The organism is Faecalibacterium sp. i25-0019-C1 (assembly GCF_042854225.1).
Taxonomy (GTDB): domain Bacteria; phylum Bacillota; class Clostridia; order Oscillospirales; family Ruminococcaceae; genus Faecalibacterium; species Faecalibacterium taiwanense.
Genome location: NZ_AP031428.1, coordinates 1,932,685 through 2,386,555, shown reverse-complemented (window position 1 = coordinate 2,386,555; position 453,871 = coordinate 1,932,685). Strand labels below are relative to the sequence as shown.

Sequence of the window (453,871 nt, the reverse complement as noted above, 5' to 3'; positions counted from 1 at the left end):
CGATGGCAAGGGCTTGTAAGGAGGGGTTTACCATGGCAAAACAGAAAAAATCAAAAATGGCCCTCTACACCAGACAAGATAAGATCATCCTGTACTGCGGCTACGCACTTCTGGGCTTGTTCCTGCTGGCGATCATCGTTCCGATGATCTACATCGTCATCGCATCCTTTATGGACCCGGTCACTCTGCAAAACAAGGGCATCTCCTTTGATTTCAGCAAGTGGAGTCTGGATGCTTACCAGCGCGTCGTTTCGGACAAGCAGATCTGGGTCGGCTTCAGGAACGCAGTACTTTACTCGATCATCTTCACCATCATCTCGGTAGCTGTGACGATGCTTGCCGCTTATCCCATGTCGCTGCCGGACTTCAAAGGCAAAAAGATCTTCAACACCTTGTTTGTGATCACGATGTTTTTCAGCGGCGGTCTGATCCCCACCTACCTGCTCATCAACAATCTGGGTCTGCTGGATTCCATGTGGGCGGTCATTTTGCCGGGAGCATTCAGCGTGTGGAACATGATCATTGCCCGTACCTATTATCAAGGCGTCCCGCGTGAGCTGCGCGAAGCTGCGGATGTGGATGGAGCCAGCGAGATGCTTTACTTCTTCAAGATCCTGCTGCCCGTCTGTATGCCGGTGGTGGCAGTTCTGGCTCTGTGGCAGTTCGTGGCAATGTGGAACAGCTACTTTGACGCCATGATCTACCTGAACAGCGCATCGAAGCAGCCGCTGCAGCTGGTGCTGCGTTCCATCCTGATCCAGAGCCAGCCGGAATCCGGCATGATCGCAGATATCCAGAGCACTGCCGAACGTGCCAAGATGGCAGAGCTGCTCAAATATGCAACCATTATTATTTCCAGTCTGCCGCTGCTGGTGATGTATCCCTTCTTCCAGAAGTACTTTGATGCCGGCATCATGGCTGGTTCCATTAAGGGCTGAGGATATTCCAGAATTTTATAAGCAGGTACGCTCATCTGTTACACGAAAAAAGAAACATGAAAAAGGAGAAAATACCATGAAAAAGCTGATCTCTCGCCGCAACTTCCTCAAGGTCTGCGCTCTGGCGGGCTCTGCCGCTGCTCTGTCTGCCTGTGGCGGCAAATCCACCGGCAGCGGCGATTCTGCTGCCGCAGCTGTGGACGTGACCGGTGCCGTTACATTTCCGCTGTCCGAAAAGGTCACCTTTACCGGTATGACCAGCTTCCCTGTGGGCAGCGAACCCGAACCGAACAACCGCACCATCTTCAAGCGTCTGGAAGAGCAGACCAATGTGCACATCGACTGGACCGCCATCCAGTCCGACCAGTGGAGCGATAAGATCACCCTGAATATGTCCAACCCCAACACCCTGACGGATTTTGTTTTTACTGCTGATTTTACCGACAGCAATCTGCTGCGCTACGCAGATCAGGGTGTCATCCTCAATCTGGAAGACTACATTGACAACAATATGCCTTATCTCCAGAAGGTCTTTGAGCAGTACCCGGAGTACCGCACCATGTGCACCGACAGCGATGGCCACATCTGGGCACTGCCCTGGATCGAGCAGCTCGGCTCGGAAAAGACCGCCATCCAGACCATTGGCAACATGAGCTTCATCAATACCAAGTGGCTGAACTTCCTCGGTCTGTCGATGCCCACCACGGTGGACGAGTTTGAGCAGGTGCTGATTGCATTCCGTGATAACGCCGCTTCTATCAAGGCAGAGTATGGCATTGACGGCGACATCATCCCCATGTCCTGCATCGTCAACAACGGCGATCAGGACCCCAGCATCCTCATCAATGGCTTTGGCGAAGGCTACGGCGATGCAGACAAAGACCGCCATATCGCCGTTACCAACGACCGGAAAGTCATCTGTGCCGCCACCCAGCAGGGCTACCGCGATGGTCTGGACTGGCTGCACAAGCTGTATGCCGAGAAGCTCATCGACCCGGAGTGCTTCACGCAGGAGTGGTCCACCTATGTTTCCAAGGGCAAGGCTGGCCGCTATGGTGTCTGCTTCAGCTGGGATGTCGCCAACATTGACAACCTGACCGACTGGGAGCCGCTGCCTGCCCTGACCGCCGATACCCGGAATATCACTCCGCAGAACGGTTCTTTCACCAGCGGCTTTGCCCGCGGCAGATGCGTTGTCACCGCAAAGGCGGATAACCCCGCATTGGTTTGCGCATGGCTGGATCAGATGTACGCACCCCTCCAGTCTCCGCAGAACAACTGGGGTACTTACGGCGATGCGGAAGGCTTTAACATTTTTGAACTGTCCACCAACGATAAGGGCGAGCCCATGCTGAAGCACGCTCCTCTGGGCGATGCTTCTCCCGTGGAAGTCCGTGAAGCGCAGTGTGTCAGTGGACCTCTGGCGGTTCTGGATGATTACTATGGTGTATACGTTACCTGCCCGGACGATGCACAGTATCGTCTGGACTGGATCAAGGAGATCTACACCCCGGATATGAACAACGATTATGTCTATCCCAATGTCTTTATGAGCAGCGAGGACACCGAGCAGGTCTCTAATCTGCAGGCAGATCTGCAGACCTACATGAATACGCAGAAGGCCAACTGGATCATGAACGGCACGAAGGATGCAGAGTGGAACGAATATCTGAGCAAGCTGGAAGACTATGGCCTGTCCGACTATCTGGGCATTATGCAGAAATATCTGGATGCTTACTACGCATAAGAATTCTTTCCTTTGGAGGATTCCATGAACGATTTGACTTTACAAAAAGCCCGTGCCTACGAGGCCGAGCACGGCGCTGCCATTTCCCCGGCGGAACGCCCTGCTTACCACATGACTCCCTATGTGGGTTGGCTCAACGACCCCAACGGTTTCTCTTATTATAAAGGGAAGTATCACCAGTTCTATCAGTATAACCCCTACGATGTGCGGTGGGCGCCCATGCACTGGGGTCACGCGGTCAGCACCGACCTGCTGCACTGGGAGTATCTGCCCTGTGCACTCGCCCCGGATTCCCCGGCGGACAACGGCCCCGGCTGCTTCTCCGGTTCTGCTACCGAGATGGATGACGGCAAGCAGCTGCTGATGTACACCAGCGTGGTGGCAGAAAAGCAGCCCAATGGGGAGATGCGGGATATCCAGACCCAGAGCATTGCCATTGGTGACGGTCTCAACTACGAAAAGCCTGCCTGCAACCCGGTGCTGACCCAGAAAGACCTGCCGGAGGGCTTCAGTAAGTTCGATTTCCGGGACCCCAAGATCTGGCGTGAGGCCGACGGCACCTACTCCGCCGTCACCGTCTGCCTGGCCGAGGACGGCAGCGGCGCAGCAGCACTGTTCCAGAGCAAGGACGGCTTCGACTGGCACTTTGTCACGGTGCTGGAACGCTGCAACAATCAGTACGGCAAAATGTGGGAGTGCCCGGACTTCTTCCCGCTGGACGGCAAGCAGGTCTTGATGCTCGGCCCCATGGAGATGCTGCCCAAGGGCGAGTTCCACAACGGTCACAACGTGATTGCCTTCATCGGCAGTTACGACCAAGCCACCCACACCTTCACCAAGGAAAACGTGCAGCTGATGGACGGCGGCATCGACTTCTACGCCACCCAGACCACCCTTGCCCCGGACGGCCGCCGCATCATGACCGCATGGCTGCAGACATGGTCGGACACCGAGGATAAGCCCCAGGGCTGCAAGTGGTTCGGGCAGACCATCTGCCCCCGCGAGCTGCACATCAAGGACGGACGCATTGTTCAGGCCCCGGTGCGGGAGCTGGATGCCGTCCACGGCAAGCGCACCCTGCACGAAAATGTGACGGTGCAAAGCGAAACTTCTCTGGAAGGCATCAAGGGCCGTGTGGCGGATCTGACCGTTACGGTGCAGCCCGGCGAGTACCGCTCCTTTACCCTGAAGCTGGCCGCCGATGCAGACCATCACACCAGCCTGACCTACGACCCCTACACCTCCGAGCTGACGCTGGATCGCAGCTATGCCGGTTCCCGTGCCGACATTGTTCACCGCCGCAGCTGCAAGGTGCGCAGCCAGAACGGTGCGCTCAAACTCCGCATCCTGCTGGACAAAAACAGCATCGAAGTTTTCGCCAACGACGGTGAGCAGACCATGACCGCATGGATCTACACCCCCCAGTCTGCCGATGGCATCACCTTTGCCGCCGATGGCAAAGCAACTGTTACGGTGGAACAGTTTGAGCTGAATCTGTAACCTGATATTCCTTTCATTTCTCCTTCATTGAATACAGCCCCGCTTTGGCTTCTCCTTCGCCAAGGTGGGGCTGTGTTTGTTATGTTATTGCTCTTCCAGCCTGCCATGGCCGCAACCAAGCGAGAGATAATGTCCAATCTCCCCACCCAGCACAAGCTGGGCATACTCCAAGGGCTTGTTGTAGAGCAGCCAGTCCAGTTCTGCCCGCTGTGCCGGGGCGTTGCCGTATTCGTCCTCCACGTTTGGCGTATGGCGTAGTTTTCGCTGGAAATCCATCAAAAGAAAAAGCCTGAAACTTCTCGGTACATCAAGAAGTTTCAGGCTATGTTTTGCTTAAATTGGAGCTTGTCGGGGCAAGGCCCCTCCATCTTGCTGGCGCAAGACCGCTCGGCCGCTTAAAAGCCCCACTGGGGCTTTCATTGCTGCGCAAACGCGGAATTTACTGCTCAATCGGCTTCATCGTGGGGACAGGTCAAGGAAGGCTCACAAATGGCTTTATTTTCCGTTATAAGCCTATCCATGCGGCTTCCTTTTTCCTGCTCCCGTACGTCACCCTACGCAACTCTCCACAACTTACCGGCAATTTGGTGTAAAAGTGGTGTAGTGGTTGGTGTAGTAGATTTCAGACCGAAATGCCCAGTTTACCGTTCAGATTTGCAAAGGAATGGGCTTTGGCTTCCTTGGTGGCTTCTGCGTAAATCTCCATCGTAGTGCTGATGTCCTTGTGTCCCATGATGTCCTGAATGATCTTCAGGTTGGTCTCATTTTCGCACAGCCGGGTGCAGAACGTGTGCCGGAGATTATGGCAGGAGAAGGGCGGCAGCAGCTGCGGCTCCCGCTTTTCCTTTTCGGCCTTTTCCAGTTCGGCTTCGTTGTATGCCACGCTGATGCGCTTGATGGCACGGTTAACCGTCTGCGGATTCTGCGGCTGGCCGAAGCGGTTCAGGAATACGAAGTCCGAGATTCCGTCGATTTCGTATTCGCATACCAGTTCCAGCTCCTGCTGGTTGGTGCGTTCCTGCTCCAGCGCTTTCCGCACTTCGGGCAAGATTGGAATTGCCCGCTTACCGGCGGCAGTCTTGGGGGTGGACATGGTGAAATAGCAGCCACCGACCTCGTGGTCATGGTACACCAGATTGTGCTGGATGGTGATAAACCCACTCTCGAAGTCGATGTCACCCCAGCACAGGCCAACCGTTTCCGAGATGCGGCATCCGGTACCCAGCATGAAGGTGAACATCGGGAGCCAGTGCTGGAACTTCGGCGTTTTCTTGATGAAATTCAGAAACGCCTGCTGCTGGGGCAGGGTCAGAGCGTGGCGTTTGGGCGTTTCGTACTGGTGGGCGGCTTTTATAGCCGTCAGGACACCATCCGTGGGATTCACACGGATGTACTCATCGTCCACCGCCACCGCAAAGACCTGATGGAGAACATTCTGAATTGTTTCCAGCGTGTTCAACGCCATCTTGCCGTTACGGACGATGCCATTGTAGTAGCTGCGGATATCCGACTTGCGAATGTCCCTGAGCTTCATCATGCCGATCTCATCCCGGACGAACCGATTGTACATATAGACGTAATTGGCGAAGGTATGTTCTTTCAAGCCCACCTTGTTCTTACGCCACAGTTCAAACAGATCGTTCAGAGTCAGACTGCACTCCGGGATGCGGATGCCTTCTGCCAAGTCATGCTGGATCTTCTCTTCCTTTTCGCGCAGCCCCTCCAAGGTTGCATCATAGATGGTATGGCGTTTTCCGTTTTTCGCAGTCCAACGGTACATATACAGCCCGTCGCTCTTGCGGTAGACCTCGCCATCCTTCAAAACACGGCCTTTATTATCTTTACGTCTTTGCATATAAACTCTCCTTTTCATGCACAGAATGTTGAAAAGGAGCCTTACGCCATGAGTATACCATGACGCAAGACTCCCTGCAACATCAAACGGTCAATTTTTGAACCGCATCAGATCGAGAATGCCTTGTCCAGATATTCGTCCAGCTTACGGCGTTTGATCAGCCGTTTGGTTCCGTTCCAAAGGACGAACTTGCATTCATCGCTATCGGTCATTGACCGCAGTTTATTGATACCGATCCCAGAGTAAGCCGCCGCTTCCTCCAAGGTCAGATTACTCTTTTGCCAAATCGGAACTTGTCGGGACTTAGTCCCTCCATCTTGCTGACGCAAGACCGTTCCGTTGCTTAAAGTCCCCACTGGGGACTTCATTGCTTCGCAAACGCAAACTTCTTTCACTTGCACCTCCATATCCTTGTAACCGGGTGTCGGGGCAGAAAGTGCCAGCTTTCTACCCCGAACGTTCCCGATGAGGTTCAAATTTCCGAGTGCCCCTCCTGTGTGCGGGGTTGTGCCGCTGGTTTGTTTTGTGCCTGTTCTGCCTGCAAACGGCTCAGCAGTTGCAGAACGGAATCCCGCGCTTTCTCCCTGACCTGCTCCTTACCTTTCTGCCGGACATCTGGCTTCAGGAGCTTCTCCTGCAAGCGGGCAGCGGTGGTCTGCATGGTCTTGAGGAACTTGTCCAGCACGGTGTCCAACCGATGGGCGGCGTATTCTCTCGTGGTCTGCGGAGCCTTACGTTCCGGGGACAGTACCCACTTCTTCGTGTCCTCGATCATCCGCATATCTTCCTTGCGGGTCTCGGTGCGCACCACGTCCGTCACGACCTCCACCGCCTTGTCATAGGCCGCAGCCGAAACATCTTCCAGCAGGGTCTCCATGTCCGAAACTTTCAGGGTCAGCTTGTCCAGCTTGTTCTGCTGGGCGGCAAGCTGCTCCTTCTGCTTTGCAAGGATGAAGTCCTGCTTTTCCAGATATTTGCGGTTGCCGTACTCCGCTTCCTCCTCCAATTCCAGCCCGTGCCGCTTGGCAATCTCGAACAGCATCTTTCGACAGGCGGCATCAAAGGTGATTTTGCGGTTGTTCCGGCGGCTGAGGGGCTTGTCCGGGTCGGGCAGCTCGAAGCCCAGTGTTTCCAATGCCTTTTCCTGCTGGGGAGCAACCTCGCCGTACTTGTTCTCACAGTCGAACACATGGCGCTCGTGGATGTGGGGCGTGCTTTCATCCAGATGCAACGCCCAGTCCAGCACATGAACATGGTCGCCGAATTTAGCCTTGAATTCTTCGATGAACTCGGTGACGATGTTCAGCAGATCCTCCGCCGAAGCGTGTTCATCTAGCGTTCCCAGTTGGTAAATCGTCTCTTCCGGGCAGGTCTTGCGGCTGGACAGCAGGTCAGGAATGGAGCGGTTGCGTTCCGTGTGCCGGATCTTGGCGTTGCGCTCGTTCTGGCTTTCCACAAAGTTGGAATAGCGGCTCTCATAGAATTGCCGTTCCACATCTGAGAAGGTCGCCGCCAGATCATCCGGGTCGGGTGGAGCAAGAGCCGAGCGGAAACCGTGGAAGCAGTCCCAGTAGATGTTGCCCTTGGCGCGTTCCGGGTCGATGTGTTCGCTGTTGGCAAGATTGAAACTCCGGTCATTGTGCTTGGGGTTATAGGTGCCGTGGGTTCCAGCTCGTCCGTTGTGTCGTGTTAATTTCAGATAGACATCCCTCCGTTTCAACAGCTTGGTGGGGAGAACGCAGCAGCGAAGCTGCTGGATCTGCCGCCGTTTTGCGCCAGATAATACCCAGTAGGATATGACGCACAGCATCATATCACTGGGGCAAAGAGCTGCGCTCTCTGCACTCTTGCTCCGGGCAAGCTGCCCCGTATGGACAGCTTGCCCGGTTTTCAGAGGGTCATTTTGCCCCTCTGATTTTGCCTGTTCCCAAAATGGTAACAGGCAGATAAACGGTCTGATAACGGCCATCTCACCCTGATTCCCATTTTGGGGATTTGGGTGGATGCTGGCAAGTGCCGCTTTCCGGCACTTAACGCTATGGGGTTGGTTGGTGGTCGTTTTGACCACCAACCAAAGCCCCTTATATGGCGAGTTTTCGGTCAATCGCTGCGTACGTGCGTACAGAGAAAGCCGACTGCTGCGTACGCACGTACGCAGCAAAACGCCCATATTCTCCTTTATGGGGGTCATGCCCGCCAGCCATTGGGGGTGAGGTCGGGCTGCACAAGGGCTTCGATACCCACAAAGCCCCGGACTCTCCGCCCGGACGAGTTAACGATGTTGTTGGTGGATTCCAGATTATACCTGCGCTGGTTGGCGATCAGTGCATCGCTGAATCCTCTGGCCTTGATTGCATTCAGACTGTTCTCCTCGCACCACATCTTGTAGACCTCATACAGTTCTTTCGAGCTGGTGCAGGCATCCGCCTTCAGGCGGATGTAGCCCTCGGATTCGAGGAAATCAAACACATTGTTGTTGTCCCGCTTCACCAGTTCCCGGTTCCGCTTGGCACGGTCACTCTCGGTGAACTGGAAGCCATTCTTCACCAGCCGCTGCAAGCCCTCAAATGCCCACAGCAGGATGCCCTCGACCTCTGCCGCCATCTTCTCGGCAATATCCGGGTCGTCCACACGAGACAGGGGCTTGTCTTTGGTGGTCAGGATGAGCTGACGGCGGTAGAAACCGTCCGAGCGATCATACAGAGCCTGCAGGTCGCCGTTGCTGAACGCCAGCAGACGGGCGTACATCCAACCCTGATAGCTCTGCTTGCCCTTGCGCTCCAAGTCCATCTGCCCCTGCGCGGTCACGATGGACTTGACATAGTTGGTCTGGCGCAGGGCTTCCATCCGCATATCATCGTCCACGCAGAGCAGAGTGTGCTCCAGATCGGCACGGGCAAAGCGGTTCTCCGAAATTTTGCCGATGCTGCCATCCTTCATATTGCAGCCGAACAGCCGGGACAGCACCACGCCGATCTGCGATTTTCCCTCGCCGCCGCTGCCCTTGATGACCATCATGCGCTGTCCCTTGTTGCTGGGGATCAGGCAGTAGCCGATGAATTCCTGCACCGTGGGGATATCCTCCGGGTAGAGCAGGTCGGACAGGAACCACAGCCAATGGGTGGGCTGTGGGGCTTTCGGGTCATACCTGACCGGGAGCCGATTGCGGACGATCTCCGGCTTGCCTTCCTGAAAGGTGCCATCCAGATGCAGGGTGCCGTTTGCCAGCGCGATACGATCGGTGACAGGCGGGAAGTCCTCCACCTGTGCCGCCAGCTTCAGCACATCCACCACATTGGTGACCTTCTTGGCGAGGTTCGCCCCAACGTATTCACGCATCATCTCGAAGATCTCACACCGCAGGGGCATGGGGTCCACCATTCTGCCGTCCGGGGTGAAAAATGCGCCGTTCGAGTAAAGCAGCTGGTGGGTGCTCAGGAAATCGTCACAGAACAGGGATTCGTTGAAAAAGCCCTTTTTGAACCATGCGGGGGTAAAATTACTCATAGGCATTCCATCCTTTCGTTGGCGCTACGGAAAACGATGTGGTCAATTTGACCACATCGTTTTTCTCCGCAACTGGGAAATCAACGTCCTGCCGTTCTCCCTGCACGGCTTTCCTGCCCTCTTCCGGCGGCGTTTTCCGGCTCTCCTTCTCAGGGTCATCGCCGGGTATCCCATGCAGACGGTCATGCGGTTTTCAAGGTCCAACGGGCAAAACGGCAACAAAAAAGCCGTCACAAAACAGACCAGCCCTGCCTTCGCTTTTTCTGGAAGGTCATGCTAGTCGGTTATGTAACGGCTGAAAGCCAAAATGTTCATCCCCGCAGGGACTGAACGAATATGTAAAAATATGTTATATTCAATTGTTGGGATAGACTACCACAAAAATCGAGCCGTGTCAACAAAAACTTTTGAGAACGCGTCACTTTCGGCAGCTTGCAAGAAAAGGCGAGGAAAACTTTGGCAAAAAGAGAGAGAGCTGGACGATGCCAGCCCTCTTGACAAGGCAATAATAGTCAAAAAGTTTCGTACCCATCTTCATCCCGGTTTCGTCCCGGTTTGCAGAATGCCCTTGCAATCCGAAAGGAGCCGTGCTATAATGCCGCTGTAATTGAATCAGAAATCTTCAGGGCAGGGTGCGATTCCCTACCGGTGGTACAGCCCACGAGCCGTAAGGCATGATTCGGTGAAACTCCGAAGCCGACAGTACAGTCTGGATGAAAGAAGATGCCAAGCGCAGAGCCCGCACGGTTCGGCGCTTGTGGAGGCTGCTCTGGGATGCGTTTGCATTCTGGAGCTTTCTTTTTTGCACAAGGGTCCCTTGTGTCTTTTCGGCTTGCCCTGAACGTTTTTGTTCAGGGCTTTTTCTTTTGGAGGCGACACGATGAACGACAAAGAGTATATGCGTCTGGCTTTGCAGCTTGCAAAAAAGGGTTGCGGATGGACGTCTCCCAACCCGATGGTGGGTGCCGTGGTCGTAAAAGAGGGCAGGATCATCGGACAGGGCTGGCACCAGAGATACGGTCAGGCTCATGCGGAGCGCAATGCGCTGGCATCCTGCACCGAAGATCCGCAGGGAGCGACCCTGTATGTGACATTGGAGCCGTGCTGCCATTACGGAAAGCAGCCGCCCTGCGTGGATGCGATTCTGGACGCGGGCATTCACCGGGTGGTCGTGGGTTCTGCTGACCCGAATCCGCTGGTGGCTGGAAAAGGAATTGCAATCCTGCGCGCACACGGCATAGATGTGACCGAAAATGTTCTGCAAGAGGAATGCGATGTGCTGAACAAGGTGTTCTTCCACTATATCACCACAAAACGCCCCTTCGTTTCCATGAAATACGCCATGACGATGGACGGAAAAATCGCCACATACACAGGCGCTTCCAAATGGATCACCGGGGAAATTGCCCGGAATCATGTTCAACGGCAGCGACACCGATTCCGCGGCATTATGGTGGGAGTCGGAACCATCCTAGCAGATGACCCGCTGCTGACCTGCCGGATAGAGGGTGGCCGTGATCCTGTCCGGATCATCTGTGATACGCATTTGCGGACACCGCTGCAATCACAGGTGGTCATGACCGCCAAACAGGTCCCGACCATTCTTGCGACCTGCTGCGGCGACCCGGAGAAGCAGACGGCATATCAACAGGCCGGGTGCCGGGTCCTTTGTCTGGAAGCGCATTGCGGTCATGTGAATCTTCTGCAACTGATGGAACAGCTGGGGCAGGAGCAGATCGACAGCATTCTGCTGGAAGGCGGCGGAACCTTGAACTGGTCTGCACTGGAAAGCGGCATCGTGCAGCAGGTACAGGCTTACATTGCCCCGAAGCTGTTCGGAGGAAGGGGTGCCAAAGCACCCATTGAGGGTGCAGGTGTCCCGCTTCCGGATGCTGCATTCCGCCTGAAGAACAGCCGATTGGAACAGCTTGGCAAAGATTTCCTGATCGAAAGTGAGGTGGAGTACCCGTGTTTACCGGAATCGTGGAAGAAGTCGGAACAATAAAGTCCATCAATCGGGGACAGCATTCCGCCGTACTGACTGTTCGTGCAAAAACGGTTCTGGAAGGAACCAGGATCGGCGACAGCATCGCCGTCAACGGCATCTGTCTGACCGTCAGGCAGCTCTTCCCGGATAGCTTTGCTGCGGATGTCATGCACGAGACCTTGAACCGCTCTGCACTTGCACAGCTCACCGTTGGAAGTGCTGTCAATCTGGAACGTGCCATGCCGGCCAACGGACGTTTTGGCGGACACATCGTAGCAGGCCATGTGGATGGCGTCGGACGCATTGCTAATATCCGAAAAGACGATACGGCTATCTGGTACACCATTCATGCAGATTCTGCGATCCTTCGCTATGTCGTTGAAAAAGGCTCTATCACAATAGACGGTATCAGCCTGACCGTGGCTGCGGTGGAACCTACGGGCTTTTCCGTGTCCACGATACCGCACACCGTCCGTCAGACGAACCTGAACCAACGGCACAAAGGGGATTTTGTCAATTTGGAAACCGATGTTGTTGGAAAATATATCGAGAGGCTGCTTTCATCAGAAACACCGAAGCAAAACACGCTCACAAAAGAAATGCTGCTGCGCTGCGGCTTTTAAGGAGAGTTTACGATGAACTTCAATACCATTCCCGAAGCTTTGCAAGACCTGAAGCAAGGAAAAATCATTCTGGTAACGGATGACCCCGACCGTGAAAACGAGGGGGACTTCATCTGTGCTGCCGAATTTGCCACCACCGAAAACGTCAACTTTATGGCGACCCACGGCAAAGGTCTGATCTGTATGCCGATGTCCGAGGCTTTCGTCCAGAAGCTGCAATTTCCGCAGATGGTGCAGCATAACACCGACAACCATGAAACGGCATTTACGGTGTCCATCGACCACGTTTCTACTTCTACGGGCATTTCTGCCGCAGAGCGTTCCATTACGGCGATGGCTTGTGTGGACGATCACGCAAAAGCAGAAGATTTCCGCAGACCGGGCCATATGTTCCCCCTTCTGGCAAAAAAGAACGGTGTGTTGGAGCGCAACGGTCACACGGAAGCAACCGTTGACCTGTGCCGTCTAGCAGGGCTGAAAGAATGCGGCCTGTGCTGCGAGATCATGCGGGAGGATGGCACGATGATGCGCACCGCTGAACTGGCAAAGCTGGCAGAGCGTTTCCAAATCAAATTCATCACCATCCGTGATTTACAGGAGTACCGCAAGTGTCACGATAAACTGGTCGATCAGGTGACGACGGTGAACCTGCCCACCAAGTATGGCACCTTCAGAGCTTATGGTTTTGTGAGCCGCCTGAACGGAGAGCATCACATTGCACTGGTAAAAGGTGACATTGGCGATGGAAAGGATATTCTGTGCCGCGTCCACTCGGAATGCCTGACAGGAGATACATTTGGCTCTTTGCGTTGTGACTGCGGCCAGCAGCTGGCCGCTGCCATGACGCAGATCGAAAAAGAAGACCGGGGTATCCTGCTCTATATGCGGCAGGAAGGCCGGGGCATCGGTCTGATCAACAAGCTGCGTGCCTATGAACTTCAGGAGCAGGGCATGGATACGCTGGAAGCCAATCTCGCTCTGGGGTTCCATGGAGATGAACGGGAGTATTATCTCGGCGCACAGATCCTCCGGGAACTTGGCGTAAAAAGCCTGCGCCTGCTTACCAATAACCCGGACAAAGTATATCAGCTCTCCGAGTTTGGGCTGGAGATCTCCGAGCGCGTACCCATTCAGATGACGGCGACCCCGTATGACCTGTTTTACCTGAAAACGAAGCAGGCACGGATGGGGCATCTTCTGGAATATTAACAACGAAAGAGGTATTTAAAAATGAAAACATTTGAAGGCAAGCTGGTTTCTCAGAATATCAAGGTCGGTATCGTAGCTGCCCGATTCAACGAATTTATCACGTCCAAACTTCTGAGCGGAGCAATGGATGGTCTGCTCCGGCACGATGTGCAGGACGCTGATATTCATGTTGCATGGGTTCCGGGTGCTTTTGAGATCCCACTGGTTGCCTCTAAAATGGCAAAAAGCGGAAAGTATGATGCTGTGATCTGCCTTGGGGCCGTGATTCGCGGTTCTACCAGCCATTACGACTATGTGTGCAATGAGGTTTCCAAAGGCATTGCCACGGTCTCGCTGGAAAGCGGGGTTCCCGTCCTCTTTGGTGTTCTGACCACCGAAAACATCGAACAGGCCATCGAGCGGGCAGGCACCAAAGCAGGTAATAAAGGCTATGACTGTGCAGTCAGTGCCATCGAGATGGTAAACCTGCTCCGGGAAATGGATACCGCCGCAGAGTAAAATACACGCAGGAGTTTGCCATGATCGTTATAAAGACCCGACAGCCTGACCCGGAATTGGAGCAGAAGATCCGGATGCTTCTGGAACGAGAGCACATCGAGGCAGAGCAAATATCCATTGATTCATGGGAGAAGTTGGTTCTTCCGGGGCTTACACTGGACGGAATGACCCACGAAGTGTCGTGCAGCGGCAGAAAAGTCTCCCTTACACGACTGGAGTTCGATTTGCTGCTGATGCTTGCCTCCCACGAAGGACAAATCTTCTCAAAAGAAGAGCTTTTCCGTGCTGTGTGGGGACAAAACTGTGACGACACCTTAAAGGTCGTGGCAAATACCGTTTCCAATCTGCGAAAGAAGCTGGCCGGCTGCGGTAGCTTTATCCGCACTACCCACGGCGGCTATGCTTTTGTAAGCCAAAAGGAGAACGACCCGGCATGACCAGGATCTTATTTATTTGTCTCGGAAATATCTGCCGAAGCCCGATGGCGGAGTATGTGATGAAAGACCTTACGTCCAAGGCAGGACTATCCGAGCAATTTGAAATCGCATCAGCCGCCACCAGTGCATGGGAAATCGGAAATCCGGTCTATCCTCCTGCACGGCAGAAGCTGGCAGAACATGGCATCGACTGCAACGGCAAGACCGCCCAGCAGATGACCCGGCTGGATTATGCACGGTATGATCATCTGATTGGCATGGACGAAAGTAATCTGTGCGACATCCTGCGGCTTGTCGGCGGAGACCCACAGCATAAAGTCTCGCTGCTGATGGCGCATACGGATCATCTCCGTGAAGTGGCAGACCCATGGTTCACGGGAGATTTTGAAGCCACATGGCAGGATATACTGGAAGGATGCACGGCATTGCTTGAGGAACTGCGCTAAATTGGCGTAAATTTTGGCGTATGCTGAATCAAGGTGCATTTTATAATCACCAGCAACGAGCTGATTTAACCGCAGGGAACGCCGATTGGTAGCATAAAATCCTTATATGAAACAAAAAGCGGCAGCTACGTTGTTTTTCGCAACATAGCTGCCGTATCTTCGTTTTGGGAGTTCGGTGTACCTACTACACCAATCCACCTATTCAATTCTTACACCACACCGCTTTGTAAGGCTCCTTTTCGGGAAAACGTCCCAAAATTGGTGTAGTTGTGGTGTAGTACCGCAGATGTTGCTTGAAATCAGTTCAAAATTTCATCGCATCTACGTTTCAATTTCGTATTTTACTGCTCAATCGGCTTCATCGTGGGGAACAGCAGCACATCGCGGATGGAGGCGCTGTCGGTGAGCAGCATCACCAGACGGTCCACGCCGAAGCCCAGACCGCCCGTGGGGGGCAGGCCATACTCCAGTGCGTTCACGTAGTCGTAGTCCACCTGTGCCTTGCAGTCGGGCTCGATGGCCTTGCGCTCGGCCACCTGACGCTCGAAGCGGCCCTTCTGGTCGATGGGGTCGTTCAGCTCGCTGAAGGCGTTGCCGTACTCGGTGCAGTCGATGAAATACTCAAAGCGCTCGGTGAAGGCGGGATCGTCCGGCTTGCGCTTTGCCAGCGGGCTGATCTCTACGGGGTAGTCGTAGATGAAGGTGGGCTGGATGAGCTTGTCCTCCACGAAGGCATCAAAGAACTCGGCCAGAATGGAACCCTTGGTGGGCACCTCGGGCAGCTCCACGTGGTGCTCCTTGGCGGCGGCGATGGCATCCTCGTCGGACTTCCAGTCGTTGAAGTCTACGCCGGAGTACTTCTTCACGGCTTCCACCATGGTCAGGCGCTCCCAGTGGCCCATGTCGATCTGCTTGCCCTGATAGGGGATGACCATGCTGCCGCAGATCTTCTGGGCAAGGCGCTTGTACAGCTCCTCCACCAGATCCATCATGCCGTGGAAGTCGGTGAAGGCCTGATACAGCTCGATGCTGGTGAACTCCGGGTTGTGCTTGGGGTCCATGCCCTCGTTGCGGAAGATGCGGCCCACCTCGTACACGCGGTCCATGCCGCCCACGATCAGGCGCTTGAGGTACAGCTCGGTCTCGATGCGCAGCACCATGTCCATGTTCAGGCTGTTGTGATGGGTGTAGAAGGGGCGTGCGGATGCGCCAATCTCGAAGGGGGTCAGGATGGGGGTGTCCACCTCCAAAAAGCCCTTCTCGTCCAGATAGGCGCGGATCTCCTTCAGGATCTGGCTGCGCTTCACGAAGGTGTCCTTCACCTCGGGGTTGGCGATCAGGTCCACGTAGCGCTGACGGTAACGCATCTCGGTGTCGGTCAGGCCGTGGAACTTCTCGGGCAGGGGGCGCAGGCTCTTGGCCAGCAGGGTCAGCTCGGTGGCGCGCACGCTCAGTTCGCCGGTCTTGGTGCGGAACACCTCGCCCTTCACGCCGATGATATCGCCCACGTCTAGCTTCTTGAAGGCGGCGTAAGGCTCTTCGCCCAGCTCGTCGCGGCGGACGTACAGCTGAATGTCGCCCTTATCGTCCCGCAGGTGGGCAAAGCTTGCCTTGCCCATTACGCGCTTGGACATCATACGGCCAGCCAGCGCCACGGTCTTGCCGCTGTCGGTCTCGTTGGGCAGGTCGGCAAACTCGGCCTTCAGGTCGGCAGAGTAGGCATCCTGCGGGTACTTGGTCAGGGTGAAGGGGTCGTGGCCTGCAGCCTGCAGGTCGGCCAGCTTCTGGCGGCGCACCTGCACCTGCTCGCTCTCGGACAGGCCCTGCGCCGGGTTCTTCTTTTGTTCTTCCATGGTTTCTCCTATTCGTTTGGCCTGCTCAGCCTGCAGCGTGGGTAATGTTCAGCACGGTGTACTCCACGGTGTGGCCGGTGGGCAGCAGCACTTCGGCCTTGTCGCCCACAGCCTTGCCCAGCAGAGCGTGGCCCACGGGGCTTTCGTCGCTGATCTTGCCGTTCAGGGGGTCGGCTTCGGTGCGGCCCACAATGTCGTACTCCTCGTTCTCGTCCTCGCCGGTCATGAGGATGGTGACGTGGGTGCCCACAGAGACATTGTCCACGCTCAGCTCGCTCTCATCAATGATGACGGCGTTCTTGATCATCTGCTCCAGTTCGGTGATGCGGTTCTCCACCAGACCCTGCGTATTCTTGGCCTCGTCGTACTCGCTGTTCTCGGAAAGGTCGCCGTGGCTGCGTGCTTCCTTGATCTCTTCGGCCAGCTCCTTGCGGCGCACCGTTTTGAGGTATTCCAGCTCCTCCTGCATTGCCTTCAGACCGGCAGCGGACATTTTGATCTCTTGTGCCATTTGAGAATCTCTCCTTGTCTCTATTTGTGCTGTGCAGCCGCAAAGCCGCACAAGAATGCCATTTTGACTACATTATTATAATAGCAGGCGGCTGCTTTGTCAACAAAAAAGGCGGCGGTAGGGCAGAAAAATGTGTCGGCTGGAGCAAATAACGGAACAGCCCGCTCTTCAAAAAAGGAGAACGGGCTGTTTTGATTCCATTGGGTGTTACTTGGTAGACGGTTTCATCTGCTGTGCCTTTTTCCACGCGCGAATGGCTTTTACGGTGGAGACCGGCACATGGGGGTCGAATTTGTCCGGATGCTCACTGCTGCGCAGCGTCATCAGCTCGTTTTCAATTGCCCACTGTGCAGCCTGCTGCGCATCGGTGTCGTCGGTGTCGATATCGGTATAAGCGGCTTCGGCAGCAGGAGCAGGCTGTCCGGCATCCTTCCAGAGCACTTCGGCCAGTTCGATGCGAGTTTCCGGGATGGCGGTACCCTTGGGCAGATGATGGATCAGCCACAGCTCGGTGCCCAGCTGATGCAGCCCGCCCACCAGCAGTGCACCGCCAATGATCGTTACCGCAGTGCTGATGGCAGGGTCAACAGAGGCGTCGACAGGGGCGTCGTCGATCGTGGGAGGGATGGGGCGGTACTGTGCAGTCAGTGTGATGTCCTGAGCGGGCATGCGGAAAGATGTTTTGCTTGCAGTCCGATCAAAGCCTGTGCTGGTCAGATCAGACAGAGCACTGGCAGGGGAGACCACCCACTGTTCAAACTCCAAGTCGTCCTGAGGAGCCGGGGCGGCAGACAGATTAACCTGCCGTCCGTCTTGGATCTGTGTTGTAGGGGGCAGTGCAGTAACGCCGCCGTCGATGGATGCTGTGCCGGATACGACATTTACGAAGTAGCCGGTTCGCTCAACAAGTTCCTGATAGCCGGTTTCATCTCCATTATCGTGGAACACAGCAACAGTACCGGCATTATTGCTGTGTAGTTTCAACTTCTTTTGGCTGTCAGCATTGCCGGTTGTTGTAATAGGGCGGGGAAGTATAAGATCGCTGTCCATAACCAGAACAGTTGCTTCATCTTCGTAGTCATCGGCAATGGTGATCAACTGATCTTCTTCCATACAGATATCATTGGTATTATCCTCGAAATGCACATCTTTACCAATGAAAACAGAGTTCGGGTTTGATTGTACTTTAACGCCATAGAGGCTGTTGCTGATTGTTCCGCCGGTGATATTAACGGTTGCGTTGAGAGCGCTGCGGATAGCAGCAGATTTTTGGGACCTTACGGTTCCACTTTTGAAATTGAACGTTGCGCCAGATACGACTGCAATCGTAACATACGTTCCTTGCATGCCTTCCAGCAGAATATTTTTTCCGTTTTGTTCTTCAATCGTTGTGTTGTCTCCAGTATCAAGCGCACGGCCACCTACCAGATTCTTAATAGTACCGCCATGGATATACACTTGCTTATCGTGGTTCAGATTGATAGTGGGAGAACGGAGCGACTCGTTTATGAATGTTCCATCGTTGATTTCAATCTCTTGACTGGAATTTCCGAGAATAACACTGCGTGAATCTGAATGAAAATACCCATCATTGATTGTTAAAACGCTGTTGGAACGCGTGTCAATGACGTAGCTGGTGGATGTTGTATAGCGTCCACTGCCGTTGATTTCTACCGTACCATTATTGCATACGATAGATGATGAATTGCTATTGAACTGACCGTCATTGATCACGGCCTTTGCGCCGGAGGATACTGTGATCAGGGGATGGGGTTTTGAAACAGCATCAGAATAGCCAAGTAAGTGGTCAGAACCTTCAAGAACGAGAGTGCCTTGCTTTACGACAATAAAATCATTCTGATTTTGTGCGATATTGATGTTGCCCATTATACGAAGGGTGACAGTGCAATTCGGGGCGTCAATCACAAGATGCCTCTGTGCATTTTCGCAGGGCAGCAGATCATAGGTGGCAGTCTCTGTGATTGTGACCTCAGTGTTAGGGGTGAGGTCGAGCTCATTACTGCCCGTCTCCGCCGCAAATGCAGAGACTGCCCCGACAGGCAGAAATGTCAGTGCCATGCTGAATGCCAGCAGCAGGCTGATAAGTCGCGTTTTCATATAAATTCCTCCTTGATACGACTTTTGCGGGTGGATCTTGTCTGCGCGGATTGTGGACAAAAAAGATTCACCAATCTTTATTCTACCCCCCCCCAACAGAAATCAAGGATTTTAGACAAGATTGGAAGGATGCCTAAAAATGGCAGAGATTTTAGAGGATCTGAGAAAAATAACAACAAAAATCCCCGCCGACAGAGGGAAAGCGGAGCAGGGCATCATGGAGGCCAAGAGCGCAGACACCTTCAAGCCCGAAGGCTGGACACCGAAGTTCAACGTGATCGAAACCTGGAATAGGGCATTCCCCAAGCACTAAACAAAAAGCCCCCGGTATTCGCAGTACCGGGGGCTTTTTGTTGTATTGGGTCGAGAAATATGCTATACTAAAAATAAGGCGCTGATCGTATCGACCGGTGGTCATGCTCTCTTGCCCGAATCGCTGATTCTTCCTGTACATGGAACGAAGCAGGGGGTCCGGGAGGGAACTTTTTTGAAGGAAACCGCCCGGAGCCCTGAAGGCGAAGGGAGGGATGTCGGATGACTCTGTTGGAGACTCTCGCACTGCTCACGTTCATTCTCACACTGCTGGGCCTGATCGTGGATGTGATTCGTCTGACCGTTGAGGTCATGGCAAAAACTTCGCAGAAGAAAGACGATGATAACAAAAAAGATTGACCGCCAACGGTTCCCAGCCACGCGGTCAATCTTGATTGCAGGGTAAGGAGCTGACCATGATAGGACCAGCGCCCCTTCTATTTTTATTATACCGTATCACTGCGCATTGTCAAGCTTTTTGCCCGCAAAAACCCCCGCTGACAGAGGGAAAAGTGTCAACGGGGGTCGGGGGTGATGTCGTATTTCGGTGGGAACTCCTTCAGTCAGAACCTGACGGTTCTGCCAGCTCCCTCGGTGAGGGGGCTGTCTGCGCAGCAGACTGGGGGAGTTGACGTTTGCCGTTTAATCGTCTGCGCTCTCGTCCAGATTGCCCAGCTTCTTGGCCTGCTCCACAACGGCAGGCACCAGCATCTCGGGCAGAACCTCGTAGCGGGCAAACTCGGTGGTGAACCAGCCGCGGCCTTGCGTGGTCTGCCGGATGAAGGTGGTAAAGTTTGCAAGCTCTGCCAGCGGCACTTCAGCGATGATGGTCTGCAGGCCGTCCTCGTCCGGCTCCATGCCCAGCACGCGGCCGCGGCGCTTGGTCACATCGCCCATGATATCGCCGGTGTTGTCGTTTGGCACATGAGCCTTCAGGGTGTGGATGGGTTCCAGAATGACCGGGCCGGCCTCCGGCATAGCGGCCTTGTAAGCCAGCTTTGCGGCCATAATAAAGGCCATCTCGGAGCTGTCCACCGGGTGGTAGCTGCCGTCCAGCAGGGTGGCTTTCAGGCCCACCACGGGGTAGCCTGCAAGCACGCCCTTTTCGGCGGCAAGGCGCACGCCCTTTTCAACAGCCGGGAAGAAGTTCTTGGGCACGCTGCCGCCGAACACCTTCTCCTCAAACACCACCTGCTCGCTGTCGCAGGGCTCAAAATTGATGACGACATCGCCGAACTGGCCGTGACCGCCGGTCTGCTTCTTATGACGGCCCTGCTTCTGGCAGGCCTTGCGGATGGACTCGCGGTAGGCGATGCGGGGTGCTTCCAGCCCGATCTCCACGCCGAACTTGTTCTTGAGTTTGGCCTTCACCACGTCCAGATGCTGCTCGCCCAGACCGCCGATCACCTGCTGATGGGTCTCGGCGTTGTTCTCGTAGCTCAGGGTGGGGTCTTCTTCCATCAGGCGGGCCAGTGCGCTGCTGATCTTGCCCTCGTCGCCCTTCTTGGCCACAGTGACGGCCATGAACAGGCTGGGCTTGGGGAACACGGGGGCGGGCAGCTTGACCACGCGCTCAGCGTCGCACAGGGTGTCGCCGGTCTTGGCGCTCACCAGCTTTGCCACTGCGCCGATGTCACCGGCAATGATGCCGTCGGAGTCCACCTGCTTTTTGCCAATGACGGTGAGGGGCTTGGAGATCTTCTCCACATCGCCGGTGCGGGCGTTGGTGAGGGGTTCGCCTGCAGTCACCTTGCCGCTGACCACGCGCAGGTAGCTCAGCTTGCCCACGAACGGGTCGGCCACGGTCTTGAACACGTAGGCGGCGGTAGGCTCGTCCACGGTGCAGTGCAGTTCCACCGGCTCGCCGGCGGCATCCTCGGCCAGCGTGCTGGCTTCGTGCTCCGGGCTGGGCAGCAGCTTGTGCATGTTGAACAGCAGCATATCCAGCGCCTGCTGGTTCACGGCGCTGCCGCAGAACACGGGGGTGATCAGGCCGTCCTTGACGCCCTTGCGCATGCCCTCCACGATCTCTTCGGTGGTGAAGGCTTCGCCGCCGAAGAACTTTTCCATCAGCTCATCGTCGGTCTCGGCAATGGCTTCGCTCATGGCCTCGATCAGGCCCTGAAAACGGTGGCCGATGTCCGGCAGGTCCACCTGGATCTGCTTGCCGCCCTCGTACTTGAAGGCCTTCTGGCTGAACAGGTTGATGTACACGGGGGTGCCGTCGTCCAGCTTGGCGGGCACCACGCAGGGACAGACGGTGGAGCCGAACTTGATCTTCATATCCTCAAGGATCTTGAAGTAGTTGGCATTCTCCAGATCGCACTTGGAGACGAACACCATGGTAGCCTTGCCATTCTTGCGGGCCAGCTGGAACGCCTTTTCCGCACCCACAGTCACGCCGCTGCGGCCGGACACCACCACCAGCACGCTCTCGGCTGCGCGGATGCCCTCGTACTCACCGGCCTCGAAGTCGAACAGGCCCGGCGCATCGATCAGGTTGTACTTGATGCCCTCGTACTCCACGGGGACGACCGATGCAGACAGGCTGGCCTTGCGCTTTGCTTCCTCGGGGTCAAAGTCCGAAATCGTGGTGCCGTCCTCGACCCGGCCCATACGCTCGGCAGCGCCCGAAAAATAGACCAGCGCCTCGGTGAGCGTGGTCTTGCCGCTGCCGGCATGACCGGCAATCAGGATATTGCGGATGTTGTTGCTTGCGTATTTCATATCGGTTTTTCCCTCATTTCCGCCGCACGGAGCATTCTCTCCGCTTTTGTGGCATATTTTACAAAGATAATACCACACTCAAAATGATTTTTAAATATTTCGTTTGAAAATTCTGACGAATCAAACGCCAAACTTCGGGGCAAGGTTTTGTGCAAGTTGCACGGCAGTGCCAAAGTTTATTGTAAAATCCACAGCGATACGCTATAATAAAAGGCAGAATACAGGCACAAGGAGCATACCGAAATGAAACGTACCGATTACATCAACTGGGATGAATATTTCATGGGCATTGCGCTGCTCACGGCCATGCGCTCCAAGGACCCCAACAGTCAGGTGGGCGCGTGCATCGTCAGCTCGGAAAACAAAATTCTGTCCTTGGGCTACAACGGTATGCCCATCGGTTGCAGCGACGACGAGATGCCCTGGGAGCGGGAGGGCGCACCGCTGGACACCAAGTATATGTACGTGTGCCACGCCGAGCTGAACGCCATCCTCAACAGCGCCCACAATAACCTGAAAGGTGCGCGGGTGTACGTGACGCTGTTCCCCTGCAACGAGTGCACCAAGGCCATCATCCAGTCGGGCATTGCCGAGGTGGTGTACTACGGCGACAAGTACCACGACAGCGATTCCAGCGTGGCGGCGCGGTTCATGTTCAAAAAGGCCGGCGTGAAGCTGACTGCCTATCAGTCCACCGGACGGAAGGCAGAGCTGGAGCTGTGAACTTTTTTCATAGCATCTTGACTTTTGTGTGGGATTGCATATACTAAGGGTAGGAAGTTGGTTAGAACATTCCATTGTATCCACGCACAAAAAAGAGCCCTCTCAGAGTTGCAGCTCCGAGAGGGTTCTTTTTGTGCTTACTTGCCCTTGCGGTGACTCTCAAGCCACTTGCACAGGAAGTGTGCAGCTACCTGTGCTGCGACAGCCACCAGAAAATTGGTTAGAATGGTGTCCATGATATCCACCCCCTTCTGTTGCCAGAATGGAGAAGGGCAGCACAGCCAGTATAGCATATCCGACAGGGTATTGCAATTTTTACAGGATATCATTATAATAGAACTATATCTCGAATAAATATTCAACAATGCTTGCATAGAGAGGGAAATATACAATGAGTCTGAAGAACCGCAGCTTTTTAAAGCTATTGGACTACACCCCTGCCGAGATCGAAGAACTGCTGGACCTTGCCGCAGACCTGAAGGCAAAAAAGAAGGCCGGCATCCGCCACAATGACCAGCTGGCAGGCAAGAACATCGCCCTGATCTTTGAAAAGACCTCCACCCGCACCCGTTGCAGCTTCGAGGTCGCTGCCCACGATCTGGGCATGGAAGTGACCTACCTTGACCCGTCCGGCAGCCAGATCGGCAAGAAGGAGTCCATCGCCGACACTGCCCGTGTGCTGGGCCGCATGTTCGACGGCATCGAGTACCGGGGCTATGGCCAGCAGATCGTGGAAGACCTTGCCCACTACGCCGGTGTGCCGGTGTGGAACGGCCTGACCAACGAGTTCCATCCCACCCAGATCCTGGCTGACTTCCTCACCATCCGGGAGCACTTTGGCCATCTGAAGGGCATCAATTTCGTTTACTTCGGCGATGCCCGCTACAACATGGGCAATAGCCTGATGGTGGGCTGCGCTAAGATGGGCCTGAACTTCACCGCCTGTGCACCCAAGAAGTACCAGCCGGACGCTGCCCTCGTGGCCGAGTGCCAGAAGATCGCTGCCGAGACCGGTGCCATCCTCACCTTTGAGGAGGATTCCGCCAAGGCCGCCAAGGGTGCCGACGTGCTGTACACCGATGTGTGGGTGTCCATGGGTGAGCCGGTGGAGGTGTGGGCTGAGCGCATCAACGACCTTGCCGCCTACCAGATCAACCAGAAGCTGATGGACATTGCAGGCCCGCACGCTGTGTTCATGCACTGCCTGCCCGCCTTCCACGACCACAAGACCACCGTGGGCAAGGAGATGGGCGAGCGCTTTGGCCGCGATGCCATGGAAGTGACCGATGAAGTGTTTGAAGGCCCACAGAGCATCGTGTTCGACGAAGCCGAGAACCGGATGCACACCATCAAGGCCGTGATGGCTGCGACCCTTGGCTATGTAAAATAACGGATCACAAATAAAAAAGGGAGGCTGCGTTTGCAGTCTCCCTTTTGCTTTTCCTGTTAGGCTTCCTTCAGCTTCAGCACGCCAGCCTGTACCAGACGCTTGCGCAGCAGTGCACCCACGATGCAGCTCACCACGATCTTGGCGAGATCCAGCGCAATGAACGGGTACACGCACACCGAAAGCGCATAGCCCAGCTCGCACTGCATCTGGAACACGAACCATGCGGTGCCCAGCACGTAGCAGGCGGCATCGCCCAGCACAAGGCCGATGCCGGAGATCACCGGCTGGCCCTTGCTCTTTTCGATGAACAGACCGCCGATGAAGGCCAGCAGCAGGTAGCCCACCAGATAGCCGCCGGTGGGGCCTGCCAGCTTGGCAATGCCCGCGCCGTAGCCGGAGAACACCGGCACGCCCACAAGGCCGATGAGCAGGTACACCGCCACGCTCAGGGTGCCGAACTTGGGCCCCAGCAGCCATGCGGTCAGGCAGATGACAAAGTTTGACAGCGAAATGGGAATGGCTCCGATGGGCACGCTCAGCGGGCCAAGCACGCACAGCGCGGCGGCCATCAGCGCAGTGACAGCCATCTGATAGGTGGTCAGTTTTTTGTTTTTCATAGAATAAAATTCCCCTCTGTTAAAAATTTACAAGGCATCTGTGCCCGAGTATAATGCGGCGGAGGGAAGACGGTCAACAATGAAGTTGCAGCAGGGTTTACAATAGGGCGTGTTGTAATGCGTCGTAGAATATGGTAAGATGATAACAAAAAAGATTGACCGCCCTGCTTCCAAACTGTGCGGTCAATCTTTTTGATAAACGGGATGGAAAGCTGACCCTTGCAGTCAGCGCCCCCTTCTATGTTTAGAATACCGCATCAGCGTTATTTATCAAGGAGGTTCCCCATGGGTGGAGGACATGTTTCACGGCCGGACTTCGGGATGCCGCAGCCGGACCCGGCCTACCCACTGACCGAGTTCTACCTGCTTTTGCAGCACGCACTGGACAAAGCGGGCCGCTTTGCGCTGCCTGCGCTGTATGCCCGCGTGCAGGCACCGGCCCGGCACATCTATCTGGACGAGGCGCGGGAATATTTGAGCCTTTCGCCTACCGGGCGGGAGGGGGATATCCGCCTGCTGGCCGAGGGCAGTCTGCAGCTGCTGTACAGCACCCTGCACGTCCTGCCGGACGGCACGCCTGCAGCCCTGCTGCTCACCGAGGAGTGCACCCGCGCCACGGTGGCGGTGCAGCTGCTGCCGCCCTTTGTGTGGGAGGACCCGCTGCCGCCGCTGCCGGACACCCCTGCGGCGCTGACGCTGCAGCTGACCATGCAGGATGTGATGCAGGCCGATACCGACCCGGAAGCGCTGGGCAGAAAGCTGGCTGGCACAGCGGCGAACAAGCGCTGGCTGCACCATCCGAAGGCCGAGACCTTCCTTGCAGAACGGGTGGCCCTGCTGCAGAGAGTATATAAAAGGTGATTTTCATAAATTTTTCCAGCAATGCAATCTTCGGGGGCGTTCAGCCGTGTATAGGGTGAATGTCCCCCGTGGAACACGAATTCCACCAGCCCTGTACAGGCGGTAAAGGAGAGCTTGAAACTATGGGACAGCTGACCAGAAACGAAGTATTTACGCTGGCAGTGCAGAAATACAGCGATGCTGTTTACCGCGCTGCCATACACAACAGCCGATGCACAGCCGATGCCGAGGACGTGGTGCAGGATGTCTACGAGAAGCTCCTGCATTATAATGGTACGTTTGAGAGTGAGGAGCACCTCAAGGCGTGGCTGCTGCGGGTGGCCATCAACCGCTGCCGGGACCTGACCCGCGCAGCCCATCAGAAGGACACCGAGCTGGACGAGAACCTGCCCGCGCCCGATGCGTTTGAGGACGGCAGTGTGCTGGACGCAGTGCGCGCCCTGCCGGAAAACTACCGCAATGCCATCTATCTGCATTACTACGAGGGATACACGGCGGCGGAAATCGGCCGGATGATGGGCGCACCGTCCAACACGGTGCTGAGCTGGCTGCGGCGTGCCCGGGCGCAGTTACATACGATGCTGAAGGAGGAGATCGAAGATGAGGTGGTATGAGTACAAGATGGAGACGGACGACCTCTACGCCCCGGACGATCTGAAGGCAAAGCTGCTGGCCATGACAGACCAGTTGACCGAAGAAGAAAAGGCCCAGCCCATGATGAAAACCGACGCACCGGTACCAGCTCAGTCCGCCCCGGTGCAGCCGAAGAAGAAACTGATCCGCTTCCCCGCAAAGCGGGTGGGCGTACTGGCGGCCTGCCTTGCTGTGTGCGTGGTAGGCTATGGTGCTTTTGCCACCGGACAAATCGGCCTTGGCGCAAAGAGCAGCAGCCCGGCGGTCTATTATTCTGCGGACAGCACTGCGGCGGTGATGGCGGCAGGCGGCGCGGACCGCGCCGCTGTGGACAGCCCCATGGCAGCCGATTACAGTCTGAACACCATGGCGCTGGAAAGCGGCGCAGACAACGGCACCGCTGTTTATTCGGAGGACGACGCGGCAGCAGCGGCCCATAGCACCGACCACGCAAAGATCATCTACACCGCGAACCTCAGCCTGGAAAGCAAGGACTACGACGCAGCCCGCGCTGCGCTGGATGCTGCCCTTGCTGAAGCGGGCGGCTATCTGGAATCCAGCAGTGAATACTCGGATGCCGGTGACAGCCGCAGTGTCAGCCTGACCTACCGGGTGCCGCAGCAGAACTACGAGAACTTTCTTGCCGCCGTGGCCGAAGCAGGCAACGTGACCTACAAAAACCAGCAGGCCGACGACGTGACCGCCCAGTACATGGACGTGGAGACCCGGCTTGAGAATCTCAAGAACCAGCGAACCCGCCTGCAGCAGCTGCAGCAGCAGGCCGACAACCTCTCCGACCTGCTTGAGATCGAGTCCAGCCTGACGGATGTGCAGAGCCAGATCGAGAGCTGGCAGAGCCAGATGGACTGGTACAACGATCAGGTGGAAGAGTGCACCGTGTACGTGAGCCTGAGCGAGGTGAGCACCTACTCGCCGCCCAGCGAGGGCTTCGGCAGCCGCTTTGTCAGCGCCCTTTCCGCTGGCTGGCAGAACTTTGTGGGTGGCCTGCAGCAGGTCATCGTTGCCCTTGCCGGTGCATGGCCGGTGGTGGTGATCGCAGCCGCCGCCTGCGCAGGGTTCGTGGTTTGGAAAAAGAAGAAAAAATAAATCAAAAAAATACTTGACATCCGCCCGCCCTTGTGGTATTATACTTGAGCAGTCAGCGAGAACCGCTGAGAGCACAAAGTAAATATCGCGGGGTGGAGCAGTCTGGTAGCTCGTCGGGCTCATAACCCGAAGGTCGTTGGTTCAAATCCGGCCCCCGCAACCACCAAGCGTTCTGAGATCTCTCAGAACGCTTTTTTGTTGTCTGGATCCGATACGAAGAAGGGGCTGCTGCACATCGCTTTAGCCGAAAGTGCAGCAGCCCCTCTTACTGTATCAAAAATTTACACCCACTCGCCGTTGAAATGGTAGCTGCCCACAAGGCCCGCCAGATTGAAGGTCTTGCTGGGGCTGCGCGCGTTCAATGATGGCGGCAAAATCGTACTGCGCAGAGGTGCTTCTTCTATATTTACCATTTACAATGCCCTACATCACCCACGGCTTCCTGCGGGCGGACAGCCGCAACAGCATGGGCTTCATCCTGCTGTACGGCAAAAAGAACGTCTCCCGCTACGGCTTCCGTCACTCGGTGCTGGAGGCCACACGCCGCCCGGTGTGCCATGTCATCCTGCAGCGCTGCGCGGGCAGGGATATGCTGGACGATGCCGCTGCCGAGGCCCAGCTGGCCGAGGCGGATGAACTGTTGACGGCTGTGGGCTTTGTGCAGTATCTGCCGCGGCGCTGGGCAAAGCCCGGCTGCGAGGATAAATTCTGGCAGGGTGCTGCTGCCGGCATGGACGTGCTGGCCTTCGGCCTTTGCGCCTGCACAAAGCTGGACGGCATGGAGACCACCAACACCGGTGACCTGAGCGTTTATCTTGCACACAGTGCGGATTATGAGCAGATCACTGTGTCCACCGTCCCGGCAGAAAGAACCGAATAACAGCTGCAAAGCACAGCTTTTCCCAGCCAATGGGAAGGGCTGTGCGCCGCGGCACTGGCCCTTGGCTGCGTGGGCTGCGGCAGCAGCGCCCGCAAGGTGATGGCCTACGAAGCCCTGATGCGCTCCGATATGGAAGCGCTGCGCTCGCCCGCTACCATCATGAAGCTGGCGCGGGAGCAGGGCGCACTGTGCGAGATCGAGCGGCTGACCTTCTTCAAATCGCTGGAGAACTTCGACCACCTGCGCAGCGAGGGCCTTGTGCGCAGGGACACGATGCTGTTCATCAACTCCATTGCAAGCATCTGCCTGCCCAGAGAGGACAGCGAGTATATGGATAGCCGCTGGCATGAACTGCGCCGTCAGATGGTCATTGAGATCACCGAGGAAGAGGAGATTAACCACGAAGCACTGGAGGTCAAGCGCCATGCGCCGGGCTTCTCCGGCATGTTCGCGCTGGACGATTACGGCAGCGGCTTTGCCAACGAGAACAGCCTGCTGGAGCTTTCGCCCCGGTTCATCAAGGTGGATATCGCCATCATCCGCGGCATCGATACCGACCCGGACAAGCAGCAGATCGTGCAGAACATCGTGGCCTATGCCCACCCGCGCAACATGAAGATCATTGCCGAGGGCGTGGAGACCGCCGCCGAGCTGCGCAAGGTCATCGAGCTGGGCGCGGATGCGCTGCAGGGCTACTTCCTTGCAAAACCTGCCGCCGTACCGGCCAAAATGGCACCTGCCGCCCACAAGGTCATTGCCGAGTACAGCTCTGCATCCGAAAGCGGCTGAATACGAACATAAAAAGTCCCGCAGAAATGCGGGGCTTTTTGCATCTGCCACTGGCGTATTACAGTTTGCTGCGGTATACTGGAACCGGGCAAACAACAGCACAGGAGGTGCTTTTTTATTATGGTACAGGTAGACCTTATCACCGGCTTTCTGGGCGCAGGCAAAACCACCTTTCTGCGTCGGTATGTCCGGTATCTGGTGGCACAGGGCCACAATGTCTGCATTCTGGAAAACGACTTCGGCGCAGTGAACGTGGATGCAATGCTGGTGCAGGACCTTCTTGGCCCGAACTGCGACCTTGAGACCATCAGCGGCGGATGCGACTGCGACACCCACCAGCGCCGGATGCGCACCAAGCTCATTGCCATGGCCATGCGCGGGTTCGACCGGGTGGTGGTGGAACCCAGCGGCATCTTTGATGTGGACGAGTTTTTTGATGTGCTGCGGGACGACCCGCTGGACCGCTGGTATCACATCGGCAATGTGATCGCCATAGTGGATGCCATGCTGCCGGAAACGCTTTCGCCGCAGGCTGAGTACGTGCTGGCGTCCGAGACGGCCAACGCGGGCCGGGTGCTGGTCAGCCGTACCCAGCTGGCCGGGCAACAGCAGACCGCTGCCGCCGTGGCCCACCTGACCCGTGCGCTGGAGGGCTGCAAGTGCTCCCGCCGCTTTGCGCCGGAAGAGATCATCACCAAGGACTGGGCACGGCTTACCGATGCCGACCTTGCCGCCATTGCGGCCTGCGGCTGCAGGCAGGCCAGCTGCGAAAAGCTGCATTTTGACGAGCACGAAGCCTTCAGCTCTCTGTGCTTTCTGGAGCAGCACCTGACGCTGCAGCAGCTGCAGGCCGCTGCCGACCACCTGTTTGCGGATGCCGCCTGCGGCCATGTGCTGCGGGTGAAGGGCTTTGCACCGGACCCGCAGGGCACCACCGGCTGGCTGGAGCTGAACGCCACCGCTGCCGGCAGAACACTGGAACCCATCCCGCAGGGGCAGGATGTGCTCATCGTCATTGGCGAAGGACTAGACAGGGCAAGAATCGAAACGCAGCTTCACCGCTGAGCTTTCAACGAACGTTGTAAAACTGGTGCAAAAAAGGAGAACAGAATCATGAAAAAGAACCCGCAGATGCCCTCGGCGCGGCGCATCCTCGGCATGGTGGTCGGTATTGTGATCATCGGGCTGGGCATTGCACTGTTCAAGCAGTCTCACCTTGGCAACGACTCCATCAGCGCACTGAATATGCGTCTGGCCGAGATGCTGGGCATCTCGCTGGGCGTGCAGAACCTGTGCACGAACATCCTGTTCTTTGCACTGCAGTTCTGGTTCGGGCGCAAGTACATCGGCCTGGGCACCTTTGTCAACGGCATTGGCGTCGGGTTCATTGTCACGGCCTTCTACGACCCCATTGCAGCCCACTTTGGCCCGGCCGAGGCGCTGGGCCTGCCGGTGCAGCTGCTGTGGGTGGCGCTGGCGGTGCCGGTCACGGCGCTGGGGGCTTCGCTGTACCAGACGGCAGATCTGGGCATCGCCCCGTACGATTACCTCTCGCTGGGCCTGCGGGACTACACCCCGGTGCCGTACTTCGGCTGCCGCGTGTTCACCGATGCACTGTGTGCGCTGCTGTGCTGGCTGCTGGGCGGCCTTGTGGGCATCGGTACGCTGATCTGTGCCTTCTGCCTGGGGCCCTTCATCCAGTTCTTCAACGGGCTGGTGTCGGAGCGGGTGCTGCACTACAAGCCGGGCGGCCAGTAAGATCGGGAAATCAAAAAGGCGTGCACCTCCTTTGCGGAAGTGCACGCCTTTTGCTGTGCAGAAATCAGAACTTGAACAGCGGGGTGCCGGCCAGCACATCGCCCTCGGCCAGCATCTTCAGCTCGCCCATGTCATCGCCGTTGGTCACGATGATGGCGGTAGCGGTGGGATGGCCTGCGGCGCGGATGGCGTCCAGATCCACCTTCAGCAGCGGGGTGCCGGCCTTGACCTTATCGCCCACCTTGACCAGTGCCTTGAAGCCCTTGCCCTGCATCTCCACAGTGTCCATGCCAACATGGATCAGGATCTCGATGCCGTCCTCGCTGGTCAGGCCCACGGCGTGCAGGGTGGAAGCCACCTGTTCCACGGTGCCGTCAAACGGAGCATACACGGTCTTGCCGGTGGGCTCGATGCCGCAACCGGGGCCAAGGATGCCCTGTGCAAAGGTCTCGTCGGGGATGTCGGCCTGTGCCAGCACCTTGCCGCGGATGGGGGTCAGAACGGTCTTGCTCTGACCGAAGAATTTGACAGTCTCTTCCTGCTCGGTCTTGCCGCCGAACAGCTTATCAAAAAAGCCCATGTTAAAATACCTTCTTTCCGATCATTTCATAGAGCCAGCCGGCCGAAACGCTGTCCTGCAAGGCCCACCGGCTCCAACCCATTGGTCTACCCAAAAGATACCACATTGTGAAAGAAATTGCAATTGGTATCCCGCATAAAACCGCCAAAAATCTTTGGCAGGGTCACATCAGGTCGATCAGCTGCTCGATCTCCTCCATGCGGGTGGCCCAGCTGGTGGCAATGCGCATCACGGTGTGGGTGTCGTCGTACTTCTCCCAGAAGCCGAACTTTGCCAGTGGCTCCAGCGCTTCCAGCTGGCTGTTTTCCAGAATGGGGAACACCTGATTGGTGGGCGACTCCATATAGAAGCGGTAGCCCTTGGCAGCAAGGCCCTCCTTCAGACGGTCGGCGGTCTCGATGGCGTTCCGGCTGATGCGGGTGTACAGATCATCGGTGAACAGCACATCGAACTGCAGGCCCATCAGACGGCCCTTGGCAAGCAGCGCGCCCTGCTGCTTGACCATAGTCATAAAGTGGGTCGGTGCGCCGTGGGGGAACACCACGGCCTCGCCGCACAGCGCGCCCACCTTGGTGCCGCCAATGTAGAACACATCGGTCAGGCGGGCGATATCCTGCAGGGTAACATCGGTGCCCTTGGCCATCAGACCGTAGCCCAAGCGTGCGCCGTCCATGAACAGGGGCATGTGGTACTCCTGACACACAGCGTGCAGCTCTTCCAGCTCAGCCTTGGTGTACAGGGTGCCGTACTCCGACGGGTGAGAGATATATACCATGCCGGGGAACACCATGTGGTCGTGGTTGGCATCGGCATAGAAGGTGGCGCACCAGTCGCGCACATCGGCGGCGCTCACCTTGCCCTCGTGGGCGGGCAGGGCAATGACCTTGTGGCCGGTATACTCAATGGCACCGGCTTCGTGTGCAGCCACATGGCCGGTGGCAGCAGCCATCACGCCCTGCCAGCGCTGCAGCATGGACGCAATGACGATTGCGTTGGTCTGGGTGCCGCCGGAGATGAAGGTCACGTCTGCATCCGGGCAGCCGCAGGCAGCGCAGATCTTTGCTTTGGCGCTGGCGCAGTAGGGGTCGGTGCCATAGCCGGGCACCTTTTCAAAGTTGGTCTCGGCCAGCTTTTGCAGGATGGCAGGGTGTGCACCCTCACAGTAGTCGTTCTCGAAATACAGCATATCGTTACTCCTGATCCAGTGAGATAAAGTGTTGATAGGGCTATTCTACTACGGGGGAGAGGGAGTGTCAAATCGCGTCCCTCTTTACGGCAAAGGATTTTTACTGTATCTTTAGTTTTTCTATGGTATAATGCGGGAAACGGAATATATTATTTGGGAAGGGGAATGTGCATGAAAAAACAGACGCTTGTGCGGGATGCCACCGTAATGCTGCTGGCTCTGTTCGCCGCCTATGCCATGGTGATGCTTACACAGGCCGTTATGGGCCGCATTGAGGGCGTAGCAATGCTTATCTTTATGCTGGCGGTATTCGTCACCTCTATGTATACAGAAGGTTATGCGTGGGGCGTGGCGGCTTCGCTCATCAGCGTGCTGGCTGTGAACTTTGCCTTCCTCTCACCGTATTTCGCCTTCAACTTTACCCTGTCGGAAAACCTGTTCTCCGGCCTTGTGATGCTGGTGGTGTCCATCATGACCAGCACCCTCACCACCCGCATCAAAAAGCAGGAACAGCTGCGTATGGAAAGCGAGAAGGAGAAGATGCGTGCAAACCTTCTGCGCGCGGTTTCTCACGATCTGCGCACCCCGCTCACCTCCATCTACGGTGCCTGCTCCACTGTGATCGAAAATTATGACTCGCTGGATAAGGAAAAGACCATTAAACTGCTTGGCGAAGCCTGCAGCGATGCCCAGTGGCTGACCCGCATGGTGGAGAATCTGCTTTCCGTCACCCGCATCGACAGCGAGAAGGTGACGGTGCAAAAGACCCCCACTGTGCTGGACGAACTGCTGGATACGGTGCTGGTCAAGTTCCGCAAGCGCTACCCGGAGATCCCGGTGGAGTTGGAAACGCCGGATGCCTTTATCGTGATCCCCATGGATTCCATGCTGATCCAGCAGGTGCTGATGAACCTGCTGGAAAATGCCGCTCTGCACGCCGAGGGCATGACAAAACTGACCTTGAAGGTGTTCACGGTGGGCAATCGTGCGGTGTTCGAGGTGACGGACGATGGCTGCGGCATCCCCAGAGAACGGCTGAAAACGCTGTTCTCCGGCACCGACCCGGATGTACCGGCAGACAGCCGCAAGCACGGCATGGGCATCGGCCTTTCGGTGTGTGCGGCCATCATCAAGGCGCACGGCGGCGAGATCAAGGCCGAGAGCCGTCTGGGTGAGGGAACGACCATCCGCTTCTGGCTGGAGACCGAAGAAATTGAAATGGAGGATGCAGAAGATGAGCAATAACAAATTCAAGGTCCTGATCGTAGAGGATGAGGCAAATATCTGCAGCTTTATCGAAACGCTGCTCACCACCAACGATTATCAGGCTCTGGTGGCTCATACCTGTACCATGGGCCTGACCCTGTTCGCCTCCCACAACCCGGATCTGGTCATTCTGGATCTGGGCCTGCCGGACCGGGACGGGCTGGAATTCATCCGTACCGTGCGGCAGAAGTATATGACCCCCATCGTGGTGCTCTCGGCCCGCACCGACGAGATGGATAAGATCGAAGCGCTGGATCTGGGTGCCAATGATTACATCACCAAGCCCTTCAGCACCGGCGAACTGCTGGCCCGCGTGCGCGCTGCCCTGCGGCTGAACCGCTACAGTGCCATGCACGGCGGCAATGCCCCGGCGGGTGAGTTCCGCGCACAGGGAATGCGCATCAACTATGACCGCCGTAAGGTGTTCGTGGACGAGCAGGAGATCAAGCTGACCCAGACCGAATACAACATCGTGGCGTTCCTTTCCCAGCACGCGGGCCGCGTGATGACCTATGCGGCCATCGTCAAGGCCATCTGGGGCGATACCGACATCGGCAGCACCAAAAAGCTGCAGGTGAACATGGCCAATATCCGCAAAAAGCTGGGCAGCCGTCCGGGCAGCAATGCCTATATCCTCAATGAGCTGGGCGTGGGCTACCGCATGATCGACGAGGATGCCCGCAGCGGGGAGATCAACGAATGATACTTGCACTGATCCTGTTTGCTGTTACCTATGTATTGATGCTGCGGCTGCAGCAGTACCGCCCGTGGGTGGCACTGTGCAGTGCGGTGCTCTTTATTGTGCTGGGCGAGGCAGGGGTCTACGAGTTTTCACTCCGCGCCGCGCTGCAGGCCGTGGATTATAATGTGCTGCTCATGATGGCGGGCACCATGGGTACGGTGGCACTGTTCATCGAGAGCAAAATGCCTGCCCGCCTGGCGGAAATGCTTATCGTCCGTGTGCCGGATGTCAAGTGGGCGGTGTGTATGCTGGCGTTGTTCGCCGGTGTCATCAGTGCTTTTGTGGACAATGTGGCCACGGTGCTCATGGTGGCACCGGTGGGCCTTGCCATTGCCCGCAAGCTGAAGATCTCGCCGGTGCCGGTGCTCATTGCCATTGCGGTGTCCTCCAACCTGCAGGGCGCGGCCACGCTGGTGGGCGACACCACCAGCATCCTGCTGGGCAGCTTTGCCGACATGAATTTCTTCGATTTCTTCTGGATGCGGGGCCGTCCGGGCATTTTCTGGGGCGTGGAGCTGGGCGCACTTGCTTCGCTGGCAGTGCTGCTGTGGCTGTTCCGCCGCGAGACCCAGCCTATCGCCGCAAAGGTGGAGACTGAGGTGGAGGACGATGTGCCCACTGCCCTGATGCTGCTCACGGTGGGGCTGCTCATTGCGGCATCCTTCCTGCCGGAGCCTGCAGCCGGGCCGCTGCACACGGTGTACGAGCTGCGCAGCGGCCTTGTGTGCATGGGGCTGTGCCTGTTTGGCGTGGCGCGCGCCTGCCTGCGGGCAGGGTCGGCAAAGCCACTGGCGCATGTGTTGGGCGAGCTGGACTGCGATACCCTGCTGCTGTTGTTTGGCTTGTTCATCGTGATTGCGGGCATCCACGCGGCGGGTGCTATCGACGCAGCAGCCCGGCTGTTCCATGCCGTGGCAGGGGAAAGCCCTTTCCGGCTGTTCACCCTGCTGCTGGTGGTGTCGGTGGTGCTTTCGGCCTTCATCGATAACATCCCTTACGTGGCCGCCATGCTGCCGGTGGTGCAAAGCATCGCCGCCCTGATGAACGATGGCGTGGGCGTGGAACCCTATGTGTTTTACTTCGGCCTGCTCACCGGTGCAACGTTGGGCGGCAACCTGACCCCCATCGGTGCTTCGGCCAATATCGCGGCCATTGGCATTCTGCGCAAAAACGGCGAGACCGTCACCACCCGCGACTTCCTGCGCATCGGCGTGCCCTTTACGCTGGCCGCCGTGCTGGCAGGTTATGCGTACCTGTGGGTGGTGTGGAGCAAAGTCTGATCTGCTGGCCTCCGGAACGGCTGCCTGCTGAAGAAAAAAACAAAGAAACTCCGACCCTCTGCACCGCCGGAAAATCGGCCTGCAGAGGGCTTTTTTCGCGAAAGTATGACGTTTTGTAGTGAGGAAAAAGTTTTTTTGAAAAAATGCTTGACAATTCTGCCATATCTGGTATAATAACTATCGTTCCGAGCAACACAGCTCGCAAACAAAACAGAATATGCGGATATGGCGGAATTGGCAGACGCGTTAGATTCAGGTTCTAATCGGGGCAACTCGGTGGAGGTTCAAGTCCTCTTATCCGCACCAAACCATGAAAATCCGAACCTTTTCTCGATAGGAGAAGGGCTCGGATTTTTTGTTTTCTTCGGAAACGAGAACAATGGCTCTTCCCTTACGGCTGTGTGTCCAAAACCTTATCAGAAGAAAGACCGTATCACGAAGGTCACAACAGTAAGAGTGCCGTAAGGCAGAAGGGACGCAAGATTATGAAGTACGATGCAAGAGCCTGTCAGTTTAACATGGGCACCGGCTGTGTGGAGCTGCTGCTCCGGGATGGGCGCAAAATTTCCATCAACTGCACCGGTGTCGAGGATGCACTGGATGTTACCATGGCGCAGAGGTCTGAACTGGACTACCTCATCTACAATGACCCGCTGGCGTATGCAGAGCTAATTTTGAACGGTGAGCCAGAGGAGTATCTGAGAAATGCGGCTGGAAGTCACGGATTAGAGGACTGAACGCAAAAACAGGGTGCGCCCTGCCGGACGCACCCTGCAAAAATCCACACACGATAAGTAAGGCAGGGAGTTCCCCGACGGGAACTTCCTGTTTTTCTTTGGTTGCGATATGAGCCTGTTCCGCCTGCCATGCAGCAAATTCCCGTTGACCTTCCTCGCTGTTCCAGCAGGCAAGGATCGCCGGATAGAATGCCCGTGCCAGTCGTTCGATGGCTTCATCGGGGTAAGGGGAAATATTTGTGGACTTTTTCTTTTTGTTCAAACGCACACTCCTTTGGATTTCTGTTGACAGCATACAATGTGCCTGTTGTTATGCTGTCTGCTCATCCTCTGCGAGCGCAGATTCCAGCGAAGCAAGGTACTCCTTGTGCTTGTGGATGATTTCGAGAATGACTTCTCGCTGTGCTGTGTCTGGCATAGTTCTCAGAAGATAGTCAAACTCTGTGCGGAAACGTGTTGTAACGTGTTCCAGTGCGACATAATCATGCCGCACTTCTTCCGGGTAAGCATCGCTGTCGTAAACCGATTCGATTTTCTGAAACGGCAATACAGGTGCCTTTCCCGGTTCCCGGATGATGCCATCGGCATCCGGTTTCGGTTCAACTTTCAGTTCCGGGTGCAGGATTTCCTGCAAGGTCTGTGCGCGGGCATCATAGTTGGCTCGTGCAAGGCGGTGCATATCAGCCTTGCTGACTTTTACCTGTTTGTTCAGAATCTTCTCCCGCATACCGGGAATCAGGGATTCAGCAATTTCAACACCTTTCATGTACTTCGATGCGCGAAGTACAGTTGCCTTGCTTACACCATTTTCCTCTGCGATTCGTTCGCAGGTTTTCATGGCTTCACCGGAGTTATCAGTTTGAGAACTCCGGTGAAATCGGCCATTTTCATCATGCGATTCTTTGCGGGCTTCGCCATGAGAGGATTTTTCCGCTTCATATTGCTTCCCGATGAGGAACAGCTTCTGCTCCGGGGTGAGGTTGCGCCGCCCCAACTGATTCTTGCAGATCCATGCGAGGACTTCTTCTCTGCTTTCAAATCGGAGCGGCATGGTGGAAAAGCAAATCTCCGGGTGCTTCTGGAGAATTGCATAACGATTGTGGCCGTCAACGAGGGTGTTGTTCCAGACGATCAAAGGAGAGAGCAGCTTGCCTTCCTTGAGGATGTTTTCTTCAAGCTGCTTGTACTCATCGTCCGTCAGCGGCGGGATCTGATTCTGGAACTCCGGGTCGATTTTCAGATTGATCATACGCACAACTCCTTATCTCTCGTGATGTTGCGTCCGTTCGTCCTCCCGGAAGAACAGGGCAACATTCTGTTTTGCATCTTTCAGCTTGAGCAGTTCGATCTTGGCTTCCTTGTACTGCTCATAGAACTGGGCCTTTTCGGAAGCAAGAGCGCAGTATTCCGCTTCCAGCTTGTTCGGACTTGGCAGTTTAGTGATGTTGTTTGCCTTGAGATAGGCTGCTGCTGTCCGGTATGCTGTCAGCTCTGCACGATGCTGTTCTTCAAAGGTTGCGGGGGATTTGGCAGCGTTCCGTTTCTGCGCGAGCGGTCGGTACTGCTTGTAGGAAGCAGCATAACGGCGCAGTGTTTGGTTGTTTGCCATGCGGGTTTCGAGGTCTTTCACTACGGCCAGCGATTCATGGAACTTGGTGTCAAGCTCTGCAATTCTCTGGTCGAGTGCGTCCTCGTTGAGCAGACCTTTCTCCTGCAAAAGAATCAAGGTCTGCGCCATGGCTTTGAGGTTGTGCTTCTTCGCCCAACGCTCATAGCCGATGCCCTTGCCCTGCTTCAGTTTTGCCTGAATGTCCACCAGCTTCTTGATTCGGTCGGGTTTTTCCTCAAGATTGCTGTGGAGGATAATGGGCTGGCTCTTGGCATTTTCTTTCAAGGTGGCAAGCACGAGTTCTTTCTCAAACTTGTCACCGAGGCTGTGCGCCCGGATAAACTTCTTTCTTCCGGCTGGCAGGTAGCTGAGCCGCCCACGGCTTTTCTTGACCGTGATGCCGTACTGCTGCAAGAGCCTGTCCGAGAAATCTTCAAAGCTCGCTGCATTGTCCAGCACATCCGAGATCTGTTTCCGCAAAGTCTCCTTTGCGGTTTCAAACTCCGTTTGTGTAGGCTGCTGTCCGGCGGCAAGCAGGGCAGCGTTTTCACGGTCGAGTTTCATTTGACTGCGCCGTTTCATCCAGTATTCACGCTCGCTCACACGCTTTTTCGAGCTGAGCAGGTCGATCTGGTACAGCTTGGCATCCTGACACATTTCCATGACTGCGACACGCAGGTGCCGCATGGTCTGGGCTGTGCTGGAATGCTTCATGCCCTCACGCCAGTCACGGGGCTTTTGCATATAGGGCTTGCGCTCCACTTCTCGTGTCCGGACGCTGCCGATCACGATGTGGACATGGATATTTCCCGAATGGTTGTGTCCGTCCGGGTGGGTGCAGACGATAGCAGGATGACCGGGAAAGTTCTCTTTGCAGAAGTTCAGGCCGAGGGCCTGTGCCTTTTCCATCGTCAGCCCATTTTCGGCTGCATCCCGCGGGTCGAAGCTGATGATATACTGGTGACTCTTGATGTCATCCGGGTGGTTGTTCTTGTCGTACTTCCGGTTTGCCAGCAGGCAGGCCATTGCAAACGAGGCTTCGCCGCATTCAAGGGTGTCCAGAATGTACGATTCCCGCAGCTTGGGTCTGCTCTGTTCATCCAGAATTTTCTTGCCGGAAAATTCATCGTGCTGGTAAACCAGATAGGTCTCAGCGGCAGAGTAGTCCGAATTTTTAGAGGCGATATGCTTCAGCGTTGCCATACAGTTTACCCAGAACTTTCTCGGCGTTGAGCCGGAAGGCAGTCAGGTCTGCAAGTTCGTCCAGAAGTTTCGCCCGGAGCTGTTCGGTGTCTGCTCCGCCGGAGTTGAAGTGTCGTGCGAGTTGGTTCAGGTTGCCGCCCACCCTGCTGCACTGGGCAAGCAGAGTGGAAACGGCAGTCAGGGTTTCTTCTCCGCCGCCGGCAACGACAACGGTGCGCTCGATCTTCGCATTGTGCAGCGCACGGCGGATGAGGGTGGACAGGGAGAGATGAAGGAGTTTTGCTGTGCATTGGAGTTCCATCTTTTCAGTTTCCGTCACACGGAACTTGATGATGTGCGTTTTGTTGTTCGGCGTGTCGTGGCGGTGGGTCGTGCTGGGTTTCGTTTTGACATTCGTTTTGTTCATTGAACCTCCTGTCGTTTCGCTAGCTCCTCGGTGGAGCTATGTAAGCACGACACGCCGTTCTTTCGCACCGCAAGGTGCGAATATGAGCAGGGTTTGGGGCAGGTACGCCCCAACAAGATCACATCAAAACTCGCAAGAGTTGCAGATGTGAAGTCCCGGTGGAGCACAACATTTTCAAGAATTGAAAATTTGTGGCCACGGGACGGTTCTTGCCCTCTACCGCTGCGCTCAAAACGCATTTTCAACAAATGTTTCCGAATTGTTAAGGCGCAAAAATAAGTAGAGAGTTCCACTGCTCGTGTATGTTGATCGCCGTTTGCTCCGAACGAAGTTCCTACCCCTGTTTGTGCAGCGGCGTTGTCTGGCTCGCTCACGGAAAGTGTGAGGTCGTGGCACAGTATCACGTTCAGACGGCTTATGAAGGATTCAAGGTACAGTATGAAGAAAGCCGGGCGCAGTGCGGACACTACGTCTTGCTTCTTTCAAGCACAAGAATAACGCTTTTAGGTTGTGTTGTCAACAACCGAAAACAAATTTTGGAAGATTAAACAACTACATAAGATTTTATTTGTGAAAAAGAAAAATACCGCCCATGCAGCGCAGCGATGATTTTGTCGGGTGAATCGGCGGCAAAATGAATCGGGTGTGTTGCGGGGCGGTATGCTCTTTCTGGGCAATCATCCGCTGAAAGTGGTGGTTATCATGATGAGCACCACCACTTTTGTCAGCAGGATTTGGAGTAAAGGGTATCATGGAAGTGTAAGTGCGTCAATATGGTTTTGAAAAATTTATTACGGTAAATCGATAGGAGTAAGACTTTTAGCTGTTAAACATTATGGTGGACGAGAAAACAATGCGTGAGCGATGGACACTTCAGCGAAAAAAGTGGTGGAATATTTAAATAAAAACGACAGAAAAATCCAACTGGACAGGAACGAGGGGCTTTACTGAGATGTAAGGACGACACAGAATAAACAAAACAAAAAATCCAATTAAAATTCCAACTTTCTAAATACAAAAAGGCTTACAGAGAGTGAAGAGCCCCACAGCAAGTGAAAAGGAGCGAACAACATGCTGATTTACCCGAAGAACAAGAAGAGCGACCAGAAGGACGACCCCGTCTGGAAGGAGGACAGCTTCCTCCGTCTGCGCGGCCTTGCGGACGCATTGGTCCACAAGACCGACTTCAAGACCGAGGACGGAAAGAACGTGTTAGCTGGAGCTTACTACGAGCGCGTCCGTCGGGAACTTGAGACGCTGGAGGCGGCCAAGCTTGCACAGCTCAGCAAGTCTCTGGGACCCAAGGCTGCTGCACTCAAGGCCATGCCTCAGCCGACCGGCGGCAGCAGCAACAGCAGCAGCCTCCACACTACCGGAGCACGGCGTGCTGCACGCGAAGCCGGTGATCGCCGTGCCCGTGCCGCCAGTGAGCGCAAAGAGCTGATCGCAGCCATCCGCGCCGAACTGCTGGATGCCGAGGCCGAGATCAATGAAGTCTACTGCCGCGCAAACGCAAGCCTTGTGAAGTACAGCAAGGCAGGCAAGTTCCGTGTGATCAGTGATGAGGAAATCCCGCGCTTTCACCCGGACTTTTCCGCCCGGAAGTTCGCTGAAACCCTGGGTATCGACAAGGAGGTATTCGAATGAAAAATCCGTTCAAGAAGGCCGATAGCGCCAAGCTGCCCGAGCAGGGCAAAGAGCGCACCGAGATCGACTATGCCCACCGCACCATCATCCACCATATGTTATACGCATACCCGGATGAATTCAGCGGCTGCGCGAGTTACCCCGACTATGATGCCCCCGAGATGTTCGCCGGCGTGATGGCGCAGGCCGAAGAAGCCGTCAAGAAGCTGGATCTTGACGAGCATACGCCTGTTTTTGACGAGCTAGTTCGCCTCAAGGCACAGCAGCTTGCCATCAGCAGTCTGGTCGAGACTCGGTACCAGCACCACGCATCTGCTCTGAACCTGCAGGCGGACGTCCGGCTGCAAATGGAGAACCTCCAGGCCAGCAAGAAGCTCATTGAAGAACAGATCGCAGAGATCGACGCAAAGATCCGGCGTCTGGAAGTCTGATGTACGACACACCATACGAGATAAGGAGAGAAACGATATGTATACCGGAAACCACACCAATGTGACCGCAAAGCTCCACGAGATCCAGAACAAGGGCCGCACCAAGAGCAGCCCGCTGGACCACATCGCACTTCCCCTGACCTTCTTCTTCATGGTAACCGACCTCATGACTGTCCACCTCTATACCGAAAGCCTGTTCGACGAGCGGCCCGAAATGGCCATGCTGGTGGCTGCCTCCATCGCCCTGCTGCTCGATGCCTGCCCCATGCTGGCAGGCAAACTCAAGGGCCAGCTGGACGACATGCTGCCCCGTGATCAGCGGGCGACGAAGCGTCGCATCAGCGCACTTCTGGGCACGGCCGTCGGAGCCTTTGCAATCTTCGCGGGTTTCTGCATCGTGTCCACGCTCATAAGTGTGGAGGCCCTGGGAGCAACGGAGAACCCCACCCTCTACATGGTGGGCCAGTACATCCGTATGCTGCTGCCCATCGCCACCAGCGTAGGCTCTTACGCCATCGGCTTTTTCAGCGACCACCGCAGCCAATTGGACAGCCTGAAGGCCCAGCGCCTGGACCTGCAGGACCTGGCTGCCGACACCGACAGCGCCATCAGCCATGCGGAGTTTGCAGCAGCAAACTTTGACCCGGACCTCCAGGACTACCGCTTTGCACAGGCAAAGCTCAAGAGCCTGAGCATTGCGGCCCGGCAGGCACGCCTGACTGCCCGCATGAAGCTGGCCGAGGAGCTGGGCAGCGTAGAGGCCGCAGACGCTCTGCTGCACAACGCGGGTCTGGACGACCTGCTGGACGAGCAGCACTGGCAGGCCATGCTGCTGCCCCCTGCCTTGGCTGAGGCTGCACCGGAACAGCCGGTGCTCCGCCTTGAGGCAGAGCCTGCCGCAGAGGAAGTGCCTGCCGCAATGGCATCTTGACCCCAAAACAGATTTTTTCAGAAAAAAGCTGCCTGTTTTCCAACTGAGAAGGCAGACAGCGCCTTTTCTGAGGTGTAAGACGCAAACCTCCCGAACGAAAGGAAACGCTATGAAGCTGAAGATGCTTACCCGCATGACTGCCATGGTGGCAGCTGGTTCTCTGGTGGTCGGCCTGCTGGCTGGCTGCAGTGTGATCCCCTCCAAGGACGGTGCGGCGGACAGTGCCGTGGCCACCGATACCGCCCTCATCATTACCCAGGGTGACGGTATGCCTACGCTAACCAACGCCGAGGAGTTCCTCAACAGCGTAAATGTGACGCCGGGCGGCAGCGCCGGACTGGTGGTGGCCGATGGCAAGCCGTTTGCGCTCGGTCCTCAGCGCTTTGACCAGGTCAAGAACAACGACATCCAACAAGCCCGAGCGGACAAGACGGCACGCTACCAGCTGGTCGAGGCGGTCCAGGGCGCTGCAGCCACCACCCCTGAGACCGACCTGATCTCCGCCATTTCTCTCGCCAGCCGCATGCTGTCCGCCGGTACGGCCGACAGCAAGGTGATGGTCATCCGGCACTCCGGCGTCAACACGGCAGCCAGCCTGCCCATGCAGGACCTCGACCTGCTGAATAGCGACCCTGCCAAGCTGCTGGATCAGCTGGACGCCGCTGCCATGCTGCCTCAGCTGAACGGCGTGGCCGTGGAGTTCTACGGCCTGGGCGATGTTGCGGGCAGCCAGGGCACGCTCAGTGCCCAGCAGGTCCAGTGGCTGAAGAGCTTCTGGCAGGGATTCTTTGACCGCACGGGTGCAAACGTCACCTTCCATACCGACATCGTGTCCGGCGACGCCCTCAACAACGGCCACACCGTGACACCTCTGGCCGCTGCAGGCGCACCGACCTTCGTCAAGGTCAGCGCCGAGCAGGTGGCGTTTCAGCCCGACAGCACGACTTTCCTCGATGAGGCAGCTGCCCGTGCAGCACTGAACGGTCTGGCCGAGCAGCTCAAGGGCACTTCTGCCGCCCACTACATTGTGGCTGGCAGCACCGCACAGGTGGACAACGCCAGCCGCGAGGGTGCCCAGGCATTGTCTCTGGCCCGCGCACAGGCCGTGCGGGATGTGCTGGTGGAGGCCGGTGTCCCTGCCGACCGATTCACCTGCCTGGGGCTGGGCAACGAGCCGACAAGCGTGCGCAGCGCAAATGAGCCGGAGAACCGCTGCACCTATGTTGTGGCCGATACCACGGCCCAGGCTGCGGAGTTTCTGGCAGTGGGTCAGGCTGAGAGCTGACCGGCAAATAAGCAGGGCACCCTGGCACAGAGCAATCTGTGCCGGGGTGCCTTTTTGCATGCAAAGGGCTTTTCTTTTTGCAGGAGCTGTGTTATAATTCAAACGACCCGCAAGGGGACGGGAAAACGAAACCTATCTTTGCATTGTTCAATGTTTCACCCCGCAAGGGGACGGAAAGAAATACCCACATACTTTGCATCTGAACTGTTTTCCCGAACCAACTCATACCCCACAAGGGGACGGAAAGTTGAACTCTTCCGGTGCGAAATCTACAAGATCGTGGAACCAACTCACCCCCCGCAAGGGGACGGAAACACCGAAAATGCCTCGAACGTGTTCGGGCCAGGATGATTTAACTCACACCCCGCAAGGGGACGTAAAAGATGTTTGTCAAACATATACCAACCCATGTGTCCCGATTTAACTCACACCCCGCAAGGGGACAAACAAACAGAAGGAACTTTTCTGCACTGCATAGACGCAGCAGAAAAGTTTCTTCTGCTTTTTTAATTTTTTGCGCCGTTTTCCAACCGGGCACGGCAGCAGAGCCTTTCTCTGGGTGTAAGACAGAAACACCTGAAACGAAAGGACAAAGCCTATGAAACGTCTTTTGGAAGGACAGCAGCTGCAGCGAACGGTCCCACCCACGGCGGGGCGTGTGGAGCCGGTGGTGCGCCTGCCCGGCGGACTGACGCTGGACGACCGCAGCTGCTGGCAGTACCCCACCATGCTGGTGGGTAACGTGGGCAGCGGCAAGTCTACCCTGATGGAACAGATCCGCCGCCCCGTGCTGGCCCACGCAGACCGCGTGCAGGACACCGTCGTCATCTTTGCGGCCAAGCCGGATGTGCTGCGCTGCCGCCGCCCCGGCGACCCGGTGATCTCGGTGTCGGCCACCGACCCCGCCAACTGCTGGAACCTTTTCCGGGAGCTGGATGCCTCCGATACGCCGGAACTTACCCTGCGTGAAATCGCCAGTGCTCTGTTTGCCGAACAGAAGAAAAAGACTACCCAGATCTTCTTCCCGGAGGCAGCGCAGGAGATCTTCTACCAGACGGCACGCTTCATGCGGGATTTCGGCCGCACCAACAACATCCCGGTCTCCAACGCAGAGCTGAGCGAGTTTCTCACCCGCACAACGGTCTTTGCACAGGAAGGGGCCGGCACCGGAACCGACGGCAGCTGGCAGGAACTGGTAGAGCGGTACCCCACTTACTTTTCTGCCGCCCGGGATCTTATCGGGGACGGCGGAGCCCAGGGGCTGGGTGTACTCAGCGAGGTACGCACCATGCTCAGCCGCCTGTTCATTGGCAGCTTCAACACAGCCGACGGCCGGTTCTCGGCCCTGCAGGCCATCCGTCAGGGCGGCAAGCGGGTGTTTATCCTCTATGAGCCGGACAAAGCAAGAACAGCTCTGCCGCTGTTCCGGCTGCTGCTGGATCTGATGCTGCAACAGAGCATGAGCCCCACCCTGAACCACAAGGTGTGGTTTCTGCTGGACGAGTTCAGTCTGCTGCCTAAGGTCGAATCCCTGACCGACTTCCTGAGCTTCGCACGTGACCCTTCCGGCGACAATGGGCGCAGTGGTGCACGTATTATTGCGGCAGTACAAAGCGTCCAGCTGCTGACTCGCCACTACTCCGAGGCAGAGGCCAAGACCCTGATGTCCCTGTTCCCCAACCTCATCACCATGCGCGTCATGGACCCAATGTCCCGTGCGGCATTTGCGGACCGCTACGGCACCGCCCGCGTGGTCTACCGCTACATGGGCGAGGGCAACCGGCCCGTGACCACCGACTGCGAGCAGAAAGTGGTGACAGACGCCGACTTTTCCCAGCTCATGAAACCGGGTCAGGCCCTGATGAGCCTGCCTGCAGTCTCGCCGGATCCCTTCATTTACGACGGCTTCCGGCCCTGACCGAAGAAAGGAGAAACCCATGGCTTTGTTCCGTTCCAACCGGGGCATGCACCTTCTGGCACTGCCCACGACCCACGCCGATGCAGAGAACACCCGCCGCAAGAACATCCAGGATGGCGGCACCACCACCGCATCCCGCCTGCTGGCACAGGCCCGCATCCTGCCGCAGGAGGCGCTGGTCTGCGGCCCGCCGGGCCGGATCTTTCCGGTGGTGGAAGCCCTGCAGCGGCAGAGCAGCCGCCCCTTCGTGCTCATCGGCACCGCCCGGGACCTGACCGACAGTCCGCTGCTGCGGCTTCCGGTCCAGTGGCAGGATACCGTGCTCCCGGACCAGCTTCCGGAGGGCAGCGGCAGGATTACGATCAATCCCGGCGAGTTCGGCATGGGCATGATGCAGATGGCAGACTGGGGTGGCACCCACACCATTCTGCTCTGCCTGGGGCAGGGACTCTCGGCCAGCACCGAGCTGCTGGATGCCCTGAATGCCTGCGGCGACTATGTGCTGCTCTGCAGCAGCCTGAGCCGGGCGGTTCCCAGCCGGACAGGCGGGCTGACCACGGAGGGCCTGCTGCGCTCCATGCGATATCTGGTCGTCTCGTCCGCAGGCGGCGACGCCCAGACCCTGCTGCAGGTCCTGCCCAGCTACGAGAGTGAGCGGGTGACCAACTCCATCGGCTTCAACACCCACCACGACCGGGGCGGCATGATGGGCCACCACGGCGGCAGCGGCTTCAGCTTTGGCCAAAACCGCGAAGTGGTCACCAAGCCCGTGCTTTCGCAGGACGACCTCACCGGGCTCCGGAACAACTCGGAGTTTCTGGTCTATAACCAAGACCTTATGAGGCTCTGGGTTGGAAAAATCGGCTGAAAACTTTTCCGCTTTTTTTCGTACAATCTGTGCATTGCAGGAACGCTTACCGGTGCGCTATACTGGGCGCAACACAACCATGCTGCCAACCGTATATCGTGCACAAACGAAAGGAGAAACGCTATGAAGCGTATCTACGTGACCACCATTCCTCTGCAGGGCCGTCTCGACCTCACCAAGAACACCTACCGTTCCAGCGCCAATTCCGGCGACATCGAGACCCGTTTCCCGATCCTGCAGGTCCTGCACAACACGCTGCAGGAAGGCGACGATTTCCACATCATCGCCATCCGCAGTGTGAACGGCGATACCCAACGCAACTTCGGCTACCTCAAAGAGGAACTGCAGGCGATGGGCTTCACCGAGGACCACATCCGGGAGCTGCCCATGCCGGACGAGCAGGACTGCAGCACCCTGATCCGCCTGTGCCGCGACCTGTGCGACGTGCTGCCGGAAAAAGGCATCGCCTACATGGACATCACCTACGGTACCAAGACCATCCCTCTGGTGCAGCTGGCGGCTCTCACCTGCGCAGCAGCGACCCATGAGGAACTGGAGGTAGGTGGCGTCTACTACGGCGAGATGCGGCGCGTCAACGGCCAGAGCGTGAATCAGTCTGTTCTCCACGATGTTACGCCGCTTTATCACCTGCAGGGCCTCGTGGGCGGCATCCACGGCAACAAGGATACCGCCGAGATGGTCTACAACCAGCTGGTGTGGATGAGCCAGAACAAGGCCGAGCAGTAAGGGAGGGGGAATTTGATGTACGAGGAACGTGCAAACCTCCGGGCTACGATCGATGCATCGCCGCTCTGGGATGTGGATGTGGCCACCCGCAAGGCTCTCTTTCAGCCGATGCTGAAAAAGCTGAATGGCCGGGAAGAGCCTGCCAGGGACGGCCCGGCTGAGGCCGCTGCGGTAGACCCGAAGCTGGAAGAAACCTACAAGAGGGTCTGGGCCGAGTGCTTTGAGCTGTTCCCGACGGAAGATGCCACCATCCTCTCGATGGCGTTTTTCCAGGCTGCGGCGGCATACCAGCCGGACCCGACACGGGAGAAGGACAGCTTCTGTGCTTACATGCAGATGGCCATGCGGCACCTGAAGGCCGAAGATGCCCGGAAAGAGGCGCAGAGCCTGGGCATTATGGACGTTAGCAAGGAGACCGCCCGTAAGGTCCGTCAGGCGTTGGACTACATGGACCGGATGGGTTACACCAGTGCCATGGTGACCGGCGACCCGCATCTGGAAAAGACGGTCGCACAGGCTGCCAGAATCGGCCAGCGGAGCCTGCACGAGGCTCTGCTGAACAAAGATACGCTGGTGTCCATCAACACCGAGCGGGACGACGGCACCGGGATCGAGATCGTGGACACGGGACTGTCTCCTGAAGATGGGCTGGAACTGAAAGAGGACATCTTCCCTATCCTGCACAAGGCTGTGCTGCTCATGAGCCTGGAAGAAAAAGAAAAGACCCGTGCCAATATGGTACTGTTCTGGTCCCCGCGCATTCTGGGCTATCTGCGGAAAAATGAGGCCCCCGACATGCCGGAACGCCTTGGCCGTAGCGACGACCTGCGCCCCCTGGAGAGGGACGGCATTCTGTGGGACCAGCTGATTCTGCGGGACTATGTGCACTTCTGCGTGCAAGAACCGCTTTATAGTGGCGAAGGCCCGGAAAATCCGAAGGAGCTTGAAAGCGCCGCAGTGAACCCACTGCTGCTGCCGACTCGCCGCCCGGAGCAGGACAAGACCGTGGCAGAGTATCTGGGCAAGGACAAGGGAACGGTTTCCTACCATAACCAGAAGTTCGCCAAAATGTTCCGGGAGATGCTGAGCTTCAAGGACACAAAGCCTGAGAAGGAGTTGTAAACACTATGGGGGAGAACATTGCGCTCCTGTATATGAGCGCCTATTTTGCACAGCCTGCCCCGGAGGGCAGCAAAAACCGCTTCCTGCGTACACAGACCAACGAGGCTGCGGTCAGCGCCCTGTGGAAGGACCCTGCATCCCGGCCGGACAAGATCGTGGCCCTGTGCAGCGACACGGTCCGGACAAAGCCGACCGTCCCGGCGGCAGATGGCTCCGGCAATAAGGTGCCCACGCTGGAGTATTTCAGGGATGAGTTCCTGAAACAGCTTGGCGTGCAGCCGGAACAGCTGGTGGCGGTCTCTGTGCCCGACAGCATGGAGGAAGCCGACCAGACCCGTGCGATCTCTGCCGTGCTGGAACAGGTGGCCGAGAATGACAACCTCTACATCGACCTGTCCGGTGGAATGCGCGATACGGCGACGCTGCTGCTCATTGTAGCCCGCTACCTCAAGGACATCCGCATGGTTCAGACCAAAAAAGTGCTTTACTCGGAGCTCAAGGGCAACAGTTCCGTTGTGCGGGACAGCACGGGCCTGTACAACCTGATGGACCTGATTACAGCAGTGGATGCGTTCTTCTCCACCGGTACGACCGAGAAACTGAAAGCATATATGAAACAGACCGGTGAGACGGACCCTGACATCCTGAACCTGCTTGACCGGATCGACCATTTCGCGGATGATCTGGCCCTCTGCCGCGTGCAGATGCTCAAGGCCGACCTCAAGGCCATTGCCCGTCAGATCAAACAGCGCCCTGCCTCGAGGGAAACGCTGAGCAGCCTGCTCTATGAGCTGATGAACGACCGCTTTGAGGCAGAGTTCCAAAACCTCATGGGCAGCCGTTCAGACAGCCTGCCGGCACTCGTGCAGTGGTGTGCCCACCACCGGATGTACCAGCAGGGACTGACCCTCCTGAGCGAGGAAATGCCCACCTATTTGTGTGGTCACCTGTTTCTGCAGCCAACCGGCAAAGCACTGGATTACATGGCACTACAGCCCCAGAACAAAGGCAAGAGCTGGGTGTTCCCAATGTTCCACTACCACTTCTGCCGCGCTGCTTTGTTCCATGAGGCACGGCCCTTTACCGTAAACCTCTGCCTGACCAAGGACAAGACTGAGGCGAACGGAAACGCTCTGTTCCGTGTGGCGACTCTGACCGAAGCACAGGAGTATCTGACAGCCGCAGTGGAGCAGGGGGAACTGCTGTTGGATCTGACCCGGAAAGACACTGTGGCGCAGGGAATCGTATACTACCAGAGCGTGCAGCAGTACCGCAACCAGATCAACCACGCCACGGACAGCGCGGTTAAATTTCAAAAGGACACAGGGCTTCTGCCGCTCAGCACAAGCGCCATTGAGCAGACGTTGGGGGACGTTGCGTTCTACCTCTTCAAACTGAAAGAGTGTAAAGCCACTGCCCCGGTGGGCATAGAACTGCTGGACAGCAACAAAGCATTTTAAGGCTCAAAAAGTCATAACAAAAACAGCCATCACTTTCCAACTGAAGTGATGGCTGTTTTTTGTTATCCCCTCGCGGGTATGATCTAAGTGCAGCACAATTTTGTGCCAGAAGAAAGGGCTACACACATTTATCGTAACTTCTGCGGCAGAACCAGCGGCTCCACCGATACGCCGCCCATGCCAAGGGTGGTTTTGATCCCGATGCCGCCGTAGGGCGCAAAGGAGAGCAGGGCGTTCCAGAGCTCCAGCAGCGGCAGGGCCAGCCGGGCCTCCACGACAGCGCTGCCCACAAAGCCCGGGATGCAGGTGTTCTTGATGTGATAAGTGACGGTGTGCAGGCTGTAATCCCGGATGCGCAGCCCGCACAGGATGGCGTCCAGCGCATCCGGGTCGCTCAGCTGGCAATCCGGAAAGGCGGTGTTCCAGTGCAGCACAAGGCTCTGCAGCAGCAGGAATTCCTGCGGGTAGATGGCGTAGCGTCCCGCCTGCTTGAAGGCGCAGGGCGTGCGGAACCACAGCCTTGTCCGGCTGGCGGAGTCCTCCCGCGCAGCCAGCAGAAGCTGCAGGCCGTTTTCCACCGAGCGGCTGCCCAGCAGCTCCATCTGCAGGGGTGCGCCGTGCAGTTTCAGCGTGGTGCAACCCGCAAGCAGCGGCCGCACCTGTGCGGCGAGGGCTTCGTCCAGAAGATTCAGCGTCCACACCGAGGTCTGCGCTGCGGCATCAAAGCACAGGGACTGCGACAGCGGGTGCTCGCCCTGCTCATGGAGCCGGGCAGCGGTATCGGCAGGAAGCTGCGACATCAGCCAGCCGTAGATACGGTAGGCCCATGCGGAGGGCAGCCGTGGGGTCTCTGCTGTGCGTAGAGAGAACTGCAGTTGCTCGATCATAGGATGTTCACCTCGCAGAACCCGGCCGGGTATCGCTTGCCTGCATAGGTGATGTACCGCGCGCGGTGCGGCGAAACGCCAAGGCTGATGTCTGCCTGATGACGTCCGTGCTGGGTCTGAAGAATGCGCTGGGTCCATTTCAGGGCGGCGGCATAGTCGTCCTTCAGGTAAGGGTAACCGACCGTTTTAGAGAAGAAGCCGGTGCCGCCGCCAAGGATGAGGTGCGGGGTGTCCGGGATGTTTGCAACGGGATGGCCCTGCGGGAAGTGCGACAGGAAGGTATCCTGATAAAAGCTGCTGAACTCGGCGATGGCTTCCAGCAGAGCATCCTTTGTAATGGGGTGGATATGCCGGTTGAGGATGCTCTGGTCCAGCGTCAGCCGGAAGCGGATGGTCTCGCCCGGGCGCACGCACTCCTGATAGAGGGGCAGATCCTTGGCATCACCGTTAAAGTCCTCGACCCGGGCAGCGGAAAGGGGCGAGATCAGGGTGCGCCCGGTCAGGATCAGCTTGTCGTTGTCGATGGGGGCGCTGTCGGAGACCTGAACACCACGGAAAATGCTGTCCAGGATGTCGTCGGCGGCAGCACCGGATCTCAGCTTGTTGGCGTAGCTACCCTCTGGAAATACGTAATCGTGGTTGACCTCAAACGCTTCCAGAGTGCGTTTTTTGTCGGAGACCGGCGTCTCGTGCAGCAGCAGATGCACCAGCCACGCCGTGCGCAGCGCGCCTTTCAGGCTGCTGCCGGGGATATAGGCGCGGCCGTAGGCGTCGCGCTGAAACTGATGGATCTCCTTGGTGCCGTTGTAACCGGCAACATCCTCGGTCACGGCCAGGCGATACTGTATCAATGGCTTGTCGCCCATCAGCTTCGGGTGTTCCAGCCAATCTTCTGCAAGATGACAGTCTCTGGTCCAGAAGTCCAGCAGACTGCTGTTGGAGCTGAGCATGAACTTCTCGAACTGCCGCACCAGATCGTGCCGGAGCATGTAGTCAAAAAACAGTTCCATGTTGAGGATCTTGACGCAGCCCTGGTTCGGGGAATAGATGTATTCCCGTTTGCCGATCTTACGGCCGCTGCCAACGAACAAAGGAGACTGCGTTTTCAGTGTCAGATCAAAGACCTGCAGGTGATCCTGCTGGATCATAGTGTCACCCCCATAAACAGCGGTTTCGAGTAGCGGTAAACAGGATGCGGCAGTGCGGTGCCCACATCATAGAGCTTGCCCTGATACGGATGCTGCAGAACCGAACCAGCAGCAAGGAAATACTGGGTCTGCTTTTTCATGGGGGTCTCCACCCATTTGGTGGCAGCAAAGCCGCTGCGCCGGACCAGTTGGAACGAGGCACCTTCCAGTGCAGCATCCATCTCTTCCTCTGCGGGCAGGCTGCTGGTCAGCAGCAGATAGGGCGAGGTGCTGCGTTCCAGCGCCTGCAGCATCCAGCGGGTGGACTCTTCTTCAGCGGTGTTCAGCCAGCTGGGGTCACCGTCCAGATGGAACCGGCCGTAACCGGCGCTGGTGCGGCCGCCGATCCCGCTCAGGCCCAGAAGGGTGAAGAGATCCTTCAGCAGCTTGATCTGGTCGGTGCCCTCACAGGCACACAGGACATACAGGCCGCAGCCTGCGTGCAGGCGGTACAGGCCGACAAAGTACGGCTTGGCGTCGGCACCGTCGGTCACGCTGGCCTTGGTCTGCTCGTAGGCCTGGCCAAAGCTCTGGTCCAGCTCGTCCAGCGGGTAGGTGCCGCTGTGCAGGCTGGCGGTGTAGCGGTCGAATTTGGAGGCCGGGATCCAGGCAAGCTTTTTGACCGCCTTGCGCTCAACGGTGGAAAGCTCGGCAGGGGATGTGGATGCAGCGATCGGCTTGGGCAGGTAAAAGGAATTCCCCCGCCAGGGCATGGCATCGCTGATGCGCAGGGCGTCCGCATCGGCAGAGACGAGAAGCTCCTCCAGCGCGGGCTCGCCGTACACTTCCAGCGCCGTGTGGCACAGGGCCGAAAAGATCGTGTCGGCACGCAGGGTCAGGGCAGAGGACTGGGAGCCGACCGCCGAGTCGGAACCACCGAAGTGGACTGCCGTATCAAACGCCAGCTTTAGCAGAAAATAGTTCATACTCTTCGACCTCGGTTTTGAAGGTTTGGCGGATGCCGTCCAGATCAACGTTCAGCGTCTCCGGATAAGGGATCACCTGGAAGTTCTGGAAGCTCACACGGCCGTTGCCGCGGGAGCCGTGCCCGCCAAGGTAGTCCAGCTGGAGCAGCTTCATGGCCTTGGACAGAAGCAAAAGGTCCTCTTCCATCTCTTTGGGGTCGGACAGGTTGTAAACGATGTTGATCCCGAACCGGGAACCGGCAATAACGCGCTCAATCTGGCGATGGGTGGCCTTGGAGGTAAGGCGGTTGATCACGTTCTCCGACTTGACCTCGGTCACGCCCACGCCTTTCAGCTGATCGTAGTTGAGCAGAAAGGCGTCCGCAAACTGCAGCCGCGCAAAGCGGACCGGTTCGGAGCCGCCGAACATCCGCAGGATCACCTCGCCATCTGCGGAAAAATCCGGCAGCGTTTCGCCATTGACACAGCTGCGGCGGGCAAGCAGCGTGCGGAGCTTGCCCTTCAGGCTGCTGCCCGGCACGATGGGCAGCCCGGTGAACGGGTCACGGATGACGGTGCTGTCCACGGTACCAATGGCAGAAAAAGACGAAGAATCGCCGATATGAAGCCCCGTGCGGACAACAAGGTCACACTTGATCAGAATTTTGCCGGTCATGATGCATTCTCCTCTCCGGTTTTGGATTCAGAGTAGTAACGATGGAAGGCGACAAGTGCTTCCATGTAGTGGTAAAAATCAAGCAGGTCCTGCCGTGTGCAGGTGCCGACAGAGGACAGCTTTTCGAGATATTCAAACAGGTTGGCACCTTCCACAAGCTGGCGCACCTTCGGGTCGCGGCCGCATTCGTAAGCCAGACGGATGCGCATCAGCTTGATCTGATTGGCGCTCTCCTTCAAAAGCCGCTCCTCGGTGCGGCGGTTCTCGTTGTTGTAAACGTCACAGGCCAGGCGGAGCAGGTTCTGGATCTTGGTCTTGGTGATCAGGGAGTAATTCTCCTTCATCAACTGTTCCGCAAAATCAACGTAGTTTTCCGGAATGATCGGCTCTGCAGCAGCGGCCTTTGGCTTGGCCGGGCCTTTGCCGGAAGGATGATTCGGTTTTGGCATATCACTCTCTCCCTCGTTTCTGATAGACATAAATGTAGATCGCGGTGATCAGCTGTCGGCGCTGTTCCGGGTCCCGCGCCCAGTCCAGAACATTGTGCGAGAAGGTCCGGTATGCGTCCTGCTGGGCAGGGCTTGCCTTCTTCTCGTCCGGGCGCAGCCGGGCAAGCAGGTAGACGCACCGTGCAAAATTGACCTGGTCCTCCCGGGTATTGCGCAGCAGGTCGGTCAGGTTGTACAGCATGGAATTGCCGCGGTGATCATCGTCCTTTTTCTGGAACTGCGCAAAGAACTGCTCCAGACAGGCAAGTTTTTCGCCCAGCACTTTGTCCTGCAGCACATCCCAGGAATAGGTGTGGTCGGGCACGGCATCGAATAGCGCAGCACCGTTCTTGCCGGGCAGCTTTTTGGCTTCGTCCTCCAGCGCAGCGGTCTGCTCAGCTGCGGCACGGATGGGATAATGTTCGTTGAACATTGCGATGCCCGCGCTGATGGTCAGCGCCCCGCAGGTGTAGCTGCACAGGTGCTTCTGGATGCGCAGGGCGGCCTGCAGGGTGTGGTTCCAGGCACCGACCAGAAAGACGTCGTCGCCGCCGGCGTAGACGATGCTGACGCAAAGCCCCTGCAGCAGGCCGTTGATGTGGTACTTGAAGAACAGCGACATCTGCCGCGAGAACGCTGCGGCGCGGAACAGATTGACGTACTTCATCCGCTGCACGGGGTCGGTCTGGTCCGGCTGCTCAAAGCCGGCAATAAAGGCCTGCCCCAGATTGTCCACGTCCATGCGGCAGATGGCGATGCGGCGGATGCCCTCCGACTGGTCGGCAAGATCCTCAATATTGTTGCTGGCGGCATAGTCGCCGACGAACAGGTTGACGGACGGGCTGAGCGTCCGGACCAGCCGGTTCTTGGTGTAGGAGCGCACGGCGTCGGCGCAGAGGCCGGAGTCGTTCGAGAACGAAAGGAACCGTTTGCTGCCCCGGATGCCCGGCAGCGCAAAGGCACCGGGGCGGGGCGTGCTGTGGACCAGATAAATCGACTGGCTCTGGATCTGCGCCGACAGGTTGGCAAACCGATTGCAGCACGGGCAGAGACCCTCGGCGTTGACCTGTGCGGAATTGCCGCACACCTTGCACTCCCGGGTACCGTCGGGGATGGCCTGCACACGGTTCAGGGCGCGGAGCGCAGCGGCATCGTAGGGGTGCTGCTTGTGCTGCTCGGCAATGGCGTTGACCCGGCGGAACAGGGCCTTGTAGGGGCTTGCCTCTGCGGGGACATTGCACAGGTCGTTGGCGCTGCAGGGGGTCCAACCGTTGGCCAGGAACAGCTGCACGCCGAACTGTTCGTTCAGCCAGCCGTTGAAGGCCCGGTTCCAGTCGGCAAGGGTCTGCTGCACGGCGGCGGTGCTGGGCAGCAGGAGATAGCAGTGCCCGCCGCCACTGTAAATGATGTTAGTCCGGGTCAGGCCGCAGCCGTCCAGCAGCTCGTCCATGTAGTGCTCCATGAGCAGTTCCAGAAAGAACGAACGGCTGCGGAGGGACCGCAGGGCACCCTCGGTATGGACGGTGTAGATGAACCTCTGGATGCGGGAAAAGTCGGCGGTGTAGAGCAGGAACGCCGGTTCCCGGCGCAGCTCTGCGGGAGTGTCCAGCAGGGAAAAGGCGTCGGCCTGCTGTAGGTACTCGCTGACGCAGGCCGCCAGAGCCGACGTCAGCTTGAGCTGGTCGTAGAGAGAAATATCCCGGTCCTCGTCCCGCGCGGTGCTGGCAGGCAGGCCGCTGCACTGGGATTCCAGCAGGCCCAGCAGCGCGTTTGCCTGTGCCGGGCTGAACTGCAGGCCGGTGAGCTGCTCCGTCAGCTCCTGATAGAGCTCCCGGTAAACGGCGGCGGGGATGTCCGGCGCATCCTGCACGGGGTCGTACAGGGCACCGTCCGGGCGGGCAGCCGGGACGGAATACCCGGGGTGCTCCCCGTTCAGATGGCTGAAAATGGAGCGCAGGGGCCGGCAGCGGGAGCTGGCCGGTTCGGCGGCGGGGGTGTCGGCGGTCACAGACAGGCTGCGGGCAAAGGCCGCGCAGCGGGCGGCGTCCGACCCTGCGGCCGCGCCGCCGCGCACGGCAGCCCACTCCGGGGTGTCCGGCAGGGCGGCCAACAGGTCGGCTGCGGTCTTGTCGGCCCGGAAGGCCAGCTTGCCAAGGCCGTGCAGCAGGCCGCAGAAGGTGGCCTGCAAGGTGAGTGCGTTCAAGGAATCATCTCCTTCGGGCAAAATAGCAAGGGAATATGCGAAAAACAGGTTTGAAAAGATTTGTTCCAATTATAGCACGGGATCCGACAAAGAAAAACGCCGGAAACAGAGAAATTTCGACCGCTTTTTTGGTGAAACTTCTAGTGGAAAACAGCCCATATTTTATAAAAAAGCCCGCAGAAACTCCCGCAGTTGGAAAAATTGCGGAAAAAATCGGGCACAGCCCAAAATTTCACAAAAAAGCAGCCGCCCCGCTTCGCCGCACAAAACTGTGCAGTAAAGCGGGGCGGTCGTCTGTGTCCCCTTGCGGGGTGTAACCTATAGCTGTTACTGTGTTGAAGTGTATTATCCTACGTCCCCTTGCGGGGTGTAATCGGTGATTGGTCGAACTTTAACCTGATTTCCGGTGGGACAATTCCTACGTCCCCTTGCGGGGTGTGATGTAATGCGCTTGGCAACCTTTTCCAAGTTTAAGTGGAATTTCCAACGTCCCCTTGCGGGGTGTGATTGGACAGCCAGAAAGACGTATGGAACGACTTTTCGCCTTATCCTACGTCCCCTTGCGGGGTGTGATTACAGTGCAGAAGGAAATATTCTTCTGGAGGATGAAGAAACTTTGATCTCCGTCCCCTTACGGGGTGTGATAGCTGACGGGGGCTACCGGAATATCATTGTGCTTGTGTGTGTGTGATTTCCAACGTCCCCTTGCGGGGTGTAACTGATCACGTCCGGCAGAGAAAACGGCAGAGTTTGTGCGTTATCCTACGTCCCCTTGCGGGGTGTAACTGCGCGACCTACAAAAGGACGTTCGTTCAAGAAACGACTTATCCTACGTCCCCTTGCGGGGTGTGATTCAGCGACACCTCCTGATACTCTTTCAGGGTAATCGACTTATCCTACGTCCCCTTGCGGGGTGTGATGGCAAAAATGAACAAAAGTGACCGGCCGAAAACCGGCAGAATGCACCTTTTTCATAATGCTGGCACCATTATAACACACTCTGCGCAAAAAGAAAAGCGGAATGGAGAAAAGAATGCCGCTTTTTGTGGTGCGAACCGCGCAGGAAGTGCGCGTAAAAACCATGAAATTTTGAGATTTCGCACCGAAAATTCCAACTGCGGCTGCTCCGGCGGGCTTATCTTATGTGACCGGACAAAAACAGACGAATGCGAAAGGAGCACACAATGGGATTCTTCAGTTCCCTTTGGGGCAAAAACAGCGAGAACGGCAAAAACACCCAGAACAACACACCGACGGTGCAGCAGCCGAGAATGACGGAGGCGCAGCGGCACGATGCCTTTGTGCAGTCCCTGCGCGAGAACACGGCAAACGGGAAGTACGGCCCCGTACCCACCCAGAGCACTGCACGCAAAGCCGCGACAGGCTCCTCCGAAGACGGCGGCCGGGACCGCGGGGATGACCCGGGTGCCCCCGGCTCGCAGGGCCGCGAGAGCGGGCTGAAGTTTGGCACCTCCAAGTCGGTGTCGGCCTCTCAGGGCAGCGGCAAGGGCCGGGGTGCCGGGCTGGGTCAGGGCGGCGGCCGCAGCGGCGGAGGACATGGGCCCGGCGGCCACGGCGGCCACGGCAGCGGCGGGCATGGCGGTCATAGCGGCGGCCACGGCCATGGCGGGCGCTGAAACTTTTTTGCGTTTTTCCAACCGCAGCCCAACCGGCGGGCTTGTCTGTAGTGTAAGACAAACCTGCTTCAACAGAAAAGGAGAAACCACTATGTTTGAGTCTGCACTTGGCAACCTGTGTATCGTGATCTGCGGCATGACCGTGCTGCTTTCGGCCTTTTTCATCTGGCGCACGGAGACGCTGCCCAACCGGCTGATCGTCGCTGCTGCGGCGGCGCTCGTGCTGATCTTCCGCTGGCAGATCAGCATGATGATCTACCAGTTCGTGGCGTCCATCTTCTCGCTCATCGCACTGTTCGTGGGCGTCGTGCTGCTCTGCGCCCTGCCCTTTGTGCTCATCCGTCTCTTCCTGCACTGAGGGGGGGTGAAAGGATGGAGTACGCGTTCACGCTGAATGTCCTGCCCGTGGTCGGCGGTGTGGTGATCGTGCTGGTGCTGGTGCTCTGTGAGCTTGGAAGCACCGGCTTTGGCGGAGGTCTGCCGTCGGGCGGCTACCGGTATTACATCGGAGAGCACACCGTGCTGTATCTCCGGCAGTCCGGCACACGCTGCCGGGCCTATGTGCTGGAGGGCGAAGCCCCGCCGGCGGTGCCGCTGCACCACTCCCGGGGCGGTACTTATTTCAAGGTGTGGGCGGCCTCTCCGGCAGAGGCCGAGCTGGAGATCGAACAGGCTTATCAGCGGCTGCCGGAGCTTGAGCAGTAAGGGCAGCCGCACAACAGAAAGGAACCCGTTATGGCAAAGCTCCGGAAACTGGTCGGGTGGCTCCCGACCGTGGGCGCAATGATCTTCAATGGCTGTGTGATCGGTTGGCTGCACTGGGCAAAGCCGCAGCTTCTGGGGCCGGGGATCTCCGGCGGGGCCATCGCGTCCGGCTGTGTGATCCTGCATTTGCTCTGGTGGTGTCTGGCCCCGGCAGCAACGGCCTGCGTGATCGGCGGGCCGTTCTTTCTGTGGTGCGCCGCGCTGCTGCCGGCGGAGCTGCTGTTTGCGCTGACAGCGCTCCGGCAGGTCTGGCCGGTGGGGGTGTTGCTGGCAGTCCTCTGGTTTGCGGGCGTGTTTTGGTTCCGGCGCAGGAGCTTCCGGCAGTTCCGACGGCAAAGCCGCCGCTGCCACTACAGCGACTTCGACATCCTCTGTGGGCAGGATCGCATCCGTGAGATCTGCCGCCGGTTCGGCGTGCTGCTGGCAACGCTCCTGCTGGCAGTGCCGGCGTGCTGGGGCATGTGGAGCAGCCGGGTGTACCTGACCGCAGCGGCACCCGCGCAGACGCAGGCGGAAACAACGGCGCAGCTCCACGAAAAGAAATTCCTGCCCGGCTTTGCGGAGGATGTCTGGGAAACGGCGTCGCTGGACAGCAAGACCGAACTGGCAAAGCAGCTGGCCGCCTATGAGCTTGCCATGCTGGGGGTGCCGGACGGGACAGATGTTACGGTCCAGCCGCTCGACGAGGACTGGCTGGGCTACTACAGCGCCTCCTCCCGGCAGATCGTGCTCTCCCGGTCTGTGCTGGAAAGCGGGACCGCGCAGGAGACCATGGACACCATCGCCCACGAGGCGTACCACGCGCAGCAGGCCTATGTGGTGGAGAACATCGACTGGGACGATGCTGCGACCCAGGCGGCCTACTACGACCAGGCCAGACGATGGCTGCGGAATTATCAGAGCGGGTACGTCTCGGGCGACGAGGATATCCTGGGCTACTATTTCCAGCCGGTGGAGGCTGATGCCAGAGCTTATGCCAAAGAAGAAACTGAGAGGTTGCAGGAATTGATAAGTCGAAATTTGCAGGAGGATAAATAATTGGTATTGAAATAATTTTAAAATTGTGGTATATACATTATACGAAACATTGGTTTGGATGAACGATCCACCGTTCAATGATGTATAAATGGGAGGTGCCCGCCATGACCGCTGTGATCTATGCCCGCTATTCATCGGATAACCAGCGCGAAGAATCCATCGAAGGTCAAATCCGGGAATGTACGGCTTATGCCGAAAAGAATGGCATCACCATCGTCAAGCACTACATTGACCGTGCTATCTCTGCCAAGACGGACAATCGACCCGAGTTCCAGCAGATGACTAAAGACAGCGACAAAAAGCTGTTTGACATTGTGCTGGTCTGGAAACTGGATCGCTTTGCCCGGAACCGCTATGACAGTGCCCGGTATAAGACCCAACTGAAGAAGAACGGTGTTAAGCTCATGTCTGCCACCGAGGTCATCTCCGAGGGGCCGGAAGGCATCATTCTGGAATCGGTGCTGGAAGGTTATGCTGAGTATTATTCCGCTGACCTGTCTGAAAAGGTCATTCGTGGCATGACCGAAAACGCACTGAAGGGAAAGTTCACTGGCGGTGCCATTCCCTTTGGCTACATCATCAACGCAGACCACCGCTTTGAAATCGACCCGTTGACTGCTCCCTTTGTGGCAGAAACCTTCCAGCGGTACAACGATGGTCAGACCATGCGGGAAATTCGGGATTGGCTGAACGAAAAGGGCGTCAAGAACCAGCGCGGCGGGCTGATGACCTTCAACACCATTCAGCATATGCTGAACAATCGCCGCTACATCGGGGAGCTGAAATATCGTGATGTTTTGATTCCCGATGCGATTCCACCTATCGTGTCCGTAGAGCTTTTCAACGATGTACAGGAGAAGATGTTGAAAAACAAGAAAGCCCCTGCCCGTAGAAAGGCAGAGGACGACTACCTGCTCACCACCAAGCTGTTCTGCGGCTACTGTGGGGCGCTGATGTTTGGCGAAAGCGGCACGAGCCGGACGGGCGAAGTCCACCGCTATTATAAATGTGCGACTGCCAAAAAGCACAAGGGCTGCAAGAAAAAGACCGTCCGTAAACAGTGGCTGGAAGATCTGGTGGTGAACCAGACCATGCAGCTTGTGAAAGACGATGCCGCTATGGAATCCATCATCGCCAAGGTGATGGAACTGCAAAACAAGGAAAACACCAACATTCCCCTTTATGAAAAGCAGCTCCGGGATGCGGAATCGGGTATCCAGAATATGCTCAATGCAATTCAGGCTGGTATCCTGACCAGTTCCACCAAGGAGCGGCTGGAGCAGCTGGAAGAAACCAAGCGTGAGCTTGAAGCTCGCATTGCGGAAGAAAAGCTGGCAAAGCCGAAAGTGACTGAAGAGTTCATCCGGTTCTGGCTGCTGCGCTTCCGTAAGCTGGACATGAGCCAGCAGGAGCAGCGGCAGGCACTGGTGGATACCTTCATCAATGCCATCTATCTCTACGATGATAAGGTCCTCATTACCTTTAATTATAAGGAAGGTACGGAAACAGTCGCTTTCGGGGAAGCCGTGAAAGCAGAGAAAAGTTCGGATATGAGTGCGCGAGGTGCACCACAAGGAAGACAGCTTTTGATAGCTGTCTTTTTTGTTTTACACGGCAGTTTCCCTTTAGCAGTAACCGCGGATAAGAGGACTTGAACAGCACGGCCCCACCGCAGGCGGGGCAACAAAAGCCCCAGTGGGGCTTTTGTTAGTGCGCGGTTCCCAACCCGTAGGAATGTCTACCGGGAGGCAGACTGTCTACTGTCTTTTTTGCTTCACCCAATAATTCCCCTTTCGTAGTAACAGCGGATAACATGGATATCGGCTGCGTGGAACTGCTGCTCCGGGATGGGAGAAAAATTTCCATTGACAAAAACTGCCGCTCACCTGCGTAACGGAACGCAGATGGGCGGTGTTTTGCACTATCGGCTCTGAGACTGCCGGAAATTATGAAAGACTTTCAATGGTAATGATATGTTTTTCCATTAGACTTCTCCTTTCTGGTTCAGTTCACGGTAGGTTTTGCAGATTAGATAGCCTGCAATCAGGAAGGTGAGGATATCCGACATGGGCATGGAGTACAGCACGCCGTCCAGCCCGAAGAACCGGGGCAGCAACAGGGCAAAGCCCACGCCGAACACCACCTCACGCACCATGGACAGGGCGGTGGATTCCACTGCCTTGCCCATGGCCTGCAAAAAGATGAAGCAGGCCTTGTTGACACAGGCCAGAATGATCATGCACAGGTAGATGCGAAAGGAGCGCACTGCAAAATCGGTGTAGTAGACGCTCTCGTTGGCAGCACCGAACAGGGCGATCAGCTGCCGCGGGAAGCCCTCCACCAGCACCAGCGCAACAACGCCCACGGCCGCTTCTGCCAGCAGCAGTCTCGTGAACAGCTCCTTCACACGGTCAGGCTTTTTTGCGCCCATGTTGAAACCCACCACGGGGATGCAGCCAGCCGCCATGCCCACCACGATGGAGATGACGATCTGGAAGAACTTCATCACGATGCCCACCACCGCCATGGGGATCTGGGCGTATTGCTCCTGCCCGAACACGGTGTCCAGTGCGCCGTATTTGCGGATCATGTTGTTGATGGCTGCCATAGCCGCCACAAGGCTGATCTGGGACAGAAAGCTGGTCATGCCAAGGGTCAGGGTGCGGCCGCAGATGGAGCCTTTCAGCCGGTAGTCGCCCTTTTCAGGACGGATGATCTTCATGTGCAGCAGATACCACACTGCCAGCGCTGCGGTGACCAGCTGACCGATCACAGTAGCCACCGCCGCGCCCATCATGCCCCAGCGCAAGCCGAAAATGAAAACGGGGTCCAGAATAATGTTCAGCACCGCACCCGCAAGGGTGGAGATCATGGCAAACCGGGGGTTGCCATCCGCGCGGATGATGGGGTTCATGGCCTGCCCAAACATATAAAAGGGCACGCCCAGCGTGATATAAAAGAAATACTCCTGGGAGTGGTGGTAGGTCTCGGCGTTGACCGTTCCGCCGAACATGGCGAGAATGTTGTCCGCAAAAATCAGATAGAGCGCGGCCAGCACAATGCTGCTGACCAGACACATCACCACTGCATTGCCGACGCTCCGCCTTGCCTTGGGAACTTCGTTCTGTCCAAGGCTGATACTGACGAAGGCGCAGCAGCCGTCACCGATCATCACGGCAATAGCCAGTGCCACAACCGTAAGCGGGAACACAACGGTGTTGGCGGCGTTGCCGTAGGAGCCCAGATAGCTGGCGTTTGCAATAAAGATCTGGTCCACGATGTTATACAGTGCGCCGACCAGAAGCGAAATAATGCACGGGATCGCATACTTCTGCATCAGCTTGCTGATGCGCTCCGTGCCGAGAAATTGATTGGAACTTTCCATGGGGTTCACCTTTACCTTTCCATTTTGGGGCAAACAAAAACAACGGGCAGCCCTCATGCAACCGGTTTTACGCATGAGTGCTACTCGTTGTACGAAATCATTATAGCCTGCCTGTCTGGAATTTGCAAAGGCAGTTTTGCACAAGAATTGTACTGGGCATTCTGCGCAGATTGCACGAGGAAAACTTTGTGAAAGATGCCCTTTGAAGCCCGCCAACCTACCGTGGTACAATAAAGTAAAGAGTAAAATTACGCTGGAAAGTCTGTTTTTGCGGCCTTTTCATACAAGGGAAAGAGGCAATACCATGTCACGGTTTCAGGCGGGAGCGCTGGTGGTCTACGGAAATCTGGGAGTGCACGAGGTGGAAAGGGTCGGGCTGCGGCACTTTTGCGATGAGCCCGCCAGAGAGTATTACACCCTCCGGCCCTATTTTTCGGATTCCCACGACCGCAGCTATATCCCCACGGCAAAAGAGGGTGTTCTGCGCCCGGTGACCCCGGCACAGCAGGCAGCAGCCGACCTTGCACGGATCAAAGCGGAGACGCTGCCCATCCCTACGGGAATTCAGACGGCGCTGGCAGAACACTATCAGGCACTGCTCCACACCAATGATTTTTACCAGTACCTGACCCTGTTCAAGGAGCTGGGACAAAAACAGACCCAGCAGCAAAGCCGTGGCCGGAAGATCAACGCTATGGATACCTACTTCTACCAGATGGTAGAGCGCGTCCTGCGGGAGGAGCTGGCGGTGGCGTTTGGGGAATCGCAGCAGGAAGCCGGCAGGCGTCTGCTGGAGATTTTGCGCTGAAGCCGCATGGGTACTTTTTGGTGCGTATATTCAGTTCAAGGGTGTTGTCGTGGTCGGCTCGATCTCCTACATTTATTATTTGGTGTTGATCGATCAATTTTAATGGAATCTTTATACTTCTACAATTTTCTTTACGGCTCTTTTATCTATTCCATGCTAATCTTTATGCACACGGATAGGTAAAGGAGCTTTTATGATTCAATATCCTCGTTACAAGCGGCACCGTTTTTCTTCTTTTCAGGTTATTATTGCAGGTTTTGCGGCAGTCGATCTGGTGGGCGCATTGCTTCTGATGCTCCCGATCGCTGCACAGCAGCGGTGCGTCACACCGTTCAATGAGGCACTGTTTACCTCCACCTCCGCCCTTTGTGTGACCGGACTTGTGGTTCAGGATACCGGCAGCTACTGGTCGGCTTTTGGGCAAAGCGTGATCCTTCTTCTGATCCAGATCGGAGGATTGGGTGTCATTACGGTGGGCGCTGCCTTTGCGCTGCTTTCCGGGCGAAAGATCTCCCTCAAGCAGCGCAGCACGATGCAGGAAGCTACTGCTGCCCCGCAGATGGGCGGCATCGTGCGGCTGACAGGCTTTATTCTGCGGATCACCGCCCTGTTTGAATTGGTCGGTGCTGCACTGCTGCTGCCGACATTTTGCGCCGATTATGGACTGCGCGGGATCTGGTACGCGTTGTTTCATTCCATTTCGGCGTTCTGCAATGCCGGCTTTGACCTGCTGGGAACAGAGGGGGCAAAATTTGTTTCGCTGACACGGTATGCAGGAAACCCATTGCTTACCACAGTGATTGCGGCCCTGATCGTCTTTGGCGGCCTTGGTTTTCTGACATGGGAGGACATTTGTACATATCGCCTTGATTTTCACCGTTACCGGATGCAGAGCAAGGTGATCCTTGTCACAACGGCATTTCTTCTGGTATTGCCGACGCTGTACTTTTATTGCTTCGAGTTCACGGCAGGCTCTGCCCGGCAGCGCATTTTATTGTCGATGTTTCAATCCGTTACCCCCCGTACTGCCGGTTTTAACACTGCTGATCTTGCTGCGATGGGCAGCACTTCACAGGCATTGATGGTGGTTCTGATGCTGTTGGGCGGTTCGCCCGGTTCTACGGCAGGCGGTATGAAAACCACAACATTTGCCGTTCTGCTGGCCAATATGTGGGCGACCTTCCGCCGCAGAGAAGATGCCGAATTTTTCGGGCGGCGCATAGATGGTTCTGCGGTCAAGAATGCTGCCACGATCGCAGGGATGTATTTGACGCTGTTCTTCCTCGGAGCCTTTGTCATTGCTGCGGCAGAGCAGCTGCCGATGTCGGTCTGTCTGTATGAGACTGCTTCGGCTGTGGCAACGGTGGGTCTGACATTGGGCATCACGCCGCAATTGGGCATCCTTTCGCAGGGGGTGCTGATCGCACTGATGTTTTTGGGACGTGTTGGTGGATTGACGTTGATCTATGCGGCATTTGGCAGCAGCCCTGCCCACTCTCGTCTGCCGCAGGAGAAAATCGCAATCGGATAAAGGAGACAAGTATGAAATCGATTCTTTTGATTGGGCTTGGCCGTTTTGGCCGCCATATTGCGCAGGAACTGAATGAGCTGGGTCATCAGGTCATGGCGATCGACAGCAACGAAGACCGTGTGAACGCCGTGCTTTCCTATGTGACGAATGCACAGATCGGTGACAGCACCAGCGAATACTTTCTGCGCTCCCTTGGTGTTGGCAATTTTGATGTGTGTATCGTAACCATCGGCGGCAATTTTCAGAGTTCGTTGGAAACAACATCGCTGCTCAAGGAGCTGGGCGCAAAGCTTGTGGTCTCGCGTGCAGAGCGGGATGTACAAGCCAAGTTCCTGCTGCGCAACGGTGCGGATGAAGTGGTCTACCCGGAAAAGCAGCTGGCAAAGTGGGCGGCGATCCGATACAGCTCCGAACACATTCTGGATTATATCGAGCTGCAGGACGACCACGCCATCATGGAAGTGACCATTCCGCCGGAATGGGTGGATCGCACGATCGGTGAGATCAATATCCGAAAAAAGTATAACATCAATATTCTTGCGCTGAAAAAAGACGGAAAGCTCGATATGAGCATTACGCCGGATACGCAGCTGTGCCGGGATGAAAGTATGCTGGTTTTGGGAAAATACGCATCGATCCAGAAGTGTTTCCGGCTCTGAAAAGATAGGACGGATCATATGGATGTCGTTTTGTTACTGATGGTTCTTGGAGTTATGTTGAGTGGTTTTTGGGCAGCAGATGCGCTGGATCACATGCGGAAGGAGATCCTTCAACAGGAAGGAAAAAGACGTGGCTGGTGGTCGTGACCATCAAATTGTGCTATACTGTGGGCAAGGCAGGTGATTTTTATGAATCAGAACGACCCACCCACTGAACATATTCTGGCGTGTCTGTCGTCCTCTCCCTCCAATGCAAAGATCGTGCGGACGGCAGCAACAATGGCAAAGGCGTTTGGAGGGACCTTTACAGCTCTGTATGTCCGGACTCCGGATTCGGATCAGATGGGAAAAGAAGACTGTCGGCGCTTGCAGCAGCACATTCGTATGGCAGAGCAGGCAGGTGCCGACATTTCTACGATCTATGGGGATGACATTCCGCAGCAGATCGCAGAGTTTGCCCGCATCTCCGGCATTACAAAAATCGTACTGGGGAGCTCCAGCGTACATCGCCGCCATTTCTGGAGTGGACCGTCACTGACTGAAAAATTGACGATGACTGCGCCTAATCTGGATATTTACATCATCCCGGATGCTTCTGCAGAGAACGGCTACGGTTCAGGACGAAAGCTGTTCACCCGTCCGCTTCTGCCGTCTGTCCGTGATCTTCTGATCACCGCAGGCATCCTGAGCTGCATCACGCTCATCGGCTTCTTTTTCCTGCAGCTGGACTTTGCGCGTTATAACATTATTATGCTCTATATGCTGGGGATGCTGTTCACCGCATTGTGTACCAGCGGTTATACCTGCGGTGTGCTGGGCTCTGTTGCCAGTGTTGCGCTGTACAATTTTTTTCTGACGGAACCGCGCCTGACATTCCATGCGTATGACCCCGGTTATCAGGTTACGTTTGCCCTGATGCTGACCTCCGCAATTATTACCTGTACGTTGACGACACGGTTGAAAGACCATGCAAAAATGTCTGCGCAGGCAGCATTCCGGACAAAAGTACTATTTGATACGAATCAGCTTTTACAGAAAGCCAAAAGTGAAGAAGAAATCTTTTCACTGACGGCATCCCAGCTGATGAAGCTGCTGAACCGGAGTCTGATCGTCTACCTGGAACAAAATGGAGGTCTTGGGGCAGAACAGGTTTTTGGAGTTGACGGGGAAACGGCGCAAAACATCTTTTCTGCACCGGAAGAACGGGATGCAGCAAACTGGACATTTGCCAACAAAAAGCGTTCCGGTGCAGGCACGGATAGCTACCCGGATGCAAAGGGACTTTATCTTGCACTTCGGACTGGAGGCGGCGTGTTTGGAGTGATCGGGATCGATCTGTCCGAAAAACCGCTGGATGCCTTTGAAAACAGTGTGCTGCTTTCCATTCTGGGCGAAGGTGCGCTGGCCATCGAAAACCGCAGAAATGTGCTGGAAAAAGAGCAGGCAACCGTGCAGGCAAAAAATGAAGAGCTGCGGGCAAACCTGCTGCGCACGATCTCCCATGACCTGCGCACCCCGCTGACCTCCATTTCCGGCAATGCCAGCAATCTGCTTTCCAACGGAGAAACGCTGGATACAGAGACCCGGAACAAGATCTGCACCGATATTTTTGATGATGCACAATGGCTGATTGGTTTAGTGGAAAATCTGCTTTCTATCACCCGCATTGAGGATGGGCGGATGAATCTGCAGATCTCGCCGCAGCTGATGGACGAAATGATCGAAGAAGCGCTGCATCATGTCAACCGGAAAAGCTGCGAACACACCATCACAACACAGTATGGGGACGAGATCCTTCTGGTCAATGTGGATGCACGGCTGATCATGCAGGTCGTTGTCAATCTGGTGGATAACGCCATCAAATACACCCCCGTGGGCTCGGTCATTCAGATTTCGGCTTACCGGAAAGACCATCAGGTCGTAGTGGACGTTGCAGATAACGGCCCCGGTATTCCGGATCGCGCAAAAGCACAGGTGTTCGAGATGTTTTATACCGGGCAGAGCCGCATCGCAGACAGCCACCGCAGCCTTGGCTTGGGCTTGCCCCTCTGCCGTGCAATCTTGACGGCTCACGGCGGAACATTGACCCTGCGTGACAACATTCCCAATGGCAGTGTCTTTTCCTTTGCATTGCCGCAAAGTGAGGTGAACATTCATGAATAAGCCGTCCATTCTGGTCGTAGAGGATGATGTTCCTGTACGGTGTCTGATCACAACGACCCTGAAGACCCACGGCTATAAATATCTGACTGCTTCCAATGGGGAAACGGCGATCATGATGACTACCAGCCACAATCCGGACATCATGCTGCTGGATCTTGGGCTGCCCGATATAGACGGCATCGAGGTCATCCGCAGCGTCCGCACATGGTCGAACCTGCCCATCATTGTCCTGAGTGCCCGGAGCGAAGATTCTGATAAGATCGAAGCACTGGACAACGGCGCAGACGATTATCTGACAAAGCCGTTTTCCGTGGACGAGCTGCTGGCAAGACTGCGTGTAACGCAGCGCCGATTGAATCTGCTGGCTTCTGACGGCATAAACAGTCCGGTTTTTGTCAATGGTCCTTTGAAGATCGACTTCTCGGCCGGGTGCGTCTGGCTGGGTGAGAATGAAGTGCATCTGACCCCCATCGAGTACAAACTACTGTGTGTGCTGGCGCATAATGTGGGCAAGGTGCTGACACATACCTCCCTCACGCAGAAAGTATGGGGCAGTACGCAGGAAAATGACATCGCTTCCTTGCGAGTTTACATGGCATCCCTGCGCAAAAAATTGGAACGATACCCGGATGCGCCGCATCTGATCCAGACCCATGTTGGTGTCGGATACCGGATGCTGCGCGCAGAAAATGATGAAGCATAGTAAAAAACAGGGCGTGTCCACCTGCTGGGTATCCGTAAAACAGTTTTCGAAAAATGACACGGCAACTGCCTGTCAGGATTGGTTACGGAGTACCCGGCTAGGCCGAGGAAGCATCAAGTCCCATGTCCGCACCGTTAAGGTGTTGGGTATGGGGCTTTTTGCATTTCAGGAACGTATACACCTCTGGAAAGGTGTAACACACTAGACTTTGTACCAAAGTCGTGTGCCAAGGGTGCTGCGCCCCTTTGGAATCCCTGCTTACATCGCCTGTGGGCGATGTAGATTCGCCGCACAGAAAGCTCTCACAAAAGGCACACCCGGCTGTCTGCGGCGAGGAGAAGGCACTTCTGCGGAAGTGTAATAACCCACTATGACACTTTCATCCCTGTGGTCTGCAAAGTGTAGTGGGCTCTCCGAGGGGGAAACGGCTATATAGGGTGCGCTTCGGGCAAATCGCTGCGTACGTGCGTACCAATCTCTCGTACGCACGTACGCAGTAAAACGGCTAAAATCTCCTATATAGGGGTGTTCTTCTGGAAATCAATATGATATACTCAACTTAACCAACCATCAACTAATAGGAGGCGGTAATATTATGGGAAAAACTTTTGTGTGTAGCTTATGCCGTAATGGAATCATTGGCGGTGGTTTGTACATTGATGAACAGAGCATTACATATTCAACTCAAAAGCTCACAGTCAGTCCACTGTATCGCAACCTTGTATTGCCCATGAACGAGATAAGGGAGCTTTCATGGAGTCAGATGGTCGTTCCTGTTGCAGCAATTTCCATGAAAGATGGAGAATGTTATAAATTTATCATATATAACAAATCAGGATTTGAAAAGGCATATAAGCAATATAGCAACCACCAAGAATGAAATCACCTAGCAGGGTTTGGGGCAGGCACGCCCCAACAAGAAGCTGTCCCAAAAGGGCAAGAATTTTCAAGAATTGAAAATTTGTGGCCACGGGACGATTCTTGCTCTCACGAAAACCCATACTTTTTGAAAATCCGCTTTTCGCAGCCAAAGGAGGATGCACCATGAAAAAAGAGATCGAAGCCTTCGTCAACGCAGCCAACGAGCAGGAGTTGGAAGCCGCATGGAATAACCTCTCGGCAGAGGAACAGCGAGTTTTCGAGCAGCTCATGGAGGAAGAACCACCCGAAGATGCACTGGCATTTTTCGCACAGCTGTATGATGATGCCCCGAAAGAGCAGACCAGCGAGACTGTGAACATCTCCGAAAATGAAATCTATTTCAAGCGGAAGCCCTTGACCGAAGAGCAGAAGAAACACAGCTCTTATGTGGACGAGAACGGCAACCTCCATGTCAAGAACCTGTCCGCTTTCTGGATTCCAGAACTGACCACCACGGAGAAAGTCGGTCACACCACCTACACCGTGACCGGCAGCTATGAGGGCAAGGAGTCCTTTTTGAAGAAGCTGGAGCGCATTGTTGCCAAGAACGCCCAGCAAAAATTTGAAGATGAGGGTGCAGACGAATGACAACTGCGTCCAATTCTGCTATACTTGACCCGGTAACCAATCCTGTACCGACAGTTGCTCCACAGAGTAAGGAGGACACAACAATGTCTGGAGCAACGAATAAAATCTCCGCACTTTACTGCCGACTGTCGCAAGAGGACGCACGGCTCGGCGAAAGCCTGTCCATTGAGAACCAGAAGGCTATCCTTCTGGAATACGCCAAAAAGAACCACTTCCCGAACCCGGTGTTCTTTGTGGATGATGGCTACTCCGGCACGAACTATGACCGCCCCGGCTTTCAGAGTATGCTGGTCGAGATCGAAGCAGGGCGTGTAGGAATCGTTATCACGAAAGACCTGTCCCGACTGGGGCGCAACTCTGCCTTGACGGGTCTGTACACAAACTTTACCTTTCCCCAGTATGGCGTTCGCTACATTGCCATTAACGACAATTACGACACCATTGACCCGAACAGCGTAAACAACGATTTTGCGGGTATTAAGAACTGGTTCAACGAGTTTTACGCCCGCGATACCAGCCGCAAGATTCGGGCTGTCCAGAAGGCCAAGGGAGAGCGTGGAGTGCCGCTGACGGTCAATGTTCCGTACGGCTATGTAAAAGACCCGGAGAACCCGAAGCATTGGCTTGTTGACCCGGAAGCGGCTGCGATTGTGAAGCGCATCTTCTCCATGTGCATGGAGGGACGTGGCCCGACCCAAATTGCAAACCAACTGTGGGTGGACAAAGTTCTGACTCCCACCGCCTACAAGCTGAGCCATGGCCGGAGTACAAACGCACCTGCCCCGGAAGACCCTTACCGCTGGGATAAAAGAGCAGTAAGTTTGATTCTGGAACGCCGGGAGTACACTGGCTGCACAGTCAACTTCAAGACCTATACTAACTCTATCTGGGATAAAAAGAGACATCTGAATCCTGTGGAAAATCAGGCTATCTTCCCGGATACACATGAGCGCATTATTGACGATGATGTGTTTGAAAAGGTTCAGGAGATTCGTAACCAGCGTCACCGCATGACTCGGACAGGCAAGAGCAGCATTTTCTCCGGTATGGTCTACTGCGCTGACTGCGGTTCCAAGATGCAATATGGTTCGTCCAACAACAGGGACTTCAGTCAAGACTTCTTTGATTGCTCTCTGCACAAGAAGAACGGGAGCAAGTGCAAGGGACACTTCATCCGGGTAAAGGTTCTGGAAGGACGTGTACTGAGTCATGTTCAGCGGGTGACGGACTACATTCTCCGTCATGAAGACTACTTCCGCAAGGTCATGGAGGAGCAGCTTCGGGTGGAAAGCACCGAAAAGCTGACCGTCCTGAAGAAGCAGCTTGCCCGGAATGAGAAGCGGATTGCAGACCTCAAACGGCTGTTCATGAAAATCTACGAGGATAACGCCAGCGGAAAGCTGAGCGATGAACGCTTTGACATGATGAGCCAGAGCTACGATGCCGAACAGAAGCATCTGGAAGAGGAAGCCCTCTCTATCCAGCAGGAAATCGAAGTACAGGAACAGCAGATCGAGAATATTGAGAAGTTCGTCCAGAAAGCGCACAAATACGTTCATATTGAAGAACTCACCCCTTATGCTCTCCGTGAACTGGTGTCAGCCATCTATGTGGATGCCCCGAATAAGTCCAGCGGAAAGCGGGTGCAGCACATCCATATCAAGTACGATGGGCTGGGGTACATCCCTCTGGATGAACTGGAAGCAAAAGAAAAGGCGTGACCGAAGTCACGCCAAATCTTCCCCATTTAGGGAACTTTTGCAAATACTGTTTTATGGGAACTCTGCTCTCGGACGCACCCTGCCAAAAGCCACATGCGATAGCGATATGTACAGCAGGGAGTTCCCCACCGGAGAGAACTTCCTGTTTTTCGTTGTTTGCATGATGAGCCTGTTCCGCCTGCCATACTGAGGCATTTTTTTGCGTTATTTTTTCATGGAGCTGTTTTGCAGCAGCCCCTCTCTGCCGTTAGCGGTTCTTATAAAGTTTCAGGTGCGGTCAACGCGCTTTTTGCCGAGGTATGCGGCCTTGACCTGTTCATTGGTCAGCAGTTCAGCACCCGTGCCGGAAAGGGTCAGGGTACCGGTCTCCAGCACATAGGCGTAATCGGCCACCTTCAGGGCCATGTTGGCGTTCTGTTCGTTCAGCAGCACGGTGATGCCCTGCTGGTTCACGGTGCGGATGATATCAAAAATCTCCCGCACCACGATGGGTGCAAGGCCGAGGCTTGGCTCGTCCAGCATGAGCAGCTTCGGCTTGCTCATCAGGGCGCGGCCTACGGCCAGCATCTGCTGTTCGCCGCCGGAAAGGGTACCGGCGCTCTGCCAGCTGCGCTCCTTCAGGCGGGGGAACAGACTGTACACCCACTCAAGGTCTTTTTCGGTTTCGGCCTTATCCTTGCGCAGGTATGCGCCGATCTTCAGATTTTCCAGCACAGTCAGGTCGGCAAACACCCGGCGGCCCTCCGGCGACATGGCAATGCCGCTGGCCACGATCTGGTCGATGGGCTTGCCCAGCAGTTCCTGCCCGTTCCACAAAATGGAGCCGCTCTGTGCCTTTACGAGGCCGGAAATGGTGCGCATCAGGGTGGACTTGCCTGCGCCGTTGGCACCGATCAGGGTAACGATCTTGCCGTCCGGCACGTTCAGCGACACACCGCGCAAGGCCTGAATGCCGCCGTAGGAAACATGTAAATCCTTGATCTCAAGCATCTTCGTCCACCCCCAGATAAGCGTCGATCACTCGCGGGTCGTTCTGCACCTCGGCGGGCGTACCCTCGGCGATCAAGCGGCCAAAGTCCAGCACATAGACCCGGTCGGAAATATCCATCACCAGATCCATGTGGTGCTCGATCATGAACACGGTCAGTCTGAAATCGGTGCGGATGCGGTCAATAAAGGCGGTCAGTTCTTCGGTCTCCTGCGGGTTCATACCGGCAGCAGGCTCATCCAGCAGCAGCAGCTTCGGCTCGGTGGCAAGCGCGCGCGCGATCTCCACCCGGCGCTGCAGGCCGTAGGGCAGGCCAGTAGCCAGTTCATTGCGCACATCCTCAAGTCCAAGCACATGCAGCAGGTTTTCGCACTCCTCGCGCTGGCGCTTTTCCTCGTCTGCATTCAGCCGGAAGGTAGCGCTCAGCAGGTTGGCCGAGCGGCGGCAGTGCTTGGCGATGAGCACGTTCTCAAACACGGTCTGGCTCTTCCATAGACGGATATTCTGGAAGGTGCGGGCAATACCCATCTGGGTGATCTTATCGGGCGTGGGGGCGATCATGTGGGAATACTTGCTCGCGTTCTGGCCCTTATAGAGCTTTTTCATCTTGCCGTGGGGCGTGTTCTCAATGATCTTGCGTCCCTCGAACCACACCGCGCCGTTGGTGGGCGCATACACGCCGGTGACAACGTTGAACGCGGTGGTCTTGCCGGCACCGTTGGGGCCGATGAGGGAGACGATCTGATCTTTATCCACCTTCAGGTTCAGATTATCCACAGCCACCACGCCGCCAAACTGCATCGTGGCGTTTTCAATGGTCAATACGTTTTCACTCATTTGGAACGCGCCTCCTTTTTGGCAGTTTTTGCAGTGGATGCGGGCTTTTTCTGGAACAATTCACGGTCGCCCATGATGCCCTTGCGGAAGAACAGCACCACCGCCATAATGATGATGCTGAACACCACCATGCGGAAGCCGGAACGCAGCAGCGGCACACGGAAGCCGCCGATCCAGGTCTCGTTGTCGAGGAAGCGCAGCAGCCACTCGGAGCTGGCGATGAACAGGAAGGACGCGATGATGGAACCGGACACCGAGCCAATGCCGCCAATGACCACGATCAGCAGGATCTCGTAGGTCATGCTGGATTTGAAGGTGGTGGCCTGCACGCTGGCCTGATACATGGCAAGCATTGCGCCGGAGATACCGGCAAAGAAGCTGCTGATGATAAAGCTCATGCGCTTGTGGCTGGCAAGGTTGATGCCCATGGCTTCGGCAGCGATCTCGTCATCACGGATGGCTTTGAAGGCACGGCCATAGGTGGAGTTGATGAGCAGCAGAATGATGGCGATGCAGATGCCGGAGAAGAGGAAGGGCATCACGGTCTCCAGATGCAGGGTCGTGCCGCCCAGCGAAAGGTTGAAACTGGCAAAGCTGGTAAAGCCGTACAGAAGGTTGGAGCCGTTGGTCAGCGGGCCAAAGCCCTCGTAAACCACGGCGGCACGGATGATCTCGGCAAAGCCCAGTGTAGCAATGGCAAGATAATCGCTCTTGAGCTTCAGCACCGGCAGGCCGATGAGGAAGGCGAACAGAGCTGCGGTAAAACCGGCCAGGATCAGGCAGAACACAACACCCAGCAGCAGGCCGAAGCCGCCCAGAGGTTTGGAGAGCAGTTCCGGGATGGAGAAGCCGATGCCGCCGTTTGCATAGCGCTGATAGATGGACTTCTGCGAAGCGGCGGGAATGGTGAGGATGGCGTAGGTGTAGGCACCCAGCAGCATAAAGCCTGCCTGACCCAGACTGAACAGGCCGGTAAAGCCGTTCAGCAGGTTCATGGAGACAGCCACCAGTGCATAGATGGCACCCTTGCGCAGCACGGTGAGCAGCATGGAGGGCACAAAGCTCAGGTTATCCAGTGCAAGCAGCACCACCAGCAGAGCGGCCAGCGCCAGTGCGGCCCGGAGATAGATGCGTTTTTTCTCTTGTTTCATGGTCATCACACTTTCTCGGTCAGGTTTTCACTGAACAGGCCGGTAGGCTTGACGGCCAGCACCACAATCAGCAGTGCAAAGGTGAACGCATCACTGAAGGTGGTAGCGCCTGCACCTTTAATAAGGCTCTCGCAGATGCCGATGATGAAGCCGCCGATCACCGCACCGGGAATGGAACCGATGCCGCCGAACACCGCAGCCACAAAGGCTTTCAGGCCGGGCATCGCACCCACAGTGGGGGTGACTGCCGTGTAGTTGGAAAAATACATCATGGAGCCGATGGCCGCAAGAAAGCTGCCCACCGCAAAGGTAAAGGAGATGACATTGTTGATCTTGATACCCATCAGCTGAGCGGTCTCAAAATCGCGGGAAGCGGCGCGCATGGCCATGCCGATCTTGGTCTTCTGGATCAGGGTAACAAGTGCTGCCACCAGCACAATGACGAGGAACGGCGTTACCACCGTCACTCGCTTGGTCTGGCAGCCCAGCACCATGACGGTGTCGCTGATCCACGGCAGGGCAGGGTACTGCTTGGCCAGACCGCCGGTGACATACCACATCGAGTTCTGCAAAAGGTAGGACATACCGATCGCGGAGATCATTACCGACATGCGCGGCGCGGTGCGCAGGGGCTTGTAGGCGATCTTTTCCACTGCGATGCCCAGCAGTACCGTTGCCACCACCACCAACGGGATGGAAATGGTCAGCGGAAGGGAAGCAGTAGCGTACACCATCAGAAAACCGGCTACGGTAAAGATATCGCCGTGGGCAAAGTTGATCAGGCGCAGGATGCCGTACACCATCGTGTAGCCAATGGCAATCAATGCATACTGGCCGCCCACCGAGATACCTGCCAGCAAATAGGGCAGAAACTTTGCAGCCATAAGGGGGACCCTCCATTTCTTACAACTTTTAATAAAATAAACTCCTCCAGTCACCTCCGGTGACAGCCCCCTCCCAGAGGGAGCCAAACCTGCCGGAAGGCTACAAAAAGGCTCCCTCGTTGAGGGAGCTGGCAACGCCGTCAGGCGTTGACTGAAGGAGTTTACAGGTTCAAATCAGCCTTCCACGCTCTGAGTCTTGACGAACTCAAATGCGCCGTCGGCAGCTTTCTTGATGTAAGCCATATCCTTGTTGGCATCACCGGTGGTCTGGTCAAAGGTGATGTTGCCGGTCACGCCGTCGTAGTTTACGCCGTACAGAGCATCGCGGATGGCGGTGCCGTCGGTGCTGCCTGCTGCCTTGATGGCTTCCAGAGCCACCATGTAGCCGTCGTAGCCCAGTGCAGAAACAGCTGCCACGATGTCATTGCCGCCGTTGTTGGTCAGCTTCTGGCTGTCGGCGTTCAGCCACTCCTTAAAGCCGGTCACGAACTCCTTGGCTGCGCCGGAATCATCGTTCTCATCAAAGAAGGTGGAGCAATACACCTGCACGCTGGTGCCCTTCTGGGCATCCAGAATAACGCTGGACTCCCATGTGTCGCCTGCGGTAATGGGTTTGTCGAAGCCTGCAGAAGCAGCCTGTGTGATGATCTGGGCGGCGTAGGTGGTGGCGCAGGGAGCAAAGATCACATCTGCACCGGCGTTGATGGCGTTCTGGATGTAGGCGGAGAAGTCCGAGGTGCCCTCGGGGAACTGCTCGCTGGTAACAGTGCCGCCCAGATCCTCAAAAGCGTTGACGAAGTAGGTGGCCAGACCGGAGCCGTAGTCCTCGCCCAGCATGCTCAGCACGTAGGCGTTGGCAGCACTGAACTCATCCTTTGCAAAGTTTGCCATGACCGAGCCCTGGAACGGGTCAAGGAAGCAGACACGGAAGTAGTAGGGGTTGGCCTCAGTCACGGCGGGGTTGGTGCAGGAGCAGCCAATGGCCGGGATGGAAGCGGACTGGAAGGTGGGAGCGGCTGCAATGGAAACACCGGAGCCGTAGCTGCCCAGCACGATGGAGACTTTCTTGGAGACCAGCTCCTGTGCAGCAGTCACGGCCTTATCGGTGCTGGACTGGTTATCCACTTCCACCAGCTCCACGTTATAGGTCTCACCGCCGATCTCCACGGTGGGAGCAAGGCTGTTGGCATACTCGACACCCAGCACTTCCTGCTTGCCGCCTGCGCCGTTATCACCGGAAGCCGGTTCAAACACGCCGATCTTAATGGTCTTGCCGCCTGCAGAAGAGCCGCTTGCGGAACCGCCAGAAGAAGAGCAGCCTGCCAAAGCTGCTGCTGCGGCGGTGATGCCTGCCGCTTTCAGGAAATCACGACGCGAAATGAATGCTTTCATAAGAATTGCCTCCTCTATTATTTCTTGACACTTTCCCAGATAAAACAAGAAAAACCCGCAACGGCGCAGTGATCCTCAGATCCTGCATCGTTGCGGGTTTCTTAGCATTGTTTTAGCACATGAAAAGGAACTTGTCTAGGCTGAATATGAATTTTTTTAAATTTTCGTCAGATGATAAAAAGAAACTGTACTTGAACAGCGTGCATTTTGGGCGGTTTTGATACAGACTGTCTTTTGAATGAATACAGATTTGCCGTAAGGGTCGTACTTTAATCCGCTGCACGTCCCAGCCGCATCTTGAAATCGCTGTAGCCGAACTTCACCAGCTCCCGGCAGGTGCCGTTTTCGTCCATTGCCCAGATGGGCGGCAGCGGCATCCCGTTGAAGGTGTTGTTCTTGCAGGTGGTGTAGATGGCCATATCGCCGAAAATGAGCCTTTGCCCCTCGGTGAGCGGGGAGGCAAAGCTGTAGTCGCCCACCACATCCCCGGCAAGGCAGGTGGGGCCGCCAAGGCGGATGAGGTACGGCTTTTCGCCGGGGTCCCCGGCATCCATCAGCGGCGGGCGGTAGGGCATCTCGATCACATCCGGGGTGTGGCAGGCCGCAGACATGTCCAGAATGGCAAGGCTCGTCTCGCCATTTTGCAAAGTATCCAGCACAGTGGTAACAAGATACCCGGCGTTCAGCGCCCATGCTTCGCCCGGCTCCAGATACACCTGCACGCCGTACTTTTTCTGTGTTTCGGTAATGCACTGTTCCAGCGTGGCAAGGCGGTAGCCGGGGCGGGTGATATGGTGCCCGCCGCCAAAGTTGAGCCACTTCATCCGGGGCAGAAGCCCCCCGAACTTTGCTTCCACCGCCGCCAGCGTCAGGGCCAGTGCATCGGCATCCTGCTCGCACAGGGTGTGGAAGTGCAGTCCGTCCAGTAATTCGGGCAGGGCCGGGTCTGCCTGCACGGCGGCATCCCACTGGGCGCGGGTGGTGCCAAGGCGGCTGCCCGGGGCGCAGGGGTCGTAAATTGCATGGCCTTCCTGCGTGGAGCACTCCGGGTTCAGCCGCAGGCCCACGCTCTTGCCCGCCGCCTTTGCTGCCGGGCCGAACTTTGCCAGCTGGCTGGGCGAATTGAACACGATGTGGTCGGCGTACTGCAGCAGCTCCGCGAACTCGTCTGCCCGGTAGGCCGCGCAGAACACATGGTTCTCTTTTTCCGGCAGCTCTTCTTTGCCAAGGCGGCTCTCGTACAGGCCACTGGCCTCGGTGCCCGCCAGATAAGGGGCCAGCACCGGGTAAACATTAAAGTTGGAAAAAGCCTTCTGCGCCAGCAGAATTTTGCAGCCGGTGCGCTGCTGCACCCCCAGCAGAAGTTCGCCGTTGCGGCGCAGCTGCCCTTCGTCCAGCAGGTAGCAGGGGGTGGGCAGAGAGGCAAGCGCTTCCCAAGAAAGGTTTGTAAGGCCCGCAAAGGGCGGGCGGGTATCGGCCAGCCGCATCAGTCCACCAGCGCCGGGCTGTGGCTCTCGGAACGGGGCAGGCCGTACTTGTCCAGAGCGTCCAGATACGGGTCCGGATCAAACTCTTCCACAGTGTGCACGCCCTTGGTGGTCCACTTGCCGGTGAGCAGCATCAGTGCGCCGCACATGGCCGGTACGCCGGTGGTGTAGCTGATGGCCTGAGAGCCGACCTCCTTGTAGCACTCCTGATGGTCGCACACATTATAAATATAGTAGGTCTTTTCCTTGCCGTCCTTCTTGCCGGTGAAGATGCAGCCGATGTTGGTCTTGCCCTTGGTGCGGGGGCCAAGGCTGGCGGGGTCCGGCAGCAGAGCCTTGAGGAACTGGATGGGCACGATCTCCTGCCCGTTGAAGTTGACCGGGGTGGTGGACAGCATGCCCACATCCTCCAGACAGCGCATGTGGTCGAGATAGCTCTGGCCAAAGGTCATGAAGAAGCGGATGCGCTTTGCCTCCGGGATGTTCTTGGCAAGGGACTCGATCTCCTCGTGGTGCAGCAGGTACATATCCTTGTCGCCCACCTGATCGAAGTTGTATTCCCGCTTGATGCTCATAGCCGGGATCTCCACCCAGTGGCCGTTCTCCCAGTAGCTGCCGGGAGCGGACACCTCGCGCAGATTGATCTCCGGGTTAAAGTTGGTGGCAAAGGCATAGCCGTGGTCGCCGCCGTTGCAGTCCAGAATATCAATGGTGTCAATGGTGTCGAACTCGTGCTTTTTGGCGTAGGCGCAGTAAGCCTGGGTCACGCCCGGGTCGAAGCCGCTGCCCAGCAGGGCGGTCAGGCCGGCTTCCTCAAACTTCTTTGCGTAGGCCCACTGCCAGCTGTAATCAAAGTAGGCGGAGAAGCCTGCTTCCTTGCAGCGCTTCTCGTAGATGGCACGCCACTCCGGGTCGTCGGTGTTCTCCGGCTCGTAGTTGGCGGTGTCCATATAGTTTACGCCGCAGGCAAGGCAGGCATCCATGATGGTCAGGTCCTGATAGGGCAGGGCAATGTTCATCACGAGGTCGGGCTGATAAGCCTTGATGAGGGCGATCACCTCGTCCACCTTGTCGGCATCCACCTGTGCGGTGGTGATCTTGGTAGCGGTTTTGGGGGCCAGTTCTGCAGCCAGCTTGTCGCACTTGGACTTGGTACGGCTGGCGATGCAGATCTCGGTGAACACCTCGGGTACCTGACAGCACTTGTGGATGGCAACGGAGGCCACGCCGCCGCAGCCGATGATCAGAACTTTGCTCATGATTTTTCTCCTTTATGTCAATGTGTGCAAATTCGGTCAGACCTGAAAGCCGGGCCAGCCCTTGTCCAGCGCGATCAGCGTTTCGCGCAGCACCTTGCAGGCGGTGGCGGTGGAAACGCCGGTGGTATCCAGCGTGGGAGCCAGCTCGTTGAGGTCTGCGGCTACGATGTTGGCTTTCGTCACGGTGCGGATGGCATCCAGAAGCTGCAAAAAGCTCACGCCGCCGGCTTCGGGCGTGCCGGTGCCGGGGAAGCAGGAGGGGTCCAGACAGTCGAGGTCGATGGTCAGGTAGACGGGCACCTTGCTCTCGCACAGCTGTTCCGTCAGCTCAGCAAGGCCGGTAAAATCGAATTTGTGCATCTCGGTGTGCTGGGCTGCAAACTCGAACTCGGCGCGGTCGCCGCTGCGGATGCAGAACTGATGGATGCGGCCATCACCCACCAGCTCATGGCAGCGGCGCAGCACGCAGGCGTGGCTCAGCTTTGCACCAAGGTAGTCGTCCCGCAGGTCGGCGTGGGCATCAAAGTGCACGATGTGCAGATCCGGATATTTCTTCACAGCAGCCCGCACGGCACCCAGCGTCACCAGATGTTCACCGCCCAGCAGCAACGGGAACTTGCCGTCCTGCAGGATCTCCTCTGCGCGGGCTTCGATGTCCGCAAGGGCGCTCTCGCTGGAGCCGAAGCACAGCTCCAGATCGCCGCTGTCGAAGATGTCAAAATCGGTCAGGTCGGCATTCTGGTAGGGGCTGTAGGTCTCCAGACCATAGCTTTCGTGTCGGATGGCCGCCGGGCCGAACCGTGCGCCCGGGCGGTAGCTGGTGGTGGAATCGTAGGGCGCACCGTACAGCACGATGCTGGCGGCGCGGTAGCTGCTGTCACAGCCGATGAAGTTTTCAATGTTGGGTTGCATCAGTGTTCCTCCACTTCCCGCAGCATTTCCTCAAGGAATGCCGGCAGGTAAAATGCGCCGACATGCAGCCGGGCGGTGTAATAGCGGGTGCGCATGTTCAACGCCTTCCATGCGTCTGCATCCAGATCATCGATGGGATGATACTTTTTGCTGGCAAAGCCGAACAGCCAGTACCCAGCCGCAAAGGTGGGAATGTGTGCCTGATACACTCGGCTGATGGGGAAGGTGGACGCAATGCGCTTGTGGCTGCGCTGCATGGCGCTGGCATCCTCGGCATAGAAGGGGCTGCCCTGCTGGTTCACCATGATGCCGTCCGCTTTCAGGGCATTGAAGCAGCTGCCGTAGAACTCGCGGGTGAACAGACCCTCGGATGGGCCGAAGGGATCGGAGGAGTCCACAATGATGAGGTCGTACTCCTCCTCGCAGCGGCGGATATACTTGAGGGCGTTCTCAAAATAGATGTGCACCCGGCGGTCATCCATGCGGCAGGCGTTGCTGGGCAGGAAGGCGCGGCAGGCTTCCACCACCTGCGGGTCCATCTCCACAAGGTCGATGCGCTCCACCCGGTCGTAGCGGGTCAGCTCCCGCACCACGCCGCCGTCACCGGCACCGATGACAAGGATGTCTTTTGCCTGCTTGTGCACCGCCATGGGCACATGCACGATCATCTCGTCATAGATGAATTCGTCGCGCTCGGTCAGCATCACATTGCCGTCCAATGTGAGCACCCGGCCAAACTCCGGCGTTTCAAAAATATCGATGCGCTGGTAATCGCTCTGCTTGGAGTAGAGCTGTTTGTTCACCCGGATGCTGTGCTTCACGTCCGGGGTGTGAAACTCAGAAAACCAAAATTCCATCTGCATTCCCTCCTTATGCCAGAACGTTCAGCCGCTCGATGTCCGGGTCCTCGGGGCCGGTCATGCTGCAGCCCTTGGCCTTGGCGTACTCGATGTAGTTCAAAATTTCCTTGGTGATGCGCTCGCCCGGGGCCAGAATGGGAATGCCCGGCGGGTAGCACATGACGAACTCGCTGCACACCATGCCCTCGGTCTCCCGGAGGGGCAGGCTCTTTTTGGGGGCATAGAAAGCCTCCTGCGGGCTGGCAGCCACAACGGGGTCGATGTATTCCTGACTCAGCAGGCCGGAGCCATCGGTCTGGTAGCGGCGCTTGATCTCGGCCAGCGCGCTGACCAGACGCTCCACCTCCTGCGGGCGGTCGCCGATGGAAAGATAGGCAAGGATGTTGCCAATGTCGCCGAACTCGATCTGGATGTCGTACTCATCGCGCAGGATGTCGTACACCTCAATGCCTGCAAGGCCGATATCCAGCGTGTGGACGCTGAGCTTGGTGGTATCAAAGTCAAAAACGGAGTCGCCGTTGCACAGCTCCTTGCCAAAGGCGTAGTAGCCGCCCACGGCGTTGATCTCCTCGCGGGCATACTCGGCCATGTCGGCCACTTGGTGGAATACCTGCCGCCCGCGCTGCGCAAGGTTGCGGCGGGAGATATCCAGACTGGACATGAGCAGGTAGCTGCCGGAGGTGGTCTGGGTCAGGTTGATGATCTGCCGCACATAGCCCGGGTGCACATTGGGGCCGATGAGCAGCAGGCTGGACTGCGTTAAACTGCCGCCGCTCTTGTGCATGGAGACGGATGCCATATCAGCCCCTGCCGCCATGGCAGACACCGGCAGGCCGCCGCCAAAGTAGAAGTGGGTGCCGTGGGCTTCGTCCGCAAGGCAGAGCATCCCGGCATCGTGGGCCATTTTTACGATGGCGCGCAGGTCAGAGCAGATGCCGTAGTAGGTGGGGTTATTCACCAGCACAGCCACAGCATTCGGATGCTCTTTAATGGCCTTTTCCACCTGTTCCCGCTTCATGCCCAGCGAGATGCCAAGGCGCTTGTCCACCTCGGGGTTCACATATACCGGCACCGCACCGCACAGTACCAGTGCGTTCAGCACACTGCGGTGCACATTGCGGGGCAGAATGATCTCATCGCCGCGCTTGCAGGCGGTAAGCACCATGCTCTGCACACTGCTGGTGGTGCCGCCCACCATGAGGAACGCGTGGGCAGCGCCAAAGGCATCTGCGGCCAGCTCCTCTGCTTCCCGGATGACCGATACCGGGTGGCAGAGATTATCCAGCGGCTTCATGCTGTTCACATCCACGCCCACGCACTGCTGGCCCAGAAAGGCGGTCAGCTCCGGGTTGCCGCGGCCTCGCTTGTGGCCGGGCACATCAAAGGGCACCACCCGCATTTTGCGGAACTGTTCCAGCGCTTCATAGATGGGCGCACGGTTCTGGTTCAGCCGGAACCGTGTTCGGTTCTCACTCATGTTTTTCCTCCGTCCCTGATCCCGATGCAAACAAAAAAGCGCAAGTACCGCACAAAAAGTGCAGACTTGCGCTTTGAAAAGCATTTGAATGCGCCGCCAAAGACCCCCGGAAGAAACACCAGAGTACAAAGGCCGCTTCGCATGATTCAAAAAGACGGGATTATGAGAGTCTATATAGCAATTCTGCTTTTACTGCTCTTTATTGACCGTTTCACAAGTCTGCACACTGACTGCGCAATTTCATGGTTGTAAAGGAACCAACTTATAAAATTTGAGCTGCTACACTCAATCAATAATGGCGGCTGTGCCGCCGGTCGGCAGTGGACCCGGCTGTCCGTATGGCCTTAGCCCCGCTGGGCGGTCCATGGTAAATTGCTTTGAAAAGACTCTGCTATGCTTTGTCTCTCAAAATCAAATGTGATTTTATCATGCACAGAAAGCGTTGTCAATGATTTTTTTGAAGAAAAATTTAAAAAATCAATGCACAGAGTACCAACCTGAATACCGTTGCAAAATATTACGATGCACGGTACACGATGGTTACTACGGTTCTTATTGTTCTGCTGATCCTTGCACTGCAGGAGATCGTCCTGCTGAACGGTGCCGCAGCTGTTCGGATCCATCCTCGAGAGGGAGACTTAAGATGCCGGGCAAAACAAAAAACCAGCGTAATTTCTACGCTGGTCCTTTTGGTGGGCGCGGGTGGTTGTCGAGAGCCGCGCATCTAAAAAAGCCCCGCAAAAAGCCCCGCAGGGGCTTTTTTGCTCGCCGGACTATTCGGCGGGCCGATGCTGTTCGAATCCACCCGCCCGGTGAGTTTAGCCTTGTCGCAAAACAAAAAACCAGCGTAATTTCTACGCTGGTTCTTTTGGTGGGCGCGGGTGGATGTCGCGAGCCGCGCATCTAAAAAAGCCCCGCAGGGGCTTTTTTGCCCTCCGGACTATTCGGCGGGCCGATGCTGTTCGAATCCACCCGCCCAGTGAGTCTGGCTTTGCAGCAAAACAAAAACCTCAGCGTGCTTTCATACGTTGAGGTTTTTTTGGTGGGCGCGGGTGGATGTCGCGAGCCGCGCTGCTAAAAACAGCCCACCGGGCTGTTTTTGCGCCATCTTCAGCGATGTCGCCGCAGCTGTTCGAATCCACCCTCGAGAGTGAGACTTAGGATGCCGGGCAAAACAAAAACCTCAGCGTACTTTCATACGTTGAGGTTTTTTGGTGGAGCGAAGCAACCCAAATCCGAACCATTGCCCTCTGGGGCATCTTTGGCGGCGATTTCATCGAAAGTGATGGTTTTTGTGCCGTCTTTGTAGTTGAATGTAATCAAAACTTTTTCATCATAGAGATAAACAACGTTCACGAACGTGTTGATAAGCGTTTCCCGGTGGCTTTTCACGTTCGGGTCGAGCTTGCGAAAGTTGGTGAGCCAAAATTTCACAAAATCTGCGCTGACTTTCGGTTTCGCCAGCTTTTCTTCCGCGATGCGAATTTCCAACTCTTTCTGCTGAGCCTCCAACTTTTCCAAGCGTCCTTTGGTCGAGCTGGTCAGTACACCTGCCTGAATCGCATTTAACAGATTCTCGATGCCGTTCTCTATATCCTTCATCTGCTTTTCCAGCAGGGGCAGCACCGTGTTCTCCTGTTCTTGAAGAATCATCACCGCATCCACGATAGACTGGATGCAGTCATCGTCATGAATCATCTTCATGGTTTCGCAGACTACCAGATCTTCCAGCCACTCTTTGCGGACGGTCTTTTTCTTGCAGGTCTTGGTGCGCTTGGCATTAGCACATTTATAATAATGGTGGACGTTCTTATTTCGACTCGTTCCGCACTCGCCGAACATCATCGCGCCACACATTCCACAGAACAGCTTGGTCGTCAGCAAATAATCGTCCTCCGCTTTGTGCCGAGCCGGAGCGCGGCGGTTTTTGGCGATTTTATCCTGCACACTATCGAACAGTTCTTTCTCAATGATAACCGGGATGCTGTCCGGCATCACAATGTCCTTAAAACGGTTCTCGCCGATATAACGGCGGTTTGTCAGCAAGGTCTGAATACTGTTATAGGTAAACTTCTGGTTGCGGTTGGTGGTCACGCCGCTGTCGTTCAGCCAGTTCATCAGTTCTTTCATGGTCGCGCCATCGTTGTACCGCTGAAAGGCTTCTACCACAAAGGGGGCTTTCAAAGGATCGATCTGGAAGAACTTTTCCTCGTCTACCGTATAGCCAATGGGAATCGTGCCGCCGTTGTACTTGCCCTTCAGAACATTCTCGGTCATGCCGCGCACGACTTTTTCAGAAAGCTCTGCGGAATAGTATTCAGCCATGCCGGTGAGCATACTCTTGACCATAATACCTGCTGGGCCTTCCGAAATTGGTTCAGTAGCCGACACCAGCTTGACATGGTTTCGCTCCAACTGGTACTCATAGTGTGCCGAATCATAACGGTTTCGGGCAAAGCGGTCAAGTTTCCAGACCAGCACAATGTCAAACAGCCGTTTCTCGCTGTCTTTAATCATCTGCTGGAACTCCGGACGATTGTCCGTTTTGGCAGAGAGTGCACGGTCAATATAGTGCTTGATGACTGTGATGCCGTTCTTCTCTGCATAGGCCGTGCACTCACGAATCTGGCCTTCGATGGATTCTTCACGCTGGTTGTCGCTGGAATAGCGGGCGTAAATTACGGCGGTCATGGCAGGCACCTCACTTTACACATCATAGAACGGCAGTGCGTTCATTCAAAACATTGTTTCGTATAATGTATATACCATATTCTATAAGAATTTGCAATACATTTTAGATGAAAAAGTGAGACACTATATCCAGAGAGGCTTTTAGGTCGATACATATGAATAGTGGTGGTTATCACGGTGATAACCACCACCATCACCCCGTAACGATCAGTGCCATCAGATAAAACTCAGTCGCATCGGGCGTGTCGGTCGGCAGAATCGTCAACTCCACGGTGTGTGTTCTATGTTCCCCGTGGTGCAGGATAGGCTGCAAATACAGGCAGTCGCCCCAGTCCTCGTCAAAGTTACCGTCCAGCAGAACAGGGTAGGCGGCGTCGCCGTCCAGAACCAGCTGCGCCCGCAGCGCCGGGCGGCGGATGGTCTTGCGGTACTGCACTGCAATGCAGGAGGCATCCACTTCAAAGGTGATTTTGTCGCCGGGCTTCTGGCCCACCCAGCCGTTTTTCCAGTGGTCCAGATGCCCCAGCTTTTCCTCCGGGTCTGCCCGGAAGCCCTCCAACTTGGGGGAGAGTTCCCGGATGGTCAGCCGCCGGGCGTTTTCGTAGGCGTTGGCGGTGAGCGGTGCCGGGAAGGCAGGCTCCTGCTCCGGTTCTTCCCGGTGGGCGTTGACCGCCTCCAGCAGCTTGATGATCTCCCCCGCCACCAGACCGTGACCGTAATCGTTTGGGTGCAGTCCATCAGGGCTGAGCAGGGTGCGGCTGGCATACTTACCGGCACGCAGATCCTTGTAAATGCTGTCCCGGATGCTGACATGTGGCACGCCGTAGTGGTCGCCCACGGCGTTGTGCTCGTCCTGTGCGGTGGCTCCGGTATCGTAGTATACGTTATTCAACAGTACCACCGCCGGGTGGGAGGGCCATGCAAGCAACTTGCGGACAACACCCTCGTAAGTCTCCTGCCGGAAGGGAACTTCCAGATCGTTGACGCTGAAATCCACCACTACGAAATCTGGCTGGTACATCAGCACATCGGTCACGGCACGGGCAACGCCGTACAGAGAATCTGTGCCGCCGATGCCGCCGTTGACGTAGTGGAACTTCGACTGCGGAAAGGTATCCACGAACCACTGGTACACCCGGAACGCATAGGCGTTGCCGGGCTGGGTGGAAAGGCTGCCCTGCGTGATGGAACCGCCCAGAAAACCGAGGGTCAGTTCCTGCCCTGCTGCTGCACGGCGAAGCAGTTCTTTCAAGCGAGCAAAATTGGACGTGTTCATTCTAAAACTTCTCCCTGATATGCACTATGGATAATTTTTGCTGCTGGACGTCCGGACACGGCATAGGCGCTGGCGGTTCCGGAGTCAGCAGGCCAGTCCCACACGCCAAAGCCCATGACCCACGGACGCTTGGCGCAGGCGGAAAACATGGCACTATACCAATCGGCCTGTTCCAGATCGTTCCGTGTTCCCTTCAGCTCCCAGTTGTTGGGCACGGCAGAAGAACCGGTGATGTTCATGCAGCCTGCCTCGCTGAAGAGGACGGGCTTTTTGTATTTTTTGCTCACTGCCTCGATGCGGTCCAGCTGGTTTTCCCAGTCCTTCAGGGGGTAGTAGCCGCTGGAAGCGATGCAGTCTACCGCATCCCACCAGTTCACATGGTCCTCGCCGTATTTATCGCAGTTATAGCTCACCGGTCCGTGATATTGCTGCCGCACAGCGGCAATGAGAGCACGCCACTCTGCTTCCCGGTGCTCGGTCATGGTCATTTCGCACCCGGTCAGGAACAGCCCGCAGCCTTCGGCTTCGGCAAGAGCAGCGTAGTGGGTCTGGAAGGCGGTGTAGCTGGCAAACCATCTGCCCCACTGGGTCTCGCAGGGCACATCGTGGTCAAAAAAGCTGATGCGCGCCCGCCACACGCCGTTGGCGCAGTTGACGGTAGGCTTCAACGCCACCTGCAAGCCCAACTGCTTGGCAAAGCGGATGGCACCGCATAGCTCCTCGTCTGTGGGGGTGGCATTAGTGTTCCAGTTGATTTCCTCACTATAAGGGTCAGATTGTATTCCAGAGGGCGACAGAATGACCCAGTTGGCGGCGGTAGCTTCCACCATAGTTGCCATACTGCGGTGGGCGTTCTCGCTGCTCAACACGCCTCTGTGGGGAAAGGGTGCAAAGTTCACCCCGTAAAAGTTGTGTTCGTGCTCCATGACATTTTCCTCGTCTTTTTTCAAAAATCAACGTCAGATTGCACAATAAGTATAGTGCAGTTTTGGCAATTCGGTCAATATGCTGCTTCATTTTCAGCGTATGGCACAAGGAGAGGGGCAAAGCACTGGTCAACCTGACCCGAAAAAAGCCCCTACACCGGGAGGTGCAAAGGCTAAACTAAATTTTAGGTTTTATTTAGCTTACAGATTTAGCTTGCGATTTTGGGTGGAATCTGCTATGCTTCGGGCAAAACCAACGGGAGGGAACGGAAAATGGAGCAACTTACAACCGCAGCGCTGACCCAACTGCCGCAGGTGCGGGCACTGGGGCGGCACACCGGGCGTGACCCGCTGACCCTGTTCTGGACAGCCAGCGGCATAGAACTGGAATTTACCGGCAGTGAGCTGTGGGTGGATCTTTTCGCCGATTATGAAGTGGTAGAGCCGTGGGTCAGCGTGGAACTGAATGGCGCATGGGTGGCACGGTTTGCCGTGAACCCCGGCAAAAGCCGGGTGTGCCTGTTCCGGGGCATGACGCCGGGCAAGGCGAAGCACGTCCGGCTGCTGAAGGATGTGCAGGCCATGCACGATGACCCGGCGCACCTGCTGCAGATCACCGGGCTGGAATATGCAGACGGCGAATTTCTGCCCCTGCCGGAGCCGGTTTATCGGCTGGAATTTGTGGGGGACAGCATCACCAGCGGAGAGGGTGCCATCGGAGCCAAACCGGAGGAGGACTGGGTGGGAGCCTTTTTCTCGGCAGAAAACCACTACGGTCGCCTGACTGCCGATGCGCTGGGTGCCGAATACCGCTGCATCTCGCAAAGCGGCTGGGGCATCGTGTCTGGATGGGACAACGACGTGCGCCACATCCTGCCGCCCTACTACACCCGGGTGTGCGGCGTAGCCATGGGACAGCGTAACGCCGCCCTTGGTGCACAGCAGGAAAACGATTTTGCCGCATGGCAGCCGGATGCCGTCATCGTCAATCTAGGCACCAACGACACCGGCGCATTCGATAACCCGCCATGGACAGACCCTGCCACCGGCAAGCCCCACCAGCTGCGGCGGCTCTCCAACGGAGACTTCCATCCTGCGGACGCCCAAAAGGTGGCAAACGGTGTGCAGCATTTTCTGACCCTGCTCCGGGCAAAGAACCCCGGGGCAAAGCTGGTGTGGTGCATCGGGATGCTGGGCAGTGAGCTGCTGCCGGTGCTGCGACAGGGCGCGGAGCAGTACAAAGCCATTACCGGAGACAACTCTGTTTATCTGCTGGAGCTGCCCAACACCACACCGGAAACGGTAGGTGCCCGGCAGCACCCCGGCGCAGAAAGCCACCGGCAGGCGGCAAAGGTTCTGACTGCCTTTTTGAAAACGATCCTCTAAAAGTGAAAACGGGATACCGGAGCGTCCGCAGACGCTCCGGTATCCCAAAATACAAACTATATTTTCCACTGAAGATGGCCAGAGCAAAGCGGCGGCCATTCAAAATAGTACCATAGTAAAAGGGTTGCTGCACGAAGGTTTGTGCAGCAACCCCTTTTTTATCAGGTAGATTCTCTTCTTACAAAGCCGCCGGGCACGATGACGGTGGGGGCAACGGCAGGCTTATGCGCCATTTTGCGGCGCAGCTGCGCCACCACCGTTTTTGCCATGCCGTCCAAGTCCACCCGGTAGCTGGTCAGCTGGGGGCTGCAGATGGTGGAATAGCGGTAGTCATCGTAGCCGGTCACTGCCACATCCTGCGGCACACGGTAGCCGTTGCGCTTGAGGGTCTCCACCAGATTGTAGGCCACCTCGTCGCAGTTGCAGACAAAGGCTTCCGGCATCTCGTGAGGCAGGGTGAACGGAATAAAGAGCCCTCGGTCGTCCCGATCCTCCAGCCGCCAGTCGTCCCGGATGGGCAGCCCGGCGCGGAGCAGGGCTTTGACATAACCCAGATAGCGGTCCATGATGGAGCTGGTGGACAGCACACTGCCCACAAAACCGATGTTCCGCCGCCCGGTGGAGATGAGATGCTCGGTCATCATATAGCTGCCGCTGGTGTTATCGCTGAGCACGCAGTCGGCGGCAATGGCATCATCGTAAAAATCCAGCAGCATAAAGGGCACGCCCGTCTGCACCGCTGTGGCAAGGTAGCGGCGGCTGATCTCGCCCATAAAGATGAGGCCGTCCACCTTGCGGTTTACAAGGAAGGAGGGCATATTGCAGCTTTTTTCTGCCTGCGGCAGAACGATCTCCATCAGCACCGAGATGTCCTGCTCGGCGGCGCATTTAAGCACCGCCCGGTACAGATTGGAATAAAAGGCGTTCTCGTTGAAAAAACGATCTGCCACCAGAATACCGATGCTCTCGCCGCCGGGCTGTGTATGCGCCCGGGCAGGGGGCTGATAGCCCATCTCCTCGGCAACGGCAAGGATCTTTGCCCGCATCTCGGCGCTGACGCCTTCTTTGCCTGCCAGACCCTTGGAGACGGACACGGTGCTGATGCCCAGCCGCTGCGCGATATCGGCCATGCGTACTGCTTTTGCCATGTTCCTGACCAGCTTTCTTCTTTCATTTTAGAATGAGGTAAATAACGTTCCGGTTAACTTTATGGTTAGCATAGCAGTTTTTAGTCGTTTCGTCAATGAAAAGCCAGTTAAAAAGTGCAAAATCAGCCTTAGGCTAAGCGATCTTTAAGTTAATTTTATTGTAAAAAGTTAATTAAATTATTATTTTAAGTTCAAAATCCGTGATGTATCCCGGATTTACAGGTCAGTTTTCACAAGAAAATTGCCGAATTGCCACCAAAACACCGAATCTTTTTGGTAATATTGACAGTGAATCTCAAAAGGAATATACTTAAACCACAGAAAGCGAAGGATAACAGTTAGCTAATCAAAGCTAAATTTAGCTTTCGCAAAACGGAAAAGGGCTCCACAAAAAGAAGGAGGATATCCCTATGCGTAAGATCAATCGCCGCAATTTCCTGAAGGTCACTGGTGTGTTGGCCGCAGCCTCTGCTCTTGCCGCCTGCGGCGGCAGCAGCACTTCTACCGCCGGCTCCACCGGCAGCACCGCTGGTTCCGCTGCCAGCGCAGACGGTGCAAAGGCTTACAATGAGCTGACCGTGGGCACCGACAACACCGACCTGAAGGCTGACCTGAAGATCATCAGCCACCGTACCGACCTCATCGATGACGGCACCTTTGACGGCTACGTTGCCGCATTCCAGAAGCTGTATCCCAACATCACCATCAAGTACGAGGGCATCACCGACTATGCCAACGACATGACCACCCGTCTGACTTCCAACGACTGGGGTGATCTGTGCATGATCCCCACCAACATCCCCCTGACCGAGTTGGGCGACTACTTTGAGCCTCTGTGCGCACTGAGCGACATTGAGAACGATTACAACTTCGCTTCCAACCGCGCTTATAACGGCAGCGTGTACGGCATCCCCTCCACCGGCAATGCACAGGGCATCATCTACAACAAGAAGGTTTTTGAGGCTGCCGGCATCACCACCCTGCCCAAGACCCCGGACGAGTTCCTGGATGACCTGCAGAAGATCAAGGACTACGATCCTTCCATTGATCCCCTGTACACCAACTACGCCGCCGGCTGGACCATGACCGCATGGGATGCTTACACCAGCGGCGGCGCAACCGGTGACCCGGACTGGATGAACATTACCATGCCCCAGACCAAGGATCCGTTCCAGAAGGGCATTCTGGGTGCGGACGATATGGGTCCCTACGCTGTGTACTACATCCTGTACGAAGCAGTGAAGCGCGGTCTGACCGAGGCCGACCCCACCACCACCGACTGGGAGGGCTCCAAGCCCCGCATCAATAACGGCCAGATCGGTGCCATGGTTCTGGGCAGCTGGGCCATCGTGCAGATGCAGGCCGCCGGTGACCACGCCGACGACATTGGCTATATGCCGTTCCCCATCACCGTCAAGGGTACCCAGTACGCCAGCGCAGGTGCAGATTACTGCTACGGTGTGAACAAGAACACCACCGATGACAAAAAGCTGGCTGCCATGCTCTACATCAAGTGGCTGACCGAAAGCTCCAACTTTGCTTATGATCAGGGCGGTGTGCCGGTGCTGAAGAGCCAGGAATACCCCGATACCCTGAAGGCATTTGACGGCATCGACCTGGTCGAGGATGCCCCCGCCCCCGCAGAGCTGGCAGACCTTGCCACCGAGGTGCAGCAGGAGGCTGAGCTGATGCTGAATGCCGACCAGACCCACGTCATGCGTGTGGTGGAGGCTGGCATCAACGGCGACGAGACTCTGGACGACATCGTGGCCGACTGGAACGCCGCATGGGACGCAGCTGTGGATGCTTGCGCACCGCAGTAAGCGATCTATCATTATAAATCAGCAGGGCGGGCCCGTGTCCGCCCTGCTTTTGGTGAAAGGAGGTCTTTTACATGGCATCTTCCGCAACCGTATCCGCGCCTAAAAAGCGCAAGAGCTTCAGCGAATACTTTCACAGTATGCGTGGCCAGCAGCTCATCGTCACGCTGGTGTTCCTGTTCGTTCCGCTGGTGCTGCTGTTCATGTTTACCTATCTGCCCTTCTTCAAAATGGTGGAGTTCAGCTTCTTCAAAATGAAGTACATCGGCAGACGTACCTTTGTGGGTCTGCAGAACTACATCTCGGTCTTTACCCGCAAAGACTGCTTCCACGCTCTGAGCCTGAGCCTTTACTACATGGTAGGCTCCGTGGTGCAGATGGCGCTGGCGCTGCTGTTTGCCACCATCCTGAGCTTCAAGTGCAAGGGCAGCAAGTTCTTCCGTGGTGCACTGTACTTTCCCTGCCTCATCTGCGGCATCTCGGTGGGCTTCATCTTCAAGTTCTTCTTCACCCACGGCTTTGTGCTGGATACCCTGCTGAGCTGGGTGGGCTTCAACGTAGATAAGCTGCCCTTCTGGCTCCGGGATGAGTCCATCAACAACGTCGTGCTGGTGGCCTGCTCCATCTGGAAATACATCGGCCAGAACATCGTCATGTTCATCGGTGCTATCGCTTCTGTGGACCCCGTGCTGTACGAGGCTGCTGAGATCGACGGTGCCAACGCATGGCACCGCTTCAAGGACATCATCCTGCCCTCCATCAGCACCATCGTGGTGCTGAACCTCATCATCTCGGTGTCCGGCGCACTGTCCGCCTTCGAGATGCCCTATGTTGTCACCGGCGGCGGCTTCAACACCTCCACCTACTTCGTGGTCATGGATAAGATCGCCCATACCGACCAGAAGGTGGGTCTTGCATCCGCCATGGCTGTGGTTCTGCTGCTGCTCATCGTGATCGTCACCTACGCCCAGAAGGCTGTGGAAAAATGGCTGGAAAACCGCAGCAGCGGCGTAACCAAGTGAAAGTGAGGCAGAACGTATGAACGAAACCACTGCGATCAAGACCAAACGTGTTCTGATCAACATTTGCAAATATGCGCTGCTCATCTTCGCTGCCTTTGTGGCACTGGTGCCCATCGTATCCTGCATCTTCACCGCCTTCAAAAGTGAGGAAGAGTACGCCAACACCAACGTTATCACCCCGCCCAAGAGCTGGCTCAACTTCGATAACTTCATCACCGCATGGAACAAGGCCAACATGGGCGAGGCGTTCCTGAACAGCTTTATCATCCTGATCTGCGTGTTGGCGGGCAGCATTATGATCAGTGCCATGCTGGCTTATGTGCTGAACCGGTTCAAGTTTCCCGGCAACAAGCTGATCCGCAACCTGTTCACCATCGCCACCCTGATCCCCGGCATCGCCTCGCAGGTCACGGTGTACCAGATCATGACGGCTCTGCATCTGGTGAACTCCATGCCCGGCTACATCATCCTGATGATGGGCACGGACGTTATCACCATCTATATCTTCCTGCAGTTCTTCGAGAACCTTTCCCCCACGCTGGACGAAAGCGCCATTCTGGATGGCTGCACCTACTTTGGTGTGTTCTTCAAGATCCTGCTGCCCCTGCTCAAGCCCGCCATCGTCACCAGCGCCATCCTGAAGGGTGTGTCCACCTACAACGAATACTACATGGCAAACCTGTACCTGCAGGATAAGACCAAGTATCAGGTGGTGGCCACCTCGCTGTATGTGTTCTCCGGCCCCATGGGCAACCAGTACAACTACATCTGCGCCGGTGTCATCATCACCATCATCCCCGCCCTCATCGTGTTCCTGCTGTGTCAGGATCAAATCTACAGCGGCATGGCTGCCGGTGCGGTGAAAGGCTAAAATCGCTATCCACTTTTTCTCCTTCATCATCTGCTGCTTCTCCCGGCTTCTGTGCAGGGAGCCGGGAGAGTGTGGCAGAAAAGAACAACAACCTTCTATTACAGGAGTTTTTGATTATGAGCAACGTAAAAATGTTCTGCGACGCCCTGCCCAACATTCCTTGGCAGGAAAAGCCCGCCGATGCCACCGGCCCGGTGTGGCGGTACAGCGAGAACCCCATCATCGACCGCAACCCGGTGGAGGGCGTGGCCCGCATCTTCAACAGTGCGGTCGTGCCGTACGAGGGCAAGTTCATTGGCGTGTTCCGCGGCGAGCAGGTCAACGGTGTGCCCTACATCTATCTGGGCCACAGCGAGGACGCCATCCACTGGACCTTCGACAAGGACAAGATTCCCTTCGTCAACGAGAAGGGTGAGCCATTCATGCCGGTGTATGCCTACGACCCCCGTCTGGTGAAAGTCGAGGACACCTACTACATCATCTGGTGTCAGGATTTCTACGGTGCGTCCATCGGCATTGCCAAGACCACCGATTTCAAGACCTTTGTCCGCATCGAGAATCCGTTCATTCCCTTCAACCGGAATGCGGTGCTCTTCCCCCGCAAGATCAACGGGATGTACACCCTGCTCAGCCGTCCGTCCGACAGCGGCCACACCCCCTTCGGTGACATCTTCCTGAGCCAGAGCCCGGATATGGAGTTCTGGGGCCGTCACCGCCATGTGATGAGCAAAGGCTCCAACTGGTGGGAGAGCGTGAAGATCGGCGGCGGTGCAGCTCCCATCGAGACCAGCGAGGGCTGGCTGCTGTTCTACCACGGTGTCACCGGCACCTGCAACGGTTTCGTGTACTCCATCGGCGGTGCCATTCTGGACAGGGACGAGCCCAGCAAGGTGCTCTACCGGTGCGGCAACTTCCTGCTGACCCCGGAAAAGTGGTATGAGGAGCGCGGCTTCGTGCCCAACGTCTGCTTCCCCTGCGCCACCCTGCAGGATGCCGACACCGGCCGCATCGCCCTCTATTATGGCTGCGCTGACAGCTATGTCGGTCTTGCCTTCACCACCGTGGACGAGGTGGTGGATTACATCAAGGCCCACGATAACGCAGGCCCCACCGACCACGAGGTCGGCATCCGCTGATACAATGGAGCCTGTCCCGGTCATCCGGGGCGGGCTCGTTTTGGTAAAACAGGGAGGGGGATTTTCCCATGCCAAAGATCAAACAGGCAGCAGAAGAAATGCTGCTGCAAACCATCATTCCCTTCTGGAAAGGGCTGCGGGACGAGGAAAACGGCGGCTTTTACGGCTACATGGATTTTGACCTGAAGCTGGACAAACAGGCCGAAAAAGGCTGCATCCTGAACAGCCGCATTCTGTGGTTCTTCTCCGAGGCTGCCATGCTGACCGGCCGGGCAGACCTTGCCGAGGATGCCCGCCACGCCTACCAGTTTTTCACCGAGCATTGCTATGACGTGGAAAACGGCGGTGTGTACTGGAGTTGCGACTACACCGGCAAGCCGCTGGACACCACCAAGCACACCTACAATCAGGGCTTTGCTATCTATGCCCTTTCCGCCTACTACCGGCTGACCGGCAAACAGGCTGCGCTGGACCGTGCAAAAGAGATCTTCCATATCATCGAGCAGCACTGCACCGACAGCGAGGGCTATCTGGAAGCCTTTACCATCGACTGGAAGCCGGAGAGCAACGAAAAGCTTTCCGAAAACGGCGTCATGGCGGCAAAGACCATGAACACCCTGCTCCATGTGTTCGAGGGTTACGCCGGGCTTTATCAGGCCAGCCGCGACCCGGAGGTGGAAAAGGCCCTGCGCCGCATTCTGGATATCTACGAGCACAAAATTTACTCCCCGGAGCTGCACCGGCAGCTGGTGTTCTTTGATGCGCACTATAACTCCATCATCGACCTGTACAGCTACGGCCACGATATCGAGTCCAGCTGGCTCATCGACTGGGGCTGCGATTTACTGGGCGATGCAGCGCTTTCCAAGCGCATCCACGCCATCAACTCCGACCTTGCTGCCCACATCTACAAGGAAGCCTACATTGACCACTCGGTGGTCAACGAGTGCGAGCGCGGCAAGGTGAACACCACCCGTGTGTGGTGGGTGCAGGCTGAGTCCGTACTGGGCTTCGTGAACGAATACAACAAGAGCGGCGATGCAAAATACCGGGATGCCGCCGCCGATATTTACCACTACATCTGCAACGTGATGGTGGACAAACGCCCCGGCAGTGAATGGTTCTGGGAGGTGGACGCAGACGGAAAACCGTCCAGCCGCAAGCCCATCCTTGAGCCGTGGAAGTGCCCCTACCACAACGGCAGAATGTGCATGGAACTGATAAGGAGGAACCCCGATGTCACAGTCTAAACTGCATCCCGAATACCTGCGCCAGAAGGCGCTGCAGGACGCTTATCTGGTACGCAAGAACAAAAAGACCGATTTCTACAACGGCATCTATGACCGCTGGGAAAACCCGGTGCTGACCCGGGAGAGCATCCCGCTGAGCTGGCGGTTCGATTTGAACCCGGAAACCAACCCCCACTTCATGGAGCGTCTGGGTGTGAACGCCGTGTTCAACTCCGGTGCCATCAAGCTGAACGGCAAGTATTACCTTGTGGCACGCATCGAGGGCAACGACCGCAAGAGCTTTTTCGGCGTAGCGGAGAGCGACAGCCCGGTGGAGGGCTTCCACTTCTGGGAAAAGCCCATTCTGCTGCCGGATACCTGCCCGGAGGAGACCAACGTCTACGATATGCGCCTGACCCAGCACGAGGATGGCTGGATCTACGGTGTGTTCTGCTCTGAGAGCAAGGATACTTCCGTCAACGACCTGTCCGCTGCCGTGGCTGCGGCAGGCATCGTCCGCACCAAAGACCTCAAGACTTGGGAGCGTCTGCCGAACCTTGTCACCAAGCGCAGCCCCCAGCAGCGGAATGTAGACCTGCTGCCAGAGTTCGTCAACGGCAAGTACGCCTTCTACACCCGCCCCATGGATGATTTCATCGACACCGGTTCCGGCGGCGGCGTAGGCTTTGGTCTGTGCGAGGACATCACCCACGCCGTCATTGACGAGGAAATCATCACCAGCCCCCGCCGCTACCATACCATCACCGAGGCAAAGAACGGCGAGGGTGCCACCCCCATCAAGACCGAAAAGGGCTGGCTGCACATCGCCCACGGCGTGCGGAATACCGCCGCCGGGCTGCGGTACGTCATTTATGTGTTCGTTACCGCACTGGATGACCCCAGCAAGGTGATCGCAGAGCCGTCCGGCTTCCTCATCGCACCCCGTGACTGGGAGCGGGTGGGCGACGTTTCCAACGTCGTGTTCACCAACGGTGCTATTGCGGACGATGACGGTAGCGTATATATTTATTATGCAGCCAGTGACACCCGCCTGCATGTGGCTTCTACCACCATCGACAAGCTGCTGGACTTTGCGTTCAACACGCCTGCCGACCCCCTGCGCAGTGTGGATTGCGTGAAGCAGCGCTGCGACCTGATCGACAAAAATCTCGAATATCTCCGGAGCATCGGGGAGTAATTCCCGCCCCGCTCCCCCGAAAGGAAACGTTATGAAAAAGGCCAACATCGACAGTCCATTCTACCGCACCATGGGAAGGATCGGAGATCTCGTGCTTGCCAACGTCCTGTGGCTCGTGTGCTGTCTGCCCATCCTCACCGCCGGGGCCTCTACGCTGGGGCTGTTCACGGTGGTGAACAAGATGGCAGCCAAAGAGGACTATACCGTGCGGACGGACTTTTTCAAGGCGTTCAAGCGGGATTTTAAGCAATCCACCGCCCTGTGGCTGGTGCTTTTGCTGGCAGGCTTTGCCGCCCTCACCGGGCTGCGCACCGCCACCGCACAGGACACCGCCGGCAATGGCATTCTGGCGGCAGCGTCCTTTCTGCTGCTGGTGCTGGCAGGCTGCTGTGGCAGCTGGGGCTTTGCCCTGCTGGCACGGTTCACCTATCCCGGCGTTCTGCCGGTACTGGCAGACAGCGGCCGCATGACCCTTGCCAATCTGCTGCCCACCGTGGGAAATCTTGCCTTTCTGGCGTGGTTTCCCCTGCTGGCAAAGGCCGCCCCGGCGTGGTTCGTCTATCTGCTGCCCCTGTGGCTGCTCATCGGCGGCGCAGGTTCTGCCCTTGGCATGGCAAGCCTGATGCGCCCCGCCTTTGCCCAACTGGAAAAGGCCGGGCGCAAAGAAGAGGAACCGGAAGAAGAAACCGACACGGAGGACAGTACCCAATGATCGTCTGCACCGAAAACGTCTTTACCCTGCATACCACCCACACCAGCTACCAGCTGGCAGTTGCCCCTAATGGCATGGTGCTGCACACTTATTACGGCACCCGTCTGCCGGAGGATGTGCCCAGCCTTGCGGATGCCCGGATGCCCCACAGCGACCCCGGCTGCTGGCCGGATCTTTTGCCGCAGGAGCTTTCCGGCTGCGGCACCGCTGATAACCGCACTCCCGCCGTCATCCCGGAATACGCCGACGGCACGGAAGCGGCGGCGTTCGTGTTCGACCGTGCTGAAGTGCATATCGGCAAACCCCAATTGCCCGACCTGCCGATGTTCCGGGATGGAAAGGGTGTGGAGACGCTTTCCGTTTTCCTGAAAGATGCGTGCGGTCTGGCCGTGGAACTGCGGTACAGCGTCTACGAAGCCGAGGACTTCATCACCCGCACGGCAGTTTATACCAACACCTCGTCCGAGGAGCTGACCCTGAACAAGGCGGCTTCTCTGACTCTCGACTTTGCGCCGGATGCTCTCGAACTGATCACCTTGAACGGTACATGGGCAGCGGAGCGCACCCCGGAACGTGCGGCGCTGCGCTGCGGCATCCAGAGCGTTGGCAGTATGCGGGGCATCCCCGGCCACGCCCACAACCCGGCAGTCGCCCTCTGCCATGCCGATACCACCGAAACGACCGGCGACGCATGGGGATTTGCCTTTGTGTACAGCGGCAACTACCTCATCGAAGCCGAGCGTGCCGACGCAGGGGAACGGCTGGTGATGGGCATCCATCCCTACCACTTCCACTGGACGCTGGCTCCCGGCGAGAGCTTTACCGCACCGGAAGCCGCGATGGTCTATTCGGATAAGGGGCTAGGCGAGATGAGCCGCCGTTTCCATGGCGCCATCCGCACCCGGCTACTGCCGCCCCGCTGGCAGGATATGACCGCGCCCCGCCCGGTGCTCATCAATAGCTGGGAAGCCTGCTACTTTGACTTCGACGAGAAAAAGCTGCTGGAACTGGCTGCTGCCTCCAAAAAGGCGGACATCGACCTGTTCGTGCTGGACGATGGCTGGTTCAAAGGACGCAACGATACCTCGTCCAGCTTGGGCGACTGGGCAGCGGACAAAGCCAAGCTGCCGGACGATCTGCCCGGCCTGTGCAAGAAAATCAATCTACTGGGACTGGAGATGGGACTGTGGGTCGAGCCAGAAGCCATCAGTCCGGACTCAGACCTCTATCGCACACACCCCGACTGGGCATTTACCATCCCCGGACGCGAGCCGCTGGAGATCCGCCAGCAGTATACGCTGGATTTCAGCCGCCCCGAAGTGGTGGACGGTATCTGGCAGCAACTGGATGAAATTTTAAGGAGCTGCCCGCTGAAATACCTCAAGTGGGATATGAACCGCTCGCTGGCACACGTCTACAACGCCAAACTGCCTGCAAAACAGCAGGGTGAAGTGTACCACCGCTATGTGATGGGTGTGTACGAATTGCAGCGCCGCCTGACCGAAAAGTACCCCGGCCTGCTGCTGGAAAACTGTGCAGGCGGCGGTGCCCGCTTCGACTGCGGAATGCTCTATTACAGCCCGCAGATCTGGTGCAGCGACAACACCGATGCCCGTTCCCGTCTGGTCGTCCAGTACGGCACCAGCCTGTTCTACCCCGGCTGCGTGATGGGGGCGCACTTTTCCACCGTGCCCAACCACTGCACCGGCCACATCTCCACGGTGGAAGCACGGATGGCGGCAGCACTTACTGGCACCTTCGGCTTTGAGCTGGATCTGACGAAATACAGCGAGGAAGAACTGGCCGAGCTCCGCCCCTATGTGGCGTGGTATCGCCAGCACGGTGCATTGCTGCGCGGCGGCGACCTGCACCGTCTGGTGGACCCGGAACCCAACGGCCTGGGTGCTGCGTGGATGATAACCGCAAAGGACGGCAGCGAAGCCGCCGTCTTCGCCGTGGGCGATGCCCTGACCGGCAGCCACGGCGTGGCAAGCGCCAACAGCCGCCCCCGCCTTATGCTGGAAGGGCTGGACCCGGCAGCACAGTACACCGACGAAGACGCAAACACCTACAGCGGCGTCCAGCTGCTGACCACCGGTCTGGAACTGCCCGGCGGCTGGGGCCAGACGCCCGCAAAAATCTGGTATCTGAAGAAAGTTTAACTGCTTCGCCCTCTCTGGCATAGCAGGGAGCAGGAGATGGGCGAGGATGCTGACGAGAGGAGAAAACCTTCATGACAGAAGAAATTAAATCGGCTTATGAAAAATGGCTGGCACAGCCGGAAATGCCCGCCGACCTTGCCGAAGAGCTGAAAGCAATCGCAGGCGACGAGGATGCCATCACCGACCGGTTCTACCGGGAGCTGGAATTCGGCACCGGCGGTCTGCGGGGCGTCATCGGTGCTGGCACCAACCGGATGAATGTCTACAACATCCGCAAAGCTACGCAAGGCCTTGCCAACTACCTGAATGCCTCCGACTTGCCGAAGAAAGTTGCCATCGGCTACGACAGCCGTATCAAGAGCGATGTGTTTGCCCGCGAAACCGCAGCTGTCCTTGCGGCAAACGGCATCAAGGCCTATATTTATCCCCGTCTGGAACCTACTCCGGCGCTGAGCTGGGCGGTGCGGTACTACGGCTGCGGCGCGGGCGTCTGCGTCACCGCCAGCCACAACCCTGCCAAGTACAACGGCTACAAGGTCTACGGTGCAGACGGCTGCCAGATCACCCTTGAGGTGGCAGCAAAAATTCTTGCCGCCATTGAAGCGGTGGACTGCTTTGCCGTACAGCCTGCGGACTTTGATGTCGCCCTTGCCGAGGGCAAGATCGAGTACAGCAGCGAGAAATGTCTGGACGACTTTGTGGATGCCGTCTATGCCCAGCGTGTGGGCGATGGGGCAGGCACCGCCGACCTGAAGCTGGTGTACACTCCGCTGAACGGCTCCGGTCTGGAATGCGTGAAAAAGCTGCTGGCAAAGCTGGGCGTCACCCATGTGACGGTGGTGCCGGAGCAGGAAAAGCCGGACGGCAACTTCCCCACCTGCCCCTACCCGAACCCGGAAATTCGGGAGGCCATGCAGAAGGGTCTGGAGCTGTGCGATCAAGTCCACCCGGACCTTTTGCTGGGCACCGACCCGGACTGCGACCGCTGCGGCACGGCAGTGCCGGACGGAAAGGGCGGCTACCGGCTCATTACCGGCAACGAGATGGGCATCATCCTGCTGGACTACATCTGCCGCACCCGCAAGGCGCTGGGCACCCTGCCGGAGCACCCCGTGGCTGTGACCACCATCGTGTCCACCGATATGGCAACTCCGGTGGCCGAGAAGTACGGCGTGGAGCTGCGCCGTACCCTGACCGGCTTCAAGTTCATCGGTGAGCAGATCGGCCTGCTGGAAGCCGCCGGAGAAGCCGACCGCTACATCTTCGGCTTTGAGGAGAGCTACGGCTACCTGTCCGGCGCACACGTCCGGGACAAAGATGCCGTCAACGCCACGCTGCTGGTGTGCGAAGCCGCCGCATGGTACGCAAAGCAGGGCATGACCCTGCTGGATGCCATCAACCAGCTGTACGCCGAGTTTGGCTGCTACCGCAATGCCCTGCACAGCTTCGCCTTTGAGGGCGAAAGCGGAATGCACACCATGGACGCCATCATGAAACAGCTGCGCGAGACCCCGCCGCAGAGCATTGCCGGAATCGCCGTGGAAAGCGTGCTGGACTACAACGCCGAGGGCACCGGCCTGCCGAAGGCAAATGTCTTGGAGTTCCGTCTGGGTGGAAAGGCAAAGCTGATGGTTCGTCCTTCCGGCACTGAGCCGAAGATCAAGGTGTATCTGTCCGCCGTTGCTCCTACGGAAGCCGAAGCAGATGCCATCAATGCGAAGCTGGGTGACGCCGCTGCCGAGCTGCTGAAGGCATAAATTCTCAAATATTTCTACAAACGGCTGCCTCGTTCCTGCCATAAAAATGGACGGGGCAGCTTTTTTGCACCCTTTTTTCGGAAAAAGTGTCATTTTATGTGCAATTTTAGGCATATTGGAGGTATGCAAGATGAAAACGATTCAACTGAAACCAAGCTGCAAGGACTACCTCTGGGGCGGCGAAAAACTGCGTACCGAGTACGGCATCCAGAGCGAGATGCACCCCTTGAGTGAGGCGTGGATGCTCTCCTGCCACCCGGACGGCCCCAGCTACCTGCCGGACGGCACGACTTTGCAGCAGTACATTGACGCGCACCCCGGCTGCCTTGGCACCGACTGCGTAAAGTTCGAGGAGTTCCCCATTCTGGCAAAGCTCATCGACGCCAAGAAGGACCTGTCCATTCAGGTGCACCCCTCTAACGCCTACGCCCTGGAGCACGAACACCAGTACGGCAAGACCGAAATGTGGTATGTGCTGGAGGCAGAACCGGGTGCGACCCTCTACTATGGCTTCACCCATGAGATCAGCAAAGAGGAGTTTGAGCACCGCATCAAGGACAACACCCTGACCGAGGTGCTGAACGCCGTCCCGGTGAAAAAAGGCGACTGCTTATTCATCCCCTCCGGCACGCTCCACGCCATCCGCAAGGGCATCGTGGTGGCTGAGATTCAGCAGAATTCCAACGTCACCTACCGCATTTACGATTATGGCCGCAAGGGTGCAGACGGCAAGCCCCGCCAGCTCCACATCCCGCAGGCTCTGGATGTGACCGAACGCAAGCCGCCTGTTGCTCACGACTTCCACGGCCATCTGGCACAGTGCGATTACTTTACGGTGGATGCCGTGGAGGGCAGCTTCAAGGATATCTGCGATGATGTTTCCTTTACTTCTCTGCTGATCCTGGAAGGAGAGGGGACCCTGACCGAGACCGCCACCGGCGAGAGCCTGCCCATCCAAAAGGGCGAGAGCTTCTTTATCCCGGCAGGCACCGGGGAATATACGGTGAGCGGCACGGATCTCAAGTGCCTGCGCACCCGCGTGTAAACAAAACTCCCGGATCGTATACACAGTCCGGGAGTTTATGCTATGATATAGCTATCAAGACTGAAACGAAAAGAGGACACTGCCATGGCATCCTACCGCTACGAACGCAACATTTCCCCCGAGGATCTTGTGCCGGAAAAAACCCGGGAGCTGACGCCTGCCGAAGCCCGCGCCAACTGGTGGCATTATCACTGGTATTATGTGGTGCTCATTGCCGCGGCGGTGCTGGCGGTCGGGTATTTTGTGTGGAGCCGTGTCACCGAGGTGAAGCCGGACTATACGGTAGCGGTCGTGGGGCGTATTGACCCGGACGCGGCGTTCCTGTCCGAGGTGGAAACCAAATTGGAAGCTGCGGCCGATGATGTGAACGGGGACGGGAAAGTAAAAGTCAACGTGAAGAGCATCTGGCTTGCGCTGGATTACGATGGACAGGATTCCTCCCTGCGCAAGCTGATGGAATCCAGTGAGGACAAGCTCAATTCTGATTTTTATCTCTGCGAGAGCATGATCTTCATCGTGGACGACCCGGCGGCAATGGAGCAGCGGTACGGCTGTTTCCGTCTGCTGGACGGTACTGACCCGCAGGAGGGCGACAGCCTGAGCGTTTCCGATTTTGCCGTGCTGCTGGACGACACCGCCCTTGCCGGAGTGCAAAGCAAAAGCGGCGCAGAATGGTATGTGGCAAGGCGTCTGAGTGAAGGCGTGGAGGAAGAATCCCTCACCACAGGAGATGCGCTGTGGGAGAAGCTCATTTGATTTTCTGAATTCGTAGAAAGTCTTACTTCTGCCACTTTACCACGATAAATTTTGCAAAACCATATTGACGCACCTGCACTTCCATGATACCCTTTATTCCAAATCCTGCTGACAAAAGTGGTGGTTCTCACCGTGATAACCACCACTTTCAGCGAGTGATTATCCAGAAAGAACATGCCGCCCCGCAACACACCCGATCATTTTGCCGTCTGTTTCACCCGACAAAATCCTTCGCCTGTACTGCGTGGGCGGTATTTTTCTTTTTCACAAATAAAATCTTATGTGGTTGTACAAATTTCCAAAATTCATTTTCGGTTGTTGACTACACAACCTCAAAGTGTTATTCTTGTGTTTGAAAGAAGCAGGTTGTAGTGTCCACACTGCGCCCGGCTTTCTTCATACCGAACCTTGAATCCTTCATAAGCCGTCTGAACGTGATATCGTGCCATGACCTCACACTTTCTGTGGGCGAGCCGGAAAACGCCGCTGCAAAACAGGGGCAGGAACTTCGTTCGGGTCAAACGGCGATCAACATACACGAGCAGTGGAAATCTCTACTTATTTTTGCGCCTTAACAATTCGGAAACATTTGTTGAAAATGCGTTTTGAGCGCAGCGGTAGAGGGCAAGAACCGTCCCGTGGCCACAAATTTTCAATTCTTGAAAATCTTGTGTTCCACCGGGACTTCACATCTGCAACTCTTGCGAGTTTTGATGTGATCTTGTTGGGGCGTGCCTGCCCCAAACCCTGCTCATATTTCGCACCGTTGGTGCGAAAGAACGGCGTGTCGTGCTTACATAGTTCCACCGAGGAGCTAGCGAAACGACAGGAGGTTCAATGAACAAAACGAATGTCAAAGCGAATCCCAGCACGACCCACCGCCACGACACGCCGAACAACAAAACGCACATCATCAAGTTCCGTGTGACGGAAACTGAAAAGATGGAACTCCAATGCACAGCAAAACTCCTTCATCTCTCCCTGTCCACCCTCATCCGCCGTGCGCTGCACAGTGCGAAGATCGAGCGCACGGTTGTCGTTGCCGGCGGCGGAGAAGAAACCCTGAACGCCGTTTCCACTCTGCTTGCCCAGTGCGGCAAGGTGGGCGGAAACCTGAATCAACTCGCACGACACTTCAACTCCGGTGGAGCAGATACCGAACAACTCCGGGCGAAACTTCTTGACGAACTTACAGACCTGACTGCCTTCCGGCTCAACGCCGAGAAAATTCTTGGTGAACTGTATGGCAACGCTCAAGCATATCGCCTCTAAGAATTCGGACTACTCCGCCATCGAAGCGTACCTGATTTACCAGCACGATGCGTTCACCGGGAAGCAGCTTCTTGATGAACAAGGCAGGCCCATGCTGCGGGATTCGTACATTCTGGATACGCTTGAATGCGGCGATTTCTCGTTTGCAACGGCCTGCCTGCTGGCAAACCGAAAGTACAACAAGAACAACCACCCCGATGATATTAAGAGCCACCAGTATATCATCAGCTTTGACCCCAGAGATGCAGCCGACAACGGCTTGACCATGGAAAAAGCACAGGCTCTCGGCCTGAACTTCTGTAAAGAAAACTTTCCCGGTCATCCTGCCATCGTCTGCACCCACCCGGATGGGCATAACCATTCGGGAAATATCCACGTCCACATCGTGATCGGCAGCATCCGCACACGAGAAGTGGAACGCAAGCCCTATATGCAGAAGCCTCGTGACTGGCGTGAGGGCATGAAGCACTCCAGCACAGCCCAGACCATGCGGCACCTGCGTGTCGCAGTCATGGAAATGTGCGAACACGCTGACCTGCATCAGATCAATCTACTGGAAGCACAAGGCGACCGTATTTCTGAACGGGAATACTGGGCACGGCGGCGCTGGCAGCAATGTCTCGACCATGCCAACGCCAGATTGCTTGCAGAAGGGAAGGCTCCCAAGCAGACTGTTTACCAGACGGAACTGGAAACTCTGCGCAGGCCAATCGACTCCGTGCTGAAGAAAGCCACCACCTTCGATGAATTTTCTGCATTGCTCTTGCAGGAACATGGCATTGCCGTGAAAGAGAGCCGAGGGCGATTGAGCTACTGCCCGTCCAATCGGGTAAAATTCATCACCGCCCGGAAGCTGAGCAAGAAGTTTGAGAAAGAGCAGGTGCTTGCCGCACTCGCTCAGAACATCCGGCTTGCTCCGACCGTCCAGCCCATCGCAGCAGACAAGCCCGATAAGATTCAGAAACTGGTGGACATTCAGGCAAAGCTGAAGCAGGGCAAGGGCATCGGCTACGAGCGTTGGGCGAAAAAGCACAACCTCAAAGCCATGGCACAGACCTTGATCCTCTTGCAGGAAAAAGGTCTGCTCAACGAGGATGCACTCGACCAGAGAATCGCAGAGCTTGACACCAAGTTCCATGAATCGCTGGCCGTAGTGAAAGACCTCGAAACCCGCATGGCAGAAAACAAGAAGCTGCGCAGCCACGCTGCTGCCTACAAGCAGTACCGACCGCTTGCGCAGAAACTGAAAACTGTCAAATCCCCCGCAGCCTTTGAAGAACAGCACCGTGCAGAACTGACAGCGTACCGGACGGCAGCAGCCTATCTCAAGGCAAACAACATCACCAAGCTGCCCAGCCCGAACAAGTTGGAAGCCGAGTATGCGCAGCTGGCATCCGAAAAGGCAAAGTTCTACGAGCAGTACAAGGAAACCAAGGAAGAACTGCTCAAACTGAAAACCGCAAAGCAGAATGTTGCGTCCTTTTTCCGGGAGGAAGAACCGGCGCAGCAGGAGAGATAAAGGAGTGTGCGTATGATCAACTTGAAAATCGACCCGGAGTTCCAGAATCAGATTCCGCCGCTGACGGACGATGAGTATAAGCAGCTTGAAGAAAACATCCTCAAAGAAGGCAAACTGCTTTCTCCTTTGATCGTTTGGAATAACATCCTTGTTGACGGCCACAATCGTTATGCCATTCTCCAGAAACACCCGGAGATTTATTTCTCCACCATGCCGCTCCGATTCGAGAATCGCGAAGAAGCCCTTGCGTGGATTTGCAGAAACCAGTTGGGGCGGCGCAACCTGAGCCCCGAACAGAAGCGTTATCTGATTGGCAAACAGTATGAAGCCGAGAAGAAAGCCGCAAAAATCTTTCGGGGCAACCAGTACACTTTAGCAAAGAAAAGTGGTGGTGCTCACGATGATAACCACCACTCCGGGAAGAAAACCTGCGACCGGATCGCAGAGGAAAACGGTGTCAGCCGTGCCTCTGTTCTCCGTGCCAGCCACTACACGCGAGGCATCGACATCGCAGATAATCTCTCTCCCGGCATCAAGCAGAAAGTCTTTTCCGGTGAAGTGAAGTTCACGAATGAAGAAATGTCCAAGCTCGTGCAGAGCAGTCCTGCCAAACGGCAAGACGTATTTGCCGAGATCATGCACCCGGAAATCACGAAAGGAATGGAGGCTGCAAATGCAGACCCCAAAGCAGACGTGCCGGTTCCGATGCCCACATCCGACCCCGAGCAGTTCAAGGGATACCAAGTCCCGGACGAGTGCATGAAGGTCTACAAGACGCTGAGCATGGCCACGGAAATGATGCGAAACACATGGAAGCGAGTGCTCAAAAATAATCAGAGTTATCTTTCTGACCCGGAAAAGCAGAAGGTTCTCCGCTACGCCATGCAGCGGCCAGCCCACTATCTGAACGAGCTAGAAGCCTGCATGGAGCAGATTCTTTCTGAAACCATCGAAGAAGCTGAAAAGACCGCATAACGACAGGCACTTGTAAGCCATCAACGAGCCACCAGCCGCAAGTGCAAGGCAGAAAACTTCCGCGCCCTTGCGCCTGATAAAAATGGAGCTTTGATTTTCTTGCCCGGCTTTGCCATGGTGGGACGATCAAAGGAGCGTGCGTTTGAACAAAAAGAAAAAGTCCACAAACACTTCCCCCTACCCCGATGAAGTCATTGACCGTCTGGCACGGGCATTCTACCCGGCCATCCTTGCCTGCTGGAACAGCGAGGAAGGTCAACGGGAGTTTGCTGCGTGGCAGGCGGAGCAGGCTCATCTCTCCGGCAAAGAGAAACAGGAAGTTCCCGTGGGGGAACTCCCTGCCTTACTTATCGTGTGTGGATTTTGGCAGGGTGCGTCCGGCAGGGCGCACCCTGTTTTTGTGTTCAGTCCTCTAATCCGTGACTTGCAGCCGCATTTCTCAGATACTCCTCCGGCTCACCGTTCAGGATCAGTTCGGCATACGCCAGCGGGTCGTTATAGATGAGGTAGTCCAGTTCAGACCTCTGCGCCATGGTAACATCCAGCGCATCCTCGACCCCAGTGCAGTCAATGGAAATTTTTCTCCCGTCCCGGAGCAGCAGTTCCACGCAGCCAGTGTCTATATTAAACTTGCAGGCTCTTTCATCGTACTTCATAATCATACCCTCCAAATCTTGTGATTGTCTTACGGTCTATGACAAGGTATCGGAGTTTTGCGCCGTCCACGGGAGCCTTCATTCTCAAACCCGAAGAAAACGAAAAATCCGAACCCTTCTCCAATCGGAAATAGGTTCGGATTTTTCTTGTTTGGTGGGCGCGGGTGGATTCGAACCACCGAAGCTGAAAGCAGCAGATTTACAGTCTGTCCCCATTGGCCACTCGGGAACACGCCCATATTCACTTTTTGTGTCCTTCGCCGGACGACTTGTTTATTCTATCATGCAGAAAGGCTTTTGTCAACTGTTTTTTTACGTTTTTCTTCAAATGCGTTTTCCGTGCAGAGAAACGGCAGAGCAAAGGCGGGAAAAGCCCTGCAGCCATGCAGGCACGGCAAAGTCGGAGAAAAAAGCCAGCCGGAAGAAATTGATAGGCAAATTGCAAGAAAAACTCGGGACAATATGTGAAAAGTGCAAGACTTTTTGTCTCTGCATTGAAAAACGCAGTAAGACGTGATATATTAAAAGCGCAACAAAGTGCAACAAAATGGATGGCGCTTTTGTCACTCTGTGGCAAATCAGGCGGGATCAGTAGAAAAAGAAAGGCATAGCGACAAACCATGACGATTCAGGAATGTTATAGACAGATGGGCGCAAATTATGAGGATGTGCTCAAGCGGCTTTACAACGAAGGCATGATCTGCAGATTTACGCTGATGTTTTTGAACGACGACAGCTATCCGAAACTGGAGCAGGCATTGAAGGAAGGAAATGTGAAGGAAGCATTCCGTGCGGCACACACGCTCAAGGGCGTGTGCCAGAACCTGGGTTTTACCAACCTGTATCAGCCCACCTACGATTTGACCGAGGTGCTGCGCACAGGCACACTGGAAGGTACCAAGGAGCTGTTTGACAGCGTGACCTGCCAGTACAAAATCACCATCAATGCGATCCGTGCGCTCCAGTAAGCTCCGCATTTGGCTCGATCCCCAAACGGCATCCTTCCTTATAAAAAGGCAGGATGCCGTTTTTTATTGCATTCTGCGCAGTTTTATGATATAATGCCGGACGAACTGAACAGAAAAACAGCAGGTGCCTTTTGCCGATGCACTGCACGGCGGAAAGGGTAAAAGGGAAGCGGGTGCAGATCCCGCACGATCTCGTCACTGTGATAAGGGAGTCCGCATCAGGGTGCTTTGCACCAGCCACTGGAGCTTTTGCTCTGGGAAGGAGATGACGGGCGGCGATCTTTCAGTCAGGAAACCTGCCTGCTGTTGGTACGGGGGTGCAAACCCCAGATCACGAGGAATTGGTTGTACCAAAAAGCCCTGAAACAACAGAGGTCTTTTTGTCATGCCATCCGCAGGACAGAAGGGCCTCTTTTTTCATCTCTCTTTCCTGTACCCTTTGTTTGGTTCAAACCGCAATTTATCCAGCAGGAAAGGACAAGAACAATGAGAAAGATCGAAACCAAAAAGCTGGCCGCAGCTGTTACGGCTCTGGCTCTGTGCGCCGGCGTGCTCACCGGCTGCGGCGGTGCTGCTTCCAGCACTGCATCCAGCACCGCTGCGTCTTCCGCTTCCAGCGAAGCGAGCAGCGAGGAGGCTGACGAAATAGCAGCAAAGAACGTGGCAGACCTGATCGATGCCATCTATGTGCAGGAGCGCAATGAGGATACCGATGCCCAGTGCGAAGCCGCCAAGGCTGCATGGGATGCCCTGACCGACACCCAGAAGGAACTGGTGGAAGGTGAGAACGCCGACCCCGACTACTTTGGCCGTGACACCGGTGATGCTTCCAAGGACGATGCCCGCAATCAGGACGACATTGGCGACAACGAGCTGCTGGTGGTCTCCTTCGGCACCTCCTTCAACGACAGCCGCGTGAAGGACATCAAGGGCATCGAGGATGCTCTGCAGGCCGCATACCCGGATTGGTCTGTGCGCCGCGCATTCACCGCACAGATCATCATCAACCATGTGCAGGCTCGTGATGGCGAAAAGATCGACAACATGCAGCAGGCCATGGACCGCGCTGTGGAAAACGGCGTGAAGAATCTGGTCGTCCAGCCCACCCACCTGATGCACGGTGCTGAGTACGACGAGATGATGGAAATGATCGACACCTACCGCGACAAGTTTGAATCTGTCGCTGTGGCTGAGCCCCTGCTGGGCGAGGTCGGTTCCGACGCCACCATCATCAATCAGGATAAGGAAGACGTTGCCAAGGCTGTCACCGCTGCTGCCGTGAAGGAAGCCGGCTACGACAGTCTGGATGCCGCTGCTGCGGACAAGGTCGCCTTTGTCTTTATGGGCCACGGCACCTCGCACACCGCAAAGGTGAGCTACAGCCAGATGCAGACCACTATGCAGACTCTGGGCTACGACAATGTGTTCATTGGCACCGTTGAGGGCAAGCCGGAAGAGACTGCCTGCGAGAACGTGATCGAGGCTGTTAAGGCTGCGGGCTACACCAAGGTCATCCTGCGCCCGCTGATGGTGGTTGCCGGCGATCACGCCAACAACGATATGGCCGGTGAGGATGCCGACTCCTGGCTGAGCCAGTTCAAGGCTTCCGGTGCTTTCGACAGCATCGACTGCCAGATCGCTGGTCTGGGTGAGATCGAGGATGTCCAGAAGCTGTATGTCGCCCACACCAAGGCGGCGATCGATTCTCTGAACGGTTGATCAAACGAACCCTCTCCGTCTCGCGGCCGCTTTGCGGCATCCGGTGGAGAGGGTTCATTTTTTATCTGAACAATGGTATAATAAAAGCTGATTTCTTATAATGTAGAGGTATTTCCTATGAAACGCGTTTTTTCCTGTGTTGTCGCTGCTTCTCTGGCACTGAGTCTGCTGGTGGGCTGCGGCGCTTCTTCCACGGCATCTTCTGCAGCTTCCAGTGCTGCTTCTTCCGAGGCGGCATCCTCTGTGGCTTCTTCTGCCGCTGAGACCGCCGCTTTGGCGGATGGCGTGTATACCGCCGAGTTTGACACCGACAGCAGCATGTTCCACGCCAACGAAGCCTGCGACGGCAAGGGCACTCTGACCGTGGAGAACGGCCAGATGACCTTCCATGTCAGCCTTGCTTCCACCCATATCGTCAACCTGTATCTGGGCAAGGCTTCCGATGCCGCCGACCACGAGGCCGACTGGCTGCAGCCCACCACCGACACCGTCACCTACTCCGATGGTACTTCGGAGGAGGTGTACGGCTTTGACATTCCGGTCACTGCTGTGGATACGGACTTTGACCTTGCCATTCTGGGCACCAAGGGCAAGTGGTACGACCATGTCGTCAGCGTGCGTGATGCCGTGGAAAAGGCTGCGGAAGCCGAGACCCCGGCAGACGGCACCTACACCTGTGATGTGACGCTGGAGGGCGGCTCCGGCCGTGCCACCGTGGAGAGCCCCGCCGCCCTGACCGTGGCGGATGGCAAGATGACCGCCACCATCGTGTGGAGCAGCCCGAACTATGATTATATGATCGTGGACGGCGAGAAGTATCTGCCCACCAACACCGAGGGCAATTCCACCTTTGAAATTCCGGTATCGGCGCTGGATACCGCACTGGATGTCACCGCCGACACCGTTGCCATGAGCACCCCCCACGAGATCGAGTATACGCTGACCTTTGATTCCGCAAGTCTGAAGGCTAACGATTGAGAATGCCCTCCGCTCACGCTCTGGGCATACTCAGCGGAAAATCAATTTTTTATTTCGCGTTTGTCGCGGCCCCGACGCTTGTCAGGGCAAAGCCCTTCCATCTGCTATCGCAGATCGCTCGCCTGCTTGAAAGACCCACTGGGGCTTTCATTGCTGCGCAACCGCAGGGCCGCTCCAAACGCCTTTTCACAAGAGGGGTCGGAACGACAAACGTCCGGATATTTGAATGAAAATCACTCGCAACCAATTTCTGAAACTGATCCCTGCTGCGGCGCTGACGCTGACCGGCTGCGGCAGCAAGGCTCAACCTGCCAATACGGAAAGTCTTGTTTTCTCCCATCATTACAAGCTGGACTATGCACAGCAGTTCACAGCGGACTGCTATGAGGGCGGCTATACCATGCTGACCATCGCGGAGTCGGATGCACGGTTCCTTGTTGTGCCGGAAGATGCTGCGGAGGTGGACGGTCTGCCTGCTGATGTGACTGTGCTGCGCCAGCCGGTGGAGAATATTTATCTGGTCTCCACCTCGGTGATGGATCTGCTTTTACATCTGGATGCACTGGACAGCGTGGCCTTTTCCGGCACCAAGGCCGAGGGCTGGTATCTGCCCGCGGTGCAGCAGGCCATGGAAGAGGGAAAAATCGCGTATGCAGGCAAGTACAGCGCCCCGGATTACGAGCAGATCCTGGCAGCGGGCTGCCGCCTTGCCATTGAGAATACCATGATCCTGCACACGCCGGAGGTAAAGGAGCAGCTGGAACACTTTGGCATCCCGGTGCTGGTGGAGCGTTCCAGCTACGAGAGCGACCCGCTGGCCCGCATGGAGTGGATCAAGCTTTACGGCATCCTGCTGGGCAGGGAAGAACAGGCCGAGCAGGTGTTTTCCGCGCAGGAGACAGCCGTTCAGCCCATCCTCTCGCAGGAACCCACGGGAAAAAGCTGCGCCTTCTTCTCGCTGACCACCAACAACCTTGCCACTGTGCGCAAGGGCAGTGACTATGTGGCCCGCATGATCGAAATGGCAGGCGGCAGCTATGTCTTTGCGGACCTGACGGACAATGGTAACAGCCTTGCTACCATGAACCTGCCGCTTGAGGACTTCTATGCAGGTGCAAAGGATGCCGATGTGCTCATCTACAACAGCGCCATCGAGGGTATGATCGCATCGGTGAGCCAGCTGACCGAGCGTTTCCCACTGTTGAACGAGTTCAAAGCGGTGCAAAACGGTCAGGTGTGGTGCACCACCCAGAGCCTGTTCCAGCAAAGCATGGAGCTGGCAGACTTGATCGTGGATATGAACCGGGTGTTTACCAAGGGCACACCTGCCGCCAGTACCCTGAAATTCCTCACCCATGTGGATTAAAGAAGGAAAATTTTACAGAAAGGAAAGCCTATGACCCGTACCAGACGCCTTGCAGCCGCCTATATTGCCCTTGCGGCAGCCGTGGCTGTGCTTTTTGCGCTGAACCTGTTCTGGGGCAGCGTATCCCTTGCACCGGGTGCGGTGCTGACGGCGCTGCTGGGCAAGGGCGGCGATGCGCTTGCGGGGAACATCATCCTGCAGCTGCGCCTGCCCCGCGCGGTCATGGCGGCGCTGTTGGGGGCAGCCCTCAGCGCGGCAGGCTACCTGCTGCAGACTTTTTTTGCAAACCCCATTGCCGGGCCATTTGTCATGGGCGTTTCCAGCGGCGCAAAGCTGGCGGTGGCCCTGACCATGGTGGTGTTTCTGGACCGCGGGATGCTGACCAGCTCGGCCACCATGATCGTGGCGGCCTTTGCGGGTGCCATGGCTTCCATGGCCTTTGTGCTGGCGGTGGCCCGGCGGGTGCAGCGCATGAGCATTCTGGTCATCTGCGGTGTGATGATCGGCTATATCTGCTCCGCCATCACCGATATCGTGGTGGCCTTTGCGCAGGATTCCAACATCGTCAATCTGCACAACTGGTCGCAGGGCAGCTTTTCCGGCGTGACATGGGCCAATGTGCAGGCTGCGGCACTGGTGGTGCTGCCTGCGCTGGCGGCATCCTTTCTGCTTTCCAAGCCCATGGCCGCCTACCAGATGGGCGAAGCATATGCCCGCAGCGTGGGCGTGAATGTCAAGCCTTTCTCGGTAGCGCTGGTGCTGCTTTCCAGCCTGCTGGCGGCCTGTGTCACCGCCTTTGCGGGGCCGATCTCCTTTGTAGGCATCGCGGTGCCGCACCTTGTCAAGCAGCTGCTGGGCAGCGCAAAGCCGCTGTATGTGCTGCCGGGGTGCTGCTTGGGCGGTGCGGCTTTCTGCCTGTTCTGCGACCTGCTGGCCCGCAGTCTGTTCGCGCCCACGGAGCTGTCCATCAGCTCGGTCACGGCCGTGTTCGGCGCACCGGTGGTCATCTGGCTGCTGGTGCGGCGCAATTCAGAGCGGGAGGGCGCATGATGAACGAAAAAGCACTTTGCACTGCGCGGGAGCTTGCCATCGGCTACGGCAAGACACCGCTGCTCTCGGATATTTGCCTCGGGGTGCAGCCGGGCCAGATCCTGACCTTGATCGGGCCGAACGGCGCAGGAAAATCCACCCTGCTCAAAACGCTGGCGGGCCAGCTTGCTCCCATGGGCGGCACAGTGCTGCTGGCGGAGAAGGATCTTACTGCCTATACCGGTACCCAGCGGGCGCAGAAGCTGGCTCTCATGGCCCCTCACAGCCGCCGGATGGAGCTGACCACCTGTTTTGACTTTGTTTCGGCGGGGCGCTATCCCTACACCGGACGGCTGGGCATTTTGTCTGCCGAGGACAGGCAGCAGGTGCACAGAGCCTTGGAGCTGGTGGGCGCGGCGCAGCTGGCAGACCGGGATTTTAACCGTATCAGCGACGGCCAGCGCCAGCGCATCCTGCTGGCCCGGGCACTGTGCCAGCAGCCGGAAGTGATCCTGCTGGACGAGCCGACCTCTTTTCTGGATATCAAGGGCAAGATCGAACTGCTCACCATTTTAAAGGAGCTGGCCCATACCGGTCAGCTGGCGGTGATCCTGAGCCTGCACGAGCTGGAATTGGCCGAAAAAATAGCGGACACGGTGGTGTGCGTTTCGCCCGGTGGTGTTTCCGGCGTGCTGACCCCGGAACAGGCGTTTCAGCCGGAGAACATCCGCACCCTGTACGGCCTGACCGAACAGCAGTACACGGCTCTGTTCGGCACACCGGAGCCGGAAGCCGAAAAGGCACCCGCCGGAAAACCTCAGTTTGAGCATTACGTCCGCAGCGGGCAGAAGTTGCTGCGCTGCGGCTATACCACCGGCACCTGTGCCGCGCTGGGGGCTGCAGGGGCGGCGCGTCTGCTGCTGACCGGCCGCGAACCGGAAACGGTGGCTCTGCGCACGCCCAAGGGCATTGTGGTGGAGGTGGCTCCCCTCTGGTGCCGCAGCACGGACACAGGTGCCGCATGTGCCATCCGCAAGGACGGCGGCGACGATGTGGATGTGACTACGGGCCTGCCGGTGGTCGCATCAGTGGTACTGGAACCGGATGCCCCCGGCGTGCGCATCTTTGGCGGCGAGGGGGTGGGCCGTGTGACGAAGCCCGGCCTTGACCAGCCCGTAGGCGAAGCCGCCATCAACCATGTGCCGCGCCGGATGATCGCCGAGGCGCTGGAAGGGGAAGCTGAAAATGCTGCCTACACTGGCGGCTTTGCAGTGACCATTTCCATCGAGGGCGGTGCCGAGACGGCAAAGCGCACCTTCAACCCGCACATCGGGGTGGAGGGCGGGCTTTCCATTCTGGGCACCAGCGGCATCGTGGAACCCATGAGCCAGCAGGCCATTCTGGATACCATCCAGCTGGAAATGAATCAGGCCGCACTGCGTGCAAAAAATGCCCCAGGCCCCCGGCGGCTGGTGCTGGCCCCCGGCAACTACGGGCTGGATTATCTGGCCAGCGCTCTGCCGCAGTTCGAGCGGTTCCCGGTGGTCAAGACCTCCAACTTCATCGGGGATACGCTGGATATGGCTGCCACGGCCAAATTTGAGGAAGTGCTTCTGGTAGGCCACGTGGGCAAGCTGGTCAAACTGGCGGCAGGGGTCATGAACACCCACTCCCACACGGCGGATGGCCGCGCTGAAGTGTTTTGCGCCCATGCGGCGCTGTGCGGTGCCGCGCATGAGGTGTGCGCCGCCCTGATGGATGCCGCCACCACCGATGCCTGCCTTGACATTTTGGACGGCGCACAGCTGCGTGCACCGGTGCTGGAAAGCATCCTTGCCGCCATCCAGATGCATCTGGACCGACGGGCAGGCGGGGCGTTCCGGGTGGGCGCGGTGCTGTTCTCCAACCAGCACGGCCCGCTGGGCGAGACAAAAACGGCAAAGGAGCTGATGCAGGAATGGCAGAACTGAAAGGTACATTTTACGGTGTCAGCGTCGGCCCCGGCGACCCGGAGCTGATGACGCTGCAGGCTGTGCGGCTCATCCGGCAGTGCCCGGTGCTGGCCGCGCCGCAGACTGCTTCCGGCCAGATGCTGGCGCTGGACATCGCCCGCAGTGCGCTGGGAGAAGCGCTGGACGGCAAGACCATCGTCCCGCTGTACTTTGCCATGAGCCGTGACCCGGCTGCGCTGGCGGCTTCGCACGAAAAAGCCGCCGCCGCGGTGCGGCAGTATCTGGATGCCGGGCAGGACGTTGCCATGCTGAACATCGGTGATGTTTCCATCTATGCCACCTTTGGTTACCTGCAGGAGATCTTGCAGGCCGGGGGTTATGCCACCGCCATGGCGGCAGGCGTGCCCAGCTTTTGTGCGGCGGCGGCGCGGCTGAATGTGCCGCTGACCGGCGGCATGGATACGCCGCTTACCATTGCGCCCGGCGGCTGGACAGACCGCGTGCTGGAAATGCCCGGCACCAAGGTATTGATGAAAGCCGGCAGGCAATTGCCTGTCTTATTGGATACCCTGCAGCAGGCAGATAAGCTGAAAAAAAGCGCACTTGTGTGCAACTGCGGTCTGCCGGACGAGCGGGTCTACCCGGATCTTTCCCTTGAGCGGCCGCAGGAACAGGCCGGTTATTTTGCCACCGTTTTGGTAAAGGAGTAACGTTATGGTACATTTTGTTGGTGCAGGCCCCGGCGCACCGGACCTCATCACCCGGCGGGGCGCGGCCCTGCTTCAGAAAGCCGACTGCATCATCTATGCGGGCAGTCTGGTGAACCCGGCCCTGCTGGGCCTTGCAAAGGCAGATTGCGCCATTTATAACAGCGCTGAAATGACGCTGGAGCAGGTGCTGGATGTGATGCGGCAGATGGAAGCTGCGGGTAAGATCACCGTGCGCCTGCACACCGGCGACCCCTGCCTTTACGGTGCCATCCGGGAGCAGATGGACGTGCTGGACGCCGAGGGCATTCCCTACGATGATACCCCCGGTGTGTCCAGCTTCTGCGGCGCAGCGGCGGCACTGAACGCCGAGTACACCCTGCCCACCGTCAGCCAGACCGTCATCATCACCCGCATGGAGGGCCGCACCCCGGTGCCGGAAAAAGAAAAGCTGGCAAGCCTTGCCGCCCACGGGGCAACGATGGTCATTTTCCTATCCATCGGCCTTGTGGACAAAGTACAGCAGGCGCTTCTGGAAGGCGGTGCCTATACGCCGGATACCCCGGCAGCGGTGGTGTATAAGGCCACATGGCCGGAGGAAAAAACGGTGCGCTGCACCGTAGGTACGCTGGCGGAAAGCGTTCATGCAGCGGGCATCACCAAAACGGCGCTCATTGTGGCAGGCGGCTTTCTGGGGCGGAATTATGAGCGCAGCAAGCTCTACGACCCGGCCTTTACCACCGAGTTCCGCAAGGGGACAGACCAGTGACCCGCGCCTATCTGGCCTTTACGGCAAAGGGCCTTGCACTGGCCCAAAAACTGGCGGCGGCATATCCCGGCAGCGTGGCCCGCTGCGGCCATGAAGCCGGGCAGGTGCACCTTGCCGATTGGACGGCCCGCCAGTTTGCCGGGAGCGATGCCCTTGTTTTTGTAGGTGCTGTGGGCATTGCGGTGCGGGCCATTGCGCCCCACTGCCAAAGCAAGGCGCAGGACCCTGCCGTTGTGGTGCTGGACGAGTGCGGCCGCTTTGCCGTGCCCATCCTCTCAGGCCACCTGGGCGGTGCCAACGACCTTGCCCGGGCGCTTGCCGCTGTGTGCGGTGCGGTGCCGGTGATCACCACAGCCACCGACGCAAACGGTGTGTTTGCGGTGGACGAGTGGGCAAAGCACCAGAACTGCACCGTGCTGGAGCCGGAGCGCATCAAGCTTGTCAGCGGTGCACTGCTGGCGGGCAAAACGGTGCAGTTTGCATCCGACTGGCCCATTGCTGGTGCACCGCCTGATGGGATCACGGCGGGAGATGCCCCGGATTTTGCCCTCACCCTCTGCCCGGCGGGGGATGCGCTGCATCTGGTGCCGCGCATCGGCGTGCTGGGCGTGGGCTGCAAACGCGGCACCAGCACCGAAACGCTGGCCGAAGCCTTTGCAGCTTTCTGTGCCCAGAACCGCCTTGCGCCGCAATGCATCACGGCGGCGGCAAGCATCGACTTAAAACAAAACGAGGCGGGCCTGCTGACCTTCTGTAAGAGCCACAGCTGGCCGGTGCAGTTTTTCACAGCGGAACAGCTGCGTGCCGCCCCCGGCAGCTTTACGCCTTCGGCCTTTGTGCAGAGCGTTACCGGCGTGGACAATGTCTGTGAACGGTCGGCAGTGCTGGCCGCAGACGGGACACTCGTTTTTCACAAATATGCCCATACCGGCGTGACCTTTGCGCTGGCCGTGCGGCCCTATGCCCCGGACTGGAGGTGGCAGAATGTTTGATCCGATGAAATTTGAAATCGACGAACCGGAAAAGGTAGTCTACGTGGTGGGCATTGGCCCCGGAGATGTTTACTACCTGACGCAGGAAGCCCAGAACGTTCTGGAACACGCAGATGCCATCTGCGGCTATAAACTTTATCTTGATCTGATCGAGCCGGAGTTCCCATGTGAGGAATATTATTCCACCGGCATGACCAAGGAGATCGACCGCTGCCGCTGGGCGCTGGAAAAGGCGGATACCGGCAGGCGCGTGGTGATGGTGTGCAGCGGCGACGCAGGCGTTTACGGCATGGCCAGCCCTGTGCTGGAACTGGCGCAGGATTACCCGGACGTTGCCGTAGAAGTGGTGCCCGGCCTTACGGCCGCCCTCAGCGGCGGGGCTGTGCTGGGCGCGCCGCTGGCCCACGATTTCTGCGTGATCTCCCTTTCCGACCGGCTTACCCCGTGGGAGGTCATCGAAAAGCGGCTGGCCTGCGCAGCGCAGGGAGATTTCTGTGTTGCACTCTATAATCCTTCCTCCAAGGGCAGGCCGGACTACCTGCAAAAGGCAGTGCGCATCCTGCGCGCAAACGGCAAGGCGGATGATACCGTCTGCGGCCTTGTGCGCAACATTGGCCGCGAGGGCCAGAGCGCCCGGGTGCTGACGCTGGCCGAGCTGGAAAACACGCCGGTGGATATGTTCACCACCGTGTACATCGGCAACAGCAATACCCGCGCCCTTTCGGGCCGGATGGTCACGCCGCGGGGGTACCGTAAGTGAAGGCGGTCGTGTTCAGCGGCACCACCGAGGGCCGCCGCTTTTCCAAAAAGCTGGCAGAGCTTGGCGTTGCGGTAACGGTGTGCGTGGCAACGCCGCTGGGTGCCGAGGAGCAGGGCGAAATGGCGGGCATCACGGTGCACGCCGGGCGGCTGCAGCCGGATGCCATGGCGGCATTGCTGGCGGGAGCTGATCTCTGCGTGGATGCCACCCACCCTTATGCAGTGGATGCCACCAGGAACATCCGTGCTGCAGCGGTGCAGGCAAGCGTGGAATACCGCCGCCTGCTGCGTGCGCAAAGCCCCTTGCCGCCCGGCTGTGCGGTGTTTGAAACAGCAGCGCAGGCTGCAGAATATCTGGCCGGGACAGAGGGCAATATCCTGCTTGCCACCGGTGCCAAGGAGCTGGCTGTGTTTGCCGGGCTGGAACCGGCGCGGCTTTACCCGCGCGTCCTGCCCACGCCGGAGGGCATTGCCGCCTGTGAAGCGGCCAATGTCCCGCACCGGAACATCATTGCCATGCAGGGGCCGTTCAGTCTGGCGCTGAATAAGGCGTTGATAACACAGTTCCAGATCCGGTACCTCGTCACCAAGGACGGCGGCGCAGCGGGCGGCTTTGCCGAGAAGGTGCAGGCCGCTGCCGATACCGGTGCACAGCTGGTGGTGCTGCGCCGCCCGCCGGAAACTGGCGAGACGGAAACACAAATTTTAGCGTATTGCAAGGAGATTTTGCAATGGTCACACTGATCGGCATGGGCAGCGGAAAATGGGAAGCCCTTTCGGAGCAGGCACAGCAGGCTGTGCGCAGCGCGGGCCTTGTGTTCGGTGCAAAGCGGCTGCTGGCGGGCCTGCCTGCAGACTGCATGGCCCGGCAGTTCGCGCTCTACCAGCCCGCTGACATTCTGGAAACACTGGCACAAAACCCCGGGCAGGATGCTGCCGTGCTTTACAGCGGCGATACCGGATTTTACTCCGGTGCGTCCGGTCTGCTCACGCCGCTGCGGGCGCTGGGCATCCCCGCGCGGGTGTATCCGGGCGTTTCCAGCATCCAGCTGCTTTCAGCGGCGCTGGGCCGACCGTGGCAGGACTGGAGGCTGGTCTCGGCCCATGGCTGCGCCTGCGACCCGGTGGCCGAGTGCATGATGAACCGTTCGGTGTTCTTCCTCACCGGCGGCACTGAAACGCCCGCCTCTCTGTGCCAGAAGCTGACCGATGCCGGTATGGGCGAAGCCCACGGCGTGGTGGGCGAAAACCTTGGCACCGAGGCGGAAGCCATCCGCTACGGCTCTGCTGCAGAGCTGGCGGGGCAGAGCTTTGCACAACTCAGCGTGCTTCTGGTGGAAAACTTTGATCTGCCGCAGCTGCGTGCGCCGGGCTTCCCGGACGAAAGCTTCATCCGGAGCGAGGTGCCCATGACCAAGCAGGAGGTGCGCGCTGCTGCGCTGGCAAAGCTGGCGGTAATGCCCACCGACACTCTGTGGGATGTGGGCGCAGGCACCGGCAGTGTGAGCGTGGAGCTTGCGCTGGCGGCACCCAAAGGCCGCGTTTACGCCGTGGAGTGTGAACCGGATGCCTGTGAACTGATCCGTAAAAACCGGGCAAAGTTCCAAACTTACAACCTCATCCTCATCGAGGGCCGCGCACCGGATGTGCTGGCAGACCTGCCTGCGCCGGATGCCGTGTTCATCGGCGGCACCAAGGGCGGCATGGAAGCCGTGCTGGATGAAGTGCTCGGCAAGAATCCGAACGCACGCATCTGCATTTCGGCCATTGCGCTGGAAACGCTGGGCGCTGCCATTGCCGCCCTCACGGCCCGGGGCCTGACCGCAGAGGTAACGCAGATCGCCGTCAGCCGCACAAAACCGGCGGGCCGACTGCACCTGCTCATGGCCAATAACCCCATCTTCCTCATTACGGGTACACGCAAATGATGCAATTCCTCATCGCCGCGCCTTCTTCCGGCAGCGGCAAGACCACTGTTGCCTGTGCAGTGCTGGCGGCGCTGAAAAAGCGCGGGGCCGACCCCTGTGCGTTCAAAAGCGGGCCGGACTACATCGACCCCATGTTCCACCGCTCGGCTCTGCAGGTGGACAGCCACAATCTGGATCTGTTTCTTTCCAACAGGGATATGGTGCGGGCCATTTTTGCCCGCTATGCCGCCGGGCATGGTGCCGCCGTGTGCGAGGGCGCTATGGGCTTTTATGATGGTCAGGGCCTGACCACCCGTGCCAGCGCTTGGGAACTGGCGGATACGCTGGGCCTACCGGTGCTGCTGGTGGTACAGCCCAAGGGTGCCAGCGTGACGCTGGCCGCGCAAATTCAGGGCCTTGTGAACTTCCGCAAAAACAGCCATGTTTCGGGCATCCTGCTCAATGATTGTTCCGAAAAGCTGTATAAAATGCTCAAGGCCCTGCTGGAAAGGGAGACCGGCCTGCCGGTGCTGGGTTATCTGCCCCATTTGCCGCAGGCAGCGGTAGAAAGCCGACACCTCGGCCTGAAGACTGCAGATGAAATTGCCGACCTGCAGGAAAAGATCGCCCTGCTGGCCGATGCACTGGTGCTGGATTGGCAGCGCCTTGCCGTGCTGACCGAAAAGCCTGCGCCGGAAGCTTTGCCGGGAGCAGCTGCACCCACATCCGTCCGCATTGCGGTGGCAAAGGACGAGGCGTTCTGCTTTACCTATGCCGAAACGCTGGACGCACTGCGGGATGCCGGGGCGGAGCTTGTGCTTTTCAGCCCGGTACAGGATGCGGTTTTGCCGGAAAATATAGGTGGGCTGTATCTGCCCGGCGGCTACCCGGAGCTGTACGCCAAAACTCTGAGTGAAAACAAAACCATGCTGGCTTCCATCCGGCAGGCCGTGCAGGCGGGCCTGCCCACAACGGCCGAATGCGGCGGCTTTTTGTATCTGGGCCGGAGCCTTGAGGATGCCGACGGTAAGGCGTGGCCCATGGCAGATGTTCTGCCGGGCGATGGCATCCGGGTGGGAAGGCTGGTGCGCTTTGGCTATGCCGAAATGACTGCCAAGGCGGACAGCATGCTCTTCTGCGCCGGAGAAACGCTGCCCATCCACGAATTCCACCACTGGGATTCCACCGCAAACGGCACTGCATTTACTGCCTGCAAAAACGAAAAAATGCAGTGGGAATGCGGCTTTGCAAACGAGAATTTCTATGCGGGGTTCCCGCATTTATACTGGGCGGGCACGCCCCTGCCGGGCCGCTTTGTGCGCGCGGCAGAACGATACAGCAAAACAAAAGGATGACCTAAATGACCGAAACGGAACTGAATGCACTTTTGGCGGGTATCACCCCTGCCAACGAAGCTGCCCGCGCGGCGGCACACGCCCACTGGGGCAACCTTGCAAAGCCTCTGGGCGGGTTGGGCCGGCTGGAGACCATGCTGGAGGATGCCGCCGCCCTTACCGGCAGTGCGGAGCTTGATCTTTCCCGCCGGGTGGTGGTGGTGCTCTGCGCGGATAACGGCGTGGTGGCGCAGGGCGTGAGCCAGACCGGGCAGGAAGTGACCCGTGCCGTGGCCGAAAACCTTGCCATGCGGCGCACCAGTGTGTGCCAGATGGCCCGCACGGCCCACTGCGATGTTCTGCCCGTGGATATGGGCATGGCAGGCGAACCGGTGCCCGGCGTGCGCAGCTGCCGCATTGCCGCAGGCACGGCGGATTTTACCCAAGGCCCTGCCATGAGCCGGGCCGAGGCCGTGCAGGCCGTTGGGGAGGGCATTGCCCTTGCCCGGGAACTGGCAGAGGATGGCTACAGGCTCATCGCCACCGGTGAAATGGGCATTGGCAATACCACCACCTCCAGCGCGGTGGCGGCAGTGCTGCTGGGCCAGCCCGTGGAGCTTATGACCGGGCGCGGTGCGGGCCTCTCGGACGAAGGGCTTGCCCGCAAGGTGGATGCCATCTGCCGCGGCATCCTTTGCAATGAGCCGGACCCGGAAGACACATTGGATGTTCTTGCAAAGCTTGGCGGCTTTGATATCGCGGGCCTGTGCGGTGTGTTTCTGGGCGGTGCACTGGCCGGTGTGCCGGTGCTGGCAGATGGCTTTATCAGCGGGGTGGCCGCGCTGTGCGCCGTGCGGCTGTGTCCGGCGGCGGCAAAGGCTGTGTTTGCAAGCCACTGCTCGGCAGAGCCTGCCGCGCGCATCGTGCTGGAAGCACTGGGCAAGGCACCCATCATTACGGCGGGGCTGCATCTGGGCGAGGGCACCGGCGCGGTGGCCAGCATCCCGCTGTGGGATATGGCGCTGGCCGTATACGGCGGGTGCTACTCCTTTGCGGAGGGCGGCATTGCGCCGTATACGCCCCAATGTTGACGCTGGTTCTGGGCGGCGCGGCCAGCGGCAAAAGTGAATATGCCGAGAGCCTTGTGCTGAAAACCACCGGCCCCCGCTACTATCTTGCCACCATGCAGGTGTGGGATGCCGAGTGTGCCGCCCGGGTGGAAAAACACCGCAAAATGCGGGCCGCAAAGCAGTTTGAAACGGTGGAGTGTCCCTTGCATCTGGACAATATGCGCCTGCCTGCGCGGGGCACCGCCTTGCTGGAAGACCTGGGCAACCTTGCGGCCAACGAGCTGTACGACCCGGCGGGAGCAGGGGAAAACGCGGCCAAAGCCATCCTGCACGGGCTGGAAAGCCTTGCAGCCCAGTGCGAAAACCTCATCGTTGTTTCCAACGAGGTGTTCAGCGGCGGGGCCGACTATGCCGGTGACACAGGCCGCTATCTGCTGGCACTGGCGCAGGTAAACAATGCCTTTGCCGCCCGGGCAGATGCGGTGGTGCGGGTGGTATGCGGCATCCCCGTGTACTATAAAGGAGTGGAAAAATGATCGTTTTGCAGACCATTGCGGTGGCCTTTGCCATGTTTTCGGCCATCCCGGTGCCGCAGTTCGAATGGAACGAAAAGAATATGCGCTACGCCATGTGCGCCTTCCCGCTCATTGGTGTCGTTATTGGTGCGGCGTGGTGTGTGTGTGGCGCGCTGCCCCTGCCGGGCCTTGCCAAGGCGGCAGGCTTTGCGCTGATCCCGGTATGGATCACCGGCGGCATCCATCTGGACGGCTATGCCGACACCTGCGATGCCCTTTCCAGCTACGGCGACCGAGAAAAGAAGCTGGAAATATTAAAAGACCCCCATTGCGGTGCCTTTGCGGTCATCCGGCTGTGCAGCTATTTTCTGGCCTATTTTGCCCTGTGCACCTGTGTGAGTTTTACACCCCGCGTGGGTGTGCTGTGGGTTCTGGCACTGGTGCTGGAACGGGCGCTTTCGGGCCTTGCGGTGGCATCGTTCCCCATGGCAAAAAACACCGGTCTTGCACACACCTTTGCCACTGCAGCAGACAAAACTGTGGTGCGCCGGGTGCTGGCGGTGCTGGCCGCAGTGCTGTGCGTGGGTATGGCGGCGCTGGGCGGCTGGGCGCTGGTGCTGGCAGCGCTGGCGGTGCTCTGGCGCTACCATGCCGTGAGCCGGAAACAGTTCGGCGGCATCACCGGCGACCTTGCCGGGTGGTTTTTGCAAAAGGCCGAGCTCTGGATGCTGGCGGCGCTGTGTGCCTGCCAGTGGGGAGGGCTGCTATGATCTTTATTACCGGGCCGCTCTACAGCGGCAAGCGCACCTTTGCGCAAACACTTCCTGGCAAGCGTCTTTCGGACGTGCAGGTATTGGCTGCCGATGCCGCCGACCTGCCTGCCTTGGCAGACAAGCTTGCCCATGAATACGATATCCTCATCGCCACCGAGGTAGGCGGCGGTGTTGTGCCGATGGATGTCAAACAGCGCGCAGACCGCGAGGCGGCGGGCAGGCTTGCCTGCCTGCTGGCCGCACGGGCAGAGTGCGTGGTGCAGATGTTCTGCGGCATCCCAACGGTTTTGAAAGGAGAATTGTCTCAATGCTGATCTATCTTCTGCGTCATGGCCAGACGGAATACAACGCCCAGAAGCGTTATCAGGGCCAGCGCGACATCCCGCTCTCACCCGAAGGCGCTGCCCAGCTGCGCCGGGCAGATTTTGACCCCGATGTGGTCTATGTTTCCACCTTGCAGCGCACCAGCCAGACGGCGCGCATCCTGTTCCCGGAGGCGAAGCTTGTGCCGGTGGACGGCCTGAAAGAGATGTGCTTTGGCAGCTTTGAGGGCCGCAATTTCATCGAGATGGAAAAGGACCCCGAGTATCAGGCATGGGTGAAGGCCAACTGCGAAAGCCCCTGCCCGGACGGAGAGCGCAAGACGGATTTTTCAGACCGCATCTGCCGCACTGTGGCAGAGCTGATCGATAAAGCTCTTGCCGCAGGCGAAGAGCGGCTGGTCATTCTGGCCCACGGCGGCACCCAGATGGCCGCCATGGAGCGGTTTGCCGTCCCCCACAGGGACTATTACGCATGGTGCGGACCTAACGCGGGCGGCTTTGTGCTGGATGCAAAGGACTGGACGGAAAAGCATCTGCTGTATCTCGTGAAGACCGTCCAGTACACAAAGGAGAGCAGGGCATGATCCTTCAGGCAGTTGTCGGCGGTTTTGTGCTGGACGCCCTCTTCGGCGACCCGGCGTGGCTGCCGCACCCGGTGGTGCTCATGGGCAGATGCATTTCCCGGCTGGAAAAGTTCCTGCGCGCCCGCCTGCCCGGCACCCCGCAGGGCGAGCTGTTGGGCGGTGCTGTGACGGCGTTCTGCCTGCCGGTGGGCACCTTTCTGGTCACGAGCCTTGTGTGTCTGGCGGCGGCAAAGCTCAGCCCGTGGCTGGGCCTTGCGGTGCAGATGTTCTGGTGCGGGCAGGCGCTGGCGGCAAGGGGCCTTGCGCAGGAGAGCAGGAATGTGTACGCTCAGCTTATTAAAAACGACCTGCCCGCCGCTCGCAAAGCCGTGAGCCGCATCGTGGGCCGCGACACCCAGAACCTGACCGCAGAGGGTGTGACCAAAGCTGCGGTGGAAACGGTGGCCGAAAATGCCAGCGACGGCGTCATTGCGCCGCTGCTGTATATGCTCATCGGCGGGGCACCGCTGGCGCTGACCTACAAGGCCATCAACACCATGGACAGCATGCTGGGCTACAAGAACGAAAAGTACCTTTATTTTGGCCGCGCAGCCGCGAAGCTGGACGATGTGGCCAACTACATCCCCAGCCGCCTTGCCGCTCTTTTGTGGGTGGCCGCTGCGGCCTTTACCGGCAACGATGCCAAAGGTGCATGGCGCATCTGGCGGCGGGACCGGCGCAACCACGCCAGCCCCAACAGCGCCCAGACCGAAAGCGCCTGCGCCGGTGCACTGGGCGTGCAGCTGGCCGGCCCGGCTTACTATTTTGGCGAATATTACCCCAAGCCTACCATCGGTGATGCCCTGCGCCCCATTGAGCCGCAGGACATCCTGCGCGCCAACCGCATGATGTATGTGGCAAGCGGCTTTGCGCTGGCATGGGGTGCAGCGATACGGGGGTTCCTTGCATGAAACAATTGACCCATGGCGGCGACTGGGCGGGCTACCGCGCCGAGTTTGGCCGCGACCCGCTGGATTTTTCGGCCAATGTCAGTCCGCTGGGGCTGCCGGAAGGGGTGGCAAAGGCCATTACGGCAGCGCTTGCCACGGCCGACCGCTACCCCGACCCGCTGTGCCGGGCCCTGCTTGAAAAACTGGCGGTGGCTGAGGGAGTGCCCGCCGAATGGCTGCTGTGCGGCAACGGCGCGGCAGACCTCATCTTCCGACTGGCGCTGGCTGCAAAGCCCCGCACTGCACTGGTAACGGCCCCCACTTTTGCCGAGTATGCCACCGCCCTTGAAACGGCAGGCTGCACGGTGGAACGGCATTTTTTGCGGGAAGAAAACGATTTTGCGGTGACGAAAGATCTCCTGAACGCGGTGCACCCGGGTACAAATATGGTGTTCCTCTGTCAGCCCAACAACCCCACCGGCCAGCTGGCAGAGCCTGCCCTTGTGGAAGCGCTGCTACGCAGATGCGAAGCCGTGGGTGCGGTGCTGGCCGTGGACGAATGCTTTCTGGATTTTCTGCCGGAGGGCGAAGGCCTTTCGGCAAAGCATCTGCTGAAAAACAGCAAAAAACTGATTATTTTAAAAGCCTTCACCAAGCTTTACGGCATGGCAGGCGTGCGTCTGGGCTATTGCCTGTGCTCTGATACAGAGCTGCTTGCCCGGATGCGGGCAGCGGGCCAGCCGTGGGCGGTTTCCAGTCTGGCACAGGCGGCGGGCATCGCTGCGCTGGACGAGACGGAATATGTGGCGAAGGTGCGTGCATTGATCGAAGCACAGCGGCCTGTGCTGGCAGACGGCCTGCGGGCGCTGGGCCTGCGGGTGATCGAGGGCCGGGCTAACTATCTGCTGTTCCGCGCGCCGGAAGCGCTGGGCGAAGCGCTGCGCCGCAAGGGTGCGGTACTGCGCAGCTGCGGCAATTATCCGGGCCTTGATGCCAGCTGGTACCGCACCGCCGTGCGCACAGAAAACGAGAACCGGCAGCTGCTTGCACTGCTGGCCGAAACCCTGCCGGAGGTGGCACAATGAGCAAGGCAAAATGCATTATGGTGCAGGGCACCATGAGCGGTGCGGGCAAAAGCCTGCTGTGCGCGGCGCTGTGCCGCATCTTTGCACAGGATGGCTACCGCGTGGCCCCTTTCAAAAGCCAGAACATGGCCCTGAACAGCTTTGTCACTCGCAACGGTGCAGAGATGGGCCGTGCGCAGGTGGTGCAGGCACAGGCTGCAGGCGTGGAGCCGGATGTGCGCATGAACCCCATCCTGCTCAAGCCCAGCAGCGATGTGGGCAGTCAGGTGATCGTGAACGGCAAGGCCCGGGGCCAGATGCCTGCCGCCGCCTACTTTAAAATGAAGCGCAGCCTTATCCCGGACATTCTGGAAGCCTACAACAGCCTTGCCGCCGAGAACGACATCATCGTGATCGAAGGCGCGGGCAGCCCGGCAGAGATCAACCTGAAAGCCGACGATATCGTGAACATGGGCCTTGCAAAGCTGGTGGATGCGCCGGTGCTGCTGGCGGGCGATATCGACCGGGGCGGCGTATTCGCGCAGCTGTACGGCACTGTGGAGCTGCTGGAAGCCGACGAGCGTGCCCGCATCAGGGGGCTCATCATCAACAAGTTCCGGGGCGATGTGGAGATCCTGCGGCCCGGCCTTGCCATGCTGGAAGAAAAAACGCAGCTGCCCGTGCTGGGCGTAGTGCCGTACCTGCGGGTGGAGATCGAGGACGAGGACTCCCTCTCCGACCGGCTGGACACAAAAGCTGCGGTCAAGCCGCTGGATATCGCCATCCTGCGCCTGCCGCATGTGTCCAACTTCACCGACTTTATCCCGCTGGAACAGCACCCGCTGCTGGGCGTGCGGTATGTGCAGCGCACCCGCCAGCTGGGTGCACCGGATCTCGTCATCCTGCCCGGTACCAAGAACACCATGGACGACCTGCGCTGGCTGCGGGAAAGCGGACTGGAAGCGGCGGTGCTCAGGCTTTCGGCAGCCGGTACGCCGGTGCTGGGCGTGTGCGGCGGCTACCAGATGCTGGGCGAACAGCTCTGCGACCCGGCAGGGGAGGAGAGCGGCACCCCCTGCACCCTGCGGGGCCTTGGCCTGCTGCCCACCACGACGGTGTTCGGCACCGAAAAGCACCTGACCCAGACCGCAGCCTGTGTGACCACAGAACCCTTTGCAGGCGCAAAGCTGACGGGCTACGAGATCCACGCAGGCCGCACCGAGGTGCGGGGCAGTGCGTTCTGCATCCTTGCAGACGGCACGCCGGAGGGCTGTGTGCAGGACGGTGTATTCGGTACCTACCTGCACGGCCTGTTCGACACCGGCGAACTGACCGAAAAACTGACCGCATTTTTGTGCAAACGGAAGGGCATCGATCCGGCCGGGGCCGAGCTTATCCCCATGGAGCAGTACCGTCAGCAGCAGCTTGATCTGCTTGCCGATGGTGTGCGTGCGGCACTGGATATGCCCGCCATCTATGCCGCTATGGGAATGCAAAAAGGAGACAACACATGACACCGCAGCATCATCTGCCCGCCGACATTGAACGGACGAGCATCTCCATTATCACAAGGGAACTGGACGAGCTGGGCCTGACCCCGCCGCCGGAGACGGCTGCGGTGGTCAAGCGGGTCATCCACACCACCGCGGATTTCGACTATGCCAAAAATCTGCGCTTTACACCCGGCGCGGTGGAAGCCGCAGTCAAGGCCCTGCACGCGGGTGCTTTCATCGTTACCGACACTAATATGGCGCTGGCGGGCATCACAAAGCCGGGCCTGAAAAAACTGAACGGTGAAGCCATCTGCTACATGGCAGACCCCGCTGTGGCCGAAGCCGCAAAGCAGGCGGGCACCACCCGTGCCGTTGCCGCCATGCACCGCGCTGCCCGGGAGCACCCGGGGGCCATTCTGGCCATTGGCAATGCGCCCACGGCCCTTTTGACCATTGCGGAGGAAATGGAAGCCGGTCTGCGGCCTGCACTGGTCATTGGCGTGCCGGTGGGGTTTGTGAATGTGGTGGAAAGCAAGGAAGTACTGTTTGCCGCCTGCGAGCGATACGGCGTGCCTGCCATCGCCGCCATGGGCCGCAAAGGCGGCAGCAATGTGGCTGCAGCCATCTGCAACGCCCTCATTTACTCTGCCACCGAAATGCTGGACCCCTCTGCCAGAGGGTGGAACGGATAAGGCGGAAACAGCATAACATCAAAAACCCGGAACCCTTTTTGAGCCGTTTTGGCCGAGAAAAGGTTCCGGGTTTTGTTCATGATTTTTTCAGAGAGCTATTTTGCAACAGCCCCATTTTCACGGAAAAGGTCCGAACTGAGCACGGCATCCACACTGCCGGCATCAGGCTGCGGGGAACGCCTTGTTCCACACTTCGATCACCTTGAACTTCGGGGTCCAGCCTTCGGGTTCAAAGCGGTCGCCCTTGGCACCCATGGTGCCCTGCTCGGTGCACCACTGTGCGGCCTTGGCCATATCAGGGTCGGTCACATCCGCAAAGGCGGGTGCGCACACGCTCAGCACCATGCACAGCGCCACGAGGGCCGAAAGCAGCCTTTGGGTCAGGGTCGTCTGCTTCATATGGAATTCCTCCTTTTTGCTTACGGGGGGGGGGTATGCGTCCGCCTTGAAAATACCATATTTCACCTTCTTTTTCAATAAAACCTGCGTGAAACGCCCCAAAAACTGCGTGAAAAACGTTTTGCACCGCTGTGCGCGCCTTTGCCCCCTCTTGCAATTTGTGCGCAAAGGGTGTAAAATACAGTCACAATCAAATACAGGGGAGCTTGTGAAGCAGGCTGAGAGGAAGTACCTAAACTTCGACCCTTTTACCTGATGCGGATAATGCCGCCGTAGGAAGTCAGAATGGATGATTTTTTGCAGGAGGCACCGCGGAAGGTGTCTCCTGTTTTTTTTGTTGTGTACCGATTACCATTAAGGAGGATGCCTTGTACTTTTCTGCGGAAGTGCCGCAGCGGGCTGAGGGGGAGCGCCCTGAGCTTTGTGACCGTCAGCGATGGGAAGCCGTGTTCCGGCGTGAGAGGAGACCAGAAAGTCTCGACCGCTTCTTATAGTTCCTGCGCCGGGTCTGGCACCGGGTGCGGGCTGTTTGCGGAGGCGCTGTATGGTTTTTGCTGCTTCCGCAGGTTTGGAAAGGAGCCTTGCCTTATGAAAAAACTCTCTGTGAAAAAGCTGGCGCTGGCCGGCATGCTGTGCGCTCTGTGCGTGGTGGGCAGCGTATTCAGCTTCCCCATGTTCGGCAGCAAATGTGCACCCATCCAGCACATGGTCAATGTGACCTGCGCGGTGCTGCTTGGCCCGTGGTGGGGCGTGGGCGTGGCCTTTGTGGCTTCGCTGCTGCGCAATCTGCTGGGTCTGGGCAGCCTGATGGCCTTCCCCGGCAGCATGTTCGGCGCACTGCTGTGCGGCCTTGTGTACCATAAGACCAAAAACATCCTTGCCACCATGGTGGGCGAGGTGTTCGGCACCAGCATTCTGGGCGGCCTGTGCGCTTACCCGGTGGCCATCTTCCTCATGGGCAAGAGCGCCGGCGACATCGCGTTCTATGCCTACATCGTGCCGTTCCTCATCTCCACTGCAGTGGGTTCCATCATTGCGGGCGTGCTGGTGTACAGCCTGCAGCGCTCCGGCGCTCTGCGCTCCATGCAGAACAGTCTTTCCTGACGGAGGGGCACCCGAATGTTCAAAACAGAATTCGAGAACCTGCGCCGCACCTGCCCGCTCATCCATAACATTACCAACTACGTCACCGTGAACGACTGCGCCAACATGGTGCTGGCCTGCGGTGCTTCGCCCATCATGGCCGACGATGCCGCCGAGGTGGAGGATATCACCACCATCTGCGGCGGTCTGAACATCAACATCGGCACCCTGAACAGCCGCACCATCACCAGCATGCTGCTGGCGGGCAAAAAGGCAAACCAGCTGGGCCATCCTGTGGTGCTGGACCCGGTGGGTGCGGGTGCATCCCGCCTGCGCACCGACACGGCTTTCCGCCTGCTCAGGGACGTAAAGTTCACCGTGATCCGCGGCAACATCTCGGAGATCAAAACGCTGGCCTCCGGCGCGGGAACCACCAAGGGCGTGGATGCCGATGTGGCCGATAAAGTTACTGAGGCCAATCTGGACAGTGCCGTGGCCTTTGCCAAGGCCTTTGCAGCCCAGACGGGTGCCGTTATTGCCATTACCGGTGCCATCGACATCGTGGCCGATGCCGAAAAAGCCTACTGCATCCGCAACGGCAATGCCATGATGAGCAGCATCACCGGTACGGGCTGCCAGCTTTCGGCCTTGACGGCGGCTTTCGTTACCGCCAACCCCGGCCATCCGCTGGAAGCTGCTGCAGCCGCAGTGTGCGCCATGGGCCTTGCGGGCGAGACCGCCCACAAACGCCTGACCCCGCTGGACGGCAACTCCACCTACCGCAATTATATCATCGATGCCATTTACAATATGACCCCGGATCAGCTGGAAGAAGGAGCAAACTATGAAGTGCGATAAGCAGAACATGCTTCTGTATGCCGTCACCGACCGCGCATGGGTGGGAAAGCAGACCCTCTATGAACAGGTGGAGAGCGCCCTGAAGGGCGGTGTCACCTGTGTGCAGCTGCGTGAAAAAGAGCTGGACGACGAAGCTTTTCTGAAAGAGGCTGTGGAGATCCATGCTCTGTGCCAGCGCTACGGCGTGCCGTTCTTTGTGAACGACAATGTGGACATTGCCATCCGCTGCCACGCCGAGGGTGTGCACGTGGGGCAGGAGGATATGGCCGCAGCGCAGGTGCGCGCCCGTGTGGGCGACGGTATGATGATCGGCGTTTCCGTCCACAGTGTGGAGGAAGCACGGGAAGCCGTCAAGCACGGCGCAGACTGCCTTGGCGTGGGCGCAGCCTTTGCCACCCACACCAAGACCGATGTGGACGTTCTGCCCCACGAGACCCTGAAGGCCATCTGTGATGCCGTGGACATCCCGGTGGTGGCCATTGGCGGCATCCACAAGGAGAACATCCTGCAGCTCAAGGGCACCGGTGTGGATGGCGTGGCCCTTGTGAGCGCCATCTTTGCAGCAGACGACATCGAGACCGAGTGCAAAGAGTTGAAAGCCCTGTCGGAGCAGATCATCTGACCGATCCCGCGGCAAACCGGGGACACCACCTTGGGCCGCGTTATAAAATTCATGGAGAAAACCAACATGAAAAGCGTATTTTGCGCAGGTGCCGGCATCCAGAACGTTCTGTTTTTTCTGAATGACGGCTGCCTTTCCCTACCCTTGTATGACCAGCACCCTGCTGTTCAGAGATAAACTGTCATTTGGAGGAACAGAGCGTATGCAGACTTATACCACTCAGATGGATGCTGCCCGCAAGGGCATCATCACGCCGCAGATGGAGATCGTGGCTAAAAAAGAGTATCGCACCACCGAGGAGATCCGCCAGTGGGTGGCCGAGGGCAAGGTAGCCATTCCGGCCAACAAGCACCACGAGTGTTTGAACCCCGAGGGTGTCGGCTCCATGCTGCGCACCAAGATCAACGTGAACCTTGGTGTCTCCCGCGACTGCAAGGACTACAACGTGGAGATGCAGAAGGTGATGAGCGCCGTCAACATGGGTGCCGAAGCCATTATGGATCTTTCCAGCCACGGCAACACCCAGCCCTTCCGTCAGAAGCTGACCCACGAGTGCCCGGTGATGATCGGCACCGTGCCGGTGTACGATTCGGTCATCCACTACCAGCGCGATCTGGCTGAGCTGACCGCACAGGACTTCATCGATGTGGTGCGCCTGCATGCAGAGGACGGTGTGGACTTTGTCACCCTGCACTGCGGCATCACCCGCAAGACCATCGAGCAGATCCGCAAGCACAAGCGCAAGATGAACATTGTCAGCCGCGGCGGCTCTCTGGTGTTTGCATGGATGAGCATGACCGGCAACGAGAACCCCTTCTACGAGCACTTTGACGAGATCTGCGAGATCTGTGCCGAGCACGATGTGACCATCTCGCTGGGCGATGCCTGCCGTCCCGGCTGTCTGGCTGACGCCACCGATGTGTGCCAGATCGAGGAGCTGGTGCGTCTGGGCGAGCTGACCAAGCGCGCATGGGCACACAACGTGCAGGTGATGGTGGAAGGCCCCGGCCATGTGCCCCTGAATCAGGTGGCTGCCAACATGGAGGTGCAGAAGAGCATCTGCATGGGCGCACCCTTCTATGTGCTGGGACCCCTCGTCACCGATATCGCCCCCGGTTACGACCACATCACCGCTGCCATCGGCGGCGCTGTGGCTGCAGCCAGCGGTGCAGCTTTCCTGTGCTATGTGACCCCCGCCGAGCATCTGGCTCTGCCCAATGTGGACGATGTGAAGCAGGGCATCGTGGCCTCCAAGATCGCTGCCCACGCCGCCGATATCGCCAAGGGCATCCCCCACGCCCGGGACATCGACGATAAGATGGGCGATGCCCGCCGTGTGCTGGACTGGGATGCACAGTTCGCCTGCGCACTGGACCCGGAGACCGCAAAGGCCATCCGCGATGCCCGCCTGCCGGAGGACGACCACAGCGACACCTGCAGCATGTGCGGCAAGTTCTGTGCCGTGCGCAGCATGAACAAGGCGCTGGCCGGTGAGTACATCGACATTCTGTAAAAATCTTCTGTTTTGCGCGCAGCAGCGCGCATCTTCCTCCGCCGCCCGGTATGACCGCCGGGCGGCTTTTGTGTTGTAATTCCAAAAAGATTGTGTTAAAATAACAATAAGGCGCTGATTGTAAAATTGGTGGTCATGCTTTCTATCCCGTATCGCTGGTTTTTCTATTTCTACATAGAACAAGCAGAGGTCCGGGAGGAAACTTTTTTGAAAGTACCCTGCCCGGAGCCTTGAAGGCGAAGGGAGGGATATCGAATGAATCTGCTGGAGACTCTCGCATTGCTCACGTTCATTCTCGCGTTGTTGAGCTTGGTCGTGGATGTGATCCGTCTGACCGTTGAGGTCATGGCAAAGTTTTCCCAGATGAAAAGCGATGATAACAAAAAAGATTGACCGCCTCACAGTTCCCCAACTCGAGCGGTCAATCTTTTTGACTAACGGGATGGAAAGCTGACCTTTGCAGTCAGCGCCCCTTCTGTTTGTAGTATAATCGAAGCTATGTGATTTGTCAAGTTATCCTGTTCCATCGATTATTTCTATCAATTTTTTTGAATTTACAATTCTTCTGTACTGTACTATAATGAAGTTATCGTCTTCATTCCATTGATCTACAGGAGGAATCTGCCTTGCTGGTAAATCTTATCGAATCCGTCTATCGCCTGCTGTGGGGCGACCTGTTCACCATCCCGCTGGGCGGCGGCATCGGCATTTCCTTCATGGTGGTGCTGCTGTTCACGGCGGGCATCTGGTTCACCTGCCGCACCCGTCTTTTGCCGGTGCGGCTGTTCCGGGATATGATCGCCGCCGTGTGCGAGAAAAAGCAAGGCAGGGACGGCCTTTCCTCCTTCCAGACGCTGGTCATTTCCACCGCCACCCGCGTGGGCATGGGCAATCTGGTGGGCGTGGTGGCCGCTGTTTCTGCAGGCGGTGCCGGTGCGGTGTTCTGGATGTGGGTCACTGCCATTCTGGGTGCGTCCACCTCCTTTATCGAATCCACCCTTGCCCAGAAATACCGCCAGCCCGACCCGCTGTACGGCGGCTGGCGCGGCGGACCGGCCTACTATCTGCATGTGCTGGCGGAGCGCAGGCGCGGCAAAAAGCTCAAACGCTCTGTGGTAGCGGCGCTGTTTGCGGTGTCTGGTCTCATCTGCTGGTGCGGCATCAGTCAGGTAATCTCTAACTCGGTCAGTTCCGCGTTTGAAAATGCGTTCCATATTCCGCCGCTTACTACCACACTGGTGCTCACGGCCATTGCGGCGGTGATCGTGCTGCGCAAGAATGCCACCGTGAAAAGTCTGGACGTGATGGTGCCCATCATGGCGGTGTGCTATTTTGTCATCACCGTGGGCATCGTGCTGTTCAACCTGCCCAAGCTCCCGGCGGTGTTCGGGCGCATCTTTGCGGAAGCGTTCGGTCTGCGGCAGGCCGTGGCTGGCGGCTTTGGTGCTGTGCTGATGAACGGTGTCAAGCGCGGCCTGTTCTCCAACGAAGCGGGCAGCGGTTCGGCACCCTGTGCAGCTGCCGCCGCAGAGTGCGACGACCCGGTCAAGATGGGCTTTGTGCAGGCACTGGGCGTGCTGATCGATACGGTGGTGATCTGCAGCTGCACGGCCTTTTTGATGCTGCTGGTGCCGCAGGAGATCACGGAAGGACTTGCGGGCATGGACCTTTTGCAGACTGCCCTGCAGTACCATCTGGGCGGCTTTGGTGTCGTGTTCATTGCGGCCACGCTGGCGCTGTTCAGCTTTTCCACCTTTCTGGGCGTTTTGTACTATGCCCGCGGCAATGTGGCCTATCTGTGCGGCGACAACTGGTGGAGCCAGACCGTGTATAAGCTGATCGCGTTGGCCATGCTGGTGATCGGCGGTATGCAGGCCTACACGGTGGTGTGGGATCTGGGCGACGTGGGCATCGGCCTGATGACTATTTTCAACATGATAGCTTTGGTGCCCATGGCAAAGGAAGCGCTTGCCGCCCTGAACGACTACGAAAAACGCAAAAAACTGCAGTAAATAGCAAAGGCCCGGCTCCCTGTAACATGGGAACCGGGCCTTTCAGGTTATTTTATTGCAGATCAGATTTGTTTAAAAGCAGCCCGCCAGCAAGCCCGGCCAGCGCAGGCAGTACCCAGCCAAAGCCCATGCTGCCCAGCGGCAGAGCGTTGGCGGCGGCAGATACTGCCCCCAGCGGCAGCGCAGCGGCGATGCTCTGCAGGGCGGTCAGGCCCATGCACAGCGGATACACCGCCCGGTGCTTTTCAAGGCCCGGCATAAAGGAAAGCAGGATCAGCACGATGGCTGCGGGATAAATGGCGTTCAGCACCGGAGTGGACAGCCGGATGATGGCAGCAAGGCCGAGGTTCGATACCAGCATACTGGCCACAGCAAAAAAGGCGGCAAGGGCAGGGTAGGGGATGCGGGGCAGCAGCTGATGAAAATACTGCCCCACGCAGGCGATCAGGCCCACGCAGGTGTTGAAGCATGCGATCACAAAAATGGCCGCAATGAGCACAAGGCCCGCCCGGCCGAACAGCTGCTGTGCCAGAGCGGTGAGCACCTCGGCACCGGTGGCAAGGCCCGGATACACCGTGCCGGTCTCGGCCCCGGCGTGGCCCAGCATGGCGTAGACCACCAGCATCAGCCCGCCTGCAATAAAACCGGCCCGGATGGTGCCGCCTTCCACGGCACGGCTTTCTGTGACACCCCGGGCGCGGATGTTCAGGGCAATGACCGCGCCAAAATTCAGCCCGGCCAGCGTGTCCATGGTCTGGTAGCCGTACAGGATGCCCTGCACAGCGGGCAGGGCTGCGTACTCTGCGCTGGGTGTGCCGTAGTGTGCCGCCAGCGGATGGATGAGACACCCGGCAAACAGCACCACGATGAGCACGATCAGGCAGGGGCAGAGGATGCGGCCCAGCCAGTCGGTAAGCTTTTCCGGCCGCAGCGCCACCAGAAAGGCCGCTGCAAAAAACAGCACCGAGTAGGCCAGCTGCAGCCCGGTACCGCCGCCTATCAGCGGCACCAGCATCTGGAAGGAGGTACTGGCGGTGCGGGGGATGGCAAGGCACGGGCCGATGGAAAGATACACTAAAATTGTGAACACCATGGCGAACACCGGATGCACCCGGCCGGCAAGCCTGTCCAGACCGCCTGCCCGTGCCACAGCCACCACGCCCGCAATGGGCAGGCCGACGGCGCTGACGGCAAGGCCCGCAAAGGCAGGCCAGAGGCTGGTACCGGCCTGTGCGCCCAGATGCGGCGGGAAGATCAGATTGCCTGCACCAAAAAACATGGAAAACAGTGTAAAGCCGACCAGAAGCAGATTTTTGCCGGAAAGCTTCTGCATAGGACAGACACCTCATTTCTTTCTTGCATCAAAGATGACAGAGATTCATACAGTTCAGTTTATCGTTTTATTGATTTCATGTCAAGAAAGAAAAACATGAAGAAAAGTAATGACAGGCATGATAAGCTCTTATGCATCATGATGCACGGGTCATTGGCGTTTGGAAAGAGATATGGTATTATAATGTATAATGTAGAACTGGGCAGGCCATCAGGGCGCTTTCTCCGCGAAATTCGGGGCTTCCAGCTCCCGCCCTGTTGCCTTATGGCAACAGGGTCCTATCCTCGGATCATTCGCTGAAGAAATACCCTGCCGTCCTGCATTTATTTGTAATCAGGAGCAGGTAAGTTTATGAAGCGACATAAACAATTTTTTCAGCGGCTGGGCGCTGCGGCCTTCTGGCTGGCGGTGTGGCAGTGCGCTGCCATGGCCGTGGGACAGGAGGTGTTTCTGGTCTCGCCGGTGCAGGCGCTGCGCACCCTTTTGCAGCTTCTGCCGCAGGCAGAGTTCTGGCAGCGGGTGGGTTTCAGCTCCGGACGCATCCTGCTGGGCTTCGGGCTGGGCGTGGTAGTCAGCGTGTTTCTGGCTGCGGCGGCGCAGGCGTGGCACGCGGCAGAGGTGCTGCTGGCACCGGTGCTGCAGCTGGTCAAGGCCACGCCGGTGGCAAGCTTCATCATTCTGGCGCTGGTGTGGGTGCGGGGAGCATCGCTTTCGGTGCTCATCAGCTTTCTGATGGTGCTGCCGGTGCTGTACGGCGCGGTGCGCACCGGCATCCGGAGCGCAGACCCTCAGCTGCTGGAAATGGCAAAAGTGTTCCGCATGCCGTTTGCCCGCCGCTTGCGGGCTGTGTGGCTGCCTGCGGTGCTGCCGGCTTTCCGGCAGGGGTGCAGTGTGGCCCTTGGCATCTGCTGGAAGAGCGGCGTAGCCGCTGAGGTGATCGGCCTGCCCAATGGCAGCATCGGCGATGCACTCTACCGGGCCAAGATCACCCTTTCCACCGGGGAGCTGTTTGCATGGACATTTGTGATCATCCTGCTCAGCGCCGGGTTTGAAAAGCTGTTTCTGCTGCTTCTGGACCGCGTGACCCGCGCTGTGACCGGGGAGGTGCCGCAATGCTGACCATCGAGCATCTGACAAAACAGTTCGGGGAGAAAACGCTCTTCCGGGACCTCTGCCTCACGGTGGACGGCCCGGCGGTGCTGTGGGCCCCCAGCGGCTGGGGCAAGACCACCCTGCTGCGCATCCTCATGGGGCTGGACACGCCCACTGCAGGCCGGGTGCGGGGCGTGGGCCGGGCCGCGGCAGTGTTTCAGGAGGACAGGCTCTGCCCGCAGCTGACGGCGCTCCAGAACGTGACGCTGGTGCTGCCCGGCAGTGAAAAACAATACAAAGAGCAAATTAAATCGGATTTTCAACAGCTTGGCATGGATGATGCGGCGCTGACTCTACCTGCAGCACGGCTTTCCGGCGGGCAGAAGCGGCGCACCGCCCTGTTGCGGGCCCTGTGGGCACCCAGCGACACCCTGCTATTGGACGAACCCTTCACCGGCATGGACCCGGACACCCTTGCCGCCGCTGCGGCGCTGTTGCGGGAGCGCTGCGGAGAAAAGCCTGTCTTGCTGGCTACCCACGACCGCGAAGCCATCCGCCTTCTGGGCTGGCCGGTGGTTGAGCTGGAAAATGCCTGAGCCTGCATCGATCCTATAGAATGAAAAATCGGAAAGACCAGAACGGCCTTTCCGATTTTTTGCTGCTTGGAATATTTTACTGAAAAATACGCAGGGGATACGGCGAACTGCATCAGTTCAGCAGCTTTGCCGGGTCAAGGTACTGCTCACCCTGCAGTACTTCCAGATGGATATGCGTCTCCTCGGCGCATTCGTTGGGAATGCTGCCTGCACGGCCAAGTATCTGACCCACACTCACTTCATCGCCGGTCTGCACCGTGGGGTCGGCTGTGCCGCACACCCGCCACAGGTGCCCGGCGCTGTCCTCGATGCACACCACACTGCCCCAGCGGCTATCGGTGTCCACGGCGGTCACCTTACCGGCGGCGGGAGCACACACCTGTGCATCCTGCGCACAGGCGTAGTCCACACCGTTGTGGGTGCGCCAGTCGCCAAGGGTGCTGCTGTACACCAGCTCATCGCCGCTGTAGGCGTTCAAGACCCTGCCCGAGACGGGCTGCGTGGAGGCAGGCGCAGCTGAACTGCTGGCAGGCGAGGATGCGCCCTGCAGTGCGGAGGGTTCGTGCACCAAACCAGAGCCAGACTGCGCCCCAGAAGAGGACGCAGAGGATGCGGGCTTGGGTACATTTGCCGCAGATTCTGCGGCGTCGGTCACGGGCTGCTGCCATACATCGTCCTCCTGTGGGTCAAGGGTGAACTGCGGCTCCGGGGCAGGTTCTTCCTGCGGGGCCGTCAGGTCGTCGTAGCTCTTTTTCAGTTCATCCCGCACGGTGCGCACTGCCCACACGCCCGCCGCTGCGGCTGCGACGAGACAGGCCAGCAGTGCCAGTGTAAAGCCCCTGCTGCGCAAAAACTTTTTGATCTGCTCCATTGTCGTTACTCCCATCTGCTGCATTGTGTACGCATTGCTTCTGGGCTTAGTGTGGGACAGCAGGGCAGGTTTTATGCATTCTTTTATTTAAATGCCCTCCGCGTTGCGCTGGGCATATTTAGAGGAAATGATATTTTGTAATATAGCAGCCCAGCCAGACCTGCGGGTCTGGCTGGGCTGCTATATTACGGGAAGGGCTGCAGCCGGAAAATGCATCTTCCCTCTGTGGCCTTCTGTGTTGATACCCAAAGCGAAGCGGAGGATATTCTAAATGATAGTACCAAACAAAAAGGCCCTCCCTTTTCGGGAGAGCCTTTGCGGATCAAAAATCAGTTGCGGCGGCGGCTGTTCATGCCCAGCAGGCGCACAACATACAGGAAGATGTTGATGAAGTCCAGATACAACGTCAGTGCACCGTAAATGGAAGCCTTCTCGGCCAGCTCACCGTCATAGGCGTAGTAGGAGAACATCTGGCTCAGCTTCTGGGTGTCGTAGGCGGTCAGCAGCATGAACACCACCAGACCGACAGCGCTGTACAGCACCGTGGTAAGGAAGCTCATGCCGAACAGCATGCCCACAAAGCCGGTGATGATGAGCGCGAACAGGCCCATCATCAGCTTGGGACCCCAGCCGGACAGATCCTTGTGGGTAGTAGTGCCGTAGACCGCCATCAGGCCGAAGTACAGCGAGGTGGCAAGGAAGGCCAGCACCAGAGTGCCCAGATCAAATATCAGGAAGTAGTAGCTCAGCACCATGCCGTTGAGCAGTGCATAGGCAAAGAAGGTAGCTCTTGCACCGCCCACCGACATGTTCTGCACGCGGGAGCTGAGCACATATACCAGCACCAGCTCTGCGATGGTGAACACCAGATACAGCGAGTTGACGACGTACAGCAGCGGGGTAGCGGCTGTAACGAACGCCGCTGCAAAGGTGATGAGCAGGCCTACCGCCATCCAGCGGTAGGTGCGGTTCATATAGTCAGCCGAGGTCATGGCAGGCTCCGTGTAGCCTCGATCGTAACCATTGTAATTGTAATCCATATGGGACTCCTCCAGTCTCTTTCTGCCGGAACACTTTTTCCTTGCTCCGGTCTACGGAATATAGTATACTGCATAGAAATGAACGTTTCATGAAAAAGGCTGTGATATTGTATGTCTCTTGGGCTTTATTTACACATACCCTACTGTTTTTCCAAATGCAGGTACTGCGATTTCTATTCCCATCCCGGTGAGCGCGGCGTACCGGAAGCTTATGTGGATGCTCTTTTGCGGGAGCTTTCCCGCTTTGCGCCGGAAGCACCTCTGCAGCCGGACACCCTTTATTTTGGCGGCGGCACGCCCAGCCTGCTGCGCCCGGAGCAGGCAAAACGGCTGATCGATGCGGCCCGGCCGATGCCGGGGGCCGAGATCACACTGGAAGCAAACCCGGAGACGGTGACGGAAGAAAGCCTTGCAGGCTTCCGGGAGGCGGGCGTGAACCGCATCTCTTTCGGGGTGCAGTCTGCCCGGGATACCCAGCTGCGCACGCTGGGCAGACCGCACACGGCAAAGCAGGCGCGGGCTGCATTTGCCGCCGCGCAGCGCGCAGGCTTTGCGAACATCAGCGGCGACATCATGCTGGCACTGCCGCACTACACCGAAGCTGAGTTTGACGAAACGCTGGAACTGATCGAGGGTGGTGGGGCTACCCATATTTCGGCATATCTGCTGAAGATCGAGCCGGATTCGGCCTTTGGTAAACATCCGCCCGAAGGCCTGCCCACCGGCGATGAAGCCGCCGATTTTTACCTTTATGCAGTGGAACAGCTGGAACACCACGGCTACAAACAGTACGAGATCTCCAACTTTGCAAAGCCCGGCTATGAGGGCAGACACAACCTCATCTACTGGGACTGCGGCGACTATCTGGGCCTTGGCCCGGCGGCGCACTCCTGCATGGGCGGCAGACGGTTCTACTACCCGCCGGACACCGCCGCTTTCCTGAACGATGCCGCCGCCCCGGTGATGGACGGCAGCTGCGGCGCAGAGGACTACCTTATTTTACAGCTGCGTCTGCGCAAAGGCCTTTCGCTGGATGCATACAAAAAAATTTACGGGAAAGAATTTTCCACCGCACAGCTGGCCTTTGTGCAAAACTGCGTCCGGGCGGGCTATGCAAGCTTTGACGGCCGCACCCTTGCCCTGACCCCGGCGGGTCTCATCGTGCAGAACAGCATCCTTGCCCAGCTGTTGTAATTGGCAGAAATACGGCAGAACATTGCTTTTGCGTGTCGATTCTGGTATGATATACTCGTATTATTAGGCGATGGGAGAGAAAACGGATGGCGAAAGTATTGATCGTCGGCGCAGGCGCGGCAGGACTGATGGCGGCGGGTGCCGCCGTGCGGCAGGGGCATCAGGTGACGGTGCTGGAACACATGGACAAGCCCGGCCAGAAGATCCTTGTCACCGGCAAGGGCCGCTGCAATGTGACCAACGACTGCCCGGCAGAGGAATTTCTACGCCATGTGCGCACGAACCCGCGCTTTCTGTATTCGTCGCTGGGGGCCTTTCCACCGGCAAAGACCATGGAACTGTTCGAGGGCCTTGGCGTGGAGCTGAAGGTGGAGCGCGGACGCCGGGTGTTCCCAGTATCGGACAAGGCCGAGGAGATCCGGCAGGCTCTTTTGCGCTATGCGCAGGATGCTGAACTCGTGCATGACGGCGCGAAAAAGCTGCTATTGGAAGAGGTAACACCGGAGCCGGAAGCAGCTCCCGCCGCACCGGAAAACCCGCGCCACCCCAAAAAGAAAAAGGCAGGCCCGGCACTGCGGTGCATCGGTGTGCGGGGCACCTCCGGCCGGGAGTACCGGGCGGATGCCGTGCTGGTGGCCACCGGCGGCGTGAGCTACCCCACCACCGGCTCTACCGGCGACGGCTACAAACTGGCCCAGCAGGCCGGGCACACCCTCATCGAGCCGGTGCCCAGTCTGGTCAGTCTTGTGAGCCATGACGCGGACTGCAAAAAGATGATGGGCTTGGCGCTGAAAAACGTCACCCTGACCCTGTTCGAGGACAGCAAGGCCATTTTTGACGAGCAGGGCGAAATGCTGTTCACTCATTTTGGCATCAGCGGCCCGCTGACTTTGAGCGCCTCCAGCCATCTGGGCGACATGAAAAAACACAAGTATCATGCGGAGATCGACCTCAAGCCCGCTCTCAGCGAAGAGCAGCTTTACGACCGCATCACGCGGGATTTTGCCCTGCTGGCAAACCATGCGGCGCAGGGCGCGCTGGTAAAGCTTTTGCCGTCCAGTATGCAGCCGGTGATGGTGGCGCGCTGGGGCATCGACCCGGCTACCAAGGCCAACCAGATCACCCGGGAACAGAAGCGGGAGCTGGTGCAGCTGATGAAGCACTGGCGGGTGTCCATTGATGCCCGGGGCGATCTGGCCCACGCGGTGATCACCAGCGGCGGCGTGTCCGTGCGGGAGGTGGACCCCAAAACCATGCAGAGCAAAAAGGCGATGGGCCTTTACTTTGCAGGCGAAGTGCTGGATGTGGATGCCTATACCGGCGGCTACAACCTGCAGATCGCCTTCTGCACCGCACAGAGCTTTGCAAATCATCTGTAATTACAGATAAAACAATTTTAAATGCCCTCCGCGCTGCTCTGGGCATATTTATAGGAATAGATTTTTTTGATTTGTATTTTGAAAACGACTGTGGTCGTTTTCAAAATATGTTTTCACAAAAAGGGTTGTTGCCGGGATAGTCTCACAGACCGCTGCGCAACTGTTCCCGAAGGGAACGAGCAGCAATGCAGTTCTCCGTTACGACCCCATCCGGTGAAAATGTGTTTGGAGCGCTCCGCAGAGCGCAAAAATATTAAAATGATTTTCCGCTGAAGATGGCCACAGCGAATGCGGAGGCCATTTTAAATCGTTCAGTTTAAAAAGGAGAAGATATAAAATGGTATCTGTTGCGATCGACGGGCCTGCAGGTGCAGGCAAATCTACGCTGGCACGCCGTTTGGCGGCTGAAATGGGCTATATTTATGTGGATACCGGTGCCATGTACCGCGCCATCGGCCTGTATGCCCTGCGCGCAGGCAAGGACCCTAAGGACAACGACGCAGTGAACGCGCTGCTTCCCCAGATCGAGCTGCGGCTGGCCTCCATTGAGGGCGAACAGCACATTTATTTAAAGGAAGAGGATGTGAGCACCGCCATCCGCACCGAGGCCGCAGGTATGGCTGCCTCTGCCGTGGGCGCAAACCCGACTGTGCGCGCCTTTCTGCTGGAACTGCAGCGGGATATGGCCAAAAAGCAGGACGTGCTGATGGACGGCCGCGACATCGGCACGGTGGTGCTGCCGGATGCCACGGTGAAGATCTTCCTCACCGCCACGCCGGAAGCCCGCGCCACACGCAGGTGGAAAGAGTATCAGGCCAAAGGCATCGATACTCCCTATGAAGAGGTGCTGGCCGACGTGAAGCAGCGGGACTATCAGGACACCCACCGTGCCGCTGCACCCCTGAAGCAGGCGGACGATGCCGTGCTGCTGGACACTTCGGAGCTGGATTTTGAACAGAGCCTTGCTGCAATGAAGAAGATCATTGCGGAGAAAGTGAATAAAACGATAAAATGATATTATATTACATCTTAGTGCCCTTTGCGTGGCTTTTGTGGCATATCGGCTTCCGCATCCATGTAGAGGGCCGCGAAAACCTGAAAAAGGTGCAGACAAAGGGCTGCATCCTTGCACCCACCCATGTCTCCGCCATCGACCCGGTGTTCATCGTGGTCACCCGGTGGGGTAGGCGGATGATCGTGTTCGCCAAGAAGGAACTGTTCGAGATCAACGCCCTGCTCACATGGTTCTTCCGCTGCTGCGGCGCGGTATGCGTGCGCGGCACAAAGGATGAAATGGCTGCCATTGAGCAGACCGTAGAAAAGTGCAGAAACGGCGAAACACTGCTCATCTTCCCGGAGGGCACCCGCGAAAAGGACGGGAAGCTTCTGCCGCCCAAGAGCGGACTGTTCGTCATTGCGGCGGGGGCCGGGGTGGACGTAGTGCCCTGCCGCATCCTGTACGATACGCCGGATGGAAAAATGCACCTGTTCTGCAAAGTACGGGTGATCTACGGCGAGCCGATGCCTGCAGAGCAGTTTGCCATGGAGAGCCGCCGCGACACCAAAAAGCTGCGTGCCAACAAGCAGGCCCTGCTGGATGCGTGGGAAAAGATGGGGGCGTAAAAGATGGAGATCCGAGTTGCCAAAACGGCGGGGTTCTGCTTTGGTGTCAAGCGGGCGGTGGACCTGACCTATGGCCTGCTGAACGAAGGCTGCAAGGTGGCCACCCTCGGCCCGCTGATCCATAACCCGCAGGCTGTGGAGGATATGCAGAAAAAGGGTGCCCTTGTGGCGGATGCCATCGCCGATGTGCCCGCCGGGTACGAGGTGGTCATCCGCAGCCACGGCGTGCCGCGCACCGTGTACGACGAGCTGGATGCGCGCGGCATCACCTACCATGATGCCACCTGTCCCTTCGTGCAGAAGATCCAGCGCATTGCCGCCGAGGCCGAAAAGGCGGGGGCGGTGCTGCTGGTGGCAGGCGACAAGACCCATCCGGAGGTGCAGGGAATCGTGGGCCACACCCGCGGAGAGGTGTTCGTTTTTGCCGATCTGGCCGAGTTGAAGGCATGGAAAGGCCCCTCTGACCCGCAAAAACCCCTGTTTGCAGTTGCACAGACCACATTTCAGGTTACAAAATGGCAAGAAAGTTCGGAGTTTCTCAAAAAAGCCTATACAAACGCCCGAATTTTTGATACAATATGTAATGCGACGTGGGCGAGGCAACAGGAAGCGGAAGACCTCAGCCAAAAATGCGACATCATTGTTGTCATTGGCGGTCATCATTCTTCCAATACCCAAAAGCTGGTACAGGTCGCCGCAAAACACACGCGTGCCGTAACGGTCGAGACAGCGAGCGAACTTCGGCCGGAATGGTTTGCAGATGTTAAAGTGGCGGGCGTGACAGCCGGGGCTTCAACGCCATCGTCTATTATTGAGGAGGTACTTAACAGTATGAGCGCAGAAATCAATGACAGCATGAGCTTTGAGGAGATGCTGAATGCATCCGAGGAAAAGCGTGTTCATGCAGGCAGTATTGTGAAAGGAATCGTGACCAGCATCTCTGCCAACGAGATCCAGGTGGATATCGGAGCGAAGCAGACCGGCTTTGTCAAGCTGAGCGAGCTGACCGATGATTCCTCCGCCAAGGTCGAAGACCTGGTGAAGGTTGGCGATGAGCTGGACCTCATCGTCGAGAAGGTTATGGATCAGGATGGCGTCATCCAGCTCTCCCGCAAGAAGCTCGCATCTCGCAAGGGCATGGAAGAGATCGCTAAGGCCGCTGAGTCCGGCGAGGTCGTCGAAGGCGATGTCACCGAGTTCAACAAGGGCGGCGTTGTGGTCAACGTCAAGGGCGTCAAGGTGTTCGTTCCTCGTTCTCAGGCTACTATGCGCCGTGATGAGGACTACACCGCTCTGGTTGGCCAGCACGTTCAGCTGGTTGTCACCGAGTGCTCCGGCCGCAAGATCGTCGGCAGCATCAACAAGGTGACCGCTGAGCAGAACAAGGCAAAGCGTGAAGAGTTCTGGGCAAACGTTGAGGTGGGCAAGACCTACACCGGCGTTGTCAAGAGCCTGACTTCTTACGGTGCATTCGTCGATATCGGCGGTGTGGACGGTCTGTGCCACATCAGCGAGCTGAGCTGGAACCGCATCAAGCATCCCTCCGAGGTCGTCTCCGTTGGCGATACCATCGAGGTGTATGTGAAGGACATCGACACCGAGAACCACAAGGTCTCTCTGGGCTACAAGAAGGCCGAGGACAACCCCTGGGAGCAGCTGAAGAACAACTACCCCATCGGCAGCACCTTCCATGCTCCGGTCGTCTCTCTGACCAAGTTCGGTGCATTCGTCCGCATCCTGCCGGGTGTTGATGGTCTGGTCCACATCAGCGAGATCAGCAATGACCGCGTTGAGAAGGTCTCTGACGTACTGAAGGTCGGCGATATGGTCGATGTGAAGCTGCTGGATGTCGACTTCGACAAGAAGCGCATCAGCCTGTCTATGAAGGCCCTGCTGAACGACGACGCTGAGTAATCAGCCTTTCGTTCGGAAGAAAAGCTTCTGACACAATGCGATCAACAGCCCCGTTGCCGGGAAAACGGCGGCGGGGCTGTTTTTGTTAAGGAGAGAACCCTCTCAGTCACCTGCGGTGACAGCTCCCCCGAAGGGGAGAGCTTTTGGCAAAAGAGGGCAGGCTCGCCGCGCCCGCAATAAAACCTCGCCCTTCGGGAGAGGTGGACGCGAGCAGCGCGAGCGGACGGAGAGGGTTTGACGAACTATGATAAATTTTTTCAAGAAACACTGGGAAGTGCTGAGCTATCTGGTTTTCGGCGTGCTGTGCACCCTGCTGAACATTGTGCTGTATGCGCTGTTCAACAAGCTGTTTGGCTATACAGCCGCCAACAGCTGGGGCAATGTACTGGATAACATCATCTGCATCCTGTTTGCCTACTGCACCAACCGCGCCTTTGTGTTCCGCAGCAAAACGCAGGGCAAGGCCATGGCGAGAGAATTTGGTGCATTCGTCACCTGTCGTCTGGGTACAATGCTGCTGGACACTGCAATTATGCTGGTGCTGGGCAATCTGCTGGCTGCGCAGGGTGCAGCGCTGATGGACGAGCTGATGCAGGGGGTGCTGAGCGTGGTGGCCCACTGGCTTGGCCCGGATACGGCCATCCAGATGGCAGCCTCCTATGCCGGCACACCGGCGGGGGTCACGGATGGCTCTGCCGCTATTGCCGTCATCGGCGGTGCAGACGGCCCCACGGCGATCTTCGTTACCAGCCGCTACGATGCGCAGGCACTGTGGGGCCTTGCCGTGAAGATCTTTTCCAATGTACTGGTGATCGTGCTGAACTATGTGTTCAGCAAGCTGATCATCTTTAAAAATCGCAAGTGAGATATTCTCTCCGCCGCAGGCGGAGAAAATATCCAATATAATTTAGGAGGTACGGTTTTATGAAGCGTGGTCTGAAAGGTTTTGCATTTCTGGTCTCCGGTCTGGTGCTGGGCATCATTGGTGCAACGGTCTCAGCAACTGCAATTGCCCTGAGTGCTGTCGGCATGGCAAAGGTGCGCCGTGCCAGCAAGTAAAAAGGAGAAACAAACATGACTCGTGAAGAAATTCTCTCCCATGTCGATCACACCCTGCTGAAGCCGGAGGCCACCTGGCCCCAGATCCAGACCCTGTGTGACGAAGCCATTGCAAACCACACCGCATCCATCTGCATCAACACCTGCTACGTCAGGCAGGCGGTGGAGTATATGGCGGGCCGCATCCCGGTATGCTGCGTGGTAGGCTTCCCTCTGGGTGCCATGGATACCGCCAGCAAGGCGTTTGAAGCCAAGACTGCCATTGAGAATGGTGCCGCCGAGGTGGATATGGTTATCAACATCGGTCGCCTGAAGAACAAGGAGTACGATGCCGTGCGCGAGGACATCCGCGCCGTGAAGCAGGCGGTGGGCGACAAGGTCCTGAAGGTCATCATCGAGACCTGCCTGCTGACCGACGAGGAAAAGGAAAAGATGTGCGATATCGTCTGCGAGGCAGGCGCGGACTACATCAAGACCAGCACCGGCTTCTCCACCGCAGGCGCAAACTTCCACGATGTGGAGCTGATGGTCAAGGGCGTGCATGGCCGCTGCAAGGTCAAGGCTGCCGGCGGCATTTCTACCGTGGAGGACATGGAGACCTTCCTTGCGCTGGGTGCTGACCGTCTGGGCACCTCCCGCGCTGTCAAAATTCTGAACGGCGAGCAGGCAAAGGGCTATTGATCTTTCTGCGAAAAAATGCAATTATAAATAATATTTCCGCAAAACAGAACCAGAGCGCACGCGGAGGCTGTTCTGGATCGTCTGGTTTTCCCAAGGGCCGCTGCACAAATTGCTGTGCAGCGGCCCTTTTTGATGCCAAGCCTTGCAAGCAGGGCGCGGCAGGGTATATAATACAGATAGATACTGTATAAAACAGGGGCTGTCTGCCTTATGGGATAAGGCGGGCAGGGGAGGAAATGCAATGAATATACCCGAGATCCTTGTGGCCAATGGCACAGGGGCGGTGCTGGTATGCTTTCTGTTTCTGCTGCGGGTGCGCGGCGAGAGTAAAAACAGTGTTGGAAGTGAGCTGTTCTGCCAGATGCTGGTGGTGACTCTGCTGGCACAGGCGACAGAGACAATCAGCTTTCTGCTGGACGGCGTGCCCGGCGCGGCAAGCCGGTTCTGGCTGTACCTCATGAACACCGTCTGCACCGGCGCTGCCGTGAGCGTGGGCTTTGCGTGGTGTTTGTATGTGGACTTCCGGGTCTACCGCAGCACCGGACGCCTGCGCAGAAGGCATCTGTTTCTGGGCGCGCCGCTGCTGGCTGTTCTGGCGCTGCTGGTGGCGAACCTTTTCGGCACAGGATGGATCTTTACCATCTCCGCGGACAACGTTTACCATCGCGGGCCGCTGAACAGTTTGCTTTACCTGCTGCTGTTCGGCTATTATGCCGAGAGCGTGTGGCAGGTGCATAAGGCCAAGCGCGATGGCGTTACGGTGGAGTTTTTCTCGGTGTACTACTTTGTGATCACCTGTGCGGTGGGCACGGTGCTGCAGGGTGCGTTCTACGGTATGGCCTTCGGCTGGCTGTCGGTGGCCATCGCCTTTGTGTTTGTGGACAGTCAGCTCCGCAGTCTGCGCAGCTATATCGACGAGCTGTCCGGTCTGTTTGGCCGCAAGTACATGAACTACTGTCTGGAGCGCATCCATGCCACGCAGGAAAAGGATGTTTACGGCATCATGATGGACGTGAACTGCTTCAAGGAGATCAACGACACCTACGGTCATGGTGCGGGCGACCGCGCCATTCAGGAGATCGGTCACATCCTGTCCGGGGCGCTGGTGGCAAACTCGGTAGCTATCCGCATAAGCGGCGATGAGTTCATGGTGCTGATCCGGCACGGCTCGGAGGAGATCCTGAATAAGATCTGTGCCGCCATCGAGCAGCGGGTGCAGCGCTATAACGCCGCCCCGGCGGGCAGTTTTCAGCTGTCTTTCTCCACCGGTGTGGCAAAGTATGAGGGCGGCAGCGTGGAGAAATTTCTGGTGGAACTGGACGAGCGGATGTATGCGGAAAAGCGCGCCTTCCACGCCGCCCGGAACGGCCATGCCGTACCGGAGCAGGGGAATGCTCCATCAATTTCAGAATAATGTCTAAAAAGAGTGATACTCTTCTTGACAATCTGACGAAGCAATGATAGAATACTGAACGTACCAACTGAATACCGACTTATCAAGAGCGGCTGAGGGGACAGGCCCTGTGAAGCCCGACAACCTGCGCGTGAGCGCAAGGTGCCAAATCCTGCGGGAAACCGAGAGATAAGAGTGCAACGCTCAGAGCTTTCGGGCTCTGGGCGCTTTTATTTTTCGCGCAAAAAAGCTTGAACGGAATGTTGGAGCAAGAAATACACACCCTGCTGTAAAAACTTTAGGAGGCAAAACAAATGGCAAGACACCTGTTTACTTCTGAGTCCGTCACCGAAGGACATCCCGACAAGATCTGCGACCAGATCTCGGATGCCATTCTGGACGAAATTCTGACCCACGACCCCGATGCCCGTGTGGCCTGCGAGACCTGTGCATCCACGGGCCTTGTGCACATCATGGGCGAGATCACCACCAACTGCTATGTGGATTTCCAGAAGGTCGTCCGCGAGGTGGTGGCAGATATCGGCTACACCCGCGCAAAGTTCGGCTTTGATGCCGACACCTGTGCCGTCATCTCCAACATCGACGGCCAGAGCCCCGACATCGCACTGGGCACCAACGATCAGGTGGGCGGTGCAGGCGATCAGGGCATGATGTTCGGTTATGCCTGCGATGAGACCCCGGAGCTGATGCCTATGCCCATCAGTCTGGCTCACAAGCTGGCAAAGCGCCTGACCGAGGTGCGCAAGAACGGCGAGATGGACTATCTGCGTCCGGATGGCAAGAGCCAGGTCACTGTGGAGTACGATGAGAACAACAAGCCCGTGCGTGTGGATGCTGTGGTCATCTCCAGCCAGCACAGCGACAGCGTCAGCATGGAACAGCTGCGTGCAGACGTGATGGAAAAGGTCATCAAGGCCACCATCCCCGCCGAGCTGCTGGATGAGAACACCAAGTACTACATCAACCCCACCGGCCGCTTCGTTGTGGGCGGCCCGCAGGGTGACACCGGCCTGACCGGCCGCAAGATCATCGTAGACACCTACGGCGGCTATGCCCGTCACGGCGGCGGTGCCTTCTCCGGCAAGGACCCCAGCAAGGTGGACCGCAGCGCTGCCTATGCGACCCGCTGGGTGGCAAAGAACATCGTGGCTGCAGGTCTTGCCAAGCAGTGCGAAGTGCAGGTGGCCTACGCCATTGGCGTGGCAAAGCCTGTGTCCATCATGGTGGACACCTTCGGCACCGGCACCGTCTCGGATGAGAAGATCGAGCAGGCTGTGGAGAAGGTGTTCGACCTGACCCCCGCCGCCATCATCCGCGAACTCGACCTGCGCAAGCCCATCTACCGCAAGCTGGCCGCATACGGCCACATGGGCCGCGAGGATCTGGGCGTGAAGTGGGAGAACACCGACCGCGTGGATGCCCTGAAGGCTGCGGTCGCTGCCTTGTAAGCGGAACACAAAGCACCTATCGCAATCATATAAAATAAGAAGGCATCTGCAACGATCGCTTCTGAGCTTCTGAAGCTCAGCAAATTTGTTGCAGATGCCTTTGTTTTTGCGGCTCTGCCGGGGAGGGCGAACGAGCGAAAACAGCAGCATCTCCGCTGCCCGGCACACTGCATTTTTATCTCCCGGAAGAGCGATCCCGGCAGACTGCTCAGACAAAGAAAAGTCTTACTTTTCCACGAAAATCGGCCGAAATTTGCGAAATGGCAAAGAATCGGCTGTCTTTTTGTCGAAAACACACATTCTCTTTGAGAAAAAAGAAAAACAGCTGTGCAAGGCGCAGAAAATCCTGACATGAAACAAATTGATATGGCAGAATCGACGAAATGTGATAAAATAAAACCAGATATGCGCTCTTGTGTGCATGATACGGATCGTAAACAGCAATAAGGAGTTATGACTATGTCTATTGAAATTTCCCCGAAGTCGTTCTTTGAGCAGCCCAGCGTGGCAGATATGCGGCTGATCTCCTGCCCCGGTGCAGAGGAACTGACCGGCCTGATCGACAAGCATCTGGTCCGCTGGGCCAAGGCTGCCGGAATTGACAAAGAGACCTTCATTATTCCTTGCGACTGCCCCCGCTTCCAGAGTGGCGATGCCAAGGGTCTGGTGAAGGAGTCGGTGCGCGGCGACGATATCTTCATCGTGGTCGATCCCGGCAACTACAGTGTGACCTACAAGCTGTTCAACTACGAGAACCACATGTCTCCGGACGATCACTTCGCCAACCTGAAGCGCCTGATCCAGGCAGTGGCCGGCAAGGCACACCGTGTGTCGGTTATTATGCCCAGCCTGTACGGCGGCCGTCAGCATCGCCGTGTGGTGCGCGAAAGTCTGGACTGCGCTGTGGCCCTGCAGGAGCTGCAGACCATGGGTGTGCGCAACATCATCACTTTTGATGCTCATGACCCCCGCGTGCAGAACGCTGTGCCGCTGATGAGCTTTGATAATGCAATGCCCACCTATCAGGTGCTGAAGAGCCTGCTGAAGAAGGACCCGGACCTCTCCTTTGATAAGAGCAAGTTTACCGTGGTCAGCCCGGACGAGGGCGCCATGAACCGCAACATGTACTTCTCCAGTGTGCTGGGCTGCAATCTGGGCATGTTCTATAAGCGCCGCGACTACACCCGCGTGGTGAATGGCCGCAACCCCATCGTTGCCCACGAGTATCTGGGCGAGAGCGTGGAAGGCAAGACCGTCTTTATCGCAGACGATATCATTGCTTCCGGCGAGAGCATGCTGGAGGTCGCCAGCAACCTGAAGGAGCGCGGCGCTGCCAACATCATCGCCAACGCCACCTTCCCCCTGTTCACCAGCGGTCTGGAGAAGTTCGACAAGGCTGTGGCCGAGGGCAAGCTGACCTATGTTGTGGGCACCAACCTGACCTACCGTATGCCTGAGCTGCTCACCCGCGACTGGTATGTGGATGTGGATGTTTCCAAGTACGCTGCATACTTTGTGGTGGCTCTGAACCACGACATGTCTGTTTCCAGCATTATCGACCCGCTGAAGAAGATCGAGAATCTGCTGGCAAGCCGCAAGTAAGTTTAATACGCAAAAGGCTCTGCATCCTTGCGATGCAGAGCCTTTTGCGTATCACAAATCAAATAAAACGATTATAATTCGTCTCCATGGCTGCGCAGATACCGAACCAGCATGGGCAGCTCGTAGAGCAGCATGACGACCCAGCCCACCGCATAGCTGTAAGGCAGAGCTTCGATCTCCATTTTCCACACCAGCACGAACACCGCAGCTGCCGCCGCACGGAACACCATGTTGAAGGTGCTGGACACCAGCGTGACCTTCAGATCGCCAATGCCGCGGAAGAAGCCCTGAATGCCATTGGTGGCTGCGGGCATCAGGTAGAACAGGGACACGGTGCGCAGGAAGCGCACGCCCAGATGGATGACCTCCGGGTCGGTGACGAACAGCTTCATGATAAAGGGCGCACCGGCAAAGCATACAACGGCGATCAGCACGCCGTAAGCGGCCTCGATGCGCATACCGCAGTGGAAGCCCTGCTTCACACGGTCGTGCTTGCCGGCACCCCGGTTCTGCGCCATGAGGGTGGTCATGGCGTGGCCGATGTTCTGCTGCGGGGTATAGGCAAAGTCGTCAATGCGGGAAGCAGCGGTAAAGGCGGCCATGGCGTTGACACCCATGGTGTTCACGATGGCCTGCACCGCGATCTTGCCAAGCTGCACGGTGGCTTGCTGCATGGCGCTGGCCCAGCCGTAGCTGACCGTTTTGCGCAGCAGCTTGCCGTCAAACACCAGCCAGCGCCTGCCCAGCTGCAGGATGGGCACCTTCCAGCGGATGTACAGTACGCACAGCACGCAGCACAGTGCTTCGCTGACCACGGTGGAAAGGGCGCAGCCGTTGCTGCCCCAGTTCAGCACCTGCACAAAGAACAGGTCGCCGCCGATGTTCAGCACAGAGCTGATCATCAGAAAATACAAGGCACTCTTGCTGTCGCCCAGTGCACGCATGGTGGCGGCAAGGAAGTTATAGAAGAAGGTGAAGATCAGGCCTGCAAACACGATGCGCAGGTAGCTGACCGCAATGGGCAGGATATCGGCGGGCACCTGCATCAGCTGCAGCAGGGGCGTGGCCAGAATGACGCACAGCGCCGAGAATGCCAGCGAGAACACGGTGCCTGCAATGGCGGTGGTGGACACCTGATGCTCCATCAACTGGGTATTACCGGCACCGAATGCGGTACTGACCAGAATGCCGGCACCCAGACACATGCCGTTGATAAACAGGATGGCCAGAGTCATGAGCGGGTTGGAGGTGCCGACGGCGGCAAGGGCTTCCTCGCCCACGAACTTGCCCACGATGATGCTGTCGGCGGCGTTGTAGGTGAGCTGGAACAGGTTGCCAAGTACCAGCGGAATGGTAAAACGGATCAGGAGCGGAGTAATGGCTCCCTTTGTCATGTCGTTTGTCATGGGAACTCTATGATTTCTCCTTATAATGTATTTACGATCTGCCGTCCGGGCAGGATGGCAAGGGCAGAGCGGCTGGCACCTACATGGATGAGCTGTGCGGCCGCCTGCAAAACGGCACCGGATGCCACCGAAGCCGGGATGGCATCGGTGCGCAGCACCTTTTGCGCGGCCCGCTGCGCGTCGGTGGTGTTCACCGCCACCACGTTGTCCACCACATAGGCGTTGAAGTTTTCCGGCACAAAGCCGTAGCCCAGATCGCTGATGCCGTGGGGGCCGGTCAGGCCGCCGCCCAGCGCCTGCGATTCGTAAGGCTCCACGGCGGCGATGCGCACATCGTTCGTCCATGCCTTGATGGTCTCGCCTACGCCGGTCACGGTGCCGCCACTGCCCACGCCGATCACGATAGCGTCCACAGCGCTTTTGCCCTCCCGCGCGATGCTCTGCACAATGGCAGGGCCGGTAACGCGGCGGTGGTACTCCGGGTTATCATCGTTGGCAAGCCAGTCCATGTAGTACCAGCCGTTTGCGGCGGCGGTCTGTGCCGCCAGACGGCGTGCACCGTTCACACCGCTGCGGGCCGGGCTGTGGCGGATCTGCGCACCCAGCCGCAGCAGGGTCTCCTGCCGCAGGGCGGGGGCATCCTCCGGCATCACCAGAACCACCGGATGACCGGCGGTCAGGCCCGCCAGCGTGAGCGCAACGGCAAACGGGCCGGAGGCCGCTTCAATGATGGGCTGACCGGAGATCAGCTTCTTTTTTTCAATGGCAAGGGCCAGCATCCCTTCGGCAAGGCCGTCCCGGGCCGTGCCGGTGGGGCCTGCAAAGTCCAGATAGGCATACAGCCGTCCCTTCAGCCCGCAGGCGGCAGCATAGCCGCGCAGCTCCACGATGGGGCAGGCGCTGAGCGTCTGGTAAAAATTGGGGTAGATCGGCACGAAGACCCTCCTTTCATGGGATACAACAATATTATCCTAACGCAAAAGGACTGCGCGCGTCAAGATGCGTTTTAGCAAAAACGGCGAATTTTTGGCGGATTTTCTGGAAAAATCTCCGAAAGGCTCTTGACAGGATGCGGTGCATCTGCTATACTTCATCCGTAAAGCAAATGAACTTTACATCACTTCTCGAAAGTACAGGCACAAAACCGGGGGATCAGAGGATGGCAAAAGATCTGGAAATGGGCTATCTGCTGGACTTTTACGGCGAGGTGCTCACCGAGAAACAGCGCGAAATGCTGCGCCAGTATTACAACGATGACCTTTCGCTGAGCGAGATCGGCGAGAACTTCGGCATCACCCGTCAGGGTGCGCGGGATGCCATCAAGCATGGCGAGAACGCGCTGAAGGAGCTGGAGGAAAAGGTCGGCTTTGCGGCGCGTTACCGCCGCGTGCAGCAGAAGCTGGAAGAGCTGGAGCAAATGGTGATCGATGCACGGTTCGAGTGCACCGGCCCGCAGGGCCTGACCACCACCGAGTACGAACACCAGCTGACCAAAATGTTAAAGCTCATCCGCTCCATCGACGAAGCGAACGAGAGCTGAAACCTGTGAAAGGAGCACCGTACAATGGCATTTGAATCCCTTACCGACCGCCTTGCCGGTGTGTTCAAAAAGCTGCGCGGTCACGGCAAGCTGACCGAGGCAGATATCAAGGCCGCGATGCGTGAGGTGCGCATGGCCCTGCTGGAAGCCGATGTCAACTACAAGGTTGCCAAGGACTTCTGTGCAAAGGTGTCCGAGCGCGCCATGGGTCAGGAGGTCATGGAAAGCCTGACCCCGGCACAGCAGGTGGTCAAGATCGTCAACGAAGAGCTGGTTGCCCTGATGGGCGGCAGCGAAGCGGCCCGCCTGAACATCAAGAACAAGGGCCAGACGATCATCATGCTCTGCGGCCTGCAGGGCAACGGTAAAACCACCCACGCCGCAAAGCTGGCAAAGTACTTTATCAAACAGGGCCGCCGCCCCATGCTGGTGGCCTGCGATATTTACCGCCCTGCGGCCATCGATCAGCTGCAGGTGGTGGGCAAACAGGCGGGCGCACCGGTGTTCACCCTGCCGGGCGCAAAGCCGCCGGAAATTGCAAAGAAGGCGCTGGCACACGCCAAGGATTACGGCAATGACATCGTGATCCTGGATACCGCCGGCCGTCTGCAGATCGACGATGTGCTCATGCAGGAGCTGGTGGACATCAAGGAAGCCGTTCCTGTGGACGAGACCCTGCTGGTGGTGGACGCCATGGCCGGTCAGGACGCTGTGAACGTTGCCAAGACCTTCAACGAGAAGGTGAGCATCGACGGCATCATCCTCACCAAGACCGATGGCGATACCCGCGGCGGTGCGGCACTTTCAGTGCTGGCCGTTACCGGCAAGCCCATCAAGTTCCAGGGCACCGGCGAAAAGCTGGACGATCTGGATGTGTTCCACCCGGACCGCATGGCAAGCCGCATCCTTGGCATGGGCGATGTGCTGAGTCTGATCGAGCGCGCGCAGGAGACGGCAGACGAAAAGGCTGCCGAAGAGACCGCCAAGCGGATGATGGAGAACAAGTTCGACATGAACGACATGCTGGACCAGTTCGCACAGATCCGCAAGATGGGCGGTGCAGGCGCGATGCTGAGCATGCTGCCCGGCGGCAGCGGCATCGATCCCAGTCAGGTCGATGAAAAGGCGTTCGACCGCATCGAGGCCATGATCTATTCCATGACCAAGGAAGAACGCGAGAAGCCCTCCATCATCAACCCCAAGCGCAAGCGCCGCATCGCAGCAGGCAGCGGTACCACCGTGGCCGACGTGAACAAGCTGCTCAAGCAGTTTGAGATGATGCAGAAGATGATGAAGCAGTTCAAGAAAAGCCCCAAGGGCTTTGCCCGCCGTCTGGGCGGTATGATGGGCAACCCCAATGCCTTCCGCGGACTGAAATAATTTTTGTGATACAACCCCCTTGCGGGTTTGTACAATATAATCAACATGCGCCCGCAAGGGCCGCACAAAACAATTTTTGGAGGATATTTACCATGGCAGTTAAGATTCGTCTGCGCCGCGTTGGCGCCAAGAAGGCTCCCTTCTATCGTGTTGTTGTTGCTGACAGCCGCTTCCCCCGTGACGGCCGTTTCATCGAAGAGATCGGCACCTACGATCCCAACAAGGAGCCTTCCGAGATCAAGATCGACGCTGAGAAGGCAAAGCAGTGGATCGCCAACGGCGCACAGCCCACTGATACCGTTCGCGTCCTGCTGAAGAAGTCCAACGTTCTGTAAGTAGGGAGGGCTGACTCATGCAGGAGCTGTTGCTGGCAGTTGCCCGCGGTCTCGTGGAGGATAAGGAAGCCGTTAAGGTCACGGTGGACGAGCCTCGCGAGGACGGCACCATCGTCTACCACCTGAGCGTGGCAGAGGGAGATATGGGCCGTGTCATCGGCAAGCAGGGCCGGATCGCAAAAGCCATTCGTGTGGTGATGCGCGCGGCTGCTGTGCGGGTCGATGAAAAGGTCCTTGTTGAGATCGACTGAGCACCCTACAGGCCCTTTGCCCTTGCGGCAAGGGGCCTTTTTGATTATAGGAGCAAGATTATGCAGCAATATCTGGAAGCAGGCAAGGTCGTGACCACCCACGGCGTGCGCGGCGAAATGAAGCTGGAGCTTTGGTGCGACGGCGTCAACTTTCTGAAAAAGGTGGGCAGACTGTATGCATCGGCCCAGGGCGGCAGGGCCTATAAGATCGTGTCCATCCGCGCACAGGGTCAGATGGCTCTGCTGCAGCTGGAAGGCGTGGACGATATGGATGCTGCCCGTGCGCTGCGGGGGCAGGTGTTCTACTTTGACCGTAATGATGCCACCCTGCCCGCAGGCCGCTGGTATGTGGCCGACCTGATCGGGTGCGAAGTGCGGGATGCCGACACCGGCAGGGTGTACGGCGTTGTGACCAGCGTGGATCACCCCGGTGCACAGGATATCTACACCGTCAAAGCACCGAACGGCAAGGAATACATGTTCCCGGGCGTGGATGCTTTTCTGAAAGAGCGCAACCCGCCGGAGGGCTATCTCCTCGTCACCCCCATTCCGGGCCTGCTGGACGATGACTTTGACAGCGAACGGGAGGAAGAGTGAGCCATGGGAATGCGTGTGGACATCGTGACCCTGTTCCCGGAAATGTGCCAGCAGGTGCTGGATGCCAGCATCATCGGGCGCGCGGCAAAGAAGGGCTTTATTGAGACCCACTGCCACCAGATCCGGGACTACACCCTGAACAAACAGAAGCAGACCGACGATTACCCCTACGGCGGCGGCTGCGGCATGGTGCTGTACGCTCAGCCCATCGCAGACTGCCTGCGTGCTGTGCAGCAGGAAGTAGCTTCACAGGGCCGTCCGGCCCCGCATATCGTGTTCCTGACGGCAGGCGGCCAGCGCTACACCGAGGAGCACGCAAAGCGGCTGGCCCAGTACGATAACCTGACACTGGTATGCGGCCACTATGAGGGCATCGACGAGCGTGTGATCGATGCTTTTGCGGATGAAGAGATCTCCATCGGTGACTACATCCTCACCGGCGGCGAGCTGGCCAGCCTTGTGGTGGCGGACAGTGTGCTGCGCCTGAAGCCCGGCGTGCTGGCTGAGCAGAAGGGCTACGAGGAAGAAAGCTACTGGGACGGCCTGCTGGAGTATCCCCAGTACACCCGCCCCGAGGTGTGGGAAGGCCGCGCCGTGCCGCAGGTGCTGCTGGGCGGCGACCACCAGAAAATCGATGCATGGCGCGGGGAACAGAGCCGGGAGCGCACCCGCCTGCGCCGCCCGGAGCTGTACGAGAAGTGGTATGAGACCCACCCTGTGACCGAGCTGCCCAAGTGGAAGCGCGGCGAGAACATGCGCCTTGTCAAGACCGACGAGCAGTTTGCTGCTGCCGCCCGCATCTTTGTGGAGGGCCGCCGCACCACCTGTGCCGAGAACTGGACCCCGGAATACTGTGCCAGCCTCAACGAGGAAGAATATCTTTTGCAGCTGCGGCAGGAAAAGGCCGCAGGCTGGGTGTGCTATCTGCACACCACCAAGGATGTGCCGGACGGCATCGTGAGCATCAACCACAAGGTGGGGCACATCGAACATCTGTTCGTCACTGAAAAAGCCCGCGGCAGGGGCATTGGCATGAAGATGCTGGACTTTGCCCGCAAAAAGCTCAGCGAGCACGAGCACCCGGTGCTGAGCGTGCTGAACACCAACACCCGCGCCATAGCGCTTTACACCCGCATGGGCTGGAAGCTGACCAGCGGCACCGAGCTGGAGTTCACGCCGGAGCAATATCCGGCTGTGGTGAAAAAGTGCGCGCTGGTCTGGATGCGGTACGAGGGCAGCGCACAGAAGTAACCCCGGGCGGCAGCTGCAGGTGCATCGGACAGCGAAAAAGGCACGAAAATGGATGCTCGGACCGGAGGGTATGGTGCTGGAAACGCACAAAAACGGCCGAGATATTGCCCGATGGTCGAAAAAATGTTGAAAACTTTTGTATCTACCCTCTAACCTTCGGGGAATAATTTTATTATCTTTGTATAAATAATGAAAAATGGGCCGCTTTTCATTGGAGAAACCGCCAAAAATGCGCCGGGGGGCTGTACAACCGTTTCGACTTGCGCTAAAATAATCGTAACGCAACAGGCACAGGATACAGATTCTATACCCAAAACGATATTAGATAGGAGCGCTTTACTATGTACGTGAAAGAAGTTACCGTTGAAAATCAGGTTGGTCTGCACGCTCGTCCGGCTACCTTCTTCATCCAGAAGGCTAACGAGTTCAAGTCTTCCATCTGGGTCGAGAAGGAAGAACGCCGCGTGAACGCAAAGAGCCTGCTGGGCGTTCTGTCTCTGGGCATCGTGGGCGGTACCACCATCCGCATCATCGCTGACGGCGCTGATGAGCAGGCTGCTGTTGACGGCCTGATCAAGCTGGTGGAGTCCGGTTTTGCTGAGTAATTTGTGTCTATAAATGGAGCGGCGGGGGAACCTGCCGCTTTTTGTTTTTCAAGGAGAATCCATGACCAAAGCTGAACTGTATCAGAAAGCCTGTATGCTGCCGCTGCTGCCCGGCGTTTATATCATCCGGGATAAGACGGACACCATCATTTATATCGGCAAGGCAAAGCGGCTGCGCATCCGGGTGAGCCAGTATTTCCGCGAGGGCGTGCCCCACGACAACAAGGTCAGCCAGATGATCGCCCATGCCTATGCCTTTGACGTGATCGTCTGCCAGAGCGAGTTTGAAGCGCTGGTGCTGGAAGCCAGCCAGATCAAGGCCCACACGCCGAAGTATAACATCCTGCTCAAGGATGATAAAGGCTACAGCTATATCAAGGTGACAAAGGAGCCATGGCCCCGGCTCTCCTTCGTGCTGCAAAAGGAGGAGGACGATGCCGAGTATATCGGCCCCTATACCTCCAGCTTTGCGGCCCGGCAGATGGCGGAAACGGCCATGGATGCCTTTCTGCTGCCGCGCTGCAATAAGCGCTTCCCGCAGGAGATCGGCAAAGGACGGCCCTGCCTGAACGCCCACATTGGCAAGTGCATGGCGGTGTGCAGCGGCAGGATCAGCTGCGAAAACTACAATCAGGCCGTCAAGAGCGCTGTGCACCTGATCCGCTACGGCAAAAAGGACATCCTGAAGATCCTCAACGAGCGGATGCAGGAGGCCTCGGACCGGCTGGAATTTGAGACGGCGGCGCTGCTGCGGGACCAGATCGCAGCCATCACCAAGGTGAGCGCCGGGCAGAAGGTCATTGTGGACCCGGATGTGGAGATGGACGTGGTGGCGCTGGCAGGCACGCCGGACAGCGTGTGTGCGGCGGTGCTGCGCTTCCGGGACGGACGGCTGACCGATAAGCGGGAGTTTTTGTTCCACGATACCTCGGACATTGCCGCCGTGCGGGAGGAATTTCTGCCCCGGTATTATCTGGATGACGAACAGATCCCCAAGATCATTGCGGTGGACGAGCTGCCGCCGGACAGCGACGCTTTGCAGCAGGCGCTGAACGAAAAGCGCGGCAGTGAGGTGCAGCTGTATGTGCCCCAGCGCGGCGATAAGGCCCATCTGGTGGAGATGGCCCACACCAACGCGGTGGAGCGCCTTGCCCGGGAGAGCGGCCGCTATGCCCGGGAGGAAAAGCTGCTGGACGAGCTGGCGCAGGTGCTGGGCCTTGCAAAGCCGCCCCGGGCCATTGAGAGCTACGACATCTCCAACTGGGGCGATGGCTCCAGCGTGTGCGGCATGGTCACCTTCAAGGACGGCAAGCCCTACAAGGCGGGCTACCGCAAGTTCAAGATGAAGACCGTTGCGGGCACTGACGACTATGCATCACTGGCAGAGACTGTCTCCCGGCGGGCAGCAGAGTACGAAAAGTACGCAGAGCTTGCAAAAAAGGGAGAACCCTGCAGCAACTGGTTCGGGCAGAAGCCGGATCTGCTTTTGATGGACGGCGGCAGGGGGCAGGTGAGTGCGGCAAAAGAAGCACTGGCCGGGACTGCCCTTGCGGATGTGCCGCTCTACGGCATGGTGAAGGACGACCACCACCGCACCCGCACCATAGTGGACAGCGACGGCCGGGAAATTGCCATCAACATGAACCGGGGCACCTTTACCTTTATCACGGCCATTCAGGACGAGACCCATCGCTTTGCCAATGCCTACCGCAAGCAGCAGATGAAGCAGAAGAGTTATTCCTCCACCCTGACGGAGATCCCCGGCATCGGCCCCAAAACGGCCAAGGCGCTGATGGCCCAGTTCAAGAGCGTGACCGCCGTGAAGGAAGCCACGCCTGACCAGTTGGAAAACACCCCCGGCGTGGGGAAACAGACGGCACAGATCATCTACGCATATTTTCACGAATAAAACCCTCTCAGTCATCGCTGAGCGGTGCCAGCTCTCCCGAAAGGGAGAGCTTTTTGCATTCAGATACAATGAATGTGCAGAGCTGAAAAAACGCGATTGATGCATTTGCCGGTTATGGCCCTTCCCGTGAAAAGGCAAACCCCGGCAGACCGCAGTCTGCCGGGGTTTGCAATATTAAAATAAATATTCCGCTGAAAATGCCCAGAGCAAAGCGGAGGGCATTCAAATGATTCAGTTCTCCGCAGAAATATCCTGACCGAAATACTTCTCGCTCAGCTCCTTCAGGGTGCCGTCGGCACGCAGCTCCTCAATGGCGGTGTTGATGGCATCCAGCAGGGTAGCGCTGGCATCGCCCTTGCGCAGGGGGATGGCAACGTGGGATGCATCCTCGGTCTGGGCCACCAGCTTGAAATCTGCATCCGGATGGACGTTCAGGTAATCGTAGAAGGAGACATCAGCGTTCAGGGTGGCGTCGATGCGGCCTGCGGTGAGCAGCTGGATGGTCTCTTCCAGAGTGTCGATGCCCTGTACGGTGGCACCATAGCTCTCGGCCAGTTCCATGTAGGTGGAAGCAAGGCTGTTGGCGGTGGTCTTACCCTTCAGGTCCTCAAAGCTGGTGATCTCGTCGTTATCCTTGCGGACGGCAAGGGCAGTGTGGATGTAGCCGTAGGGCTCGGTGAAATCATAGGTCTTGGCGCGCTCGTCGGTCGCTTCCACGCCGTTGCACACGATGTCGTAGCGGCCTGCGTCCAGACCGGCAAACAGGCTGTCCCAGTCGCTTTCGACGTACTCCGGCTCCACGCCCAGCTTTTCGGCAATGGCGCGGGAGACTTCCACATCGTAGCCCACCAGAGTATCGGATTCGTCGTGGTAGCTCCAGGGCTGCCATGCGCCTTCCAGTGCAACAATCAGCTTGCCGCTGGACTGGATGTTGGACAGCTGGTCGCCAGCGGAGGGAGCCACAGAGGCGGCCGTGCCGGAAGCAGCGGTGCTGCCGGAAGAATTGGAGCAGCCGGACAGAGTCAGCACGCCGGCAGCGGCCATGACGCTCATAAGAGAAATAAAGGTTCTGCGTTTCATAGTTGGATTCCCTTTCCTCTATAAAAATATTTGTGAAATAAACTCCTTCAGGCAAAGAGGGAGACTTTCTGGTTTTGCCAAAGGCCCCATCCCGGAGGAGGCTGTCTGCGAAGCAGACTGGGGGAGTTGGTTAAACCTCACTCGGTGTGAGCGATCTTCCGCAAAAATTCGCGGGTGCGCTCCTCTTTGGGGTTGGCGAAAAACTCATGCGAGGGAGCCTGCTCCACTACCACGCCGTTCTCCATGAAAACGGTCTTGGAGGAAACATTGCGGGCAAAGCCCATCTCGTGGGTGACCACCAGCATGGTCATGCCCTCTTCGGCCAGCTGCCGCATCACGGCCAGCACTTCGCCAGTCAGCTCCGGGTCAAGGGCCGAAGTCGGCTCGTCAAAATAGATGATCTCCGGGTCGGAGGCCAGCGCACGGGCAATGGCCACGCGCTGCTGCTGGCCGCCGGAAAGCTGGCGCGGATAGTAGTCGGCTCGGTCGGCAAGGCCCACCTTTTCCAGCATCTTCATGCCAACGGCATCCGCCTGCTCTTTGGGCATTTTGCGGGCAATGATGAGGCCCTCGGTCACGTTCTGCAGGGCAGTCTTGTTGCGGAACAGATTGTAGCTCTGGAACACAAAGGCCGTCTTTTTGCGCAGCCGGGCAATGTCGGCACGGCTGGCCTGGGCAAGGTCGAACGTCTCACCGTCAAAGGTGAGCTGGCCTGCGTCGGCAGTCTCCAGAAAGTTCAGACAGCGCAGCAGGGTGGTCTTGCCGGAGCCGGAGGGGCCGAGGATGGCCACCACATCGCCCTTTTCCACGGTCAGGTCCACGCCGCGCAGCACCTGCAGCTCGCTGGTCACTTTGCGTGCACCGGGCCGGTGGAAGATGCCTGCCTGCAGGCGGGGCTTTGTGTAGGTGAAAAAGGACTTGTGGACGTTTTTGATCTCTAACATGGACATGGTTGCCACACTCCTTTCTTACTGGAAGCCGTGGGCGTTGAGCCGACGCTCCAGCAGTGCCTGCAGCTTGGTAATGACCGTGCAGAACAGCAGATACACCACGGCCACCTCACAGTAGATGGGCAGGAAGATGTAGGTGCGGGCGGCCACGCGCTGACCGGCCATGAACAGCTCGGCTACTGTGATATTGGACGCCAGCGAGGTGTCCTTGATCATGCCGATGAGCGAGTTGGAGAGGGCGGGCACTGCGGTGCGCAGGGCCTGCGGCAGCACGATGCGGCGCATGATCTGCCACCAGCTCATGCCCACGCAGTAACCGGCTTCCAGCTGGCCCTGCGGCACGCTTTCCAGTGCGCCGCGCATGGTCTCGGCACAGTAGGCACCCTCGTTGAAGGCAAAGGCGATGACCGCAGCAGGGAAAGCGTCCAGCATGATGCCCACGCTGGGCAGACCATAAAAGATGATGAACAGCTGCACCAGCAGCGGCGTGCCGCGGATGACCCAGATGTAGAACCGTGCGATCTGCCGCAGCACCGGCACATTGGCGTACTGCACCAGCGCAACGGCCACGGCAATGATCATGGCAAAAAAGAAGGAGACCAGCGTGAGCGGGATGGTCATGGTAAGGCCTGCCGTAAGGATACGGGGCAGGGCCTCCGCCAGCACGCTGACCGTACGGTTGGAAAGAAATGCTTCAAACATGAAAAATGTTCCCTCAGAACGGTATTCAAATACTTTGTAAATCGTAAGGATAAAGGTATTATAAGGCTTGGAGTGCGCTTGAAGTCAAGGGCTTTTTCTAAAATTCCTACAAAACCTACCAGAATACTATAGCATGAATCCGGATGGAGTGCAAACGGTTTGCTCAAAACGCGTGATGTGTACAAAAACGGACGACCCATCTGGAAAACTTTGTGCAATGCGGCAAGCGGTTGACGGCGCACCGGCTTTCGTGTACAATGAATATAACAACGCGCACCGGGCTTGGCCCGGCACAGGCGCAAATTCACCGCAGAGGGTGCAGTGCCCTTTGCGCGGTGCAGACACGGAGGATACGAACGTGACGAAGAAAAAAATTGGCGTTCTGGGTGCAGGTACCTGGGGCATGGCTCTGGCACGGATGCTGTGTGTCAGCGGCAATGATGTGCAGGTGTGGTCGGCGCTTCCGGCTGAGGTGGAGAGCCTTTCCGCTACGCGGGTGCACCCCAATCTGCCGGGCATGAAGATCCCGGAAGAGCTGCAGTTTACCAAGAGCATTGAGGAAGTGTGCACCGGCAAGGATGTGCTGCTGTTTGCAGTGCCGTCGGTATTTGTGCGCTCCACCACGGCCAAGGCCCGGCCTTACATCCCGGACGGCCAGATCCTTGTGGACGTTGCAAAGGGCATGGAGCCGGACACCTTATATACCATGACTGAGGTCATTGCCGACGAGCTGAACAAAGAGGGTGGCCCCAAAAACGCAAAGCTGGTGGCCCTTTCCGGCCCGACCCATGCGGAAGAGGTGGCGCTGGACATGCCCACCACCATCGTTTCGGCCTGCCCGGATGAAGCCGCTGCCGAGTATGTGCAGGATGTGTTCAGCAACACCTGTATGCGTGTGTACACCAACGCCGACATCAAGGGCGTGGAGCTGAGCGGCGCACTGAAGAATGTGATTGCGCTGGGTGTTGGCATCTCCACCGGCCTTGGCTACGGCGACAACGCCCGCGCAGCCCTCATCACCCGCGGCATTGCCGAGATCGCCCGGCTGGGCGTGGCCATGGGCTGCAACATCCACACCTTTGCGGGTCTGGCCGGTATCGGCGACCTGATCGTGACGGCAACCAGTATGCACAGCCGCAACAATCGTGCGGGCATTCTGATCGGCAAGGGCAAAAGCCCGGAGCAGGCCGTGAAGGAGGTCGGCATGGTGGTGGAGGGCATCAATGCCCTGCCCGCCGCCATGGAGCTGGCCGCAAAGTACAATGTGGAAATGCCCATTGTGCAGACGGTGAACGCCATCGTGAAGGAGGGCATGAGCGCCAGCGACGCGCTGCGCACCCTGATGGACCGCAACCGGAAGAACGAGATGCCGCAGGGCTACGAAAAAGTCTGAATTTTAAGGGAGAAGGCACAGCTGTCTGCAGATGGCTGTGCCTTTTTTGCTGCGCGGCCTGCCCACTGGCCGAAAACACAAAATAATTCAAATTTTTTACCAAAATCAGACGTAAAAGGGTAGAAGGTCGGGAAACTTTCTGCTATACTGAAACAGAACGCAAAAACCGGGGGACGTTTTGTGCACCCTGTCGGAGAGAAAGAGAGGAATCTGCCATGCCGTCAACTTATGCGCACCGCCGCTTTGGCACCAATGTGCTGGAACATCTGCCGGATGAACTGCGTGCTCAGCTGGAACAGAACCGTGAGCTTTACGATATCGGCCTGCATGGGCCGGACCTGCTGTTTTATTACCATGCTGCCAAGTCCAACCCGGTGGGTGCACTGGGCAATGCCATGCACGAGGAGCCGGGGCGGGTCTTTTTTGACCGGGCGCGCAGGGTGGTGCACTGCGAGGCAGACCGGGATGCTGCGCTGGCCTATGCACTGGGTTTTGTCTGCCACTTTGCGCTGGACAGCACCTGCCACCCGTATGTGGAGCAGTTCACCCGGGAAAGCGGCGTGACCCACTGCGAGATCGAGACCGAGTTTGACAACATGCTGCTGCGCCGGGACGGATACGACCCGCTGAAGTTTTTCACAGCCAGCCATATCCACCCGTCGGAACAGAATGCAAAGACGATCGCGCCCTTTTACGAGGGCATCTCGGAGCAGGTGGCGCTGGACTCGCTCAAGGGCATGATCTCAGTGCACAGGCTGCTGCAGGCGTCCAATCCTGTCAAGCGCTGGGTGGTGCTGACAGGCATGAAGGTGGTGGGCAAATACGACATGCTGCACGGACTTGTGGCAAACCCGCAGCCGAACCTGAAGTGCGTGGAGAGCGGCAAGCGGCTGGAAGAACTGTATGCGCAGGCGCTTCCGCTGGCAGAAACGCTGATCCTGGAGTTTGTGGCAAAGCTGGACACGGACCAGCCCCTGAGCAAGGCCTTTGACCACACCTTCGGGGAGTTTTGAGCGGGCACAAAAAATGAGGGTGCACCGCCCGGCGGTGCAGGGAGAGAGTAAAAATGCAAAGCGAAAAATTCAAGGTGACCCCGCTGGAGCGGTCATGGATCCTGTACGATGTGGGCAACTCGGCCTTTGTGCTGATGATCGCCACACTGGTGCCCATTTTCTTTAATGCGCTGGCCGGGGCCGGGGGATTGAGTCCGGTGAACTATCTGGCCTACTGGGGCTATGCAAGCTCGGTGGTCACGGTGATCACGGCAGTGCTGGGGCCGATTTTGGGCACGCTGGCCGATACCAGAGGCTTTAAAAAGCCCATCTTCATGCTCTGCCTGTTCGTGGGCGTGGCAGGCTGCTGTGCTATGGGCCTTGCCACTACATGGCTGCCGTTCCTGATCATCTTCATCCTTGCAAAGATCGGCTTTTCGGGCAGTCTGGTGTTCTACGATTCCATGCTGGGCGATGTGACCACCCCGGAACGCATGGATGTTGTGTCTTCGCAGGGCTATGCATGGGGCTACATTGGCAGCTGCGTGCCCTTTGTGGTGTGTCTGGCGCTGGTGCTGGGCAGCGGGGCCATCGGCCTGAGCCAGATGACCGCCCTTTCCGTGGCGCTGCTCATCACCGCTGTGTGGTGGCTGGGCACCACCCTGCCGCTGCTGCGGAACTATAAGCAGATCAACTATGTGGAGGTAGAGCAGCACGCCATCCAGCAGAGCTTTGTGCGCATCGGCCACACCCTCAAGCATCTGCGCGAGGATAAGCAGGTGTTCTGGTTCCTGCTGGCCTTCTTCTGCTACATCGACGGCGTGTATACCATCATCGATATGGCCACCGCCTACGGCACGGCACTGGGGCTGGAGACCACCGGCCTTTTGCTGGCCCTGCTGGTAACGCAGATCGTGGCCTTCCCTTCGGCGCTGATCTTTGGTCGGCTGAGTGCAAAATACCCGTCCAGCCAGCTTATCCCGGTCTGCATCGCAGCCTACACCGGCATTGCGGTGTTTGCCTTCTTCCTGACCAGCCAGTGGCAGTTCTGGGTACTGGCCGTGCTGGTGGGCATGTTCCAGGGCGGCGTGCAGGCACTGAGCCGCAGCCACTTTGCCAAGATCATCCCGGCTGAAAAATCCGGCGAATACTTTGGCCTGTTCGACATCTGCGGCAAGGGCGCGTCCTTCCTTGGCACCATGATCGTGAGCGTGGGCAGCCAGCTGACCGGCAGCGCCAATGTGGGCATTGGGATGCTGGCGCTGCTGTTTGCAGTGGGCTTTGTGCTGTTTCGGGTGTCCTGCCGGACTGAGGGCGCAAAACAGGTGTAAAAAATACGATTTAAAATTGTCGATGCTTTCGCTTTGGCAATATCAGAGGAAATATTATTTTATAATTTTGCAAACAAGCCAGCCCTGCGGGGCCGGCTTGTTTCCTTTTTCACGGGAAGGGGGGCGTGACGGCAAACGGCATATTGTTGCCATTACGCAGTAAAGATGCAGTTTTCGGCAGCGACTCTATTCGTGAAAGTGCGTTTGGAGCGGCCCGCAGGCCGCGACAAATGCGAAATAAAAATAAAATTTCCGCTGAATATGGCCAGAGTGTAACGGAGGCCATTTTAAATCGTCCTTCTGGTTATAATTAACAAACCGGTAATTGTCTTTTTGAGCGGCGAATGATACAATAGTGTCAAACGATTTCAAAACCACAAAGGAGAAAACGAAATGGAACGATTTCCCGGTTATACCCTCGTGCGTACCGAGGACTGCCCTGAACAGCACGGAACCCTGACCGTGCTTACCCACGATGTGAGCGGTGCCACGGTGCTGCTGGTGGAAAATGAGGATACCAACAAGGCGTTTGGCATCGGCTTTGGCACCTTCCCGTCCGATGACACCGGCGTGTTCCACATTCTGGAGCACTCGGTGCTGGCAGGCAGCGAAAAATACCCGGTGACCTCGCCGTTCTTGCAGCTGCTCAAAAGCAGCATGGCATCTTTCCTGAATGCGATGACCTTCCCGGATAAGACGGTCTACCCGTTCGCTACGCCCAATGAGACCGACTTCAAAAACCTGATGGATGTCTACCTGAACGCGGTGTTCTGCCCGCTGGCTATGGTGGACAAGAGCGTGTTTGAGCAGGAGGGCTGGCACCGCAGTGCCGACGGCACTGTGAGCGGAGTGGTGTACAACGAGATGCAGGGCGCTCTGGCTGCACCGGATGCTCAGTTGGAAAATGCACTGGAACGGGCCATGTTCCCGGATACGGCCTACGGCTTTGTTTCCGGCGGCGACCCGGCCAGCATCCCGGCGCTGACCTATGAAAAGTATAAGCGGGTATATCACCGCCACTACAGCGCCGACAACTGCTGCATTACCCTCTATGGCAAAATGGATATGGCTGAAAAGCTGGAACTGCTGGACAGGGATTATCTCTCCAAAATGCCCAAGGGCACCAGCCGTCCGCAGCTGACCGTGCAGCACGAGCAGGCGGGTGCCTGCGTGGAACTGCCCTACTATACCGAAAACCCGGAGCCGGACGAGGTGCAGTGTGCTCTGGCATGGTACACCGGTGCCTTTGCAGACCGGGAGCGGCAGCTGGGCGTGGAGATCCTGCTGGATGCCCTGCTTGGCACCAATAACTCCCCGCTGAAGGCGGCGCTGCTGGCCGAAAAGCTGGGCGCAGATATTGACATTGGCTTTGACGACAGCACCCTGCAGCCGGTGCTGGAACTGGTGCTGCGCGGTGCCACCGAGGAGAGCGCCCGCAAGTTTGCTGCCGCTGTGCGCAAGGCGGTGGACGGCATTCTGGCCGAGGGCATCCCGCAGGAACTGCTGTTGGCTTCGCTGAACGCAGCAGAGTTTGCATCGCTGGAGCGCCCGGGCACCCTGCCAGACGGCGTGCTGGATGCCATCAACGCTTCTACCGGCTGGCTGCACACCGGCGATCCCACTCTGCTGCTGCACACGGACAGACTGTTTGCTTCCCTGCGGGAAAAGCTGGCCGATGGCTGGTTCGATGAGCTGCTGCATGAGCTGTTTGCACCGGCTCCGGTGCAGGTGGTGCAGGTGCCCACCCTGCCTAAAAAAGAGGAGGACGAACCTATCCGCACCGACGGCAAGCTTGTGCTGGAGCACCCGCTGACCGTTGCCGACCTTGGCGACGGAGCAAGGACGGCCCCAGGTGAGCGGGAACTTCTGGCCGGTGCGCAGCTGGTGCATCACCCTTCGGCAGGCAGCCTGTACCTGAACTTCTACTATGACCTCGGTAATGTGAAGCCTGAGGACATGCCGTATCTGGACCTGCTGACCGATGTGCTGGACGAGCTGGACAGCACCGAACACACCGCTCAGCAACTGAACACTCTGCGCAGCACATGGCTGGGCGACAGCCGCACCCAGCTGGACATCTGGACTGGGCGGCAGGAGGGTGCACCCTGCCATGCCAAGCTGAGCCTGTGCCTGAGCCTGCTGGAACGCAGTCTGGAAAAGGCTGTGGAGCTGGGCGGCGAATGGCTGTATGATACCATCCTTACCGGCCCGGCGGCAGAAGCTGCTTTTGCACGTGTGCTGAGCCAGCAGAAGTTGAACATGGAACAGCAGTTCATCCAGCAGGGCAATGTATACGCAGCCACCCGCGCCAGTGCCCACTACACGGTGGACGGTGCGGTGAGTGAACGCTGCAGCGGTGTGAGCTATTACAAGTTCTTGTGCGGCGTGCAGGAGCGCGGCAATTGGGCAGCACTGGGCGAAAAGCTGGATGCCCTGCGCACAGAGGTGCTGCAGCACGCGGAGCTGACGGTCAGCCTGTACGGCAGCGAGGATGCCCTTGCAAAGCTGCGCACTCTGCTGCCGGACAGCCGCTTTGCTGCCGAGGGCCGCGCTGCGGCAAAGCCCTATGTGGAGCCGCTGACACTGCCGGTGAACGAAGCGTTTATCATTGACGGCGGTGTGAACTACGATGTACAGGTATGGCCCATGGAGCGCCGCAGCGACCGCAAGGCGCTGGCCCGCGTGATGAGCTACGAATACCTGTGGCACAACATCCGCGAGGTGGGCGGCGCTTACGGCACCGGAATGCTCTCCTCGGACGGCGTGGAATACCTGTACACCTACCGCGACCCCCATGTAAAGGAAAGCTACGACACCTTTGCAAAAGGTCCGGCAGAACTGGCAGCACGGGAGTACACCGAAAAAGACCTGAACGATTTTATTGTGGGTACTGTGGCCAAGCTGGACACCCCTCGCAAGCCGCGTGCTGAGGCCCGCGAGACGGACCGCCGGTATTTCTGCGGCATCACTGATGAAATGATGGCGGCAGACCGCAAGGCCCTGTGTGCGGTGGATGCCGCACTGCTGAAGGAGCAGGCCGCAGAGCTGGGTGCCGCCATGGCAAACGGCGTGCGGGTGGTGTTTGGCAGCAAGGATGCTGTGGAAGCCGCAAAAGAACTGTTTGATACGGTAGAGACCCTGTAAGCAAAGAGCCTTCCATCCCGCCCGGGACATGCTCTGACAGGATAAAAGTGCCTGATGATACGAAAAATGTCATCGGGCACTTTTACTTTTTGTAAAGAAACGGAAAAATTTAAAAAGCAGGGTTGACGCAGCAAAAAAGCAGTGGTAAAGTAATGGGCGGAAAAGGCAAAAAGTGTCTTTTTACAACAGGAAAACGAGGTGGTTGTCATGGAACCTGCTGGCAGTAGCAGCAGTCTTTCTCCCCGATTATTTTATATGATGGCAGCCGCCGTTTCTGCTTTGCGCAGACCCTGCTGTGTGTGAATGCACACGGTGCGTGTTTGCGTTCCCTGAAAAGAAGAAACGAGAGCTGCCACTGAAAAGGAGGCAGCTTTTTTATGTCTGAAATCTCGATCGATACCCTCAAGACCATGCTGGCAAATCTGGACGATGCCAAGAAATACCAGAGCCTGCGGGATGTGATGGAAACTCTGCCCGCGCCCGACCTTGCGGCGGTATTTGAGGATCTGCCTGCAGAAAAGCTCCCGGTGCTGTTCCGTCTGTGCCCGAAGGATCTGGCCGCAGATGTGTTCACCGAACTGGCCCCTGAGACCCAGCAGAAGCTGATCGACGGCCTGACCGATACCGAGCTGAAGGCTGTTGTGGACGAACTGTTCGTGGACGATGCCACCGACCTTGTGGAGGAAATGCCTGCCAACGTGGTCAAGCGCATTCTGGGTCAGGCCGACCCCACCACCCGCCGCATGATCAACGAGCTGCTCAAGTACCCGGAGGACTCGGCCGGCGGCGTGATGACCACCGAGCTGATGGAGCTGCGGCCGGACATGACCGTGGCACAGGCTATGGAGGCCATCCGCAGGAATGGCTTTGACAAGGAGACCATCAACAACTGCTATGTGACCGATGACAGCCGCAGGCTGATCGGCGTGGTGTCCCTGCGGGCGCTGGTGCTGGCAAAGAACACAGAAGAGCCTATCAAGGACCTGATGGATTCCAATGTGGTCAGCGTGAGCACCACCACCGATCAGGAGGATGTTTCCAACCTGTTCGAGAAATACGGCTTTCTGGCTATTCCGGTGGTGGACGCCGAGAACCGGCTGGTGGGCATCGTGACCATTGACGATGCCATCAGCATCCTGCAGGACGAGGCCAGCGAAGATATTGCAAAGATGAACGCAATCGGCCCCTCCGACAAGCCCTACTTCAAGCAGAGTATGTGGGACCTGTACAAGAGCCGCGCACCGTGGCTGCTGTTTTTAATGATCAGCGCCACCTTCTCCAGTCTGGTCATTCGCGGCTATGAGGACGCACTGGCCGCTGTGACCGTGCTGACTGCATACATCCCCATGCTGACCGACGCAGGCGGCAACGCGGGCAGCCAGAGCACTTCCACCATCATCCGCGGCATGGCGGTGGGCGATATCCAGCCCCACGATCTGCCACGCATCCTCTGGCGCGAGAGCCGCGTGGCCTTGCTGTGCGGCGGCACGCTGGCCGTATGCAACTTTGTAAAGCTGCTGGTGTTTGACCGCATTGCGGCTCCGGTGGCACTGGTGGTGTGTCTGACCCTGATCTGCACCATCCTGCTCTCGCAGATCATCGGCGGCATTCTGCCGGTGGCGGCAGAAAAGCTGCATGTGGATCCGGCCGTGATGGCTTCACCCCTGATCACCACCATTGTGGATACCACCACGCTGCTGATCTACTTCAACATTGCAAAGATGCTGCTGCATCTGTAAAAGATACTCGGATCGAGATGCCCGGAGGCTCAGGAAAGCTTCCGGGCATTTTCTTTGCAAAAGGCGGGCGGCAGGAACCGGGAATGGCAGGCGATTTGCAGAAAATTGCAGAAATGAAGCGAAAAAATGCGGAAGAACAGGGATGAACTATTCCTGAAAATATTTTTCAAGATATACAAGAAATGAAAAAGCTGCAAAAACCGGACGATGCAACATTTTGTAATCTTTTTGAGAGAAAAATGACATAATTTTTTTGCTTTTGTAGGGGGGTTGCAAATGTATGAAAAATTGTGATGTTTCGAGAAAAGAAATTGGCGAGCCCAAAAAGCATTTGTTGAAATAGCACAAAAGAACTCCTTCAATCTTGTGAACTTGTTCTCTTGAACAGTGGGGTGCTGCAAGGGTATAATACGAACAGGAATTACAGGTGCATGCAAGATTGCTCCTGTGAAAATGCTGAGATACGAATTGAAGGAGAACATTATTATGAAAATGATTTCGCGTCGTGACTTCCTGAAGGCATCTGCTGTTGTTGGTGCAACTGCTGCTATGACCGCCTGCGGCGGCTCTTCCAGCACTTCTACTGCTGCTTCTTCTGTTGCTGCATCTTCTGCTGCTTCCAGCGCTGCTGCAACCAACGGTTCCGCAAACATCGGCGTGTGCATCTATCAGTTTGCTGATAACTTCATGACCCTGTACCGCTCCGATCTGGAAGAGTACCTGAAGGACATGGGCTACTCCGTCACCATCATGGACGGCAAGAACGACCAGAACACCCAGACCGAGCAGATCAACACCTTCCTGCAGCAGGGCGTGGACGTGCTGGTCATCAACCCCGTGCAGACCACTTCCGCACAGACCATCGTTGATACCGTCAAGCCCTCTGAGACTCCTATCGTCTTCATCAACCGTGAGCCCGACAAGAGCGTTCTGGACTCCTACGCAGACAAGTGCTGCTACGTTGGTGCTGACGCACGTCAGTCCGGTACTTATCAGGGCGAGCTGATCCTGGAGACCGAGACTCAGGGCGATATCAACGGCGACGGCAAGATCACCTACATTATGTGCAAGGGCGACCCCGAGAACATCGATGCTCAGTACCGCACCGAGTACTCCATCAAGGCCCTGACCGATGCAGGCAAGGAAGTTGAGTGCCTGTACGAGTACCTGGACAACTGGGATCAGACCACCGCTCAGCAGGACGTTGCAAACGCTCTGTCTCAGTACGGCGACAAGATCGAAGTTGTCTTCTGCAACAACGACGCAATGGCACTGGGCGCTCTGCAGTCCATCCAGCAGGCAAGCCGCACCGTCGGCAAGGATATCTATCTGGTCGGCGTCGATGCTCTGGCAGAGGCTGTTCAGGACGTTCTGGATGGCAACATGACCGGTACCGTGCTGAACGACGACGTGGGTCAGGCTACCGCAGCTGCTGAGGCTACCAAGCTGTACGTCGAGGGCTCCAAGGTCGAGCAGTACTACTGGGTCGACTATGTGAAGGTGACCAAGGACAACGCTTCCGAGTACGTGAAGTAAGACCAAAGTTTTCCTGAAACAATGCAAGGTGCGCAGTGGACCTTGACGGCTTGAGCAAAGCTATAAAGCGCGTGCGTGCGAGAAATATTCTCCGCGCACGCGCCTTGTTTTGAAAAAAGGTTTTTCTGCGGCCTTATAATAAACGACAAGGAGGCTCTGCGGAATGTCAGAATACCGTCTGGTAATGAAAGGCGTGGTCAAGACCTTCCCCGGCGTCAAAGCGCTGGATCACGCCCAGTTGGAGCTTCGCCCCGGTAAGGTCATGGCGCTGATGGGTGAAAACGGCGCCGGTAAGTCCACACTGATGAAATGCATGTTTGGCATTTACAAGATGGACGAGGGCGAAATTGAATACGAGGGCGAAAAAGTTACCATCACCACCCCTCTGGATGCACTGAACCGCGGCATTGCCATGGTGCATCAGGAACTGCAGCCGATCCCGGCACGTACTGTGGCCGAGAACATCTGGCTGGGCCGCTACCCCACCAAAAAGTACGGTCCTATTACGGTGGTGGATCACGCCAAAATGTACAAGGATACGGAGGAGCTGCTGAAAAAGCTGAAGCTGGAGATCAATCCCCGTGCAAAGCTTGGCTCTCTGAGCATCGCACAGATGCAGATGGTGGAAATTGCAAAGGCTGTTTCCGCAAACTGCAAGGTGCTGATCCTGGACGAGCCCACTTCCTCGCTGACCGCAAACGAAGTTGAGTCGCTGTTCCGCATCATGCGCGAGCTGAAGGCTCTGGGCGTGGCACTGGTCTATATCAGCCACAAGATGGACGAGATCAAGGTGATCGCGGACGAAGTCACCATCATGCGCGATGGCCAGTACATCGGTAAGTGGGACGTTGCCAACATGACCAAGGAGCAGATCATTGCAAAGATGGTCGGCCGTGAGCTGTCGAACCTGTATCCCCCGCTGGAGAACCATCCCTCGGACGAGGTGATGATGAAGGTGGAGGACTTTACATCCATTCATCCGCGCTCCTTCCGCCACTGCAGCTTCGAGATCAAAAAAGGCGAGATCCTGGGCGTGGCCGGTCTGGTGGGCGCACAGCGCACCGAGCTGATGGAAGGCATCTTCGGCCTGCGTGCCCATACCTCCGGTAAGGTGTGGATCAAGGGCGAAGAGGTGAACATCAAGCAGCCCCGCGACGCCATCCAGAAGAGCGTGGCTCTGCTGACCGAGGACCGCCGTGCCACCGGCATCATGGGTGTGCTGAGTGTTGCGGATAACATCTCCATTGCATCGCTGGATGCCCTGCGCAAGGGTCCCATCATGCTGGACAACAAGAAGATCCTGGATCTGGTGGCTACCAACAAGGAAAAAATGGCCATCAAGGTGCCCAGCCCCAAGACCCAGATCAAGAGCCTTTCCGGCGGCAACCAGCAGAAGGTGCTGATCGCCCGCTGGCTGGCCAACAACCCCGATGTTCTCATTCTGGACGAGCCTACCCGCGGCATCGACGTTGGTGCAAAGTACGAGATCTACTGCATCATTGCCGATCTGGCAAAGCAGGGCAAGAGCATTATCATGATTTCCTCTGAAATGAGCGAGATCATCGGTATGTCCAACCGTGTCATGGTCATGTGCGATGGCCGCATCACCGGCTTTATCGACGGCAAGGACGCTACGCAGGAAAACATCATGGCGCTGGCTACCCAGTTCGAGACCGCACCTGACGCAGCTGCGGCAAATCAGTAATTAAGGAGGCTGTCTATCGTGGAAGCTACCAAAAAATTGAATGGCAAGGCTGTGGGCAAGTGGCTCAGCAACAACGCCATTATTATGATGATGCTGGCCATCACTCTGATCGTTGGCATCATGCACCCCAACTTCTTCTCCGGCACCAACATGATCAACCTGTTCAAGAACGTGTCCATCCGCTACATCATCGCTCTGGGCATTTCCGGCTGTCTGATCACCACCGGTAACGACCTGTCCGCTGGCCGTCTGGCTGGTTTTGCCGCATGTCTGGCCTGCATTTTTGCGCAGACCGAAGGCGCTTCCGGCAAGTTCTACCCCAATATGCCCACCCTGTCCACCCCCGTGGTGTTCATTCTGGTCATTGCCATCTGCGCCATCGTGGGTCTGTGCAACGGACTGGTGGTCAGCTACCTGAAGGTGCAGCCCTTCATTGCTACCTTGGGTATGCAGCAGGTGGTCTACGGTATCTGCCTGGTGTACACCGGCGGTACCCCCATCGGCTCTTTGAACAAAAACTTCACCTCTCTGGCCTCCAACACCATCATCGGTGTGCCTGTGCTGATCTGGATCGCTCTGATCGTGGCCGGGTGCTTCTGGTTCCTGTACAACAAGACCCGTCACGGCAAGTACATGTACGCCATCGGCGGCAACGAAGCTGCTGCTGAGGTGGCCGGTGTCAACGTCAACGCCACCAAGATCCGCATCTACATCCTGGCTTCCTGCATGTTCGGTCTGGCAGGCTGCCTGCTGGCTGCAAAGTCCGGCGGCGCATCCGTCAACACCGCACAGGGCTATGAGCTGGACGCCATCGCAGCCTGCACCATCGGCGGTGTTTCCACCACCGGCGGTGTCGGCACTGTGCCCGGCGTTCTGGTCGGCGTTCTGGTCTTTGAGCTGATGAAGGTGGCGCTGCAGTTCATGAACGTGAACTCCTCCTACACCTACATCGTTCAGGGCCTGGTCATTATCGTGGCTGTGGCTATCGATATCCGCAAGTATCTGGCAAAGAAGTAAGAGCTTTTTCTGTGGGTCGTCTGCTTTTGGGCAGACGGCCCGCTTTTTTTATTTGCATTTGTGTGGTATTATAATAAAAACACCATCAGGAGGTACGTTATGGCACAGGAAAACCGAACAAGGGAGCAGTTCACAGAGGAGCTTGCCCGGCGGGAAGCTGCCCTTGCGGCCCGGGAAGAACAGCTTGCACAGGAGCAGGCAGAGTTGGCCGCGCAGAAGGTGGATTTTGAGGAAGGAAAAAAGAGCCTGCTCAACAACGGCGACAAAAACTTTGTGAATGCGAAAGAAAAGATGTATGATCATTTTCCGCTGACCGTGCACCAGATGGATATTATCATCGGAGTGCTGTTTGCACTGATCGCACTGTTCCTTGTGCTGGGGGTGACCCATACCAGCTTCTTCGGGCTGTTCGGAGGGTAAGTGCATTCCTTTTCTGCAGCAGGTGATTGCATTTCATCCGCAATGTGCGTATAATTTAGGATAAAAGCTCTGCCGCACTGCGGCGGCAGGAAGAGGAGTGGTGATCTTGAAAAAGAAATGGCTCGCGGCGGTGCTGGCCGGAGCTTTGCTGGCAGCAGCGCTGCTGAGCGGATGCTCGTCGGTGGAGACCGTTAAACGGCTACGCTTCGGCGTGGCTGGCGAGGGCGGCATCTACCGGGAGTTCGGTGAGCGGTTCGCAGCATTGGAAAATGAGACGGATAACGGGCAGGTGGAGCTGAAGGCTACCGCCGGTTCCGCAGCGAACCTGCGTCTGCTGGCCGGCGAATACCTGCAGCTGGCCATTGCACAGGCAGACCTTGTGCAGGATGCCTATGACCAGACCGGCATCTTTGCCGACGAGGAGGAAAGCCGGGGCTTTGGTGCCGTGGCGGCGCTGTACACCGAGACCTGTCAGGTGGTGGTGCGGGCGGATTCCGACATCCAGTCCATTGAGGACCTGCATGGCAGGACGGTGAGCATTGGCGCGGAGGAATCTGGTTCGGAGCAGAACGCGCGGCAGATCTTATCTGCCTATGGTCTGAACGACAAGATGGTGAGCATGGTAAACCTGAACTATGAGGATGCCGCTGCCCAGCTGAAGGCGGGCAGGGTGGATGCCATCTTTATGACAGTGGGCGCGCCCAGCCCGGTGCTGACCGCTCTGGCAGGCGAGTGCGGCATCCGGCTGCTGAACGTGGACGGTGCGGCAGCACAGCGTCTGCAGAGCGCTTACAGCGCCTACAGCAGCGTTACGCTGCCGGCAGGCACCTATCCCGGACAGACGGAAAAGGTGCAGACGGTGGGCGTGAAAGCCGTTCTGCTGGCCAGCAACGCGCTGCCTGCAAAGCAGGTGCGGCAGCTGACACAGCTTCTGTTCTCCAGCCGGGAAGGGCTGGAAGAGCAGCTGGGCATCCCGCTGGACCCGGAGGAAAACGCAGTAGAGGGCGTTGGCATCCCGTTCCATGCGGGTGCGGCCGCATATTATAAGGCGGCAGGAATTACGGTCGATGAAGCGGCTGGGAACTGAGGGAAAGTAGAGCAATGAAGATCGAATTGGATATGTATCAGACACTGGCCGTTGCTGTGCTGGTGCTGATGCTGGGCAAATTTTTGCGGGCAAGGGTGCAGGTGCTGGAACGTTTCTGCATTCCGGCTCCGGTCATTGGCGGCGTGCTGTTCGCCATTTTTACCTGTGTGTGCTATGTGACCGGCGTTGCCGAGTTTGCATTTGATGATATTCTAAAGGAAGTCCGCATGGTGATGTTTTTCACCTCGGTGGGTTTCCAGGCAAACCTCAAGGTGCTGAAAAGCGGCGGAAGAGCGATGATCGTGTTTCTGGGCGTGGTCATCGTGCTGATCGTCAGCCAGAACTTTGTAGCCGTGGGACTGGCAAAGCTGCTGGGCGTGGATGCGCTGGTGGGCCTTTGCACCGGCTCCATCCCCATGGTGGGCGGTCACGGCACCGCCGGTGCCTTTGGCCCGGTGCTGGAGGACTTTGGCATTCAGGGGGCCACCACCCTGTGTACGGCAGCGGCCACCTATGGCCTGATTGCAGGCAGCATGATGGGTGGCCCCATCGGTAAGATGCTCATTGAGCGGCACAACCTGCTGGCCACGGTGGTACCGGAGGATGACAGCCTGCTGGTGGAAGAAGAAATGAAGCACGAGCGCCACACCACCATGTACCCGGCGGCAAGCTTCCAGTTGATCGTCGCCATGGGCATCGGCACGGTGCTGTCCAGACTTCTGAGCCTGACGGGCATGACCTTCCCCATCTATATCGGTGCCATGATCGCGGCGGCCATCATCCGCAATGTGGGTGAGTATGGCGGCGGCTACACCGTGTATATGGGCGAGATCAATGACATTGGCGGCATCTGCCTTTCGTTGTTCCTGGGTATGGCCATGATCACCCTGAAGCTGTGGCAGCTGGCAGAGCTGGCCCTGCCGCTGATCGTGCTGCTGGCTGGGCAGACCCTGTTCATGATCCTGTATGTGGTGCTGGTAGTGTTCAACATCATGGGCCGCGATTACGACGCGGCGGTGATCGTATCCGGCACCTGCGGCTTTGGCATGGGCGCAACGCCCAACGCTATGGCCAACATGCAGGCCATCTGCGATAAATATTCGCCCTCGGTCAAGGCGTATCTGCTGATCCCGCTGGTGGGCAGTCTGTTTGCGGACTTTCTGAACAGTCTGGTCATTACGGTGTTCATCAATTTTATCTGAAGCTGATCTTTACAGTTCGGGCGGGCTTCCGCACCGGGAAAGGAGACGTGCAATGTCGCTTTATCACCATCTGAAAACGTGGCTCGGAAAAAAGCGGGAGCATTCCCATGAGGAAGAAACCGTGGCCGTGCCGGAAATCCATACCGGCAAGGTGGCACATCATACGGATGCGGACGGCACTCCGGCGGCAGATAAGCCGATCCACTATGATAACGTGGCTATCCCGGAAGTGCATATCCACCCGCGGCGCAAATAACCCCGATTGCTAAAAAAAGAATAGTTCCACGCCGGACAGCCCGGAGCGAATGCGCAGGCTGTTCCGGATCACAGGAAGCAGAAAAGCTCCCGTCCATCATCAGGACGGGAGCTTTTTTGCTTGCGGTAAGATCAGCGGCTTAGAGGAACACGTACTTGAGGATGAACAGCACGGTCAGCACATACATCAGGGGGCTGATCTTCTTTTCCTTGGCCTTGCCGGTGACCAGATTGATCAGGGTCCAGGAGATGACGCCGATGGCGATGCCCTCGGAAATGCTGTAAGCGGTGGGCATGGCCAGAATGGTCAGGAAGGCGGGGATGCCCTCGCTGGGGTCATTGAAGTCGATCTTGACGGCGGAACCCATCATGTAGAAGCCCACGATGATCAGGGCCGGAGCCGTTGCAAAGGACGGGATGGTGAGGAACAGCGGGCTGAAGATGGTGGCCAGCAGGAACAGGATGCCGGTGGTCATAGCGGTCAGACCGGTGCGGCCGCCCTCGGTGACGCCGGAAGCGCTCTCGACGAAGGTGGTGGTGGTGGAAGTGCCCAGCACAGCGCCTGCGCAGGTGGCGATGGAGTCGGCCATCAGTGCGCCCTTGATGTGGGGCAGCTTGCCGTCCTCGTCCAGCATGTCGGCCTTGGAGGCAACACCGATCAGGGTGCCCAGAGTATCGAACAGGTCAACGAACAGGAAGGAGAACATGACGGCGAAGAAGTTCAGGATGCCAACGCCGGAGAAATCGGTCTTGAATACCTGGCCGAAGGTCTTGCCCAGCGCGGAGAAGTCGAAGCTGACGAAGGCGGTGGGAATGACGGAGTACATGCCTGCGTCGGGGTTGGGAACATAGATGCCGGCGATCTCGCAGAGGATGCCCAGCACCCAGGTGATAAGAATGCCGTACAGGATGCCGCCCTTGACCTTTTTAACCAGCAGAACGGCGGTGATCACGATACCCAACAGGGCCAGAATGGCACCCACGCCTACGCTGGAGAAGGTGTCGCCCTTGAAGTGCTGGTAGGTGACGAGGGTGGAATCGCTGTTGACGATCAGTTTTGCGTTCTGCAGGCCAACGAAAGCAACGAACAGGCCGATGCCCACGCTGACGGCGCTCTTCAGGGTCATGGGGATGGCATTGAAGATGCCCTCACGGACATTGGTGAGGGACAGCACGATGAAGATGATGCCCTCTACAAAGACGGCCATCAGGGCCAACTGCCAGCTGTAGCCCATGGTGAGAACGACCGTGTAGGAGAAGTAGGCGTTCAGGCCCATGCCGGGTGCCAGTGCAAACGGATAGTTGGCAAGCAGAGCCATAAGCGCAGTGCCAACAAAGGATGCCAGCGCGGTGGCGATCAGAACGGCTTCCGAATCCATGCCGGAAGCAGAAAGGATGTTGGGATTGACCGCAAGGATGTAAGCCATGGTCATGAAGGTGGTGATACCTGCCATGATCTCGGTCTTGACATCGGTGTGGTTCTCCTTCAGATGAAAGATGTTTTCTAACATGAGGAACCTCCTGATTCAGATAAAACATCCCGTCCGTGCGTGGGACGAGAAAGAACAGAACCTATTGTAACATTTTACAAAAGCATTTGTCCACAGAATAAACACACTTTTTTCATTTTCTGTCCAAAAATCGCAAATGAGTATGACTTTGAAGGTTTTCTGCGGGTCTGCCACAAATTTTGATGGAGAAAAAACACTGCTTTTGAAAAGATACGAAACAGCGATGAATTACAAGGGACAAAAGTATACGAATCGGATTCTTTGATTTAAAATATACACTATGGCCCTGTAAAAGTGCACACTGTTGTGAAAGCAGCACCAGTGGTATCCTTTTGCCATAGCCCAGCACACCAGGGCGGAAAGGAGCTGATACCCAACACCATGGGGCAGACAAAACAGGCCAGAGGGCTGGCCAGCCTGAGCCGAGCCACGGACACCCTGAGCACCCTGCTGGCACAGCAGGTGCGGGAACTGAATGCCCGGCAGAAGGCGGCAAAAAAGGAAGGCGCATCGGGAGCAGGCACCATGAAAGACCTCAAGGAGGCCACGGCGGTGCTCAAGGATCTGGCCGGTGTAGCCAAGACCCTGAACGATCAGGGGGCACAGGCAGAAGGAGCGGAGTGCGGCGTGGTGCTGCTGCCGACGGTGGAGGAAGAACCATGAGCATTGTACAAGCAAGAGTGCCGGTGGTCTGGAGGCCCCAGCCGCGGCAGGCCGAATTTATGAGCCGCCCGGAACCGGAAGCGCTGTACGGCGGTGCAGCAGGCGGCGGCAAGAGCGACGCGCTGGTGATCGAAGCGCTGCGGCAGGTGCACATTCCGCACTACCGGGCGCTGATCCTGCGCAAGACCTACCCGCAGCTTTCTGATCTGGTGGACAAGAGCCAGGTGTACTACCACAGGGCGTTCCCGCAGGCACAGTACAACGCCACGGCCCATGTGTGGAACTTCCCCAGCGGGGCAAAAATTTACTTTGGCTCCATGCAGTACACCAAGGATCGTACCAATTATCAGGGCAAGGCCTTCGATTTTATCGGCTTTGACGAGCTGACCCACTTTGAATGGGAAGAGTACAGCTACATGATGAGCCGCAACCGTCCCACCGGCCCGGGCACCCGGGTGTACATGCGGGCCACCACCAATCCCGGCGGCATCGGCCACGGGTGGGTGAAGGCACGGTTCATCACGCCCGCACCGCCCGGCACGCCTATCACCGAGGAATACACGGTAAAGCTGCCGGACGGCACCGAACAGAAGCTGCAGCGCTCGCGGGTGTTCATCCCTTCCAGCATTTTTGATAACCCCGCCCTGCTGGCAAACGACCCCGGCTACCTTGCAAGCCTTGCCAGTATGCCGGAAGCAGAAAAGCAGGCGCTGCTCTACGGCAGCTGGGACAGCTTTTCCGGGCAGGTGTTTACCGAATGGCGCAACGACCCGGCCCGCTACGAAGACCAGCGCTGGACCCATGTGATCGCACCGTTCACCATCCCGAAGCACTGGCAGCTCTACCGCGGGTTCGACTTTGGCTTTTCCAAGCCGTTCTCGGTGGGGTGGTACGCAGCGGACGAGGAGGGGCGACTGTACCGCATCAAGGAGCTGTACGGCTGCACCGGCAGGCCGAACGAGGGCCTGCGCATCGACCCGGTGGAACAGGCTCGGCGCATCCGGGAGGCAGAGCAGAACGATCCGCTTTTGCGCGGCAGGGTGATCCACGGCATTGCCGATCCGGCCATCTTTGATGAGAGCCGCGGCGAGAGCATTGCCGCTATGATGGAGCGCAGCCCGAACTTCCTGCGCTGGTCCCCCGGCGACAACACCCGGCTTGCGGGCAAGATGCAGTTCCACTACCGGCTGAATTTTGATGCGGACGGCAGGCCGATGTTTCAGGTGTTCAATACCTGCAAGCACTTTATCCGCACGATCCCGAACCTTGTGTACGACGAAAGCAACGTGGAGGACATCGACACCCGGCAGGAGGATCACATTTACGACGAGTGCCGCTATGTGCTGATGGAGAACCCTATCAGCCCGCCGGTGCGCTGTGCTGCGCCGCCCATGCCCGACGACCCGCTGAACCTGCACAAGCGGGCAAGATTTTACAGAATTTAAAGGAGAAACGCAATGGACGATTACGAGAACGAAGCTTTGCCCGTGGGTGAAGCACAGGTGGCCGAGGCCATGCAGACCTTGCAGCGGTACAAGGCGGGCAAGGCCGCGCTGGACAAGCGTATTGTGGATAACGAGCTGTGGTTCCGCATGGGCCATTGGAAGAACTACCAGAACCCCATGATGCCCGGCAAGGCCCAGCCTTCCAGCGGGTGGCTGTTCAACAGCATTGCCAACAAGCACGCCGATGCCATGGACAACTACCCGGAACCGAACGTGCTGCCCCGAGAGGCAGATGACGAGGACACCGCACGGGCACTTTCCAGCGTTTTGCCGGTGGTGCTGGAACAGGCCGACTACGAGCAGGTGTACAGCGACTGCTGGTGGCGCAAGCTCAAACAGGGCACCGGCGTGACCGGTATCTTCTGGGACCCTGCAATGCGCGGCGGCATTGGCGACATTGCGGTGCGCAGCGTGAACCTGCTGATGCTCTACTGGGAGCCGGGCGTGGCGGATATTCAGGCATCGCCGGACTTTTTCAGCCTGAGCCTTGAGGACACGGCCCGGCTGTGCGCGCAGTACCCGCAGCTGGCAGGACACACCGCCAGCGTGCTGGACGTGCCCCGGTACATCCACGATGAAGGGCAGGACACCAGCTCCAAGAGCGTGGTGGTGGACTGGTACTACAAGCGCCCGGATGAAACGGGGCGCATGGTGCTGCACTACTGCAAGTTCTGCAACGGCGTGGTGCTGTACGCCAGCCAGAACGACCCGGCGCTGGCAGAAAGCGGCCTGTACGACCACGGGCAGTACCCCTTTGTATTTGACCCGCTGTTCGTGGAGGAGGACAGTCCGGCGGGCTTTGGCTACATCGATGTGATGAAGGACTGCCAGACCGCCATTGACAAGATGAACCATGCCATGGACGAGAACGTGCTGCTGAGTGCAAAGCAGCGGTATGTGCTCAGCGACACGGCAGGGGTCAACGAGGAAGAGCTGGCCGATTTCAGCCGGGACATCGTGCATGTGGTGGGACGGCTCAACGACGACAGTTTCCGTCCGCTGCAGACGGCGGGCCTGCAGGGCAACAGCCTGAGTTACCGCCAGAGCCGCATTGAAGAGCTGAAGGAGATCAGCGGCAACCGGGACATGACGCAGGGCGGCACTGCCGGAGGTGTGACCGCAGCCAGCGCCATTGCGGCCTTGCAGGAGGCCGGCAGCAAACTCAGCCGCGATATGCTCAAGAGCGCCTACCGTGCTTTTGCAAAGCAGTGCTATCTCATCATCGAGCTGATGCGCCAGTTCTACGACGAGCAGCGGGTATTCCGCATCGTGGGCGAAAGCGGCGAGAGCCGGTTCGTGCCCTTCTCGGCGCAGGCGCTGCGGGCGGTGCCCGGCGGCAGCGTGGGCGGCGTAGAACTGGGCAGCCGGGAGCCGATCTTTGACATCGTGGTGAGCGCCGCCAAGAAGAGCACCTTCAGCCGCCTTTCCCAGAACGAGACGGCCAAGGAGTGCTATCAGCTGGGATTTTTCAAGCCGGAAAATGCCGATGCCGCCCTTGCGGCACTGGAAATGATGGACTTTGAAGGCATTGAGAAGGTGCGTCAGAGGGTGCGGCAGAACGGCACCCTTGCCCAGCAGCTGGCTAGGATGCAGCAGCAGATGGCACAGATGGCGGCGGTGATCGCCCAGCAGGGCACCGGGCCTGACGAACCGGCCCGCAGTGCAGGCGGTGCGTCTGCGCAGAAGGACGGGCAGGCGGTAAAGCTGGCAGGCCTTGGCAATGCCCTGCCGGTGGCCGCCGCTGTACGTGCCATGGACATCCATTAAAAAGGAGGTGAATTTTATGATGAAAGTTTGTTACAGCGAGATGGATACCCCCGCCGGGCTGAGCTGCCGGCTGGAAGCTGCCGGTCATGCAGGCTATGCGCCTGCCGGGCAGGACATCGTTTGTGCAGGAGCAAGCACCGTGATGCAGGGCCTTGTGTACCTGCTGGCCGGGGAAGAGAATGCCCACAGCGAAGCCTTTGATGAGCCGGACGGCCCGCGTCTGGCAGTGAGCGTGGATGCGCCCTGCGAAGAATGGGTGCGTGGTGCCTTTGAGCTGGCCAAAGCCTGCTTTGTGCTGCTGGCCGAACGCTACCCGGAGAATGTCCGCTTTGCAGATGTGAGCCGCAGAGGAAAGGAGAGCATGATGGATCTGCAGCTGTTTGCAGCGGAGGCGACCGCCGCCTGCGGCGGAAACAGGGAGCCGAGGCTGGGGCAGCGGCCAGCAGAACACGAGTGCCGCTCAAGGCACGAAGTGGACGCTGGGAGCCGCAACCCGTGGGGAGCCTTTATGCTACAGCTCTTTGCAGAGGGAGAAGCCGCTTCCCCTGCCCTGAGCGAAGCGCAGACCCGGCAGGCGGTGGCCTCCGGCACCATGAAGCCGGACGAAGCAAAAGTACCCGCTGCGCCGCAGGCCTCGGCAGAGAAAACCGTAGAGCTGCAGCCGGAAAAGCCCCGGCAGGAACTGCCTGTGCAGCGCCCGGAACTGCCGCCGCTGTCCAGCTTTGCCCGCAGCACACAGGCTGCTGTGCACAGCCTGCATGCCCGCTGGGCGGCAGAGGAAGCGGCCATGCGCCGCAGCCAGCCGGATTTTGATCTGCAGAACGAGCTGCGCAGCCCGGAGATGCGCCGCCTGATGCAGCTGCCCGGCATGAGGGTGCGGGATGCGTACCGTCTGGCCCACTACGACGAAAACCTGCGCACTGCAGCGCAGGCTGTGGAGCAGGGCGTGGTGGAACGCATTCAGCAGCGGGCCGCACGGCCCACCGAAAACGGCATCCGGCCCGGCGGCGCGGCTACCGTCCGCCCGGATGTAGCCAGCATGACCCGCGCCCAGCGCGAAGCACTGGAACGCCGTGTGCTCCACGGAGCACAGATCGAATTGTGACTATTTTACAAGAGAAAGGAATATGAGCATGAACAAGAATTTCAACATCCAGCTGTTTGCGGAAAACCTGAACACCACCGCTACCATGTCGAAAGAGATGAAGACCTTCTACGAGAAGCGTCTCATCGATCAGGCAGAGCCGCGTCTGGTGCACGACCAGTTTGCGGACTACTACCCTGTGCCCCAGAACGGCGGCAAGACCATTGAGTTCCGCAAGTACGACAGCCTGCCCAAGGCATCCACTCCGCTGACCGAGGGCGTGACTCCGAACGGTCAGGCACTGAATGTGACCACCATCACCAGCGATCTGCACCAGTACGGCGGCTGGACTCCGCTGACCGACGTGCTGCAGATGACCGCCATTGACAACAATGTGGTGCAGGCCACCCGTGTGCTGGCAAGTCAGGCAGGCCGCACCATGGACAGCATTACCCGCGATGTGCTGGCGGGCGGCACCAATGTGATCTATGCGCCCAAGCTGGCCGCAGACGGCACCGAGACTGCCGTTGCCAGCCGCAAGGCACTGGACAAGACCTGCACTCTGACCCCGAAGCTGTTCTTTCAGGCGGCGGCACAGCTGGGCGCGATGAACGCCGACCCCATCGGCGACAGCTACATTGCCATCATCCACCCCTACGCTGCCTACGACCTGAAGACCAGCAAGGAGTTCATTGAGGTGCACAAGTACGCCGACCCGGACACCATGTTCCGCGGCGAGATCGGCAAGCTGGGCAACATCCGCTTCATCGAGACCAGCGAGGCCAAGATCTGGAAGGATTCCACCTGCCCGGACGGTCTGGCTGTGTTCGGCACGCTGGTGCTGGGTGCCCACGCCTACGGCGTGACCGAGCTGGAAGGCGGCGGTCTGGAGCACATCGTCAAGCAGCTGGGCTACGGCGACGACCCGCTGAACCAGCGCGCTTCCGTGGGCTGGAAGGGCATGCGTGCGGCAGAGCGTCTGGTGGAGCAGTACATGGTGCGCATTGAAAGTGCGTCCAGCTATTCCGCCACCGCTGCTGCAAACTGAGGAGGCGTGAGCCATGGCTGAAAAGAAAAATGTGCGCATCCGGCTGTTCAAGGATAACAGCCGCTACAAGGGCGATCTGTTCGTCAGCGTGAACGGTGTGAACTATAAGATCCGCCGCGGCGTGGAGGTGGAAGTGCCGCCCGAAGTGGCCGAGGTGCTGGAGCACAGCCAGATGCAGGATGAGCTGACCGCCGCCCGCATTACGGCGGCAGAGAACGCCGCCCAGTAAACCCGAAACAGACAAAAAGCCCGGCTGGGGAGCCTGCCCGGCCGGGCCTTTATAAAAAGGAGAGTGAGTATATGACCGTAGGACAGGCGCTGGAACGCGCCGAAGAGCTGCGCCCGGGCAGCCGCATTGCGCTGGCCACCCGGCAGGCGTGGCTGAAGGAAGCAGACGCGATGCTGCGGGAACGCTTTTTTAAAAACAGCATCACAGATGCATACGACGATGTGGGCGCAGACCTTGCATGGGACGACAGCCTGCAGGACGACGATGTGCTGCTGGCACCGGCACCTTTTGATGCGCTGTATCCGCATTATCTGTGTGCCATGACCGATGCGGCCCTTGGTGAGACCGACCGCTACGTCGGGGAGCAGGCCCAGTACAACAGTCTGCTGGCAGATCTGGCGGCGTGGCTGCGGCGCAGCTACCCGACCCTGACGGGTGCCCAGTGGCGCTGGTAAGGAGGTGAGAGCATGGTTCTGGCAAACAGAGCGAAGCTGCAGAACAGCCGCAGTCTTGTGCGGGTATTCGGCGGGCTGAACGAGACCTATGCCTGCTCGGAAGCAGAGTACAGCGCGGGCGTGAATTTTTCTGCCCGGGATTTCCCGGCGCTGAGCACCCGCAAGCCGCGCCGCAAGCTGAGGGAGTTGACCGGGCTGAACGGCATGTATCACCTGAACGGGCTGCTGACCGTCTGCGGGAAGGATCTGATCTACACGCCGGATGCCGACGGCGCGAACCCGGTGACCTGCACCGAGGCAGTGACCGACGGCAAAAAGGCACTGGTGGGCATTGGTACAAAAATCCTGATCTTCCCGGACAAGGTAGCCTTTGATACAGCGGACGGAAGTGTTTCGGCACTGGGAGCTGTATGGCAGGCAGAGGGACAGAGCGTGCAGTTTGCACCCTGCGATGCCGCAGGCAAGGCCTACGAGGTGAGCGGTTACGGCAAGGAGGAACCGGAGAAGCCTGCAGACGGACAGCTCTTTTTGAAGGTGGAGGACGAGGAGCACCCATGGGCCAGCACCAGCACACTGGAAGAGTACAGCGCATCCTCCGGCAGCTGGACGGCAGTGCCGCTGGAATACTGCCGCATCACAGCGGCGGGCGCGCAGAGGCTATTTGCCCAGTGGGACACCGTGACCGTGCAGGGCACGGCAGCACAGCAGGCTGGCATGTGGACAAAGCTGGACGGGGATCTGGTAGTTTACGATGTGCTGGAAAACGGGCTGCGCGTGCGGGTAAGCCCGGAGGGAGATCATGTTTACGGCACGCTGGTGCAGAGCGCCGAGAGCGCCCAGTGGACCAGCCTGGACGGCAAGGAGACACGCAGCTTTGCGGTGAGCACGCCGGTGCGGATGGAACGCCGCGTGCCGGATCTGGACTACGTTACCGAGTGCGACAACCGGGTATGGGGCTGCAGCAGCAAGGAAAACGTGATCTATGCCTGCCGCTTAGGCGACCCCACCAACTGGTTTTCCTACCGGGGCATTGCGGCAGACAGCTACGCAGTGACGGTGGGCAGCGATGGTGCGTTTACCGGTGCCGCCACATGCATGGGCTATGCGCTGTTCTTTAAGGAGAACACACTGCACAAGCTCTATGGCTCCAAGCCTTCGGATTTTCAGCTCACCTCGCTGCGCTGCCGGGGCGTTGCCAAAAACGCGGCGCGCAGCCTGTGTGTGCTGAACGAGACGCTCTATTATCTTTCGCCGGACGGTGTGATGGCATGGGACGGCAGCATTCCAACAAAAGTGTCCGGCGCATTGGATTCGGGCCGACTGGCCAATGTGCAGAGCGCGGTGGGCAGTGCGCTGGATGGCCGCTATTACCTGCATGTGGCCCGCACGGCGGCAGGCGAAAATACGGCAAGGCTGCTGGTGTACGATACCGAGCGCGCGCTCTGGAGCGAAGAAAACGTGTGCTCCTACGAGATGACCAGCACCGGCGGACAGCTTTATCTGTGGGACGGGCAGGCACTGTGGGCCGCAGATCCCAGCCGCGAAGCGGACTGGCAGGCCACCGACGGTGTGGAGGAAAAGCTGAACTTTGAGCTGACCACTGGTGACATTGGGCTGGACGGGGCCGAGGACCGGTATCTTTCCCGACTGACGCTGCGGCTGGATGCCGAGTGCAGCAGTACGGTGGAGGTGGCCGCCAGCTATGACGGCGGCCCATGGGAGACGGTGGCAAGCCTGACAGCACAGGACAAGCGGCGCAGCTTTGATCTGCCGTTCGTGCCCCGGAGGCACGGCACCCTGCGGCTGCGCCTGAAGGGCAGGGGACAGATCACCCTGCGCAGCATTGCAAAAACAATGGCCGCTGCCAAGGGCGGCATTGCAGGCGGGGAGGTGTGACGAATGGCAAGCGTGATGGGCATTAACAAGATCGGCCTGCCCAAGCTCAGCGAGAACATGGACCCGGAGGATGCCCGCGCCCTGCGCAGCTACCTGTACCAGATGCAGGAACAGCTGCAGTATGTGCTGAGCAATCTGGACGTTGAGAACATGTCCGACGAGATGCGCACGAAACTGCAGAATTTATAAGGAAAGGATCATATATGGCAAACAGAAAGAAAAAGGACGAAGCGCTTGCCGCTGTGCAGGCGCAGACGGAGGGCAGCGGCCAGCCTGCCGTGCAGAGCGGCTATTCGGCAGCGGGACTGGACAGCCGCTCGGAGGTGGAAAACGCGCTGGCAAATTCCAGCTACAAGCCCAGCCAGACCGTGACGGATGCTGCAAATGCGCTGAAGGAGTGGCAGGCAAACCGCCCGGGCGATTATCAGAGCAGCTATCAGGAGCGGATCGATCAGCTTTTGAACCAGCTGCTGCAGCGTGAGAGCTTCCAGTACAGCTACACCAAGGATCCGCTCTACCGCCAGTACGAGCAGAACTATTTGCAGAACGCCCACAACGCCAGCGCAGATGCTGCGGCGCAGGCTGCAGCCCTGACCGGCGGTTATGGCTCCAGCTATGCCACGAGCGCCGCCCAGCAGGCGTATCAGCAGCAGATCGGTGCGCTGAGCAGCGCCATCCCCACGCTGTACAGTCTGGCACTGGATACGTATACCAGCGGCGGCAACGAGCTGGTGAGCCAGCTGGATCAGCTGAACAACAGCGAACAGGATGCCCAGCAGCAGTACAACAACAAGCTCTCGGACTACTACACTCAGCTGCAGCAGAAGGGCGAAGCATACAACAACGCCTATGCGCAGGACTACAGCGCGTATCAGGATTATCTGAGCCAGCTGGGCACCCTGCACGATTATTACTCCGCGCAGGAACAGCAGCAGGCAGCACGCCGCCAGCAGGTGTTCAGCAATGTGATGACCGTGCTGGGTGTGCTGGGCGATGCGGTGCAGATCGTTCTCAGCGGCACCACGGGCGTTGGCTCCATGCTGAGCGGCCTGCTGAATACCGGCTACAACATCTACTCCGGCAACCGTCAGTACGAGGCAAACCGTGCGGACACTCAGTGGAACCAGCAGCTGCAGGAGCGTCAGTATCAGGACAGCCTGAACCAGCAGCGCTACGAGAACGAGACGAGCGAGCGGGAGTATCAGGACAAACTCAACCAGCAGAAATTCAACAACGATGTCACAAGCCAGAAGCTGAACATCGCACTGGGCGAGTGGAACCTGAAAAAGTCCAATGCAGCGCAGAAAGCAAGCCGCGCTGGCAGCACGGCGGCAGGCAGTAAGACTGGCGGCACTGGCACGGGCAGTACGTCCTCCGGTACAGCCAACCGCAGCACGGGCACTGCCACCCGTCTGGGCAGTGACACCTCCCGGAATGTGACGGTGCCCTACATGGCCATGCTGATGCGCAGCCAGGGCAAGAGCGATACCAGCATCAGCACCGCACTGCGGCAGGATGGCTATTCCAGCGCAGAGATCGCACAGATCCTGCAGCAGATGAGGCGCTGACCGTTCGGGTGGATACCAAACAATAAAAAGCATGTGCAGAGCACACAGGAGCCGTTCCGGCCAGAGGTGTTCTGCACATGCTTTTTTAGCAGAAAATAATGGCGTGCTGTTCGAGTCCCACTGGGATACCCCACCAAATAAAAAAATCCGCCGATGCAAAGCATCAGCACAGCATTTGTCTTGGTAGACATTCCTACTGATTGGAACCCGCAGGCTAACCAACAGCCCACTGGGCTGTTGGTTGCTCTGCCGCTGATGCGTCAGAGCCGCCTTGTTCGAGCCCCACTGGGATACCCCACCAAATAAAAAAATCCGCCGATGCAAAGCATCAGCGGATTTTTGGTGGGGTGCCCAGTGGGACTCGAACCCACGGTCTCCAGATCCACAATCTGGCGCGTTAACCGACTACGCTATGGGCACCACATAGATGCGCCCGAAGGGACTCGAACCCCCGGCCCACTGCTTAGAAGGCAGTTGCTCTATCCACCTGAGCTACGGGCGCACGTTGTAATCCCATGGGTTCCATTATGGCGGCAGCTGTGTGTCGGCACACGCTGCGAGAAGTATAATACCATACAGGCCCCATTCTGTCAAGCAAAAAATGCAAAAATCTTTTTTCTTTTTTCAAAGCCCGCAAAGCACTGCTTTACAGCAGCCACATGCCCGCAAAGCCCAAAGCAAAGCCAAGCGCGGCTCCGCCCACGACATCGCGGATATGGTGCACGCCGGTCAGCACACGGCCAACACAGATGAGCACCGTGATGCCCACCATCACCCAGCCCGCCTTCGGGTAGAAATACATCCATACCATGGCCAGCACGGAAGCGCTCAGCGCGTGGCGGGATGGGAAGGAGTGTCCCCGGGTCTCCTTGTGCCGCAGCGGTTCAAAGCCGGGCTGTTCATAGGGACGCGGCAGGTTCAGCCTGTCCCGCAGGATGGTGCCGCCCCAGAAGGTAAGCCCCGGCACGAACACCGTCCGCGCAATGACGGCGGTGAGGTCCAGCGCGGCCTGACGCTGACTGCCCAGCAGCCGAAACAGCCGGACGTTCAGCAGGCAGAGCAGCACCGGATAACATACAAAAGGGATGAGCGGCAGCCAGCGGTCCAGTGCCACCACACAGCGCTTGGCTGTGGGGTGGGCATCCATCCAGCTGTGCAGGGCGTGATAATGTTCTGCGGTCAAAAAAGATCCCTCCGCATCGGGCACCTGAAAAATTAAAAGCAGGTGTCCAGATAATTTTCCACATCAAAGGGTTCCGGGGTGGAATCCTTGCGCAGGTACAGCGGGTGGTGGGGGTGGCCCTTTTTGCTGCGCCTGCCAAAGGTGACCCACGGGATCTCCCGCTCCCGCGTCAGGGCCACCATCTCCCGCATCAGGCCGGGCAGATAGTCCCGCTTTTCGATCAGCGTGCCCCACGCTGCCCACATGGTGGGTTCGGTCTGGGCCAGAACGGCTTTGAGCCAGCGCAGGTTTTCGTCACACAGGGCGCGGTCCGGCACACGGTCCATATCGTTAGGGTCGGTGGCGCGCTGGGGATACACGTTGAACATGATCCAGCTGTCAAAGCCGTTGGCGGCGGCAAGGCGCTCCACGCTTTTCAGGGTGGGGTCCAGTGCGCCGGGCTGGGCGGTGCTGGGGTTGATGCCAATGCATACCAGCGGGTGGGTGCCAACGCGGCCCAGTACGTAACGGTAAGGCTGATATGTATGCGGCTCGTAATACCAGATGCCGCCGGGATATTCGTCGGCCTTGAGTACGGGGATCTGTTCGGTCTGCATGGAAAGAATGCTCCTATCATTGTTTGCTTTCTATTATCGTACCTGAAACTGCAGGATAAATCAACTCTTTTGTGCGGAAAATCCTCCCATAAAATCAAATTTCATGGTATACTAAAGAAGGACGCTGCGGCAGCTGGCTGCAGCGCATTGCAGCTGAGAAAAAGGAGCAACTATGCTGGAAGATTACAAGAACGCACTGAAGAGCGGCCAGCGTGCTTACCGTGCCTGTGTGGCGCGCGGCCAGTCGCCGTATCTTGCGGTGCTGGACGATATTCTGGTCAATGTGAACATCGTGGCGCAGGAGCCGCTGGGCCTTGTGGAGATCCCGGCGGAAAGCATCGTCGGCACAAAGACCAGCGGCCGTCACACCGCCTTTGCACCGAACTTTATGCCCCTGCTGGAGCCGGACACCGAGTTTGCAGGCAAGTGGTCAAACCTCTGCGATGCACATCTGGAAGAGGGCATCCACACCCCCATCATCGCCTACGAGTTCCTGAACAAATTCTATGTGCAGGAAGGCAACAAGCGGGTATCGGTGCTCAAGTATTTTGATGCGGTCAGGATCGCGGGCACGGTCACGCGGCTCGTCCCGGAACGGAACGACAGTCTGGAAAACCGTATCTACTACGAATTTCTGGATTTTTACAAGCTCTCCAAGGTCAACGATGTGCATTTCTCCCGTCTGGGGGGTTACGCAAAATTGCAGACGCTGGTGTGCAAGGCCAGCGGTGAAAGCTGGACGGATGATGACCGGCTGAGCTTTTCCTCCTTCTATACCATGTTCCGCCAGCAGTTTCTGGCTCTGGGCGGCGGCGGACTGAATTTGACTGCCGGCGATGCCATGCTGGTGTATCTGTCGGTCTACCGTTACGCGGATGCCTGCGAGAGTACGCCCAGCCAGATGAAGCAGAATCTGGAAAAGCTGTGGGATGAGGTGAAGGTGCTCACCGAGCCGCAGGCCGTGGCCCTTTCGCTGGAGCCGAAGCAGGGCCCAGGCGAACCGCTGCTGGCAAAGCTGAACATCTTTACAAAGCCCAGCGAGCTGAAGGTGGTGTTCCTGCACGAGCACAATGCCGAGAGCAGCGCATGGGTGCGTGCCCACGACAAGGGCATCGAAGCGCTGCAGCAGGCGTTCCCGGACCGGGTATTCATCACCCGCAAAGAGAACATCGAGCCTGAGGTGGACGCGGAGCAGGTGCTGGAGGATGTGGCCCACGACAATGCCGACGTGGTGTTCACCTCAAGTGCCCGGATGCATACCGCCTGCCTGAAGGTGGCGGCCCAGCACCCCAAGACCCGCATCCTGAACTGTTCGCTCAACGCGCCGCACCCGCTGGTGCGCACCTACTATCCCCGCACGTATGAAGTGACCTATCTGCTGGGAATGCTGGCCGGCGTGATGGCAAGGACCGACCGCGTGGGCTATGTGGCGGCAAACCCGGTGTATGGCATCCCGGCGGCAGTAAACGCCTATGCGCAGGGCCTGAAGACCGTGCGCCCGGACGCAAAGGTGGTGCTGCGCTGGGCCTGCCTGCCGGACCCGGCACACCCGCTGGATTTCTCCGACCGGCCGGATGTGGAGATCTTCTATGCCCGGGATAACCGCGAGCCGGAAGGCACCCACCGGGATTACGGCCTTGTGCGCCGCATGCCGGACGGCAGTTTGCAGCCGCTGGGCCTGCCCGTGTGGCGGTGGGATACGTTTTATATCGAGATTGTGCGTTCCATTTTTGACGGTGCATGGGACAGCGATGCAGCGGGAGCCAGAGCCGTGAATTACTGGTGGGGCATGCGCAGCGGCGCAGAGGAAATCGATTACAGCAAAGACCTGCCTGCAGGCACTTTACAGCTGCTGGACCTGATGGAAAAGATGCTGCACGAGGATGACCTGCGCATCTTCCCGGAAGACCTGTACGCGCAGGGGCATGTGCTGCACTCGCCGGAGGCCGTGGTCTACAGTCCCAAGGAATTGATGGAGATGGACTGGCTGGACGAATGCGTGGAAGGTGCGCTGCCGCACTACGATGAACTGGATGTAAAAACGCATGTGCTTATGGCAATCAACGGCCTCAATACCCTGAAAGGGTTTGTGAAATAAGCGGCCCTCAGGCCGAGAGAGAACGGAGCAAACCGATGTGAAAATTCTTGCAATTTCGGATGTGCCCTCTAAAGCACTGTGGGACTACGGTACCCGCGAACATCTGGAAGGCATCGACCTGATCCTTTCCTGCGGGGATCTGCCGCAGAAGTATCTGGAATATCTTACGAACTTTACGGCTGCGCCCATCTTGTATGTCCACGGCAACCACGACGGCAGTTACAGGGAAAATGAACCTGGCGGATGCATTTGTGTGGACGACAGCGTGTATGTGTGGAAGGGCCTGCGCATTATGGGACTGGGCGGCAGCATCCGCTACAATAACCGGGAGGACAGCTTCCAGTATACGGAAAGGGAAATGCGCCGCCGTGTGCGCAAACTCTGGCGCAAGGCCCATCATGTGGGCGGCATCGACCTGCTGCTCACCCACTCCCCGGCGGCTGGCCTGAACGACAGCACGGATCGTGCTCACAAGGGCTTTGCGTGCTTCAATGATCTGATGGATGAATACGAGCCGCAGTGGTTCGTGCACGGCCATGTGCACCTGAACTATGATGCAAAGCTGCCGCGCGTGTGCACCCGCGGCAAGACCACCGTGATCAACGCTACCGAGCGCTATGTGTTCGAGATCCCGGACCCGGACCCCGTGATCCAGCATTATCCGTTCTGGAAAAGATGGTTTGATGTAAAATGAAAAGCTGCCTTGCATTTTTGGATGCAGGGCAGCTTTTTTACGGTTTAAAATGGAGCCTTGTGTGGGAACGGACAACCTGCCGCAAAACAGGTGCGGAGTGCTTTGCAGCAGGAGAAAAGAAGACAGGAAAAGTTACAGCTCCAGCTTGCCGGAGACTTTGTTGATCACGTAATAGGCGGCGTCTTCCTCGGGCTTGACGTATACCTTGCAGGACTGCACGCCAACCTTGTGGGTAGCGCGGTAATCGGCCTTGGCGCGGTCAATGATATCGGTCACGTTATACTGCTTGCCGCTGAACTCCACATACAGCTCCGGTGCAAGCGGGGGACGGCCGCGGCGTGCAGGGGCCTTGGCAGATTTACGGGTCTTAGACTCCTTGGCCTCAGCGGCAGGAGCTTCCACAGCAGGAGCAGCCGCTGCGGTCTTTTTCTTTTCGGGCATAGATAAACCCCTCCTTGATCGTATTTGGATGCTGCACAATGGGCTGCGCAGCATTGGCTCCATGAAATATATTACTTATATAATAAGTTTTTAGAAATGGTTTGTAAAGTCTTTTTTGCAAAAAACTTTCGGAAAAAGGCAGGAAATCGGGTGTGAAACTCACTGGAATGCATTTTGATGCAACAGTATTACGGAACTGCCACAAAAACACGCAAAAAAGGCGGACCTTTCTGGTTTGCGCCGGGAACGCTCCCGCTACAAACCCGGCGGGTAAAAGCGGCGGCTTTCCGGCCCGGATTTACTCCCGGCAAAGCTCCTTGGCGCGTTGCACAACAGGGGCAAGAAGCTCCTCGTCCCAGTCCTCGGCAAGGGTGAACAGAAGCTGATAAACGGCGGCCTGCGCCTGACCCTGCGGGCGCTTTTGGGCCAGCGCAAACGCGGCAGAAAGCATTTGCAGCTTGAGGGTGCGGATACTCTCGGGCGCAGCCCACAGGCGGACAAAATCGTAATCGTTCGTGTTGCCGCAGGGCATGGCACAGGTGGCGCAGCCCGGGGCAACGCGGTGCTTTTCAGTCTGGACGATGGCAAGCATCCGCTGCAGCCTTTCCTCCGGTGCATCCGGCTGCGCGGCAAGGCGCAGACCGGCGTTCAGCACCTCGTCGGTGTCGTCCGTTTTGGGCTCGTTGGTGGTGGCCCTTGCAAGGCCTACAAGGGCACCCAAAAGGGTATCTCTTGCCTGCTGAGCAGGGGTGACAGGCGCTTTTAAAAGTTCAGGCATGGCACAGTTCCTTTCAATGGTTCTTTCTGCGGAAAGTATAGCCGATTCTGCTATGTTTTACAAGATGAACAAAACGGAAATTAAAAATAAAATATAGGCTGCTTGTGAGTTTGATGCCGTTTGTGGTTATGACCCTATTTCGTGAAAAAAAGTTCTCAAAAAGCCCGCAGGCTTTTTGAGAACCCAATAAAAATAATAATTCCGCTAAAGATGCTCAGAGCGGAGCTTTTAAAATCGTGCTCTGCTCAGATCAGGCCCGGTACTTCTTTTGCCAGCAGCTCCGCCAGCTGTGCGTGGCCCTTGCGGGTCAGGTGCATGAAATCCACCTTGTTGAACTCGCAGTCCTTTGCATCGAGGAAGTGCACGCCCTGCCGCTCGCAGATGATGCGGAGCTGCCCGGCTACACCGGCAGATTTTTCCACACAGCCATCGCCCATCACAGCGTCGTGGAAGCCTGCGCCGATGGGAGGAGGTGCCACCACCAGAATGTTGGGCTGCTTGGTGCCCCAGCAGTCCACGCTCTTGGCTTTGAGGATCAGCCGCTCCATGCCCGCAGCAATGCAGGCGGCATTGGCACCAAAGCGCTCCTTCACATCGTTCGTGCCCAGCATGATGATGAGCAGGTCGATGACCTCATGGCTCTTGAGCAGGGCATAGATAACGCTGAGGGCATCCATGGATTCGTGGATGGGGTCCACAAATACGGTGGTGCGGCCGGAAAGTCCCTCTTCGGTCACAAGGTATTCGTCGCCCAGCGCCTTCTGCAGGCGGCAGGTCCAGCGCTCCTCTTCATTGAAGCGGATGCCGTGGTCGGCGCAGTCGTTCGGGTCGGCACAGTAGCCGTGGGTGTTGGAATCGCCCAGACAGAGGATATGTGTTTTCATATATGATTACTCCTTTTCCATGGTCTGCCGGAAGTAGTACACTGCGCCCACCATACCGGCATCGTTGTGCAGCTGAGCGGCGCGCACTTCCAGTCCCTCTGCAAAGGCGGGCATGACCGATGCTTTCACCTTTGCGGCAATGGGTTCGATCAGCAGTTTCTGCTGCGCGCTCACGCCGCCGCCGATCAGAATGAGCTGCGGGTTGAAGATGTGCACCATGCCTGCAAGGCCCTGTGCGATCTCGTCCGTCCAGTGGTCCAGCAGGGCAAGAACTGTCTCGTTGCCTGCTTCGGCTGCGGCAAAGATGGCGCGGCCATCCTTCCAATCGGGGCTCTTTTCCTGTGCGGCGCGCACCAGCGCGGTGGTGGCAGCGTAGCGTTCCCAGCAGCCCTTTGCGCCGCAGGTACAGTCCACACCGTCCAGTGCATGGGTGCGGTAGTGGCCCAGCTCACCGCCAAGGCCCCGCGCGCCCTCTAACAAATGGCCTCCGGTCAGGATGCCGCCGCCCACGCCGGTGCCAAGGGTCACACCGATCACGTCCGTATAGCCCTGTGCAGCGCCGACCCACACTTCACCCAGTGTCATGCAGTTGGCGTCGTTGGCCACTGTGACTGGCAGGCCGAAGTCCTCTTCCAGCGCAGACTTGATAGGGCTGCCGATGTAATTGGGGAAGTTGCCGCAGGTACCGGCTACGATGCCCTTGCGGCTGTCGATCTGACCGGTGGCCGAAACGCCGATGCCCGCAAGACTTTCCACCGGGATGGAATTTGCGGTCAAAAACTCCTTTGCGGCCCTGCGCACGGTGGTGAGAACAGGCGTCTGGTAGCCGTCAAAGCTGACGCTCTCTTCGCCCTTGAGCAGCACCCTGCCGGTCTCATCCACGATGCCCAGCTTGACGGCTGTGCCGCCGATATCAATGCCAAAATACTGTTTCATCCGGCACACTCCATTTTACTTTTTTGCGGCGTTGATGGCACCGGTAAAGCGGGCCGTGATCTCTGCCGGGCGGGTGATGGCACCGCCCACCACCAGTGCGAATGCACCAGCTTCCAGCGCCTTGACCGCCTGCTCCGGGTAGTGGATGTGGCCCTCGGCAATGACCTTTGCCGGGCACTCTGCGGCCAGCTTATGGACAAAATCAAAGTCGATATCGTCAATGCCCTTGGTCTCCGGGGTGTAGCCGCGCATGGTGGTGCCCACAAAGTCGGCACCGGCTTCGGCGCAGGCCATGGCGTTCTCAAAGTTGTCGCAGTCGGCCATCACCAGCTGGTCGGGATACTTTGCCTTGATGGTGCGGATGAACTGGGCGGAGGTGGAGCCGTCCGGGCGAAGGGCACCGGTGCCCTGCACGGCAAGAATGTCCACGCCGCACTCCACCAGCTCGTCCACTTCCTTCATGGTAACGGTGATGTACATGGGCGTGCCGGGGTAGTCCTTTTTGATGATGCCGATGACCGGCAGATCCACCACCTGCTTGATCTGGGTAATGTCGCGCACGGTGTTGGCACGGATGCCCACAGCACCGCTCATGGCGGCGGCTTTTGCCATCAGCGGCATCACGCCGCCTTCTTTCGTGTACAGGGGCTCCGTCTCCAGTGCCTGACAGGAGACGATCAGACCACCCTTGATCTGAGCAAACAGCTTTTCCTTATCCATCGTTCAATCCTCCATCCGAATCTTTACAACAGCCTTGCGCACGCCCACGCAGCCGTGCTGTACAAGGCCGGGTTTGTGCAGCTCCGTGGGGAAGAACAGCACAAAGCGTCCTTCGCCCAGTGTGCCGGTCACGACACTGGCGCTGTCCTGAAAACCGCAGTCGCCGGTAAAATCGCCGATCTCCCTGCCGGGATTTGTGGTAAAGCCCCAGCCCTCGCTGCCGGTGATGTCGAGCTGCAGGTCGGCGTACTTTTTGTGATATTCCGGGTGGTAGCCATCGTCCGAATGGAGCGTGGCATCCATCGTGTTGATGAATACTTCCTCGCCATCCACCTCGGTGCGGCCCAGAGGCAGGCTGGCAGGGTCGTGGGTCAGCAGGTAATCAATGGCCGTGTCGAGATTTTTGCAAAGGCCCTTGTAGCGCGTCAGGTGCTGCAGGGTATCACAGATCATAAAACGTCCCTCCAAAAACAAGCGCCCGCTCTCCCCTCTGAAAAGAGACGGAGAGGGACGCTGCTTCAATTTTACAGCTTTGCGATGGCAGCTTCGATCATGGCCTGTGCTTCGGCCACGATGGCTTCATCTTCCGGAATCAGGCCGGGCATCGGCTCACGCACGCCGCCCAGCTCCAGACCGTACATCCGGCGCAGGATCTCCTTCTGCACGGCGTACAGGTTGCCGTGGGCTTCGCACATCTTGTAGATGATGCGGTCGGCATCGTACTGGATGGCGCGGGCGGCTTCGATCTCGCCCTTGTTGATGTGGTCGTTCATGGCCAGATACAGCTCGGGCATGACGGCGTAGGTGCCGCCGATGCCGCCGTCTGCGCCGATGACGCGGCCGGAAACGAACTGCTCATCGGGGCCGTTGAACACCACAAAATTCCCCTCGCCGCGGGCGGCGATACCGGCATCCTTGAACATCTGGATGTCCTGCGTGGGCATGGAGCTGTTCTTCACAGCCACTACATTGGGGTTCTTGAGCATTTCCTTCAGCAGGCTCATGGTCAGGCCGGTGCCTGCCAGCTGCGGGATGTTGTAGATGACGAACTCGGTGTTGGGAGCAGCAGCGGACATATCGTTCCAGTACTTTGCAATGGCGTACTCCGGCAGGTGGAAGTAGATGGGAGGAATGGATGCAATGGCATCCACGCCCACGCTCTCGGCATGGCGGGCCAGCTCCACGCTGTCGGCGGTATTGTTGCAGCCGACATGCGCAATGACGGTCAGCTTGCCCTTGGCTTCGCTCATCACGGCTTCCAGAACGGCCTTGCGCTCATCCACGTGCTGGTAGATGCACTCGCCGGAGGAGCCGCCTACATACACGCCCTTGACGCCTTTGGCGATCAGATGGCGGGTAAGGGCCTTGACACCCTCGGTGGAAATATTGCCCTCTGCGTCGTAGCAGGCGTAAAAGGCGGGGATGACACCCTGATATTTTTTGATATCTTTCATGTTCCAAACCCTTCTTTAAAAATAGTAATAAATACAGATGAAATGGTTTTGCATCAAGCTCGTACGCTTTCTGTTCCGGGCAGCGGCATCAGCGCCCTCTTGCGGTGCCCTGCATCCGCTTCGGCCCTTGGGCGGGCCTTGCGTCTTGCAGACCGCTGCGCCAAAAATCCCTCCCTGCATGCCCCTTTTTGTCGCTGCGCGACATCTTCCCCCGGCCGGGGGAAGTCTTTGCCCGCAGGCGGCGGTCGGGATTTTAGCCCTTAACAGCACCCATTGCGATGCCCTTGGTAAAGTACTTCTGGAAAATGAGGAAGATGATGATGATAGGCACAGCAGCCAGTGCGGCACCTGCCATGATCAGGCCAAAGTCGGTGCTGTTCTCAGCCTGCAGCTTTGCAATGCCCAGCGAGATGGTCAGGTTGCTGGTGCTGGACAGCATGATCAACTGCATGAAGTAGTCGTTCCAGCTGTTGATGAAGGTAAAAATGGCCAGTGCACCGATGCCCGGCTTGACCATGGGCAGCACGATGTCAATAAAGGTCTTGGCCTCGCTTGCACCGTCGATGCGGGCCGCTTCCAGCATCTCAGTGGGGATGCCCTCACTGAACTGCTTCATCAGGAACACACCAAAGGGCCAGCCCACGATGGGGAAGATGACGGCCCAGATGGTGTTGTACAGGTTCAGGCTGCTCATTTCGCGCAGCAGGGGAATCAGAATGACCTGCTTGGGCAGAGCCATTGCACACACGATGAGGGTGAACAGCAGCTTGCGGCCTACAAAGCGCTTTTTTGCCAGTGCATAGCCGGCCATGGCGGCTGTGATGCAGGTGAGGATCATGGACATGACGGCCATGAACACGGTGTTGATCATCCAGCGGATGGCAGCGGGAGCGGTGGGGCCTACCGAGAAGTAGATGGGCTCGCCGTTAGCGCTGAACTTGGAGCCAAAGGGCACAGCCAGCTGCCACAGCGGGGCGCTCTTGCCGGAAAACAGCTTCTGATAGTTTGTCAGCACCCACTGGCTGGGCCACCATTCGGGGGTGGTGGCGTTGATGGCGGCACCGGTCTTGAAGGAACCGGTGATGATCCAGTACAGAGGGAAGGCGAACAGCACCGCAACGATGCTGATGAGGATCAGCGTCAGGATCATGTAGGCGCTCATTCTCTTGAGCTTGCTGGGGTGACGCTTCAACGGTTTTTGCTTTTTTGCAGCGGCATTTGCACTCATTGTCCGGCACCTCCTTTAATTATCCTGGTTGCCCAGCTTGAACTGAACAGCCGACAGAATGGCGATGATGACTGCCAGCACAACACCCATTGCGTTGCCGTAGCCGTAGCGGTACAGCTTGAAGGCGGTGTAGTAGATGTAGTACATGATGGTATCGGTGCTGTGGTTGGGGCCGCCGGAAGTCAGCAGCTGGATCAGCGCAAAGCACTGGAAGGAGTTGATGGTGGTAATGACCAGAATGTACAGGGTGGTGGGCATGATGGCGGGCCACTTGATCTTCCAGAAACACTGGAAATCGGTGGCACCATCCACTTCTGCGGCTTCCACGATGGACTGGTCCACATTGCCCAGAGCGGAAACGTACAGCACGATGGGCTGGCCCACAGAGGTGGTGAGCAGGATCAGGATGATGCAGCCCAGAGCAAAGCGCTCATCGCCCAGCCAGTTGATGTTCTTGTCAATGAGGCCCAGAGTCTTGCCCAGATAGTTGAAGATGCCGTAGTAGTTGTTGTACATCCACTTCCACACCACGGTAACAGCCACGGAGCCGGTGACCACGGGCAGGTAGAACACGCAACGGAAAAGGCTGGTAGCCCACTCGGGCAGGTCTACGATGGCAGAGGAGACCCACAGCGAGAAGGCGCAGGTGACGGGCACAGACACCACCACGATGATGAAGGTGTTCTTTAAGGCACCCAGAAAGATGGGGTCTGTGAACAGTTCCTTATAGTTTGCAAGCCCCACAAAGATGTCGGCACGGTTCATGGTGGAATCGAAGAAGCTGGTCACCACGCACAGCACCATGGGGTAAATGACGAAGCCCAGGAAGAAGATCAGGCTGGGCAGCAGGAAGCAATAGGAAGCGAAGGTCTCGCGCCGTACCAGCGCACTGCTGCGCTTAGGCTCTTTGATCGCCGTTTTTGCAGCCAAGAGAATCACCGTTCCTTTCGGTTATGATTTTTTTTTTACAAATAAAGCCCCTCCCTCGTCGGGATCTTCGAGGAAGGGGCGAAGCGTCAATAATTATCTGCCCCCGGCAGAGTGGATGGGCTTATGCCTGTGCGGCAGCGTTTGCGTTGTCCACAAAGGTCTTGACGGCAGTCTCGACATCCTCACCGGAGCCGACGCGCTGCAGCATGTTCCACCACTCGGTACGTGCGGTTGCCCAGCCCGGAGTGATCTGGTAGTAGTCGCCCAGATAAGCCATGAACTTGCTGTACTCGCTCATGATCTCGTTGTCGGCGTAGATATCGCCCACGCTGGTGCGGACCGGGAAGTAGGTGGAAGCCAGCACACTGTCCTTGACCTGATCGGGGTCGGCAGCGATGAAGTCGATGAAGGTCCTGGCTGCTTCGATCTTGGCCTCGTCGCCGTTATCAAAGATGCCGAAGCCCCAGATGCCGCCGCACAGCTTCGGGTCGCCGCTGTCGGTGGGGAAGGCCATGGGGAAGATCTCGTCGCCATCGTTGGTCAGACCGGCGGCATTGTTGTCGCTGTTGGCCTGCTGTGCAATGTTCCAGCAGAATGCCATCTGCAGGGTGCCGTTGCGGAACAGGGTGATCTCGTCGCCGCCTGCGATGGAAGCGTCAAAGTTGATGCCCTTGGTGTCGTGCAGGGTCTGGATCGCCTTGATGTTCTCGGCGGAGTCGGCAGTGTACTTGGTGTGGGCTGCATCGGTAAAGGTGCCGCCGTACATGTTGTTGATGATGGCGCGGGTGCCCTGGTCGCCGCCCTGACCTGCGCAGTAGATGGCTGCAACGTTCTCGTAACCGCCGTTGTACAGGGCATCAACGGTCTTCAGGAAGCCGTCGGTGCTCCAGGTATGCTTGTCGGTATCAATGTACTGGTCAGCGCCCACTTCCTTGACTTTGGTCATGTTCACGGCCATGCAGTGTGCGGTCATGCACAGGGGATACTCGTAGTAGTTGCCGGCAGTGTCCTTGCAGGCGGACTCAACGGACTCGTAAATGTCCTTCTTGGCATCGTCGGTCCACAGGTCGTTCAGCGGAGCCATAACGCCCTTTGCGCCCCAGTTTGCAACCAGACGCTCGGGACCTTCCATGATCAGATCAGGTGCGCTGCCACCCTCGATGGCGGTGTTCACCTGATCGTCGCCGTTGGTGTAGTCCAGATACTCCACAGTGACCTTGATGTCAGGATACTTTGCGTTGAAGCTGGAAACCAGACCCTGAACGGTCTCGTCATTGCCCCAGCCGCCGATGGGGTATGTCCACAGCTTGATGCTGGTGGAAGAAGCAGCTGCGCTTGCAGCAGTAGAACCTGCGGTGGAAGCAGCAGTGCTGGTGCTTGCAGAAGAGCCGCCGCATGCGGCCAGAGCGCCGGCTGCGCCCAGAATGCCAGCGGCCTTCAGGAACGAACGGCGGGAAATGCAGTTTTTCATAGTAGTTTCTCCTTCGCATTCAAGATGCTTCACGTTGTTGGCGGCCTGCCGTGCCAGCGGCCGCTCTTGATGGCTCCATTATAGAAAAATATTTTCATTTTGTCCATTCATGGTTTTCATAAATTTTCAGAATGACAGTGTGCATTGTGCACAAAAGTGTGGGATATATGTTGAAATGCAAAGAAAATCTTGCTTTACTCTTCTGAAACTATTACAAAATGGTACAAACCCACCAAAACGATAGTGAAAATGTTTTTCTAAACAAAAATGCAAAATTGAAAGATATTTTCACAAAATGGCCGGTTTTTCCGCCAAAACTGTGTGCTCTGCACAGAACTGCGGGCCAAAATGTGGGCAATGCGTCTCTTGCGAAGCGGGGACGATTCTTTTATACTTTTTACAAAGGTGAATGAAACGGTCGGCAGCTGATCCGGGTCGGTAGACTGCTGCGCCGGAAAAGAGGAAAAAGAAAAATGGCAACGAATTTTTGGGAGCTGCTGCAGCAGCATCAGGGTGACCTGACAAAATCGGGCCGCACCGTGGCGGACTATCTTGTGCAGCACGCGGCAGAGGCACAGTATCTGTCCATCTCCTCGCTGGCAAAGGAGTGCTGTGTGGCAGAGGCAACGGTGTTCCGCTTCTGCCGGGCGCTGGGGTTTGAGGGCTATCATGAAATGCGCATTGCGCTGGCGCAGGCCAACGCCACCGGTGCACTGGTCAACCAGCATGTGCCGGAGCCGGATGCCGACACGGCAACTTTGTGCGAGCACGCCAGCGCCCTGCTGATGACTACTATCAACGGCACCCAGAACAATCTTTCGCCGGAGGCGGTGGACAAGGCTTCGGAGCTGATGCACAAGGCCCGGCAGGTGTACTGCCTTGGTCAGGGCGGCAGCATGTATATTGCAAATGATATCTGCGCCCGCTTTGCCTGCATCTCCACCAAGTTCCGCACGGCAGGTGACAGCCATATGCAGCTGATCACGGCCAGCCTGATGACCCCGGAGGATGTGGTGCTGTTCGTTTCCTATTCCGGCGCTACCCGCGATATGCTGGAAACGCTGCGTGCGGCCAAGGCGGCGGGCGCAAAGATCATTCTGCTCACCCATTATGAGGATTCGCCCGGCGCAAAGCTGGCGGATATCGTGCTGCTGTGTGGTGCGCAGGAAAGCCCGCTGGACTCCGGCAACATCCCGGTCAAGGTGGCGCTGCTGTATGTGGCTGAAGTGCTGGTGCTGCGCTACACCATGGACGACCCCGAAAATGCCAACGCCGCACAGGATCGCACCAGTGAAGCACTGGCGGTCAAAATGCTGTAAAAATATTGCCCGCAAGGCCCCTGCAGAGCCCGTGTTCTGTGGGGGCCTTGGCATATCCGGCAAAGGGTGCGCAAAATTTGTTTCTGATCTTTTTCAAAAAAAATAGACCTCATCTTTTCGATGAAGTCTATTTTTCTTTAGCCTCTTAACTTAACGGCATTGGGCGAATGCCTGATGGGCTTTTATGTCGGTGGTGGGGGTCGAACCAACACGTGTTATTAGCACAAGGGATTTTGAGTTTTTATCCGCATCTTCCATCTGGTGTCATCCAGTGATATCTAGTGATATCTGGTTCCCACTCTGCAAAGGCAAAATTCACGCCTCAACGAACAATAATTTGAAATATCCACGATTTTTCGATGCGTTTTTCCTCTACTCTGTTTTTTCGGTTTGGACCGCCCAAATGGAAATTGGAGGGATGTTCAGGAGGGATGCAGGGCAAAACGCTCCTCTGCTTAGGCACAAAACGAAAGGAAAGTCAAGGATAATGAATCAAAATCAAGCAAAAGAGTATTATAAAAAATTATTTGTGAACTATCCTGATGTGCTGTCTGTCGAAGAAGCAACAACTTTACTCGGTTTCAAAAGCCAGACTGCCATCATCAGAAGAATCCATCAACATAGAATTCGCTGCCTGAAAGTCGGACGATCTTTCATGATTCCGAAAGAATATCTCATCGACTATCTTTTGGATAGCTAAATTATATAGCCATTATATTACATAGCGCACCACTTTTCAATAAGAAAAGAGTGCGCTTTTTATTTTCAAACGAAAGGCGGTTGATTTTTTGAACACAAGCTGGAGCAAAACGTTGAAAAAGCCACATGACCCTTGACTACTTTTACGGACAAGCCGGAGAACTGTTTTCGTTCTACCGCATTCCCAAGGCTCTTTTTCAGGAGCCACGGTTCCAGAGTCTGTCCACCGATGCAAAAACCCTGTACGGCATCCTGCTGGACCGCATGAGCCTGTCTGTGAAAAACGGCTGGCTGGACGAGCAGAACCGGGTGTTCATTATCTTCACGATAGAGGATGTCAAGAGGGCGTTGTGTTGCGCAGACAACAAAGCGACCAAGCTGCTCCGGGAACTCGAAAAGTTTGGTCTGATTGAACGAAAACGCAGAGGTCTGGGAAAGCCAAGTTTGGTGTATGTGAAGAACTTTTCGGCAGAATCGTCAAAATCAATATTCCAGAATCGTGATTTTCACGATTCTGGAGGCTTCAAAAACGCAAGTCAAGACCCTTCAAAATCACGATGTAATAAGACTAAAGAGAATGATACTGAAATGAGTGAGACTGATCCATTCTATTCTGAAGAAGCGGATGGGATGAGCAAACGCACCCAACTGGAAGAATATTTTTCTCAGTCTTTGGAGATAGACCTTTTGCTCCGGCTCTGCCCGGATGACGAGGACATTATCTACCAGATCGTAGACTTGCTGGTGGACACCTGCGCTACCAACCGTAAGCTGCTGCACATTGCTGGGGACGATAAGCCCGCCGAGGTGGTACGCAGTCGGTTTATGAAGCTGAACGCTGACCACATCAAATTTGTGTTGAAGTGCCTTGCAGAGAACAGCAGCCCAATCAGGAACATGAAGCAATACCTGCTCGCTTCTCTGTACAACGCAACGACCACCATGCAGCTTTACTATCAGAATCAGACCAACCACGATTTAGCGAAACGGGGGTGATAAAAATTTCCAAAAAAGCAACCACGATTGCCATTGTCAACCAAAAGGGAGGCACTGGCAAAACAACAACCTGTGAAAACTTGGGTGTCGGTCTTGCCGCCGAGGGTAAGAAGGTCCTACTTGTAGACGCTGACCCGCAGGGTTCACTCACCATTAGTATGGGCTGGCAGAAGCCGGACGAACTGCCCGTTACTCTTTCTACCCTGATGCAGAAAGCCATGAACGACCAGTGCATTCCGCCCGGTGAAGGTGTGCTGCACCATGCAGAGGGTGTAGACCTCATCCCGGCCAACATTGAGCTGGCAGGGCTGGAAGTTGCCCTTGTCAATACCATGAGCCGGGAAAAAATGCTGAAGCAAGTCTTGGACAGTGCAAAGCAGGACTATGACTATATTCTGTTGGACTGCACTCCCTCCCTTGGGATGCTGACCATTAACGCGCTGGCGGCGGCAGACACTGCTTTGATACCCGTACAGGCTCAATATCTTTCTGCCAAAGGTCTGGAGCAGCTTTTGCAGACAATCTGTAAGGTACACCGGCAGAAAATCAATCCGAAGCTGAAAATCGAGGGCATCCTGCTCACCATGACGGACAGCCGCACCAACTATGGAAAGCAGATCGACACTTTGATTCGTCAGGCATCCCCATGCAGCGAATGTTTGAGGATGGTACCTGTCGGGTGAAGCCCAACTACTACACCCGTACCATCCAGTATCAGGACATCAATTATCAGCTCGCCCAGCAGGAGGACAAGACCGCCATTTTTGAAGAATGGTGCAGTTTTCTGAATTTCTTCGATAGCTCCATCAAATTTGAGCTGTCCTTTGTGAATATGGCGACTGACAGCACCGAGTTTGAAAAGAGCATCCGCATTCCGTTCCAGAAGGACGGCTTTGACGATGTTCGTGCGGAGTATTCCCAGATGCTGCGCCAGCAGCTTGCCAAGGGCAATAATGGTCTGACCAAGACCAAGTTCATCACCTTCGGTGTGGAGGGCGAAAGCATGGCGCAGGTCAAGCCCCGGCTCGACCACATTCAGAATGACCTGCTGAACAATTTCCATCGGCTGGGTGTGCAGGCAAAGCCCCTGAATGGTGTCCAGCGGCTGAAACTTATGCACGATATGTTCAACATGGACGGTGCCAGCAAATTTCATTTTGACTGGAAAGACCTTGTGAAAAGCGGCCTTTCGGTAAAGGATGCCATTGCGCCCACCGCCTTTGCCTTCAAAAACTCCCGGACGTTCCAGATGGGCGGCATCTATTGCGCCGCCAGCTTTCTGAGCATCACGGCTTCCGACATCAGCGACCAGCTTTTGAAGGATTTTCTGGACATGGATTCCAGCCAGATCGTCACCATGCACATCCAGTCCGTTGACCAGAACCGTGCCATCAAAACGGTCAAGCGCACCATCACGGAACTTGATAGATCAAAGATCGAGGAGCAGAAGAAAGCCATCCGCGCCGGATATGATATCGACATCATTCCGTCGGATTTGGCAACCTATGGCAGAGATGCAAAAGCCCTGCTGAAAGAATTGCAGAGCCAGAACGAGCGGATGTTCCTCGTCACCTTTCTGGTTCTGAACACCGGCAGGACTGAACAGGAACTGGAAAACAATGTTTTTCAGGCATCCAGCATCGCCCAGAAGCACAACTGCAATCTCTGTCGGCTGGATTTCCAGCAGGAGCAGGGCTTGATGAGCAGCCTGCCGCTGGCGGATTGCCAGATCGAGATTCAGCGGGGACTGACCACCAGCAGCACTGCCATCTTCATCCCCTTTACCACGCAGGAATTGTACCAGAGCGGAAAAGAATCGCTGTACTACGGCTTGAATGCCTTGTCCAATAACCTTATCATGGTTGACCGCAAGAAGCTGAAAAATCCCAATGGGCTTATCCTCGGCACTCCCGGTTCTGGCAAGTCCTTCAGCGCAAAGCGTGAGATCTGCAATGCGTTTCTGGTGACAGATGATGATATTATCATCTGCGACCCGGAAGCGGAGTACGCTCCGCTGGTGGAGCGTCTGCATGGGCAGGTCATCCACATCAGCCCTGCCAGTACCCAGTATATCAACCCCATGGACATCAACAGCAACTACTCGGAAGAGGATAACCCTCTGGCTTTGAAAGCTGACTTTGTGCTGTCCCTGTGCGAACTGGTGGTCGGCGGCAAAGAGGGCTTGCAGCCGGTGGAAAAGACGGTCATTGACCGCTGCGTCCATGTGATCTACCGCAAGTATTTCGAGAATCCCCTCCCGGAAAATATGCCCTTGCTGGAAGATCTGTACAACGCACTGCTGACGCAGGATGAACCGGAAGCCCGCCATGTGGCGGCTGCGCTGGAAATCTACGTCAAGGGCAGTTTGAACATTTTCAACCACCACACCAACGTGGATATCCACAACCGTATCGTCTGTTTTGACATCAAACAGCTTGGCAAGCAGCTCAAAAAGCTGGGGATGCTCATCGTGCAGGATGCCGTGTGGGGGCGCGTGACCGCCAACCGTGAAGCCGGAAAATCCACCCGGTATTTTGTCGATGAGTTTCACCTCTTGCTGAAAGAGGAACAGACTGCGGCGTATTCCGTGGAGATCTGGAAGCGTTTCCGCAAATGGGGCGGCATCCCCACCGGCCTGACCCAGAATTGCAAAGATTTGCTGTCCAGCCCCGAAGTGTCGAACATTTTTGAAAATTCGGATATGATTATCATGCTGAATCAGGCCAATGGTGACCGACAGATTCTTGCCAAGCAGCTGAACATCTCGCCCCACCAGTTGTCCTACGTTACGCACAGCGGTTCCGGTGAAGGTCTGCTGTTCTACGGCAACACAATTCTGCCCTTTGTTGACCACTTCCCGCATGATCTGGAACTGTATAAGATCATGACCACCAAATTGTCCGAGGTAACGGGGGCGGAAAAGCATGAGTGAGAATCAGCCGAAGCTGAAATTTGAGGAGGATAAGGAGCGCACGGCCACGCGCTCCCCGCCGAAAAAATCCAAGGTGGAGCAGTCGGTGCCCAAAAAGAAAAAGCTGAAACTGGATGCAGACAAAGCAGTGGAAAAATCCCAGCACCTGCGTTTCGGCAAGGCCGAAATCACCCCCGATGAAGCATCCCGCATGACCAAACAGCAGAAACGTGCCATGTATGCCGCTGCTGCCGCCCAATCTGCGGTGCATCGGGAGGTTGACCAGTACGAGGACGATAATGTGGGCACGCAGGCTTTAAGCGAGGGCGAAAAGGCAGCAGGAAATGTCCGGGATATTTCCAAGAGCATCTATGCCCGGAAGCTGAAAAAGAAAGCCAAAATGCAGGGCAAGAAGGGGGCCAAAACCGCAAAATCTTCCCCGCAGAAGCCGACTGCAGCACAAGATGCAGGCGCATCCGGCACCGGCGAGGGCAGTTCCAACTGGCTTTCCCGGTGGCGGCAGAAGCAGGACATCCGGCAAAGCTACTATGCCGCCGCCCATTCGGGTACAGCGGCACAGACCGCAGGCGGTAAAACGGTATCCAATGGCACCACCGCTGCAAAGTCCGGTATGGAGCAGATCATCGACAAAGGAAGATCGGTGGTCAGTACCGCAGTCAACGGGATTGCCAATTTTGCAAAGAGCAACGCACACGTTCTGGTGATCGTGGGCGTTTTTCTTTTACTCCTGCTACTGGTCATGTCGGCATTTTCGTCCTGTTCCATCCTGTTCAGTGGTACCACGCAGGTCAGCGGCCAGACCATCTATACCGCCGAAGACCGGGACATTAAAGGTGCAGAAACGGACTACAAAAAGTTAGAGAAAGATCTTGATAAAAAGATCAAGCGCACTCCCACCGACCATCCCGGATATGACGAGTATCAATATCATCTGGATGAGATTACTCATGACCCGTGGCAGCTCACTTCGTTCCTGACCACTTTGTACGATGACTACACCCGCAGCGAGGTGCAGGGCAAGTTGAAGGAGACCTTCAAAAAGCAGTACAAGCTGACCACATGGGTGGAAGTCCAGACCCGGTACCGCACGGTAGTGATGATTGATATTTTTACAGGTATACCCTACACCACACAGGTGCCTTACCAGTATAAGATCTTCCACACCAAATTAGAGAATCGAGGGCTGGAAGTTGTTATCCGGGAAGAGTTGACGGAAGATCAGTGGAAGCGGTATGAGATTTTTCAAGATACCAAAGGTGGCAGACCGTACCTGTTCAAAGGTGGTCTGCCTGCTGGCGGTTCCGATGGCTCTGGCACACCCGGAATCGACTATACCGTTCCTGCAGAAGCCCTGACTGATGAGGAGTTCGCCGCCATCTACAAGGAAGCCCAAAAGTATGTGGGCACGCCTTACGTCTGGGGCGGCTCTACCCCGGAAACCGGGTTCGATTGCAGCGGCTATGTCTGTTGGGTCTACAACCAGAACGGTTACAATGTGGGGCGCACCACCGCCAATGGCCTGTGGAATAAGAGCCAGCACATTTCCGAAGCCGAAGCAAAACCCGGTGATCTTGTTTTCTTTGAAGGAACGTATGATACGCCGGGGAAAAGTCATGTGGGAATCTACCTCGGCAACGGCATGATGGTGTCCGCTGGCGACCCCATAAAGTATGCCGATATTCATTCGTCCTACTGGCAGAAATATCTGTCCGGTTTTGGGCGGCTCTCAAAATGATTGGAGGAAAGTATGAGCGAAAAACTCGATAAGCTGCGTGCTTCTCTGGAAAAAGAGAAGGAGCGGCGCATCAAGATCAACAACCGCATCGAAAGCCTTGAGCGGCGGATTCAGGAAGCGGAAGCCGCCGAAGTGAACGAGATGGTTCGGACGGCAAAGGTCACGCCGGAACAGCTGGCTGCGCTGCTGCGGCAGTCTACAAACACTACCCCGAACCCGGCTGCGCTGTCCGCAGTCGGTGCTACCATTGATAAGGAGGACCCCGATAATGAAGATGATGAATAAGGTTTGTGCGCTGGTGCTGTCGGTGGCACTGTGCGCTGGCATGGCAGCTCCTGCTTTTGCCTATGGCGGTGAGCCTGTGGAGGAAGTGGAGCAGCCTGTCCTGACTGCCACTCCTGATGAGTCGGATGCCGTTACCGTGACCGACGAGGAATCCGGTGCCCTGACGCCGGAGGGCAACCTGACGCTGGTGGATGATTACCACACTAACTATTCCGATGGCAGTGGTCAGCAGTTTATCACGTTAGTCAGCAAATCGGGCAACACCTTCTACTTGGTCATCGACCGCAACGCCAAGGGGCAGCAGACCGTCCACTTTATGAATCTGGTGGACGAGGCCGACCTGCTGGCACTGATGGAGGAAGAAGATGCCGATGTCTACACTGCTGAAAAAGAAGCGGCGGCGCAGGCAGAGCAGGACAGGCTGAAAGCTGAGGAAGAAGCCAAGAAAGCCGCAGAAGAAGCGGCGGCATCCGGCACGGAACAGCCCAAGGAAAACAAGGTCACAAAGATCGCGTCCGGCTTTCTGGGCGTGGTCGTGCTGATCGCACTGGCGGCAGGCGGCGGCTTCTATTTCTATGTCCAGCAGAAAAACAAGAAACATGCAGAAAAAGAAGCCCTCGACCCCGATGCAGGTTATACCGAGGACAAGGGCGATTTTGAGATTCCCACCGAGGACGAGCCGGAGGAGACAGGCGAAGAAGATACCGAACCTATCTGATTTTAAGGCGGCGGTCTGCCGCCTTACATATTGCAATCCGAAACAGAATGGAGGGATATTTATCGCAAAATTGATCGTAGCAGAAAAACCGTCCGTTGCCATGGCTTACGCTAAAGTCCTCGGTGCCACCAGCCGTCAGGACGGCTATCTTGAGGGCAACGGCTATCTCGTCTGTTGGTGTATCGGTCATCTGGTAGAGTTGGCCCCGCCCAATGTTTACGATGCCAAATACGTCAAGTGGAGCATTGCAGATTTGCCCATCCTGCCGGAAAGGTGGCAGTATCTGGTGTCTGCGTCTACCCAAAAACAGTTTGGCATCCTGCAAAAGCTCATGCACCGCCCGGATGTGGGCAGCATCGTGAACAGTTGCGATGCAGGGTAGTGCGGTTAGGTGACTCAAGAGAAAGAAAAAAGAGACCTCATCTCGTCAAAAATCAAATTTCAAAATCATTAAAGGAGCTATTCAAATGAAACGAAATCAGAATTTCGACCATAATCACTCTCAAAAACTGCTTTCCTTCCGCTACAACATAGACACCAACCGAGTGGAAGCCCGGTTCACGGATGGCTCTGCCGTCGCCAACAGGATGCCCAACTGCCTCAGAACATCCTCAACCCGCTACTTTACAGTGGGGTTGACACGGAGGATTGAGTGTCATCGTTTTTTCATGGCTACCGCCGAAAATCATTGTAACGTATTTTGTGTTACAAATTGGTCAAGCGAATGATTATGATTAAAATTCTCTTACTCGCACAATAAGTCATTTGATAAACTGGTTAAAATGCCAAATAATTTCAAATCATAGTCCAACACACAACAAATGTGGTATAATAACAATATATTTAATGCTTTAACTGTGTTTGCAAAAAGGAAAAGAAGATAAGTATGGAGATTACATGGTTGAAAAATGAAGATAATGCCATTCAATACGTCTATGCCTCTGCTGTTCCCCAAAAAATACCATTAGACATTTTTAAAGAAATTGTTCAGAGCAGTAAAGAAAACTGTCTACCTGAATTTTATGTGATATCTGAACAGGGAAAGTATATCGGATATATTTTATTATTGGCCGATAAAAAAGAAGACATCCCTAAACCTTTTACATTTCTTGCATGTCATAATGGCGATACTCTGCCAAAAGAAACTCACAAAAAAATATTGGAATTTATCGGCAAACGGTGTCGTGTAAACAACTGGAATAAACTCGCTTGGTTGGCCGAACAAGAAATCCAGCAATTGTGATATCATCGTTTTTTAAGCTATCTCTCTATAAAAACTCCTTAAAGACATAAAGGCAAACTTGAATAAATAAATTTATCTAAAAGCCCCACCTACAATAGATATTCCAAATCGAAGAATCTACTGCAGGTGGGGCTTGTTCTATGTGATAAGCTATTTTGTAAAAATCAAATACGTAGATTATATGGCAGAATCATTTGGTGACACTGAAAGCTAATGTTGCGCCATCAACGACACTATACATATCGCCGTTAGCCGCAGTAGCAATTCCAGTAAACTCAACCTCCCATTTTCCTTTAGAGAGTCCATATTTTACATCTTCCGTACCGATTGTGCCGTATGCAGAAATGGCATGATCAAAGGTTCCAAAGGGTGTACCAAGTTTATTGAAATGCAGGTTACCTTCAAAGGAAACAATTACTGCACCCGGAACGGTAATCGTCCATTGGATATACCCTTCAGACAGATAATCAAGTGTACATGAACCAGCATCGCCCCAGAAGGTTTCGCGAGAAATTGGGACAAGTTTGAATGTTGCAGAGTTTACAGTTGTTCCTTTATCAATTTCGATACTAGATTTTTTGGAAGAAAGTGCTACAACGCCTGGTTCAACTGCAACAGCAGCAGGCATCAAAACTGTGTTGAAAACAACCAACGCAGCACTCGTTCCAGCCATTTTAAGGAATTCATTTCGGGTCATCTTTTTCATGTCGATTTGCTCCTTATGCAGATGATCCGGAAGCAGGCTGGCAGACTGCGGACGAGTATCTTTCCGGCAATGTGCGGAATAAACTGCGCATGGCTCAGCTTGCCGCTGAAAGCCACCCGGAGTTCAAGATCAATGTGGAGGCTTTGACCAAAGCGCAGCCGAAGGACCTTGAAGCATCAGAAATCGACATCCGACTGGGTGCCACATGGCTGAATCCCGCCATTGTGCAGCAGTTTATGATGGAGACTTTTCAGCCGCCCTACCGCATCCGCTATAACAACCTGATCCAAGTCCGCTACTCTCCATTTACGTCCGAATGGCGCATCGGCAACAAATCTGCCGCCGGAATGTATGATATCATGTCCACCGAAACCTACGGCACCCATCGGGCCAACGCCTACAAGATTTTGGAGGACACCTTGAATTTGCGGGACTGCCGCATTTATGATACCATTGAGGAGGATGGTAAAGAGCGGCGTGTCCTGAACCAGAAGGAGACGATGCTTGCCCAGCAGAAGCAGCAGGCCATCAAGGATACCTTTGCAGGCTGGGTTTGGCAAGACCCGCAGCGGCGGAATCTGCTGGTGAAGCAGTATAACGAGTTGTTCAATAGTACCCGGCCCCGCGAGTATGACGGAAGCCATATCCATTTTGTCGGTATGAACCCGGAGATCAATCTGCGGGAACATCAGCGCAATGCAGTTGCTCATGTGCTTTATGGTGGGAACACCCTGCTCGCCCACGAGGTGGGTGCCGGCAAAAGTTTTGAGATGGCAGCTTCGGCAATGGAATCTAAGCGTTTGGGCCTGTGTCAGAAAAGCCTGTTCGTGGTGCCCAACCATCTGACCGAGCAGTGGGCCAGCGAGTTCCTGCGGCTATACCCCAATGCAAAGCTGCTCGTTACCAGCAAGAAAGACTTTGAACCCGCCAATCGAAAGCGTTTTTGCGCCCGCATCGCAACCGGCGACTACGATGCCGTCATTATCGGCCACTCGCAGTTTGAGAAAATCCCTCTTTCTGCGGAACGGCAGGCACGGATCATCGAAGATCAGATCGAGGAAATCGAAAATGCCATTGCAGAGGCCAAAGAACAGTCCGGTGAGCATTTTACCGTGAAACAGATGGAAAAGACACGGAAAACACTGGAGGTGAAACTGAAAAAGCTACAGTCCACCGACCGCAAGGATGATGTGGTCACATTTGAACAATTAGGCGTAGATAGGTTATTTGTGGACGAGAGCCAGAACTACAAGAACCTATATCTTTACACCAAGATGCGCAATGTTGCTGGCCTTTCTACCTCCGAAGCACAGAAGTCCAGCGATATGTTCGGCAAGTGTCGTTATCTGGATGAAGTGACTGGCGGGCGCGGCGTGATTTTCGCAACGGGAACGCCCATCAGCAACTCCATGACGGAAATGTACACCCTGATGCGCTATTTGCAGTACAGCACTCTCCAGCAGAAACAACTGACCCACTTTGATGCATGGGCTTCTACGTTTGGCGAGACCACCACGGCCATTGAGCTTGCGCCGGAAGGAACCGGCTACCGTGCGCGCACACGTTTTGCCAAGTTCTTTAACCTGCCGGAGCTGATGAATATGTTCAAGGAGGCAGCGGACATCAAGACTTCCGACCAGTTGCATCTGCCTGTTCCGGAAGCCAAGTTTGAAACTGTCGTGGTCAAACCCTCGGAAATCCAGCAGGACATGGTGAAATCCCTGAGCGAACGTGCTGCTGAGGTGCATAGCGGTGCGGTTGACCCCTCGGTGGACAATATGCTGAAGATCACCTCGGACGGACGTAAAATCGGCCTTGACCAGCGGCTGATGAATCCGCTCACCCCGGATGACCCGGACAGCAAGCTGAATGCCTGCGTCGACAATGTTCTGCGTATCTGGAACGAAACCAAAGAGGATAATCTGACGCAGCTGATTTTCTGCGATATGTCCACGCCCAAGGGAGACGGCTCGTTCAATGTCTACGATGATATTCGCACAAAGCTGCTTGCCGCCGGGGTGCCGGAATCGGAGGTCGAGTTCATCCACAACGCTGATACTGAAGGTAAGAAAGCGGATTTGTTCTCCAAAGTCCGCAGCGGCAAGGTGCGTGTCCTGCTGGGCAGCACTGCAAAGATGGGCGCAGGCACCAATGTCCAGACCCTGCTGGTGGCCGTGCATCATCTGGATGTAGGCTGGCGACCGTCCGATATGACCCAACGCAACGGCCGAATCATCCGTCAGGGCAACAAAAACAAACAAGTTTACGTCTATAATTACGTCACGGAGGGGACATTCGATGCCTACCTCTGGCAAACGCTGGAAAACAAGCAGAAGTTTATTTCGCAGATCATGACGAGCAAATCTCCGATGCGCTCCTGTGATGATGTGGATGAGCAGGCTCTTTCGTATGCCGAGGTCAAGGCCCTATGCGCAGGCGACCCGCGCATCCGGGAAAAGATGGATCTGGATGTGCAGGTAGCAAAGCTCAAGGTGCTGCGCTCGGATTACCAGAACCAGAAATATCGTCTGGAAGATAAGCTGCTCAAGCATTACCCGGAGGAAATTCAGAAAGCGAAGAACCGTATTGCGGCTCTGAAAAACGATGCCCAAATCGCAGACGCACACCCGCAGGATAAGGAGAACTTCTGCGGCATGACGATCAAGGGCATGGTGTTCGATGAGAAAAAAGCAGCTGGTGAGCGGCTGATGCTCGCCTGCAAGGAGATGCCGAATGCGGATATGATGCTGCTGGGCACCTATCGCGGCTTTGAGCTGAACATTCGCTTTGACAGTTTCAAGAATGAGCATCAAATCGTTCTCCGCGGCGAGCTGAGTTATCCGGTACCGCTGGGCGATGACCCTCGCGGCAACATCGTCCGTCTGGACAATGCCATCGGCAATTTTGCCGACCGCATTGCCGATGCTGATGCCGCACTGGATTCTCTGGAACAGCAGAAGCAGGCCGCAGAGGTTGAAATCGCCAAGCCGTTTGCGCAGGAGGAAGAACTGCAAACCAAATCTGCCCGCCTTGCAGAATTGGATGCGCTGTTGAACATGGAGCATCAGTCCAGCCGGACAGAACCCGAAGCGGAAGAAAAGCCGGATGCCCGCCCCTCTGTGCTGGCAGCTCTGGAAGAAAAGGCTGATAAAGTGGAGCCTGTCCGACCATTCAAATCTTACTTGGATAAGGATGGTGATGCCCGGTGACGGAGCACCGTGACCAGCAGATCCATTTTCGTGTCAGCAAAGTCGAACTGGAACGCATTCGTCAGAAGATGGAAAGTTGCGGTATTTTGAGCATTGGCTCTTATCTGCGAAAAATGGCTCTGGATGGTTACTGCCTGAATCTTGATTTACCACAGCTGCGTCGGATGGCGTACCTTCTTCAGAATTGCAGCAACAACCTGAATCAGGTGGCGAAACGGGCCAATGAAAGCGGGCAGCTCTATGCCGCCGATTTAGAGGACTTGCGTAGTCGGTTGGATGAGCTGATAGCTATCGGCAAGCAACTTCTCGCCAAACTTTCGGAACTCTAAAAAAATCCCGCAGCAGGAGGACTGCGGGCTTACATAACGGTTGACATCCTTGCAAGGCAGTAGCCGATACCTTTATAATTGGGGCGGAAAAAGGAAGGATGGTGTTCGATATGAGGTTTCTGTTCAAAATGGTGCTTGCCCCGGTCTCTCTGTTTGTGGCTTTTCTGGCTCTGATGGCAAAGTGGCTGCTCACTCTGTCCAGCTATGTTGTCGCGCCGTTGATGCTGTATATCTTTGGCTGCGGCATCTACACCGTCTACCGCCAGACTTGGGATCAGTTTTTGATTCTGCTGGTTGCTGAATTTCTCTGCTTTGTTCTTTTTGTCAGCGCAACTGCGATGGTGGCGGGCGTTGAACGATTCAGCGGTTGGCTCCGGGACGTGATTTGATTTTGAATCTTTTGCCGCCTTCGGGCGGCTTTTTCATTTAGGGGGTGATTTGCTCTGGCTGCTACTCGTCTGATTGCACTGCATCAGCACAAAGGAAAATCTATCGCCGCCTGCCTGAAAGACCGCACTGATTATGCGCAGAATCCCGACAAGACTGAAAGGGGCGAACTTGTCAGCAGCTATCAATGCAGCCCGCTTACCGTGGATGAGGAGTTCATGCTCACAAAAAAGCTATACGAGCAAGCCACCGGGCGCAGCCAGAAAAGCAATGTCATCGCCTATCAGATACGGCAATCCTTCCGACCCGGCGAAATCACAGCAGAGGAAGCAAATCAAGTTGGCTACGAATTGGCCTCCCGCTTTCTGAAAGGCAAACACGCTTTTATCGTTGCCACTCATACCGACCGGGAGCATATCCACAATCACATTATCTTTAATTCGACCGCTTTGGATGGTACCCGGAAATTTCGGGATTTTTTCTTTTCCGGGCTGGCAGTGCAGCGGTTAAGCGACCTGATTTGTCTGGAGCATCAGCTTTCCGTAATTGAAAAGAAGCCTTATCGGGAGCGGCAGAAGCGTATCACTTACCCGCCAAGGGAAAGCAACCGCGACCGACTGTGCGGTGTCATCGACGAAATTTTGCAGCAGAAGCCCACCGACTACGAAGATTTTCTGCAAAAGCTGGAACAGCAGGGCTATGAAATCAAACGCGGCAAATACACTTCCGTTAAAGGCGCACGGCAGAAACGCTTTATCCGGTTAAAGACACTGGGTGCCGGGTACAGCGAGGATGAAATCAAAGCAGTCATTGCCGGAAAAGCCGAACACCGCCCACATCAGAAGCAACCTCCCAAAGAGCAGCCGTTCCAGTTGCTGGTTGACATTCAAGCAAAACTTGCCGAGGGCAAAGGTGGCGGCTACGAACGCTGGGCGAAAAAGCACAATCTGAAGGAAATGTCCAAGACGTTGCTTTTTTTGCAGGAACAGAAAATCAGCAGTGCGGATGAGCTGAAGGAACTTGCAGATGCTGCACTTTCACACTATCACGAACTGGGCGATTCTATCAAGGCCGCAGAGCAACGTATGACCGAGATTGCAGTCCTCCGTGCGCACATCGTCAACTACGCCAAGACCCGGCCAGTGTACGATGCCTACCGCAAATCCGGGTATAGTTCCAAATTTCTGGAAGCACACCGGGAGGAAATCACGCTGCATAAGACGGCGAAAGCCGCTTTCAATGAATCCGGCCTGAAAAAGCTGCCCAAAGTGAAAGACCTGAATGCAGAGTATTCTGCGTTGCTCACCATGAAAAAAGCACTCTACCCGGAGTACCGAAAGGCACGGGATGAGATGCAGGAAATCGTAAAAGCACAGAAAAATGTGGAACTGTTCTTTGCGGAGGAAAAGGACTCCAAGCAAGTCGAGCAGATCCGATAAAACAATACGGCCCTGAGAACTTTGCCGCTTATCCGGCAGGGTTCTCAGGGCTTTTTTGCTTATTACTCAGTCTGTACTCAGAGCAGCGGTGATTTCAATTTGTTTAGCAATCATGCTTTCCAGTTCCTGCGTGATCGTTGCACAATTTGCAACACGATAATTCCAGAAGTAAGAAACGCCTTCACACTCCTCAACGGACAAATCACTGTTGACCAAAAGCAGTCGGTCGGAGGTTACTTTCAGCTTTTCGCATAGAGAAGCGTATTTTCCATAATCAATACTTCGGCTGGACGATTTGGCTTCCACCCAGAAGAATTTTCCGTTGATGGAGAATACGACATCCAGTTCATGCGTGCTCCCTGCGGATGCCGCTTCTGAAAGAATCACATTGGAGCAAACCGAAACTTCTGCACCCTGCTCCTCCTGATAGCGATTCAAAATCTGCTGAACCTGATGCTCCACAAAAAGTTCCAGCCACTTCCCGCTCAGGAAATGCCGGACAGTCTCATTTTGCGCAAGCTCATAGACGATATTCTGCGGATAGATCACAATGGATGCAAAAAGTCCCATTTTATCCCACGTCTGAGCGATTTCCGAAAGTGTGGCAAACGAATTCTTGGAAGTACCCTTTGGGATACGAAACGAAAAAGAGCCGTCACTCTGCATATGTGTCCGAATAAACTGCAAGAAATCCACCACTACCGGGTCGCAAAGAGCTTCGCCTGTTTTCCATGCCATCCGCTGAACGGCAATCGGCGGAAGTTTTTTCGGTACGACCTGCTGAACGATTCTATACCCACAGCGTTCCAGATGCTCCAATGCGGTCAAAGGCTTCGGAGGGATTTTTTCTTTAACTTCGGACTTTTCTGCACCGGATGTATTCTCAGTCAGATAGTTAAACTTCCATCCGTATTCCCAAGCAGGCGAACGGGTCAACACACCAACTGCATGAAATCCGCTGTCCGGTTCCTCCATCGGAAATGTGATTTTGTTCTTTTGGATATTGATTTGGAGCGTTTTATTTTTCAGCGCTATCTGATAAGCGTCAAGAAGGAATTCCTTTCCCTTATATGTCAGCTCACTGGAACTATTTGCAGAAAGGCCAGCATTTTTTGCCAAAGAGAGAAGCAGACAGGTCGCTTTGGGCAGCTCAAGGATATGCTCCATCTGCGCAGCGTCCGGAATCACTTCCGCATTTGCGTTATCGGGCTGCGGCAATTCGTCTGCCGGAGTCTCCTTTGCTGGTGCAGAAACTTCGGGTGTCATTTTTGAAGCAGCCTCAGATTTTCCAGACTTGGGCAAAGGTTTCGGCTCCGTATAGACCTCAGCAATAAATAATTCATAGGAATCGATGCACGAAAGTTTTCCTGCCGCTGCAAGTCCCACATAAATCGCAGCCGCCCGTGAGGAATCGCCATAATACTTTTTAGAATCCGCTGCGGCAGCAATATCAGAAAAAGCATTATATCTGCTCAGCGGCTCCGCCTTTTCCGGGAACTGCTTCAACGCACGGCAGTAGAGCCACTCAAAGAACGAATCCATGTACGGCTCTGTCGGATACTCGTTTCCTTCCAGAGAGTAACGTAGCAGCTCTCCACTGGTTCGCAGCCGAGTGTCCTTATGGACTTTGGGTGGCTCACAGGTCAGAAGGTCAGCGAATGGCCCACCATGTTCAAACACTTTGGTGGCTTCAAAAACCGTGCTGATGGGTACATCCTGCGCAACAGAATCCAGATGCAGCAAAAGCCGCAGAGAAGAAACAGCTTCACCCTCCGGCTGAACGGATGCAGAGCTGACTTCCAGAATCGAAACATCAGGGTCTGTTGTATGGACGGCATCATGGACGGCACGGATATTCTGCCGCTTGCTGCCTTTTATCCATGTGAATGTCACCGGCTGTTCTCTGCAATAGGGATAGCCGGATATGGGAAAACAAATGGTTCGTGTTGCCATGAACACCTCCAACTTTTTAGGACAAACAAGTTTATGTAAATCAAGTATAGCACAATCCCGGATGTGCTGCATAGCACTATTTTCTGCTTCCGGGAATCCATCTGTGCAAAAAGTGCCGATACCACAGGCATCGGCACTCAGATTAAAAAGCATTTTTCAAAAATGTGCAGCCTGCATCCACTGGATGCAGAACACAAGGGGTTTGGGCACAGCCCAACAAGCATTTTGAATTTGATTTTTAGAAATCGGATTCAAAAATTGCAAGTTGGTACCAGCTTGCACTGCTTGCCACAACAATGCGTCCTTTTTGTCCGCAATTTGTAATTTTCAGATTGGAGAAAAACGCCATGGCAAAGACGAAGGCTGAAGAAAAAGCTCTCAACCTTGATTAGATTTTGTTTAACTGCCGGGATTATCTGCGCGCTGCGCGCAACTCCGGCTCGTTCTTTGAAAAGCGTGATATCCCCCGCAGTACAGCCCCGAAGTTCTCAAAAAGGTCATGGAACAGGTAGAGAACTTTGAGGAGAACAATTAAGCATTTTCTCGTTTTAACGTGGGATTAGATTGCTGTAGACCTTAATACAAAAAGATAGATAATGAAAATCTGGTGTCTGCTGGTACCAAAAAGCAGTTTGGCATCCTGAAAGACCTGATGAACCGCTCCGACGTGGATATCATCGTCAATGCCTGTGAAGCCCACCTCCACATTCCCATGGCCGATTTCGTAGTCTATGTAGTTGTAGCGGCTCCGGTCAAACCAGATCTGATAGGTCAGCCCGTTTTTCATTTTCTTTTTGAAGTCGCCCTTTTTCAGACGCTTCCAGCCCTTTTCCTCCAGGCCCAGGCCGTTCCACAGGTAGTCCAGAAGTTCCTGAATTATATCTGCCGGCCGTTTTTGTTCCACGGTCTCCACCCCCTGACGAATTCTCTTTAATAGTCAAGCAGGATAGGCACCTGCTGCTCCTCGGCAAACCGCATGGCCCGCCAGAACACGGAGAAGGCAAACTTGGCCAAGGATTGGGTGTCATACTGGGTGTGTTCCGGGATGTCTGCCTTGCTGTACTGTCCATCTGAGTCTACGGTTCCGTCTACCGGGTATCCCTCCGTGTCTGCCCAACCAAGGATAGTGTCCTCATCGGCCTGCCATGCCAGCTGGTTCAGCTTTTCCAGCTCCTTCCGCAGTCCGCCCAAGGTGGCGATCATCGTCTGATCATCGGTGGGCAGAGGGCCTTGGAACAGAAAGCTGTCGGTAAGGGAAAGCCACCAAGTCACGCCCCGAAACAGGGACCACACCCGATCCTCGTCCGATGCAAGGCGGGCAATCAGGGGATGCTCCCCGAAGATCCAGTCCTTCTCCACGGTGGGAGGCACCGGTTCCTCGTATGTACGACAGGCAGCTACCAGCAGCATAGCGCCGAAGGCATCCCAATCCGGCTTGTCGGTGTAATAGGGGCGCTCGTTGTCCTCCGGCCATGGAGTGTAGGGCGGCTGGTTCGGCTGGGAAATGGCGGTTAAGATCTGATCTCGCCAGTCCTCCACTGCCGCCTGAACCTCGGCCGGGGACAGCTCCTCCTCGTTGTCAGCAGGTTCTCCATCCGGCGTAATCCGGTTGAAGGTATATCCATTTTCCTCTGCCCACTGCTGAACAACAGTTTTCCAGTTGTGAGAATAGTACCGGGTCAGCGTCCCGGCATAAATGTCAAGTCCCATAAGTTTTTCTCCTTTTTGTCTATATCATTTCATACAGCAGGGCAGCGTCGCCCTGCACCAGCTCCAGGTGGGAGCGCAGCGTTTCAAGTCCGCTTTGCACCGCCTCGGCGGGCAGATCCCAGTCAGGGGCAATTTCAGCGGCCAGCTTCGGGAGGTCCTGCTCCCGAAGGGCTGCCAGCGCATTAGATGCCAGCTCTCCCTCCAGCAAAGCGTAGTCCAGGGTGTCCTCCGTCTGGGGAGCAGGAAAACGAACATCCAGATCCAGCTCGTACTCACACCAGTCCCAGATAGCCATGTATACCGCGCCGGAGTAGTCGCCGTTGGACAGTTCCTGCCGCTGGCCGTCTTTGAGAAGATAAAAGAATGCGATCTGTGACATGGTGATTCCTCCTCACCGAAATTATGTTTCCTCTAACGAATCGATTATTTCCTGTAATTCAAAAAGAGCATCTTCTGCCTGGCGTCCTGTTTCCTCGCTCCAATACCGATTTCCACCAGCCAGCTGGTCAATCAGATTGAACATAGCAACTGCATCGGGAATAGGGATCGCTCCTGCTGCCTTCCATGCTGGTTGATTTTCAAGAAGATAAGCTTTTATTTTTCCAAACAACTGCACCTGAAATGTGTTATTACAACGCAGTTCTACCAAAAAACCGTCTTCACCTTGGACAATATCCGAAAAATTCATGCTGCACAATTCTCCTAACCCTCGTTATTCTCTGTCCATCAGCCCTTCTGCCTGCATCCGGGTCACATAGAAGGCCCGCACCCAGTCCAGCTCCTGCTCCATGGATTCCTCCAAAGCCAGCAGGCGGCGCTTTCCCAGCCTTCGATCCAGGAGAGCAAAGATGCGGACAAGAGGATTCTCGCTGACAAGGCTTTTCTCAATGCTCTGGTTGTCAAAGATACCAAACGCCTCATAGAACACCTTTTGGTCAAAGGTGCCCTGCTCCAGTGCATGAGCATGAGAAAGGTTGATTGCCTCCTTTGTGGAGTCACAGTCTTTCATGGTTGTTGACCTGAGCTGCGTGAATTTCGTCCACACATTCTCAAAATAGGTGTAGTAGTTGCTCCGCAGCACTTCCACGCCGTCCACACGAATGGCTGCCCGGCCCTCGTGGTCGGCGCTTTTGCTGTAACTGGTGGCAAAATACTGGATGTGGCCCCGGAGCGCCGGACACAGGTAGTCACTTTCCAGTTTGTTTCGAATTCCGCTCCAAGTTGACATGGCGACCGCCTCCTTTCTGAACTTGCTTCGGAATTTCATATCGGCGGGCGAAAGATTTCCAATCCCATAGCCCTCAATTTCTTTATTTTAGCAATCCATCTGTTTTTTATCACGAATTGGCGGAATAGTAAAGAAACTATCATCTATCTTTATTTGGGCATAAAGCATTCCGTTTGTATAACAATATCTCTTGAATGATGGGTATCCATCCAAACTCTTTAATATCTCATCTGGTAAACATCTAAAATCATAATCTCTTAATGCTCCTGCACCAAGCAGTCTTTCTGTTCTGTAAGCGTTAATTTCCTTTGCATATTTTTGACAAAATTCATCTGGACTTTCTTCATAGAGCGCTATATCTTCCTCATCTATAGCATAATACCGGTCATATCCCACAACCCACGAAATATGAACGCAAAGTAAATACCGCTGTATTTCTGGGCAAAACCCTACCGAAAAAAATTTCTCTCTGTTGATTTTTTCATTTTCTATGCTTATTTCCTTTATGGACAGATCCATCATCATTTCACCTTTACTATCTGATTCCTTTTATCTGTGGCGGGGTTGAGAAAGTTTTTTTCAATCATGGTTTTGATTGATTCTCCTTTCGGATCAGGATGCTTTTCCCTTCGGCGTTGATGCCATACAGGTCATCCAAATGGATATGAAATCCATCCTCACGAATGGTTTCCGCCATACCAAGAGCGGCTTTCGCCAATAGAAGCAGCCCCGCCCGGTTTCCTGTTAACTCCAATTCATTTCCGTCGGCATGAGTGGTAAAGGAGAGGTGAGCTTCTGGTTCCACTGGGAGGATGGGCAGTTGTTCATCATTCAGTTGAATGGTCAGCGTTTTAGTTTTCATTGCTTGTATCCTACCTTTTGAAAACTCCTCAATCAAAATCCATCCAGACCAGGTGCTTTCCGCAATGAAGGCACTGGAACAGATAGCATTGCAGATGCCCGCCATTGACGGATTCCTGAATCATTTCCTTCTGCTCATCGTCCCACATGGGATCGTCCAGCACCTCCTCCAGCACATCCAGTGCCCGCAGTTCTCTGGCTCCCACATTACCCAAATAGGTGCAATAGTCACCACAATGGGCGCGCCAGTATTCCTGCTGCCAGCCGGAGTAGCCGGGGGTGCGGTGGATCAGCTCGTCCAGCTTCTCCGGATCGTCTACACCATCGTCCACAGAGAAATCATCTTGAAAACTACCGTCATATTTCCGGGCTGCTTCGCCGTTGGCGATGCACTCTGGGCACAGATATGCAATATCCTCCACAGCGTAAAAGGGGGCTGTATAGAAAATATGGGTCGTCTTGCCGCAGCAGTCGCAGACAACGCCGTCTGCGGATTCCTCAAAAGCCCCAGTTTCCAGAGGGTTTGGGTGATACCGGAAGGCGGGCAGGCCCAGCTGGGCCTGCTGTTTCTTCTCTTTCTGCTTTTCCTCCGGCGTTTTGGGCTTGGGGAGAGCATAATGATTGCCCCAGTTTTCCGCATAGTCCTTCAGCGTGCCCAGCCGCTTGAGGGTCTTTTTATCGGAACGATTTCCGATTTGGCAGAGCAGTTCATAGGCATCCTTCTTGAAGTCCAGTAGATCATACACATCCACCAGCACTTCCTTGGCCTGCTGATCCTCACTCTGCTCAAGTTCTTCCTTGAAGGTATATAGAGCGCGGACACTGTCCGGACCTTCATTGGTCGCAACAAACTGTTTTTTTAGTTCGATATAGGTTTTCTGATATTCTGTCATTGGTCGCACCTCCCATCAATCCCACCAGAAATACCAGACGGTGGACTGCCACAGGACATCTGCCAAGGAGCCAATGCTTCCATCCTCATTCTGATCCAGATCTGGGCAGAAACCATATTGCTCCACAGCCACCTCCATAGCTCTTTCCTTGGAGATCGGAGTTGGAAGTTCAAACTCCAATTCATCGTGGCTCATGGCGGCAGGGATGGCACCATGTTGCTCGAACCAGTATTTCGCCACTGCCATCAGGTCCGGCGTGTCGGGGCACTCATTCCAATTTCCAAAGGGCAGGTAGGTGAAGATCTCCCAGGGGTTCTTTACCGGAATTTTAGCCAGAATGAGCGGATATGTCATTCCGGTATCATCGTTCCAATAGTTTGCGAAGCGGTCGTTGGGTTCTCCGCCCTCCATCTCGCCCAGGACTTCCTCCTCCCAGTCCAGATCATCGTCCTCGGCTTCTTCCTTACGCTGGCCGGTCAATTCCTCCAAAACCGCCTTTCCATCTTTGACGGGAGCGGAGAGCATCTTCTTCCGATACTCCGTTACCGTTTTGAGGTCAAATTCATAGAAGTCCGCATCATGCTCCGGATCGGCGTTCATTACCAGACACTCCAACAGCGTTTCATCATCCGCCTGGATAAGCACGGGAACAAAGCCTTCCCGTACCCCCAGCCGCTGGGCGTAGCTGTATGCTGACATGATGGGGTCATCATCTGCCATGGACGGGAAATAGGTACACTCGCAGTCCAGATACTCCATGATGGCATGAGCCACCTCGGAAGGCTCCAGCGTGTCCTCGTCGAAGTCCTGTCCCTGCCAGTTTTCAAAGCGTTCTTCGATCACCTCTGCCATAGCCTGATAGTATTTCTCATCAAATGGGATGAATAAGTATGCCTCCTGTTGAAATTCATTGGAGTGGTATCGGGACGGACCAAAATATTTCAGGGCATAGTCATCAATGTCGGCAGGATAGTAGGGACTGTCGCCCTCTCCGTAGTAATAGCCTGCAAAGGCACGGCCTTGCTGATTGAACAGCACAGAGAACAGACAGCCGTCCAGCTCATCCCGGATAAACTCCCGCAGATCCACGCTGGCAGGGTCGGCTTTGACCTGTTTGGCCACTTCGCTGTATTCTTTCAGGAAGTCCTCGCCCATCAGGTCGTGCTCCATGCACCAGCGCAAGTAGATGGCCATGTGGTTATAAGCATTGATGGGGTCAATAGGCAGTTCCTTCTCCTCAATGCTCTCAAGGTGATAGGAAGCGTCGTCCATCTCACCGTCAAAATTATCATTGGAAAGGGTGCCACGGGTGATCGAATTCTGACGAGTGGGGTTTACAACAAAACTGATCCCCCTCATCTTGTTCAGCAGAGCGTCTACATCATGTTCCAGTTTATAGTCCAACTCGTCCTCATAAAGCGGAATGACCTGATAGAAGTTGACCTCCTCGCCGCCCGGCAGAGTGCAGACCTCGCTGCCGTCCTTCGTACCCTGGGGGCCGGTCAGAATGGCGGCGCACAGCTTCGTGTTTTCTGCAAAGTCCTCCTCATTGTCCATGGTATGACCGAAGCCCAGCCAGGTATCACTGGCAATGGGCAGACGAGCCAAGGATTTCAGCAGGCGGATGGGCCAGTACCACTTTTCGTCTTTCATGGACTCCTGATCCAGCTTCCAGTCCGCAGGCAGGGCAATGGCCAGCTCTGCCCGCTCCAGCTTGTACTCCGCCAGTTCCTTTGGCACATTCATCCGGTGGGCGCCCATGCCCATGGTGACCAAGGTGTAATAGTCCCGCTCCTCAGTGGGCGGCACCATGCAGATGTCCACATGGATGTCCGGGGAAACGATCTCGTGGAATACATTCTCAAACTTGCCGAAATACTGCTGGATGTGTCCCTCGACGGCCTCCATCTCCTCCTCGGTGTAGACTTCGGGATTACTGAATTCTTCCTCATCCTGCGTGTCCTCATTGTCTGAGTGGTCGCAACTGTCATCCTCCGGATCTCCCTTTATAGGCTCGTAACCGATCTTCAGGGTCATCTGTTCTTCTGGCAGAGAGACGCCGGGGCTGCGGGTGATCGTGTGCTTATCGTCCGCAGAAAAGCCGATAGTCTCGCCGTCTTGCAGCGTCACATCACACGCCAGCACATAGGAGGCAAGGCTTGCCAAAAAGTCTCGCAGTTCCTCCGGCTCGGCGTCGGTGTTCAGCACTTCCATTTCCTCCTTGCCAAACACATCCATGCCGTAGGTGTAGCCGTTCAGGCCACCCTCGCTCCGGTACAGGCCGAACCAGATCCAGTTGAAGATGGGCAGTTCGTCCTCTTTTATCATATATGCAAGGCCCTCATAGAAACGAGGCTCAAATACCACACCGCTGGTATAGACACCGGTGGCGTATTTCTGCTTGCAGCACACTGCCATCGCCTTGGTGAACAGCTTACCTCGTTCCAGCAGTTTTTCCTCCTCGCCTAACACAGCCACCATGATATGGGCCTTGTGTGCTTTGGCCACTTCTACGGCCTCTGGCCACATATAGTTGTTTTCGGCGTTGATCTCCGCTTCATTGTCCGGGATGTGACCGTGGAAGAGTGTCACGATCAGCATCATATTGCCGACCCGCATTACCACAGCGTCATCGCTGTTCTCAACATCTTCGTCGCCCTCATCCGGCTCCTCATCTACGATGCCCCATTCTTCCCGCAGATCTCGGATCAACTGCTCCTTGTCCCACTCTGCTTTGGAGAGGAGCACAGATCCGGCAAAGGAACCCTTATGGTCGGTTTCCTCCTCGTCGGCGTCATCCTCAAGATCCTCTACGTCTTCATCCGGATCATACAAGGATTCATGCTCCAGTCCGCGGATGAACTCCTCAAAGCTGTCTGCCAGATGGGTGATCTTATAGTCGTTTTCCTGATCCACATGGACTACCGCAGGCTCTCCCTGGGGACCGCAATCCCGGTAGTCCAGGAAAATCATATCGTGTCCGGCGCTTGGACAGTCACAGATGGCCACACCGATGGCAGGATACTCCCACTCATCGATCATAAACTGACTGCCCAGCTCTCCACAGAGGGAGCAGCTCTTTTCTCGTCCGATGCCGAAAATGCCGGTGATGGCCACATGGTCCTCTGCCCAACAGGTGGGCTCATCACAGGGATAGCAGGTGTTCACCGGAATGCCGCCGTTGTGCTGCTTCATCAGCCAGATGTAGGCAGCGGGCAGCTTGTAGCCCAGTTCCTCCTCCACGCTGGCAATCAGCTCATCGGAAGGCGGATCACTGACATATTCTTTCAGTGCATACCAATTATCATCCCAGAAGTTGGTGAGGTCAAAGCCCTCAAAGGGGGTATCACCGGGCACGAATTTGGCCTTCTTCTTCCGGCTGCGCTGGCGTTTCCGGATCTCCGCCTTACACTCCCGAATTACCGCCGGGGCATCTTCGTCCTCCGGGTCCAGTTCCGCCCACCGCTGAGCGTAGGGAATGGCCTTTGCCTCCTGCTCATAGAGATACTGATAGCCGTAGGCCATCCGCATATTCCACTCTGCCTTGTCCTGGCCTTCCTCCCGGACGGACTCCAGCACCTCAATGGCCCTCAGGAGGGCTTTGTCTCCCTTGGATTTCAAAGTGCCTTCGTCATGGTCCCCGATGATGGCGTAGTTCTCCAGTGCACGGGCCAGGGCGTAGGCGGTGCGGTAGTTTCGCCAATCCTCCGGGATGGCATTGAGTGCCTGGATACAGCGGGTGTACTCGTCTTCGTCGTTCCACTGCTCCAGCTGAGCGAAGAATGCTTCGGCGTTCTGTTGGGTATAAGGAATATAGTCCATGCCTGTCAGCGTCTCGTTCAACTCGTCATCCTGATTCTCAGTTTCTGGCCCATCATCTTGTTGCTTTAGGGGTACAGAACCTGCTTCACGGCGGAAGGTGTGGAAGATGGCCCATGGGATGTCGCTGCCCTCGAAGAACTCCTTTGCCATCTGGAGCGCCGTGCGGATGTCCCAAGCGATGAAGTCCACATAGCCGCAGTAGAGGCCGGTTGCCCCGCCGGTGAGAGTGAGCACTTCCGATCCTTCATCAGTGGCAAACACTTCTTCCAGCTTGTCCCGGAAGTCGAAGATTTTCTGACTGCCTTCCTCCTCCCGCAGGGTATTCAGGGGATAGCAGAAGAAGCCCGCCACCGCGCCGTCGGCATGGAGATCGTCCATAAAATCATTGTCGGCATTCAGATAGCCGTTGATGAGCGGCACACAGCAGGTGGAACCGGCCATTACATCCAGCCGCCAATCGGCGTCCGGGTCCTGTTTGGGTTCCATTTTGTAACCAAGGTAGCTCTCCAGATAGGCTTCCGGGTCGGTGGAGAGCTCCAGGCCCTGCTCCCGCAGTTTGTCGGGCAGCTGGGACAGGAGGAAGGACGGCTCTGCCTTGGGTTCCTCCAGCACATCAAAGCTGTCTATGTATCTCATGTGGGGGATCTCGCCCAGCACTTGGTCGGTGAAGGTGGTGAGCATCCACCAGGCCCGGCCTTCCTCATCCCGGAGCATAGGCAGCAGCTTTTCACAGTAGGCGGAGATGGCGAAGCTGTTTTCACCCTGCTCCTCCAGCCAGATCTGCACATCATCCCCGGAAATCTCCCAGCCATCATTGGTTCGCAGACCGATGTTTTGAAAAGGTTGACGGCCCACCAGGATGTTCCAGTGCTCCAGCACCTCCTTGGGAGCGTGCTTCTGGAAGTAGACCAGCTCAAACAGCTTGACCTTGTCACCCTCCGGAGTGAGGATCAGCTCGTACTTCTCGCCGTTGAAGCCCATCTCGAAGGAAATCTCGTCAAAAACCAAATTCAGGGTTTCCTCCATTTGGGCCACGATCTCCGCACCGCGGGTGTGATCTTTGTCCTCGTCCATCATCTGGCGCAGCTCTGCTTCCATCTCGGCAAAGGTTTCCCACCAGTTCTCTGTCCGTTCCCGGAAGCACTCCCAGAACTGCGGCAGAGAAATACCCTTTTTGCACGAGTCAATTAGTTCCTCCATGTCCTGTCGGGTGTTGAGCTTAGGATCATCACCGGGATGCAGTTCCAGAGCTTTTTCAAAATGCCGCAGAGCGCGGCCCTCCTGATCCAGATAATAATAGGCATACCCCATACGGAAATTCCAGGAATAAGTATCTCCCAGTTCCTCCTCATGGGACTGCATCAGTTCCAGTGCCTGGTGAAGCAGCTTCCTTCCCTCCGGCTCGCTGGAGTCCGCCAGATTGTTGTAGGCGCGGGCCAGCTCCATATCCATTTCCGGGGTACGCTCCTCGGCAGAGATTGCCTCCAGTGCGTCAACGATTTTCTGGTGTTTGTCCTCCTCATGCCACTTCTGGCACTGCTTCAAAATATCCATATCAGGGTCCTCCTCGTCCTCATCTGGTTTCCAGTCTTTGATCTGCTGGAACACACCGTTCTCATCCCGCTCAAAGGCGCAGGGAGCGGGGGTGTTCAGCAAAGGGATGATGTCGGGATCGTCATTGCAGATCGTGTTCAGCTTGTAGATCCCGGCGTTGTTAGGGTCGTCCATGTACTCGTCGCTCTCATCACCGGCGGTAAAGCGCCAGCCACTGTCCCAGCCGCCGTCCGGCTTCTCCCGGTAACAGTAGCCAACCTTGTAGCCCTCCACCGTGATACGGTTGGTGGCAATGCAGCCATCGGCACCCTTCCAGTCAGAGAGTAGAGGTTTCACATCCGCCGCTTTCACATGGTAGTCCCGGTTGCGGCCAGAGGCTTCGTACAGCTCCTTCCGCAGCATCTCCACCTGAGAAGCCATATCTGTGATCTCATCCTCACCCATCATCTCGCTGATGTCGTATTCCAGCGGGTTCTGGGCAAAATCCGCCAGGGACTTGTTCATTGCGTCATGCTCCTCTGGCGTAGCAGTGATGCGGATACGGCAGACGGGGGTGTTGTACTCGTCCAGATCCTGAAGGTTTACACTGCCACTGACGCTGCACTCCAGCAGGATGGCGGCCAGGTCGGTGACCACATCAATGGCGAAGTGAAAGTCCATCTCAACACCATCGGAATGTGTAAACTCCAGATACTCCACGGTCTGGCGGAAGTCCCAGCTCTGCTTGTCCAGACCGATCTTGGCGAAAATCTCGCTGAGGGGGATCTCCTCCTTTTTCTGATCTACTAAAAAGGCCACAAGGTTCAGGCTGTCGTCCGAGCCTCCGATAAAGTTGCCCCAGTATTTTTTGATATACATTTGTCGTGCCTCCTGTTCTGAATCCAGTCGATCAATGAGCTGATTCAAGTGTTCCAACCACGCAGGAGCGATCTCACCGCTGTCCTCGTTCTTCCAAAGATCCACAATCTCACGGATGCCGTCCTCGTCCGGCACCTCGTTTTTGATGTCGGTGAGCTGCCGCAGCAGGAAAGCAAGGGCTTCTTTGGATGCTGTGAAACCGGTGACTTTATCCCATATAGCTTCTTCATGATCGTAGTCCAGTTTGCTGTTATCCTTCCATTGGAAATACAGCTCCGCCAGAGCCATCGCAGTATTGTCAAAGAGGAAGTCGATTTGTGAGAAGTCAGCTCCCAGCATGACTTCCTCTTTCATCAGTTCGATCATCTCGCCCAGATCCATTACCGGATGCTCCGGTACATATTCATTTTTGAGGATGTCCAGTACATCCAACCCTTCGTCACGCTCTAATGCTTTTATGCCCCATGCTCCCATGTCGGCACCTCTCTTTCTTTATTTCGTATCAAGCTTCTATTGTCAATCATAGTTCTCCAACCGAATGATAGGCCGATAAAAGTCATAATCTCCGTTTAGTTCATTGTCCTCCTGCACTTCTGGCTTACAGTGGGGCGAACAGGGTAGGAAACCGAGAAATGGGCCCAGCCCACCGCAGATATTGCATCCGCCGTCACCGCCGCAGGTGGTAAGCCTATCAGCCTGCACCACTTCCCGCATATAGGGATCGTAGGCGATGGACAGGCCGAAGAAGTTGGGCTCCTCCATGTCATAGGGCCGGTTCTCATCCTCATCCATGTTCTCAAACCAGTGCAGACGCATGGAGTAGTCTAACCCATCTCCCCATGGAAACAGGGTCCGACACCCGCCGCCACACAGGTAGGCCCACTCGTCCGCCGTGGGCAGGGAGAAGCCCCTGTTTTCCAGCATGGCAAGAAGCGCATCGTAGTCTGTGTGGTTATAGATACAGATCTGAAAGCCCTTTTCCGTCCGCTCAATGCGGGCCGACTGGTGCAAGGTAAGACTGCTGCTGTCACTCCAGGCAAAATCACGGAATTCCTTCAGCCAGTCAGGGTGGACAGTCAGTCTGGGATCATCCATTTTGACTGGCTCCCAGTTAATTTCCTCCAGCTCCCGGCCCACCAGCATGGGTCCAATGGCCGCTTGCCGGACGGGAGCCATGCTTTCCCGGATCATCTCCTCCGGGTTCTGCGGTTCCATTTCCCATTCCCGGAACAGATACTCCAATTCCTCCCGGCTCTCCTGATTCAATCCCACGGCAAACTGCTCCCAGCCCAGGGTGACGGTATCGCCGGGGACAAAGACGAACTCCCGACCATCTTTCTTGAAGATGCCGGTGGTGCAGCTCTGGCCCCAGCGGTCAAAAGTATGTAGATCAAGAAAGGTCATATTATAACGAGCAGCCAGGCTTTCCATCAGTGTCTGCTTCTCGGTGGTGCCCATTTGATTGAATTGGGGACGGGACAGTTTTTCGTTCATAGTAAGTTCTCCTACAGCCTATCCAGGTTTTCCTGTAAATCGCCCTGCATCAAGTGCTGGGCAATGGCTTGGTTCAGTGGCTTATGGGGGTGATAGGCTGCCTGCTCTACATCGTGGAGGCACTCCTCCATCAATGCCTCCGGAGAAATGCCTTCCCGTTTGCCATAAAGATGGCCGAAGGCATAGCACACGGACTTGAGAAAGTCGAAAATATAGTCGTGATTTCCACGCATACTGGGCAGGTCGTTGAACGAGCCCATACCTCCGTATGCCCGAAGATGGTGGGCAACCTCCCGCCGCTGGTTCCAGTCCTGAATGTCCCGCTCCAACCAGTCGATCCAGTTTTGGAACTCTGGATGGTCTGCCAGAAGGATGGAGCGCAGACAGGTCAGAGCCTCGGTATAAATATCAGACTGTTTCATTGGCCATCGCTCCCCCAAATACCTCCATAGAGCACACCATCTTTTCCAAGGAACAACATCCGGCTGCGAAGCAGGCTGCACTGCTCCACAGCGACCTTGTTTCCGTCACAGGTGGGAATAGCCTCCTGTTTTTTCCCAAGGTGATCACCATGAGCGGTAAGGAAGTAGAATTTATCCCGTTGCTGGTATCCGCCTTGAAACAGGAAGGTATTGCCGGACGGGGCAACAGAAAAAGCTCCGCTTCCTTCGATTGGCAGTTCAAATACAAAGTCCTCTTTGAAGTTCGTCCGCACCAGCCGGAATTCATCGTAATAATAAAACCACAGGTTTTCTTCTTCGTCCAGGCTGATGGCGTAGCAGTCATAGATGGAATAGTTCTCATTCTTCCAGAGAGGAGTTCCCTCCGATGTCCATGCAATCAGGCCGCAAGCGCCCAGAGGTTCATCCCAACCGTAATTACCAAATACACCTTCGTCAAAGTAGCTGGTAATGATGGTGCCATCTTTTTTTACCACACAGTCTTGAATGCCATCCCCCAGGCAGAAACGGGACAGCACAGCTCCGTCCCGGCTGACGATCCAGGCGTTCTGGTCGGGGCCGTTTTCCCGATAGGCGCATCTTGCCCCCAGCAGGAGGAAGTGGTCACCTGCGGGCCGCAAATAATGGAACTGGAACTTCAAGAGGCCAAGAGGAAACAGCGTCGTTTCCAGCACCCGCTGTTCCGCCCAATCCAGCTGGATTTCCACTGCGGTATAGGTGGAAGGAGTGCTGAGCCAGTCCTTACCCTGTGTTTCGGACGGCTGTTCCATGAGAAGATAGACTTTTCCATCCCTTTCCGTGAAAAAGTCTGTCACTTCTGTGCCCTCCAGATGGTTTTCCCGGCGCAGCTGGTCCAGGTCAATGATGGAGAACAACGGCAGATTTTTGGCTTTTATAGGTTTGTTCATAGTGTCTCCTCCTGGCTACTTTAACGCTCCATCATAGGTGTGAGTTTCCCAGATGGCCTCAAATTCCGCCTGCTCTATGATGCAGGCGTGGAATTCCTCGCCCCAGACATGGGCGTTCAATTCCTCCACGGTGGGGATCGGCGTGATCTCGATGGCGCCGTCGTAAAGGGCAGGGATGTTGCGGGTGCGGCCATCCGCAAAGATGTCAATGGAGCGGAGGGCCAACCGCTCATTTTCGGTATCCACTTCATAGAGGATGACCGATGGTTCACCCTCCGGTGCGCCCTCCCAAAAGAGCTTGATATACTCGATCATTCCATTTCCCTCATTTGAACCAATGCCACCCCGTCATGGTGCCGGTTACCTCATCTATCTGTATTGCAATATCATAATTGCCGCGACAGCCCAGCAAGGCCGCAAGATGATCATTTTCCATAATCAAATCATAAAACTCAACCGCTATACCTTGGAATTCCTCTGGGATCTCCAGCACAGAAAAGAAATCCACTGACTGAGCATTTTGGAAAAATTCAATGGCCGTTTTACTGCATTTTACTACTATCCCTGTTTGAGTAGTTAACTCTCTCATGCTTCCGCTGCCTCGCTCATGTTCAGATACATCCGCATCGTTTTTTCATCGGCACAGGCCGCCCGGATCATTTTGGCCAGCATCATCAGGTCGTCGATGTATTGGGAATAGACGCAGAACACATCCTCGTCGGAGTCAAAGTGAAACAGATCCTCACCACTATTGCTTTCCTCAAACTCCCGGATCACGCCCCGGACCAGCCGTTCCCAGTCTCCGCTGCTGCCGGTCAGTCCCAGCCGGCAGAATTCTTCTGTCCGGAACCCGTCACTGATCTTTAGCAGAAGGGAGATGGCATAGGGGTGGTGGGGAATGAGAAAGAATGGCGCGATCTGCTCCGGCTTCACCCAGATTTTGAAGGGCGGGCGCGGATCAGGTATCCAGGGCAAGATTTCCCATTCGTCCTCCGGCCGGTTTCCGTATTGGCAAAGGTCTTTCATAGTGTTCTCCTCATTCGATGTCGCTTAGTTCTTCTTTCACATCCAGTGGAGCGCCGTCCAGAGATGTGATCTGTGCCAGTTCTGTTTCCGTCAGATTTTTCAGGAAAATGCAGTATTCGTCCGGGTGGCCTCCCACAAACTCCATTTTGGGCATCTCGATCTGCTGTGGGTCGGTGATCCACAGGCAAGGTTCTCCTGTTGCCCAAAACCGAGTCAGAGTAAGAATTTGGCCGTTGTAAATTACTTTCTGTTCCATCCTCATTTCTCCTGCATTTGCCTCAGCAGCTTCACGATCCGCTCCCGGTTCTTTGCGGTTTTCATAAAGGTGGGGAGATGGTCGGCCTGGGTCATTTTCGCTCTTCCCGGCGGCTTTTCCCGCAGTCCGGCGCTGAGATAGCCGATCAGATAGGCAAGATGTTCTCGGTTGAGTGCCCATACAGGTTTTCCCTGAAATGAAGTCAAAAACCATAGTTCCAACCCGAAATAAGGTTCTCGTCCATCTCTGATTTCGCCAATATATGAAAACGCCTCCGCTGTTTTATGAACTTCTCCCGACATGGTTGTTCCGCAATAGGGGCAGGTCACATGGAGGACGGGAAAATGCTGCTTTGCCGTATCTTCAATATCCACTCGGTAGTACCTGCCGCAGTTTTTGCACTGGTTATGGACATCATAACGGTAGATCGTCCGATCCTGCGTCATCCGGTGGCCGCAGCTCAGGCACCGGAAATAGGCGTTGTCATCATCCGCTGTCACCACACCTGCGCCATGGCACTTGGGGCATTTCACCTGAATGCCAGAGGTCAGGGCGTTGTATGCACTGTATGTAAAGTAGGGTTCATCAACAATTCGGCTCATGCGCCCACACTCCTTTCAGGAAATTGCTTTCACAGCCGAAACCGGAACGGTTTCAAATCTTTTGTTTTGATTGTCAGATCCGAAACGCTCTCTTGCAGGACATTTACCTGTTCCAAATACTCCGCAGGTGCGTGGATCTGCTCCAGATAGCCTGCATAGCGGATAATCTGATCCAGCGCCCGTTTCCTGTATTTTGCGATTTCCCCCAAATGGGAATAACTGCGGCCTGACACATAGCTTGGAACATCGATAGACCGAATTGTTTCTATATCAAGCGTCCCATGCTCCTCTTTCTCAGATTTAATGGTGGCCAGCATATCTTCCGCAGAAAAACGGATGCCGCGTTCGCAGAGAAACCGCAGTTCATCAAACAGGTGGTTCGCCACAAAATGTTCAGCCAAGGGCTCAAAAATTACATCATCCTGATACCAGCCTCCGTGGGCGCAGGAAATTAGTTCACGGTAACGCTTTTCTGTGATCCACTGGCGCAGTATCTCTTTGCTCCCGTGCATCCATGCGTCCAGTCGGGCCTTTGTTTCTTCGGGGCTATCGTTGGCTGTCCCATAGCAGGGCAGACCATTGTCTTTCAGCCACTTGGTCACTTCTTTGCTGAATTTTGTGTAGCTCAATGTGACACCCCTTTCAAAAATCCCTCAACTGCTCAAACTTCTCCATCAGGGCATCTTTCTGGAGCGTGCCATCCGGCAGGACATCCAGGATACCCCGCAGGGCCATGTAGATTTCATCCCGTTTCTCGGTTTCGATGAAGCCCATCTTGTTGAAGGTCTGGGTGTAGGCGGCCACCGCGTCCAGCGCTTGGGCCTGGGCATCCTCGCCCGGTTCGGCGGCCAGCTTCATCAGCAGGGAGCGGGTCTTGCGGTATTGATTGGCTGCCTTTTTCGCGGCGGCGGCAGGGATATGTTCTGCGCCGTCCCAGCCCCGGAAGGGATTGTCCAGATTTTGCGCCAGCCACTCCGGTTTCCGGGGTTTGGTGATCCGCAGATCCATTCCCGGCTTGCTTTTCCAGAGCTGCTTTGCCACTTTTGCCGCCGTCTCCGGCAGGCTGGTCATCCAGAACCAGCGAAGCTCCGGCATCTGCTCCGGGGTGGGGATGTCATCCGCGCCGAAGCCAAACAGGTCGAAGGTGGATAGGTTCGTCAGTTCCCGGAACCCTCCCACGGCGGAGAAGCTCCCCAGGTTTCCCGGCGCACCCCAGAGCCTCAGTTCCTTCAGGTGGGGATGAACAGCAGCCAGTCCGGTCAAATCAAAGTCCTTCAGCTCGATGCCATGCAGCCCCCGTAGGTTCGGCAGTTCCGTGTGCGGGCGGTATTCCCCGATAAATTGGAGGGTCAAACCGCTGCCATCTTCGGGGGCATGGATGGCACAGGCGTCCGGCCCCTTGTTCTGGAACAGGAGCAGCTCCGTTCCCTCACACAGCCACAGCTCCTCCAGCCCGGTCATGTCCAGCATCAGCTTTCTGATGCTGGTGCCTCGCAGATCAAGTGTCCTCTGACCGTGGTTCAGCAAAGTCACTTCATCAACAAAGGGGGTTTCCCGCAAAAACTCCAGCAGATCCGGGTGCCACCGCTCGCAAATGAGGTCGGAGAGACAGGGCAGCGCCCTTAGTTCCAGCGCCGAGTCGAATGGCTCGTGCTGGTCCATGATCCGATGGCTGCTGACCTTCACCGGGATACCGCCGATTTCCGTCACCCCGTCGCTCTCCGCGGCCTCCTTGAAGGCCCGCCGCCGCTCCTCCGGGATGGCCTGCCACCGGATCTGGAGGTACACATCATAGCCGTCACTCCAGCCTCCATAGGAGCGGCAGGGCTGGTCGGTGAAGGACGGAAGTGTGCCCACCAGCTTATACTGGGGCGGGACCTCCAACGGTACCCGCAGCAGATGGAGGTCGCGGGACCAGTACATGAAGTCCTTGTAGAGTGGGCGGAGATGAGGCAGTTCCTCCGCAGTCAGAGGGGCGTCGCCCACCCAATCCAGAGAGAGGATCACCGCCCAGGGCTGCTTACTCACCGAGTCCGGCGGCGCAATATATGCCACCTGGCAGGCGGTGTAGCGTTTCAGATATTGGTTGTAGACGGTATAGACCTCTCCGGCGGTGGCTTTCATGGCGCTCTCCTTTGTTCTGTCACATTTTTAATCCTGCTCTCGATAACTGGCTTCAATGTCAATGAACCGCACATACACGGCGCAGATTTTGCCCTTGGCGTCATACCCGAAGTAGACAGGATAGTAACCATCCCCCCAGCCGGAGGCAAAGATGGGCAGGTTGCAGTCCGTGCCCGGCACTGTCCAGTTGAGCCAGTCGCCGCAGTCCCCCTGATATTTGGGGTAGGCTTTGGCGTTTTCTTCCAGAAGATCGCAGAACAGGTCGTTGTAGGGGTCGATGTCCGGGTCTTCTTCTAAACGCTTGGCCCAGTATGCCTTGAAGGCCGCCTGGGTCTGGATGTCCGCGACACAACCCATCCCGGCGTCTACGCCAAAGCCAAAATACTCGTCCTCTCCCAGTTCCTCGTCCAGATCCTCGTTGCCCACCATGCCCAGCTCATAGCGGACAGGCTTTTCCTGAGAAACCTCCACCTTGACGCAGGCATAGCGGTCGCCGTATTGTTCGCTGGGCACCACGCAGATTTTTACGGGATAAGTTCCGGCGGGGATCGTTTGAAGGAACGGCAGAGTGTCCTCCAGTTCCACCAGCGGATCACAGGCGAAAATCTGCCCGGTGGGGAAATGGACGGTGCCGATGTCCAGCACATCCACCGCCATGTTCCCAATCACTTTCTCTGTGAAATGGGCCTCCAAGTCATCTTTACAGGTCAATTTATCCTTGATTGCTTCGTATTTGTTCAGCCATTCAGTTGTAGGCATATCAGTTTCCTCCTGTTGATTCTGTTTCTTGATGTACACACTCTTTGAGCCGTCCCAATAGCAGTTCACACACCGGCCATCCTGAAAATGATGGTCACAATTCGGGTAGCCATAGAGAACATGGGCACATTCTGGCACAGCCCCATCATCTGTGAGGAGCCTTTGAAAAACAGGCTTCCGCACTCATCACAAAGGGCCAGTTCTTTTTCTGCCATAGGGTTCACCAGTCCCGTTCCCGGATGGCCTCCTCGGTGTCAATGGGGATGCCAAACCACTCCAGAATGTAGGCCACGGTTGCCGCAATACATTCCCGCGCCACCGTTTCGATCTCGCTGTCGTTCTCGTCAAACTCCTCCTGGAGATCATTGATGCCGCAGACCGCCTCGTCCAGCGTTTCCTGCACCACTTCGGTGTCGGTTTCGCCACTCTCCAGCAGGGCGATGACCTTCTGAAGCTCGTCCTTTACCTTGTCCACCAGAAAAGCAGGATAGTAATCGTCCTGATACATCTCGTCCAGCAGCTTGTAATTGGGGTCAAATGCTTTCATAGGGATTGCTCCTTTCCTCGTGTATGTCAGTCACGCTCAGCTCTCATGTGTGATACAGAAAATCTCCTTGTTCAAATCAAAGTAGATTACCATCAGTTCGTCGGTAATCTCCGGGTTAAAGGACAGATCCAGAATGAAAACTTGCTGGTTCATCTCGCTATCCACCAGACTGCCGAACCGCTTGAGCTTCAAAAAGTCAACCATCTCAGCAAAGGACAGTTTGGCTGGGTCGGTTCCCGGAAAAAGTTCCGCCACAATATCCGGGCCTACATCGTCCCGATGGAACTCCATGAAAAATGTCACAACGCTATGGTAGCGGCTGTCCTCGTCTGCCAGCGCCGCTTTGATGGCGGCTTTGGCCTTCTCCGCCAATTTCTCCGCCTCATCCAGCATTTCTCCCACCGCATCCATGACAGCAGGATCGCCGGTCAGTTCTTCCTCTACATCGAAGATAAAGGGTAGTCCCGATTCCTCGGGAAAGTTGAAGATTTCCTCACCGGGTGTATATGTAAAATCAATGCGTTTACAGCTCAGTTTCATAATGTTATCCTCCTTACCCCTCAATGTTGGCAGTTTTGAGGCCCTTTTTCAAGGAGCCGTAGACCGTCACCGCATGGTCGGTGAACATCTCGTCGCAGTCAAACCAGGCAGTGAAGCTGCCGCCGGAGGTGACGGATAGACTCGTCAGGCTGATTCGCCGGGCAAGTTCGTCCTCTGTGATGGGGTCGGTTTCCGGATTGCGGGGGTTTTCCTCATCTTGGGAGAGCCAGTTGTTGGCCAGCTCGGTCAGGTTCTTGGCTGCAAGCTCCCGCATGGCCTTATCCCAGGTGTCACAGTCGGCCAGCAGCTTTTTGGCGGCGCTACGGGCGCGGGTCCAGGAGGGCTTGCTTTCGGCATTGACCTCCAGAGAAAGGCTCACATCCTTTCCGCACCACTGGATTTCGCCCTCGAAGGTATCATAGTCCTTGTCCAGTGTCAGTTCTCCCAGCACCTGGTCCTGGATCACCACTGGCTTGTGGTACTCGTCCAGAACGGCCTGGAGTTCCGGGCAGTCCTCGTGGGCCTTGACCACCTGGGAGATACACCAGGGCTGCACCACCAGATCCTTTGCCCATTCTTCTTTCATCCGGCGAATCTTCAGGCGGCAGATCTGCTCGTTTTGAAAGCGTCCCCAGCCCTTGTCACTGTGACGCTCCTCGTCGGTGACCGGCCAATCCAGTCGCTCCTCTTTGGTGCTGACCTTGCCGGTGTCACAGGACACTATGCCCAGCGTCACAACGGTCATTTCCCAAAAGTTACCTTTCCAGTTAAATCCGCCCCCAATGCAGCGATTGATCAAAGCGACCACTTCCTGCTCCTCGGACTCGTACATCTCATAAAATTCTTCAAACATAGATCATTCTCCTCATCCCTCTATATGATTGCGGTATTCCTTTTCAAGCTGGGTGTACCACCGTTTCAGCATGGTTTCCAGACTGGTCTTTCCGTTGCGATCTGTAAAAACAAGAAACTTCTGCATCAGTCTGGGGAACAGATATTTGCCCGCTTTTGTCAGATCCTGATTGAGATAGACCATCCGCAGGATACGGCCCTGCCGGTCCAGAGGGTCCTTTTTCAGCAGTTCCTTTTCAAAGCAGAAGCGCAGGAATACCACATTCTCGTCGTAGAAGTCCTCCACCACAGCCGCGCCGATGCTGGTGTAGGTGATGTCGTACACCAAACGGCTCCAATCAAATTTCTCGGCATAGAGAAGTTTCAGCGCCTTCGCCCAATGTTCCTCCGGGATCACCAGCATCCTGTGCTGGGCGGTGCTGGAGTAGCCGTGGTAGACGGGTTCCGGCTGCCCCAGCAGTTCACTCACACTGTCGGCGTAGACGAAGCACAACTCCTCGTCGAACAGACCACCGATAAAGTTACCATTGCAGTACAGCATATAATTCTTGGACTTGGCCGGAGAATAAGAGAGGTTATATTCCTGGGAGTCCAGGCTTTTATGTACCTTGTTCAGAAAGTCTATGGATGTCATGGTCTTGCTCCTTATTCCTCAAACTCACCCTCGATCATCCCGTTCAGATATCGTCCGGGATCTGCGATGAAGTCATCCCATTTGGCCAGAGGGTGGAATTCCTCATGCTCGATGTCCAGATACCACAGTTTTTTGTCCCTGGGGCTCCACAGCAGCAGATAGTCGCTGTAGTTGTCCATCTGCACCATCAGGGAGAGCAGCTTCTTCCGTTTCCAGGTCATCTCCTGCACATCCATGAAGGAGTAGAGCTCCGCCCACTTCACCCATTCCTGATCCGGGAACTCCAGCCGCAGGGGGCCGGTCTTCAAGTATTCCACCAGCTTGGCAGGCAGCTTGTAGGGCATAAGCTGCCGGATCTTTTCCTGCTTGTTGTGCCATTCCTCCGGCTCCAGGGCTTTCAGGTAGTCGGCCATCTCCTGATTCTTGTTTTGAACTGCCACACTGTAGGGACGGTCACCGTATTTGTCAACAAGGGTGATATTCGCTCCCTGTTCCACCAGCCAGCGCACCATGGAGAAATTGTTGGAGCGGGCGGCCTCGGTGACAGGGGTGGAGGCGTAAGGGAACACCATGTCCGGCTTGTGGTAATTGATGTCTGCCCCTTTTTCCAGAAGCAGCCGGGCAAGTTTGGTGTTGCCCTCGGACACAGCGCCCCGGAATGCCTCGCCGCCAAACTTGTCTACTGCGATCCCAGCTTGCTCCAGCACCTGGATATTCTCCGGGCGCTTGCCCCAGCGTACTTCCTGGAAGGCCCGCTCTTTCTGCTTTAGGCTGAGTTTTGCAGCCTGTCCAGCAAAGAGGGTGACCACCTCCGGCCCACAACAGCGGGCAGCGGTGAGCAGCAGGGGCTGTTCCTCTGCCAGACCGGGATCAGCTCCATGCTCCAGCAGGAAGTGAATCATAGGCACATCGTTCCGAAAAACCGCGATTTCCAATGGCATCAGCTTGATGTATTCGCTGAGCTGAATGGGGTCATCTAAATCCAGACCGCCCTGGAGCAGTACCTCCAGCTTGGAAGTGTCATAGTCACAAATGGCGGCAGCCGTTTCCGGGAGGGTCTCCCAGCGGCCAATATATGCAATTTGGTACATAAGGCACCTACTTTCGTTGTTGTTTCACTTTATAGGGAACGGTTCGGCCCAGCACCCGGCCCTTGCCAACGGCATTGGCTCCCTCATAGATCAAAAATTCCGCATTGTTTTCCAGCGGGGCATAGTCAATGGTATCTGGATATAGGGGTTGGGCATTTCCCAAAGCTGGTGTATCAAATGTACACTCGGTTCCGTCCAGAAAGCATACACCCAAATATTCTGTAGTTCCTGTGACCACAAAATGGGGACAATACTTTCCGCTGACCAGGCTGGGTGGTATTTTTCGTTTGCCGCTCCAGAAGATGACCTCCACATGGAGCACCGCCCGGTTTTCATCTGTCCCGATCACGCTGTCGCCCTCCTTTATCCCGTCATCTGGCTGCGGTATACTCAGGCCAGCTCTGCGTCCAGGATCTGGACTGGTTTTCCTTTCTCGTTCACATAGTAAAGGGCGATATAGTCGATGCCGTCCCGCTTGGCCTGCTCCCACGGCATCCGTTCACCGTTGATCAGTTCCACGGTATCCGCCTCATCCGGTTCAAAGTTCTCTTTTTCGTCCTCATAGTCAATGCTGTACCCCAGCTCCAGCACCAACTTGGAGGCGGGGATCTCATACCGCTTGAGGGGGCGGTGCTCCAGCTCGGATGGATCATGTTCATCGCAGAACATATTGTCGTAGCCATGCCGTCCACCGTCAAAGATGACGAACTCCTCGCCGCTCTCCGGGTCACGGGCTGTCACCAGTCCGGGGGCCTCGTCGCTATCTATGATATAGGATTGGGGTTCTCCTTTCACCGTGAGCAGATCTCCGTAATACCAAACCTCCAGCAGTTCATTGCCGGTGGTGGAACAAAGTATCACGGTGGGCAAACGCTTCTCCGCCCATTCTTTCACATGGCCGATGAGCCAGGTGGGATATTTCTCAGTCATCATAGTCTTTCTCCTCCTATTTCAATTTCAGCACAAATCCCCAGATACTCACCACAATCAGGAGAACACCCAACAGAAAGAACACCACCCGCCGGTATCCTCTGCTGTGGCGGTGGGCATCCCGCGTACCAGTGGGGTCGCAGAGCCAGTTCCAGTTGCGGGTCGCTCCAATTAAAATCACGGCCCCGATGAGCACCGAGGCAATATACCAATGCTCTTGCAAAAATACTGTGATCTGTTCGCTGTTCATTTACATATAACCCCCTTTTCATCATCGGGAGTTTCCCGCCGAATAAATTCCTCCCGTTCTTTCAAATCTATTTCCAAGGCTTTTTCCTCCTCCAGATATTCCTCGCAGTCCCGAACCAGCTTTTGGGCGGCTGGGTCATCCGGGGCCAGGGCCAGCCAGCATTTTGCGTATTCATAGGCGGTGGCTGCGGAGCGGTACGCCATCAGGCAGGAATAGCCCATCCGGGAGTTCCAGTAAGGGTCGTTTTCTCCCTGGGTGCGAACGGACTCCAGCAGTCGGATGGCGTACTGGATGAGATTTCCGTCCACTTCACTGTCGGTTCCGTGCTCTCCATGATCTCCCAGGACCGCCAAATTGCTGTAAGCCCGACTCAGCTTGACGGTCAGCAGATAGCCCCGCTCCTGTTCCAGGATGGCTTCAATGGCCCGGATACACCGGGAATACTCGTCCTTCTTATTCCATTGCTCAAGCTGCTCCAGCAGCTTTGCTTCTTCTGCCTGATTCATCATTTCACCGCCTTTTCCGTGTCATCCTTTGCCTTTCTTTTTTGAAGTGTCCACTGCCTCGCAAGGTGTTGACCACACAGGTGAAGATCTGGCCGCAGTGCTTGCACCTAATCATGTGAGCCATAATTTCGTCCGCCCAGCCATCCTCTGTCTTTACCTTCTCCAGTGGGCAGGTGGATTCCTCTTGCATCAGTTCAAATTCCCCCTCCGACACCAACTGCTGAATGTAAGCAATACAGGCCAGATAGTCCTTTGGGGCGTCAAATTTTCTCCATGTTTGAATGTTTCGGCAGTGCTCGCACATAGTGGACGCCTCCTTACGCAAATACCTGCTGGTATTTCTCTTTTCATACTGTGCGACTTTTTTAGGTCTGCTGGTGCTGCATGGACACGATATGGCAGTCCGGGCAGAATTCCACATAGAGCATGCCCTCCGCACAGTCAAACACCGTATCCCACTGAATCTGGGCCAGATATTTCATAGGTTTCCCGCAGTGGGGGCAGGTCGTATATTCCGCGTCCTGTACCCAGTTGGCAAAGCCACCCACCGTGTTCACATCCTGGCAGGCCGCACCGTAAAACAGGGGCACGGGCGCTTCGCCCAGCACAAAGGGATTTTCCGTGAGGGCCTTGTAGTCCTCGGGACTGACATAGCAATCCGTTTTCTCCGCCCCGTCAAAGAGCTCAGAGGGAAAGACCTCCACGCCGCCATCCAGAGCGAACCGGTTGAAGGCGGGGCCTTTGAGGAATCCCACGCAGCTGGGGCAGCAGGTGGCAGTCAGAATACCATCCAACCCCAGAAATTTCAGCCGCTCATCCCGGCCATCCAGCACCAGCATGTCCACCATGCGTCCGCCACAGTGGGGGCATGTGTCCTCCCGTGCCCGGCCAATGCGGACGGGAGATTTCTCGCTGGTGGTTCCTTTGACCATAGGATAGCAGGTATCGAAGTTGAGCTGGATTTTCTGGCCCTCCTTGTCGAAGGTCCAGCCTCCGATCTGCGCATAGCTGGATGGGTCTACATAGAGGCCCTTGCGCCAGGGCCGGGGATTTCGCTCCAGCTCCAGCAGAGTCTCCATTGCCTTGTCATCTCCTTGCATAGCAAGGCAACTCATCAGGTTGGAGGCCGCGCTGGAATATTCCGCGGACAACAGCGCATGGATCAGACCATCCCGCACATCGGCGGGAGCATGATAATAGATCTCACAGGGCCAGAACACCTCTGCGGCCAGTGCCACTCGCTGAATCTCCGGGGTGATGGCATCATGGTAGCTAAGCAGCTGCCAGAAGTCGGTGAACTCCGGGTCCTCCATATCAGCCAGCCTCTGGATGTTCTGTATCAAGTTTCTTTGTTTTTCGACAATTTGTTCCGGCATCCAGGCCAGAGCAGCTTGCCGTTCTTGCTCGCACTTACATTTCCAACACAATCCCTCATAACCCAATGGGGTTCCACAGCTGGGGCAGGTATATTTCAGACTCATGTTCTCATACTCCTTTCAGGCAATAAAAAAGCCCCACGCCGCACTGTCATAAAGACAGGCTGACGCAGGACATGAAGAAGCCGCGTTGAAGGAGCCGCATCCACCAGCAGATGTAGTTTCTTCAACAACCAAAATATTTTTTTCGTATCTTAAAGCAGCAAATTGCTGTCCAATATATTTGTTCATAGCGGCACCATTTGTTCTGAGCGTAGTTTTATATCTTATTATATCACAGCACCCCTTCAATGAAAATATTTTGTTGGAAATGCTAATGAAAAAATTTTGTGAATTTGTTAAGGCGCAGGGGCTGTTATCTCCATAGTGTCTGGATGGATCAGAGTGATTACCTTTCCCTGATGCAAGGCATAGTTGACTGTCTGTGCTGTACCTGAGCGCAGCTTTTTCTGATTATCAAACACACCGATGATGTACTCTGCATGATCGACCATATAATAATTTCTTTTTTTATAACTGGAAACATCCGCAGAATGTGAAATAACAATAGAATCGTTTGCGTTTTGGATCAGCTTTTTCAATCTATGTTTACTCTGATCCGGCCATTTAGAGTCATAGCCGATGAAGGGAACTACAACGATAATTTTAATATAAAAGTCAATATGCTTCATCCGGTTCGGTAGGTGCTGCGGTAATATCGCGGTAGAAAGTAGCCCATGCAGCTTCCTCATAGGGGTGTACAAAAAAGAAGCCAATGCTCAATGGAATTGTCAGCAGAAGAACAAGAGAAATCGCCAGAGCCTCTGAACCGGTGAAATATTTGAGAACCAGAAAACCCTCGGCATACAGTGGCACCGAACAGAGCAGCTCCCAGCCAATGAAGCTGAAATCCAGACAGAACAGCCGCCATTTGTTGCCATTCATGATCCGCCGGGATTCTGTGATCGCTTCATTTGCGGTCAGCGAAGGATGCTCGGACATGATGTAAGGTGTCATCGCATAGCTGTATGTTTTCACGATTCCCGGAATCACCAACAGCAGCGACCAGAGGGCGATGTACAGACCCTGCAGGAATTTCATGCAGAAGCCATCCCACAGACGGTCTTTCTGAGAGAACAAGTCCGAGATGGCAGCATCATTTCCATCTACAAGGTTCAGATTAAAATGAGCATATCCCAGTTGAACTGCACCGCCCACGATCAGTTGGAGGACTGCCCACAGAACAATGCCGGCAAGCAGAACAGCAAGCAGCCGACCGCCGTTGGGCTGGGAGAACAGTTCAAAATGGATGTCCTTTGCCTGATTGGAATTGGATACGGCACTGTTGGAACTGCTCACAATGGTAGCACCGAGCGCACTGGCGGCAATACCTGTCAAAACAGCAGTTTTCCATTTTCCGCGCAGGGCATCGAGAGCGAGCATACGATAGTCGGCAGATACTTTCATAAAAGCAACCTCCTGTCTGAAAACGGCAAGGATTTGTGAAATAGGAAGATGATATGCCACTTTAATTTAGATACGTTTGAAAAGCTGAAAAAATTGCAGCATGAATGAAAAAGAGGCTGTTACACCGGTTTTATCCTTGTGCAACAGCCCCTTCCTTTACTTCAGCAGCTTGTCCAGTTCATCATATTGCATTACTGGAGCTTTGCAAGGATTTCTTCAGCCGTCATACCGCTGGCAAGCAGCTTCTTCAGCACATCTTCTGCTTCGCCCTTCTTTGCTTCTTCTGCTGCTTTTGCTTCGGCGGCAGCTTTTTTGTTTTCGGCTTTGGCAAGTTCCTTGGTGGCGGCTTTCAATTCTGCTTTCTTGGCTTTCAGCTGCGTCTTCAGATCATCGAGATTTGCAGTCAACGTAGCAACCTCAGATTCGATTTTCTCTTTTTTTGCGGCCTTTTCTGCAATGACTGCTACATAATCAACGCTGGCCTTTACAGTACGAGCCTTATTCTTGCTTCCCTTGGGTCTTGCCATAATAATTTCCTCCCATAAAGTGAAATAATTTGATACTTACAAGTATATTTCCAAATAGTCAGAATTGCAATAGGTAACATGAGCCGTCTTCAACTGCCAATGCAAATCTTATTCGGTATGCCCGAAGATCGTCGCAAATGTATTCCTTCAATGGTAACAATCATGGAGATTAGTGTTTATCTGGAGATTACCAAAGGATAAATAGAAGCAGTATTAAAGCCGTTCACCACGCAGATTTTCCAGCGTGGCGAACGGCTTTTTTGCTGCCCCTATATTTACAGGTAGGAGGAATCGAAGAAGTCTTTTAATGTAATTCCTAAACCCTGACAAATTCTTTCAATCGTCTCTACGCTTAACTGCCCTCCCCGACGGGCGGTGGTTTGAATCGTGGAGTACGATATTCCGCATTTCTTTGCCAATACACATAGATTCATATCACGCACTTGCATCAAATCCTGAACACGCTTGATCGTATCCACAAAAACTCCTCCCATCTTTTTAGTTCAAAACTTTTCCAACAACCTCGAATCTTTGCTCTGGAGATATAAGGATCGGCGAATATTTGGTGTTAAGAGAAACCAAAACCGGTTGGTTATGCACCACGCCATAGCTGTCGGTAAGGAACTCTGCTTGGGACTTGTCTGGGGTATGTTCATCGTATTTTTTCAGATATCCACAGTCATCATATACGAATATCCCGATATCCCCGCATTCAAGTTCTTCGCAGCGCTTCACCCATACAATCTGTCCGTTATGATAGCGTGGCTCCATACTATCACCGCTAACATATATCCCGAACTCGGCACCAGCCGGAACGCTACTGGCAGGCACTTGTATCTGCTGGAACATTTCACCCTCAAGAAAAGCTCCTAGACCTGCCGATACTGGCAACTCTGATACAGGCATCATTATGTAGTCGATTTCCGCGGGCTCTTCTGCGTCTGGCTGGTAGCGCCGGGATGCAATCAAGTCCATTTCGTACTCAGCGACTTTTTTTTGCCCGATGTCATTTAGAAGGGCGGGTTTCTGGAAGTTCTTTGTAAAGTAGGAAGGACCCTCCTTGATGTTCAATGCGTAGCAGATTGCAACTAGTTGGTAGATGCTAGGAGTGGTATAGCCTTTTTCCCATTTGCTGATTCCTTTATCACTGACATCGACGCCATAGTGACGGAGAAGTTCAGAGAAAGTTACAAGTGAATAGCCATTCCTTTTTCGTGTGCCTGCGAGAATCTGACCAACCTCATTGCTATCCCTCGCAGCGACTGCATCATAGCGCACTGTGGATGGGGCTATGTGCATTTTGGTGAGCGTGGTTTTCTTTTTCATAACAAGAACACTCCTTTGTGATCCGGTAGCTCTATTATAGTATAGAAAATATAAGAAATCAACAGGAAATCTCTAAAATGGCGACAAATGCGTAATTGACATCTCCATAAAGTGGGTGTATAATCAAACCAAATCCACAAATAACAGCCTTTTGGTGTTATTTTCGTATGGGATTGTGTTTGTTTGGCGTTTTTTTTTTGCGAGGTGATACTATGAGAAAAGAAAATGTAAGATGTCCAATGTGCGGAACCATGAATTATGATGTGGATCTTGATGAAACCGGTGGCTGGACAAAATGCCGTCTGTGCAAAGCAGTGACCTGCTCTATGGATGAGTGGAAAAAACATACAGTGTCCGTTCCGCTGTTGAACGAAAAACAGCTCGTGGCACGCAGTATGATTCGCAAGTAATGCACGCCGTGTTTTGATAAATCCGCAAAAAGGAGGAATTCTGATGTGTGGTGATTACAACCTTCGCCGTGAGAAAAGATACGTCGAAGTGGACGTTCGTTTTACTCCTGACGGTAAGATCCGCCCTCTTGCCATAAACTATGACAAGGCTCACACTTATGGAATTGATCGTGTCTTGGCAGTCAAACATGGGACATCACGCCTAGGCGGAAAAGGTCACTGCTTCACCTGCCTGATCTGCGGTCAGAAGCGGAATCTTTGGCTTGAACGGGGCAAGTGGTTCGTGGAAGCCTACTGCTCCGTGCCGGAAAGCTGTGCTTCGTAATGGCAAGATACTTATCCCGCGCAGATCTTTCGCACATAGCGGGTAAGTATATCGACCAGTACTATACCCGTTTCGGGATCAGTAAAGATGACCCAGAACCCATTGACCCTGAACGGCTCGCAAGTTCTGTTCTTGGGCTGAATGTGAAAATGCTGCCGCTATGCAGCGATGGAAGTATTCTAGGACTGACTGTTTTCCAGAAATGCGGTTTTACCGTAACCTTGGGGGACGGGACAAAGCTTGTGGAGGTGTTCATGCCGAAGGACGTTGTAATCGATTCCGCCCTTGCGTCAGACAGCTGCACCGGATGCCGGAATTTCACGATAGCGCATGAAGCGGCACACCATATTCTGGCTGACCAGTTTCCGAACGACTACGGAAAAGCAGTCAAGTGCCGTGGGCACATTGCCTATCGGGAACGAAACGGACAGCCCTCATGGGAAGAATGGCAGGCGAACACCCTTGCAGCGGAGCTGCTGATGCCAACATTTCTGGTCAACGCCGAAATAGAACGTGCAGCGCTGTGCCTGCCAAATGGAATCCTGTACAAATCCGCATCGGATCCGAACTATGAAAAAATTCTGGAGATGGCTGCACGGATGGGAGTATCGTGGTCTGCGATTAGGATCAGATTACAGCAGATGCAGGTCATCAACGGAAAACCCATCCACTGCCATCCATTGGACGTCATTCGATTTGGAGAATAATATGACTTGGTCAAATAATCGCTCTTTTAAGAGTAAACCGCTGAACAATATACAGCAGGCACAATTCAGCATTGGCTGGAGGTTTTGTCCGGTTTGCGGACACAAGCTCTACCAAAAAACCGAGAGCTGTTCAGGCTCTATCAGCATAAAGTGCCTCAGGTGCGGTAACGTAGCAGCAGTTGACTTAGCCTACCGCAGGCGCTGACTTTTTTAGACAAACCACAATTTCAAAAATTGGGTGCATTGCACCCTGAATATGGACTGTTCGTCACCGAGCAACGGGCCATTGCCGTAAGGCAATGTATGAAACGCGCACCAAATAGCCGGGCAACAGCTGATAGAGTGATTCTGCTTTAGAACCGCTCTGTTAGTTGGTTGTCCGGCTATTTTTTTAGCCTTCAGGTAGCCTGCTCCCGTAAAAAGGAGCAGGCTTTATGTTTGTCCGTTTTTCGTGGATGCCCCAAGCGGCGAAATATCCGTAGCCTTCCAAATTTTTGACTTTTTACGTTTTATCGAAAATTTGGAGGTTTACGATGTCTTTTAATAAAGGCTATGAGTTGAAGAAGTTTGAAGCACACTGGGAAAAGTTGCGCATCGAGTACGCAGCTGCGGGAATGACAGAAGAGGCCATCCAGAAGATGTACGATTATGACCGTCAGCAATTCAATTCGGAGCGTACCTTTATCGAGCGGACGCAGGAATTCACCGCTCCTGCGTATGAAAGCTCTGAGGAAGAAGCGTCGCCTTTGATGCTACGCTATCAGGATGCGATTACCGTGACAGATACTTACCACGAAACTAAAAGCCGTTTTGCATGGATTGGTGAGATTGAGAACGAGCAGTTGCTTACTGCACTCGAAACTTTGAAAACCGAAGATTTGGAAATCATCACCATGTACGCTTACGAGGGATACGACATCACTGAAATTTCTAAAGTCTACGGCGTATCTCGGCCCACTATTAGTATCAAAATCAAGAGAATTACTAAATTTTTGAAAAACTTCAATTTCAATGCTACGAATTGACCTTTCTCGTCGGCTACCAAGTGAGAGGACAATTTCCCAAGCGGCACCTGCCGCAGGGCGAAACGTCCGACCTCAGGGACCTTGAAAACTGAATAGTTCCGTCATCTGGTACTCCGATAATGATACTTCCGTAATTCGCGGCCCGGTCACAAAGCAGACGGGGTGGCTGAAATGCCAATGAAGCGGTACAAGTCCGCTGCCAGATGTTCATGCCCCACTCGCAGGGAGCCGAGGGCGAATATGCGAGACCTTTAATCATATTGATCCGGGAACTGTCGGGTACGTTCCACGCATCCGGCAGTTCCCGTTTTTTTACGTACTCTTATTTATTCTTTATCCGAATATTCACTTTTGATACATAGGAGGACACTTTTATGGACGAGTTGAACCCCACGGTGCGCGAGCAGGAGATCTACGAGGAGATGGAGCTGACCCCTGAGATGGTCAAGTCCATCCGAACTCTCTGCGGTACCTGTCTGCGGCACTTTGTGGATGCAAAGGCTTTCAAAATCGCGCTTGTACCCAGCCCAGACCGGAGCATGGACACATGCACCGTCTGCCAGATGCGGCGCGGCTATGATTATGTGGTCATGCACCGCTGACCCAACCATACCACCATACCTTGAACGAAGCTCGTTGCGGAACATCCGGCAGCGGGCTTTGCACATAACAACATGGAGGTACAATTTTGCAGCAAAACTGGAAATTCCAACGCGGAGACATCTTCTTCACCCATTTCGGGGCGAGCACCGGCTCGGAACAGCACGGTGACCGCCCGGCGGTCATTCTTCAGAATGACGTGGGCAATTATCACTCTCCGACCCTGATCGTTGCGACCATGACAAGCAAGGCGGAAAAGAAAGTAAACCAGCCGACCCACTGCCTGTTGGAAAACGCAGGGTTGAATATGCCGTCCGTTGTGCAGGCAGAGCAGATCTTCACCATCGACAAAAGCCGGGCACTGAAGTATCTGGGGCATCTGACCCCAGAGGAGATGCGCCGGGTGGATGATGCGGTTCGCATCAGCCTTGCGCTGAACCCTATGGGCAGCATCCAGCAGATAGAGCCTATCCGGCGCTCTACGGCGGTTTATGCGCCGCCTGAGGTGGTGGATGGCAAACCGCCTGTCTACCCCTATACGCCCATCCGGTCGTCCTTTGAGAACGCCGGAAGCATCGAGGAAATGATGCTGTACACCGAACTGCAATCCGCGGTTCATGCCATGATCCAGCGGCTCGAATATAGCTTCACCTTCAATCCCAGCCTGCTCACCAGCCCGAAGCGGAAGCAGCAGGTGACTGAGATCTTAGAGGAAGCCGAGAAGTACATTTGGAGAATCAAGGAGGAAATGCGATGCGCCTGAACGACAACAATACTTTCATTGGTATCAACCCGCCGTACCAGCTTTCGGTCATCCACAGCAGCAAGCTGATCTATCCCCGCGAGATCTACCAGCGGGGCGTAGAGCGCAAGAGGGTGGAGCTGATTGCAAGGGACTTCAACGAGTACATCGTTAACGAGCCGAAGGTCAGCTTCCGCAACGGCAGGTACTATGTAATGGATGGGCAGCACACCATCGAGGGCTGCATCCTCCTCAACGGCGGCGAGGACCGCCCGATCCTCTGCAAGGTCTACACCGGTCTGACGATGGAGCAGGAAGCCCTGCTCTTTGCCGAGCAGAACGGTCACGCCGCACCCCTGTCGGCGGGCATCAAGCTGCGCGCCAAGGTGGTGGGCGGCGATGCGCCTTCCAAGGCGTTTGTCGCAGCCACTAACCGGGCGGGGCTTTCCCTCAACTACGACAGTATGCAGCTGAGCGACTACCGCATCGGCTGCGTGGGCACGGCGCTGAAGCTGTACGACCAGCTGGGCGAAGAGATCTACTGCGAAGCTCTGCGGCACATCGTGGAAGCGTGGGAGGGCAAACCGGATTCCTTCCGGGCGGCTGTCCTGCGGGGCGTGATGTACTTTGTGCAGCTGTATCATGGGCAGTACAGCGAGGAGCGGCTTGTCCGTGCGCTGAGCGGCGTCCATCCCATGGAGCTCTACCGTGTCAGCCGGGATAACCCCGCCAAGCTTCCGGGCTGGCGGCGGTACGTTTACCCCATCTACACCACCTACAACGGCAAGTGCAGGAAAGACGCACTGCCGATGAAGTTCTAAGCTCAAATATCTCCTTTGGCAAGTGAGATGGTCCCCGAAAAAGACCATCACACTTTACATATAGTATTTTTTGCTGAATAATCGACATATTGAACTAGAAAGAGAGGACAGGAATGAGCGAGATCGCAGCCTGCACTTTGATTCAGGAAGAGCCTGACCGAAAGACGGAGAGGTATCTGACGATGTTCAAGGACTACCCGGATGTGGTGACGGTGGAGCATCTTCAGGAAATGCTTGGCATCTGCCGGAAGAATGCGTATCTGTTGGTCAAGCAGAATAAGATCCACTCGGCGCGTGTAGGACGCAGCTATAAGATACCAAAACTCTGCGTGGTAGAGTACCTGCTCGATCAGGATCGGCAACTTGGAGGGATGCACCTTTCAAACTCCCTTGTGCCATCCTTGCAAAACACTCCAGAATCTTCTAAACTTATGATGCCTAAGCAAAGGACGTTTGGCTGCGAACAGAAAGGAGCATAACTATGACAAATGTGGCCGGACATTTAAGAGAACAAAACGGTATGTATCAGATGATTCTGAGCTGGAAAGACACAGATGGAAAGCGCAGAACCAAATCCATCAGCACAGGACTTCCTGTTAAAGGAAACAAAAAAAGAGCTGAATCTCTGTTGCGTAAAACACAAAAAGAGTTTAACCCTGAAACGATGCAGCAGGTTTCCGACCTGCCGGTATCGGAATATCTGAACCGCTGGCTTCGGGAAAGCGTGATGAACCTTCCGCCCGAAACCTATGGCAGATATGCTTATGATCTGGGAAGAGTAGTTGTCCCATACTTTGAAAAGAAGCGGCTGTCTTTGAAAGCACTCTCTCCGCGCGATCTGGAAACGTTCTTCCGCTATGAGCGTCAGCAGGAGGAGGCCAGTGTACAGCAGCTTCTGGATTGGCACAAGGAGTTGACCGATGCCCTACAATATGCCGTTGACAATAATTGGCTGAAGGTCAGCCCCATCAAAGAAGTTGACCCCTGCCTTGATAACTCCCCGGTACTTTTCACCGACTTCATCACGGACTGGTTGAAAATGATGAAGTCACGAGTGGAAATCACAACCTATACCAGCTATGAAAGAGCAATCGTTCACAAGATCGTCCCATATTTTGAACCGCTCCACTATACATTGCAGGATATGGAACAGCATCCCAAATACATCCAAGACTTCTACCAGCATGAGTTGGATCGTGGCCTTACGGCAAACACCGTCATTCACTATCACGCCAACATCCGCAAATGCTTGCAGTACGCTTTTCAAATCGGCATGATCCGTTCCAACCCGGCAGATCGCGTTGAACGTCCTCGTAAGGAAAAGTTCAAGTCGGAGATTTACAGCGGTGAAGAACTGGAGCAGCTTTTCAAAGCGATTCAAGGTGACCCTTCGGAGTTTGGCGTTATCATGGCTGCATTCTACGGCCTGCGGCGCAGTGAAGTTGTTGGCTTGAAATGGGATGCCATTGACTTTGAAAACAAGAAAATCAGCATTCAGCATACGGTTGTGACCGCAAAGGTCAACGGAACGCTAACAGAAATCGCACGAGATAAGACAAAAACAAAGTCGAGCTGCCGGACACTTCCCCTAATCCCTGCCTGTGAGCAGATGCTCAATAAAATGAAAAAGGAGCAGGAGCAGAATCGGAAGGTCTGCGGCAAAAGCTATTGCACCGATTATCTTGACTATATCTATGTAGACCCGATGGGAAAACGGATTCGGCCCGATTTCCTGAGCCAACATTTCCCGGATTTTCTGGTCGCACACCAGATGAAGCGTATCCGCTTTCACGATCTGCGCCATAGCTGCGCCAGTCTGCTCTATGCCAATGGCGTGAGCCTGAAGGAGATTCAGGAGTGGCTGGGGCACAGCGACATCAGCACGACAAGCAACATTTATACACATCTGGATTTCTCCAGTAAGGTATCTTCGGCGAATGCAATCGTCAATATCTTCCCAGAAAACGCCAAAGTATAAAAAATGGGCAAAAAAGAAAAACAGCCTAAAATCTTTCGATCCTAAGCCGTTTTATGATGAAGTGCCGATGGTGGGACTCGAACCCACATGGTTTCCCGAACGATTTTGAGTCGTTTGCGTCTGCCATTCCGCCACATCGGCTGATATTCAATTTTGAGACATTCGTACCGGTTTCTGAAGATTGGAGGGATGTTCAGGAGGGATGTAAGAAATCCTGCTTCGACAAACCTTCAAAATTCAACGCACACTCGTGAATTTCTCGTACAGACAAGAAAAATCACGAAGCGGATTTTGAGTCCCCCTCGTCTGCCATTCCGACACACCGGCTGATATGCAATTCAAAAGAACGTTACTATTATAGCGGATTCTGCGCACAAAATCAAGACTGAGTTTCCGGCGGAAACACGTGGACTGTTCCCGGGCAGAGCGGGCAGCAGACGGCCGGAAAACTGCACTCCCCAATTTGCGTCACTTTGTGCGGCACAGTACGGTGTCTGATGAGGAAATTTGGCAAAAATAAAGAGCTTACGTTGATTTTACAGAATCAAAACGACACATTCCGCACCGCAGGCTGCAAGGGGTGAAGATTGACGTATTCTGGTAAAAAATAGTATAATGTTATTCGTGAAGGAATGCCGTGCGGCCCAAAACGCGCGGTTTTGCAGCGGGGGATATGCGATGATGAGCAAAAAAGACAGAACACGCCAGCAGATGGAAGAGGAAATGCGCCAGCTCCGCAAGGTGTTCATGACAGTGCGCCTGATGAAGGCGGACGAGGTGCAGGGCGGCAAAAAGGGCAGCGCGCCCTGCTATGCCCAGTGGCGGCGCAGCCGTCCGTGTGAAAACTGCGTGGCAAGGCAGGCGCTGGAAAAGAACACCCGGAAAACAAGGCTGGAATACTTTGGGCAGGAGCTGTACGAGATCACGGCCAGCTGTGTGCAGGTGGATGGCCAACTCTGTGTGCTGGAGCTGACCCGCAAGATCGACCGCAGTGTTCTGCTGGACCCGGAAAACGGTGAGCGGCTGCTCAACAGTATTACCGACGAGCGGGAAAAGCGCTACCGCGACCCGCTGACCGGTGCCTACAACCGCACCTATTATGATGAGAACTACCGCTACCGCAGCATTACCGCCGGTGTGGCGATGCTGGATATGGACGATCTGAAGTTCTCCAACGATGTTTACGGCTCCGGTGCAGGCAATAGCGTGCTGGAAACGGCGGTAAGCACCATCCGGCGCGGCCTTTCGGAAAAAGACCGCCTGATCCGCTACGACGGCGGCAGGCTGCTTTTGCTGCTGCCGGACATCCGGCAGGAACAGCTCAGCCCGCGTCTGGAACAAATCCGTCTGCAGCTGCAGGCGGCCAGCGTGCCGGGCTACTCCCGCATCCGCATGTCGGCCAGCATTGGCGGCGTGTGGATCGACGACGAAAATGTGGACGATGCGGTGCAGCACGCGGAACGGCTGATGCACTATGCACGCATCCAGAAAAACACCGTGATCACCGAGCGTCAGCCGGAGCCGCACGCCCTGCAGCCCACCCACAGCCGCCAGAGTGTGCTCATCGTGGACGACTCGGCCATGAACCGGATGCTGCTCAGCCAGATGCTGAACAGCCAGTTCGACACTGCCGAAGCGGCTTCCGGCGAGGACTGCCTGCGCCTGCTGGAACAGAACCCCACCGGCATTTCCGTTGTGCTGCTGGATGTCCACATGACCGGCATTGACGGCTTTACCGTGCTGGAAGCCATGAGCCAGCGCGGAATGCTGGAAGAGATCCCGGTCATCATGATCTCCAGTGAGGACAATGTGGACACGGTGCGCCGCGCCTTTGATCTGGGTGCGTCCGATTATATCAGCCGCCCCTTTGATGCAAGGGTGGTGTATCAGCGCATTACCAACACCATCCGCATGTATGCAAAGCAGCGCCGCCTGAGCGCCATGGTGGCGGATCAGGTGTCGCAAAAGGAAAAGCGCAGCCAAATGATGATCGGCATTCTGAGCCGGGTGGTGGAGCGACGCAACGGCGAGAGCCGCACCCATGTGCAGCACATCAGCACCCTGACCGGAATGCTGCTGGACCATCTGGTGCAAAAGACCGAGACTTACCCCCTGACGCAGGAGATGCGCCGTACCATCAGCATGGCCTCGGTGCTGCACGACATTGGCAAAATGGAGATCGGGGAGCAGATCCTGAACAGCCCGGAGCCGCGCACGCCGGAGGATGAAGAAACCATGCGCCAGCATACCCTGCTGGGTGCACGGATGCTGGAAGAGCTGGATGCCTACCGCGACGAAGATTTTGTGCGGGTAGCCTATCAGATCTGCCGCTGGCACCACGAGCGGTACGACGGCAGCGGCTACCCGGACCAGCTGGTTGGCGAACAGATCCCCATTGCGGCACAGGTGGTCGGCCTTGCGGATGCCTACGAAACGCTGACCACTGGCAGCGGAAGCCAGCCGCCGGTACCCTGCGCGGCTGCAGTGCAGATGCTTTGCACCGGCGAGGCCGGGGCGTTCAATCCGGTGCTGCTGGACTGCCTGCGGGAGATCGAGAACGAGATCGACGATGCCATGCGTCGTCGGCCGGAGACCTTATAAATCAGACCGGAGAGCTGCCCGAACGGGAAAGGCCCTCCGGTTTCTTCTTTGTCCAGATGTGAAAACGAAAGTCCAGTCCTTGCCCGCAGGCGCAGGCTGTGTTACACTGTAAAAAATACAGTCAGAAATCTGCAAAAAACAGGAGGAGATCACTTTTGAAACATCTGCATCGGTTTGTGCGCCGCGCGGCGGCGTTTGTGCTGGCAGCAGCGCTGTGCGTTTGCGTGCTGGCCCCGGCGGCTTCGGCAGCCACCACTATGGGCGGCGCGGACACGACCCTGATCCCTGCCGAGGAGGAAAACTGCCTTGCATGGCTCTTTGGCACCAGTGATACCATCACCATGCCTTACCTCAACATCAAGGGAAAAGGCCTGCAGCGCAATGTTACGCTGAACCTTGTGGACTGCCTTGTGGGCATTACCTACACGGAGCTTGGCTCCATTGGCAGCTATGTCAGCGCCAGCGCCGCCCAGCAGGCGTGGAAGGCACAGGCGGTGGCCATCCATTCCTATCTGGAATACCACAAGCAGTACGGCTCCTCTTCCAATGCGCTCATCTACACTCCGGTGGATCAGATCCCGTCCTCGGCACGGGAAGCCATCCGCAGGGCGGTGGAGCCGGTGAAGAACGAGGTGCTCACCTATAACGGCAGCGTCTGCGACGCCGTGTGGTCGGCCAGTGCGGGCTATAACACCCAGACCGGCGTGTACGGCACCTGCTCCAGCCGGGACGCATGGGGCACCGATGTGCCGTATCTGCAGAGCGTGGAGAGCCCCTACGAGGAGCAGTACCACAACAAGCTGCGCCGGGTCATCGGAAAAGACTATACCTATAAAGAGTATAACGACAGCCGCACCGGCGAGCCCTACGTCAGCGCCGACACCACCCACAAGGATCTGGGCGGCTTTGTGCAGTACAACACCTTTGTTTCCAATGGCCGCAGCTACCGCTATATCGGCCAGTTCGTTTCCTCCCGCTACTGCTTCGACTTTGGCGCGGACGAAAGCGGCACCCCCTGCATGACCTATTACGGCTTTGGCCATGGCGTGGGCATGAGCCAGTGCGGTGCTGTGGGTTACGCACAGGAGCAGGGCATGGGCTACCGGGAAATCCTGAGCCACTACTACACGGGTGTGAGCATTTCCACTTCCGGCAGCTCCGGCGGTGGGTTCTTTGGCTGGCTGCACAGCCTGTTCCACTGGTAAGCAGTGGAAAACTGCAAAGAAATGCGCGCAAAACCTTCTCAAATCATGCCGGATTTGGTATACTATAAATCGTGTGATTTTTTGAGAGATCATTTTAAGATAAAAAAGTTCCATAGGAGCGGAGATCGGAATGGATCAGGAAAAAGAAACCAAACGACAGGCCGAGCGCTGCCGTGCACTGGCGCAGCGCATCGTGCGGGAGCTGACCCCTGCCAGCATTCAGGTGCTGGGCGGAAGCGGCGCACTGGCCGAAGCACTGGAAAAGGCCGGCGCACAGCTGCTGCCGGAGAATGCAGAGCAGGGCACCGCTGCCCTGCTGGTGGTGGAGGACCCGGAATGGGTGGATCTGCCCGCACTGCAGTGTGCACAGGTGCTGCTGGTATGCACCGATGCATCGGCCATGGCTGACTGTGCAAAGCAGCTGGCCGCACAGGGTCTGTACCGGGATTTTGAGTGGAAGAACCGCGGCAAAGCCCAGCAGACCGCGCTGTTCTGCCGCAGCGCCGCTGTGCAGGATGCACAGCAGCTGCTGGCAGGCTACGAGATGACGCTGGACGATCTGCGAGAGCGGATGCAGCAGGCCGAGCGCACCGGCGAAGAGCAGACGGCTCAGCTGGAACGCCTGCGCAGCGATCTTTCGCTGAGCCGCAGCCATGAGCAGGATCTGGAAAAGACGCTGAACAATGTGACCAGCTCCACCTTCTGGAAGATGAGCTGGCCGCTGCGCTACTTTGTCAGCAAGGGCCGTCAGCTGGCACACACCTTCCCGCCGTTCGTCTTTCTGGGCCAGCTGCGCCGGGTGGGCATTTCCGGCGTGCGTGCGCAGGCAAAGGCCAAAAAGGAATATGCGAAGCTGTTCCCGGGCAGGACCATGCGCGCCGACCGCTTTGCCAGCGCAGAGCTGCTGGTAAGGCAGGCGGCCGACCAGCCCGCCGCGCCGCGCATCAGCATTGTGGTGCCGCTGTACAATACGCCGCAGCAGTTTCTGGTGGAGCTGCTGGACTCGGTGCAGAACCAGACCTATCAGAACTGGGAGCTGTGCCTTGTGGATGCCGGTCAGGACGAGACGGTGGGCCAGACCGTAGCAGCCCGTGCTGCGGAAGACCCCCGCATCCGTTACCAGAAGCTGGAAAAGAACGAGGGCATTGCGGGCAACACCAATCAGGGCTTTGCGCTGGCAACGGGCGAGTTCATCGCCCTGCTGGACCACGATGATATCCTGCACCCCTGTGCTCTGTGGTACGTGGCACAGGCCATTGCCGAACAGGGCGCAGACTTTGTGTATACGGATGAAGTGACCTTTGAGGGCGACATCGACCATCTGACCGTTTACCATTTCAAGCCGGATTATATGCTGGATAATCTGCGCTCCAACAACTATATCTGCCACCTGAGCGTGTTCAGCGCAAAGCTGCTGGCCGCTGTGGGTGGCGATGAGCGTGCAGCCTACAACGGCAGTCAGGACTATGACCTCTACCTGCGCCTGACCGAAAAGGCACACAAGATCGTGCATATCCCGCACCTGCTGTACTACTGGCGCTCCGGCCCCACCAGCGTGGCAAGCAACATTTCGGCCAAGACCTACTGTCTGGAAGCTGCGGTCAAGGCCCTGTATGCCCACTACGAGCGTGTGGGTGTGCCGGTGGATGAAGTTTCCATGATCCCGGGTACGCCGGGCTTCTATAAGACGGACTATACCATTACAAAGCCGGGCCGGGTCAGCATCCTGATCCCCAGCTGCGACCATTCTTCCGACCTGCGCACCTGCGTGGAGTCCATCTACCGCAGGAGCACCTATGAGGATCTTGAGATCATCGTCATCGAGAACAACAGCAGGGAGCCTGCCACCTTCCGCTGCTATGAAAAGCTGCAGAAGGAGCACAAGAACCTGAAGGTGATCACATGGCAGGGCACCGGCTTCAACTACAGCGCCCTGAACAACTTTGGCGCAAAGGAAGCCACCGGCGAATACCTGCTGCTGCTCAACAACGATACCGAGGTCATTTCTCCGCGCTGGATCGAAGAAATGCTCATGTACGCCCAGCAGGACCGTGTGGGCTGCGTGGGCGCAAAGCTGCTTTATCCGGACAACACCATCCAGCACGCGGGCATCGGCTTCGGCTTTTTGACCCTTGCGGCCCACATGCACAAGAACTTCCCGGTGGGCCACCCCGGCTATATGGGACGTCTGGTCTATGCACAGGATGTGTATGCGGTCACTGCCGCCTGCCTGATGGTGCGCAGGAGCGTCTACGAGCAGGTGAATGGTCTGGACGAGAGCTTTGCTGTGGCCTTCAACGACGTGGACTTCTGCGTGCGCGTGCGCGAAGCGGGCTATACCAACGTGTTCACCCCGTTTGCACAGCTGTACCACTACGAGAGCAAGAGCCGTGGTCTGGACGAGAACCCGGTCAAGCGCAAGCGCTTTATCTCGGAGGTGGAGCGCTTCCAGAAGCGGTGGGCAAAGCAGCTGGCCGCAGGCGACCCCTGCATGAACCCGAACTTTGACCTGATGAAAGAGGACTTCAGCTTTGACATCAAACCGCTGGAGTGAACGACATGGAACTTTCTGCTTGTATTGTAGTTTATAACGGCGCGGATGAAGCGCTCAGGGCGGCACAGACCGTGCTGGACTGCACCCGCCGCCACCCGCTGACGCTGTATCTGGTGGACAACGCCAGCCCGGACGGCAGCGGCCAGTGCCTTGCCAAGGCCGCAAAGGACGGCACCCTGCACATCCGCAAGGACCAGAAGGTGGAGGTGCTCTGCCGCATGGAAAACGGCGGCTTTGGCACCGGCCACAACACGGTGCTCAGCCTGCTGCAAAGCCGGGTACACTTTATCCTGAACCCGGATATCCAGCTCACTGCAGATACGCTGAGTGACCTTGCAGACTGGATGGCACAGCACCCCGGCGTGGTGATGGCGCGGCCCGCGCTCACCTTCCCGGACGGGCGGCCCCAGCGCCTGCCGCTGCGCCGGTGCAGTGTGCGGGCCATGGTGTACCGCCAGCTGCCCTGCCTGAAATTCTGGGCAAAGTACAACGAGCGCTATCTCATGGCGGACAAAGACCTGACAAAACCCACCGAGATCGAGTTCTGCACCGGCAGCTTCTCGGCGGTGGACACTGCGGTGTTCAAGGCTGTGGGCGGCTTTGATGAGGACTACTTCATGTATGTGGAGGACGCCGATCTCACCCAGAAGATGCGCACCCGGGGCAAGGCGTATCTGGTGCCCCAGTACACCGCCATCCATGCATGGCACCGCGCGGCGCACCGCAGCCTGAAGCCCTTTTTGTGGCAGCTGCGCAGCCTGCTGCGCTATTTCTCCAAGTGGGGCTTTGCGTGGTAACTCCCCCAGTTAATGCCTGCGGCATTGCCAGCCCCCTCGGAGAGGGGGCCTTTTGGGCGGAACAAATGCGAGACTGAAGGAGTTTCAGAACGGCTTTTCCGGAAAATTTTTCGGGAAAGCCGTTCTTTCTTGCTTTTTGTGTGATTTGATAGTAAAATAAAGTGAACTGTTATTCCCATTTTGCCATTTTGGGCAGGGGGAGCGGCTCCTGAATTTGTTTACAGCGGACGCAGCTCCGCTTTGAATCCATACGTCATCCGGGCGGTCTCCCGTCTGGGCGGCGTACAGCTGCACAACTTTTCAATCTATTTTAAAGGAGTGCACAAATATGAAAGGTATCATTCTTGCCGGCGGTGCCGGCACCCGGCTTTACCCGCTGACTATGGTCACCAGCAAGCAGCTGCTGCCGGTCTACGACAAGCCGATGATCTATTACCCCCTGTCCACGCTGATGCTGGCAGGCATTCAGGACATCCTGATCATCTCCACCCCGACCGATACGCCTCGCTTTGAGGCGCTGCTGGGTGATGGCAGCCAGTACGGCATCCATCTGCAGTATAAAGTTCAGCCCTCTCCGGACGGTCTGGCACAGGCCTTTATTCTGGGCGAAGAGTTCATTGGCGACGACTGCTGCGCCATGATCCTGGGCGATAACATCTTCTACGGTAACGGCTTCTCCAAGATCCTCAAGACCGCCGCCGCCAATGCGGAAAACAAAGGCCGCTGCACCGTGTTCGGCTACTATGTGCAGGACCCGGAACGCTTTGGCATCGTGGAGTTCGACAAGGACGGCAAGGTGCTCAGCGTGGAGGAAAAGCCTCAGCATCCCAAGTCCAACTATGCCATCACCGGCCTGTACTTCTATAACAAAGAGGTCGTGAAGATGGCAAAGCAGGTCAAGCCCTCTGCCCGCGGCGAGCTGGAGATCACCACCCTGAACGACATGTATCTGAAGAAGGACGAGCTGGATGTTCAGCTGCTGGGCCGCGGTTTTGCATGGCTGGACACCGGCACCATGGACAGTCTGGTGGAAGCAGCCGATTTTGTGCGCATGATCGAGAAGCGCCAGGGCATCAAGATCAGTGCGCCGGAAGAGATCGCCTTCAAGTACGGCTGGATCGACCGCGACACCCTGCTGGAAAGCGCTGAGCGCTACGGCAAGAGTCCTTACGGCCAGCACCTGAAGAACGTTGCAGACGGCAAGCTGCGCTATTAAGCAAAAGAGAGGCATACCCATATGAAAATCATTGTTACCGGCTGCAAGGGTCAGCTGGGCACCGAGATCCTCAAGCAGCTGCGCGAAGGCCGCAGCGAGATCGGCCCCATCCCCGAAAAGCTGCTCAATGCCACGGTGATCGCCGTGGACCTGCCGGATCTGGATATCTCCAACTACAAAATGGTGGACGAGTTCATCCGCCGCAACCGCCCGGATGTCATCATCAACTGCGCTGCCTACACCAATGTGGATGGCTGCGAGGTGAACCATGACGCCGCCTTCAAGGCAAACGCCCTCGGCCCCCGCAATCTGGCACAGGCAGCGGAAAAGACCGGTGCACGACTGGTACACGTCTCCACCGATTATGTGTTCTCCGGCCGTGAAAACGGCGGCGTTGCACAGGACGAAGCCACCATTCCCGGCCCCATCAGCGCCTACGGCTCCACCAAGCTCATGGGCGAAAAGTACGTGGAACAGTTCTGCCACCGTCACTTCATCGTGCGCACCGCATGGCTCTACAGCTACTACGGCAAGAACTTCGTCAAGACCATCGTGAACGCAGGCAAGAAGTTTGGCAAGCTGGAAGTGGTCAATGACCAGTGCGGCAACCCCACCAACGCGGTGGATCTGGCCCACGAGATCCTGCAGCTGTGCGTGACCCACGAGTACGGCCTGTATCACTGCACCGGCGAGGGCATCTGCTCGTGGTATGATTTTGCGTCCGAGATCATCCGCCTGTCCGGCGTGGATGCCGCTGTGGCACCCTGCACCAGCGAGGAATACAAGGCAAAGCACCCGGAAAGCGCCGACCGCCCCAAGTGGAGCGCACTGGACAACCGGATGCTGCGCTGCACCGTGGGCAACGATGTGCGCGACTGGAAGGACGCTCTGGCCTGCTTCTTCGCCCACTGGGACGGCGACAACGGGATGAAAGACTGAAAAGAGGAAATTGAACCTATGAAAACCTATCTGATCACCGGCTGCGCCGGTTTTATTGGCTCCAACTTTGTGCATTATATGCTCAAGAAATACCCGGAGATCCTGCTGGTCAATCTGGATAAGCTGACCTACGCCGGCAATCTGGAAAACCTGAAGGATGTGGAGGGCGACCCCCGCCATGTGTTCGTGCAGGGCGATATCTGCGACAAGGAGCTGGTGGAAGGCCTGTTCCAGAAGTACGATTTCGATTACGTCATCAACTTTGCCGCCGAGAGCCACGTGGACCGCTCCATCAAGAACCCCGAAATTTTTGTGCAGAGCAACGTGATGGGCACCGTCAACCTGCTGCAGCGCGCCAAGGAAGCATGGTATGATGCCGATGCCAAGACTTGGAAAGAGGGCAAGAAGTACCTGCAGGTGTCCACCGATGAGGTGTACGGCGCACTGGGTGCGGACGGCTACTTTATGGAGACCACCCCCCTGTGCCCCCACAGCCCCTATTCTTCCTCCAAGGCCAGCGCCGATATGTTCGTTATGGCATTCCACGATACCTACGGCATGCCCGTGAACATCACCCGCTGCTCCAACAACTACGGCCCCTACCAGTTCCCGGAGAAGCTGATCCCCCTGATGATCAATAACGTCAAGCACCACAAGCAGCTGCCCATCTACGGCGACGGTATGCAAATCCGCGACTGGCTGTATGTGGAAGATCACTGCAAGGCCATCGACATGGTAGCCAACGGCGGCAAGATCGGTGAGGTGTACAACGTGGGCGGCCACAACGAGCGCCCCAACATCTTCATCGTCAAGACCATCATCAACCAGCTCCACGACCGCCTGCAGGACGAGGGCATCAGCGAGGACCTCATCAAGCACGTCGCCGACCGTCTGGGCCACGACCGCCGCTATGGCATCGACCCCACCAAGATCAAGAACGATCTGGGCTGGTACCCCGAGACCCCCTTTGAAAAGGGCATCGTGCTGACCATTGACTGGTACCTGAACCATCAGGAGTGGATGGACCATGTCACCAGCGGTGATTACCAGAACTACTATCAGGATATGTACAAGAATAAGTAACAGCCTGTAAACCAAGCAAAACCAAAAGCCGGACAGCCCGCAAGCTGTCCGGCTTTGTTTGGTTCAAGGGGTGTTCTTCCGCTTTGCTATATGGCACCTTGGTCTTGCCGGCGGCGCGGAAGCCATTTCAAATCGTCCCGCCTTGGGTGGTGTCTACCACAAAATCCGCCGTCTCCGCAATGTGGTACTGGGCAAAATAGCCCTCCTCCAGCGGCACCCACCGGGCGGCAAAATTGGCATATCGCTCCCCCTCCCGCGCCTGCAGGCGGCGGGTCTGCTCTTCTTTTGCGCAGGTCAGGAACACCCGCAGCGTTTCGTAACCGGTCAGCAGCGGGTGGTGGCTGTAGCTGCCCTCCAAAATCACCAGCGGCTGCGCAGCCAGCTCCCGCGCGGGCAGGTACGCACCCTCGCGGCAGGAATAGGCACGGTACTGCACCGGCTGGCCCTCGTAGGCTGGGCGCAGGGCTTCGTCCCGCAGGCGGGCAAGGTCCATATTGGCGCAGGGCGTTTTCTCCCAGCCGCGGATGCGCTGTGCAGGCGGCAGGTAAAAATCATCGGTGTGCAGGGTGATGCTGGCCGGGAACTGCCGGGCCAGCGTATTTGCAAGGGTGGTCTTGCCGCTGCCGCAGCGGCCATCCAGCGCCAGCACCAGCGGCTTTGTGGGCTGCTGTGCCAGTGCGGCGGCAAGAAGGGAGATCAGGCCCGGCGGTGCAATGTTCTGTGGCATGGATGCGTGCTCCTTTTATAAGATAGAACCCTCTCAGTCATTGCTGCGCAATGCCAGCTCTCCCGAAGGGGAGAGCTTTTGAATGCGCTGACTCTATAAAGAGCTCCCCCCTGAGTGGAACGACTTCCCCCGCGCCGGGGGAAGATGGCGAAGCCAGAAAGGGGAACGGCTGGCGCGTTAGCGCCTGAGAGGGTTTTCCTTATTATACCATACCGTGCCTCAAAACGGTAGGATGCGAAAAAAACAGACCAAAGCAAATGAGGGTTTGTCACGAATAACTTTTTTCAAGAAAAGTGTTGACAACGGCCCACCGCTGTGGTAAGATACAGTCACGTTAGAAATAACTAACCGCAAGAAACAGATCGGCAGGCCGAAGCCTTGAATGCTCCGCGCAAAGCTGCTTCTTTTTTGGAATCGGGGTTAGAAATATCTAACTTATAAACACGGCGCATCCGGGGAACAATAGCCCGGAGAAACAAGGCGGGAGGGCGCAGACATGGAGCGTAATTTTGAAACGGTCATGATCGAACAGTGTGCCCCGGTGCTGGCAAGCCTGAAACCGGCAGGCCTGTTCCGCTATGAGACCCGCGACTGCGCCGACCTTGCGCGCCGGGTGAAAAACTGGAACACTCAGCTGAACCCCAAGGGCCTGCGTGTGCGGGTGCTCAAGGGCTGCGTGCTCAACCACCGGTATCTTGTGTATGTCTACCGCGAAAGCAAGCTGGCTGCCGTGCTGGCAGATAAAAAGGTGCAGAGCTTTCTGCGGCAGGAGGGCTACCGCCTGCCGGAAGCGGGCGAAGCACCGGATGTGGGCAATATGCTCACTCAGCTTTCCCGCAAGCTGTGCTGTTCGGCAGAATTTCCGCATGAGATCGGGGTGTTCCTTGGCTATCCGCTGGGCGATGTTGTGGGCTTTATCGAGAACCGTGGCAAGAACTTTACCTGCTGCGGCTGCTGGAAGTCCTATGGCGACCCGGATGCAGCGCAGAAGCACTTTGACCAGCTGAGCAAGTGCACAGCAGTCTATCTGCGGCTGTTCCACAGCGGAACGCCCATTCTCCGCCTTGCCGTGGCGGCTTAAAAATTGTCATTCTCTTTTCAAATACTCTCTTTTTATCCTGGCACCTGCTGGTGTCCACGCACTGGCAGGAAAGAAATCCTCCTTTTGACACGCGGCCGCGCGGTGCAGACTGACCACTGTACCACGCGGCTGTGTCATTTGCAGCAAAAGAGCACAGCAGAGCAGAGAAAAAGCTTTGTGATAGTTTACAAGATGCCGCCAAAAAAGAACAAGAAAATGTAAACAATGGCTAACTTTGATTCAATAATTTGAGTTAGTTGTTGTTGATTGTGGTGAAAAAACGGAAAAAATCGGGCAGAAAAATTGTTTGTTCATATGAACTAACTTTTAATTATGAAAAAACTATTGACATAAAAGGTTAGTGAGCGTAAACTATCCACGTTGATAGTTGCGGCTGACTAACCGCAGCGATATCCCAGATTCAAACAGGAAGGGAAGCGGAAGTATGATGCCTTTGACAATGGCAAAAGCAGGGGAGACCGTCACCATCAAAAAGATCACCGGCAAGGATGAGATCCGGCTGCATCTGGCAGAGCTGGGTTTTGTGGTGGACAGTGAGGTAACGGTCGTCAACGAGATCGCAGGCAACCTGATCATTCAGGTCAAGGAGAGCCGCATCGCGCTGGACAAGACCATGGCAAACCGTATCATGATTGGCTGAACAGTGCCCAGGCGCTGTTTGGGAGCTGCTCCGAAACTGGAATAGTCTCTCTATAAAGACAAGCAGAGGAGGATGGTTAAGTATGAAAACTCTGAAAGACGTAAAGGTCGGCGAGACCGCTACTGTGGCAAAGCTGCACGGTGAAGGCCCGGTCAAGCGCCGCATCATGGACATGGGCATCACCAAGGGTGTTGAGATCTATGTCCGTAAGGTGGCACCTCTGGGTGACCCCATGGAGCTGACCGTGCGCAACTACGAGCTGAGCGTGCGCAAGGCCGATGCTGAAATGATCGAAGTAGTCTGATCCCAAAGGGAGGAAGGATTAAGCAATGAGCATTAAAATTGCACTTGCCGGCAACCCGAACTGCGGTAAAACGACCCTGTTCAACAATCTGACCGGCTCCAACCAGTATGTCGGCAACTGGCCCGGCGTTACGGTGGAAAAGAAGGAAGGCAAGCTGAAGGGCGATAAGGATGTTATCATTCAGGACCTGCCCGGTATCTACTCGCTGTCTCCGTACACGCTGGAAGAAGTGGTTTCCCGTACTTATCTGGTCAAGGAGAAGCCCGATGCCATCCTGAACATCATCGATGGTACCAACATTGAGCGTAACCTGTACCTGACCACCCAGCTGATCGAGCTGGGCATCCCGGTGGTCATGGCTGTGAACATGATCGATCTGGTGCGCAAGAACGGTGATAAGATCGACCTGAAGAAGCTGAGCGCAGAGCTGGGCTGTCAGGCGGTGGAGATCAGCGCACTGAAGGGCGAGGGCACCGAGGCTGCTGCAAAGGCTGCTGTGGCTGCTGCAAAGGCTACCAAGGCTGCTGAGCTGCCCCATGTGTTCACCGGCAGCGTGGAGCACGCCATTGCCCACATCGAAGAGTCCATTCAGGGCAAGGTGGATGACCGCTTCCTGCGCTGGTATGCCGTCAAGCTGTTCGAGCGCGACGAGAAGGTCATGGACGAGCTGAAGCTCGACAAGAGCCTGACCGACCACATCGACCAGCACATCAAGGACTGCGAAGCTGAGATGGACGATGACGCTGAGAGCATCATCACCAACCAGCGCTATGCATATATCAACACCGTCGTGGGCAAAGCTGTTAAGAAAAAGGCCCGCGTGGAGCACCTGACCGTTTCCGATAAGATCGACCAGATCGTGACCAACCGTATTCTGGCTCTGCCCATCTTCGCACTGGTCATGTTCCTGATGTACTCCCTGTCCATGGGCACCTCCATTGCAGACGGCGGCTGGGCCATTGGTACCTTTGCCACCGACTGGACCAACGATGTCCTGTTCGGTGAAATCGTTCCCAATGCTCTGGGCGGCTTGCTGGAGAGCATCGGCGTGGCAGGCTGGCTGTACGGCCTGATCATGGACGGCATCGTTGCCGGTGTCGGCGCAGTTCTGGGCTTCGTTCCCCAGATGCTGGTGCTGTTTTTCCTGCTGTCCATTCTGGAGGATGTGGGCTATATGTCCCGTGTCGCCTTCATCATGGACCGTATCTTCCGCAAGTTCGGCCTGTCTGGTAAAAGCTTCATCCCCGTGCTGGTCGGTACCGGCTGCGGCGTGCCCGGTGTTATGGCTTCCCGTACCATCGAGAACGAGCGCGACCGCCGCATGACCATCATGACCACCTGCTTCATCCCCTGCGGCGCAAAGATGCCCATCATCGGCCTCATCGCAGGTGCGATGTTCGGCGGTTCTTCTCTGGTGGCTGTCTCTGCTTACTTCATTGGCATGGCTGCCATCATCTGCTCCGGCGTGATCCTGAAGAAGACCAAGCTCTTCGCAGGTGATCCCGCTCCCTTCGTGATGGAGCTGCCCGCATACCATGTGCCTGCATGGGGCAACGTGTTCCGTGCAACCTGGGAGCGCGGCTGGTCCTTCATCAAGCGCGCAGGCTCCGTCATTCTGGCCGCTACCGTTGTGCTGTGGTTCCTGCAGGGCTTCGGCTTCGAGAACGGTGTCTTCGGCATGGTCGAGGATCAGGACAACTCCGTGCTGGCTGCGATCGCTACCAAGGTCGCATGGATCTTTGCACCTCTGGGCTTCGGCAACTGGCGTGCAACTGTCGCTTCCGTCTCCGGCCTGATCGCAAAGGAGAACGTGGTTGGTACCTTCGGTGTTCTGTATCACTTCGGCGGCGAGCTGTCTGAGAACGGCGATGAGATCTGGGCTGCTGTTGCGCAGGACTACACCGCTCTGTCGGCTTACGCCTTCATGATCTTCAACCTGCTGTGCGCTCCCTGCTTCGCTGCTATGGGCGCCATCAAGCGCGAGATGAACAACGGCAAGTGGACCGCCATCGCCATTGGTTATATGTGCGCTCTGGCTTACTGCGCCGCTCTGGTGGTGTACCAGCTGGGCGGCCTGATCACCGGTGAGATTGGCTTCAACTTCTTCACCATCGTGGCTGCTGTTGTTCTGGTTGGCTTCATCTACCTGCTGGTCCGTCCCAACAAGTATGTTGGCGACAACGAGGTCAAAATCGACGTGACCAAGATCTGATCGAACCGCATGACATTGTGAAAGGGTGTGTTTTGTATGATGGAATTCCTCGCTGCAAATTTTAATCTGCCCACGATCATTGTGGCAGTCATCGTGTTTGGCGGTGTGGGCTGGATCACATGGCACTCCCACAAGCATGGCGGCGGCTGCAGTGGGTGCAGCGGCTGCGGCGAAGGCGGCTGCAATGGCAGCTGCAGCGGTTGCAGCGGCTGTCACTGAGCATTGAAATGATCCGCAAAGGGCGCGGGCTGGAAGTTTCGGCTCGCGCCCTTTTTTCAAAAGAAAAAAGTTAGCCTTGAGTAACATCAAAACGAAAGAGAGTGATCGGGATGGAACTTACGTCGGCGCATCTGCGCTATCTGCTGGCGATCTACGAAGTCTCACAGACCCATCTGGATATCAGCTCCCGCAGCATTGCCGAAAAGCTTGGCGTGACCAAGCCCTCGGTGGTGCGTATCATGAATCTGCTCATGGAGCGCGGCATGATCGTAAAGGAGCACTACGGCAAGATCTATATGACAGACCGGGGCATCTGGGTGGCAAAACAGGTGGATCGGGAGCTGAAAACGATCCTGACCCATTTCCCACCGGTCAGTGAGCCGCTGAGCGAAGAAGAGCGCTTTACCGCTGCCCTTGCCATGACCAGTGCACTGCCGGAGCGCATCTTTACCGGCGAATATGAGCGTCTGTTTGGCAGTGATGCAGAAAAAGCAGAAACGGAGAAAGCCCAGTGATCAACAAAAAATTGCTGTCCTTTGACCGCGGTGCGCTGCGGTATGTGGGAGCCAATGTGGCTTTCCAATGGCTGGGGATGCTGTGCAACGTGATCTTTGTGCGGGCCATTGCCCGGCTGGTGGGCGAAGCCTTTGCGGGCAGCCTGACCAGTGCACAGCTGTGGCAGAACCTTGTGCTCTGCCTTGCCACGGTGCCCATGCGCTTTGCCTTTACCATGCTGGCATCGGCCATGAGCGATCAGGCTTCCAAGGATGTCAAGCGCACCCTGCGCAGCAGCATCTACGCAAAGCTTGCCCGCCTTGGCCCCAACTACACCGAGACGGCGGCCACCAGCGAGGTGGTGATGCTGGCCAGCGAAGGTGTGGAGCAGATCGACACCTACTTTGCAAAATACCTGCCGCAGCTGTTTTACAGCCTGCTGGCACCCGTTACCCTGTTTGTGCTGCTGGTGGGTGTGCACGCACGGTCGGCCATCATCCTGCTGTGCTGCGTGCCGCTGATCCCCATGTCCATTGTGGCAGTGCAGAAGTTTGCCAAAAAGCTGCTGGCAAACTACTGGGGCGAATACACCACCCTTGGCGACAGCTTCCTTGAGAACATTCAGGGCCTGACCACCCTGAAAATTTATCAGGCCGACGGCTGGAAGCACGAGCAGATGAACGCGCAGGCTGAGCGCTTCCGCAGGATCACCATGAAGGTGCTCACCATGCAGCTGAACTCGGTGACACTGATGGACCTGATGGCTTACGGCGGTGCGGGCCTTGGCATCATCAGCGCGGTGGCTGCATTTGCGGCAGGCCGGCTGACCCTGACCGCCACATTGACCATCGTGCTGCTGGCGGCGGACTTTTTCCTGCCGCTGCGGCTGCTGGGCAGCTACTTCCACATTGCCATGAACGGTGCCGCTTCGGCAGAGAAGATCTTCAAGCTTCTGGCAGCGGAAGAGCCTGCCGATGGTGACCGCGTGCCCGGAGAGAATACGACTCTGAAGCTTGAGCATGTCACCTTTGGCTACGAGAAGGACCGCACCATCCTGAACGATGTCTCCTTTACCATTCCGCAGGGGAGCTTTGTCTCGCTGGTGGGTGAGAGCGGCTGCGGCAAAAGCACCATTGCGGCGCTGCTGTCCGGCAGCCGCACCGGCTATACCGGCAGCGTGACGCTGGGCGGCGTGCCGGTGCAGGAGCTGCAGCAGGAACAGCGTCTGCGCACCCTGACGCTGGTGCCCCACAACGCCGCCATCTTCAAGGGTACGGTGGAGAGCAACCTGCGCATGGCAAAGCCGGACGCGGACGAGGCACAGCTCTGGGCGGCATTGGAACAGGTGAATCTGGCCGATTTCTGCCGCAGCCAGAACGGCCTGCAGACCGCTCTGCATGAGGGCGGCAGCAATCTTTCCGGCGGTCAGCGCCAGCGCCTTGCCATGGCGCGGGCCCTGCTGCATGATACGCCCATCTACCTGTTTGACGAAGCCACTTCCAATGTGGATGCCGAGAGCGAGAACGATATCATGCAGGCCATCCACAGTCTGGCCGGAAAAAAGACGATCATCCTGATCTCCCACCGTCTGGCAAACGTGGTGCACAGCGACTGCATCTATGCAATGAGCAATGGCCGTGTGATCGAGCAGGGCACACACGCCGAGCTGCTGGCAAAGCAGGGGGCTTACAGCCGCCTGTATCTGGCACAGCGGCAGCTGGAAACACTGGAAGAGGAGGATGCCTGAGCATGAACAAGAGCAATCATCGCAGCCCCTTTGCCATTGTGAGACGGCTGATCGTGCTGGTAAAGCCCATGCTGCCCGTTATGCTGGCAGCGATCGTGATGGGGGTGGCAGGCCATTTCTGCGCCACCTTCATTACCATCTTCGGCGGTTTTGGCATCCTGCGTGCGCTGGGCCTTGCCAGTCCGCTCAAAACCGTGAGCACAGCCTTTGCATGTATTCTGGTGTTTGCCCTGCTGCGCGGCGTTCTGCGTTACGCAGAGCAGGCGTCCAATCACTATATCGCCTTCAAGCTGCTGGCCCTGATCCGCGATAAGGTGTTCGGTGCCTTGCGCCGTCTGACCCCGGCAAAGCTGGAAGGCCGTGACCGCGGTGACCTGATCTCGCTCATCACGGCCGATATCGAAGCGCTGGAGGTGTTCTATGCCCACACCATTTCGCCCATCTGCATCGCGTGCATCTGCGTCATCGGCATGACGGGCTTTGTGGGCAGCTGGCACATCCTGCCTGCGCTGGTGCTGCTGGCGGGCTATCTGCTGGTGGGCGTGGCCCTGCCGGTGTGGAGCGCAAAGCGCGGCGACCGTGCCGCCCGGGAGTACCGTCAGGCACTGGCCGATACCAACAGCTATGTGCTGGAAAGCCTGCGCGGCCTGAAGGACACCCTGCAGTATCAGGACACCGCAGCCCGCGCCGAGGGCATCACGGCCCACAGTGAGATGCTGGGCGAAAAGCAGAAGGCGATGAAATACCGCGAGGGCCTGACCGTGGCCATCACGAACACCTTGATCCTGCTCACGGTGCTGGCCGTGCTGGGTGTGAGCCTGAACCTTTACCAGAACGGTAAAATGGACGTGGAGGGCGTACTGGTGTGCACCCTTTCAGCCCTCAGCTCCTTTGGCCCGGTGGTGGCGCTGGCAAACCTTGGTGCCAGCCTGACGCAGGTGTTCGCCAGCGCAGACCGCGTGCTGGACCTGCTGGACGAACAGCCCGTCACCGCCGATGTGACCGACGGCACAGACACCGCATTTGCAGGTGCTGCGGCAGAGCATGTGAACTTTGCCTATGCCAATGAGGAGGTGCTGCATGACCTGAGCCTGACCATTCCGGAAAAGAAGGTCGTGGGCATCACCGGCCGCTCCGGCAGCGGAAAGTCTACCTTCCTGCGGCTGCTGATGCGCTTCTGGGATGTATCCAGCGGCAGCATCCGCTTTGGCGCAGAGGATATCCGCCGCGTGAACACCGCCGCCCTGCGCGAACAGGAAAGCCTTGTGACGCAGGAGACCGAGCTGTTCGACGATACCATTGAGAACAACATCCGCATTGCAAAGCGGGATGCCACCCGGGAAGAGGTGGAAGCAGCCTGCAAAAAGGCTGCGCTGGACGGCTTTATCCACAGCCTGCCCAAGGGCTATGATACCCTGGTGGGTGAGCTGGGCGGTGCACTTTCCGGCGGCGAGCGCCAGCGCATCGGCGTGACGCGTGCCTTCCTGCATGATGCACCCTTCCTGCTGCTGGACGAGCCTACCTCCAATCTGGACAGCCTGAATGAGGGCGTGATCCTCAAGGCCGTCCGGGACGAGTGCAAAGACAAAACGGTGCTGTTGATCTCCCACCGCAAGTCTACCATGGCTGCGGCAGATATCAGCTTTTCGGTGGAAAGCGGCCGGCTGAGCTGAAAACAGAACAGCGCAAAAAAAGCCTGTCTCGTAAAATGAGACAGGCTTTTTTGATGGAAAGCTCACTTCAGAGCATTCAAAATCTGGTTTGCAATGTACTGGTGGCCCTTAACGGTGGGGTGGCCGTCGGCAGCGGTCTGCGCACGGGGAATGGCAACATAGGTCAGGCCTTCCTGTGCGGCAAGGTCTTTGGCAAAGCGGTTCAATTTGCTGAAATAGCGGTTCCATGCGGGCAGCAGCGGCACGGGATTGGTGTAGCCCAGCAGCACGATCTTTGCGTCCGGGTTCAGTGCGCGGATACTGGCCACGATCTGCGGCAGGCTGGCGGTCACATTGGTATAGGCCTGATCGCAGATCTCATCCATGCCGCGGAACAGCAGGCGGTTGGTGGCGCGGCTTTCGTCAAAGGTAAGGGTCATACGGTTCAGCGCTTCGAGGAAGAGCCCCAGCTTCTGGAAGTTGAAATCACGCAGGGCACCGCTGACCATCAGTGCGGCAAGCTGCTCGCTCTTCCAGTTGGTGGCCTCGCCCAGACCTACGATGCAGGGCACCAGCGCGTCGTTGGAGCCGATCTGGATGGAAATGATATCGGCCTTGCGCAGATACTCCTGATATTCCGGGTAGACGTAATATGCGCCGGAAGCCTGATTCATCTTGGGCATGGCGCTGTTCTGCACCATATCCAGCATGTCAGGGCTCATCAGGCCGGGCAGGCCCAGATTGATGGCGTGCTGGCGGTCCAGCCCAAGGCCCTTGCCCACAAGGGCGGTGTAGCATTGGGAAGGGTAGCCCTCAAAGTTCGGCTGCAGATCGTAGCCGATCTGGGCGATGTTGTATTTCATATCGGCAAGGCCGACACCGGAGGTGATGCTGTCGCCCAGCGCCACATAGGTGAGCTGCTGCTCCGGTTCGCCGGCTGTCTGGGCATCGGCGGGCAGGGCGGTCTCCTGCTCGGCAGGCGCTGCGGTCTGCTCCTGCTGCACCTCTGCTGCTTCGGCGGCAGGCAGCTCCGTCTGTTCGTCGGCAGCAAATGCAGGCATGGCCAGCAGCACAAGCGCTGCCGCTGCGGCCAGAAAGCTGGCAAACTTTTTGTTTTTCATTGTAATTCCTTCTTTCTGGAATGACTGCACCTGTGCGGCACAGCTGTTGTCTCTATGATAAAATGGAAAGTAAAAATTGTCAACTGACAAAATTCAAAAAATTGCGGCCATCGCTGTGTCCGTATTCTGCGATTTCTTCCATACAAAAAAGCTCTCCCTTTCGGGAGAGCTCAGTGTCTGAAAAATTACAGGGTGAAGTTCAGGATCAGTAATCGCGGGGAGTGATCTCTTCTTCCAGCTTGCGGTAGTCCACCTTGCCAACAGGGGTAAAGGGCATTTCAGAGATGAACTTGTAGCCCACCGGCTGCACATACTCCGGCAGCTCTTCATTGCACAGCTGGCGCAGTTCCCGCACGATCTGGCGCTTTTTCTTGTCGCCTTCCGGGTCCAGCACCACGTAGACGAAGGGCAGGCGGCCCTGCACATGGTCCTTATCGGTGCAGCCCACCACCGAGCACTGATGCACGGCCGGGTGGCGGCTGATGACGTTCTCGATCATGGACGGGAACACCTTGAAACCGTCGTGACGGATGATCATGCGCTTGATGCGGGAATCCAGATACACAAAGCCGTCCTCGTCCATGTAGCCGACATCGCCGGTGTGTGCCCAGATCTGGCCGTCTGCATGGCGGCGCAGGATCATGTCGGTCTCCTCGGGCTTATTGTAGTAGCCCTTCATGACGGTGGGGGTGCAGATGCAGATCTCGCCGCGCTCACCGATGGGCAGTTCGGTCTCGGTGCCAGGCTCAAAAATGGACACCACCGTGTTCAGCATGGGAATGCCCACGCTGCCGGGCTTGGTCACGTTGCCGGCGGCAACGGTAGCGGCAGAGGCGACCTCGGTCATGCCGTAGCCCTTGGCCAACGGATATTCCACGTTGTGCGCCTTCAGGAACTCGTTCACAGTCAGCTCAGCGCCCAGCGGCAGCGAGTCGCCGCCGGCGGCATAGTTGCGGATGAAGGAGAGATCCTTCTTCTTCTTGAGCAGCGGAGAAGCTGCCATCTGCTGGTAGTGGGCCGGAACGCCGAACATGTGCTCGGGCTTGTGCTTCCAGATCAGTGCGCCCAGCTTGTCGGGGTCCAGATTGGGGATGATGACGACGTGCAGGCCCATGACCAGCGGCATGTGCACGCCGCAGGCATAGCCGTAGGCAATGAACGGAGGCATGACGTTCATCAGCTTCTGGCCGCGGCAGAACAGGTTGCTCTGGGCGATGAATTCGTGGGCCAGAGAGTTAAAGCAGTCGTCGGTCAGCATAACGCCCTTGGGTGAACCGGTGGTGCCGCCGGTGTGCACCACCACGCAGGCGTGCTGCGGGTCGTAGGGTTCGGCGTTCATGCTCTGATCCTTGCCCTGTGCAATAAAGTCCTTCCAGTGGATCACATTGGACTTGTAGCGGTTCTTATCGGGGTTGGTCAGCTTGTAGCCGACGGCCAGATGCAGCGGCAGAGAGTCCGCGGGGCTGATGACCAGAACGCGCTCCACATTGGTGCGCTTTTCTGCCTTGTGGCAGCGCTCATAGGTCACATTCAGGCAGATCAGCAGGCGGGAATCTACCTCTTCGATGTACTCGTGGATACCCTCAACGCTGTAGCGTGGGTCCACCAGATTCAGCGTTGCGCCGATCATATCGACAGCGTAGAAGGCATAGATCACCTCGGGGGTCATCACGCTGACAACGGTGATGATGTCGCCCTTTTTCACGCCGAGAGCACGGAAGGCGGCAGCGGTTTTCTTGACATTCACAAAGAGGTCTGCAAAGGTGAATTTGCGGCCATAATACTCCAGAGCGGTCTCGCTCAGATGGTTCTTGTTCTGATGGCAGAGATACTCAAAGGCGCTGCACTTGGGCAGGGGCATGTCGATGTATTTCTGGTCATAGTACTTCAGCCAGGGCTTCGCAGTGGACGCATAGAGCGGTTCACGCTGTTCAGTAGTCATAGAATAAAGTCCTCTTTTCTTTCTTCTTCTTTTCATTGCCAAAAGCCGACAACTTTGCAAAGAAGATGAAAGCCGCCGGTCAGAACACGCTAATAACTCAAAAATCAGAATCAATGATGCAGATTCTATTGTAGTGGAGCTGCCGGAGAATGTCAAGAAATAAACTTTGAATGTTGCGTAAAAGAGCCGTAAAACAACGATTCAGCCCGAAATGTTGGGGGTCAGCGCGGCAGCCACTGCTCGGCTTCGGCAGCGCTGCACAGTACAAAATGCTCAGGCCGCAGTTCGCGCCACTGGGGGGCCTCTCTGGAGTAGTCGTGCATGGCGGGGTCGTACACCAGCAGCTTTTTCTGCCGCTCCCGGCGGGGGTCCGGCATGGGAATGGCGGAAAGCAGGCTGCGGGTATAGGGGTGGATGGCGTGGGCTGTCAACTCTTCGGCCCCGGCCAGCTCCACGATGCGGCCCTTGTGGATGACGGCGATGCGGTCGGAGATGTAGCGCATCACGGAAAGATCGTGGGCGATGAACAGGTAGGTGATGCCGCGTTCCTTCTGCAGGCGGCGCAGCAGGTTCAGCACCTGTGCACGGATGGACATATCCAGTGCGCTGATGGGCTCATCGGCAACGATGAACTCCGGCTCCACGATCAGGGCCCGGGCAATGCCGATGCGCTGGCGCTGTCCGCCGGAAAATTCGTGCGGGAAGCGGGAGGCAAATTCCGGCAGCAGACCCACGTCCAGCAGAGCCTGACGCACCTTTTCCTCCTGCTGGGCGGTGGAAAGATCAGGCCGGACGTTCTGCAGGCCTTCGCCCACGATGTAGCTCACCTTGGCGCGCTCGTTCAGCGAGGACTGCGGGTCCTGAAAGATCATCTGGATCTCTTTGATGATCTGCCTGTCCAGCTGGCGGGAAATTCTGCCGTTGATCTTCTGGCCCTTATAAAGAATCTCGCCGCCCGAGGTGGGCAGAATGCGCAGGATGGCCCGGCCAATGGTAGTTTTGCCGCTGCCGCTTTCGCCTACAAGGCCGAAGGTCTCGCCCTTATAAATTTTAAAGTTGGCATCCTGCACAGCTTCATATGCTTTTTTGCCGGAGCCGTAGGTTACGTTCAGGTGGTTCACTTCCAAAAGAACTTCGCGTTCATTTTCCATCTTACAGCCCCTCCTCTCGCAGCATTTTTACCGCAGCAGGCGGCTCGATCTTGGGTGCCCGGGGGTCCAGCAGCCATGTTTTGGCCTTGTGGGTGGGCGTTACCTCAAAGTAAGGCGGGCGCTTGACAAAATCGATCTTCAGCGCCTGCGGGTTGCGGGGCGCAAAAGCATCGCCGCGAATTTCCGCAAACAGGTTTGGCGGTGTGCCCACGATGTTGAACAGGTCCTCGCCCTTCACGCCCATCTGCGGCATACTGGAAAGCAGCGCCCATGTGTAGGGGTGGCGGGGATCGTAATAAATTTCGTCAGCAGTGCCGATTTCCACAATGTCGCCTGCGTACATCACAGCTACGCGGTCTGCAATGTTTGCCACAACGCCCAGATCGTGGGTGATCATGACGATGGTCAGATCGTACTTGAACCGCATTTCCTTCAAAAGCTGCAAAATCTGGGCTTGAATGGTCACGTCCAGTGCGGTGGTAGGCTCGTCGCAGATCAGGATCTTGGGGCTGCAGGCCACCGCAATGGCAATGACCACACGCTGGCGCATGCCGCCGGAGAACTCGTGCGGGTACTGCTTAAAGCGCTTTTCCGGGTCAGAGATGCCCACATCCCGCAGGTATTCCAGCGTTTTTTCCTTGGCGGCAGCACCCTTTAAGCCCTGATGCAGGGCAACGGCTTCCATGATCTGTGCCCCGATGGTCTTCAGCGGGTTCAGGCTGGTCATGGGGTCCTGCATGACCATGGCGATCTCGCGGCCACGTACCCGCAGCCAGTCCTTTTCGGTTCTGAGGTCAGAAAGGCGCAGCGGCTTGCCGTCCGCCATGCCGTAGTAATCAATGGTGCCGCTGGTAATGGAGCCGTTGGCATCCAGCAGGCCCATGAAGCTCTTGGTAAAAACGCTCTTGCCGGAGCCGCTCTCGCCTACGATGGCAAGCACCTCGCCCTGATAGAGGTCAAGATCGATGCCACGGATGGCGTGCAGCACTTTTCCACGCAGGTTGAACTGGATGTTGACATCTTTTGCGGAGAGAATGAGCTGGTTGTGTTCCATGATATCCCCTCCTTATTGTAGATGGTTCTTCGGATCGGCAGCATCCGAGAAGGCGTTGCCGATCAGATAGAACGCAATGGTAACAAAGCTCAGGATGAGGGTGGGGTACAGCAGCTGGTAGCGCAGCCCGGCTTGCATCATCACCTTGCGGCCGTCGTTGACCAGGTTGCCCAGCGAGGGGGTCTCCACGGACAGGCCCAGACCGATGTAGGTGATGAACACCTCGTTGCCAATGGCTTCCGGGATGGTGAGGGCCATGCGAAGCATGATGACCGAGACGAGGTAGGGCAGCAGGTTGCGCAGCACGATGCGGGTGGTGGGCGTGCCGATGCAGCGGGAAGCCACATTATAATCCCGGTCGCGGATGATGAGGATCTGGTTGCGGATGAAGCGTGCCATTTCGATCCAGCCCTTGATGGCCATGCCAAGGACCATGGTCCAGATGCTGGGGGTGGCTACATAGGAAATGAGGATCAGCACGATGGCGGTGGGAATGTTATCGAAGATGTTGTACAGCTCGGTGAACACAAAGTCCAGCCCGCGCACATAGCCCCACAGCACACCGGCGGTAATGCCCACCACAGCTTCGATGAGGGCCACGAAGAAGGCGATAGTCAGACTGGTGCGTGCACCGGCCCAGATGCGTGCCCACAGGTCCTGACCAATGGAGTTGGAACCCCAGATAAAGCCGTCCTGCCCGGGGGCGATGTTGCGGTACTGGATGCCGGTCACAGGGTCCACGGCGCACAGGTTCGGGTCTGCCTGACCGGGCAGGTGGGGCTGGATGAAGGCAAAGGCAACCACGACCACCAGCGCGATCAGCAGGGCCACGGCGAACTTGTTCTTGAAAAAGGCACGGAAGGTGCTGCCCCAGTAGCTGTAGTTGGAGCTGGCGGTGGCTTCGGCCTGTTCCTCACTGAACCCGGCGGGGGTGAACAGCTCATCCTCCGGCAGATTTTCCCAGCCGGTGCGGCGCTGTGCCTGAGCAGCATTCAGCTGATCCTCCAGCTGCTTCGATTTTTCGCGTTTCAGAAAAGAGAGCATCAGCGTCCACCTTCTTTCTTGCCAAAGTTGATGCGGGGGTCAATGAGCACCATGAGCACATCGCCCAAAATCAAGCCGATGATGCCCACGCAGGCGTACAGCAGCACGATGCCCTGCACCATGGTATTGTCGTGGCGCTGCACACAGGTGACCAGCAGGCCGCCCATGCCCGGGATGCTGTACAGGCTTTCGATGTAGATGGAGCCGACGACGGTGTTCAGGAATGCGGAGGGAATGTACTGCACCAGCGGCACCATGGCGTTGCGGAATACGTGGTGCAGGGCGATATTGTTCTCGCTCACGCCCTTGGCGCGGGCCAGCTTGACGTAGTCCTTGTTGCTCTCGTCCACCATATAGCGGCGCAGCCACATGGCGTAGAACGCAAGGTTTGCAAGGCTCATGCTGCACACCGGCAGCACCCAATAGCGCCAGTTGGCGGCATCGAACAGCAGGCCCACGCCCATGGCGGTGGTGCCGTACATCTGGATATACAAAAAGTACACTGCCGCAGGCACCGCCTGAATGAGCACGATGAATGCCGTGCCCAGCTTATCCGGCCAGCGGCCCTTATAACGGCCCATGACAAGGCCCAGCGGGATGCCCAGCACAAGGCTCAGCAGCATGGCCAGCACACCCATTTCGATGGAAATGGGCAGCTTCTGGGCAAGGATCCTGGTCACGGGAGCGTTGAGCTTATAAATGTGGCTCACGCCCAGATCACCGTGCAGCGCATCCCGCCAGAAATGGCCGATCTGCACCGGCAGCGGGTCCAGCAGGCCCATGGACTGCAGCCCGGCCTGAATCTGTGCCTCGGTCATTTTTTCGTAGTTTGCAAAGTAGCCTTCCACCGGCATGAGCCGCAGCAGGCAGAACACCAGCGTCACAATGACGAACAGGGTCAGAATGGAGCGCCCGATGCGTTTTGCGAGATATTGCACCATAGCCGTGCACCTCTCTTTTCTTTATAAATACAGATAAGTATAGAATAACGCAAAATCTTACGTTTGGAAAGTGATTTGTGAGTTTTTGCGGGAAAAATGAGGAGCAAACAAAAACTCCCTCAGCCTTTGCTGCGCAAAGCCAGCTCCCTCGGGGAGGGAGCCCTTGGCATGACGGGAAAGTTTCCGGTTTCGCCAGAGGCCCCATCCCAGAGGGGGCTGTCTGCGCAGCAGACTGGGGGAGTTTCCGATTCAGTTTTTACCGCGCATCCCGGTTGGCGTTATACTCCTCCATGGAAACGTAATGGTCGAGGATGTGCACGCCCTTCAGACGGTTGGTGGAAAGGCCTGTGGGCGCGTACTGGCCCTCCCACAGGTTCAGACGGGTGGCAATGTAGGGCGGCACCGGCATCCCCAGCGGGATGACCAGTGCATTCTCGATCAGAAAAGCTTCGGCATCCGCAAAGGCTTCGTACCGGGCGTCCAGATCCTCGGTGATGGTCTTGGCGTTCTCCACCATGGACATGTACTGCATCACGAGGTCAGCGGTCTCGCCGGTCACGATGCCGTCCTCCACGCCGGTGCGCAGGAAGCTGTAGCAGGTGCCGCGGTCGCCGGCTTCCTGATAGAAGGGGTACACCTCGGTCTCGGGGTCGGAGTAATCGGCACCCCAGTAGTAGGACATCAGCTGGTAGGCACCCACCCGGCGCACCGCGTTCAGGAAATTGTCGGACGGACCCTGCGTGATGATGATGCTGATGAAGTCAAAGCCGTCGTTCAGCACGGCTTCCACCTGCTGCTTGAACACCTGACACTGCTTGTCCCAGTCCACCACAGCGGGGTTGTACGGATACTGGATCTTGATGGGGAAGGTGACACCGGCGGCAGTCAGCTCTTCCACGGCGGCATCACGGTACTCTTTGGCCTTGGCTTCGTCAAAGAAGTCGGAGAGGTTTGCAAGGCCGCCGCATTCAGTATAATCCACGCCTTTGCTGTTGGCACAGAAGGACGGCGGAGTGATGGTGTGCAGCTTGTAGTTATCGTAGCCTTCCGGCGCGGTGACGGCCAGCGTCACAGACGGATTGATGGCATACAGGAAAGCCCTGCGGAAGTTGGTGGAGTTGATGGCCTTGGCCCAATTGTCCGGCTCGTACTGGGCATCCACGCCGGTCACGGTCCAGTTGGAAAATTCGTGGCGGTAGGGCAGGAAGTTGAAGATGTAGAAGTAGCTCTTGCCGGTTTCCGGGCGCTCCATGGAAACCATGTCCTTGGTGGTGTCGTCGGCCAGCCAGCTGTCCAGAATGTCGGAGCTGATAGTAGCCTGATCGATCTCGCCGCGCTTGACCATCTCCGGGCCGCTGATCAGCTCTTCCTGATTGTAGATGTAGCGCACCGTGTCGATGTAAACGCTGTCGGCATCGTAGTTTTCGGGGTTCTTCTTCATCACCCAGTTTTCCAGCGGGGTGTACTCGGCCAGATAGAACGCGCCGCAGCTGCAGGCGGTCTCGGCACTGGTGCAGAACTGGTCGGCAAACTCCTCCAGCAGCGGGCCGTAGGCAGGCTCGTAGGGAGCATAGCTCACCAGGCTGAGGAAGCCGGGAAAGTCGAAGTTCAACGTGTAGGTCAGGGTGTGGTCGTCCACAGCCTTCACGCCCACAGTGGAAAAATCCACAGCCGGGTATTCGGTGGTGGTGCCGTCGGCGGCAGCAGCGGTCACGGTGCCGTTGGCATCAATGGCGTAGGTGGTGCCGTCCTCGGCCACGGTGCCGTTATTGGCGTTGTTGCGGTAAACGCAGTAGTTATAGTAGTCGTCCGCACCGGCCACATAGGGGGTGACAAGGCTTGCAGTGGAGGAAGCGTAGTCCGGGTTCAGCACATAGGCCAGCGCATCCACAAAGTCCTGTGCGGTCACAGGGCCAAGCACCTCGCCGTTGCAGTCCACCCAGTTCTCATCCCGCAGGTGGAACGTCCAGGTCAGGCTGTCGGCATCCCACTCCCAAGCAGTGGCAAGGCCCTCCCGGATCTTGCCGCGGTTGTCGTACTCCACCAGCGTGTCGATGCACTGAGTGCCGTGGTAAAGGTCCGGGTCAGCTGAGCAGACCAGATAGTTCAGGGTGGCGGGCTGACGGGAATACAGCACGGTGTAGGTGGAGCTGCTGCCGGCAGCGCCGGTGCTGCCGCCATTGGAAGCGGAGGAGCCGCCGCAGCTGCTCAGCAGACCAGCCGCTGCCACAGAAAGGGCGGCTGCGCCGCTGCCTTGCAGGAACTGGCGGCGGGAGATGGAATGAGCCATAGTAAAATCCTTCTTTCGTAAGATCTTGGCAAAAGCTTGCTTCGTGCTTTGGGATAAGAAAGGGGTAACGGAAATAGCTCCGTTACCCCTTTGTAACAGTCGGTGGCCACGGTGCGTGGTCTTATGGTCAGTATAGCATTGAATCTGTGCGCCGTCAATCGTTTTTCGGTGTGTCGGGCACATCCTTTTCTGCGGTGTTTTCCGGTGCGGCAGCAGGGGTTTCGTCCAGCGCGGCGGGGGCTGCTTTTTCCGGGGTCAGTGCTGTGATCACGGAACCGGCCGCAGCAGGCACGGCAGCGGCCGCAGCGGTTTCTGCGGGGGCGGCAGCCGTCTGTACAGCTGTCTCAGCAGCGTCGGCACCGGCTTCGGCTGCTGCCTTGGCGGCTTCCTCTGCAGCCTTTTTGGCTTCGCGTTCCTCACGCAGCTGCTTTGCCTTGGCAGCGGCTTCTTCCTGCCGCTTTTTGGTGCGGGCCTTGATGCGGCACACGGTGCACACACCATCCACACTGCCCGGCGCAATGGGCTTGCCGCATTCCTTGCACAGGGTCTTGGTGCATTTGTGTACACTTACCGGGCCAAGGGTGGTGAGCTGGCGCAGCTTCATGCCGTCGATGCCATGGTTGGAGCAGGAGGCCACGCACACCTCGCACTCGCTGCACTTCCACGGCGTGATGACGATGCGGGTCTGGCCGTCGGGCAGGTCCTCCAGCTTCAGCGCACCGGCGCGGCAGGCCTTTTCGCACTTGCCGCAGCCAAAGCATTTATCGGTAAAGTTGGGCAGGTAGTAGCCGTACTTCAGCGGCGTTTCCATGGATGCCTTCAGCTGCTTTGTGCGCTGGTGCAGCAAAAGGCGGAAATCCACACCGCCGTCGTCCTCGCTGTGCAGGCCGGGCAGCATCTGCAGCAACTTTTTGGTGCCACTTTTGGAGCCGTGGCTCACCTGCTCAAACATTTCGCGGCGGCTTAGCTCCTTTACGTGGTAGAGCGCTTCGTCCGGCTCGTAGGCCAGAGTGAACCGTGCCTCGAACATGGGCTGGCCAAAGAAATCCACAAGCCTTGTCAGCTCCTTGCGCAGCTGGGCGGCGCACAGGTCGTTCTCACATTCACCGCAGGGGGTCAGGTCCAGCACGATCTTTTTGTTCAGGGCAAGGTAGGCCAGTGTCTCCCATGTGAGGGCAGAGATGCAGGTGCGCACCATGGAATTTTTGCGGGTGGACTTTTCGCAGCCGATCCAGATGGTGTCATTGTCGGTATCGGCGGCAGAGGTGTCCCGCTGCACCTGCTCCGGCGAAGGGATGATGCAGCCGCTGCGGCAGGCAGAGACACACAGGCCGCACTCGGTACAGGGGTCCCAGTCCTTCACAAGGTTCGGGCGGGTAAAGATCTGTTCGCCATAGGGGCAGATATCCTTGCACTCGGTGCAGGGCTTGCGATGGGGATGCAGGTTCCAGCACTGGCGGCGGTTGATCTCGGGATGGGTAGTTTTCATCAGCATATCCATCGCGGTGCGTGTAAAAAAGCCCATAGTTTACTCCTTTTCCACAACCGAAGTGATGTTTGCGTGGTCGATCAGGAAACGCTGCACCTTCTGAGTGGTCACGGCAGAGGCCACAGCGTCCCGGCTGAGCACATTGCGGATCTCGGCTTCCGGGGTATCGTGCAGCTTGGAAAGGCGGACGTACTCGGCATCCACCTCTGCGTTGGACACGGTAATCTGTTCGGCCTTGGCGATGGCCTGCACCGCAAGGATGCTGCGCATCTTGCGCTCGGCATCCCGGCGGAAGGCGGCGCGCACCTCGTCCGGTGTGGTCTGGCCTGCCTTGCAGTACAGCTCCATGGTCATTTTGCTGCGGCGCAGCCGTTCGCGCAGGGCGTTCATGTCATGGTCGGCATTCTGGTCCAGAATGGCGTTATCCAGCTCCGCCGTCAGGTTGGCACCGGCCATGCCCAGCAGGGCGGCTCCGGCAATTCGGTCGGCGTTGGCCTCGTGGGAGCGGCGCTTTTTCTCGCGGATGCTCTCCTTCAGGGCATCCACCGTATCAAAGCCCAGTGTCTTGGCAAAGGCATCGTCCAGCGGTACAGGCTGCTTTTGCTCCACGGTGTGCAGGGTGATGGCGAATTGCGCCGTCTTGCCGGAAAGCTCCGGCACCCGGAACTCGGCGGGATAGGTAAAATCGAATCGGAAGCTCTCGCCTGCTTTGTGGCCGTACACAGCATCCTCGGCGGCGGGCATCAGCTGACCGGTGCCCAGCACCACGGTCACATTTTCCATTTTGCTTTCCGGGATGGGTGCGCCGTCCATGAAGCCCTCAAAATCCAGCGTGACGCGCATCCCGCGCGCGGCGGACTTTTCCACCGGTGCAAAGGGGGCGTGGGTGCGGGTGAGGTTCGCCGCCTCCAGCTCCACGGCCTTTTCCGATACCGGGCGCACCCGGCGGGTGAATTCCAGCCCCTTGTATTGGCCCAGCGTGACCTTGGGCAGGGCGTTTGCATTCTGTTCCATGGGAAATACTCCTTTTATATCCAAAGCGTTTGCAATTCAAAGTCCATGTCCGGCAAGCCAGGCTTCCGCCACCTGCGAGAACATTTCGGGGTAGAGGGCATCCTCCTGCGCGAAGGCATCCAGATAATATTCCACCTCAGCCCGGTCGGCAGGCTCGGTGCGCTCCCACACGGTGAACACGGTGCCGTTGCCCATGTCAAAGCTGGCGGCCTGCGTAAAGTGCTCATCCCGCGCGGCGCAGAAGAGGGCATTCCACCGGCCGGAAAGCTCACCGCCGCTGACAAAGGTCTGGGGGAGCGGCTCTGCGGTGAGCACGTACTTTGCCTCGAAGAACCGCACCGGGAACTCGTGGGTGCCCGGGATGGAGATGCCGGCGGCCAGCTTGCCCTGCAGCTGGATGTCCGGCAGGGCGGCGTACTGGAACATGTCTGAGTTGTACAGCATATCGTGGGGGATCATGTAGGCGAACTCGCCCTTTTCCGCATCGCAGTGGGCATCGATCCAGTCGTCCACGCGCTGGATCTGGGCGGCATCGGTGCGGTCGTAGGTGAGCTTGTCCAGCCGGACGAATTCCGACACGGCCTTGAGGGGAAAATGATCCACCACAAAGCCCGGCAGAGCAACGGTGGTCAGCGGCGAGCAGCGCACGGACACCGCAAACACCATGGTAAAGCCCCAGTAGCAGAGCTTGACGGCGGTGTGCTTTTTCAGGCCGTCGGCCAGTGCGGCGGAACCAACGAGGAACAGCAGCAGCCACCCAGGCACGAACAGCAGCATCTGGTGGGAGCCGGTGTTCTGTACCCGGGTAAACAGCACAAGGCTCACCAGCAGCTCTGTCCCTGCAAGGCAGGGCAGGGCAGGCAGACGGCGTTTTGCGGCAAACCACAGCCCTATTCCGATGAGGATGAAGTTCAGCAAACCGATGCGCAGCGTCTGTGCGGCCAGCTCCAGCGTGATGCCGCCGAAGTTGTAGTAAGAGTAGCGCCCGGCGTAGTCAAAGCTTAAAATTTTGCGCACCATGGGCAGAAGCAGCAGCACCATGGCCCCGGCCGCACACAGGCCGAACGCCACCAGCCGTACCATGCGGTGCACAGCGCGGCTGGGTTGGCCATCTTTTGCCAGCCGGATGCTGGAAACTGCCAGCATCAGCACGTAGGCAAAGCAGTAGCCCACCACAAAATATAAGTACCAGCGCCGGGTGAGGATGATGCCCGCCGTGGCGGCAAAGATCAGAAGATAGCGGGGCAGGTCGATGCCGTCAAAGCGGTAGTCCAGTGTGAGCAGCATGAGCATGAAGGCAAAGATCAGCCCGAACCAGTCCGGCTGGCCCAGCACCGCCGACATGCGCACGAACGGGAAGGTAGCGCACCACGAAAAGCCGATGAGGAAATACCAGAACCGGTTCTTTACCCGTAGCATCCGGCCCACCTTGACCGTCAGGCCCGCCAGCAGCACCAGCAGGCTGGGCAGTACGCTGAATACCTGACAGAATGCGTAGTCGTCGCCGGTCTTGCCGCTCAGGCAGAACGGGAACTCGGTGAACAGGGTGATGAAATTCGTATAGTCCTCGGTGATGGAATCGAGGAGAAACCGGAAGCCTGCGCCTGTGCTCTGGGCAAAGGCGGCTTCGGCATGATACTGCTTTAGAATGTAGTTTACGTAGTCCCAGTGGTAGAGGAAGGTGCGGCTGCCGAGGGTCCAGTAAAAGTAAAGCACGGCCGCTGCCCACAGGCCCACCAGCACCGCCTTGTGGAACAGGTCCAGCTCTATACCGGCCCGGCGCAGCACCAGCAGCGCCAGTGCAAACAGTGCTGCATTGCACCACAGGCTCACCAGCGGGAAAAACAGGCTGCTGCCCGGTGCGGCAAGGCCGAATACAATAAGCGCCAGTGCCCCGGCAGCAAGGCCCAGCCAGACCTTGCCAAGGACAGACAGACGGGAAACGATTCCACTCATCCCAAAAACCTCTCAGCTGCAGAATATCACAGCTACAGTATAGCAAGCAAAATCTGCACTGTCCAGCCGCTGTGCACGGAAAACAACAAAATGTCCCGCCGCTTTAAACGCAGGCGGGACATTTTAAAACGAATATTACTTGTTGGAATTGGCTGCGGCCTTTGTGCTGCGGGCAGCGCGGCGCTTTGCGTTCAGGGCTTTGTTGGCGCTGATGCGGGCCGCATCGGGGTTCGGGGCCTCCGGCGCAAGGCGCAGCAGGCAGCTGCCCATGGCAGGCAGGTCTACTGTAAGGGTATAGTCCCGACCAAACACACCGCCATCGGTGGTGTGAAGCTTTGTCTTGCGGCGGCCCTTCAGTGCACCGCCCCACTCGGGGGATTCGGTGTTCAGCACCTCCTCGGCACTGCAGGGAAAGCGCAGATACAGCGGGAATTTTTTGTGGGCATGGTCCTGCGTGTTCATGATGCACAGCAGGCTCTGGCCCTGTCCCTTGCGCAGCCATGCGTACACACCCTCGCTGCGGCTCTCGCAGGCCACCCACTCAAAGCAGTCGGGGTTGTACTCGCCATCGTAGAGGGCGGGCTCGGTGGAGTAGACCCGGCTCAGGTGGGCAAAGTATTTCTGGAAGGCATCGTGGAAGGGATATTTCAGCAGATCCCAGTCCAGCTCCCGCTTTTCGTCCCACTCCCGGAAGTGTCCCATCTCGTTGCCCATGAAGTTCAGCTTCTTGCCCGGGTGCATGTACATATAAAAATAGAGGGTGCGCAGCTGGGCGCATTTTTCCGCATAGGTGCCCCACAGCTTATCAATGATGGTCTTTTTGCCGTGCACCACCTCGTCGTGGCTCAAGGCCAGCAGATACAGCTCGTTGTAGAAGTAATGCATGCTGAAAACGATCTTGCCGTAGGCATTCGGCCGCTCACCGAAGGGGGTAGCAAAATAGTCCAGCGTATCATGCATCCAGCCCATATCCCACTTGTAGTCGAAGCCCACGCCGTCGTAGCGGGTGGGAGCTGTCACCTTGAGGAAGTTGGTGGAGTCCTCGGCGGTGTAGATGCCGGTGGGCCAGCGCTCGTTCAGGCCGTGGTTCAGGCTGCGCAGAAAGTTCACAGCCCCTTCGTTCACGCCGCGGTTCGGGTCTCCCTGCCAGTACAGCGCGCGGGAAATGGCGTCCATGCGGATGCCGTCGCAGTGGTACACGTCCATCCACAGAGCAGCGGCACTGTTCAAAAAGCTGCACACCTCCCGGCGATAGTAATTGAAGTTGCAGGTGCCCCACTCGCTGTGGCCCACATCGCTGTCGTACTCGTAGAGGTAGGTGCCGTCAAACTTTGCCAGAGCGTCGGCGTTGGCGGCAAAGTGCACCGGCACAAAGTCCATGATGACGCCGATGCCCATGCGGTGGCAGGCGTTGACGAAACCGGCAAACTGGGCGGGGGTGCCGTAGCGGCTGGTGACGGAAAAATAGCCGGTGGTCTGGTAGCCCCAGCTGCCGTCAAAGGGATGCTCTGCCAGCGGCAGCAGCTCCACATGGGTAAAGTGATGGTCCAGCAGCCAGGGAATCAGCTCCTTGGCCAGCTCCTCATAGTTGTACCAGCCGTCTGAGCCGTCCTCCTGCTTGCTGCCGGGCTTGTGCCGCCAGCTGCCAACGTGCATCTCGTAGATGTTCAGCGGGCGGTTGCGGCATTTGTCGCGGCGCTCCATCCATGCGCTGTCGTCAAAGTGGAAGTCCAGCTTTGCAAGGCGGCTGGCCGTGCCCGGCCGCAGCTCGGTGGAAAATGCGTAGGGGTCGCTGCGCATCACCACACTGCCGTCGGCACCATGCACCCGGTATTTATAAAGGTCGCCCTCTGCAAGGCCGGGGACGAATGCGCTCCACACGCCGGTATCGGCTTTTTCCATGGGCACGCCTGCCTCCCAGCCGTCGAAGCCGCCGCAGACTTCCACTGCCGTGGCACCGGGGGCCCACACCGCAAAGCGCCACCCTTCGGTGCCGTTGTCAGAGCAGGGATGCGCACCAAGGATGCGGTAGGCATCAAAGCAGTCTCCATTGAAGAATTCACGGGGAATGGCGGGGTAATTCATGCAAAGATCTCCTTACATTCTATGATAGGCAGCGCCCGGCGGCACTGCATGTGACACAGGTGTTTGGGCAATATATCCAATAAAAACAAGACGAAATGGGACATAGTGGCTGATATTCTTGTAGATTATTGACAAAAATCAGCAAAAATTAACATGTTTTACAGATTCTGTGCTATACTATTCCTGCCGCCGCAGTGGGCGGAGGCTGATTTTTTTGTATGGGAGCGGTATGAACAATGGCTTGGTATGACAACGCGGTATTTTATCACATCTATCCTCTGGGGCTGTGCGGCTGCGCACACGAGAACGATGGGCAGGCGGTGCCCGGCGCGTTTAATAAACTGAACGCATGGGCTGAGCACGCAGCGGACATCGGCTGCACGGCCATTTATATCGGCCCGCTGTTCGAGAGCGGTTCCCATGGCTACGACACCATCGATTACCGGCTGGTAGACCGCCGCCTTGGCACGAACGCAGAGTTCAAGGACTTTGTGGCCCGGTGCCATGCCCGGGGCCAGAAGGTGATCGTGGACGGCGTGTTCAACCATGTGGGCCGCGATTTCTTTGCGTTTCAGGACCTGAAGGCAAACCGCGAGAACGCCCGCTATAAGGACTGGTTCTGCGATGTGAATTTCTGGGGCAACAACGAGTACAACGACGGCTTTTCCTACGGAAACTGGGGCGGCTTCAATCTGCTGGTCAAGCTGAACCAGCGCAACCCGGAGGTGCAGAACTACCACTACGATACCATCCGCTTCTGGGTGGATGAATTTGACATTGACGGCATCCGTCTGGACGCAGCCGATGTGCTGGACTTTGACTTTATGCGCGGTCTGCGCCGCCTTGCCAACGAGGTAAAGCCAGAGTTCTGGCTCATGGGCGAGGTGATCCACGGCGATTACAGCCGCTGGGCAAACCCGGAGATGCTGCACTCGGTCACGAACTACGAGCTGCACAAGGGCCTGTGGAGCGGCCACAACGACCACAACTATTTCGAGATCGCCCACACCATGCGCCGTCTGCAGGGCCTGTGCCACGATACCCGGCTGTATCTGTTCTCGGACAACCACGATGTGGAGCGCCTGCCCAACAAGCTGCGCAACCGGGAGCACATCCGCCACATTGCAATTCTAGTATATACGCTTTGGGGCATTCCGTCCATCTATTATGGCTCAGAATTTGGCATTGAAGGCAAAAAAGAGTGGGGAAGCGACTGGCCGCTGCGTCCCTGCCTGGAACTTTCCGACTTCAAGGATGCTGAGATCACCAACCCTGTCACCAGCGTGTATGCCGCACTGGGCAGACTGAAGGCGGAGCTGCCGGAGCTGACCGACGGCGAGGTGAAAGAGCTGCAGCTCACCACCCAGTGCTATGCCTTTGCCCGGGTGCTGGATGGAAAGGCCTGCGTCGTGGTGCTGAACAACGGCGACAGCCCCGCACAGCTGGAATTCCAGCTGCCGGTGGAGGCATCCTCTGCAAAGGACCTGTTGGCCGACACGGTGGGCGCACAGCCCGTTCTGACCAGCATGGAGTGGGGCCGCATGAAAGTGCAGCTGCCCTCCAATTATGCTACCATCCTGCAGCTGGAAAAGTAAACGCATTCTTGCATGATCCGCCGTCTTTTGCTACAATAAGAGCATAATACCGTAAAGCGGAAAGGAAGCTTTGAAAACCATGAATGCAGCGCAGCGCAGAGAATCCATTCTGAAACGGCTCAGCGGGGCCGAAGCGCCGGTCAGTGCCAGCGCACTGGCGGCTTTGCTGGGGGTCTCGCGCCAGATCGTGGTGGGGGATGTGGCTCTGCTGCGGGCAGGCGGTGCGCAGATCGATGCAACGCCCCGGGGCTATCAGCTGCACCCGGCGGAAAAAGGCTATACCGCCATTCTGGCCTGCGTGCACAGCACCGAGGACGAGATGCGCACCGAGCTGTACACCGTGGTGGATCAGGGCGGCATCGTGGTGGATGTGGCCGTGGAGAACAGCCTGTATGGCGAGCTGCGCGGCAACCTGAACCTTGCCAGCCGCTACGATGTGGACAACTTCATCCAGCAGGCCAAGGACACGCCGGAAGCGCTTTTGAGCCGCATGACCGGCGGCGTGCATCTGCACACCCTGCACTGCCCGGATGCCGGGAGCTTTGAGCGCATCAAAAAAGAGCTGGAAGAAAAAGGCATCCTGTACCGCAAGGAGTGATGCGGATGGGGATAAACCCAGTATAAAAAAGGCTGAGGGCCTTGTCTATCCGCAAAACAGGAAAATGGTTGGATAATCAACGAAAAAGCAAAAGAGGTGGGTTTTCTGGATATTCGCATTGAAAAAACGGAGCGTGCCATCAAGCAGGCATTCATGGAGCTGCGGGCGCAGAAACCGCTGGAAAAGATCAAGGTCAAGGAACTGTGCGATCTGGCCTGCATCAATAAGTCCACCTTTTATGCGCATTATCAGGATATCTATGCGCTGGCCAACGCCATGGAGGACGAAATGGTGGAGGTGGTGGTGGAAAGCCTGCCGCAGCTGACCGCCCGTGATGTAAGCGAGCGCACCGAGTGGCTGACTCGGGAAATGTTCCGGGCGTTTACCCGGAATCAGACCGAGATCGGCATTCTGTTTTCCGGCTCCCGTCAGGGACTGTTCATCAACCGCGTGGAAGCTGCAATGAGCAAATGCATCTCGGAGAGCGACCCCTCGTTTGATGCCGATGTGGTGCGTAAGATCGTGCTTTCCTTCTGCGTGCAGGGCTGCTACTACACCTTCACCAGCTACTGCGGCCAGATGGACGAAAAGCGGCTGGTGGCTCTGCTTGCGTCCATTGCCCGGGCGGCACAAAAAATCAGGATGTAACACAACAATTTAGAATGCCCGCCGCGTGCGCTTTGGGCATGAATAGCGGAAAAATAGTTTTAATAGAGCAATGCCGGGCGGTCTGCGGACCGCCCGGCATTGCATTTTCACAGATGGAGATTGGACGGCAAGGAGCGGATGCCGCGCCTGCTTCCTATGGAAGCGGCGGCGCAGCGGGGGAAGAGCTAGCCCTCTCAGCCTCGCTTCGCTCGGCAGCTCTCCCAAAGGGAGAGCCCTTGGCATGGCGGCAAGGTTTCCAGTTTCGCCAGAGCCTCTCCCTTTGGGAGAGGTGTCACCGCAGGTGACGGAGAGGGTTCCCTCTCGTGAAAAAGTAGATCGGGAAAATCCGCAGATTTTCCCGATCTACAAATTATAGAATATTCTTTCCGCTATTCATGCGCAAAGCAAAGCAAAGCGCATTCAAAATGGTCTGGCGTTACACGCCGGAAGCACCATAGTTTGCCAGCACACGGGCCGAAGGGTCGTTGACGTTGCAGTTCGGCCATGCCTTGTTGGGCATCCAGAAGCCCACGATGGTGCGGCTCTGGTCGTGGTAGTACTTCTCGAAAATTTCGCGGTAAAACAGGCTTTCCTTGGTGAACGGCATGCAGTGGGCCGAATAGTTTGCCCGGCGCAGCTGGAACTCCTCGTCGGTGTAAAGGCTTTCGGCATACTCTTTGATGTCGTCCACCATGCTGTGGCCTACAGCATCCGAGAAGGCGGCCTTTTCGCGCCACAGGATCTCCGGCGGCAGCCAATCGCCCTCAAAGGCCTTGCGCAGCAGATACTTGCCCTTGCCGTAGCTGTTCAGCTTCTTTTCCGGGTCAATGGCCATGACGTAACGCACAAAATCCAGATCACCAAAGGGCACGCGGGCCTCGATGCTGTTGGAGGAGATGCAGCGGTCGGCGCGCAGCACATCGTACATGTACAGCTCGCGGATGCGCTTCTGGCTCTCCTGCTGGAAGGCATCGGCGGTGGGGGCGTAGTCGGTGTACTTGTAGCCGAACAGCTCATCGGAAATCTCGCCGGTCAGCAGCACGCGGACATCGGTTTGCTCGTGGATGGCCTTGCACAGCAGGTACATGCCCATGCTGGCGCGGATGGTGGTGATGTCCCAGGTGCCCAGCAGGCGGATGACCTCTTCCAGACTGTTGATGACCATATCCCGGTTGATGATGATCTCGTGGTGCTCACTGCCCAGATATTCTGCGGTCTGGCGCGCATATTTCAGATCAATGGCATCGGTGTCCATGCCAATGGCAAAGGTGCGGATGGGCTTGCCAAGCTTCTTGGTGGCAATGGAGCACACCAGCGAGGAATCCAGACCGCCGGAGAGCAGGAAGCCCACAGGGGCATCTGCGTCCAGACGCTTCTCTACGCCTGCGATCAGCTTTTCGCGGATGTTCCGCAGCACAGTGTCCATGTCGTCCTGCATGGGGGCGGGCACATCGGCAATGTCCTCATAGCGGACGAAGCGGCCATCGCAGTAGTAGCTGCCAATGGGGAAGGGCCGGATGTCGTCGCACCAGCCAATGAGGTTCTGCATCTCGGAGGCGAATGCGATCTGGTGGCTGGACTTGGAGTAGCCGTAGAACAGCGGACGGATGCCGATGGGGTCGCGGGCGGCGATGAGCCGGTCCTTGCGGGAATCGTACATGATAAGCGCGAACTCGGAGTCCATGTGGCGGAACATATCCAGACCGTACTCATAGTACAGCGGCAGCAGGATCTCGCAGTCGCAGTCCGACTGGAACTTGTAGCCGCGGCGCTTGAGGATCTCTTTCTCAAAGCGGAAGCCGTACAGCTCGCCGTTGCACACCACACAGTCGGCACCGCGGTAGAACGGCTGCATGCCTTCCGGCGTCAGGCCCATGATGGCAAGGCGGCCAAAGCCCATCAGACCAAAAGGCCCTTCCACCACACGTTGGTCGTCCGGGCCGCGCATGACCGTGCGCAGCAGGTATTCCTTGAATTTGGCGGCACTCAGATCGTGCCCGGTATAGCCCATAACACAACACATATTTCTTACCCCTCTTTTTAAATAAAAAATACGGCAGCTCATTCATCCCAATCGCTAGGACGAATATGCTGCCGTATCCGTGGTGCCACCTAAATTACCGGCATAAAACCATGCCAGTCACTTTTGTGCGCTCTCCCCGTTGAAAGCACTGCCGCGATAACGAGCGGCGCACGTCGGCCCCTACTGCTGCACAAACAGGTTTAGGGGGAAGCTCACGGGTGTTCGTTCGGGTTTCGCTCTCTGCGCGGCTTCCACCTACCCGCACTCTCTGAAAGAGGACATTGAAACCTTACTTTTCCCGGTCAACGCTTTTTTCTTGCATGCATTGTATCACGGCTTTTTGCCCGTGTCAACACAGCAGGCGCATTTTTGTGCGGTTTGACCATCAGAGTCGGACTGTTCCTCTTTTTGGGCGCAGTGGCGGCACAAACCATACAGAACGCTGCCCTCGCACTGCAGGGTAAAGCCATGCTCTGCCATCAGGTGGGCGCGCACCTCGTCCATGAAGTGGCAGTCCAGATGATAGATGCGCCCGCACTGCACGCATTTGAGGTGCAGATGCTCCCGGCAGTGGCGGCCCTCGTCCACGTACTGGAATACGGCTTTTTCGCCCTTGTCGGCAACGTATTTCATGATGCGCTGCTCCCCGGCCAGCTTGTCCAGATAGCGGTACACCGTGGTGGGGTTGGGGCTTGCGCCCTGCTCTTCCAGATGCTCCAGAATGTTGGAAGCACTCACCGCGTGCTGCCGGTTGTTGATGAGATAATCTAAAATCAGTTGACGGGTCTTGGTATTGTAGCCGTCGCTTCGTGCCATAAGAGAGATCCACACCCTTTTCAATATTTTTTACATTGTAGCATATTTTTGCATTGGATGCAAAAGAACCGGGCCAAAAGAAGCGGCATTGGCTACAAGCACAAAAAAACTTGTTAATTTTGGCAAAAATGAGACATAAAAATTAGATAAAACATAAAACGCGCTAAAGTTCACAAAAAAGTATTGTAATAATTGCCCTATTATGAAATAATAGAACTGGAATACTACTTGGATTGCAGCAAGAATACAAGATGCTTTGAAGTTAGAAAGCATGCGCCCCAGAGTATTATAGGAGAAGAACCTTTTTCTTTGCAAGGGAAAAGGGAATAGGAGTTGTGCAGAACATGAAAGAAATGGAGTCGCAGACCAAAACGAGCCTGAAGCTGCAGGCATACCAGTACCTTAAGACCAAGATCCTGAACTGCGAGTACCGGCCCAACGAGTTTTTGAACGAGCAGAAGCTTTGTGCCGAGATGGGCAACATCAGCCGCACCCCCATGCGGGATGCTCTTGGCCGCTTGGAGCAGGAAGGCCTGATCACCATTCTGCCCAAGAAGGGCCTGATGGTTTCCGGCATCACCGAGGAGGACGTGCACAGCATGTTCGAGATGCGCCTGCTGGTGGAGCCTTACGCCCTGCGTACTTATGGCAGCGGCATCCCGCGGGAACAGCTGGAGACATTTGCCGAGTTGATGCATCACCCGGACAGCATCACCGACTTCTGCGAGTCGGACGATGAGTTCCACGAACTGCTCATGAGCACTTTGCCCAACAAGTACCTGCGTTCGGCGTATGACCGCATCACCGGTCTGAACACCCGCTTCCGCATCATGACCGGCAAGGTGAGCATGATCAATCAGGAGCAGACCTGTGACGAACATCTGGAAATTCTGGATGCCGCTCTGGCCGACAACTGGGACAGTGCTGCAGATTCCCTGCAGCACCATCTGGAGCTGGCCCGCGATAAGGCTGAAAGTGTGATCAAGGTCATCCGGCTGTGGTAAGAACTGCATAAAAAAGACCGTTGCACGAAAAACGTGTGACGGTCTTTTTTGTTATGAAACTCCCCCAGCCGCCTGCGGCGACAGCCCCCTCAGAGATGGGGCCTTAAAGCCTCCCTCTTTGAGGGAGGTGGCATCGCGCAGCGATGACGGAAGGAGTTACAGTGCGTCCAGCTCCTTTTGCAGTTGTGCCAGAGAATCGCGGATGGGCAGCTTCTGCGGGCAGACGGCTTCGCACTTACCACAGCGCACACAGTGCAGGGCCTTTTCGCTGTCCGGGAAGCAGGTGGTCCACTGGGCTTTGATGGCATCCTTCTGGCCGAACATGCCCAGCTTGTTCCAGATGCTGAAATTGTCCGGGATGTCCACCCCCATGGGGCAGGGCATACAGTACCGGCAGCCGGTGCAGCCAATCTTGATGCGGCGGTGCAGCTCTTTGGCTACGCTTTCCACAGCGGCATTCTCGGCGGGGGAAAGCGGTTCAAAATGGCCAAAGGTGGCAAGGTTGTCGGTCAGCTGATCCTCAGCACTCATGCCGGAGAGGATCACATGCACGTTTTTGTGGCTGCCCACCCAGCGCAGCGCCCAGGAGGCATCGGTGGCATCCGGACGCAGGGCGTGCAGCGGTGCGGCGGCATCTGCAGGCAGGGATGCCAGCGTGCCGCCCTTGATGGGCTCCATGATGATAAGCGGCACGCCGCATTCTTCGGTCAGCTGATAGCCCCGGTCACCGCTGATCTCCTCGGCACGGTCGTCCCGGTCCAGATAATTGTATTGCAGCTGGCAGAAATCCCACGGTTGGTCGCGCAGAATATACTCAAATCCGGCAGAGTTGTCATGGCAGGAAAACCCAAAGTTCCGGATGCGTCCTGCGGCCTTCTGCTGCCACAGCCAGTCCACAAGGCCCATGGCTTTTGCCTTTTCGTACCGGGCCTTGTGCAGGGAGTGCAGCAGGTAGAAGTCGATGTAGTCCACGCCCAGCCGCTGCAGTTGCTCTTCAAAAATGCGCTTGGCATCGTCCAGGCTTTTGCATTTCCACAGCGGCATTTTGGTGGCAAGATAAAAGCTGCTGCGGTCCCATTTGGCGATCACGCGGCCCACAAACGGCTCACTCTGGCCGTTGTGATAGGGATAGGCAGTATCGAAGTAGTTGACACCGGCGGCCTTAGCGGTGTTCAGCAAAGCTTCGGCGCGCTCTTCGTCAATGGTGCCGTCGGCTTTGGTGGGAAAACGCATACAGCCGTAACCCAAAAGGGAAGTGCGGATGTTGTTTTTGTTCCAGTTGCGGTGTTCCATAAACTCTCTTTTTGCGGCAGAGGGGACAAAGGCTCTGCCGTTCCTCCTGTTGAGGATAGTATAGCATAGTTTTTGAATGCAGAAAAGGCGAATTGCATTTGGATCACGGGCTCGCCATCTTAGCCTCACTTTGTTCGGCAGCTCTCCCGCACACTTTGCACTTGAGCCGGAAACTTTGCCGCCATGCCAAGGCCTCTCTCTTTGGGAGAGGTGGCATTGCGTCAGCAATGACGGAGAGGGCGAGGCTGCTAATAATTTTGCACAACAAAAAAAGATGCCCGCACCTTTCGGTACGGGCACCTCATTGTTCAAGAATGAACGACTCTCAGAAGAGGTTCAATTACTTGACCTCGACCTTAGCGCCAGCCTCGGTCAGCTTCTTCTGGATGTCCTCAGCCTCAGCCTTGGAGACCTTCTCCTTGACAGCCTTGGGAGCGCCATCGACGATAGCCTTAGCTTCCTTCAGGCCCAGACCGGTGATCTCCTTCACCAGCTTGATGACCTGCATCTTGGTAGCGCCAGCCTCAGCCAGGATGACGTCGAACTCGGTCTTCTCTTCCTCAGCGGCAGCAGCAGCGCCAGCAGCAGCGGGAGCAGCAGCAGCAACAGCGGAAACACCGAACTCTTCGCAGTAAGCGTCGATCAGTTCCTTCAGCTCCAGAACGGACAGCTCCTTAACGGAGTCGATGATGGCAGTAATCTTCTCAGAAGCCATAGTAGTAACCCTCCAATATCAATGGTTTTGTTTGTTAGTTTCTTGTTTTGTTTAAGCAGCGGTCATGCAGCAATCAGGCTGCAGGCTCCTCCTGCTTGTCGGCATAAGCCTGCATTGCAACGGCCAGACCAGACAGAGTGCTGGTGAGGGCGCCTGCGAACATGGACAGCATGCCTTCGCGGTTGGGCAGCTTTGCGATTGCGTTGGTCTCGGCAGCGTCCATGACCTTGCCTTCCATGAAGCCAGCCTTCACGACGAACTTCTTGGACTTATCGCCATCCTGATACTTGCACAGGATGCGGGCAGCGGACATGGGATCCGCTTCGTGAGCAAAAGCGATAGCGGTATCGCCCTTGAACTGCTCAGCCAGGCCCTCCAGAGAGGTACCCTTGACAGCCAGACGCAGCATGGTGTTCTTCACGACCATGTAATCGACGCCTGCCTCACGCAGCTCCTTACGGAGCTTGGTGTCGTTCTCGACGTTAATGCCGCCGTAAGCGACGACGCAGCCGGAAACCGCACTCTCAAACTTTGCCTTCAGATCAGCGACATAAGCCTGCTTTTCAGAAAGAATCTTTGCACTGGGCATTCGGTTTCACCTCGTTTCAAAAACTTGTATCGAAAACCGGAGCAAGTATGAAAAAAGCCTCTTTCCCGCACTTGGCCGAGAAAGAGGCATAAAACAACTTTACGCACGTTTCTCGGCAGGCGGCATAGCCTTACACTGGACTCCAGTACCTGCTGTCTCAAAAACAGCATGATTATTCTACCGCAAACGTGCGGAGTTGTCAAGTCTTTTTTGAAATTTTCTGACAAAATTTTTCTGCCGCCCATACGAACGGCAGAAAAACGATCAGAACTTCAAATCAGACACCGTACTTCAGGGTGTTCAGACGGATGCCAGGGCCCATGGTGGTGGCGATGGTAGCGCTCTTGAAGTAGGTACCCTTTGCTGCAGCGGGCTTTGCCTTGGCAATAGCCTCCATCACAGTGTCCAGGTTGGTGTACAGCTTCTCTGCACCGAAAGAAGCCTTGCCCACGGGCACATGGATGATGTTCTGCTTGTCCAGACGGTACTCGATCTTACCAGCCTTGGCCTCGGAAACAGCCTTGCCCAGGTCGGGAGCAACGGTGCCGGCCTTGGGGTTCGGCATCAGGCCGCGGGGGCCCAGGACCTTACCGAGACGGCCAACGCGGCCCATCATATCGGGAGTGGTCACGACAACGTCGAAATCCATGAAGCCGCCGGCGATCTTTGCGATCAGCTCGTCATCACCGACGATATCAGCGCCAGCAGCCTCAGCAGCGGCAGCTGCGGGACCCTTGGCGATTGCGCAGACGCGGACGGTCTTGCCGGTGCCGTTGGGCAGAACGACAGCGCCGCGGACCTGCTGGTCAGCGTGACGGCCGTCAACGCCCAGACGGACGTGCAGCTCAACGGTCTCGTCGAACTTGGCAGAAGCGGTCTTGCAAGCCAGCTCCAGAGCCTCGTTCACATCATATGCCTTAGTAGAATCGACCAGCTTTGCAGCGTCGACATAGTGCTTGCCATGTTTCATTGTATATCCTCCTGTGTGGTCATGCGGGCAGTTTTATGCCCTCCCACTGTTTATGTCTCAGCCCTCGACGGTGACACCCATGGAACGGCAGGTGCCGCGAACCATGCTGCATGCAGCTTCCAGAGAAGCAGCGTTCAGGTCGGGCATCTTGGTCTTGGCAATCTCTTCCACCTGAGCGGCGGTCAGAGAAGCAACCTTTTCCTTGTTGGGCTTGCCGGAAGCGGTGTTGATGCCAGCTGCCTTCTTGATCAGAACGGCTGCCGGAGGAGTCTTGGTGATGAAGCTGAAGGAGCGGTCAGCATACACAGTGATGACGACGGGGATCACATAACCCATCTGGTTCTTGGTACGCTCGTTGAACTCCTTGGTGAATGCCATGATGTTGACACCCTTCTGACCCAGAGCAGGGCCAACAGGGGGAGCCGGAGTTGCCTTGCCGGCCTCGATCTGCAGCTTAATGTAGCCAGTAACTTTCTGTGCCATAATAAATGCACCTCCAAAAATCTGTGGTGAGTTGCGGCACGGTGTCTCCGTGCCTCCCACGAGCATGTGCACAGTGCACACGCTCTATAAGAACCGCACTGCGGTCTTACCTTGGTAAACGATTTGTGCCGGTTGGTTACGGCAGCTCGACCTGACCGATCTCCACCTCTGCGGGGGTCTCGCGGCCGAACATGTTGACCTTGAGCTTCACTTTGAAGTTCTCGGTATCGATCTCCTCCACAAGGCCCATAAAGCCTTCCAGAGGACCGGCGGTGATCTGCACGGTGTCGCCGACGTTGAAGTCGACTGCCAGAGGTGCAGCCTTTTCCACGCCCATCTTCTCTACTTCTTCAGCAGAGAGGGGAACGGGCTTGGATGCGGGGCCGACGAAGCCGGTGCAGCCGCGCGTATTGCGCACCACGTACCAGGTATCGTCGTTCATCACCATTTTGACCAGAACGTAGCCGGGGAAGAGCTTGTGCTCCACCATCTTCTGCTTGCCGTTCTTGTCAATTTCGGGAACCATCTCGACGGGAACTTTGATATCGCAGATCAGATCCTGCAGATGACGGTTCTCCACCATGGTCTGCAGGTCGTTCGCGACCTTGTTCTCATAGCCGGAATAGGTATGCACTACATACCAAAGTGCCTCATTGGATTGTTCTTCCATTTTGGTCTGCCCTCCGTTTCAAGATGATTCTCAGGCGCCGATGATCAAGCCCAGGATGCCGCCGAAGATGGCATCCAGCAGGATCATCACGACCGCTGCGATGGCGACGGTCACGAGCACGACGACGGTGTTGGTCTTAACGTCCTCTTTGGACGGCCACACCACCTTCTTCAGCTCGCTCTTGGTGTCGCGGAAGAACTTGGCACACTTGCCAAAGAAGTTCTTCACAGCGGCCTTTGCTCTGGCCACAAAGCCCGGCTTGTTCTCGGTTTTGTCTGCCATGATGCGTCCGCCTTTCTTACTTGGTTTCGCGATGAACGGTGTGCTTCTTGCAGAAACGGCAATACTTCTTCATCTCGAGACGATCGGGGTTGTTCTTCTTGTTCTTCGTGGTGTTGTAGTTGCGCTGCTTGCACTCGGTGCAGGCCAGAGTGATTTTAACGGTCATTTGTTGACACCTCCATTATAACGGTTGTTTTGAACCTCCCTCGGGTTGCGGGTGGTACCTGTAAAACAGGCGCACTTAATAACCCCGCAAAAGAGGTGATATCATTGTACCACGCACTTTTCCATCCGTCAAGCGGAAATCTTCGATTTTTGGAAAGTTTTTTTGAAAAATATCTCTTTTACCCACCGGCAGCTTTTTGGCATTCTGCTTGCATCGCGCGCATAGATATTGTATAATAAGCCAGAACGGCATTTTTACCGGTTATATCCCACCCAGGTCTTGGGCTTTATAAATAGGAGAGAGTTATCATGCAGTCTGAAAAAATGTGCGTTGTGCTGCTGTTCGGCGGTATGTCCAGTGAGCACGAGGTCAGCCGCGTTTCTGTGGGCAACTTCGTCAACAACATTGACCGTGAAAAATATGAGGTGCTCACTGTGGGCATCACCAAGGAGGGCCGCTGGCTGTACACCGAGGCCACGGCCGCCCAGATGGCCGATGGCAGCTGGGAAGAGCTGGCAGGCAACATGGCCTGCGTCATCAGTCCGGACCGCGCCGATCACGGCATGATCCTGTTCACCCCGGAAGGCCATGTGGAAAAAGTGCATGTGGATGTGGTCATCCCGGTGCTCCATGGCCTGTGGGGCGAGGATGGCACGGTGCAGGGCCTGCTGGAGCTGGCCGGCATCCCCTACGTGGGCTGCGGCGTGCTGGCAAGCGCGGTGTGCATGGACAAAGCCGTGGCCAATGCTCTGTTCGAGGCCAACGGTGTGCCCCACACCAGATGGCTGGCTGCCGACCGCTGGGAGATCGAGTCCGATCTGGAAGGCGTGTGCGAGGGCGTGGAAAAGAAGCTGGGCTGGCCCGTGTTCGTCAAGCCCGCAAACGCCGGTTCCAGCGTGGGCATCTCCAAGGTGTCCAGCCGTGACGAGCTGAAAAAGGCCATCGACCTTGCACTGGAAAACGACCGCAAGGTGGTGTTTGAAGCCTTTGTGGACGGACAGGAAGTGGAGTGCGCCGTGATCGGCTCCGACCCCGCCGTGGCTACCCGTCCGGGCGAGATCCTTGCCGGTGCCGAGTTCTATACCTACGACGACAAGTACAAGAACGGCGTGAGCCAGACCGTCATCCCGGCTCACCTGCCGGAAGCAAAGCTGGACGAGGTGAAGACCTACGCCGCCATGGCCTACACTGCCCTGAACTGCGAGGGCCTTGCCCGCTGCGATTTCTTTGTGGAAAAGGGTACTGGCCGGGTGCTGATCAACGAGATCAACACCTTCCCGGGCTTCACGTCCATCAGCATGTACCCCAAGCTGATGGAGCACGAGGGCCTGCCGGTGCCGCAGCTCATCGACCGGCTGATCGCGCTGGCGCTGGAAAGGAAGGAAAAGCAGCATGGATAACCGCCCGATCGGCGTATTCGACAGCGGCCTTGGCGGCCTGACCGGTGTGCGGGAGCTGCGCAAGCGCCTGCCCCACGAGGAGATCATCTATTTTGGCGATACCGGCCGCGTGCCCTATGGCAGCCGCAGCCCGGAGACCATCCTGCAGTATGCCCGTCAGGACGTGGCATTCCTGCTTTCTAAAAATGTAAAGTGCATCATGGCGGCCTGCGGCACCGTGTCCAGCACCTACCCGGCTGCAGAAGCGGCAAAGCTGCCGGTGCCCTATCTGGGCGTGGTGGATGCTGCCGCCCGGGAAGCAGCCTTTGCTACCCGCAACCGCCGCATCGGTGTGATCGGCACCGCTGCCACCATCCGCTCCCGCAGCTACGAAAAGCTGCTGCGTCAGCTGGTGCCGGGGGTGGAGATCACCGCGCAGGCCTGCCCGCTGTTCGTGCCGCTGGTGGAGGCCGGTTACGTGGACCACAGCGAGGAGAGCCGACAGCAGGTGACGAAGCTGGTGATCGCTCAGTACCTGACCGAGGTGCGTGAGGCCGGTGTGGACACCCTGATTTTGGGCTGCACCCACTACCCGCTGCTCAAGACCATGATCGGCGAGTTCATGGGCCAGAGCGTGACGCTGGTGGATCCGGCCAAGACCGCTGCCCACCATCTGGAACAGATGCTCTCCGAGCGCGGCCTGCGCGCTGCACAGGAACACGAGGGTCAGGCGCACTTCTACGTGAGCGATGTGCCGGACAGCTTTGTGCAGACGGCAGACCTGTTCCTGGGCGAGTACAAGGGCGGCCCGGTGGATCAGATCGCCATTGATAAATATTGATAAGGACAGAAAAACGTGAGCAAACCGCTGAAGGAAGATTATATCATCCGCATCAAGAGCCGCATTGAGCAGCATGTGAAAGAGCCTGTGGAGCAGGAAGAAAAGGAAGAGTTTGTGGAGCTGATGACCCGCGGCCAGTTCGTGCAGAAGGGCGGCAGCTACTACATTACCTATAAAGAGACCGAGACCACCGGCTACGAGGGCTGCACCACCACCCTGAAAATTGCCGCCGACGGCAGCCGCGTGGCGATGCTGCGGTTTGGCAAGGGCGGCGGGGCCGGCACCCAGCTGCTGATCGAAAAAGGCAAGCGCAACCTCTGCCACTACGAGACAGGCTACGGCTCCATGACGCTGGGCGTGACCGCCGACGAGATCGAGTGCGGCCTGACCGAGAAGGGCGGCACCGCAAAGTTCGGCTACCTGCTGGATGCCAACAGCGCCGAGCTTGTGAGCCGCAACCGCCTTGAAGTGACCGTGACCCACGTAAACTGAGATATTTCCCAGACTGTGAAAGGAACCAGACCAATGACTGAATTTGAAAAGATCTACCAGAACTATAACCCCCGTCAGGCTGCGCTGGACGAGGCACGCACTCTGCTGACCGCTGCCGCCAAGGCCGCCATGGCCGATGGTGCTCTGCCGGAAGCTGAGCTGCCCGCCTTCATCGTGGAGATCCCCGCCGATACCAAGAACGGCGATATCGCCTCCAACATCGCCATGGCCGGTGCACGCAGCTGGCGCAAGGCTCCCAAGATGATCGCGGATGCGCTGCTGGCACATCTGCCCTCCATCGAGAACAGTGTGTTTGCCAAGGTGGAAGTGGCTGGCCCCGGCTTCATCAACCTGTTTTTGGCTCCGTCCTTCTGGGCCAGTGTGGTGCTGGGTGCCTGCTCCAACAAGGAGTATGGCCGCACCGATCACGGCAAGGGTGCCAAGTACAATGTGGAATTCGTTTCCGCCAACCCCACCGGCCCTATGCACATGGGCAACGCCCGCGGCGGTGCTCTGGGCGACTGTCTGTCCGCTGTGCTGGACTGGTCCGGCTATGATGTGACCCGCGAGTTCTATATCAACGATGCCGGCAACCAGATCCAGAAGTTCGGCAAGAGCCTTGCCGTGCGCTACCTGCAGAAGTACTGCGGCGAGGAAGCCTATCCGCTGCCCGCCGAGTGCTATCAGGGCGGCGACATCAAGGTGCTGGCCGGTGAGTTTGCCGAGCTGAACGGCGACAAGTACGTTGCCGCTTGCAAGGGGATGGACGAGGAGACTCTGTTCGAGAGCGAGGCCTTTGCCGCCCTGAAGGACGCACTGGTGGCCTACGCTCTGCCCAAGAACATTGCTGCCCTCAAGCGCGATCTGGGCAAGTACCGCATCGACTACGATGTGTGGTTCCATGAGAGCACCCTGCATGAGTCCGGCGCGGTGAAGGCCGTGGTGGATAAGCTGCTGGAGCTGGGCGCATGCTATAAGGCAGAGGACGGTGCCATCATGTACCGCAGCGCCCAGTACGCTGCCAAGTACGGCACGGTGAACAAGAAAAAGACCGAGGACGGAACCGAGGAGGAAGCCAAGGACGAAGTGCTCGTCCGTGCCAACGGCATCCCCACCTACTTTGCCGCCGATATCGCCTACCACTACAACAAGCTGGCCACCCGTGGCTTTGCCAAGGCCATCGATGTCTGGGGTGCAGACCATCACGGCCATGTGGCCCGCATGAAGGGTGCCATGGATGCCATCGGCCTGAACGGCGAAGATCTGGATGTTGTGCTGATGCAGATGGTCAACCTGATGCGCGACGGCCAGCCTGTGCGGATGTCCAAGCGCACCGGCAATGCCATCACTCTGACCGACCTGCTGGAAGAGGTGCCCATCGACAGCGCACGCTTCCTGTTCAATATGCACGACGCAGGCAGCGGCATCGATTTTGACCTCGATCAGGCTGTCAAGACCGACAACGATAACCCGGTGTACTATGTGCAGTATGCCCATGCCCGCATCTGCTCCATCCTGAAAAAGATGGAGAGCGAGGGCGTGCAGTTTGCCGGTGCCGAGAAGGTGGATGCCACCCTGCTCACCGAGCCTTCCGAGATGGATCTGATCCGGATGCTGGCAGCCTTCCCGCAGGAGATCGTCATGGCGGCAGAAAAGTACGACCCCAGCCGCATCAACCGCTTTGTCATTGATCTGGCCAGCGCTTTCCACCGCTTCTACGGCAGCTGCCGCATTCAGGGCGCAGACCCCGCTGTGCAGCAGGCACGTCTGGCCCTGTGCATCGGCGTGAAGAATGCCATCTTCAACGTGCTGACCATGTTCAAGATCAACGTGCCGGAGAAGATGTAACATGCAAAAACCCTCTCAGTCAAAACCTTACGGTTTTGCCAGCTCTCCCGAAGGGCGAGCTTTATGCGCTATGAAGATAAACGATTTCTTCACCCGCAAGAAGCCTGTTTCGGGCAGATGAAAAGGCTCCCCCTTTCGGGGGAGCTGGCACGGCGCAAGCCGTGACTGAGAGGGTTCGTACCCCAAAAATCTGGCTCCCCTGCGGGGGAGCTTTTTTCGATAACAGCGAGGAACAACCAATGGAACCTTTGAAAATCGGCAATATCATCCTGCCGCACCGGGCGGTGTTCGGCCCGATGGCGGGCTTTACGGATGCACCCTGCCGCCGCCTGATGGCCCAGCACGGTGCAGGCTTTACTGTGAGCGAAATGGTGTCCAGCCGGGCGCTGGTGTACGGCGACCACAAGACGGTGAGCCTGCTCAAGGCCGAACCCAACGGTGCACCCTATGGCGTGCAGATCTTTGGTGAAGTGCCCGAGATCATGGGCGAAGCCACCGCCGCCATCGAACAGTACGAGTTCGACTTTGTGGATATCAACATGGGCTGCCCGGCCCCCAAGATCGTTTCCGGCGGCGCAGGCAGCAAGCTGATGCTGGACCCGGACCGCTGCGGGCGCATCGTGGAGCAGGTTGTGGCAAATACAAAACGGCCTGTCACCGTGAAAATGCGCAAGGGCTGGGATGCCGACCACATCACTGCAGTGGAGTGTGCCAAGGCCTGTGAGCAGGCCGGCGCAGCCCTCATTGCGGTGCACGCCCGTACCCGGGAGCAGATGTACACCCCCGGCATCGACCCGGAGATCATTGCCCGGGTGAAGGATGCCGTCAGAGTGCCGGTGCTGGGCAACGGCGACATCCACTCGGCAGAGGATGCGGTGGAGATGATGCAGGCCACCGGCTGTGACGGCGTGATGATCGCCCGGGGCGCGCTGGGCGACCCGTGGCTCTTTGAGCGGGTGAACGCCGCCATTGAAGGCCTGCCCGCACCCAAGGCACCCAACCTGCAGGCCCGCATGAATGCGCTGCGCCGTCAGGTGGAGGAGATGGTGGAGCAGAAGGGCGAGTTCGTCGCCATGCCGCAGGCCCGCTCTCAGACCATGCACTATATGAAGGGGCTGAAAGGTGCGGCCAATCTGCGCCGCTACTGCTGCACCCTGACCCATCTGGAAGATCTGGACGAGCTGATCGATGCTGTTTTTGAAGAACAGCGCAAAGCGGGCATCGACCCGGACGACGTGCGCGAGGTGCCGTTTCCGTAAGGGGAATATTACTGCTGCCGGGTCAGCTCATCCAGATTCTGGGTGTAACAGGGCAGACAGTGCTCTATGAACCAGTCGGCTTCCGGGCAGTGCATGGCCTGCAGGGCCGCTTTCTGCTGGGCCAGCGCCGCGTCAAACTCGTGGTTGCCGCTGCGCTGCTCCTCCGTGCATTTGATGAGGGCGCTCAGCCGGTCGGCGGCCTTCAGCAGGCGCTTTTCCTCGGCGGTGAGCAGTTCCCCGGAGATGAACGGGGACAGCTCTTCGCTCAACTCGTCCGGCAGAAGGCCGGTCATGCAGCGCACGCTCTCGGTTTCCAACGCCTTGTAGGCATCCCGCAGGGTGGGGCTGCTGTACTTGACCGGTGTGGGCATGTCGCCGGTAATGATCTCCGGCGCGTCGTGGTACAGCGCCGCCACTGCTACCGTTTTGGGGCGGCAGGGCGTGCCGGTGTACCGCCGTGCGATCAGGCAAAGCATGTGGGCCAGCAGGGCGGTATCGCAGGTGTGCTCGCTGAGAGATTCGGCCCGGGTGGAGTGCATCAGGCTCCAGCGGGTAATGTATTTCATGCGCGCCAGCAGGGCACTGAACGGGTACAGCATGGCAGCTTCCTCCTTTTTTCTCCAACATACCTGTCCGGCAGAGCGTTGTCAAGCCCTTTTTTCTGTGCAGTGTTCGTGCTATACTAAAATAAACCAACTTTCTGCCGCTTTGGCAGAGAAAAGAGGAAACCATGGAGTGGTCTGGTACTGCCCGGCAGCCGCAGCTGCTGGGACAAAAAAAGGATAAATTCTGGCTGACGGTGGGCCTGTGTGCCCTCACGGCGGCCCTGTTCTTTCTGCCGTTTTATATCATCGACGGCGGATTTTTCCACTATGCAGGCGATTTCAACAGTCAGCAGATCAGCTTTTACCGCTATATGAACGGCTTTATCAAGGGCGCAGGCTACCCGGACAGTGCGTTCACCTCGGTGCACAATACCTTCTCATGGGCTACCGACCTTGGCAGCGGCGTGATGAACGCCTATTCGTTCTACCTGTACGGCTCGCCGTTCTTCTGGTTCTCGCTGCTCTTCCCGCAGGGGTGGCTGCCCTACCTCATGGTACCGCTGCTGGTGCTCAAGTTTGCCGTGGCGGGCGGCGGTGCGTACCTGTATCTGCGCCGCTACGTCAAAAATATCGACTACGCCGTGCTGGGAGCCTGTCTGTATACCTTCTCCGGCTTTACGGTATACAATGTGTTCTTCAACCACTTTGTAGATGTGGTGGCGCTGTTCCCGTATCTGCTGTGGTCGCTGGACGAGGCCCTTTACAACGACCGTCGCAGCTGGTTTGCGTTCTGGGTGGCGGTGAACCTTGTCAACAACTACTTCTTCTTCATCGGTCAGGTGGTGTTTCTGGCCATCTACTTCATCTGCAAGCTCAGCACAAGGGACTTCCGTCTCACTGCAAAAAAGTTCGGGCTGCTGGCTTTTGAAAGCGTTCTGGGCGCTGCCATGGGCAGCATCCTGCTGGTGCCTGCGGTGCTCTCCATTTTGCAGAACCCGCGCACCATCGACCTTTCCTCCGGATGGGGCTTTCTGACCTACAGCAAGGTGCAGCAGTATCTTGCGATTCTCGTCAGCTGGATCATGCCGCCGGATTCTCCTTACCTCACATCCATCTGGTCGGAGGGCGTGATCAAGTGGACCAGCATGTCGGCCTATCTGCCGCTGTGCAGTCTGGCCGGTGCCGTGGCCTACTGGAAAGCAAAGTGCGGCGACAGTAAAAAGCGCATCGTGGGCACCTGCGCCGTGTTCGCACTGGTGCCCATCCTGAACAGTGCGTTCTACGCCCTCAATTCCAGCTACTATGCGCGCTGGTACTATATGCCGGTGCTGGTGCTGGCCGCAATGACCGTGAACGCGCTGGAAGACCACAACACCGATCTGGACAGCCCGGCCCGCGGCATCAGCTGGCTGATGATCGCCACGGTGGCCTTTGCGGTGGTGCCGGTGCAGGACAGCGACACCGGCAGCTGGTCGTTCGGCGTGCTCAAGAACCCCGGTCAGTACTGTGCGGTGCTGGGCTTTGGCCTGCTGGGCCTGCTGTTGTACCGCTATCTCTGCCAGAAGTGGCGGGGCGACAGCCGCTTTGCCCAGCGCCTGACGGCGGCAGTGCTGGCGTTTGCCTTCCTGTTCAGCGTGGTGCACATCGGCATTGGCAAGTTCGGCCAGTGGTATACCGACAGCGACCTTGTGAAGCAGGACACCAACGCCCTGCTGTTGAAAAACGACCTGCCCGAAGGCGATTACCGCGTGGATACGTACAAGATCCACGACAACATCGGCATGTGGCTGGATAAGAGCTGCCTGCAGTATTTTGGCAGCACGGCAGCCCCCAGCATCCTCAGCTTCTACCCGGCGCTGGGGGTCAAGCGGGATGTGCGCAGTGAGCCGGAGCTTTCCAATTATGCACTGCGGGGCCTTTTGAGTGTGGAGTACCTTATCACCACGCCGGAAAAGCAGACTGACTTTGAAAACGAAGCCGACGACGGCTGGGAATATGCCTTTGCAAAGGACGGCTATGCGGTCTACCGCAACACGAACTACGTGCCCATGGGCTTTGCCTATGACTATTACCTCACCCAGACCGAGTACGAGGAGACAGCCAAGGCCACCCGCGCAAACCTCCTGATACGTGCACTGGTGCTTACCGACGAGGATGCTGCAGTCTACGGCAAGTACCTCACCCATCTGCCGGAAGGCAGACGGGAGGAGCTGTACTATGAGTCCTACGTGCAGGACTGCCGCGAGCGCCGCGCCACGGCTGCCAGTGTGTTCCAGATGAACAATTCGGGCTTCCACGCCGAGATCACGCTGGAAAAAGAGAACCTCGTGTTCTTCTCCGTGCCTTACGATGACGGCTTTACGGCCTATGTCAACGGGCAGGAGGCCGACATTGTGGAGGTGGACGAGGGATTGATGGCTGTGCTGTGCCCGGCAGGTGAAAACAGCATCGATTTTGTCTACCAGCCCGACGGCATCCGGCTGAGCCGTGCGCTGACTTTGGGCGGCATTGTGGTATGGCTGGCGTACACGGCGTACTTCGTCTGGCGCAAGCGCCGCACAAAGCGGGCCTGATGCACGGAAGAATGACTTTGTGCTGTAGAAAAAAGAAATTTTTGAAATTTCCCCTTGACTTTATGCCAATAAAGTGTATAATGCAATCAAACCGATGAGGCGGAAGAGAACCTGCACAGCGCATCTTCAGTGAGCCCGGACAGTGAAAACGGGCGAGAGCGGGGCAGAGCTTCGTGGGCCGCCGAGGGCCGGGCAAATGGGCAGCAAGCCTTAGTAGCTTTGGACGGAAGTCTCCGTTACAGGACAGGGGAGTGTTGGCTCTCCGTGAGAGGCTCTGCATTTTGCAAAGCAGGGCAAGCAAGGTGGCACCGCAGAATCGAACTTTACCGATCCTGTCCTTGTGGATAACACACAGGGACAGGGTCGTTTTTATTTGTAAGACCCGTCCCGCAAAGGGAGCGGGTCTTTTACTTTTGCCGCCCGCTCCGGGAAAGGAGTTTACTGTTATGAAAAACGTTACCATGATCTCCCGCCGCAGCTTCCTCAAGGCCGCTATGGCTGCTTCCGCCGTTTCTGCACTGGCATTCACCGGCTGCGGCGGCTCCGCTTCCAGCACCGTGGCTGCATCTTCCACCGCTTCTTCCGCTGCCGCTTCCGCAGCAGCCGAGGGCGGCCAGACCTTCAAGGTGGGCATCGTCAACTATGTGGATCATGCTTCCCTCAACCAGATCGTGGAATCTGTGGAGAGCCGTCTGGATGAGCTGGGGGCAGAGAAGGACGTTACCTTCGACTACGCCGACTACTACGCAAATGCACAGGCTGACCAGTCCAACCTGAACCAGATCGGTGCCGACCTCGTAGGGGACGGCGTGGATGTGATCGTGGCTGTGGCTACCCCCACCGCCGCAACCATGCTGGCCGCTGTGGAGGATACCGATATCCCCGTTGTCTACTCTGCTGTCACCGACCCCGCCGCTGCAGGCTTTGACGGCGAGGAGAACATCACCGGCACCTCCGACGCACTGAACACCGAGGCCATCATGAACCTGATCACCGCTGTCAACCCGGACATTGACACCATTGGCCTGCTGTACGACCTGAGTCAGGATGCCTCTACGCAGGCCATTGCAGATGCCAAGGCTTTCTGTGATGCCAACGGCATCAAGTACATTGAGAAGAACGGCACCACCACCGCTGAGGTGCAGATGGCGGCTGAGGCTCTGATCGCCGCCGGTGTCAAGGCCGTGTTTACCCCCACCGACAACACCGTGATGACCGCAGAGCTGTCCATCTACGAGACCTTTACCGAGGCAGGCGTGCAGCACTACACCGGTGCCGACAGCTTTGCACTGAACGGGGCCTTTGTGGGCTACGGCGTGGATTACGTCCAGCTGGGCGAAGCCACTGCCGATATGGTGGCAGAGCTGCTGTGCGAGGGCAAGACTACCGCAGACCTGCCCTACCAGACCTTTGATAACGGTATCGTCACCATCAACACCGAGACCTGCGAAGCGCTGGGCCTTGACCTTGACACCGTGAAGAAAGCCTTCAAGCCCTACTGCACCGAGATCGTGGAAGTGACCACCGCAGAGAACTTCTCTTAAAAAAGTACCCTCCCAGTCAAAACCTGACGGTTTTGCCAGCTCCCCCGAAGGGGGAGCTTTTGGCGGTTCTGAGGAAGTGTTTTGCTGCCCACAGTGCACCGCATCACAAGAAGCTAAATTAAATAAGTCCGGTATCTTCGTGGTTAGCAGGCTCGCCCTCTCAGTCAAATCCTACGGATTTGCCAGCTCCCCCAAAGTGGGAGCCTTTGGCAGTCCACGTAAAGTTCATCTTTCTGCCAAGGCCTCTCCCTTTGGGAGAGGTGTCACCGTAGGTGACGGAGAGGGCGAGCCCGCTTTCCGTCACGACCCTACTCGTGAAAAGGGGATTCAGAAAAGCCCGCAGGCTTTTCTGAATCCCGAATAAAAACCCAATTCCGCTGAATATGGCCAGAGCAAAAGCGGAGGCCATTTTAAATCGTCCAATCAAAAAGAAACATAAAAGGAGCACACACATGCTGGCGAGTATCTTTTCGCTCAACGTCCTACAGACGGCGCTGGAACTGGGCTGTATCTATGCCCTGGTGGCGCTGGCACTGTTCCTGAGCTATTCCATCCTGAACATCGCAGACCTTTCCACTGACGGCTGCTTCACGCTGGGCTGCGCCGTGGCCTGTCAGGTAGCACTGACCGGCCACCCCATTCTGGCCCTGTTCGCAGCCATGGCGGCAGGCGTGTGCTCCGGCTTTGTTACGGCTTTTCTGCAGACCCGCCTTGGCGTGGAGAGCATCATGGCAGGCATCATCGTCAACACCGGCCTTTACACCATCAATCTGGCCGTGATGGGCTTTTCCTCCACCATGTCACTGGTCAAGACCGACACTGTTTTCTCGCTGGCAAAGGGCTCACTGAGCTTCCTTGGCGGCTGGTATAAGCTGGCCATCGCGCTGGCCATGATCCTGCTTGCCGGTGCGGCGATGCTGGGCTTCCTCGGCACCCGGCTGGGCCTGTCCATCCGCGCCACCGGTGACAACGCTGCCATGGTGCGTGCTTCCAGCATTAACCCGGCTTTCACCATCACGGTGGGCCTGTGCATTTCCGGCGCATTGTGCGCCCTCTCCGGCGGCCTGCTGGCACAGTATCAGAAGAGCTGCGATATCAATGTGGGCACCGGCATGGTGACCATCGCGCTGGCCTCCCTCATCATCGGCGAGACTCTGCTCGGCAAGCGCACCATGCCGCGCCGGATCATCGGCGTGGTGTTCGGCAGCTGCCTGTACCGTTTTATCGTGGCTGTGGCCCTGCGCTTCAATGTGCCTGCCGCCGCCATGAAGCTGGTGTCCGCCATCATCGTGGCCATCGCCATTTCGATGCCGGCCATCAAGGAAAAAATCGCCTTTGAGCAGCGCAAGCATGGGGCCTGCCGCCGCTGCGTGACTACCGGCAAGGAGGGAAAGTAAGATGGAAATGCTTCAGCTGAACGATCTGCACAAGACTTTCAACCCCGGCACGGTCAATGAAAAAGTGGCCCTGAACGGTGTCAGCCTGCACATGGAAGCCGGGGACTTTGCCACCATCGTGGGCTCCAACGGCGCGGGCAAATCCACCCTGTTCAACGCCATCACCGGCGGCTTCATCGCCGACGAGGGCAGCATCCTGCTGGGCGGACAGGATATCACCTTTGCGCCGGAGCACCAGCGCAGCAAGGTCATCGGCCACCTGTTTCAGGACCCGCTCAAGGGCACGGCACCCAACATGACCATTGAGGAAAACCTTGCACTGGCCTATCTGCGTGCCGGCACCGCGCCCCACGCCATCTTCTCCCGCATCTCCCGCAAGGACAAGGAAGTGTTCCACGAAAAGCTGGCGCTGCTGGATATGGGCCTTGAGGACCGCATGAAGCAGCCGGTGGGACTGCTTTCCGGCGGTCAGCGGCAGGCGCTGACCCTGCTCATGGCCACCCTCGTCACCCCCAAGCTGCTGCTGCTGGACGAGCACACCGCCGCACTGGACCCCGCCACCGCCGAAAAGGTACTGGAGCTGACCAAGAGCATCGTGGCTGAAAAGAAGATCACCTGCCTGATGGTCACCCACAACATGCATCAGGCACTGGAGCTGGGCAACCGCACCCTGATGATGGATTCCGGCCGCATCGTCTTTGACGTGAAGGGCGAGAAACGAAACCGGATGACCGTGGACGACCTGCTTGAAAAGTTCCGCGAGAACGCCGGCAAGAATCTGGATAACGACCGCATCCTGCTGAGTAAAGTGGAAAAGTGACCCGGACAGAAAAGCACAGCCCCGACAGACCATGCAGTCTGCCGGGGCTGTATTTTTGCGGGGAAGTGCACCGTAGGGAAAGGCGGTTCCCCTTGAAACAACAAATCCCCCCTGCGCAGATGCACAGAGGGGATTTTAAATATCAGAAATTACTGAACGTATTCGACAGTATACTCGAAGCCGTACTCTTCCTGCAGCTTCTTCACCTCGGCCTCGCAGTCCTCGATGAAGGTGGGGGCGTAGACGGAAGCGCCATTGTGGGCCTTCTTGTAGTCCTCAACGATCTGCTGCAGCTTTGCCCAGCCCTCGTTGGCCTTGTTCTGGTCGATGCTGTCGGGGAAGTTGATGATGAACTCGCGGTGCTTAGGAATACGTGCTTTCATGGTAGGTTCTCCTTATAACAGTTTGGATTTTGATTGTTGATTTATACAGAAGCACAGAGAAAAACCTGTGCAACTTGCGAAAAACGGATTACAGCCCGTATACACGGCGGGCATTTTCGGCTGTGGTGCGGAACACCTCTTCGGCAGAGATGCCCCGCAGCTGGGCTATATACTCGCCCACATAGCGGATGAGGGAGCTGTCACAGCGGGTGCCGCGCACCGGCTCCGGTGCCATGTAGGGGCAGTCGGTCTCCAGCACGATGCTTTCCAGCGGCAGGGCGCTGATGGCTTTTGCCGCCCGCTTGGCACCCTTGAAGGTACACGCCCCGCCAAAACCGATGAACAGTCCCTGCTTTGCCAGCCACACCGCGTCATCGGCACTGCCGGAATAGCAGTGGACGATGCCCTTGGGCTGGTATTTTTTCAGCAGGGCGTAAACGTCGGCGTGGGCGTTGCGGTCGTGCACGATGATGGGCTTGTCCAGTTCCAGCGCCAGCCGGATGTGCGCCTCAAACATGGCCAGCTGGGCATCCTTGGGCACAGGCCAGTGGTAGTCCAGCCCGCACTCACCCACAGCTACCACCTTGGGGTCCTCGTAATACGGGGCCAGAGCGCGCATCTCTGCGGCCCAGTCCCCGCCGTACACCGAGACCGTAGGAGCCGGGCCTTCCTCGCCGCAGTCGGCGGCGGGCAGCAGGCTTTCCGGATGGATGCCAACGGCAGCCACCACCCACGGGTAGCGGTGCGCCAGCTCCAGCACCCGGGGTGCATCCCCGGAGTGGGTGGCCTGTTCACACACGCCTACCACGCCTTTACCGGGCAGGCTGTCCAGCAGGGGATAGCGGTCGGCGTCAAAGGCGCGGGCGCTGTAGTGCGCGTGGGTGTCAAAAATGGGGCCGGTCATTTGCCCTCCTTTTTGGCGGGGGCCTTGTTCACCAGCCAGATGCCCACACACACGAACACCAGCGCCGCCAGATACTGCCAGCGGAACAGGGGTTCGCCGTTGAGCACGGCGCTCAGCAGTACGTTGACCACCGGGTTCACGAAGCCAAAGATGGCAATGCGGCTGACCGGGTTGTTCTTCATCAGCAGAGCCCACAGCACATAGCCTGCCCCGCAGATGAAGGCCAGATACAGCATGACCACCATCGCCAGTGCGCTCTGCACATGGAGACTGCCGCCCAGCACAGTGCCCAGCACAAACAGTGCCAGACCGCCCACGAATAGGTTGATGAAGCAGACGGCAAAGCTGTCTGCTTTTTTGGTCACGGATTTGTTCCACGGGCCGGACAGGGTAAAGATGATGGTAGCGGCCATCATGCAGAACACGCCCCAGCCGCTGCCGCCGCCGTGGTTGCCCAGCGTGCCGATGAGCACGCCCGCAAAGCCAACGGCGCAGCCCAGCGTTTTGGCAGGGGTCATGCGGTCGGCGTTGCCGTAGATGAAATGGGCAAAGATCACGCCCAGAAAGCTCTGGGTGCTGTTCAGGATGCCGCCAAAGGCACCCGTGAGCATGGCAACAGCGATGTAATAGAATGCGTACTGGGTCGTGGTCTGCCACAGGCCCAGAGCACAGCACTCCGCTGCCACTTTGCCGCGGGGGAACTTGGGCAGGCGGCTCTGCAGCAGAACACTGCCCAGCAGGACCAGAAAGCTGCCCAGCATGAACCGCACACCGGCAAAGCAGAAAATGGACGCGGTGTTGCTGGTCTCAATGGAGAACAGCCGGTAGCCCAGCTTGATGAAGGGGAAGGCCGAGCCCCACAGCACATTGCAGAAGATGGCCAGCAGCACGGCAAACACCGGCGTGCCGAAAATTTTATCCAGCCATTCCGCGCGGGAAAGCGTTTTGTTTTCCTGCATGGCGGCTCAGTGGATGCGGCTGCCTACGGGGGTGTCGTCGCCGTAGAAAGCGATGGAGCAGCCGCCGTCGGCGGTATCAGCAGCAAAGATCATGCCCTCGCTGACATATTTGCCCTTCATCATGGGGCGAGGTGCCAGATTGCACACAATGCCGATCTTCTTACCGATCAGGTCTTCCGGCTTGAACCACTTTGCAATGCCGGAAAGGATGCAACGCTCCCGCTCGCCGTCAAACACGGTCAGGTGCAGCAGCTTCTTACTTTCCTTCAGGTTCTCGCAGGCGCGCACTTCGGCCACGCGCAGTTCCACCTTGCAGAAGGTGTCAAAGTCGATCTCTTCCTCGTGGGTAAAGTCCACGGTGCTCTCCTCGGCGGGGGCGGCAGCCTTCTTCTCCGCTTCAGCCTTGGCCTTGTTGGCAGCTTCGGCAGCGGCCTTGCGCTTCTCGTCCTCTTCCTTCAGGTGGGCAATTTCCTTTGCCACATCGATGCGGGGGAACAGTGCCTCGCCCTTGTGCACGGTGTAGGTCTCCTGTGCGCCGTAGGTGGTCTTGCTCAGATCCAGAGCGGATGCGTCCAGACCCAGCTGCTCCATCATCTTGGGGGCAGTGGTGGGCAGGTAGGCGTTCAGCAGGATGCCGCACACGCGCAGTGCCTCGCACAGGTGGTACAGCACGCTCTCCAGACGGGCCTTGTTGGCCTCGTCCTTGGCCAGCGCCCAGGGAGCGGTCTCGTCGATGTACTTGTTGGCGCGCTGGATGACCGCAAAGATCTCCATCAGGGCCTGCGGGATGGTCAGGCTGTCCATGTCGGCCGTGACCTTGGCGGTCAGCTCGTTGACCATGGTCTCCAGCTCGGTGTCAATGGCTTCGGTACCGGCCACATTGTGCACGGTGCCGCCGAAGTACTTCTCGCACATGGCGACGGTGCGGCTGAGCAGGTTGCCCAGATCGTTCGCCAGATCGCTGTTGATGCGGTTGATCAGAGCTTCGTTGGTGAACATGCCATCGTTGCCGAAGGGAATCTCACGCAGCAGGAAGTAGCGGATGGCATCCACGCCGTAGCGGTCGCACAGGATCACGGGGTCCACCACATTGCCCACGGACTTGGACATCTTGCCGCCGTTCATCAGCAGCCAGCCGTGGCCGAACACCCGTTTGGGCAGGGGCAGATCCAGAGCCATCAGCATGGCGGGCCACAGAATGGTGTGGAAACGCAGGATCTCCTTGCCCACCATGTGAAGGTCGGCAGGCCAGAACTTGTCGTAGTCGTGATATTTTTCGTTACCGTAGCCCAGAGCGGAGATATAGTTGCTCAGGGCATCCACCCACACATACATGGTGTGCTTGGGGTCGAAGGGCACGGGGATGCCCCACTTCACGGAGGTGCGGGACACGCAGGTGTCCTGCAGGCCCTGCTTGATGAAGGCGATCATCTCGTTCTTGCGGCTCTCAGGCTGGATGAACTGGGGGTTCTCCTCGTAGAGCTTCAGCAGGCGGTCGGCATACTTGCTGGTCTTGAAGAAGTAGGCTTCCTCGTGTGCGTCGTACACTTCGCGGCCGCAGTCCGGGCACTTGCCGTCCACCAGCTGGCTGTCGGTCCAGAAGCTCTCGCAGGGCTTGCAGTAGTGGCCGATGTACTCGCCCTTGTAGATGTCGCCCTGCTCATACAGCTTGGTGAAAATTTTCTGGCAGGACTCCATGTGGTAGTCGTCGGTGGTGCGGATGAAGCGGTCGTAGCTGACGTCCAGCAGCTTCCACAGATCCTTGACGGTGGCTACGATCTTGTCCACATACTCCTTGGGGGTCACACCGGCATCGGCAGCCTTGTCCTGAATTTTCTGGCCGTGCTCATCGGTGCCGGTCAGGAACATGACGTCATAGCCCTGCATCCGCTTGAAGCGTGCCAGTGCGTCGCAGGCGACAGTGGTATAGCTGTGGCCGATGTGCAGCTTGTCGCTGGGGTAGTAGATGGGAGTGGTGATGTAGAATGTCTTGTGCTCACTCATAGGTTGATACTCTTCCTTTCCTGATTTGGCGGGGGACGAAAAAAGCCCTCATCCTGCCGGACTGAGCCGGACAAGGACGAGAGCCTGAAACTTTCGTGGTACCACCTTGCTTCGCCGCACCCTTGCGGGCGCAGCCTTTTGCCGGGCCAAAAAGCACGGCGCAGCGCGGTAACGGGCGCACCCGTCGCAGGCTCAATTTTCACCTGCGCAGCTCCGAGACCATCTTCGGCATCGCGCGGCCTGCCCGGTTCCATCCTTCGGGCTTTCTGTCAGGCGCAGACGGTGCGTACTCTTCTCTTCACAGCCAATTTACATTGTTATGTCTATAATACGCAAAAACGGTGGGTTTGTCAACATTAAATCTCGTAATCCAGACAGAACCGTGCCTTGGTGTAGGGACGCACCTTGCCGTCGGCCACAGCCACATGGGCGGGATGGACGGAATAGCCCTTGAGGGCCTCGGCGCTTTCAAAGGTGGTGTCCAGCATCAGGTCAGCGGTGGAAGAGGGGAGACCGTTGATGTTGACATGCACTTCCACAAGGCCCGGAATTTTGCCTGCCAGACCTTCCAGCCCTTCCTTGATGCCTGCCTTGACGGCGGCTTTTTCGGCGTCGGACAGCTCGTCCTTCAGCTGCCACAGGATCACATGCTTGACCATAATAAAAAAACCTCCTGCGTTTTTTCTCATTGTAGCAGGGTGAGAAAAAATCCGCAAGAGGAAAGCTGCAAAGTATTATTGGGGTGCGAACAGCAGCACCACCAGAAGTACGGCACAGAGCACCGAAAGTCCGATGCCCTCCAGCCGGGTCAATTTAATGTACGCTTCCGTTGGTTCGGTCTGTGTATACCGTCCACGGTCATGCAGGGCAATGGCATCCTCCGGCTGCAGCGCCATAAAAATGCCGAACCCGATGCCGAAAAGTGCGGCTAAGATCGCACAGATGACTTCCATAGCAACCCCTCACTTTTTGTTTTTGTCGTCCCTGCTCAGGGCATAGCACAGATACGAGATCAGCAGGGCAACGCACAACACGAGCGCTGCCACCATCAAAATGGAGTGCAGCGGCTCGACCTTTGGCAGAAAAATGTTGACCAGCAAGAACGCGCCGCCGATGGTCGAAGCAATGCCGTAAAATTTGCGGAAGTGTTTCTTTTCGTCCTCGGTGCTCCAACCGGTGCCGGTGCCATTGTACAGATCCCGGATGCCGCGGTACAAAAACAGCACACCCAGCGCGGCGTTCAGCCAATCCCAGCCCGAAAGATTCAAATTCATAGTGGCCCCTTTCCGGCTGTCAATCCGCACTATGGTTCCAGCTTTCGTAAGCGACAAGATAAAGAAGGTCTCCCACAATGGCGATGCCGAAGATGATACGGTAGAGCAGCGATGTAACAGGTGTGAAGGCTAAGATCAGAAAGGCGATGCTGTTGAGCATGTAAAACACGCCGTTCTTTTTCTGCCAGAAGGCGCGGTACTCCGGGTCACGATTATACTGGTTGAACGGCAGATTGATGAACGGGTCTTTGCCTTGAAGATCCCGAATGCCGGAGATGAACCAGATAACGGTCAGCACAAGGTTGAACAGAGTGGAAACCGAAACGAACGACTCCATGAAATGAACCTCCCATCTTTTTCCACAGTATACCACAGAAAAGTGCAAAAACACAAGGACGGTATTCAACCGCGCAGCATAAAATTTGCACAAATCGGGCGTTGACTGTTGGTGAAAACAGCACAAAATAAAACCAGCCGGACGAGGCGGTTGCAAGCCCTCGTCCGGCTGGATACTTACTTCTTCGGAGTCATAAGCCTCTTCTCCTTGTGGTTCCTCATTTTCGGAGTAAACGTTTCATAGGGTGACTCTCCTTAGAAACTACTGGAAACTGAGAATCTATTTCAAGGGGACTGATTACTTAGTACATTGGATTGACCCTTCTCTTAACTGATGGAGTGCGGCACCGAGATTCGGAAGATGAATTTCATATTACCACATTCTTTCGAGTTAGATTCGCCAGGGGCAAACTACTTAGTACATTGGTAGAACTCCTTTTTTGCTATTCAAATAATGTTCTCCGTACAAAAGATACCTTCATAGGAATCATCTCCGGCGGATCTATTTGAATCGCTGGGGGTTAAGTTTATCGACAGGTTGTCGTGTAATCGCATTTTTGATGCTCAAGACTGGCTCATTTTTGTTGTGTTTTTATACGGGGGAAACATCCCGTCTGTGGTGAGCCTCTATTTTGCTTCTCAGCGAATCCCGACAGCCTGTCCCTGCTGTGCGGGTTCCATATCGACCATCGGTCTCGCTCCTTTCTGCTTCAAGTCAGCGGGATTAGCTCTCTCTTGAGCTTCTGCTGTACTTCTCTGGTTTCTGGCTTTATTATACATATTCCTGATTGATTTGTCTATTCGCAGAGTGCACAAGGATATAAATATAAAATTGTGCAGTTCTTGAAAAACAGCAGATGGAACGTGCAAAATGCCGCTTTCTGTGCGGTGTGCCCGGGCAATCGGGCCCTTTGGGGAGGAACTCTGTGCCCTGCAGGGAGGGCTGACGAGGAAGTCAACAGCAAAGCTGCCCAGAAGTTCCGGGCCGTTTGTGGAGGATTTTGCGCAAAACGGGAGAAAGTGTCCACAGGGTATTATGCGTCAGATCGATTTGTGCTAAAATAGCGTCAATGAATGGTAGTCGCCGCCGCCCCGCGAGATGAAAGTTTCGCGGGGCGGCTTTTTTGCGGCAAAAATTTAGACACAAAAGAAACGGAGAATCAAAATGTCTAAAACTTTACCGGAACGTATCTTCTTTACCATTGTCATGGCTGCAATTATGGTCTATGGCATGATCGTTTACAATGTGGCGCTGAACACAGGCGGTGTCACCAATGCCAACTTTGTTATGGCTCTGCACGAGATGCCGATCATGGTTCCCATTGCCTGCGTGCTGGAATTTTTCGTGGTGGAGAAACTGGCCACCGGATTGGCGTTTATGTTCATGCGGCCCACAGATCGTCCGCAGTTCATCACCTATGCCATCTCGCTGATGATCGTGTGCATCATGTGCCCGGTGATGAGCCTGATCGCAACGGTGCTGTTTAAAGAACCCGGCTTTGGCACCTGGGTGCATACCTGGGGCTGCAATATGCCCATGGCCCTGTGCTGGCAGATGCTGTACTGCGGGCCGCTTGCCCGTGCCATCTTCCGGCTGGTGTTCCGCCGCGGCGCAAAACAGGCGGACTGACAGATTTTAGATATGCAGTTATAATAAATATGTATAGGAGCGGGTGTAATACCGGACAAGACGCCTATACGAATTTTATATATCGGGCATATAAAGTATGTACAATGGGGCATTTTTGATGGAAATATTCCCCGGAATGCCCTGAAAAAGCCATTGAAACCTAAGAATTGGCTAAGAAATTTGTGGAAAAAGTACATGCGAAGAACGTTTTATTGGACAAGATGCACAACTTTTTTTGTATATCAATGCAGTAGAACCACCTAAAATGTAGAATGTGCACAAAGCCACTTGCCAATTTTCGTCAATCGTACTATCATACACAACGAAAAAAGACGAAGTGACCTGTGCAGGAGGGAGGGTGTGACCGGACAGAGCCGAACACCTTCCTTACTTTTTTCACAAAGCTGCGCCTTTTCTTCGAGCGATAAGAAGGACGCTGCGCCGCCGGGGCGGTGCGGCGGTCTTACCCCCGGAACCCTATTCTTCAGGAAGGAGGAAAAACAATTGAATAATCTGACCAAAGCATTGATGGAAGAGCTGACCGTTGAATACGTCAAGGTCGGCCCGCTGCAGATCCCGGAATCCGTGGTCATCAGCTGGGTGATCCTGGCCATCGTCACCATCGGCTCGATCCTGCTTACCAGAAACCTGAAGGTGGACCATATCAGCAAGCGTCAGGCCGTGCTGGAAATGGCCTACCTCGCAGGCACTAATTTCTTTGAAGGTCTGCTGGGCGAAAAGGGCAGGCGCTATGTGCCTTACCTGATGACCGTGGCCATCTACATCGCCTTCAGCAACCTGATCGGCGTGTTCGGTGTCAAGCCCCCCACGAAGGATCTGGACGTGACCGCAGCGCTGGCGCTGATGAGCATTGTGCTGATCGAGGGTGCAGGCATCCGTGCACGCGGCGGTGTGGGCTTCCTCAAGAGTCTGTCTGCCCCCACTCCGGTCATGACCCCTATGAACATCCTCGAGATCGCCATCCGCCCGACCAGCCTCTGCATGCGACTGTTCGGCAATGTGCTGGGCGCATTCGTCATCATGGAGCTGATCAAGCTCGTGGTGCCCGTGTTCGTCCCGGCGGTGTTCAGCCTGTATTTTGACCTGTTCGACGGTCTGATCCAGACCTACGTGTTCGTGTTCCTGACTTCGCTGTTCATGAAAGAAACCATGGGCGGAGAAGACTGATCCATTGATATTTACTGAATTTAAAAGGAGATTATTACTATGAATGGTTTGATTGCTCTGGGCGCTGGCATTGCAGCGCTGACCGGCATTGGCGGCGGTATCGGCATCGGCATCGCAACGGGTAAGGCAACGGAGGCAATCTCCCGTCAGCCCGAGGCATCCGGCAAGATCCAGACCAACCTGCTGCTGGGCGCTGCTCTGGCAGAAGGTACTGCAATTTTCGGCTTCGTCGTTGCACTGCTGATCATCCTGTTCCTGGGTCAGTAACGGAGGCGCAGACGAATGCTGAAGTTGGATATTAACCTGCTGTGGACCGTCGTGAACGTCCTCGTCATGTATGCGGTGCTGCGCAAGTTCCTGTTCAAGCCTGTTCAGGACGTGATCGCAAAGCGCCAGCAGATGGTGGACGCAAACCTGGCCGATGCGGAGACCTCCAAGAAGGAAGCCGCAGAGACCATGAACGCCGCACAGGAAAAACTGCGCAATGTGGACAATGAGGCCGCTGCCCGCCGCGAAGCCTACGAAAAGCAGGCTGAGGTCGAAAAGCAGCAGCTGCTGGCAGATGCCCGCAAGCAGGCAGACGCCATCGTGGCAGCCGGCAAGGCAAGCGCCGAGGCCGAACGCCAGAGCAAGCTGCGGGAAGCCGATGCCCAGACCACGGCACTGGCCCGTGCGATGTGCGAGAAGCTGCTGGCCCGCAATCTGACCGCCCAGGACGACGCACGTCTGCTGGACGATCTGCTGGAGAAAGCAGGTGCAGGCAATGGCAACTGAATTCAGTCGTGAATTTTTTGCGGACAACCGCATCGTCAAGGCCGAGCTGCGCAGCGCCCGCAAGCCCCGGGAAGAGGAGCTGAACCGGATCCGCGACGAGGTACGCAAGCTGTATGATGCCACCGAGGTCATCCTGAACGTGACGGTGGACGAGAGCCTGCTGTCCGGCTATGTCCTGCAGGTGGGCGACCGTGTGTTCGATAACTCCGGCCGTCATCAGCTGGACAAGATGATGGAGGGCAAGCCCTCGCTGGCTACCCTCAAGACCCGCATTGAGGACTACAAGCCCGCCGAGACCTCTGCCGAGGGCGGTGTGGTCATCTCCTCTGCCGACGGCATCGTGCACGTCGAGGGCATGAACCGCGCCGTGTATGGCGAGATCGTCACCTTCGACAACGGTGCCAAGGGCATGGTGGAGAGCGTGGACCCCGAACAGCTGGGCATCATGCTGTTCGACGGAGCTGAGACCGTCGGTGTGGGCACCATGGTGACCCGCAGCGGCAAGCGTGCCGGCATCCCGGTGGGCGATGCCTTCCTGGGCCGTGTCATCAGCCCGCTGGGCGAGCCCATCGACGGCAAAGGCCCTATCGAAGCTGTGGGCTACAACCCCATCGAAAAGCAGGCCCCCGGCATTCTGGAGCGTCAGAGCGTGGATACCCCGCTCCACACCGGCATCCTCGCTATCGATTCCATGTTCCCCATCGGCCGCGGCCAGCGTGAACTGATCATCGGCGACCGCCAGACCGGCAAGACCTCCATCGCCACGGACGCCATCCTGAACCAGAAGAACACCGGTGTGCTGTGCATTTATGTGGCCATCGGCCAGAAGGCTTCTTCCATTGCCCGCGTGGCAGGCGATCTGCAGAAGCACGGTGCCATGAGCTACACCACCATCGTGGCGGCTACTGCTTCGGATTCCGCTCCCCTGCAGTACATCGCACCCTATGCCGGCACCGCACTGGCCGAGTACTTCATGAGTCAGGGCAAGAGCGTGCTGATCGTTTACGACGATCTGTCCAAGCATGCAGTGGCCTACCGTGCCATTTCTCTGCTGCTGCGCCGCTCTCCGGGCCGTGAGGCTTACCCCGGCGATGTGTTCTATCTGCACTCCCGTCTGCTGGAGCGCTCCTGCCGGATGCGCGACGATCTGGGCGGCGGTTCCATCACCGCACTGCCTATCGTAGAGACGCAGGCAGGCGACGTTTCGGCCTACATCCCCACCAATGTCATTTCCATCACCGATGGTCAGATCTTCCTCGAGAGCGCCCTGTTCAATGCAGGCAACCGCCCGGCCGTCAATGTGGGTCTGTCGGTGTCCCGTGTGGGCGGCGCTGCCCAGACCAAGGCCATGAAAAAGGCCAACGCCAACCTGCGTATCGAGCTGGCACAGTACAAGGATATGGAGTCCTTTGCACAGTTCAGCTCGGATCTGGACGCGGAGACCCGCCGCCAGCTGGATCACGGCAAGGCTCTGATGGAAATGCTCAAGCAGCCGCTGTATCAGCCCAAGTCCGACGCCGAGCAGGTGGTCACGCTGGTGCTGGCTTCCCACGGCGTGCTGGACGAACTGCCCACTGCCGAGCTGCGCGCCAAAACTTCCGCATTTGTGCGTCAGTTCCGCGCGGATGTGTCCGGTACGATGGATAAGATCACCGCCACGGGCAAGCTCGAACCGGAAATGGTCGATGCCATCCTGAACGCCTGGAAAGCTTATGCGGGAGGCGACAGCCATGCCGTCCAGTAAGCTGCTGAAGGAGCGCATCGAGAGCATTCAGGACACCATGAAGATCACGAACGCCATGTACCTGATCTCCTCGTCCAAGCTGCGCAAGGCACGTAAGAACTACCAGAATGTATCGCCCTACTTCAACCGTATGCGCGATACCATTTCCCGCGTGGTGCCCCACCTGCCGGAAGAGCCGGTGCATCCGTTCTTCCACGAACGCAACACCGCAAACCCCAAGCGCGCTTACATCGTGCTGACGGCAGATAAGGGCATGGCAGGCGCTTACAACCAGAACATCATCAAATTCCTCAAGGAAAATGCGGATGAGAACGACCGGTTCTATGTGATCGGCCAGACCGGCTACCGCGCCCTGTACCACAAGGACCCGCGGCTGGTGGAGGATTTCCACTACGGTGCCACGGAGCCTACGCTGCAGCGTGCCCGCGATATCACGATGGACGCCATCGATGATTTCAAGACCGGCAAGCTGGATGAGATCTATCTCATCTATACCCGCATCGAGAATGCATTGACCAGCGAGCCCACCATGGTGCGTCTGCTTCCGCTGGACCGCGCCCATCTGCAGCCTGCCCCCAAGGGTCTGGGCGATCCGAAGGGCGATGTGGAGATGTTCCCGTCTGCATGGACGGTGTTTGAACAAATCGCGCCCATTTATATGCACGGCATGATCTTTGGTGCCATGACCGAGAGCTTCTGCGCAGAGCAGAGCGCCCGCATGACCGCCATGGATTCCGCCACCAAGAACGCCAACGATATGATCCGGGAGCTGCAGCTGGAATACAACCGCACCCGTCAGGGCTCCATTACACAGGAGATCACCGAGATCATCGGCGGTGCGGCTGCCGTGCAGGACCGGGCGGAATAAAACGTATTTACAAATTAGTATAGAGGCAATCGTATGATACAGGGAACTATTATTCGCGTAGCCGGCCCTGTGGTGGACGTGCAGTTCACCGCAGGCAAGCTGCCTGCCCTGCAGGAAGCGCTTACCGTGACCGCCGAGGGCACCGAGCGCACGATGGAAGTGACACAGCATGTCAACGAGACCACTGTGCGCTGCATCATGCTTTCCGCCAGCGAGGGTCTGGGCAAGGGCATGACCGTGACCGCTACCGGCCACGGCCTGACCGCACCGGTGGGCGAAGCCACGCTGGGCCGCATGTTCGACCCGCTGGGCAGACCCATCGACGGCAAGGGCTCTGTGGATGATGTGCCGCATTGGCCCATCCACCGCAAGGCCCCCAGCTTTGCAGAGCAGAAGCCCGCGACCGAGATCCTGGAGACCGGCATCAAGGTCATCGACCTGCTGGCCCCCTATGCAAAGGGCGGCAAGATCGGTCTGTTCGGCGGCGCAGGCGTCGGCAAGACCGTGCTGATCCAGGAACTGATCCATAACGTGGCCACCGAGCACGGCGGTTACTCCATCTTCACCGGCGTGGGCGAGCGCTCCCGCGAGGGCTGCGACCTTTGGGGCGAGATGAACGAGTCCGGTGTTCTGAATAAGACCGCACTGGTCTTTGGTCAGATGAACGAGCCCCCAGGAGCACGTATGCGTGTTGCTGAGACCGGCCTGACCATGGCAGAGTACTTCCGTGAGGAGACCCACAAGGACGTGCTGCTGTTCATTGATAACATCTTCCGCTTCGTGCAGGCAGGCTCCGAGGTGTCCGCTCTGATGGGCCGTATGCCTTCTGCTGTGGGCTACCAGCCCACTCTGGCCAACGAGCTGGGCGCTCTGCAGGAGCGCATCACCTCCACCAAGGAAGGTTCCATTACCTCGGTGCAGGCCGTCTACGTCCCCGCCGACGACCTGACCGACCCGGCCCCCGCCACCACCTTTGCACATCTGGATGCCACTACCGTGCTGTCCCGTAAGATCGTGGAGCAGGGCATTTACCCGGCCGTGGACCCGCTGGCATCCACCTCCCGCATTCTGGAAGCGGATATCGTGGGCGAGGAGCACTATCGCGTGGCCCGCAAGGTGCAGTCCATTCTGCAGCGCTATCAGGAACTGCAGGACATCATCGCCATTCTGGGCATGGACGAGCTGGACGAGAACGACAAGCTCACCGTTGCCCGCGCCCGCAAGCTGCAGAAGTTCCTGTCCCAGCCCTTTGCTGTGGCCGAGAACTTTACCGGCCTGAAGGGCAAGTATGTGCCGCTGCAGGATACCGTGCGCGGCTTTGCCGCCATTGTGGACGGCGAGGCCGATGATCTGCCGGAGTGGGCTTTCTTCAACGTTGGTACGCTGGAAGATGCCCGCCAGAAGGCAGCGGAAAAGCTGGCTGAGGAAAAGGGCGGTGCCGTCTGATGAACAAGTTCATGCTGAACATCACTGCGTCCAGCGGTGAGTACTATCAGGGCGATTGCGAAGACCTTGTGCTGCCCATCAGCGATGGCGTGTACGGCATACAGGCCGGACACAGCCCGGTGCTGGTGGCCATCCACATGGGCATCCTGCACTTTGAGGTGAACGGTGAAAGCCAGGACATCCTGGTAGGCGATGGCATTGCCGAGGTGACGCCTGCCTACGTGATGGTGCTGGTGGACAGCGCCGAGCGTCCGGAGGATATCGACAAGAACCGTGCCGAGGCTGCCCGCATCCGTGCCGAGGAGCGTTTGCAGCATCAGCAGAGCATGCATGAATATTATCAGAGCAAGATCGCGCTCGACCGTGCGATGCAGCGCCTGCAGGCCGCTGCAAAGTACCGGCGCTGAGAATGAGCCGCATCTGCCAGGACCAGATCTGAAAAAAGAGCATCATTTGTATCCGGTGAGGGTGCAAAGTGATGCTCTTTTTTGTTTCAGGCTGTTCCATGGAACGCAGCTTTCGTGTATAATAAAGTCAATGCAACCCCGCGTGTTGTGCGGGAAAGGAGGAGGTTTTCCATGATCCAATTCGGCCTGCGTCTGCATGACGCGGAAAAGCTGCCCGTTGAACAGGTGCTGCCGCTGGTGCGCCAGAAAGGCTTTACCTGCGCCCATGTGGCTCTGAGCAAATCCTTCAAGGAGCTGCCCTGCACCCCCAGCGCCCTGACCCCCGGCTATGCGCTGTATCTGCGGCATCTGTTTGAGAAAAACGGCATCGACATTGCCGTGCTGGGCAACTACCTGAACCTTGCCCACCCGGATGCGGATGCCCTGCACGCCATTCAGGAAAAATACTATGCCCATATCCGCTTTGCAAGTCTTCTGGGCTGCGGCATGGTGGGCACCGAGACCGGTGCGCCCAACGCGGAGTACAAATTCTGTCCGGAGTGCCGCAGCGATGCCGCACTTTCCACCTTTATCAAGAACTTCAAGCCGGTGGTGCGCTGTGCCGAGCAGTACGGCGTGACCATTGCCATTGAGCCGGTGGTCAAGCACATCGTGTACGATGCCAGACGCGCCCGCACCGTGCTGGATGAGATCGGCAGCCCGAACCTGCAGATCCTGTTCGACCCCGTCAACCTGCTGAACATGGAAAATGTGGACCGCCGCGAGGAAGTGTTCGCCGAGGCCATCGAGCTTCTGGGCAAGGACATCGCCATGATCCACTTCAAGGATTTCCTGCGCAAGGATGCGGGCGGCCAGCTGGCTGCTACGGGTGCAGGGCAGGGCGGTATGGAGGACTACCGCACCATCCTGCGGTTTGCAAAGCAGGAAAAGCCCTATATCTTTGCAACGCTGGAGAATACCACCCCGGAAAACGCGGTGGAATGCCTGAACTACCTGAAAAAGCAGTACGACGAGTGCTGAACACTTTATAACAAGAAAAACATCTGCAAGCTTTGCCCGGAATGGGGCAGCTTGCAGATGTTTTTTGTATCAGATGAAGTTTATGGTTCGGCCTTTTACAAATTGCAATTAAGAAGTAGTTTCGCTGAAAATGCCCAGAACGAAAGCGGAGGACATGAAGATCATTCCAGATTCAGCTTATGCTCCATCAGCCAGCGGGTCAGCAGAAAGTATCCTGCGGCAAAGGCGATGCTGACCGCCAGCCCGAACAGGGTGGTGAACGCACTGGGCGCAGCAATGGAAACATCTACACCGCCAAGGGTGGGATCGGAAACAGCCTGCAGCATGTCGGCACTGCTGACACCGGAACTCAGCCAGTTCTGCAGGAAGGACAGCAGGAAAAATGACAGAATACCGGCCGGGACCATGTGCTTTTTGAACTGGTGGCCGATCATGCATGCGGCATAGATGCACAGGATGCTGGACACCAGTGCCACCAGCCCATTCAGCGTTTCAAAGATCAGCCAGAGCCACCCGGAGCTGCCGGTCATGCGGAAGATCTCTCGGAAGATCTCTACCACTTTCTGCCACAGCTCCGGCAGCTGCTGCAGGGCCGCGCTGTTCAGAGACAGAGCCAGCAGCATCGCCGCAAAGGAGAAAATACCCACGATGCTGCTGCAAAGCATCCACACCACGCTGGAGATCAGCTTGGAAAGGATGAGCTGGCTTTCCGTCACCGGCAGGGTGTGCATCAGGTAGCCCTCGCGGCCCAGCAGATTGCGGGTGAAGCGGGTCACAATGGTCATCACAGACACCACTGCCACCGCGACGGCTACGACCATGTAGGCGAACAGCAGCAGAGATGCAAAGTCGTCCTTGGAAGAGCTGCGCAGGGAAAAGCCGCTCAGCACTGCCAGCGCAACAAGGGCCAGATACAGCCCGCCGTAGGTGCGGCCGGTGGCCTTGAATTCATATTTTAACAGCTGTTTCAGCATTTGAATACCTCCCGGAAATATGCATCCACGCTCATGCCCTCGGTCTCGCGCAGCTCTTCGGCATTGCGGTGGGCGAACACCCGGCCATCCTTCAAAAAGACGGCTTCGTCCAGAATTGGCTCGATATCGCCGATGAGGTGGGTGGATAGAATGACGGTCGCATCCCGGCTGTAGTTGTTCAGGATGGTGCTCAGGATATAGTCCCGGGCGGCAGGGTCCACGCCGCCAATAGGCTCATCCAGCAGGTAGAGCTTTGCGGCGCGGCTCATGGCAAGGATCAGCTGTACCTTTTCCTTGCTGCCCTTGGAGAGGGTCTTGAGCCGCGCCTTCGGTTCCAGTTCCAGCCGGGCCAGCATTTCGTTTGCCTTAGCGGGGTCAAAATCGGCATAAAATTCGTGGAACATTTCCACCAGCTGCTCCACACGCATCCAGTCCGGCAGCCAGTCGGCGTCCGGCAGATAGGACACGATGGCTTTGGTGTCCGGCCCGGGGGTCATGCCGGCGATCCGGATGCTGCCTGCACTGGGCTGCAGCAGACCGTTCGCCAGCTTGATGAGGGTGGTCTTGCCGCTGCCGTTGGGGCCAAGCAGCCCCACGATGCGGCCAAAGCCGATGTGCAGGTCTACATTTTCCAGTGCGGTCTTATCCTTCTGGTAGCACTTGGTCAGTGCTTCACAGCTCAAAAGCTCACTCATTGCGATCCTCCTTTGCGTCCCAGTGTTCCAAAAGCGCGGCCGCCTGTGCGGGACTGTAGCCGATGCCGCGCATCTTTTCCAGAAAATCCGACGCCAGCGTCCGGGCGGTGTCGGCGCGAAGCTGTTCGATCAATGCAGTATCCTCCGTAACATAGCGGCCTGCGGTGCGTTCGGTGCGCACCAGCCCTTCCGTCTCCAGCTGGGCAAGGGCCCGCTGCATCGTGTTTGGGTTCACCCCGGCGGCTGCGGCCAGATCACGTACTGAATCCAGATGCCCGCCCGGCGGGTAGGTGCCGGCCAGGATCCGGGCCTTCAGCCGTTCCACAAGCTGGGCATAGATCGGGCGGCTGGCATCAAACTGTTCGCCCATGGTATCATCTCCTTGTCTTGCTGTATTAAGCGCTTGATACAATAATACACGATTTGCTTTGTTTGTCAAGGGGAAAAAGAAAAAACACCATAAAACTGTGGGAAGTTGGGAAAAGTGCCTATAAAACACTGCACATTGATAAAAATTTACAATAAATTCAAACAATTTCACATTGCAAAGCTTTTAACAATGTGCTATGCTGAAAAACAGAGAGCTCCGCCCGGAAAGTGGCGGAAAAGAGATTTGGAGGAAAAATAACTATGGCTGATCGCATCGTTCTGAATACCATCTCCTACCATGGCCACGGTGCCATTGAGAACATCGTTCCCGAACTGACCGCCCGCGGCTACAAGAAGGCATTCGTCTGCTCCGACCCCGACCTGATCAAGTTCGGTGTCACCAAGAAGGTCACCGATCTGCTGGATGCTGCAAACTTTGCCTATGCTGTTTACAGCGAGATCAAGCCCAACCCCACCATCGCCAACGTGCAGGACGGCGTGGCCGCTTTCAAGGCTGCTGAGGCTGACTGCATCGTGACCATCGGCGGCGGCTCCTCCATGGATACCGCAAAGGCCATCGGCATCATCATCAACAACCCCGAGTTTGCGGATGTCCGCTCTCTGGAAGGTGTTGCTCCTACCAAGAAGCACGCTGTGTTCACCATCGCTGTTCCCACCACCGCCGGCACTGCTGCCGAGGTCACCATCAACTACGTCATCACCGATGTGGAGAAGAAGCGCAAGTTCGTCTGCGTGGATACCAACGATATCCCTGAGATCGCTGTGGTCGATCCCGATATGATGTCCTCCATGCCCAAGGGCCTGACCGCTGCCACCGGCATGGACGCTCTGACCCACGCTATCGAGGGCTACATTACCAAGGGGCACTGCGTCATCTCCGATATGTTCCATCTGGAAGCCATCAAGCTCATCAGCCAGAGCCTGCGCGGCGCAGTGCAGAACACCCCGGAAGGCCGCGAGGGCATGGCTCTGGGCCAGTACATCGCCGGCATGGGCTTCTCCAACGTGGGTCTGGGCATCGTCCACTCCATGGCACATGGCCTGTCCGCTCTGTATGACACCCCGCACGGTGTGGCCTGCGCCATCCTGCTGCCGGTGGGTCTGGAGTACAACAAGAGCGTTGCCGGTGAGCGCTACCGCGCCGTGGGCAAGGCCATGGGCGTTGTGGGCATCGATGAGATGAACGATGTGGAAGCCGCCGATGCCACCATCGCCGCCGTCAAGCAGCTGAGCGCAGACGTGGGCATCCCCACAAATCTGCACGGCATCCTGAAGGAAGAGGATATCCAGTTCCTCGCCGAGTCCGCATTTGCAGACGCCTGCCGTCCCGGCAATCCCCGCGACACCAGCGTGGAAGAGATCGTGGAACTGTATAAGAGCCAGCTGTGATTCCGCTCTGTAAATTCAAGCTGTAATTTTGAGCCCTGCTGTCCTTCGGGATGGCAGGGCCTTTTTCTAAGATGTATCTGAAAACAAAGCAACAGACTGGATCTTCGTCTTTTCAGAGATGCCCGGAGAGCCTGCCGCGTCGCAGAGTGACAAAATTTCTGCACGGCTCTTGTACACAGCGCCCAAAACGGGTACAATCAATGCAGTAAGAAAAAACTGGAAGCGAAAGGAACATTATGACGCTGAACTTCTATACTCTGGGTGTTATTTATCTAGTATATTCCTTTCTGGGCTGGGTGGCTGAGACGGTAGTCGCGACCATCCGGGGCGGAAGGTTTGCCAACCGCGGTGCGGCGGCAGGCCCGTTCTGCTTTATCTACGGTACCACCGGCGTGCTGCTGGCCGTGAGTTTCGGCGACCTGCGCACCGAGCCGGTCTACCTGTTCTTTGCCTGTATGATGGCGGCAACGGTGATGGAATGGATCACCGCCAAGCTGCTGGAACGCCTGCACCGCCGCAAGTGGTGGGACTATTCCGGAAAAAAATTCAATCTGAACGGCTATGTGTGCCTGCAGTATTCGCTGCTGTGGGGTGCGCTGGGCACGGCAAGTGTGCTGTGGGGCAATGATGTGCTGCTGCGGCTGTGTGCGCAGATCCCTGTCTGGCTGCTGCGCCCGGCAGTATGGGTCTCGCTGACGGTGGCGGTGCTGGACCAGATCGGTTCGGCGGTGCTGGTGCAGCAGTATGCGGCCCGGCACCCGGTGCTGGAGCAGCTCAACCAGAGACTGGGGGAGCGGTCGGACACGCTGCGCCGCAGGATCGCGCTTTACATTGAAAAACGCATCCAGTATGCTTACCCGGCTGCGGCCCGGCAGGAGCAGACTGCGCTCCGGAAGGGGGAAAAGAACTTCCTCAGCGTGTCCGACCTGCTGTGGCTGTTCGTGATCGGCGCGTTTCTGGGCGACATGGTGGAGACGGTGTTCTGCCGCGTGACCGCCGGGGTCTGGATGAGCCGCTCCAGTCTGGTCTGGGGGCCGTTCAGCGTGGTGTGGGGTCTGGCGCTGGTGCTGGCAACGGTGCTGCTGCGTCAGGAAAAGGACCGGAGCGACCGCTACCTGTTCGCCTTCGGCACCGTCATGGGCGGTGTGTACGAATACGTGTGCAGCGCCGTCACCGAGCTGCTGTTCGGTACCGTGTTCTGGGACTACAGCAAGTTCAAGTTCAATCTGGGCGGGCGCATCAACCTGCTGTACTGCTTTTTCTGGGGCATTGCGGCGGTGGTATGGATGCGCTACGGCTATCCGCTGGTGCTCAGAGGCATGAAGAAGGTGCGCAGCCGCGTCCGCCCATGGATGACCGTCCTGCTGGCCGTATTCATGGCGGTGAACATGCTCACCAGTGCGCTGGCGCTGGCCCGGTACGATGCCCGCACCAGCGGTGAAGCGCCCAAGAACAGCATCGATATGCTGCTGGATGCGTATTTTGACGATGCCCGCATGGAGCGTATTTATCCCAACGCGAAGAAAGTGACCAAGGCCGGATGAAATTTCAACGCTCCTCTTGCACTTTGGTGCAAAAACCGGTATAATATTTTTCGGATAAAAGGGAGTAAAGGGCGCTCGTTTTGCAAAAACGGTGCGCTGTGGCGCAGCGACATCCCGGCAGAAATGCCCGCTGTGTCACCGGAAGCTTGAGACTTTTATTACACTTTCCCGTTTTTGGGCAGGATGTAATAAAGGTCTCTTTTTTATTGCTGCTCTGCCAAAAACAAAAGGAGAAAACTATGCTCATTCCTGTTTTGCTGTTCATCGTGGGCCTGCTGTGCCTCATCAAGGGCGGTGACTGGTTCGTGGATGGTGCCACGGGCATTGCCCGCCGCTTCCATGTGCCGGAGCTGCTCATCGGTGCCACCGTGGTGTCCATCGGCACCACCCTGCCGGAGGTGATGGTCTCCACCACCTCGGCTCTCACCGGCCACGGCGAGATCGCCTACGGCAACGCCATCGGTTCGATCATCTGCAATGCATCGCTCATTGCGGCCCTCACCATTGCGGTAAAGCCGGGCAAGGTAGACCCCAAGAGCCTGCGCACGCCGGTGCTGTTCTTCTTTGTGGCAGCGGCCTTCTATGCCGGTGTGGCCTACACCACCGGCTACTTCTCCCGCCCGGTGGGCCTGATCCTTCTGGCCATGTTCGCAGCGTATATCATCTGCAACGTGATGGCCATGAAGAACGCCCCCGCCCCGGAAGAAGAGGAAGAACCGGAAGAAAATGCATCCTTTGCCAAGGAGCTGGGTCTGCTGGCCGTGGGCGCTGTGCTCATTGCCGTGGGTGCCAACCTGCTGGTGGACAACGGCACCCTGATCGCACAGGCACTGGGCGTGCCGGAGTCGGTGATCGCGCTCACCTTTGTGGCACTGGGCACCTCGCTGCCGGAGCTGGTAACGGCCATCACCTCGCTGGCAAAGGGCCACGGTGCACTTTCGCTGGGCAATGTCATTGGTGCAAACGTGTTCAATCTGGTGCTGGTGAGCGGTGTTTCCGCAGTGGTGGCACCCTTTAGCATTCCGCAGAACTCCCTGCTCTTCGGCCACAATGCATCGCTGGTGCTGGAGTTCCCGGTCATGTTCGCCGTGATGCTGCTGCTCACCCTGCCCGCTCTCTTCAAGGGCAGGCTGAGCCGCCCGCAGGGCATTGCGCTGCTGTGCATCTACGCGGCATTCTGTGTGGTGCAGTTCACCATCTGATAAAACAGCAAAAGGCCGACGCAGCACTGCGTCGGCCTTTTGCCGTTTTAAGGGTTATTTTTTCAAATGGGAATCCCAGCCGGAAGAGGTGATGACCTGCTGATCCGGTGTGCACCACATGGCTTCCACGCCGTCCAGACTTTCCACGATCTTCATCCCGTCCTCCAGCGGCTGGCAGAACAGGCCGGTGGTCAGGCAGTCGGCAAGGCCGGAGTCGCTGCACAGCACGGTCACGCCGTTAAAGTAGGCGGCGGGGAACAGGGTGTCCGGGTCGATCAGGTGGTGGTAGCGCTTGCCGTCCACCACGTAGTAGCGCTGGTAGTCGCCGCTGGTCACAAGGGCCATATCGCTCATGTTGATGGCACCGTCCAGCATGGAATCCGAAGTGTATACATCCGAAGAACTCCACGGGTTTTCCACGCCGCCGGTCCACTGGCTGCCGTCCGGTTTTACACCAATGGCGCGCAGATTGCCGCCCACGCTCACCAGAGCGCTGGTCAGGCCGCGGGCCTCGGCAGCCTGACACACCATTTCCACGGCGTAGCCCTTGCCCACGCTGCCCACATCCAGCAGCATTTCCGGGTCGGCCAGATAAACGGTCTTGGCATCCGCGTCGATGATCACGTTGTTGATATCACAGTGCTGGGCGGCTGCTTCCAGCTCTTCCATGGTGGGCAGCTTGTTGTCGGCATCCGTCTCGGCGGCTTCGGCAGCTTCGCGGTAATTGTGCCAGATATTCAGCACGCTGCCCATGGCAATGTTCAGCTTGCCGTTGGTGGTCTGGTACATCTGGTCGGCCAGCTCCAGCATGGAGAGGATGCGGTCGTCCACCTCCACCGGAGCGCTGCCGGCATTGTCGTTGATGGTCTTGACGTTGGTCACGCCGGGGTAATCGTTGTAGATATCATACAGCTGGTTATAGGTAATAAGGTCTGCGTGCAGGGCATCCATCTGGGTGTTGAATTCTTCCTCGCTCTCGCAGTAGGCGATCACCTGCGTTACAGTATCGAACACATCATAAAAAACGGTGGAATAGCGGGTAAGCTCTTTCTTTTTGGAGGCACAGCCTGCCAGCAGGCTCAGGCAGAGCACCCCGGCCAGCAGGGCGCTGACGAAACGTTTTGCGCGGGTCTTCATACGGTGTGGTTCTCCTTTGCGGCGGTAAAGGCGGCGTGCTCCTCCTGCAGGTGGGCCAGCAGATCGCCGAACACCCAGCTGCGGTTGGAGGAAGTCACAACGGCCTTGAGCGGAATGGTGACCTGTGCCTGCTTCATCAGATCCAGCAGGGTGTCCACATCCTTCTCCTTGAAGTTGGCCAGAACCACTGCCGGCGGGTAGGCACCCGGCTCCAGCACCAGCGTGCGGGCGGCCTTGGTCTCCACCTCGCCCAGCAGCTGTGCCACGGTCTTGCCCGCATCGGCAGGGGAGACGAGCAGCACCTTCATGCCAAAAGCAGGAGCCATGCCTTCCAGCTTGCCGCGGTCGGCGGGGGAAAGGTTCCAGCCCAGAACCAGCGGGACACCGGCGTTCTGGTTGCGTGCGATATGTGCTTTCATAAAAAAACCTCATTTCAGGGTGGATTGCAAATACACTATAGTATAACACAAATACGCAAAAAATGGAATGCGGGGGGGGGCCGGTACTACCGGGAAAAGTTTCAGAGAATTTCGAGCAAAGGCAACAAAAATTAGAAGAAATTACAAGGCAAATTTCAGTGCAGGTGAAGATTGTATGCAGAAAATAGAGGTGCTATACTAAAAATGCGAGACATAAGTCTCAGAAATTTAACAGAAAGCAGAGGTTTTGAGGATGAAAAAACAGAAGATGCGGTTCATCAGTGCAGTGCTTGCGGCATGCATGATGACATCTGTCCTTCCGGTCAATGCACTTGCTCTGGGGGGGGGGTACGCCTGAAAATGGCGTAACTGCGCTGGAAGATACCGCAGTCGAAACGATCCCGTTTGAAGGCACGACCATCACCAAAGGCGGCAATTACGAGATCCAGGCGGGGCCTTATACTGGTAAAATCGTGATCAATACGACACAGCCGGTGAATATTGCCATTAAAGGTAATGTTACATTCAGTAATTCTGATCCTTTTATCGATGTGGAAAATGCAGGAATCGTAAATATTAAGAGTGAAGCCGATTATGTAGTTGACTGTGCAACGTATGCAAAACACTTCATAAAGGTAGCTTCTCCGTCAGCACAGGTGACAATTGAAAAAGGTAAATACACATCGAGAACCTTTAATGTAGGCATGGTTCCTGCAGGTACACTTACGGTAAATGATGCAGAAATGGAATCGAATGCTTACTGTCTGACAGCTTCAGGTTCTGGAAGGGTGATTATTAACGGGGGTACGTATATACATGATAAAAACCCGGCAGAAGAAAGAGCTGTTTTTTGGATTTTTAATGGCGGCCACATGACGTTGAACGATGTTACAGCGACCTCCGAGGAACCTGTTATCCTTAACAGTACCGGCACGGTGAACGTCAATGGCGGCAACTTCAAAACCACCGGCACAAAAAGCTGCTTTGTCAACAACTCTGCAAACCTGACCATTGACAAGGGCATCACAACAGTCGGAACCTTTGTGTCTGAGGGTGCCAGCTGCATCAACAACAGCTGGGGTCAGGTACGGATCAACGGCGGCAGCTTTACTACGGACGCCGGGATTGCTGTCAAAAACTGCGGAGGTCTGCGCCTTAATGGCGGCACGGTCGAAGCGCCGAAGGGCACCGCCATTGACATTTCGGGCGAAAGCGGCGATGTGCAGCTGAACAGCGGCACCATCCGCAACAGCGTCACCGGTGTCCGTGTGGCCGATGCAGGCGATTCGGAGATCGACCTGAAGGCTGTGACCTTTGAGAATAATACTGATGATGATATTAGTCTGGGCAAAGACCAGCAGATCAACATCAAAAAAAGCTTTGTCGGTACGGCAAAGATCCGGGTGGATGACCCTGCGCGGGGCCGTCAGATCACAACGGACAACGAGGATCTCAGCTATCAGAACAAGCTGAAACTTTTCAGCAAGAATTCCGGCTACATCATCGGCTATAAGCGCGGCGATGATGGCGTGGAATACCGCTATCTGGCAGATGCCAACGGCAACATCGTCAACGCTGTAAATGCGAAGGCAACCGCTGACCTCGGTGCCGGGGAGCAGGAGCTGGATACTGCCACCGTTGTGCCGGAACACACCACCGTGACCGTGACGGCAAACCTCCCGGAGGGCGCAGAGTTCCTCGGCTGGAGCGCCGTGCGTGCTGACGGCATTGCGCTGAAGCTGGGCGATGATCAGACCGCACACTTTGAGATGCCCGGTTGCAACGTGACCGTCGAAGCGCTGTATCAGGGTGGAAATGTTGACATCGACAACCCGAGCGGCAGCGGCAGCAGCGATGTGGTGGCCGGCATTGCGGCTGTTGCGCTGACCGGTGCAGCCGCGTGGGGCATTTACGAAGCCGGAACCGGCATCTATCGCGTGCTGAATATGCCCGGCGTCCCCATGCCCTCCAACCGCGCCGGTCTGGCGACCCTGATCTGGGAAAAGGCCGGCTGCCCGGAACCGCAGACGGTGAAGAGCTTCAGCGACATCGATGACGCCGACCTTCATCTGCGGCAGGCTGCCAGCTGGATGGAAGAGCAGGGTCTGATGGACGATGTGAAGGAAAACGAGTTCCGCCCCTATCGCTATGTGACCAAGCTCCAAACCTGCCTTGTCTGGGATAAGGCCAAGGAAAAGAGCCTGATCTCCTGAAAAGTAGATCATTCTTGTAACAACCCCGGGGTGACCGCAAGCGCCCCGGGGTTGTTTTTTTCACAGGAAAAGGGGCAGAACCGGAAGATGCAGTGTGAAAAAGCAACGAGGAAGATCCCGCAGGATCTTCCTCGTTGCAAACACAAAATAATAATTCCGCAGAGGATAGTTCAAATCATCAGTTCAGCTTTTTGCCGAAGAACTCCACCTCTTTGCCGATGAACTGCATCAGCTCGTCGAACTGGTCGGGGGTCAGGCTCTGGGCACCATCGCACTTTGCCTTGGCGGGGTTGTTGTGCACCTCGATCATCAGGCCGTCGGCACCGGCAGCAACAGCGGCCTTTGCCAGATCCGGCACCATCCATGCGTGGCCGCAGGCATGGCTGGGGTCCACAATAACGGGCAGGTGGGTCATCTTGTGCAGCATCACCACACCGGCAAGGTCGAGGGTGTTGCGCATGCTGGTCTCAAAGGTGCGGATGCCGCGCTCGCAGAGGATGACGTTCTCGTTGCCCTCAGCCATGATGTACTCGGCGCTCATCACGAACTCTTCCAGCGTATTGGCAAGGCCGCGCTTGAGCAGCACCGGCTTCTTCTGACGGCCGACGGCCTTGAGCAGCTCAAAGTTCTGCATGTTGCGGGCACCCACCTGAATAAGGTCTACATTCTCGAACAGGGGCAGGTGCTCGGTGTTCATGATCTCGGTCACGATGGGAGCACCGGTGGCGCGGCGTGCCAGCTTGAGCAGGTCGAGGCCCTCGCTGCGCATACCCTGAAAGGAGTAGGGCGAGGTGCGGGGCTTGAATGCGCCGCCGCGCAGCAGGGAAGCACCCGCAGCCTTCACGCGCTGTGCGCAGTAGGTGATCTGCTGCTCGCTCTCGATGCTGCAGGGGCCTGCAATGACCGCAAAGTTTCCGCCGCCGATCTTTACGCCGTCCACATCGATCACGCTGTCGTCCGGGTGGAACTTGCGGTTGGCCTTCTTATAAGGCTCGGTCACGCGGCGGCAGGTCTCCACCACCGGGTTTGCCAGCACCCAGCTCTCGGCCACGGCCTTGGTGTCGCCGATCAGGCCCAGAATGTGGCTCTCACTGCCCTTGGAATCGTTGATCTGCAGGCCCATATCCTGCAGTTCGTGGCAGAACTCGCGTACCTGTACCTCAGGTGCGTTCTGTTTGAGTACGATGATCATAGTGTTTTGTCTCCTTTGCCTTATCGTGTGAAACGGCGAGGGAGACCGGCTCCTTTGCCGCAGCTTGCAGTGTCAAACTTCAGGGTTCTGAAGTGTGTGACGCTATGATATCACTTCAGGAAACTGAAGTCAAGAGAATTTTGAATTTTTTTGAAGAAAGTGGTAGAATAGAAAAGAACCCTCTCAATCATTGCTGCGCAATGACAGCTCTCCCGAAGGGCGAGCTTTTTACTGCTTTCTATGGGGCATTACTTCACGGTGAAAGAGAATCAGCCAGTTACCGCGCATAAGCTCCCCCTTTTGGGGGAGCTGGACGCGAAGCGGCCTGAGAGGGTTCAATACAAGCAAAGGGGATATCAGAGATGGGAAAAGAAGCAAAAACCAATGCCATGCGCATTCTGGAGCGCGAGAAGGTGCCCTACACCGCCCACGAGTACGCTCATGAAGAGGGTGTTGCCGTGGCAGGTGTGGATGTGGCAGGCAGCATGGGCGAAGACCCTGCCTGCGTGTATAAGACGCTGGTGACGCAGGGCAATAGCAAAAACTATTTTGTGTTCGTCATTCCGGTGGCGGCAGAGCTGGATCTGAAAGCCGCTGCCCGCAGTGTGGGCGAAAAAAGCGTTGCCATGATCCATGTGGCCGATATCAACAAGGTCACCGGCTATGTGCGCGGTGGTTGCAGCCCGGTAGGCATGAAAAAGCAGTATAAGACTGTGTTCGATGAGAGCGTGCTGACGCAGGAGAAGGTCTATGTCTCCGGCGGGCGCATCGGCACGCAGGTGTGCTGTGCCCCGGCGGACCTCATCCGCGCTGCACGGGCAATTACAGCAAAAATTATTTTTTAAAAAAGTCCGTCTATTGTACAAAAAGTTAACGCATCCTATTTACATAAAATATACTTAAACTATAAGTCATACTTAAAAAGAAAAACAATGTCGAAACTGCACAAAACTTTTGAAAGTTTTTTGACGGCATGAAAACACAAGGTAGAATTTGTGGGAACACTCTTTTCAAAGATGTTTTTTTGCCGTAAACTGTATGTAGTACAGGGACGGCGGCCCGCAGAAAGGGCTTTTCCGCCGCCTGAAAACGCAAGCACAAGGAACTGCGGAGGAGAACTTCAATGATGAAGATGCTGCCGGGTCTCATGGGTCGAAACAACATTCGGGCATGTCAGGGGCATCGTGCAACTTTGTGCAAAGCGTCGGGAGAGCATACGCAGAATTAAAGGCCGTGGTACGGGTGTACCGCAGCCTTTTTTGTTTGTCGGTTGAGAAAGAGAGGTTTGGATATGGTTCGTAAAGTGGCTGTGATCATGGGTTCTGACAGCGATTGGCCGGTGGTAAAGGGCGCATGTGCCCAGCTGAAAGCGCTGGACATCCCTTTTGAGGCGCACATCCTTTCGGCACACCGCACCCCTGCCGGGGCAGCGGAGTTTGCCAAAAGCGCCCGTGCCAACGGCTTCGGCGTGATCCTGTGCGCAGCAGGCATGGCAGCACATCTGGCGGGTGCCTTTGCTGCCAACACCACCCTGCCGGTGATCGGCATTCCCATGAAGGGCGGTGCCATGGACGGCATGGATGCCCTGCTTGCCACGGTGCAGATGCCCAGCGGCATCCCGGTGGCAACGGTGGCTCTGAACGGTGCCAAGAACGCCGCATGGCTGGCTGCGGAAATTCTGGCTTTGAGCGACGACGCTCTGGCCGAAAAGCTGGCAGCAGAGCGCATCGCCATGGCCGCACAGATCGCTGCCAAAGAGGAAAAATTGCAGAACGAACTGAACGAGCTGTAAGACGCGGACCCTCTCCGTCACGCCTGCGGCGTGCCACCTCTCCCGAAGGGCGAGGTCTTACGCCATCTGACGGGAAAGCGGTATAAAAGCTCCCCCCCTCGGGGGAGCTGGCATTGCGGAGCAATGACTGAGAGGGTTTCAGAGCGAAAAAGGAGAACCAATGTCTGATTTTGCATATCCGCTGCACGAAGAATGCGGCGTTTTCGGCATTTACGACCGTGCCGGTACCGAGGATGTGGCCGCTGCGGCCTACTCGGCTCTGTATGCCCTGCAGCACCGTGGTCAGGAGAGCTGCGGCATCGCCGTGAACGATGATGGCGTGATCAACGGCCACCGCGACCTCGGCCTTGTGAACGAGGTGTTCACCCCGGCGGTGCTGGCAAGTCTGGCAAACCCCAATGCGCACATGGCTACCGGTCACGTGCGCTACGCTACGGCAGGCAGCCGCGTGCGGGCCAACGCACAGCCCATGATCGTGCGCCATGGCCGCGGCACCATGGCACTGTGCCACAACGGCAACCTGACCAACGCCATCGAGCTGCGCCGCCAGCTGGAAAATGAAGGTGCCATCTTCCACGGCTCCTCCGATACCGAGGTGATCTGCTACCTGATCACCCGCAACCGCCTGCGCATGGGCAGCATCGAGACCGCCATCAGCAAGACGATGGACGTGCTGGAAGGCGCCTACAGTCTGGTGATCATGTCGGCCACCAAGCTCATTGCAGTGCGTGATCCCCGCGGCTACCGGCCCCTGTGCATCGGCACGCTGCCCGGCGGCGGCTACGTATTTGCCAGCGAGAGCTGTGCACTGGATGCCGCCGGTGCCACCCTGCTGCGGGATGTGGAGCCCGGCGAGATCGTGGTGGCAGACGCAAAAACCGGTGAGCTGCGCAGCATCAAGGATCACTGCGGTCGGCCGGACACCCAGATGTGCGTGTTCGAGTTCATCTATTTCTCCCGCCCGGACAGCATCATCGAGGGCAGCTCGGTGCACGAGGCCCGCAAGCAGGCCGGCCGGTTCCTTGCACAGGAACACCCCGTGGAAGCGGACGTGGTCATCGGCGTGCCGGATTCCGGTCTGGATGCAGCGCTCGGCTACTCACAGGAGAGCGGCATCCCCTATGGCATCGGCTTTATTAAGAATAAGTACATCGGCCGCACCTTCATTCAGGGCAGCCAGAAGCAGCGCGAGAACAGCGTGCGCATCAAGCTGAACGTCGTTTCCAGCACGGTCAAGGGCAAGCGCGTGGTGCTGGTGGATGACTCCATCGTGCGCGGCACCACATCTGCCCGCATCATCAAGCTGCTGCGGGACGCAGGTGCCACCGAGGTGCACTTTATGGTGTCGGCACCGCCGTTCAAGTACCCCTGCTACTTCGGCACTGACATCCCGGATCAGAAGCTGCTGGTGGCCACCGGCCGCACGGTCGAGCAGATCAATGAAGTGATCGGGGCTGATACGCTGGGCTACCTTTCCACTGAGCATGTTGTCCAGCTTACAAAGAACGCAAAATGCGGATTCTGCACCGCCTGCTTTACCGGCGAATATGCCGTGAAGCCGGACGAGGTGCTTTCCACCGATATTCACGAACGCCACCTGAACGACCGTCCCAAGGACGAGAAAAAGTTAGGAGAGTAAGACCATGGAAAAAAGCTATTCTGAAAGCTATGCAGCCGCCGGTGTGGATATCACCGCCGGTTATCGCTCTGTTGAACTGATGAAGCAGTATGTGGCCCGCACCATGAACGAGCACTGCATTGGCGGTCTGGGCGGCTTTGGTGGCCTGTTTGAGCTGGACTGCACCGGCTACAAGCACCCGGTGCTGATCTCCGGCACCGACGGCGTGGGCACCAAGCTGAAAATTGCCATGATCATGGACAAGCACGATACCATCGGCATCGACTGCGTGGCTATGTGCGTGAATGATGTCATCTGCGCCGGTGCAAAGCCGCTGGTGTTCCTGGATTACATCGCCTGCGGCCGCAACATTCCCGAGAAGATCGCAGAGATCGTCAAGGGTGTGGCTGAGGGCTGCGTGCAGGCCGACTGCTCTCTGGTGGGCGGCGAGACTGCCGAGCACCCGGGCATGATGCCGGAGGAGGAGTACGATCTGGCCGGTTTCACCGTGGGTGTCGTGGATAAGGAAAAGATCCTGAGCAACGAGACCATGGCAGCCGGTGATGTGATCCTTGCCCTGCCTTCCACCGGTGTGCACTCCAACGGTTTCTCGCTGGTGCGCAAGATCTTTGACATTGACGCAAACCCCGATGTGCTGCACACTGCCCCTGCAGAGCTGGGCGGCAAGACGCTGGGCGAGGCCCTGCTGGCTCCCACCAAGATCTACGTAAAGCCTGTGCTCAAGGTGCTGGAAGAGGTGGATGTGAAGGGCATTTCCCACATCACCGGCGGCGGCTTCTACGAGAACATTCCCCGCAGCCTGAAAAAGGGCTGCTGCGCACGCATCAACAAGGCAGATGTCCGCACCCCGGCTCTGTTCCAGCTGATGCAGAAGACCGGCAATATCTCCGAGCACGATATGTTCAACACCTTCAACATGGGCGTTGGCATGGTGCTCACCGTCCCCGCAGAGCAGGCCGACAAGGCGCTGGACATCCTGCACGCAAACGGTGAGCCGGAAGCTTACCGTCTGGGTGTTATTGCAGAAGGTGAGGGCGTGGAGCTGTGCTGAACATTGCAGTTTTAGTCTCCGGCGGCGGCACCAACCTGCAGGCTCTGCTGGACAGCGAAGCCCGGGGCGAGAACCCCAACGGCAGGATCACCCTCGTGGTGGCCTCCAAGCCCGGTGTCTATGCGCTGGAACGGGCCGCAAAGGCCGGTGTGGAAGGCTGCGTGGTGCGCCGCAAGGATTACGCCAGTAGTGAGGATTTTGACGCAGCTCTGCTGAAAACGTTGAAAGACCACAATATCGATCTGGTGGTGCTGGCAGGCTTTCTGTCCGTGCTGGGGCCCAGTGTCATTGAAGCGTATCCCCGCCGCATCCTGAATGTGCACCCGGCACTCATCCCGTCTTTCTGCGGGCCCGGCATGTACGGCCTGCGTCCGCACGAAGCGGCTCTGGCCCGGGGCTGCAAGGTGACCGGTGCCACCGTCCACTTCGTGAACGAAGAGTGCGACGGCGGGCCCATCCTGCTGCAGAAGGCCGTGGACATCCTGCCCGGCGACACCCCCGAGGTGCTGCAGAAGCGTGTGATGGAGCAGGCCGAGTGGAAGCTGCTGCCCAAGGCTGTGGCTATGGTGTGCAGCGGAGAAATTGAGTGAAAACTCCTTCCGTCACGCCTGACGGCGTGCCACCTCCCTCAAGGAGGGAGGCAAGGCTCCCTCTCCGAGGGGGCTGTCGCCGCAGGCGACTGGGGGAGTTCCGTAATAGGAGAATTTGACATGGAAAAGATCAACCTGAACGAGTATCTGGCATCCAACGAGTATCCCGGCCGCGGCATTGCTGTGGCAATGGCTCCGGATGGCCGCCAGATGTTCATTGGCTACTTTATCATGGGCCGCAGCGAGAACAGCCGCAACCGCGTGTTTGACCCCGTGCCCGAGCGCGGCGGCATCTGCACCATCGCAGCGGACCCCGCAAAGCTGGAGGACCCCAGCCTCATTATTTACAATCCGGTGCTGACGCTGGGCAAGACCCATATCGTGACCAACGGCGACCAGACCGATACCATTTATGACCTGATGAGCCAGGGCAAGAGCTTTGCCGATGCCCTGCGCACCCGCACCTTTGAGCCGGACGGCCCCAACTACACCCCCCGCATCTCCGCTGTGGTGTACGCCGACGGCAGCTATCAGATGAGCATTCTCAAGTCTGCGGACGGCAATGGCGACAGCGTGCAGCGCTATTTCTTTGATTACCCGCAGCCCGTTGCAGGCGAGGGCCATTTCATCAGCACCTACAAGCACAACGGAAATCCCATCCCCAGCTTTGAGGGTGAGCCGCTGCGCTTTGCCTGCCCCCGCACCATCGGCGATTTTGCACAGGGTCTGTGGAGCAGCCTGAACCCGGACAACAAGGTGAGCCTGTTTGCCCGGGTCATTGATCTGGACTCCGGCGAGACCGGCGACATGATCTTTAACAAGTACGATGCTGTGTGCAGCGATCTGGACGACCCCGAGGAGCCGGAGCTGCTGCCCGAAGAGCTGGAACTGCTCAAAAAGCTTGACGCAGAGGAAAAACAGGACTAAAACAATAGAGAAATAAGGAGGATGCACCAATGAACGAACTGGCACTGAAGTACGGCTGCAACCCCAACCAGAAGCCCAGCCGCATTTATATGGAAGATGGCTCTGACCTGCCGGTCACTGTGCTGAACGGCAAGCCCGGCTACATCAATTTTCTGGACGCGCTCAACTCCATCCAGCTGGTCAAGGAGCTGAAAGCTGCCTGTGGTCTGCCCGCAGCAGCTTCCTTCAAGCACGTTTCCCCGGCAGGCGCAGCTCTGGGCCTGCCGCTCACCGATGTGGAACGCAAGATGTACCACATTGCCCCGGATATGGAGCTGTCGCCGCTGGCAAATGCCTATGCCCGTGCACGCGGTGCGGACCGCATGTCCTCCTTTGGCGACTGGATCGCCCTTTCGGACATCTGCGATGTGCCCACCGCAAAGCTGATCCAGCACGAGGTGTCCGACGGCATCATCGCCCCGGGCTACGAGCCGGAGGCACTGACTATCCTGTCCGGCAAGAAAAAGGGCAACTACAATGTGGTCGCCATCGACCCGGCCTACAAGCCCGCTCCCATCGAGCACAAGCAGGTGTACGGCATCACCTTTGAGCAGGGCCGCAACGAGCTGGTCATCAACGCCGACACCATGCTGAACAACTGGGTCACCGAGAACAAGGACGTGACCGAGGAGCAGAAGCGTGATCTGGTCATTGCACTCATCACCCTGAAGTATACTCAGTCCAACAGCGTGTGCTACACCTACCACGGCCAGACCATCGGCGTGGGCGCAGGCCAACAGAGCCGCATCCACTGCACCCGTCTGGCAGGCCAGAAGGCCGACAACTGGCAGCTGCGCCACATGGATAAGGTGCTCAACCTGCCCTTCCGCGACGATGTGGCAAAGCCCAACCGCGACAACGCCATTGATGTTTACATCGGCGATACGCCCGAGGATGTGATTGGCGACGATGTGTGGGCCGAGACCTTTACCGAGCAGCCCGCCCCGCTGACCGCTGAGGAAAAGAAGGAATATCTGAGCAAAGTGACCGGCGTGTGCCTTGGCTCGGATGCTTTCTTCCCCTTCGGCGACAACATCGAGCGTGCCCGCCGCTCCGGCGTGACCGCCATCGTGCAGCCCGGCGGCTCCATCCGCGACCAGCAGGTCATTGACACCTGCAACAAGTACGGCATCGCAATGGCCTTCTGCGGCCTGCGGCTGTTCCATCACTAAGGGAAAAGAACGAACCCTCTCAGTCGCCTGACGGCGACAGCTCCCCCGAGGGGGGAGCTTTATGCGAGAAAACGGACAGAAACAAGCATTCCGTTGAATGCAGCTCCTGCCGTCAGCAGAAAAAAGCTCCCCCCTTCGGGGGAGCTGGCATTGCGCAGCAATGACTGAGAGGGACATTCAAAAACGGGAAGGTGAATGATATGGCTGAAAAAATTCTGGTAGTGGGCGGCGGCGGCCGCGAGCACGCCATCATCAAGGCACTGAAAAAGAGCCCTGACTGCGGCGAGATCTGGTGCGCACCCGGCAACGGCGGCATCAGCTATGACGCAAAGTGCAAAAACATCAAGTCTACCGATGTGGACACCATGGTGGGCTTTGCCGTAGAAGAAAAGTTCGATTACGTTGTGGTGGCGCAGGACGATCCGCTGGCTCTGGGCATGGTGGATGCGCTGGCAGCAGTGGGCATCCCGGCCTTTGGCCCGGATAAGGCCGCTGCCCGCATCGAGGCCTCCAAGGTGTTCTCCAAGGACCTGATGAAGAAATACGGCATCCCCACCGCAAAGTACGAGACCTTTGACGACCCCGCCAAGGTCATGGAGTACATCAAGGCCGAGGGCAAGTACCCGGTGGTCATCAAGGCCGACGGTCTGGCACTGGGCAAGGGCGTGCTCATCTGCGAGAACGAGCAGCAGGCTGCGGACGGCGTGAAGGAGATCATGCTGGATAAGAAATTCGGCGCATCCGGCAACCATGTGGTGGTGGAGGAATTCCTCACCGGCCCCGAGGTCAGTGTGCTGAGCTTTACGGATGGCAAGGTGGTCAAGCCCATGGTGTCCAGCATGGACCACAAGCGTGCAAACGACCACGACACCGGCCTGAACACCGGCGGCATGGGCACCATTGCTCCCAACCCCTACTACACCCCGGAAGTGGCCGCTGAGTGCATGGAGAAAATTTTCCTGCCCACCATCAAGGCCATGAACGCCGAGGGCTGCCCCTTCAAGGGCTGCCTCTACTTCGGCCTGATGCTCACCCCGGACGGCCCGAAGGTCATCGAGTACAACTGCCGCTTTGGTGACCCCGAAACGCAGGTGGTGCTGCCCCTGCTGGAAGGCGACCTGCTGCACATCATGCAGGCCTGCACCAACGGCACGCTGGAAAACGAGAAGGTCAAGTTCTCGGACGGTGCTGCCGCCTGCGTCATTCTGGCTTCCGGCGGCTACCCGGTGGCTTACGAGAAGGGCAAGCCCATCACAGGCCTTGTGGACGGCCAGCTGCCCGGCGAGGAAAATGTGACGGTCTACCACTCCGGCACCGCCATCACCGAGGACGGCACCCTTGTCACGGCCGGCGGCCGTGTGCTGGGTGTCACCGCCACCGGCCCGCGGCTGACCAATGCGCTGAGCCATGCCTATGAGGCGGCAGAGAAGATCAGTTTTGAAAAGCTGCACAAGCGCAGCGATATCGGCCTGCGCGCCCTGAAGGCACTGGCAGAGAAGCAGTAAGAAAGAAAACCCTCTCAGTCGCCTGGCGGCGACAGCTCCCCCGAAGGGGGAGCTTTATGCGGGAAAATGGGCAAGCCTAGGTTTGCCATCGAACGCGGTACTTTCCGCCAGCAGAAAAAGCTCCCCCTTTCGGGGGAGCTGGCACGGCGTAAGCCGTGACTGAGAGGGTCGGTTCAAAGAATACAAAGGGGGAACCTACCCAATGGTCTATCGTATTTATGTGGAAAAAAAGCCCGGCTTCGATGTGGAAGCCACGGGCCTGAAAAATGAGCTCACCAGCCTGCTGGGCATCCAGTCGCTTACCGGTCTGCGTCTGCTGAACCGCTACGATGTGGAAGGCATCGACGAAGAACTGTTCAACCAGTGTGCAAACACCGTGTTCAGTGAGCCGCCGGTGGATAACACCTATGCCGAGCTGCCCGCCAGCGACGGCGTGTCCTTTGCAGTGGAGTATCTGCCCGGCCAGTTCGACCAGCGCGCCGACTCCGCTGCTGAGTGCATCCAGCTCATCAGTCAGGGCGAGCGCCCGCTGGTGCGCTCTGCCCGCGTCTATCTGCTGGAAGGCACCCTGACCGACGAGCAGGTGGCCGAGATCAAGAAATACGTCATCAACCCGGTGGAGGCCCGCGAGGCTTCGCTGGACACCAAGCAGACCCTGAAAATGGAGTACCCCGTGCCCGCCCCGGTCAAGGTGCTGGAGGGCTTCAACCAGCTGGACGAAGAGCAGCTGAAAAAGTTCATTGCGGACAACGGCCTTGCCATGGATCTTGGCGATATCGAGTTCTGCCAGAAGTATTTCCGCTCGGAGCACCGCGACCCCACCATCACCGAGATCAAGATGATCGACACCTACTGGTCCGATCACTGCCGCCACACCACCTTCGGCACCATTCTGGACGATGTGCAGATCGATGATGCCGTGGTGCAGAAGGCCTTTGACCGCTACATGGCCATGCGCGCCGATCTGGGCCGCGAGAACAAGCCCCGCTGCATGATGGACCTTGCCACCATCGGTGCCAAGGAGCTGAAGAAGCAGGGCATCCTGAAAAATCTGGACGAGTCCGACGAGATCAACGCCTGCACCGTCAAGATCAAGTGCGATGTGAACGGCAAGGACGAGGACTGGCTGTTCCTGTTCAAGAACGAGACCCACAACCACCCCACCGAGATCGAGCCCTTCGGCGGTGCAGCTACCTGCATCGGCGGTGCTATCCGTGACCCGCTGTCCGGCCGCAGCTACGTCTATCAGGCCATGCGCGTTACCGGCGCAGGCAATCCGCTCAAGCCGGTCAGTGAGACGTTGCCCGGCAAGCTGCCCCAGCGCAAGCTGGTGACCACTGCTGCCGCAGGCTATTCCTCCTACGGCAACCAGATCGGTCTTGCTACCGGTCAGGTGGACGAGATCTACCACCCCGGCTATGTGGCAAAGCGCATGGAGATCGGCGCCGTTGTAGGCGCTACTCCCGCTTCCCACGTCCGCCGCGAGTGCCCCGCCCCCGGCGATGTCATCGTGCTGCTGGGCGGCCGCACCGGCCGTGATGGTGTGGGCGGTGCTACCGGTTCTTCCAAGGCCCACAAGCTGGACAGCCTTGAGCACTGCGGTGCCGAGGTGCAGAAGGGCAACGCTCCCATCGAGCGCAAGCTGCAGCGCCTGTTCCGCCGCGAGGATGCCTGCAGGATGATCAAGCGCTGCAACGACTTTGGTGCAGGCGGTGTGTCCGTTGCCATCGGTGAGCTGGCCGACGGCCTGTACATCGACCTGAACAAGGTCACCAAGAAGTACGAGGGTCTGGACGGCACCGAGCTGGCCATCAGCGAGAGCCAGGAGCGCATGGCTGTGGCGCTGGCCCCCGAGGACGTGGACAAGTTCATTGCTCTCGCCAACGAAGAGAACCTTGAGGCCACTCCGGTGGCAAAGGTGACGGCTGAGCCCCGCCTGAACATGGTGTGGAACGGCATGTCCATCGTGAACATCAGCCGCGAGTTCCTGAACTCCAACGGTGCCGAGAAGCACCAGAAGGTCCATGTGGAAAAGGCCACGGTCTGGCAGCCCCAGTGGGAAGGCCTGACCTTCAGCCAGAAGATGAAGAACATGGTGGGCGATCTGAACATCTGCAGCAAGAAGGGCCTGTCTGAGCGGTTCGACTCCACCATTGGTGCCGCCACCGTGCTCATGCCCTTTGGCGGTGCTTATCAGCTGACCCCGCAGAACGCCATGGTGGCAAAGCTGCCGGTGGACGGCGAGACCAGCACCTGCTCCGGCATGGCATGGGGCTTCAACCCCTTCCTGATGAGCGCAGACCAGTACAAGGGCGCTCAGATGGCTGTCATCGAGAGCGTTACCAAGCTGGTGGCCTCCGGCTTCCGCTATGAGGATGCTTACCTCACCTTCCAGGAATATTTCGAGCGTCTGGGCACCGCCCCGGAGCGCTGGGGCAAGCCGCTGGCCGCTCTGCTGGGTGCATTGGATGCTCAGATGGGTCTGGGCATTGCATCCATCGGCGGCAAGGACAGTATGTCCGGCTCCTTTGAAAAGCTGGATGTGCCTCCCACGCTGGTCTCCTTTGCCACTGCCATCGGCAAGGCAAACAAGGTGGTGTCCACCGAATTCAAGAAGCCGGAGAGCACGGTGGTGCTCATCCGGCCCATCATCGACCCCGAGACCGGCTGCCCCAACTTCTTCTCCCTGAAGGCCAACTACAAGATCGTGGAGGACATGGTCGAAGAGGGCATGGTGGCATCCGCCTGCTCTGTGGGCTACGGCGGCATTGCCGAGGCTCTGTTCAAGATGGGCCTTGGCAACCACATTGGCTTCAAGATGCGTGCGGATAAGACCACCCATGAGATGTTCCAGCCCATGTACGGCTCCATCGTTCTGGAAATGGTGTCGGATTCTCCCGCCGGTGAGATCCTGGGCGAGACCACCAAGGAATACGTCTTTGAAGCCTGCGGCGAAAAGCTGGATATGGCCCAGCTGCAGGAGATCTGGGAAGGCAAGCTGGAGCCGGTGTACCCCTACCGCAAGGCAGGCCCCACCGTGGAAAAGATCAACGGCAAGCTGACTGCACCCGCCGCACCCAAGATCGGTGTGGCAAAGCCCAAGGTCATCATTCCGGTGTTCCCAGGCACCAACTGCGAGTACGACACCGCCAAGGCCTTTGCCCGCGCCGGTGCCGACCCGGAGATCCTGGTCATCCGCAACCTGACCCCCGCCGACGTGGCCGAGAGCTGCAAGGCACTGGTCAAGGCCATCGATAACAGCCAGATCGTCATGCTGCCCGGCGGCTTCTCCGGCGGCGACGAGCCGGACGGCAGTGCAAAGTTCATTGCATCCTTCTTCCGCAACCCGGAAGTCACCGAGGCGGTGCGCCGTCTGCTGCAGCAGCGCGATGGCCTGATGCTGGGCATCTGCAACGGCTTCCAGGCCCTCATCAAGCTGGGTCTGGTCCCCTACGGCGATATCCGCCCCATCACTCCCTATGACCCCACCCTGACCTTCAACACCATTGGCCGCCACCAGAGCATGCTGGTGCGCACCCGCATTGCATCCACCGGCAGCCCGTGGCTCTCCAAGTGCGAGGTGGGCGAACAGTTCACCGTTGCCATCAGCCATGGCGAGGGCCGTTTCGTGGCTCCGCAGGAGGTGCTGGACACCCTCATGAAGAATGGTCAGATCGCCACCCAGTATGTGGACATCGAGGGCAACCCCACCATGGATCAGAGCTATAACCCCAACGGCTCTGTGCTGGCGATCGAAGGCATCACCAGCCCGGATGGTCGTGTGTTCGGCAAGATGGGCCACTCGGAGCGCAGCGGCGAGTACCTGTACAAGAACGTTACCGGTGACAAATATCAGCCGATCTTTGAGGGCGGCGTGGACTATTTCAAGATTTGATGGTAGAATAGAGAAAAACCCTCTCCGTCACGCCTGCGGCGTGCCACCTCCCCCGAAAAAGGGGGAGGCTTTCTGGTGCTGACCGGCAGAGCGCAAAAAGCTCCCCCCTCGGGGGAGCTGGCGAGCAAAGCGAGACTGAGAGGGTTATTTTCAGGAGGAAACAATCAATGTCTCAGCATGATCGTTATATCAGCCCCTTTTCCACCCGCTATTCCTCGGACGAGATGCAGTATATCTTCTCGGACGATAACAAGTTCCGCACATGGCGCCGCCTGTGGGTGGCGCTGGCCCGGGCCGAAATGGAGCAGGGCCTGACCAACATCACCCCCGATATGGTGGCTGAGCTGGAAGCCCATGTGGACGATATCAACTATGAAGTGGCCATCGAGCGCGAAAAGCTGGTGCGCCACGACGTGATGAGCCATGTGTACGCCTACGGCCAGCAGTGCCCCAAGGCTGCCGGCATCATCCATCTGGGTGCCACCAGCTGCTATGTGGGCGACAACACCGACATCATCGTGATGCGTCAGGGTCTGGAACTGGTGCGCAAAAAGCTGATTGGTGTGTTGGCAAAGCTGGGCCGCTTCGCCGAGGAATACAAGGACATGCCCTGCATGGCCTACACTCACTGCCAGCCCGCTCAGCCCACCACCGTGGGCAAGCGCGCCACCCTGTGGGCCAACGAGCTGGTGATGGACCTGCAGGAGATCGACCACCGTCTTGCTGTTCTGCAGCTGCGCGGTGTCAAGGGTACCACCGGCACGCAGGCTTCCTTTATGGAGCTGTTCAAGGGCGATGCCGATAAGATCCGCGCCGTGGATGCTTCCATCGCCAAGGAGATGGGCTTTGACCCCAAGGCCGTCATTCCGGTGTCCGGCCAGACCTACAGCCGCAAGGTGGATGCCTTCATCCTGAACGCCCTTGCCGGCATTGGCCAGAGCTGCATGAAGTTTGCCACCGACCTGCGTCTGCTGGCTAACTTCAAGGAGATGGAAGAGCCGTTTGAAAAGAACCAGATCGGTTCCTCCGCCATGCCTTACAAGCGCAACCCCATGCGCTGCGAGCGTATCTGCGCGCTGAGCCGCTACCTGATGGTAGATGTGCTGAACCCCAGCTTCACCACCGGCACCCAGTGGTTTGAGCGCACGCTGGACGACAGCGCCAACAAGCGTGTCGCCATGGCTGAGGGCTTCCTTGCCACCGACGCTATCCTGAACATCATGCTCAACGTCACCGACGGCATCGTGGTGTATCCCAAGGTGGTGCGCAGCCGTCTGATGGCAGAGCTGCCCTTCATGGCCAGCGAGAACATCATGATGCAGGCTGTGGAAAAGGGCGGCAACCGTCAGGAGCTGCACGAGCGTCTGCGCCAGCACGCCATCGCCGCCGGCAAGCAGGTCAAGGAAGAGGGCCTGCCCAACGATATGGTGGACCGTATTGCTGCCGACCCTGCCTTTGGCCTGACCCGCGAGGAGATCGTGGCGGGCCTTGTGCCGGAGAACTTTGTGGGCCGTGCACCGCAGCAGGTGGAGGAGTTCATCGCCAATGTGCTCAAGCCCATCTTCGATGCTAACCCCGATGCCGTGGAGCAGCACGCATCTTTGAGTGTTTGATTTTAAATGCTCTCCGCTTACGCTCTGAGCATAAACAGCGGAAGTTACAGTTTGTTTTGCAAGAAGGAGAAGCCTGTGGGCTTCTCCTTCTTGCTTTTTCACGAAAAGGGCCGGAAAGAAAAACTCCTTCAGCTGAACTTCGTGCGTCAGCCGTTCCCCTTTTTGTCACCTTTCGGTGACAAAAAGGGGAACAGTGGCATTGCGCAGCGATGACGGAAGGAGTTCTCTTGCGCAAATCATTTTATCATGTTACACTAAAACTCCAAACCTATGTAAAAGGAGAACCGCGTATGCGATTGGATAAATACTTAGCCGAGACGGCCCAGTGCACCCGCAGCGAAGCTAAGGCGATGCTTTCAAAGGGCCGCGTGCAGGTGAACGGTGCTGTCTGCAAAAAAGGGGACACCCAGCTCAAAGAAAGTGACACTGTGGCTGTGGATGGCAGGGCGCTCAGCTATCAGCAGTTCGTGTACATCATGCTCAACAAGCCCGAGGGCGTGGTGAGCGCTTCCACGGACAAGCGTGACACCACCGTGGTCGATCTGGTGGGGGATGCCTACCCGCGGCGGCAGCTGTTCCCGGCGGGAAGGCTGGACAAGACCAGCACCGGCTTTGTGCTGCTGACCGATGACGGCACCTTTGCCCACGACATCCTTGCTCCAAAGCGCCACGTCTCCAAGACCTACACCGTGGTGCTGGACACGCCGCTGACCGAGCAGATGCGCACCGGCTTTGCGGCGGGCGTGACCCTTGCCGACGGCACAGCACTTTCGCCTGCGGAGGTCACAGCCCTTTCGGCCGATGGCTGCACTGTGCGGGTGGTGCTCAAGCAGGGCGTATACCACCAGATCAAGCGGATGTTCGGCGTGTACGGCGCAGGTGTGAACGGCCTGCACCGGGATGCCATCGGCGGCCTTGCACTCGACCCGGCCCTTGCACCGGGCCAGTGGCGGGAGCTTTCTGCCGAAGAAGTGTCAAAAATTTCCAGCTGACAGGGTCGGCTTTTCACCCGAATTTCAAAAAAGCAACACATTTTTCCGGTAGAATAGGGGGCAGAACCACGCAAAAAGGCACTTTTTTGGTTCAGAATGGCCCCTAAAGATAATATTCACAAGAAAAAACTATCTTTTTTGTTGAAATATGTTGCAAAAGTAAATTCTTTTGTGTAAAATATAAAATGTAATGCAGCTAAATTGTTAAAAATCACGACCGGCTGCCGCTGCGGTTTGCACAAACGAGGAAAAGGGGTATCCATTATGGCCAATAGAGTATTTCAAAGCGTGATCTACCAGATGAAAGACGCGATCAACCGGGTGGTCGGCGTGGTGGATGAGACCGGCGCTGTTATTTCCTGCTCGGAACTGAACCTGATCGGCGAGGTGCGCGAGGGTTTCATGGCGGAGCGTCTGACCGCAGGCGACCGCTTTGTGCGCGATGGCTACACCTATCAGCAGTTCTCCAGCGCCAAGCATAATGATTATGCAGTATTCGTGGAAGGCGTGGACGAGACGGCTGGTCAGTTTGCCGCCATGCTGTCCATCAGCCTGCAGAGCATCAAGCAGTACCACGACGAAAAGTTTGATAAGTCCAACTTTATCAAGAATGTGGTGCTGGATAACATCCTGCCCGGCGATATCTATGCCAAGGCCCGTGAGCTGCACTTTGCCACCGATGTTTCCCGCGTGGTGTTCATCGTGCGTGTTACCAGCGGCGGCGATATCTCCGCCTACGATGTGGTCAGCAGCCTGTTCCCCGACAAGCAGAAGGACTTTGTGTTCAATATCAGCGAGACGGATACCGTACTGGTCAAGGAGATCCGCAAGGGCATCGACCGCACCGATATGGAAAAGCTGGCTGCCAGCATCGTGGATACCCTGTCCGGCGAGCATTACATCAAGGCTGTGGTGGGCATCGGCACCCCCATCTCCAACGTGAAGGATCTGGCTACCTCCTTTAAGGAAGCACAGATCGCCATGGAAGTGAGCAAGGTGTTCGACACCGAAAAGCAGATCATCCGCTACGATAATCTGGGCATTGCACGCCTGATCTATCAGCTGCCCACCACCGTGTGCGAGATGTTCCTGCGCGAGGTGTTCAAGCAGGGCAGCATCGAAAGCTTGGATCAGGAGACCCTGTTCACCATCCAGCGCTTCTTCGAGAATAACCTGAATGTGTCTGAAACCAGCCGCGGCCTGTTTGTGCACCGCAACACGCTGGTGTATCGTCTGGAAAAGATCAAAAAGCTGACTGGCCTGGATTTGCGTGAGTTCGACGATGCTATCGTCTTTAAGGTAGCACTGATGGTCAAGAAGTACCTGTCCAACAATCCGGCCAAATACTAATAAGCTGCAGGCTCTGCCTGCAGTGCAGAACCGGCCGCTCGAAACCGATGCTGGCCGGTTCTTTTTGCTGTGAAAACAGATTTTAATGTCAGGAGCTAATATTACCCTATGATCGATTTAGAACACGTTTCCAAGGAATATAAACGGGGCGGACCGCTGGCACTGGACGATATCAATCTCCATGTGGACGACGGCGAGTTCGTGTTTTTGCTGGGCCATTCCGGCGCAGGCAAATCCACCCTGCTCAAGCTGCTGCTGCGCGAAGAGCTGCCCAGTGAGGGCAAGGTGACCGTGCTGGGCAAGGATGTTGCCAGCCTGCACCGCCATCAGGTGCCGTATCTGCGCCGTCAGATGGGCATTATCTTTCAGGATTTCCGGCTGATCCCCACCATGACTGTGTACGAGAACATCGCCTTTGCCATGCATGTGACCAACGTCAAGAGCCGGGAGATCAGCGACCGTGTGGAGTACATGCTGGAGCTGGTGCATCTGGAGGATAAGGCCAAGGCCTATCCGGACACCCTTTCCGGCGGTGAACAGCAGCGCGTGGCTGTGGCCCGCGCCCTTGCCCACGGCCCCAAGCTGGTCATTGCGGACGAGCCCACCGGCAACATCGACCCGGAATTGAGCCTGGAAATGATGGAGCTGCTGGAGCGGGTGAGCGAAACGGGCATCACCGTGGTGGTCGTTACCCATGAGCACGAGCTGGTGCGCCAGTTCCACCAGCGCGTCGTCACCCTGAAAAAGGGCCGCATCATTTCGGATGTGCCTGCCGACAAGGAAGCCATCCGCGCACGCGCAGAGCGCAAAGAACGCCTGTTCGAGACCGAGCTGGAACCCGCTGACACCGCAGAAAAGGAGGCGGCCACCGTATGATGAGACCTTCTACCTTCTTTTTTCTGATCCGGCGCGGCATCCGCAATCTGGGCAAGCACTGGGCCATGACCTTTGTGTGCATCCTGTCCCTCAGTGTCTGTATGACCCTGAACACCTTTGCAAGCCTTGCCGAGGTGAACGTGGACAGCATGGTGAACTATCTGGGCAGCCAGAACGAGACCGTGGTCTATCTGGACCCGGAGTGTGATGATGCCACTGCGCAGGCCGTGGGCGAAAAGCTGGCGGCAATGCCCGGCGTGACCAATGTGCAGTTCGTCTCCAAGCAGGATGTGCTGAACACCTACCGCAATTACATGGAAGATTACTCCTCCCTGTGGGATGAGTTTGAAAATGACAACCCCTTCAAGGCCAACTACCGCGTTTCCATCGCGGATCTGAGCCAGATGGAGAGCATGAGCAAGCAGATGCAGGCCATTCAGGGCGTGTACAGCGTTACCGCCCCGGTGGAAATGACCAACGTCTTTGTGCAGGTGCAGCGCTCTGTTACCAAAGTGGGCCGCGGTATCGTGCTGGTGCTGATGGTCGTCAGCATCATCACGGTGGGCAGCACCATCCGCCTGAGCGTGTTTGCGCGCCGCCGCGAAATTGAGATCATGAAGTACGTGGGCGCCACCAACGGTCTGGTCACTCTGCCCTTCGTTGTGGAAGGTCTGGCCATGGGCCTGATCTCCGGCGTGCTCACTGCAGCGATCAGTCTGGGCGGCTACTCCTACATGGTGCAGGCCTCCGACGGTCTGGGCGGCGTGTGGGAAATGATCATGGGTCAGGCACTGGTGCCGGTGAGCGCCGTCTGGTCCACTATCATCCCGTACAGCCTCATCGGCGGTGCCGTTGTGGGTGGTCTGGGCAGTATGTTCTCCATCCGCAAGCACCTGAACGTGTGATCGAAAGGAGCTGCACATGAAAAAAGCACTTCATGCAAAGCCCTTCCGGCTGCAGATGCCCGGCCATACGCCGCGCCATGCACGGCCGGAGCCTGCCCGCAGCAAGCTGCTGCGCGGCGTGAGTCTGTGCCTGGCGGCGGTATGCCTTGCGGCAAGCGTCAGCTTCCAGCCGGCCACGGCAGCCACCAGCATGGCCAGCCTGCAGAACAAGCTGAACAGCCTTTCCAAATCCATCGACCAGCACAAGAAGGAGCTTTCGGACGCAAAGAAAAAGGAAGCTGCTGCAAAAGCGCTGGAAAGTGAGCTGAAGGAGCGCGTGGGCGTCATTCAGTCTCAGATCAGTGTGCTGAGCACCCAGATCGCTGCTGTGCAGAATAACATTGGCCAGACCGAGCAGAAGATCACCGCTAAGGAAGGCGAGATCACCCAGAAGCAGGCCGAGATCGACAGCCAGTGGGGCGATTTTAAAAAGCACATGGCTGCCATGCAGGAGCTGCGCGACGGCGGCAGCGTGGCCATGCTGAGCGCAGTGAACGACCTGTATGAGCTGCTCACCTTCAACGAGGTCATGCAGGATATCTCCATCAAAGATACCGAGATCATGGACAACATGAAGGCGGCCAAGTCCGAACTGGAAGCGGACAAGGTGGAGCTGGAGGCCCAGCGCAAGGAACTGCAGAGCCAGAAGGCGGAGCTGGATACCCAGAACTACCAGATGAAGGCAAAGCAGAGCGAGCTGAACAGCAGCATTTCTGCGGCGCAGCTTTCTGCACAGGATGCCCAGAAGGCCCAGCAGACGGCACAGGCCGCTATTGAATCGGACGAGCTGAACTATGAGGCCGTCAAGAAAGAGATCCAGAAGCTGATCGCGGCCGCTGCATCCAGCAAGCCGCAGCTGAGCTTTACCGGCTTTGCCTGCCCGCTGAAGAGCTATACCCGCGTTTCCAGCGAGTACGGCTGGCGTAAGAATCCGGTGTCCGGCGTCAACAGGCTGCATGCCGGCATCGATCTGGCTGCGCCGGGCGGTACCCCCATCTACGCAGCCGCCAGTGGCTATGTGCAGGTGGCAGGCTGGTCCAGCGGCGGCTATGGCAACTACGTCATCATCTATCACGGCAGCATGTCGGACGGCAATGCCTACAGCACCCTGTACGGCCACATGAGGTCGGTCGCCACCAGCGCAGGCAAGTATGTCAAGCAGGGCGAGTTGATCGGCTACGTTGGCTCTACCGGCAACTCTACCGGCAACCACCTGCATCTGGAGGTCTGGAAGGGCGGCAAAAAGGCCAATGCGGTCAATCCGCGCGGTTATATCCCGTTCCCGCACAACTGAGTGTGTTTATAAGGAGTCTGGTATTCTATGAACGAACAAAAACACAAGCGCTGGCTGCGTATCGGCTGCCTTGTTCTGGCAGGCGTGTTTGCACTCTCGCTGCTGAGCAGTGTGATCATGATGCTGCTGTATTAACAGGGAGGGGCAAGCATGAACCGTAAAATCTCTGTGGGCATGGCTGTCACCATTGTGATCCTTGCCATGACCGTGACCTTTTCCATTACCATGCTCATTGCCATGCGTCTGTTTGACAGCACGGTGAGCAGCGTGAAGGAAAAGGAAAGCATGTACAACAAAGTGGCCGAGGTGGACCGCTATGTGCGCAGCAACGACTACTACACCATTGATGAAACGATGCTGTACGACCGCCTGACCGCAGGCTATCTGCTGGGTACCGGCGACAAGTACGCCCGTTACTACACCGCCAACGCCTACACCGAGCTGATGAACCAGCAGAGCGGCAAGGTGATGGGCATTGGCGTGGAACTTGGCATGGACCAGACCGGCTATGCCAGAGTGACCAGGGTATATGAGGACTCGCCTGCGCAGGAAGCCGGTATCGTGGTGGGCGATTACATCACTGCTATTGACGGCACCGATGTGAAGAGCCTTTCCGGGGTGGATGCCGTGCAGTCCCGCCTGCAGGGCGAAGCCGGTACCATCGTCAATGTTACATGGCTCGACAGCAAGGCTGCTTCCCGGACGACGGATCTGACCCACTCCGGCTACACCAGCACCACCGTGGACTACCAGATGCTGGACAGCGTGGGTTACATCAAGATCCGCCAGTTCGACGGCAGCACGCCCAGCGAGCTGGACTATGCCATCCGGTCTCTCACTACCAGCGGTGCCCAGAGCCTTGTGTTCGACCTGCGCGATAACGGCGGCGGCGTGTTGGATGATGCCATCAGCTGCATCGACCTGATCGCCCCGGAAGGCACTGTGGCCTATGCCGAGGATAAGAACGGAAACCGCACCATCATTGGCAGCAGCGACGATGAGAGCAAGGTGGAGCTGCCCATCGTCTGTCTGGTCAACGGCAACACTGCCAGCGCAGCAGAGCTGTTTGCTGCCAGCCTGCGCACCATGAACGGCGCACGTCTGGTGGGCACCACCACCATGGGCAAGGGAACCATCCAGAGCAGCCCGCAGCGCCTTTCGGATGGCAGCGCCGTGAGCATCACGGTGGCAAAGCTCATCTGCGGCGACGGCTCCTGCTTTGATGGCACCGGACTGAGCGTGGATGTGGAGCGTGCCCTCAGTGCCGAAGAGACCACGAATTTCTACGATTATACCCCCGAGGATGACCCGCAGATCCAGCGTGCGGTCAGCGCAGCACAGCAGCTGAGCGGTACCACGACTCTGGGCGGTGTCAACGAAGCAGCTTCTTCGGCTGCTGCTTCCGAAGAAGCCGACAGCGCTGCCACTGAGCCGGAGAACGCTTCCTCTGAGGAAACGGCTTCCTCCACCGAAGCAGAAGCCGGCGGTGAAGCAGCATCCAGCGCAGAATAAAGGGTAAAACCGGTAGAAATGCTGCATGGGCTTCTTCTTGTAAAAAGGAACCCGGTTTATTGCGGTGCTGTTTACCGTACCGACCCCTTCTCGTGAAAATGCAACCCAGCCAGACCCGCAGGTCTGGCTGGGTTGCCATATTATAATAATATTTCCGTTGAATATGCCCAAAGCGACGCGGAGGGCATTCAAATCGTACTATGAAAAAGGATGGAATCTATGCCCGAACTGACCGACCTCTCGGTGATCCGCGCCCTGTGTGAAAAATACGATTTTGCACTCTCCAAGGGTTTTGGACAGAACTTTATCATCAACCCGGGTCTGCCGCCCAAGATCGTGGATGCCAGCGGCGTGGATAAGCGCTATGGTGTCATTGAGATCGGCCCCGGCATCGGTGTGCTGACCCGGGAACTGGCAAAGCGCGCCGCCAAGGTGGTGTCCATTGAAGTGGACGAACGCCTGCCGCCGCTGCTGGCCGAAACGATGGCCGGAGTGGACAATTTTAAACTGGTATTACAGGATGTACTGAAAGTTGACCTGAAGGCTCTTATTGCGGAAGAGTTCCCCGGTATGCCGGTGGCTGTGTGCGCCAACCTGCCCTACTACATCACCAGTCCCATCGTCATGAAGCTGCTGGGCGACCGCCTGCCCATTGAAAGCCTGACCGTCATGGTACAGAAGGAAGCTGCCGACCGTCTGGCTGCTGCGCCCGGCACCCGTGCATCCAGCGCCATCAGCTGCGCGGTGAGCTACTATGCCACCTCCAAAATGATGTTCACCGCTGCGCCCGGCAGTTTTTACCCGGCCCCCAAGGTGACCAGCGCCGTGGTGCGCATGGAGATCCGTCCGCAGCCCGCTGTGCAGGTGGAGGACGAAGAAGGCTATTTTGCGCTGGTGCGTGCCGCCTTTGGACAGCGCCGCAAAACGGCTGCAAACGCCATTGCCAGCGGTCTGGGGATGCCCAAGGACGCGGTGACAGCCGCCATTGAAGCCGCCGGTTTTGATGCCCGCATCCGCCCGGAAGCCCTCACACTGGAGGATTTTGCAAAGATCCAGCAGGCCCTTGCCCGCTGAAGCAGCCCGCTGCTCAAAAAAGAATACAACAGACTTTGAACCCCACAGGAGCCGTCCGCGCTTCCTGTGGGGTTTTTATGATAATAGAATCGAATGGTTCGATTTTATTATCGATATATTGCGTTGAAAATTACGGGTATCAAAACGTGATGCAACAGAAAAGAATGCTAAAAGCAGACGAAAGCATGAACTGATGGCAATGACACCTCATTTGTTAAACGGTATAGTATACTGCTTGGGGAATGGGTTGTTTTTTTGCGCGCCAAGAAGATATTGACAAGCCGCGCGTTTTTTGGTATTCTATCAAAAGACCGCTTGGTCCATGCTGGTGTGGCGCAATGGCAGCGCAACTGATTTGTAATCAGTGGGTTGCAGGTTCAACTCCTGTCACCAGCTCCAAAAAGCCGCTCAGGAACGTTGATTTCTGGGCGGCTTTTGCTTTTGTGTTTTTGCTTTCGGCACAAAAATCCAAAAATTCGCTGAATTTGTAAAATAAACGCAAGAGAAAACGCAAGAGAAATCTTAGCGGATTCTCTTGCGTTATTTTTTTGCGCATTTTTCAGGAAAGCGAGGGAACAGGAATGGCAAAACACATGACGCAGGATGACCGCAAGGTGCTGGAAGCCCGGTACAATGCCGGACAGAGTGTTGCCGGAATCGCCAGAGCGATGAGCTTCAACTATTCCACCATCTACAAGGAACTGAAGCGCGGCGACACTGGAAAGATGGATACCAATGGTCGCGCAGGATATAGTGCAGAGCTTGGGCAGCAACGCTTATACAACGCAAAGCAGCGGTTCAGGTATCGGGCGGATTGCCCGGCGGAGTAAGACATGGGAGAAGTGTTTAAGCTGAACCATTGCTACAATGTGGACTGCCTGCCAGCGATGGAACTGTTCCCGGATAATTATTTTGATCTGGCGGTTGTGGATCCGCCGTATTTCTCTGGCCCGGAACGCAGAGGCTTTTACGGATCCAAAGTCAGCAAAATAGGCGTACACCGTGACTACCCCGTCTCTCCTGCTTGGAGTAAACCAGAGCCGGAGTATTTCAGGGAGCTGTTTCGAGTGTGCCGCCACTATATTGTATGGGGCTGCAACTATTTTGACTACCAGTTTGCTACCGGACGGATCGTGTGGGACAAGTGCAATGGAAACTCTAGCTTTTCAGATTGCGAGATTGCGGCGACAGATTTATTTTCTTCAGTGAGAATGTTCCGGTATATGTGGTCCGGCATGATGCAGGGCAAGAGCATTGCAGAGGGCGGCACCATGCAGGGAAACAAATCCTTGAACGAGAAGCGCATTCACCCAACGCAGAAACCAGTTGTCCTGTATGACTGGATCTTCAAGAACTATGCAGAGCCGGGGCAGAAGATCCTTGACACCCACCTCGGAAGCGGAAGCAGCCGCATAGCAGCATATGAGGCCGGGCTTGATTTTATAGGCTTTGAAATTGACCCGTTCTATTTCCAGCTGGAAGAAGAACGGTTTGCAGAGTACACAAGTCAAACTAGCCTGTTTCACATGGAGAGAGGCAGAACGCAAAATGAAAATTGAAATTACCGGGGAGGCAAAAGAAATTGCGGTCCTTGCACTGGAACTGCAAAGACCGCAACCATTCAACGTCCCCAATAAGGAAGCGTTGTCAGAAGAGCAGATGCGAGAATTTACTCGCTATCTGGAGAACTGTCATCCTCAAAACGCAGAACCCCACTTTGTTTGAGGATATCGGAAACCATGTGAGCAACGGTGTCGGGAATCGAAGTTGAGAGATAGGCAAGGGCGGAATTTTGACCGCCGGATTGGTATGCTTCCTTTACACCTTTGTTCAATTCGGATTCTGTCTTTTCGACAATAGCAAGGACAATCTGGTTATATTCAGAACGCTTCAAAGAAATCACCTCCTTTCCGTGCTCATTGTACTACAGGAAAGGCTAAATGCAAAGAGAGGACAAAATGGTGCTTGAAAAACTTCACAGAGCAATTAACAACTTCAACAAGGCGTTCAACTGGCGGCGCTTCCGCCGCGATGCGTTGCACCTGGGGGAGAGCCTGCTTGTGTTCGGTGTGCTGTATGGCATTTTTTCAACCCTGATTTGGGGCGTATGCTGGCTGTTCAAAATCAATTACGACCCAGATCTCATTGCCGTTGCATGGGCAGTGCCGGTGCTGCTGGACACATTGGTCAACAAGGCTTACGACTGGAACAACGAAGTCCGGGATTGGGATTGAAAGGCAGGAACAACCTATGGATGAAGCAACAAGAATCTCGCTGAAAGATCAGTTCAACAGCCTTTTAGTTCATGCTATCGAGGGCAGGCGCGGTGGTATGGCGCTGATGCGGGTGCTGGAAGAACTGGACTTTTACAATTCTCCGGCCAGCGCGAAGCACCACCTGAATGTCCCCGGCGGTCTGGTGCTGCATTCGCTCAATGTCGCAAGAACCGCCTTGGAATTATGCGACAAGATGCCGCAGTTTGCAAAATGCAATAGGGGCGCAGTCTTGACCGCCGCGTTACTCCATGACGTTTGCAAGGCTGGACAGTACATCAAAAGGCCGGATGGCAGTTACCGTTATGAAGATAGTCACTTGATGGGACACGGTGAAGCATCTGTCAGCATTATCAAAGACTGGATTTTCTTGACCGACACGGAAGCCCTGGCAATCAGGTGGCACATGGGAGCATATAGCGGAGAGCAGGACTGGGGAACGCTCAGCAAAGTATACGACCGCTGCCCGGAAGCCATGTGCCTGCACATGGCTGACATGATCGCAACGCACATCATGGAGGTAGAAGAGTGAGCAGAGGCATCGCCTACTATGATCTTCCGAATGGTGAGCGAATAGAACTGCCGACAACCATGCCGGATGTTGAGGAAGTGCCGGGACCCCTATGTGATGGAAAATTTGAATTGCCAGAAGCCGTAAAAGAAATGTTCAAGTGGATGGATGAAACATTCGGAACATGGGAAAGCGACTTCAGCAGTTTCAAAATCTGGATGAAATTGCGGAAAAACTTCAATCCACCGGAGCGCCGGGAAGCGGTGCAGGACAAGCGTCGCAACCCAATGCCTTTGGGCCGAAACACCTATTTATATAAAGCAAGGAAGATCAAGAGCTTGGCAAGAAGTACACATACCAGAGTATCCCTGCACAAGGGAAAACAAAAGGGTACTGAAGAACAGTGCAAGCACACATTCAAGATAACCGCTGCCCGGTGCGCGCCTTGCAGTGGTTACAACGTGGAGTGCGAGCACTACGAGAAAAACAATGCTGCTGATACAAAGCATGGTTCTTCTCAAACGTGAAATAAGCAGCCCTGCACCGCAGAAGCGGGGCTGCTTTTATATGGCGCATGGCGCTTTTTCTAGGCATTGAGCGCTGCAAGCAGGGCCGGACCTTGTATGCGCCGAGTTGAGTTTTCCATGGAAGCCGGTACGGTCAGGAAATCAGCCGACCGGCATAGCGGAATGGTGCTGTACAGCAGCGTCCTCCTTTCCGTTAAAGCCCGGTGCAAAACCGGGCTGCCATTTCCGCAAAAGCCGCACCCGCATGGAATCGACGGGAACGGGTGCGCCGCAGCATGAGCGTAGAAATGCCCTGTTCAATAGCAGTAGGCCATTGCCGTGGCCGCCCCGTCCGGCGCTCTCTTGCCGGGCGGGTCTGATATGCGGACGCATAGAGGATGATCCTGCTTCTGACTATCCCCCATGAGCAGGTGAGCCAGTTCGATGCTGGCCGTCCGTACAAGAAAGAAATGAGGAAAAATGAATGGAACTGGAATGCTTAACGCCGGAGTTTCCGCAAGGAGCGAGAATTTACAGCGTGGACGGGGTGGCACCGTCGCTGCTCAATAGCGCTTCGGCCATGAGATCGCAAGGCTTTTTGGTCTGCGGGGGGGCAGCATGAAAATATGCGAAAGTAAGCCGGTGATTTGCAGAGCGTCAGGGCAGGCATCGGCTGATACGCTGGATAACACCTGCCCTTGTCTGACGTGTGACCATGAAGCACCTATTGTTGCCGGATCATACTGCTTGGCGGGGAATATGATAGACCGCAACACCGGGATGAACGGCACGGGAGTAGACGAGAATGTGACATTCACGCTGAACACCGTTGACCGTCACGCGGTAGCCTATGACGCAAGGCACCATTGCCTGAACGGCAATGTGAGCGGGACATTGCAGGCTAAAGGGGAAGGCGGATGGAGCCTAAACTACATAAATCCGGTAATTCAACCGTTGCCGGAAGCAACCGGAGCGGATACCTATAATGGAACTGTTACCGGAGAGGTGGCGGCAACGCTTACAAAAGTGAATGGCGTAGCAACGAGTGGGCCAAAAGTGATTCAAGCCGGCGAAAAGGGTTCACCGGACTGGATTGTCCGCCGTCTTATCCCATTGGAATGCGGCCGATTGCAGGGCTTCCCTGATGGGTGGGCAGAAATCGCACCGCTGACCTCTCCACAAGAGTTTCCATTCTGGCGTGAAGTATATGCCAGGGATTGCGAAATCAAAAGGAAAAGACCGAGCAGAAAAATTATGCAGGGCGGCAGCACTGAAAGCGACAAGGCATTGATGCGCTGGCATGACGGCCTGCATAGCATGGCAGCAGAGTATGCCATGTGGGGCAATGGTATGGCGTTGCCGAACGCACTGTTCTTTGTCAAAAATGCTTTCCGGGAACTGGGCAAACCAGCCGAGGACGTGAAGTTGGGAAGCCTGTTTGACGGCAGCGGAACGATGCCGCTGTGCGCGGTAATGTGCGGTGGACGGGCAGTATGGGCAAGTGAGGTGGAGCCGTACCCTATTGCCGTCACGAGAACGCACCTGCCGCATATGAAGCACCTAGGAAGCGTGAAGGATGTCCGGGGAGACAAAATCGAGCCAGTAGATATTATTACGTTCGGATCTCCTTGCCAGGACTTGAGCATTGCTGGAAAACGCGCCGGCCTGGGTGGCGGAAGATCTGGGCTATTCTGGGAAGCAATCAGAATCATCATAGAAATGCTGGTTGCAACAAATGGCAAATATCCGCGCTTTGTGATCTGGGAAAATGTGCCCGGTGCACTTTCGTCAAATGGAGGGAAGGACTTTGAAACGGTCATCAATGAACTACTTCGTATCAGAGGATTTGCCGGAGGTAGAGCAGATAAGCCTATTCTCCAACATGGCAAGTGGGGGGGCTTCGCAAACTACGGAGCTGTTGCCTATCGAATCGTCAATGTCTAAGCAGATTTCTACCAAGACCACCATCCGCAACCTGACCGCTGAAATCAAGAAGACCTTCGTTAAGAAGGACGCCTTTACCCCTGTGCAGACCGCAGCCAACGCTGCTATCAAGTCTCTTGGCGTTGACGGCAATACCGTGAACTTCTACACCTCTACCGACAAGAGCGGCACTGCTGCTTTCTCCGTTGACTTCCCCTCTGAGCTGTTCCTCGACCAGACCAAGACCACCTTCGTGGCCAAGTTCAAGTTCGATGCTGCGACCTACCCCGGCGCTACCGACCCCAAGCTGGACGGCAAGCCCGTCATGGTGCTGGCCGTCAAGGGTGAGAATCCTGACTCCTGCACCTACTCTTTCCTGAGCATGGCTGCGCTGGTGGATACCTACAAGGCTAAGGCCGTCGGCAAGGATGCTTCCACCACCGTTACCATCGCTGGCTATGAGGTGGATGTCAAGGTCAATGTTTCCGCTGCTGCGGGCAACGCTCTGACCCTGAAGGACGACGGTCTGTATGTCCCCACCCCGGAGGAAGTGGACATTTCCGGCAAGGCCGATAAGGTCACTGGCGCTACCACCGGCAACCTCGCTGCGCTGGACGGCGAGGGCAATCTGACCGACAGCGGCAAGAAGCCTGCCGACTTCGTAGCCGCCGAGGCTGGCAAGCGTCTGATGACCGATACCGAGGGCGAAAAGCTGAAGGGCATCTCCGAGGGCGCAACCAAGACCGCCGCCAGCTCCACCAACGGCAATTCTGAAAGTTTTTCTGATGGCATTCCCTGAATGGCTGGCCTGTATCTTCATGGTGGTCGGCCTTGTGGTCACGGCGCTAGCGGCGGTACGTCTGGGCTACGGCCTTGTGGTCGCAAAGACTGTGTACAAGTGGATCGTCAACGCAGAGGAAAAGTTCGGCAGTGGCGCGGGTGCAGAAAAGAAAGCCCATGTCATTGCCGTACTGCGTGGGTACACCCCGGACTGGCTGGACTGGGCAATCAATGAGCGGACGCTGGATTGGATCGTGCAGCTTGTGTTCGACTTTACCAAGAAGAAGCTCGAAGATTACATGGCAAAGAAATCCGCAGAAACCACTACTGTGGCCCATTTCGGTAACGTGGGGGAGAACAAGCGTAATGACTGACGAGGAACTGGAACATCGCCTGACAGCGGTCGAAAACCGTGCACAGAGCAACACCCACCGGCTGGACGAGCTGGGGAAGCTGACCGATGCAGTAAACGGCATGAACACCAATATCAAGTTGACCATCCAGCAACTCGAAACCACAAACCGGAGCCTTGAAGTTGTGACGGCACAGAACAAGAAGCAGGACGACCGCTTGACCGCGCTGGAAAAAGCCCCCGGAGTATTTGGAAACAAACTCTGGTGGGCAGTCATTGCGGCAGTGATCGCAGGCTTTGTTGCATCTGAATTGGCAAGGTATCTCCACTAAGTAAAGCAATGCCCCGCTGGCATCCTGACGGATTGCTGGCGGGGCATTTTTTGTTTGTCTGGGAGTTTTGCACAAAGGAAATGTGCAAAGTGTGGAAAGTTTGCGAATTGACAACGGTACACCGTATAATTTACGCTTAAAACGAAAATAAACGCCATAGTCGGAAGGAGGAAAACGGCGTGCGAGTGTTCAAACAGCTTACGCTTACAGACCGAATCCGTATCGAAAAGTGGTTGAAAGATGGGCTGAGAGTAAAGGAAATCGCAGACAGGTTACGAGTGGACCCGTCCACGGTGTACCGGGAACTGAAGCGCGGCAGCTATGACAAGCTGGACGGTAAGACGTGGAAGCTGATCCCTACATACAGCCCGGACATTGCAGAGCAAAGGTATCAGGCACATCTTCGGGAAAAGGGACCAAACCTTAAAATCGGCAAGGATCATGAACTTGCAAGCTATATCGAGCAGACCATAATAGATAAGGACTGCTCACCGGCTGCTGTGTACGGTTATGCCCTGGAAGAAGGACGGACATTCAAAACGCATATATCGGTGCCTACCATATATAGCTACATCAAAAAGGGCGTGTTCCTGAATCTGACACAAAAGGCGCTGCCCAGACATGGTGTGCATAAGGGTGACTATAAAAAGGTCAAAACAAAGAATCCTGCCCGTGCGCCGGCTGGTGAGAGTATTGAAAAGCGCCCGGCGGAAGTAAAAGACCGTGAAGAATTTGGACACTGGGAAATGGACACAGTGTATTCAGGCAAGAAGAAAAGCACGGTTGCACTGCTGGTGCTGACCGAGCGCAAAACCCGGAACGAAAATATTATAATGGTGCCAGATCGCCGTGCAGAGACGACCGTGCAGGCAATCAATGCGCTGGAACGGAAGTTGGGCGCAGAGAAGTTCGGCATCATTTATAAGAGCATTACGGTGGATAACGGCAGTGAGTTTGCATTGGCCGACCAGCTGGAACAGTCCTGCATCACCGGGGATAAGCGGACGAAGGTATATTACTGCCACCCGTATTCTTCCTGGGAACGTGGGAGCAATGAGAATGTGAACGGCATGATCCGCCGCCGGCATCCGAAAGGCACGGACTTCTCAAAACTCACGGCGGAAGAAATCGCAGCCACGGAGAACTGGATTAACAGCTATCCTAGAAAAATTTTCGGCTATAAGAGCGCCGGCACAATGTTCCGCGAATGCCTGCGGGAGCTTGGTTTGACAGCATAAAGCACATAGAAAGCAGAAAATCACTGGTAAAAATGAACAATAAGGGATAACCGCAAGCGGGGTGCGCTTGGCGACTTGTTTGCTTTACGCTAAAATCCACAAAAACAGAGCCGAAAATTTGTTGCATTTAATGCTTTACTTTTCAAAAATCCAAAAATTCCGCAAAAGATGTTGACAAACTACCATCCGGGTGGTAATATATACAGGCAATCCATGGACTGCAAAAACTGAATATGGGCGTGTTCCCGAGTGGCCAATGGGGACAGACTGTAAATCTGCTGCTTTCAGCTTCGGTGGTTCGAATCCACCCGCGCCCACCAAACAAGAAAAATCCGAACCTGTTTCCGATTGGAGAAGGGTTCGGATTTTTCGTTTTCTTCGGGTACAACGATGAAGGCTCCCGTGGACGGTGCAAAACTCCGATACCTTGTCATAGACCGTAAGCCGATAACAAGAATTGGAGGATGCGATTATGAAGTACGATGAAAGAGCCTGCAAGTTTAACATGGATACCGGGTGTGTAGAGTTGACTCTCCAAGATGGGAGAAAAATTTCCATTGACTGCACCGGGGTTGAGGATGCACTGGATGTGACTATGGCACAAAGGGCAGAGTTGGACTATCTCGTCTATAATGACCCGCTGGGCTATGCCGATTTGATTCTGAATGGCGATCCGAAGGAATATTTGAAGAATATGGCTGGGAGCTATGGGCTAGAAGATTAAGGACAAAAAAATAAGAGGTGTGCCCAACTGGACACACCTCGGTAAGATACATCTATATAAGGCAGGGCGTTCCCTTTACTGGGAGCGTCCTGCTGTTTTTATGCTGCAACAGGCAAGGCTTGTAGAGCTTCCTGCTCTTTCAGCCATTCCTCATATTCACGCTGGCCTTCCTCGCTGTTGAAAAACTCAACCATGGAGGGATAAAAGCAACGTGCAAGGGTCTTGATTGCTTCATCCGGGTAGCCGGATTTGTTTGACTTCTTCTTTTTGTTCAAATGGTATCCTCCGAAAATCAAAGTTCCATATCCTGCCCACGCTTGCGGTTTCGCTGCGGCACATTCATGGTGTGCTCCTGCTTGGGGGCAAGAATCTTTTCCAGAAAGCCACGCACCAGTTCGGGCGCACGGTGGAGAGCATCCAGATAGGGTTTCACGTCGTACCACAGGTCGTGGTACTTGTTGCTCCAACGAACGGCCTCTTTCTTGGCGGTGGAAAGTTCTTCTTTCAGGCGGCGGTTCTCCACATCCATCATATAGCCGTGGTCGGCTTGCTTTTTCAGCTTGGAAAACTCTTCTTCGGTCAGCGAATAGTTGCCGAGAAAGGTGCGCTTACCAATATAATCCAGATCGCGCGCATGAATGAGGGCTTCTTTTGTGAGCGTGACCTTTTTCTGCACAGCGGCAAGTTCCTTTTCGGTCTTGGAGAGGGTTTTGTTGGTTTGGGTGAGGTGCTGCTCTTTCTGGTCAATCTGGGCGGTCAGGGCGTCCAGCCGTTCCTGCTCCCGCTGGACTTTGAACTGGGTGACGGCCAGGTGTTCTTCGGTGCTGCCGCGCTCGCCGCGCTCTACATCGGTGTACCCGGCATTGTGCATATAGTTGAAGAAATCGTCTTGCAGGATGCTGTACGACTTCTTCAGGACTGGCTTGCCGCTCTTTTGCAGGACAGGCTTTCCAGCATCGTCCAGCAGGGGCTTGGAAGCCCACTTCTTGCTTCGGCTGACCTGCATGACGGTCTCCTTGACGGTGCCGACCAGTGCCTTGTCCTTGCAGCGTTTCGACCAGAGGATCTGCTTTTCCACCACAGGTACATAGACCACGTGGAGATGGTAGTGGTAGACCTCCCGGCCTAGTGCTTCGGTCATGGCACGGTTGATCTCATCGGCGTGCATGACTGCCGAGAGGATATACTGCTCACCACCCACGATCTGAACGGCTGCTTTGTAGGCATCCGCATAGAACTGCTTGGCGAACTCGTAGCCACCGTGATTGTCAAAATAGGCCGAGTTGACATCAAAGACAAGCTCGCAATAATGGGTGGCATCCGGCTTCAAGCCGCGCGTTGAAATCGTACCAGCGGTTTCCAGTTGGGCGAACAGGTCAGTGTAGCTGGCGGTTGGCTTTTTGAAGTGGACGTTCCATGCAGCGCGCTGGGGGATAATATCGGGGTTCCGATAGCTGTCCTTTTCACGCTCATTGTGCTGCTGAGTGTTGCCAACGGCCTTGTCCGAAACGGCGAGATTCCGGACGCTTGTGCGGTCGATGCCATCGTTTCTTGCCAGAGGGCATCCCTCCTTTCAGGGTTCAGAGGAAGGTGACGGGGGACGGAGGTGCACTTCTTCGGAAGTGTAATAACCCACTATGACACTTTCATCCCTGCGGTCTGCAAAGTGTAGTGGGCTCTCCGAGGGGGAACGTCTCCTGCGGGAGAGTTACAATCAAGTTCGCACAATGCGAATTTGATTGCTTCGTACGCATCTGAAAAAATCGCGTACGGAGTTCAAATAACCTGTACGGTTCGTACGACGTACGGATGAACAAAATACAAACGATAACACGTCTTAATTTGCTTCGATTTGCCGTACAGGTGCGTACAAGTACAGACCGTACAGGTTGTACGAACTTCTTCCGTGAAAAAAATGCACTTTTTACGGACAGGGGTGGACAAGCGGCTCGATGCCTACAAAACCCCGCACCCTGCGGCCACCGGGCAGGTAGATGTTGTTGGTGGCTTCAAGGTTGTAGCGACGGTCATTCTGGCGCAGCTCTGCGCTGAAACGAATCGCCGATACGCTGTGGCAGGCGTTGTCCTCACACCACTGCTTATAAATGTCGTAGAACTCCTTGGAGCTGATGGAGTAGTCCGCCTTGAAGCGGAAGTAGCCCTCGGACTCCATGAAGTCGATGACATTGTTGCTGCTGCGCTTGATGGTGTCCACGTTGGCGGCGGCTCGTTCGCTGACGGTAAAGCGGAAATCGTTCTGCACCAGCCGGTGCAGTCCTTCCAGACACCACAGCAGGATGCCCTCCAACTCGGCGCACATCTTCTCCACAAGGAAAGGGTCATCCGTGCGGTCAGCAGGCTTGTCCTTGGTGGTCAGGATAAGCTGGCGGCGGAAGAAACCGTCCGAATGGTCGTACAGCGAGGTCAACGCGCCGTTGCCGAAGCAGAGGAACCGGGCGTAGATGTCCCGCTGGTAGCTCTGGACACCCTTGCGCTCCAAGTCCAGCTTGGCTTCGGCAGTCACGATGGTCTTAATATAATTCGTCTTGGGCAGGGCGTTCATGTCCATGTCGTCGTCGATCATCAGCAGGCGGCGTTCCAGATCGGCGCGGGCAAAACGGTTATTCTCTACTTTCTGGACGCTGCCATTGCTGGCGGCATCTCCCATGAGCCGCTTCAGCACCAGCCCGATGCGGGATTTGCCCTCGCCGCCCTTGCCAACGATGAGCATCATCTTCTGTCCCTTGGTGCTGGGGATCAGGCAGTAGCCCAGATACTCCTGCAAGGTGGAGATGTCGGCATCGTCCAGCAGCTCGTGCAGAAAGGTCAGCCAGCGGTCAGGGCTGGCGGCTTTGGGGTCATATCTCACAGGTAAGCGGTTCTGACAGAACAGGCGGCTCTCCTGAAAAGAGCCGTCCGGCAGATGGTACACGCCGTTCTGGAGGTGGATGCAGTCCTGCTCGATGGGGAACGGGTCGGAAAAGGCCAGCAGCTTGATGGTCTCCAGAATGTTGGTGACCTTTTTGGACAGGCCGGAGGTGACGTATTCCTCGATGTTCTCCAAGATGCGCTGCTTGATCTCGCTCTCGTCCTCTACCGGGCCGTCCAGCGTGTACAGCGTTCCATTGACGCATTTCAGCGGCCACTGTTCCAGAAAGGCACGTCCAAACTGGACTTCGTCAATTTTCTTGCCGTTGTACCAGTCCGGCCATAAAGGGTTGCGGGAAATGTTTTTCTTCATGTGGTAGTTCTCCTTTAAAAAAGTAAAGTGGTGATTATCATAATGATAAGCACCACTTTAGGTGAATGAATTGTCAGGCGCACTTTGCCAGAGCAAGGCGGTCGGTGTGCTCCTCCAGCATCAGCAGGAACGACCCGGACAGCAGCTGTGCGGCGGCAGCGGCCTTCTGCTGGGGCGTTCCAAAAGCAACGCAGTCCGTCAGGTGCTCGATGGTCTCGGTCGTGTGGAGGGCTTCCACGAACCGCTCGTCCAGCGGTTCTTCCGGGCTGGCGGGCTTGTAACGCTCTCGCCAGCCGTGCAGCAGGTCGAGATAATCGGTCAGCACCCGCAGGCAGTAGGCGATGTCTGCCCACTGCTCGTCCGTCAGGCCACGCTTGGGCGGCGGCAGGGCGATGGCATTGGCGGGCGGCTTATCCGGGTCAAGCCCGAAGTCACTTGCGAGCTTCTCGGCGGCTTGCCGGGGGTTCAGGTCGAACAGCTTGGCGGTGAGGTCGATGGCATCTCCATTGGCCCCGCAAGCGAAACAGTAATAGTAGGATTCGTTCAGCATCATACTGGGGTGGTTGTCGGAATGGAACGGACAGCACACCATGCCATGGCGGTCGGGCTCCATGCCGTACATCTCTCCCACCTGCCGAACGGTGATGGCGGACTTGACAGTTTGATACAGGCTCAAGGGCATTTCTCCTTTGTTTCGTGTGTTGCACCAGAGTACCCAGCGTGGGAACTCTGGTGTTTTTTGCTTCCTGCCTGAATATACGGAGAATTTTGCAGAAAGGGTGAAAAAGCGGCAGAACTGCAACGGAAAAAGAAAAAAGCCCTTACTGGTTGCAGGGCTGCAACAGCAAGGGCGGAGAGGTAACCGTATATTGAACAAAACGGCAGAGCGTATTATAATGAGAAAAAAGTTCAAAAAGGAGGGCCGACTTTATGGCACAGGAATATCTGCCTGCACCGTCCAACGTCCGTCTTGCGGACTTGATGAAAGAGCACGACATCAGCCAACCGGAGCTTGCCAAGGAAATCGGCTGCTCCAAGAGCACCATCAACCGTTTTATCAGTGGCGCAAAAGGAACTCTGACCCATGAGCAGGTGCTGAAGATCGCAAGGCTGTTCAACGTGTCCACGGATTTTTTGCTTGGAGAAACCAATATCCCCGACCGCAAGAATTACGACATTGCCGAACTGGGCTTGTCCGTAGAAGCTGCAAAGAACCTCTACACAGGACGTGTCAATACAGAGGTGATCAACCTGCTGTTGGAAAACGCCCGCTTTGCAGAGCTTACTTACCGCATAGCGCAGTATTTTGATGATACCTTTGCATCCGGTATCGCGGCACAGAACGCCATGCTCACGACACTGAGCACCCTGCTGCGCACAAGGGTCAAGACCCCGGAGGCAGCCAAAGCCGCAAAGGACATCAGCCTTCGGAGAAAGCCGGTGTATCAAGGTGATCTTGATGATATCGAGATGTACTTCATGGCGGCGGTCAAGGAAATCAAAAAGGGCATCGGGAGCCATTACGCCGAACAGGAAGCCATGAGCAAGAAAGTGGCCGAGAAGATGTTCACCGAATTGACCAAAGGGCAGGATGTGCAGCACCCAACGATCACGGCAGAGCAGCTGACAGACGCAATGTTGGGTAGCGTTTCGGGCATGGAGGGAGCCACGCCGGAAACACTGGAACAGCTGCGAAGCGGGCTGCTGGGAATCTTGCAGTCTGCCGCAGAACAGGAAAACGCCCATGAAGCAGACGAATGAACGGCTTTGTGCGCTGGCACAGAAAGGCGATGCAGCTGCGCTGGACAGCCTGATCGACAACAACAAGTCCTTTATCGGCAAGGCGGCAAATGATCTCTTCCGCAGTATGAATCTGGCACAGGCTGGCCTGAACCTTGACACGGACGATTTGAAACAGGCAGGCAATCTGGGCTTGTGGAAGGCCGTGCCAAAGTTCGATGCAGCGCGCGGCATGAAGTTCCTGACCTACGCGGCTCCTGCCATCCGCAACGCCATGATGGATATGGTTCGGGATGCCTTTGCCGCTTTTGAGCAGCGGATGGTGACGGAGGACAAGGACGGTATCTGTTACCAGCGTGTTTCGCTGGATGATGTTCTGCCGGGAGAGGAACAACTGCGGCGCATTGAAGCCATAGCCGACCCTTACGCCATGCAGCCGCAGAACATTATGGAAGAACAGGAATCGCGCCGGGAACTGTACGATGGCCTGAAACGGCTGACCCAACGGGAGCAGACCTATCTGCTGTACCGCTATGGCTTCACCGATGGCGAGGAACATCCGCTGATCGGCACGGCGATATACTTTCACCTGACAAAAGGCCGCGCAAAAAAGACGGAGGAACAGGCCATGGATAATCTGTGGCTGGAACTGCCGTGGTGGTTTATCTGAATGGGCAGAGAGGAATTGTGTCAAATTGACATAATTCCTCCCGATAAGAGGGATGTGAGCGAAAATGCTGGCAATGTATCTGGCAGTTCTGGATGACCAGAGCGGTGAAGAACAATTTGTAGATGTATACAATACCTACAAGCGGCTGGTCTACCATACTGCTTACAAAATTATGGGCGATTCGTATCTGGCAGAAGATGTACTGCAAGAGGTGTTTTTGTACGTTGCCAAAAATTTTTCTAAAATTCATCGAGAAAACTGTCACGAACTCGCTGCTTATCTCGTTAGTTGTAGTAGAAGCCGTGCTTACGATATGCTTCGCAAGCAGCGAGAAGAACCGCTGGAAGAAGTCCCGGACGCACCAGATGATGCCCCGGTGCCGGATGATGCAGCAGTCAGCACCGATAACATCCAACACCTGACAGAACTGATCGGACAGATGAAGCCGATGTATCGTGATCCGCTGCGCCTTTTGGCAATGGGCTGCACCAACAGGGAGATTGCCGAATCGCTTGGACTGACGGATGAAGTGGTTCGGATGCGGCTTTTCCGTGGAAGAAAACTATTGTGGAAGGAGTTGAACAGCCATGAGTGAGCGGACAGAAGTTTCTTTTGATGCAGCGTTGATGATGGCACTCCGTGCAGATGCACAAAGAGAACTGGACGAGCTGCCAACTCCGGCACAGCTTAAAGAACGCTACCCGGACACGTTCCGATGGGATGCTCGCCTGAAAGCGGCATTGCATAAACGCCGTCCGGTGCTGAAACGAGTGCTTGTTGCAGCCATGACGCTGGTAATTTTAACTCTCGGCGCACTTGCAGTAAGCGCAGACTTCCGCAAGGCAGTCTACACGATGATTCAGAAGTTCCTGCCCATTGAGATGCAGCTGACGTATCAAGTGGACGGCGAACCGTTGGAACGATTACCGGATGGATACAGCGATCATTATGTGCCGGACGGCTTTGAAATGGACGATGCGCAGAAATTTGAACGAGCAGAAAACTTTTTACATGTTTACTCGTCAAAAGAAACAGAGGAAAGCTACACTGTCCGTTGTTCAATTATCCAGCCGGGGCAGCAGTCCCTATTTGATAATGAGCATACAGTGTACGAAACCGTAAAGGTCGGAGAAGCAGATGCAACTTTGGGAACGAGTGCAAGCGAAAACGGAGACACCGTTTATATTTTAAGCTGGGAGCAAGGAGGCGTTTCAAACACGATTATGGGAAACATTTCACGAGATGAGATTATGAAAATTGCTGAAAACGTATTTTAATATGAAACTCCATGTTATTTGTTAGAATCAACAAATAACATGGAGTTTCTTTGTATAAGCGTACAAACTTAACGAAAAGCAGAGATTTTTTCAAAAAAGCTGTCACAAACATAAGGCGAGCTACGTTGACTAAGCAAAAGCTCCTATTAGGAGCAAAAGATTGGAGGTGTATTGTCTATTTATGATGAGAAAAAAAGAAAAAGTAATCACAATGACTGTGACCTTGATTTTGGTGGTCATACTGATTTGTATAAAAGTCACTCACTTTGTGATAATAGAACGTCCATTGAAACAATGCAGGATAGTATCAGCATACCATCTTACAGTAGACACTAATGGTGCTCAAATTGACCAGTCTTGGCTATTTGAAAAGGATGACCTGACATATATAGATATTGCCAAAACTTTTGAGCAGACATATTTTGTCACTGATTATGCTGGTGGTTCTGGTGATAGCGGTGCACTCAATGAACTCACGATAGCTTTTGGTGAAACAATGGACGGAATGCCAGATATTCGCATAACGGTTTCTGAAAATGGCTACATTCAAATCAATGGTAAAAGAGCATATCCGCTTTCTCTTAAATATGCAGGCAAGAGGCTTTACGTACATCTTTTGGGGTGCTTACAGGATGGAGCCGATCTGCAGCAATAAGAATGACTAAGCAGAAGTTCCTGTGGAAGGTAAATGCATAAAAGTTTGCATGGAGGTGATTCCGATGCAGGATAAAAGTGAATCTTAAAAATAAATAGCTATTATGATGGATGATGGACGGAGCGAAACCATTACTGGAAACACCAGCAGATAATGTAAGGAGATTCTTTTATGAAAAATATTACTAGAAAAACTTTTTTGAAATCGGAAATAATCCTACCATTACATTTGCTCTAAATAAATGAGGCCGTCAATGAAAGCAAGGATTGTTCGTTATAGTTTTATAGGTGTCGTTGCAGTGCTTATAATTCTATGTGGAATGAAATTTAGCAATATGTACAAAGATTACCAAAAGCTTCAATTCAACCAAGAACAGATCGATACACAAGTATCTGTTTTGATGTCCATGCTTTTTTCAGACTTGTACTATTCCGACCCCATTGATTTGGGCGAGACCAAAGAGCATGCAGATGAACTTAGCGTTTTGCTTCAAGTAACATCCTATGATGAAATTTCTCATTTTAACGATATTGCCAACAAATTGATTGAAATATCGAAGAATGTTGAGTCACGTCCGGCATTTAGTGAACAGACAATTGAACTGTTTCAAAGTTTTATTTACAATCTTGGAAAACCTCTTTCCGATGATATAGATACGTTGAGTACATCTCTATATGAATCGATAATGTCAGAGAGCGTTGAAGGATAGGACTATTTTTACATAGTTTGAATTTATTATGCGTGGAACTAAAAAATATAAGATTGTTAAATGTTTCAGACATTTCGGTGCTATTATAATATTGCTATGGCTAATTTCTATCGTAAGATTTCCGTATTCTTTTGATAAATTGCAAGTGTTATCAAATAAAAATTTTGAAAGCGTTTCAAATTCTGTGTTAACTCTTGTTGATTGTAAATCGACCGAATCGAAGTCTTCAATTGATTTTTTACTAACTGATGGAAAGCAATATTACATTATAACGGCAAAACGTTTCTTTATAGGGAATCGATATGATTTATCCCAGCTGATGCCTTTCTCAGAAGGAACAAGTTATAGCTATACAGACTGTTTCACCAAGGTGAATGTTATTCAATCAGGCAATAAATTGTGTTTAGATGAGGAAAGATATGTTCAACCTTATATCTTATCGTTTCTCTTTTTGTGCGTTGTGTTAATGCTCAATATTTTGGGAGATAAATCCACTCCAGAGGAATAGAGATAATGACGTGCATTTATAAAGCCCTTGAAATATGGTGGAAAAAGTGTGAATAGCAATTTGATTTCCCTTCCAAAAGCAACTCACGCTCAATTTACTACATGGTGGGCGCAATATTAAAAAAAGGGTAGCCTGGAATGAATGGTTTAGATAAAGTTATAGAGCATCTGAATCATGCGCATTTAGATGCTCTATTAAATCCACCAACCAATGATATGATATTGGAACACTTAAAAAAAGAAATGGGACATATTCCAGCTGATTATATTGAATTTCTGAAGCAATGTAATGGACTGACTCTCTATCATAGCGGAGACTATTGTTTATTTGATGCTCAAGAAATTCTTTCGTTCCATTTTAGTAATGATAATTTATTATGTAGGTCGGCATGGAAAATTGGATATTGGATGGGATATGATATTGTCATTAACGTGGATGACATAGAAAAAGAGTATCTTTATGCGGGGGACTGTTGCTCAACAGATGAATTTATATGTGTTGGAAATATACTGAATTTCATTGAAGAAATTGTTAAAAATGGAGGTGATCCTTACTGGACAATCAACGAAAATCAGTACAGAGATTTTTCAAAAAAATAATTTCAAAGCCAAATACCTTCGCCAATTGATCCGCTACCGGATGAAAGATGGTATTGCCCAGACTGTGGGAACTTAAATGATTCTTCCGAACGGTTTTGCAAAAGCTGTGGAAAAGTCCGATAACTATCGTTTAGCATTAAAAACTACGGAAGCTTTACGCTGAAAGCTGTAACTTTAAGCAGACCGGAAAGCTTATAATGAGGGTAGAACAGAAATATGACCAACGAAGATACCACTGATTTTGACGAGCACTTCGCTAAAATTTCGTCCTATATTGTGGACACATTGCACGGCGTTCCACTTGAGATGACCGAGGATGAAAAAGAACAATTTCGCATAAAAGCCACGATTCTTTAGAGTCGAAAGAAAAGAATCGTGGCTTTGTACGTTTGAATTATGGAGCAAGCCAAATGAATAAGAAATTGGAATTTTTTAGCAGTATGGCGGTTGCCTTTATAGTTTTGATATTGGTCTTTCTTTGCATTCGTTTTTCAGGTCAGGGAAAATTTGCTACACATGGAGGAACCAATCCGTCTGATGTAAAATGTATTTATACTTCAGTTTGGCCGGATAATGAATACACTAGGCTTATTTGTGAGCCGGAAAGTGGAACGATAGAATATATATTGGATGGTTCTAATGCTGGGTATTATGCAATCTTTTATAATAATATCTCTGAAGAAGAAATACAAAAATATATTGACCAATTGAAAACCTTAGGATACGCTGAAGAGGCATCGGCTTCAGAAAGCGTTTCGACAGGCGTTTTGCTAAGAAAAGATGAAACATGGATAAGCATTGCATACTCAGAGGGAGGATTTGGAATCCGGATTTCAGTAGAAAAATCCTGAATAAAAGAGATGCTGGGGAATTCCGGTTATCCCTATGATGCAGTGGAAAGAAAATGGATTGCTCAATATGCGAGCCTCCATGACTTGATTTTGATGTTCGGTCACTCAAACCAATGCCGTCAAGCCGGTGGGGGATATGGATAACCTGTGGCTGGAACTGCCGTGGTGGTTTATCTGAGTGAAAAGAAAAATTGTGATTGTGCTACAAGTTTTCTGGAAATTTATGTGCAGCTATACGATTTTGAAAAGAATTGTGGACAGATGAAATAAAGCAGGCTTAAAATTCGTTATTCAAACAGAGAAGCCAATAATCATGATACCATTGATGTGATTCTTATAGCTGCAATCGTTCGGAAAAAATGTGACGTTCAGAAAATTCAAATGGAGCTATGATGAAGAGGTGCTTAAAATGACGAAATCAAGTAAGAAATTGACTGCTTTTGGTATAGCTTTGGCCCTAGCAATTCTTATAGGCGGTTTCCTGTTGCATCCGTGGGAGAGGACAAAATCGGAACTTACTGTAACAAAGGTGGATTTAAGCGATAATTCTATCTATGCAACCGCTCCCAATCAACTGTACGGTACAAATGATTACTATCTCATTCAGGGAGCTTCGGAATACTTAAAAGGAAATATTCAGCTATCGCAAATTGAAGAAGGCGAAAATATTGTGGTAGTTTCCAATGGAAAGGTTTTGTTATCTGACCCCTATCAGTTTGATACGATATACAGTATTCGATTGCAGTAATCCTATTTTCATTAAAGGTCAATCTTCTAGTCTGCCATGGTCGCAGCCAAGAGAGATAATATTCAAACTTACTACTCAGCAAAAGCTAGGCACACTCCAAGAATTTATTATAGAGGGTGAATATCCCGCGCTTTGAACAATTTAACGATGAATATATTGTGCGATATGGAGAATTTCATTTGCGCGTTCACCTCGAATTGACTTGCAACGCAAAATGCGTTACAATGAGACTGAGGTGATAACCATGGAAAAAACGATGACACTGAATCTTCGTGTCAACCCTACTGTCAAGCAGCAAGCCGAGGATGTACTGAAGCAGCTCGGTATCCCGATGGCAACTGCCATTGATATGTACCTGCGCCAGATCACCCTGACGGGCGGCATCCCCTTCTCGCTGTCCCTGCCGAAAGCTCCTGCGGCGCTGAACGCCGATACCATGACCGATGACCAGCTCCATGCAGCCTTGCAGGTGGGCATTAAGGAAATCCAGAACGGTGATACCGTGGATGCTGCAAGCGCATTCGCACAGTTCAGGGAACAGCACAGATGAAGCAGTATGACGTAAAAATTTCCCATGCAGCCCTCAGTGATATGGAGCAGATTTACAGCTACATTGCTGACCGTCTGCTGGAACCTGATACGGCCATGGGGCAGTATAACCGCATTGCTGAAGCCATCCAGTCGTTGAACATCCTGCCGGAACGCTGCGCGCTGGTGGAAAGCGAACCAGAGCGCACCCAAGGGCTGCGGCAGATGCTGGTGGACAACTACTCGGTGTTCTACATTGTGGGCGAGGATACCGTGTCGGTGGCTCGTGTGCTGTATAGTGCATCCGACCTTGTGCGCCGCCTGCGGAGAATGAAGTGAAAGGGGTGTTTGCATGACCGCCGTGATCTATGCTCGCTATTCCAGCGATAACCAGCGTGAAGAATCCATCGAAGGTCAGATTCGCGAGTGTACGGCCTACGCCGAAAAGAACGGCATTACCGTGGTCAAGCACTACATTGACCGCGCCCTTTCCGCCAAAACCGACAACCGCCCGGATTTCCAGCAGATGATCAAGGACAGCGAGAAGCGGTTGTTTGATATTGTGCTGGTCTGGAAGCTCGACCGCTTTGCCCGGAACCGCTACGATTCAGCGCACTATGAGTATCAGTTGGAACGAAATCATGTCAAGCTGGTATCTGCCACGGAGCCTATCTCTGACAGCCCTGCGGGTATCATGGTCAAGAGTATGCTCACCGGCATGGCTGAATACTACTCGGCAGAACTTTCTGAAAAGGTCGTGCGCGGCATGACTGAGAATGTTCTGAAGGGGAAGTACAACGGCGGCACGATTCCCATTGGTTTTAAGGTGGATGAGGAGAAGTTCTTTCAAGTCGACCCGCTGAAAGCTCCCTTTGTGGTAGAAGCCTTTCAGCGGTACAACGATGGCGCAACTATGAAGGAACTGATGAACTGGCTGAACGACAGTGGCGTGACCACCAACCGCAACCAGAAGTTCACCTACAACAGTGTTCAGAAGCTGCTGACGAATAAGCGGTACATCGGAGAAAACCACTTCAAGGACATTGTGATGCCCGACAGCATCCCGGCCATCGTGGACAAGGACTTGTTTGAAGAAGTACAGCAAAAAATCAAGAAGAACAGCCGCGCTCCTGCCCGTCACAAGGCCGAGGACGATTATCTGCTCACCACCAAGCTGTTCTGCGGAATGTGCGGCGCGATGATGTTCGGCGAGTGCGGTACGGGTAGAAACAAGGTCGTTCATCATTATTATAAGTGCGCCACCGCGAAGCGTTTCAAGACCTGCAAGAAAAAGACCGTCCGTAAGGAATGGCTGGAAGATTTGGTCGTAGCTGAAACCATGAAGCTGATTCAAGACGATGCCGTGATTGATGCCATCGTTGCGGAAGTGATGGAGTTGCAGGATCAGGAAAACACCACACTCCCTTTGCTGGAAAAGCAGATGCGCGAGGTGGAGAACGGCATTGAGAATATGCTGAACGCTATCCAGGCGGGTGTGCTGACCAACTCCACCAAATTACGTTTGGAAAAGCTGGAAGCCCAGCAGAAAGAACTTGAAGTTCGGATCGCCGAAGAAAAAATCGCTCGGCCTCGGTTGAGTGAAAATCAGGTTCGGTTCTGGCTGACCCGGTTCCGCAAGCTCGACCCGAACGTGAAAAGCCACCGGGAAACGCTTATCAATACATTCGTGAATGCTGTTTATCTCTATGATGAAAAAGTTTTGATTACATTCAACTACAAAGACGGCACAAAAACCATCACTTTCGATGAAATCGCCGCCAAAGATGCCCCAGAGGGCAATGGTTCGGATTTAGGTTGCTTCGCTCCACCAAAAGAACCAGCGTAGAAATTACGCTGGTTTTTGTTTTGCCCGGCATCTTAAGTCTCACTCTCGAGGGTGGATTCGAACAGCTGCGGCGACATCGCTGAAGATGGCGCAAAAACAGCCCGGTGGGCTGTTTTTAGCAGCGCGGCTCGCGACATCCACCCGCGCCCACCAAAAAACCTCAACGTATGAAAGTACGCTGAGGTTTTTGTTTTGCGACAGGGCTAAACTCACTGGGCAGGTGGATTCGAACAGCTGCGGCGATGTCGTTGAAGACGGCGCAAAAACAGCCCCGATGGACCGTCAGGCTCACCGGGGCTGCTGCTATACCATAATTTTGTTGACGTTAACATTTTCGTGATGCCGCGAAAACATCACATGTAGGATATCTGTTTGTGCCGCCGTTACTCTTCCGCTGCAGCTTTGGATTCGTTCACAAAGGCGGCGATCTTATCCACCTGAATTTCGGCAACGGCACGGCCGGTCTCGTAGACGCGGCGCAGCTGGACCGGATCGCGCTCCATGGAGCCGATCTCCAGCGGGATGGGCGGGCGGATGACGAACGCCTTGCCGGTCTGCTCCAGCATGGCAATGTGATCCAGCGTTTCGTTGTAGCGCTCGTGACGGTCGGCAACGGCTTCCACGAAAGCGGGGTAGCGCATGTAGCGTGCCCGGATGACGGGCAGCATCTTGTTCTTCTTTTTCACAAAGCCCTTGGGCTGGGTCAGCACAATGAGGTTGCGTTTGTAGCCGATGGACTCGAAGAACCGCACGGGGATGGAATCGGCAATGCCGCCGTCCAGCAGCTGATAATGGCCGATCTTTACGATCTTGGCCGCCAGCGGCATGGAAGCGGATGCCTGCATCCACTGGATATCCTCGGCATCGCCGGTGCGGCATTTGTGATAGATGGGGTCGCCGGTACGCACATCGGTGCACACCACAAAAAAGTCCATGGGGTTCTCTGCAAATGCCTTTGCGTCGAACACGTCCAGCTTTTCCGGCACGGTGTGGTAGCAGAACTGCTCACTGTACAGGTTGCCGGTGCGCAGCAGGTTGCCGAAGCTTGCGTAGCGCTTATCGTTGCAATACTGGGTGTTGTAGCGGATCACACGGCCGATCTGATGGGACTTGTAGTTGCAGCCGAACACCGCACCGGCCGAAACGCCAATGGCACCATCCAGCACGATGCCATGCTCCATCAAGACATCCAGAACACCGGCGGTAAACATGCCGCGCATGGCACCGCCTTCCAGCACAAGACCCGTTTTCATATATGCTCTCCCCTCCTGTGTGCCGGTGCACAGATGCCGGACACACCTTATATTAACTACAGTATACTCGAATCTGTAAAAAGTACAAGAGCGGAAAACCTATAAATTTATCAAGAAAACCTCTTGCCAAAGGAAAGAGCATCCGGTATACTAAGTGAAATAAAAAGAGAAATATGCGCTGCAAACGCATGGGCATGGAAAAGATCAGGTTGGAGGAACTGCTGCACTATGAAGATGCTGGAAGATCGTATTCGCAAAGATGGTATCGTACGCGAGGGCAATGTGCTCAAGGTGGATAGCTTTATCAACCACCAGATGGACATTCCGCTGTTCCGGGAGATGGCAAAGGAGTGGAAGCGCCTGTTTGCAGGCAAGCCCATCAACAAGGTGCTCACCATCGAGGCCAGCGGCATTGGCATTGCAGCCATCGTGGCCAGCGAGTTCAACGTGCCGGTTGTATTTGCCAAAAAGTCCATGAGCATCAATCTGGACTACAACAACTACGAGACCAAGATCCAGTCCTTCACCCACAAAAAGATCTACAATGTGATCGTCTCCAAAAAGTTCCTCACCCCGGAAGACCATGTGCTGATCATTGACGATTTCCTTGCCAACGGCTGTGCCCTGATGGGCCTGCTGGATCTGGCCCAGGAGGCCGGTGCCACAGTGGAGGGCATCGGCATTGCTGTGGAAAAGGGCTTCCAGCAGGGCGGCGAGCTGATCCGCAGCAAGGGCATCCAGCTGGAGAGCCTTGCCATTGTGGAGTCCATGAACAGCGAGACCGGCGAGATCGTCTTCCGCGAGCAGCCGCAGCAGAATTAAACAAAAAAACATTGCAGCCCCGGGAAAGTCGGAAGACCTTTCCGGGGCCGTTTTTTGCTTACGCCCCGTCAAAGCTGTCACCGTCGGCGGGCAGGTCGGCAGCGGTCTGGGCGGGATCGGTATCGGTTTCCGGTTCCACGGCGCGGGGCACGCCCTTGTACACCAGCGTCTGTTCCAGAACCTCGGCGCACACCGGGGCTGAAAGGCTGCCGCCGGCAGTCGTCCAGCTGTGGGGTTCGTCCAAGCACACCAGACACAAAAACTGCGGGTCGTCGATGGGAGCCACGGCCACAAAGCTGGCAATACGGGCTTTTTCGTCGGCGCTGTCCAGCTTCTGGCTGGTGCCGCTCTTGCCGCCCACCCGGTAGCCTTGGATGCGGGCATTGCGCCCGCCGCCGTAGAGCACCACGGCTTCCATCATCTCACGCATGGTTTCAGAAGTTTCCGGTTTGATCACCTGCCGCCTGCACACCGGCTCTGTGTGCTGCAGAATGCTGCCGTCCGGGTTCAGGATATCGCTGACAAGATAAGGCTGCATCAGCCTGCCGCCGTTCACCACAGCGCACACGGCTGCGGCCATTTCCATATAGGAGATCTTGCTGCTCTGGCCGAAGGCGCAGGAGGCCAGCTCCACCGGCCCCATGCGGTCGGCGGTGTAGTACAGACTCTTTTTGGGTTCGGCGGGCAGATCGACCCCGGTTGGCTCCCGCAGGCCGAAAGCGGCAAAGTAATCGCAGAAGGCTTCCTTGCCCAGCCGCGCGCCGATCTGGATAAAGCTCTGGTTGCAGGAATTTTCCAGCGCCTGGGTCACGGTCTGGCTGCCGTGGCGCTTGTGGTTGGCGCAGTGGAACCGTGTGCCCGCCACCGAGATGGACTCGCCGCAGTAAAAGGTGGAGTTTTTGCTCACAGCCCCGGCATCCAGCGCGGCGGCGCAGGTGATGAGCTTGAACACGCTGCCCGGCTCGTACAGGTCGCTGACGGCCTTGTTGCGCCACTGGGTCTGCTGGGCCAGCTGCAGGGCGGCAGCGCGCTCGCTGCCGGTAAGGGCATCCACGGCCTTGCGGGCGGCTGCATCGTAGATCACGCGCGGCTGGTTCGGGTCGTAGGCAGGCGTGGTGGACATGGCCAGCACGGCCCCGGTGTTCACGTCCATCACGATGCCCACGGCGCGCGCCGCCACATGATGCTCCTTGACCGCATAATCCAGCGCGTTTTCAAGGTAATGCTGGATGTTGGCATCGACAGTCAGCCGCAGGCCGCTGCCTTCCAAGGGCACTTTTTCGGTCTCGTAGCTCTGCTCCAGTGTGTAGCCCCAAGCGTTGACGGCGGTGAGCACCACACCATTCTGCCCGGTGAGCACATCGTTATATTTCAGCTCCAGCCCGCTCACACCGGCGTTGTCTACATTGGTAAAGCCCAGCACGCTGGCCAGAAATTCCCCCTCCGGGTACCAGCGCTTGGAGTCCTGATTGATGCGGATGCCGGTGATGCCGTTCTCTTCACAAAAATCCCGCACGCGGTCGGCGGTGTCGCGCTCCACGCGGTAGCGCAAAAGGCAGTCGTTGGAGGTGCGGTCACTGAATTTTTCCAGCAGCTTCGCTTCGTCCAGCTCCAATATTTCCGCAAGGCCTTGCGCGGCAAGGCTGAGCTTTTCCTCCGGCATCTCGCGCGGGGAGGCCCGCAATGTCCAGCAGCTGCTGTTGGCGGCAAGCAGTACACCGTCGGCGCTGTAGATACGGCCCCGGTCGGCAGGCACCACAGTATCGCGCAATTGCTGGCCGAGGGCACGGCTCGCATACCAGTCGCCTGAAAACAGCTGCAGATACGCCAGCCGCGCGGCAAGCCCCGCAAAGCAGACGCAGCACATCAACGCGGCCACCAGCCGTGCCCGGGCATGGAATGCCCGTTCCGGCAGGGTGCGCAAGGGGCGCGGCTCCGGTTTTGGCATGGCAGGCACCTCCTTCTCTGGGCAAGTGTATGCGCCGGTGCGCCGGGTCTATGACTAACCGGCACCGCCGCCGCGTACAATAAAGGAACGGAGGTGATACGGATGCACAAAGCTGCTGCCCATGCAAAGCGCGGCCTGCCGCTGCGGCATCTGCCGGCCATGGACCTGCCGTTTCTGGTGCTGGTGCTCACGCTGGTGGGCTTTGGCCTTGTAATGCTGGGCAGTGCCAGCAGTGCAGTGGCGCTGTACCGGCGGGGCGATGCTTTTGCCTACCTGCGGCCGCAGCTGCTGTATGCTGCGCTGGGCATCGGGGCCATGTGGGTGGCAAGCCGGGTGGACTACCATATTTACCACAAGCTGGCATGGCCGCTGCTGGCGCTTTCAATGGTACTGCTGACGGCGGTGCTGTTCATGCCGGAGTACAACGGCTGCAAGCGCTGGCTGGTGCTGCCGGGCCTGGGCACACTGCAGCCCAGCGAGATCGCCAAATTTGCGGTGGTGCTGGTGTTTGCGCATATCATTGCGCTCAACCACGACCGCATGGGCAGCTTTGCGGTGGGGGTGCTGCCCTTTGCACTGGTGCTGGGAGCGGTGGCGGTGCTCATGCTGCTGGAACCGCACCTCTCCGGCACCGTGCTTATTTTGGGCATCGGCGCGGTGCTCATGTTCGTGGGCGGCACCGGCCTCAAGTGGTTCGTGCTGGCCGGGGCGGGCGGTGCAGCGGCCATTGGAGCTGCCATCATCATTATGCCGGACCTTGTGCCCTACGCGGCCAGCCGTCTCAGCTCATGGCTGGACCCCTTTGCCGACCCGCTGGGCGACGGCCACCAGACCATCCAGAGCCTGTATGCCATCGGCTCCGGGGGTGCGGCGGGCCTTGGCCTTGGCAGCAGCCGCCAGAAGCACCTGTTCGTGCCCGAACCGCAGAACGACTTCATCTTTTCCATCCTGTGCGAGGAGCTTGGCTTTGTGGGAGCCTGCGCGGTGATCCTGCTGTTTGCACTGCTGCTGTGGCGGGGCATCACGCTGGCGGCGCATGCACCGGATCGGTTCGGTGCGCTGCTGGTAGTGGGCTTTGTGGTGCAGGTGGCCCTGCAGGCAGTGCTGAATATGGCGGTAGTCACCAACACCATCCCCAATACCGGCATCAGCCTGCCGTTTTTTTCCTCCGGCGGCACCAGTCTGATGATGCTGCTGGGCGAAATGGGCATCGTGCTGTCGGTGTCCCGCGGGGAGACATAAAACCGGGCGTTCCCTGCCATAAAACGACAGCATCCGCTGCCGACGCAGCTACAAATAACCGGACAAACAAATGACACAACTGCAGACAAAATAAACAAAAAGCCTTCGCGCCGCATAGCATGAGGTATCTTTTGCGGAACGGGGGCTTTTTGCATGGGCGGAGATCTTATCATCACAGGCGGCATGCCGCTGAACGGCACAGTACACATCCCGGCAGCCAAAAACAGCGTGCTGCCGCTGCTGGCAGCGGCCCTTTTGTGCAATGGCACGGTGCGTTTTCTGCAGGTGCCGCATCTTGCGGATGTGGACACCAGCGTGGAGCTTTTGCAGGGTGCGGGCTGCACGGCCCGCTGGCAGGGCAGCGACATCACGGTGCAGGGCGTGCCTTCCACCTGCCGCCTTGCGCCGGAAGCCGCCGCGCGGATGCGGGCATCCATTTTGTTCTGCGCACCGCTTCTGGCGCGGCTTGGCCGGGTGGAAACGGTGCTGCCCGGCGGGTGCCGCATTGGTGCAAGGCCGGTGGACCTGCACCTTTCCGGCCTTGCGCAGATGGGCGTGCACTGCCGGGAGGAGGGGGCAAGGCTGATCCTGACAGCGCCTGCCGGACTGCACGGTGCGGACATCACACTTGGGTTCCCCAGCGTGGGTGCTACCGAGACCCTGCTTCTGGCAGCAGCTGCGGCGCAGGGCGAGACGGTCCTGCGCGGGGCCGCACGAGAACCGGAGATCAGCGATCTGGCAGCATTCCTGAACCGCTGCGGCGGCTGTGTACAGGGCGCGGGCACCAGCACCATCCGGGTGCAGGGCAGACGAATGCTGTATAGCTGCAGCTTTGCGCCCATGGCCGACCGCATCGTGGCATCCACCCTTGCCTGTGCCTGCGCGGCGGCAGGAGGTCGGGTGGAACTGACCGGCTGCAGGCCGGAGACCTATGCACCGCTGCTGGAAATTCTGGCACAAATGGGCTGCAGGATAGAAACAGGGCCGGAAAGTGCGGTCATTACCCGGCTGGGCGCGCTGCACGGCGCGGGCAGAGTGTTTACCGGGGTATACCCGGCACTGGCAACAGACGCAGCGCCGCTGCTTGCTGCTGCCATGCTTGCCGCCGACAGCGCCAGCAGCATCGAGGATGTGGTGTTTGAGCGGAGATTCGGCTGTGCAGAGGGTTTTGCGGCTTTTGGAGCCGCTGTGCAGGTGCAGGGACGCACACTGGACATCCGGCCGGTGCGGCAGCTGCAGGGCGCGTGTGCACGGGCTGCGGACCTGCGCGGAGGCGCGGCACTGGTGGTGGCCGCGCTGGCGGCAAGGGGACGGAGCCGCATTACCGACACCGGTTACATCGACCGCGGATATGCCGGTTTTGCACAGATGCTGGCGGAACTTGGTGCCCAAATTGAGCGGGAAATGCCGCGGGAAAGCGCCAGCGAGAAAAAAACACCTTCAAAAAAGCAAAATTGACTTGCATTCAGGGCAAAAAGATGATACGATACAGTTATATAAGTGTAAGCAGATAATTTCTGTGCGCTATGCGCAGTTTTACGATAAAATCCGATGGAGGACAAAGTTATGGCACTCATGCTCGATGAAGAAATGGACGAAAACGTTACGACGATCAAGGTGATCGGCGTGGGCGGCGGCGGCGGCAACGCTGTCAACCGCATGGTCAGCGACGGCCTGCAGGGCGTCGAATTTATCGCAATGAACACCGACCAGCAGGCTCTGGCCAAGAACCACGCTGCCACCAAGGTGCAGCTGGGTTCCAAGCTGACCAAGGGCCGCGGTGCCGGTGCAGACCCCGAGATCGGCCAGCGCGCCGCTGAAGAGAGCAAGGACGAGATCGCAAATGCGCTCAAGGGTTCCCAGATGGTGTTTATCACTGCCGGTATGGGCGGCGGAACCGGCACCGGTGCAGCACCCGTTGTGGCCGAGGTGGCACATGATCTGGGCATCCTGACCGTTGGCATCGTCACCAAGCCCTTCTCCTTTGAGGGCAAGCGCAAGATGGGTCTGGCAGAGCAGGGCATTGCAAACCTGCTCATGCATGTGGACAGTCTGATCGTCATTCCCAATGAGCGCCTGAAGATGATCAGCCAGGAAAAGATCACCCTGATGAATGCCTTCCAGGCAGCCGATAACGTGCTGCGTCAGGGCGTTGAGTCCATTTCCGCTCTGATCAATGTGCCTGCCTTCATCAACCTGGACTTCGCCGACGTGCGCTCCATCATGAAGGATGCCGGCTACGCACACATGGGCGTGGGCAGCGCCAAGGGCGCAGGCAAGGCCGAGAACGCCGCAAAGGCTGCTATTTCTTCTCCGCTGCTGGAGACCAGCATTGCCGGTGCACACGGCGTGATCATCAACATCACTTCCAGCCCGGACATCGGTCTGGAGGATGTGGAGACCGCAGCAGGTCTCATTACCCAGAGCGCACATCCCGATGCAAACATCATCTGGGGTACTGCGTTCGACGAGAACCTCTCGGACGAGATGCGTGTGACCGTGGTTGCTACCGGTTTTGACAACAAGAGCGCAAGCGACCTGCGCAGCAGCATCAGCAATGCAATGGGCGGCGCACAGTCCACTCCGTCTGCTGTGTTCAGCAGCGAGACTGCAAGCCCGGCAGCTTCTGCCGCAGGCGGCGCTGCACCGGCACCCACTGCTGAAAAGCCCGTGGAAGAGGACAACAGCGATAATGGCTATTACGACCAGCTGATGGCCATGCTGAACAAGCGCAGATAAAAGGCTGGCCGTCATAAGCGGATCAGGCGTATCGGATGGATCGGAGGGACACCATGGCGCAGGGCAGGCAGCAGAACAATGGTTCGCGGCAGCGCTGTGCCCAGTCTGCCGCGGCAAAGGCTCCGGCAGAGCCGCCCAAGGCGGTGTGTGCCCAGCTGGAGCAGATGAACCGAAAGCTGGCAGCGGCCAGTGCGGAAATTTTGCGCTATCAGACCCGTCTGTTTGCCTGTGAACGGCAGATGGCCGCGCTGCGGCAGGAAAATGCCCAGCTGGAAGCGGCCTGTGAGCAGGCGCGGCAGGAGGCTGAGTGCGCGGGCGCTCATGCAGAGCAGCTGCGTCAGGAGCTGGCCCGCCATGCGGAAGCTGTGCGGCCTGTGCCGGTTGCGGCGCATACGCCCCCGCAGCCGGAACCATCGGCAGCGCAGAGTCCGCGGCCGGAGCCGGAGGCCGAACAGCCCGGGCCGGAGGCTCCGCAGCCTGCTCAGCCGGACTGGAAGCCCCAGACCAGATTGGAGCACCTCTCGGTGGAGCTGATGAACTGGTTCGACGATATGATGGGCGCATGACGGAAAGCTGGATGACCTGCAAAAAAAGCAGATATGAGTGAAATGAAAAGCTGCTGCAAAGCGCAAAGCTGTTGCAGCAGCTTTTTTTGTGGTCCGGTAGGAAACGGAAGACCCTGCGGCCGGAAGTACAGGAGCGAGGAGCGGTTGAGATGGAACCAAAACAGAAAATACTGATCGTGGATGACTCGGAGATCAACCGCGCCATGCTCAAGGAGATTCTGGGCGAGGGCTACGAATATCTGGAAGCCGAGAACGGCCTGCGCGCGATCGAAATTCTGCGCAGACGCACCGATATCGCGCTGGTGCTGCTGGACCTGATCATGCCGGAAATGGACGGCTTTGATGTGCTGCGGGTGATGCAGTGCTATGCATGGCAGGAGGAGATCCCGGTCATTGTGATCAGCGCGGCAGAGGACACCCGAAGCGTCGAGCGCGCCTATGATATGGGCGTGGCCGATTACATCCGCCGCCCGTTCGAGCGGGTCATGGTGCTGCGCCGGGTGAAGAATGCGCTCATGCTTTACGCAAAGCAGAAGCGCCTTACCCGCCTTGTGACCGATCAGGTATACGAAAAAGAGCACAACGGTGTGCTGATGATCAACATTCTGAGCCATGTGGTGGAGTTCCGCAACAGCGAGAGCGGCCAGCATGTGCTGCACATCCGCACCCTGACCGGCCTGCTCCTGCATCAGCTGGCGCAGAAGACGGACCGCTACCAGCTGGATGAGAGTGATATCTCGCTGATCAGCACAGCATCGGCGCTGCACGATATCGGCAAAATCATGATCCCGGAAGAAATCCTGAACAAGCCCGGCCGCCTGACCGAGGAAGAGTACGCCACCATCAAGACCCACACCACCGAGGGTGCCAGGATCCTGAAGGGGCTTGCCATCGGGCAGGACGAACCGCTGGTAAAGGTGGCACACGCTATCTGCCGCTGGCACCACGAGCGGTGGGACGGCGGCGGCTACCCGGACAGGCTCAAGGGCGACGAGATCCCCATTGCAGCACAGGTGGTGGCACTGGCCGATGTGTACGACGCACTGACCAGCGAGCGCTGTTATAAGCAGTCCTACAGCCACGAAAAGGCCGTTGACATGATCCTGCACGGCGAGTGCGGCAGCTTCAATCCGCTGCTGATGGAATGCCTGAAAGAATCCTCGGAGTTGTTGCGCACAGAGCTGCAGCGCTCGGAGTATGACCGCGGTTTCCGCCACGAGACCCGTCGCCTTTCGGAGGAGATCCTGCACCGCGAAGCTCTGCCCCGTGAGGATCGTGCCCAGCGCCTGCTGGATCTGGAACGGGAGCGCACCGCTTTTTATGCCGAGCAGCGCGGCGGTATTCAGTTCGATTACGATATACTCAGCGGCAGCGTGACTGTGGTGAACCGCTACGAGGACCCGGTCAACCGAACCCAGAAGCTGGACTTTGATAAGGGCATGGGCCTGACATTTCTCTCCGGCAAGGACCGCCGCAAGCTGCTGGATGCCATTGCAGCCGCAACGCCGGAAGAGCCGGATGCCGCATTCTTGGTGCTGATCGCGGTGGATCAGGAATACCGGCTGCACCGGCTGGTGATGCACACCATGTGGAGCCGCGCCGGTGTGCGCCACTGCGTAAGCGTGGTGGGCCAGATCACAGATGACCATGCCCGCCTGCAGGAGCTGATGCTGGGCGATGTGAACAGCGACCAGCCGGAAGCACTGCTGGAACGCCTGAAGGGCATTTTTGACATCGTGCGTCTGGTGGACCCGGAAAGCACCAAGGTGCTGAGCCTGGGCAAGGATGGCCGGCTGACCGAGATGCCCGGCACCTGCCACATGGTGTGGAACAAATCGGGCCGGTGCGAAAACTGCATTTCCAGTAAGGCCCTTGCCCGCAAGGAATCCCTGAACAAGATCGAGTTCAAGGACGATCAGGCTTATTTTGTCATGGCAAAGTATGTGGAAGTGGGCGGACGCGGCTGCGTGCTGGAAATGGTGTCCAAGCTTTCGGACGGACGCTGGCTGGATATGGGCGGCCGCCGGATGCTGCTGGACCGCGGCTCCAACTTTGACCGCAGTGCCTTTGTGGATTCGCTGACCGGGGCATACTCCCGCCAGTACTTCGAGTGCTTCCTTGCGGAGAGCGAACAGGTGGAAGGCGTAGTGATGATCGACGTGGATCGCTTCAAGGAGGTCAACGACCGGTTCGGCCATCTGGTGGGCGATAAGGCCCTGCAGAGCGTGGCACAGTCCATCCTGAGCAACCTGCGCCAGACCGATGTGCTGGTGCGCTATGGCGGCGATGAATTCCTGCTGCTGGTGCCGCACATCCGGCCCGGGGAACATGTGATACAGCGCGTGCGGGAGGCTGCGGCCAGTGCCAGAGTGGAAGGCTACCCGGAGCTGGAGCTTTCGGCCAGTGTTGGCGGTGTGTGCGGTGTGCATCCACTCACCGAGGCCATCCGTCAGGCAGATGAAAAAATGTACCAGAATAAGGCCGAGCGCAAAAATTAAACAAAACAAAGCCCGGACAGGCTGCAGTATCGCACTGCTGTGCCTGTCCGGGTATTTTGTTTTTTCAGCGCACAGCGCTGGTGCGGTGCTCCATCAGATAGGTGGCTTCCAGATCAGCGATGTGCAGCTTGACGGCAAGGGGATACTTGTCGTAGGCTTCCGAGATGGCAAAGCAGCCGCCCCGGGCCGCATCGTCAAAGCCGCCCATGTGCCAGCGGATGGCAACGGCCTCCTCGACCCGCAGCTTCATGAACCGCTCGATGAGGAACACGCTCTTTTCGCCGTGACCGTAGGGGAACAGATCCTCCACGCTGTAGCTGGGCACCTTTTCCCACTGGCCGGTCGCTTCGTTTTTCACGTTGCGGGTGCCGGGCTTGTAGTAGTTGGCCTTGCACAGATCGTGCAGCAGTGCACAGATGGCAAAGGTCTCCTCGCTGTCGCCCTCGGTAAAAAAGGTGTCGTGCAGCGCATGGTAGACGTTCAGGCTGTGCATACACAGCCCGCCCTCACACGCACCGTGGAACCGGGTGGAGGCCGGTGCCGTAAAGAAATCGGTCTTATGGTCCAGCCAGTCCAGCAGCTTTTCGCTGCCGGGGCGGGTGATGTGCTGCTGCCAGATCTGCAAAAACTCTTCGCGGCCGCCCATGCTTACAGCTCCAGCTCGTCCAGAAGGCCCTTGAGGATGGCCATTTCGTCGTGGCTCAGGGAAATGCCCTTGCCCATGCGGGTGCCGTCCGGGGACCAGTCGCGGATGTCGTACTTGGGTTCGCCGTCGTTCCAGCTGATGAGGTTCAGCTGACGCTCCCAGCCGCGGGGACGCTCCGAGAGAACTGCAATGCGCTGAACAACTTCATATTTGATCTCTGCCATGATGCAAAACCTGCCTTTATCTTTGTTTGCTACCATAATAAGGGAAGCGGACGCAGATTTCAACAGGTAGAGCAAAAATAATTTGAAAAATTTTTGTTAGCCGTAAGGTGCATCCTCGCGCCAGTCCACAAGGCTCAGCACCTGAGAAGCATCCTCGTCCGGGGCCGGATGGCAGGAATGGGTGTGCTGGTCTGTGCTGAACAGTCCGGGTGCATAGTGGGCCATCACGCTGGTCTGCACATCCCCGGCCAAAAATTCCCGGGCGTTCTTCTGGTAACAGGCGGCCGGGGTGCCGTTGGTCATGGGCACACCCTGCGGGGCGCTGTTTGTGTCCGGGTGCGGGGTCTGGCCCGGTGTTTCGATCTGCGGCGGCACCTGTGTGCCGGGGGCAGCGGGGTCGCCGGGCAACAGGGGATCCGGCTCCCTGCCTAGCGGCGGGCTGCAGCGGGTGCAGCTGTTTTCCGGTGCGGCGGCAATGCCGGGCTGGTGTTCCAGCTCATGGCGGATAAAGGGCGTCAAGCTCATTAGAAAATCACCTCCGCCCATAGGATGCCCCGGAAAGATGTAACTTATAAAGAGGCCTGCGGTGTTTCACACGATCAATTCTACGGTAGAGCCGCCGGTGCGGGCTTTGCGCACCACCACCTGTCGGTCGATGCGGTCTTTCAGAGCACCTACGTGGGAGATGATGCCCACCAGCCGGTCGCCCTCGGTCAGCCCTGCAAGTACGCGCATGGCCTGTTCCAGCGATTCGTCATCCAGACTGCCGAAGCCCTCGTCGAGGAAGAGCGTGTCCAGACGGATGCCGCCTGCCGCGCTCTGTACTTCGTCCGAAAGGCCCAGTGCCAGCGCCAGCGATGCCTTGAAGCTTTCGCCGCCGGAAAGGGTCTTGACGCTGCGGCGGGTGCCGTTGTAGTGGTCGATGATGCCAAGGTCCAAGCCGGACTGGCTGCGCTGGTTCTCGGCACCAATGCGCTCCAGCTCGTACTGCCCGGCGGTCATCTGCATCAGGCGGGTGTTGGCGTGGCGCAGGATGCGGTCCAGATAGTTCATCTGGATGTAGGCTTCCAATTTGATCTTCTGTTTGCTGGTCAAGGTGCCGCCCGCCGTGGCGGCAAGGGCACTCACCCACTGCCAGCGCTGTTCCAGCTGGGTGCGGGCGGCAGCGGCTGCGCGGTATTTTTCTGCCGCAGCGCAGTTGGGCAGCAGCTGTGCTGCCAGCTGCTGGGCCTGCTCCCGCAGGGCAGTGCGGGCGGCGGCAAGGCGGGCCTGTTCTGCCTGTAAAAATTCCAGCGGCTGGGCAGGCCCGGTGGTTTCGGCAGTGGCTTGCTGGGTCTGCAGGGCATCCACAGCGGCTTTGGCAGCGGCATAGGCCTGCTCTGCCTGTTTGAGGGAATGCTGAGCCTGCTCCATGCCGGTGCGCAGGGCGGTGCGGCTGGCTTCCAATGCATCCAGCGCGGCCTGTGCCTCGGCCCGCTGCGGGTAGGGCAGGGCTGCACGAGCGGCAGCGGCCTGCTGTTCCAGCGCATCGGCGCTGGCATTCTGCGCGGCGGCGGTGCTGTCAGCTTCAGCGGTGGCCTGTTCCAGTGCCGGGCGCTGGCAGCTTTTTGCCTGACGGTCGGCCTCCAATGCGGTGCGGCGGGCGCAGTCTGCTTCGGCCTGCCGAAGCGCGGCGACACACTCGGCCTGTGCTGCGTGCAGGGCACAGGCTTCTTCCGTCAGGACAGCGGTCATCCCCTTGAAGGTCAGCTGTACCGTCCCATCCGGGGAAGTGAAGCGCTCTGGCAATAGGCTCTCGGCATCCCGGCGCAGGGAGCGGCGGGCTTCGTCGGCTGCGGCAAGGGCGCTCTGTGCGGCAGTGCTGGCAGTCTGGGCCAGTGCATCGGCCTTTTCGGCTTCCTGCTTGGCGGCATCCACCTGCGCCTGCGTGGGGGCTGTGTGGGGCAGTTGGGCCTTTGCCGGGTGGTGGACGCTGCCGCACACGGGGCAGGGCGCACCCTCGGCCAGCGCCTGCGCCAGCAGTCCGGCCTGTGCGTCCAGAAAGGCTTTGTCCAGCGCATCCCGCCGGGCATGGGCCTGCTCCTTGGCTTCGGCGGCAGTGCGGTAGGCATCCTGCGCACGGTGGGCCTTTTGTGCCTGCTGCTGGCAGGCGGCAAGCCGCTGGTTCAGGGTGGTAAGGGCGGTGCTGCGCTGGGCCAGCTCCTTTTCCCGGTTCTGCAAGGCCAGCAGCCGGGTGGGAGCATCTTCCAGCGCGGTCAGCTCCTTTTCAGCAGCGGCCAGCGCTGTGTCCAGTGCGGCCAGCTGGGTGCGTTTCGCTTTTGCCTTGGCAGCGGCCAGCTGGGCAGCATCCCGCGCGGCCTGCTGCTGATGGCACAGGGCATCCAGCTCATTGTAGGCGGCAAGGGCCGTCTGCGCCTGCGTCACCTGTCCGGCAAGAACATCCAGCTGGGCGGCATCGCCTGCGTGGCGGGCGCTCTCGGCACGGGCAGCTTCCAGCACAGGCAGGGCAGCGGTAAGCTCTGCCTGCTTTGCGGCCAGCTGTGCGGCCAGCTGTCGGGCCTGCTGGGCAGCACCCAGCTGACGTTGTACTTCGTCCAGCTTGGCTTCGGTGTCCTTGAGGGCAGCAGCAACGGTCTCCTGCGCGGCCTGCTGGCGGGCCAGCAGACCTTCCAGCAGGGCAAGGGCCGTCTCCGGCTCGGTCTGGGCGTTCAGTGCGGCAAGGGCATCGGCATCCGGGTCGTCGGGAGAAAACCGGATGCCGGAGAGCAGACTGTCCAGCTTTGCATTCTGGGTGGTGCGCTGCTGGCTGAGGGCGGCGCTTTCGGCCTGCAGGCGCTCCTGCAGCCGGGCATAGCGCTGGGTGCGGAACAGCTTGCGGAAAATGCGGCTGCGCTCCTCGGTGGAAGCGTTGAGCAGCTTTGTGAACTGACCCTGCGCGATCATGGCGATCTGGCAGAACTGGCTGTAGTCCAGCCCGATGATCTCCTGCACGGCGGCAGTCACATCCTTGGCTTTGGTCACCGGCGGACGGCCATCGGAATAGGTGAGGGTGGCATCCGCTTTCTCGGTGGTCATGCCCTCGCCGCGGTTTTTGGGGCGCTGGTACTCCGGGTTGCGGCGCACGGTATAGCGCTGGCCGTTCACCTCAAATTCCAGCTCCACAAAGGTGGGCGTTTTAAGATCAGCATATTTGCAGCGCAGCATGGCGCCCTCGCGCACGCCGCCGCTGGAATGATCGTACAGCGCATATGTAATGGCATCGAACAGGGTGGTCTTGCCTGCTCCGGTGTCGCCGGTGACAAGGTATAAGCCGCCCCTGCCCAGCTTTGCCAGTTCCAGAACCGTTTCGGCGGCATAGGGGCCAAAGGCCGAAAGAGTGAGCTTCAGCGGTCTCATGCGTCCTCGCCCTCCTTCCAGATCTCCTCAATGAGCTGCTGGCAGAATGCCGCCTGCTCCGCCGTCAGCGGCTGATTGTTCTGCAGCTGGTAGAACGCCGAGAAGTGCTCCAGCGGGGTGATGCTCTCGGCGCGCTCCGGTGCGGTGATCTCCTGATCTTCCCGGGTGCGGAGATTATCGTAGTCCAACCGCATCAGGTTCGGGTAGATCACCCGCAGGCGGGCCAGTGCGTCCGGCACGTCCTGCTCATCGGTCAGGGTAATGTGCAGGTAGTCGTCCACCGCAGTGCCGTCGTAATTGCGGCGGTCGGTCAGCTCCATGTAGCTGCCGCGCACTTCCCGCAGGTCGTGCTTCGGGGTAAGCGGCGCGGTGGTGATGGAAACTTCGCCCTTGAGACCGAACTCCACAAAGGTGGCGCTCTTGTGCTGGCCTGCTTCCGAAAAGGAGTATTTCAGCGGGGTGCCGCAATAGCGCACGGCATCGCGGCCCACCTTCTGGGGGCTGTGCAGGTGGCCCAGCGCCACGTAGTCAAAGGCATCGAACAGGCTGGCATCCACGCTGTCCACACCGCCCACCGAGACTTCCTCGCTCTCACAGCAGGCGGCACCGGCCACGAACTGATGGGCCACCAGCACGCTGCGGTGGGCCGGGTCCGGCGGGCAGTGGCGCAGCACGCAGGCAAGGGCATCGTTGTAGCTGTCCACAGGCTCGTCCGGCCAGACATGCCGCACCATGGCGGGCTTGAGGAAGGGCAGAAGGTACACGTCCAGCGTGCCGTACTCGTCGGTGAGAGGGATGGGCACCGGCGCACCGGAGAACACCGGGCTGACGTACACCCGGCTGTTTTGCAGCAGGGCAGAGCCAAAGGCGATGCGGTCGGCGGAGTCGTGATTGCCGCTGATGGCGAACACCGGCAGCCTGCGTTCGGCCAGCTGGGTGAGGAACCAGTCCAGCAGGCGCACGGCTTCGGCAGGGGGAACGGGCTTATCGTAGAGGTCGCCCGCCAGCAGCACACCGTCCACGGGCGTTTTATCCAGCAGGGAAAGGATCTGTTCCAGAATGTACCGCTGGTCGTCCAGCATGGAGAACTCGCACACCCGCTTGCCCAGATGCAGGTCGGAAAGATGCAGAAAACGCAAACGGAAACACCGCCTTTTCAGAGTTTTCTTTATTATACAGCAGGGCGGGGGTGGGGGCAAGGAAAACTCCCCCAGTCATCGCTGCGCGATGCCAGCCCCCTCGGGGATGGGGCCTTTGGCAGTGCGGAAAAGCTTCCGGTTTTGCCAGAGGCTCCCTTTTTGAGGGAGCTGGCACGGCGCAAGCCGTGACTGAAGGAGTTCGCTTCCCTTAAATCAGAACATCTTCTCCCACGTTTCTTCGCCGACCGCGCCGTCGGCGGTAAGGCCGTTGCGGCGCTGGAACCGCTGCACAGCCGCTGCCGTTGCCGCGCCGAACCTACCGTCGGCGTTCAGCCGTTCACCCAGCGAATTGAGCTTCTGCTGCACCAGACGCACCGTGCCGCCGGAAGAGCCGCTGCGCAGGGCAATGCCGGGGTAGGGCACATGCAGGCCGTGCTTGGCCGTGTAGCGGGTGTAGAGCACGTTCCATGTGTTCGCGCCTACCTTGCCGTCCACATTCATCTTGTTTTTCAGCTGGAACTCCTTCACGGCGTTCTCGGTGGAAATGCCGAATTTTCCATCGGCCTTCAGCTCGCCGTACCATGTGCAGGCATCGCGCACACCGTTGAGCCAGGTCTGCACAAGAGCTACGTCCGGCCCGGAGGAGCCGCGCTGGAGCAGGGAATAATAAGCAGGGATCGCCATAATGATCACACGCTCCTTTCGCCCTATGCTATGCGGCGAAAGCGCCGGGCGTTACCCAAGCAGCACCACGTCCTCCCGGCGGGCGGTGCGCTGCTGCACCCACTCCACCACTTTGAAGCGCAGGATGTACTCCCCGCACACAAGGTCGTTTTCGGCAGGCTGGGCATAGCTGCCGCAGGCAGAGCGGCACAGGCCCGGGTAGAGCACGCACCACCAGTTGCGGCCTTTTCCGGCACCGAGATCGATGCGCAAAGCGTCGTACCGCCCGGCGGGAAGAGTGCCGGAACCATAGCACCGGGTGGCAAAGTACATATTTACCAGCTGCACCCGCACCGGCGTACGGATGTTCAGCTCTGCCAGCGCGTGCCGGGCCGTGAGCTGCAGCTCAAATAGATGCTGCGCCGCCCAGGCGATCGCTTCCGGTTTGCTCCGTGCCGGGCAGGCGGTGTCCAGATAGGCAAGCACGGCATCCCGCACATGGAGCTTTGCGCTCTGGCTGGCAATGGAATCGCTCTCAGCCCGGATGTGCAGGCGCAGGGTGTCGGCGCACACCAGCGCCCCGGTGTCCAGCTGGGTGCGGCCCCATGCAAATGCCTGCCATGCGCCACACAGAGCAAGGGCGAGAAACAGGCCAAGGCAGAGCAGAGCCATTTGAGAACGTGTAAGCATTCTGGATAACATAAAAACAGACCCTTCTTCTGGAAATGTTATCCAGAGGATGGGCCTGTTGAAAAGAATTTATTCAGGAAAGAACGAACCCTCTCAGGCATTGCTGCGCAATGCCAGCTCCCCCGAGGGGGGAGCTTTTGTGCATATACCGGGAAAGTGCAGCTTCAAAGGCGAGATTGAATCGTCTGATGGATTTTTTCACAGACTGCTTCAAACTGAAGATCCACTTCATAATTAGAAAAACGAAGAACATCCAAGCCGTACTGCGAAAAGATGCTGCTCCGTTCACGGTCATACAGAAGCCCTTGTTCGGTGGTGTGTTGTGCTCCATCCAATTCGATGACCAGTTGTGCGCGAGAACAGTAAAAATCAGCAATAAAAGATTCAATGATGCGCTGCTTATAAATTTTTACCGGGTAGCGGCGCAAAAACTGATACCATAGCTTTCTTTCCTGCGGCGTCATTTCGCGGCGCAGCTCGCGTGCACGAGGCAGCATATCGCCATTTTTGGGAACGATGTTCGGTTTCATAGGAAACACCTGCTTTCGGTTTGAAAAAAGCTCCCCCTTTCGGGGGAGCTGGCATCGAGCGTATGCGAGATGACTGAGAGGGTCCTTTAGTTCTTCAGCGACTGCATGGGGGCAGGCAGGCGGCCGCCGCGGTTGATGAACACGGACGGGTCGTGCTGGTTCACGGCCATGATGGGGCCATAGCCCAGCAGACCGCCAAAGTCCAGCACCTCGCCGGCCTTGCGGCCAATGGCGGGAATGACGCGCACGGCGGTGGTCTTGCTGTTCACCATGCCGATGGCGGCTTCGTCAGCGATCAGGGCGCTGATGACAGCCGGGGTGGTGTCGCCCGGGATGATGACCATATCGATGCCCACCGAGCAGACGGCGGTCATGGCTTCCAGCTTTTCAATGGTCAGGCATCCGGTCTCGGCGGCGTGGATCATGCCGGCATCCTCGCTGACCGGGATGAAGGCACCGGACAGACCGCCTACATGGTTGGAGGCCATCACGCCGCCCTTTTTCACGGCATCGTTCAGCAGGGCCAGACAGGCGGTGGTGCCGCAGCAACCGCAAGTCTCAAGGCCCATCTCTTCCAGAATGTTGGCCACACTGTCGCCAATGGCGGGGGTAGGTGCCAGCGAAAGATCAATGATGCCGGCGGGCACACCCAGTGCCTGAGAAGCCAGATTGGCCACCAGCTGGCCCACGCGAGTGATCTTGAAGGCGGTGCGCTTGACCAGCTCTGCCACCTCGTCGATGGGGGCATCCTTGGGCAGGCGGGCCAGTGCAGCGCGCACAGCGCCGGGACCGGAAACGCCCACGTGGATCTCACAGTCCGGCTCGCCGGGGCCGTGGAATGCACCGGCCATGAAGGGGTTGTCCTCCGGTGCGTTGCAGAACACCACCAGCTTTGCGGCACCGATGCACTGACGATCAGCCGTCAGCTCACTGGCCTTCTTGACGGCCTCGCCCATGAGCTTGACGGCGTCCATGTTCAGGCCTGCCTTGGTGGCGCCGATGTTCACCGAGCTGCACACGATGTCGGTCTCGGCCAGTGCGCGGGGAATGGACTCGATCAGGCGGCGGTCACCGGCAGAAAAGCCCTTGTGCACCAGAGCACTGTAGCCGCCCACAAAGTTTACACCCACCTTTTTACCGGCGGCATCCAGAGTTTTTGCAAACTCCACAGGGTCGGCATCCGGGCAGGCACCCAGCAGCATGGCGATGGGTGTGACACTGATGCGTTTGTTGATGATGGGAATACCGTACTCGGCACTGATATGCTCCACCGTGGGCACAAGGTTTGCGGCCTTGGTGGTGATCTTGTTATAGATGTTCTCGCACGCCTTCTTCGGGTCTGGGTCGATGCAGTCCAGCAGGCTGATGCCCATGGTGACGGTGCGCACGTCCAGATTGTCCTGAGTGAACATCTCGATGGTCTCGAGAATGTCACCGGTATTAAACATACTCATAGCTGTGTACTCCCTCCATCAGATGGTGTGCATGGCATCAAAAACTTCCTGACGGGTAACATTGATCTGCATGCCCATCTCGGCAGCCAGCGCGTCGGTGCGCTTGTGCAGCTCTTCGTGGCTCACATTGCAGTTGCTGATATCCACCAGCATGATCATGGCGAACATGCCCTGCAGGATGCTCTGGGTCACGTCCTCGATATTGATGTTCAGTTCGGTGCACAGACCAGCGACCTTGGCAACAACGCCCACGGTATCGTGACCAATGACGGTAATGAATGCTTTCATCGTTTCCACCCTCGTTTTCCTTTTGATGAACGGTGCCGCAAGCGTTCCGGCACACTCTTACTCTTCCAGTATAGCAGATTTGGCAAAATTTGAACACACTTTTTGTAAAAAAGAACAGACACGAGGGGAAAAAGACATTCTATCCCAAAAATCGGGTGCAATCTTTTACAGCTTGTGCTATACTTATAGATAATTTATTTCCCGATTACGGGCTGAGAAGGAGCAAAATACTATGGAACAGCTTTTGAAGATCCTGGAAGACAATGCGCGGCTGCCCATTGAGGATATCGCCACGATGCTGAATAAATCCCCCGCCGAGGTGGCGGCAATGATCGATCTGGCCCGGGCGCAGGGCATCATCAAGGGCTATAAGACCCTTGTGGACTGGGAAAAGGCCGGTGTGAACCGTGTGGAGGCCGTCATCGAGCTGAACGTCAGCCCCAAGAAGAGCCGCGGCTTTGACGAGATCGCAGCCACCATTGCCGCCTTTGACGAGGTGGAGAGCGTGCTGCTGATGAGCGGCGGCTACGACCTGCAGCTGGTGATCAAGGGCCAGACCTTCCAGGAGATCGCTCTGTTCGTGGCAAAGCGCCTTTCTCCGCTGGACGATGTGCTGTCCACCGCCACCCATTTTGTGCTGCGCACCTATAAAAAGGAGGGCCGCCTGTATCAGGACGAAGAAATCGATGAAAGAGAGTGCACGGTGCTGTGATGGACTACGATAAACTGATCGCGCCTGCCGCTGAGGCCATGCGCCCCTCCGGCATCCGCAAATTTTTCGATCTGGCTGCCGAAATGCCCGAGTGCATCAGTCTGGGCGTGGGCGAGCCGGACTTCAAAACGCCATGGGCCGTGCGCGAAGCCGGCATCGAGAGTCTGGAGCATGGCCGCACCCGCTACACCTCCAACGCAGGCCTGAAGGAGCTGCGCGCCGAGGTGGCAAAGTATCTGGAGCGCCGCATGGGCCTGCACTACGACCCGCTGCACGAGGTGCTCATCACGGTGGGCGGCAGCGAAGCCATTGATATGTGCATCCGCACGCTGGTGCAGCCCGGGGACGAGGTCATCATCCCGGAGCCCTGCTTTGTGTGCTACGAGCCCATCACCACCCTGTCCGGCGGTGTGCCGGTGCATGTGGCCTGCCGTCAGGAGGACGAGTTCCGCCTGCGTGCCGATGCGCTGAAAGCAGCCATCACCCCCAAGACAAAGCTGCTCATCATGCCGTTTCCCAACAACCCCACCGGTGCGGTGATGGAGCGCGAGGATCTGGAAGCCGTTGCTGAGGTGCTGCGCGGCACCAACATCATGGTGCTCTCGGATGAGATCTACGCCGAGCTGAACTACGGCCTGCGGCCTCATGTGTCCATTGCCACCCTGCCCGGCATGGCCGAGCGCACCATCGTGGTGAACGGCTTCTCCAAGACTTACGCCATGACCGGCTGGCGTCTGGGCTATGCCTGCGGCCCGGCACCCATCATCCGGATCATGACCAAGATCCACCAGAGTGCTATCATGAGTGCCCCCACCACCAGCCAGTACGCCGCCATCACCGCCCTGAAGGAGTGCGACGGCGAGATCGACCGCATGCGCGACGAGTACAATATGCGCCGCCGCCTTGTGGTGAAGTCCTTTAACGATATGGGCCTGACCTGCTTTGAGCCGCGCGGTGCGTTCTACGCCTTCCCCTGCATCAAGAGCACGGGCATGAGCAGTCAGGATTTCTGCACGAAGCTGCTGGAACAGAAGCATGTGGCCATCATCCCCGGCGACGCCTTTGGCGCTTCCGGCGAAGGCTACGCCCGCATTTCCTACGCCTACAGCGTGGAGCATCTGAAGGAAGCGCTCCGGCGCATCCGGGAATTCCTGCAGGAAAACGGCATCTATCACGGTATCTGAGGAGGAACAAATGGCAAGGCTGAACTGCGTGACCGTTCTGGCCCCCGCAAAGCTCAATCTGGCGCTGGACGTTGTGGGCCTTCTGCCGGGCGGCTACCATGATCTGGACATGACCATGCAGGCCATTACCCTGTACGAGCGGGTGGTGCTGCGCCGCAGCCCCTACCTGAACCTGCGTCTGCCGGGCAGTCTGGTGGCCCCCAATAACAAAAACACTGCCATCAAGGCAGCGCTGGCCTTTTTTGACTACACCGGCCTTCTGGCGGGCGTGGACATCACCATCTATAAAAATACCCCGGTGCGGGCGGGCATGGCGGGCGGCAGTGCCGATGCTGCCGCTGTTCTGGTGGGCATGAACGAGCTGTACGGTGCGCACCTTTCCATGAGTGAGCTGTGCGCACTGGGCGCAAAGATCGGTGCGGATGTGCCCTTTGCCCTGATGGGCGGCACCTGCCGGGTGCAGGGTGTGGGCGATTTTCTCAAGGCGCTGCCGCCGGTGCCGGAGTGCTGGTTCACGGTGGTGATGCCGGACTACGGCGTTTCCACCCCGGAGGCCTTTGCGGCCTATGACCGGGTGGGCAGCAGCATTCACCCGGACTGCGGAGCGCAGGAAGCCGCTATCCGTGCCGGAGATCTGGATGCCCTTTGTGCCGCCGCCGGCAATGCGCTGGAAGAGTGCAGCGGAGCAAAGGATACCGGGGCCATCAAGGCCCTGCTGCGGGAGCATGGCGCTGTCACCGCCCTGATGACCGGCAGCGGTGCGGCGGTGTTCGGCGTATTCCGGGACGAAGGGGCCGCACGGGCTGCTGCACAGGCCGCAAAGCGGCGCTGGAAGCAGGTGTACGTGGCGCAGCCTGACCGCGGCGGCGCACGGGTGAGCCGATAAAAATGCATAGACCTCCTTCCCACGGGGCATACTGCCCGCAAAGGAAGGAGGTCTTTTTTGTGCAGACCTTTTATAAAATCTGTCTGATCTTAATGATCGTGGGCGGCATCAACTGGGGCCTTGTGGGGCTGTTCCAGTTCGATTTTGTGGGCTGGCTGCTGGGCGGCAGCGCATCCATCTGGTCGCGCATCGTGTTCACGCTGGTGGGCATTGCAGCCCTGTGCGGCATCCCGGGGCTGTTTTCGGATGAAACGGATGAATGACCCTCTCAGTCAATGCCTACGGCATTGCCAGCTCCCCCGAAAGGGGGAGCTTTATTGTGCCTGTCCTCCAGAAGTAAAAAAGCTCTCCCTTCGGGAGAGCTGGCGCGTCAGCGCCTGAGAGGGTCAATGACAGGTGCTTTTGCTGGTTTGAGTCAATGGCTGCTTCCGTCAAGATCATCCCAGCCTACCAGATCCGGCAGGGTGAGCGTTTCGTCGGAGCAGTGGGGGTGTGCACGCCGCTGGTCCTCGGCCATGGTGCGCACCACCTCGCGGGTAATCTCGCGGATGGCGGCGCAGTCCTCCGGCAGGTCGGTCTGGCTGCGGCCGGAGTGGGTAAACAGGATCTTACCCATGTGGCCCACCACCAGCGTCAGCGGCAGCTGCTGTGGAGCATTGCTGTTGTAGCGGTAGCCCTGCTCTTTGGCCGCTTTGTAGATGCGCTGGGCCGCAAAGCTCCAGCTCAGGATGCCGCGGGCCTGTTCTACGCCAAGGTAGCCGTACAGCACCCCCGGCGCGTCGCAGATGAGGGTGAAGGGAAACTCGGCCCCCTGCGTGGCTTTTGCCACCATGCGGGGAGAGGAACGCACCACGCAGGCTAGCCGCACGCCGCGCAGTCTGGGCAGGGTCTGCAGGTAGCGGGTCAGGTATTCCCGCGTGACAGGGTGGTCAAAGGCAGGCAGGAAGATCATGACAAGAGGGTGCTCCCCTTCGCACAGCTTGTAAAAATCATTGCCCGGTGTGGTGGGGGTATCAAAGGTAAAACGGGGGATAGAGGTGCCCACCAGATGTTCTGACTTCATGCCGCAATGCACATCCTTTCAAGATAATAAAAAAATCCACACACTGCATCTCTGCAGAAAGTGCAGAGGACAGAGGTGGATGGATTGCTATAAAAAGATCCCGCCCGGTCGTCTGCGGTCAATCAAACCTACCCTTACGGACAGGTGGGTGCCCTGTCTCCGGGTTCGCGCTTCCTCATCGAGCCTTCATGGTCGCCCCATGACGGGGAGGTCTGCAATCCACCGGGGAACTCCAAGCTCCCGTTGAATGATTAGTAGGATCATATAAACCGCAACAAATCGAGCCGGGCAGGAAGTTTTGCCGGGTAATTTGTCTGGAATTATTCTTCGATGTCGTACTCGTCGCTCAGGCGCTCTTCAAACAGCTTGCCCAGCTCCAGCAGCAGCTCGTCGTCGTCCACGACATCCAGATACTCGCCTTCATCGTCTTCGCCGACGCTCAGGATGACCAGCTGAGCGTTCTCAGCCTCTTCCTCGGTCTCAGCGTATTCCACAGCAGCCAGATAATGCACGCCCTTGTAGTCCAGTGCATCGATCACCTCAAATGTGATCTCGTTGCCGTCCTCATCCTCCAGGGTCATCAGGTCGGGCTGATCTTCTTCGGTATTAGGGTTCTTGATTTCGTCAGACATAGATATTGTCTCCTGTATCGTGTCATAAAACGGGCTGTTTGTGCGCCGCCCGCTTGGCCTGCATATAGTGTAGCGTTTTTTTGCCTGCTCGTCAAGATGCTTTTTCGCACAGAAATTGTGCGGCAAATTTTCACGCATTTGCTCTCGCACTCTGCGGCAGAATATGATATACTATCCTCTGAATCTTCTGTGCACGGTGTGTCGTGCAGGTTACTATAGAGTATGGAGCGTGGGCGGAAATGATGCATAAAAAAAGATGGGCGGCGTTTGTGCTGGCAGCGGCGCTGGCGCTGACGGGCTGCAGTGCCGGGAGCTTTCTGCACTTTGGCAAAGGCAGCGGCGGCAGTACAGTCCAGAAGATCGACCGCCCGGCAGTGGAATCGGCAGAGCTGCAGTTTGCCCACCCTGCGGCGGGGGACACCATTGCGGTGTTCGATACCTCGGCAGGTGTGTTCAAGGCGGTGCTTTTCCCGGACAAGGCCCCGCAGGCCTATGATAACTTTGCAGGCCTTGTGCAGGCAGGCTACTACAACGGCCTGACCTTCTCCCGCGTGGAGAGCGGCTTTGTGGTGGAAGCCGGGCAGGGGGCCGACGGCAGGGGCAGTACCATCTGGAACGGCAGCCGCTACCCGGCTGAGACCACCGACAGTCTGCACCACTACTCTGGCGCGCTGTGTATGGGCACCGATGCTTCCGGCGAGTGCGCCAGCGTTTTTTACGTGATGCAGACGCTGCCGGGAGACCAGTCGGTGACGCAGGAGCTTGTGGACCAGATGAACAGCGCAGGCTACCGCGCGGAGGTGGCTTCGGCCTATCAGACCGCCGGCGGCGCGCCTTATCTTGACTACACCGATACCGTGCTGGGGCAGGTGTACGAGGGCATGGACGTGGTGGATGCCATCGGCCAGACCGCCGTGGACGAAAACCAGAAGCCCCGTGAGGACATCACCATCAACAGCGTGAGCATCGAGACATATCAGTGAACCAAAAGGCACCCGCAGCGTTCAAAACTGCGGGTGCCTTTTTTATAACTCCTTCAGTCGCCTGCGGCGACAGCTCCCTCAAAGAGGGAGCCCTTGGCAGTGCGGCAAAGTTTTCCTTTTCGCCAGAGCCTCCCTCAATGAGAAAGACTTCCCCCGGCCGGGGGAAGATGTCACGCAAGTGACAAAAAGGGGAGCAGTGGCATCGCGCCAGCGATGACGGAAGGAGTTGAATCAAATCTCCCCCGGGTGCTCCTTCCGCCACGCCAGATAGTCATCCAGAATGACCGTGGCGCTCACAGAGTCCAGAATTTCCTTGCGCTTTGTGCCAAAGGTGCCGCTTTCGTCCAGAATGTCGGCGGCGGCGCAGGTGGTCTGCCGCTCGTCCCACATGCGTACAGGCAGGCCGCTCCAGATCTCGACCGTCTTTGCCAGCTTGCGGCTCTTGATGGCGCGTTCGCCCTCGGTACCATCCATGTTCAGCGGCAGGCCGATCACAATCAGCTCGGCTCCGATCTCCTTGGCCACTTCGCACACCCGTGCCGCCACCTTGTTGCGGGCTTTCAGGGTGATCTGCGGGGTGATGGCCGTTGTAAGGAACTCGGTGCGGTCACAGGTGGCAAGGCCGGTGCGGCTGTCGCCGTAGTCAACAGCTAAAATTTTCATACAGGCTTCCTCTCTTGTGTGGAAAAGTTTGTCGGTTCAAGTGTACCACAGCTGCAGGCTAAAAGGTAGAGAATCACACTTTTTTTGAGAGGATTTTCGTGTTACAATAAACACAGATCGTTTTTCAAGGAGGAAGTGCCCCATGCTCAAACTGGTTTTAGGCGGCTCCGGCAGCGGCAAAACGACGCTGCTCTATTCCCGCATCAAGGCCCGGGCCGAACAGGGTCGGCGCAGCATCCTTCTGGTGCCGGAACAGTTCACTTCCAGCACGGAGGGCCGCATCTACCGGGAACTGGGCGATGCTCTTTCCGGCATGGTGGAAAGCTTTTCCTTCACGAGCCTTGCAGAGCGCATCCTCTCTGCCGAGGGCGGCGCGGCGGTGCAGACCCTTTCGGACGCGGGCCGCGCCGTGCTGGTGCGCCGCGCGCTGGAAGAGCTGCAGGATCATGTGCATTACTACTACCGCCACCGCCGCAGTGCGGCCTTCTGCCAGATGGCGGCCCAGACCATCGACGAGCTGAAAAGTGCCGGCCTTTCCGGCGCACAGCTGGCAGAGCTTGCGCCGGACTGCGGGCCGGAAAGCGGCAAGCTGAGCGAGCTGGCACTGATCTTTCAGGGGTACGAAACGCTGCTGGCGGGCACCGGCATGGACCCCGCCGACCGGCTGGAGCTGGCGGCTGACCGGCTGGAAGCCGCTCTTGCCCGGGGCGAACTGCCGGACTTTCTGCGGGAGCGGGAAGTGTTCATTGACGAGTTCGATACCTTCAACGCACCCAAAAAGCGGCTGATGGGCGCGATGCTGGCGGCGCTGCCCACCGTCACGGTGGCCCTGTGCGACGACGGTGCGCCCATGGTGCCGGGGGATATGGGGCTTTTTTCCGGCGCAAAGCAGGTGGCCGCACAGCTGCGGCAGCTGGCCCGCAAAAACGGTGCTGATGCGGCAGTGCCGGAGCTGCTGCGCCGCGACCTGCGCCATAAGGATGCGCCCGGCCTTGCGGCTGTGACAGAGCTTTTGGAGACTGGCACCTGTGAGGTGCCGCCCGCTGCGCCGGAGGTGCGGCTGTTTGCCGCTGCCAGCCGGGAAGAGGAAGCCCGCTGCACCGCTGCGGCCATCCGCCGCCTGATGCGGCAGGGCGTGCGCTGCGGCAAAATGGCCGTGGTCTGCCGCAATATCCCGGATTACCGTGCGGCCATCCGGTACGAGTTCCGCATGGCAGATATCCCGCTTTACTGCGATGAACCCACCACCCCGGAGTTCAGCGCCCCGGCTACGGCGGTGCGTGCACTGCTGGCACTGCTGCGCGGTGCGGATATGACCGAAAACCTGACCATTCTTGCCAAGACCGGCCTGTGCGCTCTGACCGAGCCGCAGGTCTGCGCGCTGGAAAACTATGCCTATACCTGGTCACCCAATGCGGCGGCATGGCGCACAAAATTTGAGAAAAGCCCCAAGGGCTTCGGCGAAAATGAACTGTCCGATGAGGATGCAAAAACGCTGGAGGATGCCGAGACTGCCCGCCAGCTGCTGGTAACAGCCGTGGACGAACTGCGCAGCAAGGTGCGGGGCGGCAGCGCCGAACAGATCAGCCGGGAACTGTATTTCTGCCTGAAAAAGCTGGGTGCAGAAGAGCAGCAGGCAGCGCTGGTGGAAGCCGTCCGCACTGCCCGGGGCATCCCGGCGGCAGAGGAAGCGGCCCGCGAGTGGAACGTGGTGATGCAGCTGCTCAACGAGATGGCCCACTTGCTGGGCGGGCAGGGTGTGACCTTTGCAGAATATGAGGACCTGTTCAGCCTGCTGCTGCGCTCTTCGGACCTTGGGCACATCCCGCAGACGCTGGATGCCGTGGTGCTGGCAAGCGCGGGCAAAATGCGTCTGGACGCGCCGGACTATGTGTTCGTGCTGGGCCTTGCAGAGGGCGAATTTCCCTGTGCACCGTCCGAGACGGGCCTTCTGACCCACGCCGACCGCGATGTTCTGATGGCAAAGCAGATCGATCTGCCGGACTGCTTTGAGAACCGCGTGGTGCGCGAGCAGGTGTGCGTTTACAAAGCCCTCACCGCACCGGCAAAGGGGTTGTGGCTCAGCTGGCCCAAGGGGCAGGGCAAGACCCTGTGCGCAGCGCTGGAACCCATCGTGGAGGCTCTGCACCCGGCGGCACCGGAGCTGGAGCTTCCCGACCTTGCAGCCACCCCCGCCGATGCGCTGGATACGCTGGGCGGCTGGCCGCTGACCGACACGGAACGCGCCAGCCTGACTGAGGCGCTGCGTCTGCCGCAGACGGATGCGCCCCGGGGCCTTGCTCTGCTGCAGCGCATGGAGGAGAACCCGCCCCGGCAGGTGAACGATCTGTCCGCGCTGAGCGGCCTGCTGGGGCAGCGGCTGCGCATTTCGCCCAGCCAGCTGGAAAAATACTATACCTGCCGTTACGGCTATTTCTTACAGTATGTGCTGGGACTGAAGCCCCGCAGACGGGCCGAGCTTTCTGCCGACCAGAGCGGCACCCTGATGCACTGGGTGCTGCAGATGGCGCTGGACCCGCACCCGGACGCGGATAATCCCTGCGCCGGGCTGGCCCCATTTCTGGAGCTGGACGACGAAGCCATGGCAGGCCTTGCCGGCCTGCTGGTGGATAAATATGCAAAGCGTTATCTGCCGGAGGATACAGCCCGGTTCGCCTATCTGCTCTCGCGGCTCAAAAAAAGCATGACAAGCCTTTTGTGCTACCTGCGGGACGAACAGAAACAGTCCTGCTTCCACCCGGCAGCCTGTGAGCTGCGCATCGGCTCCGGGGAGGACGCCGTGCCAGGGCAGGTGTATCATCTCTCGGACGGGCGCACCGTGCAGCTGGTGGGCACGGTGGACCGCGCCGACGAGTGGGTGGAGGAAAACGGCACCCGCTGGGTGCGGGTGGTGGACTATAAGACCGGCACCAAAAAGCTGAACCTGAAAGAGGTATACTGCGGGCTGGACTGCCAGATGCTTTTGTATCTGTTCAGCCTGACGCGGGATAAGAGCGGCCGCTTTACCGGTGCGGAACCGGCAGGCGTGCTGTATCTGCTGGCAGACCCGGCCCCCAAGACCACCAACCGCCAGCAGGCACAGCAGGACGTGCAGTACGAGCTGGACGGCCTTGTGAGGGACGAGCAGAAGGTGTTTGATGCCATGGATGCGGATGAGACGGGCCGCTACCTGCCCTTTGGCTACCGCAACGGTGTACCCAGCCCCAGCCAGAAGGATAAGCGTGCCGATATTGCAAAGCTCAACCGCATCCAGCTACATCTGGATGACCTTGTAACGCAGATGGGCAGCCAGCTCTACAGCGGCCGCATCGAAGCGGAACCGCTGGTGGCCGGGGCGGGCAGGAACCCCTGCGTCTGGTGCGACTACAGCTTTATCTGCTGCCACGAGACCGGCATCGGCGAGCGTGCGCTGGAGGCTCCGGCCAAGCCCTTTGAGCCGGAAGAGACCGAGAACGAGAAGGAGGGTGAGCAGGCATGAGCGAACCCAAATGGACCCCGGCCCAGCGCGCTGCTATTGAGGACCGGGGTGGTGCGCTGCTGGTGAGCGCAGCGGCGGGCAGCGGAAAAACAGCCGTGCTGACCGAACGCGCCGTGCGGCTCATCACCGATCCGGACCACCCGGTGGATGCGGACAAAATGCTCATCGTCACCTTTACCAATGCGGCGGCGGCAGAGCTGCGGGCACGCATCGGGCAGGCACTGCTGCGGCTCAGCCAGCAGCAGCCCCACAACACGAGCCTGCGCCGCCAGCGGATGCTTTTGCAGCGAGCACCCATCTGCACCATTGACGCGTTCTGTCTGGACTTGCTGCACAAGCACTTTCAGGCACTGGACATCCCGCCGGATTTTGCCCCGGCAGATCCCGGCAGCGTGGAGGTGCTGCGGGCTTCGGCGCTGGCCGAAACGCTGGAAAATGCCTACCGCGACCCGGATTTCTGTGCCTTTGCAGACCTTTACGGAAAGGGCCGCACCGATCAGGCCGCAGGCAATACCATCCTGCATGTGTACGATTTTCTGCGCGCTCTGCCGGACTATGACCGCAGGCTGGACGAATATCTGACACCATGGCAGCGGGAAAACGGCTTTGCTTTTACCTGCTGGCATGACCTGCTGCTGGCGGAAGCGGCCCGCTGCGCAAAGGCCGCGCGGGAACTGCTGACGGCAGCACTGGCAGACTGTAAGGAAGATTTTGTCCTTGCACAGGCACAGGCCGAGGAAAAAGGCAAGACCGCTGCTTCCAAGGCAAAGGCCGTGGCTGGTGTCAACGATAAATTTGCAGAGCCGCTCTCCCGGCTGGAAAGCGCCGCCGCCCTGCTGGGCGAGGTGGAACGGCTGGCTGCGGCAGGGCAGTGGACACCGCTGTACGATAAGCTGACACCCTATGTGCTGGGCATGGAGGAGATACCCGGCTTCAAGGGCATGAAAAAACGGCTGACCGGCGATCATAAGGCGGCGGTCAGGACCCGCGCAGACGAAGCTTCCAAGCTGTTTGAGCACATTACGGAGCTTGTCTCCTGCAGCGAGGAGGAAGCCGAAGCGGACCGCAGAGCGGCCCTGCCCCGGCTGCGGGCGCTGTTTGCCGCCGTGCGGGATTTTGATGCCCGCTTCTCGGCAAGGAAAAAGGAGCGCAAGCTGCTGGAATTCAGCGATTTTGAGCATCAGGCCCTGCGGCTGCTGCGCACACCGGATGGCGTGTGCACCCCGCTGTGCCAGAGCATCCGGCAGAGCTATGCCGCCGTGATGGTGGACGAATATCAGGACACGAACGCTTTGCAGGATGCCATTTACCGCTGCCTTGCTTCCCCGGCGGGGGATGACCTGTTCCTTGTGGGCGACCTGAAGCAGAGCATCTACCGCTTCCGTCAGGCCGACCCAAGCATCTTCCGGGCTAAGCTGAACGCATGGGCACCGTTGCCCAGCGGCACTGCCCGCCCCCGCCCGGAGGGGGGTACGGCAGGCGGAAACGCTCTGCTGGCGCTGGATGCGAACTTCCGCTCCGCCCCGCAGGTGGTGGCAGGCATCAACTTTATCTTTGAACAGCTCATGACCCCCCAGCTGGGCGATACGGCTTACGGCGACGGCCAGCGGCTGGTGTGCGGTGCACCCGGCGAATACGCCGGCAGTGTGGAAGCGCACTTCCTGCCCGACGACACCGCTGAGACCGACGCGGCGTGGATCGCCCAGCGCGTTGAAGAACTGGTGAAAAACGGCGAACCAGTGCGGGACGGCAGCTCCACCCGCCCGGTGCAGTACGAGGATTGCTGCATCCTGCTGGCGGCGCGCGGCGACTTCCTCGCTTATGAGGAAGCGCTCACGGCCCGGGGCATCCCGGTGTATGCGGATGCGCGCGAAAACCTGATGGAAGCAGCGCACATCCGGCCGCTGATCTCGCTTTTGAAGGTCATCGACAACCCGGCGCAGGATATCTACCTTGCCGCCGCCATGCTGGGGCCGATGTTCGGCTTTACGGACGACGACCTTGTACGCCTGCGTGCCCAGAGCGCCGCAATGCAGAAAAAGGCGCAGGAGGAACAGGGCGCGAAGGAAACGGGCAAAAGGGCTTCCCGCATGAGTCTGTACGGCGCAGTGCTGCAGGTGGTGCAGAATGGTGATGAAACTCCGTTCACCCAAAAGGTGAAAGACTTTTATGACCGACTCACCGCACTGCGGCGCATGGCCCGCAGTGCCCCGGCAGAACAGCTGCTGGAAGAGATCTTTGTCTCCACCGGCTATCTTGCTGCGCTGGGCGTACTGGAAAACGGTGCGCACCGCCGGGAAGATGCCCGGCGCTTTGCGGCTTTCTGCGCACAGACCGGTGCAAACGGCATCTCGGCGCTGGTGCGTGCCATCGACGCGGCGGCGCAGGCCGGTTCTACCGGGCAGGACACTGTGCCCGGCGGTGCGCGGCCTGGCTGTGTGACCATTATGACCATCCACCGCTCTAAAGGCCTGCAGTTCCCGGTGGTGTTCGTGGGCGACACGGCCCGGCACTTCAACCTGAGCGACACTTACCAGCCGGTGCTGCTGCACCGGGAATACGGCGCGGGCCTGCGCCTGCGCCCGGAACAGGGCGAGAGCATGTACAAGACTGCAGCCTACGCAGCCCTTGCCAGCGTCCATGCGCAGGAAACGCGCAGCGAGCAGATGCGCCTTTTATATGTGGCGCTCACCCGTGCACAGGATAAGCTGATCCTCACGGTGCCGCTGGGCATGACCAAGACCGGCAATCCCTTTGCCAAGGCGGCAGCATTCCTTGCTGCGGGCGCGGGAGAAACGCTGAACCAGCAGGCGGGCAGCTTTGCCGACTGGCTGCGTGCAGCGCTGCTGGTGCATCCCTTCGGCGGACCGCTGCGGCGGCTGGCAGGAGATCTGGAACTGCCCTTTGTGTTTACGGAAAGTGAGATCATGGTCACGGTGCAGGAAGCTCAGCCGGAGCCGGAAACACCGGAACAGGAACCGGAAGCGGCAGAGCCTGTCCCGGCAGACCCGGCATTGGTGGCTCAGCTGCAGGAGGGCTTTGCATGGCGGTATCCGGCGGCAAAACTGGCTGCGGTGCCCGCCAAGGTCAGCGTGACCAGCATCGTGCACAAGGCCGAGCAGACCACGCTGGAACGCCCTGCTTTCCTCTCCAAAGACGGCCTGACTGCCGCCGAGATGGGCACGGCTCTGCACGCTTTTCTGGAACATGCAGACTTTGCCTCCCTTGCTGCTGCCAAAGCGGCGGGCACGCTGGAGGAAGCCATCCTTGCAGAGCGCCAGCGGCAGGTGGACACCCGGCTGGTGGCCCCGGAAATTGCGGAAAAACTCAATGCAGGCCGCATCCGCCGCTTTGCCGAGAGCGAAGCCTTTGCAAAGATCTGCGCAGCCGAAAAGGTGCTGCGGGAGCTGGCCTTCATCACGGCGCTGCCCGCGTCGGCCGTGCTGACGGCACAGGGAGCTTCCGCGCAGGAAGCCGCCGCCGTGCAGGATGAGCAGGTGCTGGTGCAGGGCATTGCAGACCTTGTGCTGGTGTTCCCGGATCATCTGGAACTGCTGGATTACAAGACCGACCGCCGCAAGACCGAAGCGGACTTCCTGAGCGCCTACCGCCCGCAGCTGAACCTCTATGCCCTTGCCATCGATAAGCGCTTTGCGCCGAAGAAGGTAACGTATAAGGGCATCTACTCGCTGGAGCTGGGGAGGCTGATCGAGGTGTAAACTCCTTCCGTCATCGCTGCGCGATGTCACTGCTCCCCTTTTTGTCACTTGCGTGACATCTTCCCCCGGCCGGGGGAAGTCTTTCCTCAAAGGGGGGAGCCCTTGGCAAAACCGCAAACTTTGTATGGACTGCCAAAGCCTCTCACTTTGGGAGAGGTGGCATTGCGTAAGCAATGACGGAGAGGGCGAGGACGCTATCGGAAACTTACTTCTTTTTCAAAAGTCATATTTTTCCCGCAAAACGCATAAAAAGTGCTTGACAGCGTTTTCTGCCTGTGGTAAAATAGCCGGGTAAAGAAAGCAGCTACGGCCTGTGCCGCGCTCGCCTTGCGAGGGAAAGATCCCCCGGGCTATACCTGAAGGCAGTTCATTATGAGTGGACTGTGGCTTTGAGTGAATTTTTGCGCGGCTGTCCTGAAAATGGGCGGCCGCGTTTTCTATGCCAAATATTGCAACAAAATGGATTTTGTTTGGAGGTGCATTCATTATCGCTACCGCTGGAAAGTCGAAGGAACTGGAGATCAACGGTCAGATCCGTGACCGTGAGGTCCGTCTGATCGGTGCAGACGGCGAGCAGAAGGGCGTTGTGTCCATTCAGGTGGCCATGCGCGCTGCTGAAGATGCTGGTCTGGATCTGGTCAAGATCGCACCGCAGGCTGTTCCGCCTGTGTGCAAGGTGCTGGATTACGGCAAGTACCGTTTTGAACAGCAGAAGAAGGAGAAGGAAGCCAAGAAGAACCAGAAGGTGGTCGAAGTTAAAGAGACCCGCCTTTCGCTCAACATTGACACCAACGACTTCAATACCAAGCTGAACCAGACTGCCAAGTTCCTGGCAGCTGGCCACAAGGTTAAGGTTTCGATCCGCTTCCGCGGCCGTGAAATGGCGCACAGTGCTCTGGGCGCAGACGTGCTGAAACGTTTTGCCGAGGCTCTGCCTCAGGCATCCACCGATAAGCCGCCGGTGCTCGAGGGCCGCACGATGTCCATTCTGCTGATCCCGAAACCCAATAAGGACTAATTTTAGGAGGAAACTAAAATGGCTAAGATGAAACTGAAGACGCACTCCGGCGCTAAGAAGCGCTTTAAGCTGACCAAGAACGGCAAGATCAAGCGCGGCCACGCATTCCGCAGCCACATCCTGACCAAGAAGACCACCAAGCTGACCCGTGGCTACCGTCAGCCCAGCTACGTTGATAAGACCAACGCAGCTACCATCAAGAGCATGCTGCCCTACGCCTAAGAGCGAGCCGCAGGCAAACACATTCTATTGAGACAACTAAAGGAGATATAAAAAATGGCACGTATCAAGGGCGCAACCATGACTCACAAACGTCGTAAGAAGATGCTGAAGCTGGCCAAGGGCTTCTACGGCTGCAAGAGCAAGCACTTTAAGATGGCCAAGCAGCAGGTCATGAAGAGCGGCAACTACGCTCTGGCTGGCCGCCGCATGAAGAAGCGTCAGTTCCGCAACCTGTGGATCTGCCGCATCAACAACGCAGTTCGTCCTCTGGGCATGAACTACTCCACCTTCATGGCTGGTCTGAAGAAGGCTGGCATCGAGCTGAACCGCAAGATGCTGTCTGAGATGGCTATTAACGATCCCAAGAGCTTTGCAGCTCTGGTCGAGACCGTCAAGAACGCCTGATTAGGAACTTGAATCGTGACGCCCGCGCGTATACGCGGGCGTCCGTTTTGTATCCGGGGTTCTTACGGCAGGGGAACATGTTTTTCAGGGCAGCGCCCTGCCGCAGGAACACTTTGTGGCAGACGCTGCCCTTTTTGCATTTTTTGAACAAGACGGCAGACTACTTTTTGAACGACAGTACAGCGAAAGGTTGAATACACACGATGGACGAAAAAATCACCAGCCGGGAAAACGCAAAGATCAAATACGCCTGCCGCCTTTCTTCCAGCGCGGCATTCCGCCGCAGCGAGGGCCGCTTTCTGGCCGAGGGCCGCAAGCTCTGCCCGGAACTTGCCCGCGGTGCGCAGCTGGAGACCTTATTTTATACGGAGAGCGCTATGGCAAAGTGCCCGGAGCTTGCTGGTCTGCCCGGTGAACACTACCTTGTGGAAGACCATGTGGCCGATAAGCTGGCCGATGTGGGCACCCATCAGGGAGTGTTCGGCGTGTTCCGCACCCCGGTGCACACACTGGACGAAGTGAAGGCGGGCGGGCGGTATCTGGCGCTGGAACGGGTGCAGGACCCCGGCAATGTGGGCACCCTGCTGCGCTCTGCTGCGGCCTTTGGCTTTGACGGTGTGATCCTGAGCGACGGCTGTGCCAGTGTGTATGCCCCCAAGACCCTGCGCGCTTCCATGGGAGCCGCCGTGCGCATCCCGGTGATCGAAGCCGGTGCCATGCCCGATGCCATCACCCAGCTGCGCGCAAAGGGTATCACCTGCCTTGCTGCCGCGCTGTACAAGTCCCAGCCGCTGAGCGCGGCGCAGGCAAGCTGCCCCGGCGGCGTCTGCGTCGTCATCGGCAGCGAGGGTCAGGGCCTGACCGATGAGACCATTGCTGCCTGCAGCAGCACGGTGCGCATCCCCATGACCGACCGGGTGGAAAGCCTGAACGCCGGCATTGCGGGCAGCATCCTGCTGTGGCATTTCCGGGAGGAAAGCCTATGAGCGGCCTTGCAGGGCAGACCAGTCTTTTCCCGCCGGAGCCTGCCCCGGATCCGCTGCTGTGCTGGCTGTGGCTGGCCCATGTGCTTGGCCCAGCCAGCGTTCACGCGGGCCGTATGCTGGATGCCTTTGGCGGTGCACAGGAAGCATGGGAAGCCCGCGATACGGCAGAATTTCGTCTTGCAGCGGGAGAGGCAGCAGCTCTGCGGGCGCAGCAGCTGGCCCCGGAACAGTACCACCCGCTGGTGATGCGGTGCGATGATCTGGGTGTGCGCATCCTGCCGTTTGACGACCCGGACTATCCGCTGGCGTTTTCCCGCATCCCGGATATGCCGCTGGTGCTCTACTGCACCGGCGATCCGCTCTGGCTCAACGAGCCGGGCTCGGTGGGCATCGTGGGCAGCCGCAAGCCTACCGAATACGGCCTGAACGCAGCGGCGGACATTGGCGGGGAACTGGCCCAAAGCGGCGCTTTGATCGTCAGCGGCCTTGCGGACGGGCTGGACAGCGCCGGGCACCGCGCTGCTGTCAAAAACAACTGCCCTACCATTGCTGTGATGGGCGTGCCCATCGACCGCACCTATCCTGCGGCCAATGTGGTGCTGCGGCACAAGATCGAGCAGAAGGGCTGCGTGATCAGTGAGTACCCGCCCCGCAGTGAGGGCGTTGGCCCAAATGGATTTTTGCAGCGCAACCGGCTCATTGCGGCGCTCAGCTCTGCATTGCTGGTGGTGGAAGCGCAGGAAAAAAGCGGCACCATGTCCACTGTGTCTCACGCCGAACGCTATGGCAAGCCGGTGTTCGCGGTGCCGGGCAGCATCTACTCGCCCAATTCCGCAGGTACAAACGGCCTTTTGCGGGACGGCAGAGCGCGTGCAGTGTGTTCTGCTGCTGACCTGCTTGGCCCGCTGGGCCTGCGCCGGCAGAGCGCAGCGGCGGTGACGGCAAAGCAACCGGAGCCTCTGAGCGAGAACGAGCGGAAGGTGCTTTCCTGCATTGGGCCGCAGCCCCTTGGCATTGAGGAGCTTTGCGTGCGCAGCGGCCTGCCCACAGCGGTGCTGCTGGGCACCCTGATGAAGCTGGAGCTTTCCGGCCGGGTGCTGTGCATGCCGGGCAAGCGGTATGTGATAAAATAGTATAATTTCTGCTGGCGCAGCACACAACAGCTGTGGTATGATATAAAAATAGAGAATCCCGTACTGTGCAGTTGCACGGTGCGTTCCTGATAGAGAAGAAAGAAAATTTGAAATGGGAGTAAACTCGAATGGCGAAACTGGTTATCGTGGAGTCGCCTGCTAAGGCGAAAACCATTGGCAAGTATCTGGGCGATGATTACGAGGTCACCGCAAGCATGGGCCATATCCGTGACCTGCCCGCTTCCCAGCTGGGCATCGATGTGGAGCACGGCTATGCCCCACAGTACATCAGCATCAAAGGCAAGGAAAAGCTCATCAAGGAATTGAAGAGCAAGGCCAAACACGCAGACGGCGTGCTGCTGGCAACCGACCCGGACCGTGAGGGCGAAGCCATCAGCTGGCATCTGGCAAACATTCTGGGGCTGGACCCCCACGAGCCGAACCGCGTGACCTTTGACGAGATCACCAAAAAGGGCGTGAAGGAGGGCATGGCCCATCCCCGCGCCATCGACGAAGATCTGTTCAACGCACAGCAGGCCCGCCGTGTGCTGGACCGTCTGGTGGGCTACAAGCTCAGCCCGTTCCTCTGGCGCAAGGTGCGCCGGGGCCTTTCCGCAGGCCGCGTGCAGAGCGTGGCCGTGCGCCTGATCGATGACCGCGAAAAGGAGATCGAGAGCTTCAAGCCCGACGAATACTGGAACGTGGATGCCACCCTCGGCGCAGGCCACAAGAGTTTTACCGCCCGGCTGGCCACCGATGCCAGCGGCAAAAAGCTGCTGCCCAAAAGCGAAGCCGAGGCCCGCGCCATTGAAAAGGGTCTGGAAGGGGCCGAGTACGTGGTGGCAGAGCTGAAAAAGGGCAAGCGGGCAAAGCAGCCCACTCCGGCTTTTATCACCAGTACCCTGCAGCAGGAGGCATCCCGCCGCTTGGGCTTTACGGCCACCCGCACCATGCGCGCTGCCCAGACCCTGTACGAAGGCGTGGACATTGCGGGCCACGGCACCATGGGTCTGATCACCTACATGCGTACCGACAGCCTGCGCATCTCGGATGAAGCCGTTGCCGCCGCAAAGGAATATATCGCAGGGGCCTACGGTGAAGCCTATATCTGCCCCTACAAGCGCACATGGAAGACCAAGAGCGCCACTGCCGCACAGGATGCCCACGAGGCCATCCGTCCCTCGGTGCCGTCCCTGACACCGGACGAGGTGGACAAGAGCATCAGCGGCGACACAGCAAAGCTCTACCGCATGATCTGGAGCCGCTTCATGGCCAGCCAGATGGCAGACTGCCAGCAGGACACCGTGTCCGTCACGGTCAGCGCGGCGGACTACCGTTTCAAGGCCAGCGGCTATACCGTTACCTTTGACGGCTTCACCGTCCTGTACGAGGAAGCCACCGACGAAAAGGAAAAGAAGGAGACCGCCCTGCCTCCGCTGGAGCAGGGTCAGGTGCTGAAGCTGCGCGACCTGAAGAGCGAGCAGAAGTTCACCCAGCCGCCCGCCCGCTACACCGAAGCGACCCTCATCAAGGCACTGGAAGAAAACGGCATCGGTCGTCCTTCCACCTACGCACCCATTATCACCACCATCATCGACCGCGGCTATGTGGAGCGCGACCAGAAAAAGCTCAAGCCCACCCTGCTGGGCCGGGCGGTGGATGGCCTGATGCTGGAGCAGTTCCCCCACATCGTGGATGTGGACTTCTCCGCCCAGATGGAAAAGAATCTGGATAAGATCGAGAGCGGCAAGGCCGACTGGCACAAGACGGTGGATGACTTCTACCAGGGCTTTGCGGCAAGCCTCGAGCAGGCCGAAAAGAACATGGAAGGCAAGAAGGTCAAGGTGCCGGATGAGCCTTCCAGTGAGGTATGCGACCTGTGCGGCCGGCCCATGGTCATCAAGGTGGGCAAGTACGGCAAGTTCCTGGCCTGCAGCGGCTTCCCGGAGTGCCGGGGCACAAAGCGGCTGGTCAAGGATACCGGCGGCATCTGCCCCAAGTGCGGCAAGGGCCGTATGCTGGAGCGCAAGAGCTCCAAGGGCCGCATCTATTATGGCTGCGAGCGCTACCCGGACTGCGACTTTATGACATGGGACATGCCGGTGCCCACCAAGTGCCCCAAGTGCGGCAGCACCATGTTCCGCAAAGGCTCCAAGCTGTATTGCGCAAAGGAAGGCTGCGGCTACGAGATGCCGGTGCCGAAAAAGGACTAAAAGGATAAAACTATGAACTATCAAGTAACCGTGCTGGGCGCTGGTCTTGCGGGCTGTGAAGCCGCCCTCTGGCTGGCTGGCAAGGGCGTGCAGGTAGACCTGTACGAACAGAAGCCCGTGCATTTTTCGCCCGCACACAAAAGCGCAGGCTTTGCAGAGCTGATCTGCTCCAATAGCCTGAAAGCTGAACGGCTGGACTCTGCTTCCGGCCTGCTGAAGGAAGAGATGCGCCGGATGGGCAGCCAGCTGCTGAACGCCGCCGAGACGGCCCGCGTGGCCGCTGGCGGTGCGCTGGCGGTGGACCGCGATGCATTCAGCGCCGAAGTGACCCGCATGGTGGAAAGCTGTGAGAATATCACCGTCCACCGGGAGCAGGTGGAGCACATTGACGAGACTGCCCCCGTTCTGGTGGCCACCGGTCCCCTGACCGACGGCGCACTGGCCGATGAGATCGGGACCTTGACCGGTGACGAGCGGTTGCACTTCTACGATGCTGTGGCCCCCATCGTCACCGCTGAAAGTCTGGACTACAACAAGGTGTTTGCCGCCTCCCGCTATGACCGGGGCGAGGCCGACTACCTGAACTGCCCTTTCAACAAGGAAGAGTACGAGAAATTCCACGCGGCTCTCGCTTCGGCAGAGCGCGCACCGCTGCACGACTTTGACACCGGGGCCGAGCAGTCTGCTCAGCCCGACCCGGATGCCCACGGCAAAAAGGCCGATACCGTCACTGTGTATGAGGGCTGTATGCCCATCGAGATCATGGCTGCCCGGGGTGCCGACACCATGCGGTTCGGTCCCCTGCGCCCGGTGGGCCTTGTGAATCCCAACACCGGACACCGTCCATGGGCCAATGTCCAGCTGCGGGCCGAAAATAAGGAACGCACCCTGTATAACATCGTGGGCTTCCAGACCAACCTCAAGTGGGGCGAACAGAAGCGGGTGTTCAGCATGATCCCCGGGCTGGAAAATGCCGAGTTCGTGCGGTATGGCGTCATGCACCGCAACACCTTCCTCGATGCGCCCCGGGTGCTCAGCGCCCAGCTGTGCCTGAAAGAGCACCCCAATGTGTTTTTTGCGGGCCAGATCACCGGCTTTGAGGGCTATATGGAAAGCGCTGCCTGCGGCCTGCTGGCGGCCCGCAGCCTGTATGCCCGTCTGGAAGGAAAGGAGCTGCCCGCCCCGCCTGTGGATACCATGTGCGGTGCGCTGGTGCAGTACCTGACCACCGAGAACAAGCACTTCCAGCCCATGGGCGCGAATATGGGCATCCTTCCTCCGCTGCCGGAGGAGAGCCGCCCGCGGGACAAGCGCCTGCGTTACATGGCACAGGCCGAGCGTGCCATTGCCAGCTTCCAGCACTGGCTGGATGAAACTTCTCTTTAAGAAGGGAGAAAAACTATGAAGATTATCGTGGACATGATGGGCGGCGACAACGCCCCTCTGGCTGTGCTGGAGGGTGCCGCACAGGCCGTGAAAGAGTACGGCATCACCGTCGTAGGTGTGGGCGACGAAGCGCTGGTGCGCAGGACCGCACAGGAAAACAGCATCCCGCTGGATGGCATTGAGCTGGTGAACTGCACCGAGGTCATCGACATGTGCGATGAGCCTGCCCGCGCCATCCGCCAGAAGAAGGACTCCTCCATCGTGGTGGGCTTGAACATGCTGAAAGACGGCAAGGGCGATGCCTTTGTTTCCGCCGGCAGCACCGGTGCGCTGCATGTGGGCGCAAGCCTGATCGTGCGCACCCTCAAGGGCATCAAGCGTCCGGCTCTGGCCACCATGGTGCCCGCCAAAAAGCAGGCTTATCTGCTGCTGGACTGCGGTGCCAATGTGGAGTGCCGCCCCGAGATGCTGGCAGCCTTTGCCGTGATGGGCAGCTGCTATGTGAACAGGGTGGAAGGCCGCTGCAGCCCCAGCGTGGCGCTGGCCAACAACGGTGCGGAGGAGAGCAAGGGCACCCCCATGCTCAAGGAAGCACACCAGCTGCTGAAAACCACCCCCGGCATCCGCTTTGTGGGCAACATCGAGCCCCGCGATGTGCCGGGTGGCGAAGTGGACGTGGTGGTGTGCGATGGCTTCACCGGCAATGTGATCCTCAAGCTGACCGAGGGCGTGGCAAAAATGCTGCTGGGCATGCTGAAACAAATGTTCCTCGCAAACCTCGGCGGCAAGCTGGCTTACCTGCTTCTCAAGGGCAGTGTGGCAGACCTGAAGCACCAGATGGACAGCGAGGAGTACGGCGGCGCACCTTTCCTGGGGGCCAAGCAGCCGGTCATCAAGGCCCACGGCTCTTCCAAGGCCAAGGGAATCAAGAACGCCATCCGTCAGGCAAAGATCTGCGTGGAGAACGATCTGTGCGGCACCATGCAGTCTGCGCTGGACGAGCTGGCTGCGGCACAGAAAACTGAGGAATAAAAGGGAGTAAAAACGACCATGAGCCATCAGTTGGAAACAATTATTGGTTATAAGTTCAAAAACCCGGAGCTGCTGGAGATCGCGCTCACCCATACCAGCTATGCCAACGAGAGCCGCACCCCAGTCAAGCACAACGAGCGGCTGGAGTTTCTGGGCGACAGCGTGCTGCAGATCGTCTCGGCAGATTATCTGTTCCACGCCTATGCCGACCGGCCGGAGGGCGATCTGACCCGCATCCGCGCCAGCCTTGTCAGCGAGGGTGCGCTGTTCCAGTTCGCGCAGGAGATCGATCTGGGCGAGTATCTGCGCCTTGGCCGCGGCGAGGAGCGCTGCGGCGGACGCAGCCGCCCCAGCGTTGTGTCCGATGCGTTTGAAGCGCTGATCGCGGCTTTGTATCTGGATGGCGGCATGGATGTGGCCCGCAGCTTCATCCTGCCCTTTATCACCGAGGGCAAGCACGCCGAGGCCGACTACAAGACCCGCCTGCAGGAGATCGTGCAGCAGAACCCGGAAGAGCGGTTGAGCTATGTAGTAGAAAGCGAGTCCGGCCCGGATCACGACAAGCATTTCGTGGTGGCGGTGCGGTTCAACTCTGACCGCGTGGCCCGTGGCGAAGGCCGCAGCAAAAAGGCCGCTGAGCAGTGCGCCGCCAAAGAAGCGCTCAAGCTGCTGGGCGTGATAAAGGAAAAGTAAATGGTATTCAAGGAACTGGAGATCCAGGGCTTCAAGAGCTTTCCCGATAAAGTCAAAATTCGGTTCGACGCAGGCGTTACCGGCGTGGTGGGTCCCAACGGCTCCGGCAAGTCGAACCTTTCGGACGCAGTGCGCTGGGTGCTGGGCGAGACCAGCTCCCGCCAGCTGCGCGCGGCAGGCAAGATGGAGGACGTGATCTTCGGCGGCACCCGGCGGCGCGGAGCCATGGGCTTTGCGCAGGTGCGGCTGACGCTGGATAACGCAGACCACACCTTTGATGTGGATGCGGACGAAGTGACCATTGGCCGCAAATATTACCGCTCCGGCGACAGCGAGTATACCATCAACGGGCAGGTGTGCCGGTTGAAGGATGTGTACGAACTTTTGCTGGATACCGGCATTGGCCGCGACGGCTACTCGGTGATCGGGCAGGGCCGCATTGCGGAGATCGTGGCCGCAAAAAGCAGTGAGCGCCGCGAGATCTTTGAGGAAGCCTGCGGCATTGCCAAGTACCGCTACCGCAAGACCGAGGCGGAACGCCGCCTTGCTGCGGCGGGCGAAAATCTTGAACGCCTGCGGGACATCCTTGGCGAGCTGGAAAGCCGGGTAGGCCCGCTGGAAAAAGAGAGCGCCAAGGCAGAAAAGTTCCTCGAGCTGGCCGCACAGCGCAAAACGCTGGAAGTGACCCTGTGGACCGACGGTGTGCACCGTGCGCGCGAAGCCGTGCGCCAGCAGGTGCGGGACTACGAGACAGCACAGGCCGACTACGAGCGCTTTGACCGGGAGACGAAAGCCGCCGAGCAGGAGGCTGAGGAGATCCGGATGCAGGCACAGCAGCTGACGGTTGCTGTTGAGCGCCTGAATGGGGATATCCGCAGCATCACCGAGCAGATCAGCGGGTCGGAGAGCCGCATCGCTGTGCTGGAAAACGACATCCTCCGCAACGAGGAGAGCGCCGCATCCCTGAAGGAAGAGATCAGCGCCGGGGAACAGGACAGCACCGAGGCACAGGCCGCCTTGCAGCGTCACCGGGCCGTGGCAAAGACCATGGAAGCGGAGGGCGAAAAGCTGACGGCAGAGATCGAGGCACTGAACGCGGAGATCGCACGTCTGACCGATGCCAGCAGTGCCAGCGGTGCCCGCAAGGATACCCTGAAAGCAGAACTTGCCGGCCTGACAGCCCGGCGCACCGAAGCGCAGGTGGCGCAGGCCGCTGCCGAAGCTGCCGGGGAAACAGCCCGCCAGCGCCTGCCTGCCCTTGAGCAGAGCGTGCAGGAAAGCACCGCCCAGCGGGACGAAGCAAAGCAGGATCTGGACGACACCATCAAGTATCGCCGGATGCTGGAAGAAAACGAGAAGCAGCTGGCAAATGTCCGTTCCGGCGTGGAACTCAAGCTGAAAGGCCGCAAGGCTGCGCTGGACGATGCCGACGCAGCAGAGCAGCGCCTTGGCCGTGAACTGGATGCGGCCCGCCAGCGCCTTTCCGTGCTGCGGGAACTGGAAAAGAACATGGACGGCTACCAAAACTCGGTCAAGGCCGTCATGCGTGCTGCCGGTGCACGCCGCCTGCGGGGCATCGTCGGGCCGGTGTCCGCCATCTTAAAGGTGGAGCCGGGCTGTGAAGTGGCTGTGGAAACGGCTCTGGGCGGTGCGCTGCAGAACATCGTGGTAGAGAACGAAGCCGCTGCCAAAGCGGCCATTGCCCTGCTGCGCAATGACAATGCAGGCCGCGCCACCTTCCTGCCGCTGGATACCGTCCAGCCCGGCGTGTTCCGTGGCCGACTCTCCGGCACGGCGCGTCTGGCATCCAGCCTTGTACAGGCCGACCGCCGGTACGACAACATCGTGTCAAATCTGCTGGGCCGCATCATCGTGGTGGACGACATCAACGAAGCTTCTCGCGTGGCGCGGGACAACGGCTTTCGCAGCAAGGTCGTGACCATGGATGGTCAGGTGATCAATGCAGGCGGCAGCTTTACCGGCGGCAGCGTCCAGCGCAGCGCAGGCCTGTTCACCCGCAAGCAGGAGATGGAAGAGCTGCGGGTGAAAGCGGCCAGGTTACAAAAAGACTGCCTTGCTGCACAGGAAAAGACCGACCGCTGCAAAGAGCAGGTAGATGCCCTTCAGGCAGAGCTGACCGCCACGGCCAGTGAACAGATCACCGCCGCCAACGACAAAGTGCGTGCCGAGGCAGAGCAGAAGCGGCTGGAAGCTGCCGTACAGCAGCAGGAGAGCACCCTTGCCGCCCGGCAGCAGGAGATCGATGCCCTGAAAGCGTCCCTTTCCGAGAGCCAGAGCAGGGCCGAGGGCGCTGCTGCTCTGCAGGCAGAGCTCACAGCAAAGGTCGATCTGCTGACGGCTGAAATGAACCGCATCGCCGAGGGAGACGACAGCTTTGTGGCGCAGCAGACCGAACTGAGCCAAAAGCTCAGCGCAAAGCGGCTGGAACAGGTGACCCGCCAGAAGGATGCAGAACTGGCCTACAGCCAGATCGCAGCGCTGCAACAGCGGGCACAGGATGCCGCTGCCCGCCGCGCCACGCTGGAAGAAAGCCTTGCGGCACTGGCACAGCGCAGCGAGAGCTGCCGGGCAGAAATTGCAGCCATCCGGCAGGCAAAGTCCGACAGCCAGACCGAGATCGCCCAAAAAGAAAAGGCAATCCGGGAAGCCACGGAACAGCGGCTGGAACGCCAGCAGGCTGAAACAGCGGCACTGAGCCGGGCGCGCACATCCTCCGACAGCCGCGAGGAAATGGGGCGCGAGATGGCTCGCCTTGCAGAGCGCAAGGCCGCTGCCGAGACCGAGTACGACCAGACCGTGGCAAAGCTGTGGGATGAATACCAGATCTCAGTCAGTCAGGCAGAGAACCTTTGCGTGGAGTTTGAAAGCCTGACGGCCCTGCGCGCACAGGTGGCCGACCTGCGCGGCAAAATTCGCGCCCTTGGCAGCGTGAATGTGAGCGCCATCGAGGAATACAAGGAGGTCAAGGCCCGCTACGATGCCCTGATGCATCAGGTGACCGATGTGGAGGAAAGCCGCAATGAGCTGACCCGCATGATCTCCAGGCTTTCGACACAGATGCGGGAGATCTTCTCCGACAGCTTCCGCGCCATCAACGAAAACTTTGGCCGCGTATTTACCGAGCTGTTCGGCGGCGGCGAAGCCAGCCTTGTGCTGGAGGATGAAAGCGATGTGCTGTCCTGCGGCATCGGCATCCGGGTGGCACCGCCGGGCAAGGTGATCAAGAATCTGGAAGCGCTTTCCGGCGGCGAGCAGGCGCTGGTAGCCATCAGCATCTACTTTGCCATTCTGGCGGTCAACCCGGCCCCGTTCTGTATTCTGGACGAGATCGAAGCCGCTCTGGACGATGCCAATGTGGTGCGGTTTGCCCAGTACTTACGCCGGGTGAGCGACAAGACCCAGTTCATCGTCATCACCCACCGCCGCGGCACAATGGAAGCCGCGAATGTGCTTTACGGCGTTACCATGCAGGAGGACGGCGTGTCCAAGCTGCTCAAGCTTGATCTGGAACAGGTTGACGCAACGCTGGTTTCCTGATATATATTAAAGAAAAAGATAGGAGGACACCATGGGGTTCTTCGGATTTGGCAAGAAAAACAAAGAAAAAGAACAGGAAAAAATGAAAACGGGTCTGGAAAAGACCCGCACCGGTTTCTGGGGCAATATCCTCAACACCCTCACCGGCAGCGTCATCGACGATGATATGTACGATGATCTGGAAGAGCAGCTCATCCTTGCAGATGTGGGCGGCGAGGTGGCCGTGCGTCTGGTGGACAAGCTGCGCGACCGTGTGCACGAAAAGGGCCTGAAGACCGGCGAAGAGGCGGCGGATGCCCTGCGCGACATCATTGCCGAGGAAATGACACCGGATGCCGAGATGGATCTTTCCGGCAAGCCGGCCGTCATTCTGGTCATTGGCGTGAACGGCGTGGGCAAGACCACCAGCATTGCCAAGCTGGCCGATCACTACACCCGCGAGGGCAAAAAGGTGATGCTGGCCGCAGGCGATACTTTCCGTGCCGCAGCCAGCGAACAGCTGGAGATCTGGGCCGACCGCGCCGGTGTGCCCATTGTGAGCGCAGGCGAGGGCGCAGACCCGGCGGCTGTCATTTTCGACACCGTAAAGTCTGCCACCGCACGCGGTTATGACATGGTCATTGCCGACACCGCAGGCCGTCTGCACAACAAGGCAAACCTGATGGCAGAGCTTTCCAAGATCAGCCGCAGCGTCAAGAAGGCCAGCCCGGAAGCCAGCCTTGAAACGCTGCTGGTGCTGGATGCCATCACCGGTCAGAACGCCATCAGTCAGGCCAAGGAATTCTGCAAGGCTGCAGATGCTACAGGCATCATCCTGACCAAGCTGGACGGCACCGCCAAGGGCGGCTGCGTGGTGGCGGTCAAGCAGCGTCTGGGCCTGCCGGTGCGCTTCATCGGCGTGGGCGAGGGCATCGACGACCTGCTGCCCTTTACCCCGGAGGGCTTTGTGGAAGAGCTGCTCCCGCGCCAGTGGAAGCACTAAGGAGGGTCGCAGCATGAAAATTTGTGCAGCCACCGGCAACGCCGGAAAGCTCCGCGAACTGCGCCGCATTCTGGAAGCGCAGGGCCACGAGGTGGTCAGCCAGAAGCAGCTGGGCATCACCATCGAGCCGGAGGAGACCGGCACCACCTTTGCCGAGAACGCCCTCATCAAGGCTGAAACCATCTGCAAGGCATGCGGTCTGCCCACCATCGCTGATGACTCCGGCCTGTGCGTGGATGCGCTGGGCGGTGCGCCCGGCGTCTACAGTGCCCGCTACTGCGGCCGCCACGGCGACGACGAAGCCAACAACGACAAGCTTCTGGACGCCATGCAGGCTGTGCCTGCCGGGCAGCGGGGTGCAAAGTTTGTGTCCGCGGTGTGCTTCATCCTGCCGGATGGGCGGCATCTGATCTGCATGGGCGAGTGCCCGGGCAGCATCGCCTTTGAGCGGCTGTGCGGGGACTACGGCTTTGGCTACGATCCGCTGTTCATCCCCACCGACTGCGGCGTGGGAAAGCACGATAAGCGCCCCAACACCGAGGGCCGCAGCTACGCCCAGCTGACCCCGGATGAAAAGGATGCCATCAGCCACCGCGGCAATGCGCTGGCGGTGCTGGAACAGCAGCTGCCGGGATTTCTGGCAGAATGAACTCCCCCAGTCTGCTTCGCAGACAGATTCCCCTTTTTGTCACCTACGGTGACATCTTCCCCCGGCCGGGGGAAGTCGTCCTCGGAGATGGGGCCTTTGGCAGTCCGGCAAGCGTTTCGTTTCTGCCAAAGGCTCCCTCTTTGAGGGAGCTGGCAAAGCCGTAAGGCTTTGACTGAAGGAGTTTCTCACCACAAGCGGAGACAATTCTAAATCGTTTCTTTATCGAAAGATCAACCTCAAAATAAAGGAGAAAACTATGCTGACAAGCAAACAGCGCGCCATTCTGCGCGGCAAGGCAAACACCATGGACCCCGTTTTCATCGTGGGTAAGGGCGAGATCGACGAGACCATGATCCAGGGCGTGAAGGACTGCCTGGATGCCCGTGAGCTCATCAAGCTCAAGGTGCTGGAAAACAGCATGTATAATGCCCGTGAAGCTTCGGTCAAGCTGGCTGAGGCCACCGGTGCCGACTGCGTACAGGTGATCGGCTCCAAGTTCGTGCTGTATCTGCAGAAAAAAAAGGACAGCGCCTACGCTGATCTGCTGAAGTAAAAATGAAAGTTCTTCTCTACGGCGGTACATTTGACCCGCCCCATAACGGCCACCTGAACAATCTGCGCGCTGCCGCTGCCCGCGTGCAGCCGGATAAGGTGGTGGTGATGCCTGCCGGGCTTTCGCCCTTCAAGCAGAAGACCTCTGCGCCGGGCGCACTGCGGCTGGAAATGTGCAGCTGCTTCCATGCACTGGAAGAGGATGCGGACACGATCCCGCAGCTGGAAGTCAGCGGCTGGGAGATCGAGCAGGCCGCTGCCGGAAACCGCAACTATACGGTGCTCACGGTGGAAAAACTGGCCCGGGACTACCCCGGGGCACAGCTGTACCTTGCCATTGGCAGCGATATGCTGCTGAGCTTTGACGGCTGGCACCGCTGGCAGGATATCCTGCGCCTTGCCCATCTGGTGGTCACCAGCCGCCGTGTGGGCGACGACCCCGAGCTGCACGCAAAGGCTCTCCGGCTGGACCCCACCGGGGCACGCATCCTGTTTGCACCGGTACAGGCGCTGCCCATGGCCAGCAGCGACATCCGCACCCGTCTGACTGCAGGCGAAGGGTGTGAAGCAGAGCTGCCGCAGACCGTGCGGGCGGTCATCCGCCGGGAGAAACTCTACAAAAAGGAAGTATCAGCCAATGAACCTCAAACAGGCAAAGGAGCTTGTGCGCGGCCGCTTGAGCGATAAGCGCTATGAGCATACCTTGAATGTGAAAAAAATGGCCGTCAAGCTGGCAAAGATCTACGGTGAGGATGAGGAGCGCGCCGCGCTGGCAGCCCTGCTGCACGACTCGGCCAAGGAGATCAGCAAGGATGAGATGCGCGAGATCCTGCGCGCTTACCCCCAGTATGCCGAGGGCGGCGAAGAGCGCCCGGCCCCGGTGTGGCACGGCGTGTGCGCCGCCATTCTGGCTCGCACCCAGTGGGGCGTGACCGACGAAGCGGTGCTTAGCGCTATTGCCTGCCACACGGCGGGCAAACCCGGCATGACCCGGCTTGACAAAATTTTGTATCTGGCCGATATGACCAGCGCGGAGCGGGACTGGCCCGGCGTGGAAAAGCTGCGCAAGCTGGAAAAAAAGAATCTGGATGCCGCTATGCTGGCCGCGCTGAAGCAGACCAACGATTTTGTGCTCTCGCAGGGCAAGCCCCTTGACCCGATGTCCAAGGCTGCCTATGAGGATATCCTTGCCCGCAGCGGGAAGAATGAACGGTGAGAGCACAGCTGCTCTGAAACAAGCGGAAACAGAAAACGGATTGCAGATTTCGTCGGATAATGCTATACTTAAGAGCATGACAGGTCTGCAGGAACATTTTTTTGCAGGACCGCGAAAATCTGGAGGATACAAAAAAGCATGAGCCAGACGCCACGCCATATCAATACTTCGCGTTCTCTGAACCGGCCGGATCCGGCAGCAGCCGCACCGCGCCACGCTGCGTCCAGCACGGATGCAAAGCAGAGCGCAGGCGGTGCACACAATGAGCCGCCGCGCCGCCCGGCACAGGGAGCAGGGCAGAAGCCGCCGCGCCGCCGCAAAAAGAAAAAGAAAATGCCCCTCTGGCTGCCTTTTGCAGTGGTCATGGCCATCATCGCGGTGATCTCCGGTGTGGTGGTGTACGGAGTCAGCCTTGTAAACAAGGTGGAGGACAGCATCCGCCCGGACGACAGCACCCCTACCATTGAGGAAGAGGTGAAGACAGCCGAGGAATACAAGGGCGATGTGGTGAACATTCTGGTCTGCGGCATCGACTATGAAGAGGGCCGCAATTATTCCAACGACCCCACTTCCAACGACGGCATGACCGACATGATCCTGTACGTGCAGTTCGACATCAAGAACGGTGCACTGCGGATGCTGCAGATCCCCCGCAACAGCCTTGTCACCACCAAGAACAAAAAGATCACCCTTTCCAATGGCAAGACCTACGCCGCCACGAATTATCAGATCAACTCGGTGGCAATCTCCAACGGCGGCAGCATCGCCGCTCTGGCCGATGTCATCTACGATCAGTTCCGACTGCCCATCGATTACTATGTGACGGTGGATATGCAGGCACTGGTGGATATGGTGGATAACTTTGGCGGCATCGAGGTGTATATCCCCCACGATATGTCCTACGGCGGCAGCAAGCTGCTCAAGGGCTACCGCAATCTGAACGGCGCATCGGCAGAGTTCTTTGTGCGCTGCCGCCACGGCGACGGCTACGCCAATTCCGATATCGACCGCCTGAACATGCAGCGCTATTTCTATGCCGGCCTGTTCAAGCGTGCCCGCGCCATGGGCGTTACCGATATCCTGAACCAGCTGCCGCTGGTATTCAAGAACTATATCAAGACGGATATGGACATTTCCACCATTGCAAAGCTGGTGGTGTCCTTCCTCAAGCTCGACAGCTCCAACATCATTCTGGCGCAGACACCGGTGTTCATGGGCGTGCCCAACGTGGGCAAGACCGACACCTTTGCCGGTTACTCCTGCGTGGTGCCGGATGCGGGTTCCATTGCAAACCTGCTCAACCAGTATTTCTGCACCTACACCGGCCCCATTGATGTGAGCGAAATGAACCTTGTCACCGACGAGTGGCCCCACGGCAGTGCATCCACCGATGCCAACGTGCAGTATATGGGCCGCATCGATAAGGAGTCGGACGATGCCATCCTGAACGGCGATACAGACCTTGATGGCGCTGTTACCACCGACGGTCAGGCCGCAGGCTCCGCAAACTGAAACTGACAGAAAGGAAAAACATATGGAGAACTTCAACGACAGCAAGGCGCTTGCCATTGAGATCGCAAAGATCCTGGATAAGAAAAAGGCCCACGATGTGCGCGTGCTCAAGGTGGAAAGCCTGACCGTGCTCACCGATTACTTTGTCATTGCCTCCGGCACTTCCACCACGCAGGTGGCGTCTCTGGCCGACGAGGTGGAATTTGAGCTTTCCCAGAAGGGTCTGGAGCCCTACAGCACCGAGGGCTACGATTCCAAGAACTGGGTGCTGCTGGATTATTCCAACGTCATCGTGCACGTATTCGTGCCCAACACCCGCACCTATTACGATCTGGAGCACCTGTGGGCAGATGGTGAGCCCATTGATATCTCTGAGTACCTCACCCCTGACAGCACCCTTGAATGAATCAGGCAAACAGCTGTCTACCTGAAAAAAAGAACCCTCTCAGTCAGGGCGTCCGCCCTGACAGCTCCCCCGAAAGGGGGAGCTTGCGCAAAAGAGGGAAGGCTGCGGTCTGCACAAAACCTCTCCCCTTCGGGAGAGGTGGCATCGCGCAGCGATGACGGAGAGGGTTTTCTGGCAAAGGCAGATGGCTTGAAAGCATACGCCCCCAAGCAACGGTATTTTGGATAAAGTCTGGAGCTGATTAACAACATGAAGTACGATTACAAGGCAGTTGAAGCCAAGTGGCAGAAGGTGTGGGAGGACGAAAAGACCTTCCATGTCGAGATCGACCACAAAAAACCCAAGTTCTATGCACTGGTCGAGTTCCCGTATCCGTCGGGTGCCGGCCTGCATGTAGGCCATCCCCGCAGCTACACCGCGCTGGACGTGGTCAGCCGCAAGCGCCGTCAGAACGGCTACAATGTGCTGTATCCCATGGGCTGGGACGCTTTTGGCCTGCCCACTGAGAACTTTGCCATGAAGAACCACATCCACCCGGCCATTGTCACCAAGAACAATGTGGACCACTTCCGCAGTCAGCTGAAGGCTTTGGGCTTCTCCTTTGACTGGGATCGTGAGATCAATACCACCGACCCCGAGTACTACAAGTGGACCCAGTGGATCTTCCTGCAGCTGTATAAGCATGGTCTGGCTTACAAGAAGGAAATGAACGTCAACTGGTGCACCGGCTGCAAGTGCGTGCTGGCCAACGAGGAAGTTGTCAACGGCGTGTGCGAGCGCTGCGGCAGCGAGGTCGTTCACCGCGTCAAGAGCCAGTGGATGCTCAAGATCACCGCTTATGCCGATAAGCTGATCGATGGTCTGGACGGTCTGGATTACATTGAGCGCGTTGCCACCCAGCAGAAGAACTGGATCGGCCGCAGCCACGGCGCAGAGGTCAACTTCGGCACCACCGCAGGCGATACCCTGACCGTGTACACCACCCGCTGCGACACCCTGTTTGGTGCCACCTACATGGTCGTTTCTCCGGAGCACGCCATGGTCAAGGAGTGGCTGGACAAGGGTATCCTCAAGAATGCCGATGCCGTCAAGGCCTATCAGGCCGAGGCAGCCCGCAAAAGCGACTTTGAGCGCAGCGAGCTGAACAAGGAAAAGACCGGTGTCAAGCTGGAAGGCGTCATGGGCATCAACCCGGTCAACGATACCGAGATCCCCATTTTCATCTCCGACTACGTTCTGTCCACCTACGGCACCGGTGCCATCATGGCTGTGCCCGCCCACGATACCCGCGACTGGGAGTTTGCCAAGAAGTTCGGCCTGCCTATCATCGAGGTGGTCAAGGGCAATACCCCCTCCAATCTGGACGAAGCCGCCTTCACCGATGTGGCCACCGGCACGCTGGTCAACTCCGGCTTCCTGAACGGCCTGTCCGTCACCGATGCAAAGAAAAAGATGATCGACTGGCTGGAGGCAAACGGCAAGGGCTGCGATAAGGTCAACTACAAGCTGCGCGACTGGGTGTTCAGCCGTCAGCGCTACTGGGGCGAGCCCATCCCCATGGTCAAGTGTGAAAAGTGCGGCTGGCAGCCCCTGCCCGAGAGCAGCCTGCCTCTGACCCTGCCGGACATCACCGATTTTGAGCCGGGTCCGGACGGAGAATCTCCGCTGGCCCGCCACAAGGACTGGGTCAAGACTACCTGCCCCTGCTGCGGCGGCCCCGCTACCCGCGAGACTGACACCATGCCCCAGTGGGCCGGTTCTTCCTGGTACTTCCTGCGCTACATGGACCCCCACTGCAAGGATGCCATTGCTTCCAAGGAAGCTCTGGAATACTGGTCTCCGGTGGACTGGTACAACGGCGGCATGGAGCACACCACCCTGCATCTGCTGTACAGCCGCTTCTGGCATAAGTTCCTGTATGATATCGGCGCTGTGCCTTCTCCGGAACCCTACCAGAAGCGCACCGCTCACGGCATGATCCTGGGCCTGAACCCCCACAGCTTTGTCAACCTGCCCGCTGAGGAGCAGGAAAAGCTGCTGAAGGAGTACGGCAGCCAGAAGGCCGCTGAAAAGGCTCTGGAAGAAAAGTACGGCGAAATGGCACGCCACCCCATCGTGAAGATGTCCAAGTCTCTGAGCAACGTCATCAACCCGGACGAGGTGGTGGACCAGTACGGTGCTGACACCATGCGTCTGTACGAGATGTTCATGGGCGACTTTGAACAGGCTGCACCGTGGCAGACCTCTGCCATTGCAGGCTGCAACCGCTTCCTGGACCGCGTGTGGACGCTGAGCGACAAGCTGGTGGAGGGCGAGGGCTATCGCCCGCAGGTCGAGACCCTGATGCACCAGACCATCAAGAAGGTGGGCGCTGACATCGAGACCCTGAAGATGAACACCGCCATTGCCCAGCTCATGACGCTGGTGAACGCCCTGTACGACAACGGCGGCGCGACCAAGGCCGAGCTGGAGACCGTGGTTCAGCTGCTGAACCCGTTTGCTCCCCACATGACCGAAGAGCTGTGGGAGAAGCTGGGCCACAGCCACGACGAGCAGCTGGCTTACTACCCCTGGCCCAAGTACGAAGAGGCCAAGTGCGTGGAAAGCACAGTGGAGATCGCTGTGCAGGTGAACGGCAAGGTGAAGGCCCGCCTGAAGGTGGCTGCCGACATTGACGCTGCTGCCGCCATTGCTGCCGCCAAGGCTGACCCCGCTGTTGCTGCCGCTCTGGAAGGCAAGCAGCTGGTCAAGGAGATCTACGTCAAGGGCCGTCTGGTCAATCTGGCTGTCAAGGGCTAAACCAACCGATACCCTGCCGAAAGGCTGGATATACAACTACCCGCAGAGGCGGACTGGCGCATAAAACACCCGGGAACGTTTATTCAAAATCTTTTCAAAGATTTTGCGCAAAAAACTTTCAAAAAAAGGTTGACGAACCGGAGAAAATGCGCTATACTGTCTACTGTTAGTTACCATGTAACAACGAAATTCCTGCCTCACGGTCCAAGGGAGGGAATAAGATGTCGGAAATTCGTGTTAAAGAGGGCGAGTCGCTGGAAAGCGCACTGCGTCGCTTCAAGCGCAGCACCGCTCGCAGCGGTGTGCTCGCAGAGGTCCGTAAGCGCGAGGCTTACGAGAAGCCGTCTGTCAAGCGCAAGAAGAAGTCCGAAGCAGCCCGCAAGCGCAAGTTCAAGTAATTGATCACTTGAAGTCGCTGTTGCTTTAGATTTCATACGCGTTGCTAACGCCGATGTAGGGGAGCCTGTATTGCAGGCTCCCCTATTTTCATTGCAGGGAGAAATACTATGCTCATCACCCCCGAATACGTTTTCAAGGATGTCACCCACATCACGCCGGAATGGCTGGCGGAAAAAGGCATCACTGCGCTGGTGCTGGATATCGATAACACCCTCACCGCCGACCGCAGTCAGGAGCTGCCGGAAGATGTGGCCGTGTGGCTGGACACTATGCGCAGGGCGGGTGTCAGGCTCACCATCGTGTCCAACGGTGCGGAAAAGCGGGTGCGGCCCTTTGCCCAGAAGCTGGGCCTTGCGTACCTGTACCGCTCCGCAAAGCCGCTGCCCTTTGCTCTGATGGCGGCGCAGCACCGCATGGGCGTGAAGCGCCGTCAGATGGCGATGGTGGGCGACCAGCTCTATGCCGACCGCATGGCGGCAGCGCTGTACGGCATTCCGGGCCTGATGGTGGTGCCCCGCGGCCCGGATCTCGGTGCGCAGGTCATCCTCAAGCGTAAGTGGGAGAAAAAACACTGGCAGAAATACTATGACCGGGGAGGCAAGACTCTGTGAGCGATTGGAAGATCCGGTTCGGCACCGCAGGCACCAGCGACAGCTTTGCCGCCCAAGGCTACAAAAGCAGCTTGGATGTGCCGGAGTACACCGCAAAGATGGGACTGAACGCCTTCGAGTACCAGTGCGGGCGCGGCGTGCGTCTGGGGCTGGACAAGGCTGCAAAAATGGCCGCACTGGCCGGGCCAAAGGATATCCTGTTCAGCGTGCATGCGCCGTATTATATCAGCATGTCCAGTCTGGAAGAGGAAAAGCGGCTCAACAGCATCCAGTATCTGCTGCAAAGTGCGGCGGTGTGCAAAGCGCTGGGCGGCAGACGCATCATCTTCCACTCCGGCAGCTGCGGCAAGCAGAGCCGGGAAGCGGCCCTTGAAAAAGCGCTGGATACCATGCGCCGTGCCGTGGAAGCGCTGGACGAAGCAGGCTTTGCCGATATGACTCTCTGCCCGGAAACCATGGGCAAGATCGGCCAGCTGGGCACACTGGACGAGGTGCTGGCGCTGTGCAGCGTGGATAAGCGCATTACGCCCTGCATCGACTTCGGCCACCTGAATGCCCGCACTCTGGGCGGCATCCGCTCGAAAGAGGACTACGCTGCCATCCTTGACCGCATGGCGGAAAAGCTGGGGGACCAACGGGCAGAACGGTTCCATGTGCATTTTTCCCGCATCGAGTATTCGGCGGGCGGCGAAAAGCGCCACTGGACCTTTGCCGAGACCCAGTTCGGCCCGGAGCCGCAGCCGCTGATGGAACTGCTGGCTGAGCGGAAGCTGCAGCCGGTTATCATCTGTGAGAGCACAGGCACGCAGGCTGAGGATGCCGGGACTATGCAGCAGATGTACCATGCAGCGTGCAAAACGTAAAAAATTTTGTGTTTTTATCGTCTTTTTTGCCGAAACCCCTTGCCAAATGCAAACGGATTGGGTAAAATAAATAGAGATATGCGTTAAGCATTTGAGATTAAACTAATGGAGGAATTCCTATGATTTCTGCAGGCGAGTTTCGCAATGGCGTGACCTTTGAGCAGGACGGCCAGGTTCTTCAGGTCGTTGAGTTCCAGCACGTGAAGCCCGGCAAGGGCGCTGCCTTTGTCCGTACCAAGACCAAGAACGTGATTACCGGCTCTGTGGTTGAGACCAGCTACAACCCGACCGCAAAGTTCCCGCAGGCTTTCATCGAGCGCAAGGACGTGACCTATAGCTACGAGGATGGCGATCTGTACCACTTCATGGACAACGAGACCTACGATGACATCCCCGTCAACGCAGCCGATGTGCCCGATAACTTCAAGTTCTGCAAGGAGAACGAGCTGTGCAAGCTGCTGAGCTACAAGGGCAAGGTGTTCAGCGTCGAGATCCCCAACTTCATCGAGCTGGAAGTTACCCAGACCGAGCCGGGTGTCAAGGGCAACACTGCCACCAACACCCTGAAGCCCGCTACCGTCGAGACCGGTGCTGAGATTCGTGTGCCTCTGTTCATCAACGAGGGCGACCACATCCGCATCGATACCCGCACCGGCGAGTATATGGAGCGCGTCTGATCCCTTTAACGCCAAACCGGGCTGCGGGCAACCGTCTGCCCGGTTTTTTAAAACTCCGATTTTTTCATTTTAAGGAGGGCATTCGTATGGAACTGAACAAAAAGGCAGCTTATCTGCAGGGCCTGGTCGATGGTCTGGGCATTGATGATACCACCAAAGAGGGCAAGATCATCAAAGCCATGAGCGCACTGCTGGGTGAAATGGCTGAGGTCATCGAGAGCGTGGACGAAGATCTTTCCCGCGCCTACGACCAGATCAACGACCTGAGCGATGAGCTGGAAGATCTGGAAGCAGATCTGTACGAGGAGGAGGACGAAGACGGCGAAAGCGAGGACGCTGAGGACGAGGACACCGATGGCGACGACGATGCCAAGGATGATGACATCGCCAGCGAGCCGTTCTATGAAGTGGCCTGCCCCAACTGCGGCGAGACCGTTTACGTCAGCGAGGATGATCTGGATGCAGGCGAAGCCAACTGCGCGCACTGCGGCGTGACCTTTGAGGTCGCTCTGGAAGGGGACGGCGAAGAGGATGCCGAGGATGGCCCCGTGCAGTACGAAGTGACCTGCCCGGACTGCGGCACCACCGCCGTGTTTGAGGAAGACGAACTGCTGGACGGCGCACCCAAGTGCCCGAACTGCGGCAAGCCCCTCGACTTTGAGGTGACCGAAGAATAAGCAAAAAAGACCGCTGCACTCCGGTGCAGCGGTCTTTTTTGTTTACTGTGCGTTTGCCTTCTGCAGCCAGATGCTGCCGATGTCCAAAGCGTTGTACAGGCCGATCTTGGTGGTCTGACGCATCACGCGCTCCTGCGGAGCCTTGGTGGTGTCGGTAGAGAGCAGCATCAGGTGGACCTTGTCTGCAACCTGCTGGTCGCCCACAGGCTTGGTGGTCGTGATCTGCAGATAGAGCACATATGGGTCGGTCATATTGCCGTAGTACAGCTCATTGTCCTTGCGGACGAGGGGCTTGCCTTTATAAGTCAGTTTTGGAGTAAATGCCATCGTGAAAGCCTCCCTATCAATAGTAGTTCAGTTCAGTATAACACATCTATGGTACAGGATGCAAGCTTTTGACCCGATAGAAGGCGGGCTTTTTGCACACAATGGCATGCCTGCGTGCAAAAGAATCTGCAATTTTAGGCACTCTGGCAGAAAACGGGTCTTGCCGGAATGCACAGATATGGTATACTAAGAACGAGAAAGCCCGCAGCATAGCCCGGGCAGAAAAGTGAGGGAGACAGCATGGCAGACTATCAGGAATACCGGCGGCGCGTGTTGCGCAAACGCTGGCGCAGGCGGTTCATGGCGACAGCTTTGCTGCTGCTGCTTTTGCTGGTGGGAGCCATCGGGATGTTGTGGAAGAGCCTGCACCGGGAACAGCGGCCCTCCGGCGTTGGGCAGAACACCATCCTGCAGGAGGTAACACAGGATAATACTTGGAACACGGCCTCCTACGCGGTGGCGCGGCAGCTCACGGTGCAGACGCTTGCAGACAGCGCGGCCACTGCGCTGGATTTCCGTATGGCGGCGCTGCCAAAGAGCAGCACGGCTGTGGGCAAGGAATGGTTCAATGACGTGAGCTTTGTGGGCGACAGCCTGACGCAGGGTATGCAGCTGTACGAGGAGGGAATGCAGAACGCCATGTTCTGTGCGTACAAGGGTGTTGGGCCGAACGTGATCGTCAACGGCACCACCTGCAAGCGCACCGACGGCGTGGCTGAGGTGCCGCTGGAAGCGTTGACCGCCCAGCAGCCCAGAGCTATTTATGTTCTGCTGGGCACCAACGTGCTGGGCCGCGATACCGATTATAGCAGCTTTTTGACCTATTACCGGCTGATGCTGGACATGCTGAGCCAGACACTGCCAAATGCAAAGATCTATGTGCAGTCCATCACGCCGGTGCGGCCGGAAGTATGCCAGAAGTCCGGCCATGAGGGCCTGAACCGCGACCGCCTGTGCCAGATCAACAATGAGCTGGCAGCCATTGCGCTGGAAAAGAACTGCTATTTTCTCAACCTGTGGGAAGTGCTGGCAGATGAAAACGGCGACCTGATCGAAAGCTACGCCCAGCCGGACGGCTACCATCTGAGACCCGCCGGGTATGCCGCATGGACGGATTATCTGTGCAGCCACACAGAAGGATAAAAAATAAGAGGTTCGTTCACTGAGCGAACCTCTTATTTTTTACTTGAAACTTAGAACAGGCCGGTGATCTTGCCGTTGGCATCCACATCGATGCCCACAGCGGCGGGCTTCTTGGGCAGGCCCGGCATGGTCATGATATTACCGCAGATGACCACCACAAAGCCTGCACCGGCAGCAAGGCGCACCTCGCGCACCTCCATGGTAAAGCCGGTGGGGGCACCGATGAGCTTTGCGTTGTCGCTGAAGCTGTACTGGGTCTTGGCGATGCACACGGGCAGGTTCCCGTAACCCATCTCAGTCAGCTCGGCCAGTGTCTTGCTGGCGGCGGCGCTGTAGTTCACACCGTCGGCCCGGTAAATTTTGGTGGCGATGGCGTTGATCTTGTCCTTCAGGGGCATTTCCAACGGGTAGGTGTACTGGATGGGACGATCCTCCAGCACCTCCAGCACCTTCTCGGCCAGAGCTTTGCCGCCCTCGCCGCCCTTGGCGAACACCTCGCTCAGCACGCAGGGAACACCCTGCTCGGCGCACACCTGCTCCACGTAGGCCTGCTCTTCGGCGGTATCGGTGGGGAAGGCATTGATGGCGACCACCACAGGCAGGCCGAAGCCATTTTTCAGGTTGTCGATGTGGCGGATGAGGTTGGATGCACCGGCCTTGACGGCTTCGAGGTTGGGCTGGCTCAGGTCGGCCTTTGCCACGCCGCCGTGGCTCTTGAGGGCACGCACGGTGGCCACCAGCACGCAGGCAGAGGGAGCGATACCGGCGTAGCGGCACTTGATATCCAAAAACTTCTCTGCGCCCAGATCAGCACCAAAGCCTGCTTCGGTGATGGTATAGTCGGCCAGAGAAAGGCTCAGCTTGGTAGCCAGCACGCTGTTGCAGCCGTGGGCGATGTTGGCAAAGGGACCGCCGTGGATGATGGCGGGGTTGTTTTCCAGCGTCTGTACAAGGTTCGGGTCCAGCGCGTCCTTCAGCAGGGCGGTCATGGCACCGGCAGCACCGATCTCACCGGCAGTGACGGGCTTGCCGTCGTAGGTGTAGGCGCATACGATCTTGGAAAGACGCTCCTTCAGATCAGAAATGCTGGTGGCAAGGCAGAAAATTGCCATCACCTCGCTGGCAACGGTGATATCAAAGCCGTCCTCGCGGGGGGTGCCGTTCACCTTGCCGCCCAGACCGTCCACGATGAACCGCAGCTGGCGGTCGTTCATGTCCATGCAGCGCTTCCATGTGATGCGGCGGGGATCGATGTTCAGCGGGTTGCCCTGCTGGATGCTGTTATCGATCATGGCAGCCAGCAGGTTGTTGGCTGTGCCGATGGCGTGCAGATCGCCGGTAAAGTGCAGGTTGATATCCTCCATGGGCACCACCTGTGCGTAGCCGCCGCCGGCTGCGCCGCCCTTGACACCGAACACCGGGCCAAGGCTGGGCTCACGCAGGCAGAGCATGGTCTTTTTGCCCAGAGCGTTCATGGCATCGGCCAGACCCACGCTGGTGGTGGTTTTGCCCTCGCCCGCCGGGGTGGGGCTGATGGCGGTGACGAGGATCAGCTTGCCCTGCTTTTTGGCATCGTGGATCAGGCGGTGGTCGATCTTGGCCTTGTAGCGGCCATAGGGGATCACGTGCTCATCGGAAAGGCCCAGCTGGGCGGCGATCTCGGTGATGGGTTTCATTTTGGCTTCCTGTGCGATCTCGATATCGGTTTTCATCAGACATCCTCCTTTGAAAGTCGTTTTTACAAGCATTGCACGCCGCCTGAACGGCCTTTTTGCTCGCATCCTGCGTTGCTTTCCCTTGCAATCCGTCAGGATTGCTGCGGAAAATCGCCTTGTCTGCGGGCAAAAAATCCCGCCATTCAACGCATCCTGCTTATAAAAACAACTTCCGACAACAAAAAAGGCAGCTTTGCGCAGCAATTGCGCAAGGCTGCCCAGACGGTCGGCATTGACTCTCCCGCCATCCCTGCACTGTGGTGCTCCACAAGGTTCCGTCAGCAGAGATACGGTCTCTATGCAGTAAAGATAGCACAATGCCGGGGTGTTTGTCAAGGAAAAACATATACGAACTTGTCGGGGCGAGGCCCCTCCATCTTGCTGCGCAAGACCGTTCTGTCGCTTAAAAGCCCCACTGGGGCTTTCATTGCTGCGCTGCGCTCGCAAACGCGAATATTTTGCGTTCTACAGCTTTCTGTGCTATAATTAAACTGGATTATTATAAAAACAGAAAGCAGGAATCCCTTTTATGCTGCAAAACCCTGAATTGCATTATCTGGATAACGCCGCTACCACCATGGTGGCTCCCGAGGTGGCGGATGTCATCGACAAGGCCATGCGGGAACACTGGGCCAACCCGTCCAGCCTGTACGGCCCCGGTGCCCGCAGCGAGGAAACGCTGAACGCCGCCCGTGCCGCTGTGGCCCGTACACTGGGCTGCAAGCCAAAGGAGCTGTACTTTACCTCCTGCGGCAGCGAGAGCAACAATCTGGCCCTGCTGGGCGCGGTGCGCACCCGCACTTTCGGCAAGGGCATCGTGGTGTCCGGCTTTGAGCACCCCAGCGTCCAGCGCCCGCTGGAAGAGCTGGCGAAGCAGGGCTACAACGTCACGGTGGTCAAGCCCCGCCCGGACGGCACATTGGATATCAACGAAATGCTGGAGCATGTGGACAAGAACACCATCCTCGTGGCCTGCATGATGGTGAACAACGAGGTGGGCACCCGCAACGATGTGGAACGCCTTGCCGCCGAGGTCAAGCGCCGCAACAGCCGCACCATTGTCCATGTGGACGCAGTGCAGGCGTGGATGCGTGTGCCCATCAAGCTGACGAACATCGATACTCTGTCGGTGAGCGGCCACAAGATCCACGCTCCCAAGGGCATTGGCGCGCTGTATCTTTCCGACCGTCTGGTGCAGGCGTTCCGGCCGCCGTACCTCGGCGGTGAGCAGGAGCGCGGCCTGCGCCCGGGCACCGAGAACCTGCCCTATGCCATGGGTCTTGCCGCAGCGGCTACCCGCCTTGCAAAGACCATGAAGAGCCGTGACACCGCTATGAAGGCCCTGAATCAGCGTCTGCGGGACGGCCTGAAGGCCTTTCCGGAGGTGGAGCTCAACAGCCCGGAAAACGCGGTGCCCGAGGTGCTG

At 57.0% G+C, this 453,871-nt stretch carries 431 protein-coding genes, 8 tRNA genes, 1 other RNA gene, 7 pseudogenes, 5 riboswitches and 2 other annotated features (2 of these 454 running past the window's edge); of the genes and pseudogenes, 284 read left to right on the top strand and 163 right to left on the bottom strand.

Annotated features, from left to right (window positions below; translation table 11 throughout):
- The 4 genes from ACGHUK_RS11815 to ACGHUK_RS11800 all read left to right on the top strand — a co-directional run.
- Positions 1-19, top strand: partial view of a sugar ABC transporter permease gene (locus ACGHUK_RS11815; RefSeq protein ID WP_005945026.1) — the end only. Its footprint begins 929 nt before the window's first position; 19 of the gene's 948 nt are visible here — the last part of the coding sequence; the start codon falls outside the window, past its left edge; it ends in the stop codon at positions 17-19.
- Entirely contained in the window at positions 3-938 is a 936-nt protein-coding gene (locus ACGHUK_RS11810) for a carbohydrate ABC transporter permease (protein WP_005945023.1), read from the top strand. Before ACGHUK_RS11815 ends, ACGHUK_RS11810 begins: the two co-directional genes overlap by 17 nt.
- A 76-nt stretch (positions 939-1,014) precedes the next feature.
- Entirely contained in the window at positions 1,015-2,685 is a 1,671-nt protein-coding gene (locus ACGHUK_RS11805) for an extracellular solute-binding protein (protein WP_097781458.1), read from the top strand.
- A 24-nt stretch (positions 2,686-2,709) separates the two neighbouring features.
- Positions 2,710-4,185 (top strand): glycoside hydrolase family 32 protein, encoded by a 1,476-nt coding sequence (locus ACGHUK_RS11800; RefSeq protein ID WP_390574389.1) that lies wholly within the window; start codon positions 2,710-2,712, stop codon positions 4,183-4,185.
- Positions 4,186-4,269: 84 nt separating this feature from the next.
- On the opposite strand, the pseudogene ACGHUK_RS11795 reads toward ACGHUK_RS11800, so the two are convergent.
- From ACGHUK_RS11795 to ACGHUK_RS11775, 5 genes and pseudogenes are all read right to left on the bottom strand, one after another.
- Positions 4,270-4,425 (bottom strand): annotated as a pseudogene (locus tag ACGHUK_RS11795) (DUF6061 family protein); the annotation flags it as partial.
- Positions 4,426-4,807: 382 nt separating this feature from the next.
- Complete coding sequence (locus ACGHUK_RS11790) at positions 4,808-6,040, bottom strand: tyrosine-type recombinase/integrase (protein ID WP_249240610.1); 1,233 nt, start codon at positions 6,038-6,040, stop codon at positions 4,808-4,810.
- Between the two features lie 107 nt (positions 6,041-6,147).
- Positions 6,148-6,369: an excisionase gene (locus tag ACGHUK_RS11785; protein WP_173015371.1), complete on the bottom strand. Its 222-nt coding sequence runs from the start codon at positions 6,367-6,369 to the stop codon at positions 6,148-6,150.
- Positions 6,370-6,512: 143 nt separating this feature from the next.
- Complete coding sequence (locus ACGHUK_RS11780) at positions 6,513-7,853, bottom strand: hypothetical protein (protein ID WP_390574388.1); 1,341 nt, start codon at positions 7,851-7,853, stop codon at positions 6,513-6,515.
- A gap of 374 nt (positions 7,854-8,227) precedes the next feature.
- Positions 8,228-9,547 (bottom strand): phage/plasmid primase, P4 family, encoded by a 1,320-nt coding sequence (locus tag ACGHUK_RS11775; RefSeq protein WP_390574387.1) that lies wholly within the window; start codon positions 9,545-9,547, stop codon positions 8,228-8,230.
- A gap of 614 nt (positions 9,548-10,161) precedes the next feature.
- Positions 10,162-10,276, top strand: a riboswitch (FMN riboswitch).
- A 151-nt stretch (positions 10,277-10,427) separates the two neighbouring features.
- On the opposite strand from ACGHUK_RS11775, the gene ribD reads away from it, so the two are divergent.
- The 6 genes from ribD to ACGHUK_RS11745 are packed head-to-tail and all read left to right on the top strand — an operon-like array spanning position 10,428 to position 14,747.
- Positions 10,428-11,552, top strand: a complete 1,125-nt coding sequence (gene ribD, locus ACGHUK_RS11770) for a bifunctional diaminohydroxyphosphoribosylaminopyrimidine deaminase/5-amino-6-(5-phosphoribosylamino)uracil reductase RibD (protein WP_390574386.1) — start codon at positions 10,428-10,430, stop codon at positions 11,550-11,552.
- Positions 11,516-12,157: a riboflavin synthase gene (locus tag ACGHUK_RS11765; RefSeq protein ID WP_181968242.1), complete on the top strand. Its 642-nt coding sequence runs from the start codon at positions 11,516-11,518 to the stop codon at positions 12,155-12,157. The genes ribD and ACGHUK_RS11765 overlap by 37 nt, the downstream gene beginning before the upstream one ends.
- A gap of 12 nt (positions 12,158-12,169) precedes the next feature.
- Positions 12,170-13,366, top strand: a complete 1,197-nt coding sequence (locus tag ACGHUK_RS11760) for a bifunctional 3,4-dihydroxy-2-butanone-4-phosphate synthase/GTP cyclohydrolase II (protein WP_390574385.1) — start codon at positions 12,170-12,172, stop codon at positions 13,364-13,366.
- Between the two features lie 21 nt (positions 13,367-13,387).
- A complete protein-coding gene (gene ribE / locus ACGHUK_RS11755) occupies positions 13,388-13,864 on the top strand; it encodes a 6,7-dimethyl-8-ribityllumazine synthase (RefSeq protein WP_097781396.1) in 477 nt (158 codons plus the stop codon).
- 20 nt (positions 13,865-13,884) lie between these two features.
- The gene (locus ACGHUK_RS11750) at positions 13,885-14,301 is read left to right on the top strand and encodes a winged helix-turn-helix domain-containing protein (protein ID WP_390574384.1); all 417 of its coding nucleotides are present in this window, start codon (positions 13,885-13,887) and stop codon (positions 14,299-14,301) included.
- Positions 14,298-14,747, top strand: a complete 450-nt coding sequence (locus tag ACGHUK_RS11745) for a low molecular weight protein-tyrosine-phosphatase (RefSeq protein ID WP_390574383.1) — start codon at positions 14,298-14,300, stop codon at positions 14,745-14,747. The genes ACGHUK_RS11750 and ACGHUK_RS11745 overlap by 4 nt, the downstream gene beginning before the upstream one ends.
- A gap of 341 nt (positions 14,748-15,088) precedes the next feature.
- On the opposite strand, the gene lysS is transcribed toward ACGHUK_RS11745, so the two are convergent.
- The 3 genes from lysS to ACGHUK_RS11730 form a co-directional block, all read right to left on the bottom strand.
- On the bottom strand, positions 15,089-16,600 hold the full coding sequence (gene lysS / locus ACGHUK_RS11740; RefSeq protein ID WP_005945010.1) for a lysine--tRNA ligase: 1,512 nt from the start codon (positions 16,598-16,600) through the stop codon (positions 15,089-15,091).
- Between the two features lie 25 nt (positions 16,601-16,625).
- Positions 16,626-17,111, bottom strand: a complete 486-nt coding sequence (gene greA / locus ACGHUK_RS11735) for a transcription elongation factor GreA (protein ID WP_005945007.1) — start codon at positions 17,109-17,111, stop codon at positions 16,626-16,628.
- A gap of 207 nt (positions 17,112-17,318) precedes the next feature.
- Positions 17,319-19,229 carry a hypothetical protein gene (locus ACGHUK_RS11730; RefSeq protein ID WP_390574382.1) on the bottom strand — a complete coding sequence of 637 codons (1,911 nt, stop codon included), beginning with the start codon at positions 19,227-19,229 and terminating at the stop codon, positions 17,319-17,321.
- 139 nt (positions 19,230-19,368) lie between these two features.
- Between ACGHUK_RS11730 and ACGHUK_RS11725 the strand changes: the two genes are divergently transcribed.
- Entirely contained in the window at positions 19,369-19,542 is a 174-nt protein-coding gene (locus ACGHUK_RS11725; protein WP_179860473.1) for a hypothetical protein, read from the top strand.
- 221 nt (positions 19,543-19,763) lie between these two features.
- Positions 19,764-19,901, top strand: coding sequence for a hypothetical protein (locus ACGHUK_RS11720; protein WP_179860474.1), 138 nt, complete (start codon positions 19,764-19,766; stop codon positions 19,899-19,901).
- A gap of 282 nt (positions 19,902-20,183) precedes the next feature.
- On the opposite strand, the gene ACGHUK_RS11715 is transcribed toward ACGHUK_RS11720, so the two are convergent.
- Entirely contained in the window at positions 20,184-22,268 is a 2,085-nt protein-coding gene (locus ACGHUK_RS11715) for an elongation factor G (protein ID WP_390574381.1), read from the bottom strand.
- A gap of 243 nt (positions 22,269-22,511) precedes the next feature.
- Between ACGHUK_RS11715 and ACGHUK_RS11710 the strand changes: the two genes are divergently transcribed.
- Together ACGHUK_RS11710 and argF are read left to right on the top strand one after the other, a co-directional pair.
- Positions 22,512-22,991, top strand: a complete 480-nt coding sequence (locus ACGHUK_RS11710; RefSeq protein WP_005944992.1) for a dCMP deaminase family protein — start codon at positions 22,512-22,514, stop codon at positions 22,989-22,991.
- 391 nt (positions 22,992-23,382) lie between these two features.
- Positions 23,383-24,381, top strand: coding sequence for an ornithine carbamoyltransferase (gene argF, locus ACGHUK_RS11705; protein WP_390574380.1), 999 nt, complete (start codon positions 23,383-23,385; stop codon positions 24,379-24,381).
- A gap of 56 nt (positions 24,382-24,437) precedes the next feature.
- On the opposite strand, the gene ACGHUK_RS11700 is transcribed toward argF, so the two are convergent.
- Positions 24,438-24,998 (bottom strand): biotin transporter BioY, encoded by a 561-nt coding sequence (locus ACGHUK_RS11700; RefSeq protein WP_097781406.1) that lies wholly within the window; start codon positions 24,996-24,998, stop codon positions 24,438-24,440.
- Positions 24,999-25,283: 285 nt separating this feature from the next.
- Here ACGHUK_RS11700 and ACGHUK_RS11695 point away from each other — a divergent pair, with 285 nt between their 5' ends.
- The 4 genes from ACGHUK_RS11695 to ACGHUK_RS11680 all read left to right on the top strand — a co-directional run bounded on the left by ACGHUK_RS11695 (position 25,284) and on the right by ACGHUK_RS11680 (position 27,762).
- A complete protein-coding gene (locus tag ACGHUK_RS11695) occupies positions 25,284-25,859 on the top strand; it encodes a hypothetical protein (protein WP_223388668.1) in 576 nt (191 codons plus the stop codon).
- 122 nt (positions 25,860-25,981) lie between these two features.
- The gene (locus tag ACGHUK_RS11690; protein ID WP_044954130.1) at positions 25,982-26,473 is read left to right on the top strand and encodes an RNA polymerase sigma factor; all 492 of its coding nucleotides are present in this window, start codon (positions 25,982-25,984) and stop codon (positions 26,471-26,473) included.
- Positions 26,460-27,599, top strand: a complete 1,140-nt coding sequence (locus ACGHUK_RS11685; RefSeq protein WP_154259359.1) for a DUF4349 domain-containing protein — start codon at positions 26,460-26,462, stop codon at positions 27,597-27,599. Before ACGHUK_RS11690 ends, ACGHUK_RS11685 begins: the two co-directional genes overlap by 14 nt.
- Before the next feature lie 86 nt (positions 27,600-27,685).
- Positions 27,686-27,762 (top strand) — tRNA-Met (locus tag ACGHUK_RS11680).
- Between the two features lie 118 nt (positions 27,763-27,880).
- Here the strand turns inward: ACGHUK_RS11680 and ACGHUK_RS11675 are convergent.
- Positions 27,881-28,012, bottom strand: coding sequence for a hypothetical protein (locus ACGHUK_RS11675; RefSeq protein ID WP_390574379.1), 132 nt, complete (start codon positions 28,010-28,012; stop codon positions 27,881-27,883).
- A 5-nt stretch (positions 28,013-28,017) separates the two neighbouring features.
- Here ACGHUK_RS11675 and ACGHUK_RS11670 point away from each other — a divergent pair, with 5 nt between their 5' ends.
- The 4 genes from ACGHUK_RS11670 to ACGHUK_RS11655 all read left to right on the top strand — a co-directional run bounded on the left by ACGHUK_RS11670 (position 28,018) and on the right by ACGHUK_RS11655 (position 31,026).
- Complete coding sequence (locus tag ACGHUK_RS11670; protein ID WP_390574378.1) at positions 28,018-28,479, top strand: hypothetical protein; 462 nt, start codon at positions 28,018-28,020, stop codon at positions 28,477-28,479.
- A gap of 96 nt (positions 28,480-28,575) precedes the next feature.
- A complete protein-coding gene (locus ACGHUK_RS11665) occupies positions 28,576-29,268 on the top strand; it encodes an EAL domain-containing protein (protein WP_390574377.1) in 693 nt (230 codons plus the stop codon).
- Positions 29,269-29,388: 120 nt separating this feature from the next.
- Positions 29,389-30,333: a GTP-binding protein gene (locus ACGHUK_RS11660; protein ID WP_120121288.1), complete on the top strand. Its 945-nt coding sequence runs from the start codon at positions 29,389-29,391 to the stop codon at positions 30,331-30,333.
- Between the two features lie 48 nt (positions 30,334-30,381).
- On the top strand, positions 30,382-31,026 hold the full coding sequence (locus tag ACGHUK_RS11655) for a YitT family protein (RefSeq protein WP_097777278.1): 645 nt from the start codon (positions 30,382-30,384) through the stop codon (positions 31,024-31,026).
- Positions 31,027-31,090: 64 nt separating this feature from the next.
- Here the strand turns inward: ACGHUK_RS11655 and ACGHUK_RS11650 are convergent, their stop codons facing one another.
- Entirely contained in the window at positions 31,091-31,606 is a 516-nt protein-coding gene (locus ACGHUK_RS11650; protein WP_005944949.1) for a PTS glucose transporter subunit IIA, read from the bottom strand.
- Positions 31,607-31,769: 163 nt separating this feature from the next.
- Complete coding sequence (locus tag ACGHUK_RS11645; RefSeq protein WP_390574376.1) at positions 31,770-32,792, bottom strand: threonine aldolase family protein; 1,023 nt, start codon at positions 32,790-32,792, stop codon at positions 31,770-31,772.
- Positions 32,793-32,963: 171 nt separating this feature from the next.
- Here ACGHUK_RS11645 and ACGHUK_RS11640 point away from each other — a divergent pair, with 171 nt between their 5' ends.
- The 5 genes from ACGHUK_RS11640 (at position 32,964) to ACGHUK_RS11620 (ending at position 36,817) form a co-directional block, all read left to right on the top strand.
- Positions 32,964-34,037: an ATP-binding protein gene (locus ACGHUK_RS11640; protein ID WP_097775006.1), complete on the top strand. Its 1,074-nt coding sequence runs from the start codon at positions 32,964-32,966 to the stop codon at positions 34,035-34,037.
- Positions 34,027-34,761 (top strand): response regulator transcription factor, encoded by a 735-nt coding sequence (locus tag ACGHUK_RS11635; protein ID WP_044954127.1) that lies wholly within the window; start codon positions 34,027-34,029, stop codon positions 34,759-34,761. The genes ACGHUK_RS11640 and ACGHUK_RS11635 overlap by 11 nt, the downstream gene beginning before the upstream one ends.
- Complete coding sequence (locus ACGHUK_RS11630) at positions 34,758-36,080, top strand: SLC13 family permease (RefSeq protein WP_390574375.1); 1,323 nt, start codon at positions 34,758-34,760, stop codon at positions 36,078-36,080. Before ACGHUK_RS11635 ends, ACGHUK_RS11630 begins: the two co-directional genes overlap by 4 nt.
- A gap of 219 nt (positions 36,081-36,299) precedes the next feature.
- A tRNA-Leu gene (locus ACGHUK_RS11625) sits at positions 36,300-36,386 on the top strand.
- 179 nt (positions 36,387-36,565) lie between these two features.
- Positions 36,566-36,817 carry a DUF6061 family protein gene (locus tag ACGHUK_RS11620; RefSeq protein ID WP_005922694.1) on the top strand — a complete coding sequence of 84 codons (252 nt, stop codon included), beginning with the start codon at positions 36,566-36,568 and terminating at the stop codon, positions 36,815-36,817.
- Between the two features lie 310 nt (positions 36,818-37,127).
- Here ACGHUK_RS11620 and ACGHUK_RS11615 read toward each other — a convergent pair whose 3' ends face one another.
- Genes ACGHUK_RS11615 through ACGHUK_RS11605 form a run of 3 tightly spaced genes read right to left on the bottom strand, consistent with a single transcriptional unit; the run spans position 37,128 to position 40,035 of the window.
- Positions 37,128-38,066, bottom strand: coding sequence for a hypothetical protein (locus tag ACGHUK_RS11615; protein ID WP_005922692.1), 939 nt, complete (start codon positions 38,064-38,066; stop codon positions 37,128-37,130).
- A gap of 12 nt (positions 38,067-38,078) precedes the next feature.
- Positions 38,079-39,629, bottom strand: a complete 1,551-nt coding sequence (locus tag ACGHUK_RS11610; protein WP_112144086.1) for a relaxase/mobilization nuclease domain-containing protein — start codon at positions 39,627-39,629, stop codon at positions 38,079-38,081.
- Positions 39,601-40,035 carry a plasmid mobilization protein gene (locus ACGHUK_RS11605; protein ID WP_005934538.1) on the bottom strand — a complete coding sequence of 145 codons (435 nt, stop codon included), beginning with the start codon at positions 40,033-40,035 and terminating at the stop codon, positions 39,601-39,603. The genes ACGHUK_RS11610 and ACGHUK_RS11605 overlap by 29 nt, the downstream gene beginning before the upstream one ends.
- A 1,071-nt stretch (positions 40,036-41,106) precedes the next feature.
- On the opposite strand from ACGHUK_RS11605, the gene ACGHUK_RS11600 reads away from it, so the two are divergent.
- The 9 genes from ACGHUK_RS11600 (at position 41,107) to ACGHUK_RS11560 (ending at position 50,444) form a co-directional block, all read left to right on the top strand.
- Positions 41,107-41,682 (top strand): hypothetical protein, encoded by a 576-nt coding sequence (locus tag ACGHUK_RS11600; protein WP_390574374.1) that lies wholly within the window; start codon positions 41,107-41,109, stop codon positions 41,680-41,682.
- Entirely contained in the window at positions 41,679-42,113 is a 435-nt protein-coding gene (locus ACGHUK_RS11595; protein WP_390574373.1) for a hypothetical protein, read from the top strand. Before ACGHUK_RS11600 ends, ACGHUK_RS11595 begins: the two co-directional genes overlap by 4 nt.
- A 37-nt stretch (positions 42,114-42,150) precedes the next feature.
- Positions 42,151-43,044 carry a hypothetical protein gene (locus tag ACGHUK_RS11590; protein WP_390574372.1) on the top strand — a complete coding sequence of 298 codons (894 nt, stop codon included), beginning with the start codon at positions 42,151-42,153 and terminating at the stop codon, positions 43,042-43,044.
- A gap of 109 nt (positions 43,045-43,153) precedes the next feature.
- Positions 43,154-44,329 (top strand): OmpA family protein, encoded by a 1,176-nt coding sequence (locus tag ACGHUK_RS11585; protein WP_390574370.1) that lies wholly within the window; start codon positions 43,154-43,156, stop codon positions 44,327-44,329.
- A 598-nt stretch (positions 44,330-44,927) separates the two neighbouring features.
- On the top strand, positions 44,928-46,247 hold the full coding sequence (locus ACGHUK_RS11580) for a type IV secretory system conjugative DNA transfer family protein (protein WP_390574369.1): 1,320 nt from the start codon (positions 44,928-44,930) through the stop codon (positions 46,245-46,247).
- Between the two features lie 19 nt (positions 46,248-46,266).
- A complete protein-coding gene (locus tag ACGHUK_RS11575; protein WP_390574367.1) occupies positions 46,267-47,115 on the top strand; it encodes a hypothetical protein in 849 nt (282 codons plus the stop codon).
- 123 nt (positions 47,116-47,238) lie between these two features.
- Entirely contained in the window at positions 47,239-47,862 is a 624-nt protein-coding gene (locus ACGHUK_RS11570) for a TM1812 family CRISPR-associated protein (protein ID WP_118554275.1), read from the top strand.
- Positions 47,863-47,877: 15 nt separating this feature from the next.
- Positions 47,878-48,984: a hypothetical protein gene (locus ACGHUK_RS11565; RefSeq protein ID WP_390574366.1), complete on the top strand. Its 1,107-nt coding sequence runs from the start codon at positions 47,878-47,880 to the stop codon at positions 48,982-48,984.
- 5 nt (positions 48,985-48,989) lie between these two features.
- A complete protein-coding gene (locus ACGHUK_RS11560; protein WP_118554277.1) occupies positions 48,990-50,444 on the top strand; it encodes a TM1812 family CRISPR-associated protein in 1,455 nt (484 codons plus the stop codon).
- Between the two features lie 128 nt (positions 50,445-50,572).
- On the opposite strand, the gene cas6 is transcribed toward ACGHUK_RS11560, so the two are convergent.
- The 6 genes from cas6 to cas10 are packed head-to-tail and all read right to left on the bottom strand — an operon-like array spanning position 50,573 to position 56,790.
- Positions 50,573-51,331: a CRISPR system precrRNA processing endoribonuclease RAMP protein Cas6 gene (gene cas6, locus ACGHUK_RS11555; RefSeq protein ID WP_390574364.1), complete on the bottom strand. Its 759-nt coding sequence runs from the start codon at positions 51,329-51,331 to the stop codon at positions 50,573-50,575.
- Complete coding sequence (csm5, locus tag ACGHUK_RS11550; RefSeq protein ID WP_390574363.1) at positions 51,328-52,479, bottom strand: type III-A CRISPR-associated RAMP protein Csm5; 1,152 nt, start codon at positions 52,477-52,479, stop codon at positions 51,328-51,330. Before csm5 ends, cas6 begins: the two co-directional genes overlap by 4 nt.
- Positions 52,476-53,444, bottom strand: a complete 969-nt coding sequence (gene csm4, locus ACGHUK_RS11545) for a type III-A CRISPR-associated RAMP protein Csm4 (protein WP_390574362.1) — start codon at positions 53,442-53,444, stop codon at positions 52,476-52,478. The genes csm5 and csm4 overlap by 4 nt, the downstream gene beginning before the upstream one ends.
- Complete coding sequence (gene csm3 / locus ACGHUK_RS11540; protein WP_118554281.1) at positions 53,413-54,099, bottom strand: type III-A CRISPR-associated RAMP protein Csm3; 687 nt, start codon at positions 54,097-54,099, stop codon at positions 53,413-53,415. Before csm3 ends, csm4 begins: the two co-directional genes overlap by 32 nt.
- A complete protein-coding gene (csm2, locus tag ACGHUK_RS11535; protein ID WP_158577581.1) occupies positions 54,096-54,548 on the bottom strand; it encodes a type III-A CRISPR-associated protein Csm2 in 453 nt (150 codons plus the stop codon). Before csm2 ends, csm3 begins: the two co-directional genes overlap by 4 nt.
- A gap of 1 nt (position 54,549) precedes the next feature.
- Entirely contained in the window at positions 54,550-56,790 is a 2,241-nt protein-coding gene (cas10, locus tag ACGHUK_RS11530) for a type III-A CRISPR-associated protein Cas10/Csm1 (protein ID WP_390574360.1), read from the bottom strand.
- Here cas10 and ACGHUK_RS11525 point away from each other — a divergent pair.
- The 6 genes from ACGHUK_RS11525 to ACGHUK_RS11500 all read left to right on the top strand — a co-directional run bounded on the left by ACGHUK_RS11525 (position 56,777) and on the right by ACGHUK_RS11500 (position 61,885).
- On the top strand, positions 56,777-57,070 hold the full coding sequence (locus ACGHUK_RS11525; protein WP_390574358.1) for a hypothetical protein: 294 nt from the start codon (positions 56,777-56,779) through the stop codon (positions 57,068-57,070). The genes cas10 and ACGHUK_RS11525 overlap by 14 nt on opposite strands.
- A gap of 904 nt (positions 57,071-57,974) precedes the next feature.
- On the top strand, positions 57,975-58,427 hold the full coding sequence (locus tag ACGHUK_RS11520; RefSeq protein ID WP_390574357.1) for a hypothetical protein: 453 nt from the start codon (positions 57,975-57,977) through the stop codon (positions 58,425-58,427).
- A gap of 91 nt (positions 58,428-58,518) precedes the next feature.
- Entirely contained in the window at positions 58,519-58,785 is a 267-nt protein-coding gene (locus ACGHUK_RS11515) for a hypothetical protein (protein ID WP_118554285.1), read from the top strand.
- A 14-nt stretch (positions 58,786-58,799) separates the two neighbouring features.
- On the top strand, positions 58,800-59,132 hold the full coding sequence (locus ACGHUK_RS11510; RefSeq protein WP_118554286.1) for a hypothetical protein: 333 nt from the start codon (positions 58,800-58,802) through the stop codon (positions 59,130-59,132).
- Between the two features lie 30 nt (positions 59,133-59,162).
- Positions 59,163-60,230, top strand: coding sequence for a hypothetical protein (locus ACGHUK_RS11505; RefSeq protein ID WP_390574356.1), 1,068 nt, complete (start codon positions 59,163-59,165; stop codon positions 60,228-60,230).
- Positions 60,231-60,334: 104 nt separating this feature from the next.
- On the top strand, positions 60,335-61,885 hold the full coding sequence (locus tag ACGHUK_RS11500; protein ID WP_390574355.1) for a recombinase family protein: 1,551 nt from the start codon (positions 60,335-60,337) through the stop codon (positions 61,883-61,885).
- 329 nt (positions 61,886-62,214) lie between these two features.
- On the opposite strand, the gene ACGHUK_RS11495 is transcribed toward ACGHUK_RS11500, so the two are convergent.
- Positions 62,215-63,615 (bottom strand): MATE family efflux transporter, encoded by a 1,401-nt coding sequence (locus ACGHUK_RS11495; protein WP_390574353.1) that lies wholly within the window; start codon positions 63,613-63,615, stop codon positions 62,215-62,217.
- 304 nt (positions 63,616-63,919) lie between these two features.
- Here ACGHUK_RS11495 and ACGHUK_RS11490 point away from each other — a divergent pair, with 304 nt between their 5' ends.
- The 8 genes from ACGHUK_RS11490 (at position 63,920) to ACGHUK_RS11455 (ending at position 72,709) form a co-directional block, all read left to right on the top strand.
- Positions 63,920-64,423 carry a CarD family transcriptional regulator gene (locus ACGHUK_RS11490; protein WP_332376628.1) on the top strand — a complete coding sequence of 168 codons (504 nt, stop codon included), beginning with the start codon at positions 63,920-63,922 and terminating at the stop codon, positions 64,421-64,423.
- A gap of 193 nt (positions 64,424-64,616) precedes the next feature.
- Entirely contained in the window at positions 64,617-65,954 is a 1,338-nt protein-coding gene (locus ACGHUK_RS11485) for a TrkH family potassium uptake protein (RefSeq protein WP_390574352.1), read from the top strand.
- A gap of 11 nt (positions 65,955-65,965) precedes the next feature.
- The gene (locus tag ACGHUK_RS11480; RefSeq protein ID WP_005943335.1) at positions 65,966-66,613 is read left to right on the top strand and encodes a TrkA family potassium uptake protein; all 648 of its coding nucleotides are present in this window, start codon (positions 65,966-65,968) and stop codon (positions 66,611-66,613) included.
- Positions 66,614-66,892: 279 nt separating this feature from the next.
- Positions 66,893-68,776, top strand: a complete 1,884-nt coding sequence (locus ACGHUK_RS11475) for a DUF4118 domain-containing protein (protein ID WP_390575811.1) — start codon at positions 66,893-66,895, stop codon at positions 68,774-68,776.
- Complete coding sequence (locus tag ACGHUK_RS11470) at positions 68,769-69,479, top strand: response regulator (protein WP_097775011.1); 711 nt, start codon at positions 68,769-68,771, stop codon at positions 69,477-69,479. The genes ACGHUK_RS11475 and ACGHUK_RS11470 overlap by 8 nt, the downstream gene beginning before the upstream one ends.
- 595 nt (positions 69,480-70,074) lie before the next feature.
- Positions 70,075-70,359, top strand: coding sequence for a hypothetical protein (locus ACGHUK_RS11465; protein WP_015538118.1), 285 nt, complete (start codon positions 70,075-70,077; stop codon positions 70,357-70,359).
- A gap of 164 nt (positions 70,360-70,523) precedes the next feature.
- On the top strand, positions 70,524-70,988 hold the full coding sequence (locus tag ACGHUK_RS11460) for a hypothetical protein (RefSeq protein ID WP_112120869.1): 465 nt from the start codon (positions 70,524-70,526) through the stop codon (positions 70,986-70,988).
- An 83-nt stretch (positions 70,989-71,071) separates the two neighbouring features.
- Positions 71,072-72,709, top strand: coding sequence for a recombinase family protein (locus ACGHUK_RS11455; protein ID WP_390574350.1), 1,638 nt, complete (start codon positions 71,072-71,074; stop codon positions 72,707-72,709).
- Positions 72,710-72,976: 267 nt separating this feature from the next.
- Here the strand turns inward: ACGHUK_RS11455 and ACGHUK_RS11450 are convergent, their stop codons facing one another.
- From ACGHUK_RS11450 to ACGHUK_RS11390, 13 genes are all read right to left on the bottom strand, one after another.
- On the bottom strand, positions 72,977-73,699 hold the full coding sequence (locus tag ACGHUK_RS11450; RefSeq protein ID WP_097775012.1) for an ABC transporter ATP-binding protein: 723 nt from the start codon (positions 73,697-73,699) through the stop codon (positions 72,977-72,979).
- Complete coding sequence (locus ACGHUK_RS11445; protein WP_005943322.1) at positions 73,692-74,534, bottom strand: ABC transporter ATP-binding protein; 843 nt, start codon at positions 74,532-74,534, stop codon at positions 73,692-73,694. The genes ACGHUK_RS11450 and ACGHUK_RS11445 overlap by 8 nt, the downstream gene beginning before the upstream one ends.
- Positions 74,531-75,691 (bottom strand): branched-chain amino acid ABC transporter permease, encoded by a 1,161-nt coding sequence (locus ACGHUK_RS11440; RefSeq protein ID WP_390574348.1) that lies wholly within the window; start codon positions 75,689-75,691, stop codon positions 74,531-74,533. The genes ACGHUK_RS11445 and ACGHUK_RS11440 overlap by 4 nt, the downstream gene beginning before the upstream one ends.
- Positions 75,691-76,569 carry a branched-chain amino acid ABC transporter permease gene (locus ACGHUK_RS11435; RefSeq protein WP_390574347.1) on the bottom strand — a complete coding sequence of 293 codons (879 nt, stop codon included), beginning with the start codon at positions 76,567-76,569 and terminating at the stop codon, positions 75,691-75,693. The genes ACGHUK_RS11440 and ACGHUK_RS11435 overlap by 1 nt, the downstream gene beginning before the upstream one ends.
- A 174-nt stretch (positions 76,570-76,743) precedes the next feature.
- Positions 76,744-77,961 carry an ABC transporter substrate-binding protein gene (locus ACGHUK_RS11430; RefSeq protein ID WP_044953856.1) on the bottom strand — a complete coding sequence of 406 codons (1,218 nt, stop codon included), beginning with the start codon at positions 77,959-77,961 and terminating at the stop codon, positions 76,744-76,746.
- A gap of 269 nt (positions 77,962-78,230) precedes the next feature.
- Positions 78,231-79,448, bottom strand: coding sequence for a carboxynorspermidine decarboxylase (locus tag ACGHUK_RS11425; protein WP_390574346.1), 1,218 nt, complete (start codon positions 79,446-79,448; stop codon positions 78,231-78,233).
- Positions 79,448-80,707 (bottom strand): saccharopine dehydrogenase family protein, encoded by a 1,260-nt coding sequence (locus tag ACGHUK_RS11420; protein WP_005943308.1) that lies wholly within the window; start codon positions 80,705-80,707, stop codon positions 79,448-79,450. Before ACGHUK_RS11420 ends, ACGHUK_RS11425 begins: the two co-directional genes overlap by 1 nt.
- A gap of 36 nt (positions 80,708-80,743) precedes the next feature.
- A complete protein-coding gene (gene speB / locus ACGHUK_RS11415; protein ID WP_005943304.1) occupies positions 80,744-81,619 on the bottom strand; it encodes an agmatinase in 876 nt (291 codons plus the stop codon).
- Positions 81,619-82,476, bottom strand: coding sequence for a polyamine aminopropyltransferase (gene speE, locus ACGHUK_RS11410; RefSeq protein WP_044953854.1), 858 nt, complete (start codon positions 82,474-82,476; stop codon positions 81,619-81,621). Before speE ends, speB begins: the two co-directional genes overlap by 1 nt.
- Positions 82,477-82,489: 13 nt before the next feature.
- Complete coding sequence (locus ACGHUK_RS11405) at positions 82,490-83,956, bottom strand: aminotransferase class I/II-fold pyridoxal phosphate-dependent enzyme (protein WP_097775018.1); 1,467 nt, start codon at positions 83,954-83,956, stop codon at positions 82,490-82,492.
- Between the two features lie 1,194 nt (positions 83,957-85,150).
- Positions 85,151-86,647: a recombinase family protein gene (locus tag ACGHUK_RS11400; RefSeq protein WP_390574345.1), complete on the bottom strand. Its 1,497-nt coding sequence runs from the start codon at positions 86,645-86,647 to the stop codon at positions 85,151-85,153.
- Between the two features lie 193 nt (positions 86,648-86,840).
- Positions 86,841-87,923, bottom strand: coding sequence for an SGNH/GDSL hydrolase family protein (locus ACGHUK_RS11395; RefSeq protein ID WP_097777018.1), 1,083 nt, complete (start codon positions 87,921-87,923; stop codon positions 86,841-86,843).
- The gene (locus ACGHUK_RS11390) at positions 87,920-88,849 is read right to left on the bottom strand and encodes a glycoside hydrolase family 113 (RefSeq protein WP_113621305.1); all 930 of its coding nucleotides are present in this window, start codon (positions 88,847-88,849) and stop codon (positions 87,920-87,922) included. Before ACGHUK_RS11390 ends, ACGHUK_RS11395 begins: the two co-directional genes overlap by 4 nt.
- 273 nt (positions 88,850-89,122) lie before the next feature.
- On the opposite strand from ACGHUK_RS11390, the gene ACGHUK_RS11385 reads away from it, so the two are divergent.
- Complete coding sequence (locus tag ACGHUK_RS11385; RefSeq protein ID WP_097777016.1) at positions 89,123-90,235, top strand: SGNH/GDSL hydrolase family protein; 1,113 nt, start codon at positions 89,123-89,125, stop codon at positions 90,233-90,235.
- Positions 90,236-90,396: 161 nt separating this feature from the next.
- Here the strand turns inward: ACGHUK_RS11385 and ACGHUK_RS11380 are convergent, their stop codons facing one another.
- Complete coding sequence (locus ACGHUK_RS11380) at positions 90,397-91,383, bottom strand: LacI family DNA-binding transcriptional regulator (protein WP_097777015.1); 987 nt, start codon at positions 91,381-91,383, stop codon at positions 90,397-90,399.
- Positions 91,384-91,793: 410 nt separating this feature from the next.
- On the opposite strand from ACGHUK_RS11380, the gene ACGHUK_RS11375 reads away from it, so the two are divergent.
- From ACGHUK_RS11375 to ACGHUK_RS11310, 14 genes are all read left to right on the top strand, one after another.
- On the top strand, positions 91,794-93,206 hold the full coding sequence (locus tag ACGHUK_RS11375) for an ABC transporter substrate-binding protein (RefSeq protein WP_097777014.1): 1,413 nt from the start codon (positions 91,794-91,796) through the stop codon (positions 93,204-93,206).
- Between the two features lie 71 nt (positions 93,207-93,277).
- Positions 93,278-94,225 (top strand): carbohydrate ABC transporter permease, encoded by a 948-nt coding sequence (locus ACGHUK_RS11370; protein ID WP_005922707.1) that lies wholly within the window; start codon positions 93,278-93,280, stop codon positions 94,223-94,225.
- 16 nt (positions 94,226-94,241) lie between these two features.
- Complete coding sequence (locus ACGHUK_RS11365; RefSeq protein WP_097777013.1) at positions 94,242-95,096, top strand: carbohydrate ABC transporter permease; 855 nt, start codon at positions 94,242-94,244, stop codon at positions 95,094-95,096.
- Positions 95,097-95,212: 116 nt separating this feature from the next.
- Positions 95,213-96,232 carry a glycoside hydrolase family 130 protein gene (locus tag ACGHUK_RS11360; RefSeq protein WP_348816411.1) on the top strand — a complete coding sequence of 340 codons (1,020 nt, stop codon included), beginning with the start codon at positions 95,213-95,215 and terminating at the stop codon, positions 96,230-96,232.
- Positions 96,233-96,300: 68 nt separating this feature from the next.
- Positions 96,301-97,482: an AGE family epimerase/isomerase gene (locus ACGHUK_RS11355; RefSeq protein WP_348816412.1), complete on the top strand. Its 1,182-nt coding sequence runs from the start codon at positions 96,301-96,303 to the stop codon at positions 97,480-97,482.
- Entirely contained in the window at positions 97,469-98,659 is a 1,191-nt protein-coding gene (locus ACGHUK_RS11350; protein WP_348816413.1) for a glycosidase, read from the top strand. The genes ACGHUK_RS11355 and ACGHUK_RS11350 overlap by 14 nt, the downstream gene beginning before the upstream one ends.
- A gap of 31 nt (positions 98,660-98,690) precedes the next feature.
- Positions 98,691-99,371: a YesL family protein gene (locus ACGHUK_RS11345; protein WP_249259506.1), complete on the top strand. Its 681-nt coding sequence runs from the start codon at positions 98,691-98,693 to the stop codon at positions 99,369-99,371.
- The gene (locus ACGHUK_RS11340) at positions 99,368-101,533 is read left to right on the top strand and encodes an alpha-galactosidase (protein ID WP_249259505.1); all 2,166 of its coding nucleotides are present in this window, start codon (positions 99,368-99,370) and stop codon (positions 101,531-101,533) included. Before ACGHUK_RS11345 ends, ACGHUK_RS11340 begins: the two co-directional genes overlap by 4 nt.
- 71 nt (positions 101,534-101,604) lie before the next feature.
- Entirely contained in the window at positions 101,605-103,290 is a 1,686-nt protein-coding gene (locus tag ACGHUK_RS11335; protein WP_097777008.1) for a phospho-sugar mutase, read from the top strand.
- A gap of 130 nt (positions 103,291-103,420) precedes the next feature.
- Positions 103,421-104,335, top strand: a complete 915-nt coding sequence (locus ACGHUK_RS11330) for a type I phosphomannose isomerase catalytic subunit (RefSeq protein ID WP_179859622.1) — start codon at positions 103,421-103,423, stop codon at positions 104,333-104,335.
- Between the two features lie 84 nt (positions 104,336-104,419).
- Entirely contained in the window at positions 104,420-105,091 is a 672-nt protein-coding gene (locus ACGHUK_RS11325; protein WP_097777006.1) for a hypothetical protein, read from the top strand.
- A gap of 837 nt (positions 105,092-105,928) precedes the next feature.
- Positions 105,929-106,363: a plasmid mobilization protein gene (locus tag ACGHUK_RS11320; RefSeq protein ID WP_207685045.1), complete on the top strand. Its 435-nt coding sequence runs from the start codon at positions 105,929-105,931 to the stop codon at positions 106,361-106,363.
- The gene (locus ACGHUK_RS11315; protein WP_348816414.1) at positions 106,335-107,882 is read left to right on the top strand and encodes a relaxase/mobilization nuclease domain-containing protein; all 1,548 of its coding nucleotides are present in this window, start codon (positions 106,335-106,337) and stop codon (positions 107,880-107,882) included. Before ACGHUK_RS11320 ends, ACGHUK_RS11315 begins: the two co-directional genes overlap by 29 nt.
- A 12-nt stretch (positions 107,883-107,894) precedes the next feature.
- The gene (locus ACGHUK_RS11310) at positions 107,895-108,857 is read left to right on the top strand and encodes a hypothetical protein (protein ID WP_207685043.1); all 963 of its coding nucleotides are present in this window, start codon (positions 107,895-107,897) and stop codon (positions 108,855-108,857) included.
- Between the two features lie 404 nt (positions 108,858-109,261).
- On the opposite strand, the gene ACGHUK_RS11305 is transcribed toward ACGHUK_RS11310, so the two are convergent.
- Both ACGHUK_RS11305 and ACGHUK_RS11300 read right to left on the bottom strand, forming a co-directional pair.
- Complete coding sequence (locus tag ACGHUK_RS11305) at positions 109,262-109,513, bottom strand: DUF6061 family protein (protein WP_223474502.1); 252 nt, start codon at positions 109,511-109,513, stop codon at positions 109,262-109,264.
- A 152-nt stretch (positions 109,514-109,665) separates the two neighbouring features.
- Positions 109,666-109,750, bottom strand: a tRNA-Tyr gene (locus tag ACGHUK_RS11300).
- A gap of 410 nt (positions 109,751-110,160) precedes the next feature.
- Here ACGHUK_RS11300 and ACGHUK_RS11295 point away from each other — a divergent pair.
- The 22 genes from ACGHUK_RS11295 (at position 110,161) to ACGHUK_RS11190 (ending at position 131,436) form a co-directional block, all read left to right on the top strand.
- The gene (locus ACGHUK_RS11295) at positions 110,161-110,481 is read left to right on the top strand and encodes an Hpt domain-containing protein (RefSeq protein WP_338428051.1); all 321 of its coding nucleotides are present in this window, start codon (positions 110,161-110,163) and stop codon (positions 110,479-110,481) included.
- A 105-nt stretch (positions 110,482-110,586) separates the two neighbouring features.
- Positions 110,587-110,800, top strand: a riboswitch (cobalamin riboswitch).
- A gap of 167 nt (positions 110,801-110,967) precedes the next feature.
- Entirely contained in the window at positions 110,968-112,200 is a 1,233-nt protein-coding gene (locus ACGHUK_RS11290) for a sirohydrochlorin cobaltochelatase (protein WP_390574342.1), read from the top strand.
- A gap of 117 nt (positions 112,201-112,317) precedes the next feature.
- Positions 112,318-113,178, top strand: a complete 861-nt coding sequence (locus tag ACGHUK_RS11285; RefSeq protein ID WP_390574340.1) for an iron transporter — start codon at positions 112,318-112,320, stop codon at positions 113,176-113,178.
- 226 nt (positions 113,179-113,404) lie between these two features.
- A complete protein-coding gene (locus ACGHUK_RS11280; RefSeq protein WP_097775022.1) occupies positions 113,405-114,544 on the top strand; it encodes an ABC transporter substrate-binding protein in 1,140 nt (379 codons plus the stop codon).
- Positions 114,545-114,574: 30 nt separating this feature from the next.
- Positions 114,575-115,594: a FecCD family ABC transporter permease gene (locus tag ACGHUK_RS11275; protein ID WP_390574339.1), complete on the top strand. Its 1,020-nt coding sequence runs from the start codon at positions 114,575-114,577 to the stop codon at positions 115,592-115,594.
- Positions 115,591-117,543, top strand: a complete 1,953-nt coding sequence (cbiD, locus tag ACGHUK_RS11270; RefSeq protein WP_390574337.1) for a cobalt-precorrin-5B (C(1))-methyltransferase CbiD — start codon at positions 115,591-115,593, stop codon at positions 117,541-117,543. The genes ACGHUK_RS11275 and cbiD overlap by 4 nt, the downstream gene beginning before the upstream one ends.
- Entirely contained in the window at positions 117,531-118,235 is a 705-nt protein-coding gene (gene cobI, locus ACGHUK_RS11265) for a precorrin-2 C(20)-methyltransferase (protein ID WP_097781487.1), read from the top strand. The genes cbiD and cobI overlap by 13 nt, the downstream gene beginning before the upstream one ends.
- A 4-nt stretch (positions 118,236-118,239) precedes the next feature.
- The gene (cobM, locus tag ACGHUK_RS11260; protein WP_005943270.1) at positions 118,240-119,001 is read left to right on the top strand and encodes a precorrin-4 C(11)-methyltransferase; all 762 of its coding nucleotides are present in this window, start codon (positions 118,240-118,242) and stop codon (positions 118,999-119,001) included.
- Complete coding sequence (locus tag ACGHUK_RS11255) at positions 118,998-119,993, top strand: cobalt-precorrin 5A hydrolase (protein WP_097775027.1); 996 nt, start codon at positions 118,998-119,000, stop codon at positions 119,991-119,993. Before cobM ends, ACGHUK_RS11255 begins: the two co-directional genes overlap by 4 nt.
- On the top strand, positions 119,986-120,753 hold the full coding sequence (gene cobJ, locus ACGHUK_RS11250; protein ID WP_349935446.1) for a precorrin-3B C(17)-methyltransferase: 768 nt from the start codon (positions 119,986-119,988) through the stop codon (positions 120,751-120,753). Before ACGHUK_RS11255 ends, cobJ begins: the two co-directional genes overlap by 8 nt.
- The gene (gene cobK / locus ACGHUK_RS11245; RefSeq protein ID WP_390574336.1) at positions 120,750-121,496 is read left to right on the top strand and encodes a precorrin-6A reductase; all 747 of its coding nucleotides are present in this window, start codon (positions 120,750-120,752) and stop codon (positions 121,494-121,496) included. Before cobJ ends, cobK begins: the two co-directional genes overlap by 4 nt.
- Entirely contained in the window at positions 121,484-122,680 is a 1,197-nt protein-coding gene (gene cbiE, locus ACGHUK_RS11240) for a precorrin-6y C5,15-methyltransferase (decarboxylating) subunit CbiE (protein ID WP_390574335.1), read from the top strand. The genes cobK and cbiE overlap by 13 nt, the downstream gene beginning before the upstream one ends.
- Positions 122,677-124,014: a cobyrinate a,c-diamide synthase gene (locus ACGHUK_RS11235; RefSeq protein WP_223388856.1), complete on the top strand. Its 1,338-nt coding sequence runs from the start codon at positions 122,677-122,679 to the stop codon at positions 124,012-124,014. The genes cbiE and ACGHUK_RS11235 overlap by 4 nt, the downstream gene beginning before the upstream one ends.
- Before the next feature lie 5 nt (positions 124,015-124,019).
- On the top strand, positions 124,020-125,084 hold the full coding sequence (gene cobT, locus ACGHUK_RS11230; RefSeq protein ID WP_390574334.1) for a nicotinate-nucleotide--dimethylbenzimidazole phosphoribosyltransferase: 1,065 nt from the start codon (positions 124,020-124,022) through the stop codon (positions 125,082-125,084).
- Positions 125,078-125,599: a bifunctional adenosylcobinamide kinase/adenosylcobinamide-phosphate guanylyltransferase gene (locus ACGHUK_RS11225; protein WP_390574333.1), complete on the top strand. Its 522-nt coding sequence runs from the start codon at positions 125,078-125,080 to the stop codon at positions 125,597-125,599. The genes cobT and ACGHUK_RS11225 overlap by 7 nt, the downstream gene beginning before the upstream one ends.
- Positions 125,596-126,348, top strand: a complete 753-nt coding sequence (locus ACGHUK_RS11220; RefSeq protein WP_390574332.1) for an adenosylcobinamide-GDP ribazoletransferase — start codon at positions 125,596-125,598, stop codon at positions 126,346-126,348. Before ACGHUK_RS11225 ends, ACGHUK_RS11220 begins: the two co-directional genes overlap by 4 nt.
- Positions 126,345-126,665, top strand: coding sequence for a bifunctional adenosylcobinamide kinase/adenosylcobinamide-phosphate guanylyltransferase (locus ACGHUK_RS11215; RefSeq protein ID WP_005943245.1), 321 nt, complete (start codon positions 126,345-126,347; stop codon positions 126,663-126,665). Before ACGHUK_RS11220 ends, ACGHUK_RS11215 begins: the two co-directional genes overlap by 4 nt.
- A complete protein-coding gene (locus ACGHUK_RS11210) occupies positions 126,659-127,258 on the top strand; it encodes a histidine phosphatase family protein (protein WP_005943240.1) in 600 nt (199 codons plus the stop codon). Before ACGHUK_RS11215 ends, ACGHUK_RS11210 begins: the two co-directional genes overlap by 7 nt.
- A complete protein-coding gene (gene cbiB, locus ACGHUK_RS11205) occupies positions 127,255-128,208 on the top strand; it encodes an adenosylcobinamide-phosphate synthase CbiB (protein WP_349935442.1) in 954 nt (317 codons plus the stop codon). The genes ACGHUK_RS11210 and cbiB overlap by 4 nt, the downstream gene beginning before the upstream one ends.
- The gene (locus ACGHUK_RS11200) at positions 128,205-129,272 is read left to right on the top strand and encodes a pyridoxal phosphate-dependent aminotransferase (protein WP_390574331.1); all 1,068 of its coding nucleotides are present in this window, start codon (positions 128,205-128,207) and stop codon (positions 129,270-129,272) included. Before cbiB ends, ACGHUK_RS11200 begins: the two co-directional genes overlap by 4 nt.
- A complete protein-coding gene (locus ACGHUK_RS11195) occupies positions 129,269-130,765 on the top strand; it encodes a cobyric acid synthase (protein WP_390574329.1) in 1,497 nt (498 codons plus the stop codon). Before ACGHUK_RS11200 ends, ACGHUK_RS11195 begins: the two co-directional genes overlap by 4 nt.
- A complete protein-coding gene (locus tag ACGHUK_RS11190; RefSeq protein ID WP_005943225.1) occupies positions 130,762-131,436 on the top strand; it encodes a precorrin-8X methylmutase in 675 nt (224 codons plus the stop codon). The genes ACGHUK_RS11195 and ACGHUK_RS11190 overlap by 4 nt, the downstream gene beginning before the upstream one ends.
- Positions 131,437-131,598: 162 nt before the next feature.
- On the opposite strand, the gene ACGHUK_RS11185 is transcribed toward ACGHUK_RS11190, so the two are convergent.
- Complete coding sequence (locus tag ACGHUK_RS11185) at positions 131,599-131,835, bottom strand: hypothetical protein (RefSeq protein ID WP_294648104.1); 237 nt, start codon at positions 131,833-131,835, stop codon at positions 131,599-131,601.
- 188 nt (positions 131,836-132,023) lie between these two features.
- Positions 132,024-132,131: riboswitch (TPP riboswitch) on the top strand.
- Between the two features lie 292 nt (positions 132,132-132,423).
- Between ACGHUK_RS11185 and thiW the strand changes: the two genes are divergently transcribed.
- The 6 genes from thiW (at position 132,424) to ACGHUK_RS11155 (ending at position 137,923) form a co-directional block, all read left to right on the top strand.
- Positions 132,424-132,939, top strand: coding sequence for an energy coupling factor transporter S component ThiW (gene thiW / locus ACGHUK_RS11180; protein WP_118528981.1), 516 nt, complete (start codon positions 132,424-132,426; stop codon positions 132,937-132,939).
- Between the two features lie 15 nt (positions 132,940-132,954).
- Positions 132,955-133,776, top strand: a complete 822-nt coding sequence (gene thiM, locus ACGHUK_RS11175) for a hydroxyethylthiazole kinase (RefSeq protein WP_294648101.1) — start codon at positions 132,955-132,957, stop codon at positions 133,774-133,776.
- Complete coding sequence (gene thiE, locus ACGHUK_RS11170; RefSeq protein WP_118528985.1) at positions 133,763-134,398, top strand: thiamine phosphate synthase; 636 nt, start codon at positions 133,763-133,765, stop codon at positions 134,396-134,398. The genes thiM and thiE overlap by 14 nt, the downstream gene beginning before the upstream one ends.
- A 202-nt stretch (positions 134,399-134,600) precedes the next feature.
- Positions 134,601-135,911, top strand: coding sequence for a phosphomethylpyrimidine synthase ThiC (gene thiC, locus ACGHUK_RS11165; protein ID WP_044953845.1), 1,311 nt, complete (start codon positions 134,601-134,603; stop codon positions 135,909-135,911).
- A 255-nt stretch (positions 135,912-136,166) separates the two neighbouring features.
- Positions 136,167-136,304 (top strand): hypothetical protein, encoded by a 138-nt coding sequence (locus ACGHUK_RS11160; RefSeq protein WP_165852596.1) that lies wholly within the window; start codon positions 136,167-136,169, stop codon positions 136,302-136,304.
- A gap of 233 nt (positions 136,305-136,537) precedes the next feature.
- On the top strand, positions 136,538-137,923 hold the full coding sequence (locus tag ACGHUK_RS11155) for an alanine/glycine:cation symporter family protein (protein ID WP_005943194.1): 1,386 nt from the start codon (positions 136,538-136,540) through the stop codon (positions 137,921-137,923).
- Positions 137,924-137,975: 52 nt separating this feature from the next.
- Here the strand turns inward: ACGHUK_RS11155 and brnQ are convergent, their stop codons facing one another.
- A complete protein-coding gene (brnQ, locus tag ACGHUK_RS11150; protein WP_332376609.1) occupies positions 137,976-139,256 on the bottom strand; it encodes a branched-chain amino acid transport system II carrier protein in 1,281 nt (426 codons plus the stop codon).
- A gap of 351 nt (positions 139,257-139,607) precedes the next feature.
- On the opposite strand from brnQ, the gene ACGHUK_RS11145 reads away from it, so the two are divergent.
- Together ACGHUK_RS11145 and ACGHUK_RS11140 are read left to right on the top strand one after the other, a co-directional pair.
- Positions 139,608-140,375: an ABC transporter permease gene (locus tag ACGHUK_RS11145; protein ID WP_390574327.1), complete on the top strand. Its 768-nt coding sequence runs from the start codon at positions 139,608-139,610 to the stop codon at positions 140,373-140,375.
- The gene (locus tag ACGHUK_RS11140) at positions 140,369-140,944 is read left to right on the top strand and encodes an ATP-binding cassette domain-containing protein (protein WP_390574326.1); all 576 of its coding nucleotides are present in this window, start codon (positions 140,369-140,371) and stop codon (positions 140,942-140,944) included. Before ACGHUK_RS11145 ends, ACGHUK_RS11140 begins: the two co-directional genes overlap by 7 nt.
- A gap of 112 nt (positions 140,945-141,056) precedes the next feature.
- Here the strand turns inward: ACGHUK_RS11140 and ACGHUK_RS11135 are convergent, their stop codons facing one another.
- Complete coding sequence (locus ACGHUK_RS11135; RefSeq protein WP_390574324.1) at positions 141,057-141,815, bottom strand: peptidoglycan DD-metalloendopeptidase family protein; 759 nt, start codon at positions 141,813-141,815, stop codon at positions 141,057-141,059.
- 329 nt (positions 141,816-142,144) lie between these two features.
- Positions 142,145-142,855, bottom strand: coding sequence for a Bax inhibitor-1/YccA family protein (locus ACGHUK_RS11130; protein ID WP_097775049.1), 711 nt, complete (start codon positions 142,853-142,855; stop codon positions 142,145-142,147).
- Positions 142,856-142,966: 111 nt separating this feature from the next.
- On the opposite strand from ACGHUK_RS11130, the gene hemW reads away from it, so the two are divergent.
- The 11 genes from hemW (at position 142,967) to ACGHUK_RS11075 (ending at position 155,169) form a co-directional block, all read left to right on the top strand.
- Positions 142,967-144,049, top strand: coding sequence for a radical SAM family heme chaperone HemW (gene hemW / locus ACGHUK_RS11125; RefSeq protein ID WP_390574322.1), 1,083 nt, complete (start codon positions 142,967-142,969; stop codon positions 144,047-144,049).
- 86 nt (positions 144,050-144,135) lie between these two features.
- On the top strand, positions 144,136-145,428 hold the full coding sequence (locus ACGHUK_RS11120; protein WP_390574321.1) for an NAD(P)/FAD-dependent oxidoreductase: 1,293 nt from the start codon (positions 144,136-144,138) through the stop codon (positions 145,426-145,428).
- 337 nt (positions 145,429-145,765) lie between these two features.
- Positions 145,766-146,443 carry a (d)CMP kinase gene (gene cmk, locus ACGHUK_RS11115; RefSeq protein ID WP_390574320.1) on the top strand — a complete coding sequence of 226 codons (678 nt, stop codon included), beginning with the start codon at positions 145,766-145,768 and terminating at the stop codon, positions 146,441-146,443.
- Entirely contained in the window at positions 146,440-147,051 is a 612-nt protein-coding gene (locus ACGHUK_RS11110) for a 1-acyl-sn-glycerol-3-phosphate acyltransferase (RefSeq protein ID WP_005944723.1), read from the top strand. The genes cmk and ACGHUK_RS11110 overlap by 4 nt, the downstream gene beginning before the upstream one ends.
- 3 nt (positions 147,052-147,054) lie before the next feature.
- Positions 147,055-148,965, top strand: a complete 1,911-nt coding sequence (locus ACGHUK_RS11105; RefSeq protein ID WP_097775054.1) for a bifunctional 4-hydroxy-3-methylbut-2-enyl diphosphate reductase/30S ribosomal protein S1 — start codon at positions 147,055-147,057, stop codon at positions 148,963-148,965.
- 244 nt (positions 148,966-149,209) lie between these two features.
- Entirely contained in the window at positions 149,210-149,830 is a 621-nt protein-coding gene (locus ACGHUK_RS11100) for a GtrA family protein (RefSeq protein WP_390574319.1), read from the top strand.
- A 59-nt stretch (positions 149,831-149,889) separates the two neighbouring features.
- A complete protein-coding gene (locus tag ACGHUK_RS11095) occupies positions 149,890-150,024 on the top strand; it encodes a hypothetical protein (RefSeq protein WP_005944717.1) in 135 nt (44 codons plus the stop codon).
- Positions 150,025-150,039: 15 nt separating this feature from the next.
- The gene (gene deoC, locus ACGHUK_RS11090; RefSeq protein WP_005944715.1) at positions 150,040-150,705 is read left to right on the top strand and encodes a deoxyribose-phosphate aldolase; all 666 of its coding nucleotides are present in this window, start codon (positions 150,040-150,042) and stop codon (positions 150,703-150,705) included.
- A gap of 241 nt (positions 150,706-150,946) precedes the next feature.
- On the top strand, positions 150,947-152,119 hold the full coding sequence (locus tag ACGHUK_RS11085) for a GGDEF domain-containing protein (protein WP_390574318.1): 1,173 nt from the start codon (positions 150,947-150,949) through the stop codon (positions 152,117-152,119).
- A 76-nt stretch (positions 152,120-152,195) separates the two neighbouring features.
- Positions 152,196-152,294: riboswitch (SAM riboswitch) on the top strand.
- A gap of 118 nt (positions 152,295-152,412) precedes the next feature.
- The gene (gene metK / locus ACGHUK_RS11080; RefSeq protein ID WP_005944710.1) at positions 152,413-153,567 is read left to right on the top strand and encodes a methionine adenosyltransferase; all 1,155 of its coding nucleotides are present in this window, start codon (positions 152,413-152,415) and stop codon (positions 153,565-153,567) included.
- Positions 153,568-154,026: 459 nt separating this feature from the next.
- On the top strand, positions 154,027-155,169 hold the full coding sequence (locus ACGHUK_RS11075; protein WP_044954082.1) for a ribose-phosphate pyrophosphokinase: 1,143 nt from the start codon (positions 154,027-154,029) through the stop codon (positions 155,167-155,169).
- A 71-nt stretch (positions 155,170-155,240) separates the two neighbouring features.
- On the opposite strand, the gene ACGHUK_RS11070 is transcribed toward ACGHUK_RS11075, so the two are convergent.
- Positions 155,241-156,575, bottom strand: coding sequence for an MATE family efflux transporter (locus tag ACGHUK_RS11070; protein ID WP_390574317.1), 1,335 nt, complete (start codon positions 156,573-156,575; stop codon positions 155,241-155,243).
- 20 nt (positions 156,576-156,595) lie between these two features.
- The gene (locus ACGHUK_RS11065; protein ID WP_390574316.1) at positions 156,596-157,510 is read right to left on the bottom strand and encodes a pyridoxal-phosphate dependent enzyme; all 915 of its coding nucleotides are present in this window, start codon (positions 157,508-157,510) and stop codon (positions 156,596-156,598) included.
- Between the two features lie 224 nt (positions 157,511-157,734).
- Here ACGHUK_RS11065 and ACGHUK_RS11060 point away from each other — a divergent pair, with 224 nt between their 5' ends.
- From ACGHUK_RS11060 to uvrC, 8 genes are all read left to right on the top strand, one after another.
- The gene (locus tag ACGHUK_RS11060; protein WP_097775061.1) at positions 157,735-158,115 is read left to right on the top strand and encodes a sigma factor-like helix-turn-helix DNA-binding protein; all 381 of its coding nucleotides are present in this window, start codon (positions 157,735-157,737) and stop codon (positions 158,113-158,115) included.
- 24 nt (positions 158,116-158,139) lie between these two features.
- Positions 158,140-159,495 carry a signal recognition particle protein gene (gene ffh / locus ACGHUK_RS11055; protein ID WP_120080934.1) on the top strand — a complete coding sequence of 452 codons (1,356 nt, stop codon included), beginning with the start codon at positions 158,140-158,142 and terminating at the stop codon, positions 159,493-159,495.
- A 92-nt stretch (positions 159,496-159,587) separates the two neighbouring features.
- The gene (gene rpsP, locus ACGHUK_RS11050; protein WP_005944692.1) at positions 159,588-159,830 is read left to right on the top strand and encodes a 30S ribosomal protein S16; all 243 of its coding nucleotides are present in this window, start codon (positions 159,588-159,590) and stop codon (positions 159,828-159,830) included.
- Positions 159,831-159,847: 17 nt separating this feature from the next.
- Positions 159,848-160,081: a KH domain-containing protein gene (locus ACGHUK_RS11045; protein ID WP_005934928.1), complete on the top strand. Its 234-nt coding sequence runs from the start codon at positions 159,848-159,850 to the stop codon at positions 160,079-160,081.
- Positions 160,082-160,141: 60 nt separating this feature from the next.
- Positions 160,142-160,678: a ribosome maturation factor RimM gene (gene rimM / locus ACGHUK_RS11040; protein WP_390574315.1), complete on the top strand. Its 537-nt coding sequence runs from the start codon at positions 160,142-160,144 to the stop codon at positions 160,676-160,678.
- A gap of 3 nt (positions 160,679-160,681) precedes the next feature.
- Positions 160,682-161,929, top strand: a complete 1,248-nt coding sequence (gene trmD / locus ACGHUK_RS11035; RefSeq protein ID WP_097775063.1) for a tRNA (guanosine(37)-N1)-methyltransferase TrmD — start codon at positions 160,682-160,684, stop codon at positions 161,927-161,929.
- Positions 161,930-162,270: 341 nt separating this feature from the next.
- Positions 162,271-162,534: an HPr family phosphocarrier protein gene (locus ACGHUK_RS11030; protein WP_005920365.1), complete on the top strand. Its 264-nt coding sequence runs from the start codon at positions 162,271-162,273 to the stop codon at positions 162,532-162,534.
- A 61-nt stretch (positions 162,535-162,595) separates the two neighbouring features.
- A complete protein-coding gene (gene uvrC, locus ACGHUK_RS11025; RefSeq protein ID WP_390574314.1) occupies positions 162,596-164,443 on the top strand; it encodes an excinuclease ABC subunit UvrC in 1,848 nt (615 codons plus the stop codon).
- A gap of 231 nt (positions 164,444-164,674) precedes the next feature.
- Here uvrC and ACGHUK_RS11020 read toward each other — a convergent pair whose 3' ends face one another.
- From ACGHUK_RS11020 to ACGHUK_RS11010, 3 genes are all read right to left on the bottom strand, one after another.
- The gene (locus tag ACGHUK_RS11020) at positions 164,675-165,523 is read right to left on the bottom strand and encodes a transporter substrate-binding domain-containing protein (protein ID WP_390574313.1); all 849 of its coding nucleotides are present in this window, start codon (positions 165,521-165,523) and stop codon (positions 164,675-164,677) included.
- A 137-nt stretch (positions 165,524-165,660) separates the two neighbouring features.
- Positions 165,661-166,473, bottom strand: a complete 813-nt coding sequence (locus ACGHUK_RS11015) for an amino acid ABC transporter ATP-binding protein (protein WP_005944678.1) — start codon at positions 166,471-166,473, stop codon at positions 165,661-165,663.
- Between the two features lie 18 nt (positions 166,474-166,491).
- The gene (locus ACGHUK_RS11010; protein ID WP_097775067.1) at positions 166,492-167,175 is read right to left on the bottom strand and encodes an amino acid ABC transporter permease; all 684 of its coding nucleotides are present in this window, start codon (positions 167,173-167,175) and stop codon (positions 166,492-166,494) included.
- Positions 167,176-167,392: 217 nt separating this feature from the next.
- Here ACGHUK_RS11010 and ACGHUK_RS11005 point away from each other — a divergent pair, with 217 nt between their 5' ends.
- The 12 genes from ACGHUK_RS11005 (at position 167,393) to ACGHUK_RS10950 (ending at position 182,997) form a co-directional block, all read left to right on the top strand.
- A complete protein-coding gene (locus ACGHUK_RS11005; protein ID WP_390574312.1) occupies positions 167,393-168,568 on the top strand; it encodes an NAD(P)H-dependent glycerol-3-phosphate dehydrogenase in 1,176 nt (391 codons plus the stop codon).
- 215 nt (positions 168,569-168,783) lie between these two features.
- Complete coding sequence (locus tag ACGHUK_RS11000; protein WP_390574311.1) at positions 168,784-169,581, top strand: zinc dependent phospholipase C family protein; 798 nt, start codon at positions 168,784-168,786, stop codon at positions 169,579-169,581.
- Between the two features lie 53 nt (positions 169,582-169,634).
- Positions 169,635-170,891, top strand: coding sequence for an MFS transporter (locus ACGHUK_RS10995; protein WP_390574310.1), 1,257 nt, complete (start codon positions 169,635-169,637; stop codon positions 170,889-170,891).
- Between the two features lie 393 nt (positions 170,892-171,284).
- Positions 171,285-174,035 (top strand): insulinase family protein, encoded by a 2,751-nt coding sequence (locus tag ACGHUK_RS10990; protein ID WP_390574309.1) that lies wholly within the window; start codon positions 171,285-171,287, stop codon positions 174,033-174,035.
- A gap of 377 nt (positions 174,036-174,412) precedes the next feature.
- Positions 174,413-175,774, top strand: coding sequence for a magnesium transporter (gene mgtE, locus ACGHUK_RS10985; protein ID WP_291017182.1), 1,362 nt, complete (start codon positions 174,413-174,415; stop codon positions 175,772-175,774).
- Positions 175,775-176,260: 486 nt separating this feature from the next.
- Positions 176,261-177,310 carry a substrate-binding domain-containing protein gene (locus tag ACGHUK_RS10980; RefSeq protein WP_390574308.1) on the top strand — a complete coding sequence of 350 codons (1,050 nt, stop codon included), beginning with the start codon at positions 176,261-176,263 and terminating at the stop codon, positions 177,308-177,310.
- 163 nt (positions 177,311-177,473) lie between these two features.
- Positions 177,474-179,015, top strand: coding sequence for a sugar ABC transporter ATP-binding protein (locus tag ACGHUK_RS10975; protein ID WP_097775074.1), 1,542 nt, complete (start codon positions 177,474-177,476; stop codon positions 179,013-179,015).
- 18 nt (positions 179,016-179,033) lie between these two features.
- Positions 179,034-180,032, top strand: coding sequence for a beta-methylgalactoside transporter (locus ACGHUK_RS10970; protein WP_291014245.1), 999 nt, complete (start codon positions 179,034-179,036; stop codon positions 180,030-180,032).
- A 99-nt stretch (positions 180,033-180,131) separates the two neighbouring features.
- Entirely contained in the window at positions 180,132-180,452 is a 321-nt protein-coding gene (locus ACGHUK_RS10965; protein WP_291014248.1) for a hypothetical protein, read from the top strand.
- 100 nt (positions 180,453-180,552) lie between these two features.
- Positions 180,553-181,539, top strand: coding sequence for a TAXI family TRAP transporter solute-binding subunit (locus ACGHUK_RS10960; RefSeq protein WP_242959987.1), 987 nt, complete (start codon positions 180,553-180,555; stop codon positions 181,537-181,539).
- A 14-nt stretch (positions 181,540-181,553) separates the two neighbouring features.
- Positions 181,554-182,741 (top strand): sodium/glutamate symporter, encoded by a 1,188-nt coding sequence (gltS, locus tag ACGHUK_RS10955; protein ID WP_390574307.1) that lies wholly within the window; start codon positions 181,554-181,556, stop codon positions 182,739-182,741.
- 52 nt (positions 182,742-182,793) lie between these two features.
- Positions 182,794-182,997, top strand: a complete 204-nt coding sequence (locus ACGHUK_RS10950; RefSeq protein ID WP_005944644.1) for a hypothetical protein — start codon at positions 182,794-182,796, stop codon at positions 182,995-182,997.
- A 139-nt stretch (positions 182,998-183,136) separates the two neighbouring features.
- Here the strand turns inward: ACGHUK_RS10950 and ACGHUK_RS10945 are convergent, their stop codons facing one another.
- Positions 183,137-184,507, bottom strand: coding sequence for an NCS2 family permease (locus ACGHUK_RS10945; protein ID WP_005944641.1), 1,371 nt, complete (start codon positions 184,505-184,507; stop codon positions 183,137-183,139).
- A 381-nt stretch (positions 184,508-184,888) separates the two neighbouring features.
- On the opposite strand from ACGHUK_RS10945, the gene ACGHUK_RS10940 reads away from it, so the two are divergent.
- From ACGHUK_RS10940 to ACGHUK_RS10895, 10 genes are all read left to right on the top strand, one after another.
- Positions 184,889-185,170: a chemotaxis protein gene (locus ACGHUK_RS10940; protein WP_097775081.1), complete on the top strand. Its 282-nt coding sequence runs from the start codon at positions 184,889-184,891 to the stop codon at positions 185,168-185,170.
- The gene (locus tag ACGHUK_RS10935; RefSeq protein WP_390574306.1) at positions 185,167-186,615 is read left to right on the top strand and encodes a phage terminase large subunit; all 1,449 of its coding nucleotides are present in this window, start codon (positions 185,167-185,169) and stop codon (positions 186,613-186,615) included. The genes ACGHUK_RS10940 and ACGHUK_RS10935 overlap by 4 nt, the downstream gene beginning before the upstream one ends.
- Positions 186,616-186,627: 12 nt before the next feature.
- On the top strand, positions 186,628-188,442 hold the full coding sequence (locus ACGHUK_RS10930; RefSeq protein ID WP_390574305.1) for a hypothetical protein: 1,815 nt from the start codon (positions 186,628-186,630) through the stop codon (positions 188,440-188,442).
- A gap of 16 nt (positions 188,443-188,458) precedes the next feature.
- Positions 188,459-189,547 carry a ribosomal-processing cysteine protease Prp gene (locus ACGHUK_RS10925; protein WP_390574303.1) on the top strand — a complete coding sequence of 363 codons (1,089 nt, stop codon included), beginning with the start codon at positions 188,459-188,461 and terminating at the stop codon, positions 189,545-189,547.
- Between the two features lie 22 nt (positions 189,548-189,569).
- Positions 189,570-190,574 carry a N4-gp56 family major capsid protein gene (locus ACGHUK_RS10920; protein WP_005944630.1) on the top strand — a complete coding sequence of 335 codons (1,005 nt, stop codon included), beginning with the start codon at positions 189,570-189,572 and terminating at the stop codon, positions 190,572-190,574.
- A gap of 13 nt (positions 190,575-190,587) precedes the next feature.
- Entirely contained in the window at positions 190,588-190,803 is a 216-nt protein-coding gene (locus tag ACGHUK_RS10915; RefSeq protein ID WP_390574301.1) for a hypothetical protein, read from the top strand.
- Between the two features lie 71 nt (positions 190,804-190,874).
- A complete protein-coding gene (locus ACGHUK_RS10910) occupies positions 190,875-191,258 on the top strand; it encodes a hypothetical protein (RefSeq protein WP_005944627.1) in 384 nt (127 codons plus the stop codon).
- 12 nt (positions 191,259-191,270) lie between these two features.
- Positions 191,271-193,154 carry a hypothetical protein gene (locus ACGHUK_RS10905; RefSeq protein ID WP_097776398.1) on the top strand — a complete coding sequence of 628 codons (1,884 nt, stop codon included), beginning with the start codon at positions 191,271-191,273 and terminating at the stop codon, positions 193,152-193,154.
- Between the two features lie 3 nt (positions 193,155-193,157).
- Entirely contained in the window at positions 193,158-193,343 is a 186-nt protein-coding gene (locus tag ACGHUK_RS10900) for a hypothetical protein (RefSeq protein ID WP_005944623.1), read from the top strand.
- 14 nt (positions 193,344-193,357) lie between these two features.
- The gene (locus ACGHUK_RS10895) at positions 193,358-194,722 is read left to right on the top strand and encodes a cell envelope biogenesis protein TolA (RefSeq protein WP_154256054.1); all 1,365 of its coding nucleotides are present in this window, start codon (positions 193,358-193,360) and stop codon (positions 194,720-194,722) included.
- A 343-nt stretch (positions 194,723-195,065) separates the two neighbouring features.
- Here ACGHUK_RS10895 and ACGHUK_RS10890 read toward each other — a convergent pair.
- The 4 genes from ACGHUK_RS10890 to ACGHUK_RS10875 form a co-directional block, all read right to left on the bottom strand.
- A tRNA-His gene (locus tag ACGHUK_RS10890) sits at positions 195,066-195,142 on the bottom strand.
- Between the two features lie 8 nt (positions 195,143-195,150).
- Positions 195,151-195,224 (bottom strand) — tRNA-Arg (locus ACGHUK_RS10885).
- A 144-nt stretch (positions 195,225-195,368) separates the two neighbouring features.
- On the bottom strand, positions 195,369-195,905 hold the full coding sequence (locus tag ACGHUK_RS10880; RefSeq protein ID WP_044954070.1) for a phosphatase PAP2 family protein: 537 nt from the start codon (positions 195,903-195,905) through the stop codon (positions 195,369-195,371).
- Between the two features lie 32 nt (positions 195,906-195,937).
- Entirely contained in the window at positions 195,938-196,501 is a 564-nt protein-coding gene (locus tag ACGHUK_RS10875; RefSeq protein ID WP_005944615.1) for a DUF1643 domain-containing protein, read from the bottom strand.
- A gap of 172 nt (positions 196,502-196,673) precedes the next feature.
- Here ACGHUK_RS10875 and ACGHUK_RS10870 point away from each other — a divergent pair, with 172 nt between their 5' ends.
- Together ACGHUK_RS10870 and ACGHUK_RS10865 are read left to right on the top strand one after the other, a co-directional pair.
- Positions 196,674-198,599, top strand: a complete 1,926-nt coding sequence (locus tag ACGHUK_RS10870) for a BMP family ABC transporter substrate-binding protein (RefSeq protein ID WP_390574300.1) — start codon at positions 196,674-196,676, stop codon at positions 198,597-198,599.
- Between the two features lie 37 nt (positions 198,600-198,636).
- A complete protein-coding gene (locus ACGHUK_RS10865; protein ID WP_097775089.1) occupies positions 198,637-199,293 on the top strand; it encodes a metallophosphoesterase family protein in 657 nt (218 codons plus the stop codon).
- 132 nt (positions 199,294-199,425) lie between these two features.
- Here ACGHUK_RS10865 and ACGHUK_RS10860 read toward each other — a convergent pair whose 3' ends face one another.
- The 10 genes from ACGHUK_RS10860 to ACGHUK_RS10815 all read right to left on the bottom strand — a co-directional run bounded on the left by ACGHUK_RS10860 (position 199,426) and on the right by ACGHUK_RS10815 (position 208,135).
- Entirely contained in the window at positions 199,426-199,734 is a 309-nt protein-coding gene (locus ACGHUK_RS10860) for a DUF6465 family protein (RefSeq protein WP_005944609.1), read from the bottom strand.
- A 298-nt stretch (positions 199,735-200,032) separates the two neighbouring features.
- Positions 200,033-200,512 carry a hypothetical protein gene (locus ACGHUK_RS10855; RefSeq protein ID WP_390574299.1) on the bottom strand — a complete coding sequence of 160 codons (480 nt, stop codon included), beginning with the start codon at positions 200,510-200,512 and terminating at the stop codon, positions 200,033-200,035.
- 245 nt (positions 200,513-200,757) lie between these two features.
- Positions 200,758-201,396, bottom strand: coding sequence for a GDSL-type esterase/lipase family protein (locus ACGHUK_RS10850; RefSeq protein WP_097775091.1), 639 nt, complete (start codon positions 201,394-201,396; stop codon positions 200,758-200,760).
- Positions 201,397-201,402: 6 nt separating this feature from the next.
- Positions 201,403-202,332, bottom strand: a complete 930-nt coding sequence (locus ACGHUK_RS10845) for an ROK family protein (RefSeq protein ID WP_207698365.1) — start codon at positions 202,330-202,332, stop codon at positions 201,403-201,405.
- A gap of 15 nt (positions 202,333-202,347) precedes the next feature.
- Positions 202,348-203,052 carry an N-acetylmannosamine-6-phosphate 2-epimerase gene (locus ACGHUK_RS10840; RefSeq protein WP_207698364.1) on the bottom strand — a complete coding sequence of 235 codons (705 nt, stop codon included), beginning with the start codon at positions 203,050-203,052 and terminating at the stop codon, positions 202,348-202,350.
- Between the two features lie 3 nt (positions 203,053-203,055).
- Positions 203,056-203,505, bottom strand: coding sequence for a YhcH/YjgK/YiaL family protein (locus ACGHUK_RS10835; RefSeq protein WP_005944594.1), 450 nt, complete (start codon positions 203,503-203,505; stop codon positions 203,056-203,058).
- Positions 203,506-203,576: 71 nt separating this feature from the next.
- Complete coding sequence (locus tag ACGHUK_RS10830; protein ID WP_207698363.1) at positions 203,577-204,506, bottom strand: dihydrodipicolinate synthase family protein; 930 nt, start codon at positions 204,504-204,506, stop codon at positions 203,577-203,579.
- A gap of 253 nt (positions 204,507-204,759) precedes the next feature.
- A complete protein-coding gene (locus ACGHUK_RS10825; RefSeq protein WP_005944590.1) occupies positions 204,760-205,734 on the bottom strand; it encodes a carbohydrate ABC transporter permease in 975 nt (324 codons plus the stop codon).
- A 15-nt stretch (positions 205,735-205,749) separates the two neighbouring features.
- Positions 205,750-206,673 carry a carbohydrate ABC transporter permease gene (locus tag ACGHUK_RS10820; protein ID WP_005944588.1) on the bottom strand — a complete coding sequence of 308 codons (924 nt, stop codon included), beginning with the start codon at positions 206,671-206,673 and terminating at the stop codon, positions 205,750-205,752.
- 112 nt (positions 206,674-206,785) lie between these two features.
- Complete coding sequence (locus ACGHUK_RS10815; protein WP_120080885.1) at positions 206,786-208,135, bottom strand: ABC transporter substrate-binding protein; 1,350 nt, start codon at positions 208,133-208,135, stop codon at positions 206,786-206,788.
- A gap of 473 nt (positions 208,136-208,608) precedes the next feature.
- Here ACGHUK_RS10815 and ACGHUK_RS10810 point away from each other — a divergent pair, with 473 nt between their 5' ends.
- The 11 genes and pseudogenes from ACGHUK_RS10810 (at position 208,609) to ACGHUK_RS10760 (ending at position 218,062) form a co-directional block, all read left to right on the top strand.
- Positions 208,609-209,454 (top strand): MurR/RpiR family transcriptional regulator, encoded by an 846-nt coding sequence (locus tag ACGHUK_RS10810; RefSeq protein ID WP_097775097.1) that lies wholly within the window; start codon positions 208,609-208,611, stop codon positions 209,452-209,454.
- 184 nt (positions 209,455-209,638) lie between these two features.
- The gene (locus ACGHUK_RS10805) at positions 209,639-210,154 is read left to right on the top strand and encodes a helix-turn-helix domain-containing protein (protein ID WP_390574298.1); all 516 of its coding nucleotides are present in this window, start codon (positions 209,639-209,641) and stop codon (positions 210,152-210,154) included.
- 125 nt (positions 210,155-210,279) lie between these two features.
- Entirely contained in the window at positions 210,280-211,149 is an 870-nt protein-coding gene (locus ACGHUK_RS10800; RefSeq protein WP_097791888.1) for a DUF6017 domain-containing protein, read from the top strand.
- Positions 211,149-211,790 (top strand): annotated as a pseudogene (locus ACGHUK_RS10795) (ParA family protein); the annotation flags it as partial. The gene ACGHUK_RS10800 and the pseudogene ACGHUK_RS10795, both read left to right, overlap by 1 nt.
- A gap of 5 nt (positions 211,791-211,795) precedes the next feature.
- Entirely contained in the window at positions 211,796-214,081 is a 2,286-nt protein-coding gene (locus ACGHUK_RS10790) for a VirB4-like conjugal transfer ATPase, CD1110 family (protein ID WP_390574297.1), read from the top strand.
- A complete protein-coding gene (locus ACGHUK_RS10785) occupies positions 214,074-215,816 on the top strand; it encodes a C40 family peptidase (protein ID WP_015565183.1) in 1,743 nt (580 codons plus the stop codon). Before ACGHUK_RS10790 ends, ACGHUK_RS10785 begins: the two co-directional genes overlap by 8 nt.
- Positions 215,817-215,828: 12 nt before the next feature.
- Entirely contained in the window at positions 215,829-216,101 is a 273-nt protein-coding gene (locus ACGHUK_RS10780) for a DUF4315 family protein (protein ID WP_015565182.1), read from the top strand.
- Positions 216,085-216,819, top strand: coding sequence for a DUF4366 domain-containing protein (locus ACGHUK_RS10775; RefSeq protein ID WP_156061910.1), 735 nt, complete (start codon positions 216,085-216,087; stop codon positions 216,817-216,819). The genes ACGHUK_RS10780 and ACGHUK_RS10775 overlap by 17 nt, the downstream gene beginning before the upstream one ends.
- Positions 216,820-216,919: 100 nt before the next feature.
- Positions 216,920-217,198: pseudogene (locus ACGHUK_RS10770) on the top strand (DNA topoisomerase); the annotation flags it as partial.
- A gap of 88 nt (positions 217,199-217,286) precedes the next feature.
- On the top strand, positions 217,287-217,547 hold the full coding sequence (locus ACGHUK_RS10765) for a DUF6061 family protein (RefSeq protein ID WP_081028504.1): 261 nt from the start codon (positions 217,287-217,289) through the stop codon (positions 217,545-217,547).
- 158 nt (positions 217,548-217,705) lie between these two features.
- Positions 217,706-218,062, top strand: coding sequence for a hypothetical protein (locus ACGHUK_RS10760; RefSeq protein ID WP_055187024.1), 357 nt, complete (start codon positions 217,706-217,708; stop codon positions 218,060-218,062).
- 190 nt (positions 218,063-218,252) lie between these two features.
- Here ACGHUK_RS10760 and ACGHUK_RS10755 read toward each other — a convergent pair whose 3' ends face one another.
- The gene (locus ACGHUK_RS10755; protein WP_055187025.1) at positions 218,253-218,768 is read right to left on the bottom strand and encodes a hypothetical protein; all 516 of its coding nucleotides are present in this window, start codon (positions 218,766-218,768) and stop codon (positions 218,253-218,255) included.
- Positions 218,769-218,785: 17 nt separating this feature from the next.
- On the opposite strand from ACGHUK_RS10755, the pseudogene ACGHUK_RS10750 reads away from it, so the two are divergent.
- From ACGHUK_RS10750 to ACGHUK_RS10735, 4 genes and pseudogenes are all read left to right on the top strand, one after another.
- Positions 218,786-221,977: pseudogene (locus ACGHUK_RS10750) on the top strand (DEAD/DEAH box helicase family protein); the annotation flags it as partial.
- Positions 221,974-222,306, top strand: a complete 333-nt coding sequence (locus tag ACGHUK_RS10745) for a plasmid mobilization protein (RefSeq protein ID WP_158388456.1) — start codon at positions 221,974-221,976, stop codon at positions 222,304-222,306. The pseudogene ACGHUK_RS10750 and the gene ACGHUK_RS10745, both read left to right, overlap by 4 nt.
- A 110-nt stretch (positions 222,307-222,416) precedes the next feature.
- Entirely contained in the window at positions 222,417-222,695 is a 279-nt protein-coding gene (locus ACGHUK_RS10740) for a hypothetical protein (RefSeq protein WP_120021073.1), read from the top strand.
- Positions 222,696-222,749: 54 nt separating this feature from the next.
- The gene (locus tag ACGHUK_RS10735) at positions 222,750-224,132 is read left to right on the top strand and encodes a relaxase/mobilization nuclease domain-containing protein (protein ID WP_154256552.1); all 1,383 of its coding nucleotides are present in this window, start codon (positions 222,750-222,752) and stop codon (positions 224,130-224,132) included.
- Positions 224,133-224,198: 66 nt separating this feature from the next.
- Here ACGHUK_RS10735 and ACGHUK_RS10730 read toward each other — a convergent pair whose 3' ends face one another.
- The 38 genes and pseudogenes from ACGHUK_RS10730 to ACGHUK_RS10545 form a co-directional block, all read right to left on the bottom strand.
- Positions 224,199-226,085, bottom strand: coding sequence for a DUF6977 family protein (locus ACGHUK_RS10730; protein WP_206671449.1), 1,887 nt, complete (start codon positions 226,083-226,085; stop codon positions 224,199-224,201).
- A gap of 682 nt (positions 226,086-226,767) precedes the next feature.
- Positions 226,768-226,989: pseudogene (locus ACGHUK_RS10725) on the bottom strand (spondin); the annotation flags it as partial.
- Between the two features lie 26 nt (positions 226,990-227,015).
- Positions 227,016-227,795, bottom strand: coding sequence for a hypothetical protein (locus ACGHUK_RS10720; RefSeq protein WP_390574296.1), 780 nt, complete (start codon positions 227,793-227,795; stop codon positions 227,016-227,018).
- Positions 227,796-227,814: 19 nt separating this feature from the next.
- Positions 227,815-228,174, bottom strand: coding sequence for a hypothetical protein (locus tag ACGHUK_RS10715; RefSeq protein ID WP_148490679.1), 360 nt, complete (start codon positions 228,172-228,174; stop codon positions 227,815-227,817).
- Between the two features lie 21 nt (positions 228,175-228,195).
- Positions 228,196-228,483, bottom strand: a complete 288-nt coding sequence (locus ACGHUK_RS10710) for a hypothetical protein (RefSeq protein ID WP_003524826.1) — start codon at positions 228,481-228,483, stop codon at positions 228,196-228,198.
- A 24-nt stretch (positions 228,484-228,507) separates the two neighbouring features.
- A complete protein-coding gene (locus tag ACGHUK_RS10705) occupies positions 228,508-229,023 on the bottom strand; it encodes a hypothetical protein (protein ID WP_148337435.1) in 516 nt (171 codons plus the stop codon).
- Positions 229,024-229,110: 87 nt separating this feature from the next.
- Positions 229,111-229,548: a hypothetical protein gene (locus ACGHUK_RS10700; protein WP_242702916.1), complete on the bottom strand. Its 438-nt coding sequence runs from the start codon at positions 229,546-229,548 to the stop codon at positions 229,111-229,113.
- Between the two features lie 58 nt (positions 229,549-229,606).
- Positions 229,607-229,885 (bottom strand): hypothetical protein, encoded by a 279-nt coding sequence (locus tag ACGHUK_RS10695; RefSeq protein WP_148490676.1) that lies wholly within the window; start codon positions 229,883-229,885, stop codon positions 229,607-229,609.
- A gap of 28 nt (positions 229,886-229,913) precedes the next feature.
- On the bottom strand, positions 229,914-230,777 hold the full coding sequence (locus ACGHUK_RS10690; RefSeq protein ID WP_207698716.1) for a CbrC family protein: 864 nt from the start codon (positions 230,775-230,777) through the stop codon (positions 229,914-229,916).
- A gap of 15 nt (positions 230,778-230,792) precedes the next feature.
- Positions 230,793-237,485 (bottom strand): DUF2185 domain-containing protein, encoded by a 6,693-nt coding sequence (locus ACGHUK_RS10685; protein ID WP_390574295.1) that lies wholly within the window; start codon positions 237,483-237,485, stop codon positions 230,793-230,795.
- A gap of 42 nt (positions 237,486-237,527) precedes the next feature.
- On the bottom strand, positions 237,528-238,505 hold the full coding sequence (locus ACGHUK_RS10680) for a hypothetical protein (RefSeq protein WP_390574294.1): 978 nt from the start codon (positions 238,503-238,505) through the stop codon (positions 237,528-237,530).
- 11 nt (positions 238,506-238,516) lie between these two features.
- Positions 238,517-238,927 (bottom strand): DUF6966 domain-containing protein, encoded by a 411-nt coding sequence (locus ACGHUK_RS10675; RefSeq protein ID WP_097775145.1) that lies wholly within the window; start codon positions 238,925-238,927, stop codon positions 238,517-238,519.
- Positions 238,924-239,874, bottom strand: coding sequence for a hypothetical protein (locus ACGHUK_RS10670; RefSeq protein WP_390574293.1), 951 nt, complete (start codon positions 239,872-239,874; stop codon positions 238,924-238,926). Before ACGHUK_RS10670 ends, ACGHUK_RS10675 begins: the two co-directional genes overlap by 4 nt.
- Positions 239,875-239,889: 15 nt before the next feature.
- Positions 239,890-240,189: a DUF6881 domain-containing protein gene (locus ACGHUK_RS10665; protein ID WP_390574292.1), complete on the bottom strand. Its 300-nt coding sequence runs from the start codon at positions 240,187-240,189 to the stop codon at positions 239,890-239,892.
- Between the two features lie 10 nt (positions 240,190-240,199).
- Positions 240,200-240,463 (bottom strand): hypothetical protein, encoded by a 264-nt coding sequence (locus ACGHUK_RS10660; RefSeq protein WP_006059604.1) that lies wholly within the window; start codon positions 240,461-240,463, stop codon positions 240,200-240,202.
- Positions 240,460-240,900: an immunity 51 family protein gene (locus ACGHUK_RS10655; RefSeq protein WP_020225636.1), complete on the bottom strand. Its 441-nt coding sequence runs from the start codon at positions 240,898-240,900 to the stop codon at positions 240,460-240,462. The genes ACGHUK_RS10660 and ACGHUK_RS10655 overlap by 4 nt, the downstream gene beginning before the upstream one ends.
- Before the next feature lie 10 nt (positions 240,901-240,910).
- Complete coding sequence (locus ACGHUK_RS10650; protein ID WP_020225637.1) at positions 240,911-241,156, bottom strand: hypothetical protein; 246 nt, start codon at positions 241,154-241,156, stop codon at positions 240,911-240,913.
- Positions 241,157-241,158: 2 nt separating this feature from the next.
- Positions 241,159-241,758, bottom strand: coding sequence for a hypothetical protein (locus ACGHUK_RS10645; protein WP_117528091.1), 600 nt, complete (start codon positions 241,756-241,758; stop codon positions 241,159-241,161).
- Positions 241,759-241,787: 29 nt separating this feature from the next.
- On the bottom strand, positions 241,788-242,387 hold the full coding sequence (locus ACGHUK_RS10640; protein WP_154265947.1) for a hypothetical protein: 600 nt from the start codon (positions 242,385-242,387) through the stop codon (positions 241,788-241,790).
- Between the two features lie 13 nt (positions 242,388-242,400).
- Positions 242,401-243,882, bottom strand: coding sequence for a hypothetical protein (locus ACGHUK_RS10635; protein ID WP_390574291.1), 1,482 nt, complete (start codon positions 243,880-243,882; stop codon positions 242,401-242,403).
- A 27-nt stretch (positions 243,883-243,909) separates the two neighbouring features.
- Positions 243,910-244,856: pseudogene (locus ACGHUK_RS10630) on the bottom strand (DUF4241 domain-containing protein).
- 5 nt (positions 244,857-244,861) lie between these two features.
- The gene (locus tag ACGHUK_RS10625; protein ID WP_002588986.1) at positions 244,862-245,188 is read right to left on the bottom strand and encodes a DUF5713 family protein; all 327 of its coding nucleotides are present in this window, start codon (positions 245,186-245,188) and stop codon (positions 244,862-244,864) included.
- A 36-nt stretch (positions 245,189-245,224) separates the two neighbouring features.
- Complete coding sequence (locus ACGHUK_RS10620) at positions 245,225-245,728, bottom strand: DUF2004 domain-containing protein (protein ID WP_097838499.1); 504 nt, start codon at positions 245,726-245,728, stop codon at positions 245,225-245,227.
- Positions 245,729-245,741: 13 nt separating this feature from the next.
- Positions 245,742-246,581, bottom strand: coding sequence for a DUF2262 domain-containing protein (locus ACGHUK_RS10615; RefSeq protein WP_097838498.1), 840 nt, complete (start codon positions 246,579-246,581; stop codon positions 245,742-245,744).
- 12 nt (positions 246,582-246,593) lie between these two features.
- Positions 246,594-247,214: a hypothetical protein gene (locus ACGHUK_RS10610; RefSeq protein WP_097838497.1), complete on the bottom strand. Its 621-nt coding sequence runs from the start codon at positions 247,212-247,214 to the stop codon at positions 246,594-246,596.
- Positions 247,215-247,225: 11 nt separating this feature from the next.
- The gene (locus ACGHUK_RS10605; protein WP_390574290.1) at positions 247,226-248,305 is read right to left on the bottom strand and encodes an ankyrin repeat domain-containing protein; all 1,080 of its coding nucleotides are present in this window, start codon (positions 248,303-248,305) and stop codon (positions 247,226-247,228) included.
- A gap of 7 nt (positions 248,306-248,312) precedes the next feature.
- A complete protein-coding gene (locus tag ACGHUK_RS10600; protein ID WP_006773019.1) occupies positions 248,313-248,654 on the bottom strand; it encodes a hypothetical protein in 342 nt (113 codons plus the stop codon).
- A gap of 41 nt (positions 248,655-248,695) precedes the next feature.
- On the bottom strand, positions 248,696-249,238 hold the full coding sequence (locus tag ACGHUK_RS10595) for a hypothetical protein (RefSeq protein WP_006773020.1): 543 nt from the start codon (positions 249,236-249,238) through the stop codon (positions 248,696-248,698).
- A 13-nt stretch (positions 249,239-249,251) separates the two neighbouring features.
- Positions 249,252-249,485: an immunity 17 family protein gene (locus tag ACGHUK_RS10590; protein WP_015563522.1), complete on the bottom strand. Its 234-nt coding sequence runs from the start codon at positions 249,483-249,485 to the stop codon at positions 249,252-249,254.
- Positions 249,482-249,994: a hypothetical protein gene (locus ACGHUK_RS10585; protein WP_242700931.1), complete on the bottom strand. Its 513-nt coding sequence runs from the start codon at positions 249,992-249,994 to the stop codon at positions 249,482-249,484. The genes ACGHUK_RS10590 and ACGHUK_RS10585 overlap by 4 nt, the downstream gene beginning before the upstream one ends.
- Position 249,995: 1 nt before the next feature.
- On the bottom strand, positions 249,996-250,295 hold the full coding sequence (locus ACGHUK_RS10580) for a hypothetical protein (RefSeq protein ID WP_154256570.1): 300 nt from the start codon (positions 250,293-250,295) through the stop codon (positions 249,996-249,998).
- Positions 250,296-250,356: 61 nt separating this feature from the next.
- Positions 250,357-251,472 (bottom strand): hypothetical protein, encoded by a 1,116-nt coding sequence (locus ACGHUK_RS10575; RefSeq protein ID WP_207684858.1) that lies wholly within the window; start codon positions 251,470-251,472, stop codon positions 250,357-250,359.
- A 15-nt stretch (positions 251,473-251,487) separates the two neighbouring features.
- Positions 251,488-251,658, bottom strand: coding sequence for a hypothetical protein (locus ACGHUK_RS10570; RefSeq protein ID WP_008723379.1), 171 nt, complete (start codon positions 251,656-251,658; stop codon positions 251,488-251,490).
- Between the two features lie 107 nt (positions 251,659-251,765).
- A pseudogene (locus ACGHUK_RS10565) lies at positions 251,766-252,077 on the bottom strand (SLOG family protein); the annotation flags it as partial.
- 7 nt (positions 252,078-252,084) lie between these two features.
- Entirely contained in the window at positions 252,085-252,873 is a 789-nt protein-coding gene (locus ACGHUK_RS10560; protein WP_015565820.1) for a DUF975 family protein, read from the bottom strand.
- A 191-nt stretch (positions 252,874-253,064) separates the two neighbouring features.
- Positions 253,065-253,400 (bottom strand): hypothetical protein, encoded by a 336-nt coding sequence (locus tag ACGHUK_RS10555; RefSeq protein WP_015565819.1) that lies wholly within the window; start codon positions 253,398-253,400, stop codon positions 253,065-253,067.
- A 275-nt stretch (positions 253,401-253,675) separates the two neighbouring features.
- A complete protein-coding gene (locus ACGHUK_RS10550; protein WP_223383275.1) occupies positions 253,676-253,879 on the bottom strand; it encodes a helix-turn-helix domain-containing protein in 204 nt (67 codons plus the stop codon).
- 19 nt (positions 253,880-253,898) lie between these two features.
- Positions 253,899-254,726: a LexA family transcriptional regulator gene (locus ACGHUK_RS10545; RefSeq protein WP_097776430.1), complete on the bottom strand. Its 828-nt coding sequence runs from the start codon at positions 254,724-254,726 to the stop codon at positions 253,899-253,901.
- Between the two features lie 212 nt (positions 254,727-254,938).
- On the opposite strand from ACGHUK_RS10545, the gene ACGHUK_RS10540 reads away from it, so the two are divergent.
- The 9 genes from ACGHUK_RS10540 to ACGHUK_RS10500 all read left to right on the top strand — a co-directional run bounded on the left by ACGHUK_RS10540 (position 254,939) and on the right by ACGHUK_RS10500 (position 261,334).
- Positions 254,939-255,136: a hypothetical protein gene (locus ACGHUK_RS10540; protein ID WP_097775157.1), complete on the top strand. Its 198-nt coding sequence runs from the start codon at positions 254,939-254,941 to the stop codon at positions 255,134-255,136.
- A gap of 43 nt (positions 255,137-255,179) precedes the next feature.
- Complete coding sequence (locus ACGHUK_RS10535) at positions 255,180-255,461, top strand: hypothetical protein (RefSeq protein ID WP_097775158.1); 282 nt, start codon at positions 255,180-255,182, stop codon at positions 255,459-255,461.
- Positions 255,461-256,168 carry an ImmA/IrrE family metallo-endopeptidase gene (locus tag ACGHUK_RS10530; protein ID WP_390574289.1) on the top strand — a complete coding sequence of 236 codons (708 nt, stop codon included), beginning with the start codon at positions 255,461-255,463 and terminating at the stop codon, positions 256,166-256,168. The genes ACGHUK_RS10535 and ACGHUK_RS10530 overlap by 1 nt, the downstream gene beginning before the upstream one ends.
- Positions 256,169-256,701: 533 nt before the next feature.
- Positions 256,702-257,193 (top strand): sigma-70 family RNA polymerase sigma factor, encoded by a 492-nt coding sequence (locus ACGHUK_RS10525; protein ID WP_390574288.1) that lies wholly within the window; start codon positions 256,702-256,704, stop codon positions 257,191-257,193.
- Positions 257,194-257,567: 374 nt separating this feature from the next.
- Positions 257,568-257,795, top strand: a complete 228-nt coding sequence (locus ACGHUK_RS10520; RefSeq protein ID WP_097775161.1) for a hypothetical protein — start codon at positions 257,568-257,570, stop codon at positions 257,793-257,795.
- A gap of 86 nt (positions 257,796-257,881) precedes the next feature.
- Entirely contained in the window at positions 257,882-258,556 is a 675-nt protein-coding gene (locus tag ACGHUK_RS10515) for a type II toxin-antitoxin system PemK/MazF family toxin (RefSeq protein WP_097771475.1), read from the top strand.
- On the top strand, positions 258,547-259,356 hold the full coding sequence (locus tag ACGHUK_RS10510; protein ID WP_097775162.1) for a DUF6551 family protein: 810 nt from the start codon (positions 258,547-258,549) through the stop codon (positions 259,354-259,356). The genes ACGHUK_RS10515 and ACGHUK_RS10510 overlap by 10 nt, the downstream gene beginning before the upstream one ends.
- Positions 259,357-259,469: 113 nt before the next feature.
- Complete coding sequence (locus tag ACGHUK_RS10505; protein ID WP_113993110.1) at positions 259,470-259,835, top strand: helix-turn-helix domain-containing protein; 366 nt, start codon at positions 259,470-259,472, stop codon at positions 259,833-259,835.
- A gap of 2 nt (positions 259,836-259,837) precedes the next feature.
- On the top strand, positions 259,838-261,334 hold the full coding sequence (locus tag ACGHUK_RS10500; RefSeq protein ID WP_097775163.1) for a site-specific integrase: 1,497 nt from the start codon (positions 259,838-259,840) through the stop codon (positions 261,332-261,334).
- A 62-nt stretch (positions 261,335-261,396) separates the two neighbouring features.
- Here ACGHUK_RS10500 and ACGHUK_RS10495 read toward each other — a convergent pair.
- Positions 261,397-261,475: transfer RNA gene (locus ACGHUK_RS10495), tRNA-Leu, on the bottom strand.
- A 537-nt stretch (positions 261,476-262,012) separates the two neighbouring features.
- Here ACGHUK_RS10495 and ACGHUK_RS10490 point away from each other — a divergent pair.
- The 7 genes from ACGHUK_RS10490 (at position 262,013) to rfbB (ending at position 271,729) form a co-directional block, all read left to right on the top strand.
- The gene (locus tag ACGHUK_RS10490) at positions 262,013-263,935 is read left to right on the top strand and encodes an HD domain-containing phosphohydrolase (protein WP_390574287.1); all 1,923 of its coding nucleotides are present in this window, start codon (positions 262,013-262,015) and stop codon (positions 263,933-263,935) included.
- 155 nt (positions 263,936-264,090) lie between these two features.
- Positions 264,091-265,140: a SpoIID/LytB domain-containing protein gene (locus ACGHUK_RS10485; RefSeq protein ID WP_390574286.1), complete on the top strand. Its 1,050-nt coding sequence runs from the start codon at positions 264,091-264,093 to the stop codon at positions 265,138-265,140.
- 130 nt (positions 265,141-265,270) lie between these two features.
- Positions 265,271-267,694: a glycosyltransferase family 2 protein gene (locus ACGHUK_RS10480; protein ID WP_390574285.1), complete on the top strand. Its 2,424-nt coding sequence runs from the start codon at positions 265,271-265,273 to the stop codon at positions 267,692-267,694.
- Positions 267,695-267,699: 5 nt separating this feature from the next.
- The gene (locus tag ACGHUK_RS10475; RefSeq protein WP_120081245.1) at positions 267,700-268,491 is read left to right on the top strand and encodes a glycosyltransferase; all 792 of its coding nucleotides are present in this window, start codon (positions 267,700-267,702) and stop codon (positions 268,489-268,491) included.
- Positions 268,492-268,819: 328 nt separating this feature from the next.
- Complete coding sequence (rfbA, locus tag ACGHUK_RS10470; RefSeq protein WP_005944568.1) at positions 268,820-269,707, top strand: glucose-1-phosphate thymidylyltransferase RfbA; 888 nt, start codon at positions 268,820-268,822, stop codon at positions 269,705-269,707.
- Positions 269,708-269,728: 21 nt separating this feature from the next.
- Positions 269,729-270,646 carry a dTDP-4-dehydrorhamnose reductase gene (gene rfbD, locus ACGHUK_RS10465; protein WP_349935384.1) on the top strand — a complete coding sequence of 306 codons (918 nt, stop codon included), beginning with the start codon at positions 269,729-269,731 and terminating at the stop codon, positions 270,644-270,646.
- Positions 270,647-270,664: 18 nt separating this feature from the next.
- Positions 270,665-271,729, top strand: coding sequence for a dTDP-glucose 4,6-dehydratase (gene rfbB, locus ACGHUK_RS10460; protein ID WP_154259028.1), 1,065 nt, complete (start codon positions 270,665-270,667; stop codon positions 271,727-271,729).
- 127 nt (positions 271,730-271,856) lie between these two features.
- Here the strand turns inward: rfbB and ACGHUK_RS10455 are convergent, their stop codons facing one another.
- A complete protein-coding gene (locus tag ACGHUK_RS10455) occupies positions 271,857-272,456 on the bottom strand; it encodes a uridine kinase (RefSeq protein WP_298638611.1) in 600 nt (199 codons plus the stop codon).
- Positions 272,457-272,952: 496 nt separating this feature from the next.
- Here ACGHUK_RS10455 and ACGHUK_RS10450 point away from each other — a divergent pair, with 496 nt between their 5' ends.
- The 8 genes from ACGHUK_RS10450 to ACGHUK_RS10415 all read left to right on the top strand — a co-directional run bounded on the left by ACGHUK_RS10450 (position 272,953) and on the right by ACGHUK_RS10415 (position 280,848).
- Complete coding sequence (locus tag ACGHUK_RS10450) at positions 272,953-273,537, top strand: DUF3793 family protein (protein WP_371290508.1); 585 nt, start codon at positions 272,953-272,955, stop codon at positions 273,535-273,537.
- A 445-nt stretch (positions 273,538-273,982) separates the two neighbouring features.
- Positions 273,983-274,198, top strand: a complete 216-nt coding sequence (locus ACGHUK_RS10445) for a FeoA family protein (protein ID WP_005944556.1) — start codon at positions 273,983-273,985, stop codon at positions 274,196-274,198.
- Between the two features lie 82 nt (positions 274,199-274,280).
- Positions 274,281-274,502 carry a FeoA family protein gene (locus tag ACGHUK_RS10440; protein WP_005944554.1) on the top strand — a complete coding sequence of 74 codons (222 nt, stop codon included), beginning with the start codon at positions 274,281-274,283 and terminating at the stop codon, positions 274,500-274,502.
- Between the two features lie 25 nt (positions 274,503-274,527).
- Positions 274,528-276,714, top strand: a complete 2,187-nt coding sequence (feoB, locus tag ACGHUK_RS10435; protein WP_390574284.1) for a ferrous iron transport protein B — start codon at positions 274,528-274,530, stop codon at positions 276,712-276,714.
- A gap of 36 nt (positions 276,715-276,750) precedes the next feature.
- Positions 276,751-276,933, top strand: coding sequence for a FeoB-associated Cys-rich membrane protein (locus ACGHUK_RS10430; protein WP_044954063.1), 183 nt, complete (start codon positions 276,751-276,753; stop codon positions 276,931-276,933).
- Positions 276,934-277,043: 110 nt separating this feature from the next.
- Positions 277,044-277,448 carry a metal-dependent transcriptional regulator gene (locus ACGHUK_RS10425; RefSeq protein WP_005944549.1) on the top strand — a complete coding sequence of 135 codons (405 nt, stop codon included), beginning with the start codon at positions 277,044-277,046 and terminating at the stop codon, positions 277,446-277,448.
- Entirely contained in the window at positions 277,445-279,175 is a 1,731-nt protein-coding gene (locus tag ACGHUK_RS10420; protein ID WP_223388982.1) for an ABC transporter ATP-binding protein/permease, read from the top strand. Before ACGHUK_RS10425 ends, ACGHUK_RS10420 begins: the two co-directional genes overlap by 4 nt.
- 2 nt (positions 279,176-279,177) lie before the next feature.
- Positions 279,178-280,848 (top strand): amino acid ABC transporter ATP-binding/permease protein, encoded by a 1,671-nt coding sequence (locus ACGHUK_RS10415; RefSeq protein WP_390574283.1) that lies wholly within the window; start codon positions 279,178-279,180, stop codon positions 280,846-280,848.
- 62 nt (positions 280,849-280,910) lie between these two features.
- Here ACGHUK_RS10415 and ACGHUK_RS10410 read toward each other — a convergent pair whose 3' ends face one another.
- From ACGHUK_RS10410 to glgB, 11 genes are all read right to left on the bottom strand, one after another.
- The gene (locus ACGHUK_RS10410) at positions 280,911-281,948 is read right to left on the bottom strand and encodes an SGNH/GDSL hydrolase family protein (RefSeq protein ID WP_390574282.1); all 1,038 of its coding nucleotides are present in this window, start codon (positions 281,946-281,948) and stop codon (positions 280,911-280,913) included.
- Between the two features lie 205 nt (positions 281,949-282,153).
- A complete protein-coding gene (locus ACGHUK_RS10405; protein WP_120081238.1) occupies positions 282,154-283,890 on the bottom strand; it encodes a class I adenylate-forming enzyme family protein in 1,737 nt (578 codons plus the stop codon).
- 221 nt (positions 283,891-284,111) lie between these two features.
- A complete protein-coding gene (locus ACGHUK_RS10400) occupies positions 284,112-285,041 on the bottom strand; it encodes an ATP-binding cassette domain-containing protein (protein WP_154255616.1) in 930 nt (309 codons plus the stop codon).
- 1 nt (position 285,042) lies between these two features.
- The gene (locus ACGHUK_RS10395) at positions 285,043-286,095 is read right to left on the bottom strand and encodes an ABC transporter ATP-binding protein (protein ID WP_005944542.1); all 1,053 of its coding nucleotides are present in this window, start codon (positions 286,093-286,095) and stop codon (positions 285,043-285,045) included.
- Positions 286,096-286,107: 12 nt separating this feature from the next.
- Complete coding sequence (locus ACGHUK_RS10390) at positions 286,108-287,139, bottom strand: ABC transporter permease (RefSeq protein ID WP_154255614.1); 1,032 nt, start codon at positions 287,137-287,139, stop codon at positions 286,108-286,110.
- Positions 287,139-288,080 (bottom strand): ABC transporter permease, encoded by a 942-nt coding sequence (locus tag ACGHUK_RS10385; protein ID WP_005944540.1) that lies wholly within the window; start codon positions 288,078-288,080, stop codon positions 287,139-287,141. Before ACGHUK_RS10385 ends, ACGHUK_RS10390 begins: the two co-directional genes overlap by 1 nt.
- A gap of 256 nt (positions 288,081-288,336) precedes the next feature.
- Positions 288,337-290,370 carry an ABC transporter substrate-binding protein gene (locus ACGHUK_RS10380; RefSeq protein WP_390574281.1) on the bottom strand — a complete coding sequence of 678 codons (2,034 nt, stop codon included), beginning with the start codon at positions 290,368-290,370 and terminating at the stop codon, positions 288,337-288,339.
- Positions 290,371-290,524: 154 nt separating this feature from the next.
- The gene (locus ACGHUK_RS10375) at positions 290,525-291,895 is read right to left on the bottom strand and encodes a 4Fe-4S dicluster domain-containing protein (RefSeq protein WP_390574280.1); all 1,371 of its coding nucleotides are present in this window, start codon (positions 291,893-291,895) and stop codon (positions 290,525-290,527) included.
- 3 nt (positions 291,896-291,898) lie between these two features.
- A complete protein-coding gene (gene tig, locus ACGHUK_RS10370) occupies positions 291,899-292,873 on the bottom strand; it encodes a trigger factor (protein ID WP_005944537.1) in 975 nt (324 codons plus the stop codon).
- Between the two features lie 36 nt (positions 292,874-292,909).
- Positions 292,910-294,829, bottom strand: coding sequence for a hypothetical protein (locus tag ACGHUK_RS10365; protein ID WP_390574279.1), 1,920 nt, complete (start codon positions 294,827-294,829; stop codon positions 292,910-292,912).
- Positions 294,830-294,964: 135 nt separating this feature from the next.
- Entirely contained in the window at positions 294,965-296,914 is a 1,950-nt protein-coding gene (glgB, locus tag ACGHUK_RS10360) for a 1,4-alpha-glucan branching protein GlgB (protein ID WP_223389075.1), read from the bottom strand.
- Positions 296,915-297,150: 236 nt separating this feature from the next.
- Here glgB and ACGHUK_RS10355 point away from each other — a divergent pair, with 236 nt between their 5' ends.
- The 3 genes from ACGHUK_RS10355 to ACGHUK_RS10345 all read left to right on the top strand — a co-directional run bounded on the left by ACGHUK_RS10355 (position 297,151) and on the right by ACGHUK_RS10345 (position 299,755).
- Positions 297,151-298,509: an alpha-amylase family glycosyl hydrolase gene (locus ACGHUK_RS10355; protein ID WP_154259051.1), complete on the top strand. Its 1,359-nt coding sequence runs from the start codon at positions 297,151-297,153 to the stop codon at positions 298,507-298,509.
- 79 nt (positions 298,510-298,588) lie between these two features.
- Entirely contained in the window at positions 298,589-299,107 is a 519-nt protein-coding gene (locus tag ACGHUK_RS10350) for a transcription repressor NadR (RefSeq protein WP_005944532.1), read from the top strand.
- A gap of 96 nt (positions 299,108-299,203) precedes the next feature.
- A complete protein-coding gene (locus ACGHUK_RS10345; RefSeq protein WP_097776457.1) occupies positions 299,204-299,755 on the top strand; it encodes a TetR family transcriptional regulator in 552 nt (183 codons plus the stop codon).
- Positions 299,756-300,191: 436 nt separating this feature from the next.
- On the opposite strand, the gene asnB is transcribed toward ACGHUK_RS10345, so the two are convergent.
- Together asnB and ACGHUK_RS10335 are read right to left on the bottom strand one after the other, a co-directional pair.
- Positions 300,192-301,778 (bottom strand): asparagine synthase B, encoded by a 1,587-nt coding sequence (asnB, locus tag ACGHUK_RS10340; RefSeq protein WP_371292670.1) that lies wholly within the window; start codon positions 301,776-301,778, stop codon positions 300,192-300,194.
- A gap of 52 nt (positions 301,779-301,830) precedes the next feature.
- Positions 301,831-302,093, bottom strand: a binding site (T-box leader).
- A 15-nt stretch (positions 302,094-302,108) separates the two neighbouring features.
- Positions 302,109-302,594 carry a Fur family transcriptional regulator gene (locus tag ACGHUK_RS10335; protein ID WP_005944529.1) on the bottom strand — a complete coding sequence of 162 codons (486 nt, stop codon included), beginning with the start codon at positions 302,592-302,594 and terminating at the stop codon, positions 302,109-302,111.
- 344 nt (positions 302,595-302,938) lie between these two features.
- Between ACGHUK_RS10335 and ACGHUK_RS10330 the strand changes: the two genes are divergently transcribed.
- The gene (locus tag ACGHUK_RS10330; protein WP_120081231.1) at positions 302,939-303,598 is read left to right on the top strand and encodes a GntR family transcriptional regulator; all 660 of its coding nucleotides are present in this window, start codon (positions 302,939-302,941) and stop codon (positions 303,596-303,598) included.
- Between the two features lie 156 nt (positions 303,599-303,754).
- Here ACGHUK_RS10330 and ACGHUK_RS10325 read toward each other — a convergent pair whose 3' ends face one another.
- The 8 genes from ACGHUK_RS10325 to rpmG form a co-directional block, all read right to left on the bottom strand.
- Positions 303,755-304,891, bottom strand: a complete 1,137-nt coding sequence (locus ACGHUK_RS10325; protein WP_390574278.1) for an aldo/keto reductase — start codon at positions 304,889-304,891, stop codon at positions 303,755-303,757.
- 340 nt (positions 304,892-305,231) lie between these two features.
- Positions 305,232-305,606, bottom strand: coding sequence for a 50S ribosomal protein L7/L12 (gene rplL / locus ACGHUK_RS10320; RefSeq protein WP_005944525.1), 375 nt, complete (start codon positions 305,604-305,606; stop codon positions 305,232-305,234).
- A gap of 73 nt (positions 305,607-305,679) precedes the next feature.
- Positions 305,680-306,195: a 50S ribosomal protein L10 gene (gene rplJ, locus ACGHUK_RS10315; protein ID WP_005944524.1), complete on the bottom strand. Its 516-nt coding sequence runs from the start codon at positions 306,193-306,195 to the stop codon at positions 305,680-305,682.
- A 277-nt stretch (positions 306,196-306,472) separates the two neighbouring features.
- Positions 306,473-307,165: a 50S ribosomal protein L1 gene (gene rplA, locus ACGHUK_RS10310; RefSeq protein WP_005920494.1), complete on the bottom strand. Its 693-nt coding sequence runs from the start codon at positions 307,163-307,165 to the stop codon at positions 306,473-306,475.
- A 57-nt stretch (positions 307,166-307,222) separates the two neighbouring features.
- Complete coding sequence (gene rplK, locus ACGHUK_RS10305; protein WP_005920496.1) at positions 307,223-307,648, bottom strand: 50S ribosomal protein L11; 426 nt, start codon at positions 307,646-307,648, stop codon at positions 307,223-307,225.
- 136 nt (positions 307,649-307,784) lie between these two features.
- Entirely contained in the window at positions 307,785-308,318 is a 534-nt protein-coding gene (nusG, locus tag ACGHUK_RS10300; RefSeq protein ID WP_005944521.1) for a transcription termination/antitermination protein NusG, read from the bottom strand.
- A 30-nt stretch (positions 308,319-308,348) separates the two neighbouring features.
- A complete protein-coding gene (gene secE / locus ACGHUK_RS10295; protein WP_005944520.1) occupies positions 308,349-308,600 on the bottom strand; it encodes a preprotein translocase subunit SecE in 252 nt (83 codons plus the stop codon).
- Positions 308,601-308,616: 16 nt separating this feature from the next.
- Complete coding sequence (gene rpmG / locus ACGHUK_RS10290; RefSeq protein ID WP_005920501.1) at positions 308,617-308,766, bottom strand: 50S ribosomal protein L33; 150 nt, start codon at positions 308,764-308,766, stop codon at positions 308,617-308,619.
- Positions 308,767-309,074: 308 nt separating this feature from the next.
- On the opposite strand from rpmG, the gene ACGHUK_RS10285 reads away from it, so the two are divergent.
- From ACGHUK_RS10285 to dusB, 5 genes are all read left to right on the top strand, one after another.
- The gene (locus ACGHUK_RS10285; RefSeq protein ID WP_097775185.1) at positions 309,075-310,166 is read left to right on the top strand and encodes a D-alanine--D-alanine ligase family protein; all 1,092 of its coding nucleotides are present in this window, start codon (positions 309,075-309,077) and stop codon (positions 310,164-310,166) included.
- Positions 310,159-310,986, top strand: a complete 828-nt coding sequence (gene murI / locus ACGHUK_RS10280; protein ID WP_097775186.1) for a glutamate racemase — start codon at positions 310,159-310,161, stop codon at positions 310,984-310,986. The genes ACGHUK_RS10285 and murI overlap by 8 nt, the downstream gene beginning before the upstream one ends.
- 15 nt (positions 310,987-311,001) lie before the next feature.
- Positions 311,002-311,478, top strand: coding sequence for a DUF1934 domain-containing protein (locus ACGHUK_RS10275; protein ID WP_097775187.1), 477 nt, complete (start codon positions 311,002-311,004; stop codon positions 311,476-311,478).
- Between the two features lie 33 nt (positions 311,479-311,511).
- Complete coding sequence (gene argS / locus ACGHUK_RS10270; protein ID WP_390574277.1) at positions 311,512-313,326, top strand: arginine--tRNA ligase; 1,815 nt, start codon at positions 311,512-311,514, stop codon at positions 313,324-313,326.
- Between the two features lie 239 nt (positions 313,327-313,565).
- Positions 313,566-314,585: a tRNA dihydrouridine synthase DusB gene (gene dusB, locus ACGHUK_RS10265; protein ID WP_044954051.1), complete on the top strand. Its 1,020-nt coding sequence runs from the start codon at positions 313,566-313,568 to the stop codon at positions 314,583-314,585.
- 8 nt (positions 314,586-314,593) lie between these two features.
- Here dusB and yfbR read toward each other — a convergent pair whose 3' ends face one another.
- Positions 314,594-315,184 carry a 5'-deoxynucleotidase gene (yfbR, locus tag ACGHUK_RS10260; RefSeq protein WP_005944511.1) on the bottom strand — a complete coding sequence of 197 codons (591 nt, stop codon included), beginning with the start codon at positions 315,182-315,184 and terminating at the stop codon, positions 314,594-314,596.
- Positions 315,185-315,315: 131 nt separating this feature from the next.
- Here yfbR and ACGHUK_RS10255 point away from each other — a divergent pair, with 131 nt between their 5' ends.
- The 4 genes from ACGHUK_RS10255 (at position 315,316) to ACGHUK_RS10240 (ending at position 321,464) form a co-directional block, all read left to right on the top strand.
- Positions 315,316-317,703, top strand: a complete 2,388-nt coding sequence (locus tag ACGHUK_RS10255) for a YfhO family protein (RefSeq protein ID WP_390574276.1) — start codon at positions 315,316-315,318, stop codon at positions 317,701-317,703.
- A 446-nt stretch (positions 317,704-318,149) separates the two neighbouring features.
- Positions 318,150-319,247, top strand: coding sequence for an ABC transporter substrate-binding protein (locus ACGHUK_RS10250; RefSeq protein WP_390574275.1), 1,098 nt, complete (start codon positions 318,150-318,152; stop codon positions 319,245-319,247).
- Positions 319,248-319,699: 452 nt separating this feature from the next.
- A complete protein-coding gene (locus tag ACGHUK_RS10245; protein WP_390574274.1) occupies positions 319,700-320,644 on the top strand; it encodes an ABC transporter permease in 945 nt (314 codons plus the stop codon).
- Between the two features lie 7 nt (positions 320,645-320,651).
- Positions 320,652-321,464: an ABC transporter ATP-binding protein gene (locus tag ACGHUK_RS10240; RefSeq protein WP_390575808.1), complete on the top strand. Its 813-nt coding sequence runs from the start codon at positions 320,652-320,654 to the stop codon at positions 321,462-321,464.
- Between the two features lie 149 nt (positions 321,465-321,613).
- Here the strand turns inward: ACGHUK_RS10240 and ACGHUK_RS10235 are convergent, their stop codons facing one another.
- The 8 genes from ACGHUK_RS10235 to ACGHUK_RS10200 form a co-directional block, all read right to left on the bottom strand.
- On the bottom strand, positions 321,614-321,847 hold the full coding sequence (locus ACGHUK_RS10235) for a hypothetical protein (protein WP_005944505.1): 234 nt from the start codon (positions 321,845-321,847) through the stop codon (positions 321,614-321,616).
- 88 nt (positions 321,848-321,935) lie between these two features.
- Complete coding sequence (locus ACGHUK_RS10230; protein WP_005944504.1) at positions 321,936-322,751, bottom strand: TatD family hydrolase; 816 nt, start codon at positions 322,749-322,751, stop codon at positions 321,936-321,938.
- Positions 322,748-323,710: a DMT family transporter gene (locus ACGHUK_RS10225; protein WP_390574272.1), complete on the bottom strand. Its 963-nt coding sequence runs from the start codon at positions 323,708-323,710 to the stop codon at positions 322,748-322,750. The genes ACGHUK_RS10230 and ACGHUK_RS10225 overlap by 4 nt, the downstream gene beginning before the upstream one ends.
- 6 nt (positions 323,711-323,716) lie before the next feature.
- Positions 323,717-325,714, bottom strand: coding sequence for a methionine--tRNA ligase (gene metG / locus ACGHUK_RS10220; protein ID WP_390574270.1), 1,998 nt, complete (start codon positions 325,712-325,714; stop codon positions 323,717-323,719).
- Positions 325,715-325,783: 69 nt separating this feature from the next.
- Positions 325,784-326,025 (bottom strand) — a binding site (T-box leader).
- Positions 326,026-326,070: 45 nt separating this feature from the next.
- Positions 326,071-326,373, bottom strand: coding sequence for a Dabb family protein (locus tag ACGHUK_RS10215; protein WP_207698686.1), 303 nt, complete (start codon positions 326,371-326,373; stop codon positions 326,071-326,073).
- A gap of 75 nt (positions 326,374-326,448) precedes the next feature.
- Positions 326,449-326,667: a hypothetical protein gene (locus ACGHUK_RS10210; protein WP_390574269.1), complete on the bottom strand. Its 219-nt coding sequence runs from the start codon at positions 326,665-326,667 to the stop codon at positions 326,449-326,451.
- 9 nt (positions 326,668-326,676) lie between these two features.
- Entirely contained in the window at positions 326,677-326,988 is a 312-nt protein-coding gene (locus ACGHUK_RS10205) for a hypothetical protein (protein WP_390574267.1), read from the bottom strand.
- Between the two features lie 19 nt (positions 326,989-327,007).
- Positions 327,008-327,325: a hypothetical protein gene (locus ACGHUK_RS10200; protein ID WP_207698683.1), complete on the bottom strand. Its 318-nt coding sequence runs from the start codon at positions 327,323-327,325 to the stop codon at positions 327,008-327,010.
- A gap of 1,164 nt (positions 327,326-328,489) precedes the next feature.
- Between ACGHUK_RS10200 and ACGHUK_RS10195 the strand changes: the two genes are divergently transcribed.
- From ACGHUK_RS10195 to ACGHUK_RS10155, 9 genes are all read left to right on the top strand, one after another.
- Positions 328,490-328,954, top strand: coding sequence for a hypothetical protein (locus tag ACGHUK_RS10195; RefSeq protein ID WP_005944492.1), 465 nt, complete (start codon positions 328,490-328,492; stop codon positions 328,952-328,954).
- A 504-nt stretch (positions 328,955-329,458) separates the two neighbouring features.
- Positions 329,459-330,142 (top strand): F0F1 ATP synthase subunit A, encoded by a 684-nt coding sequence (locus tag ACGHUK_RS10190; RefSeq protein ID WP_154259084.1) that lies wholly within the window; start codon positions 329,459-329,461, stop codon positions 330,140-330,142.
- A gap of 39 nt (positions 330,143-330,181) precedes the next feature.
- Positions 330,182-330,409: an ATP synthase F0 subunit C gene (gene atpE, locus ACGHUK_RS10185; protein WP_005944490.1), complete on the top strand. Its 228-nt coding sequence runs from the start codon at positions 330,182-330,184 to the stop codon at positions 330,407-330,409.
- Between the two features lie 15 nt (positions 330,410-330,424).
- Positions 330,425-330,916, top strand: a complete 492-nt coding sequence (locus ACGHUK_RS10180; protein WP_005944489.1) for an ATP synthase F0 subunit B — start codon at positions 330,425-330,427, stop codon at positions 330,914-330,916.
- On the top strand, positions 330,906-332,660 hold the full coding sequence (atpA, locus tag ACGHUK_RS10175) for a F0F1 ATP synthase subunit alpha (protein ID WP_390574265.1): 1,755 nt from the start codon (positions 330,906-330,908) through the stop codon (positions 332,658-332,660). The genes ACGHUK_RS10180 and atpA overlap by 11 nt, the downstream gene beginning before the upstream one ends.
- Positions 332,647-333,528, top strand: a complete 882-nt coding sequence (atpG, locus tag ACGHUK_RS10170) for an ATP synthase F1 subunit gamma (RefSeq protein ID WP_154255597.1) — start codon at positions 332,647-332,649, stop codon at positions 333,526-333,528. The genes atpA and atpG overlap by 14 nt, the downstream gene beginning before the upstream one ends.
- 33 nt (positions 333,529-333,561) lie before the next feature.
- Positions 333,562-334,974, top strand: a complete 1,413-nt coding sequence (gene atpD / locus ACGHUK_RS10165; RefSeq protein ID WP_097775203.1) for a F0F1 ATP synthase subunit beta — start codon at positions 333,562-333,564, stop codon at positions 334,972-334,974.
- The gene (atpC, locus tag ACGHUK_RS10160; protein ID WP_154259085.1) at positions 334,974-335,381 is read left to right on the top strand and encodes an ATP synthase F1 subunit epsilon; all 408 of its coding nucleotides are present in this window, start codon (positions 334,974-334,976) and stop codon (positions 335,379-335,381) included. The genes atpD and atpC overlap by 1 nt, the downstream gene beginning before the upstream one ends.
- 171 nt (positions 335,382-335,552) lie before the next feature.
- On the top strand, positions 335,553-336,401 hold the full coding sequence (locus ACGHUK_RS10155) for a sugar phosphate isomerase/epimerase (RefSeq protein WP_120120292.1): 849 nt from the start codon (positions 335,553-335,555) through the stop codon (positions 336,399-336,401).
- Between the two features lie 161 nt (positions 336,402-336,562).
- Here the strand turns inward: ACGHUK_RS10155 and ACGHUK_RS10150 are convergent, their stop codons facing one another.
- Genes ACGHUK_RS10150 through ACGHUK_RS10140 form a run of 3 tightly spaced genes read right to left on the bottom strand, consistent with a single transcriptional unit; the run spans position 336,563 to position 338,440 of the window.
- A complete protein-coding gene (locus tag ACGHUK_RS10150) occupies positions 336,563-337,375 on the bottom strand; it encodes a hypothetical protein (RefSeq protein WP_223389125.1) in 813 nt (270 codons plus the stop codon).
- Positions 337,369-338,070, bottom strand: a complete 702-nt coding sequence (locus tag ACGHUK_RS10145; protein WP_118526408.1) for an ABC transporter ATP-binding protein — start codon at positions 338,068-338,070, stop codon at positions 337,369-337,371. Before ACGHUK_RS10145 ends, ACGHUK_RS10150 begins: the two co-directional genes overlap by 7 nt.
- Positions 338,063-338,440 (bottom strand): GntR family transcriptional regulator, encoded by a 378-nt coding sequence (locus ACGHUK_RS10140; protein WP_005944480.1) that lies wholly within the window; start codon positions 338,438-338,440, stop codon positions 338,063-338,065. The genes ACGHUK_RS10145 and ACGHUK_RS10140 overlap by 8 nt, the downstream gene beginning before the upstream one ends.
- Positions 338,441-338,700: 260 nt before the next feature.
- Here ACGHUK_RS10140 and fucO point away from each other — a divergent pair, with 260 nt between their 5' ends.
- The 3 genes from fucO (at position 338,701) to ACGHUK_RS10125 (ending at position 342,595) form a co-directional block, all read left to right on the top strand.
- Positions 338,701-339,849, top strand: a complete 1,149-nt coding sequence (gene fucO / locus ACGHUK_RS10135) for a lactaldehyde reductase (RefSeq protein WP_005944478.1) — start codon at positions 338,701-338,703, stop codon at positions 339,847-339,849.
- 236 nt (positions 339,850-340,085) lie between these two features.
- Positions 340,086-341,393 (top strand): putative ABC transporter permease, encoded by a 1,308-nt coding sequence (locus tag ACGHUK_RS10130; protein ID WP_223389127.1) that lies wholly within the window; start codon positions 340,086-340,088, stop codon positions 341,391-341,393.
- A gap of 239 nt (positions 341,394-341,632) precedes the next feature.
- Positions 341,633-342,595, top strand: coding sequence for a calcium/sodium antiporter (locus ACGHUK_RS10125; RefSeq protein ID WP_223389136.1), 963 nt, complete (start codon positions 341,633-341,635; stop codon positions 342,593-342,595).
- Positions 342,596-342,649: 54 nt separating this feature from the next.
- On the opposite strand, the gene ACGHUK_RS10120 is transcribed toward ACGHUK_RS10125, so the two are convergent.
- Entirely contained in the window at positions 342,650-343,732 is a 1,083-nt protein-coding gene (locus ACGHUK_RS10120) for an FAD:protein FMN transferase (RefSeq protein ID WP_005944473.1), read from the bottom strand.
- Positions 343,729-344,151, bottom strand: coding sequence for a DUF3783 domain-containing protein (locus tag ACGHUK_RS10115; RefSeq protein ID WP_349137961.1), 423 nt, complete (start codon positions 344,149-344,151; stop codon positions 343,729-343,731). Before ACGHUK_RS10115 ends, ACGHUK_RS10120 begins: the two co-directional genes overlap by 4 nt.
- Positions 344,152-345,023: 872 nt before the next feature.
- Here ACGHUK_RS10115 and ACGHUK_RS10110 point away from each other — a divergent pair.
- Complete coding sequence (locus tag ACGHUK_RS10110) at positions 345,024-346,364, top strand: hypothetical protein (RefSeq protein ID WP_390574263.1); 1,341 nt, start codon at positions 345,024-345,026, stop codon at positions 346,362-346,364.
- A gap of 178 nt (positions 346,365-346,542) precedes the next feature.
- Here ACGHUK_RS10110 and aroF read toward each other — a convergent pair whose 3' ends face one another.
- The gene (aroF, locus tag ACGHUK_RS10105; protein ID WP_390574262.1) at positions 346,543-347,556 is read right to left on the bottom strand and encodes a 3-deoxy-7-phosphoheptulonate synthase; all 1,014 of its coding nucleotides are present in this window, start codon (positions 347,554-347,556) and stop codon (positions 346,543-346,545) included.
- 362 nt (positions 347,557-347,918) lie between these two features.
- Here aroF and ybaK point away from each other — a divergent pair, with 362 nt between their 5' ends.
- The 20 genes from ybaK (at position 347,919) to ACGHUK_RS10005 (ending at position 371,380) form a co-directional block, all read left to right on the top strand.
- Positions 347,919-348,401 (top strand): Cys-tRNA(Pro) deacylase, encoded by a 483-nt coding sequence (gene ybaK / locus ACGHUK_RS10100; RefSeq protein WP_005944468.1) that lies wholly within the window; start codon positions 347,919-347,921, stop codon positions 348,399-348,401.
- Positions 348,402-348,847: 446 nt separating this feature from the next.
- Positions 348,848-349,348: a 5-(carboxyamino)imidazole ribonucleotide mutase gene (gene purE / locus ACGHUK_RS10095; protein WP_371290484.1), complete on the top strand. Its 501-nt coding sequence runs from the start codon at positions 348,848-348,850 to the stop codon at positions 349,346-349,348.
- A 160-nt stretch (positions 349,349-349,508) separates the two neighbouring features.
- Positions 349,509-350,987 (top strand): amidophosphoribosyltransferase, encoded by a 1,479-nt coding sequence (gene purF / locus ACGHUK_RS10090; protein ID WP_097775214.1) that lies wholly within the window; start codon positions 349,509-349,511, stop codon positions 350,985-350,987.
- Positions 350,988-350,991: 4 nt separating this feature from the next.
- A complete protein-coding gene (purM, locus tag ACGHUK_RS10085) occupies positions 350,992-352,038 on the top strand; it encodes a phosphoribosylformylglycinamidine cyclo-ligase (protein ID WP_097775215.1) in 1,047 nt (348 codons plus the stop codon).
- A complete protein-coding gene (gene purN / locus ACGHUK_RS10080) occupies positions 352,032-352,628 on the top strand; it encodes a phosphoribosylglycinamide formyltransferase (protein WP_005944461.1) in 597 nt (198 codons plus the stop codon). Before purM ends, purN begins: the two co-directional genes overlap by 7 nt.
- A gap of 120 nt (positions 352,629-352,748) precedes the next feature.
- Positions 352,749-353,555 carry an IMP cyclohydrolase gene (locus ACGHUK_RS10075; protein ID WP_097775216.1) on the top strand — a complete coding sequence of 269 codons (807 nt, stop codon included), beginning with the start codon at positions 352,749-352,751 and terminating at the stop codon, positions 353,553-353,555.
- 29 nt (positions 353,556-353,584) lie between these two features.
- Positions 353,585-354,766 (top strand): phosphoribosylaminoimidazolecarboxamide formyltransferase, encoded by a 1,182-nt coding sequence (locus tag ACGHUK_RS10070; RefSeq protein WP_005944459.1) that lies wholly within the window; start codon positions 353,585-353,587, stop codon positions 354,764-354,766.
- 200 nt (positions 354,767-354,966) lie between these two features.
- Entirely contained in the window at positions 354,967-356,271 is a 1,305-nt protein-coding gene (gene purD, locus ACGHUK_RS10065) for a phosphoribosylamine--glycine ligase (protein ID WP_390574259.1), read from the top strand.
- Positions 356,272-356,473: 202 nt separating this feature from the next.
- A complete protein-coding gene (locus ACGHUK_RS10060) occupies positions 356,474-360,166 on the top strand; it encodes a phosphoribosylformylglycinamidine synthase (protein ID WP_390574258.1) in 3,693 nt (1,230 codons plus the stop codon).
- Between the two features lie 167 nt (positions 360,167-360,333).
- Entirely contained in the window at positions 360,334-361,779 is a 1,446-nt protein-coding gene (purB, locus tag ACGHUK_RS10055; protein ID WP_044954035.1) for an adenylosuccinate lyase, read from the top strand.
- 290 nt (positions 361,780-362,069) lie between these two features.
- Positions 362,070-362,771: a pseudouridine synthase gene (locus tag ACGHUK_RS10050; RefSeq protein ID WP_390574257.1), complete on the top strand. Its 702-nt coding sequence runs from the start codon at positions 362,070-362,072 to the stop codon at positions 362,769-362,771.
- Between the two features lie 264 nt (positions 362,772-363,035).
- The gene (locus ACGHUK_RS10045; RefSeq protein WP_005944450.1) at positions 363,036-364,121 is read left to right on the top strand and encodes a CdaR family transcriptional regulator; all 1,086 of its coding nucleotides are present in this window, start codon (positions 363,036-363,038) and stop codon (positions 364,119-364,121) included.
- Between the two features lie 108 nt (positions 364,122-364,229).
- Complete coding sequence (ftsE, locus tag ACGHUK_RS10040) at positions 364,230-364,997, top strand: cell division ATP-binding protein FtsE (RefSeq protein ID WP_120081169.1); 768 nt, start codon at positions 364,230-364,232, stop codon at positions 364,995-364,997.
- Positions 364,994-365,902 (top strand): ABC transporter permease, encoded by a 909-nt coding sequence (locus ACGHUK_RS10035; RefSeq protein WP_120020906.1) that lies wholly within the window; start codon positions 364,994-364,996, stop codon positions 365,900-365,902. The genes ftsE and ACGHUK_RS10035 overlap by 4 nt, the downstream gene beginning before the upstream one ends.
- 16 nt (positions 365,903-365,918) lie before the next feature.
- Positions 365,919-367,235: a murein hydrolase activator EnvC family protein gene (locus ACGHUK_RS10030; RefSeq protein WP_390574255.1), complete on the top strand. Its 1,317-nt coding sequence runs from the start codon at positions 365,919-365,921 to the stop codon at positions 367,233-367,235.
- A gap of 150 nt (positions 367,236-367,385) precedes the next feature.
- Positions 367,386-368,747 (top strand): S41 family peptidase, encoded by a 1,362-nt coding sequence (locus ACGHUK_RS10025; protein ID WP_291017226.1) that lies wholly within the window; start codon positions 367,386-367,388, stop codon positions 368,745-368,747.
- A 219-nt stretch (positions 368,748-368,966) separates the two neighbouring features.
- Positions 368,967-369,821, top strand: coding sequence for a 16S rRNA (adenine(1518)-N(6)/adenine(1519)-N(6))-dimethyltransferase RsmA (gene rsmA, locus ACGHUK_RS10020; protein ID WP_044954033.1), 855 nt, complete (start codon positions 368,967-368,969; stop codon positions 369,819-369,821).
- 324 nt (positions 369,822-370,145) lie between these two features.
- Positions 370,146-370,220 (top strand) — tRNA-Thr (locus ACGHUK_RS10015).
- Between the two features lie 182 nt (positions 370,221-370,402).
- Entirely contained in the window at positions 370,403-370,651 is a 249-nt protein-coding gene (locus ACGHUK_RS10010; protein WP_390574253.1) for a helix-turn-helix domain-containing protein, read from the top strand.
- Between the two features lie 3 nt (positions 370,652-370,654).
- Positions 370,655-371,380: a DNA methyltransferase gene (locus tag ACGHUK_RS10005; protein WP_390574252.1), complete on the top strand. Its 726-nt coding sequence runs from the start codon at positions 370,655-370,657 to the stop codon at positions 371,378-371,380.
- A 110-nt stretch (positions 371,381-371,490) separates the two neighbouring features.
- Here the strand turns inward: ACGHUK_RS10005 and ACGHUK_RS10000 are convergent, their stop codons facing one another.
- Complete coding sequence (locus ACGHUK_RS10000) at positions 371,491-371,715, bottom strand: hypothetical protein (protein ID WP_390574250.1); 225 nt, start codon at positions 371,713-371,715, stop codon at positions 371,491-371,493.
- Between the two features lie 64 nt (positions 371,716-371,779).
- Between ACGHUK_RS10000 and ACGHUK_RS09995 the strand changes: the two genes are divergently transcribed.
- The 10 genes from ACGHUK_RS09995 to ACGHUK_RS09950 all read left to right on the top strand — a co-directional run bounded on the left by ACGHUK_RS09995 (position 371,780) and on the right by ACGHUK_RS09950 (position 378,460).
- A complete protein-coding gene (locus ACGHUK_RS09995) occupies positions 371,780-372,055 on the top strand; it encodes a hypothetical protein (protein ID WP_390574247.1) in 276 nt (91 codons plus the stop codon).
- A gap of 16 nt (positions 372,056-372,071) precedes the next feature.
- Positions 372,072-372,626 (top strand): HD domain-containing protein, encoded by a 555-nt coding sequence (locus tag ACGHUK_RS09990; RefSeq protein ID WP_390574245.1) that lies wholly within the window; start codon positions 372,072-372,074, stop codon positions 372,624-372,626.
- Positions 372,623-373,132 carry a hypothetical protein gene (locus ACGHUK_RS09985; RefSeq protein WP_390574244.1) on the top strand — a complete coding sequence of 170 codons (510 nt, stop codon included), beginning with the start codon at positions 372,623-372,625 and terminating at the stop codon, positions 373,130-373,132. Before ACGHUK_RS09990 ends, ACGHUK_RS09985 begins: the two co-directional genes overlap by 4 nt.
- A gap of 738 nt (positions 373,133-373,870) precedes the next feature.
- Positions 373,871-375,055, top strand: a complete 1,185-nt coding sequence (locus ACGHUK_RS09980) for a DNA cytosine methyltransferase (RefSeq protein ID WP_390574242.1) — start codon at positions 373,871-373,873, stop codon at positions 375,053-375,055.
- The gene (locus ACGHUK_RS09975; RefSeq protein WP_390574240.1) at positions 375,048-375,833 is read left to right on the top strand and encodes a hypothetical protein; all 786 of its coding nucleotides are present in this window, start codon (positions 375,048-375,050) and stop codon (positions 375,831-375,833) included. The genes ACGHUK_RS09980 and ACGHUK_RS09975 overlap by 8 nt, the downstream gene beginning before the upstream one ends.
- Complete coding sequence (locus ACGHUK_RS09970; protein WP_390574239.1) at positions 375,820-376,188, top strand: hypothetical protein; 369 nt, start codon at positions 375,820-375,822, stop codon at positions 376,186-376,188. The genes ACGHUK_RS09975 and ACGHUK_RS09970 overlap by 14 nt, the downstream gene beginning before the upstream one ends.
- Positions 376,181-376,498, top strand: coding sequence for a hypothetical protein (locus ACGHUK_RS09965; RefSeq protein ID WP_015564800.1), 318 nt, complete (start codon positions 376,181-376,183; stop codon positions 376,496-376,498). Before ACGHUK_RS09970 ends, ACGHUK_RS09965 begins: the two co-directional genes overlap by 8 nt.
- 179 nt (positions 376,499-376,677) lie before the next feature.
- Positions 376,678-377,736: an IS30 family transposase gene (locus tag ACGHUK_RS09960; protein WP_390574237.1), complete on the top strand. Its 1,059-nt coding sequence runs from the start codon at positions 376,678-376,680 to the stop codon at positions 377,734-377,736.
- Positions 377,737-377,971: 235 nt separating this feature from the next.
- A tRNA-Tyr gene (locus ACGHUK_RS09955) sits at positions 377,972-378,056 on the top strand.
- A gap of 152 nt (positions 378,057-378,208) precedes the next feature.
- Positions 378,209-378,460 (top strand): DUF6061 family protein, encoded by a 252-nt coding sequence (locus tag ACGHUK_RS09950; RefSeq protein ID WP_390574235.1) that lies wholly within the window; start codon positions 378,209-378,211, stop codon positions 378,458-378,460.
- Between the two features lie 98 nt (positions 378,461-378,558).
- On the opposite strand, the gene ACGHUK_RS09945 is transcribed toward ACGHUK_RS09950, so the two are convergent.
- The 4 genes from ACGHUK_RS09945 to ACGHUK_RS09930 form a co-directional block, all read right to left on the bottom strand.
- Positions 378,559-378,735: a hypothetical protein gene (locus ACGHUK_RS09945; protein ID WP_223387700.1), complete on the bottom strand. Its 177-nt coding sequence runs from the start codon at positions 378,733-378,735 to the stop codon at positions 378,559-378,561.
- A 17-nt stretch (positions 378,736-378,752) separates the two neighbouring features.
- The gene (locus ACGHUK_RS09940; RefSeq protein WP_390575805.1) at positions 378,753-380,018 is read right to left on the bottom strand and encodes a plasmid recombination protein; all 1,266 of its coding nucleotides are present in this window, start codon (positions 380,016-380,018) and stop codon (positions 378,753-378,755) included.
- Between the two features lie 366 nt (positions 380,019-380,384).
- On the bottom strand, positions 380,385-381,701 hold the full coding sequence (locus ACGHUK_RS09935) for a phage/plasmid primase, P4 family (RefSeq protein WP_390574233.1): 1,317 nt from the start codon (positions 381,699-381,701) through the stop codon (positions 380,385-380,387).
- A 73-nt stretch (positions 381,702-381,774) separates the two neighbouring features.
- Positions 381,775-382,383, bottom strand: coding sequence for a CHC2 zinc finger domain-containing protein (locus ACGHUK_RS09930; protein WP_390574231.1), 609 nt, complete (start codon positions 382,381-382,383; stop codon positions 381,775-381,777).
- A 248-nt stretch (positions 382,384-382,631) separates the two neighbouring features.
- Between ACGHUK_RS09930 and ACGHUK_RS09925 the strand changes: the two genes are divergently transcribed.
- From ACGHUK_RS09925 to ACGHUK_RS09865, 13 genes are all read left to right on the top strand, one after another.
- Positions 382,632-383,462, top strand: a complete 831-nt coding sequence (locus ACGHUK_RS09925; protein ID WP_390574229.1) for a helix-turn-helix transcriptional regulator — start codon at positions 382,632-382,634, stop codon at positions 383,460-383,462.
- Positions 383,446-384,111 carry a sigma-70 family RNA polymerase sigma factor gene (locus ACGHUK_RS09920; RefSeq protein WP_390574228.1) on the top strand — a complete coding sequence of 222 codons (666 nt, stop codon included), beginning with the start codon at positions 383,446-383,448 and terminating at the stop codon, positions 384,109-384,111. Before ACGHUK_RS09925 ends, ACGHUK_RS09920 begins: the two co-directional genes overlap by 17 nt.
- Positions 384,112-384,175: 64 nt before the next feature.
- Positions 384,176-384,706, top strand: a complete 531-nt coding sequence (locus ACGHUK_RS09915; RefSeq protein WP_097785869.1) for an RNA polymerase sigma factor — start codon at positions 384,176-384,178, stop codon at positions 384,704-384,706.
- Positions 384,699-385,388 (top strand): DUF4367 domain-containing protein, encoded by a 690-nt coding sequence (locus ACGHUK_RS09910; RefSeq protein ID WP_390574227.1) that lies wholly within the window; start codon positions 384,699-384,701, stop codon positions 385,386-385,388. Before ACGHUK_RS09915 ends, ACGHUK_RS09910 begins: the two co-directional genes overlap by 8 nt.
- A gap of 181 nt (positions 385,389-385,569) precedes the next feature.
- Positions 385,570-386,043 (top strand): hypothetical protein, encoded by a 474-nt coding sequence (locus ACGHUK_RS09905; protein ID WP_055186022.1) that lies wholly within the window; start codon positions 385,570-385,572, stop codon positions 386,041-386,043.
- Positions 386,044-386,296: 253 nt separating this feature from the next.
- Positions 386,297-386,752 (top strand): hypothetical protein, encoded by a 456-nt coding sequence (locus ACGHUK_RS09900; RefSeq protein WP_112122215.1) that lies wholly within the window; start codon positions 386,297-386,299, stop codon positions 386,750-386,752.
- 645 nt (positions 386,753-387,397) lie between these two features.
- Positions 387,398-387,859: an SMI1/KNR4 family protein gene (locus tag ACGHUK_RS09895; RefSeq protein ID WP_146746961.1), complete on the top strand. Its 462-nt coding sequence runs from the start codon at positions 387,398-387,400 to the stop codon at positions 387,857-387,859.
- Between the two features lie 12 nt (positions 387,860-387,871).
- On the top strand, positions 387,872-387,982 hold the full coding sequence (locus ACGHUK_RS09890; protein WP_112122216.1) for a zinc ribbon domain-containing protein: 111 nt from the start codon (positions 387,872-387,874) through the stop codon (positions 387,980-387,982).
- A gap of 287 nt (positions 387,983-388,269) precedes the next feature.
- Positions 388,270-388,710 (top strand): hypothetical protein, encoded by a 441-nt coding sequence (locus tag ACGHUK_RS09885; RefSeq protein ID WP_005929376.1) that lies wholly within the window; start codon positions 388,270-388,272, stop codon positions 388,708-388,710.
- 409 nt (positions 388,711-389,119) lie between these two features.
- A complete protein-coding gene (locus ACGHUK_RS09880; RefSeq protein ID WP_015538141.1) occupies positions 389,120-389,458 on the top strand; it encodes a hypothetical protein in 339 nt (112 codons plus the stop codon).
- A gap of 244 nt (positions 389,459-389,702) precedes the next feature.
- A complete protein-coding gene (locus tag ACGHUK_RS09875; protein WP_035393314.1) occupies positions 389,703-390,008 on the top strand; it encodes a type II toxin-antitoxin system RelB/DinJ family antitoxin in 306 nt (101 codons plus the stop codon).
- On the top strand, positions 390,005-390,325 hold the full coding sequence (locus ACGHUK_RS09870; protein ID WP_112090862.1) for a type II toxin-antitoxin system RelE/ParE family toxin: 321 nt from the start codon (positions 390,005-390,007) through the stop codon (positions 390,323-390,325). Before ACGHUK_RS09875 ends, ACGHUK_RS09870 begins: the two co-directional genes overlap by 4 nt.
- 13 nt (positions 390,326-390,338) lie before the next feature.
- Complete coding sequence (locus ACGHUK_RS09865; protein WP_390574224.1) at positions 390,339-391,832, top strand: recombinase family protein; 1,494 nt, start codon at positions 390,339-390,341, stop codon at positions 391,830-391,832.
- Between the two features lie 383 nt (positions 391,833-392,215).
- On the opposite strand, the gene ACGHUK_RS09860 is transcribed toward ACGHUK_RS09865, so the two are convergent.
- The gene (locus tag ACGHUK_RS09860; RefSeq protein WP_097775237.1) at positions 392,216-393,085 is read right to left on the bottom strand and encodes a patatin family protein; all 870 of its coding nucleotides are present in this window, start codon (positions 393,083-393,085) and stop codon (positions 392,216-392,218) included.
- A 228-nt stretch (positions 393,086-393,313) separates the two neighbouring features.
- On the opposite strand from ACGHUK_RS09860, the gene ACGHUK_RS09855 reads away from it, so the two are divergent.
- Positions 393,314-393,907 carry a xanthine phosphoribosyltransferase gene (locus ACGHUK_RS09855; RefSeq protein ID WP_005944437.1) on the top strand — a complete coding sequence of 198 codons (594 nt, stop codon included), beginning with the start codon at positions 393,314-393,316 and terminating at the stop codon, positions 393,905-393,907.
- Between the two features lie 58 nt (positions 393,908-393,965).
- Here the strand turns inward: ACGHUK_RS09855 and ACGHUK_RS09850 are convergent, their stop codons facing one another.
- Positions 393,966-395,855 (bottom strand): penicillin-binding protein 2, encoded by a 1,890-nt coding sequence (locus tag ACGHUK_RS09850; protein ID WP_223389246.1) that lies wholly within the window; start codon positions 395,853-395,855, stop codon positions 393,966-393,968.
- Between the two features lie 102 nt (positions 395,856-395,957).
- On the opposite strand from ACGHUK_RS09850, the gene ACGHUK_RS09845 reads away from it, so the two are divergent.
- From ACGHUK_RS09845 to ACGHUK_RS09825, 5 genes are all read left to right on the top strand, one after another.
- Positions 395,958-397,097 carry an FtsW/RodA/SpoVE family cell cycle protein gene (locus tag ACGHUK_RS09845; protein ID WP_097781606.1) on the top strand — a complete coding sequence of 380 codons (1,140 nt, stop codon included), beginning with the start codon at positions 395,958-395,960 and terminating at the stop codon, positions 397,095-397,097.
- 153 nt (positions 397,098-397,250) lie between these two features.
- Positions 397,251-398,555 carry a UDP-N-acetylglucosamine 1-carboxyvinyltransferase gene (locus tag ACGHUK_RS09840; RefSeq protein ID WP_223389249.1) on the top strand — a complete coding sequence of 435 codons (1,305 nt, stop codon included), beginning with the start codon at positions 397,251-397,253 and terminating at the stop codon, positions 398,553-398,555.
- 108 nt (positions 398,556-398,663) lie between these two features.
- Complete coding sequence (gene ftsZ / locus ACGHUK_RS09835; RefSeq protein ID WP_044954030.1) at positions 398,664-399,836, top strand: cell division protein FtsZ; 1,173 nt, start codon at positions 398,664-398,666, stop codon at positions 399,834-399,836.
- A 35-nt stretch (positions 399,837-399,871) separates the two neighbouring features.
- The gene (locus ACGHUK_RS09830) at positions 399,872-400,402 is read left to right on the top strand and encodes a hypothetical protein (protein ID WP_223389251.1); all 531 of its coding nucleotides are present in this window, start codon (positions 399,872-399,874) and stop codon (positions 400,400-400,402) included.
- 149 nt (positions 400,403-400,551) lie between these two features.
- Positions 400,552-402,900 carry a diguanylate cyclase domain-containing protein gene (locus ACGHUK_RS09825; protein WP_390574222.1) on the top strand — a complete coding sequence of 783 codons (2,349 nt, stop codon included), beginning with the start codon at positions 400,552-400,554 and terminating at the stop codon, positions 402,898-402,900.
- Positions 402,901-402,964: 64 nt separating this feature from the next.
- Here the strand turns inward: ACGHUK_RS09825 and ACGHUK_RS09820 are convergent, their stop codons facing one another.
- From ACGHUK_RS09820 to ACGHUK_RS09775, 10 genes are all read right to left on the bottom strand, one after another.
- On the bottom strand, positions 402,965-403,546 hold the full coding sequence (locus tag ACGHUK_RS09820) for a hydrolase (RefSeq protein WP_097781609.1): 582 nt from the start codon (positions 403,544-403,546) through the stop codon (positions 402,965-402,967).
- A 2-nt stretch (positions 403,547-403,548) separates the two neighbouring features.
- A complete protein-coding gene (locus ACGHUK_RS09815) occupies positions 403,549-403,770 on the bottom strand; it encodes a YdbC family protein (RefSeq protein ID WP_120079997.1) in 222 nt (73 codons plus the stop codon).
- Positions 403,771-403,866: 96 nt separating this feature from the next.
- The gene (locus ACGHUK_RS09810; protein WP_338428200.1) at positions 403,867-404,295 is read right to left on the bottom strand and encodes a hypothetical protein; all 429 of its coding nucleotides are present in this window, start codon (positions 404,293-404,295) and stop codon (positions 403,867-403,869) included.
- A 66-nt stretch (positions 404,296-404,361) separates the two neighbouring features.
- Positions 404,362-407,166: an AAA family ATPase gene (locus ACGHUK_RS09805; protein ID WP_390574221.1), complete on the bottom strand. Its 2,805-nt coding sequence runs from the start codon at positions 407,164-407,166 to the stop codon at positions 404,362-404,364.
- The gene (locus tag ACGHUK_RS09800; protein ID WP_390574219.1) at positions 407,163-408,305 is read right to left on the bottom strand and encodes an exonuclease SbcCD subunit D; all 1,143 of its coding nucleotides are present in this window, start codon (positions 408,303-408,305) and stop codon (positions 407,163-407,165) included. Before ACGHUK_RS09800 ends, ACGHUK_RS09805 begins: the two co-directional genes overlap by 4 nt.
- A gap of 213 nt (positions 408,306-408,518) precedes the next feature.
- The gene (locus ACGHUK_RS09795; RefSeq protein ID WP_154259289.1) at positions 408,519-408,989 is read right to left on the bottom strand and encodes a peptidoglycan-binding protein; all 471 of its coding nucleotides are present in this window, start codon (positions 408,987-408,989) and stop codon (positions 408,519-408,521) included.
- 51 nt (positions 408,990-409,040) lie between these two features.
- Positions 409,041-409,670: a stage II sporulation protein R gene (locus ACGHUK_RS09790; protein ID WP_390574218.1), complete on the bottom strand. Its 630-nt coding sequence runs from the start codon at positions 409,668-409,670 to the stop codon at positions 409,041-409,043.
- A gap of 152 nt (positions 409,671-409,822) precedes the next feature.
- The gene (locus ACGHUK_RS09785; RefSeq protein WP_005944419.1) at positions 409,823-410,188 is read right to left on the bottom strand and encodes an endonuclease domain-containing protein; all 366 of its coding nucleotides are present in this window, start codon (positions 410,186-410,188) and stop codon (positions 409,823-409,825) included.
- 86 nt (positions 410,189-410,274) lie between these two features.
- On the bottom strand, positions 410,275-411,636 hold the full coding sequence (locus ACGHUK_RS09780) for a PFL family protein (RefSeq protein ID WP_044954086.1): 1,362 nt from the start codon (positions 411,634-411,636) through the stop codon (positions 410,275-410,277).
- A 24-nt stretch (positions 411,637-411,660) separates the two neighbouring features.
- The gene (locus ACGHUK_RS09775) at positions 411,661-411,930 is read right to left on the bottom strand and encodes an ACT domain-containing protein (RefSeq protein WP_005944416.1); all 270 of its coding nucleotides are present in this window, start codon (positions 411,928-411,930) and stop codon (positions 411,661-411,663) included.
- A gap of 232 nt (positions 411,931-412,162) precedes the next feature.
- Here ACGHUK_RS09775 and ACGHUK_RS09770 point away from each other — a divergent pair, with 232 nt between their 5' ends.
- The 4 genes from ACGHUK_RS09770 to ACGHUK_RS09755 are packed head-to-tail and all read left to right on the top strand — an operon-like array spanning position 412,163 to position 414,975.
- Positions 412,163-412,642, top strand: a complete 480-nt coding sequence (locus tag ACGHUK_RS09770; protein ID WP_005935606.1) for an Lrp/AsnC family transcriptional regulator — start codon at positions 412,163-412,165, stop codon at positions 412,640-412,642.
- Positions 412,642-413,826: a pyridoxal phosphate-dependent aminotransferase gene (locus tag ACGHUK_RS09765; RefSeq protein ID WP_005944411.1), complete on the top strand. Its 1,185-nt coding sequence runs from the start codon at positions 412,642-412,644 to the stop codon at positions 413,824-413,826. Before ACGHUK_RS09770 ends, ACGHUK_RS09765 begins: the two co-directional genes overlap by 1 nt.
- A 10-nt stretch (positions 413,827-413,836) precedes the next feature.
- On the top strand, positions 413,837-414,712 hold the full coding sequence (gene ispE / locus ACGHUK_RS09760; RefSeq protein WP_349935335.1) for a 4-(cytidine 5'-diphospho)-2-C-methyl-D-erythritol kinase: 876 nt from the start codon (positions 413,837-413,839) through the stop codon (positions 414,710-414,712).
- Between the two features lie 59 nt (positions 414,713-414,771).
- Positions 414,772-414,975 (top strand): DUF378 domain-containing protein, encoded by a 204-nt coding sequence (locus tag ACGHUK_RS09755; RefSeq protein ID WP_243111924.1) that lies wholly within the window; start codon positions 414,772-414,774, stop codon positions 414,973-414,975.
- A gap of 152 nt (positions 414,976-415,127) precedes the next feature.
- On the opposite strand, the gene ACGHUK_RS09750 is transcribed toward ACGHUK_RS09755, so the two are convergent.
- From ACGHUK_RS09750 to ACGHUK_RS09740, 3 genes are all read right to left on the bottom strand, one after another.
- Entirely contained in the window at positions 415,128-415,775 is a 648-nt protein-coding gene (locus ACGHUK_RS09750; RefSeq protein ID WP_097776540.1) for an AhpC/TSA family protein, read from the bottom strand.
- Between the two features lie 93 nt (positions 415,776-415,868).
- A non-coding RNA gene (gene ssrS / locus ACGHUK_RS09745) (6S RNA) lies at positions 415,869-416,073 on the bottom strand.
- Positions 416,074-416,095: 22 nt separating this feature from the next.
- Entirely contained in the window at positions 416,096-416,407 is a 312-nt protein-coding gene (locus ACGHUK_RS09740) for a DUF1292 domain-containing protein (RefSeq protein ID WP_097776541.1), read from the bottom strand.
- Between the two features lie 239 nt (positions 416,408-416,646).
- Here ACGHUK_RS09740 and ACGHUK_RS09735 point away from each other — a divergent pair, with 239 nt between their 5' ends.
- Positions 416,647-417,390, top strand: coding sequence for a peptidylprolyl isomerase (locus tag ACGHUK_RS09735; RefSeq protein ID WP_390574216.1), 744 nt, complete (start codon positions 416,647-416,649; stop codon positions 417,388-417,390).
- Between the two features lie 231 nt (positions 417,391-417,621).
- Here ACGHUK_RS09735 and ruvX read toward each other — a convergent pair whose 3' ends face one another.
- Positions 417,622-418,053, bottom strand: coding sequence for a Holliday junction resolvase RuvX (ruvX, locus tag ACGHUK_RS09730; RefSeq protein WP_044954016.1), 432 nt, complete (start codon positions 418,051-418,053; stop codon positions 417,622-417,624).
- Between the two features lie 142 nt (positions 418,054-418,195).
- Between ruvX and ACGHUK_RS09725 the strand changes: the two genes are divergently transcribed.
- The 25 genes from ACGHUK_RS09725 (at position 418,196) to ACGHUK_RS09605 (ending at position 449,260) form a co-directional block, all read left to right on the top strand.
- Positions 418,196-421,552: a PD-(D/E)XK nuclease family protein gene (locus ACGHUK_RS09725; protein ID WP_390574214.1), complete on the top strand. Its 3,357-nt coding sequence runs from the start codon at positions 418,196-418,198 to the stop codon at positions 421,550-421,552.
- A complete protein-coding gene (locus tag ACGHUK_RS09720; protein WP_390574212.1) occupies positions 421,549-425,271 on the top strand; it encodes a UvrD-helicase domain-containing protein in 3,723 nt (1,240 codons plus the stop codon). The genes ACGHUK_RS09725 and ACGHUK_RS09720 overlap by 4 nt, the downstream gene beginning before the upstream one ends.
- Before the next feature lie 439 nt (positions 425,272-425,710).
- Positions 425,711-426,289: a translation initiation factor IF-3 gene (gene infC, locus ACGHUK_RS09715; RefSeq protein ID WP_005944384.1), complete on the top strand. Its 579-nt coding sequence runs from the start codon at positions 425,711-425,713 to the stop codon at positions 426,287-426,289.
- A gap of 18 nt (positions 426,290-426,307) precedes the next feature.
- Positions 426,308-426,511: a 50S ribosomal protein L35 gene (rpmI, locus tag ACGHUK_RS09710; protein WP_005928215.1), complete on the top strand. Its 204-nt coding sequence runs from the start codon at positions 426,308-426,310 to the stop codon at positions 426,509-426,511.
- Positions 426,512-426,565: 54 nt separating this feature from the next.
- Positions 426,566-426,916, top strand: a complete 351-nt coding sequence (gene rplT / locus ACGHUK_RS09705) for a 50S ribosomal protein L20 (protein ID WP_005928218.1) — start codon at positions 426,566-426,568, stop codon at positions 426,914-426,916.
- 203 nt (positions 426,917-427,119) lie between these two features.
- Positions 427,120-427,902 (top strand): RNA methyltransferase, encoded by a 783-nt coding sequence (locus ACGHUK_RS09700; protein ID WP_118526326.1) that lies wholly within the window; start codon positions 427,120-427,122, stop codon positions 427,900-427,902.
- Entirely contained in the window at positions 427,899-429,035 is a 1,137-nt protein-coding gene (gene dprA, locus ACGHUK_RS09695) for a DNA-processing protein DprA (RefSeq protein WP_390574211.1), read from the top strand. Before ACGHUK_RS09700 ends, dprA begins: the two co-directional genes overlap by 4 nt.
- 128 nt (positions 429,036-429,163) lie before the next feature.
- Positions 429,164-431,248 carry a type I DNA topoisomerase gene (gene topA / locus ACGHUK_RS09690; RefSeq protein ID WP_097781621.1) on the top strand — a complete coding sequence of 695 codons (2,085 nt, stop codon included), beginning with the start codon at positions 429,164-429,166 and terminating at the stop codon, positions 431,246-431,248.
- A 12-nt stretch (positions 431,249-431,260) separates the two neighbouring features.
- Positions 431,261-432,634 carry a methylenetetrahydrofolate--tRNA-(uracil(54)-C(5))-methyltransferase (FADH(2)-oxidizing) TrmFO gene (gene trmFO, locus ACGHUK_RS09685; protein ID WP_390574209.1) on the top strand — a complete coding sequence of 458 codons (1,374 nt, stop codon included), beginning with the start codon at positions 431,261-431,263 and terminating at the stop codon, positions 432,632-432,634.
- A gap of 15 nt (positions 432,635-432,649) precedes the next feature.
- The gene (gene plsX / locus ACGHUK_RS09680) at positions 432,650-433,666 is read left to right on the top strand and encodes a phosphate acyltransferase PlsX (protein ID WP_390574208.1); all 1,017 of its coding nucleotides are present in this window, start codon (positions 432,650-432,652) and stop codon (positions 433,664-433,666) included.
- A gap of 18 nt (positions 433,667-433,684) precedes the next feature.
- A complete protein-coding gene (gene rnc, locus ACGHUK_RS09675) occupies positions 433,685-434,359 on the top strand; it encodes a ribonuclease III (protein WP_390574206.1) in 675 nt (224 codons plus the stop codon).
- Positions 434,360-437,917 carry a chromosome segregation protein SMC gene (gene smc, locus ACGHUK_RS09670; RefSeq protein WP_390574205.1) on the top strand — a complete coding sequence of 1,186 codons (3,558 nt, stop codon included), beginning with the start codon at positions 434,360-434,362 and terminating at the stop codon, positions 437,915-437,917.
- 31 nt (positions 437,918-437,948) lie between these two features.
- Positions 437,949-438,899, top strand: a complete 951-nt coding sequence (gene ftsY, locus ACGHUK_RS09665; protein WP_005944371.1) for a signal recognition particle-docking protein FtsY — start codon at positions 437,949-437,951, stop codon at positions 438,897-438,899.
- Between the two features lie 13 nt (positions 438,900-438,912).
- Positions 438,913-439,548: an RdgB/HAM1 family non-canonical purine NTP pyrophosphatase gene (gene rdgB / locus ACGHUK_RS09660; protein ID WP_390574204.1), complete on the top strand. Its 636-nt coding sequence runs from the start codon at positions 438,913-438,915 to the stop codon at positions 439,546-439,548.
- 256 nt (positions 439,549-439,804) lie between these two features.
- A complete protein-coding gene (locus ACGHUK_RS09655; protein ID WP_005944364.1) occupies positions 439,805-440,101 on the top strand; it encodes a YhbY family RNA-binding protein in 297 nt (98 codons plus the stop codon).
- A 2-nt stretch (positions 440,102-440,103) separates the two neighbouring features.
- Positions 440,104-440,787, top strand: a complete 684-nt coding sequence (nadD, locus tag ACGHUK_RS09650; RefSeq protein ID WP_390574202.1) for a nicotinate (nicotinamide) nucleotide adenylyltransferase — start codon at positions 440,104-440,106, stop codon at positions 440,785-440,787.
- Positions 440,738-441,316, top strand: a complete 579-nt coding sequence (gene yqeK, locus ACGHUK_RS09645; RefSeq protein ID WP_005944360.1) for a bis(5'-nucleosyl)-tetraphosphatase (symmetrical) YqeK — start codon at positions 440,738-440,740, stop codon at positions 441,314-441,316. The genes nadD and yqeK overlap by 50 nt, the downstream gene beginning before the upstream one ends.
- Before the next feature lie 138 nt (positions 441,317-441,454).
- Positions 441,455-442,828: an LCP family protein gene (locus tag ACGHUK_RS09640; protein ID WP_242961883.1), complete on the top strand. Its 1,374-nt coding sequence runs from the start codon at positions 441,455-441,457 to the stop codon at positions 442,826-442,828.
- Between the two features lie 22 nt (positions 442,829-442,850).
- Positions 442,851-443,234, top strand: a complete 384-nt coding sequence (gene rsfS, locus ACGHUK_RS09635) for a ribosome silencing factor (protein WP_154255567.1) — start codon at positions 442,851-442,853, stop codon at positions 443,232-443,234.
- Positions 443,235-443,483: 249 nt separating this feature from the next.
- Positions 443,484-446,033: a leucine--tRNA ligase gene (leuS, locus tag ACGHUK_RS09630; protein WP_390574201.1), complete on the top strand. Its 2,550-nt coding sequence runs from the start codon at positions 443,484-443,486 to the stop codon at positions 446,031-446,033.
- Positions 446,034-446,254: 221 nt separating this feature from the next.
- The gene (rpsU, locus tag ACGHUK_RS09625; RefSeq protein WP_005928271.1) at positions 446,255-446,431 is read left to right on the top strand and encodes a 30S ribosomal protein S21; all 177 of its coding nucleotides are present in this window, start codon (positions 446,255-446,257) and stop codon (positions 446,429-446,431) included.
- A 108-nt stretch (positions 446,432-446,539) separates the two neighbouring features.
- Entirely contained in the window at positions 446,540-447,043 is a 504-nt protein-coding gene (locus tag ACGHUK_RS09620) for a YqeG family HAD IIIA-type phosphatase (RefSeq protein WP_154255565.1), read from the top strand.
- Entirely contained in the window at positions 447,040-447,906 is an 867-nt protein-coding gene (locus tag ACGHUK_RS09615; protein WP_390574199.1) for a TIM barrel protein, read from the top strand. The genes ACGHUK_RS09620 and ACGHUK_RS09615 overlap by 4 nt, the downstream gene beginning before the upstream one ends.
- A 119-nt stretch (positions 447,907-448,025) precedes the next feature.
- Positions 448,026-448,583 carry an elongation factor P gene (gene efp / locus ACGHUK_RS09610; protein WP_005928281.1) on the top strand — a complete coding sequence of 186 codons (558 nt, stop codon included), beginning with the start codon at positions 448,026-448,028 and terminating at the stop codon, positions 448,581-448,583.
- An 86-nt stretch (positions 448,584-448,669) separates the two neighbouring features.
- Complete coding sequence (locus tag ACGHUK_RS09605) at positions 448,670-449,260, top strand: CD1247 N-terminal domain-containing protein (protein WP_118526304.1); 591 nt, start codon at positions 448,670-448,672, stop codon at positions 449,258-449,260.
- 42 nt (positions 449,261-449,302) lie between these two features.
- Here ACGHUK_RS09605 and ACGHUK_RS09600 read toward each other — a convergent pair whose 3' ends face one another.
- Positions 449,303-449,587: a hypothetical protein gene (locus ACGHUK_RS09600; RefSeq protein WP_097775268.1), complete on the bottom strand. Its 285-nt coding sequence runs from the start codon at positions 449,585-449,587 to the stop codon at positions 449,303-449,305.
- Positions 449,588-449,827: 240 nt separating this feature from the next.
- Here ACGHUK_RS09600 and ACGHUK_RS09595 point away from each other — a divergent pair, with 240 nt between their 5' ends.
- Complete coding sequence (locus tag ACGHUK_RS09595) at positions 449,828-450,730, top strand: GDSL-type esterase/lipase family protein (protein WP_390574198.1); 903 nt, start codon at positions 449,828-449,830, stop codon at positions 450,728-450,730.
- Positions 450,731-450,780: 50 nt separating this feature from the next.
- On the opposite strand, the gene ACGHUK_RS09590 is transcribed toward ACGHUK_RS09595, so the two are convergent.
- On the bottom strand, positions 450,781-452,442 hold the full coding sequence (locus ACGHUK_RS09590; RefSeq protein ID WP_154259328.1) for a formate--tetrahydrofolate ligase: 1,662 nt from the start codon (positions 452,440-452,442) through the stop codon (positions 450,781-450,783).
- Between the two features lie 212 nt (positions 452,443-452,654).
- Positions 452,655-452,741: riboswitch (ZMP/ZTP riboswitch) on the bottom strand.
- 233 nt (positions 452,742-452,974) lie between these two features.
- Here ACGHUK_RS09590 and ACGHUK_RS09585 point away from each other — a divergent pair.
- Positions 452,975-453,871: the 5' portion of a cysteine desulfurase family protein gene (locus tag ACGHUK_RS09585; protein ID WP_390574197.1), read on the top strand. 255 nt of this gene lie beyond the right edge of the window; only the first 897 of its 1,152 coding nucleotides appear in the window; the start codon lies at positions 452,975-452,977; its stop codon lies beyond the right edge, outside the window.

Excerpts from the sequence above, each read along its gene's own strand:
- ACGHUK_RS11810 (WP_005945023.1), top strand. The coding sequence starts at position 3 with ATGGCAAGGGCTTGTAAGGAGGGGTTTACCATGGCAAAACAGAAAAAA.
- ACGHUK_RS11805 (WP_097781458.1), top strand. The coding sequence starts at position 1,015 with ATGAAAAAGCTGATCTCTCGCCGCAACTTCCTCAAGGTCTGCGCTCTG.
- ACGHUK_RS11800 (WP_390574389.1), top strand. The coding sequence starts at position 2,710 with ATGAACGATTTGACTTTACAAAAAGCCCGTGCCTACGAGGCCGAGCAC.
- ACGHUK_RS11790 (WP_249240610.1), bottom strand. The coding sequence starts at position 6,040 with ATGCAAAGACGTAAAGATAATAAAGGCCGTGTTTTGAAGGATGGCGAG.
- ACGHUK_RS11780 (WP_390574388.1), bottom strand. The coding sequence starts at position 7,853 with ATGATGCTGTGCGTCATATCCTACTGGGTATTATCTGGCGCAAAACGG.
- ACGHUK_RS11775 (WP_390574387.1), bottom strand. The coding sequence starts at position 9,547 with ATGAGTAATTTTACCCCCGCATGGTTCAAAAAGGGCTTTTTCAACGAA.
- ribD (WP_390574386.1), top strand. The coding sequence starts at position 10,428 with ATGAACGACAAAGAGTATATGCGTCTGGCTTTGCAGCTTGCAAAAAAG.
- ACGHUK_RS11760 (WP_390574385.1), top strand. The coding sequence starts at position 12,170 with ATGAACTTCAATACCATTCCCGAAGCTTTGCAAGACCTGAAGCAAGGA.
- ribE (WP_097781396.1), top strand. The coding sequence starts at position 13,388 with ATGAAAACATTTGAAGGCAAGCTGGTTTCTCAGAATATCAAGGTCGGT.
- ACGHUK_RS11750 (WP_390574384.1), top strand. The coding sequence starts at position 13,885 with ATGATCGTTATAAAGACCCGACAGCCTGACCCGGAATTGGAGCAGAAG.
- ACGHUK_RS11745 (WP_390574383.1), top strand. The coding sequence starts at position 14,298 with ATGACCAGGATCTTATTTATTTGTCTCGGAAATATCTGCCGAAGCCCG.
- lysS (WP_005945010.1), bottom strand. The coding sequence starts at position 16,600 with ATGGAAGAACAAAAGAAGAACCCGGCGCAGGGCCTGTCCGAGAGCGAG.
- greA (WP_005945007.1), bottom strand. The coding sequence starts at position 17,111 with ATGGCACAAGAGATCAAAATGTCCGCTGCCGGTCTGAAGGCAATGCAG.
- ACGHUK_RS11730 (WP_390574382.1), bottom strand. The coding sequence starts at position 19,229 with ATGAAAACGCGACTTATCAGCCTGCTGCTGGCATTCAGCATGGCACTG.
- ACGHUK_RS11725 (WP_179860473.1), top strand. The coding sequence starts at position 19,369 with ATGGCAGAGATTTTAGAGGATCTGAGAAAAATAACAACAAAAATCCCC.
- ACGHUK_RS11720 (WP_179860474.1), top strand. The coding sequence starts at position 19,764 with ATGACTCTGTTGGAGACTCTCGCACTGCTCACGTTCATTCTCACACTG.
- ACGHUK_RS11715 (WP_390574381.1), bottom strand. The coding sequence starts at position 22,268 with ATGAAATACGCAAGCAACAACATCCGCAATATCCTGATTGCCGGTCAT.
- ACGHUK_RS11710 (WP_005944992.1), top strand. The coding sequence starts at position 22,512 with ATGAAACGTACCGATTACATCAACTGGGATGAATATTTCATGGGCATT.
- argF (WP_390574380.1), top strand. The coding sequence starts at position 23,383 with ATGAGTCTGAAGAACCGCAGCTTTTTAAAGCTATTGGACTACACCCCT.
- ACGHUK_RS11700 (WP_097781406.1), bottom strand. The coding sequence starts at position 24,998 with ATGAAAAACAAAAAACTGACCACCTATCAGATGGCTGTCACTGCGCTG.
- ACGHUK_RS11695 (WP_223388668.1), top strand. The coding sequence starts at position 25,284 with ATGGGTGGAGGACATGTTTCACGGCCGGACTTCGGGATGCCGCAGCCG.
- ACGHUK_RS11690 (WP_044954130.1), top strand. The coding sequence starts at position 25,982 with ATGGGACAGCTGACCAGAAACGAAGTATTTACGCTGGCAGTGCAGAAA.
- ACGHUK_RS11685 (WP_154259359.1), top strand. The coding sequence starts at position 26,460 with ATGAGGTGGTATGAGTACAAGATGGAGACGGACGACCTCTACGCCCCG.
- ACGHUK_RS11675 (WP_390574379.1), bottom strand. The coding sequence starts at position 28,012 with ATGGTAAATATAGAAGAAGCACCTCTGCGCAGTACGATTTTGCCGCCA.
- ACGHUK_RS11670 (WP_390574378.1), top strand. The coding sequence starts at position 28,018 with ATGCCCTACATCACCCACGGCTTCCTGCGGGCGGACAGCCGCAACAGC.
- ACGHUK_RS11660 (WP_120121288.1), top strand. The coding sequence starts at position 29,389 with ATGGTACAGGTAGACCTTATCACCGGCTTTCTGGGCGCAGGCAAAACC.
- ACGHUK_RS11655 (WP_097777278.1), top strand. The coding sequence starts at position 30,382 with ATGAAAAAGAACCCGCAGATGCCCTCGGCGCGGCGCATCCTCGGCATG.
- ACGHUK_RS11650 (WP_005944949.1), bottom strand. The coding sequence starts at position 31,606 with ATGGGCTTTTTTGATAAGCTGTTCGGCGGCAAGACCGAGCAGGAAGAG.
- ACGHUK_RS11645 (WP_390574376.1), bottom strand. The coding sequence starts at position 32,792 with ATGCTGTATTTCGAGAACGACTACTGTGAGGGTGCACACCCTGCCATC.
- ACGHUK_RS11640 (WP_097775006.1), top strand. The coding sequence starts at position 32,964 with ATGAAAAAACAGACGCTTGTGCGGGATGCCACCGTAATGCTGCTGGCT.
- ACGHUK_RS11635 (WP_044954127.1), top strand. The coding sequence starts at position 34,027 with ATGAGCAATAACAAATTCAAGGTCCTGATCGTAGAGGATGAGGCAAAT.
- ACGHUK_RS11630 (WP_390574375.1), top strand. The coding sequence starts at position 34,758 with ATGATACTTGCACTGATCCTGTTTGCTGTTACCTATGTATTGATGCTG.
- ACGHUK_RS11620 (WP_005922694.1), top strand. The coding sequence starts at position 36,566 with ATGAAGTACGATGCAAGAGCCTGTCAGTTTAACATGGGCACCGGCTGT.
- ACGHUK_RS11615 (WP_005922692.1), bottom strand. The coding sequence starts at position 38,066 with ATGATCAATCTGAAAATCGACCCGGAGTTCCAGAATCAGATCCCGCCG.
- ACGHUK_RS11610 (WP_112144086.1), bottom strand. The coding sequence starts at position 39,629 with ATGGCAACGCTGAAGCATATCGCCTCTAAAAATTCGGACTACTCTGCC.
- ACGHUK_RS11605 (WP_005934538.1), bottom strand. The coding sequence starts at position 40,035 with ATGAACAAAACGAATGTCAAAACGAAACCCAGCACGACCCACCGCCAC.
- ACGHUK_RS11600 (WP_390574374.1), top strand. The coding sequence starts at position 41,107 with ATGCTGATTTACCCGAAGAACAAGAAGAGCGACCAGAAGGACGACCCC.
- ACGHUK_RS11595 (WP_390574373.1), top strand. The coding sequence starts at position 41,679 with ATGAAAAATCCGTTCAAGAAGGCCGATAGCGCCAAGCTGCCCGAGCAG.
- ACGHUK_RS11590 (WP_390574372.1), top strand. The coding sequence starts at position 42,151 with ATGTATACCGGAAACCACACCAATGTGACCGCAAAGCTCCACGAGATC.
- ACGHUK_RS11585 (WP_390574370.1), top strand. The coding sequence starts at position 43,154 with ATGAAGCTGAAGATGCTTACCCGCATGACTGCCATGGTGGCAGCTGGT.
- ACGHUK_RS11580 (WP_390574369.1), top strand. The coding sequence starts at position 44,928 with ATGAAACGTCTTTTGGAAGGACAGCAGCTGCAGCGAACGGTCCCACCC.
- ACGHUK_RS11575 (WP_390574367.1), top strand. The coding sequence starts at position 46,267 with ATGGCTTTGTTCCGTTCCAACCGGGGCATGCACCTTCTGGCACTGCCC.
- ACGHUK_RS11570 (WP_118554275.1), top strand. The coding sequence starts at position 47,239 with ATGAAGCGTATCTACGTGACCACCATTCCTCTGCAGGGCCGTCTCGAC.
- ACGHUK_RS11565 (WP_390574366.1), top strand. The coding sequence starts at position 47,878 with ATGTACGAGGAACGTGCAAACCTCCGGGCTACGATCGATGCATCGCCG.
- ACGHUK_RS11560 (WP_118554277.1), top strand. The coding sequence starts at position 48,990 with ATGGGGGAGAACATTGCGCTCCTGTATATGAGCGCCTATTTTGCACAG.
- cas6 (WP_390574364.1), bottom strand. The coding sequence starts at position 51,331 with ATGATCGAGCAACTGCAGTTCTCTCTACGCACAGCAGAGACCCCACGG.
- csm5 (WP_390574363.1), bottom strand. The coding sequence starts at position 52,479 with ATGATCCAGCAGGATCACCTGCAGGTCTTTGATCTGACACTGAAAACG.
- csm4 (WP_390574362.1), bottom strand. The coding sequence starts at position 53,444 with ATGAACTATTTTCTGCTAAAGCTGGCGTTTGATACGGCAGTCCACTTC.
- csm3 (WP_118554281.1), bottom strand. The coding sequence starts at position 54,099 with ATGACCGGCAAAATTCTGATCAAGTGTGACCTTGTTGTCCGCACGGGG.
- csm2 (WP_158577581.1), bottom strand. The coding sequence starts at position 54,548 with ATGCCAAAACCGAATCATCCTTCCGGCAAAGGCCCGGCCAAGCCAAAG.
- ACGHUK_RS11520 (WP_390574357.1), top strand. The coding sequence starts at position 57,975 with ATGGGATTCTTCAGTTCCCTTTGGGGCAAAAACAGCGAGAACGGCAAA.
- ACGHUK_RS11515 (WP_118554285.1), top strand. The coding sequence starts at position 58,519 with ATGTTTGAGTCTGCACTTGGCAACCTGTGTATCGTGATCTGCGGCATG.
- ACGHUK_RS11510 (WP_118554286.1), top strand. The coding sequence starts at position 58,800 with ATGGAGTACGCGTTCACGCTGAATGTCCTGCCCGTGGTCGGCGGTGTG.
- ACGHUK_RS11505 (WP_390574356.1), top strand. The coding sequence starts at position 59,163 with ATGGCAAAGCTCCGGAAACTGGTCGGGTGGCTCCCGACCGTGGGCGCA.
- ACGHUK_RS11500 (WP_390574355.1), top strand. The coding sequence starts at position 60,335 with ATGACCGCTGTGATCTATGCCCGCTATTCATCGGATAACCAGCGCGAA.
- ACGHUK_RS11495 (WP_390574353.1), bottom strand. The coding sequence starts at position 63,615 with ATGGAAAGTTCCAATCAATTTCTCGGCACGGAGCGCATCAGCAAGCTG.
- ACGHUK_RS11490 (WP_332376628.1), top strand. The coding sequence starts at position 63,920 with ATGTCACGGTTTCAGGCGGGAGCGCTGGTGGTCTACGGAAATCTGGGA.
- ACGHUK_RS11485 (WP_390574352.1), top strand. The coding sequence starts at position 64,617 with ATGATTCAATATCCTCGTTACAAGCGGCACCGTTTTTCTTCTTTTCAG.
- ACGHUK_RS11480 (WP_005943335.1), top strand. The coding sequence starts at position 65,966 with ATGAAATCGATTCTTTTGATTGGGCTTGGCCGTTTTGGCCGCCATATT.
- ACGHUK_RS11475 (WP_390575811.1), top strand. The coding sequence starts at position 66,893 with ATGGCAAAGGCGTTTGGAGGGACCTTTACAGCTCTGTATGTCCGGACT.
- ACGHUK_RS11470 (WP_097775011.1), top strand. The coding sequence starts at position 68,769 with ATGAATAAGCCGTCCATTCTGGTCGTAGAGGATGATGTTCCTGTACGG.
- ACGHUK_RS11465 (WP_015538118.1), top strand. The coding sequence starts at position 70,075 with ATGGGAAAAACTTTTGTGTGTAGCTTATGCCGTAATGGAATCATTGGC.
- ACGHUK_RS11460 (WP_112120869.1), top strand. The coding sequence starts at position 70,524 with ATGAAAAAAGAGATCGAAGCCTTCGTCAACGCAGCCAACGAGCAGGAG.
- ACGHUK_RS11455 (WP_390574350.1), top strand. The coding sequence starts at position 71,072 with ATGTCTGGAGCAACGAATAAAATCTCCGCACTTTACTGCCGACTGTCG.
- ACGHUK_RS11450 (WP_097775012.1), bottom strand. The coding sequence starts at position 73,699 with ATGCTTGAGATCAAGGATTTACATGTTTCCTACGGCGGCATTCAGGCC.
- ACGHUK_RS11445 (WP_005943322.1), bottom strand. The coding sequence starts at position 74,534 with ATGAGTGAAAACGTATTGACCATTGAAAACGCCACGATGCAGTTTGGC.
- ACGHUK_RS11440 (WP_390574348.1), bottom strand. The coding sequence starts at position 75,691 with ATGACCATGAAACAAGAGAAAAAACGCATCTATCTCCGGGCCGCACTG.
- ACGHUK_RS11435 (WP_390574347.1), bottom strand. The coding sequence starts at position 76,569 with ATGGCTGCAAAGTTTCTGCCCTATTTGCTGGCAGGTATCTCGGTGGGC.
- ACGHUK_RS11430 (WP_044953856.1), bottom strand. The coding sequence starts at position 77,961 with ATGAAAGCATTCATTTCGCGTCGTGATTTCCTGAAAGCGGCAGGCATC.
- ACGHUK_RS11425 (WP_390574346.1), bottom strand. The coding sequence starts at position 79,448 with ATGCGGCTGGCCGATACCCGCCCGCCCTTTGCGGGCCTTACAAACCTT.
- ACGHUK_RS11420 (WP_005943308.1), bottom strand. The coding sequence starts at position 80,707 with ATGAGCAAAGTTCTGATCATCGGCTGCGGCGGCGTGGCCTCCGTTGCC.
- speB (WP_005943304.1), bottom strand. The coding sequence starts at position 81,619 with ATGCAACCCAACATTGAAAACTTCATCGGCTGTGACAGCAGCTACCGC.
- speE (WP_044953854.1), bottom strand. The coding sequence starts at position 82,476 with ATGGAATTTTGGTTTTCTGAGTTTCACACCCCGGACGTGAAGCACAGC.
- ACGHUK_RS11405 (WP_097775018.1), bottom strand. The coding sequence starts at position 83,956 with ATGAGTGAGAACCGAACACGGTTCCGGCTGAACCAGAACCGTGCGCCC.
- ACGHUK_RS11400 (WP_390574345.1), bottom strand. The coding sequence starts at position 86,647 with ATGACCGCCGTAATTTACGCCCGCTATTCCAGCGACAACCAGCGTGAA.
- ACGHUK_RS11395 (WP_097777018.1), bottom strand. The coding sequence starts at position 87,923 with ATGAACACGTCCAATTTTGCTCGCTTGAAAGAACTGCTTCGCCGTGCA.
- ACGHUK_RS11390 (WP_113621305.1), bottom strand. The coding sequence starts at position 88,849 with ATGGAGCACGAACACAACTTTTACGGGGTGAACTTTGCACCCTTTCCC.
- ACGHUK_RS11385 (WP_097777016.1), top strand. The coding sequence starts at position 89,123 with ATGGAGCAACTTACAACCGCAGCGCTGACCCAACTGCCGCAGGTGCGG.
- ACGHUK_RS11380 (WP_097777015.1), bottom strand. The coding sequence starts at position 91,383 with ATGGCAAAAGCAGTACGCATGGCCGATATCGCGCAGCGGCTGGGCATC.
- ACGHUK_RS11375 (WP_097777014.1), top strand. The coding sequence starts at position 91,794 with ATGCGTAAGATCAATCGCCGCAATTTCCTGAAGGTCACTGGTGTGTTG.
- ACGHUK_RS11370 (WP_005922707.1), top strand. The coding sequence starts at position 93,278 with ATGGCATCTTCCGCAACCGTATCCGCGCCTAAAAAGCGCAAGAGCTTC.
- ACGHUK_RS11365 (WP_097777013.1), top strand. The coding sequence starts at position 94,242 with ATGAACGAAACCACTGCGATCAAGACCAAACGTGTTCTGATCAACATT.
- ACGHUK_RS11360 (WP_348816411.1), top strand. The coding sequence starts at position 95,213 with ATGAGCAACGTAAAAATGTTCTGCGACGCCCTGCCCAACATTCCTTGG.
- ACGHUK_RS11355 (WP_348816412.1), top strand. The coding sequence starts at position 96,301 with ATGCCAAAGATCAAACAGGCAGCAGAAGAAATGCTGCTGCAAACCATC.
- ACGHUK_RS11350 (WP_348816413.1), top strand. The coding sequence starts at position 97,469 with ATGTCACAGTCTAAACTGCATCCCGAATACCTGCGCCAGAAGGCGCTG.
- ACGHUK_RS11345 (WP_249259506.1), top strand. The coding sequence starts at position 98,691 with ATGAAAAAGGCCAACATCGACAGTCCATTCTACCGCACCATGGGAAGG.
- ACGHUK_RS11340 (WP_249259505.1), top strand. The coding sequence starts at position 99,368 with ATGATCGTCTGCACCGAAAACGTCTTTACCCTGCATACCACCCACACC.
- ACGHUK_RS11335 (WP_097777008.1), top strand. The coding sequence starts at position 101,605 with ATGACAGAAGAAATTAAATCGGCTTATGAAAAATGGCTGGCACAGCCG.
- ACGHUK_RS11330 (WP_179859622.1), top strand. The coding sequence starts at position 103,421 with ATGAAAACGATTCAACTGAAACCAAGCTGCAAGGACTACCTCTGGGGC.
- ACGHUK_RS11325 (WP_097777006.1), top strand. The coding sequence starts at position 104,420 with ATGGCATCCTACCGCTACGAACGCAACATTTCCCCCGAGGATCTTGTG.
- ACGHUK_RS11320 (WP_207685045.1), top strand. The coding sequence starts at position 105,929 with ATGAACAAAACGAATGTCAAAGCGAATCCCAGCACGACCCACCGCCAC.
- ACGHUK_RS11315 (WP_348816414.1), top strand. The coding sequence starts at position 106,335 with ATGGCAACGCTCAAGCATATCGCCTCTAAGAATTCGGACTACTCCGCC.
- ACGHUK_RS11310 (WP_207685043.1), top strand. The coding sequence starts at position 107,895 with ATGATCAACTTGAAAATCGACCCGGAGTTCCAGAATCAGATTCCGCCG.
- ACGHUK_RS11305 (WP_223474502.1), bottom strand. The coding sequence starts at position 109,513 with ATGAAGTACGATGAAAGAGCCTGCAAGTTTAATATAGACACTGGCTGC.
- ACGHUK_RS11295 (WP_338428051.1), top strand. The coding sequence starts at position 110,161 with ATGGGCGCAAATTATGAGGATGTGCTCAAGCGGCTTTACAACGAAGGC.
- ACGHUK_RS11290 (WP_390574342.1), top strand. The coding sequence starts at position 110,968 with ATGAGAAAGATCGAAACCAAAAAGCTGGCCGCAGCTGTTACGGCTCTG.
- ACGHUK_RS11285 (WP_390574340.1), top strand. The coding sequence starts at position 112,318 with ATGAAACGCGTTTTTTCCTGTGTTGTCGCTGCTTCTCTGGCACTGAGT.
- ACGHUK_RS11280 (WP_097775022.1), top strand. The coding sequence starts at position 113,405 with ATGAAAATCACTCGCAACCAATTTCTGAAACTGATCCCTGCTGCGGCG.
- ACGHUK_RS11275 (WP_390574339.1), top strand. The coding sequence starts at position 114,575 with ATGACCCGTACCAGACGCCTTGCAGCCGCCTATATTGCCCTTGCGGCA.
- cbiD (WP_390574337.1), top strand. The coding sequence starts at position 115,591 with ATGATGAACGAAAAAGCACTTTGCACTGCGCGGGAGCTTGCCATCGGC.
- cobI (WP_097781487.1), top strand. The coding sequence starts at position 117,531 with ATGGCAGAACTGAAAGGTACATTTTACGGTGTCAGCGTCGGCCCCGGC.
- cobM (WP_005943270.1), top strand. The coding sequence starts at position 118,240 with ATGGTACATTTTGTTGGTGCAGGCCCCGGCGCACCGGACCTCATCACC.
- cobJ (WP_349935446.1), top strand. The coding sequence starts at position 119,986 with ATGTTTGATCCGATGAAATTTGAAATCGACGAACCGGAAAAGGTAGTC.
- cbiE (WP_390574335.1), top strand. The coding sequence starts at position 121,484 with ATGGTCACACTGATCGGCATGGGCAGCGGAAAATGGGAAGCCCTTTCG.
- ACGHUK_RS11235 (WP_223388856.1), top strand. The coding sequence starts at position 122,677 with ATGATGCAATTCCTCATCGCCGCGCCTTCTTCCGGCAGCGGCAAGACC.
- cobT (WP_390574334.1), top strand. The coding sequence starts at position 124,020 with ATGACCGAAACGGAACTGAATGCACTTTTGGCGGGTATCACCCCTGCC.
- ACGHUK_RS11225 (WP_390574333.1), top strand. The coding sequence starts at position 125,078 with ATGTTGACGCTGGTTCTGGGCGGCGCGGCCAGCGGCAAAAGTGAATAT.
- ACGHUK_RS11220 (WP_390574332.1), top strand. The coding sequence starts at position 125,596 with ATGATCGTTTTGCAGACCATTGCGGTGGCCTTTGCCATGTTTTCGGCC.
- ACGHUK_RS11215 (WP_005943245.1), top strand. The coding sequence starts at position 126,345 with ATGATCTTTATTACCGGGCCGCTCTACAGCGGCAAGCGCACCTTTGCG.
- ACGHUK_RS11210 (WP_005943240.1), top strand. The coding sequence starts at position 126,659 with ATGCTGATCTATCTTCTGCGTCATGGCCAGACGGAATACAACGCCCAG.
- cbiB (WP_349935442.1), top strand. The coding sequence starts at position 127,255 with ATGATCCTTCAGGCAGTTGTCGGCGGTTTTGTGCTGGACGCCCTCTTC.
- ACGHUK_RS11200 (WP_390574331.1), top strand. The coding sequence starts at position 128,205 with ATGAAACAATTGACCCATGGCGGCGACTGGGCGGGCTACCGCGCCGAG.
- ACGHUK_RS11195 (WP_390574329.1), top strand. The coding sequence starts at position 129,269 with ATGAGCAAGGCAAAATGCATTATGGTGCAGGGCACCATGAGCGGTGCG.
- ACGHUK_RS11190 (WP_005943225.1), top strand. The coding sequence starts at position 130,762 with ATGACACCGCAGCATCATCTGCCCGCCGACATTGAACGGACGAGCATC.
- ACGHUK_RS11185 (WP_294648104.1), bottom strand. The coding sequence starts at position 131,835 with ATGAAGCAGACGACCCTGACCCAAAGGCTGCTTTCGGCCCTCGTGGCG.
- thiW (WP_118528981.1), top strand. The coding sequence starts at position 132,424 with ATGAAAAAACTCTCTGTGAAAAAGCTGGCGCTGGCCGGCATGCTGTGC.
- thiM (WP_294648101.1), top strand. The coding sequence starts at position 132,955 with ATGTTCAAAACAGAATTCGAGAACCTGCGCCGCACCTGCCCGCTCATC.
- thiE (WP_118528985.1), top strand. The coding sequence starts at position 133,763 with ATGAAGTGCGATAAGCAGAACATGCTTCTGTATGCCGTCACCGACCGC.
- thiC (WP_044953845.1), top strand. The coding sequence starts at position 134,601 with ATGCAGACTTATACCACTCAGATGGATGCTGCCCGCAAGGGCATCATC.
- ACGHUK_RS11160 (WP_165852596.1), top strand. The coding sequence starts at position 136,167 with ATGAATCTGCTGGAGACTCTCGCATTGCTCACGTTCATTCTCGCGTTG.
- brnQ (WP_332376609.1), bottom strand. The coding sequence starts at position 139,256 with ATGCAGAAGCTTTCCGGCAAAAATCTGCTTCTGGTCGGCTTTACACTG.
- ACGHUK_RS11145 (WP_390574327.1), top strand. The coding sequence starts at position 139,608 with ATGAAGCGACATAAACAATTTTTTCAGCGGCTGGGCGCTGCGGCCTTC.
- ACGHUK_RS11140 (WP_390574326.1), top strand. The coding sequence starts at position 140,369 with ATGCTGACCATCGAGCATCTGACAAAACAGTTCGGGGAGAAAACGCTC.
- ACGHUK_RS11135 (WP_390574324.1), bottom strand. The coding sequence starts at position 141,815 with ATGGAGCAGATCAAAAAGTTTTTGCGCAGCAGGGGCTTTACACTGGCA.
- ACGHUK_RS11130 (WP_097775049.1), bottom strand. The coding sequence starts at position 142,855 with ATGGATTACAATTACAATGGTTACGATCGAGGCTACACGGAGCCTGCC.
- hemW (WP_390574322.1), top strand. The coding sequence starts at position 142,967 with ATGTCTCTTGGGCTTTATTTACACATACCCTACTGTTTTTCCAAATGC.
- ACGHUK_RS11120 (WP_390574321.1), top strand. The coding sequence starts at position 144,136 with ATGGCGAAAGTATTGATCGTCGGCGCAGGCGCGGCAGGACTGATGGCG.
- cmk (WP_390574320.1), top strand. The coding sequence starts at position 145,766 with ATGGTATCTGTTGCGATCGACGGGCCTGCAGGTGCAGGCAAATCTACG.
- ACGHUK_RS11110 (WP_005944723.1), top strand. The coding sequence starts at position 146,440 with ATGATATTATATTACATCTTAGTGCCCTTTGCGTGGCTTTTGTGGCAT.
- ACGHUK_RS11105 (WP_097775054.1), top strand. The coding sequence starts at position 147,055 with ATGGAGATCCGAGTTGCCAAAACGGCGGGGTTCTGCTTTGGTGTCAAG.
- ACGHUK_RS11100 (WP_390574319.1), top strand. The coding sequence starts at position 149,210 with ATGATAAATTTTTTCAAGAAACACTGGGAAGTGCTGAGCTATCTGGTT.
- ACGHUK_RS11095 (WP_005944717.1), top strand. The coding sequence starts at position 149,890 with ATGAAGCGTGGTCTGAAAGGTTTTGCATTTCTGGTCTCCGGTCTGGTG.
- deoC (WP_005944715.1), top strand. The coding sequence starts at position 150,040 with ATGACTCGTGAAGAAATTCTCTCCCATGTCGATCACACCCTGCTGAAG.
- ACGHUK_RS11085 (WP_390574318.1), top strand. The coding sequence starts at position 150,947 with ATGAATATACCCGAGATCCTTGTGGCCAATGGCACAGGGGCGGTGCTG.
- metK (WP_005944710.1), top strand. The coding sequence starts at position 152,413 with ATGGCAAGACACCTGTTTACTTCTGAGTCCGTCACCGAAGGACATCCC.
- ACGHUK_RS11075 (WP_044954082.1), top strand. The coding sequence starts at position 154,027 with ATGTCTATTGAAATTTCCCCGAAGTCGTTCTTTGAGCAGCCCAGCGTG.
- ACGHUK_RS11070 (WP_390574317.1), bottom strand. The coding sequence starts at position 156,575 with ATGACAAACGACATGACAAAGGGAGCCATTACTCCGCTCCTGATCCGT.
- ACGHUK_RS11060 (WP_097775061.1), top strand. The coding sequence starts at position 157,735 with ATGGCAAAAGATCTGGAAATGGGCTATCTGCTGGACTTTTACGGCGAG.
- ffh (WP_120080934.1), top strand. The coding sequence starts at position 158,140 with ATGGCATTTGAATCCCTTACCGACCGCCTTGCCGGTGTGTTCAAAAAG.
- rpsP (WP_005944692.1), top strand. The coding sequence starts at position 159,588 with ATGGCAGTTAAGATTCGTCTGCGCCGCGTTGGCGCCAAGAAGGCTCCC.
- ACGHUK_RS11045 (WP_005934928.1), top strand. The coding sequence starts at position 159,848 with ATGCAGGAGCTGTTGCTGGCAGTTGCCCGCGGTCTCGTGGAGGATAAG.
- rimM (WP_390574315.1), top strand. The coding sequence starts at position 160,142 with ATGCAGCAATATCTGGAAGCAGGCAAGGTCGTGACCACCCACGGCGTG.
- trmD (WP_097775063.1), top strand. The coding sequence starts at position 160,682 with ATGGGAATGCGTGTGGACATCGTGACCCTGTTCCCGGAAATGTGCCAG.
- ACGHUK_RS11030 (WP_005920365.1), top strand. The coding sequence starts at position 162,271 with ATGTACGTGAAAGAAGTTACCGTTGAAAATCAGGTTGGTCTGCACGCT.
- uvrC (WP_390574314.1), top strand. The coding sequence starts at position 162,596 with ATGACCAAAGCTGAACTGTATCAGAAAGCCTGTATGCTGCCGCTGCTG.
- ACGHUK_RS11020 (WP_390574313.1), bottom strand. The coding sequence starts at position 165,523 with ATGAAACGCAGAACCTTTATTTCTCTTATGAGCGTCATGGCCGCTGCC.
- ACGHUK_RS11015 (WP_005944678.1), bottom strand. The coding sequence starts at position 166,473 with ATGTCCATGTTAGAGATCAAAAACGTCCACAAGTCCTTTTTCACCTAC.
- ACGHUK_RS11010 (WP_097775067.1), bottom strand. The coding sequence starts at position 167,175 with ATGTTTGAAGCATTTCTTTCCAACCGTACGGTCAGCGTGCTGGCGGAG.
- ACGHUK_RS11005 (WP_390574312.1), top strand. The coding sequence starts at position 167,393 with ATGCGGCAAGCGGTTGACGGCGCACCGGCTTTCGTGTACAATGAATAT.
- ACGHUK_RS11000 (WP_390574311.1), top strand. The coding sequence starts at position 168,784 with ATGCCGTCAACTTATGCGCACCGCCGCTTTGGCACCAATGTGCTGGAA.
- ACGHUK_RS10995 (WP_390574310.1), top strand. The coding sequence starts at position 169,635 with ATGCAAAGCGAAAAATTCAAGGTGACCCCGCTGGAGCGGTCATGGATC.
- ACGHUK_RS10990 (WP_390574309.1), top strand. The coding sequence starts at position 171,285 with ATGGAACGATTTCCCGGTTATACCCTCGTGCGTACCGAGGACTGCCCT.
- mgtE (WP_291017182.1), top strand. The coding sequence starts at position 174,413 with ATGTCTGAAATCTCGATCGATACCCTCAAGACCATGCTGGCAAATCTG.
- ACGHUK_RS10980 (WP_390574308.1), top strand. The coding sequence starts at position 176,261 with ATGAAAATGATTTCGCGTCGTGACTTCCTGAAGGCATCTGCTGTTGTT.
- ACGHUK_RS10975 (WP_097775074.1), top strand. The coding sequence starts at position 177,474 with ATGTCAGAATACCGTCTGGTAATGAAAGGCGTGGTCAAGACCTTCCCC.
- ACGHUK_RS10965 (WP_291014248.1), top strand. The coding sequence starts at position 180,132 with ATGGCACAGGAAAACCGAACAAGGGAGCAGTTCACAGAGGAGCTTGCC.
- gltS (WP_390574307.1), top strand. The coding sequence starts at position 181,554 with ATGAAGATCGAATTGGATATGTATCAGACACTGGCCGTTGCTGTGCTG.
- ACGHUK_RS10950 (WP_005944644.1), top strand. The coding sequence starts at position 182,794 with ATGTCGCTTTATCACCATCTGAAAACGTGGCTCGGAAAAAAGCGGGAG.
- ACGHUK_RS10945 (WP_005944641.1), bottom strand. The coding sequence starts at position 184,507 with ATGTTAGAAAACATCTTTCATCTGAAGGAGAACCACACCGATGTCAAG.
- ACGHUK_RS10940 (WP_097775081.1), top strand. The coding sequence starts at position 184,889 with ATGGGGCAGACAAAACAGGCCAGAGGGCTGGCCAGCCTGAGCCGAGCC.
- ACGHUK_RS10935 (WP_390574306.1), top strand. The coding sequence starts at position 185,167 with ATGAGCATTGTACAAGCAAGAGTGCCGGTGGTCTGGAGGCCCCAGCCG.
- ACGHUK_RS10930 (WP_390574305.1), top strand. The coding sequence starts at position 186,628 with ATGGACGATTACGAGAACGAAGCTTTGCCCGTGGGTGAAGCACAGGTG.
- ACGHUK_RS10925 (WP_390574303.1), top strand. The coding sequence starts at position 188,459 with ATGATGAAAGTTTGTTACAGCGAGATGGATACCCCCGCCGGGCTGAGC.
- ACGHUK_RS10920 (WP_005944630.1), top strand. The coding sequence starts at position 189,570 with ATGAGCATGAACAAGAATTTCAACATCCAGCTGTTTGCGGAAAACCTG.
- ACGHUK_RS10915 (WP_390574301.1), top strand. The coding sequence starts at position 190,588 with ATGGCTGAAAAGAAAAATGTGCGCATCCGGCTGTTCAAGGATAACAGC.
- ACGHUK_RS10910 (WP_005944627.1), top strand. The coding sequence starts at position 190,875 with ATGACCGTAGGACAGGCGCTGGAACGCGCCGAAGAGCTGCGCCCGGGC.
- ACGHUK_RS10905 (WP_097776398.1), top strand. The coding sequence starts at position 191,271 with ATGGTTCTGGCAAACAGAGCGAAGCTGCAGAACAGCCGCAGTCTTGTG.
- ACGHUK_RS10900 (WP_005944623.1), top strand. The coding sequence starts at position 193,158 with ATGGCAAGCGTGATGGGCATTAACAAGATCGGCCTGCCCAAGCTCAGC.
- ACGHUK_RS10895 (WP_154256054.1), top strand. The coding sequence starts at position 193,358 with ATGGCAAACAGAAAGAAAAAGGACGAAGCGCTTGCCGCTGTGCAGGCG.
- ACGHUK_RS10875 (WP_005944615.1), bottom strand. The coding sequence starts at position 196,501 with ATGCAGACCGAACAGATCCCCGTACTCAAGGCCGACGAATATCCCGGC.
- ACGHUK_RS10870 (WP_390574300.1), top strand. The coding sequence starts at position 196,674 with ATGCTGGAAGATTACAAGAACGCACTGAAGAGCGGCCAGCGTGCTTAC.
- ACGHUK_RS10860 (WP_005944609.1), bottom strand. The coding sequence starts at position 199,734 with ATGCCCGAAAAGAAAAAGACCGCAGCGGCTGCTCCTGCTGTGGAAGCT.
- ACGHUK_RS10855 (WP_390574299.1), bottom strand. The coding sequence starts at position 200,512 with ATGCCTGAACTTTTAAAAGCGCCTGTCACCCCTGCTCAGCAGGCAAGA.
- ACGHUK_RS10850 (WP_097775091.1), bottom strand. The coding sequence starts at position 201,396 with ATGAAAACACATATCCTCTGTCTGGGCGATTCCAACACCCACGGCTAC.
- ACGHUK_RS10845 (WP_207698365.1), bottom strand. The coding sequence starts at position 202,332 with ATGAAACAGTATTTTGGCATTGATATCGGCGGCACAGCCGTCAAGCTG.
- ACGHUK_RS10840 (WP_207698364.1), bottom strand. The coding sequence starts at position 203,052 with ATGGATAAGGAAAAGCTGTTTGCTCAGATCAAGGGTGGTCTGATCGTC.
- ACGHUK_RS10835 (WP_005944594.1), bottom strand. The coding sequence starts at position 203,505 with ATGATCTGTGATACCCTGCAGCACCTGACGCGCTACAAGGGCCTTTGC.
- ACGHUK_RS10830 (WP_207698363.1), bottom strand. The coding sequence starts at position 204,506 with ATGAAAGATATCAAAAAATATCAGGGTGTCATCCCCGCCTTTTACGCC.
- ACGHUK_RS10825 (WP_005944590.1), bottom strand. The coding sequence starts at position 205,734 with ATGAGTGCAAATGCCGCTGCAAAAAAGCAAAAACCGTTGAAGCGTCAC.
- ACGHUK_RS10815 (WP_120080885.1), bottom strand. The coding sequence starts at position 208,135 with ATGAAAAACTGCATTTCCCGCCGTTCGTTCCTGAAGGCCGCTGGCATT.
- ACGHUK_RS10810 (WP_097775097.1), top strand. The coding sequence starts at position 208,609 with ATGGCAACGAATTTTTGGGAGCTGCTGCAGCAGCATCAGGGTGACCTG.
- ACGHUK_RS10805 (WP_390574298.1), top strand. The coding sequence starts at position 209,639 with ATGTCGGTGGTGGGGGTCGAACCAACACGTGTTATTAGCACAAGGGAT.
- ACGHUK_RS10800 (WP_097791888.1), top strand. The coding sequence starts at position 210,280 with ATGACCCTTGACTACTTTTACGGACAAGCCGGAGAACTGTTTTCGTTC.
- ACGHUK_RS10790 (WP_390574297.1), top strand. The coding sequence starts at position 211,796 with ATGCAGCGAATGTTTGAGGATGGTACCTGTCGGGTGAAGCCCAACTAC.
- ACGHUK_RS10785 (WP_015565183.1), top strand. The coding sequence starts at position 214,074 with ATGAGTGAGAATCAGCCGAAGCTGAAATTTGAGGAGGATAAGGAGCGC.
- ACGHUK_RS10780 (WP_015565182.1), top strand. The coding sequence starts at position 215,829 with ATGAGCGAAAAACTCGATAAGCTGCGTGCTTCTCTGGAAAAAGAGAAG.
- ACGHUK_RS10775 (WP_156061910.1), top strand. The coding sequence starts at position 216,085 with ATGAAGATGATGAATAAGGTTTGTGCGCTGGTGCTGTCGGTGGCACTG.
- ACGHUK_RS10765 (WP_081028504.1), top strand. The coding sequence starts at position 217,287 with ATGAAACGAAATCAGAATTTCGACCATAATCACTCTCAAAAACTGCTT.
- ACGHUK_RS10760 (WP_055187024.1), top strand. The coding sequence starts at position 217,706 with ATGGAGATTACATGGTTGAAAAATGAAGATAATGCCATTCAATACGTC.
- ACGHUK_RS10755 (WP_055187025.1), bottom strand. The coding sequence starts at position 218,768 with ATGAAAAAGATGACCCGAAATGAATTCCTTAAAATGGCTGGAACGAGT.
- ACGHUK_RS10740 (WP_120021073.1), top strand. The coding sequence starts at position 222,417 with ATGAGGTTTCTGTTCAAAATGGTGCTTGCCCCGGTCTCTCTGTTTGTG.
- ACGHUK_RS10730 (WP_206671449.1), bottom strand. The coding sequence starts at position 226,085 with ATGGCAACACGAACCATTTGTTTTCCCATATCCGGCTATCCCTATTGC.
- ACGHUK_RS10720 (WP_390574296.1), bottom strand. The coding sequence starts at position 227,795 with ATGGGACTTGACATTTATGCCGGGACGCTGACCCGGTACTATTCTCAC.
- ACGHUK_RS10715 (WP_148490679.1), bottom strand. The coding sequence starts at position 228,174 with ATGTCACAGATCGCATTCTTTTATCTTCTCAAAGACGGCCAGCGGCAG.
- ACGHUK_RS10710 (WP_003524826.1), bottom strand. The coding sequence starts at position 228,483 with ATGAATTTTTCGGATATTGTCCAAGGTGAAGACGGTTTTTTGGTAGAA.
- ACGHUK_RS10705 (WP_148337435.1), bottom strand. The coding sequence starts at position 229,023 with ATGTCAACTTGGAGCGGAATTCGAAACAAACTGGAAAGTGACTACCTG.
- ACGHUK_RS10700 (WP_242702916.1), bottom strand. The coding sequence starts at position 229,548 with ATGATGATGGATCTGTCCATAAAGGAAATAAGCATAGAAAATGAAAAA.
- ACGHUK_RS10695 (WP_148490676.1), bottom strand. The coding sequence starts at position 229,885 with ATGAAAACTAAAACGCTGACCATTCAACTGAATGATGAACAACTGCCC.
- ACGHUK_RS10690 (WP_207698716.1), bottom strand. The coding sequence starts at position 230,777 with ATGACAGAATATCAGAAAACCTATATCGAACTAAAAAAACAGTTTGTT.
- ACGHUK_RS10685 (WP_390574295.1), bottom strand. The coding sequence starts at position 237,485 with ATGGGAGCATGGGGCATAAAAGCATTAGAGCGTGACGAAGGGTTGGAT.
- ACGHUK_RS10680 (WP_390574294.1), bottom strand. The coding sequence starts at position 238,505 with ATGAACGAAAAACTGTCCCGTCCCCAATTCAATCAAATGGGCACCACC.
- ACGHUK_RS10675 (WP_097775145.1), bottom strand. The coding sequence starts at position 238,927 with ATGAAACAGTCTGATATTTATACCGAGGCTCTGACCTGTCTGCGCTCC.
- ACGHUK_RS10670 (WP_390574293.1), bottom strand. The coding sequence starts at position 239,874 with ATGAACAAACCTATAAAAGCCAAAAATCTGCCGTTGTTCTCCATCATT.
- ACGHUK_RS10665 (WP_390574292.1), bottom strand. The coding sequence starts at position 240,189 with ATGATCGAGTATATCAAGCTCTTTTGGGAGGGCGCACCGGAGGGTGAA.
- ACGHUK_RS10660 (WP_006059604.1), bottom strand. The coding sequence starts at position 240,463 with ATGAGAGAGTTAACTACTCAAACAGGGATAGTAGTAAAATGCAGTAAA.
- ACGHUK_RS10655 (WP_020225636.1), bottom strand. The coding sequence starts at position 240,900 with ATGAAAGACCTTTGCCAATACGGAAACCGGCCGGAGGACGAATGGGAA.
- ACGHUK_RS10650 (WP_020225637.1), bottom strand. The coding sequence starts at position 241,156 with ATGGAACAGAAAGTAATTTACAACGGCCAAATTCTTACTCTGACTCGG.
- ACGHUK_RS10645 (WP_117528091.1), bottom strand. The coding sequence starts at position 241,758 with ATGAGCCGAATTGTTGATGAACCCTACTTTACATACAGTGCATACAAC.
- ACGHUK_RS10635 (WP_390574291.1), bottom strand. The coding sequence starts at position 243,882 with ATGAAAGCCACCGCCGGAGAGGTCTATACCGTCTACAACCAATATCTG.
- ACGHUK_RS10625 (WP_002588986.1), bottom strand. The coding sequence starts at position 245,188 with ATGAAAGCATTTGACCCCAATTACAAGCTGCTGGACGAGATGTATCAG.
- ACGHUK_RS10620 (WP_097838499.1), bottom strand. The coding sequence starts at position 245,728 with ATGAAACTGAGCTGTAAACGCATTGATTTTACATATACACCCGGTGAG.
- ACGHUK_RS10615 (WP_097838498.1), bottom strand. The coding sequence starts at position 246,581 with ATGTTTGAAGAATTTTATGAGATGTACGAGTCCGAGGAGCAGGAAGTG.
- ACGHUK_RS10610 (WP_097838497.1), bottom strand. The coding sequence starts at position 247,214 with ATGACATCCATAGACTTTCTGAACAAGGTACATAAAAGCCTGGACTCC.
- ACGHUK_RS10605 (WP_390574290.1), bottom strand. The coding sequence starts at position 248,305 with ATGTACCAAATTGCATATATTGGCCGCTGGGAGACCCTCCCGGAAACG.
- ACGHUK_RS10595 (WP_006773020.1), bottom strand. The coding sequence starts at position 249,238 with ATGATGACTGAGAAATATCCCACCTGGCTCATCGGCCATGTGAAAGAA.
- ACGHUK_RS10590 (WP_015563522.1), bottom strand. The coding sequence starts at position 249,485 with ATGAACAGCGAACAGATCACAGTATTTTTGCAAGAGCATTGGTATATT.
- ACGHUK_RS10585 (WP_242700931.1), bottom strand. The coding sequence starts at position 249,994 with ATGATGAATCAGGCAGAAGAAGCAAAGCTGCTGGAGCAGCTTGAGCAA.
- ACGHUK_RS10580 (WP_154256570.1), bottom strand. The coding sequence starts at position 250,295 with ATGTGCGAGCACTGCCGAAACATTCAAACATGGAGAAAATTTGACGCC.
- ACGHUK_RS10575 (WP_207684858.1), bottom strand. The coding sequence starts at position 251,472 with ATGAGTCTGAAATATACCTGCCCCAGCTGTGGAACCCCATTGGGTTAT.
- ACGHUK_RS10570 (WP_008723379.1), bottom strand. The coding sequence starts at position 251,658 with ATGAACAAATATATTGGACAGCAATTTGCTGCTTTAAGATACGAAAAA.
- ACGHUK_RS10560 (WP_015565820.1), bottom strand. The coding sequence starts at position 252,873 with ATGAAAGTATCTGCCGACTATCGTATGCTCGCTCTCGATGCCCTGCGC.
- ACGHUK_RS10555 (WP_015565819.1), bottom strand. The coding sequence starts at position 253,400 with ATGGCAAGACCCAAGGGAAGCAAGAATAAGGCTCGTACTGTAAAGGCC.
- ACGHUK_RS10545 (WP_097776430.1), bottom strand. The coding sequence starts at position 254,726 with ATGAAAAAGAAAACCACGCTCACCAAAATGCACATAGCCCCATCCACA.
- ACGHUK_RS10540 (WP_097775157.1), top strand. The coding sequence starts at position 254,939 with ATGAGAAAAGAAAATGTAAGATGTCCAATGTGCGGAACCATGAATTAT.
- ACGHUK_RS10535 (WP_097775158.1), top strand. The coding sequence starts at position 255,180 with ATGTGTGGTGATTACAACCTTCGCCGTGAGAAAAGATACGTCGAAGTG.
- ACGHUK_RS10530 (WP_390574289.1), top strand. The coding sequence starts at position 255,461 with ATGGCAAGATACTTATCCCGCGCAGATCTTTCGCACATAGCGGGTAAG.
- ACGHUK_RS10525 (WP_390574288.1), top strand. The coding sequence starts at position 256,702 with ATGTCTTTTAATAAAGGCTATGAGTTGAAGAAGTTTGAAGCACACTGG.
- ACGHUK_RS10520 (WP_097775161.1), top strand. The coding sequence starts at position 257,568 with ATGGACGAGTTGAACCCCACGGTGCGCGAGCAGGAGATCTACGAGGAG.
- ACGHUK_RS10510 (WP_097775162.1), top strand. The coding sequence starts at position 258,547 with ATGCGCCTGAACGACAACAATACTTTCATTGGTATCAACCCGCCGTAC.
- ACGHUK_RS10505 (WP_113993110.1), top strand. The coding sequence starts at position 259,470 with ATGAGCGAGATCGCAGCCTGCACTTTGATTCAGGAAGAGCCTGACCGA.
- ACGHUK_RS10500 (WP_097775163.1), top strand. The coding sequence starts at position 259,838 with ATGACAAATGTGGCCGGACATTTAAGAGAACAAAACGGTATGTATCAG.
- ACGHUK_RS10490 (WP_390574287.1), top strand. The coding sequence starts at position 262,013 with ATGATGAGCAAAAAAGACAGAACACGCCAGCAGATGGAAGAGGAAATG.
- ACGHUK_RS10480 (WP_390574285.1), top strand. The coding sequence starts at position 265,271 with ATGGATCAGGAAAAAGAAACCAAACGACAGGCCGAGCGCTGCCGTGCA.
- ACGHUK_RS10475 (WP_120081245.1), top strand. The coding sequence starts at position 267,700 with ATGGAACTTTCTGCTTGTATTGTAGTTTATAACGGCGCGGATGAAGCG.
- rfbA (WP_005944568.1), top strand. The coding sequence starts at position 268,820 with ATGAAAGGTATCATTCTTGCCGGCGGTGCCGGCACCCGGCTTTACCCG.
- rfbD (WP_349935384.1), top strand. The coding sequence starts at position 269,729 with ATGAAAATCATTGTTACCGGCTGCAAGGGTCAGCTGGGCACCGAGATC.
- rfbB (WP_154259028.1), top strand. The coding sequence starts at position 270,665 with ATGAAAACCTATCTGATCACCGGCTGCGCCGGTTTTATTGGCTCCAAC.
- ACGHUK_RS10455 (WP_298638611.1), bottom strand. The coding sequence starts at position 272,456 with ATGCCACAGAACATTGCACCGCCGGGCCTGATCTCCCTTCTTGCCGCC.
- ACGHUK_RS10450 (WP_371290508.1), top strand. The coding sequence starts at position 272,953 with ATGGAGCGTAATTTTGAAACGGTCATGATCGAACAGTGTGCCCCGGTG.
- ACGHUK_RS10445 (WP_005944556.1), top strand. The coding sequence starts at position 273,983 with ATGATGCCTTTGACAATGGCAAAAGCAGGGGAGACCGTCACCATCAAA.
- ACGHUK_RS10440 (WP_005944554.1), top strand. The coding sequence starts at position 274,281 with ATGAAAACTCTGAAAGACGTAAAGGTCGGCGAGACCGCTACTGTGGCA.
- feoB (WP_390574284.1), top strand. The coding sequence starts at position 274,528 with ATGAGCATTAAAATTGCACTTGCCGGCAACCCGAACTGCGGTAAAACG.
- ACGHUK_RS10430 (WP_044954063.1), top strand. The coding sequence starts at position 276,751 with ATGATGGAATTCCTCGCTGCAAATTTTAATCTGCCCACGATCATTGTG.
- ACGHUK_RS10425 (WP_005944549.1), top strand. The coding sequence starts at position 277,044 with ATGGAACTTACGTCGGCGCATCTGCGCTATCTGCTGGCGATCTACGAA.
- ACGHUK_RS10415 (WP_390574283.1), top strand. The coding sequence starts at position 279,178 with ATGAACAAGAGCAATCATCGCAGCCCCTTTGCCATTGTGAGACGGCTG.
- ACGHUK_RS10410 (WP_390574282.1), bottom strand. The coding sequence starts at position 281,948 with ATGAAAAACAAAAAGTTTGCCAGCTTTCTGGCCGCAGCGGCAGCGCTT.
- ACGHUK_RS10405 (WP_120081238.1), bottom strand. The coding sequence starts at position 283,890 with ATGACTACTGAACAGCGTGAACCGCTCTATGCGTCCACTGCGAAGCCC.
- ACGHUK_RS10400 (WP_154255616.1), bottom strand. The coding sequence starts at position 285,041 with ATGGAAAATGAACGCGAAGTTCTTTTGGAAGTGAACCACCTGAACGTA.
- ACGHUK_RS10395 (WP_005944542.1), bottom strand. The coding sequence starts at position 286,095 with ATGGAACACAACCAGCTCATTCTCTCCGCAAAAGATGTCAACATCCAG.
- ACGHUK_RS10390 (WP_154255614.1), bottom strand. The coding sequence starts at position 287,139 with ATGCTCTCTTTTCTGAAACGCGAAAAATCGAAGCAGCTGGAGGATCAG.
- ACGHUK_RS10385 (WP_005944540.1), bottom strand. The coding sequence starts at position 288,080 with ATGGTGCAATATCTCGCAAAACGCATCGGGCGCTCCATTCTGACCCTG.
- ACGHUK_RS10380 (WP_390574281.1), bottom strand. The coding sequence starts at position 290,370 with ATGGCTCATTCCATCTCCCGCCGCCAGTTCCTGCAAGGCAGCGGCGCA.
- ACGHUK_RS10375 (WP_390574280.1), bottom strand. The coding sequence starts at position 291,895 with ATGGGCTTTTTTACACGCACCGCGATGGATATGCTGATGAAAACTACC.
- tig (WP_005944537.1), bottom strand. The coding sequence starts at position 292,873 with ATGGAACAGAATGCAAACGCCCTGCCCAAGGTCACGCTGGGCCAATAC.
- ACGHUK_RS10365 (WP_390574279.1), bottom strand. The coding sequence starts at position 294,829 with ATGAGTGGAATCGTTTCCCGTCTGTCTGTCCTTGGCAAGGTCTGGCTG.
- glgB (WP_223389075.1), bottom strand. The coding sequence starts at position 296,914 with ATGAATTACCCCGCCATTCCCCGTGAATTCTTCAATGGAGACTGCTTT.
- ACGHUK_RS10355 (WP_154259051.1), top strand. The coding sequence starts at position 297,151 with ATGGCTTGGTATGACAACGCGGTATTTTATCACATCTATCCTCTGGGG.
- ACGHUK_RS10350 (WP_005944532.1), top strand. The coding sequence starts at position 298,589 with ATGAATGCAGCGCAGCGCAGAGAATCCATTCTGAAACGGCTCAGCGGG.
- asnB (WP_371292670.1), bottom strand. The coding sequence starts at position 301,778 with ATGTGTTGTGTTATGGGCTATACCGGGCACGATCTGAGTGCCGCCAAA.
- ACGHUK_RS10335 (WP_005944529.1), bottom strand. The coding sequence starts at position 302,594 with ATGGCACGAAGCGACGGCTACAATACCAAGACCCGTCAACTGATTTTA.
- ACGHUK_RS10330 (WP_120081231.1), top strand. The coding sequence starts at position 302,939 with ATGAAAGAAATGGAGTCGCAGACCAAAACGAGCCTGAAGCTGCAGGCA.
- ACGHUK_RS10325 (WP_390574278.1), bottom strand. The coding sequence starts at position 304,891 with ATGGAACACCGCAACTGGAACAAAAACAACATCCGCACTTCCCTTTTG.
- rplL (WP_005944525.1), bottom strand. The coding sequence starts at position 305,606 with ATGGCTTCTGAGAAGATTACTGCCATCATCGACTCCGTTAAGGAGCTG.
- rplJ (WP_005944524.1), bottom strand. The coding sequence starts at position 306,195 with ATGCCCAGTGCAAAGATTCTTTCTGAAAAGCAGGCTTATGTCGCTGAT.
- rplA (WP_005920494.1), bottom strand. The coding sequence starts at position 307,165 with ATGAAACATGGCAAGCACTATGTCGACGCTGCAAAGCTGGTCGATTCT.
- rplK (WP_005920496.1), bottom strand. The coding sequence starts at position 307,648 with ATGGCACAGAAAGTTACTGGCTACATTAAGCTGCAGATCGAGGCCGGC.
- nusG (WP_005944521.1), bottom strand. The coding sequence starts at position 308,318 with ATGGAAGAACAATCCAATGAGGCACTTTGGTATGTAGTGCATACCTAT.
- secE (WP_005944520.1), bottom strand. The coding sequence starts at position 308,600 with ATGGCAGACAAAACCGAGAACAAGCCGGGCTTTGTGGCCAGAGCAAAG.
- rpmG (WP_005920501.1), bottom strand. The coding sequence starts at position 308,766 with ATGACCGTTAAAATCACTCTGGCCTGCACCGAGTGCAAGCAGCGCAAC.
- ACGHUK_RS10285 (WP_097775185.1), top strand. The coding sequence starts at position 309,075 with ATGCAGTCTGAAAAAATGTGCGTTGTGCTGCTGTTCGGCGGTATGTCC.
- murI (WP_097775186.1), top strand. The coding sequence starts at position 310,159 with ATGGATAACCGCCCGATCGGCGTATTCGACAGCGGCCTTGGCGGCCTG.
- argS (WP_390574277.1), top strand. The coding sequence starts at position 311,512 with ATGACTGAATTTGAAAAGATCTACCAGAACTATAACCCCCGTCAGGCT.
- dusB (WP_044954051.1), top strand. The coding sequence starts at position 313,566 with ATGGAACCTTTGAAAATCGGCAATATCATCCTGCCGCACCGGGCGGTG.
- yfbR (WP_005944511.1), bottom strand. The coding sequence starts at position 315,184 with ATGCTGTACCCGTTCAGTGCCCTGCTGGCGCGCATGAAATACATTACC.
- ACGHUK_RS10255 (WP_390574276.1), top strand. The coding sequence starts at position 315,316 with ATGGAGTGGTCTGGTACTGCCCGGCAGCCGCAGCTGCTGGGACAAAAA.
- ACGHUK_RS10250 (WP_390574275.1), top strand. The coding sequence starts at position 318,150 with ATGAAAAACGTTACCATGATCTCCCGCCGCAGCTTCCTCAAGGCCGCT.
- ACGHUK_RS10245 (WP_390574274.1), top strand. The coding sequence starts at position 319,700 with ATGCTGGCGAGTATCTTTTCGCTCAACGTCCTACAGACGGCGCTGGAA.
- ACGHUK_RS10240 (WP_390575808.1), top strand. The coding sequence starts at position 320,652 with ATGCTTCAGCTGAACGATCTGCACAAGACTTTCAACCCCGGCACGGTC.
- ACGHUK_RS10235 (WP_005944505.1), bottom strand. The coding sequence starts at position 321,847 with ATGAAAGCACGTATTCCTAAGCACCGCGAGTTCATCATCAACTTCCCC.
- ACGHUK_RS10230 (WP_005944504.1), bottom strand. The coding sequence starts at position 322,751 with ATGACCGGCCCCATTTTTGACACCCACGCGCACTACAGCGCCCGCGCC.
- ACGHUK_RS10225 (WP_390574272.1), bottom strand. The coding sequence starts at position 323,710 with ATGCAGGAAAACAAAACGCTTTCCCGCGCGGAATGGCTGGATAAAATT.
- metG (WP_390574270.1), bottom strand. The coding sequence starts at position 325,714 with ATGAGTGAGCACAAGACATTCTACATCACCACTCCCATCTACTACCCC.
- ACGHUK_RS10215 (WP_207698686.1), bottom strand. The coding sequence starts at position 326,373 with ATGGTCAAGCATGTGATCCTGTGGCAGCTGAAGGACGAGCTGTCCGAC.
- ACGHUK_RS10210 (WP_390574269.1), bottom strand. The coding sequence starts at position 326,667 with ATGGAAGTCATCTGTGCGATCTTAGCCGCACTTTTCGGCATCGGGTTC.
- ACGHUK_RS10205 (WP_390574267.1), bottom strand. The coding sequence starts at position 326,988 with ATGAATTTGAATCTTTCGGGCTGGGATTGGCTGAACGCCGCGCTGGGT.
- ACGHUK_RS10200 (WP_207698683.1), bottom strand. The coding sequence starts at position 327,325 with ATGGAGTCGTTCGTTTCGGTTTCCACTCTGTTCAACCTTGTGCTGACC.
- ACGHUK_RS10195 (WP_005944492.1), top strand. The coding sequence starts at position 328,490 with ATGTCTAAAACTTTACCGGAACGTATCTTCTTTACCATTGTCATGGCT.
- atpE (WP_005944490.1), top strand. The coding sequence starts at position 330,182 with ATGAATGGTTTGATTGCTCTGGGCGCTGGCATTGCAGCGCTGACCGGC.
- ACGHUK_RS10180 (WP_005944489.1), top strand. The coding sequence starts at position 330,425 with ATGCTGAAGTTGGATATTAACCTGCTGTGGACCGTCGTGAACGTCCTC.
- atpA (WP_390574265.1), top strand. The coding sequence starts at position 330,906 with ATGGCAACTGAATTCAGTCGTGAATTTTTTGCGGACAACCGCATCGTC.
- atpG (WP_154255597.1), top strand. The coding sequence starts at position 332,647 with ATGCCGTCCAGTAAGCTGCTGAAGGAGCGCATCGAGAGCATTCAGGAC.
- atpD (WP_097775203.1), top strand. The coding sequence starts at position 333,562 with ATGATACAGGGAACTATTATTCGCGTAGCCGGCCCTGTGGTGGACGTG.
- atpC (WP_154259085.1), top strand. The coding sequence starts at position 334,974 with ATGAACAAGTTCATGCTGAACATCACTGCGTCCAGCGGTGAGTACTAT.
- ACGHUK_RS10155 (WP_120120292.1), top strand. The coding sequence starts at position 335,553 with ATGATCCAATTCGGCCTGCGTCTGCATGACGCGGAAAAGCTGCCCGTT.
- ACGHUK_RS10150 (WP_223389125.1), bottom strand. The coding sequence starts at position 337,375 with ATGCTGAAACAGCTGTTAAAATATGAATTCAAGGCCACCGGCCGCACC.
- ACGHUK_RS10145 (WP_118526408.1), bottom strand. The coding sequence starts at position 338,070 with ATGAGTGAGCTTTTGAGCTGTGAAGCACTGACCAAGTGCTACCAGAAG.
- ACGHUK_RS10140 (WP_005944480.1), bottom strand. The coding sequence starts at position 338,440 with ATGGGCGAACAGTTTGATGCCAGCCGCCCGATCTATGCCCAGCTTGTG.
- fucO (WP_005944478.1), top strand. The coding sequence starts at position 338,701 with ATGGCTGATCGCATCGTTCTGAATACCATCTCCTACCATGGCCACGGT.
- ACGHUK_RS10130 (WP_223389127.1), top strand. The coding sequence starts at position 340,086 with ATGACGCTGAACTTCTATACTCTGGGTGTTATTTATCTAGTATATTCC.
- ACGHUK_RS10125 (WP_223389136.1), top strand. The coding sequence starts at position 341,633 with ATGCTCATTCCTGTTTTGCTGTTCATCGTGGGCCTGCTGTGCCTCATC.
- ACGHUK_RS10120 (WP_005944473.1), bottom strand. The coding sequence starts at position 343,732 with ATGAAGACCCGCGCAAAACGTTTCGTCAGCGCCCTGCTGGCCGGGGTG.
- ACGHUK_RS10115 (WP_349137961.1), bottom strand. The coding sequence starts at position 344,151 with ATGAAAGCACATATCGCACGCAACCAGAACGCCGGTGTCCCGCTGGTT.
- ACGHUK_RS10110 (WP_390574263.1), top strand. The coding sequence starts at position 345,024 with ATGACGTTGAACGATGTTACAGCGACCTCCGAGGAACCTGTTATCCTT.
- aroF (WP_390574262.1), bottom strand. The coding sequence starts at position 347,556 with ATGATCATCGTACTCAAACAGAACGCACCTGAGGTACAGGTACGCGAG.
- ybaK (WP_005944468.1), top strand. The coding sequence starts at position 347,919 with ATGGGAAAAGAAGCAAAAACCAATGCCATGCGCATTCTGGAGCGCGAG.
- purE (WP_371290484.1), top strand. The coding sequence starts at position 348,848 with ATGGTTCGTAAAGTGGCTGTGATCATGGGTTCTGACAGCGATTGGCCG.
- purF (WP_097775214.1), top strand. The coding sequence starts at position 349,509 with ATGTCTGATTTTGCATATCCGCTGCACGAAGAATGCGGCGTTTTCGGC.
- purM (WP_097775215.1), top strand. The coding sequence starts at position 350,992 with ATGGAAAAAAGCTATTCTGAAAGCTATGCAGCCGCCGGTGTGGATATC.
- ACGHUK_RS10075 (WP_097775216.1), top strand. The coding sequence starts at position 352,749 with ATGGAAAAGATCAACCTGAACGAGTATCTGGCATCCAACGAGTATCCC.
- ACGHUK_RS10070 (WP_005944459.1), top strand. The coding sequence starts at position 353,585 with ATGAACGAACTGGCACTGAAGTACGGCTGCAACCCCAACCAGAAGCCC.
- purD (WP_390574259.1), top strand. The coding sequence starts at position 354,967 with ATGGCTGAAAAAATTCTGGTAGTGGGCGGCGGCGGCCGCGAGCACGCC.
- ACGHUK_RS10060 (WP_390574258.1), top strand. The coding sequence starts at position 356,474 with ATGGTCTATCGTATTTATGTGGAAAAAAAGCCCGGCTTCGATGTGGAA.
- purB (WP_044954035.1), top strand. The coding sequence starts at position 360,334 with ATGTCTCAGCATGATCGTTATATCAGCCCCTTTTCCACCCGCTATTCC.
- ACGHUK_RS10050 (WP_390574257.1), top strand. The coding sequence starts at position 362,070 with ATGCGATTGGATAAATACTTAGCCGAGACGGCCCAGTGCACCCGCAGC.
- ACGHUK_RS10045 (WP_005944450.1), top strand. The coding sequence starts at position 363,036 with ATGGCCAATAGAGTATTTCAAAGCGTGATCTACCAGATGAAAGACGCG.
- ftsE (WP_120081169.1), top strand. The coding sequence starts at position 364,230 with ATGATCGATTTAGAACACGTTTCCAAGGAATATAAACGGGGCGGACCG.
- ACGHUK_RS10035 (WP_120020906.1), top strand. The coding sequence starts at position 364,994 with ATGATGAGACCTTCTACCTTCTTTTTTCTGATCCGGCGCGGCATCCGC.
- ACGHUK_RS10030 (WP_390574255.1), top strand. The coding sequence starts at position 365,919 with ATGAAAAAAGCACTTCATGCAAAGCCCTTCCGGCTGCAGATGCCCGGC.
- ACGHUK_RS10025 (WP_291017226.1), top strand. The coding sequence starts at position 367,386 with ATGAACCGTAAAATCTCTGTGGGCATGGCTGTCACCATTGTGATCCTT.
- rsmA (WP_044954033.1), top strand. The coding sequence starts at position 368,967 with ATGCCCGAACTGACCGACCTCTCGGTGATCCGCGCCCTGTGTGAAAAA.
- ACGHUK_RS10010 (WP_390574253.1), top strand. The coding sequence starts at position 370,403 with ATGGCAAAACACATGACGCAGGATGACCGCAAGGTGCTGGAAGCCCGG.
- ACGHUK_RS10005 (WP_390574252.1), top strand. The coding sequence starts at position 370,655 with ATGGGAGAAGTGTTTAAGCTGAACCATTGCTACAATGTGGACTGCCTG.
- ACGHUK_RS09995 (WP_390574247.1), top strand. The coding sequence starts at position 371,780 with ATGGTGCTTGAAAAACTTCACAGAGCAATTAACAACTTCAACAAGGCG.
- ACGHUK_RS09990 (WP_390574245.1), top strand. The coding sequence starts at position 372,072 with ATGGATGAAGCAACAAGAATCTCGCTGAAAGATCAGTTCAACAGCCTT.
- ACGHUK_RS09980 (WP_390574242.1), top strand. The coding sequence starts at position 373,871 with ATGATAGACCGCAACACCGGGATGAACGGCACGGGAGTAGACGAGAAT.
- ACGHUK_RS09975 (WP_390574240.1), top strand. The coding sequence starts at position 375,048 with ATGTCTAAGCAGATTTCTACCAAGACCACCATCCGCAACCTGACCGCT.
- ACGHUK_RS09970 (WP_390574239.1), top strand. The coding sequence starts at position 375,820 with ATGGCATTCCCTGAATGGCTGGCCTGTATCTTCATGGTGGTCGGCCTT.
- ACGHUK_RS09965 (WP_015564800.1), top strand. The coding sequence starts at position 376,181 with ATGACTGACGAGGAACTGGAACATCGCCTGACAGCGGTCGAAAACCGT.
- ACGHUK_RS09950 (WP_390574235.1), top strand. The coding sequence starts at position 378,209 with ATGAAGTACGATGAAAGAGCCTGCAAGTTTAACATGGATACCGGGTGT.
- ACGHUK_RS09935 (WP_390574233.1), bottom strand. The coding sequence starts at position 381,701 with ATGAAGAAAAACATTTCCCGCAACCCTTTATGGCCGGACTGGTACAAC.
- ACGHUK_RS09930 (WP_390574231.1), bottom strand. The coding sequence starts at position 382,383 with ATGCCCTTGAGCCTGTATCAAACTGTCAAGTCCGCCATCACCGTTCGG.
- ACGHUK_RS09925 (WP_390574229.1), top strand. The coding sequence starts at position 382,632 with ATGGCACAGGAATATCTGCCTGCACCGTCCAACGTCCGTCTTGCGGAC.
- ACGHUK_RS09920 (WP_390574228.1), top strand. The coding sequence starts at position 383,446 with ATGAAGCAGACGAATGAACGGCTTTGTGCGCTGGCACAGAAAGGCGAT.
- ACGHUK_RS09915 (WP_097785869.1), top strand. The coding sequence starts at position 384,176 with ATGCTGGCAATGTATCTGGCAGTTCTGGATGACCAGAGCGGTGAAGAA.
- ACGHUK_RS09910 (WP_390574227.1), top strand. The coding sequence starts at position 384,699 with ATGAGTGAGCGGACAGAAGTTTCTTTTGATGCAGCGTTGATGATGGCA.
- ACGHUK_RS09905 (WP_055186022.1), top strand. The coding sequence starts at position 385,570 with ATGATGAGAAAAAAAGAAAAAGTAATCACAATGACTGTGACCTTGATT.
- ACGHUK_RS09900 (WP_112122215.1), top strand. The coding sequence starts at position 386,297 with ATGAAAGCAAGGATTGTTCGTTATAGTTTTATAGGTGTCGTTGCAGTG.
- ACGHUK_RS09895 (WP_146746961.1), top strand. The coding sequence starts at position 387,398 with ATGAATGGTTTAGATAAAGTTATAGAGCATCTGAATCATGCGCATTTA.
- ACGHUK_RS09885 (WP_005929376.1), top strand. The coding sequence starts at position 388,270 with ATGAATAAGAAATTGGAATTTTTTAGCAGTATGGCGGTTGCCTTTATA.
- ACGHUK_RS09880 (WP_015538141.1), top strand. The coding sequence starts at position 389,120 with ATGACGAAATCAAGTAAGAAATTGACTGCTTTTGGTATAGCTTTGGCC.
- ACGHUK_RS09875 (WP_035393314.1), top strand. The coding sequence starts at position 389,703 with ATGGAAAAAACGATGACACTGAATCTTCGTGTCAACCCTACTGTCAAG.
- ACGHUK_RS09870 (WP_112090862.1), top strand. The coding sequence starts at position 390,005 with ATGAAGCAGTATGACGTAAAAATTTCCCATGCAGCCCTCAGTGATATG.
- ACGHUK_RS09865 (WP_390574224.1), top strand. The coding sequence starts at position 390,339 with ATGACCGCCGTGATCTATGCTCGCTATTCCAGCGATAACCAGCGTGAA.
- ACGHUK_RS09860 (WP_097775237.1), bottom strand. The coding sequence starts at position 393,085 with ATGAAAACGGGTCTTGTGCTGGAAGGCGGTGCCATGCGCGGCATGTTT.
- ACGHUK_RS09855 (WP_005944437.1), top strand. The coding sequence starts at position 393,314 with ATGAAGATGCTGGAAGATCGTATTCGCAAAGATGGTATCGTACGCGAG.
- ACGHUK_RS09850 (WP_223389246.1), bottom strand. The coding sequence starts at position 395,855 with ATGCCAAAACCGGAGCCGCGCCCCTTGCGCACCCTGCCGGAACGGGCA.
- ACGHUK_RS09845 (WP_097781606.1), top strand. The coding sequence starts at position 395,958 with ATGCACAAAGCTGCTGCCCATGCAAAGCGCGGCCTGCCGCTGCGGCAT.
- ACGHUK_RS09840 (WP_223389249.1), top strand. The coding sequence starts at position 397,251 with ATGGGCGGAGATCTTATCATCACAGGCGGCATGCCGCTGAACGGCACA.
- ftsZ (WP_044954030.1), top strand. The coding sequence starts at position 398,664 with ATGGCACTCATGCTCGATGAAGAAATGGACGAAAACGTTACGACGATC.
- ACGHUK_RS09830 (WP_223389251.1), top strand. The coding sequence starts at position 399,872 with ATGGATCGGAGGGACACCATGGCGCAGGGCAGGCAGCAGAACAATGGT.
- ACGHUK_RS09825 (WP_390574222.1), top strand. The coding sequence starts at position 400,552 with ATGGAACCAAAACAGAAAATACTGATCGTGGATGACTCGGAGATCAAC.
- ACGHUK_RS09820 (WP_097781609.1), bottom strand. The coding sequence starts at position 403,546 with ATGGGCGGCCGCGAAGAGTTTTTGCAGATCTGGCAGCAGCACATCACC.
- ACGHUK_RS09815 (WP_120079997.1), bottom strand. The coding sequence starts at position 403,770 with ATGGCAGAGATCAAATATGAAGTTGTTCAGCGCATTGCAGTTCTCTCG.
- ACGHUK_RS09810 (WP_338428200.1), bottom strand. The coding sequence starts at position 404,295 with ATGAGCTTGACGCCCTTTATCCGCCATGAGCTGGAACACCAGCCCGGC.
- ACGHUK_RS09805 (WP_390574221.1), bottom strand. The coding sequence starts at position 407,166 with ATGAGACCGCTGAAGCTCACTCTTTCGGCCTTTGGCCCCTATGCCGCC.
- ACGHUK_RS09795 (WP_154259289.1), bottom strand. The coding sequence starts at position 408,989 with ATGGCGATCCCTGCTTATTATTCCCTGCTCCAGCGCGGCTCCTCCGGG.
- ACGHUK_RS09790 (WP_390574218.1), bottom strand. The coding sequence starts at position 409,670 with ATGTTATCCAGAATGCTTACACGTTCTCAAATGGCTCTGCTCTGCCTT.
- ACGHUK_RS09785 (WP_005944419.1), bottom strand. The coding sequence starts at position 410,188 with ATGAAACCGAACATCGTTCCCAAAAATGGCGATATGCTGCCTCGTGCA.
- ACGHUK_RS09780 (WP_044954086.1), bottom strand. The coding sequence starts at position 411,636 with ATGTTTAATACCGGTGACATTCTCGAGACCATCGAGATGTTCACTCAG.
- ACGHUK_RS09775 (WP_005944416.1), bottom strand. The coding sequence starts at position 411,930 with ATGAAAGCATTCATTACCGTCATTGGTCACGATACCGTGGGCGTTGTT.
- ACGHUK_RS09770 (WP_005935606.1), top strand. The coding sequence starts at position 412,163 with ATGGAACAGCTTTTGAAGATCCTGGAAGACAATGCGCGGCTGCCCATT.
- ACGHUK_RS09765 (WP_005944411.1), top strand. The coding sequence starts at position 412,642 with ATGGACTACGATAAACTGATCGCGCCTGCCGCTGAGGCCATGCGCCCC.
- ispE (WP_349935335.1), top strand. The coding sequence starts at position 413,837 with ATGGCAAGGCTGAACTGCGTGACCGTTCTGGCCCCCGCAAAGCTCAAT.
- ACGHUK_RS09750 (WP_097776540.1), bottom strand. The coding sequence starts at position 415,775 with ATGAAGTCAGAACATCTGGTGGGCACCTCTATCCCCCGTTTTACCTTT.
- ACGHUK_RS09740 (WP_097776541.1), bottom strand. The coding sequence starts at position 416,407 with ATGTCTGACGAAATCAAGAACCCTAATACCGAAGAAGATCAGCCCGAC.
- ACGHUK_RS09735 (WP_390574216.1), top strand. The coding sequence starts at position 416,647 with ATGATGCATAAAAAAAGATGGGCGGCGTTTGTGCTGGCAGCGGCGCTG.
- ruvX (WP_044954016.1), bottom strand. The coding sequence starts at position 418,053 with ATGAAAATTTTAGCTGTTGACTACGGCGACAGCCGCACCGGCCTTGCC.
- ACGHUK_RS09725 (WP_390574214.1), top strand. The coding sequence starts at position 418,196 with ATGCTCAAACTGGTTTTAGGCGGCTCCGGCAGCGGCAAAACGACGCTG.
- ACGHUK_RS09720 (WP_390574212.1), top strand. The coding sequence starts at position 421,549 with ATGAGCGAACCCAAATGGACCCCGGCCCAGCGCGCTGCTATTGAGGAC.
- infC (WP_005944384.1), top strand. The coding sequence starts at position 425,711 with ATGCCAAATATTGCAACAAAATGGATTTTGTTTGGAGGTGCATTCATT.
- rpmI (WP_005928215.1), top strand. The coding sequence starts at position 426,308 with ATGGCTAAGATGAAACTGAAGACGCACTCCGGCGCTAAGAAGCGCTTT.
- rplT (WP_005928218.1), top strand. The coding sequence starts at position 426,566 with ATGGCACGTATCAAGGGCGCAACCATGACTCACAAACGTCGTAAGAAG.
- ACGHUK_RS09700 (WP_118526326.1), top strand. The coding sequence starts at position 427,120 with ATGGACGAAAAAATCACCAGCCGGGAAAACGCAAAGATCAAATACGCC.
- dprA (WP_390574211.1), top strand. The coding sequence starts at position 427,899 with ATGAGCGGCCTTGCAGGGCAGACCAGTCTTTTCCCGCCGGAGCCTGCC.
- topA (WP_097781621.1), top strand. The coding sequence starts at position 429,164 with ATGGCGAAACTGGTTATCGTGGAGTCGCCTGCTAAGGCGAAAACCATT.
- trmFO (WP_390574209.1), top strand. The coding sequence starts at position 431,261 with ATGAACTATCAAGTAACCGTGCTGGGCGCTGGTCTTGCGGGCTGTGAA.
- plsX (WP_390574208.1), top strand. The coding sequence starts at position 432,650 with ATGAAGATTATCGTGGACATGATGGGCGGCGACAACGCCCCTCTGGCT.
- rnc (WP_390574206.1), top strand. The coding sequence starts at position 433,685 with ATGAGCCATCAGTTGGAAACAATTATTGGTTATAAGTTCAAAAACCCG.
- smc (WP_390574205.1), top strand. The coding sequence starts at position 434,360 with ATGGTATTCAAGGAACTGGAGATCCAGGGCTTCAAGAGCTTTCCCGAT.
- ftsY (WP_005944371.1), top strand. The coding sequence starts at position 437,949 with ATGGGGTTCTTCGGATTTGGCAAGAAAAACAAAGAAAAAGAACAGGAA.
- rdgB (WP_390574204.1), top strand. The coding sequence starts at position 438,913 with ATGAAAATTTGTGCAGCCACCGGCAACGCCGGAAAGCTCCGCGAACTG.
- ACGHUK_RS09655 (WP_005944364.1), top strand. The coding sequence starts at position 439,805 with ATGCTGACAAGCAAACAGCGCGCCATTCTGCGCGGCAAGGCAAACACC.
- nadD (WP_390574202.1), top strand. The coding sequence starts at position 440,104 with ATGAAAGTTCTTCTCTACGGCGGTACATTTGACCCGCCCCATAACGGC.
- yqeK (WP_005944360.1), top strand. The coding sequence starts at position 440,738 with ATGAACCTCAAACAGGCAAAGGAGCTTGTGCGCGGCCGCTTGAGCGAT.
- ACGHUK_RS09640 (WP_242961883.1), top strand. The coding sequence starts at position 441,455 with ATGAGCCAGACGCCACGCCATATCAATACTTCGCGTTCTCTGAACCGG.
- rsfS (WP_154255567.1), top strand. The coding sequence starts at position 442,851 with ATGGAGAACTTCAACGACAGCAAGGCGCTTGCCATTGAGATCGCAAAG.
- leuS (WP_390574201.1), top strand. The coding sequence starts at position 443,484 with ATGAAGTACGATTACAAGGCAGTTGAAGCCAAGTGGCAGAAGGTGTGG.
- rpsU (WP_005928271.1), top strand. The coding sequence starts at position 446,255 with ATGTCGGAAATTCGTGTTAAAGAGGGCGAGTCGCTGGAAAGCGCACTG.
- ACGHUK_RS09620 (WP_154255565.1), top strand. The coding sequence starts at position 446,540 with ATGCTCATCACCCCCGAATACGTTTTCAAGGATGTCACCCACATCACG.
- efp (WP_005928281.1), top strand. The coding sequence starts at position 448,026 with ATGATTTCTGCAGGCGAGTTTCGCAATGGCGTGACCTTTGAGCAGGAC.
- ACGHUK_RS09605 (WP_118526304.1), top strand. The coding sequence starts at position 448,670 with ATGGAACTGAACAAAAAGGCAGCTTATCTGCAGGGCCTGGTCGATGGT.
- ACGHUK_RS09600 (WP_097775268.1), bottom strand. The coding sequence starts at position 449,587 with ATGGCATTTACTCCAAAACTGACTTATAAAGGCAAGCCCCTCGTCCGC.
- ACGHUK_RS09595 (WP_390574198.1), top strand. The coding sequence starts at position 449,828 with ATGGCAGACTATCAGGAATACCGGCGGCGCGTGTTGCGCAAACGCTGG.
- ACGHUK_RS09590 (WP_154259328.1), bottom strand. The coding sequence starts at position 452,442 with ATGAAAACCGATATCGAGATCGCACAGGAAGCCAAAATGAAACCCATC.